General features: G+C 63.8%; 337 protein-coding genes, 2 tRNA genes and 4 pseudogenes (1 of these 343 only partly in view). 178 read left to right on the top strand and 165 right to left on the bottom strand.

What is annotated here, in order from left to right; all coding sequences use genetic code 11:
- The 4 genes and pseudogenes from ftsY to AC04SF_RS15945 form a co-directional block, all read left to right on the top strand.
- Positions 1-1,183, top strand: a 1,183-nt coding sequence (ftsY, locus tag AC04SF_RS15960; protein ID WP_488478588.1) for a signal recognition particle-docking protein FtsY, incomplete at its 5' end; no start/stop codon positions are given.
- Positions 1,184-1,228: 45 nt separating this feature from the next.
- A complete protein-coding gene (locus tag AC04SF_RS15955) occupies positions 1,229-1,903 on the top strand; it encodes a septation protein A (RefSeq protein WP_488478587.1) in 675 nt (224 codons plus the stop codon).
- Positions 1,904-1,972: 69 nt separating this feature from the next.
- Positions 1,973-2,593, top strand: a complete 621-nt coding sequence (locus tag AC04SF_RS15950; RefSeq protein WP_488478586.1) for a pyridoxamine 5'-phosphate oxidase family protein — start codon at positions 1,973-1,975, stop codon at positions 2,591-2,593.
- Between the two features lie 39 nt (positions 2,594-2,632).
- Positions 2,633-3,073, top strand: a pseudogene (locus tag AC04SF_RS15945) (NADPH-dependent FMN reductase); the annotation flags it as partial.
- Positions 3,074-3,196: 123 nt separating this feature from the next.
- On the opposite strand, the gene AC04SF_RS15940 reads toward AC04SF_RS15945, so the two are convergent.
- Positions 3,197-3,403, bottom strand: coding sequence for a tautomerase family protein (locus AC04SF_RS15940; protein WP_488478620.1), 207 nt, complete (start codon positions 3,401-3,403; stop codon positions 3,197-3,199).
- 162 nt (positions 3,404-3,565) lie between these two features.
- The gene (locus AC04SF_RS15935) at positions 3,566-4,486 is read right to left on the bottom strand and encodes an SMP-30/gluconolactonase/LRE family protein (protein WP_488478585.1); all 921 of its coding nucleotides are present in this window, start codon (positions 4,484-4,486) and stop codon (positions 3,566-3,568) included.
- 283 nt (positions 4,487-4,769) lie between these two features.
- Here AC04SF_RS15935 and AC04SF_RS15930 point away from each other — a divergent pair, with 283 nt between their 5' ends.
- Positions 4,770-4,937: a hypothetical protein gene (locus AC04SF_RS15930; protein WP_095202681.1), complete on the top strand. Its 168-nt coding sequence runs from the start codon at positions 4,770-4,772 to the stop codon at positions 4,935-4,937.
- Positions 4,938-5,184: 247 nt separating this feature from the next.
- On the opposite strand, the gene AC04SF_RS15925 is transcribed toward AC04SF_RS15930, so the two are convergent.
- From AC04SF_RS15925 to ccmA, 4 genes are all read right to left on the bottom strand, one after another.
- Complete coding sequence (locus AC04SF_RS15925; RefSeq protein WP_488478584.1) at positions 5,185-5,763, bottom strand: DsbE family thiol:disulfide interchange protein; 579 nt, start codon at positions 5,761-5,763, stop codon at positions 5,185-5,187.
- Positions 5,760-5,927: a heme exporter protein CcmD gene (ccmD, locus tag AC04SF_RS15920; RefSeq protein WP_488478583.1), complete on the bottom strand. Its 168-nt coding sequence runs from the start codon at positions 5,925-5,927 to the stop codon at positions 5,760-5,762. Before ccmD ends, AC04SF_RS15925 begins: the two co-directional genes overlap by 4 nt.
- 117 nt (positions 5,928-6,044) lie before the next feature.
- Positions 6,045-6,710: a heme exporter protein CcmB gene (gene ccmB / locus AC04SF_RS15915; RefSeq protein WP_488478582.1), complete on the bottom strand. Its 666-nt coding sequence runs from the start codon at positions 6,708-6,710 to the stop codon at positions 6,045-6,047.
- A 211-nt stretch (positions 6,711-6,921) separates the two neighbouring features.
- Positions 6,922-7,530, bottom strand: coding sequence for a heme ABC exporter ATP-binding protein CcmA (gene ccmA, locus AC04SF_RS15910; RefSeq protein ID WP_488478581.1), 609 nt, complete (start codon positions 7,528-7,530; stop codon positions 6,922-6,924).
- Positions 7,531-7,815: 285 nt separating this feature from the next.
- Between ccmA and acnA the strand changes: the two genes are divergently transcribed.
- Positions 7,816-10,506, top strand: a complete 2,691-nt coding sequence (gene acnA, locus AC04SF_RS15905; protein ID WP_488478580.1) for an aconitate hydratase AcnA — start codon at positions 7,816-7,818, stop codon at positions 10,504-10,506.
- A gap of 55 nt (positions 10,507-10,561) precedes the next feature.
- Here the strand turns inward: acnA and AC04SF_RS15900 are convergent, their stop codons facing one another.
- Positions 10,562-11,245: a ceramidase domain-containing protein gene (locus AC04SF_RS15900; RefSeq protein ID WP_488478579.1), complete on the bottom strand. Its 684-nt coding sequence runs from the start codon at positions 11,243-11,245 to the stop codon at positions 10,562-10,564.
- 178 nt (positions 11,246-11,423) lie between these two features.
- Between AC04SF_RS15900 and AC04SF_RS15895 the strand changes: the two genes are divergently transcribed.
- From AC04SF_RS15895 to AC04SF_RS15885, 3 genes are all read left to right on the top strand, one after another.
- A complete protein-coding gene (locus AC04SF_RS15895; protein ID WP_096451733.1) occupies positions 11,424-12,209 on the top strand; it encodes a DUF1223 domain-containing protein in 786 nt (261 codons plus the stop codon).
- 264 nt (positions 12,210-12,473) lie between these two features.
- Positions 12,474-12,575, top strand: coding sequence for a hypothetical protein (locus tag AC04SF_RS15890; RefSeq protein ID WP_488478578.1), 102 nt, complete (start codon positions 12,474-12,476; stop codon positions 12,573-12,575).
- 469 nt (positions 12,576-13,044) lie between these two features.
- Entirely contained in the window at positions 13,045-13,431 is a 387-nt protein-coding gene (locus AC04SF_RS15885; RefSeq protein WP_488478577.1) for a DUF2794 domain-containing protein, read from the top strand.
- 198 nt (positions 13,432-13,629) lie between these two features.
- Here AC04SF_RS15885 and AC04SF_RS15880 read toward each other — a convergent pair whose 3' ends face one another.
- The 4 genes from AC04SF_RS15880 to AC04SF_RS15865 all read right to left on the bottom strand — a co-directional run bounded on the left by AC04SF_RS15880 (position 13,630) and on the right by AC04SF_RS15865 (position 18,577).
- A complete protein-coding gene (locus AC04SF_RS15880) occupies positions 13,630-14,211 on the bottom strand; it encodes a GNAT family N-acetyltransferase (protein ID WP_488478576.1) in 582 nt (193 codons plus the stop codon).
- 119 nt (positions 14,212-14,330) lie between these two features.
- A complete protein-coding gene (locus AC04SF_RS15875) occupies positions 14,331-15,104 on the bottom strand; it encodes a Bax inhibitor-1/YccA family protein (RefSeq protein ID WP_488478575.1) in 774 nt (257 codons plus the stop codon).
- A gap of 228 nt (positions 15,105-15,332) precedes the next feature.
- A complete protein-coding gene (locus AC04SF_RS15870; RefSeq protein ID WP_488478574.1) occupies positions 15,333-17,882 on the bottom strand; it encodes an ABC transporter permease in 2,550 nt (849 codons plus the stop codon).
- Positions 17,882-18,577 carry an ABC transporter ATP-binding protein gene (locus AC04SF_RS15865; protein ID WP_488478573.1) on the bottom strand — a complete coding sequence of 232 codons (696 nt, stop codon included), beginning with the start codon at positions 18,575-18,577 and terminating at the stop codon, positions 17,882-17,884. Before AC04SF_RS15865 ends, AC04SF_RS15870 begins: the two co-directional genes overlap by 1 nt.
- A gap of 88 nt (positions 18,578-18,665) precedes the next feature.
- Here AC04SF_RS15865 and AC04SF_RS15860 point away from each other — a divergent pair, with 88 nt between their 5' ends.
- Positions 18,666-19,310 carry an arylesterase gene (locus AC04SF_RS15860; protein WP_488478572.1) on the top strand — a complete coding sequence of 215 codons (645 nt, stop codon included), beginning with the start codon at positions 18,666-18,668 and terminating at the stop codon, positions 19,308-19,310.
- Positions 19,311-19,437: 127 nt separating this feature from the next.
- Complete coding sequence (gene thpR, locus AC04SF_RS15855; protein WP_488478571.1) at positions 19,438-20,034, top strand: RNA 2',3'-cyclic phosphodiesterase; 597 nt, start codon at positions 19,438-19,440, stop codon at positions 20,032-20,034.
- On the opposite strand, the gene AC04SF_RS15850 is transcribed toward thpR, so the two are convergent.
- Entirely contained in the window at positions 19,938-20,444 is a 507-nt protein-coding gene (locus AC04SF_RS15850; protein WP_488478570.1) for a low molecular weight protein-tyrosine-phosphatase, read from the bottom strand. The genes thpR and AC04SF_RS15850 overlap by 97 nt on opposite strands.
- Positions 20,445-20,548: 104 nt before the next feature.
- Between AC04SF_RS15850 and AC04SF_RS15845 the strand changes: the two genes are divergently transcribed.
- From AC04SF_RS15845 to AC04SF_RS15835, 3 genes are all read left to right on the top strand, one after another.
- Positions 20,549-20,845 (top strand): 4a-hydroxytetrahydrobiopterin dehydratase, encoded by a 297-nt coding sequence (locus tag AC04SF_RS15845; protein ID WP_488478569.1) that lies wholly within the window; start codon positions 20,549-20,551, stop codon positions 20,843-20,845.
- Positions 20,846-20,965: 120 nt separating this feature from the next.
- A complete protein-coding gene (locus tag AC04SF_RS15840) occupies positions 20,966-21,328 on the top strand; it encodes a YkvA family protein (protein ID WP_096451749.1) in 363 nt (120 codons plus the stop codon).
- 273 nt (positions 21,329-21,601) lie between these two features.
- Positions 21,602-22,105 (top strand): invasion associated locus B family protein, encoded by a 504-nt coding sequence (locus tag AC04SF_RS15835; RefSeq protein WP_096451751.1) that lies wholly within the window; start codon positions 21,602-21,604, stop codon positions 22,103-22,105.
- A gap of 56 nt (positions 22,106-22,161) precedes the next feature.
- Here the strand turns inward: AC04SF_RS15835 and AC04SF_RS15830 are convergent, their stop codons facing one another.
- Entirely contained in the window at positions 22,162-23,415 is a 1,254-nt protein-coding gene (locus AC04SF_RS15830) for a chloride channel protein (protein WP_488478619.1), read from the bottom strand.
- A gap of 359 nt (positions 23,416-23,774) precedes the next feature.
- Entirely contained in the window at positions 23,775-24,074 is a 300-nt protein-coding gene (locus tag AC04SF_RS15825) for a hypothetical protein (protein ID WP_488478568.1), read from the bottom strand.
- Between the two features lie 362 nt (positions 24,075-24,436).
- Between AC04SF_RS15825 and rlmN the strand changes: the two genes are divergently transcribed.
- From rlmN to AC04SF_RS15810, 3 genes are read left to right on the top strand one after another with little or no spacing between them, the layout of a single operon-like run.
- The gene (gene rlmN / locus AC04SF_RS15820; RefSeq protein ID WP_488478567.1) at positions 24,437-25,669 is read left to right on the top strand and encodes a dual-specificity RNA methyltransferase RlmN; all 1,233 of its coding nucleotides are present in this window, start codon (positions 24,437-24,439) and stop codon (positions 25,667-25,669) included.
- Positions 25,666-26,112, top strand: a complete 447-nt coding sequence (locus tag AC04SF_RS15815) for a hypothetical protein (protein WP_488478566.1) — start codon at positions 25,666-25,668, stop codon at positions 26,110-26,112. The genes rlmN and AC04SF_RS15815 overlap by 4 nt, the downstream gene beginning before the upstream one ends.
- Positions 26,112-26,594, top strand: coding sequence for a hypothetical protein (locus AC04SF_RS15810; protein WP_488478565.1), 483 nt, complete (start codon positions 26,112-26,114; stop codon positions 26,592-26,594). Before AC04SF_RS15815 ends, AC04SF_RS15810 begins: the two co-directional genes overlap by 1 nt.
- On the opposite strand, the gene AC04SF_RS15805 is transcribed toward AC04SF_RS15810, so the two are convergent.
- Both AC04SF_RS15805 and AC04SF_RS15800 read right to left on the bottom strand, forming a co-directional pair.
- On the bottom strand, positions 26,566-27,207 hold the full coding sequence (locus AC04SF_RS15805; RefSeq protein ID WP_488478564.1) for a LysE family translocator: 642 nt from the start codon (positions 27,205-27,207) through the stop codon (positions 26,566-26,568). The two genes, AC04SF_RS15810 and AC04SF_RS15805, sit on opposite strands and share 29 nt — an antisense overlap.
- A gap of 159 nt (positions 27,208-27,366) precedes the next feature.
- Positions 27,367-29,445: a putative bifunctional diguanylate cyclase/phosphodiesterase gene (locus AC04SF_RS15800; RefSeq protein WP_488478563.1), complete on the bottom strand. Its 2,079-nt coding sequence runs from the start codon at positions 29,443-29,445 to the stop codon at positions 27,367-27,369.
- 305 nt (positions 29,446-29,750) lie between these two features.
- On the opposite strand from AC04SF_RS15800, the gene AC04SF_RS15795 reads away from it, so the two are divergent.
- The 3 genes from AC04SF_RS15795 to AC04SF_RS15785 all read left to right on the top strand — a co-directional run bounded on the left by AC04SF_RS15795 (position 29,751) and on the right by AC04SF_RS15785 (position 32,284).
- Positions 29,751-30,974 (top strand): argininosuccinate synthase, encoded by a 1,224-nt coding sequence (locus tag AC04SF_RS15795; protein ID WP_488478562.1) that lies wholly within the window; start codon positions 29,751-29,753, stop codon positions 30,972-30,974.
- Between the two features lie 172 nt (positions 30,975-31,146).
- Entirely contained in the window at positions 31,147-31,731 is a 585-nt protein-coding gene (locus tag AC04SF_RS15790; protein WP_488478561.1) for a hypothetical protein, read from the top strand.
- Between the two features lie 61 nt (positions 31,732-31,792).
- Positions 31,793-32,284: a hypothetical protein gene (locus AC04SF_RS15785; RefSeq protein ID WP_488478618.1), complete on the top strand. Its 492-nt coding sequence runs from the start codon at positions 31,793-31,795 to the stop codon at positions 32,282-32,284.
- 300 nt (positions 32,285-32,584) lie between these two features.
- On the opposite strand, the gene AC04SF_RS15780 is transcribed toward AC04SF_RS15785, so the two are convergent.
- Positions 32,585-33,382: a lytic murein transglycosylase gene (locus tag AC04SF_RS15780; RefSeq protein WP_096458158.1), complete on the bottom strand. Its 798-nt coding sequence runs from the start codon at positions 33,380-33,382 to the stop codon at positions 32,585-32,587.
- 296 nt (positions 33,383-33,678) lie between these two features.
- On the opposite strand from AC04SF_RS15780, the gene AC04SF_RS15775 reads away from it, so the two are divergent.
- Both AC04SF_RS15775 and AC04SF_RS15770 read left to right on the top strand, forming a co-directional pair.
- Complete coding sequence (locus AC04SF_RS15775) at positions 33,679-34,776, top strand: zinc-binding metallopeptidase family protein (protein WP_488478560.1); 1,098 nt, start codon at positions 33,679-33,681, stop codon at positions 34,774-34,776.
- Between the two features lie 64 nt (positions 34,777-34,840).
- Positions 34,841-35,446: a DUF1236 domain-containing protein gene (locus AC04SF_RS15770; RefSeq protein WP_488478559.1), complete on the top strand. Its 606-nt coding sequence runs from the start codon at positions 34,841-34,843 to the stop codon at positions 35,444-35,446.
- Between the two features lie 45 nt (positions 35,447-35,491).
- Here AC04SF_RS15770 and AC04SF_RS15765 read toward each other — a convergent pair whose 3' ends face one another.
- Both AC04SF_RS15765 and AC04SF_RS15760 read right to left on the bottom strand, forming a co-directional pair.
- Positions 35,492-37,060, bottom strand: coding sequence for an ABC transporter substrate-binding protein (locus AC04SF_RS15765; protein WP_488478558.1), 1,569 nt, complete (start codon positions 37,058-37,060; stop codon positions 35,492-35,494).
- A gap of 22 nt (positions 37,061-37,082) precedes the next feature.
- Positions 37,083-38,606, bottom strand: coding sequence for a sulfatase family protein (locus AC04SF_RS15760; protein ID WP_488478557.1), 1,524 nt, complete (start codon positions 38,604-38,606; stop codon positions 37,083-37,085).
- A gap of 111 nt (positions 38,607-38,717) precedes the next feature.
- On the opposite strand from AC04SF_RS15760, the gene AC04SF_RS15755 reads away from it, so the two are divergent.
- The 8 genes from AC04SF_RS15755 (at position 38,718) to AC04SF_RS15720 (ending at position 44,277) form a co-directional block, all read left to right on the top strand.
- Positions 38,718-39,614, top strand: a complete 897-nt coding sequence (locus AC04SF_RS15755; protein ID WP_488478556.1) for a LysR substrate-binding domain-containing protein — start codon at positions 38,718-38,720, stop codon at positions 39,612-39,614.
- A 163-nt stretch (positions 39,615-39,777) separates the two neighbouring features.
- Complete coding sequence (locus AC04SF_RS15750; RefSeq protein WP_488478555.1) at positions 39,778-39,966, top strand: hypothetical protein; 189 nt, start codon at positions 39,778-39,780, stop codon at positions 39,964-39,966.
- Positions 39,967-39,984: 18 nt separating this feature from the next.
- Complete coding sequence (locus AC04SF_RS15745) at positions 39,985-40,455, top strand: CPBP family glutamic-type intramembrane protease (RefSeq protein WP_488478554.1); 471 nt, start codon at positions 39,985-39,987, stop codon at positions 40,453-40,455.
- An 86-nt stretch (positions 40,456-40,541) separates the two neighbouring features.
- Complete coding sequence (locus AC04SF_RS15740; protein WP_488478553.1) at positions 40,542-40,670, top strand: hypothetical protein; 129 nt, start codon at positions 40,542-40,544, stop codon at positions 40,668-40,670.
- A gap of 282 nt (positions 40,671-40,952) precedes the next feature.
- A complete protein-coding gene (ffh, locus tag AC04SF_RS15735) occupies positions 40,953-42,554 on the top strand; it encodes a signal recognition particle protein (protein WP_096451777.1) in 1,602 nt (533 codons plus the stop codon).
- A gap of 7 nt (positions 42,555-42,561) precedes the next feature.
- Complete coding sequence (locus AC04SF_RS15730) at positions 42,562-42,888, top strand: chorismate mutase (protein WP_096451779.1); 327 nt, start codon at positions 42,562-42,564, stop codon at positions 42,886-42,888.
- Between the two features lie 53 nt (positions 42,889-42,941).
- Positions 42,942-43,337, top strand: a complete 396-nt coding sequence (gene rpsP / locus AC04SF_RS15725; protein WP_202352201.1) for a 30S ribosomal protein S16 — start codon at positions 42,942-42,944, stop codon at positions 43,335-43,337.
- Positions 43,338-43,431: 94 nt separating this feature from the next.
- On the top strand, positions 43,432-44,277 hold the full coding sequence (locus tag AC04SF_RS15720; protein ID WP_488478552.1) for an acyl-CoA thioester hydrolase/BAAT C-terminal domain-containing protein: 846 nt from the start codon (positions 43,432-43,434) through the stop codon (positions 44,275-44,277).
- 67 nt (positions 44,278-44,344) lie between these two features.
- On the opposite strand, the gene AC04SF_RS15715 is transcribed toward AC04SF_RS15720, so the two are convergent.
- From AC04SF_RS15715 to AC04SF_RS15700, 4 genes are all read right to left on the bottom strand, one after another.
- Entirely contained in the window at positions 44,345-44,608 is a 264-nt protein-coding gene (locus AC04SF_RS15715) for a YMGG-like glycine zipper-containing protein (RefSeq protein ID WP_019862099.1), read from the bottom strand.
- Between the two features lie 139 nt (positions 44,609-44,747).
- Entirely contained in the window at positions 44,748-45,275 is a 528-nt protein-coding gene (locus AC04SF_RS15710) for an SRPBCC family protein (RefSeq protein ID WP_488478551.1), read from the bottom strand.
- 37 nt (positions 45,276-45,312) lie between these two features.
- Entirely contained in the window at positions 45,313-45,723 is a 411-nt protein-coding gene (locus tag AC04SF_RS15705) for a DoxX family protein (RefSeq protein WP_488478550.1), read from the bottom strand.
- 132 nt (positions 45,724-45,855) lie between these two features.
- The gene (locus AC04SF_RS15700) at positions 45,856-46,761 is read right to left on the bottom strand and encodes a bestrophin family protein (protein ID WP_488478549.1); all 906 of its coding nucleotides are present in this window, start codon (positions 46,759-46,761) and stop codon (positions 45,856-45,858) included.
- A 174-nt stretch (positions 46,762-46,935) separates the two neighbouring features.
- Between AC04SF_RS15700 and AC04SF_RS15695 the strand changes: the two genes are divergently transcribed.
- Positions 46,936-47,343: an ACT domain-containing protein gene (locus AC04SF_RS15695; protein ID WP_488478548.1), complete on the top strand. Its 408-nt coding sequence runs from the start codon at positions 46,936-46,938 to the stop codon at positions 47,341-47,343.
- Between the two features lie 279 nt (positions 47,344-47,622).
- Here the strand turns inward: AC04SF_RS15695 and AC04SF_RS15690 are convergent, their stop codons facing one another.
- Positions 47,623-48,657 carry an aspartate-semialdehyde dehydrogenase gene (locus tag AC04SF_RS15690; RefSeq protein WP_056574440.1) on the bottom strand — a complete coding sequence of 345 codons (1,035 nt, stop codon included), beginning with the start codon at positions 48,655-48,657 and terminating at the stop codon, positions 47,623-47,625.
- 441 nt (positions 48,658-49,098) lie between these two features.
- Here AC04SF_RS15690 and AC04SF_RS15685 point away from each other — a divergent pair, with 441 nt between their 5' ends.
- Positions 49,099-50,979, top strand: coding sequence for a DEAD/DEAH box helicase (locus AC04SF_RS15685; protein WP_488478547.1), 1,881 nt, complete (start codon positions 49,099-49,101; stop codon positions 50,977-50,979).
- 8 nt (positions 50,980-50,987) lie between these two features.
- Here the strand turns inward: AC04SF_RS15685 and AC04SF_RS15680 are convergent, their stop codons facing one another.
- Positions 50,988-52,412, bottom strand: a complete 1,425-nt coding sequence (locus tag AC04SF_RS15680) for a glycosyltransferase (protein WP_488478546.1) — start codon at positions 52,410-52,412, stop codon at positions 50,988-50,990.
- A gap of 144 nt (positions 52,413-52,556) precedes the next feature.
- Between AC04SF_RS15680 and AC04SF_RS15675 the strand changes: the two genes are divergently transcribed.
- Complete coding sequence (locus tag AC04SF_RS15675; protein ID WP_488478545.1) at positions 52,557-53,267, top strand: DUF805 domain-containing protein; 711 nt, start codon at positions 52,557-52,559, stop codon at positions 53,265-53,267.
- A gap of 252 nt (positions 53,268-53,519) precedes the next feature.
- On the opposite strand, the gene leuB is transcribed toward AC04SF_RS15675, so the two are convergent.
- The 3 genes from leuB to AC04SF_RS15660 all read right to left on the bottom strand — a co-directional run bounded on the left by leuB (position 53,520) and on the right by AC04SF_RS15660 (position 55,462).
- The gene (gene leuB, locus AC04SF_RS15670) at positions 53,520-54,623 is read right to left on the bottom strand and encodes a 3-isopropylmalate dehydrogenase (protein ID WP_488478544.1); all 1,104 of its coding nucleotides are present in this window, start codon (positions 54,621-54,623) and stop codon (positions 53,520-53,522) included.
- Positions 54,624-54,710: 87 nt separating this feature from the next.
- Positions 54,711-55,061 carry a VOC family protein gene (locus tag AC04SF_RS15665; RefSeq protein WP_488478543.1) on the bottom strand — a complete coding sequence of 117 codons (351 nt, stop codon included), beginning with the start codon at positions 55,059-55,061 and terminating at the stop codon, positions 54,711-54,713.
- A gap of 8 nt (positions 55,062-55,069) precedes the next feature.
- Positions 55,070-55,462 carry a RidA family protein gene (locus AC04SF_RS15660; protein ID WP_488478542.1) on the bottom strand — a complete coding sequence of 131 codons (393 nt, stop codon included), beginning with the start codon at positions 55,460-55,462 and terminating at the stop codon, positions 55,070-55,072.
- A gap of 277 nt (positions 55,463-55,739) precedes the next feature.
- Between AC04SF_RS15660 and AC04SF_RS15655 the strand changes: the two genes are divergently transcribed.
- Entirely contained in the window at positions 55,740-56,894 is a 1,155-nt protein-coding gene (locus tag AC04SF_RS15655) for a tetratricopeptide repeat protein (protein WP_488478541.1), read from the top strand.
- Between the two features lie 93 nt (positions 56,895-56,987).
- On the opposite strand, the gene AC04SF_RS15650 is transcribed toward AC04SF_RS15655, so the two are convergent.
- The 3 genes from AC04SF_RS15650 to leuD form a co-directional block, all read right to left on the bottom strand.
- Positions 56,988-57,479 carry an ester cyclase gene (locus AC04SF_RS15650; protein ID WP_488478540.1) on the bottom strand — a complete coding sequence of 164 codons (492 nt, stop codon included), beginning with the start codon at positions 57,477-57,479 and terminating at the stop codon, positions 56,988-56,990.
- Between the two features lie 53 nt (positions 57,480-57,532).
- Positions 57,533-58,468, bottom strand: a complete 936-nt coding sequence (locus tag AC04SF_RS15645) for an Ivy family c-type lysozyme inhibitor (protein WP_488478539.1) — start codon at positions 58,466-58,468, stop codon at positions 57,533-57,535.
- A gap of 70 nt (positions 58,469-58,538) precedes the next feature.
- Positions 58,539-59,144: a 3-isopropylmalate dehydratase small subunit gene (leuD, locus tag AC04SF_RS15640; protein WP_096451815.1), complete on the bottom strand. Its 606-nt coding sequence runs from the start codon at positions 59,142-59,144 to the stop codon at positions 58,539-58,541.
- Positions 59,145-59,299: 155 nt separating this feature from the next.
- Here leuD and AC04SF_RS15635 point away from each other — a divergent pair, with 155 nt between their 5' ends.
- The 4 genes from AC04SF_RS15635 (at position 59,300) to AC04SF_RS15620 (ending at position 61,109) form a co-directional block, all read left to right on the top strand.
- On the top strand, positions 59,300-59,725 hold the full coding sequence (locus tag AC04SF_RS15635) for a GNAT family N-acetyltransferase (RefSeq protein ID WP_488478538.1): 426 nt from the start codon (positions 59,300-59,302) through the stop codon (positions 59,723-59,725).
- A 91-nt stretch (positions 59,726-59,816) separates the two neighbouring features.
- A complete protein-coding gene (locus AC04SF_RS15630) occupies positions 59,817-60,128 on the top strand; it encodes an ArsR/SmtB family transcription factor (RefSeq protein ID WP_488478617.1) in 312 nt (103 codons plus the stop codon).
- Complete coding sequence (locus AC04SF_RS15625; RefSeq protein WP_488478537.1) at positions 60,128-60,574, top strand: SRPBCC family protein; 447 nt, start codon at positions 60,128-60,130, stop codon at positions 60,572-60,574. The genes AC04SF_RS15630 and AC04SF_RS15625 overlap by 1 nt, the downstream gene beginning before the upstream one ends.
- A 43-nt stretch (positions 60,575-60,617) precedes the next feature.
- Positions 60,618-61,109, top strand: coding sequence for an SRPBCC family protein (locus AC04SF_RS15620; RefSeq protein ID WP_488478536.1), 492 nt, complete (start codon positions 60,618-60,620; stop codon positions 61,107-61,109).
- 168 nt (positions 61,110-61,277) lie between these two features.
- Here AC04SF_RS15620 and AC04SF_RS15615 read toward each other — a convergent pair whose 3' ends face one another.
- From AC04SF_RS15615 to AC04SF_RS15600, 4 genes are read right to left on the bottom strand one after another with little or no spacing between them, the layout of a single operon-like run.
- Positions 61,278-62,444, bottom strand: coding sequence for an NAD(P)/FAD-dependent oxidoreductase (locus AC04SF_RS15615; protein WP_488478535.1), 1,167 nt, complete (start codon positions 62,442-62,444; stop codon positions 61,278-61,280).
- A 28-nt stretch (positions 62,445-62,472) separates the two neighbouring features.
- Complete coding sequence (locus AC04SF_RS15610; RefSeq protein ID WP_488478534.1) at positions 62,473-64,074, bottom strand: ATP-binding protein; 1,602 nt, start codon at positions 64,072-64,074, stop codon at positions 62,473-62,475.
- Positions 64,065-64,757, bottom strand: a complete 693-nt coding sequence (locus AC04SF_RS15605) for a response regulator (RefSeq protein ID WP_488478533.1) — start codon at positions 64,755-64,757, stop codon at positions 64,065-64,067. Before AC04SF_RS15605 ends, AC04SF_RS15610 begins: the two co-directional genes overlap by 10 nt.
- Positions 64,758-64,760: 3 nt before the next feature.
- Positions 64,761-66,308, bottom strand: a complete 1,548-nt coding sequence (locus AC04SF_RS15600; protein WP_488478532.1) for a DUF4153 domain-containing protein — start codon at positions 66,306-66,308, stop codon at positions 64,761-64,763.
- 554 nt (positions 66,309-66,862) lie between these two features.
- On the opposite strand from AC04SF_RS15600, the gene AC04SF_RS15595 reads away from it, so the two are divergent.
- Both AC04SF_RS15595 and AC04SF_RS15590 read left to right on the top strand, forming a co-directional pair.
- Entirely contained in the window at positions 66,863-67,756 is an 894-nt protein-coding gene (locus AC04SF_RS15595) for an HpcH/HpaI aldolase/citrate lyase family protein (protein WP_488478531.1), read from the top strand.
- Between the two features lie 92 nt (positions 67,757-67,848).
- Positions 67,849-68,055: a DUF1737 domain-containing protein gene (locus AC04SF_RS15590; RefSeq protein ID WP_488478530.1), complete on the top strand. Its 207-nt coding sequence runs from the start codon at positions 67,849-67,851 to the stop codon at positions 68,053-68,055.
- A gap of 164 nt (positions 68,056-68,219) precedes the next feature.
- On the opposite strand, the gene AC04SF_RS15585 is transcribed toward AC04SF_RS15590, so the two are convergent.
- Positions 68,220-68,489, bottom strand: coding sequence for a DUF6916 family protein (locus tag AC04SF_RS15585; protein WP_488478529.1), 270 nt, complete (start codon positions 68,487-68,489; stop codon positions 68,220-68,222).
- 378 nt (positions 68,490-68,867) lie between these two features.
- Here AC04SF_RS15585 and AC04SF_RS15580 point away from each other — a divergent pair, with 378 nt between their 5' ends.
- Positions 68,868-69,653 (top strand): SapC family protein, encoded by a 786-nt coding sequence (locus AC04SF_RS15580; protein WP_488478528.1) that lies wholly within the window; start codon positions 68,868-68,870, stop codon positions 69,651-69,653.
- Between the two features lie 39 nt (positions 69,654-69,692).
- Here the strand turns inward: AC04SF_RS15580 and AC04SF_RS15575 are convergent, their stop codons facing one another.
- Both AC04SF_RS15575 and AC04SF_RS15570 read right to left on the bottom strand, forming a co-directional pair.
- A complete protein-coding gene (locus AC04SF_RS15575; RefSeq protein WP_202352176.1) occupies positions 69,693-70,223 on the bottom strand; it encodes a hypothetical protein in 531 nt (176 codons plus the stop codon).
- A gap of 270 nt (positions 70,224-70,493) precedes the next feature.
- A tRNA-Gly gene (locus tag AC04SF_RS15570) sits at positions 70,494-70,568 on the bottom strand.
- Between the two features lie 212 nt (positions 70,569-70,780).
- Here AC04SF_RS15570 and AC04SF_RS15565 point away from each other — a divergent pair.
- The 4 genes from AC04SF_RS15565 (at position 70,781) to AC04SF_RS15550 (ending at position 73,417) form a co-directional block, all read left to right on the top strand.
- A complete protein-coding gene (locus tag AC04SF_RS15565) occupies positions 70,781-71,278 on the top strand; it encodes a prolyl-tRNA synthetase associated domain-containing protein (protein WP_488478527.1) in 498 nt (165 codons plus the stop codon).
- A gap of 83 nt (positions 71,279-71,361) precedes the next feature.
- Positions 71,362-72,369 (top strand): thioredoxin, encoded by a 1,008-nt coding sequence (trxA, locus tag AC04SF_RS15560; protein WP_488478526.1) that lies wholly within the window; start codon positions 71,362-71,364, stop codon positions 72,367-72,369.
- A gap of 121 nt (positions 72,370-72,490) precedes the next feature.
- Complete coding sequence (locus AC04SF_RS15555) at positions 72,491-73,162, top strand: LON peptidase substrate-binding domain-containing protein (protein ID WP_096451847.1); 672 nt, start codon at positions 72,491-72,493, stop codon at positions 73,160-73,162.
- A gap of 9 nt (positions 73,163-73,171) precedes the next feature.
- The gene (locus AC04SF_RS15550) at positions 73,172-73,417 is read left to right on the top strand and encodes a Trm112 family protein (RefSeq protein WP_202352161.1); all 246 of its coding nucleotides are present in this window, start codon (positions 73,172-73,174) and stop codon (positions 73,415-73,417) included.
- Between the two features lie 316 nt (positions 73,418-73,733).
- On the opposite strand, the gene AC04SF_RS15545 is transcribed toward AC04SF_RS15550, so the two are convergent.
- The 4 genes from AC04SF_RS15545 to AC04SF_RS15530 all read right to left on the bottom strand — a co-directional run bounded on the left by AC04SF_RS15545 (position 73,734) and on the right by AC04SF_RS15530 (position 80,273).
- On the bottom strand, positions 73,734-77,078 hold the full coding sequence (locus AC04SF_RS15545; protein WP_488478525.1) for an error-prone DNA polymerase: 3,345 nt from the start codon (positions 77,076-77,078) through the stop codon (positions 73,734-73,736).
- Complete coding sequence (locus tag AC04SF_RS15540) at positions 77,075-78,550, bottom strand: DUF6504 family protein (protein WP_488478524.1); 1,476 nt, start codon at positions 78,548-78,550, stop codon at positions 77,075-77,077. The genes AC04SF_RS15545 and AC04SF_RS15540 overlap by 4 nt, the downstream gene beginning before the upstream one ends.
- Complete coding sequence (locus AC04SF_RS15535) at positions 78,492-79,529, bottom strand: ImuA family protein (RefSeq protein WP_488478523.1); 1,038 nt, start codon at positions 79,527-79,529, stop codon at positions 78,492-78,494. Before AC04SF_RS15535 ends, AC04SF_RS15540 begins: the two co-directional genes overlap by 59 nt.
- Positions 79,530-79,640: 111 nt before the next feature.
- Positions 79,641-80,273 carry a LysE family translocator gene (locus AC04SF_RS15530; protein WP_488478522.1) on the bottom strand — a complete coding sequence of 211 codons (633 nt, stop codon included), beginning with the start codon at positions 80,271-80,273 and terminating at the stop codon, positions 79,641-79,643.
- Positions 80,274-80,406: 133 nt separating this feature from the next.
- Between AC04SF_RS15530 and AC04SF_RS15525 the strand changes: the two genes are divergently transcribed.
- Entirely contained in the window at positions 80,407-80,829 is a 423-nt protein-coding gene (locus AC04SF_RS15525; RefSeq protein WP_095202623.1) for a metallopeptidase family protein, read from the top strand.
- Between the two features lie 85 nt (positions 80,830-80,914).
- Here AC04SF_RS15525 and AC04SF_RS15520 read toward each other — a convergent pair whose 3' ends face one another.
- The 6 genes from AC04SF_RS15520 to AC04SF_RS15495 form a co-directional block, all read right to left on the bottom strand.
- Positions 80,915-81,463: a GNAT family N-acetyltransferase gene (locus AC04SF_RS15520; RefSeq protein WP_488478521.1), complete on the bottom strand. Its 549-nt coding sequence runs from the start codon at positions 81,461-81,463 to the stop codon at positions 80,915-80,917.
- 3 nt (positions 81,464-81,466) lie between these two features.
- Positions 81,467-81,631, bottom strand: a complete 165-nt coding sequence (locus AC04SF_RS15515; protein ID WP_488478520.1) for a hypothetical protein — start codon at positions 81,629-81,631, stop codon at positions 81,467-81,469.
- 20 nt (positions 81,632-81,651) lie between these two features.
- Positions 81,652-82,179: a phage tail protein gene (locus tag AC04SF_RS15510; protein ID WP_488478519.1), complete on the bottom strand. Its 528-nt coding sequence runs from the start codon at positions 82,177-82,179 to the stop codon at positions 81,652-81,654.
- 11 nt (positions 82,180-82,190) lie between these two features.
- Positions 82,191-82,712: a phage tail protein gene (locus AC04SF_RS15505; protein ID WP_488478518.1), complete on the bottom strand. Its 522-nt coding sequence runs from the start codon at positions 82,710-82,712 to the stop codon at positions 82,191-82,193.
- 11 nt (positions 82,713-82,723) lie between these two features.
- On the bottom strand, positions 82,724-83,230 hold the full coding sequence (locus AC04SF_RS15500; protein ID WP_488478517.1) for a phage tail protein: 507 nt from the start codon (positions 83,228-83,230) through the stop codon (positions 82,724-82,726).
- A gap of 148 nt (positions 83,231-83,378) precedes the next feature.
- Positions 83,379-96,113, bottom strand: coding sequence for a beta strand repeat-containing protein (locus AC04SF_RS15495; protein ID WP_488478516.1), 12,735 nt, complete (start codon positions 96,111-96,113; stop codon positions 83,379-83,381).
- 315 nt (positions 96,114-96,428) lie between these two features.
- Here AC04SF_RS15495 and AC04SF_RS15490 point away from each other — a divergent pair, with 315 nt between their 5' ends.
- Both AC04SF_RS15490 and AC04SF_RS15485 read left to right on the top strand, forming a co-directional pair.
- Positions 96,429-97,010, top strand: a complete 582-nt coding sequence (locus AC04SF_RS15490) for an invasion associated locus B family protein (RefSeq protein ID WP_488478515.1) — start codon at positions 96,429-96,431, stop codon at positions 97,008-97,010.
- Positions 97,011-97,344: 334 nt separating this feature from the next.
- Positions 97,345-98,586, top strand: a complete 1,242-nt coding sequence (locus tag AC04SF_RS15485) for a M24 family metallopeptidase (protein ID WP_488478514.1) — start codon at positions 97,345-97,347, stop codon at positions 98,584-98,586.
- A 191-nt stretch (positions 98,587-98,777) separates the two neighbouring features.
- On the opposite strand, the gene AC04SF_RS15480 is transcribed toward AC04SF_RS15485, so the two are convergent.
- The 5 genes from AC04SF_RS15480 to AC04SF_RS15460 all read right to left on the bottom strand — a co-directional run bounded on the left by AC04SF_RS15480 (position 98,778) and on the right by AC04SF_RS15460 (position 104,644).
- Positions 98,778-100,220, bottom strand: coding sequence for an amidase (locus AC04SF_RS15480; RefSeq protein WP_488478513.1), 1,443 nt, complete (start codon positions 100,218-100,220; stop codon positions 98,778-98,780).
- Between the two features lie 354 nt (positions 100,221-100,574).
- Positions 100,575-101,663 (bottom strand): Gfo/Idh/MocA family protein, encoded by a 1,089-nt coding sequence (locus AC04SF_RS15475; protein WP_488478512.1) that lies wholly within the window; start codon positions 101,661-101,663, stop codon positions 100,575-100,577.
- Between the two features lie 74 nt (positions 101,664-101,737).
- Positions 101,738-102,901: an ABC transporter substrate-binding protein gene (locus AC04SF_RS15470; RefSeq protein ID WP_488478511.1), complete on the bottom strand. Its 1,164-nt coding sequence runs from the start codon at positions 102,899-102,901 to the stop codon at positions 101,738-101,740.
- 70 nt (positions 102,902-102,971) lie between these two features.
- The gene (locus AC04SF_RS15465; protein WP_038650727.1) at positions 102,972-103,814 is read right to left on the bottom strand and encodes an ABC transporter permease; all 843 of its coding nucleotides are present in this window, start codon (positions 103,812-103,814) and stop codon (positions 102,972-102,974) included.
- Positions 103,811-104,644 carry an ABC transporter ATP-binding protein gene (locus AC04SF_RS15460; protein ID WP_488478510.1) on the bottom strand — a complete coding sequence of 278 codons (834 nt, stop codon included), beginning with the start codon at positions 104,642-104,644 and terminating at the stop codon, positions 103,811-103,813. Before AC04SF_RS15460 ends, AC04SF_RS15465 begins: the two co-directional genes overlap by 4 nt.
- A gap of 310 nt (positions 104,645-104,954) precedes the next feature.
- On the opposite strand from AC04SF_RS15460, the gene AC04SF_RS15455 reads away from it, so the two are divergent.
- Positions 104,955-105,896, top strand: coding sequence for a MurR/RpiR family transcriptional regulator (locus AC04SF_RS15455; protein ID WP_096458175.1), 942 nt, complete (start codon positions 104,955-104,957; stop codon positions 105,894-105,896).
- A gap of 202 nt (positions 105,897-106,098) precedes the next feature.
- Positions 106,099-107,889, top strand: a complete 1,791-nt coding sequence (locus tag AC04SF_RS15450) for a flavin-containing monooxygenase (RefSeq protein ID WP_488478509.1) — start codon at positions 106,099-106,101, stop codon at positions 107,887-107,889.
- 196 nt (positions 107,890-108,085) lie between these two features.
- On the opposite strand, the gene AC04SF_RS15445 is transcribed toward AC04SF_RS15450, so the two are convergent.
- Positions 108,086-109,321 carry an amidohydrolase/deacetylase family metallohydrolase gene (locus AC04SF_RS15445; protein WP_488478508.1) on the bottom strand — a complete coding sequence of 412 codons (1,236 nt, stop codon included), beginning with the start codon at positions 109,319-109,321 and terminating at the stop codon, positions 108,086-108,088.
- Between the two features lie 27 nt (positions 109,322-109,348).
- The gene (locus tag AC04SF_RS15440) at positions 109,349-109,714 is read right to left on the bottom strand and encodes a RidA family protein (protein WP_140612859.1); all 366 of its coding nucleotides are present in this window, start codon (positions 109,712-109,714) and stop codon (positions 109,349-109,351) included.
- Positions 109,715-109,935: 221 nt separating this feature from the next.
- On the opposite strand from AC04SF_RS15440, the gene AC04SF_RS15435 reads away from it, so the two are divergent.
- The gene (locus AC04SF_RS15435; RefSeq protein WP_488478507.1) at positions 109,936-110,421 is read left to right on the top strand and encodes a hypothetical protein; all 486 of its coding nucleotides are present in this window, start codon (positions 109,936-109,938) and stop codon (positions 110,419-110,421) included.
- Positions 110,422-110,724: 303 nt separating this feature from the next.
- On the opposite strand, the gene AC04SF_RS15430 is transcribed toward AC04SF_RS15435, so the two are convergent.
- The gene (locus tag AC04SF_RS15430; RefSeq protein WP_488478506.1) at positions 110,725-111,780 is read right to left on the bottom strand and encodes a peptidase C39 family protein; all 1,056 of its coding nucleotides are present in this window, start codon (positions 111,778-111,780) and stop codon (positions 110,725-110,727) included.
- Positions 111,781-112,004: 224 nt separating this feature from the next.
- Positions 112,005-112,640, bottom strand: a complete 636-nt coding sequence (locus AC04SF_RS15425) for a methyltransferase family protein (protein ID WP_488478505.1) — start codon at positions 112,638-112,640, stop codon at positions 112,005-112,007.
- A 242-nt stretch (positions 112,641-112,882) separates the two neighbouring features.
- Here AC04SF_RS15425 and AC04SF_RS15420 point away from each other — a divergent pair, with 242 nt between their 5' ends.
- The 3 genes from AC04SF_RS15420 to AC04SF_RS15410 all read left to right on the top strand — a co-directional run bounded on the left by AC04SF_RS15420 (position 112,883) and on the right by AC04SF_RS15410 (position 115,810).
- Positions 112,883-113,677, top strand: coding sequence for a COG4705 family protein (locus AC04SF_RS15420; RefSeq protein WP_488478504.1), 795 nt, complete (start codon positions 112,883-112,885; stop codon positions 113,675-113,677).
- 82 nt (positions 113,678-113,759) lie between these two features.
- A complete protein-coding gene (locus AC04SF_RS15415) occupies positions 113,760-114,443 on the top strand; it encodes a winged helix-turn-helix domain-containing protein (protein ID WP_488478503.1) in 684 nt (227 codons plus the stop codon).
- On the top strand, positions 114,440-115,810 hold the full coding sequence (locus tag AC04SF_RS15410) for a sensor histidine kinase (RefSeq protein ID WP_488478502.1): 1,371 nt from the start codon (positions 114,440-114,442) through the stop codon (positions 115,808-115,810). The genes AC04SF_RS15415 and AC04SF_RS15410 overlap by 4 nt, the downstream gene beginning before the upstream one ends.
- A gap of 50 nt (positions 115,811-115,860) precedes the next feature.
- Here AC04SF_RS15410 and AC04SF_RS15405 read toward each other — a convergent pair whose 3' ends face one another.
- Together AC04SF_RS15405 and AC04SF_RS15400 are read right to left on the bottom strand one after the other, a co-directional pair.
- Positions 115,861-116,004 (bottom strand): hypothetical protein, encoded by a 144-nt coding sequence (locus tag AC04SF_RS15405; protein ID WP_488478501.1) that lies wholly within the window; start codon positions 116,002-116,004, stop codon positions 115,861-115,863.
- Positions 116,005-116,135: 131 nt separating this feature from the next.
- A complete protein-coding gene (locus AC04SF_RS15400; protein WP_488478500.1) occupies positions 116,136-116,564 on the bottom strand; it encodes an Lrp/AsnC family transcriptional regulator in 429 nt (142 codons plus the stop codon).
- A 123-nt stretch (positions 116,565-116,687) separates the two neighbouring features.
- Here AC04SF_RS15400 and AC04SF_RS15395 point away from each other — a divergent pair, with 123 nt between their 5' ends.
- A complete protein-coding gene (locus AC04SF_RS15395) occupies positions 116,688-117,791 on the top strand; it encodes a saccharopine dehydrogenase family protein (RefSeq protein ID WP_488478499.1) in 1,104 nt (367 codons plus the stop codon).
- 188 nt (positions 117,792-117,979) lie between these two features.
- Here AC04SF_RS15395 and lpdA read toward each other — a convergent pair whose 3' ends face one another.
- The 4 genes from lpdA to AC04SF_RS15375 form a co-directional block, all read right to left on the bottom strand.
- Positions 117,980-119,374, bottom strand: coding sequence for a dihydrolipoyl dehydrogenase (gene lpdA, locus AC04SF_RS15390; protein WP_488478498.1), 1,395 nt, complete (start codon positions 119,372-119,374; stop codon positions 117,980-117,982).
- Between the two features lie 319 nt (positions 119,375-119,693).
- Positions 119,694-121,007 (bottom strand): dihydrolipoamide acetyltransferase family protein, encoded by a 1,314-nt coding sequence (locus AC04SF_RS15385; protein WP_488478497.1) that lies wholly within the window; start codon positions 121,005-121,007, stop codon positions 119,694-119,696.
- 1 nt (position 121,008) lies between these two features.
- Positions 121,009-122,022, bottom strand: coding sequence for an alpha-ketoacid dehydrogenase subunit beta (locus AC04SF_RS15380; protein WP_488478496.1), 1,014 nt, complete (start codon positions 122,020-122,022; stop codon positions 121,009-121,011).
- A gap of 3 nt (positions 122,023-122,025) precedes the next feature.
- Positions 122,026-123,258 (bottom strand): thiamine pyrophosphate-dependent enzyme, encoded by a 1,233-nt coding sequence (locus tag AC04SF_RS15375; RefSeq protein WP_488478495.1) that lies wholly within the window; start codon positions 123,256-123,258, stop codon positions 122,026-122,028.
- A 451-nt stretch (positions 123,259-123,709) separates the two neighbouring features.
- Between AC04SF_RS15375 and holA the strand changes: the two genes are divergently transcribed.
- Positions 123,710-124,753, top strand: a complete 1,044-nt coding sequence (holA, locus tag AC04SF_RS15370; RefSeq protein ID WP_488478494.1) for a DNA polymerase III subunit delta — start codon at positions 123,710-123,712, stop codon at positions 124,751-124,753.
- Between the two features lie 36 nt (positions 124,754-124,789).
- On the opposite strand, the gene AC04SF_RS15365 is transcribed toward holA, so the two are convergent.
- The 7 genes from AC04SF_RS15365 to mnmE form a co-directional block, all read right to left on the bottom strand.
- The gene (locus AC04SF_RS15365) at positions 124,790-125,578 is read right to left on the bottom strand and encodes a DUF2182 domain-containing protein (RefSeq protein ID WP_488478493.1); all 789 of its coding nucleotides are present in this window, start codon (positions 125,576-125,578) and stop codon (positions 124,790-124,792) included.
- A gap of 33 nt (positions 125,579-125,611) precedes the next feature.
- Entirely contained in the window at positions 125,612-126,238 is a 627-nt protein-coding gene (locus AC04SF_RS15360; RefSeq protein WP_488478492.1) for a DUF1326 domain-containing protein, read from the bottom strand.
- A gap of 651 nt (positions 126,239-126,889) precedes the next feature.
- Positions 126,890-127,777, bottom strand: a complete 888-nt coding sequence (locus tag AC04SF_RS15355) for a ParB/RepB/Spo0J family partition protein (protein WP_096451921.1) — start codon at positions 127,775-127,777, stop codon at positions 126,890-126,892.
- A gap of 81 nt (positions 127,778-127,858) precedes the next feature.
- Positions 127,859-128,659 carry a ParA family protein gene (locus AC04SF_RS15350; RefSeq protein ID WP_202353643.1) on the bottom strand — a complete coding sequence of 267 codons (801 nt, stop codon included), beginning with the start codon at positions 128,657-128,659 and terminating at the stop codon, positions 127,859-127,861.
- Positions 128,660-128,712: 53 nt separating this feature from the next.
- Positions 128,713-129,345, bottom strand: a complete 633-nt coding sequence (rsmG, locus tag AC04SF_RS15345) for a 16S rRNA (guanine(527)-N(7))-methyltransferase RsmG (protein WP_488478491.1) — start codon at positions 129,343-129,345, stop codon at positions 128,713-128,715.
- On the bottom strand, positions 129,342-131,213 hold the full coding sequence (mnmG, locus tag AC04SF_RS15340; RefSeq protein ID WP_488478490.1) for a tRNA uridine-5-carboxymethylaminomethyl(34) synthesis enzyme MnmG: 1,872 nt from the start codon (positions 131,211-131,213) through the stop codon (positions 129,342-129,344). Before mnmG ends, rsmG begins: the two co-directional genes overlap by 4 nt.
- 322 nt (positions 131,214-131,535) lie before the next feature.
- A complete protein-coding gene (mnmE, locus tag AC04SF_RS15335) occupies positions 131,536-132,867 on the bottom strand; it encodes a tRNA uridine-5-carboxymethylaminomethyl(34) synthesis GTPase MnmE (RefSeq protein WP_488478489.1) in 1,332 nt (443 codons plus the stop codon).
- Between the two features lie 60 nt (positions 132,868-132,927).
- Between mnmE and AC04SF_RS15330 the strand changes: the two genes are divergently transcribed.
- A complete protein-coding gene (locus AC04SF_RS15330) occupies positions 132,928-134,946 on the top strand; it encodes a thioredoxin domain-containing protein (protein WP_488478616.1) in 2,019 nt (672 codons plus the stop codon).
- A 532-nt stretch (positions 134,947-135,478) separates the two neighbouring features.
- Here the strand turns inward: AC04SF_RS15330 and rho are convergent.
- The 3 genes from rho to hemE all read right to left on the bottom strand — a co-directional run bounded on the left by rho (position 135,479) and on the right by hemE (position 138,493).
- A complete protein-coding gene (rho, locus tag AC04SF_RS15325; RefSeq protein ID WP_488478488.1) occupies positions 135,479-136,744 on the bottom strand; it encodes a transcription termination factor Rho in 1,266 nt (421 codons plus the stop codon).
- A 163-nt stretch (positions 136,745-136,907) separates the two neighbouring features.
- Positions 136,908-137,462 carry a protoporphyrinogen oxidase HemJ gene (gene hemJ, locus AC04SF_RS15320; RefSeq protein ID WP_488478487.1) on the bottom strand — a complete coding sequence of 185 codons (555 nt, stop codon included), beginning with the start codon at positions 137,460-137,462 and terminating at the stop codon, positions 136,908-136,910.
- Positions 137,462-138,493, bottom strand: coding sequence for a uroporphyrinogen decarboxylase (gene hemE, locus AC04SF_RS15315; RefSeq protein WP_488478486.1), 1,032 nt, complete (start codon positions 138,491-138,493; stop codon positions 137,462-137,464). The genes hemJ and hemE overlap by 1 nt, the downstream gene beginning before the upstream one ends.
- Before the next feature lie 405 nt (positions 138,494-138,898).
- Between hemE and AC04SF_RS15310 the strand changes: the two genes are divergently transcribed.
- The 5 genes from AC04SF_RS15310 to dnaQ all read left to right on the top strand — a co-directional run bounded on the left by AC04SF_RS15310 (position 138,899) and on the right by dnaQ (position 142,928).
- Positions 138,899-139,720 (top strand): pyruvate, water dikinase regulatory protein, encoded by an 822-nt coding sequence (locus tag AC04SF_RS15310; protein ID WP_488478485.1) that lies wholly within the window; start codon positions 138,899-138,901, stop codon positions 139,718-139,720.
- 242 nt (positions 139,721-139,962) lie between these two features.
- On the top strand, positions 139,963-140,562 hold the full coding sequence (locus AC04SF_RS15305) for a Maf-like protein (protein WP_488478484.1): 600 nt from the start codon (positions 139,963-139,965) through the stop codon (positions 140,560-140,562).
- Positions 140,555-141,397 (top strand): shikimate dehydrogenase, encoded by an 843-nt coding sequence (locus AC04SF_RS15300; RefSeq protein ID WP_488478483.1) that lies wholly within the window; start codon positions 140,555-140,557, stop codon positions 141,395-141,397. Before AC04SF_RS15305 ends, AC04SF_RS15300 begins: the two co-directional genes overlap by 8 nt.
- Positions 141,394-141,981, top strand: coding sequence for a dephospho-CoA kinase (gene coaE / locus AC04SF_RS15295; protein ID WP_488478482.1), 588 nt, complete (start codon positions 141,394-141,396; stop codon positions 141,979-141,981). The genes AC04SF_RS15300 and coaE overlap by 4 nt, the downstream gene beginning before the upstream one ends.
- 221 nt (positions 141,982-142,202) lie before the next feature.
- On the top strand, positions 142,203-142,928 hold the full coding sequence (gene dnaQ, locus AC04SF_RS15290) for a DNA polymerase III subunit epsilon (protein ID WP_488478481.1): 726 nt from the start codon (positions 142,203-142,205) through the stop codon (positions 142,926-142,928).
- On the opposite strand, the gene AC04SF_RS15285 is transcribed toward dnaQ, so the two are convergent.
- The 7 genes from AC04SF_RS15285 to AC04SF_RS15255 form a co-directional block, all read right to left on the bottom strand.
- Positions 142,923-143,870 carry an alpha/beta hydrolase gene (locus tag AC04SF_RS15285; protein ID WP_488478480.1) on the bottom strand — a complete coding sequence of 316 codons (948 nt, stop codon included), beginning with the start codon at positions 143,868-143,870 and terminating at the stop codon, positions 142,923-142,925. The genes dnaQ and AC04SF_RS15285 overlap by 6 nt on opposite strands.
- A 19-nt stretch (positions 143,871-143,889) precedes the next feature.
- Positions 143,890-144,570, bottom strand: coding sequence for an isochorismatase family protein (locus AC04SF_RS15280; protein WP_488478479.1), 681 nt, complete (start codon positions 144,568-144,570; stop codon positions 143,890-143,892).
- Between the two features lie 319 nt (positions 144,571-144,889).
- Positions 144,890-146,194: a M24 family metallopeptidase gene (locus AC04SF_RS15275; RefSeq protein ID WP_488478478.1), complete on the bottom strand. Its 1,305-nt coding sequence runs from the start codon at positions 146,192-146,194 to the stop codon at positions 144,890-144,892.
- A gap of 310 nt (positions 146,195-146,504) precedes the next feature.
- On the bottom strand, positions 146,505-147,473 hold the full coding sequence (locus tag AC04SF_RS15270) for a GlxA family transcriptional regulator (protein WP_488478477.1): 969 nt from the start codon (positions 147,471-147,473) through the stop codon (positions 146,505-146,507).
- Positions 147,474-147,834: 361 nt separating this feature from the next.
- Positions 147,835-149,016, bottom strand: a complete 1,182-nt coding sequence (locus AC04SF_RS15265) for a trans-sulfuration enzyme family protein (protein WP_488478476.1) — start codon at positions 149,014-149,016, stop codon at positions 147,835-147,837.
- Positions 149,013-150,452, bottom strand: coding sequence for a pyridoxal-phosphate dependent enzyme (locus AC04SF_RS15260; protein WP_488478475.1), 1,440 nt, complete (start codon positions 150,450-150,452; stop codon positions 149,013-149,015). The genes AC04SF_RS15265 and AC04SF_RS15260 overlap by 4 nt, the downstream gene beginning before the upstream one ends.
- Before the next feature lie 180 nt (positions 150,453-150,632).
- On the bottom strand, positions 150,633-151,031 hold the full coding sequence (locus AC04SF_RS15255; protein ID WP_488478474.1) for a RidA family protein: 399 nt from the start codon (positions 151,029-151,031) through the stop codon (positions 150,633-150,635).
- A gap of 169 nt (positions 151,032-151,200) precedes the next feature.
- On the opposite strand from AC04SF_RS15255, the gene AC04SF_RS15250 reads away from it, so the two are divergent.
- Complete coding sequence (locus AC04SF_RS15250) at positions 151,201-151,533, top strand: hypothetical protein (RefSeq protein ID WP_488478473.1); 333 nt, start codon at positions 151,201-151,203, stop codon at positions 151,531-151,533.
- Entirely contained in the window at positions 151,530-152,177 is a 648-nt protein-coding gene (locus AC04SF_RS15245) for a cysteine hydrolase family protein (RefSeq protein ID WP_488478472.1), read from the top strand. The genes AC04SF_RS15250 and AC04SF_RS15245 overlap by 4 nt, the downstream gene beginning before the upstream one ends.
- Before the next feature lie 13 nt (positions 152,178-152,190).
- On the opposite strand, the gene AC04SF_RS15240 is transcribed toward AC04SF_RS15245, so the two are convergent.
- A complete protein-coding gene (locus AC04SF_RS15240) occupies positions 152,191-152,544 on the bottom strand; it encodes a winged helix-turn-helix transcriptional regulator (protein WP_096451962.1) in 354 nt (117 codons plus the stop codon).
- Between the two features lie 112 nt (positions 152,545-152,656).
- On the opposite strand from AC04SF_RS15240, the gene AC04SF_RS15235 reads away from it, so the two are divergent.
- On the top strand, positions 152,657-153,427 hold the full coding sequence (locus AC04SF_RS15235) for a type 1 glutamine amidotransferase domain-containing protein (RefSeq protein WP_488478471.1): 771 nt from the start codon (positions 152,657-152,659) through the stop codon (positions 153,425-153,427).
- Between the two features lie 13 nt (positions 153,428-153,440).
- Here the strand turns inward: AC04SF_RS15235 and AC04SF_RS15230 are convergent, their stop codons facing one another.
- From AC04SF_RS15230 to AC04SF_RS15220, 3 genes are all read right to left on the bottom strand, one after another.
- Complete coding sequence (locus AC04SF_RS15230) at positions 153,441-154,784, bottom strand: FAD/NAD(P)-binding protein (RefSeq protein WP_488478470.1); 1,344 nt, start codon at positions 154,782-154,784, stop codon at positions 153,441-153,443.
- A 25-nt stretch (positions 154,785-154,809) separates the two neighbouring features.
- Positions 154,810-155,259, bottom strand: a complete 450-nt coding sequence (locus tag AC04SF_RS15225) for an RrF2 family transcriptional regulator (protein WP_488478469.1) — start codon at positions 155,257-155,259, stop codon at positions 154,810-154,812.
- Between the two features lie 680 nt (positions 155,260-155,939).
- Positions 155,940-156,188 carry a DUF6471 domain-containing protein gene (locus AC04SF_RS15220; RefSeq protein ID WP_488478615.1) on the bottom strand — a complete coding sequence of 83 codons (249 nt, stop codon included), beginning with the start codon at positions 156,186-156,188 and terminating at the stop codon, positions 155,940-155,942.
- 58 nt (positions 156,189-156,246) lie between these two features.
- Between AC04SF_RS15220 and tauA the strand changes: the two genes are divergently transcribed.
- The 8 genes from tauA (at position 156,247) to AC04SF_RS15180 (ending at position 163,359) form a co-directional block, all read left to right on the top strand.
- Positions 156,247-157,260 (top strand): taurine ABC transporter substrate-binding protein, encoded by a 1,014-nt coding sequence (tauA, locus tag AC04SF_RS15215; RefSeq protein WP_488478468.1) that lies wholly within the window; start codon positions 156,247-156,249, stop codon positions 157,258-157,260.
- A 127-nt stretch (positions 157,261-157,387) separates the two neighbouring features.
- On the top strand, positions 157,388-158,161 hold the full coding sequence (locus AC04SF_RS15210; protein ID WP_488478467.1) for a taurine ABC transporter ATP-binding protein: 774 nt from the start codon (positions 157,388-157,390) through the stop codon (positions 158,159-158,161).
- Complete coding sequence (locus AC04SF_RS15205; RefSeq protein ID WP_488478466.1) at positions 158,158-159,018, top strand: ABC transporter permease subunit; 861 nt, start codon at positions 158,158-158,160, stop codon at positions 159,016-159,018. The genes AC04SF_RS15210 and AC04SF_RS15205 overlap by 4 nt, the downstream gene beginning before the upstream one ends.
- Positions 159,019-159,041: 23 nt before the next feature.
- The gene (locus tag AC04SF_RS15200) at positions 159,042-159,230 is read left to right on the top strand and encodes a hypothetical protein (protein ID WP_488478465.1); all 189 of its coding nucleotides are present in this window, start codon (positions 159,042-159,044) and stop codon (positions 159,228-159,230) included.
- 358 nt (positions 159,231-159,588) lie between these two features.
- Entirely contained in the window at positions 159,589-160,542 is a 954-nt protein-coding gene (locus AC04SF_RS15195) for a sulfonate ABC transporter substrate-binding protein (RefSeq protein ID WP_488478464.1), read from the top strand.
- 75 nt (positions 160,543-160,617) lie between these two features.
- A complete protein-coding gene (gene ssuD / locus AC04SF_RS15190; RefSeq protein ID WP_488478463.1) occupies positions 160,618-161,781 on the top strand; it encodes an FMNH2-dependent alkanesulfonate monooxygenase in 1,164 nt (387 codons plus the stop codon).
- Complete coding sequence (locus tag AC04SF_RS15185; protein WP_488478462.1) at positions 161,778-162,554, top strand: ABC transporter permease subunit; 777 nt, start codon at positions 161,778-161,780, stop codon at positions 162,552-162,554. The genes ssuD and AC04SF_RS15185 overlap by 4 nt, the downstream gene beginning before the upstream one ends.
- Positions 162,555-162,561: 7 nt before the next feature.
- On the top strand, positions 162,562-163,359 hold the full coding sequence (locus AC04SF_RS15180) for an ATP-binding cassette domain-containing protein (protein WP_488478461.1): 798 nt from the start codon (positions 162,562-162,564) through the stop codon (positions 163,357-163,359).
- Positions 163,360-163,473: 114 nt separating this feature from the next.
- Here the strand turns inward: AC04SF_RS15180 and AC04SF_RS15175 are convergent, their stop codons facing one another.
- Positions 163,474-163,650, bottom strand: coding sequence for a hypothetical protein (locus AC04SF_RS15175; protein WP_172221835.1), 177 nt, complete (start codon positions 163,648-163,650; stop codon positions 163,474-163,476).
- Between the two features lie 309 nt (positions 163,651-163,959).
- Between AC04SF_RS15175 and AC04SF_RS15170 the strand changes: the two genes are divergently transcribed.
- The 4 genes from AC04SF_RS15170 to AC04SF_RS15155 all read left to right on the top strand — a co-directional run bounded on the left by AC04SF_RS15170 (position 163,960) and on the right by AC04SF_RS15155 (position 167,257).
- Positions 163,960-164,328, top strand: a complete 369-nt coding sequence (locus tag AC04SF_RS15170; protein ID WP_488478460.1) for a septal ring lytic transglycosylase RlpA family protein — start codon at positions 163,960-163,962, stop codon at positions 164,326-164,328.
- Between the two features lie 233 nt (positions 164,329-164,561).
- Positions 164,562-165,839: a polyhydroxyalkanoate depolymerase gene (locus tag AC04SF_RS15165; protein ID WP_488478459.1), complete on the top strand. Its 1,278-nt coding sequence runs from the start codon at positions 164,562-164,564 to the stop codon at positions 165,837-165,839.
- Positions 165,840-165,997: 158 nt separating this feature from the next.
- Positions 165,998-166,612 (top strand): transglutaminase-like cysteine peptidase, encoded by a 615-nt coding sequence (locus AC04SF_RS15160; RefSeq protein WP_488478458.1) that lies wholly within the window; start codon positions 165,998-166,000, stop codon positions 166,610-166,612.
- A 396-nt stretch (positions 166,613-167,008) separates the two neighbouring features.
- The gene (locus AC04SF_RS15155) at positions 167,009-167,257 is read left to right on the top strand and encodes a hypothetical protein (protein WP_096452002.1); all 249 of its coding nucleotides are present in this window, start codon (positions 167,009-167,011) and stop codon (positions 167,255-167,257) included.
- Between the two features lie 91 nt (positions 167,258-167,348).
- Here the strand turns inward: AC04SF_RS15155 and AC04SF_RS15150 are convergent, their stop codons facing one another.
- Genes AC04SF_RS15150 through AC04SF_RS15135 form a run of 4 tightly spaced genes read right to left on the bottom strand, consistent with a single transcriptional unit; the run spans position 167,349 to position 170,093 of the window.
- On the bottom strand, positions 167,349-167,717 hold the full coding sequence (locus tag AC04SF_RS15150; protein WP_096452004.1) for a helix-turn-helix domain-containing protein: 369 nt from the start codon (positions 167,715-167,717) through the stop codon (positions 167,349-167,351).
- 19 nt (positions 167,718-167,736) lie between these two features.
- The gene (locus tag AC04SF_RS15145; protein ID WP_488478457.1) at positions 167,737-168,267 is read right to left on the bottom strand and encodes a Smr/MutS family protein; all 531 of its coding nucleotides are present in this window, start codon (positions 168,265-168,267) and stop codon (positions 167,737-167,739) included.
- Complete coding sequence (gene mltA / locus AC04SF_RS15140; protein WP_488478456.1) at positions 168,267-169,364, bottom strand: murein transglycosylase A; 1,098 nt, start codon at positions 169,362-169,364, stop codon at positions 168,267-168,269. The genes AC04SF_RS15145 and mltA overlap by 1 nt, the downstream gene beginning before the upstream one ends.
- A gap of 21 nt (positions 169,365-169,385) precedes the next feature.
- A complete protein-coding gene (locus AC04SF_RS15135; protein WP_488478455.1) occupies positions 169,386-170,093 on the bottom strand; it encodes a Tim44/TimA family putative adaptor protein in 708 nt (235 codons plus the stop codon).
- Positions 170,094-170,305: 212 nt separating this feature from the next.
- Between AC04SF_RS15135 and AC04SF_RS15130 the strand changes: the two genes are divergently transcribed.
- The 3 genes from AC04SF_RS15130 to AC04SF_RS15120 all read left to right on the top strand — a co-directional run bounded on the left by AC04SF_RS15130 (position 170,306) and on the right by AC04SF_RS15120 (position 173,648).
- Positions 170,306-170,806 carry an FxsA family protein gene (locus AC04SF_RS15130; protein ID WP_488478454.1) on the top strand — a complete coding sequence of 167 codons (501 nt, stop codon included), beginning with the start codon at positions 170,306-170,308 and terminating at the stop codon, positions 170,804-170,806.
- 338 nt (positions 170,807-171,144) lie between these two features.
- On the top strand, positions 171,145-171,645 hold the full coding sequence (gene secB / locus AC04SF_RS15125) for a protein-export chaperone SecB (RefSeq protein WP_488478453.1): 501 nt from the start codon (positions 171,145-171,147) through the stop codon (positions 171,643-171,645).
- Between the two features lie 362 nt (positions 171,646-172,007).
- The gene (locus AC04SF_RS15120; protein ID WP_488478452.1) at positions 172,008-173,648 is read left to right on the top strand and encodes an ABC transporter substrate-binding protein; all 1,641 of its coding nucleotides are present in this window, start codon (positions 172,008-172,010) and stop codon (positions 173,646-173,648) included.
- A gap of 536 nt (positions 173,649-174,184) precedes the next feature.
- On the opposite strand, the gene AC04SF_RS15115 is transcribed toward AC04SF_RS15120, so the two are convergent.
- Entirely contained in the window at positions 174,185-174,697 is a 513-nt protein-coding gene (locus tag AC04SF_RS15115) for a hypothetical protein (RefSeq protein WP_488478451.1), read from the bottom strand.
- Positions 174,698-174,988: 291 nt separating this feature from the next.
- Between AC04SF_RS15115 and AC04SF_RS15110 the strand changes: the two genes are divergently transcribed.
- The gene (locus tag AC04SF_RS15110) at positions 174,989-176,056 is read left to right on the top strand and encodes a cyclic nucleotide-gated potassium channel (protein WP_488478450.1); all 1,068 of its coding nucleotides are present in this window, start codon (positions 174,989-174,991) and stop codon (positions 176,054-176,056) included.
- 16 nt (positions 176,057-176,072) lie between these two features.
- Here AC04SF_RS15110 and AC04SF_RS15105 read toward each other — a convergent pair whose 3' ends face one another.
- Together AC04SF_RS15105 and AC04SF_RS15100 are read right to left on the bottom strand one after the other, a co-directional pair.
- Positions 176,073-176,447 carry a hypothetical protein gene (locus tag AC04SF_RS15105; protein WP_488478449.1) on the bottom strand — a complete coding sequence of 125 codons (375 nt, stop codon included), beginning with the start codon at positions 176,445-176,447 and terminating at the stop codon, positions 176,073-176,075.
- A 168-nt stretch (positions 176,448-176,615) separates the two neighbouring features.
- Positions 176,616-177,509 carry a DUF3800 domain-containing protein gene (locus tag AC04SF_RS15100; protein WP_488478448.1) on the bottom strand — a complete coding sequence of 298 codons (894 nt, stop codon included), beginning with the start codon at positions 177,507-177,509 and terminating at the stop codon, positions 176,616-176,618.
- 3 nt (positions 177,510-177,512) lie between these two features.
- On the opposite strand from AC04SF_RS15100, the gene AC04SF_RS15095 reads away from it, so the two are divergent.
- Together AC04SF_RS15095 and AC04SF_RS15090 are read left to right on the top strand one after the other, a co-directional pair.
- Positions 177,513-177,794, top strand: a complete 282-nt coding sequence (locus AC04SF_RS15095; RefSeq protein ID WP_488478447.1) for a hypothetical protein — start codon at positions 177,513-177,515, stop codon at positions 177,792-177,794.
- 283 nt (positions 177,795-178,077) lie between these two features.
- A complete protein-coding gene (locus AC04SF_RS15090) occupies positions 178,078-178,395 on the top strand; it encodes a hypothetical protein (RefSeq protein WP_488478446.1) in 318 nt (105 codons plus the stop codon).
- A 125-nt stretch (positions 178,396-178,520) separates the two neighbouring features.
- Here the strand turns inward: AC04SF_RS15090 and lepA are convergent, their stop codons facing one another.
- Positions 178,521-180,326 (bottom strand): translation elongation factor 4, encoded by a 1,806-nt coding sequence (gene lepA / locus AC04SF_RS15085; protein ID WP_488478445.1) that lies wholly within the window; start codon positions 180,324-180,326, stop codon positions 178,521-178,523.
- 207 nt (positions 180,327-180,533) lie between these two features.
- Here lepA and AC04SF_RS15080 point away from each other — a divergent pair, with 207 nt between their 5' ends.
- The 6 genes from AC04SF_RS15080 (at position 180,534) to msrA (ending at position 184,926) form a co-directional block, all read left to right on the top strand.
- Entirely contained in the window at positions 180,534-181,613 is a 1,080-nt protein-coding gene (locus AC04SF_RS15080; RefSeq protein WP_488478444.1) for a TadE/TadG family type IV pilus assembly protein, read from the top strand.
- 134 nt (positions 181,614-181,747) lie between these two features.
- Positions 181,748-182,119, top strand: a complete 372-nt coding sequence (locus tag AC04SF_RS15075; RefSeq protein WP_488478443.1) for an endonuclease domain-containing protein — start codon at positions 181,748-181,750, stop codon at positions 182,117-182,119.
- A gap of 294 nt (positions 182,120-182,413) precedes the next feature.
- Positions 182,414-182,740, top strand: coding sequence for a hypothetical protein (locus tag AC04SF_RS15070; protein WP_488478442.1), 327 nt, complete (start codon positions 182,414-182,416; stop codon positions 182,738-182,740).
- Positions 182,741-182,849: 109 nt separating this feature from the next.
- Positions 182,850-183,548 carry a DUF1223 domain-containing protein gene (locus AC04SF_RS15065; protein WP_488478441.1) on the top strand — a complete coding sequence of 233 codons (699 nt, stop codon included), beginning with the start codon at positions 182,850-182,852 and terminating at the stop codon, positions 183,546-183,548.
- Between the two features lie 86 nt (positions 183,549-183,634).
- Positions 183,635-183,937, top strand: a complete 303-nt coding sequence (locus AC04SF_RS15060; protein ID WP_488478440.1) for a hypothetical protein — start codon at positions 183,635-183,637, stop codon at positions 183,935-183,937.
- 260 nt (positions 183,938-184,197) lie between these two features.
- Positions 184,198-184,926, top strand: a complete 729-nt coding sequence (gene msrA / locus AC04SF_RS15055) for a peptide-methionine (S)-S-oxide reductase MsrA (protein ID WP_488478439.1) — start codon at positions 184,198-184,200, stop codon at positions 184,924-184,926.
- Positions 184,927-184,976: 50 nt separating this feature from the next.
- Here the strand turns inward: msrA and AC04SF_RS15050 are convergent, their stop codons facing one another.
- Together AC04SF_RS15050 and AC04SF_RS15045 are read right to left on the bottom strand one after the other, a co-directional pair.
- Positions 184,977-185,471 (bottom strand): hypothetical protein, encoded by a 495-nt coding sequence (locus AC04SF_RS15050; RefSeq protein WP_488478438.1) that lies wholly within the window; start codon positions 185,469-185,471, stop codon positions 184,977-184,979.
- A 324-nt stretch (positions 185,472-185,795) separates the two neighbouring features.
- Positions 185,796-186,146, bottom strand: a complete 351-nt coding sequence (locus AC04SF_RS15045; protein ID WP_244661913.1) for a DUF4242 domain-containing protein — start codon at positions 186,144-186,146, stop codon at positions 185,796-185,798.
- Between the two features lie 166 nt (positions 186,147-186,312).
- Between AC04SF_RS15045 and AC04SF_RS15040 the strand changes: the two genes are divergently transcribed.
- The gene (locus tag AC04SF_RS15040) at positions 186,313-188,901 is read left to right on the top strand and encodes an ATP-binding protein (RefSeq protein ID WP_488478614.1); all 2,589 of its coding nucleotides are present in this window, start codon (positions 186,313-186,315) and stop codon (positions 188,899-188,901) included.
- Between the two features lie 272 nt (positions 188,902-189,173).
- Here the strand turns inward: AC04SF_RS15040 and AC04SF_RS15035 are convergent, their stop codons facing one another.
- Positions 189,174-190,178 (bottom strand): cytochrome d ubiquinol oxidase subunit II, encoded by a 1,005-nt coding sequence (locus tag AC04SF_RS15035; RefSeq protein WP_488478437.1) that lies wholly within the window; start codon positions 190,176-190,178, stop codon positions 189,174-189,176.
- 4 nt (positions 190,179-190,182) lie between these two features.
- Entirely contained in the window at positions 190,183-191,544 is a 1,362-nt protein-coding gene (locus AC04SF_RS15030) for a cytochrome ubiquinol oxidase subunit I (RefSeq protein ID WP_488478436.1), read from the bottom strand.
- Between the two features lie 237 nt (positions 191,545-191,781).
- Here AC04SF_RS15030 and AC04SF_RS15025 point away from each other — a divergent pair, with 237 nt between their 5' ends.
- Together AC04SF_RS15025 and AC04SF_RS15020 are read left to right on the top strand one after the other, a co-directional pair.
- Positions 191,782-192,708, top strand: a complete 927-nt coding sequence (locus AC04SF_RS15025) for an ABC transporter ATP-binding protein (RefSeq protein WP_488478435.1) — start codon at positions 191,782-191,784, stop codon at positions 192,706-192,708.
- A 14-nt stretch (positions 192,709-192,722) separates the two neighbouring features.
- Entirely contained in the window at positions 192,723-193,484 is a 762-nt protein-coding gene (locus tag AC04SF_RS15020) for an ABC transporter permease (RefSeq protein ID WP_488478613.1), read from the top strand.
- Positions 193,485-193,852: 368 nt separating this feature from the next.
- Here AC04SF_RS15020 and AC04SF_RS15015 read toward each other — a convergent pair whose 3' ends face one another.
- Positions 193,853-194,890, bottom strand: a complete 1,038-nt coding sequence (locus tag AC04SF_RS15015; protein ID WP_202352087.1) for a phosphatidylglycerol lysyltransferase domain-containing protein — start codon at positions 194,888-194,890, stop codon at positions 193,853-193,855.
- 437 nt (positions 194,891-195,327) lie between these two features.
- Between AC04SF_RS15015 and AC04SF_RS15010 the strand changes: the two genes are divergently transcribed.
- The 3 genes from AC04SF_RS15010 (at position 195,328) to AC04SF_RS15000 (ending at position 197,776) form a co-directional block, all read left to right on the top strand.
- Positions 195,328-196,518: a flavin-containing monooxygenase gene (locus tag AC04SF_RS15010; protein WP_488478434.1), complete on the top strand. Its 1,191-nt coding sequence runs from the start codon at positions 195,328-195,330 to the stop codon at positions 196,516-196,518.
- A gap of 95 nt (positions 196,519-196,613) precedes the next feature.
- A complete protein-coding gene (locus tag AC04SF_RS15005; protein ID WP_488478433.1) occupies positions 196,614-197,099 on the top strand; it encodes a MarR family winged helix-turn-helix transcriptional regulator in 486 nt (161 codons plus the stop codon).
- On the top strand, positions 197,096-197,776 hold the full coding sequence (locus AC04SF_RS15000; RefSeq protein ID WP_096452062.1) for a GNAT family N-acetyltransferase: 681 nt from the start codon (positions 197,096-197,098) through the stop codon (positions 197,774-197,776). Before AC04SF_RS15005 ends, AC04SF_RS15000 begins: the two co-directional genes overlap by 4 nt.
- 23 nt (positions 197,777-197,799) lie before the next feature.
- Here the strand turns inward: AC04SF_RS15000 and AC04SF_RS14995 are convergent, their stop codons facing one another.
- Complete coding sequence (locus tag AC04SF_RS14995; RefSeq protein ID WP_095202837.1) at positions 197,800-198,024, bottom strand: hypothetical protein; 225 nt, start codon at positions 198,022-198,024, stop codon at positions 197,800-197,802.
- Positions 198,025-198,159: 135 nt separating this feature from the next.
- Positions 198,160-200,163, bottom strand: a complete 2,004-nt coding sequence (locus AC04SF_RS14990; protein WP_488478432.1) for a PhoX family protein — start codon at positions 200,161-200,163, stop codon at positions 198,160-198,162.
- 272 nt (positions 200,164-200,435) lie between these two features.
- Here AC04SF_RS14990 and AC04SF_RS14985 point away from each other — a divergent pair, with 272 nt between their 5' ends.
- Positions 200,436-200,975 (top strand): hypothetical protein, encoded by a 540-nt coding sequence (locus tag AC04SF_RS14985; protein ID WP_488478431.1) that lies wholly within the window; start codon positions 200,436-200,438, stop codon positions 200,973-200,975.
- A gap of 155 nt (positions 200,976-201,130) precedes the next feature.
- On the opposite strand, the gene AC04SF_RS14980 is transcribed toward AC04SF_RS14985, so the two are convergent.
- The gene (locus tag AC04SF_RS14980) at positions 201,131-201,793 is read right to left on the bottom strand and encodes a response regulator (protein ID WP_488478430.1); all 663 of its coding nucleotides are present in this window, start codon (positions 201,791-201,793) and stop codon (positions 201,131-201,133) included.
- Positions 201,790-203,181, bottom strand: coding sequence for a sensor histidine kinase (locus tag AC04SF_RS14975; protein ID WP_096452070.1), 1,392 nt, complete (start codon positions 203,179-203,181; stop codon positions 201,790-201,792). Before AC04SF_RS14975 ends, AC04SF_RS14980 begins: the two co-directional genes overlap by 4 nt.
- 168 nt (positions 203,182-203,349) lie before the next feature.
- Between AC04SF_RS14975 and AC04SF_RS14970 the strand changes: the two genes are divergently transcribed.
- The 3 genes and pseudogenes from AC04SF_RS14970 to AC04SF_RS14960 all read left to right on the top strand — a co-directional run.
- Entirely contained in the window at positions 203,350-203,688 is a 339-nt protein-coding gene (locus AC04SF_RS14970; protein WP_027054900.1) for a hypothetical protein, read from the top strand.
- A gap of 28 nt (positions 203,689-203,716) precedes the next feature.
- Entirely contained in the window at positions 203,717-204,418 is a 702-nt protein-coding gene (locus AC04SF_RS14965) for a phosphatase PAP2 family protein (RefSeq protein ID WP_488478429.1), read from the top strand.
- Between the two features lie 215 nt (positions 204,419-204,633).
- Positions 204,634-204,752, top strand: a pseudogene (locus AC04SF_RS14960) (helix-turn-helix domain-containing protein); the annotation flags it as partial.
- A gap of 201 nt (positions 204,753-204,953) precedes the next feature.
- Here the strand turns inward: AC04SF_RS14960 and AC04SF_RS14955 are convergent.
- Together AC04SF_RS14955 and AC04SF_RS14950 are read right to left on the bottom strand one after the other, a co-directional pair.
- Positions 204,954-205,676: a haloacid dehalogenase type II gene (locus AC04SF_RS14955; RefSeq protein ID WP_488478612.1), complete on the bottom strand. Its 723-nt coding sequence runs from the start codon at positions 205,674-205,676 to the stop codon at positions 204,954-204,956.
- An 83-nt stretch (positions 205,677-205,759) separates the two neighbouring features.
- Positions 205,760-206,686 carry a DMT family transporter gene (locus tag AC04SF_RS14950; RefSeq protein ID WP_488478428.1) on the bottom strand — a complete coding sequence of 309 codons (927 nt, stop codon included), beginning with the start codon at positions 206,684-206,686 and terminating at the stop codon, positions 205,760-205,762.
- A 205-nt stretch (positions 206,687-206,891) separates the two neighbouring features.
- Here AC04SF_RS14950 and AC04SF_RS14945 point away from each other — a divergent pair, with 205 nt between their 5' ends.
- On the top strand, positions 206,892-207,782 hold the full coding sequence (locus tag AC04SF_RS14945; RefSeq protein WP_488478427.1) for a LysR family transcriptional regulator: 891 nt from the start codon (positions 206,892-206,894) through the stop codon (positions 207,780-207,782).
- A gap of 31 nt (positions 207,783-207,813) precedes the next feature.
- Here the strand turns inward: AC04SF_RS14945 and AC04SF_RS14940 are convergent, their stop codons facing one another.
- From AC04SF_RS14940 to AC04SF_RS14930, 3 genes are all read right to left on the bottom strand, one after another.
- On the bottom strand, positions 207,814-208,440 hold the full coding sequence (locus tag AC04SF_RS14940; protein ID WP_488478426.1) for a DNA-3-methyladenine glycosylase: 627 nt from the start codon (positions 208,438-208,440) through the stop codon (positions 207,814-207,816).
- The gene (locus AC04SF_RS14935; RefSeq protein ID WP_488478425.1) at positions 208,419-208,793 is read right to left on the bottom strand and encodes a nuclear transport factor 2 family protein; all 375 of its coding nucleotides are present in this window, start codon (positions 208,791-208,793) and stop codon (positions 208,419-208,421) included. The genes AC04SF_RS14940 and AC04SF_RS14935 overlap by 22 nt, the downstream gene beginning before the upstream one ends.
- A gap of 98 nt (positions 208,794-208,891) precedes the next feature.
- The gene (locus AC04SF_RS14930; RefSeq protein ID WP_488478424.1) at positions 208,892-209,752 is read right to left on the bottom strand and encodes an SMP-30/gluconolactonase/LRE family protein; all 861 of its coding nucleotides are present in this window, start codon (positions 209,750-209,752) and stop codon (positions 208,892-208,894) included.
- Positions 209,753-209,866: 114 nt separating this feature from the next.
- Between AC04SF_RS14930 and AC04SF_RS14925 the strand changes: the two genes are divergently transcribed.
- Positions 209,867-210,661, top strand: a complete 795-nt coding sequence (locus tag AC04SF_RS14925; RefSeq protein WP_488478423.1) for a helix-turn-helix domain-containing protein — start codon at positions 209,867-209,869, stop codon at positions 210,659-210,661.
- A 228-nt stretch (positions 210,662-210,889) separates the two neighbouring features.
- Positions 210,890-212,299, top strand: coding sequence for an adenylate/guanylate cyclase domain-containing protein (locus AC04SF_RS14920; RefSeq protein WP_488478422.1), 1,410 nt, complete (start codon positions 210,890-210,892; stop codon positions 212,297-212,299).
- Positions 212,300-212,485: 186 nt separating this feature from the next.
- On the opposite strand, the gene AC04SF_RS14915 is transcribed toward AC04SF_RS14920, so the two are convergent.
- Genes AC04SF_RS14915 through AC04SF_RS14905 form a run of 3 tightly spaced genes read right to left on the bottom strand, consistent with a single transcriptional unit; the run spans position 212,486 to position 214,783 of the window.
- The gene (locus AC04SF_RS14915; protein WP_488478421.1) at positions 212,486-213,313 is read right to left on the bottom strand and encodes a C40 family peptidase; all 828 of its coding nucleotides are present in this window, start codon (positions 213,311-213,313) and stop codon (positions 212,486-212,488) included.
- Positions 213,314-213,368: 55 nt separating this feature from the next.
- Positions 213,369-214,313, bottom strand: coding sequence for a CHAD domain-containing protein (locus tag AC04SF_RS14910; RefSeq protein ID WP_488478420.1), 945 nt, complete (start codon positions 214,311-214,313; stop codon positions 213,369-213,371).
- Entirely contained in the window at positions 214,310-214,783 is a 474-nt protein-coding gene (locus tag AC04SF_RS14905) for a CYTH domain-containing protein (RefSeq protein ID WP_202352073.1), read from the bottom strand. Before AC04SF_RS14905 ends, AC04SF_RS14910 begins: the two co-directional genes overlap by 4 nt.
- Before the next feature lie 90 nt (positions 214,784-214,873).
- Between AC04SF_RS14905 and AC04SF_RS14900 the strand changes: the two genes are divergently transcribed.
- Genes AC04SF_RS14900 through AC04SF_RS14885 form a run of 4 tightly spaced genes read left to right on the top strand, consistent with a single transcriptional unit; the run spans position 214,874 to position 218,617 of the window.
- Positions 214,874-215,617: a CerR family C-terminal domain-containing protein gene (locus AC04SF_RS14900; RefSeq protein WP_488478419.1), complete on the top strand. Its 744-nt coding sequence runs from the start codon at positions 214,874-214,876 to the stop codon at positions 215,615-215,617.
- Positions 215,614-216,567, top strand: coding sequence for an HlyD family secretion protein (locus tag AC04SF_RS14895; RefSeq protein ID WP_488478418.1), 954 nt, complete (start codon positions 215,614-215,616; stop codon positions 216,565-216,567). The genes AC04SF_RS14900 and AC04SF_RS14895 overlap by 4 nt, the downstream gene beginning before the upstream one ends.
- The gene (locus tag AC04SF_RS14890) at positions 216,564-217,484 is read left to right on the top strand and encodes an ABC transporter ATP-binding protein (protein WP_202352070.1); all 921 of its coding nucleotides are present in this window, start codon (positions 216,564-216,566) and stop codon (positions 217,482-217,484) included. Before AC04SF_RS14895 ends, AC04SF_RS14890 begins: the two co-directional genes overlap by 4 nt.
- Positions 217,481-218,617, top strand: coding sequence for an ABC transporter permease (locus AC04SF_RS14885; RefSeq protein ID WP_096452102.1), 1,137 nt, complete (start codon positions 217,481-217,483; stop codon positions 218,615-218,617). Before AC04SF_RS14890 ends, AC04SF_RS14885 begins: the two co-directional genes overlap by 4 nt.
- Positions 218,618-218,661: 44 nt before the next feature.
- On the opposite strand, the gene AC04SF_RS14880 is transcribed toward AC04SF_RS14885, so the two are convergent.
- Positions 218,662-219,639, bottom strand: coding sequence for a threonine/serine dehydratase family protein (locus tag AC04SF_RS14880; protein WP_488478417.1), 978 nt, complete (start codon positions 219,637-219,639; stop codon positions 218,662-218,664).
- A 155-nt stretch (positions 219,640-219,794) separates the two neighbouring features.
- Positions 219,795-220,115, bottom strand: a complete 321-nt coding sequence (locus AC04SF_RS14875) for a hypothetical protein (protein ID WP_096452106.1) — start codon at positions 220,113-220,115, stop codon at positions 219,795-219,797.
- Positions 220,116-220,289: 174 nt separating this feature from the next.
- On the opposite strand from AC04SF_RS14875, the gene mbfA reads away from it, so the two are divergent.
- Positions 220,290-221,273, top strand: coding sequence for an iron exporter MbfA (gene mbfA, locus AC04SF_RS14870; protein WP_488478416.1), 984 nt, complete (start codon positions 220,290-220,292; stop codon positions 221,271-221,273).
- A 210-nt stretch (positions 221,274-221,483) separates the two neighbouring features.
- Here mbfA and AC04SF_RS14865 read toward each other — a convergent pair whose 3' ends face one another.
- A complete protein-coding gene (locus tag AC04SF_RS14865; protein WP_488478415.1) occupies positions 221,484-221,828 on the bottom strand; it encodes an antibiotic biosynthesis monooxygenase family protein in 345 nt (114 codons plus the stop codon).
- Complete coding sequence (locus AC04SF_RS14860; protein ID WP_488478414.1) at positions 221,825-222,157, bottom strand: NIPSNAP family protein; 333 nt, start codon at positions 222,155-222,157, stop codon at positions 221,825-221,827. Before AC04SF_RS14860 ends, AC04SF_RS14865 begins: the two co-directional genes overlap by 4 nt.
- 172 nt (positions 222,158-222,329) lie before the next feature.
- Between AC04SF_RS14860 and AC04SF_RS14855 the strand changes: the two genes are divergently transcribed.
- A complete protein-coding gene (locus AC04SF_RS14855; RefSeq protein ID WP_488478413.1) occupies positions 222,330-223,004 on the top strand; it encodes an ArsR/SmtB family transcription factor in 675 nt (224 codons plus the stop codon).
- A 91-nt stretch (positions 223,005-223,095) separates the two neighbouring features.
- Here AC04SF_RS14855 and ligD read toward each other — a convergent pair whose 3' ends face one another.
- On the bottom strand, positions 223,096-225,591 hold the full coding sequence (gene ligD / locus AC04SF_RS14850; RefSeq protein ID WP_488478412.1) for a DNA ligase D: 2,496 nt from the start codon (positions 225,589-225,591) through the stop codon (positions 223,096-223,098).
- Positions 225,592-225,603: 12 nt separating this feature from the next.
- Complete coding sequence (gene ku, locus AC04SF_RS14845) at positions 225,604-226,473, bottom strand: non-homologous end joining protein Ku (RefSeq protein ID WP_202352064.1); 870 nt, start codon at positions 226,471-226,473, stop codon at positions 225,604-225,606.
- A gap of 355 nt (positions 226,474-226,828) precedes the next feature.
- On the opposite strand from ku, the gene AC04SF_RS14840 reads away from it, so the two are divergent.
- Together AC04SF_RS14840 and AC04SF_RS14835 are read left to right on the top strand one after the other, a co-directional pair.
- Positions 226,829-226,969: a hypothetical protein gene (locus AC04SF_RS14840; RefSeq protein WP_080680878.1), complete on the top strand. Its 141-nt coding sequence runs from the start codon at positions 226,829-226,831 to the stop codon at positions 226,967-226,969.
- Between the two features lie 179 nt (positions 226,970-227,148).
- Positions 227,149-227,622: a thiol-disulfide oxidoreductase DCC family protein gene (locus tag AC04SF_RS14835; RefSeq protein WP_488478411.1), complete on the top strand. Its 474-nt coding sequence runs from the start codon at positions 227,149-227,151 to the stop codon at positions 227,620-227,622.
- A gap of 121 nt (positions 227,623-227,743) precedes the next feature.
- Here AC04SF_RS14835 and AC04SF_RS14830 read toward each other — a convergent pair whose 3' ends face one another.
- Positions 227,744-228,205 carry a RidA family protein gene (locus tag AC04SF_RS14830; RefSeq protein ID WP_488478410.1) on the bottom strand — a complete coding sequence of 154 codons (462 nt, stop codon included), beginning with the start codon at positions 228,203-228,205 and terminating at the stop codon, positions 227,744-227,746.
- A gap of 224 nt (positions 228,206-228,429) precedes the next feature.
- Here AC04SF_RS14830 and AC04SF_RS14825 point away from each other — a divergent pair, with 224 nt between their 5' ends.
- Together AC04SF_RS14825 and AC04SF_RS14820 are read left to right on the top strand one after the other, a co-directional pair.
- Positions 228,430-228,798 (top strand): YciI family protein, encoded by a 369-nt coding sequence (locus AC04SF_RS14825; protein WP_488478409.1) that lies wholly within the window; start codon positions 228,430-228,432, stop codon positions 228,796-228,798.
- A gap of 7 nt (positions 228,799-228,805) precedes the next feature.
- Positions 228,806-230,050, top strand: coding sequence for an RNA polymerase sigma factor (locus AC04SF_RS14820; protein WP_488478408.1), 1,245 nt, complete (start codon positions 228,806-228,808; stop codon positions 230,048-230,050).
- A gap of 3 nt (positions 230,051-230,053) precedes the next feature.
- Here AC04SF_RS14820 and AC04SF_RS14815 read toward each other — a convergent pair whose 3' ends face one another.
- From AC04SF_RS14815 to hrcA, 6 genes are all read right to left on the bottom strand, one after another.
- Positions 230,054-230,680, bottom strand: a complete 627-nt coding sequence (locus AC04SF_RS14815; RefSeq protein WP_488478407.1) for a glutathione S-transferase family protein — start codon at positions 230,678-230,680, stop codon at positions 230,054-230,056.
- A gap of 122 nt (positions 230,681-230,802) precedes the next feature.
- On the bottom strand, positions 230,803-231,783 hold the full coding sequence (cysK, locus tag AC04SF_RS14810) for a cysteine synthase A (protein ID WP_488478406.1): 981 nt from the start codon (positions 231,781-231,783) through the stop codon (positions 230,803-230,805).
- Positions 231,784-231,963: 180 nt separating this feature from the next.
- Positions 231,964-232,581, bottom strand: a complete 618-nt coding sequence (locus tag AC04SF_RS14805) for a LysE family translocator (protein ID WP_488478405.1) — start codon at positions 232,579-232,581, stop codon at positions 231,964-231,966.
- 112 nt (positions 232,582-232,693) lie between these two features.
- Complete coding sequence (locus AC04SF_RS14800; protein ID WP_488478404.1) at positions 232,694-234,064, bottom strand: PQQ-dependent sugar dehydrogenase; 1,371 nt, start codon at positions 234,062-234,064, stop codon at positions 232,694-232,696.
- Positions 234,065-234,155: 91 nt separating this feature from the next.
- Complete coding sequence (locus AC04SF_RS14795) at positions 234,156-234,353, bottom strand: hypothetical protein (RefSeq protein WP_027041026.1); 198 nt, start codon at positions 234,351-234,353, stop codon at positions 234,156-234,158.
- Between the two features lie 41 nt (positions 234,354-234,394).
- Complete coding sequence (gene hrcA / locus AC04SF_RS14790; protein WP_096452132.1) at positions 234,395-235,477, bottom strand: heat-inducible transcriptional repressor HrcA; 1,083 nt, start codon at positions 235,475-235,477, stop codon at positions 234,395-234,397.
- 135 nt (positions 235,478-235,612) lie between these two features.
- Here hrcA and rph point away from each other — a divergent pair, with 135 nt between their 5' ends.
- From rph to AC04SF_RS14760, 6 genes are all read left to right on the top strand, one after another.
- Positions 235,613-236,329 carry a ribonuclease PH gene (gene rph, locus AC04SF_RS14785; RefSeq protein WP_095202876.1) on the top strand — a complete coding sequence of 239 codons (717 nt, stop codon included), beginning with the start codon at positions 235,613-235,615 and terminating at the stop codon, positions 236,327-236,329.
- Positions 236,330-236,565: 236 nt separating this feature from the next.
- Complete coding sequence (locus AC04SF_RS14780; RefSeq protein WP_488478403.1) at positions 236,566-236,976, top strand: VOC family protein; 411 nt, start codon at positions 236,566-236,568, stop codon at positions 236,974-236,976.
- A complete protein-coding gene (rdgB, locus tag AC04SF_RS14775; protein ID WP_488478402.1) occupies positions 236,976-237,638 on the top strand; it encodes an RdgB/HAM1 family non-canonical purine NTP pyrophosphatase in 663 nt (220 codons plus the stop codon). The genes AC04SF_RS14780 and rdgB overlap by 1 nt, the downstream gene beginning before the upstream one ends.
- Positions 237,635-238,813: a radical SAM family heme chaperone HemW gene (hemW, locus tag AC04SF_RS14770; RefSeq protein ID WP_488478401.1), complete on the top strand. Its 1,179-nt coding sequence runs from the start codon at positions 237,635-237,637 to the stop codon at positions 238,811-238,813. Before rdgB ends, hemW begins: the two co-directional genes overlap by 4 nt.
- Before the next feature lie 82 nt (positions 238,814-238,895).
- A complete protein-coding gene (locus tag AC04SF_RS14765) occupies positions 238,896-239,219 on the top strand; it encodes a hypothetical protein (protein WP_488478400.1) in 324 nt (107 codons plus the stop codon).
- Positions 239,220-239,261: 42 nt separating this feature from the next.
- On the top strand, positions 239,262-239,585 hold the full coding sequence (locus AC04SF_RS14760) for a low molecular weight protein tyrosine phosphatase family protein (protein ID WP_488478399.1): 324 nt from the start codon (positions 239,262-239,264) through the stop codon (positions 239,583-239,585).
- An 83-nt stretch (positions 239,586-239,668) separates the two neighbouring features.
- Here the strand turns inward: AC04SF_RS14760 and AC04SF_RS14755 are convergent, their stop codons facing one another.
- Together AC04SF_RS14755 and AC04SF_RS14750 are read right to left on the bottom strand one after the other, a co-directional pair.
- Positions 239,669-239,857 (bottom strand): hypothetical protein, encoded by a 189-nt coding sequence (locus tag AC04SF_RS14755; RefSeq protein WP_488478398.1) that lies wholly within the window; start codon positions 239,855-239,857, stop codon positions 239,669-239,671.
- Between the two features lie 7 nt (positions 239,858-239,864).
- Positions 239,865-240,050 (bottom strand): hypothetical protein, encoded by a 186-nt coding sequence (locus tag AC04SF_RS14750; protein WP_488478397.1) that lies wholly within the window; start codon positions 240,048-240,050, stop codon positions 239,865-239,867.
- Positions 240,051-240,205: 155 nt separating this feature from the next.
- Between AC04SF_RS14750 and rsmI the strand changes: the two genes are divergently transcribed.
- Together rsmI and AC04SF_RS14740 are read left to right on the top strand one after the other, a co-directional pair.
- Positions 240,206-241,117, top strand: coding sequence for a 16S rRNA (cytidine(1402)-2'-O)-methyltransferase (gene rsmI, locus AC04SF_RS14745; RefSeq protein ID WP_488478396.1), 912 nt, complete (start codon positions 240,206-240,208; stop codon positions 241,115-241,117).
- A gap of 87 nt (positions 241,118-241,204) precedes the next feature.
- The gene (locus tag AC04SF_RS14740; RefSeq protein ID WP_096452146.1) at positions 241,205-241,582 is read left to right on the top strand and encodes a YraN family protein; all 378 of its coding nucleotides are present in this window, start codon (positions 241,205-241,207) and stop codon (positions 241,580-241,582) included.
- 38 nt (positions 241,583-241,620) lie between these two features.
- Here AC04SF_RS14740 and AC04SF_RS14735 read toward each other — a convergent pair whose 3' ends face one another.
- Positions 241,621-242,427 carry an undecaprenyl-diphosphate phosphatase gene (locus AC04SF_RS14735; protein WP_488478395.1) on the bottom strand — a complete coding sequence of 269 codons (807 nt, stop codon included), beginning with the start codon at positions 242,425-242,427 and terminating at the stop codon, positions 241,621-241,623.
- A gap of 160 nt (positions 242,428-242,587) precedes the next feature.
- On the opposite strand from AC04SF_RS14735, the gene AC04SF_RS14730 reads away from it, so the two are divergent.
- The 13 genes from AC04SF_RS14730 (at position 242,588) to AC04SF_RS14670 (ending at position 254,910) form a co-directional block, all read left to right on the top strand.
- On the top strand, positions 242,588-243,280 hold the full coding sequence (locus tag AC04SF_RS14730; protein ID WP_488478394.1) for a glutathione S-transferase family protein: 693 nt from the start codon (positions 242,588-242,590) through the stop codon (positions 243,278-243,280).
- Complete coding sequence (gene queG, locus AC04SF_RS14725) at positions 243,261-244,415, top strand: tRNA epoxyqueuosine(34) reductase QueG (RefSeq protein ID WP_488478393.1); 1,155 nt, start codon at positions 243,261-243,263, stop codon at positions 244,413-244,415. The genes AC04SF_RS14730 and queG overlap by 20 nt, the downstream gene beginning before the upstream one ends.
- Positions 244,412-245,311: an SDR family oxidoreductase gene (locus AC04SF_RS14720; RefSeq protein ID WP_488478392.1), complete on the top strand. Its 900-nt coding sequence runs from the start codon at positions 244,412-244,414 to the stop codon at positions 245,309-245,311. Before queG ends, AC04SF_RS14720 begins: the two co-directional genes overlap by 4 nt.
- 83 nt (positions 245,312-245,394) lie before the next feature.
- Positions 245,395-246,474 (top strand): penicillin-insensitive murein endopeptidase, encoded by a 1,080-nt coding sequence (gene mepA / locus AC04SF_RS14715; protein ID WP_488478391.1) that lies wholly within the window; start codon positions 245,395-245,397, stop codon positions 246,472-246,474.
- A gap of 187 nt (positions 246,475-246,661) precedes the next feature.
- The gene (locus tag AC04SF_RS14710) at positions 246,662-247,687 is read left to right on the top strand and encodes a glucokinase (protein WP_488478390.1); all 1,026 of its coding nucleotides are present in this window, start codon (positions 246,662-246,664) and stop codon (positions 247,685-247,687) included.
- Positions 247,688-247,951: 264 nt separating this feature from the next.
- Complete coding sequence (locus AC04SF_RS14705; protein ID WP_488478389.1) at positions 247,952-249,808, top strand: ABC transporter ATP-binding protein; 1,857 nt, start codon at positions 247,952-247,954, stop codon at positions 249,806-249,808.
- Positions 249,805-250,647 (top strand): 4-hydroxy-tetrahydrodipicolinate reductase, encoded by an 843-nt coding sequence (dapB, locus tag AC04SF_RS14700; RefSeq protein WP_488478388.1) that lies wholly within the window; start codon positions 249,805-249,807, stop codon positions 250,645-250,647. Before AC04SF_RS14705 ends, dapB begins: the two co-directional genes overlap by 4 nt.
- A 77-nt stretch (positions 250,648-250,724) precedes the next feature.
- Positions 250,725-251,345 (top strand): 2,3-bisphosphoglycerate-dependent phosphoglycerate mutase, encoded by a 621-nt coding sequence (locus AC04SF_RS14695; protein ID WP_096452162.1) that lies wholly within the window; start codon positions 250,725-250,727, stop codon positions 251,343-251,345.
- Between the two features lie 202 nt (positions 251,346-251,547).
- A tRNA-Leu gene (locus AC04SF_RS14690) sits at positions 251,548-251,632 on the top strand.
- 291 nt (positions 251,633-251,923) lie between these two features.
- On the top strand, positions 251,924-252,466 hold the full coding sequence (locus AC04SF_RS14685; RefSeq protein WP_096452164.1) for a cytochrome b: 543 nt from the start codon (positions 251,924-251,926) through the stop codon (positions 252,464-252,466).
- Positions 252,467-252,530: 64 nt separating this feature from the next.
- Entirely contained in the window at positions 252,531-252,902 is a 372-nt protein-coding gene (locus AC04SF_RS14680; protein WP_488478387.1) for a PepSY domain-containing protein, read from the top strand.
- Positions 252,902-253,567 (top strand): response regulator transcription factor, encoded by a 666-nt coding sequence (locus AC04SF_RS14675; RefSeq protein WP_488478611.1) that lies wholly within the window; start codon positions 252,902-252,904, stop codon positions 253,565-253,567. Before AC04SF_RS14680 ends, AC04SF_RS14675 begins: the two co-directional genes overlap by 1 nt.
- Entirely contained in the window at positions 253,567-254,910 is a 1,344-nt protein-coding gene (locus tag AC04SF_RS14670) for a sensor histidine kinase (protein ID WP_488478386.1), read from the top strand. The genes AC04SF_RS14675 and AC04SF_RS14670 overlap by 1 nt, the downstream gene beginning before the upstream one ends.
- 7 nt (positions 254,911-254,917) lie before the next feature.
- Here AC04SF_RS14670 and AC04SF_RS14665 read toward each other — a convergent pair whose 3' ends face one another.
- Genes AC04SF_RS14665 through AC04SF_RS14655 form a run of 3 tightly spaced genes read right to left on the bottom strand, consistent with a single transcriptional unit; the run spans position 254,918 to position 258,006 of the window.
- Positions 254,918-256,429, bottom strand: a complete 1,512-nt coding sequence (locus AC04SF_RS14665; RefSeq protein ID WP_488478385.1) for an RnfABCDGE type electron transport complex subunit D — start codon at positions 256,427-256,429, stop codon at positions 254,918-254,920.
- Positions 256,426-257,148, bottom strand: coding sequence for an FAD:protein FMN transferase (locus AC04SF_RS14660; protein WP_488478384.1), 723 nt, complete (start codon positions 257,146-257,148; stop codon positions 256,426-256,428). Before AC04SF_RS14660 ends, AC04SF_RS14665 begins: the two co-directional genes overlap by 4 nt.
- Before the next feature lie 24 nt (positions 257,149-257,172).
- Positions 257,173-258,006 (bottom strand): FMN-binding protein, encoded by an 834-nt coding sequence (locus AC04SF_RS14655; protein WP_488478383.1) that lies wholly within the window; start codon positions 258,004-258,006, stop codon positions 257,173-257,175.
- Positions 258,007-258,253: 247 nt separating this feature from the next.
- Between AC04SF_RS14655 and AC04SF_RS14650 the strand changes: the two genes are divergently transcribed.
- The gene (locus AC04SF_RS14650; RefSeq protein WP_488478382.1) at positions 258,254-259,933 is read left to right on the top strand and encodes an FAD-dependent oxidoreductase; all 1,680 of its coding nucleotides are present in this window, start codon (positions 258,254-258,256) and stop codon (positions 259,931-259,933) included.
- A gap of 13 nt (positions 259,934-259,946) precedes the next feature.
- A complete protein-coding gene (locus tag AC04SF_RS14645) occupies positions 259,947-260,255 on the top strand; it encodes a UBP-type zinc finger domain-containing protein (protein WP_488478381.1) in 309 nt (102 codons plus the stop codon).
- A 37-nt stretch (positions 260,256-260,292) separates the two neighbouring features.
- On the opposite strand, the gene AC04SF_RS14640 is transcribed toward AC04SF_RS14645, so the two are convergent.
- Positions 260,293-260,466, bottom strand: coding sequence for a hypothetical protein (locus AC04SF_RS14640; protein ID WP_488478380.1), 174 nt, complete (start codon positions 260,464-260,466; stop codon positions 260,293-260,295).
- A 167-nt stretch (positions 260,467-260,633) separates the two neighbouring features.
- The gene (locus AC04SF_RS14635) at positions 260,634-261,116 is read right to left on the bottom strand and encodes a DUF2127 domain-containing protein (RefSeq protein WP_488478379.1); all 483 of its coding nucleotides are present in this window, start codon (positions 261,114-261,116) and stop codon (positions 260,634-260,636) included.
- Positions 261,117-261,154: 38 nt separating this feature from the next.
- Between AC04SF_RS14635 and AC04SF_RS14630 the strand changes: the two genes are divergently transcribed.
- Positions 261,155-261,697 (top strand): phosphatase PAP2 family protein, encoded by a 543-nt coding sequence (locus AC04SF_RS14630; RefSeq protein ID WP_488478378.1) that lies wholly within the window; start codon positions 261,155-261,157, stop codon positions 261,695-261,697.
- A gap of 134 nt (positions 261,698-261,831) precedes the next feature.
- Here the strand turns inward: AC04SF_RS14630 and AC04SF_RS14625 are convergent, their stop codons facing one another.
- Together AC04SF_RS14625 and AC04SF_RS14620 are read right to left on the bottom strand one after the other, a co-directional pair.
- Positions 261,832-262,011: a hypothetical protein gene (locus tag AC04SF_RS14625; RefSeq protein ID WP_488478377.1), complete on the bottom strand. Its 180-nt coding sequence runs from the start codon at positions 262,009-262,011 to the stop codon at positions 261,832-261,834.
- Between the two features lie 98 nt (positions 262,012-262,109).
- Entirely contained in the window at positions 262,110-264,131 is a 2,022-nt protein-coding gene (locus AC04SF_RS14620) for a transcriptional regulator (RefSeq protein ID WP_488478376.1), read from the bottom strand.
- A 218-nt stretch (positions 264,132-264,349) separates the two neighbouring features.
- On the opposite strand from AC04SF_RS14620, the gene AC04SF_RS14615 reads away from it, so the two are divergent.
- The 3 genes from AC04SF_RS14615 (at position 264,350) to AC04SF_RS14605 (ending at position 267,365) form a co-directional block, all read left to right on the top strand.
- Positions 264,350-265,438 (top strand): PLP-dependent cysteine synthase family protein, encoded by a 1,089-nt coding sequence (locus tag AC04SF_RS14615; protein WP_488478375.1) that lies wholly within the window; start codon positions 264,350-264,352, stop codon positions 265,436-265,438.
- Between the two features lie 13 nt (positions 265,439-265,451).
- A complete protein-coding gene (locus tag AC04SF_RS14610; RefSeq protein ID WP_488478374.1) occupies positions 265,452-266,939 on the top strand; it encodes a pyridoxal phosphate-dependent decarboxylase family protein in 1,488 nt (495 codons plus the stop codon).
- A 69-nt stretch (positions 266,940-267,008) separates the two neighbouring features.
- Positions 267,009-267,365: a hypothetical protein gene (locus AC04SF_RS14605; protein WP_488478373.1), complete on the top strand. Its 357-nt coding sequence runs from the start codon at positions 267,009-267,011 to the stop codon at positions 267,363-267,365.
- A gap of 26 nt (positions 267,366-267,391) precedes the next feature.
- On the opposite strand, the gene AC04SF_RS14600 is transcribed toward AC04SF_RS14605, so the two are convergent.
- Positions 267,392-268,900, bottom strand: a complete 1,509-nt coding sequence (locus AC04SF_RS14600) for a winged helix-turn-helix domain-containing tetratricopeptide repeat protein (protein ID WP_488478372.1) — start codon at positions 268,898-268,900, stop codon at positions 267,392-267,394.
- A gap of 238 nt (positions 268,901-269,138) precedes the next feature.
- Between AC04SF_RS14600 and AC04SF_RS14595 the strand changes: the two genes are divergently transcribed.
- The 8 genes from AC04SF_RS14595 to AC04SF_RS14560 all read left to right on the top strand — a co-directional run bounded on the left by AC04SF_RS14595 (position 269,139) and on the right by AC04SF_RS14560 (position 277,424).
- The gene (locus AC04SF_RS14595) at positions 269,139-269,387 is read left to right on the top strand and encodes a DUF1127 domain-containing protein (protein ID WP_202352041.1); all 249 of its coding nucleotides are present in this window, start codon (positions 269,139-269,141) and stop codon (positions 269,385-269,387) included.
- 144 nt (positions 269,388-269,531) lie between these two features.
- Positions 269,532-269,903, top strand: a complete 372-nt coding sequence (locus AC04SF_RS14590) for a hypothetical protein (protein ID WP_096452194.1) — start codon at positions 269,532-269,534, stop codon at positions 269,901-269,903.
- A 107-nt stretch (positions 269,904-270,010) separates the two neighbouring features.
- Positions 270,011-270,637 carry a CDGSH iron-sulfur domain-containing protein gene (locus AC04SF_RS14585; RefSeq protein ID WP_488478371.1) on the top strand — a complete coding sequence of 209 codons (627 nt, stop codon included), beginning with the start codon at positions 270,011-270,013 and terminating at the stop codon, positions 270,635-270,637.
- Between the two features lie 58 nt (positions 270,638-270,695).
- Positions 270,696-270,998, top strand: coding sequence for a cupredoxin domain-containing protein (locus AC04SF_RS14580; RefSeq protein WP_488478370.1), 303 nt, complete (start codon positions 270,696-270,698; stop codon positions 270,996-270,998).
- Positions 270,999-271,203: 205 nt separating this feature from the next.
- Positions 271,204-273,246 carry a hydantoinase/oxoprolinase N-terminal domain-containing protein gene (locus tag AC04SF_RS14575; RefSeq protein ID WP_488478369.1) on the top strand — a complete coding sequence of 681 codons (2,043 nt, stop codon included), beginning with the start codon at positions 271,204-271,206 and terminating at the stop codon, positions 273,244-273,246.
- A 358-nt stretch (positions 273,247-273,604) separates the two neighbouring features.
- Positions 273,605-275,773 carry a malate synthase G gene (locus AC04SF_RS14570; protein ID WP_488478368.1) on the top strand — a complete coding sequence of 723 codons (2,169 nt, stop codon included), beginning with the start codon at positions 273,605-273,607 and terminating at the stop codon, positions 275,771-275,773.
- Between the two features lie 443 nt (positions 275,774-276,216).
- Positions 276,217-276,807 (top strand): DUF308 domain-containing protein, encoded by a 591-nt coding sequence (locus AC04SF_RS14565; protein ID WP_488478367.1) that lies wholly within the window; start codon positions 276,217-276,219, stop codon positions 276,805-276,807.
- 29 nt (positions 276,808-276,836) lie between these two features.
- The gene (locus tag AC04SF_RS14560; protein ID WP_488478366.1) at positions 276,837-277,424 is read left to right on the top strand and encodes a TetR/AcrR family transcriptional regulator; all 588 of its coding nucleotides are present in this window, start codon (positions 276,837-276,839) and stop codon (positions 277,422-277,424) included.
- A gap of 45 nt (positions 277,425-277,469) precedes the next feature.
- On the opposite strand, the gene AC04SF_RS14555 is transcribed toward AC04SF_RS14560, so the two are convergent.
- On the bottom strand, positions 277,470-278,420 hold the full coding sequence (locus AC04SF_RS14555; RefSeq protein WP_488478365.1) for a YifB family Mg chelatase-like AAA ATPase: 951 nt from the start codon (positions 278,418-278,420) through the stop codon (positions 277,470-277,472).
- On the opposite strand from AC04SF_RS14555, the pseudogene AC04SF_RS14550 reads away from it, so the two are divergent.
- Positions 278,419-279,504, top strand: a pseudogene (locus AC04SF_RS14550) (recombinase family protein); the annotation flags it as partial. The gene AC04SF_RS14555 and the pseudogene AC04SF_RS14550 overlap by 2 nt on opposite strands.
- Before the next feature lie 662 nt (positions 279,505-280,166).
- On the opposite strand, the gene AC04SF_RS14545 reads toward AC04SF_RS14550, so the two are convergent.
- From AC04SF_RS14545 to AC04SF_RS14515, 7 genes are all read right to left on the bottom strand, one after another.
- Positions 280,167-280,484, bottom strand: a complete 318-nt coding sequence (locus tag AC04SF_RS14545) for a hypothetical protein (RefSeq protein WP_488478622.1) — start codon at positions 280,482-280,484, stop codon at positions 280,167-280,169.
- Positions 280,485-280,565: 81 nt separating this feature from the next.
- Positions 280,566-280,886, bottom strand: coding sequence for a hypothetical protein (locus tag AC04SF_RS14540; RefSeq protein WP_488478364.1), 321 nt, complete (start codon positions 280,884-280,886; stop codon positions 280,566-280,568).
- A 301-nt stretch (positions 280,887-281,187) separates the two neighbouring features.
- A complete protein-coding gene (locus tag AC04SF_RS14535; protein ID WP_488478363.1) occupies positions 281,188-281,694 on the bottom strand; it encodes a hypothetical protein in 507 nt (168 codons plus the stop codon).
- A 380-nt stretch (positions 281,695-282,074) separates the two neighbouring features.
- On the bottom strand, positions 282,075-283,826 hold the full coding sequence (locus AC04SF_RS14530) for a DNA polymerase (RefSeq protein ID WP_488478362.1): 1,752 nt from the start codon (positions 283,824-283,826) through the stop codon (positions 282,075-282,077).
- Between the two features lie 3 nt (positions 283,827-283,829).
- Complete coding sequence (locus tag AC04SF_RS14525) at positions 283,830-284,420, bottom strand: hypothetical protein (protein ID WP_488478361.1); 591 nt, start codon at positions 284,418-284,420, stop codon at positions 283,830-283,832.
- A 104-nt stretch (positions 284,421-284,524) separates the two neighbouring features.
- A complete protein-coding gene (locus AC04SF_RS14520; protein WP_488478360.1) occupies positions 284,525-285,025 on the bottom strand; it encodes a hypothetical protein in 501 nt (166 codons plus the stop codon).
- Positions 285,026-285,061: 36 nt separating this feature from the next.
- Entirely contained in the window at positions 285,062-285,667 is a 606-nt protein-coding gene (locus AC04SF_RS14515; RefSeq protein ID WP_488478359.1) for a recombinase family protein, read from the bottom strand.
- Positions 285,668-285,970: 303 nt separating this feature from the next.
- Between AC04SF_RS14515 and AC04SF_RS14510 the strand changes: the two genes are divergently transcribed.
- The 4 genes from AC04SF_RS14510 to AC04SF_RS14495 are packed head-to-tail and all read left to right on the top strand — an operon-like array spanning position 285,971 to position 293,168.
- Positions 285,971-287,452 (top strand): ATP-binding protein, encoded by a 1,482-nt coding sequence (locus AC04SF_RS14510; protein WP_488478358.1) that lies wholly within the window; start codon positions 285,971-285,973, stop codon positions 287,450-287,452.
- Positions 287,436-290,129, top strand: a complete 2,694-nt coding sequence (locus tag AC04SF_RS14505; RefSeq protein WP_488478357.1) for a Z1 domain-containing protein — start codon at positions 287,436-287,438, stop codon at positions 290,127-290,129. The genes AC04SF_RS14510 and AC04SF_RS14505 overlap by 17 nt, the downstream gene beginning before the upstream one ends.
- Positions 290,119-291,096: a PD-(D/E)XK motif protein gene (locus AC04SF_RS14500; RefSeq protein ID WP_488478356.1), complete on the top strand. Its 978-nt coding sequence runs from the start codon at positions 290,119-290,121 to the stop codon at positions 291,094-291,096. Before AC04SF_RS14505 ends, AC04SF_RS14500 begins: the two co-directional genes overlap by 11 nt.
- The gene (locus AC04SF_RS14495; RefSeq protein ID WP_488478355.1) at positions 291,093-293,168 is read left to right on the top strand and encodes an AIPR family protein; all 2,076 of its coding nucleotides are present in this window, start codon (positions 291,093-291,095) and stop codon (positions 293,166-293,168) included. The genes AC04SF_RS14500 and AC04SF_RS14495 overlap by 4 nt, the downstream gene beginning before the upstream one ends.
- A gap of 28 nt (positions 293,169-293,196) precedes the next feature.
- Here AC04SF_RS14495 and AC04SF_RS14490 read toward each other — a convergent pair whose 3' ends face one another.
- The gene (locus AC04SF_RS14490) at positions 293,197-293,637 is read right to left on the bottom strand and encodes a very short patch repair endonuclease (protein ID WP_488478354.1); all 441 of its coding nucleotides are present in this window, start codon (positions 293,635-293,637) and stop codon (positions 293,197-293,199) included.
- Positions 293,638-293,681: 44 nt separating this feature from the next.
- Between AC04SF_RS14490 and AC04SF_RS14485 the strand changes: the two genes are divergently transcribed.
- The 4 genes from AC04SF_RS14485 (at position 293,682) to AC04SF_RS14470 (ending at position 299,896) form a co-directional block, all read left to right on the top strand.
- A complete protein-coding gene (locus AC04SF_RS14485; RefSeq protein WP_488478353.1) occupies positions 293,682-295,280 on the top strand; it encodes a DNA cytosine methyltransferase in 1,599 nt (532 codons plus the stop codon).
- Positions 295,281-295,387: 107 nt separating this feature from the next.
- Entirely contained in the window at positions 295,388-297,727 is a 2,340-nt protein-coding gene (locus AC04SF_RS14480) for an AAA family ATPase (RefSeq protein WP_488478352.1), read from the top strand.
- A gap of 76 nt (positions 297,728-297,803) precedes the next feature.
- Positions 297,804-298,763: an HNH endonuclease family protein gene (locus AC04SF_RS14475; RefSeq protein WP_488478351.1), complete on the top strand. Its 960-nt coding sequence runs from the start codon at positions 297,804-297,806 to the stop codon at positions 298,761-298,763.
- Positions 298,764-299,239: 476 nt separating this feature from the next.
- Positions 299,240-299,896: a hypothetical protein gene (locus tag AC04SF_RS14470; protein ID WP_488478350.1), complete on the top strand. Its 657-nt coding sequence runs from the start codon at positions 299,240-299,242 to the stop codon at positions 299,894-299,896.
- A gap of 119 nt (positions 299,897-300,015) precedes the next feature.
- On the opposite strand, the gene AC04SF_RS14465 is transcribed toward AC04SF_RS14470, so the two are convergent.
- From AC04SF_RS14465 to AC04SF_RS14455, 3 genes and pseudogenes are all read right to left on the bottom strand, one after another.
- Positions 300,016-300,696, bottom strand: coding sequence for a hypothetical protein (locus tag AC04SF_RS14465; protein ID WP_488478349.1), 681 nt, complete (start codon positions 300,694-300,696; stop codon positions 300,016-300,018).
- Positions 300,697-300,849: 153 nt separating this feature from the next.
- Positions 300,850-303,207 carry a hypothetical protein gene (locus tag AC04SF_RS14460; protein WP_488478348.1) on the bottom strand — a complete coding sequence of 786 codons (2,358 nt, stop codon included), beginning with the start codon at positions 303,205-303,207 and terminating at the stop codon, positions 300,850-300,852.
- Between the two features lie 223 nt (positions 303,208-303,430).
- Positions 303,431-304,072: pseudogene (locus AC04SF_RS14455) on the bottom strand (magnesium chelatase domain-containing protein); the annotation flags it as partial.
- Between the two features lie 215 nt (positions 304,073-304,287).
- On the opposite strand from AC04SF_RS14455, the gene AC04SF_RS14450 reads away from it, so the two are divergent.
- The 3 genes from AC04SF_RS14450 to AC04SF_RS14440 all read left to right on the top strand — a co-directional run bounded on the left by AC04SF_RS14450 (position 304,288) and on the right by AC04SF_RS14440 (position 306,051).
- Positions 304,288-304,722 carry an Rrf2 family transcriptional regulator gene (locus AC04SF_RS14450; protein ID WP_488478347.1) on the top strand — a complete coding sequence of 145 codons (435 nt, stop codon included), beginning with the start codon at positions 304,288-304,290 and terminating at the stop codon, positions 304,720-304,722.
- A gap of 203 nt (positions 304,723-304,925) precedes the next feature.
- Positions 304,926-305,693 (top strand): nuclear transport factor 2 family protein, encoded by a 768-nt coding sequence (locus AC04SF_RS14445; RefSeq protein ID WP_488478346.1) that lies wholly within the window; start codon positions 304,926-304,928, stop codon positions 305,691-305,693.
- A 46-nt stretch (positions 305,694-305,739) separates the two neighbouring features.
- Positions 305,740-306,051 (top strand): hypothetical protein, encoded by a 312-nt coding sequence (locus AC04SF_RS14440; protein ID WP_488478345.1) that lies wholly within the window; start codon positions 305,740-305,742, stop codon positions 306,049-306,051.
- Between the two features lie 175 nt (positions 306,052-306,226).
- Here the strand turns inward: AC04SF_RS14440 and gshB are convergent, their stop codons facing one another.
- From gshB to AC04SF_RS14425, 3 genes are all read right to left on the bottom strand, one after another.
- Positions 306,227-307,168: a glutathione synthase gene (gshB, locus tag AC04SF_RS14435; RefSeq protein WP_488478344.1), complete on the bottom strand. Its 942-nt coding sequence runs from the start codon at positions 307,166-307,168 to the stop codon at positions 306,227-306,229.
- 73 nt (positions 307,169-307,241) lie between these two features.
- Positions 307,242-307,616 carry a GtrA family protein gene (locus tag AC04SF_RS14430; RefSeq protein WP_488478343.1) on the bottom strand — a complete coding sequence of 125 codons (375 nt, stop codon included), beginning with the start codon at positions 307,614-307,616 and terminating at the stop codon, positions 307,242-307,244.
- Between the two features lie 3 nt (positions 307,617-307,619).
- Positions 307,620-308,609, bottom strand: coding sequence for a glycosyltransferase (locus tag AC04SF_RS14425; RefSeq protein ID WP_488478342.1), 990 nt, complete (start codon positions 308,607-308,609; stop codon positions 307,620-307,622).
- Between the two features lie 164 nt (positions 308,610-308,773).
- Between AC04SF_RS14425 and AC04SF_RS14420 the strand changes: the two genes are divergently transcribed.
- The 7 genes from AC04SF_RS14420 (at position 308,774) to AC04SF_RS14390 (ending at position 316,679) form a co-directional block, all read left to right on the top strand.
- Positions 308,774-310,567 carry a GtrA family protein gene (locus tag AC04SF_RS14420; protein WP_488478341.1) on the top strand — a complete coding sequence of 598 codons (1,794 nt, stop codon included), beginning with the start codon at positions 308,774-308,776 and terminating at the stop codon, positions 310,565-310,567.
- A gap of 152 nt (positions 310,568-310,719) precedes the next feature.
- Positions 310,720-312,069 carry a putative bifunctional diguanylate cyclase/phosphodiesterase gene (locus AC04SF_RS14415; RefSeq protein ID WP_095202923.1) on the top strand — a complete coding sequence of 450 codons (1,350 nt, stop codon included), beginning with the start codon at positions 310,720-310,722 and terminating at the stop codon, positions 312,067-312,069.
- Positions 312,070-312,225: 156 nt separating this feature from the next.
- Positions 312,226-312,993, top strand: coding sequence for an SDR family NAD(P)-dependent oxidoreductase (locus AC04SF_RS14410; protein WP_488478340.1), 768 nt, complete (start codon positions 312,226-312,228; stop codon positions 312,991-312,993).
- A complete protein-coding gene (locus AC04SF_RS14405; protein ID WP_488478339.1) occupies positions 312,990-313,940 on the top strand; it encodes a 2-dehydro-3-deoxygalactonokinase in 951 nt (316 codons plus the stop codon). Before AC04SF_RS14410 ends, AC04SF_RS14405 begins: the two co-directional genes overlap by 4 nt.
- Entirely contained in the window at positions 313,937-314,575 is a 639-nt protein-coding gene (locus AC04SF_RS14400) for a 2-dehydro-3-deoxy-6-phosphogalactonate aldolase (RefSeq protein WP_488478338.1), read from the top strand. The genes AC04SF_RS14405 and AC04SF_RS14400 overlap by 4 nt, the downstream gene beginning before the upstream one ends.
- Positions 314,575-315,456 carry an SMP-30/gluconolactonase/LRE family protein gene (locus AC04SF_RS14395; protein WP_488478337.1) on the top strand — a complete coding sequence of 294 codons (882 nt, stop codon included), beginning with the start codon at positions 314,575-314,577 and terminating at the stop codon, positions 315,454-315,456. Before AC04SF_RS14400 ends, AC04SF_RS14395 begins: the two co-directional genes overlap by 1 nt.
- A gap of 149 nt (positions 315,457-315,605) precedes the next feature.
- Positions 315,606-316,679 (top strand): D-alanine--D-alanine ligase family protein, encoded by a 1,074-nt coding sequence (locus AC04SF_RS14390; RefSeq protein WP_488478336.1) that lies wholly within the window; start codon positions 315,606-315,608, stop codon positions 316,677-316,679.
- Between the two features lie 6 nt (positions 316,680-316,685).
- On the opposite strand, the gene AC04SF_RS14385 is transcribed toward AC04SF_RS14390, so the two are convergent.
- On the bottom strand, positions 316,686-317,222 hold the full coding sequence (locus tag AC04SF_RS14385) for an autotransporter (protein ID WP_488478335.1): 537 nt from the start codon (positions 317,220-317,222) through the stop codon (positions 316,686-316,688).
- 78 nt (positions 317,223-317,300) lie between these two features.
- On the opposite strand from AC04SF_RS14385, the gene AC04SF_RS14380 reads away from it, so the two are divergent.
- A complete protein-coding gene (locus tag AC04SF_RS14380; RefSeq protein WP_488478334.1) occupies positions 317,301-318,047 on the top strand; it encodes a GntR family transcriptional regulator in 747 nt (248 codons plus the stop codon).
- Between the two features lie 24 nt (positions 318,048-318,071).
- Here the strand turns inward: AC04SF_RS14380 and AC04SF_RS14375 are convergent, their stop codons facing one another.
- The 6 genes from AC04SF_RS14375 to dnaK form a co-directional block, all read right to left on the bottom strand.
- Positions 318,072-318,359, bottom strand: a complete 288-nt coding sequence (locus AC04SF_RS14375; RefSeq protein WP_095202930.1) for a DUF1330 domain-containing protein — start codon at positions 318,357-318,359, stop codon at positions 318,072-318,074.
- Between the two features lie 17 nt (positions 318,360-318,376).
- On the bottom strand, positions 318,377-319,075 hold the full coding sequence (gene pyrF, locus AC04SF_RS14370) for an orotidine-5'-phosphate decarboxylase (protein WP_488478610.1): 699 nt from the start codon (positions 319,073-319,075) through the stop codon (positions 318,377-318,379).
- A gap of 11 nt (positions 319,076-319,086) precedes the next feature.
- Positions 319,087-319,683, bottom strand: coding sequence for an NADPH-dependent FMN reductase (locus tag AC04SF_RS14365; RefSeq protein WP_096452234.1), 597 nt, complete (start codon positions 319,681-319,683; stop codon positions 319,087-319,089).
- Positions 319,684-319,889: 206 nt separating this feature from the next.
- A complete protein-coding gene (gene pmtA, locus AC04SF_RS14360; protein WP_096452236.1) occupies positions 319,890-320,495 on the bottom strand; it encodes a phospholipid N-methyltransferase PmtA in 606 nt (201 codons plus the stop codon).
- Positions 320,496-320,644: 149 nt separating this feature from the next.
- Positions 320,645-321,775: a molecular chaperone DnaJ gene (gene dnaJ / locus AC04SF_RS14355; protein WP_488478333.1), complete on the bottom strand. Its 1,131-nt coding sequence runs from the start codon at positions 321,773-321,775 to the stop codon at positions 320,645-320,647.
- 222 nt (positions 321,776-321,997) lie between these two features.
- Positions 321,998-323,914 carry a molecular chaperone DnaK gene (dnaK, locus tag AC04SF_RS14350; RefSeq protein ID WP_096452240.1) on the bottom strand — a complete coding sequence of 639 codons (1,917 nt, stop codon included), beginning with the start codon at positions 323,912-323,914 and terminating at the stop codon, positions 321,998-322,000.
- Between the two features lie 212 nt (positions 323,915-324,126).
- Between dnaK and AC04SF_RS14345 the strand changes: the two genes are divergently transcribed.
- From AC04SF_RS14345 to AC04SF_RS14325, 5 genes are all read left to right on the top strand, one after another.
- Positions 324,127-326,364: an NHL repeat-containing protein gene (locus tag AC04SF_RS14345; RefSeq protein WP_488478332.1), complete on the top strand. Its 2,238-nt coding sequence runs from the start codon at positions 324,127-324,129 to the stop codon at positions 326,362-326,364.
- Positions 326,365-326,374: 10 nt separating this feature from the next.
- Entirely contained in the window at positions 326,375-330,229 is a 3,855-nt protein-coding gene (locus tag AC04SF_RS14340; protein WP_488478331.1) for a DUF7929 domain-containing protein, read from the top strand.
- 220 nt (positions 330,230-330,449) lie between these two features.
- Positions 330,450-331,127: a ribulose-phosphate 3-epimerase gene (gene rpe, locus AC04SF_RS14335; RefSeq protein WP_488478330.1), complete on the top strand. Its 678-nt coding sequence runs from the start codon at positions 330,450-330,452 to the stop codon at positions 331,125-331,127.
- A 400-nt stretch (positions 331,128-331,527) separates the two neighbouring features.
- A complete protein-coding gene (locus AC04SF_RS14330) occupies positions 331,528-332,271 on the top strand; it encodes a GntR family transcriptional regulator (RefSeq protein ID WP_488478609.1) in 744 nt (247 codons plus the stop codon).
- A 179-nt stretch (positions 332,272-332,450) separates the two neighbouring features.
- Positions 332,451-333,965, top strand: coding sequence for a malonate--CoA ligase (locus AC04SF_RS14325; protein WP_488478329.1), 1,515 nt, complete (start codon positions 332,451-332,453; stop codon positions 333,963-333,965).
- A gap of 12 nt (positions 333,966-333,977) precedes the next feature.
- Here AC04SF_RS14325 and AC04SF_RS14320 read toward each other — a convergent pair whose 3' ends face one another.
- The 6 genes from AC04SF_RS14320 to AC04SF_RS14295 are packed head-to-tail and all read right to left on the bottom strand — an operon-like array spanning position 333,978 to position 341,088.
- The gene (locus tag AC04SF_RS14320) at positions 333,978-336,044 is read right to left on the bottom strand and encodes an ABC transporter ATP-binding protein/permease (RefSeq protein WP_488478328.1); all 2,067 of its coding nucleotides are present in this window, start codon (positions 336,042-336,044) and stop codon (positions 333,978-333,980) included.
- 33 nt (positions 336,045-336,077) lie between these two features.
- A complete protein-coding gene (locus tag AC04SF_RS14315; protein WP_488478327.1) occupies positions 336,078-337,217 on the bottom strand; it encodes an NAD(P)/FAD-dependent oxidoreductase in 1,140 nt (379 codons plus the stop codon).
- A 10-nt stretch (positions 337,218-337,227) separates the two neighbouring features.
- Positions 337,228-338,400, bottom strand: coding sequence for an N-acetylglucosamine-6-phosphate deacetylase (gene nagA, locus AC04SF_RS14310; RefSeq protein WP_488478326.1), 1,173 nt, complete (start codon positions 338,398-338,400; stop codon positions 337,228-337,230).
- Positions 338,397-339,431, bottom strand: a complete 1,035-nt coding sequence (locus AC04SF_RS14305) for an SIS domain-containing protein (RefSeq protein WP_488478325.1) — start codon at positions 339,429-339,431, stop codon at positions 338,397-338,399. The genes nagA and AC04SF_RS14305 overlap by 4 nt, the downstream gene beginning before the upstream one ends.
- Complete coding sequence (locus AC04SF_RS14300; RefSeq protein ID WP_095202943.1) at positions 339,428-340,210, bottom strand: GntR family transcriptional regulator; 783 nt, start codon at positions 340,208-340,210, stop codon at positions 339,428-339,430. Before AC04SF_RS14300 ends, AC04SF_RS14305 begins: the two co-directional genes overlap by 4 nt.
- On the bottom strand, positions 340,207-341,088 hold the full coding sequence (locus AC04SF_RS14295) for a glucosamine kinase nucleotide-binding domain-containing protein (RefSeq protein WP_488478324.1): 882 nt from the start codon (positions 341,086-341,088) through the stop codon (positions 340,207-340,209). Before AC04SF_RS14295 ends, AC04SF_RS14300 begins: the two co-directional genes overlap by 4 nt.
- A 198-nt stretch (positions 341,089-341,286) precedes the next feature.
- Here AC04SF_RS14295 and AC04SF_RS14290 point away from each other — a divergent pair, with 198 nt between their 5' ends.
- From AC04SF_RS14290 to AC04SF_RS14265, 6 genes are all read left to right on the top strand, one after another.
- Complete coding sequence (locus AC04SF_RS14290) at positions 341,287-342,216, top strand: N-acetylmuramic acid 6-phosphate etherase (RefSeq protein WP_488478323.1); 930 nt, start codon at positions 341,287-341,289, stop codon at positions 342,214-342,216.
- A gap of 117 nt (positions 342,217-342,333) precedes the next feature.
- Entirely contained in the window at positions 342,334-343,593 is a 1,260-nt protein-coding gene (locus AC04SF_RS14285; RefSeq protein ID WP_202352018.1) for an ABC transporter substrate-binding protein, read from the top strand.
- Between the two features lie 254 nt (positions 343,594-343,847).
- Complete coding sequence (locus tag AC04SF_RS14280) at positions 343,848-344,777, top strand: carbohydrate ABC transporter permease (protein ID WP_202356931.1); 930 nt, start codon at positions 343,848-343,850, stop codon at positions 344,775-344,777.
- Positions 344,778-344,787: 10 nt separating this feature from the next.
- Complete coding sequence (locus AC04SF_RS14275) at positions 344,788-345,627, top strand: carbohydrate ABC transporter permease (protein WP_488478322.1); 840 nt, start codon at positions 344,788-344,790, stop codon at positions 345,625-345,627.
- The gene (locus tag AC04SF_RS14270; protein WP_488478321.1) at positions 345,624-346,685 is read left to right on the top strand and encodes a Gfo/Idh/MocA family protein; all 1,062 of its coding nucleotides are present in this window, start codon (positions 345,624-345,626) and stop codon (positions 346,683-346,685) included. Before AC04SF_RS14275 ends, AC04SF_RS14270 begins: the two co-directional genes overlap by 4 nt.
- Before the next feature lie 17 nt (positions 346,686-346,702).
- Entirely contained in the window at positions 346,703-347,701 is a 999-nt protein-coding gene (locus tag AC04SF_RS14265; RefSeq protein WP_488478320.1) for an ABC transporter ATP-binding protein, read from the top strand.
- Positions 347,702-347,909: 208 nt separating this feature from the next.
- On the opposite strand, the gene AC04SF_RS14260 is transcribed toward AC04SF_RS14265, so the two are convergent.
- From AC04SF_RS14260 to AC04SF_RS14250, 3 genes are all read right to left on the bottom strand, one after another.
- The gene (locus AC04SF_RS14260) at positions 347,910-348,755 is read right to left on the bottom strand and encodes a fumarylacetoacetate hydrolase family protein (protein WP_488478319.1); all 846 of its coding nucleotides are present in this window, start codon (positions 348,753-348,755) and stop codon (positions 347,910-347,912) included.
- 26 nt (positions 348,756-348,781) lie between these two features.
- Positions 348,782-349,513 carry an SDR family oxidoreductase gene (locus tag AC04SF_RS14255; RefSeq protein ID WP_183464576.1) on the bottom strand — a complete coding sequence of 244 codons (732 nt, stop codon included), beginning with the start codon at positions 349,511-349,513 and terminating at the stop codon, positions 348,782-348,784.
- A gap of 300 nt (positions 349,514-349,813) precedes the next feature.
- On the bottom strand, positions 349,814-350,699 hold the 3' portion of the coding sequence (locus AC04SF_RS14250; protein WP_488478318.1) for an aldehyde dehydrogenase family protein. It continues 1,487 nt past the right edge of the window; the window shows 886 of its 2,373 coding nt (coding positions 1,488-2,373); its start codon lies off the right edge, out of view — the gene reads right to left on this strand; it ends in the stop codon at positions 349,814-349,816.

The raw sequence follows: 350,699 nt of genomic DNA, 5'->3' as shown, positions 1-350,699 counted from the left end.
GGGGGGGGGGGGCCAAGGCGCCGACGCCGGCGCCAGTCACCCCCACCCCCGAGCTGCGCTCGGGACCTCCGCCATCGAGGGGGAGGTAAAGCGCACGCCGGTCGAAGCTGCGCCCCCGGCGGTCGAGCCGCGGCCTGTCATCGCTAAGGTAGCACCGGTCCCACCCCAACCCCTGCCCGAACCAAAACCCGCGCCCGGCAAGGTGACCGTCGCCAAAAAGGTCGAGCAGAAGGCCGAGCCGGTGAAGGCGCCGGAGCCGGCGCCGCGGCGCTCCTGGTTCCAGCGCATGCGGGACGGGCTTGCCCGTTCGTCGCGCGAACTGACCGGCAACATCGCCGGCGTCTTCACCAAGCGCAAGCTCGACGAGGAGACGCTGCAAGACCTGGAAGACGTGCTGATCCGCGCCGATCTCGGCATGGAAACCGCGCTTCGTATCACCGACGCGCTGGCCGCCAGCCGCTACGGCAAGGACGTCTCCGATACGGATGTCCGTACCGTCATGGCGGCCGAGGTGGAGAAGGTGCTGACCCCTGTCGCCCGGCCGCTGGAGCTCGATCTCTCGCACAAGCCGCATGTCATCCTCGTGGTCGGCGTCAACGGCACCGGCAAGACCACCACCATCGGCAAGCTGGCGGCGAAACTGACCGATGGCGGCCTGTCGGTGATGCTCGCCGCCGGCGACACCTTTCGCGCTGCCGCGATCGAGCAATTGAAGATCTGGGGCGAGCGGACGAAATCGCCTGTCATCGCCTCCAAGCTCGGCGCCGATGCCGCCGGCCTCGCCTATGACGCCTTCGAACGGGCAAAAGAAGCCGGCTCCGACGTGCTGATCATCGACACTGCCGGCCGGCTGCAGAACAAGACCGAGCTGATGGCGGAACTGGAAAAGATCGTCCGCGTGCTCGGCAAGCTCGATCCGGAAGCGCCGCACACCGTGCTGCAGACGGTCGACGCCACCACCGGCCAGAACGCGCTCAACCAGGTCGAGATCTTCCGCAACATCGCTGGCGTCAACGGCCTGGTGATGACCAAGCTGGACGGCACGGCGCGCGGCGGTATTCTGGTGGCGATCGCGGCAAAGCACAAACTGCCGGTCTATTTCATCGGCGTCGGCGAACAAGTCGACGACCTCGAACCTTTCTCCGCAAGCGAATTCGCCAGGGCGATCGCTGGAGTGGCGTAACGGCAGGATCCCTTTTCAACGGGATCGTGCGTAAGAAGGAAGATCATGAACCCACCCATTCTCGAACGCGATCCGTCCGACCCGCAGAAAGAGAAGAAGGAAGGCGTCAATCCCGTGCTCAAGCTGGTACTGGAGCTCGGGCCGCTGTTGGTCTTCTTCTTCGCCAATGCGCGCGGCGAATGGCTGGTGCAGAAATTTCCTGTTCTCGGTGAATTCGGCGGCCCGATCTTCGTCGCCACCGGCCTGTTCATGGCCGCCACGGCCATCGCGCTCATCGCCTCCTGGCTGCTGACGCGCACGCTGCCGATCATGCCGATGGTGTCAGGTGTCGTCGTCTTCATCTTCGGCGCGCTGACGCTCTATCTGCAGGACGACATCTTCATCAAGATGAAGCCGACCATCGTCAACACGCTGTTCGGCGGCGTGCTGCTGGGCGGCCTCTACTTCGGTAGGTCGCTGCTCGGCTATGTCTTCGATTCGGCCTTCAAGCTCGATGCCGAAGGCTGGCGCAAACTCACCTTCCGCTGGGGCCTGTTCTTTATCTTCCTGGCCGTCGTCAACGAAGTGGTGTGGCGCAATTTTTCCACCGACGCCTGGGTTACCTTCAAGGTCTGGGGCATCATGCCGATCACGCTTCTGTTCACCTTCAGCCAGATGCCGCTGATCCTGCGCCATTCACTGGACGACAAGGCAGGCGGGGAAGAGAAGGCCGGCAAGTAAAGCAATTCCAGGAAAAGTGTGAAGCGGTTTTCCCACAGGAATTGCGTCAAAACAAAAGGGGAGAGGGCCATGGAATTCGTCACCACGCGCGAGGAATTGCGGACGATCTACAAGACGCCCCGGCCCACCGACGGTTCGATCCGCAAGGAATTGAAGGCGCTTGACGGCCATTGCCGTTCCTTCATCGGCAAGAGCCCGTTCGTGCTGATCGGCTCGTCAGACGGCGAAGGCAATGCCGATGTGACGCCCAAGGGCGACAAGCCCGGTTTCGCCGCCATTCTCGACGACAGGACCATCGCCATCCCCGACCGGCCCGGCAACAACCGGCTGGATACGTTGGAGAACATCCTGCGCAATCCCTCGGTCGGCCTGCTTTTCCTCATCCCCGGCATGAACGAGACGCTGCGCGTCAATGGCGATGCCCGCATCACCGTCGATGCCGGTTTGCGCGAACGCCTCGTCGTCGACGGCAAGGAGCCGCAAAGCGTCGTCGTGGTTACGGTCAAGGCGGCCTACATGCATTGCGCGAAGGCCTTCATGCGCTCCGATCTGTGGAAGCCGGAGAGGTGGTACGACCGCTCGACGCTGCCGACGCTCGGCCAGATCCTGCGCGACCAGCTGGTGGTTGCCGAGTCGGCCGATGCGACCGACCGCTGGCTCGACGAGGAATACAAGCAGACGATGTGGTAGGTTTTGCGGACGTCGATTCGTCCTGACTGGCTCCATACCTTGCTGAACATCCTCGCCATCTCCGGCAGCCTGCGCGCGGCCTCCACCAATTCGGCCCTGGTCGCGGCACTGGCACGCAACGCGCCGCCCGGCTGCCGCGTCACCGTCTATGACGGGCTCGGCCGCTTGCCGATCTTCAACCCCGACGACGAGGGCCAGCGGACACCGCCCGAGGCCGCCTTCCTGATCGACGCCGTCACCAGTGCCGACGGCATCATCGTCTCCTGCCCCGAATATGCCCATGGCGTGCCCGGCGGGCTGAAGAACGCGCTCGACTGGCTGGTCTCGCGCGACGCCGCCGTGGACAAACCGGCCATGCTGGTCCACGCCTCGCCGCGCTCGCTATTCGCCCGCGCCGCCTTGGCCGAGATCATGCGGACGATGTCGTTCGCGCTTTATGAGGGCGAACTGGAGATCTCCCCCTGTGGGAGAAGGTGGCCTCGCGAAGCGAGGTCGGATGAGGGGTGCTCCAGCTTGGCGCCGACAGCACTCCGTCACCCACCCCTCAACCGTCTCGGCGCTCCGCGCCGATCCACCTTCTCCCACAAGGGGAGAAGGGAAGACCTACCCCTTCCGCAACGTCTCGACATCGGTCTTGCCGACATACCAATCGCGGGCGTTGACCTCTTCGAAGACCACCCAGACATCGTTATTGCCGAGCCCGGTGGCCTCCATGATGGCCGCCGTGACTTTCTTGGCGATGTCAGCCTTCTTGCCTGCCGGATCGGCGGCGATCACTTCCTTGACGATGCGGATGTTGACGAATGGCATGACGTCCTCCCCTCGGATTGTGCCTGATACCGGCAAGAGACTGCTTCGAGATCCTCTCCGGCGAACTGGATGGCGGCAGCTCCGGCGGCCGGGACGCAACTGGCGACCCGGGTATGCGCAGCAATGCCATCAAGACCCGCCAGAGGAGCGTGCCGAATAGCTTCAAAAAGTCTTGGCCCCGTTCACCATCAGCCGCACCGAATAGAGCGAGGTGGTGCCGGCGATGTAGAGGCAGTTCAGCTTGGCGCCGCCGAACACGCAATTGGCGGTCACTTCCGGCACCTTGACCTTGCCGATCAGCGTGCCGTCCGGATCGTAGCAATGGATGCCGTCGGCGGCACTTGTCCAGATGCGCCCGTCGGCATCGAGCCGGAAGCCGTCGAACAGGCCGGCGGTGCAGTCGGCGAAGACCTTGCCGCCGGAAACCTTCTTGCCGTGCTTGCCGATGTTGAACACCCGCATATGCGCGGGGTTCTCAGCACCATGCGTGCGGCCGGTATCGACGACATAGAGCAGGCTTTCATCCACCGAGAAGGCAAGCCCGTTCGGCCTCACCATGTCGGTAATGACGGCCTCGACCTCGCCGCTGTCGGGATCGACCCGGTAGACGTAGCAGGCGCCGATCTCGCTCTCGGCCTTGTCGCCCTCATAGTCGGTGTCGATGCCATAGGTCGGGTCGGTGAACCAGATCGAGCCGTCGGACTTCACCACCACGTCGTTGGGCGAGTTCAGCCGCTTGCCCTTCCATTTGGCGGCGATCGTGGTGACCGAGCCGTCATATTCGGTGCGGCTGACGCGGCGGCCCGAATGCTCGCAAGTGACCAGCCGGCCCTGCCGGTCGACGGTGTTGCCGTTGGAATTGCCCGACGGTTGGCGGAAGACACTGACGCTGCCGTCCGTCTCGTCATAGCGCAGCATGCGGTTGTTCGGGATGTCGGACCAGACGACGTAGCGCCCGGCGGCGAACCAGGCCGGTCCTTCCGCCCAGCGGCATCCGGTGAACAGCTTGTCCACCTGCGCGTTGCCGTTGAACAGGCGCGCGAAGCGCGGATCGAGAACTTCATAGTAATCTGCGGCCGCCATGTATTTCCTCCCGGCATCACGTGAAACCGGATCAAGCCAGCCCACGATCGATATGGCAAGACGCGGCCGTCGCAATTTGTATGACAAAACGGAGAGGAACGGGTGCGGCCCAGGTCTGGCCCGTGGCCACGCGCCTTAGGGTTCGATTAACCGGCTATGCGCTGCGCGCAATGGTGCATTGCAACATCTTCTTTTTGCAATGCACCATTCCTATGTCATGTTCCGTATTGACCAAGGGAGGAAGAAACCCGCCGCCAGAATGCGGCACGAAAGGACCCTTGCTATGATCTTCAACGATCTCATGACCCGCGCTCGCAGCAGCATCGCCAAGCGCAAGCACTACAACCGTCTCGTCGCCGAAATCGACAGCTTCACCAGCCGCGATCTGGCCGACATGCGCGCCGACCGCTCGGAAATGCTCTACCAGATCCACAAGCAGATCTACGGCTGAGTATTCGGTCGACCAATCACGTTCGTCATCCTTGGGCGTAGCGACGCAAAGCGGAGCGAAGACCCAAGGATCCATGCCGTGCTCTTCGAGCGCCGCAGCGGTGCAGAATTTCTGTCTACCGCTGTACGCAACGCCTATTCTGATCTGAAGTATCCTTTGACCGACGTCCCGGCATGGATTCTAGGGTCTGCGCCGCGTCGCTTCGCTCCTTGCTTCGCCCTAGGATGACGAAGGCGAGATAGCGCCGTCAGTTCGGTGCGGCTAATGCCTTCTCAATCTGCGGCAGCAGCAGATCCCGCGCCGACTCCGCCGTCAGCGGGCCGACAAACTTGTAGGCGATCTTGCCGTCCTTGCCGACGATGAAGGTTTCCGGCACGCCGTAGACGCCCCAGTCGATCGCCGCGCGGCCGGCTTCGTCGACGCCGATCGCCTGGAACGGATTGCCGAGGTCGCCAAGGAACCGGCGGGCGTTTTCCGGCTGGTCCTTGTAGTTCAGCGCCGCCATCACGAACCGCTTGTCCTGCGCCAGCGCCAAGAGCACCGGATGCTCTTCGCGGCATGGCGCGCACCATGATGCGAACACATTGACCAGCGTGACCTTGCCGGCAAAGGCCTTCGAATCGAGCCCTGGCAGGCTTGACCCCTCCAGTGCCGGCAAATTGGTCTGCGGCGCCGGCAGGCCGATCAGCGCCGAGGGCACTTCCGAGACATCGCGCCCAGACAAAAGCTGCGACAGGAATAGGCCGGCGAGGCCGAGGAAGACCAGCAGCGGCAACAGCACGAACAGGCGGCGGCTGGGTGGCGGCGTTTCGGTTTCGCTGCTCATGGCTTCTCCGCCTTGTCGGAACGCCGCCGCACGCCGGCCGCTTCGAGCTCGGCAAGCTCGCGCTTGCGCGCCCGCTGGTCGAACAGGATCCAGCCGATCAGCCCGGCCAGCACGACCGCCGTGATGCCATAGGCTGCGGTGACATAGAGCGCATGCGCACTCATGCGACGCACCCCACATGATCTTCCGCTATTGCTTCACCGTGCTCGATCATCGCCTTCCCATAGCTTTGCGCCCTCGGCTTCGCAATCGGACGCCGCGTCGCGCCCTGTGCGGCCACATCAATCCGTTCCATGCCGCAGCGCCAGCGCCGCCGAGACCGGCCCCAGCACGGCAAGAAACAGCGTCAGCGCGGCAAGAATGAGGAAGGGCTGCAGGAACGGATCGGGATTGGCCGTCGCGCCATAGCTTGCCGAAACGCCGAAGATCAGCACCGGGATGGTTAGAGGCAGCACCAGCACCGAGATCAGCAGCCCGCCCCGCGGCAGCGCCACCGCCACCGCGGCACCCGCGGCGCCGATGAAGGTGATGGCCGGCGTGCCGACCAGCAGGGTCAGCGCCGTCGCGCCGATCGCCAGCGGCTCCATGTTCATGAACAGGCCGAGCAGCGGCGCGGCGACGACCAGCGGCAGCACGCTGCCCGCCCAGTGCGCCAGGCATTTCACCAATACGGTCAGCGCCAGCATGTGCCGGTCGTTGCCGAGCACCAGGAGATCGAGCGAGCCGTCCTCGCGATCGGCCTGGAACAGCCGGTCAAGCCCGAGCAAGCAGGAAAGCAGCGCGCCGATCCACAGGATCGCCGGGCCGATGCGGGCCAGCAACTTCAGGTCCGGCCCGACGCCGAAAGGAATGGTGGCGATAACGGCGAGGAAGAAGATGACGCCGGTCAGCGCGCCGCCGCCGGCGCGAATGTTGAGGCGGATGTCGCGGGCGAAGAGGGACCACATTACCATGTGGTCCCTTGTTGAGGACGGTGTTCTGTGGCGCCCCCCTCTGGCCTGCCGGCCATCTCCCCCACGAAGGGGGAGATCGGCAATTTCGCCGAAGGCGCACCTCTTACAATGCTGGAGATTGTCGAAAGCCGAGACAGCATCCAATCTCCCCCCTCATGGGGGAGATGGCCGGCAGGACAGAGGGGGGCGCCGTAGAGTGCTGTCATCAAAAGGACTGCCCCATCACCAACGCCTGTGCCCCCTCCAACCCCAACGGCAGATGCGTCGCCGCGACAATCATCCCACCCTCGGCGCAGTGTTTCATCATCAGCCGCGCAAACCGCTCCTCCGAAGCCTTGTCCAACCCCGCCGTCGGCTCATCCAGCAACCACAACGGCCGATGGCTGACCAGCAATTTCGCAATCGCAGCGCGCCGCCTTTGCCCGGTCGACAAATACCCGAACGGCAGATGGCCGATACCCCCCAGACCGACCGTCTCCAGCGCCTCCTCGGCGCCGACATCGCCGCCGCCATTGAAATTGCGCCAGAACCGCAGGTTTTCCGCCACGCTGAGCGCCGTCTTCATCGCATTCTGGTGGCCGAGATAATGGCAGGCCGAGGCGATCGACGGAAACGCCTCACCGCCGCCTTCGAGCAGCAGCCGGCCTTCCGCCTTCGGCAGCAGCCCGGCAATGATCCTGAGCAAGGTCGATTTGCCCGATCCGTTCGGCCCGGTGACGACCAGCGCCTGGCCGTCGTCCAGCGCAAAACCAATGCCGGAAAAAACCGCCTCGCCGCCGCGTTCGCCGCCCAGATTTTCGGCGATAAGCCGCATCCCTCGCCTGCCCTGAAAACAATGTTTCGCGAGCGCTGCCGCATCGCACAAATTTGCTCTCCGACTGTCTAGAACTATTCCAGAAAATTCTCTATATGCGGTGCATCCGTGCCAGCGGTCGGCGCGGGAACAGAATTTGCGCCGAACCAGCGCACGCGCCGCCTTGAACGGCTCGGGTTGCTTGGGAACGGACAGCGGAAATGGCCGTACCCGCACCTTTGCGCGTGATTGCATGCCATCGGCGTCCGTTCCCTTTCAGGCTGAACAGACAAGGACGGATCGCACGTGTCAAAATCCCTCGATAGTTTCAATTGCCGTCGCACGCTGACCGCGGGCGGCACTGAGTATGCCTATTTCGACCTCATCGAGGCCGAGAAGAACGGCCTCACCGGTATTGCCCAGCTGCCCTATTCGATGAAGGTGCTGCTGGAAAACCTGTTGCGCAACGAGGACGGCCGCTCCGTCACCAAGGAATCGATCCAGGCGGTCGCCGGCTGGCTGACCGACAAGGGCACTGCCGGCGTCGAGATCGCCTATCGCCCGGCCCGCGTGCTGATGCAGGATTTCACCGGCGTTCCGGCCGTCGTCGACCTTGCCGCCATGCGCGATGCCATGGCTTCGCTCGGCGGCGACCCGCAGAAGATCAACCCGCTGGTGCCGGTCGACCTCGTCATCGACCATTCCGTCATCGTCGACGAATTCGGCACGCCGCTGGCCTTCGCCCGCAATGTCGAGCTCGAATATGAGCGCAACGAGGAACGCTACAAGTTCCTGAAATGGGGCCAGCAGGCGTTCCGCAACTTCCGCGTCGTGCCGCCCGGCACCGGCATCTGCCACCAGGTCAATCTCGAATATCTCGGCCAGGTCGTATGGACCAACACCGAGGACGGCGAGACGACAGCCTATCCCGACACCTGCGTCGGCACCGATTCGCACACCACCATGATCAATGGCCTCGGCGTGCTCGGCTGGGGCGTCGGCGGCATCGAGGCCGAGGCGGCCATGCTCGGCCAGCCGGTCTCCATGCTTCTGCCCGAAGTCATCGGCTTCCGCCTCACCGGCAAGCTGAAGGAAGGCGTCACCGCCACCGACCTCGTGCTCACCGTCACCCAGATGCTGCGCAAGAAGGGCGTCGTCGGCAAGTTCGTCGAGTTCTTCGGCCCGGGCCTGTCCAACATGACGCTCGCCGACCGCGCCACCATCGGCAACATGGCGCCCGAATATGGCGCCACCTGCGGCTTCTTCCCGGTCGATTCGGAAACCATCCGCTACCTGACGATGTCCGGCCGCGAGGAAAGCCGCATCGCGCTGGTCGAGGCCTATTCCAAGGCGCAAGGCATGTGGCGCGAGGCTGGCTCGGCCGACCCGGTCTTCACCGACCTGCTCGAACTCGAACTGAGCAGCGTCGTGCCGTCCATGGCCGGCCCCAAGCGCCCCGAGGGCCGCGTCGCGCTCGAAGGCATTCCGGCCGGCTTCGCCAAGGCGATGGAGACCGAATACAAGAAGGCCGCCGAAATCTCCAAACGCTACGCTGTCGAAGGCACCGACCATGATCTCGGCCATGGCGACGTCGTCATCGCCGCCATCACCTCCTGCACCAACACCTCGAACCCGAGCGTGCTGATCGGCGCCGGCCTGTTGGCCCGCAACGCCAACCGCCTCGGCCTCAAGCAGAAGCCGTGGGTGAAGACGTCGCTCGCCCCCGGCAGCCAGGTGGTCGCCGAATATCTGGAAAAGTCCGGCCTGCAGAAGGAGCTCGACCAGATCGGCTTCAACCTGGTCGGCTTCGGCTGCACCACCTGCATCGGCAATTCCGGCCCGCTGCCGGCGCCGATCTCCAAGACCATCAACGACAAGGGCTTGATTGCCGCCGCCGTGCTCTCCGGCAACCGCAATTTCGAAGGCCGCGTCTCGCCCGACGTGCAAGCCAACTATCTGGCGTCACCGCCGCTGGTCGTGGCGCATGCGCTGGCCGGCACGGTCACCAAGGATCTCACCACCGAGCCACTCGGCGAGGACAAGAACGGCAATCCGGTCTACCTCAAGGATATCTGGCCGAGCTCGGCCGAGATCCAGGAGTTCATCGAGAAGAACGTCACCCGCGAGCTTTTTGCCCGCAAATATGCCGACGTCTTCAAGGGTGACGAGCACTGGCAGAAGGTGCAGGCGCCGGAAGGCCAGACCTATGCCTGGGACGACAATTCGACCTATGTGCAGAACCCGCCCTATTTCGCCGGGATGACCGCAGGGTTCGGCAAGATCGGCGACATCAAGGGCGCCCGCGTGCTCGGCCTGTTCGGCGACAAGATCACCACCGACCACATCTCGCCGGCGGGTTCGATCAAGGCCGCCTCGCCGGCCGGCAAATACCTCACCGACCACGGCGTCGGCGTGGCCGACTTCAACCAGTACGGCACGCGGCGCGGCAATCATGAGGTTATGATGCGCGGCACCTTCGCCAACATCCGCATCCGCAACCACATGCTGGGCGAGAACGGCCGCGAGGGCGGCTACACCATCCACTATCCGTCGAAGGAAGAGGAATCGATCTACGACGCGGCGATGGAGTACAAGAAGGAAGGCGTGCCGCTGGTCATCTTCGCCGGCGTCGAATACGGCAATGGCTCGTCGCGCGACTGGGCGGCCAAGGGCACGAATCTCCTTGGTGTCCGAGCCGTCATCGCCCAGTCCTTCGAGCGCATCCACCGCTCGAACCTGGTCGGCATGGGCGTCATCCCCTTCGTCTTCGAGGAAGGCACGTCCTGGGCCTCGCTCAACCTCAAGGGCGACGAACTGGTCGAGATCGACGGATTGAGCGCCATCAAGCCGCGCCAGACGATGACCGCCAAGGTCACCTATGGTGACGGCACGGTGAAGAACGTGCCGATCATCTGCCGCATCGATACGCTGGACGAGCTCGACTACTTCAAGAACGGCGGCATCTTGCAGTACGTGCTGCGCGATCTGGCGGCATAGTCGCAAGGGAATAGGGCAGTAAGGGAGCAGGCAAGGAAGTCATCTCCCTACTGCCCTACTGCCCTACTGCCCTACTGCCCTTCGGCGCCCCAAACCGCGCCGTCGCCGCCAGCAGCACGCCCAACATCAGCGCGTTGAAGATGTGCCACAGGAAGTGCGTGCCGAGCGGAAAGCTGGCGCAGACCATCGGGTCGATCATCCGGCAGATGGCGGACACCACGAAGATCGCCGACCCCGCCAGATTGTACCAGCCGGCCCGGTTGCCGTTGACTGCTACCCAGACACCGAAGAAGGCGAGCGCCAGGAATGGCGGCAGATAGGTTGTCGTACCGTTCGACGCCTGGCGCAGCCAGTCCGGCACGGCGAAAGTAATCGCCCCGGCCACCGCATAGAAGACGACGAAGACCGCGGTCGCCTTGCCCCATTCCATGCGCAGGAAGCGGCGCAGATTGAACAGCGTATAGGCGAGGGTGAAGCCGGCAATCGGCAGGATATCGGCCCAGATCGTGCCCTTGGTGGCAAAGGTATGGAAGATCGTCGAGCCGATGCCGATCGCCACCACCCACCAGGCCAGCACCTCGGCGAAGGTGCCGGCCTTGCATCGGCGTACTTCCCGCACGCCCCACAATCCCGCGGCAATGAAAGCGAGGTTGGTCAAAGCATTAGCCGGCTCGGCCCAAAGTCCAGGACCGGTCCGCTCGCAATAAAGATCGACAGGGGTCAGGAGAGTTTGCCACATGGTGATGATGCCGCTCCCGAATCGAACCACGTCGTGAAATGCAGTGCCTCTCCTATTGCGACCTTACCTGTGGCCACAATGGCAAAATTTCACCGCAACGTGACTTCCCGTTGACTTCCGCTTCTGCCACATATTTCAGACAATCAGAACAAAGCCGGCGCCACCGGCGGGAATTGGAATGGTCATGGCCTGGCGAAGATCACTTTGGCTGGCAGCCTTTGCGCTGGCCTTCTCGGCTTTTGCCGGTGCCGGCCATGCCGCCGAGTCCGAAAGAATCCAGGCCGAAAAATCCCAGCCCGACAAGCCGCTCGGCGTGGTCGAACTGTTCACCAGCCAGGGCTGCAGTTCCTGTCCGCCCGCCGATGCCTTCTTCGCCGAACTTGCCACCAAGGAAGACATTGTCGCGCTCTCCTATCACGTCGACTATTGGGACTATCTCGGCTGGAAGGACACGCTGAGCCGCAAGGAAAACACCGAACGGCAATATGACTACATGCGCGCCTTCGGCAGCCGCTCCGTCTATACGCCGCAGGCGGTCCTCAATGGCCGCGTCCACGTCAACGGCGCCAATCGCGGCGAGGTCGACGGCGCGCTCGCCCGCATGGCCAGAGGCGGCGAAGGCATTCGGGTCCCTATCAAGGTCAGCCGCACCAGCGACCGCGTCATCATCGATGCCGGCGATGCCGGCGCCGGCCCCAACGACGCCCATGTCGTCATCGTCTATTTCGATGCGCCACAGACGGTCAAAATCGCCCAAGGCGAGAACTCCGGCCGCAAGATGACCTACTGGAACGCGGTGACCGGCATCCAGACCGCCGGCATGTGGCACGGCAAGGCGCAACGCTATGAATTGCCGTTGAGCGAGATCACCAAGAAGGGCGGCTGCGCCGTGCTTTTGCAGTCGGTCGGCAAGGACGGCATGCCGGGCCCCATCCTCGGCGCCGCCTTCATCCACAAGCCGTAACGCCTCTTCCTTCTCCCCTTGTGGGGTCCGAAGGACGGGGCGAGACCCGCGGCTCGCCCCCGGGTGGTGGATCGGCGCGATAGCGCCGGGACGGATGAGGGGTGCTGGACGGATCGCAACGTCGAACTAATCTTGCGCAATGCCGCATCAGCCAGTTCCACCAGCCATACGTCGCTTCGCTCGCTCACTTCGGCGCGACAAGCCAACACGCTGAATCAGCGTACGACGACACTGTTAGTGCGGAACTGAAAGCGAGGCTTTCGTGTGTTGCGTTTTTGGAACGACGCCGTGCTGAAGGATTTGAACGGCGTTTGCGCCACCATCATCGCCTACGTACAGGATCTCAACCTGCAACCGTGGCGGTGATCGAACGCCGGCGTCAAGCTGGAACACCCCTCATCCGTCTCGGCGCTGCGCGCCGATCCACCTTCTCCCACACGGGGAGAAGGAAAAAGGCCAACAAAAAACCGACGTCAGCTTGCTTCTGACGCCGGTCATTTAGGTTTTGGGATCGTCGCACCCGATTCTTCCGAGGAAAAACCGAGGTTGGTTCGATCCGACGCAGACCCGTGGGCGGGGGGCTTGGGGTTTACGAGCCGGTGCCGGACCGAACCGTCTCAGGCAACGCTGGTAAATTCGTCGGACATTGGGGCAGGAGCGCGGATAAAAAAAGGCAGAAATGTGGCGAAGCATCACCAATTCCAACATGCGTTTCGCAAACGTGACTGGACGTAACGGAAAAGGCGCGCCGCTGCAGTCGCTTCGCCGGCTCTTGCAATTGCGGCGCGAAGGGGCCAATTTTGGTTGGCAAAGATTCATTTTGAAGGATCGAGGCATGACTGACGACAGCGGCGGGACGGGGGATGGTGACGCATCCGCAATATTGATCCCGCTGCACGAGGCGCGCAACGCACGCCTCGACCAGCCGGTGCGCTTCGACCGGCGTGAACTGGACCAGATCCTCAGGCTCTACGGACGCATGGTCGCCGCCAATGAATGGCGCGACTACGCCATCGATCATCTGACCGACAGGGCGGTGTTTTCCGTCTTCCGCCGCGCCAGCGAAGTACCGCTGTTCCAGATCGTCAAGGATCCGAAACTGGCCCGCAAGCAGGGCGCCTTCGCCGTCATCGCCGCCGGCGGCCGCATCCTCAAACGCGGCCAGGAGCTTGGCCGCGTGCTTGGCGTCTTCGACAGCAAGCTGGGGGTGGTTGAGGCGTGAAGGGGAACTGGGGAATTGAGGAACTGAGGAATTGAGGAACTGAGGAACCGAGGAACCGAGGAACCGAAGAACCGAGGAACCGAACAACCGAAGAACCGAAGAACCGAAGAACCGAAGAACCGAAGAACCGAAGAACCGAGGAATTGAGGAGGAACTGAGGAACTTGGCGCTAAACGCCTGATATTAAATCATTTTTTTTCAGTTCCTCAATTCCTCTTCCCCCCGAAACTTCCGCTCCGGCAAAGAGGCCGGATCGGGCGGCAATGACGCACCGCCATTCAGCGACAGCTGCATGAACACCGTGTCCAGCCAGCGCCCGTGTTTGTAGCCGGAGCCTTCGAGCCGGCCGGAATGACGAAAGCCGAGCTTTTCGTGCAGCTTGACCGAGGCGCTGTCGGTATGGCCGTCGCCGATCACCGCGATGATCTGGCGGAAGCCCGCCGCCTCGGCCGCCGCGATCAGGCTCTGCATCAGCATGAGGCCGACGCCCTGGCCCTTGGCTTCAGGCGCGACATAGACCGAATCCTCGACGATGAAGCGATAGGCCGGGCGCGGCCGGAAGGCGCCGGCATAGGCATAGCCGAGCACGGCGCCATCCTTTTCCGCCACCAGATAGGGGAAGCCGCCGGCCGTGAGCGTGTCGAATCGCGTGCCCATCTCTGCGCGGCTGGGCGGCTCCAGCTCGTAGCTCGCCGTGCCATGCGTCACCGCGTCGGCATAGATTTCGGTGATGGTGTCGAGGTCGGCGGCATTGGCCGCCCGAATCACGATATTGCTCATTCTTTATGCAAGCCTTCCATGTGCCTGCGATAACAGCAAAGACCGGCGCAAAAGAAAAGGGCGGCCGTTGGGCCGCCCTTTCCAAACACGATGGTCCAGTCAGACCATGATGCGAACCCTTAGCGGCGGTCGCCCATGAACTGCAGCAGGAACATGAACAGGTTGATGAAGTCGAGATAGAGCGTCAGCGCGCCCATGATGGCCTTGCGGCCGGCGACATCCGAAGCGTCGCCCTCGAAATACATCTCCTTGATCTTCTGCGTGTCATAGGCGGTGAGGCCGGCGAAGATCAGCACTCCGATCGCCGAAACCGCGAAGGACAGCGCCGACGACTGCAGGAAGATGTTAATCACCATCGCTATGATCAGGCCGAACAGGCCCATGATCAGGAACGAGCCCATCGCCGTCAGGTCACGCTTGGTCGTGTAGCCGAACAGCGACAGCGCGCCGAAGGAGGCCGCGGTGGCGAAGAAAGTCTGCGAAATGCTGGCCGAGGTGTAGACCAGGAAGATCGACGACAGCGACAGGCCGACGAGGCCGGCATAGACCCAGAACGTGGTCTGCGCGGCAGCGACGTTCATCGACTGGATCCTGAACGACAGGAAGAACACGGCGGCCAGCGGCGCCAGCATCACCACCCAACGCAGGGGCGACCCGAAGATCGCAACGCCGAAGGAGGTCAGCATCTCGCCGCTCGGCAGCGTTGCGACAGCCGAGGCCGGATCGGTGGTGGTGGCCAGCATGATCGTGCCGATGGCGGCAAGGCCGGTGATGAGGAGGCCAAGCCCCATCAGATTGTACACCTTGATCATATAGGCGCGCAGACCCTGATCGATGTCGGCGCGGACGCCGGGCACCGCCGACGTCTGATAGTTGCGAATGGGATCAGCCATTGGAATCCTCTATTGCTTCTGCCCCGTCCGGTGTCGGGCCTCTTGCGGACCCAGGCGCCGCTGGCAGGGCTCCAGCATGCCTGTGGCGAAATATGATGGTTATTCGCGTCAAGAACAAGACCGTAACCGGATGTAACGGTTCGTGAGAGGCCGAAAGGCCGATTCCCGGGCTTTCCAACCGGCATCCTTACCAAGATTTAATCCGGGATGGCCGCTCCGGCCCTGGAATTACAGGTCGCGCAGCACCGGTGCAGCCTTGTGGCCGAGCACCCGCCAGGTGCCGGCAAGACCGATGCCGACCGTAATCACCAGCGCAAAGACGATGGTCGCCACCGCCACCTGCGGCATGAAATGCGACGGCAGGGTCATGATGCGGGCGACAATGTACCAGGCCGCGATGCCGCCGGCCGCCAGCGCGAAGATGGCGGTGGCCAGTCCGATCAGCATGTACTCGAGAGAGAATGCCGTGATCAGCGTTCTCCTCGTGGCGCCAAGCGTCTTCAGCACCACCGCGTCATGGATGCGCGCCCGGTTGCCGGCGGCGAGCGCGCCGGCCAGCACCAGCACCGAAGCGATCAGCGCCACGCCGGCCGCCGCCCGGATCGCCGTGCCGAGTTGGCCGACCAGCCGGTTGACGACATCGAGCGCGTCCTTGACCCGCACCGTCGTCACCGCCGGAAAGGCGCGGGTGACGGCATTGAGGATGCGCGCGTCGTCGGCCGCCGTCGCGCTCTTTTCGGTCAGCGTCGCCATCCAGCCATGCGGGGCGCCGGTGAATGTGTTGGGCGAGAACACCATGACGAAATTGATGCCCATCGTTTCCCATTGGACCTGGCGGAAATTGGCGATCCTGGCCGTCACATTGCGGCCGAGCACATTGACGGTGACGCTGTCGCCAAGCTTCAGCCCGATTTCCTTGCCTTCTTGCGCCGAGAACGAAACCAGCGGCTCGCCGGTATAATTGTCCGGCCACCATTTGCCCTCCGTCAGCGTCGCGTTTTCCGGCTGCCTGGCATCATAGGTCAGGCCGCGATCGCCTTTCAGCACCCAGGCGCCTTCGGCCGGCACCTTGACCTTGTCGACATCGACGCCGTTGAGCGCCATCACCCGGCCGCGCAGCATCGGCACCTTGGCCAGCGTCCCCTTTGGCGCCTCCTTGCCGATCAATGCGGAGAACGCATCAACATCGCTGCCCTGGATGTCGACGAAGAAGAAGTTCGGCGCCCGCTCCGGCAGGCTGCCGGAGATCTGCTGCCTGAGATTGCCGTCGATCAGTGCCAGCGTAACCAGCAGCGTCAGCCCGAGCCCCAGCGACAGCACCACCGACGGCGTCAGGGCGCCCGGCCGGTGGATGTTGCCGACGGCGAGCCTGAGCGCCACGAAGCGCACGCGCGGGCTTTTCCTTGCCGCCCATTGCACCAGCGCGCCGACCAGCCGCAGCACCAGGAAGGCGAAGATGGTGGCGCCGACGAAGATCGAGGCGATGCGCTGGTCGCCCGAAAACAGGATGGCGAGTGCCGCCAGAATGAGCGCAATGCCGATGGCCGATGCGACATAGACGGGGCGCGGCAGACCACGGCCCTCCAGCCCCATCTCCCGGAACAGTGCTGTCGCCGGCACGTCGCGGGCGCGGCCGAGCGGCAAAAGCGCGAAGGCCAGCGTCACCAGCAGGCCGAACAGCGCCGCCATGGCGAGAGCGCCGGGATAGAAGCCGCCCTCCGCTGGCACCGGGATGACGGACTGAAGTGCGGCACTCGCCACAAACGGCATCAGCGCGCCGAGCACGAGACCGAGCACGATGCCGAGGGCGGCGATGATCAGGATCTGCACGAGATAGACAGCAAAGACGAAGCCGCCGGAAGCGCCGAGGCTCTTGAAGGTGGCGATAACGCCGCGCTTGCCGTCGAGATAGGCGCGCACCGCATTGGCGACGCCGACCCCGCCGACCACCAGCGCCGTCAGCCCAACCAGCGTCAGGAATTGCGAGAAGCGTTCGATGTTGGATGAGAGCGCCGGGGCTGCATTGCTTCGCGTGCGGATCGACCAGCCGGCCTCGGGAAAATCTTTCGCCGCCTGGTCCTGGATGGCCTTGAGCCGCGCCTCGTCGGCGCCGGCGGGCAGCCGGACCTTGTAGGCATTTTCGACCAGGCTGCCCGGCTGCACGAGTCCGGTCGCCGCCAGTGCCTCGGTCGAGATCATCAGCCTTGGCGCGAAGCCGAAACCGTCGGACACGGCATCCGGCTCGGTGACCAACCTGGCGCGCAGTTCGAAGGTCGCGGTGCCGAGCTTCAGCCGGTCGCCGAGCTTGAGATGCAGCCGTTCGAACAACAGATCGGGCGCCGCCGCGCCGAAAACACCGAATTCTTCGCCGAACAGTTCCTGCTTCGACAGCTTCGGTTCGGTTTCCAGCGCGCCATAGAGCGGATAGGCCTCTTCGACCGCCTTGGCCTCGACCAGCGCCTGGTCCGAGCCGTCGGCAAGCCGCGCCATCGAGCGCATGCTGGCGGTGCGCGAAACGGTGCCCAGCCCGTCGAGGAAACCGCGCTCGGCCTGGCTGGCGTCACGCTGATTGATCTGGAAGCGGAGGTCGCCGCCAAGCAGCGTCTGGCCCTGGTCGGCGACGCCGGCACTGATCGAACGGGCAACCGAATTGACGCCGCCGATCGCCGCGACGCCGAGTGCGATGCAGGCGAGGAAGATCAGGAAGCCGGACAGGCCGCCGCGCATCTCGCGCAGCGAAAAGCGAACCGCGAGTTTCAGCATCCGTGCCAGCGGCATCAGGCGGTGACCTTCAAGGGCGCCGGCGCCTCGATCCGGCCGGAGCGCATCGACACCTGGCGCGAGCAGCGCGCCGCGAGTGCTGGATCGTGGGTGACCAGCACCAGCGTCATGCCGCGCTCGGCCGCCTTGGCGAACAAAAGGTCCGCGACCTGCCGCCCCGTCGCCTGGTCGAGATTGCCGGTCGGTTCGTCGGCGATGAGGATGCGCGGCGACGGCGCCAGCGCCCGGGCGATCGCCACGCGCTGCTGCTCACCGCCGGAAAGTTCGCCGGGATAATGGGTGACGCGGTCGCTCAGGCCGACCGCCGCCAGCTCGCGCGCAGCCACCGAAAACGGATCGGCATGGCCGGCCAACTCCAGCGGCACCGCGACATTTTCGAGCGCCGTCATGTTGGGGATGAGGTGGAAGGACTGGAACACAATGCCAATGTTTCGGCCACGAAACGAAGCTATCTGGTCCTCGCTTTTGCCGTTGAGCAGCTCGCCGGCGATTCGTACCGTACCCGAATCGACCCGTTCCAAGCCTGCCAGCACCATCAGCAAGGTCGACTTGCCTGATCCCGAAGGACCGACGATGCCGGTCGCCTCGCCGCGCGCCACCTCAAGGCTGACGCCCTTCAGCACATGCACGGACGAAGCGCCTTCGCCGAGCGTCAAGGATACGTCTTTCAGCGCGATGACGGCTTCTGTCAAAATGAAAGCGTCCTATATCAGGGATGAAGGCTCTGGTTGCCGGAAGCCGTCGCCCGGAAGAATGTTTTTGTCATATGGGGCCTGCCGCATGTCTTTCAAACGCCAGATAGCCGCAGGGCTGATCCTTTTCCTCGCCCTTTGCGGCGCCATTTCGTCGGCTCGGGCCGAGCCCTTCAAGATCGTCGGCTTCGGTGACAGCCTGATGGCGGGCTTCGGCCTCGGGCCCGGCGAGGGTTTTACCGACAAGCTCCAGGCAGCCCTGCGCGCCAAGGGCCATGACGTGACCGTCGCCAATGCCGGCGTTTCCGGCGACACCACGAGCGGCGGCCTGGCGCGGCTCGACTGGTCGGTGCCGGACGGCACTCAGTTGGTCATCCTCGAACTCGGCGCCAACGACATGCTGCGCGGCGTCTCGCCCGATATCACCAGGAAGAACCTCGACGAGATGCTGGGCAAGCTCAAAAAGCGCAAGATCGCCGTGCTGCTTGCAGGCATGCGCGCCGCGCCCAATCTCGGCGCCGACTATCAAAACGCCTTCGACGCCATCTTTCCGAATCTGGCAAAGACATACGACGTTCCGCTCTATCCGTTCTTCCTCGATGGCGTCGCCGGCCAGCCCGGCCTGCGGCTCGAGGACGGCCTGCACCCGAACGCCAAGGGGGTCGACCAGATGGTCGAGCGCATCCTGCCGACGGTCGAGAAGGCCATCGCGGCGACGCCCGGAGGTTCGTGAGGCCGGATAAAATGCCTTCCCTAGCGGAAACTTTTAACAAAGCGTGTGACCAATAAACCTCTTGCTCCGTTTGACTATCGATGATTCGCTAGGGATGACAGTTCGATTCGAGGAAGGGAGGCTCTTCATGCCGCGTCTTTTCACCGCCCTCGAAATTCCGCGTGACGCCGCCCTTTCGCTGTCCCTGCTCCGGGGCGGCCTGCCCGGGGCCCGCTGGATCGATGTCGAAAACTACCATCTGACGCTGCGCTTCATCGGCGATGTCCCCGGCCACGTCGCCGACGAGATCGCCAACGCGCTCGACCGGGTCCACCGCCCCTCCTTCTCGCTGACCTTGTCAGGCGTCGGTGCTTTCGGCCAGAAAAAGCCGCACGCTGTCTGGGCCGGCGCCTCCGCCTCGCCCGATCTGGCAGCGCTTCAGGGCGAGATCGAGCGCATCTGCCAGCGGCTCGGCATTCCCGCCGATCCGCGCAAGTTCATGCCGCATGTCACCCTTGCGCGGCTGCGCAATTCGACCCCGCTGGATGTCGCGCAATACCTGTCGGCGCGCGGCAATTTCTCGACGCTACCCTTCCGCATCGGCCGCTTCGTCCTGATGTCGTCGCGCGATTCGGTTGGCGGCGGCCCCTATATCGTTGAGGAAGCCTGGCCGCTGTCGGGCACCGACGCCCGCGCCGCCAGCCGTGTCGCCAGCGCCTCCGACGCTTCGCGGATCATGCGGTAAACCTCGGCAAAAGCCTCCGGGCCGTCATAATAGGGATCGGGCACGTCGCGCGCCTGCCCGTGCGCGAACTCCAGGAACAGCTGCACCCGGTCCCGCGCGGGCGCCAGCGCTTTGAGATCGGCGACGTTCGAGCGGTCCATGCCGAGGATCAGGTCGAAACGCGAGAAATCCTCCGGCCTGACCTTGCGTGCCCTCTGCCCGGAAATGTCGATGCCGTGACGCAGGGCAATCGCGATCGAGCGTGGATCAGGGGGTGAGCCGACCTCCCATCCGCTGGTGGCGGCAGAGTCCAGTAGCATGTCGCGCCCGCGTTCCGCCAACACGGTGCGAAACACGCCTTCGGCCAATGGCGAGCGGCAGATGTTGCCGAGGCAGACGAAGAGTATGGAATTTATCGGCTTTATGCTCATTCGATATGCGCCGTTTGTGCATTTGGAACCCCAAAACCGCAAAGCACTTTTGGGCAACTTGCATTATGGTGAGGGTCAAATTCGAGATAGCACGGGAAATCATCATGACGAGAGAAAAACTCAGCAAGGATGCCATCGACGCCGCCCTTGCCGAACTCGGCGGCTGGTCGCTGGCCACGGACGGTGCCTCGATCAGGCGCAGCTTCGTGTTCAAGAATTTTTCCGAAGCCTTCGCCTTCATGACCCGCGTCGCGCTGGCAGCCGAAAAGATGGACCATCACCCCGACTGGTCAAACGTCTACAAGACCGTGGACGTGACGCTGAACACCCATGACGTCGGCGGCGTCACGGCGCTCGACATCGCGCTGGCCAAGAAGATGAACCGCTATTTCGGCGACTGAGTGTACGCTTGGCCGTGAGCGGCGATCCAAATTGGCACCCGCATCTTGCAGCCGGGTTCACCTTTCACCACATTTTGCCTCGCGAGGTATGCGCCAGGACGCGCACGCAAGGAGTGATTGATGGCGCAACAACCCGGTTTTGATTTCTTCGGCTTTGGCGACAAGCTCGGTGGCGAAAGCGAAGTGCGCGAGAAATTCTGGCGCACGGCGAAAAAGGCCGCGCGGCAGATCCCGTTCATGGAAGAGGTCGTCGCCGCTTACTACTGCGCCATGGACAAGAACACGCCGCTGCGCGCCAAGGGCATATTGGTGGCGGCACTCGGCTATTTCGTCCTGCCCTTTGACCTCATCCCCGACTTCATCTTCGGCCTCGGTTTCACCGACGACATCGCCGTGCTGACCGCCGCGATCACCGCCGTCAGCGCCCACATCACGCCGGCGCATCGGCAGGCCGCCAAGGACGCCATCGCCGACAAGGGCTGAGCACCTTCAAATGGCGCGCGCCCTGTGAACAGAGGCGCTTGGAGGCCAGCTGAAAAGTCAAACTCTTGCCGCTTTCGTGGCCTCCAAGTCGCCGAAGGGACGTTGCGCCGGCCGCTGAAGAGGCGGTGGCGCGGGAATGGCGGCGGTTTCCTGGGGTGAGCGTCCTTTTGTTGAGGGAAATTCACCGTTTGGTAACCCAGATTAAATCAAAATGAAGCGACGGCAGGACGCCATGCGGCCCGCCTCCGCACCATTTGGAATACGGGAAAGACAATGCGCGGATTGATAGCACTCGTTTCGAGCCTGGTCCTGGCGGCCTCGGCGGCGCCGGCACTGGCGCAGCAGGCGACCAAGATCGGCCAGCACAATGCCTGGGGCACTTACAGCTACCAGGCATCGGGCGGCAAGGTCTGCTACGTGCTCACCGTGCCGACCGACAAGCAGCCGCCGACGCTCGACCATGGCGACATGTTCTTCTTCGTCAGCCAGCGGCCCGGCCAGCAGGTGTCCTACGAGCCGCAATTCATCGCCGGCTACAATTTCCAGGAAGGCTCCAAGGCCACCGTCACCATCGACAAGAAGTCCTTCTCGATGTTCACGAAAGGCAAGTCGGCCTGGGTCGAGAACGCCGCCGAGGAACCGGTGCTGATCGCCGCCATGAAGACCGGCACCGACATGAAGGTGACGGCGAAGTCCGGCCGCGGCAATCCCACCTCCTATGTCTTCTCGCTGAAGGGCATTTCGGCCGCGCTGTCGTCGATCGCCAAGTGCAAGTAGGCGAAACTTCGCTCTGAAACCAAAAGGCCGGGCCGCAAAGTCCGGCCTCTTGCTTTTCAGCCGTGGCCCGATTCTGGCGCTGCCTCCGCTCGCCGCCGCCGGATCGCCTCCGCGATGAACACCCGCGACAGCGCGTGATAGAGCGGCTCGTGCGAGATCATGCGTGCGGTGCCGTAGCCCAGCATCGAGGCCAGCATCAGCGCGATGACATTGTCGTGATTGCCGGTCATCTCCAGGATGATGACGAAAGCCGTCATCGGCGCCTGCACGACGCCGGCGAAATAGCCCGCCATGCCGAGCAGCGCGGCGGCACCCGCGCTGGCGCCGAACAGCAGGCCGAGCGAACTGCCGATGCCGGCGCCGACCGCGAGCGATGGTGCGAAAATGCCGCCGGGAATGCCGGAAACCATCGACAGCAGCCCAGCGAGGAATTTTTCCACGAAGAAGAACCATGGCAGCGGCGTGCCCTCGACGGCGCCGCGCGCCTGCGCATAGCCGGTGCCGAAGGTCAGCCCGCCCGAGACAATGCCGATCACCGCCACGCCAAGCCCGCAGACAGCAGCCACCAGCAGCGCACGCGCCAAGGGCTGCTGCGTGCGCCACCGCCGGATCCGCCGCGTGGTCTTCAGCGCCAGCAGCGAGAACAGCGCGCCGAAGCCGCCGCCGATGATGCCGCAGCCGAGCACCAGCGGCCAGTCGCCGCCAAAGGCGATTGTCTCCTTCGAGACGCCGAAATAGGTGTAGTTGCCGAGCAGCCCGAGCGAGGCGAGGCCGGCCAGGATCACCGCCGTCAGCACCAGCCCGTTGGTGCGCGCCTCGTAGGTGCGGCCCATCTCCTCGATGGCGAAGACGATGCCGGCCAGCGGCGTGTTGAAGGCGGCGGCAACGCCGGCGGCTGAGCCGGCCAGGATCAGGCCCCGCGCCTGCGCCATGCCGCCCCAGCGCGCCGCCTGCAGCATCAGCGAGGCGCCGACCTGCACGGTCGGGCCCTCGCGGCCGATCGAAGCGCCGCAGAACAGGCCGACGACGGTGAGCGCGATCTTGCCCGCCGCCAGCCGCAGCGACAGAAGGTGGCTGCGATCAGCGTCGTCACGCAAATGGCGCGCGGCGATCGCCTGCGGAATGCCGCTGCCTTGCGAGCCCGGGAAAAAGGCGTGGGCGAGCCACGCGCACAGCACGAAACCCAGCGGCGTGACCATGAGCGGCAGATAGAAGCGCCGGCCGCCGCCGTCGCCGATCATCATGTGGAACAGCGCCTGCGCCTTGTCGGCCAGCACCGCGAACAGCACGCTGATGACGCCGATCGACAGCGCGCCGGCTCAGAACACCAGCCGCGGCTGCCAGACGCGCCGTGAGCCCAGCATGGCGCGCGAACGCCGCAGCATGGGGTATTTTCGCGATGTGCCGGCCATGTCCGTCCTCGTAATCGAAGCCCAGCCCTAGCATGGACGTGACGTCGATCAGGCCTGTCGGATCAAGCCGCTGTCACACGATCCCTTGAAGGAGGAGCACCCGCCAAACGTCTGCGGTCGCAGTTGTTGAAGATGCGCGGGCTGTTTGGAGGCTGTTCCTGGACGCGACCCGAGGGCTTGCGCCAGCGGCAGTGATCTGCGCGCAGAATGCTCCCGCCGGCTCTTCCAGGCGGGAGCGGTCTCTACAGATCCAGGTTTCACATGGCCATTTTTTCACATTCGGCCTGGGCCTTCTTGGTCGACGTATCGATCATGTAGGCTTTGCCCTTGGCATCGGTGATCATCATCATGCAATGCTTGATCGGCTTTGCCATCTTCATCATCTCTGCGCCCATCTTTGCGTCCGGCATCATGGTGCCCATGTGTCCATCGGGCATGATTGCCATCACCTCCCCGCCTTTCATCATGGTCATTGTGCCCATTGCGTCTTCGGCAAAGGCCTGCGGGGCGGACAAGCCGACGAGGCCGGCAATGACAGCGAGCTTGATCGAGTTCATTCTGCGTACTCCCATTTTGCAAGGGCGTGGTTGCCCCCTTCAGCCTTCGAAGGCGGCAAGGGAATCGTTACGTCAACACGACTATGTGATCGGCTCCCGCGTGGCGGGAAGATTGGGCGCAAGGCTGCCAGTCGGTCGTAGCGGGCTGTTGTCGTGCGACAAACTGGTTGGTCCGATGAACTCTCGGTTCAAACGCCAGAGACCGTCTGTCGATCAGGACATTCGCGATCGAAACATTGCCGGCCCACTCGGGGTTGTGTTCGCCACCGCATGACTCCGCCCTCAACCTGTGCTATGCGCCGCGCTTCAGTTCCCGGCACGATGGATGAAATCGGCCGCAAACAGCTTATATCAGTGCGACCATGACCCTTTCCTTTGACCTCACCACTGAGGGTGCCCGCGACGCGTTGCGCGCCCGCGCCACGCCCGAGAAGCCGTCGCTTATCGGCCTGACCCGCGCCGAGCTCGCGGAGGCGCTGGTCGCGTCCGGCATCGTGCCGGAGCGCCAGGCAAAGATGCGTGCGCAGCAGCTCTGGCATTGGATGTATGTGCGCGGCGTCTCCGACTTTGCCGGCATGTTCAACATCTCCAAGGATCTGCGCGCCGAGCTCGACAGGCATTTTACCGTCGCCCGGCCCGAAATCGTCGAGGAGCAGATTTCTTCCGACGGTACCCGCAAATGGCTGTTCCGCTTTCCGCCGCGCGGCGCTGGCCGGCCGGTGGAGATCGAGACCGTCTATATTCCCGAGGAAGGCCGCGGCACGCTCTGTATCTCCTCGCAGGTCGGCTGCACGCTGACCTGCTCGTTCTGCCACACCGGCACGCAGAAACTGGTGCGCAACCTGACCGCCGAGGAAATACTGGCGCAATTGCTCACAGCCCGCGACCGGCTCGGCGATTTCCCCGACCGCGACACGCCGGACGGTGCCATCGTCCCGGCCGAGGGCCGCAAGGTGTCCAACATCGTCATGATGGGCATGGGCGAGCCGCTCTATAATTTCGAGGCGGTGAAGAAGGCGCTGCTGATCGCGTCCGACGGCGACGGGCTTTCCTTGTCGAAAAGACGTATCACGCTGTCGACCTCCGGCGTCGTGCCCGAGATTTTCCGCACTGGCGAGGAAATCGGCGTCATGCTGGCGATCTCGCTGCACGCCACCAATGACGATCTGCGCGACCTCCTGGTGCCGATCAACAAGAAGTATCCGCTGAAGGAACTGATCGCCGCCTGCCGCGCCTATCCCGGCCTGTCGAACGCCAAGCGCATCACTTTCGAATATGTAATGCTGAAGGACGTCAACGATTCCATCGAGGACGCCAAGGGCCTGATCAAGCTGCTCAAGGGCATTCCGGCCAAGATCAATCTGATCCCGTTCAACCCGTGGCCGGGCACCAACTACCAGTGCTCGGACTGGGAGACGATCGAGAAATTCGCCGATTACATCAACAATGCCGGCTATGCCTCGCCGATCCGCACCCCGCGCGGCCGCGACATCCTCGCAGCCTGCGGCCAGCTGAAGTCGGACTCCGAGCGCATGCGAAAAGTGGACCGGCTGGCGCTGGAAGCCATGATGATCGCGGGGCACGGCGAGGCGTGAGCCGTCTCGTCGCCGGACTCAAACGCATCGCCATCATAGCAGTCGGTTATATCGCCGGCGTGCTGACCTCTATCCTGGTGCCTGTGCTGTTGATCACGCTTCTGGAAGGGATCGAATATGGCAACTGGTCCATGGTTTTCACCTTCGACTGGCTGGGTTCCTTCCCGCTCGCCGTGCTGACCGTGGCACTCTGCGCGCTGCTGATCGTCGGCCCGGCGATCCTGGTCGCCGAATGGCTTTCGCTGCGGGGATGGTTCTATTTCGCGGTCACGGGGGCGATCACCTCGATCGCCTTTGGCGTTCTTGTCCCGGGCTCGGCCGGAGGGTTTGTTTTCAATCCGGGATTTCTCGGCTTTCTGGCCACGGCCGGCACCGTCGCCGGTTCGGTCTACTGGCTCCTGGCTGGGCGCAGGTCAGGCCGTCTTGTGAGGCGAGACCCCTGATGGGCCGCTTCGTTTCCTATCTCGTGCGCTTTGCCATGATCCTGTTCGGTTATGCCGTCGCCTCGCTGGCGGCGAGCGCCTTCCTCAACGTCCTGTTCCTGGCCTCGCTCGGCTACACGCCTGACCACACGCACCCGACGGCGACGGCTTCGCTGTATTTCTCGATTCCCTTCGTCGCCCTGTTCGTCGCTTATTTCGCCTTCATGCCTTCGGTGATCGTCATCCTGCTTGCCGAAATCCTCGGCCGGCGCGACTGGCTGTACTATGCGCTGGCGGGCGCGGTGGTGGCGGCCGTCTTCCTCGGCCTGGTCGACCACGCCCAAGAGTCCACCTTCGCGGTCACCGACACCAGCGCCATCATGGCGGTGATCGGCGCCGGCATGGTCGGCGGCATCTTCTACTGGCTGAGCGCCGGGCGCTGGGCCGGAAGCTGGTGGAAAGAAGACAACGCTTCTACTTCGCCTGGGCCGTCAGGATCTTGAGCGCGAAGGCCGAGAACACGCCGGCGAAGAGATAGTCGACAACCCGCGTGACGCGCGGGCTGGCCTTCATCGCCGCGGAAAATTTCTCCGCCGCCAGCACCATCGGCGCCGTCACCGGGATCGACAGCACGATGAACATCGAGCCCAGGAAGAACAGCTTTCCCGGCGCGTGCGGATCATGCGCGGAGACGAACTGCGGCAGGAAGGTCATGAAGAACAGGATGATCTTCGGGTTGAGCAAATTGACGCCGAGCCCCGCCACCCAGCTGCGCAACAGCGAGATTTGCGGACCCGTCTTCTTTTCCGGCGAAAACGCCGAGCCCTTGGCGATCGCCTGCCACGCCAGGAAGACGAGATAGCCGGCGCCAAAGATCTTCAGCACGAAGAAGGCCATCGGCGAGGCGACGATCAGCGCCGAGACGCCGACCACCACCAACGTGGTGTGGATCAGTGTGCCGCACAGCGCGCCCGCCATCGAAGCAAAGCCGGTGGCACGCCCCTGGCTCAGCGTGCGCGAGACGAACAAGGTCATGTCAGGCCCGGGCGTGATCGCCAGGATGACCGTGGCGATGGCGAACTGGATCAGCGTGGCGGTGTCGGGAATGAAGGACATGGAGGGCTCCGGGGAACGCGCGAGCCTATACAGGATGTGCTGCGTCGGCGCCAGATGAAGCGGTGATCCAGCTCCGCAATCGCTTAGGCAACTGCTGGTTCCACTTAGGGCAGAGACCCCTCATTGTCGAAGTCGTCAAGAGCGGGCGAGACAAGCGCGTCAGCTGGCGGCAGCCAGCACCCTGACAGGTCCCTCGAGGGCGGGTGGACCATCCTGGGGGTCGAGCCCCGCGATCAACAAGATCTGATCGATCGGCTTGGGGCGGCCGAGGAAATAGCCTTGCGCTTCGTTGCAGCCTTCGACCTGCAGGATGGTGAGCTGGACGTGGGTCTCGACGCCTTCGGCGAGCACGGGAATGTCGAGGCTGCGCCCCAACGTCAGCACGGCGCGGATGATTGCCTTGGCCTGCGGACTGCGCTCGACATCGGCCATGAAGGAGCGGTCGAGCTTGATCTTGTCGAACGGGAACGAGCGCAGCGTGTCGAGCGAGGAATAGCCTGTGCCGAAATCGTCGATCGCGATCGTCACGCCCAGCGCCTTGATCTGGCGCAGCACGTGAAGCGTGCGAACCTTGTCGGCGACGATCGTCGATTCGGTCAACTCAAGCTCGAGACGCTTCGGCGACAGGCCGGTCTCGATCAGGATCTGATGGACGAGCGTGGCGAGATCGGCATGGGCGAACTGCACCGGCGACAGATTGACCGCGATCTTGTGACCATTGTCCCAGGAGGCCGCCTGGCGGCATGCGGTGCGCAGCACCCACTCGCCGATCGCCAGGATGGAGCCGTTCTCCTCGGCGATCGGAATGAATTCGGCGGGCGGGACCATGCCATGCACGGGGTGAGTCCAGCGCAGCAACGCCTCATAGCCGCAGGTGGCGCCGGTCTGAACCGAGGTCTGCACCTGATAGTGCAGCGAGAGTTCGCCGCGGTCGATCGCCTGGCGAAGGTCGGTGGCGAGTGCCCGGCGCGCCCGCGCCGTCTCGTCCATGACCGATTCGTAGAAGCAGACGGCCCGCGTCACGTCGTTCTTGGCCCGGTACATGGCCAGGTCCGCGTTGCTGACCAGCCTCTCCCGGTCGGCCCCGTCGCGCGGAAAGACGGCGACGCCGATGCTGGCGCCGGTGACGGTCTCGAAATCGTCGATCCGCAACGGTTCGAACAAGGATTTTTCCAGCCGCGACACCAGGCCGAGCAGCTCGTTCTGGTCCTTGAAGCGCTTGATGGCGGCAAATTCGTCGCCGCCGAGCCGGGCGACGAACTCGCCGTCGCCGGCCAGTTTCGCCAGCCTGCGGGCAATGATCTTGAGCGCCTGGTCGCCGGCCGCGTGTCCCCTGAGGTCGTTGATTTCCTTGAAGCGGTCGAGATCGATGACGATGACGGCGGTCATCGTCTCCTCACCTTCGCGCGCCCGCTCGATCTCATGGTCGAGGCGGTCGTTGAAGGAGACCCGGTTGGCAAGGCCGGTCAGCGAGTCGTTCAGCGCCAGATGCTGCAGCCGCTCGAAACTCTCGAGCCGGCCACGCTCGTCGATCAAATAGCTGGCGAAGCCGGTGGCCGCGACGATCAGGCCGACGACCGCAACCGCGACGGCCATCGCTTCGAGAATATCGGGATTGGTGCCCGTGGTGATGAAGGAGAGCGGCGTCACCGCCACCGCCGCCATCGCCGTGAAATGCAGGCCGACGATCGCCAGCACCAGAAGCCCGATGCCGAGATAGTGCGACCACCGGTGCGGCCTGCGCACTGCCTGGCCGATCGCCACGGCGGAGAATGCCATCGCGATCAGCACCGAAGCGACGACATAGCGGGCGTCCCATTCGACGATGCCGGCCACGTGATAGGCCATCATGCCGGTATAGTGCATTGCCGAGATCGCCAGGCCGACGGCACAGCCGCCCCATTCCGGCGCCAGCCCGCGGCCTTTGTCGAGCGCGAGGCCGAAGCCCGCCCCGGCTCCGACCATGGCGATGACCAGGGAGATCATGGTGAGCGCCGGATCGAAGGTGATCGGCGCGCCGGGCTGATAGGCCAGCATGGCGATGAAATGCGTGCACCAGACCGAGGAGCCGGCGGCGACCGCGGTCAGGAACAGCCATCCCCGCATCTGCACGCCGACAGTTTTCCTGGCGCGGTCGAGGAGGCCGATCGTCACCCAGCAGCCGGTGACGCACATCAGCGCCGCCAGCAGGACGAGCCACAGATTATGCTCCGTCACGATGCAGGAAATAACGCGCATCAAGAATGGTCCAAGCCTGAGGACACCCGCAATGAGCAGGCAAAAGCTGCATCGGCCGGTTGCATGGTCGCCGCAGCTCTGTCTCACTGGTTTAGCGGCAGGACATGAAAACTTGCTTAAATCCTGGGCAAAAATGCAGCCCATGATTGTAGCAGGTTGTTTCCGTGGGGCATGATCACCGCCCGTCCAGGCTGGATCAGCAGTCTGGCGCCGCGCGTGCTTGCTCGCTTTGCCGTTCCTGCTAAAAGGCGCTCCGACAAGCCGTGACGCCCATGCCCCTGGCGTCCGCCATCGACGGAGCAGAAATGTCCAAGACCAAAGACGTCAAAAAGGTCGTGCTCGCCTATTCCGGCGGTCTCGACACATCCATCATTCTGAAATGGCTGCAGACCGAACTCGGTGCCGAAGTCGTCACCTTCACCGCCGATCTCGGCCAGGGCGGCGAGCTGGAGCCGGCGCGCCAGAAAGCCGAGATGATGGGCATCAGGGACATCCGCATCGTCGATGTGCGCGAGGAATTCGTTGCCGACTTCGTCTTCCCGATGTTCCGCGCCAACACCGTCTATGAAGGCACCTATCTGCTGGGAACCTCGATCGCGCGGCCGCTGATCTCCAAGCACCTCGTCGAGATCGCCAAGGAGACCGGCGCCGACGCGATTGCCCACGGCGCCACCGGCAAGGGCAACGACCAGGTCCGCTTCGAACTGTCGGCCTATGCGCTGAACCCCGACATCAAGGTCATCGCGCCGTGGCGCGACTGGTCGTTCAAGTCGCGCACCGACCTGATCAACTTCGCCGAGCAGCACCAGATCCCGGTGGCCAAGGACAAGAGGGGCGAGGCGCCGTTCTCGGTCGACGCCAACCTTCTGCACTCCTCTTCCGAGGGCAAAGTGCTGGAAGACCCGTGGAGCGAGCCGCCGGAATTCGTCCATCAGCGCACCGTCTCGCCGATGGACGCGCCGGACAAGGTCACCGAGATCGAGATCGAGTTCCTGAAGGGCGATCCGATCGCGCTCAACGGCAAGAAGCTGTCGCCGGCGACCATGCTGGCCGCGCTCAACGATCTCGGCCGCGACAATGGCATCGGCCGGCTCGACCTGGTCGAGAACCGCTTCGTCGGCATGAAGTCGCGCGGCGTCTACGAAACGCCCGGCGGCGCCATCCTGATCGTGGCGCACCGCGCCATCGAATCGATCACGCTCGACCGTGGTGCCGCGCATCTCAAGGACGAGTTCATGCCGCGCTACGCCGAGCTCATCTACAACGGCTTCTGGTTCTCGCCCGAGCGCCTGATGCTGCAGGCGATGATCGACAAGAGCCAGGAAGACGTCGAAGGCACGGTGCGGCTGAAACTCTACAAGGGCAACGTCATGGTCACCGGCCGCAAGTCGAAAAAGACCCTCTATTCCGACGCGCTGGTCACCTTCGAGGACGATCGCGGCGCCTACGACCAGAAGGACGCCGCCGGCTTCATCCGCCTCAATGCGCTGAGGCTGCGCACGCTGGCCGCACGCAACCGCAAGGGCTGATATCCAGACAGCAGCCAAACGCTATCAATCATACCTAAGAAACCCGACGGAGACGTCGGGTTTTTATTTGGGTCTTCTAATATAAGAAAAATGAAGGCGCCCGAACTCGGTTCCTGTTTGACCTTTTGGCGGCATCATCTAAGTTCACTTGTGGGTTTAGGGGGGTTTGACAGTGAAGAATAGTATTTCTCTTCTGCTTGGCGTGGTCGTCGTCTTGGTGGTGTGCCAGTCCTCGCAGGCAGGCGCGAAGCGTGACCCGAAGGCGGATATGAACGAATGTATCGCCTCCGCCCGCACGCGGGACCTTACGTTCAAGCATGACATGGCCTTGTTCATGGGCGTCTCGCAGGAGCGCATGCCGGCTTTGTTTTGCCAGCGCCTCGCCGACGGGATACGCAGCGGCCGCATCAGCTATTCCGACATAAACAACCTGCAGCTCGACCAGCCGACCGAGATCTGGATGGTTCTCAAGGGCAAGCCGAAAGCGGCTGCGCCCACGCAAGCCCAGGCGCCGCGGTCGCCCAACTTCCGTGACTGCAGCGGTATTGACGGCACTTTTCAGGTTCCCGCTTCCCAGAAATGCCCGTTGAGCGGCTGGGCGCAAAATTCCGGAGTCCCGACGGCCATCGAAGGCAAGCGAAGGGCGGTTACCCCGCCGCCACAAAACCCCAGATTCCGTAACTGCAGCGGTATTGACGGCACTTTTCAGGTTCCCGCTTCCCAGAAATGCCCGTTGAGCGGCTACGCGCATTATTGAGAGTCATGTGCCCAGGGGCTCGGCCACTCATAGAATCGGTTTCCTGCCGGCGTTGGCTGTCCTGGCGAGTTTGGTTGTTGCCAAAGCCGACGACTATGATCCCGCCTCGCTCGACCTTGCCGCGCTGATCGAGTGCAGGGCCGACCTGTCGGCTTATACTGGCTATGCCCTTTGGCTGGCCGGTGATCCCGGCGCGGCGAGCACGCTTGGCTGGAAAGAGGTCCCGTCAGGCAATGCCTTCCTGCGGCAGTATCAACTGCCCGCCCCTGCCCATGTCTTCGGCCGCGAGACGGAGACAATCGTCTTCACCGCGTCAGGGCCGATGGCGGTGCTTGAGGGCATTGCCGCGCCCGACCTCGCCCGGCAGCTCGACGTCCCGGCAATGGTCTCGTCGCCGGATAAATTCCTTGGCGAGAAGGTCGTGGCCGAAAGCATCGAGGACAGCGGCGGCGTCAGTCTTGCCACGCGCATCACGCTCAATGTCTCGACCGTCGATTCCCATCCCGGCAAGACGCTGGCCGGCTGCTCCTACGCGATTGACGTTGGCGATTAGCGGGCAACATCAATGACTTCGTCATCCTATGGCGGAGCAAGGAGCGAAGCGACGCGGCGCAGACCATAGGAACCATGCCGCGACTTCGAAGCGTCGCTACGGTGCAGAATTCTGCTCCGCTGCACGCTTCGATTAACGTCGCGGAATGGATCCCAGGGTCTCCGCGACGGAGCTTCGCTCCTGCTACGCCCAGGGATGACGACGTTGGGGAGGCTTCGATCTATCCCGGACATCAGCAATGCTCCCATCAACAAAAAGCCCGGCGCATGGCCGGGGCTTTTCGTCGAACAGAGGGTACAATCAGCCGCCGTCGATCGCGTCGGCGATACGGGCGATCGCCTGCTGATAGACGCTTGCGGAATTCCAGCCGGCAATCGCGCCCATATTCGCGCTCGCGCTCGCGCCGGCCCGCCAGCCATGGCCCTTGAGGAAGTTGGCGGTGGAAGCCAGCGCTGTCGCCTTGTCGCGCAGATTTCCGCTGCCGACTGCATATTTCAAGACATTTCCAGGCAGGAACTGCGTATGGCCAACCTCGCCATGCATGGCGCCGACCGACGAGGCGGTCAACGCGCCACGATCGACCAGCTTAAGGGCGGCGATGGCATGCGGGTGAAAATAGTCCGGGCGGCGGCAATCATAGGCAAGCGTCAAAATGGCGGAGACCGTATTCTGGTTGCCCATGGAAGCACCGAAGCCGGTCTCCATGCCCCAGATGGCAAGCAGCACACCCGGCGACACGCCGTAGTTCTGTTCGATCTGGCTGAACAGCGCCGCGTTCGACTTCTTCAGCGCACGGCCCTTGGAAATGATCGCGGCCCCGCCACGACGCTTCATGAAATCGTCCACCGAGCCGCTGAAGGCCTTGTGGATGGCGCGGTCGGCCGAGATCGTCCTGGTTGCATAGGTGGCGCCGGCCAGTGCGGCCAGCCCCTTCGAACCGACACCTTCGGACTTGGCGTCCGCGGCAAAATCCTGTTTCCAGGCATCGAAGCCGGCACCGGTCTTGCCGCAACTAGGCGCCGCCTGTGCACCCGCCGCCAGCCCAAGCACAGCCACCACCGCTGCCGCTAAAATCCTACCCTTGGCAAGAAATGCCATGTTGTTCTCCTGGTTGCCTGATTTACGTCCCATCTGCGAATTTGCCAGCGAAACGCGCATTTGTCACCGTCTGCGCCGCAATGCTGGCGAATGCCGGGGAATTTGCCTACGATCAAGTGATTATTGTGGCGGGGTCGAAATAGCCATGAGACCTGCGGCGGCGAAGAGGTCGCAAGACAGGTCGCCACCCAGCTTGCGGCGAAATAGCTTCGAGACATGCGGAACGCCGGCCGACGATTGGCGTTAGGCACTGCCGCCGCACACTTATATGCTGGCTCTGATGGTTTGAGACCGACATGAAACTCTTCGACTGCCCGCATTGCGGCCACCGTCTCTACTTCGAGAACGCGCAGTGCCTGAATTGCTCAAGCCTCGTGCTTTACGATCCCGAACATGCCCGCTTTGCCCTGTCGGGTGTCGACGGAATCTTCCAGTGCACCAATGCCGATGAATGCGCCTGCAACTGGATGGCCGAACCGGGACATGGGTTTTGCCGTGCCTGCGGGCTGAACCAGCTGATCCCCGATCTCTCCGTCGACGGCAACCGCCGCCGCTGGATCCGGGTCGAGGCGGCGAAGAAGCGCGCCATCTATTCGCTGCTCGCCTTTGGCCTGCCGGTGGCGCCCAAGCAGAACTCGACGGACGAGGTGGGCCTCGCCTTCGACTTCCTCGCCGACCCGATCGGCGGCGGCCCTGGCGGCGAACGCATCCTCACCGGCCATGACAATGGCCTGATCACGCTCAATGTCGCCGAGGCCGATTCCGCCGAGCGCGAAAAGCGCCGCATCGAGATGGGGGAGAATTATCGAACGCTGCTCGGCCATTTCCGCCACGAACTCGGCCATTACTATTGGGACCGCCTGATCCGCGACAATCCGCAAAGGCTGGACGCCTTCCGCGCTCTGTTTGGCGACGACCGCGCCGATTACGAACAGGCGCTGAAGGCCTATTACGCCAATGGTGCTGCGCCCGACTGGCAGCAAAACCACATCTCGGCCTATGCCACCTCGCACCCTTGGGAGGACTGGGCCGAGACCTGGGCCCACCATCTGCACATCACCGACACGCTGGAGATGGTCCATGCGCTGAACTTTCCGCTTGGCCGGCTGGAGACGGTGGAAGCCAACGAGTTGCCCAGAGGCGACACCGGCGGCGAACTGCAGGCCGCCCCTTCGGAGCCCGCCAACGCACCCGAGCCGTTCGAAAAGATTCTTGCCCGCTGGCTGGTGCTGTCGGAGGCTTCCAACTCGATCAACCGCTGCATGGGCCTGCCCGACCTCTATCCCTTCGTCATTTCGGACGTGACGGCGCGAAAACTGGCCTTCGTTCACGAGCTTTTGACCGGCCTGCCGAAAGACGCGCGAACAAATCGTGAGTTGGCGCCGGCGTTTTAGCCGGAACGCATGCGCCGCTGCCCCGTTCTCACCCCCGAGGGACCATGAAAACGGAGAGAAAACCATGAAATCCCTAGTGTTTCCCGCAATCGCCGGGATGATAACCGTGATGTCGGGTGCCGCTTTTGCCGACACCGCCGTCTCGGCCGTCACCGATCTCAACGTGCGCGCCGGCCCTGGGCCGCAATATCCTGTCATCGGCGTGCTCGCCGCCGGCCAGTCGGCGACGCTCAATGGCTGCATCGAAAACAGCAAATGGTGCACCATCGCCGAAGCCGGCGGCCAGGGCTGGGTCTACTCCGACTATGTGACGGCCGATTTCAGCGGCAGCCGGGTGATCCTGACGCAGCGCCCGCACGGCTCCAGCGTGGCCATCGTCTCGCCGCCGGAAGACATCGGCAACACGTCGACCGACTATACCGGCGCGATCATCGGCGGCGAGCCGGCAGAAGGTGATTTTCCCCCGCCTCCGGCCGAAGTCCGCACCTATGTCGATACGCATCGCCTCGACCCCGTCTATCTCGACGGCGAGGTGGTGACCGGCGCGACCTTGCCCGACACTGTCGAGCTGCGCGAAATTCCCGACTACAACTACCGCTATGTCTATGTGAACGGTCAGCCGGCGCTGATCGATCCGCAGACGCGGCGCATCATGTACGTGGTGCGTTGATGCCGCAAGGCGACCGTCCGAGACAGCGGCGGTCGCCTTGATGGTCTATACACTCAACCAGACTCGCTCCGCGACGCGATGGTCGCAGAGCAGGAAATTGGGATTCGGCACGAAACCTTTGACCTGCGTGCTCGCCGCATCGATCCAGCTTGCAAAGGCCGGTATGATGGTCGGGCATTCATCGTGGATGATTTGCTGCAGCTCAAAATAGACCTCGCGGCGTTTTGCCGGATCGGCGAGCGAGCGCGACTCGGCCAGCTTGCGGTCGAAGCCCTCGTTCTTCCAATGCGTTTCGTTCCAGGGCGCGCCCGAGGCATAGACGGAGGAAAACATCATGCTCACCGACGGCCGTCCGGCCCAGAAGGAGGCGACCCAGGGCTGCTTCATCCACACCTCGCTCCAGTAGCCGTCATCGGGCTCGCGCTTGACATTGATGGTGATGCCGGCGGCCTTGGCCGACTGCGCGAAGAGCTCGGCCGTGTTGATGGCCTGTTCGAACGCCACCGGCGCGGCATGCAGTTCGAGCGTGAGGTCGCTTTTACCCGCTTTCTTGAGATGGAAGCGAGCCTTGTCCGGATCGAAGGCGCGCTGTGCGATGTTTGGATTGAAGTTCGGATCGCTGGCGGCAATGGGGTGGTCGTTTCCGACGCGGCCATAGCCCGCCATCAAGAGCTTGACCATCTGCTCGCGGTCGATGGCATGCTTGAGCGCCAGAACCACGTCCGGGTTGTTGAACGGTTCCTTGGTGGCGTCCATGGGCAGCGAGAAATGCTGCTTTCCTTCCGTGACCACCAGATAGGAGCGTGGGTCTTTCTTCAGGAGCGGCGCAATCTTGTAGTCGACGCCGTTGATGATGTGGACCGAACCGCCCTGCAGCGCCGAGACGCGGGCCGTCAGATCGTTGATCACCACCGTCTCGACGGAATCGACATGGCCGCGATCGCTTCGCCAATAGGCGTCGTTGCGCACCACGGTCGCGCGCACGCCAGGCTGGAAGACTGTCAGCTTGAACGGTCCGGTCCCAACCGGCTTGAGCCAGTCGGCAAAACCCGCGGGCACCATGGCGAAATGCAGGTCCGACAACACAAAATCCATATCGGGATTGGGTGACTTGAGCACGATCTCGACCTGCGTCGGCGAGGCGGCGCGCACTTCGGAAATGTCGGCGACCAGTCCTTTGGCCTTGGATTTGGTCTTCTCGCCGAGATGCAGCCCAAGCGAATATTTGACGTCCTCGGCATCGAAAACCTTGCCGTTGTGGAATTGCACGCCCGGCCTGAGGTTGAGGATCCAGCGCTTGTTGCCGTCGCTGGCTTCCCAACTCACCGCCAGTTCCGGTGCGGGCCTGCCGTCATCGCCGATCTCGACCAGCGTGTTGTAGACCTGCCGCGAGACGTTGATGGAATAGGTGCCGATCAGCTGCGTCGGGTCGAGCGTGTCGGCGGAGCTGCCGCCGTTGAGGCCGAGGCGCAGCACGCCACCCTTGCTCGGTGTTTCGGCATGGCTGGCGCGCGGGAGTGCTGCTGTGGCGAGCACTGTGGCGGCCGCAGTCAGAAGGAAACGGCGGCGGTCGATGCCGCGATGGTGGATCAAGGAAGCGATCTTGTCGTGCATGTCATTCCCCCATTTTCTGGTTTCAGTAGGCGCCGAGGACTTCGTTCGGTATCAGCGGGCGCGCCGGCAACGCTTGATCGAGAACCGAATTCAGCTTGCGCGCCTGGCCGCTGAACTCTTTTTCGCCAAACAGATTCCAATGCTCCCAAGGGTCATCGCGAAGGTCGAAGAGCTCGCCCCATGCGGGTTCGTTGGGATAGCGGGTGAACCGCCAATCCTTGGTGATGACCGACTGGTTGTAGAGGCAGGCGTCCCGGCGGGGATGATATTCGGCAAGCAGGAAATCCCGCACCGCGGTGGCTCGTCCGTCGATCAGTGGCTTGAGGTCGATGCCGTCGGTTGCGGGCGCCGGCAGGCGAAGCAGTGATGCGACCGTGGCGAACAGGTCGATATGGCTGGTGAGGGCATCGACGCTGGTTCCAGCATGAATTCCCGGGCCGCAAAGCACCAGCGGCACCTGCAGCAACTGCCGGTAGGGCGGTGGACCCTTGCGCAACAGCCCATGGTCGCCGAGCAGTTCGCCATGATCGGATGTGAAGATCACATAGGTATTGTCAAGCGCGCCGGCGCCGGCCAGCGCCTTCAGCAACCGCCCGACGGCATCGTCGATCATCTGCACCATGCCATGCGTGTGGGCGATGGCTATGGCGAGCGTCTGCGCCGAAATATTGTCCGTCCGCAGCAGGAAACCCTGCTCGCGCTGCGGCTCACCGCTGGCGATATAGGGCTCTTTCCTGGGATCATCCCCATTGCCAAGATAGGCTGGCATACGCTCCAGCTCGCCCGCACGGATGGTTGGCCGGGGCATATGATCCGGCTGGAACAGATCGCAATAGGGCCGGGGCGGAGCGAAAGGATGGTGCGGGTCCGGAAAAGAGACGAAGAGACCGAACGGCTCCTCTCGCCCGCTCTGCCGCTCGATGAAATCGACGGCCCTGTCCGCGATCCAGTTGGTATAGTGCAGCTCGGCCGGCACCGCACTCTTCCAGACCTCCCTCAAATCCTCTGCCTGGCTGTCGGCACTGGCTTCCGGCTCATAAAGAGCCACCACCTCTGGGTGGTTTTGCCGCAGCCAGGCGGCATAGTGGCCGGCTCGGGTGGATTCGTTGGCTTCTCCCATGACGAGGTCGACGGCGTCGAAGCCGAAATAAGGCCCGCGCCAGCGCTCGCTGCCGGGTTTAGCCCAATAGGCAAGCGATTCCGGCATGCCGCGCTCGGCCGGCGCCAGCAGCGGCTGGAAATGGAGTTTGCCGACGCCTCTGGTGGCATAACCCGCCTGCGAGAGCGACTGCCAGAGATTGGGGAGCCGCTCGTCGAGCGCCACGCCGTTGCGCCACAGGCCGTGATGGCGCGGGTATAGTCCGGTCGCCATGGTTGCCCGGCTCGGCGAACAGATCTGGTTCGGCGTGAAATGCCGATGGAATGTCGCGCCCCGCGTGGCGATCCGGTCGATGTTGTCCGTGCGGGCGACACGGTTGCCGGTGGCCGACAGCGCGTCGTAGCGCAGTTGGTCGGCACAGATGAAGATGAAGTTGCTGCGCTTCACGACCGTTCCCGTCCGTTCCCTGTCAGACGTGCAGCTACGGCCTGAAACGCAACGGAATCAAAGATCAAGATTTTCGTCCGGTATGTGCTAATCCTATACAGGGAGACAAAGATGCGCTTTTCGGGACTTAGCGTTCGGCAGTTGGAAGCCTTCGAGGCGACCATGGTGGCCGGCTCCGTGTCGGGTGCCGCGACCGCACTCAGCGTGTCGCAACCAAGTGTCAGCCGCCTGCTACAGGAACTGGAAACCGACACCGGCCTCAGCCTGTTCGACCGCTCGCATGGCCGGTTGGTTCCCACCGAGCAGGGCCTGCTGTTTTATGGCGAGGTCAACAAGACTTTTCACGGCGCCCGCAACTTGATCATGGCGGCGCAGGAGATCAGGGAGCTGAAGCGCGGCGTCGTGCGCATCGGAACCTTGGCCGCGATGTCCTTCAAGATCGTGCCGGAGGCGATCCAGCAGCTGCGCACGCGGTTTCCGGAAGCAAGGACGACGATCGCGGTGCGCAGCTCGACCGAGATCGTATCCTCCGTCGCCTCGCGCCTGACCGACGTTGGCGTGGTGGACGCCGGCGTGTCCTTTCTCGACACGATATGCGTCACCACTTTCGAACGGAACAGCGTCTGCGTGATGGACGGCCATCATCCGCTTGCCGATCGCGAACGGGTCCAGCTCGAGGATTTTCCGCGCTATCCTTTTGTTTCCCTGGGCGAGCTCTACTTCCGGCGCAACCGCGACGGCGCGAAGCTGCTTGACGCGACTGGCGCCAATACGGTCGCCGATATCTTCCAGTCGTTCTTGGCCTGCGCGCTGGTCAGGGGCAGCCAATCGCTCGCGGTCGTCGATCCGTTCACCGCGAGCTTCTACTCCGAGTTTGGGCTGGTGTTGAAGGAAATCGAGCTCGACATTCCATTTCGCACGTCGATCATTGTCAATGAAAGGTCTGCCACGGGCGCCGCGGCTCAGAAAGTCGTCGACGCCATGACCCTTCTGATTCGCCACGCCTAGGTTGCGAGCATATTTCTGCTTCGACGACCGCGGGCCAGGAGATTGCATGCTGGATGCTGATCTCCTAGATCATGCGGGCGAAGCACCCACCCAGAGACCAGCGTGACGATCGACGACACTGCCTTCGAGCGCTACCGGCGGTCGCCGAACGCCAGGACCCACCTTGCCGCGTCTGTTGCTGGGAACGCTGATCGTCATCGTGTTGTGGGGCGCCACCACCGCGGCCGTGCTCATCGGCGGCGCCCGTCTCTTCTTCGCCTGGCAGGCATCGGCGGCTTCATCCGGCATGGCGGGGTTCCTTGCCTCCCCGATCGGCATCCTCAGCGCGCTCACCTCCTTCGCCGGCATCTGAATCGGCCTGTGGATCGCCATGCGCTGGGTGCACGGCGAACCGTTGTCGGCGCTGCTTGGAGCCAGCCGTCGTGTGTCGCGGCCGGACTTCCTCAAGGGGCTGATCGCGGTGCTGATCACCTCGGCTCTGTCCGAAATCCTGCTCTACCTCCTGCAGCCGGGGATCGCGCGCGGCACGATCAGCCTGTCGTCGTGGCTGCTGTTTCTGGTCCCGATCGTCGCGCTCACATTGCTGCAGACGTCCTCGGAAGAGGTGCTGTTTCGCGGCTACCTGCTGCGCGGTCTGGCCAACCGATTCAGCAACCCGTTGATCTGGGCGTTGCTGCCCGGCCTGCCGTTCACCTCGCTGCACTGGAGCAGCGCTTCGTCACCCACCATCAACGCATGCGTGCTGGTCTCGATCGCCGCTTTCGCGCTGCTGCTGACACTCGTGGTCCACGCCACCGGCAATCTCGGTGCCGCACTCGGTCCCATCTCGGCAACAATCTGACGGGCTTCCTGCTGATCTCGCACCAGGAGAGCTGCAATTCCTTCGCCCTGTTCACCGCGAGACCCCTCGAAGGGCCGGGCTGGATGATGTCGGATGCGCTTCTCATCGCCCTTATCGGCATCGCCTGCAGCCTGCTGACGATCGTGCTGCTGCTGCATCCGCGTTCGCCACTCAGGGTTGGGGCCAAGCTTTCGGACGCCACGAGCACGGCCTGATTGCGACGCGAGGGGCCGCCAGACTGGCCCTTGTCTTGACTCCGCGGCCGATTTCCTGTCTACACGCCTCGAATTCCGCGACGAGTATCCCTCCGAGCAAGCCGACCAGGACGCCGAAGCCTCTTTGAGGTGGGTGCTGTAAAGAGATCCTGGAGGCCAACACCCGGCAGCGCAATGCGCCCCCGGGTGCTTTTTGGTTTTGGGCTTTGCTTTTGATTGGACAGTTGGCGCGAACGCATTACCTCTCGGGCACCATCCGGGTGCCAGGGAAAAGGAAACAGTATGTTTGAATCGCTACAGGAACGTCTTGGTTCGATCCTGAACGGCCTCACCGGCCGCGGCGCGCTGTCGGAGGCTGATGTCTCTGCGGCGCTGCGCGAGGTGCGCCGTGCGCTGCTCGAGGCCGACGTGGCGCTGGAAGTGGTGCGCTCCTTCACCGACAAGGTGCGCGAAAAGGCCGTCGGCGCCGCGGTGCTGAAGTCGATCAAGCCTGGCCAGATGGTCGTCAAGATCGTCCATGACGAGCTGGTCGACATGCTGGGCGCCGAAGGCGTCGCCATCGACCTCAACGCGCCGGCCCCCGTCGTTATCATGATGGTCGGCCTGCAGGGCTCCGGCAAGACGACCACTTCGGCCAAGATCGCCAAGCGGCTGAGCGAGCGTCAGAACAAGAAGGTTCTGATGGCCTCGCTCGACACGCGGCGGCCTGCCGCGCAGGAGCAGCTGCGCCAGCTCGGCGAGCAGACCAAGGTCGCTACGCTGCCGATCATTGCTGGCCAGAACCCGGTCGACATCGCCAAGCGCGCCGTCCAGGCGGCCAAGCTCGGCGGCCATGACGTCGTCATCCTCGACACCGCCGGCCGCACCCACATCGACGAGCCGCTGATGGTCGAGATGGCCGACATCAAGAAGGTGTCGAGCCCGCACGAAATCCTGCTGGTCGCGGATTCGCTGACCGGCCAGGACGCCGTCAACCTGGCCAAGAGCTTCGACGAACGCGTCGGCATCACCGGCCTGGTGCTGACCCGCATGGACGGCGACGGCCGTGGCGGTGCCGCCCTTTCGATGCGCGCCGTCACCGGCAAGCCGATCAAGCTGATCGGCACCGGCGAAAAGATGGACGGGCTGGAGGAATTCCACCCCAAACGCATCGCCGACCGCATCCTCGGCATGGGCGACATCGTCAGCCTCGTCGAAAAGGCCGCGGAAAACATCGACGCCGAGCAGGCGGCGGCGATGGCCAAGAAGATGCAGTCGGGCAAATTCGACCTGAACGACCTCGCCCAGCAGCTTCAGCAGATGTCGAAAATGGGCGGCATGGGCGGCATCATGGGTATGATGCCCGGCATGGGCAAGATGAAGGACCAGATGGCCGCCGCCGGTCTCGACGACAAGATGTTCGGCCGCCAGCTCGCCATCATCTCCTCGATGACCAAGGCCGAGCGCGCCAATCCCGACATTCTCAAGCACTCGCGCAAGAAGCGCATCGCCGCCGGCTCCGGCACCGACGCCGCCGAGATCAACAAGCTGTTGAAGATGCATCGCGGCATGGCCGATATGATGAAGGCGATGGGCGGCAAGGGCAAAGGCGGCGGCCTCATGCGCGGCATGATGGGCGGCCTTGCATCCAAGATGGGCCTTGGCGGCATGATGCCCGGCGGGATGGGCGGCATGGGTGGCATGCCCGATCTCTCCAAGATGGACCCCAAGCAGCTCGAAGCCTTGCAGAAGCAGGCGCAGGCCGCCGGCCTCGGTGGCATGAAGGGCTTGCCCGGCGGCCTTCCCGGCGGCGGTGGCCTGCCTGGCCTGCCCGGCGGCATGAAACTTCCGGGGCTTCCCGGCCTCGGCGGCGGCGGACTGCCAGGTCTCGGCAAGAAGAAGTGAGGACGCTATGAACGAAGAAAAAGACATGGCCGACGCGCGCACCATCCTGGCCGGCTACCGCGCCTCGATCGACAACATCGATGCCGCCCTCATCCACATGCTGGCCGAGCGCTTCCGCTGCACCAAGGCGGTGGGCGTGCTGAAGGCCGAGCACGGCCTGCCGCCGGCCGACCCGGCGCGCGAGCAACAGCAGATCGCCCGTCTTCGCCAGCTGGCCAAGGATGCGCATCTCGATCCCGATTTCGCGGAAAAATTCCTCAACTTCGTCGTCCGCGAAGTGATCCGCCACCACGAACAGATCGCCGCTGCCAACGGCGTGATGAAAACCGGCTGACCCAACCAGCCTTCAACCAATCAACGAAATCAGAGCTTTTAGGAGAAAAGAAAATGGCACTGAAGATCAGACTGGCCCGTGCGGGCTCGAAGAAGCGTCCTTACTACCACGTCGTCGTCGCCGACGCCCGTTCGCCGCGCGACGGCCGGTTCATCGAGTCGCTCGGCTCGTGGAACCCGCTGCTGCCGAAGGACGGCGAGCGCGTCAAGGTCGACGCCGACCGCGTCAAGCACTGGCTGTCGCACGGCGCCCAGCCGACCGACCGCGTGCTGCGCTTCCTCGACGAGGCCGGCCTTGCCAAGCGCGACGCCCGCTCCAACCCGAAGAAGGCCGAGCCGGGCAAGAAGGCGCAGGAACGCGCCGCTTTGCTGAAGAAGGCGCAGGAAGACGCCGCCGCCGCCGTTGCGGCCGCTTCCGCGGCACCCGCCGAAGCCGCCACGGCCGAATAATATCGCTTCATCGCAACGACAAAACGGCGGGCCAGTGCCCGCCGTTTTGCTATTGTCCGGCATGTCATGGCGGCATTCAGGCTGATGGGAGCGGATGGGCAAACAGGCCGTCACGGAAGAAATCCTGTCCGGCGGTGTTGCCGGAACGCTCTTGCGATGCGCTGGCGCCAAAACGGGCGTCGTGGTGCTGAGTGGATCCAGCGGCCGCGTCGACGTCGGCCGCGCCCGGCTGTTTGCCAGACAAGGGGCGTCCGCGCTCGCGCTCCAGTGGTTTGGCGGCGAAGGCCAAGTACCTGGAATCTGTGAAATCCCCTTGGAAACGTTTTTCGCCGCGGCCGACTGTCTTGTCGGGTTGGGATGCCGCCGCATCGTCTATGTCGGAACCTCGAAAGGTGCCGAGGCGTCCCTGCTCGCGGCGGTTCACGACCCGCGCATCGATGCCGTGGTAGCGATCAGCCCGACATCGGTGGTCTGGGGCAATATCGGTCCGGGCCGCGACGGCGCCAGCTGGCCCGAACGATCGTCATGGATGCTGAAGGGGGTTCCGCTCCCGTTCGTTCCGACCGAACCGAATTGGGACGCGAGCTACGTCGATGGCCTTGTGTCCCACAGGGGGCTTTTCCAGCACTGCCTGACAAGCTTCAAACAGGAAGCCGACAGGGCCGCCATTCCCGTCGAGCTTATCTCAGCGGAGATTGTGCTGGTCGCGGGCAGCGATGATGCGCTGTGGCCATCCCTGGATTTTGCGGAATTGATTGTCCGGCGTCGAAAGCAGGCCGGAAAGGCCACGCGTCTCGTTTCAAGCCCTGATGCCGGCCACCGCATTCTCCTGCCGGGCGAGACCACGCCGCGGTCCGCGTCGCACGCCCATGGCGGCAATGATCACGCCGATGCGCGTCTCGGCCGCGACGCTTGGGACTTGATCCGGAACCTGCTGTAGGGTGTTTTCAAACGAAGACGGCGGGCCAGACGCCCGCCGTCTTGCTTTTTTCGCTGCTGGTCGCCGCTCAATAACCACTCGGGCAGCGGTCGACATAGACCCGCCCATGGCGGTCGCGATACCGGCACTGGCCGCTTTCGCTGGCATGGCCGATCAGCGCCCCGGCCACCGCACCGACAGCGCCTCCGACGACCGCGCCTTGCACCGGATCACCGGCGACCGCGGCACCGACCGCCGCGCCACCCAGTCCACCGATAGCTGCGCCTTTTTCCGTCTGCGAACACGCGCCCAATGCCATCGTCAGCACCAGAATGGTCATGATTTTCTTCATTTTTGTTCCTCTCACAGGGGGATCGCCATCGCTCCGCCAAGTGCTTAACTCGCGGACGGCAAATTTGATCCAAGAGAGGATGAAGATCTTGGCGCCGCTCGCTCGGGCGACTTCCGGCGAGCGGCTGTGTCCAGTCGGATCATGCCTCAGTGTTGCGCTTTAGATTGGCGAGGCCGACCTCGAAATCCCGGCCGATCAGCGTGTCGAAATTCATGAACAGGCCCATAAGCTTGGCGATGAAGGGCCGGCTGCCGCGCATGGACCAGCTGACGGCGGTGTTCTCGCCCGATGGAATCAAGGTGAAGTCGACACTGTTGCTGGCGCGGAACGGCTTCTCGAAATCGAGCTTGAGCGCGACCAGCGAGGACGGCACCGAATTGACGATCTCCATGCGCCCCTTGCCGGCCTTGCCATTGCCTTCCCAGGCATAGGCGGCGCCCTTGCCGCTCTGCGCGCCGGAAAGCGTGCGCTTCATGTTGGGGTCGAGCTTTTCGTAAGGCGACCACTCGGGCCAGCGGCTAAAATCGTTGATCAGCGGGAAGATCGCCTCCGGCGGCGCCTTGATGGTGGCGGTGCGGGTAGTGACGAAATCATTAGGCCGTGTCGCGGCATAGATGAGGACGGCGGCGATGATGATGACCAGGACAATGAGGATGGTGCTGAACATCTTTCTCTCCCTAAGCAATTCCAGGAAAACAATGAGACTATCGGCTGAACGGGATCAGCGCGCGCACCTTGGGGTCGCGCAGGTAGAGGCCACCCCACAGGACGAGGCCGAGATAGACGCCGAACAGCGTGTGCGAGAACAGCGGATTGCCGATCCGCGCATTGGTGGCGATGGCGCCTCCCATATAGGCGGTGAGCAGGATGGCGCCGAGCACCGATGTGCGTGGCAGTGCGTAGAGCGCCGTCGCGAACAGGCCGATCATGCCGAGCAGGCGCGCGACATTGGCGTCGGCCGGCCAGCCGAGCGGCACCATCGTCTGGGTGACGACATCGAGCGGCGGCAGCTTGATGACGCCGTCGAAGATCATGAACAGAATGATGAGGCCGCTGAGCACGCGGCCGGTCCACAAGGCGCCGGACGAGATTGGCGCGGTTTCGGAAATGCTCATCGGTGTTCCCTCCTGATGGCTAGAACCCTTTTTGTTGGGGTCGAACCAAGGACGCGGCATCGGCCGGCAATCCTACAGGGGTCGCATTCTTTTTGAGCCGTCCCCCAGATGGCAAGCAGGCTGGGCCATGGTCTAGGAGAAATAAAACTTCTCAGCCGGCAGCATCTTCGGCGGCGGCTCCCCCAGGGCCTCGAACACCGAGACCTCGCAGACACGGCACAGGCCGTCCAGCGCCAGGTCGTTGGCCTCGGTGCCGAACGGATCCTCGAGTTCTTCCGAAAGCGCGTCGAGGCCGAAGAAGGTGTAGGCGATCAGCGCCGTGAACAGTGGCGTTGCCCAGCCGGTGCTCGAGATCAAGCCGATCGGCAGCAGCAGGCAGACGATGTAGGCCGTACGGTGCACGAGCAGTGTATAGGCGAAGGGCAGGGGCGTGCCAGCGATCCGCTCGCAGCCGGCCTGGATGGCCGTGATCGACGCAAGCCTCTCATCGAGGATGCGGAAGCCGATCGGATCGACTTCACCCGCCCGCCGCTGCGCATTGGCGCGCCGGCCCATGCGCCTGACCATCTCGTCGGCCGGATTGGCGAAGGCTGCGACCGTCTCCGCCTCGGCATCGATGAAGGCACGGGCGTCCTTGATGCTGTCGGTCTTGCGCAACTGGCCGCGCAGGAAATGGCAGAAGGCCAGCGCCTCCATCAGCAAGGCGCGCTGCTCGGCGGGGTCAGGAATGAGACTGGTCGTGGCGCGCGCCAAGTTGCGGATTTCGAAAACCAGCGTGCCCCACAGTTTGCGCGCTTCCCACCAGCGGTCATAGGCGGCGTTGTTGCGGAACGACAGATAGATCGACAGTGTCACGCCGACCAGCCCGAAGGGCGTGATGTTGAAGACGCCGAGATCGAGCTCGAACCATCGCGCCAGGACCAGGATGACCGCCGAATAGATAGCGAAGCCGAAGATCTGCGGCAGGATGCGCGGCACCACGGAGCCGCGCATGATGAAGAACAGCTGCAGGAAGTTGGGGCGCGGGCGAACGATCATGGACTGGCCTTTCACGGGCCGGCATCGGCCCCAAGCTCCTGTATTGTGCGATGCGACGGATCCGCAAGCCCGGCCGCCAGCGACATCGCCATGTCGTGCGCGGCGCGGACTATCGGCATGTCCAGGTTGCGGCTATCAAGAAGCCTGTTGCCCGTCCCAGTTCAGGCGAGAAAAATGACCGGCGAAACCGATCTGAAGACACTGTTGGCATCGATGACGCCGGAATTGCTCGACGGCATTTATGTCTTCGCCACCCTGGCGCCTGGCGTGCCCCAACCGGAAGGCCTCGACCCGGTGATGGTGTTTCGCGAGCGCGAGGGCGTGACGCTGATCGTGGCTGAGGCCACGGCAGAGGCAGCCGGACTGAGCGCGTCCTTCCGCTGCCGGATGATCACGCTGAACATCCACTCATCGCTGGAAGCCGTCGGCTTCCTCGCCGCCATCACCAAGCGTCTGGCCAGCGCCGGCATGGGCGTCAATCCGGTCTCGGCTTTCTATCACGACCATCTGTTCGTGCCGGCGGAACGGGCGCAGGAGGCGTTGGTGTTGCTGCGGCAGCTGGCGAAAGAGAACAGGGCATAGGGGGTGACGGCATGCCAACCTCGCTGCTCATTTGAGACCAACAAAATCAGCGAACATAGTGATATCTATTGAGAGGATAGAGGGCCAGCGCCCCCTCTGTCCTGCCGGACATCTCCCCCACAAGGGGGGAGATTGGCTTTCATCAATGGCGTCGCGAGTCTTTAGCTCCCCGACCGAAGGCCGAGCCCGCGACTGCGGGCCGCCGGTCGTCCGGCGCGCCCCGCGCAGGGCCCGCCGCGGCAGCGGCGATACGGCCCGTGAGCGAAAGAAGAACCGCCGTCAGGCCGCCTTCTTCTTCGGCTGGATCAGGCCGCGCTCGACCAGAAGCTCGGCGATCTGCACGGCGTTCAGCGCCGCGCCCTTGCGCAGATTGTCGGAGACGACCCACATCGACAGCCCGTTGTCGACGGTCGAATCCTCGCGGATGCGTGAGATGAAGGTGGCGTCCTCGCCGGCCGATTCCAGCGGCGTGATGTAGCCGCCGTCCTCACGCTTGTCCAAGACCTGGCAGCCGGGAGCGTCACGCAGGATATCACGCGCCTCGTCGGCGGTGATCGGCTTCTCGAACTCGATGTTGACCGCTTCCGAATGGCCGATGAACACCGGTACGCGCACGCAGGTCGCCGTCAGCTTGATCTTGGGGTCGAGCATCTTCTTGGTCTCGGCGACCATCTTCCACTCTTCCTTGGTGAAGCCGTCGTCGAGGAAGACGTCGATATGCGGAATGACGTTGAAGGCGATGCGCTTGGTGAACTTCTTGACGTCGACCTGGTCGGCGACGAAGACCGCGCGCGTCTGGGTGAACAGCTCGTCCATGCCTTCCTTGCCGGCGCCGGACACCGACTGGTAGGTGGCGACGACGACGCGCTTGATGGTGGCGAAATCGTGCAGCGGCTTCAGCGCCACGACCAGCTGCGCCGTCGAGCAGTTCGGATTGGCGATGATGTTCTTGCGCGTGAACAGCGAGATCGCGTCCGGGTTCACTTCGGGCACGATCAGCGGCACGTCCTGGTCGTAGCGGAAGGCCGACGAATTATCGATGACGACGCAGCCCTGCTTGCCGATCTTCGGCGACCATTCCTTGGAGACGTTGCCGCCGGCCGACATGATGCAGATGTCGGTGTCGGAGAAATCATACTGGTCCAGCGTCCTGACCTTCAGCGTGCGGTCGCCGAACGACACTTCCGTGCCCTGGCTGCGCCGCGAGGCCAGCGCCACGACTTCGCTTACCGGAAAGCCGCGCTCTTCCAGTATGTTGAGCATTTCCCGGCCCACATTGCCCGTGGCGCCGACGACTGCAACCTTGAAACTCATAAAGATCTCCTGTCCCTCTCCGCTTGGTTTTTGGAGAAAACCCGCCGGCCAATGCGGGTTCCGTCCCCCGGGCCGAACCCGGGAGAGGGTGGTTAGGCCAAGGGAATCACACCGTTTTGGTGGTGGTTTTGGCCATGGTTTTGCTGGAACGGACGGACACGTCCAAGCGCCCGGCCCAATGCTTTACATTGTGGCTGGGGGCGTCGAATGCAAGAAAAGCCATCAAAAGGCCGCGCATCGAAAAACGATCCCGTTCGAAGCGGGCTTTTACGCGGTTTGCGGCAGGAGTCAATTGGCGCTGCGTCGCATGGCCTTCATGGCGCGCCCTGTACAAGAGCGGCGGCAGGAAGTACGAACGGCCAAGATTGTTTGGCTGGCGCGGCGCCGGCCCCGGCTCGTGCTCCTTGATGAGCGCGGAACCCTGAATTCCGAAAGAGTGAGATGTCCAACTTCGAAGGTATCGTCCCGGCGCTGGCACAGGCGTTGGAAAAACGCGGCTATTCCGAACTGACGCCGGTGCAGAAGGCGGTGCTGGAGCTTGGCCAGGCCGATGCGCTGGTGTCGGCGCAGACCGGCTCCGGCAAGACCGTGGCCTTCGGCCTCGCCATGGCGCCAACACTGCTCGACGGCGCGGAGCGCTTTGGCGCGGCCACGGCACCGCTGGCGCTGGCGGTGGCGCCGACGCGCGAACTGGCGCTGCAGGTGACGCGCGAACTGGAATGGCTCTACGAACCGACCGGCGCGACGGTGGCGTCCTGCGTCGGCGGCATGGATATGCGCACCGAGCGGCGGGCACTGGAACGCGGCGCCCATATCGTCGTCGGCACGCCGGGCCGCCTGCGCGATCACATCACACGGCAATCGCTCGACATGTCGGCGCTGAAAGCCGTCGTGCTCGACGAGGCCGACGAGATGCTCGATCTCGGCTTTCGCGAAGACCTCGAATTCATCCTCGACGCCGCCCCGGCCGAGCGCCGCACGCTGATGTTCTCGGCCACCGTGCCGCGCTCCATCGCCACGCTCGCCCAGGGCTACCAGCGCGATGCCGTGCGGATTTCGGCGGCCGGCGAGGAAAAGCAGCATCTCGACATCGAATACCGGGCGCTCAACGTCGCCCAGGCCGACCGCGAGAACGCCATCATCAACGTGCTGCGTTTCTATGAGGCGAAGAACGCGCTGGTGTTCTGCAACACGCGCGCCGCCGTCAATCATCTCACCGCGCGTTTCAACAACCGCAATTTTTCCGTCGTGGCGCTGTCGGGCGAGCTCAGCCAGAACGAGCGCAGCCATGCGCTGCAGGCGATGCGCGACGGCCGCGCAAAGGTCTGCATCGCCACCGACGTCGCGGCGCGCGGCATCGACCTGCCCAATCTCGAACTGGTCATCCACGCCGACCTGCCGACCAATCCCGAAACGCTGCTGCACCGCAGCGGCCGCACCGGCCGCGCCGGACGCAAGGGCGTCAGCGCGCTCATCGTGCCGGGCAGCGCCCGCAGGCGCACCGAGCGGCTGTTGCAAAACGCCGGCCTCAAGGCGACATGGGCCAGCCCGCCCTCGGCCGACGATGTGATCCGCCGCGACGACGAGCGCATCCTCGCCGACCCGGCTTTCGACGGGCCGGTGAAGGAGGATGAGCGCGGTTTCATCGACGCACTGCTCGCCAAACATGGCGCCGAACAGGTTGCGGCCGCCTTCGTGCGCCAATGCCGTGCCAGCCGCTCGGCGCCCGAGGATCTCATGGACGTCGCACCCTTCACGCCCTCGCGTGAAGGATTGGCGCGTGAAAGACCGGCGGGTGAAAAGTTCACGCCCCGCGACGAGGCGCCCAGCCGCCGCGACGATTTCGGCGCAAGCGTCTGGTTCTCGCTGTCGGTCGGCCGCCGGCAGAATGCCGAGCCGCGCTGGCTGATCCCGATGCTGTGCCGCACCGGCAGCATCTCGAAGCGCGAGATCGGCGCCATCAAGATGCAGCCGGAAGAGACCTTCGTGCAGATCGCCGAGGACTGGGCCGACCGTTTTCTCACCGCCATCGGGCCCGACCGCAAATTGCAGGGCAACATCGTGGTAAAGCGCCTGGACGGCGCGCCGGACCTGTCGCGGGCCGGCTATCAGCCGCCGAGCCCGGACAAGAAGCCGCATCGCGGCAAGGCGCCATTCGACCCGAACGCGCCGAAGCGCAAATTCGAGAAGCGCACACCGGCTTCGGCCGACCAGCGCCCGGCAGCCGCGCATGCGGCAAAGTCATGGGCGAAGAAGCCCGGCAAGCCGAAATTCGACAATGCCGGCCCGCCGAAACACAAGAAGGCGAAGCGGCCCTCCTAGTCTAAAATCTACAGGCGGCGGGACGCGCTGTCCTTCAGGCCGGCCTTAATGGCGGCCCAGCTTGCCGAAGCCGGTGTCGGCCGGTGGTTTTGGGCGATGCGCTCCACAAGCGACGAGCGCCAGGCATGGTCGTCGGCCATCTTGCGGATCGCCGCGTACCAGCCCTGCTGGTCTTCGGAATCGATCGCCGGCATCAGCCCGCCGCTCGCCTCGATCAGCGACGGTGTGGTCGAGACGATGACCGGAACGCCGAAATCGAGACATTCCGAGGCGCCGTAGCCCCAGCCCTCTATATGCGAGGGAAAGACGCCGAACGTGGCGCTGCGGTAATATTGGATGAGCTGCTCGTCGCTGACCAGTCCGGTGAATGTGACCGACTGGAAGAGCTCGGGATGCGCCTTGAGATAGGCGCGCAGCGGCTCGATCATCCAGCCCCAGCGCCCGGCGCAGACAAGCCTTGGCAGCTTGACGCCCTCTTCCCGTGCCTGCTGCCAGATCCGCGCCAGCAATATGTGGTTCTTGCGCACTTCGATGGTCGAGCAGTAGAGCACGAACGGCTCGCCGGCCTCGATGCGCGCGGTCGCGCCCATGCGCGATGCCGTCTCGTGCAGGATGGAAGGCATCGGAAAACGGTACACCACCGGCGCGCCGACGCCGGCCTTGCGCATATATTCGCTCAGCGTCGCGCCGACCTCGTCGGAGGCGCAGAATGCCGGCGCACCGGCGCGCACCAGTTGCTCGAGATCGGAGCCGAAACGGCGCTCGCCGGCGCTCGAGCCGAGCAGGTCAGGGCGCAATGCCGGGATGATATCGTGGCACAGGAAGGCAAGCTTGCCGGCGCCGCCCGAAACGGCGGACCGGTCTTCCTGGGTCAGGATGTGATGGCTGATCAGCACAAGGCCTGGCTCCGTCTCGACCGGCCGGGCTGGGGCATCCTCTCGCCAGCCAAAGCGGATCCGCGCCCGCTGGTACAGGCGATAGGCGCGGATCAACAGTCGCGTCGCCTGCCAGGCGATCCCCATGCCGCCATTGGTCACCGTCCTGGCCAGATGGCGGTCCGCGTCACGCTTGTCCCAGGGCTGTTGCCGCACCGCCTCGAAAGCCCGCGACAGCGCCGCGCGTCTCCCCGGCCACCGCTTGACACGATGCGGTGAAATCCCGCCCGCCGCGACATGGTCCTGTTCGAAAGGCGCGAGCGGCCGGAACCGGCCTTCTCCGGGCCTGAACGCCACCACCTCCACCTCGGGATCGGGATCCGCCAACGCCGCGTTGACGAGAAAGCTCTCCACCCGCGGAATGCCCGCCAGGCCCTTGCCGGGCGGCCAGAACATCAGCCCTGTGGCATCGACGGCTACGGCAGGGGCCAGCCTCGGCGGCCTTGCGACCTGCCCATCCGCGGTCGCGGCGCTGGCATCGGATTGCTCGACTGTCATGGTCTGCTTTGGCGAAGACGGCTGCACGTGAAGCCTTATGCTCGATTTGCCGCTAAGATGGTAGCCATGTCGCACGGCCTTGCCCGCGGGCTCGGCCCTGTGTCACACCTTGGCGGGGACGTGGCGATAAAAGGGGGGTGGGTGATGCGTGGCGAAGTGCTTCACTATGACGAGGACCAGGGCTTCGGCTTCATCACCGGAGCCGACGGCAACCGCTACACCTTCACCCGCGAGAACCTTCGCCGGCAAACCGCGATGCCCAGGGGCACGGCGGTCGAGTTCCAGGCCGGCGGCGGCCAGGCGCGTGACGTTTTCGCGATCGCCGCCCAGGCGGCAGGCCCGGCTGCCGACGCCGGCACCAGCGCCGCACCGGCTCAAGCCGCCCCCGCACCGGCGGCCGTCGCAGCGCAGGCGCAGCATTTCGGCCGGGCCGCCGAGCCGGCCGAGCCCACCGATCTCTGGTCCTATTTCTGGCGTGGGGTGACCCAGAACTATTTCAATTTCGCCGGCCGCGCCCGGCGCAAGGAATATTGGGGCTATTGCCTGTTCTGGACGATCGCGTTGCTGGTGATCATCGGCATCGGCGTTTTCGCCGATGTCGAGATCGGCAATTTCGACAACGCCGAGGTGCCAGCGATGACGGTCGGGCTTTTCGGCCTTTTCCTGCTGGCCACCTTCCTGCCCAGCCTCGGCATGATCGTGCGCCGCCTGCACGACCTCGGCCTGACCGGCTGGCTCTGCCTGCTGATCCTGATCCCGACCTTCGGCAGCCTGATCATCCTGGTCTTCGCGCTGATCCCGACACAGGGCCGCGAAAACCAGTGGGGACCGGTGCCGGCGGGCGTCAGGATTTAGCTTTTCGCACAGAACAGGCTCCGCGCCCTTCTTTCTGTCGACGTTGGTGCTGCCCCTCACCTGCCTGCCGGCATCCTCTCCCCGTAAACGGGGCGAGGGACGCTGTCGTGGCTGATTTCGCCAATCGCCAACGTTGCAGGAAGGAGGCCGGCGTTGCGGCTGCCTCTTTCTCCCCGTTTACGGGGAGAAATGCCCGGCAGGGCAATGAGGGGCGGCGCCAACCTTGAAGATTGGCCCCTTCGAGATGCCCGATCAGCCCAGGAACTTGGCGATGATCGCGTCGCCCATCGCAACGGTGCCGACCTCGGTCATGCCGGCGGACAAAATATCCTTGGTGCGCAGGCCCTGATCGAGCACGGCGGCGATGGCGCCTTCCAGTCTGTCGGCTTCATCGACCATGCCGAAGGAATAGCGCAGGCACATGGCGAAGGAAGCGATCATGGCGATCGGGTTGGCGATGCCCTTGCCGGCGATGTCGGGCGCCGAGCCATGCACCGGCTCGTAGAGTGCCTTGCGCTTCTTGGTCTTGACGTCGGGCGCGCCGAGCGAGGCCGACGGCAGCATGCCGATCGACCCGGTCAGCATGGCGGCGATGTCGGACAGCATGTCGCCGAACAGATTGTCGGTGACGATGACGTCGAACTGCTTGGGCCAACGCACCAGCTGCATGCCGCCGGCATCGGCCAGCATGTGGTCGAGCTTGACGTCGGAATAGCGCGCCTTATGGGTCTGGGTGACGACCTCGTTCCACAGCACGCCCGACTTCATGACGTTGCGCTTTTCCATCGAGGTGACGTGGTTCTTGCGGGTCCGCGCCAGCTCGAAGGCGACGCCCGAAATCCGCTCGATCTCGAACGTGTCGTAGACCTGGGTGTCGATGCCGCGCTTCTGGCCGTTGCCGAGATCGATGATCTGCTTGGGCTCGCCGAAATAGACGCCGCCGGTCAATTCGCGCACGATGAGGATATCGAGGCCCTCGACCACCTCCTGCTTGAGCGAGGAGGACGCCGCCAGCGCAGGGTAGCAGATGGCGGGGCGCAGATTGGCGAACAGCTCCATGTCCTTGCGCAGCCGCAGCAGGCCGGCTTCGGGACGCACCTCGTAAGGCACGGCATCCCATTTCGGTCCGCCGACCGCGCCGAACAGCACCGCGTCCGCCGCCATCGCCTTTGCCATGTCGGCATCGGAAATCGCCGCACCATGCGCGTCGTAGGCGCAGCCGCCGACCAGGCCCTCGTCGGTGACGAAGCCGCTGCCGAGCTTTTCGTTCATGGCCGCGATCAGTTTCTTGACCTCGGCCATGGCCTCGGGGCCGATGCCGTCGCCGGGGAGCAGGAAAAGATGCTTCGTTGCCATGGAGAAACCGTCCCAGAAAAGAATTTGAACCGGCGCTTTGCTAAACGCCAAGCGCTTGCGGCGCAAGCCTGCGCTTGAGAAGCGCCATCACCGATGCGAGAGAATGTTGACCAGCCGGCCCAGGGGATCGCGCACATAGAAGCGCCGCACGCCCCATGGCTCGTCGGCCGGCCCGTATTCGATGGCGAAGCCGGCGCCCTTCATCGCGGCCAGCGCCGCATCGACATCGTCGACCTCGATCGACAGGTCCGGCACAGGCGTGCCGGAGCCGCCTTGCGCCATGAAGGAGACCTGCACCTGCATCTGTTCCCCGGAACCGTAGGTGGCGATCCAGCCCTGATCCATCAGCACGTCGAGGCCGAGCACGTCATGGTAGAAACGTCTGGCGGCTGCCGCATCCTGCGTGTCGATATTGGCTACGATGCGCCGGACCTTCATGGCTTTCCTCAGGATCCCGCAGCTGTCCGCCGCAGCGCCGTCACTTCGATCTCGATCTTCATTTCTGGCTTGTTGAGCTGGCAGACGATCATCGTCGCCGCCGGCCTGATGTCGCCGAACGTCTCGCCGAGGATCGGGAAGACGACGTCAACAAAGGCCTGGTCGGTGATGTAGTAATGCGCCCGCACCACATCGGCCATGTCGAAGCCGCCGTCGGCAAGCGCCTTGCCGATCGTCGCCAGGCAGTTGCGCGTCTGCGCCTCGACCGTCTCCGGCATCGTCATGGTGGCGTAGTCGTAGCCGGTCGTCCCGGAGACGAAACACCAGTCGCCCTGCACCACGGCGCGCGAATAGCCGGCGGTCTTTTCGAAGGGCGAGCCGGTGGAGATGAGTTTGCGCATGGATGTCCTCAAAAATCGGCGCCGCAACTTTGCAGGCAGGACCTGATCCGGCCATAGGCCAATACAGACGAATCGACGGTGCAATATCTCGGCAAACGGGCTCTCCAGGCATTTGTGGTCGGAAGCCTAGCAATCGGCTTACCGTTCCCATCCACGTCCATCTAATGAAAGACCGATCGCTTCAAATGACCACTGCAATTTCTGCTTGCATTGAGGAACAAAAACGGAACTATAAGTATCCGTGAGAGCAGGCGCAGTAACTCTGGGGGTCAGAACCATGTCACGTCGCACCGACGCGCTGGCACGCGCATTTTTTGCAGGGCTTATGCGCGGGCCGCTGGTGGCCCTTGCAGTTGTTATCATGCTTGGCGCTCTGACCGCTCCGTCTTCGGCCGTTACGCGGGACTATGCGCTTTGCTTCGGCGATGAAAATGGCTCGGACGACGACGGTGGGCCCATCTACAGCAACGAAGCGAGCGTCGACGATGGCGCGGCCGACCGGCGAATCGCCGCCTGCTCGGTAATTGCAGAGGACACGACCGAAGCGCTACGCCTGCGCGCCAAAGCCTACTTCTACCGAGCTTCCGCCCGGAACGACAAGGAAGACTGGGACGGTGCGATCGCCGACTATGGCGAGGCGATCGCGATCGATCCCAAGCAGGCTGCGGCCTACTTCAACCGTGGCGCCGACTGGTACAACAAGGGAGACGACGACCGCGCAATAGCGGACTTCAACGTCACCATAAGCCTTGAGCCGTCCGCCAGCGAGGCCTATTCCAGCCGCGGCGCGGCCTTCCTGCGCAAGGGCAATATCGACGCGGCTATGGTGGATTACCAGCAGGCGATCAAGGCTGATGCGCAAAACAGCGCGGCGCATACAGGACTGGGTCAAGCTTGGGACAGGAAAGGCAAGCGCGACAAGGCGAGCGCCGAATATGATGAGGCTATCCGGCTTGACCCGACCGACATGATCGCGCTTCTCAATCGCGCCCTCAACCGCCTCGACAGGGGTGAGTTCGATCAGGCGATGGCCGATTACGACGCCGCCATCGGCATCGACCCCAAGAGCGCCGAAGCCTATGCCAACCGCAGCGCGGCCTGGCTCAGCAAGGATGGCTGGGGGCGCGCGATCGCCGACGCCAGCAAGGCGATCCAACTCGATCCCGCGATCGTCGACGGCTATTATTTTCGAGGCGTCGCCTGGGCAAGCAAAGGCAACAACGATCGCGCCATTGCCGATTTCGACAAGGCGATCGCGCTCGATGCGAACGATGCGCGGGCCTGGTTCGTCCGTTCGCTGACCCGGGCGCTGAGCGGCGATGCCATCGGAGCCGCCGCCGACTGCCGAAAAGCCATCGAACTCGATCCAAGGCGGGCCGGAACCTGCGGCGACCAAGTTGCCGGCGGCGGCGGCAAGCCGACCTCGCCATAAGGCTTCAGCCGAATTTCACCACTGCCTAAAGGCGCGAAGCAAGTTCCGTTCGACCGGCCCGATGGCGGGCCCACAACAGTGAGCCGGTGGAGATCAGGCTCGCAGTTGCGCCAGCACGCCAGCGATATCGCCCATGCCCCAGTGCTCGACGATCAGACCGTCCTGCAACCGAAAAATGTCGCATGAGGCGAAGCGCAGCGTCCGACCGGTCGGTGCGACACCGAAATAGGTGCCCTTGTGTGGGCCACTGTAGACGAAGCTCGCCGCTACATGGTCCTGATCCGCGACCACCGCTTCCGTGGCGACTTTGAGATCCGGCATTGCCGTCAATCGCGCCTTGAAGAAAGCGACGGTCGCCTGTTTCGGGCTGACATTGGCCGGCGGCGGTGCCGCGGCGCTTTTTTGATGATTCACATAGGTGTCGGCGAACAGTTCGGAGAAGGCATCGATATCGCCTGCGCTCAATGTCGCCGCGAACCGGTCCGCCAGCGATTGAGGCGAGGGCGCCGCCCGGGCGAGGGTCGGTGCGAGCAGGCCGCCGCCGAGAAGCAGCCCGGCTGCCGTTATTTGTCGCCGATTCTGCATCGTGACCTCCGTCGGCAAATGGCAACAGGAAGACCGTCGCTCGGCGAGGCCCGTTAGTTTGCCTCGCCCTGCGCGTCGTCGAGCGCCTTCTTGATGTCGTCCGGCCAGTCCTTCAGCTGCGGCCAAGCCGCTGGTTGGCCATCGTCGCCGCGCCGCGAGAAATAGACCTTGTGCCTGGCCGCGTCGACCGCCATGAAACCGTCATTGCCGCCGCAGTCATGCGGCACGCAGCCGGTGGCGTAGAAGGCGCCCGACGCGGTCTTCTCCGTGCCGCCGCCGACCAGCAGGCTGGTCGCCATGTCGGGCATGGTGTCGCCGAGCAGCGCCTTGGCCGCTTTGTAGACAGCCTCGTTGTGGAAGGCATCGATGATGTTCTCATACTTCGCCGGATCGACATCCTTCCAGTCGGTGCCGGGTTCCGGCGTATAGGCGAGGTTGCCGGAGGTCGTCAGGCCTTGGGTCGGCGACCATTGCAGCGTCGCCTTTGTCTCGCCCGGCAGCAGGTAAGGCACGAAATAGATGGCGTCGTCGGCGATGGCGGCCGGCGGCGCGCCGCATTCGTCCTGTTCGACCGTGGTGGTCTTGATCTCGCCGTCCTTCGGCTTCCAGACGATGACCTTGGCCGGGCCGCATTGATTGCCGCCGTCGCCGACATCGACCAGCGCGACATTGACGTCGCCGATCTTCACGATCTTGTCGAAGAAGACATCGTAATTGCTGGCCAGCTGTTTGCCGTCATAGGCGAGCACTTTCTCGCCATCCTGCTCCGGCTGGGTGATGGTCAATTGGCCGCCCTCGAACGCTATCGGCGCCTGCTTGTCGTCGTCGGCGGGCGCCGCGTCGCTGCTGCTCGGCGCTCCCTGGTCGGTCGCCGGCTGGTCGGCCGGCTTCTGGGCTGCTGCGGGTGTCTGTGTCTGCGCAAAGGCACTCGCTATGGGCACTAGCAACAAGGCCAGCCCGCAAACGCCGGCAAGAAGCGAACGTGCCATGACTGTCCCTCCCTTCAGTCGCCGCCAAACCCGGCCTGAAAGGGCCGGGCCTATATTCGGATGGTGCTGTTCAGGCCCAGGGGCGCTGTTCGGCGTTGCGCTTCTCGAACGAGGCGATGGCGCCGGCCTTCTCCATGGTCAGGCCGATATCGTCGAGGCCGTTGAGCATGCAGTGCCGCTTGAAATCGTCGAGGTCGAACTTGACCACGCCGCCATCGGGGCCACGGATTTCCTTGGCCTCGAGGTCGATCGACAAAGTGGCGTTGGAGCCGCGCGAGGCGTCATCCATCAGCTTCTCGAGATCCTCGGGGCTGACGGTGATCGGCAGCACGCCGTTCTTGAAGCAGTTGTTGTAGAAAATGTCGGCGAACGAGGTCGAGATGACGCAGCGTATGCCGAAATCGAGCAGCGCCCACGGCGCGTGCTCGCGGCTCGAGCCGCAGCCGAAATTGTCGCCGGCGACCAGGATCTGCGCCTTGCGGTAGGCCGGCTTGTTGAGCACGAAATCCGGGTTTTCCGAACCGTCGTCATTGTAGCGCATTTCGGCGAACAGGCCGGTGCCGAGGCCGGTGCGCTTGATCGTCTTGAGATAATCCTTCGGGATGATCATGTCGGTGTCGACATTGACGATCGGCATGGGAGCGGCGACGCCGGTGAGCTTGGTGAATTTTTCCATGGCTTTGGCCCGTGTTTTCGTTGCGGGGGGATTTGCTGAAGCTCCGTTTACACAAAGCCGAGGGCAAATAAAAGGCAACTGTTCGTGCGCATTGGCACAACAGCCACCCCACAAAGCGGCTTCGAATTCGCTGGCCGATGGTGCAGTCTGCCGGCATGGCTGAAAATTCCCATGTCCTCTACGCAAGCGAACCCGCGCTCAATGTCGCAGAATTCCGCAAGGTGCTGGTGGAATCCGGCCTCGGCGAGACACGGCCCGTCGATGATCCCGCCAGACTGCAGGCGATGCTGTCCGGCGCCAATCTTGTGCTGACCGCGCGCCTCGACATCGAAGGCAAGCCGCTGATCGGCGTGGCGCGCGCCGTCACCGACTTTGCCTGGGTCTGCTACATCTCCGAGCTCGCCGTCTCGCAATCGGCGCAAGGACTCGGCATCGGCAAGGGCCTGATGGACGAGGCGCGGCGGCAGCTCGGGCCATCGGTCGCCATCAGCCTGATCTCCATGCCCAACGCCGTCGGCTTTTACGAACGCATCGGCATGAAACGCATGGCCGACGCCTTCTGGTTCTCCCGCAAGGGCTGATTCTTTCTGCTGTGACGGCATCCGGTTGCCGATGGTGTGCGATCTTGCCGCTTGACATGCAACCAAATGGTTGCATATTAAAGCCATGAGCATGGATGACGTCTTTCGCGCCCTGGCCGACCCGACACGCCGGCAATTGCTGGACAAACTCCATGCCCGGAATGGGCAGACGCTGAACGCGCTGTGCGCGGAGATGGACATGACGCGCCAGGCGGTGACCAAGCATTTGGCGATCCTGGAGGAGGCCAACCTCGTCACCACGCTGCGCCGGGGACGCGAGAAGGAGCACTACCTCAACCCGGTTCCGATCAACGAGATCGCCGAGCGCTGGATCGGCAAATTCGAGCGCCATCGGCTGAATGCATTGAGTGATCTGAAGAAACGCCTCGAAAGGGATGACTGATGAGCAACAGCTTCGTTTACGTAACCTACATCCGCACCACGGCCGAAAAGCTCTGGGAGGCGCTGACCGACCCGGAATTCAACCGGCAGTTCTTCCTCTGCTCCCATCAGGAGAGCGAGTGGAAGGTCGGTTCCAGCTGGAAACTGGTCTTCCCCGACGGCCGCGTTGCCGACTCGGGCGAGATCCTCGAGATCGACCCGCCGCGACGCCTCGTCATCAAATGGCGCAATGAATGGATGCCGGAGGTTAGGGAAGACGGCTACACGCGCTGCACCTTCGCCATAGAACAGGATGGCGAGCTGATGAAGCTTGCCGTCACCCACGAGGCCGACGGCCCGCACCGGCTGATCCCGAATGTCAGCAAGGGCTGGCCGCTTGTGCTGGCCAGCCTGAAAAGCCTGCTCGAGACCGGCAAGGGTTTCGAGCGCCCGCCATCAAAGGGTTGAAGGATCGTTTTCGATATCGAAACAAATTGGATCGGAGGCATCGATGATGCACTTTCCCAAGATACAGAGCATGACCAATGGCGAGACGATCATGGCGTCAGCCGAGATCGAAGCGCCTGCGGAACGCATTTTTCGCGCGCTGATCACGAGCGAGATAGAGCACTGGTGGGGGTCCGCCGACACCTACCGGATGGCCGACTGGTCGGCCGACCTCCGCGTCGGCGGCCGCTGGACGGTTGTCGTCCGCACGGCCGACGGCAAGGACCTGCCGGCCGGCGGTGAATTCCTCGAGATCGAAGCGCCGCGCCGGATCATACAGACGCGGGCCTATGCCTGGGATCACGCGACGCTTGGCCGGCGGCAAACCACGGTCGCCTGGCTGCTGCAGCCGATCACCGGGGGTACGCGTCTCACCATCTGCCATGGCGGTTTTGCTGGGCTCAGCGATGCGGCGGCTGAACATGCCGAGGGTTGGGGCCGGGTGCTGGCCTGGCTGCAGGACTATGTCGCGGCTGGGAATCTGGCGGCGGCGTAGACACTTCCTTCTCCCCTTGCGGGAGAAGGTGGATCGGCGCGTTAGCGCTGAGACGGTTGAGGGGTGTTCCAGCGGAGTGAGACGTTGGCGTTCCCTGGAGCACCCCTCATCCGACCGAGCTTCGCTCGGCCACCTTCTCCCGCAAGGGGAGAAGGAAGAAGCGCGCCCTCAAATCACGTTCAATTCCCGGAAGGCCCGCCCCTCGGCCACGCGTTCGTACCCAAACGCCGAGCAATCGATCGTCCGATACCCGCCATGCACGATCAGCTCGGCCAGCGCCTTGCCCACCGCCGGTGCCTGCTGCAGGCCGTGGCCGGAAAAACCGTTGGCGAAGATGAAATTGCCGATTTCGGGATGCGGGCCGATCACGGCATTCTGGTCGAGCGTGTTGTAGTCATAGTGGCCGGCCCAGGCGCGGGTCGCCTTGATCGCTTCGAAGGCGGGAATGCGGGTCGCCAGTACCGGCCAGATCACCTCTTCGAACAGCGGCCAGTCGACTTCGAAATCGCTGGGGTCGGCTGGGCCGTCGCCCTCTTCCGGCTCGGCGCCGCCAGTGAGGTAGACCGAGCCTTCCGGGCGCACATAGATGCCCGAGGGATCGACCAGCAGCGGCATGTCGGCATATTTCTCGCGCGCCTCGAAAACGAAGACGTTACGCTTGCGCGGCTCGACCGGCAGCGCCAGCCCGGCGAGAGCGGCGACCTTGCCGGCATTCGGCCCGGCGGCGTTGATGACGGTACCGGCCTCAAGCGTCTGGCCATTGTCGAGGGAGACGCCGGTGACGCGGTTGCCGTGGCGCGCAATGCCGGTGACATCAGCAGTGATGAAATCGATCTTCTTCTCGCGCAGCGCCTTGCGGAACAGCATCAGCATCGCATGCGCGTCGAACCAGCCTTCGCCGGTCCGGCCATAGGCGCCGGCGGAAATGCCCTCGCTCGACAGCCAGGCGAAGCGCCGTGTCAGCTGCTCGGCGTCCTCGAGCACGATGTCGGCGCCCTCGGCGACCTGCGCATCATGGTTGGCCTTGAGGACCGGCAGGCCGTTCTCGCCGGCCAGGATGAGATAACCACCCTCGCGGAAGCCGATATCGGCATCGGTGCCGAATGTCTCCTTCAGCCGCCGGAACAGTTTTAGTGTGAACTGCGACAGCCGGATGTTTTCCGGGATGGAGAATTGCTGGCGGATCGAGGCCATGGACAGCGTCGTTGCCGCATGGGCGAATTGCGGATCGCGCTCGATCAGCGCGATGGAGCCGGAAAAGCCTTCCTCGCGCAGATAATAGGCAATGGAGGACCCGACGATGGCCCCACCGATGATGACGATGTCGTAGCGCATTTTTTCTCCGATCCGGTCGGCGGCCTGTCTATGCCACCGGCAAAGTGATCTCGAAGCGCGTGCCGCGCTCGCTGTCAACCAGCCGGATCATACCATCATGCGCTTTCAGGAGGGCCAGCACGATGCCGAGGCCCATGCCGGTGCCGCCGGTGGCGCGCCGCGTGGTGAAGAACGGCTCGAAGATGCGCGCCCGGTTGCTCGGCGAAATGCCGTCGCCATCGTCGCCAACCAGCAGCGTCGCCTTGCCGCCGGCGCCTGTCGCCGCGATCGAAACCAGCGTCGCGCCATGCCTGGCGGAATTGTCGATGAGGTTGGCCAGCACGATTACCGCGTTCTCGGCCGAGATGCGCAAGGCGAGATCGCCGCCCGCCTCGACGCGAACCGCCAGCCTGGTGTCGACGGGCAGCTGTGCCAGCGCGGCACCGATCGAGGTGCTTTCGCCGCTGGGGGCGAGGTTTTCGGCCTTGGCCAGATCGAGCAGCCGCCGGACCAGCAGATTGAGCCGCCCAGCATCGGTGACGATGTTGTTTGAAAAACGCCGCCGCTCCTCATCGTCCATCGCACTGCCTGAATCGCGCAGCAATTCGGCCGCGCCCTGGATCGCCGTCAGCGGCGATTTGAGCTCGTGCGAGACATGGGTGGCGAAGGTCTGGATCGAGTCCGACCGCGCCTGCAGTTTTTCCGCCATGTCGAGAAAGGCGGCGGAGAGCTCGGCCATTTCGTAGGTCCCGTGATGGTCGAGCGGCCGGATCGCGTCGCGCTCGCCGGCGGCGATGCGTTGCGTGCGGTCGATCAGCGCGTAGATCGGCCGGCTGACGGTGCGCAGGAAAACGAGGCCGATGAGCAGCGTGCCGGCGAGAATGGCGATCGCTGCCAACGTCACCTTGCCGCGTTCGCCATAGAGATGTTTTATGATGTTGTTGGGCGTGCGCGAGACATAGACCACGCCGGCGACATGGCCGTCGACGGCCACCGGCAGAGCGACGAAAACACGCACCTTGGTGCCGCGGCTGACCGAATAGAGCGGTGGCGTCGGCTGGTCGGGAATGCGCAGCCTGAGCGCACTGGCATAGCGGCCGGCGAGCGCCTCGCGCACCTCCTCGACCTCGCCAAGCGACAGCCCGACCTCGCCGCGCCCGGCAATGACGACGCCTCGGGGATCAAGCAGCCGGAAGCCGGCCAGCGTGGTTTTCTGCGTCGCGTCGAGAATGCCGGACAGGCGCGTGCCGATGGCGGCAAAGGCGGGATCGGCGGTCGCCGGCGTCGCCGCCGGCCGCGTCGGCAGCACGTAGTCGGAGGCGAGATCGAGGCTTGGCTCGATCGGCCGGTACGGTCCGTCGGGATTGACGCTTCGGCTGGCACTGCCATTGGGTTCCGGCATCGGCGCGCCGAGTTTTTCCGGGAGAATGCCGGCGTCGCGCACATCCTGCGCATAGATGGCGGCGATGGCCGCCCCTTGCGCAATCAGCTCGGCCTCGGTCTGGCGGATCAACTGGTTCTCGTAGAGGCGGAAGAAGAACAGGCCGACCAGCGGCAGGGCCATAACCAGGATCAGGATGGCGACGACGACGGTGGCAAGCCGTGGCCGCCATTTGCGGCCGATCCATTTGCGCGAAGTCGTCAGCCGCATCGGCCAAGCCGGAAGCCGACGCCATGCACGGTCTCGATGGCGTCAAGGCAGCCTACAGCCGCCAGCTTGGCGCGGATGTTGCGGATATGGCTGTCGACAGTGCGGTCGGCGACATGGATTTTTCCCGCATAGGCACTGGCCATCACCGCGTCGCGGTCGAGCACATAAGTCGGCCGTGCCAGAAACCCTTTCAGGATCGAGAACTCGATCCCCGTCAGCGCAAGCGGCTTGCCGTCGAAGCTGACGGCATGGCTGGCCGGCGCCAGTGTGAGCTTGCCATGCGCGAACTGCCGGTCGTCGGCCGGTTCGGGCGCTGCCGGGCGGGCGCGGCGCAGAATGACGTTGACGCGGGCGACCAGCTCGCGCGGGGAAAACGGCTTGGTCACATAGTCGTCGCCGCCCATTTCCAGCCCAAGAATGCGGTCGATCTCTTCATCGCGCGCGGACAGGAACAGCACCGGCACATCGGAAGTGTGGCGCAGCCGCCGGCAGACCTCCAGCCCATCCATCTCCGGCATGCCGATGTCGAGCACGACCAGATCCGGCGCCCGGCGCCCGATCTCCTGCAAGGCGGCGGCGCCGTCGGCCACTGCATGCGTTTTCATGCCGGCCTTTTCCAGCGCGAAGCAGATCACTTCGCGGATATGCGGGTCATCGTCGGCGACGAGAATGTGATGCGGCATCGGTCAGCGGCCCGGCAAGGAAGGTTGCGAAGGCCGAGGAAGCACGAGCGACCCCTTGCTGTCGAGATATCGCAGCAGCCGCCAGTCGCGAAAGCTCCAGGCGCGCCAGTTCTGCTGGACGGTGCGATACCAGTCTTCGTCGCTGGCCCGCAATCCTTCCAGTTCGCGCATAGCGCCCGCGGCAGCCGTCTTGGCCTGATGATCGAAGAAACGATCGAGCGCGGGAAACGCGCCCGGCCCGAGCGAGCGCAGATACCAGGCGTCGAGGGGGATGCCCTGGCCGGTCATTTCAAGGGAATGGTCGACATTGTAATTGGCGATCGTTGCGGCGAAATTGACGAAACAACAGGCATAGAGCGTCGCCGATAACGTCAGAAGATTGGCGGAGGAGAGCCATTCATTGGATTTTCCAAGCGCGATGCGGGCGATGATCAGCGCCAGCCCGGCCGCCACCAGCCCCATCCAGACGAAGGCGGCGATGCGCCAGTAGGTCAGCGCATAGATGCCGATATAGAGATCGAGCCGCAGGATCGACGAGATGACCAGCATGATGTTCTGCGCCACCCAGGCATAGACCAGCCGGCGGATGATGGGATCGCTTGAGGTCTCGCTTCCCGGCCTGAGCGCCGCCAGGACAAAACTGGCGGCAAGCAGTGCGGTGACGATCAAGGGATAGGCGCCGCGATGCGCATAGGCGGCGTAGCTCAAGCCGTCGGGAAGCGCTGCGCCGCCCCACAGATAGGTGGCGTCGAGCCCGGTCTGCAGCGCAAACAGCACGTTGAAGACAACAAGCGCGCGCAGGATGGCGGCCTTGCCGAACACGATGTCCTCGACGACGTGCCTTTGCGGATTGGTCGGCGGTTGAACAGCGGCAACGGCATTGTTTGGCCGGGCGACGCGCTTCGAAAAACGCGGCAGGCGCGGCCGCAAAAAGGCCCAGACGCCGGCGAGCACGAGCAGCCAGAAGGCAATCCGCGCCAGCTGGATCAGATCGAGCAGCTTCATCAGATCGATCAGCGACAGCCAGTATTCGATGACCGGATTGGCGGCGCCGAACAGCGCCAGGAATATGGCGCCCAGCGTCAGCGGCATCACCCAGACAGCGATCGCCGCCAGCCGCACGCGGCGCCGGCCGAGGCGCCGCGCCGTCTTGCGCCAGCGGATGAAATCTCTGATGAAGCGGAACGGCGCTGCCAGCCAAAACAGCGCGACCTGGCCGGGAATGCGGGCGATGCCGTGCCGCAGGCGTCCGCTCAGCGAAAGCGCGAAGACGACCAGCGCCGCCAGCGCGATTGAGACAGACAGGGTGCTGACATTTTCGGCGAGCGGCAGCAGTGCGACCAGCAGGGCTGCGGGCTTGAGCCAGACCCTGATGTCGCTGAAGGCCGCGGGGTGCACGGCCACGACCGCGGCGGCGATCAAGGTGGCGAACAGGAAGACCGTGATGCCGGCGGGCTGGCCGTAGAACAGGAAATCCGCCAGCACGACCAGCAGCACGGCAACGCCGAAGCGGCTGCAATAGCCTGGTGCGGCGGTGAAAAACGATGTCATGAACTGACCTTCCTGATGGCATCTGGCCTGATCGTGCCCGGCCGCCATGGCGGCGGGCTCTTGCGGACAAGGGGAATGAGGATCGCCACGGAATTGGCGCGCGGCGGATCGACCAGCCACCAGCCTTCGCTGCGCAGGCGCCGGGGCAGGGACCAACGGGGTTTTGCTCGCTTGTGCATGCCGCCTGTTTGGCAGGCCGGCAGGGAGATGGCAGGGTGGATCCGAGGAGGTTTTCGGCAGGTGCGTGCAGTTTTCGTGCAGAGGCTGCGCCTGAGAGCGCTGCCCGCCATCCTTTACAGACGTTGGCGCTGCCCCTCATCTGCCTGCCGGCATCTTCTCCCCGTGAACGGGGAGAAGGGAGCTGTCGTCGCTGTTGTCGCCAATTGTCAGCGGTGCAGAAAGGATGCCGGCGTTGCGGCCAGCTTCTTTCGCCCCGTTTACGGGGAGAAATGCCCGGCAGGGCAATGAGCGGCAACGCCGGCTTTCGCGATTGGCTAGTCTTAGGCACAAGTCGGGCGCTTGCCTCACCCGTCCACACGCTGCATAGATCGGACATGACCGAACCCTACCGCCCGCGCCGCTCGGTGCTCTACGTCCCGGCCTCCAACGACAAGGCGCTGGCCAAGATCGCGCAGCTGTCCTGCGACGCAATCATCATCGACCTCGAGGACGCCGTCGCCCCGGCTGACAAGATTGCCGCCCGCGAAAAGCTGCCCGCAATCTTCGCCAGCCGCCCGGTTGCCAATCATCTTGGCCATCGCTGCGAGATGGTGGTGCGCGTCAATGCGCTGGCCAGCGAATGGGGCGCCGACGACCTCTTGGCCGTGGCGAAAGTCGAGCCCGACGGCATCCTTTTGTCCAAGGTCGCCACGCCGCGCGATATCCTCGAGGTCGGCGACGTGCTCGACGACAATTTCGCCCCCGACAGCGTGAAATTATGGGCGATGATCGAGACGCCCAAGGCGCTGCTCAACATTGGCGCCATGGCCGAACTGGGCCGCGATCCGGCCTCACGGCTCAACTGTTTCGTTGCCGGAACGAATGACCTGGCCAAGGACACCGGTGTGCTGGTGACGCCGGACCGGCGCTACCTCGTGCCATGGCTGATGCAGATGGTGCTGGCCGCGCGCGCCGGCGGCCTCGACATGCTCGACGGCGTTGCCAATGATTTTCGCGACCTCGACGCCTTTGCCCGTGAGTGCGCGGAAGGCGCCGCCATGGGCTTCGACGGCAAGTCCCTCATCCATCCCGCCCAGATCGACGCGGCCAACCGCGCCTTCGCGCCTTCGCCGGAAGCGCTGACCGAGGCACGGCTGATAAAGGATGCCTTTTCACTTGCGGAGAATGCCGGCAAGGGCGTGATTTCGCTGAATGGAAAAATGGTCGAGCGCCTGCATCTGGCGCAAGCCGAAAAATTGCTGGCGAAGGCGGCCGCCATCGGCGCATGATCCCGGCCAAAGCAATTCCAGGAAAAGTGCGTGGCGGTTTTCCGTCCGGAATTGCGTAAAAAGAACGAGTTATTTACGACAGGACTTGAGACATGAAACTCTACCGCTTTCTGACCGCCCCGGACGATGCCAGCTTCTGCCACAAGGTGACGGCGGCCTTGAACAAGGGCTGGCACCTGTTCGGCTCGCCGACCTACGCCTACGACAAGAAAGCCAAGACCATGCGCTGCGGCCAGGCGGTGGTGAAGGATATTGACGGCCAGGAATACGGACCGGACACCAAGCTCAGCGAGTGGTAGGGGAAGCCGCCGAGGCCCTTCTCCCTTCGTCATCCTCGGGTCTGCGTCGCGTCGCTACGCTCCTTGCTCCGCCCGAGGATGACGAAGAAACGGGCGTTTCCGCCAATCGCCAAGGCGCGCGTCGGTCGACGCAAGCGTCGCTTCAAAAAGCCCGCTTCACCGGCCTAATTGAACACCGCCTCGTAAAGCCGGCCGGACGCGTCGGCGGCGACCGGCACGATGAAGATGTCGTGCACCCCGCTCTTGCCGGCGAAGCGATAGGTCGCTTGCGGCAGCGGCGTTTCGCGCGGCCCCCGGAACATCAGCGAAAAGCCGCCGCCCGGACGCGGACTGGCGGGAATAGGGGTGACCGCGCTCAGTTCCAGCGGGACCGGCCTGCCGCCGGCCTCGACGGTGAACTCTTGACCCTGTTCGAAATCCGTTACCGACGCCATGCCATTCAGCCTCAATCCGCTTGCTGGAGCGGTTTCAGTGTTTGACGCCGACCCGCTCCGACCTTTCATTTCCCGCAATTGCAGGAAAACCGTTTCACGCTTTTCCTGCAATTGCTCGTGGCGGCAATCTCGCCGCTTCGCGGCAGGCTGTCCATAGGCCCGTCAGCCTGTCCGGCCGCTGGGCGAGACAATTCGCCGGGGCAAACCGCAAAATACCGCGGCGGTCGTGCTTTTATGCGTGCCGCGGACACTGTAGTACTTTGTTCCAGCGCCGGAGTCTTGGCCCGACCAAGATCAGCGCAACAAGAGCAGATGCCAGTCTTGGGGTCTGATGCGGAGGATCCGGCCTGATCGGCTGGCGGGAGAAGGGACGGGACCATGGCTGACAATGAGACAAAGACGCAAGCAGCGCCGGCGGACGCCATGCCGCTGTTCTATTCCAAACCCGAAGCGCTCAATCCGGTGCGGCATGGCTCGCTGGGCCTGACCGCGCGCAGCGACTTTGCCTTCGCACGCACCGCCCATGCCATTCCGGTGGTGGCGTCGGAAATGCCGGCGGCGATGCGCTCCTACCCGATCGTCTTCATCGGCCCCGGCAAGGCACCTGTCATCATCACCGGCGTGCGGCAGGGCGAGAACCTGTTCGTCGACGCCGACGGCCGGTGGACCGCGCCGCACTACGTCCCCGCCTATGTCCGCCGCTATCCCTTCATCCTTGCCGAGGACCCGACCACGGCAGGCCGGCTGACGCTGTGCGTGGACAGGGCAAGCGAGCGCGTTATCGACCAGCTCATGGCACCCTTCCGCGAAGACAAGATCGCGCCGTTCTTCAGCGGCAACGAGCCGACCGAAGCAACCAAGCAGGCGCTCGCCTTCTGCAACCAGTTCCAGATCGACTTCAGGGCCACACGCGAAATGATCGACAAGATCGACGCGCACGGCCTGTTTTCGCCGCGCCAGAGCAAGGTAACGCTGGAAGGCGGCGAAGTGCTCAACCTCACCGACTTCCAGGTGATCGACGAGCCGGCCTTCAACAAACTGAGCGACGAGGCCTTCCTCGACCTGAGAAAGTCAGGCGCGCTCGGCCTGCTCTACTGCCACCTCGCCTCGACGAACAGCTGGACCTCGCTGGTGCACCAGGCATCACTGCGCAAGGCGGGGTGAGGGCGAAATGAGGCCGATCGTCTCCAGGCCGGATGAGACTTAAATTATGGCTGTGACCTTACGAAGTTGGCCAAGAATCGACGCGAGTTTTTGCCCGTCATGTTTTAGGGCTGCCAGTCTGGCTTCGGCCTCAGAGTGCTCTAACACCAGTATGGTGCGGTCAGGCTGACGCGAGCGGATCGACAGCGATCGAATGATTAAAGTCCATTGGCCGTTATGCTCAACCGTCACCTTGAACATTCCGTGACATAGCAGGGTGCGGAAGGTCTCATGCTTTTCGCGATACTTTGAAAGTTCGGTAAGGGCGCGCTGACCCGCCTCACCAAATGGACCGTCGGGGCTGATCGCCGCTGCCAAGTCTTCGAACCTTTGCCCGATCAGATGTCGCAGGCGCACTGCAATCCCGCCCTGTGCCGTGGCGCTCAACGCAAGCAGTGTTTCGGTCGCCGCTGCTTCGACCATTGAAAAATGGTGCATACAAGCACCACGCCAGGAATTCACTTCGGAAAAAATTGCATCCCAGTTAATTGGTTGCAGTGATGGTGTTGTTTCGTCGGGGGTAACGGCCATCTATTCCTTGTAGCGTCATCGTGTTAAGCATCAAATAAATAACGTTGACTGCTTTACCTTGGCTCTTTGATGACAAGACCGACGCTTGCTCGGCTCTGCATGGAGGGCGCTGCACACCGGCTCGACGCTGCGATTTCAAACTGCGTCGAAGCCACGAACGGACTGCGCGGTAGCCCGTGCATTCAGGCAACCGCGATCTAAACCGCCCTAAAACGCGAAAAAGCCGCGGCGGACCGCGGCTTTTCGATGCTTGATTTCCCTGGAGGAAATTGGAGCGGGTGAAGCGATTCGAACGCTCGACCCCAACCTTGGCAAGGTTGTGCTCTACCCCTGAGCTACACCCGCTCACACGGCGTCTTGGCCGCAAGCCGGGCCTATATGGCTGAAGAGCGCGGCGATTGCAACAGGGAAATCGCAGGCTTTTTTCAACACGTCAAACGATGCCGGCAAACCGCCCGCGCCGCAAGGATTTCGCCACGCCGCTGCGCGACGGCCTTGTGTCGGCTACCGCATTGGCCGTAAACGGCAAGGCGGAAAAACGACAAAGAAGACAATCGATGCCGAAGACCGAAGCCGAACTTTTTGCCTTTCTCGCCGAACTCGGCATCGCCGTTTCGACGATACGCCATCCGCCGCTCTATACGGTGGCCGATTCGCAGGCGCTGCGCGGCGAAATTGCCGGCGGGCACACGAAGAACCTGTTCCTGAAGGACAAGAAGGACAATTTCTTCCTGGTCACGGTCGGCGAAGACGCTGTCGTCGACCTCAAGCAGATTCACCAGCTGATCGGCGCATCCGGCCGTGTGTCCTTCGGCAAGCCGGAGATGCTGATGGAGCTTCTGGGCGTCTCGCCGGGCGCCGTCACCGTCTTCGGCGTCATCAACGACACGGAGAAGCGGGTGAAGCTGGTGCTCGACGAGGATTTGATGGCGCATGCCGTCATCAATGGCCATCCGCTGACCAATGAGGCGACGACATCGATCGCCGCTAGCGATCTCATCAGATTCGTCGAGGCAACCGGGCACGATGCTGCTATCTTGAAAGTCTCGGCATGATCGCCACATGGATGGCGAAAACCGACTTCCAATGACATGGGCGCCGACCTGCGGGCCGGCGGCGCGACCGAAAGGGTGACGAGATGAGCGACAACAAGCCGTTTGGCGGGTCATTCGGCAGCAGTGGCGGCCAATATGCCACCACCGTTCAGTATGGCGGAACCGCCCCCGCGCCGGCAAAGGTCTCGCTTGGCGATGCGCCGGCCGCGCCTCCCGCCGGCGATGTCATCAAGGACACCACGACCGCGGCCTTCGCCGCCGACGTCATCCAGGAATCGCGCCGCCAGCCGGTGCTGGTGGATTTCTGGGCGCCGTGGTGCGGGCCTTGCAAGCAGCTGACGCCGCAGCTGGAAAAGGCGGTCCGGGCCGCCGGCGGCAAGGTCAAGCTGGTCAAGATGAACATCGACGATCACCCCTCGATCGCCGGCCAGCTCGGCATCCAGTCCATTCCCGCGGTCATCGCCTTCAAGGACGGCCAGCCGGTCGACGGCTTCATGGGCGCCATCCCCGAGAGCCAGATCAACGAATTCATCACCAAGGTCGGTGGCAAGGGCAATGGCGCTCCGGCCGTGGCCGAGGCTTTGGCGGCAGCAGCCGAAGCGCGCGAGGCCGGCGACATGCAGACCGCCGCCGACATTTTTGACGCCATCCTGGCGCAGGCGCCGGAGACGATCGAGGCAATTGCCGGACTGGGCGACCTGCTGTTCGAGGCCGGCGACACTGAAGGCGCCGAGGCGTTGCTGGCAACGGCACCTGAGGCCAAGAAGGACGCACCGCCGCTCGCCGCCGTGCGCGCCAAGATGGCGCTTGCCGCGCAAGCAGCGGCGCTGGGCAATCCGGCCGAGTTCGAGCGGCGCCTGGCCGAGAACCCCAAAGACCATCAGGCCCGCTTCGACCTGGCCATGATCCAGAACGCCAGGGGCGAACGCACGGCCGCGGCCGACAATCTGCTGGCCATCATCAAGGCCGACCGCGGCTGGAACGAGGACGGCGCCAGGACGCAATTGCTGCAGTTTTTCGAGGCCTGGGGCATGACCGACGAGGCGACGCTGGCCGCGCGGCGCAAATTGTCGGCGCTGCTGTTTTCCTGAGCCGGCGGCTGTTTCGTCGCATGGGCTTGTGGTCGGCGGCGGCCGCGCCAGATTAGGAAGCTGACTTCGGCCAAGCCGACGAGCCCCGGCGGCGGCGGAAGAAGTCGATCGGAGGAATGTGGTGCAAGCGGGAAACGCGCATTACCGGCTGGCCAAGGATCTGCCGTCGACGATCCCGATCTTTCCGCTGGAGGGCGCGCTTTTGCTGCCGGGCGGCCGCATGCCGCTCAACATCTTCGAGCCGCGCTATCTGCAGATGGTCGACGAGGCGGTCGCCGGCTCGCGGCTGATCGGCATCATCCAGCCGAGCCTCGACGGCGCGCTGCGCGAGGATGGCGAGCCGGAGCTCTGCAATGTCGGCTGCGCCGGCCGCATCATCGCCTTTTCCGAAACCGGCGACGGCCGTTACCTGATTTCGCTGCAGGGCGTATTCCGGTTCCGCATCGCCCATGAACTGACGGTCAAGACGCCGTTTCGCCAGGTGAAGCCGGCGCCCTTCCTCGCCGATCTCGATGACGATCCGGCGGCGAACGAGATCGACCGGCCGGCATTGCTGAAGGCGTTTCGCGCCTATCTGCAGGCCAATGATCTCGAAGCCGACTGGGAAAGCGTCAGCCGCGCCGAAAATGCCATGCTGGTCAACGCGCTGTCGATGATGGCGCCCTATGGGCCGGCCGAGAAACAGGCGCTGCTCGAAGCCGCTGACCTGAAGACGCGGGCCGAAACGCTGATCGCCATCACCGAAATGGCGCTGGCGCGCGAGAATGAGGATTTTGGTTCGAGTCTACAATAAGAGGGCGCGATGGCAGCGGATGGGCGTGACGGAAAGAAGATCAATGTCGACCCGAAGCTGCTGGAGCTCCTGGCCTGTCCTTTGACCAAGGGGCCGCTGGCCTGGGATCCGGAGCGGGGTGAACTGGTCTCGCGGGTCGCCAAGCTCGCCTATCCAGTGCGCGACGGCATCCCGATCATGCTGCCTTCGGAGGCGCGGACGCTTTCGGCGGAGGATGTGCTGGCGCCGCCGCCGAGGCTGAGCGGGCCTTCCTGAATTCGAGCATTGCTGCGGCGAGGCTGGCGGGAAAGCGCTCCCCTCTGTCCTGCCGGACATCTCCCCGACAAGGAGGGAGATTGGCTGTTGTCTTCGCTTTCGCCAATCTCCAACGTTGAAAGACAGGCCGGACGGCGAAGCTGCCGATCTCCCCCCAAGTGGGGGAGATGCCCGGCAGGGCAGAGGGGGGCGTTGACCCGCCAGCGTCAAGGTTTTGCACCGCCGCGACGCGTCGATGTCGCGGCATGGATACTCTCTGCGACGGAGTTTCGCTCCTGCTGCGTCCGTGGATGATGAATGCATGTGTGAGCCGCGCCTACTGAAAGTTGCGCCCCTTGGGCATGACCCTTTCCGCCTCCTCCGACAGCACTGCGAAATCCTGCCTGACCGGCGCCTTACTTGTCATGGATTGGCTGGAGGGATCAGGACCGTTCCTGGAGGCATGTCCCTGGGGAGGGGCCGCCCCGCTGACCTTCTCCAGGAGTACGGTCAGCCAGGGCGTCAGATCCTCGATCTTCTCCGCGACGATATGGATCACATCCGATTCCGACTGCAATTTCCCGGTCACCTTGACGAACCGCGCGCCCATGACGATGGGGCGGAAGCGGGTAAAGGTCCGCTCCCAGAAGATGACATTGGCGACGGCCTTGTCGTCTTCCAGCGTCAGGAAGATCGCATTGCCCTTGCCGGGGCGCTGCCGCACCAGCACGAGGCCGGCGACGGAGACACGCCTGCCGTCGCGCACCGATGGCAGGTTGGCATTGGGCGTGACGCCGGCGCGGTCGAGCCGCTCGCGCAGGAAGGCGACCGGATGCGCCTTCAGCGACAGGCCGAGCGAGCGGTAGTCGTGGATGACATGCTCGCCGAGCGGCATTTTCGGCAGCTTCGTCTCCGGCTCCAGTTCGCGCAGGCGCAGCGCCGGCTGGTCGAACAGCGGCAGCTTTTCGGCGGCACTCCTGGCGCCCAGCGCGCGCACGTCCCAAAGCGCGGCACGGCGGTCGAGACCTATCGAGCGAAAGGCGTCGGCCTGGGCCAGCCGCTCGATCTCGTCGACATTGAGGCCGGAGCGCAGCCAGACGTCACGGACGCTCGAGTAGCCTGAGCCGCGGCGTTTTGCGAAATCCTCCATCCGTTCCTTCGACAGGCCCTTGATCTGCCGGAAGCCGAGCCGCAGCGCATGGTTCGTCTCGATGACACCGCGCATGTCGGCATGGCGCGGCAGGATGCGGGCCGGATCGAACGGCGCTTCTTCCAAAGTGCAGTCCCAGACAGAAAAATTGACGTCGACGTCGCGGATGTCGACGCCATGGTCGCGCGCATCGCGCACCAGTTGCGCCGGCTGGTAAAAACCCATCGGCTGCGAGTTCAGGATCGCGGCGCAGAACACGTCGGGATAGAAGGTCTTGAACCAGCACGAGGCATAGACGAGCAAGGCGAAGGAGGCGGCGTGGCTTTCGGGAAAGCCATATTCGCCAAATCCCTCGATCTGCTTGAAGCAGCGCTCGGCGAAGTCCCTGGTGTAGCCCTTGCCGACCATGCCATTGATCATACGGTCGCGGTAATTGCCGATGGTGCCGGTGCGCTTGAAGGTGGCCATGGCGCGGCGCAGTTCGTCGGCCTCGCCCGGCTTGAAGCCGCCGGCGACGATGGCGATCTTCATTGCCTGTTCCTGGAACAGCGGCACGCCGAGCGTTTTGCCGAGGATCTCTTTCAATTCTGCCTTCTGATATTCGGCCTTCTCCTTGCCTTGCCGGCGGCGCAGATAGGGATGCACCATATCGCCCTGGATCGGGCCGGGCCGAACGATCGCCACCTCGATGACAAGGTCATAAAAATCCCGCGGCTGGAGCCGCGGCAGCATCGACATCTGCGCGCGAGACTCGATCTGGAAGACGCCGAGCGTATCGGCGCGGCAGATCATGTCATAGACACGTTGGTCCTCTGCCGGGAGGGTGGCCAGCACATAGGGTTGCCCGTATGGGTCCCGTGCCTTCGGATAGTGGTCCGTAAGCAGAGTGAAGGCGCGCTGCAGGCAGGTCAGCATGCCGAGCGCCAGGATGTCCACCTTGAGGATCTTCACCGCGTCGAGATCGTCCTTGTCCCATTCGACCATCTTGCGCGCGTCCATCGCCGTCTTGACGATGGGGACGATCTCGTCGAGCCGGTCTCTGGTGATGACGAAGCCGCCGACATGTTGGGAGAGGTGACGAGGGAAGCCCATGATCTCGTTGGCGCGTTCCATCACATGCCGCGATGTGGGGTCGCTCCGGTCGAGGCCGCCGGCGCGGGCTTCCTTCTCGCCGAGTTCCGAGGTCGACCAGCCCCAGATCGAGCCGGACAGGGACGCCCGGACATCCTCGGACAGGCCCATCGCCTTGGAGACCTCGCGCAGCGCCGACCGGCCGCGATAGCTGATGACGGCAGCGGCGAGCGCGGTGCGTTTGGAACTGTACTTCGTATAGATGTACTGCATCACCTCTTCGCGCCGCTCATGCTCGAAGTCGACGTCGATATCCGGAGGCTCATTGCGCTCCTCGGAAATGAAGCGCTCGAACAGCGTATCGATCTTGTCCGGTCCAACCTCGGTGATGCCGATGCAGAAACAGATGATCGAATTGGCGGCCGAGCCGCGGCCCTGGCAGAGGATGTTCTCGCCGCGGGCGAATTTGATGATGTCATGGACGGTCAGGAAGTAGCGGGCGTAATTCAACCGCTCGATCAGGGCGAGCTCTTCCTCGATGCGTTTTATGACGCTGGCCGGGACACCGCCCGGGAAGCGCCTCACCGCACCTTCCCGCGCCAGCCTCTCCAGCTCGGCCTGCGGGCCGAGGCCGGATTCCGTCGGCTCGTCGGGGTAATTGTACTGAAGATCGCTGAGCGAGAAGGTCAGCTCTTCCGCGAACCGCAACGTCTCGGCCAGCGCCTGCGGATGCCTGCGGAACAGGCGGGCCATTTCCAGCGGCGGCTTCAAATGGCGTTCGGCATTGGCGGCGAGCTCCAGCCCGACCTCGGCGACGGGTGTGTTGAGGCGGATCGCGGTCAGCACGTCCTGCAGCGGGCGGCGTTCGGCCGTGTGGTAGAGCACATCGTTGGTCGCCATCAGCGGAATGCCGGTGCTCTGGGCAAACGCCGCTGCCTGTTCGATGCGGAAGCGGTCATTGCCCGCGTAACAGGGCGAGACGCCGAGCCGCAGGGCCTTGCCGAAGCGGTCCTTGAGCTGCCGGAGCAAAGCGAGACTCTCTTCCGCGTCCGCCGCCAGATCGGGCAGGACCGCCAGCGACATCAAATCCCCCCATTCGAGCAGATCGCTGCGCTCGAGCAGGGTGGCGCCCTTTTCGTTTTCGTCGCGCAGATTGGCTTGGGTGAGCATGCGGCACAGATGCCCCCAGCCGGCGCGGTTCCTGGGATAGGCGAGAATGTCAGGCGTGCCGTCGCCGAAAAGCAGCCGGCAGCCGGGATGATAGGAGAGTTTTTCGACCTTGGCCTGCTGCCAGGCGCGCACCACGCCGGCCACCGTGTTGCGGTCGGCAAGGCCGATCGCCGAAAAACCCAAGAGCTTGGCCGCGACCACCAGCTCCTCCGGTTTGGACGCACCGCGCAGGAAGGAGAAATTCGACTGGATGCCGAACTCGGCATAGGGAATGACGGTCAGCGCGTTCATGCGAAGACCCCGTGCATGAACCAGCGCGGCGCGGCTTGAGAGCCGCCGTAAAGCCCTTGCCGGTAGAGCCAGTAGCGGCGGCCGGCGGCATCCTCGATGCGGAAATAGTCGCGTGTCGATGCCGCCGCGTCGCCTGGCACTTCCTGCCACCATTCGGCGGCGATGCGTTCCGGCCCCTCGGCACGGGTGACCCGGTAGAGCGCGCGCCGCCAGCGGAAATTGAGCGGCGGACCCTCCGGCATTTCGGTGGCCGGCACCTCGATCGGCTCGGGCGCGCGGAACAGCCGGATCGGCCGTTCCGGCGGGAAGATGGTCGTGGGCGCCTGCACCCTGTCCGGTCTCTTCGGCGGCGTGGTCCGGCGCGGCGCTTCGCTGAAGGGGATGATGGCGACGGCGCTTTCCGGCAGATGGCTTTCCACCGCGACCGGCTGCAGCACGGCGCCTTCGCCGAGCCGGGCGCGGATGCGGTCGGCGAACAGCGCGATGTCGGCGCCGTCGTCGGTCACCTCGCCGGTCAGATCGGCCTGCGCCATGTCGAAGGCGGCAGCCGCCAGCACCGAAAGCCGCACCAGATCGAAGCCATAGCCGGCATCGATGTCCTGCTCGAGCGCCGCCAGCCTTTCATGGAACAGCTTTTGGATCAGCCGGGGATCGCGCATCGGCCGTGAGGTGCCGAGCGCAATGCGGCTGACGGCGCCGTCGACACGGAAAAGCAGCAGCGCCAGCGTCCGGGCGCCCTCGCCGCGACGCTCGAGATCGGTTTTTAACGTCGTCGCCAGCAGGCCGACCAGCCGCTCGATGTCCTCGGTGAGCGTGACGGGCTCGGCGAGATGGCGTTCGACCGAAAGCGGCGCCACGGGAAGGCGTGGCGACACCGCCTCGTCGAGACGGCCAAGCGCCTGGTCGAGACGCAACAGCAAGGTGGCGCCGAAGCGGCGGGCAAGCGGCGCGCGCGGTGCCGCCATGACGGCGCCCGCCGTGCGCAGGCCGACACTTTCCAGGCTGGCGCGGGTTTCCGGCGCGATGCGCAGTGCGGCCAGCGGCAAGGGTGCCAACAGGGCTTCTTCCTCGCCGCCATCGACGATGCGGTCGCCGCAAAAGCGGGCCGCCGCCCAGGCCGCGCCCGGCGTCGGGGCAAGGCCGGCGCGGACATCGAAACCCTGGTGGAAGAAGCGCGACAGGATGTCGTCCAGCATGGCGCGTTCGCCGCCGAACAGATGGGTGCAGCCGGTGACGTCGAGAAACAGACCGTCCGCCCCATCCAGCGCCACCAGCGGGGTGTAGCGGTCGCACCAGTCGGCAAGGCCTTCGAGCAGGCGCCGGTCGGCATCGGGATCGGCCTCGACGATGTCGATCGAGGGATGCATGGCGCGCGCATCGGCAATGCCTATGTCGCGCTTCAGGTGCAGCGCCTCAGCCCGCTCGTCGAGGGCTGAGATGCGCTGGGCGTTGCCCTGGCGGTGGCTGATCACCAGTGGCGGGTGATCCGACGGCCGGGAACGCCAGGACCGCCCCAGACGCTGCCGCAGGATCCTTTCGGCCGCCAGATAGGGAAACCACAGGGACAGGATTCTTTGTCCGGTCTGTCCGTCTTTCGTCGCTCCGTCTTTCCTCGCCCCTTCTTTCGTCGAATACGCGTTCATCGGGGTTCCACTCCAGTGTGAATTGTCCAGGCAGGGCCGTGCGGCTCTTGCCGATGCTGATGGTGAAGGCGGGGCGGCCGATCGACCCGGCGAGCGGCCCGGCGACCGTGGTGCGCGGCACGGCCGGCGCCGAGGAGACGATGAGGCGGACGGGCGCCGCCGTCGGTTCGGGTTCGGCCGCCTGCCGCAGCAGGAATACGGGGCGGCCCGCACTTTGCGCCCTCGCATGCAACCGGCGCGTCGCGGTCAGGTCCAGCCGTTGCGGGTTGCCGCGGATTTCCAGGATGACGGCGGCGAGCGCCGTCATCCGCGCTGCTTCCTCGGCGATCCACAACGCATCGACAAGTTTTGGCGCCTCGGAAAACAGCAATTGTTCTGATTCAATGCCGAAGCAGGCCTGTAGCCCCCTGGCGTAGGGAAAGCCGGCCTCGCGGAAGATTTCCGTGGTGCCGATCCACAAAACCGGCAGCCCTTGCGCCCGTTTGAGGATCAGGCTGGTGAGCGACAGGGCAAAACCGGCGACGGCCCCGGCATCGCGGGTTTCCAGGCCATGGATTTCGCTGAGCGCCGCTTTCGGCAGGCCACCGCTCAGGGCGGCATCGAGCCCTTCGATGCCGATCGGCAGGAAGGCATCCGGCAGGGCCGCGGCAAGACCGCGCCGGACGATCGTGAGATCGGCACCGCTGGCGTCGGCATCAAGCGGCGCGCCAGCCGGCGCCTGCAGGCACTCGGGCAGCGTTCCCTCGATCTTCGCGATCTGGCGGCGCAGGGCAAAAACAGTCTCCCGCGCCACGGCGGTCATCGCCATGACGGTCAGTGTCCACTCACAATTGTTCCTGTTATGTTCCCTAGGATTCCAGAGGGAGCTGGAAGAGTCAAGCAGAGTCACAAGGAATTTATTCCTGCGAACGCGTGCTCTTCAGCGTTGACCGCCAAACGCCAGCCGTGCGGCGAGCCCCGCGAATACGGTTCCGAGCAAGATTTGCGGCGCCCGCTGGAACCGCGTGCGCCTCGACAAGGCGGCTCCGATCCGGCTGGCGGTCAGGATGACCAGGCCGTTGACCACCAGCCCGGTCAGGTTGAGCACGGTCGCCAGCAGCAGGATCTGGCCAGCGACGGAACCGGTCTCGGGGCGTACGAATTGCGGGAACAATGCCAGCACGAACAGCGCCATCTTCGGGTTGAGCAGATTGGTCAGCAGGCCTTGCCGGAAAATCCGGCTTCTCGAATAGCGTGGCAGGCCGGCGACCGGGGCAAATGCCGTTCCGTCGGAACGGAACGCCTTCCAGGCGAGATAGGCGAGGTAGGCGGCGCCGGCATAGCGCACGATGTCGTAGGCGATGGGCGCCGCCAGAAACAGTTGCGACAGGCCGAAGGCGGCGGCCAGCGCGTGGCAATAGGTGCCGGCGGCGATGCCGGCATAGGTCGCCAGGCCCGAGGCGCGCCCCTGGCTGGCGCTGCGGGAGGCGATCAGCAGCATGTCCGGCCCCGGCGTCGCGGTCAAAGCGAGGCAGGCAATGGCGAAAAGTCCGATGGTGGAAAGGTCCGGCATGAGAACTCCTGAGAGATGGCCGGAACCGACCCCTACGCGATTCCACGGCAGCGGCAAAGGTGCCGCGGCAGGAATTGCCGCTTCATTTGCCTCGACCGGCGCGAAAGCCTATATGCCGGTCAAAGGACAAAGCATGGCCCGCATCTACAAGACCCGCACCTGGCATGGCGAACTCGCGCCCTCGATGGAGGAGTTGGAGTTCCTGGCGCTGGAGGCCTACGCCCACTTGCCGGAGGATTTTCGCAAGCTGACCGGCGAGATCGTCATCCAGATCGCCGAATTCCCGACCGACGAGATCATGGACGATCTGTCGCTGGAGACGCCGTTCGACCTGCTCGGCCTGTTCGAGGGGCGCGGCATCGCCGAGCGCTGGAACCCGCAGACCGGCGAAGGCCCGAACCGCATCACGCTCTACCGACGCGCCATGCTCGACTACTGGGCCGAGAACGAGGAGACGCTGGGCGACATCGTCACCCATGTGCTGATCCACGAGATCGGCCACCATTTCGGCCTTTCGGACGAGGATATGGAGCGGATCGAGGAAGCGGCCGAATAGCCTTCGCGTCTTCGTCATCCTTTGGTTGATGTCGCGGCATGTATCCCAGGTCTCCGCGACGCCGCCGCGCGGCGGCTGCGGCCCATCACACCCCGACCGCACCACCTCCAGGCGGTGCGCACGCCATCAAATCATAGACGCCCTTGTCCTCGAGCACTGCGAAGCCAAGCTCGACATAGAGCCGCCTTGCCGGATTGTTCTTCTCGACATGGATCGACACTGATTTGCCGGCTAACCATGCCTCGTCGATCAGGTCGCGCAGCAGCGCCGAACCGTAGCCCTTGCGGCGATGCTCCGGCAGAAAAGCGATGTCGATGATGCGGTGCTGGCTTGGCCAGCGCTCGATGTAGAGGCGGCCGATGTCCTGCCCGGCCCGCTCCACCACCAGCCAGTCAGCCTCGGGATAGTGTTTTCTGTAGTGCGCGTGCTGCGCCTGGAACTGCATGTCGAGGAAAGCCGCCTTCTGCGCCTCGCTCCACGCCGTCACGGCGAGTTCTTCCAGGCGCGTCGAGGCGTAGAGAAGCGACAGGAACGGCAGATCGGCCTCCGTGGCAGGACGAAAGCCGAGCCCGGCGTTATCAGACCGGGGATAATGATGTGCTGGGCCGGATTCCGCCACGCTGCCTACAGTCAATGCTTAGACCGGCGGCGTCAGGTCGCGCACGACGAAGAAGGATGCCCCGGCGGGCATGTTCTTGTAGGCGGGCGAGACGCTGGATCGCCGCGAGCGGGCGCCACTCGTGCTCTTTGCGACAGTCGGCGTGCCCGGCGCTTCGGACTTCGTCGCCGCTTTCTTGGCCATGATCTTGGTCCTGCCTGGTGTCAGCCTCTTGGCGGGAAAACGCCTTGCAATGCGATGCAGAATGTAAGCGCCAGGTAGGGCTGCAGATTGTTATGGGGCAGTGAACCGCCGGCAAGCGAAAGGGCCTGAACATTCATCAGCGCCAGATTGTTTGCGGTATTCGATTGATAAATCGTGCCGGCCTTGGAGCGGCCCAGAAATTCGGACGGCGACGGAGCCTTGAGCGCCCCGAATTCGGTCGAGGCCAGAATATTATGGTTGTGGATAGGCATTTCGGAGCTCAGCACGGTCACCTCCGGACTGCCGGCCTGCTCGCCCAGAAAATGCTCCGATCCACCAGCTGACGCTCCCGGATGCATCGGCGCCGACCCGGCCAAATCCGGCAGCGCGAAATTCGACTTGCCATCGCCGCCATAGGTGGTGCCAAGCAAGGAGAACAGCGCCGTGTTTTGCGAGATGGGCAGCAACTGACCATCGCAGGTCGCCCAGCCCGTGGGCGCGAAATTGAATCCAAAGATGCGGATTTCGGCGACGAACGGGTCGGCCATGACAAGTCCTCTTAGGTCTGGGTCGGAAAAACCCCGAACAGCGAGATGATGAAATTGACGCAGAGATAGGGCATGAGATTGTCGTGCGGGTTGCTGCCGCCGGCGTTGGTCAAGGAATTGCCGGCAAGCGCGGGGCCCGCAACGTCGATCACATAGGCCTGGATCGTCGGGGAGGTTGCCAGGATGTTGCCGTCTGGATTGGGGTTCGATGCCGCGTTCGACGATGCCATCAGGGCATGGCCGTGCGCCGGGATTTGGCTTGTCGTCAGCGTCACGGACTCGACGCCGGCAGCCTCGCCGATCGTGTAGATCTGGCTCAACCCAGGCCCTTGGCCCGCATGGATGGGAATACGGCCGCTGAGATTGGGCAGGGCGAACGTCTCCTGGCCATCGCCGCCATAGGTCGTCCCGATCAAATTGAACAGTGTCTCGTTTTCGGATATCGGCTGCAGGCTGCCATCACAGAAAGCCCAGCCGGCCGGCGCGAAATTGCCGGCAAACATGCGAATCTCGCCAACATAAGGTGAGCTCATTGCCGCTTCCTCTAGTTCTGCGACGGGAAAATGCCTTGCAGGGCGATGACGATATTCAGCGTCAAAAAGGGCTGTCGATTTTCGTGCGGATTGCTGCCGCCAACGTTGGAGATCGATGCGGGATTCAACGTCGTCAGATTGGCATAGCCTGCATAGAGGACACCCACCTCGCGAGCCAGTACATTGCCGGAAGCGGTGTTCTTGTCGCCTTGCGTCAGCGACGCATTGATCAGATGGTTATGGGCCGGCATTTCGCCCTGCGTCAGCGTGTGGAATTCCTCTCCGCCTTTACCGCCAACGACTGCCCCAATGGCACCGCCAGAGTATATTGGAACTCTGCCTCGAAGATCCGGTAGAGCAAAGTTAACTCTGCCGTCCCCGCCATACATTGTACCAAGAAGTGAAAATAGAGCCTGATTCTGATTTATGGGAAGCAACTGTCCATTACAGAATGCCCAGCCTTTCGGCGCGAAATTCCAAGAAATGACTTTGAGTTCACCTATATAAGGCGTGCCCATCTTGGCTCCCTCACCTGACCTTGCGTAACGTAGCCAGTTTCATTGCTGCCGTCGACAAGTATTTAACAGCAGAGCGAAAATTAATACCGGCCAAGCGCGGGCGCTGGTTAACAGAACATTACCAACGACCGAAGTCCGCCCGCCGGCATCACGGCGTGGCTGGCGGCAGCGGCGGTGCGGCTTGATTGAAGAAGACATTGGTGTCGACGCGCATCGTGGTGCCGGGCACATTGCTGACGGTGAGCCCGTTGTCCGAGGCAAGCGTGGCCGCATTGGCCTGCGTGACGTTGACATGGTCGGTCCCGGCAGGCGCGCCGCCGATACGCGCGGTGGTGACAGTGCCGGTGCCGTCGGCATTGGAGAAGGTGTTGTTCTGCAGCAGCAGGTTGATCGCGCTGTTGCCGGCGGTGTTGGAATTGAGCACGGTTAGCCCGCGGAAATCGAGAATGTCGCGGATGGTGTTGTTCGTCACCGTGGCGTTGAGGATGCTCGACGAATCCTGCGTGCCGATTCCGTTAGTGATCGCGATGGCGTCGGCGCCATTGCCGTCGCCGCCGAGGCTCTGGATGATGTTGTTCGTGATGCTCACCGTCATCGTTCCGCTGGCGGCCTCGTCGTGGATGTCGAAGCCGCTGCCGATCTGGACGCCGGAATCCTGCACACCCTGGATGCCGACGGTGTTGTTGCGCAGGAAGCCGGTCACCGTGCCGGTGCCGAAGTGATTGGCCGTGATGCCGACCGCGCGGTTGTGCGTGAGCGTATTGTTGTTGACGTCGAAGTTCAGCGTCGCCGACCCCGTTTGGGTCAGCGTGATGCCGGAATTGTTGCTGTCGAACGTGTTCAGCCCGCCAGCGGTGCCGTCGCCGATATGGACATTGAGCGTGCCATCGTCGACGGAACCGGCAAAGCCCGTCGCCGTGAAGTTGGCCGGCGTCGAGATGTTGCCGCTGAACGTGTTGTTCGTCACGTGTACGGTTGCGGTCGGCGATCCGGCAACGCCACCGGTGGTCAGGTCGATCTGGAATTCGTCGCCCGCATGCGTCGAGGCGCCGTTGTTGGAGAAGGTGCTGTTGCTCACCACCAGGTCGGTCAGCGTGCCGCCGGTGTTCTGAATGAACACATTGTGGACGTAGGCGTTGCTGACCGTGAGGTTGTTGAACGTCGTCAGATGCGACGCATCGCCGGTCAGTTCGAAGAGGTATACGTTGCCCTCGCCGTTGCCGGACGTCGAGTTTCCATTGCCGGAAACGGTATCGCGGTTCAGCACCATGCCGTTCACGCTGTTGCCGAGGATGCCGTTTCCTTGCGAGTTGGTGATGTTCATGTTGGTCAGGCTGACGTTCTGCGTCGAGGTCAGGCTGATGCCGTCGCCGGTCGAGTTTGTAATCGTGCCGCCGCTGCCTGCCGTCGTGCCTGTACCGGTAACGGTCAGCCCGCCGCTGGCGCCGGTGTTGTTGAGCACGATGCCGTTGACCGCGCCGTTGGACGAGATGCTTTGGAACGTCAGCCCCGTGGCGCCGATCGTCGTGTTGGCGACGTTGAGCGCCGTGCCTGTGGTCGAGGTGATCGTGTTGCCGGTGCCCGTCGCTGTCACCGTGCCGCCGCCGGTAGCGTTGAAGCCGGTGCCGCTGGTGGTGGTGATGGCCAGACCGCCGCCGGTGAAGTTGACGGTCGCGCCGGTGTTGCTGGCCAAATTGACGGCGGTGTTGGCTCCGGTGGTCAGCGTCTTGCTGCCCGAGAAATTGATCACCGCCGTGCCGGAATTGCCGCTGACGTCAATGCCGTTGGCAACGCTGCCAGTTGCGCTCAGGCTGCCGCTGAAAGCGACCGTTCCGGCAGTACGGCCACTGACCTGGACGACATTGCCGGCCGTGGTTTTGGCCACCGACGCGGCGATGGTGACGGCGCCCGTGCCGCCATTGATGTCGACGCCGACGCCGGTCGGGTCGTTCGTCGCACCGATCGAGCCGCCATTCACATTGACCGCATTGGTGTTGTTGTCGATCCTGATACCGGCCAGCGCCGTGTTGTTGATCGTCACCGTCGTGAAGGTCACCGCGCCGTTGGCGCCACTGAGCAGGATGCCGTTGCCGGCGGTCGCCGAGACGGTGGCGGAGGCAAAGTTGAATGTGGCGCCCGACGCGTTGATCTCAATACCGTCGCCGCCGGCGGACGTGCCGGCTACTGTGACAGCACCGCCATTGAACGTGCCGCCGGACACCCCGGTCAGATTGATCGCGTCGCCGGCGACCGAAGCGGTCGATTGCAGCGAGCTGAAATTGACGCCGCTGGCGCCAACGGCAACGCCGTTCCAGTTCAGGATCTGACCCGATGATGTCTGGACGGTGTTGCCTGCGCCCGTGACATTGATCGTGCCGCCGCCGGTCGCGTTGAAGCCGATGGCGCTGGTGGTGGTGATCGCCAGGCCGCCGCCGGTGAAATTGACCGTCGCGCCCGTGTTGTTCGCCAGGTTGACGGCGGTGGTGGTTCCGGTGTTCAGCGCGCTGCCGGCGCCGGAGAAGGTGATCGTGCCGCCGGTGTTGTTGCTGACGTCGATACCATTGGCGGTGCCGACACTCTGGTCCGCGCTCAGGGTTCCGCTGAGCGTGACGGTTCCACCGGTACGGCCGCTGATCTGGACGACGTTGTTGGCAACGGTTCCCTTCGACACCGACGCCGCGATGCTGACGTTGCCGGACCCGCCATTGATGTCGATGCCGATACCCTGGACAGCGCCGAACCCGCCGATCGCACTCGTATTGTCGCTGATCGTGACCGCGCCGGTGTTGTTGTCGATCCTGATGCCGCCGCCGGTTGCCGTGCCCGTCTGATTTGCGATCGTCACCTTGGCGAAATTGATCGTTGCGCTGGTGCCGTTGAGGAACAGGCCGTTGGAGTTGGTGCCGCCCGAAACGCTGAGCGTGCCGCCATTGAAGGTGCCGCCGCCGACATTGGTCAAACTGACCGCATCGCTGGCGACTATGCCAGTGACCGACATCGTGCTGAACGTGGCGCCGCTGGTGCCAACAGTCACGCCGTTCCAGACCAGCAACTGGCCAGCCAGGCTTGATGTGATCGTGTTAGTGCCGGTGACGTTGATCGTGCCGCCGCCAGTGGCGCCGAAGCCGAGGCCGGACGTGGTGGAGATCGCCATGCCGCCGGCGAAATTGATGGTGGCACCTAGGTTGGTCGCCAGATTGACCGCCTGGCTGGTGCCCGTGCCGAGCGTCATGGCGCCATTGAAATTGAAGGTGCCGCCGGTGTTGCCGTGGACAAAAATGCCGTTGTCACTGCCGGTATTGGCGCTGAGCGCTCCCGACAGCGTGACCGTGCCACCGGTCACGCCGGCGATGTCGACGATCTTGCCAGCGGTGGTCTTGGTGAGCGAGGCGGCGACGTTCAACGTCGCGGCGCCGCCCGAAACCAGGACGGCACTGCCGGTCGGGTCGTTGGTCGCGCCGATCGAGCCGCCGTTGATGTTGACCGTGCCGGATGTGTTCAGCAGTTGCACCGCGGACGAGCCTGTGTTGTCGATCGTCACCGTGTTGAAGGTGACGGTACCGGTCACGCCAGTGTCGACATCGATGCCGTTGACGCTGGCGCTGGCGATCGTCGCGCTGGTGAAATTGACGGTCGAAGAGGTGCCGTTCTGTATCGCTATCGCGGTGTTGCTCGCGCCGGCGATGGACACATCGCCGCCATTGAAGACGCCGCCGCTGACATTCGAGATCTGGACGCCCGCGCCGCTGCCGACCGTTCCGGTTGCTTTCAGCGTTTCGAACGTGACGCCGCTGGCGCCGATGGTCGCTGTCTGCATCGACACGACGCGCCCGGTGGCCGTCGTCACGGTGTTCGTGGCGCCGGTCACGGTGATAGCGCTGCCATTGATGACGAGCATGCCGTCGCCGCTGGTCGTATCGACCGTCACGCCGCCGGTGAAGCTGGTCGTGCCGCCGGTTTGCGAAAGCCCGGCGCCGCTCGTGGTGTCGATGTTGGCCAGGCCGGAGACGTTCAGCGTGCCACTGGCCAAGCCGATGCCGCCGCCGGCCGTCGCGGCATTGTTCACCGTCAGCGTGTTGAAATTGAAGGTGCCGGTGTTGGTGTTGATCGCGCTGATGCCGAAGCCCGTCGTGTTGGCAATGCTTGTCGCGCCGGTGACGGTGAAGGTGCCGGCAACGCCATCGAAGATGATGCCGCTGGCGCCGCCGTTGGCGGTCACGCTGCTGAACGTCATGTTGACGGTCAGCGGATCGAGATCGAATGCCGCGCCGTTGGTGGTGGTGACCACGCCGGCGCTGGTGTTCAGCGTGAAGGTGGTGGTCTTGGTGTTGGCGATGACACCGGTACCGCCATTGTTGGCGAGGCTGAGCGTGCCCAGATCAAGGGTGCCGCTGGTGTTGGTGAAGCTGAGGCCGTTGCCCTGGACCCGCACGCCGGGAGTGCCGATGCCGAGCGTACCGGCGCTGACGGTACCGCCGGCGCCATCGGAATCGAAGCGGACATTGGTGAAGGCGATACCGCCGCCGGTGCCGCCGGTCACTTTGTTGCCGGCAAAGGACCTGATCGCGATCGAGTTGTCCGTCGCGCTGATGTTCTGGCCGGAGAAGGATGCCGCCAGGGCGGATCCGGTCGATTGCAGCGTGTTGCCGTCGATCGAAAGCAGAAGCGTATTGGCCGGCGCGCCGGTCGTGGAGAAGTCGAGCGCGCTGCCGCCGGCGGCGATGTTGTTGTTTCTAACGAAGAAACTGGAGGCGCCCGTCGCGTTGACGGCGACACCGCTGCCGCTGCCGAGATTGCGGACGATCAGGTTCTGGATGCCGCCGGTGAAGGTGCCGGTGCCGCTGGTGGCAAAATTGATCACCGAGGAGGTATTGTTGCTCTGCAGGATCGGCCGCAGTGTGTCGATGCCGCCGGGCGCCGAGATGATCGGCGAATTCTGCACCGTGGTGAAGTGGAACGCCGCCGACGCCCCGGCGCTGGTATCGACGCCGAGCTGGGAAACATCGACCGCCGCATCGCCGCTCTTGAAGGCGAGCAGCACCTGCCCGTCATCGAGGCTGAACGTGGTGCCGCTGAGGTCGATGGTTTCCTGGGCGCCGTTGACGTTCTGGTCGATCAGCACCACGACATTGGCCGTGGACGCCTGCGCGCCGATATAGCTGCCTGGATTGGCGAGGCTGCCGTCGCCGGTGCCGCCTGCGGTGACATAGTAGACGCTGATCGACGCCAGGTTCGACGTGTCGCCGGTGAAATTGACGTCGTTGAAATTGTAGTCGCCGTTGGTCGGCAAACTGTCGGTGGCGTGGATGACTTGGCCGCCGGTGGTCGCGATCGACGATTCGGCCGGGCCGGCGCCGTCGCCGAACACCAGCTTGGCGTTGGTGGCGCTGGAGAACTGCACGCCATAGCCGACATTGGCGATGGTCGAGGTCTGGCCGGCAGGGCCGGGGTTGTTGTTGACGGTGTCGCCGAGCTGGATCGTGCCGGTGCCGGTGGTGCCGGCCATGTCGATGCCGATTGTGCCGGCGAAGCTGCCGCCGTCGACGTCGAAATCGCCCGCCGTGATGTTGCTCGCACCGAGCGCCGCGCCGTTGAGGTCGAAGCCGACCGCATTGGCGGCATTGAGCCCGACCTTCAGGCTGGTGAAGTCCAGCACCGAGCCGAGCGTGCCGGAAATGTCGACGCCGCGAGAGGTAATGCCTTCCAGGTCGACCGCACCGAGATCGAGCGGGCCGCCGCTGACATTGTTGAGCGAGATGCCGGTCGCCGCGCCGTTGACCGAGATGGAATCGAAGTTGATGCCGCCGGCGCCGACCGTCGCGCCGTCGAGGTCGAGCGCGGTGCCCGTGCCGGTGGTGATGGTGTTGCCGGTGCCGCTGACGCTGACCGTGCCGGCACCGAAGGTGCTGGCCGTGAAGCCGGCGCCGCTGCTGGTGGTGATGACGAGGCCGCCATTGGTGAAGGCCAGCGTACCCGTGCCCTGGCCTAGGCCCGGGTTTCCGCTGGGGTCCTTGACGACTGCATTGTTCGTGCCGGTGTCGAATGTCTTCGATGTACCGGAGAAGGTGATCGTTCCCTCCGAGAAGCCATCGACATGGACGCCGGTGCCGCCGGTATGATCAATGGTGCTCGAAATCGTGTAGGTGCCGTCGGCGCCGGCGAAGTCGAAGGCGGTCGAGGACGTGGTCGAGGTGACCGAGCCGCTGAGATTGAGCGTGGCGAGATCCGAGAAGGTGACGCCCACCACGCTGCCGGCGAATGCAGTGCCGCCGCTGACATTGATCGAACCATTGTAGTTGAGCGTACCGCCGGTGTTACCGTCGATCCCGATGGCCCGATCGATGGTGCTCGTCGTCGCGCCAATCTTGGCGCTGCCGCCATTGCCGCCGATGTTGACGGTGCCACCCATCACGCCGTTGAACGAAATCCCAGTCGAGCCGCCGTCGATGGTCAGGCTGGAGCTGGCGACATTGGCGATGTTGACCGTGCCGACCTGGCCACTGAAATTGAGGCCGTTTCCGTTGACATCGATGTTGGTCGTTCCGGTGAAGTTGACCACCCCGGTGCCGGTCACGCCGGCCACCGTGACGCCTATCGCACCCGTATTGGTCAGGCCGCCGATGTTCACATCGCCGGCGAGGTCGACGCCGTTCAGGACCACACCGCCACCGGTCGCGGTGGCCGCCGACGAAATGTTGTCGAAGGCAATGCCGCCACCGCCGACATTGGTGCCGACCACGATAAGCCCGTCGCCACCGGAATTGATCTTATTGCCAGTGCCCGTGACTGTAACAGTGGAGAGAATGGCAGGACCGCCGATTGCTTCGAAGCCCGCGCCACCTGTCGTCGTTATGTTGAGACCGCCATTGGTAAAATTGATGGCGGAGTTCGTGTTCGGGCTCGGAGTGCCGCCAGGGAAGCCGATGTTGACGGCGTCGGTCGCGCCCGAACTGATCACCTTGCTCGAGCCCGAGAAGGTGATCGTGGCCGAATCGTTGCCGGCAACGACGATGTTGCCGCCGGCCGCCGCGTTGTTGTCAGTCAGATTGCCCGACAGCGTCACCGAGCCGGCGGTCATGCTCTGGATCGAGACCGCGGCACCGCTGCCGTTGGTGGCAATCGTACCGCCGTAGGACATGGCTGCAGTGCCGCCGCTGGCTGGGGTCGCCGAGCCGACATTGAACGACGTGCCCGCACCGGTGTTGGTCAGCGTGCCGGTGCCGAAGCTCGCCGTGCCCGCCAGGTTCTGGAGGTTGATGCCGCTGCCGGAACTGAAAGTCGCGCTAGTCGAGGCGAAGTTGATGCCGGCCGTGATGCCGTCAAGCGCCACCGCTTGTGCATTCGTGGCGTTGATCGTGCCGGTCGTGACATTGACCGTGCCACCGCCGGAGGCGTTGAACGCCGTCACGCCGTTGGTGGTGATGTCCAGATCGGCGAAGGTGGCCGTGGAGCCCGTATTGCCGGTGAGCGAGACGCCGTTGCCGTTGACCGTCACCTTGTCGGTGAAGTTGACCAGGCCGGCGGTGCGGTTGGCGATCGAGATGCCGCCGCCGGTCAGCGTGCCAGGGGTCGCGCTGTTGGGCAAGGTGCCGCGCGTGACCGTGATGTTGCCGGCGCCGCCGTTGACGTCGAGCAGCGTGCCGGTGACGTTGACGTTGTTGTTGATGATCGACAGGTTGGTGTCGAGACCGGCGACCTTGAACGCCGTGCTGCCGGCGGCGACATTGCTGACGGTGACGCCTTCGATGACGATGCCGCCGGCATTGTTGAAGCCGCCCGCGCTCTGGTCCACGGTGAAGACCGAGCCGCTGGCGCCGCTGAAGTTGAAAGCGGTGTTGCGCACCTGGTTGCTGCCGAGCAGATGCAGGAAGTCGCCCGTGCCGGTGACCACGCCTTCATCGCCGGTGACGTTGCCGCCGGTGGCGCCGAGATTGCCCTGGACATTGACCGGCTGGATGGTGCCGGAGGTGAGGATGGAGGTGTTGTTGCCAAAGCCGGTGATCGACTGGCCCGAATCCAGCGTGAACGGCGTGCCGCTGAGATCGACGGTGCCGACAAAGGCGAAGGTCTGCGTGCCGAGCAAGGCATCGGCCTGGACGACCGAGATGGTCGTCACCGCGGCGCTGAGCCCGTCCGTGCCGGCGGCGATGACGCCGCCATTCTGGGACACCATGATGGTCCCGCCGACGGCGCTGGCCAGATGGGCGCTGCCGGTGAAGAACACGTCGTCGAAATCATAATTTCCGAGCGTCGGATCGAGCCCGATCGTGTTGACGGTGTAGGCGCCAACGGCCGTGGCGCTGATGGAGGACTGCAGCCCGTCGGCCGAAGTGCCGTCGCCGAAGGTGAAGTTGGCGTTGGCCGAGGTCGCGGTGGTGCCGCCCGACGACAGGTCGACGCCGATGCCCAGATTGGTGATGCTGGAGCCGCGCTGGAAGGTGATGGTCTTGTCGCCTTGCGTCGACGACAGGTCGATGCCGCGCGAAGTCAGATCGCCGGTGCCGGTGATCGTCGTCACGCCGAAATCGGCCGTCGTGGCCGATATGCTGAAGTCGATGCCAGTCTGGTTGGCGCCGGCGCCCATCGTCACGGTCGTCGTGCCGAAGGTGACGTCGGCATTGGTGCCGGCGAAGTTGATGCCGGCGGTGTTGGCCGCCGAGCCCAGGGTGACCGAGGTCGTGCCGAACGTCACCGCTCCGGCATTGCTGCCGCCGCCACCGATATCGATACCGTTGCCGCTGGCTCCCGACACAGTGACCGAGCCGAAGGTGGCGCTGGCGCCGCTGGCGACGTTCGAGACCGACACACCGTTGCTGGTCGGGTTGGTGACCGTCACGGGCGCGGTGGCGTTGAAGGCCGCGGTGCCGCCAAGGCCGCTGATGACAGCGCCGCCACCGTTGGCCGTAAGCGCCGAACCGGTGAAGCTGATCGTGCCGCCGGTCGGTGCCGTGGTCGAGCCGATCGCAAAGAGATTGCCGGTGCTGGTCGAAGTGATCGCACCGCTGAAGGCCACCGAGCCGCCGGTGATGCCGTCGACCTTGACCGCTGTGCCGGGCGCGGTCGCGGTACTGTTGACGGCCGCGCTGATGGTGATCGCGGCGGTGCCGCCGGCGACGACGACGCCATTGCCGCTACCGGAGTTGGTGATGGTGCCGCCAATGCCGATCGTGCCGGTGTTGCCGGTCAAGTTGACATCGTCGCCGTTAACACTTGTCGTAACCAAGTTGTTGACGGTGATGGTCGCCGCACTGTTCTGCACCACGAAGCCCGGTACGCCGATGGCGGTGGTATCGATCGTCGTCGTGCCGTTGAAGTTGTAGATGCCGGCGACATTGGTCAGACGGATGGCATCCCCGCTGACGCGGAACAGATCGACGCCGCCGAAAGTGACGTTGCCGCCACTGGTATTCTCGATGACGATGCCGGTCGAAGCCCCACCACCCGAACCGTCCACGTTGACGCTGGAGAAGTTCACGCCGGCCGCGCCGATCGTCATTCCGCTGATGACAATACCTTTCTCGCCCACTCCGGCACCGGTCGCCACAGTGTTGCTGGAGCCCGTCACCGTCAGCGTGCCGCCATTGATGGCGCTGAAGCCGTAGCCGCCATCCGTGGTCAGGTCGAGGCCGCCGGTGAAATTGATCGCGGCGCCAGTGTTGCTGTTCAGGCTGACCGCATTGACCGCGCCGGTGCTGGCGGTGATCTTGCCACCGAACGTGACGCTGCCGCCGGTCTCATTGTTGATCGCCACCGCGCTCGCCGCGCTGCTGGTTTGGTTGATGGTGCCATTGTAGGTGACGTTGGCCGTCGATCCGGCGACAGAGAAGGCATTGAGTGTATTGGCGATGGAGCTCCCGGTCCCGAAGGTCAAGGTCCCGCTCGAGCCGTTGACGATGGCGACACCCCCGCCTCCACCGCTAATATCGAGATCGTCGAAGGTGGCGGTTCCGTCGAAATTATTGACCAGCAGCGCACCACCGGCGGCACCGGTGACATTTGTGTTGCCGGTAAAGTTGACGGTCGCTGACGAATTGAGAAGCCTGATGCCGGTTTGGCTCACATTCTGGACATCGAGATCGTCGACCGAAACCGCGCCTGTCACGCCGTCGAGGATAAGACCTGTCGCGACATTGCTGACCGTCACGCCCTGGATCGTCAGGCCGTTGATCGCGGTTGCGTTGATCCCCGCGGCGCTGCCGCCCGAAATGTTGAAGTCGAGCAGCGAATTGCCATTGGCCGCCGTGACGACATCGCCGGCGCCGGAATTGGTCAGCGTCGCCGCGCCGGCGGGGTCCGAGATGGCCACGTCATGCTGGACATTGTCGCCGGTAACGTTGATCGGCACGCCGCCGAGCGAGAAGGAGCGGCCATTGCCGAACGAGGCCAGCGTCTGGCTGTCGCTCAACGAGAAACCGCCCGTAGCATCGATCGACGTGCCGTCATTGACCAGCACGAAGATGGCGTCGCTGTCGGTAATGGCGTCGGCGGTCGCGACCGTGGCCAGGTTCGTCAGCGAAGAGCCGTCGCCACTGCCTGTGGCCGACGAGCCTATGAAGATCACATTCTGCACGTCGAACAGTTGCGGGCCGCTGAAGGTGGTCGAGCCGAACGCGTAGAGACCGAGCGTCTGGTTGAGGCCGCGCGCGTCGAGCGAAGCGGTGATGCCGGCAATCGAACCGCCGCCGAAGCTGAACTGGGCATTGGCCGAATTGGCGAGCGACCCGGAAATGCCGAGGCGCACGCCGGTGTCGACACCCGAAATCGAGCCGCCATTGGTGATGATTATCGAGGCGCCGCCGGTGGTGCTGGCGAGGTCGATGCCGATCGTGCCGGCGGCACCCGGGCCGGTGATGTTGAGCGACTGCGCGGTGAAATTCGTCTGGCTGCCGGAGAAGTCGATGCCTGTGCCGACGCCCAGCCCCGAAATGACGATGTTGTCGGCCACCACCGCCGCGTTGACGCCGCTGAACGACATGCCGTCGGCGCCGGGATTGGTGATGTTGATGTCGCCGAAGCGGATCGTCGCCGGCGAATCGGTAATGGCGATCGCCGGTCCCGTCGTGTTGGAAATCGTCGTCGCGCCGTTGACGGTGAAGCTGCCTGAGACATGGTCGAGCACCACACCCGACGTGCCGCCGGTCTGGGTGATCGAATCCAGCACCACATGCGCGGTGATCGGGTCGATGAAGACGGCCATGCCGCCATTGCCCGACACGGTGCCGCCGGTGGTGGTGAAGCTGCCGGCAATCGACGTGCCCTGCACGGTGATGCCGCGATCGGTGTTATCAAGCGCATTGACGGTGGCGAAGGTGTAGGTGCCCTGGCCTGATATATCCAGACCGTCGTCGAGATTGCCCGACAGCAGTGTCGTGCCGGTGAAATTGTAGGTGCCGTTGTCTTCTATATGCAGGCCGTCGAGGCCATTGCCGGTCGCGGTGAAATTGGACGCGCTGACATTGGTCGAATTGCCCTTGAATTCGGCGCCGTTGCCGCCGGCACCCGTCACCGTGACATTGGTCAGCGTCGTGCCGGTGACGTTGTTGCCGAAGATGCCGTCGGCGCCGCCGGTGATGGTGATGCCGTTCAGCGTGTTGCCGTTGCCGAGCGTGATGACGTTGTTGGCGACGTTGGTGCCCTGGATCGTGCCGTCGCTGCCGCCGAGGTTGAAGGTGGCCGTGCCGCCGCCGAACAGTTTCGCGGTGACGCTCTCGCCGCCGCCGATCAGCGTCTGGCCGGTGGCAAGCGTCTGGCCGGGGGTCTGGAGGTTGCCATTGCCGCCGAGCGCAACGATGAAGCCGCCACTGCCGGCCTTGGTGACCGCGTCGTCAAGCGTCGTCGGGTCGGCCTGCGTGCCGGCGCCCGCCAGGCCGCCATCGGCGAAATAGAACTTGCCGAAGGCCGAGTTGGTGGCGGCGTTGATGGCGACGCGCGTCGTCGAGCCACCAGTCTTGTCCTGCGACTGGATCCGGACGCCGATATCGCCGCGCACGCGTTCGTTGACGCGCTTGCGCAGGCCTTCGCTGACCGGATAGACCGGGTCGGCGGCGCTGATGGCCCCGGTAGTATCAGAGCCATGGCCGGGATTGAACGGAATGTTCAGCCGCACGCTGCCGGCGAACTGGGTGTGGTCGCGATTGTCATCGCGCACCTCGCCGGCCAGCACCAGTTCGGTGCCGCTGCCGAAGACATCGCCGATCGTGTATTCGAACCCGGCCTTGGCGCCGGTGACGCTGCCGTCGTCGCCATGCGGATCCTCGAAATGGTAGCCGCCGATGTCGAGCCGCAGTGAATGCTTGTCGGGCAGGTTGATCGGCACCTGGGCGCCGATCTCGCCTTCGATGCCCCACGCCGCGTAGTCGCGGTGGTCGAGCACCGATATCTGTTCGATCAGCTGGTTGCTGACCATCGACAGGGTGGAGCTGGTCGAGTGGTCGGTCGAGTCGCCCTTGATCGGGACGAAGACGTTCACATGCGCGTCGAAGTTCGGCGTGATCGCCTCGACACCCAGCGTGCCGGCCGTGAACTGGGTGCTGTTGTAGTTCTCGACGTTGAGATAGGCGTAGCCGCCGAGCATCAGGTCGGGATTGACGATGCGGCGAATGCCGAGGCCGATGTCTTGGCCCGAAGCATCCTTGAAATCGTGCTTGGCCCGGACATCGAGGAACAGCACCGATTCGGCCGTCTGCTTGATCGGGATGAAGCCTTCGAGCGCGGCGTTGCCGCCATTGTTGTCGGCGCCGACGATGGCGCGGATCTGCGGCTGCCAGAGCCCGTCCGGGTCGCCATAAGCAACCACGCCAGAAAGGCCAAGCGCCAGGGTCGTCAGCGCCGTCGTCTTCCACAGATGCCTTACAATGCGCGAACGGCGATAGCCGGCACGCACGCGGAAATCCTCCCCACGCGCCACCATCCCACCAACTTGCCGAGACTTCTCGGTAGTTCCCATCCCTGGCGAGTCCTTCTGGGACTACACGTCCCGCGTGTTAATTCTTACGCGAATTCTATTGTATAGCGAGCCCGGAACGTTGGGAGTGTTGTTGTCTGGCCTCAAAGTTCTGTCCTGTGGCCATATTGCCACAGTAGATTTGCCGGCTTGCTTGTCCGGGGACTCGGCTTTCGGAACAGTCGCCCTTGTTGTATCAAGCCTTTTCCAGGAGAATACCTGCCGGGGCAAGGAAAACTGCGGGGAATGAAGAACATGGCAATTACTTTAGCAAGGTCTAATCTACTCCACATGGTCGCGGCATCGGCTGCTCTGTGGCTGCTATCGGCTTCTTTTGGCCCGGCATTTGCCGAGGACGCCGCCAAAGAGGCCCAATCCAAACAGTCCCAGCCCAAAGAGGCCGGACCCAAACCGGCCGACGCCAATCCATGGGCCGTGAACTGCTCCAGCGGCTCGGCGGCCGGCGAGCTGCAGTGCCAGGCGTCGCAGAACCTCACCGAAGCCAAGACCGGGCAGCGCGTGCTGACCGTCACCGTGCGCCGCGACAGCAGCAATGGCGGCTTTGCCATGCTGCTCGCTTTGCCGCACGGCCTGTTCCTGCCGTCGGGCGCCAGCTATCAGGTCGACCAGGGGCAAAAGGTCGTCATCGCCATCCAGACCAGCGACCAGAACGGCGCCTATGCCGCCACGCCGCTGTCGCCGGAACTGGTCAAGACGATGAAGTCGGGAACCAACCTGAACATCGGCATGGAATCGGTCACCCGCAAGCCGGTCACCATCCCGGTGTCGCTCGCCGGCTTCACCGCGGCCATCGCCAAGCTGGAAACGATCAAGTAGGGGGTTCGTCGTTCGCTTGGGTGGACCTCGCCAGATGCCTCAGCGATTAGCAGAGGGCCACCCGTCACTTCGTCATCCACGGGCGGAGCAAGGAGCGCAGCGACGCGGCGCAGACCCGAGGATCCATGCCGGGACTCCAACGCGCCACCACGGTCCAGAATTCTGCTCCGCTGCACTCCATGGTCGAGGTCGCGGCATGGGTCCTCGGGTCTCCGCGACGCCGCTGCGCGGCTGCTCCGCCCGTGGATGACGACGTTGGGGAGGCATCACAGAACGCGCTTGATTGTCCGCACCCACAATGCTCCGTTGCCGCTTCGGACATCCGGAGAAACACATGACGGGCTTTGTCGACCGCCAGCGCGCAACGCATCTGATGGAACGCGCCGGCATGGCGGCGCTTGTGCTCTCGGCACCCGAGGCCTTCCACTACGCGACCGGCGCATGGATCGGCCCGGCGGGACTGTTCCGGCGCGCCGGCGGCGGCTTTGTCGTCATCCCGGCCAAACAGGACCTGCCGATTGGCATCGTCGTCGCCGACTTCAACGCGGCGCAGCTAGGGATCGCCGCGCCCGAAGCAATCGTGCGTTCGCACCCGATCTGGATCGAATCCGCACCGGTCGATACATCTCACGGACTTCCCCTGGCCGAGCGCATCGAGGCCGGCCTCGCCTCGCTTGGCCGCACGCCGCATTTCTCGCGTCCCGCGACCTTCGACCTCGCCGGCTCGGTGCGCCAGCTGCAGCTTCTGCTGCACGACTTCGGACTGGCGCGGGCAACACTCGGTATCGACCTCGACTTTGTTCCAGCCGCCGATTTCGTGGCCATCCAGGCTTTGCTGCCGCATAACCCGATGGTCGACGGCTCACCGGTCCTAGACAGGCTGCGGGCCGTCAAATCGCAGCGCGAGATCGACCTCTTGCAGCAAGGCATTTTTCTCTCGGAAGCCGGGCTGGAGCGCGTGCAGGTGGATGCGATGGGCGGCATGCGCCAGGCCGATCTCATCGCGCTTTACCGCAAAGGCGTCGCCGACGCGGCCGCCGGCCTGTCGCATCCGGTCGCGACGGCCGAATATATGACGCTGGGTGCTCGCGCCAAGCGCGCCGACGCCAGGGCCGTAGCCGGCGATCCGTTGAAATGCGACATGGTCTGCACGGTTGGGTTCTACGCTTCCGACATGTCGCGCAATTTCACCTTCGGACCGCCTTCCGCCGACCAGGCCGAGTTGCACGCGATCGCCGAGCGCGCCTTCGAGGACGGGCTGGCGGCGCTGATCCCCGGAAACACGCTCGCTTATGTGCACCGCATCACCACCGAGAGCCTGGCGCGGCAAGGCCTGCCCTCCTACCGCCGCGGCCATTTCGGCCACAGCGTCGGGCAATCGGTGTTTTCAGAGCAATGGCCGTTCATCGCCGCCGACAGCGATGTCGTGATAGAGGCCGGTATGGTGCTGGCCTTCGAAATCCCGCTCTACATAGACGGCCTCGCCAGCTTCAATCTCGAGGACCAGTTCCTGATCACGGCGGATGGGCCTGTTGTGATGAACCTGCTGCCGAGGCGGCTGGAGATGGTTGGGTAAATGGCATCTCGGCACCGAAACTGCGGCGCGCTGTTGGACTACGCGCCATAGCATGTGTTGAGATTCAGGTCAGGCCGCGCCGAAAGCGGTGGTTCCCGAGAACCCGAGCGGAGCGTACTTAAAGTACGTGAGCACCGGCAGCGCAGGGCACCGCCGCTTGCAGGCCGGCATCACCTGAATATCAGCACATCCTAACCACTCACCGCCGGCCGCCTGTCCCTCCACGGCATCTCCTGCTCCAGCTGCGCCGACGCCGCCAGCACCGTCGTCTCGTCGCCATAGCGGCCGACCAGCTGCACGCCGATCGGCACGCCGCCCTTCGACCAGCCGAGCGGCAGCGAGATTGCCGGCTGGCCTGATATGTTGAAAGGAAAGGCAAACACCGCATCCGCCCATTTGGCGTTGTAGCGGTCGATGTCGGTTTCCGACATGTCGTAATAGCCGAACGGGCGCGGCAGCCGCGTCAGCGTCGGTGTGATGAAGAGGTCGTAGGCGTTGAGATCGCCGACAATGTCGCGGCCGATCTGGCGGAGCTGCTCGACATCGGCGATGTGCCTGACACCGCTGGTCGCGCGGCCACGTTCGATGATTGCCCAGGTCACCGCCTCGACGTCCCTTGGAGTAACCGGCCGGCCGATCACTGTCTCAAGATAGTCGAAGGTCGCCGCCGTCTGCACGCAGGTCATGTTGGTGTAGGTCGCCCACACGCCGTTGGCGTCGAGCGGCATGTCGTGCTCCTCGACATGATGGCCCAGCCGCTCGAGCGCAGCCACGGTCGCCAGCACCGCCGCTTTCACCTCCGGGTCCATGGCCGTGCCGTTGGGCGGCGTGACGGTGAAGCCGATGCGCAGCTTCTTCGGCGCCCGCGCCGACAGGTTGAGCCATGACGCATCCGGCACCGGCGGCGTGTAGGCGTCGCCCGGCAGCGCGCCGGCCACCGCGTCGAGATAGGCCGCGGTGTCGCGCACCGAGCGCGAGCAGCAGAGAAAATAGGCGCTGCCATACCAATAGTCGCCGAACGGCGCGAGGCTGACGCGGCCGCGCGACGGTTTCAGGCCGACAATGCCGCAGCACGACGCCGGAATGCGGATCGAGCCGGCGCCGTCGCTGGCTTCGGCGATCGGCACCATGCGCGCGGCGATCGCCGCCGCCGCACCGCCGCTCGACCCGCCGGGCGTGATGCCTTCCTTCCAGGGGTTCTTCGTCACGCCATAGAGCTTCGGCTCGGTCGTGATCGACCAGCCATTCTCGGGCGCGTTCGACTTGCCGACCAGCACCAGCCCTGCCGCCTTCATGCGGCGCACGACTTCGGTGTCGAAATCGGCGACGACGTCCTTCAGGTAAAAAGAAGAATTGGTGTTCGGCGCACCTGTCCAGGACGAGGCCAGTTCCTTGAGCAGGAACGGTACGCCGGCGAAGGGCGCCGATCTCTCGACCGTTTGCGCTTGCGCACGTGCCATGTCGTAGAGGCGGTGGATCACCGCGTTCAGCGCCGGATTGAGCCGCTCGACCAGCGTGATCGCCGCCTCGACCAGTTCGCCCGGCGACACCTGGCCGCCACGCACCAGCCCGGCCAGGTCGAGCGCATCGGAGTCCGCGTAGGTTTTCAACAGACTGTCGGTGACGGCGGCCATGTATTGCTCCTCTATATCGGATTTGAGAGACTCACCCTCACCCAGCTTCCGCTTCGACTGGTGTGGCTGATCGGCCCGCGGCTTGATTGCCACGTGGTTCCCCCAATCCGTCGCTGCTTCGCAGCGCCACCTTTCCCCCCTCCGGAGGGAAAGGAAGGGAGCACCGTTGGAAAAAGCGTTGACGGCAAAAAGCTTGGCGCCCTTCCTCTACCCCGTCGATCGGGGGGTCCGAAGGACGGGCGAGACCCGTGGCTCGCCCCGGCAGGTGTCTCGGCGAAGCCGAGACGGAGTGGGGGTCGACCAGCGCAGCATAGGAAATGCATGCGCGAAGCGGCCGGATGAGGGGGCGTCACTTCAAGCCAGCTCGACGGTGCGCCCCAATTCGATGCTCTCCTCTGCGGCGAGCACGATGCGCAGGCTGTTGACCGCCGCATCCATCTGCTCGGTCAGATCGAGATCCTCGCGGATGGCGCGCAGGAAGAACGCCTGCTCGCGGTCGCATAGCTCCTGATGGCCGGGTTCGTCCTCCATGCTGACGATCTCGTCGGGTTTGGAAAAGTTCTTGTCGCCGTCGACCGCGGCGTAATGGATCTTCAACGCATCGGTCTTGGTGTGGCGGTCGATATCGGCCGAATTGGAAACCTCGGCGTCCGAGGCGGTGCTTGCAGCCTGGCCGGCGACGATCGACACCGCGCCCTTGGGGCCGACCACGTCCTTCACGAAATAGGCCGTCTCGCTCATCATCGGCCCCCAGCCGGCCTCATACCAGCCGACCGAGCCGTCATCGAAGGTGACGTGCAGATGGCCGTAATTCTGCTTGTCGGCCTCCGCCCAGAGCTTGGCGCCGATGCCATGCACCCGCACCGGCCTGGCGCCGGTCAGCTGGCACATGACGTCGACATAGTGGACGCCGCAATCGACGATCGGGATCAGCGAATCGATCAGGTTCTTGTGCCAGTGCCAGGCGCTGCCGCTGCTCTGCTGGTTGAGGTTAAGGCGCATCACCAGCGGCTTGCCGAGCGTCTTGCCGACCTCGATGAACTTGATCCAGGAGGGGTGGACGCGCAGGATGTAGCCGAGCACCAGCTTGCGGTTCTTGGCGCGTGCCGCCGCCACGACCTTCTCGGCATCCTCGATGTTGGTGGCGAGCGGCTTTTCCATGAACACATGGCAATTGGCCGCGATCGCCTTCAGCGCGTATTCGGCATGGGTGTTCGGCCAGCTGTTGATCGACACGGCGTCCGGCTTCGTCTCCTTCAGCGCCAGGTCGAAATCCTCGTACAGCGGATAGCCGGCTAATTCGGTCGGGATCTTGGTGTTGCTCTTGATCGAGCGGCTCATGATGCCGACAATCTGAAAACCCTCGGAGCGGTGATAGGCGCTGGCGTGCGACGCCCCCATATTGCCGAGACCCACCACCAGCACTTTTACCTTGTCGGCCACCGCCACCTCCCACGCTTTCTTCAATGGATTGCGGGCGGCAACTCGTCGCCGCCCGTTGTCGCCGACAGCAGTCCTTACTTCACCGCCGAATCGAACAGATGCGCCTTGATCTTTTCGACATCGAGCGCGGCGAAGCCTTCCGACAGCTTGACGCCGTCGGCATCGGCCTTGACCTTGGCCTTGTCGAAGTCGTTGGCCGCCGGGATCAGGTCGTTGGTGCAGACATCCTCGGCCTTCACCGGATTGGTGATCTGGCCGATCTTGTGGATCTCGTCGAAGAAGCCCTGCCAGCTCGCCATGTCATGCGAGCCCCAGCCGCCGCGCTTGTCCATGTCGCCGCGGAAGACGTTGATCTGCTGCAGGATCGAGGTGGTGCCGAGTTCCGGCCCGAGATTCTTGGCCAGCGTCGGGAACTGCTCGAACACCGCTTCAACGGCGGCGCGCGGATTCTGGTAACCGAATTCGAGGCCCATCGCCCAGCCACGCAGGTATTTTTCCAGGAACGCCTTCTTGTCGGGATCCTCGAGATCTGCGGCGCGCACCACAAAAGTGTTGGCCGGCAGCTTGGAGTTCTTCACGCCGAGCCAGTATTCGAAGTCGAGACCCTTGGCGATCCATTCGGCACGCAGCCCTTCCCAGGAAAGGGCCGCGTCACCCTGGCCGCCGGCGAGTGCGGTACCCCAGGTTGGCCAGCCGGCCTCGACATATTTGACCTTCTTGATGTCGACGCCTTGCGCGGCAAGCAGCGGATCGGTGATCGACTGCCAGGCGGCGGAACCGAGCAGGATGGTCTTGCCTTCGAGCTTCTTCAGATCGTTCGAGCCCTCGCCCTTGCGGAAGGCGATGCTGAACGTGTCGCGGGCGCCCATATGGAACACCGACTTCAGCTTCATGCCGTTCTGGATGGCGAAGGAGAACACGCCGGGCGAGGGGAAGCCCATATCGGCCTGGCCGACATCGACGAACTTCACCGTCGCCGTGCCGTCCGACGGCCCCGGCTGCATGTCGGTGTTGAGGTCGCCGAAATAGCCGGCCTTCTTGGCCGACCAATAGGGATAGTCGTCGAGCACTTCGAGCGTGCCACGCGGCGAGATCCAGGTGAATTTCTCATAGGCCGCCGCCCTGGCTTTGAGGCCGGATGCGCCGAGCGCGGTTGCCGTCACCAGGCCGGCGCCGGTGACCTGCAGGAAATAGCGGCGGGACATCCCCGCCTGGCGGATCGAATTGTCTTTGGTCATCGCTTTCCCCTTTTTGTTTGATGTCAGTCTCATGGCACCCGCCTCCCGGGCACCGTCATTTCCTCCTGCTCTAAGCCTCCCAGCTCGCCCATTTCTTGCCGATGAGGAAGAACAGCACGTAGATCAGGATGCCGAGCGTCGACAGGATCAGCACCACGGCGAAGAATTGCGGCATCTGGATCATCGACGAATAGGTGGTCAGCCGGTTGCCGAGGCCAAAGCCGCCGCCGACCATCTCGGCGCCGACGGCGGTGAGCAGGCCGAAGATGGCGCCGATCATCAGCCCGACCAGAATCATCGGCAGCGCCATCGGCGCTCGGATCTTCCAGAAGATCTGCAAGGTGCTGGCGCCGTAAGAGCGGGCGAGCGCGATCTTGGCGCTGTCGACGCGGCGAAAGCCGGTGGCGGCGTTGATCATCACCATCGGCCCGGCGGCCAGCGCCACCGCGATGATGCGCGGCGTGTAGCCGAAGCCGAAGCGCAGGATCAAAAGCGGCACCAGCGCCAGCATCGGCGTGGTGACCAGCAGCAGGATGTAGGGCGCGACGATCTTCTCGGCGAAGGGGAACTGGGTGATGACGGCGGCCAGCACCAGCCCGACGACGGCGCCGATGGCAAAGCCGGACACCAGCTCGACCAGCGTGTAGCCGAGATGCGGCGCGATCAGCGGGAACTCGTCGAACAGCGCATAGGCGATCGAGCTCGGCGGCGGCATGATGTAGAGCGGCACATGGAACAGCCGCAAGGCCAGTTCGATGCCGCCGATGATGACCACGGCAACGGCGATGATCGCCGCCACTTCCTTGCCCGACTTGATGCCGGGGCCGCTGGCGAAGGCTGAAAGATTGGTCAGGCTGACCTCCTGGCCATCGCCTGATTTGGATTTGGAGAATTCCGGGATGGCGTCGCTCATGGCCTGATCCTCACGATCTCGGCGCTGGTGCGCTCCTGTTCCGGCGCCTTCGGCCTGGCACGCTCGCCGACAATGTCCATCTTGATGCGATTGGTGAGGTCGAAGACTTCCTTGGTCGCCATGATCTCCAGCGAGCGCGGCCGCGCGAACGGCACGCGGTATTCACGGGCAACCTTGCCCGGCCGGGCGCTCAGCACCACCACGCGGTCGGAGAGGAAGATCGCTTCCTCGATCGAGTGGGTGATGAAGACGATGGTGGTCTTGGTGTCGAGCCAGATCTCCTCGACCAAGCGGTTCATCTCCTCTCGCGTAAAGGAGTCGAGTGCGCCGAACGGCTCGTCCATCAGCAGCACCGAAGGTTTCAGCGCCAGCGCCCGCACGATTGCCGCGCGCTGCTGCATGCCGCCCGAAAGCTCGCGCGGGAACTTGCCGCCGAAGCCGTCGAGGCCGACGCGGTTCAAGAGATGCGCGATCCAGGCACGATCCGGCTTCTCGCCCTTGATCTCGAAGGGAAAACGGATGTTGGCGTCGAGATTGCGCCAGGGCAGGAGGTTGGCTTCCTGGAAGACGATGCCGATATCGGGATGCGGGCCGGTGATCTTGAGACCGTCGAGCCGGATCTCGCCGCTGGTCAGCTTGTGCAGCCCTGACATCGACCACAAAAGCGTGGTCTTGCCGCAGCCGGACGGGCCGACGATCGAGACGATTTCATTGGCCCGGACATCGAGGCTGCAGCGGTCCAGCGCCAGCAGATCGCCCGACGCCGTGTGATAGATCTTGGTCGCTGCCTTCACGCCAAGCTTCGGCGTTGTTATCTCGCCCGCGTTCATCCGCCCCTCGGAGATTGCGTGATGATCCAGTAGGTCATCAGACTGCCAAAAATCAGTCTGTAACTATCCTACTTTGCTGTCAAGCGGTCGCGGTGGTACGCTTACCATCAAAATTCCAGGTTTGTGTTAGTGCCTTGTTTTTGCGCCATTTTCTTCGCCTTGAAATGTGTGTTGCTTTCCTACATACTCCGGAAAGGAAACGCGAACATGCCGTCGCGGCACGCAGCGGTTGTAGCGTGGCCGGTGCATGGAACGACGGCGTGCAAACATGATAAGAGGTCAGGTCGAAAAGCCAGGGAAGACCGACTTCATGACCGAAGCTGACAGCCAGCAAGTGCCTGTTGCAAGCCAAGACACGGAGGGACGCGACGTCAGGCGCATCCCGGACATCATCTCGCTGGTCAAGGATTCCTACGCAGAGTTGAGCCCGGCGGAGCGCCGCGTCGCCGATGTCGTGCTCGACGATGTCAAATACGCGGTCGACGCCTCCAATGCGGCGATTGCTGAACGCGCCGGGGTCAGCGAACCGACGGTGACCCGCTTCTGCCGCGCCATTGGCTGCGAGGGCGTGCGCGATTTCAAGCTGAAGCTGGCGCAGAGCCTCGTCGTCGGCGCGCTCTATCTGGCCAAGTCGCCGGCCGTCAGCAACGACAACGGCATGCCGTTCTGGAACGCCGTGTTCGGCGAGGCACGCCGCGCGCTGCAGGAGGCCGAGCGGCAGCTCGACCCGGGTGAGCTGCAGAAGGCGGCCGAACTGATCGCCAAGGCGCGCCAGGTGACCGTCTTCGGCCTTGGCGGCAGTTCCTCGGCGCTGGCGCAGGAAACGCAATACCGGCTGTTTCGCTATGGCATCACCGTCAGCGCCCAGTGCGATCCTTATCTGATGCGCATGACCGCCTCGACCTTGAAGCCCGGCGATCTGGTGATCGCCATTTCGGCGACGGGGCGCACGCGCGAGGTGATCGAGGCCGTCGAACTCGCCAAGCACTACCGCGCCAACGCCATCGCCGTGACCGCGCCCGACACCGATCTGGCGCGGGCCTGCGATGTCCGGCTGACGGTGGCGGTGCCCGAATATCCGGACACGCTGAAGCCGACCGCCTCGCGCTATGCCTTCCTGATGATGATCGACCTTCTGGCGGTGGCTTCCGCCTACAAGCTCGACGGCTCGGCGCGCGAAACGGTGCGCCGCATCAAATACAACGCCCAGATCCACCGCACCGGCAAGGAGATGGAGCCGCTCGGGGATTAGGGCACAGTCTTTTCCTTCTCCCCTTGTGGGAGAAGGTGGATCGGCGCGCAGCGCCGAGACGGTTGAGGGGTGGGTGACGGAGTGCTGTCGGCGCCAAGCTGGAGCACCCCTCATCCGACCTCGCTTCGCGAGGCCACCTTCTCCCACAAGGGGAGAAGGGAAGGCCGAGCCCGCGCCAATGTGAAACGAAAGAGGGAAAAGAATGCTCGAAATGGCACCAACGAAACAGGCAGCCGCATGGCTCCAATCCCTGGCGCAGGCGCTTGCGGCCGGCGATGCGACGGCGGCGGTCAACCTGTTCGTTGACGACTGCTACTGGCGCGATCTTCTGACCTTCACCTGGAACGTCGCCACCATGGAAGGCCGCGACGCCATCGCCGACATGCTCAAGTCAACGCTCCCCACGACCAAGCCAACGGCTTGGCAGCTCACCGGCGAAGCAACCTCGGACGAAGGCACGATCGAGGCCTGGTTCACATTCGAGACCGCAGTGGCCACGGGCCAAGGCATCCTGCGCCTGCGCGACGGCCGTTGCCGCACCCTGTTCACGGCGATGACCGACCTCAAGGGATTCGAGGAACGCAAGGGCGCGGCGCGGCCGCTCGGCGTGCGCCACAAGGCCGACCCCGAACGCGAGACCTGGTCGGAGGCGCGGGCGCGCGAGACGCGTGAACTCGGCGCCAGCGAACAACCCTATTGCCTGGTCATCGGCGGCGGCCAGGGCGGCATCATGCTCGGCGCGCGGCTGCGGCAGCTTGGCGTGCCGACCATCGTCATCGAGAAGAATGCAAGGCCCGGCGATTCCTGGCGCAACCGCTACCGCACGCTCGTGCTGCACGACCCGGTCTGGTACGACCATCTGCCCTACATTCCGTTCCCGGAGAACTGGCCGGTCTTCACGCCCAAGGACAAGATGGGCGACTGGCTGGAAATGTACACGCGCGTCATGGAGCTCAATTACTGGGTCGCCACAAAATGCCTCAGCGCCTCCTATGACGAGGCGCAGAAAGAGTGGACCGTGGTGGTCGACCGTGTCGGCCGGCAGATCACACTGAAGCCGAAACATGTCGTCTTCGCCACCGGCGCCTATGGCCCGCCGCGAAAGATCGACCTGGCCGGCGCGAGCGAATTCAAAGGCGAATTGCTGCATTCCAGCCAGTATGCCAGCGGCGACAAATTCCGCGGCAGACGCGTTGCAGTCATCGGTGCGGCCAGCTCCGGCCATGACGTCTGCGTCGATCTCTGGGAAAGCGGCGCCCATGTCACCATGATCCAGCGTTCGCCGACCACCGTGGTCAAATCCGACACGCTGATGGAAGTCGGCTTCGAGATCTTTTCGGAAAGCGCGCTGGCGCGCGGCATCACCACTGAAAAGGCCGACATGATCGTCGCCTCGACGCCCTTCGCGCTGGTGCCAAAGGGCCAACGCGCGCTCTACGAGGTGATCAAGGCGCGCGACGCGGCCTTCTACGATCGCTTGCGCGCCTCCGGCTTCGCCATCGATTTCGGCGACGACGAGACCGGCCTGCTGATGAAGGCCTATCGCACCGGCTCGGGCTACTACATCGATGTCGGCGCCTCGGACCTGATCATCGACGGCAAGATCGGCATCCGCAGCGGTGTTGCCATCAAGTCGCTGACGAAAAACGGCATCCTGTTCGAGGACGGCAGCGAACTCGAGGCCGACGCCATCATCGCCTGCACCGGCTACCAGTCGATGAACGAGAATGTCGCGGCACTCGTCTCGCGCGAGGTCGCCGACAAGGTCGGCCCCTGCTGGGGCCTCGGCTCCGGCGTCAAGGGCGACCCCGGCCCCTGGCAAGGCGAATTGCGCAACATGTGGAGACCGACGGCGCAGGAAGCGCTGTGGTTCCACGGCGGCAATCTGGCGCTGTCGCGTTTTTACTCCAAATACGTGGCGCTGCAGATCAAGGCGCGTATGGAGGGGATCGCGACGCCGGTTTATGGGAAGCCGAGCAACGCGGGGCGGTGAAGCTAGCGATCTCCCCCCTCGTGGGGGAGATGGCCGGCAGGCCAGAGGGGGGCGCTGTCCCGCCGGCGTATCAATTGATTGAACTCGCGCGCCCTCGGAGGTTCTTGCTCGATCGCAGCCTAACGAAGGTTTGCGTTCCGTCACGCCCCCCTCTGCCCTACCGGGCATCTCCCCCACGAGGGGGGAGATTGGCTAATCAATCATGCCGGTGCCCGAAGTGCCGGGCGGCCACCTCGACATGCGTATGCGCGGCATGAGCCTCGAAACGCTCGGTCTCGCTGACATCGTCCACTGCCTCGTTCGGCCACCAGGTGCCGCCGATGACGATGCCTTCCGAGACCAGCCGCTGATCGGCGACCAGCGCAGCGCCGACCGCGTCGACGAAAGTGAAGCGGCCCGATCGTTGGCGAAGCAAAGCGACGTCGCCGACGGTGCCAACCGCCAGCGTGCCGAGATCCGGCCGTGCGATCGCCCGCGCCGGCCCTTGCGTCGCCGCGCGCAGCACCTCGACCAGCGGCATGCCGAGCGCCATCAACTTCGACATGCAGACCAGTATATCGAAGGCCGGACCATCGACGCAGTAGAGATGCACGTCGCTCGAAATGACGTCCGGCGCCAGCCCCTCGGCGAGCATGGCGCGCGCCACTTCGAAGTCGAACGAGCCCATGCCATGACCCAGATCGAAGATGACGCCGCGCTCGCGCGCCAGCCGCATGTCGGGCCGCACCGCGCCCGAAGCGAAGACTGGCGCGTTCGGAAACGGCCGGAAGCAATGGGTGAGGATATCGCCCCGGCGCAGGCGCGGCAGCACTTCCGAGCGGCCGGGCGGCGGCTCGTCAATATGCGCCATCAGCGGCAGGCCGGCCTTGTCGGCGGCCTCCAGCGCCAGATCGACCGGCGCGATGCCGCTGGTGCCGCCGGCATGCTTGCCGGAGCGGACTTTGACGCCGACCACGACGTCCGCGTGTTCCCGCACTGCTGCCACCACCTCGCGCGGCTCGCAGAGCCTCAGATCGCTGCACTCGCCGACCGACACCGTCTGCGAGAAGCCGAAGATGCCGGCAAAGGAAATGTTGACATAGGCCAGGATGCGCACCTTCGAGCGCTCCATGACGTGTCGGCGGAAGCCGAGGAAATTGCCGGCCCCCGCGCTGCCCGCATCGATGAAGGTGGTCGTACCGCTTTTTGCCGCCAGCCGGTCGGCATCGACGCCGAGCGAGGTGCCGCCCCAATAGACGTGGCTGTGCAGGTCGACCAGGCCCGGCGCGACGATGCAGCCCGTCGCGTCGACGATCCTGGCGGCGCGGTCCGCCGGAATATCGGCGTCAAGCGCGGCGACCCGGCCGTTGGCAATGGCAACATCACGCGGCGCGTCGATGCCGGCCGCCGGATCGATCAGCCGTCCGCCCTTCAGCAGGAGGTCGAATTGCATGAGGGAACCTCCGCTTCGTTGCGTCTGTCAGACGGGCCGGTAGGCGACGGCCTCGACTTCGATCTTGATGTCGATCATCAGCCGCGATTCGACCGTGGTGCGGGCCGGCGGATTCTTCGGGAAGTGCCTGGCATAAACCGCGTTGAAGGCGCCGAAATCGCGCGCGTCTTCCAGCCAGACGGTGGTCTTCACCACATCGTCCAGCGTGCAGCCGGCCAGCGCGAGTGCCGCCTTGACATTGGCAAGCACCTGCTCGGTCTGTTCGGTGATGCCGCCCTTCACCACAATGCCGTCGCCGCCGACCGGAACCTGGCCCGAGACATAGACGAAGTCGCCGGCCCGCACGGCGGGCGACAACGGCACATGGGACGTTCCAAAAGTCTGCTTGGGCAAGGGAGTGCCTCCTCTGATGACGCGTCTGGGCGCCAGGGCGGCGCCCGCTTCGGCGCAGATTTACCGCGATCGGGGCGGCCCCGATAGGGCCATTGTTGGAAAGCAACATTCTTCGAAATTTCGCGTTGCTTTATTACATGAGCGCTAGCATCGTGCGCGCCTGCCGGACGGCTTTCAAGCCGCCGCAGATCAATGCCTGTGCCAGACCGGAGAAACCGAGAATGACCTTCGACAAAAACCCGTTTCCGTCAGGCGACGCCGACCGCCACGCGCTGTGGGAGATGCTGGTGCGGCGCGACATCGACGCCTTCATCGGCCAGGACTGGTCGATGGTCGAAAACGACTTCATCGCCGAAAGCTTCTTCGGCATGCATGCGCATTTCCTCGCTAATGCCGACGCCTGGCGGCTGCAATTCCCGCGGCTGGAGATCTATCGCGACGAGTGGCTGCGCCAGGCCAGGGAAACGGCGGCGACCCAATTCGCCGAGCCGCTGCGCGAGGCGATTTTTCGCGTCACCAATCTGCGTGACATCGATGTCGACGGCGACCGCGCCGTGTTGCACAAGAAATTCGACGGCTCCATCGCCAAGGCCGACGGCAGCGTCGACCGCTTGAAATGGCAGACGCTGTATTTCTGCCGGAAGGTCGAAGGCAGCTGGAAGATCGCCGGCTTTGTTGGGTATATGCCGTATCCGCTGGGAGCTTAGGAGCGTTTGAGCGGGAACGGGTTGGCGGGATTTCGCCGTTCGTTCGTCGGCTTATCATAGACCTTCGGGATTGGCGGAGCCCCTCCCGACTTCGTCATCCTATGGCGAAGCAAGGAGCGAAGCGACGCGGCGCAGACCATAGGATCCATGCCGGGACCCCAACGCGCTGCCACCGTGCAGAATTCTGCTCCGCTGCATTCCGTGGCATAGGTCCCGGCATGGATCCTCGGGTCTCCGCGACGCCGCTACGCGGCTGCTCCGCCCGTGGATGACGAAGTGACGGGCGTCTCAGCAATCCAGAAATTATCGCCCGACCAGCACCGCGGCCCTGTAGGCCGGATTGCCGTACCAGGCCATCCGGTCGAGCTCCGCCGCCCTGACGGGAAGGTCGATAACGTCCATCTTCTGTTCGAGCCGGTCAGGCTCGATCCAGGGGTCATTGACGAAATAGACCCCGTCGCCATGGCCATGGACGAGCACCCAGTGCGGGCAGGTGTGGCCCATCATCACGGCCTGATCGATCAGCACCAGTGGCAGAAACCCGCGATCGAGCGCCTGGCCGATCTCCTCGACGGCAAAGGCGCGCTCGTCGATCGGCAATGACGCGGCTTCGGCCTCGCGCTTGAAGCCGGCCTGCACGAAGCTCATCAGCCCGCGCCTTTCCTCCGAGCTGGCGCGGTCCAGAAAGATCGGTTCGGCGCAGCTCATGAACACTTCGACCCGCAGCCCGCGCCGGTGCGCCGCCAGCGCCAGGCCATAGGGGTCGCAGCCGCCCGGGCCGCTCGGACCGATGATGGTGGTGGCCTCGCGCCAGAGCTCGACCTCCAGCGCCCGGTCCGGCCGCAGGGCCGGATCGAGCCCGGCCATCGCCATGGCCAGCGCCGACGGCCCGCAGGTGAACCCCGCCGTCTGCGGCCAGGAGGGCGGTATCTGTCCATGCCCGCGGGCCGGCTCGATGCCGATCCAGCGCTGCAAAAAGCCGTCGCGGCGCTCCCACTGGCCGCCGATGCGCAGCACCGTGTCTTCGTCCGCGCGCACGCACAGAATGTCCTGCGCAAGCGCCTCCGTCTCCAGCGCCTCCAGCAGGCGCGACCCGTTAGCCGCGATGAAGCTCGGAGCAGACCACAACAGGGCGATGCGCATCATCGCCGCCGCCGGACGGCGCTGGCCGATCACGATCGCCTCCAGGCGGCCCTCGCTGTATTGCGCCACGCCGGTGACGCCGGCGATCTCCCGCAGGCTGGCCAAACGATCGCCGACCTCCGCCGGCACCGCCGCCGCAAGGCCCGCCCAGACGGATGCGTCTTCGGCGGTGAAGACTGTCACGCTGGCCCTGCTGGTCAGCAGCGAAGCTGGCATGGGGTCATCTCCGTTCGAAACCAGCCGGCCATCTTCTCCGTGATCTGCCGGTAGAGGCGGTCAGAGACCATCACGGCGCCCGGCGGCACATAACCCGATGTCAGCCGCTTGATGCAGTTGATCATGTCGGCACGATGCCACAGACCGGCTCCAAGGCAAAGATCGCCGCGTTGCGCCCGAAACCGATGACGCCCCCTGGCACCGATTGGCCGTGCAAAGGCCGATCAGTAGAGCGTGAAGAAGGCCGGGAACAGCAGGCCCGTATGCCGGAAGTATTCGACCAGCTCGATGGCCGGGAAGATGGCGAGGAAATAGAGCCCGTCATAAAAGGTGCGCTTCAGCGCGCGCGTCGAGAACTGCAGCTCGTCATTGTCGCGGTAGAGCAGCGGGTTCGGCCAGAAGCGCGGCGTCGCCTTGGTATAGGCGGTGTAGGCAGGGCCGAACTTGCCCAGCAGATATTCGGCTTCCTTGCGCGCCGTGACGCGGAAGATGAGGAAGCTGGCCACGCCAAGCACCGCTGCAGCCACCAGCGAGCCGTAGAGCAAACCGATGCCGACGGCGCCGACCGTCGAGAAGAAATAGAGCGGGTTCTGGCTCATCGAGAACGGTCCCGTCGAAACCAGTTCCTCATTCTTCTTGCCGCCGACATAGAGGATGCTCCACAGCCGGCCGGCAACGCAGGCGAGCACCAGGCAGAAGCCGAGGAATTCCAGCGTTTCGTGACCGTTCGATCCCTCGGTGAGCGCCGGCTTGGTGAGGAGCAGCAGCACCACCGCCAGCACCGCCGCCGCCCGAACGAAGATCAGCCGCTTGCGCTGGACGAAGGCCTCTGAAACCGGCTTGAGGGAGGCGTAGGTCATTCGTGTTTTCCTGGGGCACGGATTGCGGTGCCGGCGCACTGGGGCACGCCATTGATGGCGGATACAAGGCGACCGTTTTCTATCAGCGGAACGCGCGGCGTTCGTAAAGGCCTTTTGCGCCAACCACGGCCATCCTTACCAATTTGTATACTGCCGGACAGGCTGGCGTGAAGTCGCACGCCTAGTGTCGAGATGCCGGATTGCTTTCCGCACGGCCGCAACCATCGACCTTCGGGACAGTCATGCTCGCTCCCAGCACCTACCCCGCCGCTCCGAACCAAAACAGGGTTCCCGAGGTCACCCTCGATTTCTGGCTGATCAAGCTGATGGCGGTCACCATGGGCGAGACGGCGGCCGACTATCTCGCCGTCAATCTCGGGCTCGGGCTGACCGTCACCTCGCTGATCATGACCGGCGTGCTGATCGTCGCCCTTGTCCTGCAGTTCGCGCAGAAACGCTACGTGCCCTGGGCCTACTGGCTGGCGGTGGTGCTGATCAGCGTCGTCGGCACGCTCATCACCGACAACCTCGTCGACACTTTCGGCGTGCGCCTGCAGACGACGACGATTGCCTTCTCGGTCACGCTCGCGGCGACCTTCGCGGTCTGGTACGCCAGCGAGCGGACGCTGTCGATCCACACCATCTTCACCACGCGGCGCGAGATCTTCTACTGGCTGGCGATCCTGTTCACCTTCTCGCTCGGCACCGCCGCCGGCGATCTCGTCTCCGAGCGTTTTGAAATGGGGTATCTCCAGTCGGGCCTCATGTTCGGCGGCGTCATCGCGCTGATCGCGCTCGCCTATTACCTCATCCATCTCGACGCCATCCTGGCCTTCTGGCTCGCCTACATCTTGACGCGGCCGCTCGGCGCCTCCTTCGGCGATCTTCTGTCGCAACCGGCCGAATATGGCGGCCTCGGCTTCGGCACCACCTTCACCAGCCTGATCTTCCTGGGCTGCATCGCTGCGCTGGTTCTCTACATGACGCTGAAGAAAACCGCCGACGATGCCGACGAGATCCTGCTGGAGTCGGATTAGGCCTCGGCCATCCTGCCATCCTAGGAACGGGGGCATGCCGGTGATAGCCTGTGCCCGATATCGGCAATCAACCGGAACAGCGATGCGACTTCTTCTTGTCGAGGACGACCACAGGACGGCGGACTATATCGTGAAGGGGCTGACCGAGGCCGGCCATGTCTGCGACCTCCTGCGCAACGGCCATGACGCGCTTTTCGCCGCGACCAGCGGCGGCTACGACGTGATCGTCGCCGACCGCATGATCCCGGGTCTCGATGGCCTGTCGATGGTCAAGGCGGCGCGCGCCGCCGGCGTGCGCACGCCGGCGATCTTTCTCACCTCCATCGGCGGCATCGACGATCGCGTCGAGGGGCTGGAGGCCGGCGGCGACGACTATCTGGTCAAGCCCTTCGCCTTTTCCGAGCTGCTTGCCCGCATCCATGCGCTCGGCCGGCGGCCGGCGGCGCAGGAGCAGAAGACGGTTCTGCGGGTCGGCGACCTCGAAATGGACCTCATCATGCGGCGCGTCACCCGCCAGGGCCAGCCGATCGACCTGCAGCCGCGCGAATTCAGCCTGCTCGAGGTGCTGATGCGTGGCGAAGGCCGCGTGATCACCCGCACCATGCTTCTGGAGCGCGTCTGGGACTTCCATTTCGATCCCAAGACCAGCGTCGTCGAGACCCATATCAGCCGGCTGCGAGCCAAGATCGACAAGCCGTTCGAAACCCAGCTCCTCCACACCGTCCGCAACACCGGCTACAGCCTGCACGCACCGCTCGCGCCATGACCGGAACCTGGTCCCGCCTGCTGCGCAGCACGCCGTTCCGGCTCGCGCTGACATTCGGCTTCCTGTTCATGCTGGCCTTCGTGCTGTCGGGCGCCATCGTCTACCAGATGATGAGCGCCGATCTGGCCGAGCAGCTCGACGACACCATCAAGGAAACCTACGCCGTCATCGCCGCGACCTATGCCGACAGTGATCCCAAGGAGCTGGTGGAGACCGTTGATAGCCACTCCATGCGCAGCCCGAAGAAGGAACAGCTGTTTTCGCTGACTGACGCCGCCGGCAACCGTCTGGCCGGCAATTTCACCGCGGCTGGCCTTCCCGACGGCTTTTCAAATTTCGGCGCCGAAATGCCCGGCCTGCCCAAGGGTACCGAATACCGCGCCTATTCGGGCGCGGTCGGCGGCGACACATTGACGATTGCCATCAGCCTGTCCGAGACGGAGGAACTGGAGACGATCATGCTGATGAGCTTCGGCTGGGCCACCTTGATCATCACCGGGCTGGCGGTCACCGGCGGTGCGTTGCTGGCCTCACGCGTCCAGCGCCGTCTCGACGGCATTGCCGCCACCATGGTCGATGTCTCGCATGGCCGGCTCGATGCCCGCATTCCGCTGACCGGCAAGGGCGACGACATCGACATCGTCTCCAGCCAGGTCAATGCGGCGCTCGACCGCCTGTCGGGTCTGGTCGACGGCATGAAACAGGTCAGCGCCAACATCGCGCATGATTTGAAGACGCCGCTCAACCGGCTGCAGATGATCCTGGAGGGGGCGGCCGACAAGGCCGCGCAGGATCGCGACGTTGCCGGCGACCTGGCCGATGCGCGCGCCGAGGGCCATCAGATCAACGAGACCTTCGACGCGCTGCTGCGCATCGCGCAGATCGAGGCCGGCGCGCGCAAGGCGCGCTTCACCGATGTCGACCTGGGCGAGATCCTGCAAACCATCGCCGAGATCTACGCCGACGTGGCCGAGGATGACGGCAAATCGCTGTCGTCGGTCGAGCTGCATCAGACCGCCGACCGCATCCACGGCGATCCGGAACTGCTGACGCAGATGTTCGCCAATCTGGTCGAGAATGCGCTGCGCCATTGCCCGCCCGGCACGACGATCAAACTGTCGGTGGCGCGCCAGGGCGATCGTATGCTTGCCGGCGTCGCCGACAATGGGCCGGGCATTCCCGCCGACAAACGTGAAAACGTCTTCCAGCGGCTCTACCGTCTCGACCACAGCCGCTCGACACCTGGAAGCGGCCTCGGCCTCAGTCTGGTCAGGGCCATCGCCGATCTGCACGGGGCATCGATCACGTTGGAGGACTGTCAGCCTGGCCTCGCCGTGGTGGTGAGCTTTCCCCTGGCGGTAGATTAGTCGGCAAATTCGTCACCTTACCGCCCGTAAGGCGGCCGAGTGCGGCAAGATCACCAGATCCAGAACAGGTAGGAGCGCTCGTCGACGACCGTAGGGTACCGGGACAGGATCAGCAGCAAGCAGACCATGGCCAGCAGCGCCGCGGGCATGGCGACACGGATCCAGTAGGCTGAGGAATGGCGACGACCCTGCATGACGAACTCCCTATGCGACTGGCTTTTGACGCCGGGGATCCAGGCTGCCGCAGCATGTCATGGGCGACTGTGCCTGATGGAGAATACTGCCGCCTTGCCGGGGCTATACAAATTGGTAAGGGCCCTGGCATTCAGCGGTCGATGCGCGTCGACAGGATGATCGACGAAGAGGTCCGCTCGACCCCATCCATGGCGCCGATCTGGTCGAGCAGCGCGTCGAGATCGCGGATCGACGGCGCATCGACGATGACGATCATGTCGAAATTGCCGCTGACCGAGTGCAGCGTCCTGACCGGCGGCAGCGCCTGCAGCGCCCGCACCACCTTGTCGGCAAGCTTCGGCGTGACGGTGAGCAGCACATGCGCCTTGACCAGCCCCTGCTCATAGTCAGCGGCGAGCTTGACGCCGTAGCCTGATATGATGCCGCGCTGTTCCAGCCGCTCGATCCGGCTCTGCACCGTCGTGCGCGACACACCGAGCTGCCGCGCCAGTTCGGCCGTCGAGGCCCGCGCGTTGGAACGCAGTAGGGAAAGCAATGCCTGTTCGGCTTCACTGAGCATTTCGACGAATCCCTTCGGCAGATCACCTAAAAATAGGTTTCATTCTGCAGGATTTCACGCTTCCTTTCGACAGGCAAGCTGCGATCATTCCGGTCAAATCGAAATTGGCAGGGGTATTTGACCATGAACAACATCGTTATCGTCGGCGCCGGCAAGATCGGCTCGACCATCGCCGGGATGCTCGCCGCGACCGGCGACTACCATGTCACCCTCGTCGACCGCTCGGCGGCGCAGCTTGCCGCGGCCGAAGTGCCCGCCGGCGTCGAGACGCTCGAACTTGACATTGCCGCTCCCGGCACGCTTGAGGCAGCCTTGGCCGGCAAGTTCGCGGTGCTGAGCGCCGCCCCCTTCCACCTCACTACGCGCATCGCCGAAGCGGCGGCAAGCGCGGGCGTGCATTATCTCGACCTCACCGAGGATGTCGTCTCGACCCGCCGCGTCAAGGAATTGGCGTGTTCGGCCAAGACCGCCTTCATCCCGCAATGCGGCCTGGCCCCGGGCTTCATCTCGATCGTCGCCAATGATCTCGCCAGCCGTTTCGACAGCCTGGAAAGCGTGCGCATGCGCGTCGGCGCGCTGCCGCAATACCCGTCCAACGCCCTGAACTACAATCTCACCTGGAGCACCGACGGCGTCATCAACGAATATTGCGAGCCTTGCGAAGCGATCGTCGAGGGCGAGCTGATCGAAGTGCCGCCGCTGGAGGAGCGCGAGGAATTCTCGCTCGACGGCGTCACCTACGAGGCGTTCAACACGTCTGGCGGGCTGGGCACTTTGGCCGAGACGCTGAAGGGCAAGGTGCGCACGCTGAACTACCGCACCATCCGCTATCCCGGCCATGCCGCGATCATGAAGGCGCTGCTCAACGATCTTGGCCTGCGCCACCGCCGCGACGTGCTGAAGGACATCTTTGAAAGCGCCCTGCCGGCGACGCTGCAAGACGTGGTCATCGTCTTCGTCACCGTTTCCGGCCGCCGCAACGGCCGCCTGCTGCAGGAGACCTACGCCAACAAGATCTATTCGCAGCGCGTCGGCAACCAGGTCCGCAGTGCCATCCAGATCACCACGGCGTCCGGCATCTGCGCCGTACTCGACATGCTGGCCGACGGCAGCCTGCCGGCAACCGGCTTCGTCAAGCAGGAAGACATCGCGCTGGATGCGTTTTTGGCCAACCGTTTTGGCCGCGCCTATGCGCAGCACGAGATGGTGAGCCGGCTCGCGAGCTGAAGCGGCGGCACCTTTTCCTTCTCCCCTTGTGGGAGAAGGTGGATCGGCGCGATAGCGCCGAGACGGATGAGGGGTGTTCCAGCGGAGTGAGGCGGCGATTTCGAACCCAATGCCAAGCTGGAGCACCCCTCATCCGTCGCCTTCGGCGACACCTTCTCCCACAAGGGGAGAAGGGAAAGCCTAGCCCTCTAAATATGCAGCGCGTGGCCGAGCGCCTTCAGCGCCGCTTCCTGGAAGCCCTCGCCCTGCGTCGGATGTGCATGGATGGTGCCGGCGATATCCTCCAGCCGCGCGCCCATCTCCAGCGCTAGCCCGAACGCTGCCGACAGTTCCGACACGCCCTGCCCGACCGCCTGGATGCCGAGCACCAGATGGTTGTCCGCGCGGGCAACGACGCGCACGAAACCGTCCTCGCCGAGCTTGGTCATCGCCCGTCCGTTGGCGGCGAACGGGAACAGGCCGATCTTGATCTCGCCCTGAGCCTTGGCCTCTTCCGGCGACAGCCCTGCCGTCACCAGCTCGGGATCGGTGAAACAGACGGCGGGAATTGCGCGCTTGTCCCAGCTGCGCTTGTGGCCGGCGGCGATCTCGGCGACCATTTCGCCTTGCGCCATGGCGCGATGCGCCAGCATCGGTTCGCCGGTGACGTCGCCGATGGCGTAGATGCCGCGCATCGAGGTGCGGCACTGGTCGTCGATGCGGATGAATTTGCCTGACATGTCGAGGTCGATCTGGTCGAGGCCCCAGCCTTCGGTCACCGGCTTGCGGCCGACCGTCACCAGGATCTTGTCCGCCGCAACCTCGGCATTCTTGCCGTCCGCCGTCTCGACCAGCAGCGCGTCGCCCTTGGTCGACAGCCCCTTCGCCTTGGCGCCGAGCATCACTTCGATACCGAGCGCGGCGAGCCGCTTGACCACCGGCCGGGTGAGCTCGGCATCGTACTGAGCCAGCACGCGCGGCAGGGCCTCGACCACAGTCACCTCCGCGCCCATTTTCGCGAAGGCCATGCCGAGCTCCAAACCGATATAGCCACCGCCGACCACCGCGAGTTTTTGCGGCACTTCGCCTAGCGCCAGCGCTTCCGTCGACGAGATCACAGGCCCGCCAAAGGGCAGGAACGGCAGCTCGACCGGCGCCGAGCCGGTGGCGATGACGATCGTCTCCGCGTGGATCACCTGGCTTCCCGTCTCGGTCTCGACCTCGACGGTCTTGCCGTCGCGGAACGTCGCCCAGCCATGAACGGTCTTCACGCCGGCCTTCTTCAAGAGGCCAGCGACGCCGCTGTTGAGCCGGCTGACAATGCCGTCCTTCCAGGCGACGGTTTTGCGGAGGTCGAGCACCGGTGCCGAGACCGAGATGCCGAGCGGGCTCTTGCCGCCGGCCATATGCGCGACCTTCTCGAACTCCTCCGCCGCATGGATCAGCGCCTTGGACGGGATGCAGCCGACATTGAGACAGGTGCCGCCCGGCTTGCCGGCCTCGACGATAACCGTATCGACGCCGAGCTGGCCCGCGCGGATCGCGCAGACATAGCCGCCCGGACCGGCGCCGATGACGAGCAGCTTGCAGGAGATTTCTTTCATCTTGGCACCTCGATCGGTCGCCTTGCCTTCGTGCCGTATCGCTTACGTCTCGGATTGGCCGAGGCGCTCGCGCCTTCGTCATCCTGGGGCGGAGCAAGGAGCGTAGCGACGCGCGTAGACCCCGGGATCCATGCCGTGACGTTCGTGCGTTGCAACGGCGCAGAATTCTGCTCCGCCGCACCATTCGACGTCGGTCGCGGCATGGATCCTCGGGTCAAGCCCGAGGATGACGAACGCGTGGAGGACCGGAGCCAATCACAGGCGGCACCGCTCGGCAGCCAGGAACTTGTCAGCGGTGACCGAGCCAAAGCCATCACCCTCAATCCACAAAAATCAGCGCCGGCGTTTCAAGCAGCGCCTTGATCCGCTGGATGAACACCGCCGCTTCCCAGCCGTCGATCACCCGGTGGTCGAAGCTCGACGACAAATTCATCATCTTGCGCGGGATGAACTGCGTGCCGTCCCACACCGGCCGCACCATCATCTTGTTGACACCGATGATTGCCACTTCCGGATGGTTGATGACCGGCGTCGTCGCGATGCCGCCCATGGCGCCAAGCGAGGTGATGGTGATGGTCGAGCCGGACAGTTCGTCACGCGTCGCCGTGCCGGACTTGGCGGCTTCCGCCAGCCTGTTGACCTCGGCGCCGCAATCCCAGATGTCGCGCGCCTCGGCATGCTTGACGACAGGCACCACCAGCCCCGACGGCGTCTGCGCGGCGATGCCGATATGGATGCCGCCATACTGGTGGATGATGCCGGCCTCGTCGTCGAACAACGAATTGAGCTGGGGCTGTTCAGCGATCGCCTTGACCATCGCCCGCATCAGGAACGGCAGCAGCGTCAGCTTCGGCCTGTCCTGACGCTTCTCCTTGTTGAGCGCGGCACGCAAATCCTCGAGTGCGGTGACGTCGATCTCCTCGACATAGGTGATGTGCGGGATGCGCGACTTGGACAGCGTCATCTTCTCGGCGATCTTGCGCCTGAGACCAACGACCTTGATATCCTCGACGGCGTCGTTGCGCGCCAGGCGCGATGCCTTGGCGACCTGCGGCCCACGCGCCAGGAACGCCTCGATGTCCTCATGGCCGATGCGCCCGGCCGGGCCGCTTCCCGCGACCTGCCTGAGATCGATGCCGGCCTCCTTCGCCCTCAGACGCACGGCCGGCGACGCCAGCGGTTTTTCACCCTCCGGACGCGGCGCGCCGGAGACGGACGTTTTCCCGGTGCTTTTCGAAACGGTCGGCGCGGGTTTCGCCTCCGGAGCGGCGGCCTTTGGCTTGGTCGTTGCGGCTGGCGCTGCGCTCTCGGGCTTTGGCGTCGGAAGCTTGGCCGGCGGCTCGGCGGCCACCGCTTCCACCTCACCGCTTTGCGGCTTTACATTGCCCTCGCCCGCCACCTTCAACCGCACGATCGGCGAGCCGATCGCCACCGTGTCGCCGATCTCTGCGCCCAGCCACAGGATCTCGCCATCGACGGGCGACGGAATCTCGACCGTCGCCTTGTCGGTCATCACGGCGGCGAGCACAGTGTCCTCGCGCACCATGTCGCCGACCTTGACGTGCCACTCGACGAGTTCGGCCTCGGCAACGCCTTCGCCGACATCGGGCAGCTTGATGATGTGCTCGCCCATGTCAGGCCTCCATGGTTTCAACTAGGGCGCGGCCGACCCGGGCGGGACCCGGGAAATAGTCCCATTCCTGCGCGTGCGGATAGGGCGTGTCCCAGCCGGCGACCCGCGCCACCGGCGCCTCCAGGTGATAGAAACAGTTTTCCTGCACCAGCGCCGACAGCTCGGCGCCGAAGCCGGAAGTCAGCGTTGCCTCATGCACGACGACGCAGCGCCCGGTCTTCTTGACCGAGGCGACGATGGTGTCGAGGTCGAGCGGCAACAGCGTTCTGAGATCGATAATCTCGGCATCGATGCCGGTCTCTTCGGCCGCGGCCTGCGCGACATAGACCATGGTGCCATAGGCGAGCACGGTAATCGCGGAGCCGGCCCTGCGGATCGCCGCCTTGCCGAGCGGCACGGTATAGTGGCCGTCGGCGACCTCGCCGAGCTCATGCTTCGACCAGGGCGTCACCGGCCGGTCGTGATGGCCGTCGAACGGGCCGTTGTAGAGCCGTTTCGGCTCGAGGAAGATGACCGGATCGGGGTCCTCGATCGCCGCGATCAGCAGCCCCTTGGCGTCATGCGGGTTGGACGGCACCACCGTCTTCAGCCCCGACACGTGGGTGAACAAAGCCTCGGGACTCTGGCTGTGCGTCTGGCCGCCAAAAATGCCGCCGCCGGTCGGCATGCGCACCACGATCGGGCACGTGAAATCGCCATTCGAACGGTAGCGCAGCCTGGCGGCTTCCTGGGTCAGCTGGTCGTAGGCCGGATACATGTAGTCGGCAAACTGAATTTCCACGCAGGGTTTTAGCCCATAGGCCGCCATGCCGATGGCCGAACCGACAATGCCGGATTCGTTGATCGGCGCGTCGAAGCATCGGCTCTTGCCGTATTTGGCCTGCAGGCCTTGCGTGCAACGGAAGACGCCGCCGAAGAAGCCGACATCCTCGCCGAACACAACGACCTTTTCGTCACGCGCCATCGACACGTCCATGGCATCACGAATAGCCTCGATCATGGTCCGTCTTGGCATGGCTCAGACTCCCGCCTGCTGGCGCTGGCGCCTGAGATGCGGCGGCATCTCGGCATAGAGCCCTTCGAACATGTCGCGCGTCGACGGCTTGCCCCCGGCATGCAGCGTGCCGTGGCTTTCGGCCTCCTTCTGCGCCGCGATCACCGTGTCGAGGATTTCCGCCTCGGCCTGCGCGTGCCGCTCGTCCGACCAGACGCCGAGCCCGATCAGATGGTTCTTCAGCCGCACGATCGGATCGCCGAGCGGCCAGGCGTCGGATTCGGTCTTCGGCCGGTAGGCCGACGGATCGTCCGAGCTGGAATGGGCGCCGGCGCGGTAGGTGACATATTCGACCAGCGTCGGCCCGAGATTCTTCCGCGCCCGCTCGGCCGCCCATTTCGCCACCGCGTGGACGGCGAGATAATCATTGCCGTCGACGCGCAGCGACGGAATGCCGAAGCCGAGGCCCCGCGCCGCGAAGGTGCCGGAACCGCCACGCGCTATGCCTTGAAAGGTCGAGATCGCCCACTGATTGTTGACGACATTGAGCACGACCGGCGCCTTGTAGGTGGAGGCGAACACCAACGCCGAGTGGAAATCCGATTCCGCCGTCGAGCCGTCGCCGATCCAGGCCGCCGCAATCTTGGAATCGTTCGAGATCGCCGAAGCCATCGCCCAGCCGACCGCCTGGATGTACTGCGTCGCCAGATTGCCGGAGATGGAGAAGAAGCCATGCTCCTTCGACGAATACATGATCGGCAGCTGCCGGCCCTTCAGCGGGTCGGCCTCGTTGGAATAGATCTGGTTCATCATCGTGACCATCGGATAGCCGTCGGCGATGAGCAGGCCTGCCTGCCGATAGGTCGGGAAGTTCATGTCGCCCGCGGCGAGCGCCTTGCGGAAGGCGCAGCTCACCGCCTCTTCGCCGAGATGCTGCATGTAGAAGGAGGTCTTGCCCTGGCGCTGCGCCATCTGCATGCGGGCGTCGAAGGTCCGCAGCGTCATCATGTGGCGCAGACCTTCCAGCAGTTCCTCGTTGGAGAGCAGCCCGGCCCACGGCCCGACCGCCTCGCCATCGCGGTTCAGCACGCGGATGATGGAGAACGCCATGTCGCGGATGGTGCGCGGATCGACATCGATGTCTGGCCGCGGCACCGAGCCGGCCGCGGCGATGGTCACGTTGGAGAAATCGGGCATGCCGCCCGGCCGCACTTCCGGCTCCGGAACGTGGAAACGCAACATCCCAGCATCGGCCATGACCTTCGTCCTCCAATGTTGCCTGGCCCCAATATTCCTAGCCAAGGATATTTGCACATCCGCGCGTCCAGTGCGAATTCGTCGAAGGTCATCGGACCGGCCGCGCCGGCCGATCCAGCCTCCCCTGCACAAGATGTAGATATGTCCGCGAAATTTCTTGTCGATGTTGAGGGGAAGCGCGCAATTTGGCGCAAGGTTGGGCAGGGGTTTTCGCCAGATAAGGCGATTTGTGCGGCGCACCTTCCCTTCTCCCCTTGCGGGAGAAGGTGGCCTCACGAAGTGAGGTCGGACGAGGGGTGCTCCAGCTTGGCAAGGACGACGATCCGTCACCCACCCCTCAACCGTCTCGGCGCTAACGCGCCGATCCACCTTCTCCCGCAAGGGGAGAAGGAAAAGAGCGTCGGTGCCGATCGCCATTCACCCCAACCCCACATCATGCTAACCACCCACCATGGCACAGAAGAAAGCTTTCGAGGTCGATTCCTGGCTCGCGCGGCCTGACCCGCGCTTCTCCATCGTCCTGCTCTACGGCCCCGATCGCGGTCTCGTTTCCGAGCGGGCAAAGGCGTTTGCCGAAAAGACCGGCCTGCCGCTCGACGATCCCTTCTCCGTGGTCCGGCTCGAGGGTTCGGAGGTCGACCGCGACGAGGGCCGGCTGCTGGATGAGGCCCGCACCGTGCCGATGTTTTCCGACCGGCGGCTGCTCTGGGTGCGCAATGCCACCGGCCAGAAGGCGCTGGCCGAGGACGTCAAGGCGCTGACGGCGGAACCCGCGCGCGATGCCATCATCCTGATCGAGGCCGGCGATCTCAAGAAGGGCGTCGGCCTGCGCGCCGTGGTCGAGGGCGCGGACATCGCCATGGCGCTGCCTTGCTACGCCGACGAGGCCCGCGACATCGACACGGTCATCGACGATGAGCTGCGCAAGGCCGGCATGTCGATGACGCTGGAGGCCAGACAAGCGCTGCGCCGCAATCTCGGCGGCGACCGGCTGGCCTCGCGCGGCGAAATCGAAAAACTCATCCTTTACGCGCACGGCCAGAAGGAGATCGGGCTCGACGAGGTGAGAGCCATGTCGGGCGACGTGTCCGGCACCTCCTTCGACGACGCTGTTGACGCGCTGCTCGAAGGCAAGGTCGGCGATTTCGACACCGCCTTCACCCGCCACTGCCAGTCCGGCGGCCCGCCCTTCCTGGTGCTGTCCTCGGCGATGCGGCAATTGCAGCAGATCCAGGTCATGCGCGGCCAGATGGATTCTGCCGGCCGCAACGCCGCCTCGGTCGTTGCGGCCGCACGCCCGCCGGTTTTCTTCTCCAGGCGCAAGCTGGTGGAAAAGGCGCTGGAGCGCTGGAGCAGCGAAGCCCTCAGCCGCGCGCTGACCCGGTTGCAGACCGCGGTGCTGCAGACGCGGCGGCGGCCGGATCTTTCGGTCGCGCTGGCACGGCAGGCGCTGCTCGGTATTGCGGTGGAAAGCGCGAGGCTGGGGCAGCGATAGGAGAGCGATCCTCTCCTTTTCGGCGTCGAGTGCTGATCAATTCATCATCATGGCGCCCGCTGGCTGGAAGGTCGGCAGCGCCTGCGGAAAGACCAGCACCACCGCGCCGTAAAGCAGCAGAGCGACACCCGACACCTTTGCGATCCGATCTCCCGACGGCAGGGTCTTTTCCGCAAAGATCAGCAAGGTGACCACGGCCATGGCGGCGACATTCATGATCCCGAGCGGAAACAGGGCAAGAAACAAAAGCCAGCAGCAGCCCAGGCAGAAAAGCCCATGCTCCAGGCCCATGCGAACCGCGCCCCAGTAACCATCGCGCCATGAGGTCAGGATGAAGCCGATCGGCGTGCGGCATTTGGCCAGACACAGATCCTTCAGGGGCGAGAGTTGATAGGCGCCGGCAATCATCAGCAGCGCGCCGCCGATGCGTGCGGCCGCCGCCGTGGACAATCCCACACGTCCGGCAAGCATCTCCGCACCCGCCGCACCGGCAAAGGCGATGACACCCATCACCCCCCAGACCAGCATGTACCCGGCCACGAACACCCAGCTCGAGACAAAGGTCTCGCCCCGGCCCTGTTTGCCGGCCTGGACCTGGTGAAACGTCAGGATCATCGGCGCGGCCGTCGGAAACATCATGGCAATCATCATGATCATCCAGACGGTAAGAAACAGCGGCGCCCTCATGCCCATGGTGAGCGCGTATATGTCCATGGCCATGTCGGCGTCCATGCCCGTCTGCTGCCGGACAAGCAGGGTCCACGCCGCCGCGGCGATCGCGATCAGCAGCGCGAGAATGATGTATCGCTGCAACGTTTGCGCCATGGACGGATACGTCCCGTGCTATGCGGCCAACGTCTACTGCTGGCCGGACCAATGGATCGGGGCGTAATGTCCGTTGCGGCGGGAATTGTCCCAGCTCATGCCATGGTCGCTGAATGTACTGCCTTGCGACCCCATCGCCAGAGCGAGCCAGTCGGGATTGACAGGATGGCCGGTGGCCGCCCACATCTGCCCGTCCTCGCGCATGGTCGGCAGCGGCTCGACCGCCATATGCATGACGCCCGCAATCTCCGCCGACCGCTTCTTGCCGTCTATCCGGTAGTCTATCGGCACCTTCTTCGCGCCAAGGTTCGTGCCGATCATGGGTGCCAGCACCGCCATGGGGCCACCCGCGGCGCCGGTGAAAATGGCGCCCAGCGCCTCGGTTTGCCTGTCATCGGCGCGTTCGTCGATATAGGCGGCGGCCGTCCAATTGCCGTCCGCCATCGGACCCGGCGTGTGCGCGACCATGGCGACACTGAGCCCATCCAAGCGAACATCGCCGTAATTGCCCGTATCGATATGAAAGACCAGACCGACGTCGCAAACGCCTCTCGTCGGCTTCGATGTCAGCTGCGCGTTGGTGGACAGCAGACAAGGACAGACGACATCGCAGCTGCAATTTTCGAAGTAACTTCCGGACAATTGCCAACGGACTGCCATTTGCACCTCCCCACTTGCGTCAGGCGCATCGGCATATCGCTGTGGCGAGGCGGTGCCATCTCACGACGATCGCAGGAATGGCAAACAGCCCTCGCCGCGATGGACCGGCACGCCAGGGCAACCAATATAAGCCATATCTAATTGAGGTTACGCCGTTGTCCGGTACTGTCAAGCTGCGAGCGCGAGGGCTGTGTAGTGGTTGGCGATTGGCCGATCACCAATGTGGCCAGGGGCAGCGTAGCGGCCTGCCCTTAACCGTGGTAGTTTCGCGGCATGAAGTACACCGCAAACAATCTGGCGCACTGGGCAGGATTTTGCGGGGGGTGTTTGTTTCTCGCTGCGATCGTAGCGACCTTCCTCTGTTACGCCCCGTCGCCAAACCCGAAGCTACACTGGTGGGGGTTGTTTTGGGGCATTGCCTTGGGTCAGTTTATAAACAGCGGCTTCATCATCCCGGCAATTCGCCGACGCGTGGCAAAGCGCAAGGACGCGGCCGATCCATCGCAGATATCCTCCCATCATTGATAGATCAGCAGGGTTAGCGCGTTTCCGTTAGAAGCTTGGGGTAGCGGGCGCGCTGTCTATCACCGATATATCAGCCGCTTAAGCCTAACCTCATTTGCCGGCTAAATATCGCGTGGCCTCAACCACCTACCGCTCCTGCTTCAATCTCCGGCACAGCTCATCCAGCTGCTCCAGCGAGCGATAGGACACCCGCAGCTCGCCGCCCTTGCCTTTGTGATCGATGGCCACGATCATGCCGATCGTGTCGGTCAGCAGCTTTTCCAGCGCCAGCGTGTCGGTGTCCTTTTCCGGCGCGGCCTGCGCCTGTTTTGGCTTGGCCGGCGTCGGGCCGGCCGGCATCTGCGCCAGCGCCTCGGCCTGGCGCACCGAAAGCCCTTCCTCGACGATGCGCTTGGCAAGGCCGGCCGGATCCTCGGCCGTCACCAGCGTGCGGGCGTGGCCGGCCGACAGCGCGCCGTCGACCAGCATGTCGCGGATCACCTCCGGCAGCTTCAGCAGCCGCAGCGTGTTGGCGACATGGCTGCGGCTCTTGCCGATGACATTGCCGAGATCGGCCTGGGTGTAGCCGTGCTCGTCGATCAGCTGCTGATAGCCCTGCGCCTCCTCGACCGCGTTGAGATCGGCGCGCTGGACGTTCTCGATGATCGCCAGCTCAAGCGCGGTGCGGTCATTGACCTCGCGGATGATGACCGGGATCTCGTTCAGCCCGGCACGCTGCGCCGCCCGCCAGCGCCGCTCGCCGGCGATGATCTCGTAGCGGCCCGCCTGCGTCGGCGACGGCCGCGCCACCACCGGCTGCACCACGCCATGTTCGCGGATCGACTGGGCAAGGTCGGTCAGTTCGGCGTCGCCAAAATGCCGGCGCGGATTTTTCGGGTTCGGACTGAGGAACTCGATCGGCACCTTGCCGTCAGCGCTCATGCCCGGCTTTTCCGGTGCCGCCGGGCGATCGATCTCGCCGATCAGTGCCGCCAGGCCACGGCCCAGTCTTTTCCTCGAAAGGTCTTCGCTCATCTCTATTCCAAGTCTATTTTAGATGATTGTCTTCAGATCGTTTCGGTATCGAATCGGCTGTTAATTATGCACCCGATCTAATCAAGCGGCGCGCAATTTGCGCTCGCGGCGGATCACTTCCGAGGCCAGTTGCAGATAGGCCTGGCTGCCCGAACACTTCAGATCGTAGAGGATCGCCGGCTTGCCGTAGGACGGCGCCTCCGACACCCGCACATTGCGCGGAATGATGGTCTCGTAGACCTTGTCGCCCATATGCTGGCGCACATCCTGCACCACCTGGTTGGCGAGATTGTTGCGGCCGTCATACATTGTCAGCACGATGCCCTGGATGGTGAGCTCCGGATTGATCGAGCGGCGCACCTGTTCGACGGTTTCCAGCAATTGGCTCAAGCCTTCCAACGCGAAGAACTCGCACTGCAGCGGCACCAGCACCGAATCGGCCGCCGCCATCGAATTGAGCGTGAGAAGATTGAGCGAGGGCGGGCAGTCGATCAGCACATAGCCGAAGCCGGCAGCACGCGCCGTTGCGGCATTCAAGGCGTTGCGCAGCCGCAGCACCCGGTCGGGCGCCGAGGCGATCTCCATTTCGATGCCAAGCAGGTCGAGCGTCGACGGCACGATCGACAGGCCGGGCACAGCGGTCGGGATGGCCGCGGCTTCCAGCTCCAGCTCGCCGGTCAGCACATCGTAGGACGAGACCGTCCGGTCCTTGCGGTCGATGCCGAGGCCGGTGCTGGCATTGCCTTGCGGATCGAGGTCGACGATCAGCACCTTTTCGCCGATCGCGGCCAAAGCGGTGGCCAGATTGATGGCGGTGGTGGTCTTGCCGACCCCGCCCTTCTGGTTGGCTACGGTGATGATTCGGGGGCCGTTCTTCATCATGGGTTTATGCCAGAAATTCATTTTGGGTCGCCAAATGGCCCGACAGATCGGGATCAGACAGGTCGCAGGTCAGACAGTTCCAGGATGACGCCATGGGGGTCCGTCACACTGGGATGTTCTACCAGATCGAAGGCCCATCGGTTAACGCTTTCTTGCACTTCGGCGCGATAATCCCGGCCTTTGTGGAACAACCCGCGTGCGCCGGACGTCAGCCACGGTGCCGACAGATCGAACAAGACCGAAAGCGAGGCCAAAGCCCGCGCCGTGACGATTTGCGGTTGCGAAACAAGCGCATGGCTGTCCTCGATGCGGCGCGCGACAACCCGTGCCGGCAGGCTGAACTGGCCGATGACGGTCTGCAGGAACGACGCTTTTTTCCGGTTGCTTTCCACCAGATCGATGCTGGCCCCGGAGCGCTCAGCAAGCAAGAAAGCTATCACCAGGCCCGGAAATCCACCGCCCGAACCAATGTCGACCCAACGCGTGGCATTGGGCTCTATGCGCGCCAGCTGCGCGCTGTCGAGGATATGGCGCTGCCAGACGTCGCCTGCGGTCGACTGCGCCACGAGATTGATGCTGCGGTTCCATTTCTGGAACATCTCTTCGAACGCCACCAGGCGATCGAATGTTTCACGTGAAACCGGGCCGGCCGCGTCCTGCAGGCTCTCTAGGGAGAAAGAGCTCACGCAACGACTCTCTGCGCGCTCTCATGATGCCGGACATGGGCGACAATGATTGCCAGTGCCGCCGGCGTCATGCCCTCCATGCGTTGGGCATCGGCGATAGAGCGGGGCCTCCGCACCGCCATCTTCTGCTTCAGTTCATTGGACAGGCCGGGCACGCCGGCGAAGTCGACGGTCTCGGGGATCAGCCGGCTCTCCTCGTGGCGGATATGCGCGACATCGCTCTTCTGGCGGTCGAGATAGACCGAATATTTCGCCTCCGTTTCGAGCCGCTCGGCCGTCTTGGCATCGATGGCGCCGAACCTCGGCTCGATCCTGGCCAGCCAGGCGACGTCGACATCGGGATAGGCCAGCAGCTCGTAGCCCGACCGACGCACGCCATCGCGGTTGATCTCCAGCCCGTGCCGCGCCGCTTCATTGGGCGTCATCGCCACCGATCTGGCCAATTCGCGCGCCGCGTCGAGCCGCTGCATGACATCGCCATAGCGCTGTATCCGCTGCGCCGAAGCGATCCCGAGCCTCTGCGCCAGCGGCGTCAGCCGTTCATCAGCATTGTCGGCGCGCAGCGACAGCCGGAATTCGGCACGCGACGTGAACATGCGGTAGGGCTCGCTGATGCCGCGGCTGGTCAAATCGTCGACCATCACGCCGATATAGGCTTCGGTGCGGCTGAGCACGATCTGCTCGCCGCCCGCCGCCCGACGCGCCGCATTGAGGCCGGCGAGCAGGCCCTGCCCGGCGGCTTCCTCGTAACCGGTCGTGCCGTTGATCTGCCCGGCGAGAAACAGCCCGGCGACGCGCTTGGTCTCAAGTGTTTGATGCAGCTCGCGCGGATCGACGTGATCATATTCAATGGCATAGCCGGGCTGCAGCATGATCGCCCGCTCCAGCCCCGGAATGGTTTTCAATATGTCGAGCTGCACATCTTCGGGCAGCGAGGTCGAAATCCCGTTGGGATAGACCGTGTCGTCGTCGAGCCCTTCCGGCTCCAAAAAGATCTGGTGACCGTCGCGGTCACCGAACTTGACGATCTTGTCCTCGATCGACGGGCAATAGCGCGGCCCGACACCTTCGATCGAACCGGAGTACATGGCGGAGCGGCCGAGATTGGCGCGGATCAGCGCATGCGTGGCAGCAGTCGTGCGCGTGATGCCGCACTCGATCTGCGGCGTCTCGATACGGTCGGTCATCAAGGAGAACGGCACCGGATCCTCATCCGCCGCCTGGCTTTCGAGCGATGCCCAATCGATCGTCCGCCCATCGAGCCGCGGTGGCGTGCCCGTTTTCAACCGTCCGAGTTTGAAGCCCGCACGGTCCATCGTTGCCGACAGGCCAAGGCTTGCCTGCTCGTTCATGCGCCCGGCGACGACCTTCTTCTCGCCAATATGAATGAGGCCGCGCAGGAAGGTCCCGGTGGTAAGCACCACCGCACCGCAGGCAAGCCTGCGGCCGTCGGCCAGGAGAACAGCGGCGATCCGTCCTTCGTCGATCTCGAAATCCAGAACCTCGGCCTCGATGACATCGAGATCGTTCTGCTGCCGAATCGCTTCCTGCATGGCAAGGCGATAGAGCTTCCTGTCGGCCTGGGTGCGCGGTCCGCGCACGGCCGGACCCTTGCGGCGGTTGAGCAAACGGAACTGAATGCCGGCCGCATCCGCCACCCTGCCCATCAAGCCATCCATGGCATCGATTTCGCGGACCAGATGGCCCTTGCCAAGCCCGCCAATCGCCGGATTGCAAGACATCACGCCGATCGTGTCGAAGCGCAGCGTCACCAGCGCGGTTTTGGCGCCCGCGCGCGCTGCGGCGCTGGCCGCTTCGCACCCCGCATGGCCGCCGCCCACCACAACCACATCATAGTGATCGGTCATCTCAAATTTCCTGGACTCGAAAGATCGAGGGACACATGTCCCCACGGGGCCAAGCTGTCAAGAAAACTTCGCGGCAAGTTTCACGTGAAACAGCTGAGGGCGGCGTTCAGCAGTGTTTCACCTGAGTCACCGTCGCGACTGTTTCACGTGAGTCACTGGCCGGAATCTCCCGACATAGCCCAATTCCGTCATCCACGGGCGGAGCAGTCGCAAAGCGCAGAGCCGAGGATGACAAAATGGTTGATGTGCTCGCAAATTAACAGGTCATGCGTCAGCGTCCAACATCTGGCCGATCTCCGGCCAACTGATTGTTTCACGTGAATCATTTCCCGATGCAGAACTGCCCGAAAATCACATCGAGCATGTCCTCGACATCAATCGCGCCAACGATTCGGCCCAGGCGATCCGCCGCCAACCGCAACTCCTCGGCTCGCAGTTCCTGGCCTGCGACGCCATCGCCGGTAGCGCGGCGCAGATGGTGATTGGCCTCGCCAAGCAGCTCCACATGACGCAGTCGGGACGGCAGGATGTCGCCAATCTTACCCGCCGCATCGGCCGCTCGGCGGCCGATCTCTGTCAGCAGCGCCTCGACGCCGACCCCGTTCACAACCGAAATAACGAGATCGTATCGAGCCTCCGCTTCTCGAGCCCCTCGCTGATCCAGCAGGTCGAGCTTGGTGCCAACCCGCAGCATGGATGCGCTGCCCGGCAGTAGACCGACATCCCCGGGAGACAAAATGTCTTCCAGCAGCAGCAAGAGATCGGCGCGGCCGGCCTTGGCCCGGGCTTTCTCGATGCCGATCGCTTCGACCTTACCCGGCGCTTCCCGCAAACCAGCCGTGTCCGTCAGCCTGACGCGCAGCCCGCCGAGATCAAGCGTCACCTCGAGCAGGTCACGGGTCGTGCCGGGCTCATCCGTTACAATAGCTGCATCGCGCCGCGCCAAAGCGTTGAACAGACTCGACTTGCCGGCATTCGGCGCACCGAGAATAACGACCTCGAAGCCTTCGCGGATGATCTCAGCGGCGTGAAATCCGGCGATGTGGCGATCGATTTCGCCGACCATCGCCCGGACATCCGACCAGACCGTATCCGAAACGGATCCAGGTACATCGTCTTCGTCGGCGAAGTCGATCTCCGCCTCGATCATGGCGCGTGCATGGATCAGCCGGCGACGCCAGCCCAGATAAAGCGCGCTCTGCACGCCCTCAGCATTCTGGACCGCAAAGCGCCGCTGCGCCTCGGTCTCGGCATTGACCAGATCGGCCAAGGCTTCCGTCTCAACCAGGTCGACCTTGCCGTTGAGAAAGGCGCGGCGCGTGAATTCGCCTGGCTCCGCGTGCCTCACACCGTCAAAACCAGCGATGATCTCCAGCATCCTGGTCACCACGGCGCGTCCGCCATGGACATGGAATTCAGCGACATCCTCACCGGTAAAGCTGGCCGGACCGGGAAAGAAAATGACAAGACCGCTGTCCAGCACGGTTCCATCCGGTGCCCTGAACTTGCGCAGAACCGCCGCACGCGCCTTAACCATGCCGCCGGCGATCGTTTCGACTACGAATCGAGTCTGCGGGCCGGAAATACGCAGCACGGCAACGCCGGCCGGAAGCCGGCCGCTCGACAATGCCACGATCGAATCGCCTGAAATCATTTGCCCGCTCTGTTGAACCGCCCTAGCTTCGCGCCTTCAAGACAACCCGAGTTGCCCATTGTGACATTGCCCGCGCAAAACCTGCTTGCCGAAGAGGCCAGCCCCTATCTGCAGCAGCACAGCGGCAATCCCGTCCATTGGCGGGCCTGGTCGCCGGCATCGCTCGAAGAAGCCAAGACGCTCGACCGCCCGATCCTGCTCTCGATCGGCTATGCCGCCTGCCACTGGTGCCATGTCATGGCGCATGAAAGCTTCGAGAATGACGGCGTCGCAGCCGTCATGAACCGTCTGTTCGTCAATATCAAGGTCGACCGCGAGGAGCGTCCCGACATCGACCAGATCTATATGGCCGCGCTCTCCTCGATGGGCGAGCAAGGCGGCTGGCCGTTGACCATGTTCCTGACACCGGACGGCAAGCCGTTCTGGGGCGGCACCTATTTTCCGCGCGAGGCCCGCTATGGCCGCCCGGGCTTCATCCAGGTCATGGAAGCGGTCGACAAGGCCTGGCGCGAGAAGCGCGACAGCCTGCACCAGAGCGCCGACGGCCTGACCTCCCATGTCGAAGCGCGGCTTTCCGGCACGCACGCCAAGGAAAGCCTCGACCGCGGCACGCTCACCGACCTCGCCGGCCGCATCGACGGCATGATCGATCGTGACCTTGGCGGCCTGCGCGGCGCGCCGAAATTCCCCAACGCCCCGTTCATGCTCACGCTGTGGCTGTCCTGGCTGCGTGACGGCAATGCCAGCCACCGCGATGACGTGCTCATCAGCCTCGAACATATGCTGAGCGGCGGCATCTATGACCATATTGGCGGCGGACTCAGCCGCTACTCGACCGACGCGGAATGGCTGGTGCCGCATTTCGAGAAGATGCTTTACGACAATGCGGAACTGATCCGCTTCTGCAACTGGGCTTTCGCGGCCAGCGGCAATGATCTGTTCCGGATACGAATCGAAGAGACCGTCGACTGGCTGCTGCGCGAGATGCGCGTCGATGGCGGCGCCTTCGCCGCCAGCCTCGACGCCGACAGCGATGGCGAGGAAGGACTGTTCTACACCTGGAGCAAGCAAGAGATCGAAGCCGTCCTTGGTGACGATTCAACCTTGTTTTTCAAATACTTCACGCTTTCCAGCCCGCATGGTTGGGAAGGCAAGCCTGTGGTCCATCAAACCAGAGCCCAGCAAGCCCAGGGCGTAGCCGATCGCGAGCAATTGATTCCGATAAAGGCAAGGCTTCTCGCCGCCCGGCAAGAGCGGGTTCGGCCAGGCCTGGATGCAAAGACCCTGACCGACTGGAACGGCCTGATGATCGCTGCTCTGGCCGAGGCCGGCCGCTCGCTGAACCGGCCCGACTGGATCGAGGCCGCGGCCGGGGCCTTTGCCCATATCAGCTCCGCCAACCGCGACAGGCGTCTGCCGCATTCCATGCTCGGCGCCCGGAAACTGTTTCCCGCTTTGTCTATCGACTACGCCGCGATGGCCAATGCGGCGATCTCGCTGTTCGAGGCATCGGGCGATTGGACCTATGTCGACCAAGCGAAGCAATTCATCGAACAGCTCGACCATTGGCACGCCGACGCAAGGGGCACAGGCTATTTTCTGACCGCTTCGGACAGCACCGATGTGCCGATCCGCATCCGGGGCGATGTCGACGAAGCGATTTCGTCAGCCACCAGCCAGATCATCGCAGCGCTGGCGCGGCTCGCTTCCGTCACCGGCGACCTCAACCTCGGGGAAAAAGCCTGGAAGGTCGCCGAGCACGCTGCCGGCCGTGCGGCGCACCAGGCCTATGGCCAGGCCGGCATCGTCAATGCCTGCGCGCTGGCGATCGAGCCGCTGAAGCTGGTGCTGATAGACGATATGGCGAATCCCAAGCTTGTTCCGGTCGCGAATCGATGCCCCGACCCGCGTCGCGTCGACATTATCGCCGCGATCGGTTCGGCAACGAATCGACCCTTGCTGCCCGGTGGGGTTCTGCCGCCGACCGACAGGGTGGGTGCCTGGCTTTGTACCGGGCAGGTCTGTTTGCCAGTGGTGACGGATGCAGGAGAATTGGAGCGGCTGTTGCGGCGTGGCTAGCAGCGCCGGAGGACTACGCCGACGGCCCCTGGCTTCACATACCAAGCGTCAGCGCTGCCCCGCATGCAGCTTGGCGCATGAATTGTCTTATGCGGCGCTGGCCGCCCCCCCCCACTCCGTCTCGGCTTCGCCGAGCCACCTGCCGGGGCGAGCCACGGGTCTCGCCCGTCCTTCGGACCCCCCGCTCGACGGGGTAGAGGAAAGGCGCCAGGCTCTTTGCCGTCAACGCCCTTCCAGCAACGCTCCCTTCCTTTCCCTGCGGAGGGGGGAAAGGTGGCGCTGCGAAGCAGTGACGGATTGGGGGAACCACGCGGCAATCAAGCCCCGGGCTGATCAGTCACGTCAAAGAAAATGTGCGCATAGCGCAGCCGCTTCGCGGGGAGAAATGCCCGGCAGGGCAATGAGGGGCGGCGCTAACTTGGGCGACTTACCGCCAGGGCAATGCAGACCTAACCTCAGGCAATGAAAAACCCCATCCCGGTTTCCCGGAACGGGGTTTCAATTCGCAGGCCGGAAAGGTCCGGACAGACCGTTACGTATTCATCGAATCGAAGAAGTCGCCATTGGTCTTGGTCTGCTTCAGCTTGTCGATGAGGAACTCGATCGCGTCGGTGGTTCCCATCGGCGCCAGGATGCGGCGCAGCACGAAGATCTTCTGCAGATCCGAGCGCGGAACCAGCAGGTCCTCCTTGCGCGTGCCGGACTTCAGGATATCCATGGCCGGATAGATGCGCTTGTCGGCGACCTTGCGGTCGAGCACGATTTCCGAATTGCCGGTGCCCTTGAACTCTTCGAAGATGACTTCGTCCATGCGGCTGCCGGTATCGATCAGCGCGGTGGCGATGATGGTCAGCGAGCCGCCTTCCTCGATGTTACGGGCCGCACCGAAGAAGCGCTTCGGCCGCTGCAGCGCGTTGGCGTCGACACCGCCGGTCAGCACCTTGCCCGATGACGGCACCACGGTGTTGTAGGCGCGGCCGAGGCGGGTGATGGAATCGAGCAGGATGACGACATCGCGGCCATGCTCGACCAGACGCTTGGCCTTTTCGATGACCATTTCGGCGACCTGCACGTGGCGCACCGCCGGCTCGTCGAAGGTCGAGGAGACAACCTCGCCCTTCACCGAGCGCTGCATGTCGGTCACTTCTTCCGGCCGCTCGTCGATCAAAAGCACGATCAGATAGCATTCGGGGTGATTGGTGGTGATGGAGTGGGCGATGTTTTGCAGCAGCACCGTCTTACCGGTACGCGGCTGCGCGACGATCAGCGCGCGCTGGCCTTTGCCGAGCGGCGCCACCAGGTCGATGACGCGGGCCGAGATGTCCTTGGAGGTCGGGACCTCCATTTCCATCTTCAGCCGCGAGGTCGGGTAGAGCGGCGTTAGATTGTCGAAGTGGATCTTGTGACGGATCTTTTCGGGATCGTCGAAATTGATGGTGTTGACCTTGAGCAGCGCGAAATAGCGCTCGCCCTCTTTCGGGCTGCGGATCGGCCCTTCGACCGTATCGCCGGTCTTCAGCGAAAAGCGCCGGATCTGCGACGGCGAAATGTAGATGTCATCGGGACCTGGCAGGTAGTTGGCGTTGGCCGAACGCAGGAAGCCGAACCCGTCCTGAAGGACCTCGACCACGCCATCGCCGATGATCTCGACGTCCTGTGCGGCCAGCTTCTTCAGGATCGCGAACATCAGTTCCTGCTTGCGCATGACACTGGCGTTCTCGACCTCGAGCGATTCGGCATAAGCGATCAGCTCTGGCGGCTTCTTGTTCTTGAATTCGGTAAGTTTCATTTCTTGCATAGACGGACTCTGGGTGAGCTTTGGGAAAAATATCGGCGGGATGCGACAAATGCCGGGCGCGGCCGAGAACAATGAAGGGGCGGCGCATGACGGGAAGGAAGACCCGTCTTTTATCGTCGGTCGGGTGAAAGAGCAAGCCGCGTTTTAAAAGGCCTGATCGGCCTCAGAACGGCTTGACGACAACCAGGATCACGATAGCGATCATCAGCAATGTGGGGATCTCGTTGACGATCCGCCAGTGCCTCGCCGGTTTTTCGTTACGATCCTCGGCGAATTTGCGCACCGCGCCGGCGAGATAGCCGTGAACGGCGGACAGAAGAAGCACCAAACCGATCTTGGCATGCAGCCACCCGCCGTGGAATCCAAAGACTTTCCAGGCAAGCCACAGACCGAACACCCAGGTGACGATCATCGCCGGATTGATGATGCCGCGCAGCAGTCGCCGCTCCATGACCTTGAAGGTCTCCGACTGCACCGACCCTTTCTCGGCATCGACGTGATAGACGAACAGCCGCGGCAGATAGAGCATGCCGGCCATCCAGGAAATGACGGCAAGGATATGGATCGCCTTTGCCCAGGGATAGAAACTGTCCGGTGCGATAAAAAACAAAAGCGCTGTCGCCACGATAAGCACAACGATGCTGATGACCATGCGCATCATCGCCTGTCCGGTGCTGTTGGTGTTGCCAGTGTCCTTCGTGTTATTTGACTGAGCCATCAGCGTGTCGCGCTCCTCACCTGTTTCACCATCGCCTCGACATGCGCGATCGGCGTCTCCGGCGTGATGCCGTGGCCGAGATTGAAGATCAGCGGTCCCTCACCCAGCGCTTTCAGGATCGTCTCGACGCCGTCGGACAGCGCCTTGCCGCCAGCCACGAGGCGCAAGGGATCGAGATTGCCCTGGACCGCACCCGAGCGCTGCAGATCCTTCGCCGCCGCCAGCGGCACCGTCCAGTCGATCCCTAGCCCCGTCACGCCGGTCTTCTGTCGATAGGTCCGGTAGCGGGCGCCGGCGCCCTTGGGAAAACCGATGATCGGCACATCGGGATGGACGGCGCGAACCTGCCTGACGATCTCGGCCACCGGCCAGACGCAGAACTGGTCGAACGACGCATCGTCGAGAACGCCGGACCAGGAGTCGAAAATCTGCACGACGTCGGCGCCGGCTTCAATCTGGCGGATCAGATAGGCGGCCGAATGATCGGCCAACACCTTCAAGAGCTGTTGAAACGCTGCCGGCTCGCGATAGGCGAACAGCCGCGCCGGCGCCTGGTCAGGCGTCCCATGGCCGGCAATCATGTAGGTCGCCACCGTCCAGGGCGCGCCGCAGAAGCCGATCAGCGTGGTTTCCTCAGGCAGTTTCGCCCGCAGCCGGCGAACCGTCTCGTAGACCGGTTCGAGATTCACGTGAAACACATCGCTTTCCAGAGCCATGATCTCGGCAACCGAGATCGGCGTCAAAAGCGGTCCTCTTCCCTCTTCGAAACGAACGTCACGGCCAAGCGCATGCGGAACGACAAGAATGTCCGAGAACAGGATCGAGGCATCGAAGCCGAAGCGCTCGATCGGCTGCAGCGTCACTTCGACGGCAAGATCGGGATCGTAGCAGAGGTCGAGGAACGAACCGGCGCGCCTGCGTGTCTCCCGATACTCCGGCAGATAGCGCCCGGCCTGACGCATCATCCAGAGCGGAGGCGGAAAATGAGCCTCGCCTTTCAGGACGTCCAGCATGATCCGGCTTTTGGGCATCGAGCGCTTACCCTCTCCCAGCCTTCCTATAATCAAAGATTCTTATATCTAAGATTCTTCTGATTCTAAGAGTCTGTTGGTTGTGGTGGTTGTCACCTGTCCCGCTTCATCAGTCAAAAAGCCAGCAAGCATATTGTCGCGCGCTTCTCTCTCCCGGCTGTAGGGTTCTGGGGATAGTTCGGAATCCGTCATCGGTTACAAAGCGTTAGGGAGCCGTGGAAAGAGCCCGCCCTGTGGACAGAAGCAAGGCAAAAGAGACCGTCCCCAGATTTGTCCCCAGCCGGCCGACCAAGCTGACAGAGGGGCGAATTGTGGACAAACTGCCATCTGATACAGTCGCCTCCAACCGGCCGCTCTTTCTGTCCCGGTTTATCCACATCCGCCCACAGCCTGGAGGCATCCCCTGTGAACAAACCCCAGAGCTTCTTTCACCTGCACCTGATTTCCGACGCGACCGGCGAAACGCTGCTCGCGGCCGGCCGGGCGGCTTCGGCGCAATACAAGGACGCGCGGGCGATTGAACACATCTACCCGCTCATCCGCACCGAAAAGCAGGTGGCCAAGGTGTTCGAGGACATTGAGGAGGAGCCGGGCATCATCCTCTACACGGTCGTCGACCAGAAGCTGGCGCGCGGCATTGACGAGCGCTGTGCGGCGATGGGCCTGCCCTGTGTGTCGGTGCTGGAGCCGGTGCTCACCGTCTTCCAGTCCTATCTCGGCACGCCGGCCGGACGCCGCGTCGGCGCCCAGCATGTTCTCGACGCCGAATATTTCCGCCGCATCGATGCGTTGAATTTCACCATGGAGCATGATGACGGCCAGCTGCCGGCCAATATGGACGATGCCGACATCGTGCTGATCGGCATCTCGCGTACGTCGAAGACGCCGACCAGCATCTATCTCGCCAACCGCGGCATCAAGACCGCCAACATCCCGATCGTGCTCGGCGTGCCGGTGCCGGAAAGCCTGGTCAGCGCCTCGAAGCCGCTGATCGTCGGGCTGATCGCCACCGCCGAGCGCATCTCCCATGTCCGGCAAAACCGCATCCTCGGCAACAGCAGTACCTACGAAGCATCGGACTATGTCGACCGCGCGGCGATCACCGAGGAGCTCGCCTACGCCCGCCAGATCTGCACCCGCCATGGCTGGCCGATGATCGACGTCAGCCGCCGCTCGATCGAGGAAACGGCGGCGGCCATCGTTGCCCTGCGAGGGAAGACACGCTAGGGCAGACGAGACAAGTGAGCATTCCGTCACGCACCCCTCATCCGACCTCGCTTCGCGAGGCCACCTTCTCCCACAAGGGGAGAAGGAAGAGCCTGGCGCCGGCGCCCCGCAAAGACCATCGGTTGGCGATTTGCGGCAGCGTCAACGCAGCACTTCCCTTCTCCCCTTGTGGGAGAAGGTGGCCGAGCGCAGCTCGGTCGGATGAGGGGTGCGTGACGGAACGCCAACCCTGGTAAACAAGCATGACCGAAAAAATCATCCTCGCCTCAGGCAGTCCGTTCCGCAAGGCGATGCTCGTCAATGCCGGCATCGACGTCGAAGCCGTCCCCGCCGATGTCGACGAACGCGCGCTCGAGGCGCCTTTACAGGACAGCGGTGTCTCGCCCGAAGATGTCGCTTTGGTGCTGGCCGAGGCCAAGGCCACGGAAGTGAGCGAACGCCGGCCCGGCGCCCTGGTGCTCGGCTGCGACCAGACTTTGTCACTTGGCGACGAGGTGTTCCACAAGCCGGCCGACATGGAGGGCGCGCGCCGTCACCTCCTGGCACTGTCGGGCAGGACCCATCAGCTCAACAGCGCCGCTGTCCTTGTCCGTGACGGCAAGGTGCTGTGGCGGCATGTCGGCATCGCCGGCATGACCATGCGCAAGCTCGACCCCGGCTTCATCGGCCGCCATCTCGCCCGTGTCGGCGCCAAGGCGCTGGCCAGCGTCGGCGCCTACCAGATCGAAGGTGAAGGCATTCAATTGTTCGAGAAGATCGAAGGCGACCATTTCACCATAGTCGGCCTGCCGCTTTTGCCGCTGCTAGCCGAACTGCGCACGCTGGGGGCCATCGATGGTTGAGGCCTCGAAAAAAGCCTTCGTCACCGGCCATCCGATCAAGCATTCGCGCTCGCCGAAAATCCATGGCCATTGGCTGGCAAAACACGGCATCGACGGCAGCTACGAGGCGATCGATGTGGCGCCGCAGGATTTCGCCGAATTCATCGCGACATTGCAGGCAAACGGGTTTCGCGGCGGCAATGTCACCATCCCGCACAAGGAAGCCGCCTTCGCGCTCACCGCACGCCGCGACCAGGCGGCCGAAGAGATCGGCGCTGTCAACACGCTGTGGTTCGAGAACGACGTCCTGTGGGGCGGCAACACCGATGGCCACGGTTTTGCCGCCAACCTCGATGACTACGCGCCGGGCTGGGCAGGCACGGGCGCTGCCGTGGTACTCGGCGCCGGCGGCGCGTCCCGCGCCGTTATCCAGGCGCTGAAGCAGCGCGGTGTTCGTGACATCCGCATCGTCAACCGCACCCTCGCCCGGGCGCAGGAATTGCGCGATCGTTTCGGCGCCGGTGTCTCGGCGCATGGCACGGCGGCGACCAACGAATTGCTGGCCGACGCCGGCCTGCTGGTCAACACCACGGCACTCGGCATGGTCGGCAATGAAGGCCTTGCCGCCGATCCGGCCCTGCTGCCGGACCATGCCGTCGTCACCGACCTCGTCTATGTGCCGCTGGAGACCCCGCTGCTCGCCGCCGCGCGCGCCAGGGGGCTGAAGACGGTCGACGGGCTCGGCATGCTCCTCAACCAGGCCGTGCCCGGCTTCGAACACTGGTTCGGTATCAGGCCGCAGGTCACGGCGGAGCTGCGCGCGATCATCGTTGCCGATCTGGTGCCGAAACCATGATCGTGCTCGGCCTTACCGGCTCGATCGGCATGGGCAAGTCGACGACGTCAAAGATGTTCGCCGAGGCGGGCGTGCCGGTCCATGATTCCGACGAGGCGGTGCATCGCCTCTATTCGGGCGCGGCGGCGCCTTTGGTCGAGGCCGCCTTTCCCGGCACCACGGTTGGCGGTGTGGTCGACCGCGCAAAGCTTGGCGCGCGCGTGCTAGGCGATACGGCCGCGCTGAAGCGGCTGGAAGCAATCATCCATCCGCTGGTGCGCGCCGACGCCGACGCCTTTCTGGCCATGCATCGGAACGCTGGCGAATCGATCGCCGTGCTCGACATCCCGCTGCTGTTCGAAACCGGCGGCCGTAGCCGCGTCGACAAGGTCGTCGTCGTCACCGCGCCCGCCGAAGTGCAGCGCCAGCGCGTGCTGGCGCGGCCGGGCATGACGGAAGAAAAACTGGCGGCGATCCTGGCCAAACAGGTGCCGGATGAGGAGAAACGCCGGCTGGCGGATTTCGTCATCGACACCGGCCAGGGGCTGGATGCCGCCCGCGCCCGGGTCGATGGAATCATTGCGCAACTGATCGGGGGTCGCTGACGCCCTTCCTTCCCTTCTCCCCTTGCGGGAGAAGGTGGCCTCGCGAAGCGAGGTCGGATGAGGGGTGCTCCAGCTTGGCGCCGACGGCATTCCGTCACCCACCCCTCAACCGTCTCGGCGCTGCGCGCCGATCCACCTTCTCCCACAAGGGGAGAAGGAAAAAGAGGCATTGCCATTTTGTGCCGGTCTCACGATTCTGCTCGCCAGGAGCACCTGATTCGATGCGCGAGATCATCTTCGACACGGAAACCACCGGCCTTGATTCGCGCGACGACCGCGTGATCGAGCTGGGCGGCGTCGAGCTGGTCAACCGGTTCCCGACCGGCAGGACCTTCCACCACTATATCAACCCTCAAGGGCGGGCGATCCATGAGGAGGCGCAGGCGGTGCACGGCATCAGCGCGGCCGACCTCGCGGGCAAGCCGTCCTTTGCCGAGATTGCGCAGGAGTGGCTCGACTTCACCGACGGCGCCAAGCTGGTCGCGCACAACGCCACATTCGACATCGGCTTCCTCAATGTCGAGTTCGGCCGGCTCGGCCATCCCGTCGTCGATCCTGGCCGCGTCGTCGACACGCTGGCGCTTGCGCGCCGCAAGCACCCGATGGGCCCCAATTCGCTCGATGCGCTCTGCCGGCGCTACGGCATCGACAACACCAAGCGCACCAAGCACGGCGCGCTGCTCGATTCCGAATTGCTGGCCGAGGTCTATATCGAGCTGATCGGCGGCAAGCAGGCCGCGCTCATCCTCGACAGCGCCACCGCGCCGGCGCAGGGCGAGAATGTCAGGCACATCGAGATCATCGTCGCCGAGCGCCCGCGGCCGCTGCTGCCGCGCCTGACGGAAGCGGAGCGCGCGGCGCATGCCGCCATGGTCGCCACGCTCGGCGAAAAAGCGCTCTGGCTAAAGGCCAATTCATCTGAAAAGAGCGTCGCGGCGTCCTCATAGATACGGCCACTCGCCCCGCCCCAGCGCCGCGACCGCCGCGACGATGCGGCCAAAAGCTTCCGCCGCAGCCGGAACAGTCGTACGGGCGCGCAGAAAACTGTGCACCAGACGGGTCTCCTCGTGCCACCAGGCCTTGCCGCCGGCCGCAACGATGCGGTCACGGTAAGCTTCGCCATCCGACGACAGCGGATCGCACTCGGCTGAGATGATCACCGTCGGCGGCAGACCGGAAAAGTCGCTGTCGCGCAGGGGGGAAAATGTCGGATCGTCAGGCGATTGCCGCTTGGCCGAGCGGACGTCGCGGTAGAAGGCGATGTCGCCGACGGACAGCAGCGGTGCGTCGGCATGCTCGACATAGGAGCCGGCGCGCTCGTCGCCGCCGAGGCCGGGATAGATCAGCACCTGGCCAATCGCGGCACGCCGGCGCGTCGCCTGCGCCACTGCTGCGGCGAGATTGCCGCCGGCGCTCTCGCCGCACAGCACGATCGGCAGGTCGCTGGCTGCAGCCGCCCAAGCAAACGCCGCCATCGCATCGTTGAAGGCGGCGGGATGAACATGCTCCGGCGCCAGCCGGTAGTCGACCGACAGCACGTCGAAACCGGTGCCGGCGCAGATCTCGGCGCAGATGTCGTCATGGCTGTCGAGGTTACCCAGAATAAATCCTCCGCCATGGAAATAGAGCACCATGGCCCGCGCGGCCTTGCCGACAAGCTGGTAGTGACGGATCGGTATGCCGTGGCCCGATGCGGCGACCAGGCCGTCGCTGGCCTTGACCGCCGGCGGGCGGCCCCGATCGAAAGTCCGGCACATCCGGTCATAGACCGCGCGCTGCTTGTCGATCGGCAGCCCGATGATCTCGGGCGGGTACCAGGCGTTGACGCTGTCTATATAGGCCCACAGCGCCGGGTCGAGCCGTGTTTCATATTTGCCGCGGCCGGTCATGTCGCTCTGCTTCAACCTGTCATAGATCGGCGTAGAGCGTCGCCGCATTGTCGAAGGTGAAGCGCAACGGCACGGAGCCTTCGACCTGCCAGGCGGTGGCCGTCTCGCCGGCCAGCAGCCGGCAGGCGCTGTCCGTGTCGGTGACGGCGCCGCCATAGAGCCGGTTGGCGAGGTTGAGGATGCCGGTCTGGTGCATGGCCGCGCTGCCGCTGCCGCAGGCATCCTTGACCAGGAGCACGCGAAATCCCTTTGCAACGGCGTCTTTCACGGTGGCGTCGATGCAGGCTTCGGTCCAGACGCCTGATATGACCAGCCATTCGATGCCGGAGGCCTTAAGCCGATCGGCGGCAGGACCGGCGCGAAAGGCGCTGGCCTCGGCCTTGATCAGCAGCGCCTCGCCGTTCGCCGGTGCCACCTCATGGCAGATCTCGGTCAGCGGATCGCTCTTGTCGGAAAAGGCCGACTTGCCGTCGGCGCCAAGGGGATGAAAGGGTCGGTCCTGCTTGTCGAGATCGACGATATAGGCCCAGTGCTGGAGCGGCACCTGGTTGGCGCGCGCCGCTTCCTGCAGCCGCCGGACGTTGGCCAGGATGCCGGCAAAGCCCTCGACCAGATAGCGCTTGTCCTGCCGGTGCTCTTCCTGCAGGTCGACGAAGACGGCGGCAACGGTGCCGCGCTTGATGGAGATCGGGGTTTTCATGCGGATGGGCCTAGGTTCGCGGTCAACGCCGTTCTGTTCAGCGGGATGGCGCCAGCGCTGGCGATTGGCCGTCGACTCTCCGACGTCGTCATCCACGGGCGGAGCAGCCGCGAAGCGGCGTCGCGGAGACCCGAGGATCCATGCCGTGACATTGCTGACGGGTGCAGCGGTGCAGAATTCTGGACCGTTGCGGCGCGCCGAGGTCGCGGCATGGATCCTAGGGTCTGCGCCGCGTCGCTTCGCTCCTTGCTCCGCCCTAGGATGACGAAGCGATGGGAGGCTGCGCCAGCTACGAAGGTCACGTCACCGAGGAGGGCTATCAAACCTGCGTCTCCAAAAACTCGTCCTCATAGGGGAAGCGCGACAGAAGCTCGGTGCCGGTCTCTGTGATCAGGATCTCGTCCTCCAGCTTGACGCCCTCGCGGCCGCCCTTCTCGCCGATATAGCTTTCCACGCTCACCACCATGCCTGGCACGATATGGCCGTCGCGGCCATAGGTCTCGTAATCCATGGCATGCGCGATGAACGGTGTCTCGCCATGCATGCCGACGCCATGCATCACCGAGGTGTAGCGCTGGTCGACGAAGCGGTCCGGGATTTTCCAGGCCTTCTCGGCGATCTCGCGAAACGCCATGCCGGGTTTGACGATCGAGATGTTGTGCTGAACCTGGTCATGCGCCATGCGATAGAGTGATTTCTGGTAGGGCGTCGGTCTGCCCGGCCCGCAGCGGAAGGTGCGGGAGAAATCCGAATAATAGCCGTAGCAGCCGATTGTGTCGGTATCGAGCGCCAGCAATTCGCCGGGCCTGATCTTGCGGCCGCTGGCCTCGTTGAACCACGGGTTGGTGCGCTGGCCGGAGGTCAGCAGCCGGGTCTCGATGAACTCGCCGCCCTGGCGGATGACCTCGCCATACATGATGGCGAACAACTCGTTTTCGGAGACGCCGGGCTTGATCGCCTCGCGCACGGCATAGACGGCGGCCTCGGCGCCGGCCATCGACACCTGCAGGCATTTGACCTCCTCCGGCGTCTTCACCGCGCGCACCGCGAGAATCTCGCCCTGGCAATCGCGGACGTCGCAGCCACGCTTTTCCAAAGCCAGCGCCTGCAGATGGCTGCAGCGGTCGAGCCCGAGCTTCATCGAGCCGCCGCCATGTCTTTTCAGGAGCTCGGCGATCTCGTCGGCGAAGGGGCCGGCGGTCTCGTCGTCGCGGCCGGAGACCGACGACCAGACGAGCTTGGAAGGACGCGCCTCGTCGATCGTGTCGAGCACCATCGAGACATGATAACTCTGCGGATATTCGAACAGCACGATCGGCCCTTCGGTGGGCACGAAGAAATAGCGGGTCGAGTTGCGCAGGAAATAGCCGAACATGTTGCGCGAGCCGGTGGCGTAGCGCTGGTTATAGGGGTCGAACAGCACCACACCGCCATAACCGGCCTCGCGCATCCAGCCGCGAAGTTTCGCCAGCCGGCCTTTGCGCAGCGCATCCGCGTCGATGAAGGACGGCTCGGTGTCCGACAGCCACATGCCGCCGGCCGGATCGGCCGCCGCGGGGTGGCGCATGCGGTCCTTGAAGTCGACGTCCTCGGTGCTGTCGGGGTCGAATACGACGATGCTCATTTGTGTCTGGCCTTGGGTGGGTTGCGAGGTCTGACCATGGCGCAGGCGGGGCGGAGGTATTGTGCGGAAAACCGCGTTTGTTGTGCGGAATGCCGCTGGTGGATTAAGAGAGGCAGGCGCAAGGCCCCCCTCTCTGTCCTGCCGAACATCTCCCCCTCAAGGGGGGAGATTGGCAGCTTTGGCCTCATCGCCTTCTTTTCGACTTCGGAAATTGGCGAAGGCGGTGGCGACAGCGATCTCCCCCCTTGAGGGGGAGATGCCCGGCAGGGCAGAGAGGGGCGATGCCCCGCTAACATCAACATGCCGAAAGCTAATGCCGCCTCGCCAGTTTCGGCGGATGCCCGTGCTCTTCGCGAAACGCCCGGGCAAAACTCGACATCGAGGCAAAGCCGCAGGCCAGCGCGACGTCGCGCACGGCGAGCGTCGAATGCGCCAGGAGATCCGCGGCGCGCTTCAGCCGAAGGCGCCGGTAGTAGCCGTTGGGCGAGATGGCGAGTTCGGAGCGGAAGGAGCGTTCGAGCTTGTCGGACGACACGCCGAGCCGCGCCGTCAGCTCCGCCATGCCGAGCCGCTCCTCGACCGCGTCTTCCATGATGGCGATGGCCGACAGCACCAGCTCGTTCTGCACGCCGGTGCGCAGCCTGAGCGGCATCAGCTTGCGGTCGACGCTTGAACGCAACTGGCTGTGCACGAACCACTCGGCGACGCCGGCGGCAAGCTCGGCGCCATAGTCCCGGGTGATGATCTCCAGCATCATGTCGAGGCTGCCGACGCCGCCGGCCGAGGTGAAACGCTTGCGGTCGATGACATAGAGATCGCGCCGCAGTTCGATATTGGGGAACGCCTCGGTGAAGGCGGCCTGGCTGGTCCAGTGTAAGGTGCAGGCATGGCCGTCGAGCAGGCCGGCCCGCGCCAGGAAGAACGCCGCATCCGCCACCGCGCCGATATGGGCACCATTGCGCAGGCTGCGGCGGATCCAGCTCGCGGCATCCTCGGCGACGAGGTGATCTGCATCGCCGCCCGAGCAGACGACAATGCGATCGACCTTCGGCGCATCCTCCGCGTAAAAACCCGGCTGGATGACGACGCCGTTCGAGGCCTCGACAGCCCCTTTCGTGCCGCCGACGATGATCCAGCGATAACACTGCCGCTTCGCCAGGATGTTGGCCGCACGCAGCGGCTCGATGACCGAGCTGAACGCCATCATCGGAAAGCCGGGGAACACCAGCACCGCGAAGGTCAGGGTCTCGATGGGTTTTTCGGGTTCGCGCGTGGCCATGGCCGCTACATCTCGGGCGAATGAGGTTTTGGGTCAACGGTAATTGGCGACCGATGCGCGAAGCGCGGTTTGCTTTGGCCGTCGGGACGGCGGTGAAAAAGTTCGTCTGACGTCGGCGGGACAGCACCCCCCTCTGGCCTGCCGGCCATCTCCCCCGCAAGGAGGGAGATTGGCAGCTTGGACGCCGCCGCTCGTCTTGCAACGTTCGAGATTGGCGAAAGCGGAAGTGACATCTAATCTCCCCCCTTGCGGGGGAGATGTCCGGCAGGACAGAGGGGGGTGTGAAGGATCGCTACAGAACCAGTTTACCTTGCGCCGTAGCATCCGTGAATCGGCCGAAGAACCAACGCATGGTTTGCCACTATCCCCCCAGCGCCTGCTCCAGATCCGCGATCAGATCATCGCCGTCCTCGATCCCCGCCGACAGCCGCACCAGCGAATCCGAAATCCCGATCTCCGTCCGCTTCTCGGCCGGGATCGACCCATGCGTCATCAGCGCCGGATGTTCGATCAGGCTCTCAACCCCGCCGAGGCTCTCGGCGAGCGTGAACAATTGCGTGCGTTCGAGGAAGCGTTTTGTGCCGGCAAGGTCGCGGTCGAGCACGGCTGATATCATGCCGCCAAAAGCATGCATCTGCTGGACGGCGATGGCGTGCTGCGGGTGGCTGGCGAGGCCGGGATAGATCACGCGGCGCACATCCTTGCGCGCTTCCAGCCACTGCGCGATTTTCAGTCCGTTGTCGGAATGCCGCTCCATCCTGAGCGCCAATGTCTTCAGGCCGCGCAAGGCGAGAAAACTGTCGAACGGGCCCGATATGGCGCCGATTGCGTTCTGCAGGAACTTCAGCTGGGCGGCCAATTCCTTGTTGTCGCCAACCACCGCCACGCCGCCAACCATGTCGGAATGGCCGTTGAGATACTTCGTTGTCGAGTGAACGACGATGTCGATGCCGAGTTCCAGCGGCCTCTGGATATAGGGGCTGCAGAACGTGTTGTCGGCGACCGTGAGAATCCCCTTGCGTTTGGCGAGCGCGGCGACGCCTTCGAGGTCGACGATGCGCAACAGCGGGTTGGTCGGCGTCTCGACCCAGAGCAGCTTCGTCTCCGGCCGGATCGCCTCCTCCACAGCGGCAAGGTCGGTGAAATCGACGAACGAGACCTGCAGACCCGCCGAACGCTTGCGCACCCGCTCCATCAGGCGGAAGGAGCCGCCATAGATATCGTCGGTGGCGACGATATGCGCACCGCTATCGAGCAGTTCCAGCACCGTGGAGATCGCCGCCAGGCCGGAGGCGAAGGCAAAGGCGGCCGTGCCGCTTTCGAGATCGGCCACCGCGCGCTCGAAGGCGAAGCGGGTCGGGTTCTGGCTGCGGGCGTATTCGAACCCCTTGTGCACGCCGGGCGACTGCTGGCCATAGGTCGAGGTGGCGTAGATCGGCACCATCACCGCGCCGGTCAGCGGATCATGGCTCTGGCCGCCATGGATGGTGCGCGTCGAGAAGGCCAGGCGGTTTTTGCCGGCCGGCGGGGTGTGTTTGGTCATCGTGCGCGCCTCAGATGGTTGATCAGGTCGATGCGGGTGATCAGGCCGACGAATTCGTCGCCGTCGAAGATGATGGCGACCTCGTTGCGGTCGAACACCGGCAGCAGCGCATCCAGCGTCTGGCTGGCCTGCAGCGTGTGCAGATTGGAGGTCATCGCCGTACGCACCGGACCGTTGAAGCGCTCCCAGCGCCCGTCATAGGGACCGTCGACCTTGGCCAGAATATCGCTCTCGTCGACGATGCCGACCAGTTTGCCCTCATCGAGCACCGGCAGCTGCGACACATCGGAGCGGCGCATGCGGCCATAGGCGTTGAGCAGGCTTTCGTCCGGGCCGACATAGACGGTGTCGCCGGTGCGGTGCGAGCGCATGACGAGGTCGCGCAGATCGCCATGCTGTTCGTGCTCGGCCAGGCCCTGTTCGGCCAGCCAGAAATCGTCGAACACTTTCGACAGATACTTGTTGCCGCTGTCGCAGACGAAGGTGACGACGCGCTTGGCCGACGTCTGCTCGCGGCAATAGCGCAGGGCCGCCGACAAAAGCGTACCCGACGACGAGCCGGCCAGTATGCCTTCGCGCGACAGCAGATCGCGCACCGCCAGCATGCTTTGCTTGTCGGTGATTGAATAGGCCTTCTTGACCAGCGACAGATCGGCATTGGGCGGCACGAAATCCTCGCCTATGCCTTCCACCGTCCAGCTGCCGGCCTCTTCCATCTTGCCGGTCTTGATCAGCGGCGCCAGCACCGAGCCGACCGGATCGGCCAGCACCATTTCGGTCTTCGGCGATATCTTGGCAAAGTAGCGGCCAAGCCCGGTCAGCGTGCCGCCAGAGCCAACGCCGACCACCACCGCGTCGACATTGCCGTCAAGCTGCGAAAAGATTTCCGGGCCGGTCGTCGTCTCATGCGCCAGCGGATTGGCCGGGTTAGCGAACTGGTTGGCGTAGAAGGCACCGGGCACTTCCGCCGCGATCTTCTCAGCCATGTCCTGGTAATATTCCGGGTGGCCCTTGCCGACATCGGAGCGCGTCATGCGCACCTCGGCGCCCAGCGCGCGCAGATGCTGGATCTTTTCACGCGACATCTTGTCGGGCACCACCAGCACGATGCGGTAGCCCTTGGGAATGCCGACCTGGGCAAGGCCAAGGCCGGTATTGCCGGCGGTCGCCTCGACGATGGTGCCGCCCCGCTTGAGCTTGCCCGCTTTCTCGGCGGCGGCGATCATCGACAGCGCGATGCGGTCCTTGATCGAGCCGCCGGGGTTCTGGCTTTCGAGCTTGATGAACAGCCGGCATTTGCCGGTGTCGAACTTGGTCAGCTCGACCACCGGCGTCTGGCCGATCAGGTCGAGAACCGAGGCATAAGGTGGGCGCAGGCGGGAGGTTGCGCTTTCCGAGGGGCCGCTGTCAGGCGCGGCGACCTTCTGCTCGCTCATTCAGATGCTCCATGATCAAGCGACCGCCTCGGGGGCAGAGCGGCAGCGTAGCCTCTTTTCCAGCCGTTTGTCGCGGGAAAGAAGATAGAACGTGCCAATCAGCCGGCCAGACGGGGAATGAAATTCCAAGCGGCACCGGCTTGCCCCGTCCGGCGCCCAAGCCTGGGCCTCCGTCAGGTGCTATATGATGGCCGCCTGGCCTTCGATCTCGATCAGGAAATCCGGATTGGCGAGGCCGAGCACGCGTATGCCCGTCACCACCGGCGGCGGCCCGCGATCCGCCCAGAACGCCATCCAGGCGCCGAAGGCCGGCCTGATGTCGGCGTCGCCGACAATGTAGATCGACAGGCGGACGAGGTCTTCCAGGCTGGCGCCGCCTGCTTCGAGCACCATCGCCAGATTGGCGAGCGCCTGCTTGGTCTGTACGGCGATGTCGCCCTTGCCGACGATCTGACCATCGGCATCGACGCCGTTCTGGCCGCCGATCAGCACGAGGCGGGCCGAGGCGGGCAGCGCCACGCCTTGCGAATAGGCCGGGTTGCTGTGCATGCCCTTCGGGTTCAGCCGCTCGATAGTCATTCCCGTCTCCTCTTCGCTGCATGCCGCGCGCCACGAAAGGGCAACCGGCCGGCTCGTTCAACGAACCATCTCGTTCGTTGAAGCCGCCATTTTCGACATGCTAGCCGAACGGGATGCCAGCCGGAACACACGAGCCGCGCGATCCTGACATCCCAGGAGGAGACAGCCGATGAAGATCATCGCCTATGACAACTTCAAGCCCGGCGTCACCTTCGAAGCGCTAAAACCCTATCTGCGCGACGAGGTCTCGAATGTCTGGCGGCTGTGGAAGGCAGGCATCGTTCGCGAAAACTATGCCCGCGCCGATGTCGGCGGCGTCATCATCGTTTTCGAGCTCGACAGCGTTGAGGCGGCCAGGCGCTACACCGACGACTTCCCGCTGTCGAAGGCCGGTCTGCTCGAATGGCATTTTCTTGCCTTCGATCCGGCCCCACTGCCGCTCGAATATCTGTTCGACCCCGACGTCGACATCGCCCAGCCCTGGGACCGGACCGCGGCATGATCCGGTCGAGCGAAGGCATCGAGATCCCGGCCAGCCTGGCCGAATGGTGCGATCCGCACCGCATGGCGCTGGTGGTCTATGATATGCAGGTCGGCATCTGCCGCCAGGTCGCCGGCGCGGCCGAAATCGTCGAGCGCACCGGCATCGTGCTCGAAGCCGCCCGCTCGGCCGGCATGCGGGTGGCGTTCACGCGCCACCTCTCACCGCCGCGCAAATGGATGGGCGCCACCCAATTGCGCACTGCCATGGCCTGGCAGCGGCACGACAGTCCGGACACAGTCGAGCCGTGGTTTCTGCGCGACGCCGAAGCGACGCAAATCGTCCCTGAACTCGCGCCCCGCGCCGATGAAGCGGTCTTCGACAAGCTGACCATGTCGGCCTTCGATTCCACCGCACTTGGCTTTGCGCTCGGCGATTGCGGCGTGCGCGCCATCGCCCTTGCCGGCATCGCCATGGAGATCGGCATCGAGCCGACCGTCCGCCAGGCGACCGACAACGGTTTTACGGCTGTGGTGCTCGAGGACGCCTGCGGCTTCGGCAACCGCGAGGCACGCGACCGCTCGATGGCGACGCTGCGTTTCCTCGGCGAGGCCGTCATCACCGATGTCGCCGGCTTTTGCGGCGCGCTTGCCGGCGCGGCCTGAGGGGCGAAACTTGCTAGGCCGCCGCCTCGATGTCGGTGCGGAAGCGCACGCCCTCGGCGCGACCATGCACGCTGCCCCAATCGTAGAGCGCCTGGAGCGCTTCGGCGAGATCGTGGCCGCGCTTGGTCAAGGCATAGCGCGCCTTGCCGTCGGGCGATGTCTCAAGCACGACGAAGCCGATCTCGACGAGGTCGGCGAGCCGCTGCGTCAGCATCTTGTCGGAGAGCGAGGGGATCATCCGCCGAAGTTCGGAATAGCGCAGCGGCCCTTGCTTGATCCGCGCGATGATCACCGTTTTCCACTTGCCGCCGAGCGCGTCGAGCGCGAACTCGACCGGGCAGCCATAGAGTCTACCGCGTTGTGTCATGCACCGATCCTAGGCAAGGCGCCGCGGCGACGGAAGCGGATTTTGCCCCGCCATGTGGCCAGATTGCCGGGCCCGGCTTTGTCGGCGACAGTTTCATAAGGGAGAGCCCAAGATGAGTGTCAGGGATGCCAATCCGGTCGATGCGCTGAGGCCGAAACGTGTGGCCATCGTCATCGCCAATCCGGCCGTATCGACCACGACCGGCTGGCCGGTCGGCTTCTGGTGGAGCGAGCTGACACACCCTTGGTTCGCCTTCACCGAGCGCGGCTATGCGGTGGAAATCTTCTCTCCCGATGGCGGCAGATGCGAGGCCGATGCGCTGAGCGACCCGCGCGACCCCTCGGGTTATTCGCAGACCGATCTCGTCTCGCTCGGCTTCCTGTCGAGCCCGAAACTGGCGACCCTGGTCGAGACCACGCGGCCCGTGGCGGAGATCGACGTCGACGGTTTCGATGCCATCGTCGTTGCCGGCGGCCAGGCGCCGATGTTCAGCTATGAGCGTGCAACAGACCTGCAGCGGACCTTTGTCGCCTTCCATGAAGCCGGCAAGGTGGCCGCCGCGCTCTGCCACGGCACCGCGCTGCTGCGCTACGCCAGGCGCGCGGACGGATCGCTGCTGGCCGCCGGCAAGACGGTGACCGGCTTCGCCAATGCCGAGGAGGATTTCGCTGACAACGCGACCTGGGCGATGGGCGCGCTCGAGCGCGGAAAGCATCTGATGCCCTGGCGCATCGAGGATGAGTTGAAGGCCATCGGCGCCAATTATGTCCAGGCCGGGCTGTGGCGCGGCTTCGCCATACGCGACGGCAATCTGATCACCGGCCAGCAGAATTTTTCCGGCGCCGAAACAGCGCGCCTGGTGTGCGAAGCGCTGGGCGGCTGAACGCCAGCGCGCCCTACCCCAGCAACTGCTTGCTCAGCCTTGCGCACTGAACGCGAATATCCGGAATCGCGTCGATCTCGAAGAAGGTGCCGCGCGTCAGCGGGCCGACGGCGAGGATTTTGCGCGAGACCGTGCCGTCGCCGGCGATGATCTCGCAATTGGCCGAGACGTCGAGGCCGATGCGCATCGGATCCGGCCTGCCGAGCCCGCGGTCGACCAGCGAGCGCACGACGCTGTTCGACGAGGTCGAAATGTCGCGCACGATGCCCGAGCAATCATAGATACGGGCGACGTCAAAGGTCTCGACAAGCTGGCTGTGGCGCGGCTGGACGTCGACGCTGAAAGTCTCGCCCGGTGCGATCCCGACGACGCGGCCGGCAACAAGCCGGATGCGGCCGGATTGCACGGCGTCGGTCACCTTGGCGTAGACTTCCGGCGCCATGCGATGACGGTGGATGTCCCACCAGGCCTTGGTGTGCTCGACGAAGCGACGCTTGGCGGAGGCCGGCCAGTTCTGCCAAATCTTTTGGTTGAACGGCCTGAGACCATCGACCACGTCGCGCCAGTCGATGCCGGCCTTCTGGTTCTCGCGGATCAGGTCTCGGAACCAGCCGACGAAATAGGAAAGCTGGGTGCCGAGCGGGATGTCGGCGACGTCGAGCTTGATCGGGTTGCCCTTGCGGTGCGGCGACGGCAGCAGGCCGCGCCGGGACACGGCGACGATCTCGCCCGTGTGGCCGCGCTGTTCCAGCGCCAGGAACGCGTCGACCATGCTGAGGCCGGTGCCCAGCACCATGACGCGACTTTCGGGGTCGAGCGCCGTGTCGGCCTCCGAGCCCATGCGGATCGCATGGCCCTGCGCCGGCTGTTCGTCATGGCCGGTGGCGAGTATGGCCAGATGGGCGACGACGCTGGTGCCGTTGGCAAGCGCCACCTCGACGCCGGAGGCGGTCGGCGTGATCGACAGGCTCTCTTCGTGGATCAGGCGCAGCCGCCCGCTCGGCTGTTCGCGCGCTTCGAGCTCGTCGAGCAATTCGCCGAGATAGCGGGCATAGAGGCTGCGCGGCGCGTAAAAAGGTGTCTGTGGCGTCTGCTCCGGGTCGACCAGGCCACGCCCCTGCAGCCAGCGCCAGAAATTGCCGGGATCGTCGGCATAGGCGCTCATGCCGGCCGCACTGACATTCAGCACATGCGCCGACAGCAGCGTCGAATAGGCGATGCCCTGGCCGAAATGCGGGCGCTTTTCGATCAGCGTGACGCGCAGATCCGGATTGGACGATTTCAGCAGATGCGCGGCCATCACGACGCCGCTGGCGCCGCCGCCGACAATGATGATGGAACTGGCGCGCCCGCTCATGCGCGCCTCCGCATAGTACCAGGCGTCAGGCCTGGACCTTCACCGTGACTGGGAGTTCGTCGAGGCCGATGTCGCGCATTTCGGCGAGGCTGCGCTGATCGAGCACCTCGGCGATCGCCTGCCGGACCTCGAGCATCAGATGACGGACTTGGCATGTCGCCTCGTTGCAGTCTTCACAGCGCTGATATTGCGTGCGGCTGGCGCAGGGAATTGGCGCCAGCGGCCCGTCGAGGACGCGCACGACATGGCCGACCTTGATCTCGTCGGCTGGGCGCGCCAGGCGGTAGCCGCCATCCTTGCCCTTGCGGCTCTGGACGAAACCGGCATTGCGCAATTCGCCCAGTATAGCGTCGAGAAATTTCTTCGGGATGTTGTTGCCGGTCGCGATGTCGTTGACGAAAGCCAGCTGCCCGGCCGGCATGTGCGCCAGATGGACCAGCGCCTTGAGGCCGTACTTGCCTTTTTTGGTGAGCATTGACCGAACGTTTCTCTGTCATGCGATGGCGCGAGGCCATCCGTTGCGAAACGCCTGGCGAGCCTCCCCGCCGCGCCCAAGCATCCATGACACATAAATTCTAGTGACATGATATACAAGCCGAGAAACGTTGAATTTGCTTCGTTTTCAAGCCGCAATAGCCATTTTGTCAGGCCTTTGTGCCAATAAGAGCACAGAAATGCATCTCGACGGCGACAAGGCGGCATATCGTTTCCCGCGAGACAGCCGTGCCACGCGCCGACTCAGGAGGGATCGAAAGCCGGTGCATGTCGCGAGCGATTAGGGTGGTGGGGTATCCGCTCATCGTCGCCTCCAATTCCCTATGTCGATAAGGATACTATACTTACCCTCGAACACGCGGAACGGCTTGTCAATTCCTTCGGCATTTGAGGCATGGACTTGCCTGACAGTCGCAAAAGCGAAATTGTCGTTTCGCAGGTGACGGCGCCGACGGTCGCCGAGTTACCTGAGCCTTCCCAACTTCGTCATCCACGGGCGGAGCAGGAGCGAAGCTCCGTCGCGAAGACTCGAGGATCCAATCGTGAATGCCACGTTAGACGGCCGGCAAACGCCAGGTTCTGAGCGAATAGGCAACTGCGTCTCTACCGACGGCCTCAGCCTGCCGTGCGGCGGCTTCGAAATCGTAATCAACCGCGGTATTATGGCGCGAACGCCACGGGCGCGGCGGCAGACATAGTTGCGCGGGCAAGTTTGTTTGCAATGCTGGCCTTGGTTTCATTGAAGCCGTGTTCTTTGAGCCGTTTGGCCAAATCGTCATATGTCAGGCCTGCACGCTTTAGCTCTAACTTCAGATGACGCGCGGCCCGTTCGGCCCATTCTTTCTCAGTCGACCGCTTTTTTCCAACAAACCCGCCTTCCTTGGAAGGATTTAACTCTACAAGAACGATAGAATTAGCTGACTATTATAGGGCAATCCGGTTTTCTCTGTTTTCATGGAGCCCTTTGATGTCCACCATTTCGCGACGCATTCTCCTGCTATCGTCGGCCGCCCTTGCCGGTGCTGCCTTCCTCGGCCCGGCTTTGGCCGACGATTTGAAGATCACCATCGGCTACCAGACGGTGGTCGAGCCTTCCAAAGTGCCGCAGGCCGATGGTGTCTATGAAAAGGCCACCAAGGCGACCATCGACTGGCGCAAATTCGATTCCGGCGCCGACGTCATCGCCGCGGTCGCTTCCGGCTCGGTCGATATCGGCTATGTCGGTTCGAGCCCGCTGGCGGCGGCGGCCAGCCGCGAACTGCCGATCCAGACCATCTTCGTCGTCGGCCTGATCGGGCCGTCCGAGGCGCTGGTTGCCCGCGACGGCGCCGGCATCGAGAAGGTCGCCGATCTCGCCGGCAAGAAGGTCGCCGTGCCCTTCGTCTCGACGACGCATTACAGCCTGCTTGCCGCGCTGAAGCACGAGAATGTCGATCCGAAGTCAGTTGAGATTCTCAATCTCAGGCCGCCGGAAATCGCCGCCGCCTTCGCCCGCGGCGACATCGATGCGGCTTACGTCTGGGATCCGGCGCTCGGCCAGATCAAGACATCAGGCAAGGTGGTGCTGGATTCCTCGCAGGTCGCCGGCTGGGGCGCGCCGACCTTCGACGCCTGGATCGTGCGCACTGACTTCGCCGAGAAGAACCCGGAAGCGGTGCGCGACTTCGTCAAGGTGACGGGCGCCGCCTATGCCGAGTACCTCGCCAAGCCCGAGGCCTGGTCGGTGTCGTCGCCGCAGGCCGGCAAGATCGCCAAGCTCACCGGCGCGAAGCTGGAAGAGGTGCCGGAGCTGCTGAAGGGCTACGTCTTCCCGACGCTCGAAGAGCAGGCCTCCGACAAGTTCCTCGGCGGCGGCACGGTCAAGGCGGTCGCGGCGGCCTCCGCCTTCCTCAAGGAGCAGGGCAAGGTCGACGCCGTGCTGCCGGACTATTCGAAATATGTGACGTCGAAATACGTCACCGAAGCGCTGGCCTCGAACTGAGCGCCCGACGTCACCTGAACGCGCGGGGATCTCCTTCCCTGACGCCGCGCGTGCCGCCTGCCCCGGAACCGCTGACGAGGCGCGGTTTCGGGGCGGGCGGATCTCAACAGACCTCCTGAGAGGCCCCATGCCGCATCTCGTGCTCGACAAGATCTCGATCCAGTATGAGGGCCAGTCGGCACCTGCTGTCGAGCGTGTGTCGATCGACGTCGCCGGGGATGATTTCGTCGTGCTTGTCGGCCGTTCCGGCTGCGGCAAGACCTCGTTACTCAACGTCGCTGCCGGCCTGGTTACGCCGGCACGCGGCAGTGCCACGATCAATGGCCAGCCGATCACGGCACCCGGCTCGGATCGCGCCGTGGTGTTCCAGAACGATGCGCTGTTTCCCTGGCTGACCGCGCGCGAAAACGTTGCCTTCGCGCTGCGGCTGCGCGGTGTCAGGCCGGCCGAGCGGGCGCGCCGCGCCGACGAGCTTCTGGCGCTGGTCAAGCTCGGCGATGCCGGCGACAAGCGCATCTGGGAGCTGTCCGGCGGCATGCGCCAGCGTGTCGGCCTCGCCCGCGCGCTCGCTGCCGAACCGCAATTCCTGCTGCTCGACGAACCGCTCGGCGCGCTCGATGCGCTGACGCGCGAGCGCATGCAGACGACGCTGCTGGACCTCTGGACGGCAAGCCATGCCGGCGTGCTGATGGTCACGCACGGCATCGAGGAGGCGCTGGTGCTCGCCACCCGCATCGTCGTGCTGGCGCCAGGCCCGGGCCGCGTGGTGCGGACCTTCGAGCCCGGCTTCTCCAGGCGCTACGCCTCGGGCGAGGCCATCCGCGCGATCAAGGCCGAACCGGCCTTTGCCGCGGCGCGCGGCGAACTGACCGACGCCATCTTCGAGGGAGAGGCGGCATGACCATTTCCTCCTACACCGAGCGACCCGGCTCCAGCACCGAAGAGACCGACGGCCTGTCGGTGCCGTGGTCGCGGCCGAGCCCGAAACGCCGGGGCGTTTCGGCGCGCATGATCAGCGCGGTCACCATACTGGTGGTGCTGGCGGCGTGGGCGCTGTCGGCCCGCCTGCAACTGGTGTCGCCGGTGTTCCTGCCCTCGCCGGTCGCGGTGTGGAACAAGTTCATCGTGGTTATCAGGGATGGCTTCGTCGATGCGACGCTGCTGCAGCACACTGTCGCCAGCCTTGGCCGCGTATTTGCAGCACTCGTCGCGGCCCTTCTCATCGGAGTGCCGGTGGGTCTGGCCATCGGCATCAGCACCGTCGGCCGCGGCATTTTCGATCCGCTGCTCGAATTTCTCCGCCCGATCCCGCCGCTCGCCTATCTGCCGCTGGTCATCATCTGGTTCGGCATTGGCGAGCCGTCGAAAATCCTGGTGATCACTATCGCCATGCTGGCGCCGGTCGCGCTGTCGACCGCATCGGGTGTTCGCGGCGTCTCGCAGGAGCGCATCAACGCCGCGCGCTCGCTTGGCGCGACCAAGCGCCAAGTGGTCCACCACGTCATCCTGCCCAGCGCGCTGCCGTCGATCCTGACTGGGCTGCGCATCGCGCTCGGCGCCGGCTGGTCGACATTGGTCGCGGCCGAACTGGTGGCCGCGACGCGCGGGCTGGGTTTCATGATCCAGTCGGCGGCGCAGTTCCTGGTCACCGACGTGGTGATCATGGGCATTCTGGTCATTGCGGCGATCGCCTTCGTGCTCGAATTCACCATCCGCCGGATCGAGCGCGCGCTCGTCCCGTGGGCGGGACGCGAATGATCAACCCAGGAGGCTCGACATCCATGGCCCATCCAGCCCCGGCATTGTTCGCTTTCTTCGCGACCCGGCTGCGCCTGACGCGGCACAGCGACAAACCGCTCGACGACACCGATCGCCAATCGCCGGCACCCGTGCGCTGGGACGCCGAGCGCGACCGCCTGCCGCCGCACGACGAGAGTTTTTACTGGGCCTGGCAGTACTGGTCGCAGTGAGGGGCACACCAAGACAGCGACAATGACGAGCGTCGCGCTCTGTCGCGCCCCCCCTCTGTCCTGCCGGACATCTCCCCCCACGTGGGGGGAGAGATTAGCAGCCTCGCTGTCGCGCCTCCTTTCGGTTTGGGAGATTGGCGAAAGCCTAGATGACAGCCGATCTCCCCCCTCGTGGGGGAGATGCCCGGGAGGGCTGAGGGGGGCGCTGTCCCGCCAATCCTAGAAAATTGGTTCCCCTTCCGAGGGGTAACTCGCAAAATCGTTCCTCCACTAAATTTATAGAACTACCTAGCTTTATCCCTCACCCAAACGGCGAGGACATTTCCCGGCGCCGATCCGCAGCGAAGGAGAGGGACCCATGTTCAATCTGACGAGATGCGTTGTCGGCCTCGGCCTTGTCGCCGCGACAGTTGCCCTGTCGTTCGGCGCCGCGGCCCAGGAGTTGAAGCAACTCAACATCGGCTACCAGAAAACCGGCCTGCCGGTGATCGCCCGGCAGCAGCAGGTGATCGAGAAGGCGCTGAGCGACAAGGGCGTCGCCGTGAAGTGGGTCGAGTTCACCGCTGGGCCGCCGCTGGTCGAGGCGCTCAATGTCGGCGCCATCGACGCCGGCTGGACCGGCGACGCGCCGCCGATCTTCGGCCAGTCCGCCGGCGCCAACATCGTCTATGCGGCGGCATTGCCGTCCAATGGCGACGGCGAGGCGATCTTCGTCAAGCCGGCCTCGCCGGTCCAGTCGGTCGCCGACCTCAAGGGCAAGCGCGTCGGCGTCGGCAAGGGCACCTCTGCGCATAATCTACTCGTCGCCGCGCTGGAAAAGGCCGGCGTTTCGTACGATCAGATCACGCCGATCTATCTCAGCCCCGCCGACGCGGCCGCCGCCTTCGCCAGCGACCAGATCGACGCCTGGGCGGTCTGGGATCCGTTCTTCGCCATTGCCGAAACGCGCTATCAGCCGCGCGTGCTGGCCCGCTCCAGCGAGGTGCTCAAGGTCCACACCTATTTCCTCGCCAACAAGGATTTCGCCAAGGCGCATCCCGAGATCGTCACCACCACCATATCAGCGCTCGGCGAGGCGGCGAAATGGGCGGACCAGAACCGCGACAAGGTGGCCGAGGCGCTGCACGAGGTCACAGGCGTGCCGCTCGACGCCCAGACCATCGCCGCCAACCGCACCAAATTCGGCATCTTTCCGATCACCGACGAGATCGTCGCCAGCCAGCAGGCAACCGCCGACCGCTTCTACAAGCTCGGCCTGATCCCGAAGGCCGTCCGCATCTCCGACGCCGTGTGGACCGCGCCAGGCAACTGATCTTTTGTCTCGCGGCGCCGGGTGAGACCGCCCGGCGCCGTTGCCGTTTGTGCCTGCATCTCCAGGAAGTCCGCCATGACCACGCCAGCCAGCACCGCACCGCTCGATTTCTTCTGGTTCATCCCGACGCATGGCGACGGTTCCTATCTCGGTTCCGAAGAGCAGCAGCGGCCGCCGGAGTTCGGCTATTTCAAGGAAATCGCCCAGGCCGTCGACCGGCTCGGCTTTCCCGGCGTGTTGCTGCCGACCGGCCAGAATTGCGAGGATTCCTGGATCACCGCGACGGGCCTCGCCACCCTCACCGAAAAACTCAAATTCCTCGTCGCCTTGCGGCCCGGCGTAACATTGCCGACCTTCGCCGCCCGCCAGACGGCAGCCCTCGACCGGCTGAGCAATGGCCGCCTGCTGCTCAATGTCGTGGTCGGCGGCAATCCGACCGAGCTCGCCGGCGACGGCGTCTTCCTGCCGCATGACGAGCGCTACGCGCAGGCGCATGAATTCCTGACCATCTGGCGCGGCCTGGTATCCGGCGAGCGCGTCAATTTCGACGGCAAATACTACCGCGTCGAGAATGGCCGCCTCGACCTTTTGCCGAGCCAGGAGCGGCCGCCGCTCTATTTCGGCGGATCGTCCGACGCCGGCCAGGATCTCGCCGCCGACCTCGTCGACATGTATCTCACATGGGGCGAGCCGCCGGCGCAGGTGGCCGAGAAGCTCGCCTCAGCGCGCAAGAGGGCAGCGCTGCGCGGCCGAAAATTGCGCTTCGGCATCCGGCTGCATTTCATCGTGCGCGAAACCGAGGACGAAGCCTGGCGCGCCGCCGACCGGCTGATCAGCCATGTCACCGACGCCCAGATCGAGAATGCCCAGGCGCGCTTCCTCAACCAGATGGACTCGGTCGGCCAGCGCCGCATGGCCGAACTGCATGGCGGCCGCCGCGACAGGCTGGTCGTGGCGCCCAATCTGTGGGCCGGCGTCGGCCTGGTGCGCGGCGGCGCCGGCACCGCGCTGGTCGGCACGCCGGAGCAGATTACGCAGCGCATCCGCGAATACCAGGCGATCGGCATCGACACCATCATCGGCTCCGGCTATCCGCATCTCGAGGAAGCCTACCGCGTCGCCGAGCTCCTGTTCCCGAAGCTCGGGCTCGGCACCAGCCGGCAGCGGGTGCACGAAGCCATCGCCAATGAATTCTCGGTCGGCTTCCATGGCGCCGCCCGCCTGCAGCCCTCCTCATGAGCTTTTCCGCGCGCCTCCACGCCAACGCCATCGGCTGGGTGCTGCCGGTCCTGGTGATTGCCGGCTGGGAGATTGCCAGCCGCGCCGGCGTCATGCCGGCCAATGTGCTGCCGGCGCCAAGCGCCGTTGCCGAGGCCTTCTGGCGGCTGACGCTGTCGGGCGAACTGATCCGCAACATCGGTGTTTCGACGGCGCGCGCGCTTGCCGGCTTTGCCATAGGAGGCTCGATCGGCTTCGCGCTCGGCCTCGCCAACGGCCTGTCGCGGCTCAGCCGCGGCCTGACCGACACCACGCTGCAGATGATCCGCAACATCCCGCACCTGGCGCTGATCCCGCTCGTCATCCTGTGGTTCGGCATCGACGAGGAAGCCAAACTGTTCCTGGTGGCGCTCGGCGTGTTCTTTCCGATCTACGTCAACACGCTGCTTGGCATACAGAGCGTCGATCCGCTGCTGGTCGAGATGGGCCGTGTCTACGGCATGGACCGGCGCGCGCTGTTCTTCCGCGTCATCCTGCCCGGCGCGCTGCCGGCGATCTTCGTCGGCCTGCGCTATGCGCTCGGCATCATGTGGCTGACGCTGATCGTCGCCGAGACGATCTCGGCCAGTTCGGGCCTCGGCTACATGGCCATGCAGGCGCGCGAATTCCTGCTGATCGATGTCGTCGTGCTGTCGATCCTGATCTACGCGCTGCTCGGCAAGCTCGCCGACAGCCTCGCCCGCCTGCTCGAGCGGCTGTCGCTCGGCTGGCATCCCGCCTTCCAGAACGGATGAGGTTCCGATGCCAGCCGCCAGCCTGACCTCCGTCCGTTCCTTCGTCGCAGCACCAGCGCCGGCGCGCCCGGCGATTTCTGTCGAAGGACGCCGCGCCTTCGCCTTCAAGGGCGTCGAAAAACGCTTCGGCGATAAGACCGTGCTCGACGGCATCGACCTCGACGTGCCGGCCGGGCAGTTCGTTGCCGTTATCGGCAAGAGCGGTTGCGGCAAGAGCACTTTGCTCAGGCTGCTGGCCGGGCTCGACCGGCCGACATCGGGGTCGTTGACGCTGGGCGCCGAGGAAGAAGACCACAGCCGCACCCGCTTCATGTTCCAGGAGCCGCGCCTGCTGCCCTGGGCGAGCGTGGTCAAAAATGTCGAGGTCGGGCTGACCGGCATCGCGGCTGGCCAGGACGCAAGGCAACGCGCGCTCGACATTCTGGGCGAGGTCGGCCTCGCCGACCGCGCCGATGAATGGCCCTCGGTGCTGTCAGGCGGCCAGAAGCAGCGCGTGGCGCTCGCCCGCGCGCTGGTCGGCCACCCGCAGATCCTGGCGCTCGACGAGCCGCTCGGCGCGCTCGACGCGCTGACCCGCATCGAGATGCAGCAATTGCTGGAGCGCATCTGGCTCGCCCAGAAATTCACCGCCGTGCTGGTCACGCATGATGTCGCCGAGGCCGTTGCGCTCGCCGACCGGGTCGTGGTGATCAGCGAAGGCCGGATCGCGCTCGACCTGGACGTCCCCGTGGCCCGGCCGCGCCGGCGCGGCTCCCCCGAACTCGCCCAGCTTGAGGGCACGATTCTGGACCGGCTTTTCGGTTAGGCTGTCGTGGGCAAGGCTAGCCAGCCGGCATAAGGTCGCGCGCCGTTCCTCTCCCCCGGGGAGAGGTGTCGAGCGAAGCTCGACGGAGTGGGGGTCGACCTTTTCATCGAAGCCCTACCGGTTTGCCCACACCAGCCCGGCCAGGCCGACCAGCATGGCGACCAGGCCGATGTAAAGCCATTGCGACTGGCCGGTCATGAAGCTGCCGCCGACGACGCCGATGCCTTGCAGCGACCACAGCGCACCGATGGCCAGCACAATCAAGGCCAGCAGATTTTTGGTCAGTCTCATTGTCGGATCTCGCTTTTCAAGTCGATCGTTTGCGGCGCCGTGGGCGTGATGAAAGAGCCAAAGGAAGGGACGAAATCACGCCGGATTCTACTTGGATATTAATCCGATATCTTGTCAAAGCGATCTCCAATATCGGCCCGAAGATCATCGAGAATTGATCAAATCGCATCGGAAAATCCCTGACAGACTGTTACCTGCTGACTCCAAACGTGTGATCTCGCCACGGAACGGACAGATGCTTGCCGCATTTCCTGCCTTATTCGGCACCTAACGGCTGGGGTCTGTCAAAAACGGAGCCACCCCTCAAATATGAATAATACAAAACAGACCGCGCTTGTCGCGGTAACGATCGCTGCTGGCCTGATGGTCGGCGCTTCCGCCACTTCGGCGACCGCCGCCGCCGGCCAGTGCGGCCGCGCTTCCTGGTACGCGCTGCACTCGAAAACCGCGTCGGGCGAGCGCATGAACCCCTCGGCGATGACCGCCGCCCACCGCACGCTGCCTTTCGGCACCAAATTGCGGGTCACCAACCAGCACAACGGCCGCAGCGTCATCGTGCGCATCAACGATCGTGGCCCTTTCATCAGGGGACGTATGCTCGATCTGTCCAAAGGTGCCGCGGGACAGCTTGGCTTCATCAGCTCCGGCCAGACCGCTGTCTGCGTGGCGCGCGTCTGAGCCTACTCCCGAGTCCGGCGGCAGGGCCGGACACATATCGTTCACATTTCGGCACTGCACATTGAGCCGGCTCGGCCATTCCCCGCTGATTTCCAACGCTTTGGACGAAAGAACCATTGGTCACGCCACGTGATGTATTGCATCGCAGCAATTAGTTGTTAACCTCGCCACGAGACATTTGAGGCTCGGCGCTGCTCGTCGTCCCTTCGGTCGCAGCAGCAGCGGGGTTGTCGATGTTCTACCAGCTCTATGAAATGAACCACGCGGCACTGCAGCCGGCCCGGCTCTATGCCGACGCGGTGCGGATGTTCTATTCCAACCCGCTCAACCCGTTCTCGCACACACCCTGGGGCCGTTCGATCGCGGCGGGCGCCGAACTGTTCGAGCGCACCACGCGCCGCTATGGCAAGCCCACCTTCGGCCTCGACAAGACCGTCGTCGACTGGAAGAGCGTCGCGGTCACCGAAAAAACCGTGTGGTCGAAGCCGTTCTGCAATCTCGTCCGCTTCGAGCGCGCTGTTCCCGCCGGCCGCAAGCCGGATCCGAAGCTTCTGATCGTGGCGCCGATGTCGGGCCACTATGCCACGCTGCTGCGCGGCACGGTGGACGCCATGCTGCCCCATGCCGATGTCCACATCACCGACTGGGTCGACGCCCGCATGGTGCCGCTGGCCGACGGCAGCTTCGATCTCGACGACTATATCGACTACATCATCGATATGTTCCATGCGCTCGGTCCCGACACCCATGTGATGGCGGTGTGCCAGCCTTCCGTGCCGGTTCTGGCGGCGGTGGCGCTGATGGAGACCAAGGGCGACCCCTTCGTGCCGTCGACCATGACCCTGATGGGCGGGCCGATCGACACCCGCCGCAACCCGACCGCGGTCAACCTTTTGGCCGAGGAAAAGGGCATCGACTGGTTCCGCGGCAACGTCATCATGCGCGCGCCCTGGCCGGAGCCGGGCTTTGGCCGCGAGGTCTATCCGGGCTTCCTGCAGCTGTCCGGCTTCATGAGCATGAACCTCGACCGCCACATCATCGCCCACAAGGACTTCTTCATGCACCTTGTGAAGCATGACGGCGACAATGCCGAAAAACACCGCGACTTCTATGACGAGTATCTGGCTGTCATGGACCTGACGGCGGAATTCTATCTGCAGACCGTCGACACCGTCTTCGTGCGCCATGCCCTGCCCAAGGGCGAGATGACGCATCGCGGCACCCGCATCGATACCTCGGCCATCCGCAACGTCGCTTTGTTCACGGTCGAGGGCGAGAACGACGACATATCGGGCCTCGGCCAGACCAAGGCGGCGCAGGATCTGTGCGTCAACATTCCGGCTGACAAGAAGGCGCATTACATGCAGCCGGCGGTCGGCCATTACGGCGTCTTCAACGGCTCGCGCTTCCGCTCCGAGATCGTGCCGCGCATCGTCGACTTCGTCACCAGCTATGGCCGCCAGAACCGCGTCGCGGTGAAGCCGAAGCTGGTCCGCACGGCCAGGCGGTAGGCAATTCCGGGACAAAATCGGGTCAGGGCCGATTCTGTTGCACAATAGACGCTGTCCCTCCCCGCGGGTAACCATGCTGCCAATCAGCCCGTCGTCGTAATTGACACGGACTGCCGATCGCCCTTAACGTTTCGTTAACAACAGGGTGAGCGGGGACAATGAATTCCTCAACAATGGCGAGAAGGCTGCGTTTATGCGTGGCTGCGGCCGGTCTGGCAGCCACGGCAAGCTGGCCGGCAATGGCGGCCGGAGCGATGGCGACCGGGGGCATCACCTCGCAGCCGATCGGCCACTATGACTTCTGCAAGCTGCACCCCGGCGAATGCTCGATCCGTCCGAGCAATCTGGCACCGGCCAGGATGACCAATGGGCTGATGAGCAAGCTCGCCAGCGTTACCGCCAGGGTCAACGCCGCCGTCAAGCCGATGAGCGACATGGACATTTACGGCAAGGACGAGGTCTGGGCCTATCCCGACAAGGGCGTCGGCGATTGCGAGGACTATGTGCTGGAAAAGCGCCGCCGGCTGTCCCGCATGGGCATCTCGCTGTCCGATCTTCTCATCACCGTGGTGCGCAAGCCCGATGGCGAAGGCCATTCGGTGCTGACCGTGCGCACCGACAAGGGCGACTATGTGCTCGACAATCTGACCGACAAGGTCAAGGCCTGGGACCAGACCGGCTACCGCTTCCTCAAGCGGCAGGCGATCGACAACACCGGCCGCTGGGTCTCCATCCGCGGCGGCCAGCAGGTGCTGGTCGGGTCGGTGGAATAGGGGGCGCGTTCGCGGTTGGCCGCTTGAGGCGGCCACACCCATCGCTTCGTCATCCTAGGGTGCAGCAGTCGCGAAGCGACGTCGCGGAGACCCCTGGAGCTGCTCCGCAGCCCAAGGGATCCATGCCGTGACACCAAGGCAGGACGCGACGGCGCAAGAACAGGCGCCGGCTTCCTTCGAGCATTCCTACATTCCGCACCGTTGCGGCGCCTTCAGGTCGCGGCATGGATCCTCGGGTCTGCGCGTCCGCTTCGCTCCCGCTCCACCCGTGGATGACGAAGGCCGGGGGCTCCACCGCGCATCCCTCCCAAAAAATCTCCACCTCTCCGTGAACCATTTCCGTCCACCCGGCGACACACAGCCGTGAACGACGAAACCCAACCATGGAGACTTCAAATGACTGCTTTTCTGCGAAATACCCTTCTCGCCTTCGCCGCCGTGTCGGCGCTGAGCGGATCCGCGATGGCCGACCAGACGGTCAGCTGCTCCTACACCAACCTCAATGACCTTTGGGCCGGCCGTTGTTGCGGCACTGCCGGCGCATCGGACTGCCTGGGCGGTGGCCACGACCGCGACCATCATGACAATGGCCGCCCGGGCACCAAAGGCGGCAACCCCAACGGCAGCACGGCCGGCAAGTATTGATCTCGCCACAGTTGCCCGCTGGCGCTTCGCCGGCGGGCACTGTGTTGCCATCAGGCAGACATCCGGCCGTCGCAAAATCCGGGCAAACCCGTTACTTCAGCCGGCCGAGCGCGGCGCGGATCGATGCGGTGATGCGGCGCAATTCCGCCTCGTCCAGCTTCTCGATGTTCTCGGCCAAGAGATTGGCGAGCTCGGTGGCGGCGGGATTGAGACCCGACGTGTCGAGCCTGACACGCGGATGTGAGGCTTCGGCCAGCCGCGCCAGCTCCTCGGCATCGTCCCAGATAATGTTGAAATAGCCGATGATCTTCTGGATCAGCGTCCAGGTCGGCGCACCGCGCCGGCCATGTTCGAGCGCCGAGAGATAGGCAGCACTGACGCCGATCGCCGCCGCCATGTCCTTCTGGCTGACGCCGCGCTCGGCGCGTAGCGCCCGCAGCCTCTCGCCGAACGGCGTCATGCGACCTGCCCTTCAGCCCTCATGAGCGTGTCCGCCGCAGCCTGATATAGAGCGCGCCCGAACCGCCATGGTTGCGGGCGGCATGGTCGTGGCTGGAGACCAGCGGCCGGAAGGCCGGCGTCGACAGCCAGGCCGGCACCGCGCGCCGCAGCACACCGTCGCCGCCGGAGGAAGAACCCTTGCCGGTGATGACCAGCACATAACGGATGCCGCCGGCATGCGCCCGGTGCAGGAACGAGAACAGCAGCGAATAGGCCTCGTCCTGCCTCATCCCATGCAAATCGACGCGGCCCTCGATCGGTAGCCGGCCCTTCGACAGTTTGTCCAGCGTCGGCTCGTCGAGCCGGTGCGTGACATGCTGCACCTTCGGCTTTGCGGCACCTGCCGCATTGGCCGCGGGCTGGGTCGCCTGCGGCGCCGCCGGCTTGGCCTCGACGGCCAGGTCGGGGATGTCGACGGAGGTTTTGCCCTTGAGCGGCTTGGCCGTGCGCGCCACCAGGTTCCACAACACCCGGTCGTCTTCGCTCAGCCTGTCCGGACGCTTGCTCATCAGGCGCCCCCGACCAACGCGCGCGGCACCAGCGCGTAGAAGTCGGCTGCATTGCGCACCACGCCGGCGATTTCGCCGGCGGCATCGCCCGAACCGGCGAACAGGTCGCCGCGCGCCGGCCCGGTGATGGCCGAGCCGGTGTCCTGCGCGATCATCAGTCGCCGGAACGGTTTTTCGTCGAAGGCGGTCAGCGTCGGCGCGTCGATGTAGAACGGCGTGCCGAAAGTGTGCAGCAGCCGGTCGACCGCGACCGAGCGACCCGGCGTCAGCGGCACCTTGGCGGCGGCGATCGGGCCGAGGCTCGCGTCCTCGACGTCAGCCTCGCGGAAGAAGATGTAGGAGCGGTTCTGCCACAGGATCTCGTCGATGCGCTGGGGATGCGCCTTGAACCAGGCGCGGATCGACTGCATCGTCACTTGCGCCAGTAGGATCTCGCCCAATTCGCTCAGCACCTTGCCCGGCCCGGTAAAGCGCTGGCCCGACTTGGCGGCATAGGTGACGCGGCAAAGCCGGCCGTCGGTCATGGCCAGCCGCGCCGCGCCTTGCACATGGATGAAGAAGGCGTCGACCTTGTCGGCCAGCCAGGCGATCTCCAGCCCCTGGCCCGTCAGTGCCCCGCGTTCGATCGTGCCACGGTCGAAATATTCGGCCAGTCCATCCGCCGTCCGGCGCGCGAAGGCGAGGTAGGGGTCCATTCCCTCAGGCCGGTTGGCGTCGTCGACATCGACAAGATCGGCCGGCCGCGACAAGAGCGGCACGACAAAACGTTCCGTGCGCACCGGCGAAGCCTCGACCTGCGGTTCGTAGAAGCCGGTGACGAGGCCGGGGCCGGTCTCGGGCGGGACCAGCATCGGGACAAAATGGCGCTCGAAGAAGGCGCGGGCCTCCGCCCGGTTTTCAGGCGGTGCCGTGCGCGCCTGCGCATAGACCTCGGCGAAGGCGCCGAAATCGATGCCGAGCGCACCGCTGCGATAGGGTTTTGTCAGCACATAAAAGGCGGAGCGGCGAAAGGCCTCGAAGGCCGCCAGATGATCGTCCTCGCCCCAGCCGGGCAGGTCGCCAAAGGACCTTTCAACAAGGAGTGGCGACAGCGACACCGGAGCCCGCCTGTTCTGGACTCAGTCTTCTTCTTCGGTGGCGACGAGCTTCCAGTTTGGATCGCGCGAGCGCGTGTCGCGGGCGAAGGTCCAGACATCCTTGACCTCGGCCACGGTTTCCGGATCGCCGTCGATCACCGTGCCGGCCTTGTCGCGCGTCGCCGAAATCAGCTCGCTGATGATACGCAGCGTCACATGCGCCTCGCCGCCCTTCATCTCGGCCGAGACGATGTCGGCCTTGTCGATGCCGACGAAGGAGGACTGGATTTTTTCGGCCTTGGCCTCGCGTTCGCCGATCGCGGCGACGAAACCATCGAACACCTCACGCGACAGAAGGTTCTTCAGCGTTTTGCGGTCGCCGTCGGCATAGGCCATGACGATCATCTCATAAGCCATCTTGGCGCCGTCGATGAAACCCTTCGGATCGAAGGACGGGTCATTGTCCTTGATGGCGCGCAGGCCCTTGTTGAGATCTGTGTCGGGCTTGGCGAAAGCGTCGATCGCCGTATAGGCGTCGGCCGGCGCCGGCTCGCCCGGCAGCCGCTTGCGCGGCAGCGAAACGACATTTTCCGGCTTCTGCGTGGCGTCCTTGTCGGTGCGCGCCGCCGTGTAGGGGTCGAAGGGCGGCCGCTCGCTACCGGTCCGACGGCCCAGCACGTTGCGCAGCTGGAAGAAGATCACCACCGCCGCGATCAGGAAGAAAATCGTGCCGAAGTCGAAGAAGCCCATATCTTCCGCCAATCAATCCCTGCCTCTAGGCCGGACCATCCGGCCAACAGGCCGCGGTCGCATAGCGTTCAACATTCAAAGCATATAGAACGCAAGGTGCAATCATTCAAATTAAAGGCAGGCATACCTATCTAACGGCCTCAGTGCCAGCGGCGATTGCCGCCAACGGCCAAAACAATCGAAACGACCAACGACCGGAAGGTTGGCAAGACTTGCGCATTTCGCTGCTTCCCCTTTTTCTCCTCGCCCTGCCGCTGCTGGAAATCGCCGGTTTCGTCATCGTCGGCCGCGAGGTCGGCGCGCTGGCGACGGTCGGCCTGGTGCTGGCCTCGAGCATCGCCGGCGTGCTGTTGCTCCGGCACCAGGGTTTCGGCGTCATGGCGCGGGTGCGCGCCGAGATGGACGCCGGCCATGATCCCAGCCGCCAACTTGCCCACGGCGCCATGATCGTGGTCGCCGCGATCCTTCTGATCATCCCCGGCTTCATCACGGATATTATCGGCCTGCTCCTGTTCCTGCCGCCGGTGCGCGACCTGGCCTGGCGCCGGTTCAAGGGCCGCATCGTCGTGGCCACGGATTTCTCCGCCGGCGGTTTTCGCGGCCGGCCGCGCGACAAGGTCATCGACCTCGACGACGGCGACTATTCGCGCGAGGACGATTTGAAACGCGGGCCGGATCACAACTCGCCGTGGCGGCGTCTGAAGGATGATTAGGAGGCGGCGATCCGTCGCTTCGTCATCCTAGGGCGGAGCAAGGAGCGAAGCGACGCGGCGCAGACCCTAGGATCCATGCCGCGACCTCTGAACGCCGCTGCGGCGGAGGATATTCACCCCGAGCGCGGTTGTGAGCATTAAGCCGCTGCACCTGTCAGCAAGGTCGCGGCATGGATCCCAGGGTCTCCGCGACGCCGCTGCGCGGCTGCTTCGCCCTGGGATGACGACATGAGGAGACCCAAGGCGGCAAACCTTGTCTTGTCATGCCGGCCATGGTAGCGAACGCCCGATTTCAATTCGGTCAGCAACGCTGCCCAGGGGAAAAGGATATAAGGCTCATGGCCAGCAATGATGACGCGCCGACCGGCGCAGCCAACGGAAACGGCAATGCGGCGCAGCCGTCGCTCAACGTGCTCGCCCAGTATGTGAAGGACCTGTCCTTCGAAAGCCCCGGCGCGCCGAACTCGCTGCGCGGCCGCGACAAGGCGCCCGGCATCGCCATCAACGTCAACGTCAACGCCAACCCGCTGTCCGACAAGCAGTTCGACGTCAACCTGACGCTGAACGCCAAGGCCTCCTTCGACCAGGAAGTGCTGTTCAATGTCGAGCTGATCTATGGCGGCGTCTTCGCCATTTCGGGCTTCCCGCAGGAGCACATGTTGCCGATCCTGTTCATCGAATGCCCGCGGCTTCTGTTCCCCTTCGCCCGCCAGATCATCGCCGAGGCGACCCGCAATGGCGGCTTCCCGCCGCTGATGCTCGACCCGATCGACTTCGCGCAGATGTTCCAGCAGAAGATCGCCGAAGACCAGGCCGCGTCGAAGGTCCAGGCGAGCTGAAGCTCGGCCTCAACGGATGTTCTGAAAACCCGGCCTCGCGCCGGGTTTTTTGTTAGGGGCGCCATCCCTCGACTTCGTCATCCACGGGCCTCCGCGACGTCGCTACGCGGCTGCTCCGCCCGTGGATGACGAAGAGAGCAGGCCGCCACCCCGCCTGCGGAGCACCGCACAACTCCTGCGGATTCCAGAACACTCCCCGTCGTCACCCAGCCCTATCATCGCCGCCTCAGGCAAAGGCGTCCCGGCGGTCGCAGCCGCTCCCGCGTTGGCGATTCGTCGGGACAAGCCTGCTTCCGTGCATGCCGTTGTCCCAAAACCGCTGCGCACTTTTGGGCGGCATGCACCAACAAGAGGGAACGACGATGAAATTCATGCTGACCGACCGCAAATTGCACCCGCGCGCCAAACCCGTCGCCGACGACTTCAAGACCGGCGGCATCAACCGCCGCGAATATCTGGCGCTGATGGCCGGCCTCGGCGTCAGCGCCGCCGGCGCGCTGGCGCTCGGCGGCCTCGCCCCGACGCCTGCCCGTGCCGCCGAGCCGAAAAAGGGCGGCACCTTGCGCGTCGCCATGAACGTCAAGGGTTTCAAGGACCCACGCACCTTCGACGGCGTCGAAATGTCCAACGTCGCCCGCCACTGCAACGAATATCTGGTGCGCTGGAACACCGATTTTTCCTTCGAGCCCTGGCTGCTCGAAAAATGGGAGATGAGCGACGACGCCAAAACGCTGACCCTGCATGTGCGCAAGGGCATCACCTGGTCGAACGGCGACACCTTCAACGCCGACGATGTCGTCCACAACCTCACCCGCTGGTGCGAGGCCGGCGTCGCCGGCAATTCGGTCGCCGCGCGCATGGGCGCGCTGGTCAATGCCGACACCAAGAAGGTCGTCGATGGCGGCATCGAGAAGGTCGACGACTACACCGTCAAGCTCAACCTGCCGAAGCCCGACATCTCGCTGATCGCCGGCATGGCCGACTACCCCGCGCTGATCATGCACCGCTCCTATGAGGGCGACGGCGACCCCATGAAGGCGCTCGCCATCACCACCGGCCCCTGCCAACTGGTGAAATGGGACGCCGAGACCGGTGCCGAGGTGAAGCGCCGGGATAAGCCCTGGTGGAAGGGCGAATTCTATCTGGATGGCATCCAGTGGATCGACTACGGCTCCGATCCCAACGCCATGCTGTCGGCCTTCGAATCCGGCGAGATCGACACCGACCACGAAACCGCCTCCGACGCCGTCTCGCAGACCGACAAGATGGGGTTGAAGAACTCCGAGATCGCCACCGGCTCCACCATCGTCGCCCGCTTCAACATCGGCAACGCGCCCTATGACGATGTGAAGCTGCGCCGCGCCGCCCAGCTCGCCGTCGACAACTCAGCCGTGCTGAAGCTCGGCCTCGACGGCCGGGGCAAACCCGCGGACAACCACCATGTCGGCCCCATGCACCCCGAATATGCCGATATAGGTCCGGCCAAGCGCGACATGGAGGAGGCGAAAAAACTGCTCGCCGCTTCCGGCAAGGCGGACCATGAATATGAGCTGATCTCGGTCGACGTCGAATGGCAGAAGACCACCGGCGACGCGATTGCCGCGCAGATGCGCGAGGCCGGCCTCAAGATCAAGCGCACCGTGCTGCCCGCCGCCACCTTCTGGAACGACTGGAGCAAATACCCCTTCTCCTGCACCGAATGGCTCGGCCGCCCGCTCGGCGTCCAGGTGCTGGCACTGGCCTACAAATCCGGCGCCGCCTGGAACGAAAGCGCCTACGCCAGCAAGGAATTCGACGAGCTCCTCGACAAGGCGCTCGCCACCCCCGACGCCAAAGCCCGCAAGGAGATCATGGCCAAGATCGAGCAGAATCTGCGCGACTCGGGCATCATCATCCAACCCTACTGGCGCTCGGTCTACCGGACCTATCGCAAGGGCGTTGAGGGCTGTGAGCAGCACCAGGCGCTGGAACAGCATTTCGAGAAGGTTTGGATTGAGGGGTAAGGGGCGGTCCGCGTAGCGGACGGAAAGCCAATTGCTTGGCTTTCCGAGCCTCGAACGCCCTGAGCCTGCGAAGGGCCGGGTGACGCCAACGCTGGTCTTCCCTTCTCCCCTTGCGGGAGAAGGTGGCCTCGCGAAGCGAGGTCGGATGAGGGGTGTTCCAGCTTGACGCTACATCGACATCAAATCGACCAGAAAACACCACCGCCTCACGCCGCTGGAACACCCCTCATCCGTCTCGGCGCCAGCGCGCCGATCCACCTTCCCCCACAAGGGGGGAAGGACAGCGGCGCCGGGCCCTGCGCCGTACCTTCACCGCTAGCGCCGCCCCTCACTGTCCTGCCGGACATCTCTCCCCGTAAACGGGGCGAGAGAAGCTGGCCTCACCGTCGGCACCTTCTTTGCAAACGGTTGCGATTGGCGAAATCGGCGATAGCAGCCCCTTCGCCCCGTTTACGGGGAGAAGATGGCGGCAGCCAGATGAGGGGCGGCGCCGACGCTTGTCTTCCTGTCGCGGATTTCGACGACAGCGGACAGCGCTACCGCCCATCCCTCACCAGCGTCCAGATCCACCCGACAAAAGTCAGCACCAGGAACGGGTAGCCGGCGGCGGGCAGCGGCGCCGAGGTCGGCAGCAGGGGCGCGCCCCACAGGACCATGCAAGCCGAGACGACGAACAGCAGGGCGGCCACGCCAGCGGTGAGCCGCATCCACGGCGCGAAAATCTTCGGCGCGCTGACCATCACCAGCCCCGCTGCCCACAGCGAAATGCCGCCGACATAGGAGGGCACGCTGGCCTGCAGCCCCGCCGCGTTGCCGGCCAGTAGCAGGCTCTCGCCGGCCAGGAAGGTCAGGAAGCCCGCGGCGACGCAATCATTGCCGAGCCGCTGGTATTTCATGGTGAGCAGCGCGGTCGCCACGACGAGCGCCACGCCGTCGATCGTCCAGAGTGTTTCGCGCAGCGGAGCGCTGGCGACGAAGGTGCCGGCGAGGCCGAAGGCGCCGCCGATGGCGAGGCCGATTGCGGCGGCAGTGTCTGACGTGGTGCGCATGTGATGTTTCCCCCAAGCTGCCTCAGGATACAGCAGGGCGGTGTCTGATCCAATGCCCGCCGTTGGCGATGCGCTCTTGCCTGTTCCCCGCGCGGCTCCGGTGTCAGCTCGAAATCGACAGGGGCGTGAAGGAGAAAAAGAGCGGAGACTGCGCGAGAGCCGTCCGCGGCACCCACGGCCGACAAGGTCAGCCTTGCCCGAGAACCGATATTGGCCCATCGCAGCAGGCACCTTTACGCTTGCCCTGAAGCCATCCTATTTTGGCGGGTCGCAGCCGCTCATGGGCATGGAATGTCGGTACTGCCTTTCCTGAGGATTTACGCGCCGCTCAACGCGGTGCTGGCCGCGCCTGGCTTGCTGGCGGTGGCCGCGCTCACGATACCAGGCCTGTCCGGACCAAGCAGACTGGGCCTGGTTGCCCTGCTCGCTGTCATTTGGGGCGCCTATCTCCTGCAACTGGCCGCGACGCTGCTCAGGCGCCGGGCGGGAGACGTACGGGACAGGACGCCCAAAATCGCCATCGATGTGCTCGCGGTCCTGGTTCCGCTCGCCGCCTTTCTGCTCGTCCGCACGCCCGACTGGAGCCTCTACTGTGCTGTCTGGCTGCTGAAACCGCTGCGCGACTCGACTTTCTTCCCGGTGCTGGGCAGGGTCCTGGCCAACGAAGCGCGCAACCTGATCGGCGTCACCACGCTCTTCGGCGTCGTTCTGTTTGCCGTCGCGCTCGCGGCCTATGTCATCGAGCGCGACATCCAGCCGGAAAAGTTCGGCAGCGTCCCGCAGGCCATGTGGTGGGCGGTGGTCACGCTGTCCACCACCGGCTATGGCGACACGATTCCGCAAAGCTTCCCCGGCCGCGTCCTTGCCGGGGCGGTCATGATGAGTGGCATCGGCATCTTCGGGCTCTGGGCCGGCATTCTTGCCACGGGCTTCTATCAAGAGATCCGTCGCGAGGATTTCGTCCGCAATTGGCAATTGGTCGCCACCGTGCCGTTGTTTCAGAAACTCGGCCCGGCCGTGCTGGTCGAGATCGTGCGCGCGCTGAGAGCGCGCACGCTGCCCGCGGGCGCCGTGATCTGCCGCAGCGGCGAGCCCGGGGATCGGATGTTCTTCGTCGTGGAGGGGCGCGTCAGCGTCGCGACGCCGAACCCGGTGGAGCTTGGCCCCGGCGCCTTCTTCGGCGAGATGGCGCTGATCAGCGGCGAACCGCGTTCGGCGACCGTCAACGCCGCAACGGCGGTCTCACTCCTGTCGCTGCACGCGGCGGATTTCCAGATGCTGTGCAGCAGCAGCCCGGAGATCGCGGAAATCATCCGCAAGACCGCGCTCGAGCGGCGCGGCGCGGCACCGACGGCTTGATCCCGATCGTGCAGCTTCAGCGTCGCGCTGGCCGGCTGCCTCCGGCAGGTACCATCAAAGCGTGATGCCGCCGACATAGGAGACCACGCTGGTCTCCAGCCCCGCCGCATTGCCGGCCAGCAGCAGGGGTCCCGCCGGCGAGGAAGATCAGGAAGCCGGCGGCGACACGATCATTGCCCAGCCACTGGTATTTCAGGTGGAGCAGCGCGGTGGCGACCACCAGTGCCGCGCCGTCGATCGTCCAGAGCGTTTCGCGCAGCAGTGCGCTGGCGACGGAGGTGCCGGCGAGCGGGGGAGAAGATACATATTCGCAGGACAAGGCGGAAAGTGAGGAGGAATAGAGGTCTGATATCTCAACGGAAGGACCGTGGTGGCTGAAAAAATGAGTCACACCAATGGGTTACGAGGTATTTCAGTAAATTATTGATTTGGTTTGCTTTTTTTGACCAAATCGGCTAACTTTCTTGTCGGTGAGGACGCCGGAACGCGGGTTGTGGGTCTCATTCCCATGGCGCCCGATGATACGCTCGACAGCCTAAGATGTGGGGCTATTCGGTCATCAGGAAAACGCCTCCGGGTCCTCCCACCACTGTTTTGGATATCCGTAAAATTTGAAGATATCAGCCTGATCGAGATCGAGGTTGGCCATCTTCATCGAAGGCATCAGCTTAACGCCGAAGCCGGAGATTGTACCTCCAGGTTTGTCAGGAAAACGTCCCATTCTCCCTCCGAGCAGCTTTGCGAAACTCGGATCACAGCCGCCAGTATCATGCTTGTCACAGGCTTTGAAAAAGGCGCTCGCAACGATATCGGCCAACTGCAGGCCCTCGCGTTCATCATGCGGATAAACGGTCAGCAGGCCTGGATGCATAACCTCCCAACAAATTGAGCCCCAAGGCAAATAGGGGCTGTGCCTCTTCATTCGCATCCATTCGTAGTAGGCGTTCATCTGCGAATAGCGTAGTCCACCGCGCGCACTGTATTCGAGACGGAGGTGCCGTGGCGTGTGTGGCTCCAGAACAATTCTATCCCTCACGAACCGAGTCACCCGTTCAAGGAGTATGCGAGTCAACCAGCAATAGAACCAGTTTGAGGACGGAATTTTGCCTGCGAACGGATTGCTGTAGCCTTGCATGTTCTTTTTGTTTGAGGCGACTACGAAGCACCTAACATCCATCCCACTGATCGCAGCACAAGCTATGGCCTTCTTGGCGTCGTTTAGGTCTGTGAAATGGACAGTGGAGGTTTGTGAATTGCGAAAATTGGATCTAATTCCGGCAACCCAATCGGGAACTTTGGCCTGGTTCTCGGCCCGTATAACGACAGCCGACAAAACCAACCATTCCGATGAACCGGGAACTGTCAAAGGTTTAACTGCCCGCAACCCGTCATCGCCGGATTCGTCAATGTATGCTACGTAGCCATATGGTGGAACTTCGCCTGGGAGGCTCATTCAATGACAGACACAGAAGGCAGGCAAGAAACGAAGGCTGACGGGCTTGAGAGGGTAGCACAGGAACTTAAGCACGACGAGTCAAGGCAAATCTCTGATCGCGCGTTGAAGAAAGTGCTGAGCGCTCGCCCAGGACTAAATATTTGTCCTGAATGCCAACACGTTTTTCAAGGCAACGGGTGGGATGGAATTGATGCTCACTGGAAAGCAAGACACAATCAAATTATGCCATACGTCGACGCTTGGCCGCTTATAAAGAACGGCAAATATTCTGCGAAGAAGTGATGTTTTGCGGTTCTTTTGTTGGAAAGAATGCCCATAATTCGTGAACAACGGAAAAGCGTCATTTCTAAACGCTTGACGGCCAAGAACGACTCGCCATTAGTTTCCAGCTGAATTGGCACTTGCTGATTCTCGACACGACAAAGCCGGGGCGGCAACCCCGGCTCCGTGTCGAAAACCGCAAAACCTTTGGTCGGATTGCGGCTGGTCGAAGACACACGCGAACCATGAATCGCATTTGACTCTCTGTCAAGCCGGCCAAAGGTCTCCACATAAGGAAACCTTTATGTCTATTTTCGTGATTTCGTTCCGTATTGCAGATGAACAGAGTGTGTATGGTTCGTATTCCGAGCGCTGGAACTCGCTTAACGATACTATCCAGAGCAAAGCCGTAGGACGGCATTATTGGAAGCAGACGACCTCGTTCTTCACGTTGGAATCAACAGAAACCACCTCATCAGAACTCGCTAGCGCGATAAACAGTGGTTCGAAGTTTGACGCCACAAGGGATTTGCTCTTGGTCATAAATCTAACGGTCAAAGGCTATACCGTCTTGGGCGTGAATAGTGACGCCGACCTGGATGCAATCATGAATTTGCGTTGAGTTGATCAACTGGCGTGCCCAATAGGCATGCCAGTTGTATCAGGGTGCGCCCCCAACTCGTCGCTAGGCAAACAGACGGCTTTTCAGGCTGTCGACCAACATTCCTTTAAACAGGCTCAGCCTTCTCAATCCCCCATCTTCAAGGCCTGAATAAACGCCTCCTGGGGGATATCCACCTTGCCGAACTGGCGCATCCGCTTCTTGCCTTCTTTCTGCTTGTCCAGCAGCTTGCGTTTGCGCGAGACGTCGCCGCCGTAGCACTTGGCGGTCACGTCCTTGCGCAGCGCGGAGATGGTTTCGCGCGCGATGACCTTGCCGCCGATCGCGGCCTGGATCGGGATCTTGAACAGATGGTGCGGGATCAGCTCCTTCAGCTTCTCGCACATCTGCCGGCCGCGCTTTTCCGCCGCCGTGCGGTGCACCAGCATGGACAGCGCGTCGACCGGCTCTTCATTGACCAGGATCGACATCTTCACCAGGTCACCTTCCCTGTAGTCGGTCAGGTGATAGTCGAACGAGGCGTAGCCCTTGGAGATCGACTTCAGGCGATCATAAAAGTCGAAAACGACTTCGTTGAGCGGCAGATCGTAGGTCAGCATGGCGCGTTTGCCGACATAGGACAGGTCGGCCTGGATGCCGCGCCGGTCCTGGCAAAGTTTCAGGATGCCGCCGAGATAGTCGTCGGGGGTCAGGATCGTGGCGCGGATCCACGGCTCCTCGATCGCCGAGATCTTCACCACGTCGGGCATGTCGGCCGGGTTGTGCAGTTCCTTCGTCGAGCCGTCGGTCAAGAGCAGCCGGTAGACGACGCTCGGCGCCGTGGCGATCAGGTCGAGGTTGAACTCGCGCTCCAGCCGCTCCTGGATGATTTCCAGATGCAACAGGCCAAGGAAGCCGCAGCGATATCCGAAGCCGAGCGCGGCACTTGTTTCCATTTCATAGGAGAAGGACGCGTCGTTGAGGCGCAGTTTGCCGACGGCGGCGCGCAAATCCTCGAAATCGGCGGCGTCGACCGGGAACAGGCCGCAGAACACCACCGGCTGCGCCGGCTTGAAGCCGGGCAGCGCATGCGCGGTGGCGCGCTTGTCCTCGGTGATGGTGTCGCCGACGCGTGTGTCGGCCACTTCCTTGATCGAGCCGGTGAAGAAGCCGAACTCGCCGGGGCCGAGCTCGTCGACATTGATGCGGGCGGGCGTGAACACGCCGGTGCGCTCGACCAGATATTTGGCGCCGGTGCCCATCATGCGGATGGTCTGGCCCTTCTTCAGCACGCCGTCGATGATGCGCACCAGCACGATCACGCCGAGATAGGCGTCGTACCAGCTGTCGACCAGCATGGCCTTCAACGGTGCGGTCGCATCGCCCTCGCGCGGCGGCGGCAATTGGTGGACGATGGCTTCCAGTACATCGGGAATGCCAAGGCCGGTCTTGGCCGAGATCAGCACGGCGTTGGAGGCGTCGATGCCGATCACCTCCTCGACCTGCTCGCGGATGCGCTCCGGCTCGGCGGCCGGCAGGTCCACCTTGTTCAGCACCACGACGATCTCGTGGTTGTTGTCGATCGCCTGGTAGACATTGGCCAGCGTCTGCGCCTCGACGCCTTGCGAGGCGTCGACAACCAGCAGCGAGCCCTCGCAGGCGGCGAGCGAACGCGACACTTCATAGGCGAAGTCGACATGTCCGGGCGTGTCGATCAGGTTGAGGATATAGTCCTCGCCATTGTTGGCGCGGTATTTCAGCCGCACCGTCTGCGCCTTGATGGTGATGCCGCGCTCGCGCTCGATATCCATCGAGTCCAGCACCTGCTCCTTCATGTCGCGCAGCTCCAGCCCGCCGGTGGACTGGATCAGCCGGTCGGCAAGCGTGGATTTGCCATGGTCGATATGGGCGACGATGGAGAAATTGCGGATGTGGTCGAGGGGCGTGCTCATCCGCGCGCTTTAGCAGGGGCGGCAAGCGGCGGCAAGGCTTGCGGCGCAAGGGCTGCCCAGGTGATCGCAAACCGGTGAAAGGAGCCGAAAAATCGAGAATACCGGCCCGGCGGCCAGAGATGCTTAAACATTTATCGATCCCATTAGACCTTGCTTTGCAGGCTGTGTGGTATCTGCACAGCCACTAATGTCTCTGGGGGTAAGAAAATGCTGAAACTTGCAGGCGGGTTTGCCCGTTCGCGCAGCGGCTCGATGATGCCGCTGTTCTTTCTCATGATGGTGCCTCTTATATCCGCGGTCGGCTTCTCGGTTGACTATACCAGCGCGATCCAAACCCGGTCCAACCAGCAGCAGGCTCTGGATGCCGCGCTGCTGTCGATCACCACCATGGACACCACCTCGACGCTGGCGCAGCGCCAGACGGCGCTGCAGGATTCCTTCATCGCCAATGGTGGCCTGGGCACTGCGACGCTGAACAATTTTGTGGCTGGTACCACCACCGTCGCCGCCACCGGCCAGGCCACGGCAACTTTCTCCATGCCGACCACATTCATGCAGATCGCCAGGATCGACTCCGTGCCGGTTACCGTCGCGTCGGCGGTCAGCAAGCCGCCGGCGCTGGTCAATGCGAGCTTCAAGATCTCCAAGGTGTCGGGCTGGTGGAACAAGACGATGACGCTCTACGGCACGCAATTCGGAGCGACGACGGCCAAGCCGCTGATGTCCATCGAGTATACCTATAACGGCTTCGGGGACCCGAAGGGCTACGGCACCACGAACGTGTATACGATCACCAACAATGGTGGCGCCGACATCAAGACGCTGGTCCAGTCGCAAGTTTGCACGACCGCCATCGTGAGCACTTTCAACGGTTTGCCCGCCAATGCAATCCTCCAGACCAGTGGCAACAAGAAATATTCGACAACCTGCGTCGACACCATGTATCCGGCCAACAGCGCCGGCGCGGCGATCGATGTCAGCCAGATGGGCGGCCTCTCTCTGCAGATGTACGTGCCATCGGGCAACCCGCAATACCTCAAGTCGGACGATGCGAGCACCTCCAACCGGCTCTATAGCGGGGTGGACGCGAACAGCCTGGTCGAGACCGCAACCGGGACGAAGGTCGACATCTTCTCCATCGTGCCTTGCGGCGTCACCAGCTATCAAGCCTGGGAAGACGGTGGCACAACGGTGCCGACTCCGTCCTCGAATGCCGACTTTTTCTACAACGTCACCGGCAAGTGCGACTTCAACAAGCGGCCCTCGGACACAGCGCTGACGCAGTAAGAACGCTGCTCTTTCCCCTCTCCCACAATGGGCGAGGGGCGGGGAGAGGTCAGTGACTCGCCCGGGCGGTGGATCGGCGCGCAGCGCCGAGACGGATGGCTGGACGGAGCGCCGGGCCCGGCTAATCTGGCGCCATGCCGCATCAACCCGTCACCCCCGCCAAGCGCAAATTTGCCCGTTCGCTCCGGCGCGAGATGACGGAAGCGGAAGGCAAGCTTTGGCAGGAGCTGCGCGACCGCAGGCTCGACCGGATAAAATTCAGGCGCCAGGCCCCTATCGGAAAATACATTGCCGATTTCGTTTGCCCCGAGGCTCGGCTGATCATCGAGATCGATGGCAGCCAGCATGCGGAGTCGGATACGGACCGGATCCGCAAGACCGAACTGGAGGCGAAGGGCTTTCGTGTTCTGCGTTTCTGGAATGACGATGTCTTGAGAGACATGAACGCTGTCTGCGACACCATTATCGCCTATGTGCGGGATACGAGTCTCCAGCCTTGGCGATGATGGCGCCTCTTCCTTCTCCCCTTGCGGGAGAAGGTGGCCTCGCGAAGCGAGGTCGGATGAGGGGTGTTCCAGCTTGGCGGTACGTCAACAGCGAACCGAACCAGAAAACTTCAACGCCTCACTCCGCTGGAACACCCCTCATCCGTCTCGGCGCTGCGCGCCGATCCACCTTCTCCCACAAGGGGAGAAGGGAAAGCGCGCTCAATGCGCACTCAATCTTGATGAGGCCGGCTATTGGCGGCCTGGGTCGGCATGACCTAGCCTGCGTTACATCAGCCCCTGGAGAAGAATCCGATGTCCGACCCCGTGACGCGCGTATCCATCTTGCGATGTGATGCCCCGAAGTTTGCTACCTTGCGAGAGATGATGCTGGAGGCCGAGGCGGCGCTGCGGCCCGGCATCGAGGCCATGCCGGGTTTGCTCCTCTTCTACGCCGGCGCGGACGAGGCGACGCTGTCGCTGATCAACACCAGTGTCTGGGACACGCTGGAGCACGCACGGCAACTCGATACCTTCCAGCCCATGCTGGACGCGGGAAAGCGATTTGTCGCTGAAGGCGCAAGCTTCGAGCGGCCGATCATGCACTACACCTCGCTGTGGCGGTTTGGCCCGCTCGCGTAGGCTTGGGGCCATGATCACAAACCGGTGAGCGCTGTAACGAAGCGGCAAGCGGCAGCGAAGTGGGGGAATGACCGGCGCATCTCAGCGCCGCCCCACACGGAGCCAGCCGATGCCGAGAGCCAGAACATTCGCCGCATTGTCCAGCCTGGGCGCCCTTGCGCTCGCTGCCTCGCTCGGTGTCGCTGCCGCGCAGCCGCTCAGCGTCGTGGAGCTGTTCACCAGCCAGGGCTGCTCGTCCTGCCCGCCGGCCAACGCCAATCTCATCAAGGTCAAGGACCAGCCCGGCGTGCTGGCGCTGTCCTTCAACGTCACCTACTGGGATTATCTCGGCTGGAAGGACACGTTCGGCAAACAGGAATTCACCCAGCGCCAGGTTTCCTACGAACCGCCGCTCGGCCATGACGGGCCGTTCACGCCGCAAGTCGTGGTCAACGCCCATGCCGATGTCGTCGGCGCCGCACCCGGCGAGATCGAGCATCTGATCGCGGCGACGGCCAAGACCGGCGGTCCGTCATTGTCGCTCGAGGGCGGCAAGGTCGCGATCGGCGCCGGCGCCGCCCCGGGCGGCAAGGCCGATGTCTGGCTGGTGCGCTATGCCAAGGGCGTCGTGCAGGTGCCGGTGGCGCGCGGCGAAAACACCGGCCGCACCCTGCCGCATGCCAATGTCGTCCATGCGCTGACGAAACTCGGCAGCTGGACCGGCGACGCCACCGCCTACGCGCTGCCCGCCGCGACCGGTGGCTTCAGCACCGCCGTGCTGGTGCAATCGCCGGGCGGCGGACCGATCCTCGCCGCCGCCACCAACTGATTTTTCTTTCCCTTCGCGCGGGGCCGCATGCAGCGGCAACGCATCACCCGGCCCGCTTCCGCGCGCCAAAACCCAAGGAGACGACCATGACCAAGTACCTGACCCTGCCGGCGCTCGCCTTCGCGCTTTCGGCCGCCGTTTTCGTCGCCGGCGCCCGTGCCGACGACACGACCAACGCCATGAAGCCCGCCAACGCGATGGCGACCGACGCCATGAAGCCGGCCACGGATGCCATGAAGCCCGCGACCGACGCGATGAAGCCTGCCGACCCGATGGCCACCAATGCGATGAAGCCCGCTGCCGATGCGATGAAGCCTGCGGCCGACGCGATGAAGCCGGCCACCGACGCGATGAAGCCGGCGGCGGACGCGATGGCTCCGGCGCAGTAAGCCAGGCCGGCTGCCCCTCATCGCTTCGCTCGGCTGACCGTTCCGGGGCGAGCCGCTTGTCTCGCCCGTCCTTCGGACCCCCAGCGGGGAGAGGAGATCGTCAGCGCCGGCGCCAACTTTTCTTCTCCCCACCGGGGAGAAGGTGGCCCGAAGGGCCGGATGAGGGGGAGCGCCGACGACAGGAGCCGCCCGCACGGCAAAGTGAGAACCTCTTGGCGGCTTGGATCGTATATATTGGAACAACAACAGGAGATCAGAACATGACCGGTATCGAAAAGACACGGCCGTTCTTTGCCCGCGGCGCGCTGGCCGTACTCGGTTTTGCGGCGGTGGCGGCGGCGGCCTTATGGCAAACCCCGGCGCGCTCGGCCGAGGACGCGGTGGTGATCCCGCCGCCGGCAATGGACGAGAAAGCGGCCGCGGGCAGCGAGACGGCGATCTTCGCCGGCGGCTGCTTCTGGGGCGTGCAAGGCGTGTTCCAGCACGTCAAGGGCGTCAGCAAGGCCGTCTCCGGCTACACCGGCGGCGCCAAGGATGACGCCGTCTACGAGACAGTCGGCACCGGCCGGACCGGCCATGCCGAATCCGTCGAGATCACCTACGACCCCTCGAAGGTCACCTACGGCCAGCTGCTGCAGGTCTATTTCTCGGTCGCCCACAATCCGACCCAGCTGAACTACCAGGGACCGGATTCCGGCACCCAGTACCGCTCGACGATTTTTGCCGAAAACGACGCGCAGCAGAAGATTGCGCAGAGCTACATCGAGCAGCTCGACAAGGCCAAGCTCTATCCGGCGCCGATCGTCACCACGATCGAGACCGGCAAGACCTTCTACCCGGCCGAGAACTACCACCAGGACTTTCTGACGCTGAACCCGACCTATCCCTACATTGTCTACAACGACCTGCCCAAGGTGGCGAACCTGAAGCAGCTGTTCCCGGCGCTGTACAGCGACAAGCCGGTGCTGGTGCTGTCGGCCAGCAATTGAGTGCGAGAAGGGGCGCGTATCCCGGGTACGCGCCCCGCCTGCCCAGCCGGTTACATGGCCTTCATCGCATCGCACGACACGTCGGGGTTCATGTCGGCGAAGGTGCCGGTCGGGTTCTTCTTCCAGGCCCAGACATGCAGCTCATAGAAGGCGCCCAGGCCATAACGGTTGGGCGCGCTGTTGAAGTTGAACAGCTGCCCTTCCAGCGAGGCCGGACCTTTCGATGTGATGTATTCGACGGCCACCAGCTTCTGTGTGCCGTCAGCCATCGGCTCGTACATGACGGCCTCCGGCTTTGCGAGGTCGACGGCGTCGTCCTTCAGGTAGGCCGCGTTGACGTAATGGATGCCCATGGCGCCGCCGGTGATGCCGCTGGCACAGGGGATCGGCGCGTAGCCTTCGGCGGTGGCCATCGCCACATTCTCGAAACGGCTGTTGGCTGCCCGCACCTTCTCATCCAGCGTGCCATTGGCATTCGCCGCCGTGGCCGCGATCGACAGGATCGACAGGTTGATGAGGTGCTTGGTCCACACATGGATGTTCATTTTCTCTCCTCGTTGTTGATGCGCGGAAGCAGCCGCTCCCGCTGCGAAGTCGATGGCTGTCAGTGGTACCGGGTGAAATCCCAGTAGTTCGGCAGCTTCTCGAGCTCCGGCAGGCCGATGTCGCGTCTCAGATAGTCGTCCTGCGGAGGCAACCGGCGCCGCCTCTTGCGCAATGGTGCGAACAGCAGCGAGGCAAGCCGCCGGAGAATCCGGCCCAGTAACGGGCCTCGTCCGACTGGTCTCGAACCCGCCAACACCGCGCTGGACGCGCTGTCAGGCAAGCGGCCATCGCCGCGAAGGGCAGCTGGATGGTCATTGTCGGGATCAACGGTAAAAGTAAGGGTCAAGGACCCGCACCTCCGTGATCTTGTCGACCGGCAGGGCGTTTTTCTGGGCCGTGCTGCGGATCGCTTCCGGCGAGGGCGCGTCGTAGATGCAGAAGCTCTGCTTCTTGTCGGGCGACACGAAGGACTGCACCCAGGTCACGCCTTTTTCGGCATTGCGCATGATGACACCGCCCAGCGCGTCGGCGCCGGCATCGTTCATCGGCACGCTGAGGCCGTTGGGAAATGTGCGTTCAACCACATAGCGAGGCATATCAAGTTCCCTTTTCCATTGTTTCACGCTCGATTTGAGCGCGGCTGGACATTGATCATGCTCGCCGACGGCGCGCATCGGAGCCTTTCCCTATGTTTTGTGGGAAGATTCCCTATAATGGCGGCGTTATGTGTGAAGTCGCACCGGAATATGTGGAGGGTCACATTTCTGGTCATGCTCCTGGACGCTCGTGGCGGATGTCTGGGGAAACGTCGAAACACAATCCCTGTCCGAGCGTATGACGATGCTTCTGGAACGGCAGACACAGCTGGAGCAGCTGGATGAACTTCTCGCCGAGGCCGCGAATGGCCGCGGCCGCGTGGTGGCGCTATCCGGCGAGGCGGGCGCCGGCAAGTCGGCGCTAGTCGAGGCCTTTACCGGCGCTGCCGGCCAAGGCGCGCATATCTTCCGCAGCGCCTGCGAGGATCTGTCGATCCCCGATCCGCTCGGGCCGCTCTACGATCTCGCCCGCGAGGCGCAATGGGCGATGCCGCAGGCGGTCGCCGCGCGCCGGGGAGAACGGCTGCCGCTGTTTTCCGACGCGCTCGATGTCTTCGAGGCGAGAACGGGCACGACGCTGCTGGTGATCGAGGACCTGCACTGGGCCGATGACGCGACGCTCGACTTCGTCCGCTTTCTCGGCCGGCGCATCGCCAACACCCACATCCTCCTGCTTCTGACGGCGCGCACCGACCGCAGCGAGGGCCAGATGCGCGTGCGCCGGGCACTGGGTGAAATCCCGGCCGGCAATATCGCGCGCATCGACGTGCCGCTGCTCAGCGAAGCGGCGGTGCTGTCGCTTGCAGCCAGCGCTGGCCGGGACGGCGATGCCATCTACCGGGCGTCCGCCGGCAACGCCTTTTTCGTCACCGAACTGTTGAGCGCCGAAAATGAAGCGGCGCTGCCGGCCAGCGTGCGCGATGCGGTGCTGGCGCGCGCCGAGCGCCTGTCGGCCGGCGCCCGCGCGATGCTCGACGCGGTGTCGGTGTTTCCCAGGCGCGCCGACGCCTGGGCCTTGACCGGCCTGTGCGGCGTGGCCAGCGCCGGCCAGTTGGCGGAATGCGTCGCCAATGGCTTGCTCGACGATCTCGGCGATGCCTATGCTTTCCGCCACGAGATCGCCCGCCGCGCCATCGAGACGATGCTGACCACCAGCCACAGGCGGCAATTCAACCAGCGTGCTCTGTCGGCGTTGCTCGAAAGGGGTGACATCGCCACCGCGCGGCTGGTCCATCACGCGGTGGAGGCGCACAATCTGGAGACGGTGCGCGAACTGGCGCCGGTCGCCGCCCGCGAGGCCTCCCGCGTCGGCGCCCATCGCGACGCCGCCGGCTATTACGAGGTCGCCCTGCGCCAGGCCGATAGATTGCCTGAAGACGAGCGCGCCGGGCTATACGAGCAATACGCCTTCGAGTGCCATCTGATCGGCCGCATCGACGAGGCGATCAAGGCGCAGCAACAGGCGCGCGCGCTGCAACAGGCCCTGGGCAATGTGCTGAAGGAGGGCGACAGCCTGCGCTGCCTGTCGCGCTTCGCCTATCTGATGGGCGACCGCCAGGCCGCCGACACGTTCGGCGCAGAGGCGGTGGCGCTGCTCGAGACCGCGCCGGCTGGGCCGGAACTGGCCATGGCCTATTCCAACCTCTCGCAGCTGGCGATGCTGGCCGAACGGCTCGACGAGACTTTGTCGCTTGGCGCCAGGGCAATCGAGCTCGCCGAAGCGGCGAACCGGCCGGACATCGTCTGCCACGCGCTCAACAATGTCGGCGCCGCCGAGCAGTGGCTGGATCAGGACAGCGGGCGGCTGCATCTCGCCCGCAGCCTGGAAATAGCGCTTGAGCAGAATTTTCAGGAGCATGCCGCGCGTGCCTTCACCAATTGTGCTTGCGGTGAAATGAATCAGCTGGGCTACAGCCAGGCTCAATCCTTCCTTGATCGGGGCATCGACTATTGCGTCGAGAACGACCTCGCGACCTGGCGCGACTATATGCGCGGCGTGCGGGCGCAATTGCTGCTGCGCCATGGCCGGTGGGACGAAGCCGGCGCCGAAGCGCTCGAAGTCCTCACCGGCACGCATGCCGCCGCCCTTGTGCGCTATCCGGCCCTCGTGGCGCTGTCGCGGCTAAGAGTGCGTCGTGGCGACCCCTCCGCCGAGCCGTTGCTGGTGGAGATGAAGCAATTCCTGGAAAGGGGCGCCGAACTGCAGCGGCTGTTGGCCTACGCGGCGGTGGTTGCCGAGCAGGCCTGGCTCGGGGAGGCGGACAAGGACGAAGCGCTGCGGCTGATCGGCGTTGCCGAGAGCCTGTCGCCGACGCGGGCGGTCTTCGCCGAACTGGCTGGCTGGCGGCAGCTGCTGGCGCCCGATATCGATCCTGGCGACATCGCCGGCATGGCCGCGCCCTACCGGATGCTGCTGGCCGATGACTGGCGGGGGGCGGCGGACGCGTGGGCGAACCTGGACGCGCCGTACGAACGCGCGCTGGCGCTCGCCCAGGGTGACGAGGCCGCGCAGCGGACGGCGCTGGAGATTTTCGAAGCACTCGGTGCCCGGCCGGTCGCAAGCCATGTGCGCGACATTATGCGGCAAAACGGGGTCATCCACATCGCCCGCGGGCCGCGCCGCACCACGCGCGCCAACAGCGCCGGCCTCACCCAGCGCCAGATGGAGGTGCTGCAGCTGATCGAGCGCGGGCTGTCCAACAAGCGCATCGCCGAGCATCTCGCCATCTCGCCCAAGACGGTCGATCACCATGTCTCGGCGGTGCTGGGCAAGCTCGATGCCGTCTCGCGCGGCGAGGCCACGGCGGCAGCGCGTGATTCAGGATTGATTTGAAGTCGCGGGCGCGGGTAGCTGGTTTTGATGGACCTCGTGCCTTGGCGATTGGCGGAAACAGCCATCGCTTCGTCATCCACGGGCGGAGCAAGGAGCGAAGCGACGCGGCGCAGACCCGAGGATCCATGCCGCGACTCCTGAGCGCCGCTACGGTGCAGAATTCTGCTCCGCTGCACCCTTCGATCAACGTCGCGGCATGGATCCCAGGGTCTCCGCGACGGAGCTTCGCTCCTGCTTCGCCCAGGGATGACGATGTTGGGAAGGCTGTCGGCTCAGTCGTAGGTCAGATCCGTCGCCTTCCCGCCGAACACCCGATAGGCATAGAAGGAATAGAAGATGATGATCGGCAGCACCACCACGGTGCCGGCCAGGATGATGGCCAGGCTTTCGGTCGCCGACGCCGCCTGCCAGATGGTCAATTTATCGGGCACCACGAACGGGTAGAACGACCAGGCGAGACCGGCAAAGCCGAGTGCGAAGATGGCGGCCAGCGTCAGGAACGGCGTCAGCGCATGGCGGTCGTCGGGCCTCGGCAGATGGAAGGTCTGCCGCCACAGCCACAGGAACAAGAGCGCCGACAGGATCGGCAGCGGCGAGAGATAGAGCATTTCCGGCCAGACGAACCATTTGTCGAAGATGCGCGGGCTGGCGAAGGGTGTCGCCAGCGACACCGCCGCCATGCCGAGCGCGGTCAACACCAGCGTGGTGCGCAGCCAGCGCACCGCCTTCTTCTGCAGCTCGCCCTCGGTCTTGTAGATCACCCAGGCAGCGCCCATCGCCGCGTAGGCCGCGGCCAGGCAGAACGCCACCAGCACGCCGAACGCCATGCCGCCCAGGCCGACATCGAGGCCGAGCACATAGACGCCCAGCATATAGCCTTGCGCCAGCGAGGCGATGACGGAACCCAGGAAGAAGATGCGGTTCCAGCGATGCTTTTTGCCGCTCGGCACCTTGGCGCGGAAATCGAAGGCAACGCCGCGCAGGATCAGGCCGACCAGCAGCACGAAGACCGGAATGTAGAGTGCGGTCAGAATGACGCCATGCGCCATCGGGAACGCGACCAGCAGCAGGCCGACGGCCAGCACCAGCCAGGTCTCGTTGGCATCCCAGAAAGGACCGATCGCCGCGATCATCGTGTCCTGTTCGCTATCCTCGGCCACGGCGAACAGGATGCCGATGCCGAGGTCGAAACCGTCGAGGATGACGTAGATCAGAATGGCGAGCCCCATCAGGCCGGCGAAGATGAGGGGCAGCAGGGTTGGCCAGTCGAAGGTCATTTTCTTACTCCCCGGCCGCTGGCTGCGACATGGCCGTCTTCATAACGCCTGGCAGCGGCGAGGTGTCGCCATCCTTGGCCGCCTTCAGCGCCAGATGCACCAGCACGCCGAGATAGGCGATCAGCAACAGCACATAGAGAATGAGATAGACGGCGAGCGTCAGGGCGACATGGCCGCCGGCCACCGGACCGACGGCGTCGGCGGTTTTCAGCACGCCCGTCACCAGCCAGGGCTGACGGCCGATCTCGGTCGTGTACCAGCCGGCCAGCGTCGCCAGCCAGCCCGACAGTGCCATCGGCACCATCAGCATGGCGAGCGGCTTTGGCAGGCTGTGCCGGCGCTTGAGGAAGAAGGCGGCGGACCAGGAGACGGCGAGCATCAACAGCCCGGTGCCGACCATGATGCGGAAGCTCCAGAACAGCGGAAAGACCGGCGGATGGTTGCCGGGATAGGCGTCCAGGCCGGGCACCACGCCGCTGGTCGAGTGCCGCAGCACCAGGCTGGCGCCGTCGGGGATGGCGATCTCGAATTTGTTTTCCTTGGCGGCCTCGTCGGGCAGCGCGAACAGTACCAGCGGCACGTTGGGGCCGGTGGTCCAGTTGGCCTCCATGGCGGCGATCTTCTGCGGTTGGTGTTGCAGCGTGTTCAACCCATGCTGGTCGCCGGCGAATATCTGGATCGGGATCAGGATCGCCGCGGTGAAGACACCGGTGCGCAGCGCCTTCCACATCGATTCCGAGCGGTCGCCGCTGAGGTAGCGCAGCGCCGACAGGCCGGCGATGAGGAACGACACCGTCAGGCCGGAGGCGAGCAGCATGTGGACGAGGCGGTAGGGCATGGACGGGTTGAACACGACGGCCCACCAGTCGACGGCATGCGCCTTGCCGTCGATCATCTCGAAGCCGGCCGGCGTCTGCATCCAGGAATTCAGCGCGATGATCCAGAAGGCGGACAGCGTGGTGCCGCCGGCGACCAGCACCGTTGCCAGCGTGTGGACGCGGTTGGACACACGGCGGAAGCCGAACAGCATGATGCCGAGGAAGGCCGCTTCGAGGAAGAAGGCGGTGAGGATCTCGTAGGCCAGCAGCGGCCCGGCAATGTTGCCGACCTTTTCCATATAGCCCGGCCAGTTGGTGCCGAACTGGAAGCTCATGGTGACGCCGGAGACGACGCCCATGGCGAAGGACAGCGCGAACACCTTCACCCAGGTGAAATAGGCGCGCATCCAGGCGGAATCGTTGGTCGCGTTGTAGCGCAGCTTGAAGAACAGCAGCACCCAGCCAAGTGCAATGGTGATCGTCGGAAACAGAATATGAAACGAAATATTCGCGCCGAACTGGATGCGCGACAATATGAGCGGGTCCATGGTGGGCTCCGGCGCTGCAAGTATTCGCAAACGATAGGCCCGAAGCCGGTTCAGGTCAAAGCGGCGTCCTGCCGCGAGGCTGAACGCCACAGGACAATTTTACCGGTTCATGCGGCACATCTCCAGCCGTCCGGCACTGGCTGTCCAGAACTGTCAGCAGCGCCATTGACTTCCGGTTGCGCGCACCGACATTCGGCCTATACCAGGGAACCTCTTTCAGGCAGCCGTTTTCAGCCCATGCCCTCCATTCTGTCCATTTCCGGGGTCTCCAAGACCTACGCCACCGGCTTCGCCGCGCTCAAGGAAGTCAATCTCGACATCCAGCGCGGCGAGATCTTCGCGCTGCTTGGGCCGAACGGCGCCGGCAAGACGACGCTGATCTCGATCGTCTGCGGCATCGTCAACCGCTCGACCGGCACCGTCACCGTCGATGGTCACGACATCTCCAAGGACTACCGCGCCGCGCGCAGCCTGATCGGCCTGGTGCCGCAGGAGCTGACCATCGACGCTTTCGAGAGCGTCTGGGCGACGGTCAATTACAGCCGCGGCCTGTTCGGCAAGCCGGCTAATCATGGCTTCGTCGAGAAGGTGCTGCGCGACCTCTCGCTGTGGGACAAGAAGGACGCCAAGGCGATCACGCTGTCGGGCGGCATGAAGCGGCGGCTGATGATCGCCAAGGCGCTGTCGCACGAGCCGCGCATCCTGTTCCTCGACGAGCCGACCGCCGGCGTCGACGTGGAGCTGCGCCAGGACATGTGGGAGATGGTGCGCCGGTTGCGCGAGGATGGCGTCACCATCATCCTCACCACCCACTATATCGAGGAAGCCGAGGCGATGGCCGACCGCGTCGGCGTCATCAATCGCGGCGAGATCATCCTGGTCGAGAACAAGGCCGAGTTGATGCGCAAGCTCGGCCGCAAGCGGCTGGTGCTGGAACTGCGCAATCCGCTGACGGCCATCCCGGAGGCCTTTTCGCGCTACGCACTCGAGCTGTCGCCGGATGGCGGGCAGCTGACCTACACCTATGACAACCAGGCCGAGCGGCCGGGCGTCGCCTCGCTGATCCGCGATCTCGAGGCCGGCGGCATCCAGTTCCGCGACATCGACACGCAAAACAGTTCGCTCGAGGAGATCTTCGTCAATCTGGTGAGGAGAGAGCCATGAACCTTCGTGCGGCCATGAATTTCCGTGCAGTTTGGGCGATCTACCGGGTCGAGATGGCGCGGGCCTTCCGCACCGTGCTGCAGAGCATCATTTCGCCTGTTATCTCGACATCGCTCTATTTCGTCGTCTTCGGCTCGGCCATCGGCTCGCGCATCACCGAGATCGACGGCATCAGCTATGGCGCCTTCATCGTGCCGGGGCTGATCATGCTGTCGCTTCTGACGCAATCGATCTCCAACGCCTCCTTCGCCATCTATTTCCCGAAATTCGTCGGCTCGATCTATGAATTGCTGTCGGCGCCGGTGTCCTATCTGGAGATCGTCATCGCCTATGTCGGCGGTGCCGCGACCAAGTCGATCATCCTCGGCCTGATCATCCTCGCCACCGCCTCGCTGTTCGTGCCGCTCACCATCCTGCATCCGTTCTGGATGGTCGCCTTCCTGGTGCTGACGGCGGTGACCTTCAGTCTGTTCGGCTTCATCATCGGCATCTGGGCGAAAAGTTTCGAGCAGCTGCAGCTGGTGCCGCTCTTGATCATCACACCGCTGACTTTCCTCGGCGGCAGCTTCTATTCGATCCACATGCTGCCCGGCATCTGGAAGACGATCACGCTGTTCAACCCGGTCGTGTACCTGATCAGCGGCTTCCGCTGGAGCTTCTACGGCAAGGCCGACGTCTCGGTCGGCATCAGCCTCGGCATGACGCTGGTCTTCCTGGCCGTCTGCATCGCCATCGTCGCCTGGATTTTCAGGACGGGCTACCGGCTGCGGAACTGACGCGGCTGGTCTTTGGCGATAGCGTGCATGGCAGTTTGGCGCATGCATTGTCTTATGCTGCGCTGGCCGCCCCCCACTCCGTCTCGGCTTCGCCGAGCCACCTGCCGGGGCGAGCCATGGGTCTCGCCCGTCCTTCGGACCCCCGATCGACGGGGTAGAGGAAAGGCGCCAAGCTTTTTTGCTTTCTACGCCCGTCCAGCAACGCTCCCTTCCTTTCCCTCCGGAGGGGGGAAGGTGGCGCTGCGAAGCAGCGACGGATTGGGGGAACCACGTGGCAATCAAGCCTCGCGTCGATCAGTCACGCCAATCAAGGAAGTGTGCATAGGCGTAGACGGGAGTGGGGGCGAGGAACCCAAGTCCTGTAGAGCTCAAATCGCCTTGACCAGCCGTAGCAGTCCCAGCATCTCGATATAGGTCCCCTTGCGGAAGGCGATGTAGACCGGCTCTTCCACGCCGTGGAAGCGGCGCTTGAAGGCCGCCTGGCCCTGCAGGTTGAACCGGCGGCGGTTGACCCATGGCGAAGAGTAGGCGCGCTGGAAAGCGTTGCGCCAGAAATCGCTTTCGGCAAATCCGCTGGGGGTCACGTCGACGAGCGGCGACAGGCCGAGCGTGACCACCGAGATGCCTTCTTCGCGAAACCGGTCGACGGCGAATTTGGTCAGGCCGATCTCGGCGTGCGGCGAGGCATCGATGTGCTTGCGCTTGAAGGCGGTGGTGTAGCCGATGACCTTGCCGTCGCGAAACAACGGATCGAAATCGAGCAGCGCGATCAGCTCGCCATTGGGACCATGCAAGACGAAGCGGCGCATGTCGGTGCCGAGTTGATCGTAGAACGGGCGGTTGAGAAAGCCCATTTCCCAGCGTTTGACGATGCGGTCGCCGCGCCAGTTCTCCGACAGCCGGGCGATCTCGTCGAGGAATACCGTCCGCTTGTCTTCCTCAAACGAAAAGCCCTTCTTCAAGAGCCAGCGCTCGGAATAGCGCACGGTCTCGTTGCGCTTGCCGGAAAAATCATGCTCGGGCAGGGGGAGTCTTGTGTCGATGCCCAGCCGGTTGACCTTGTAGCCGAGCCCGGCCAGCACGCGCGCGGTGTCCTCGCCGATCTGCACGAACCACGGGTCGCCGGCGGTCTCGACGAAGCGCCTGATATAGTCGGGCCGCCGGGCCGGCGCCGCCACCGGGTCACCGAGCGCGAAATGATGTTTCATCTTGGTGCCGAAGGCGATGTAGCCGTCGGTGTCGCCGAAATAGGACAGCTTGTGCTGTACGGCACTGGAATAGGCGAGCGAGAAGTCGCCATGGCGGCGGACAATCGCCAGGCGTTCGACATGCGTCAGCGCCTGGCGCTCGACCTTGGGCGAGGCGCCCTCGAGGATTTTGTCGAAATAGATCCGCAAGGAGGGCATGGTCGAGATTCCGCGTGCCGTCTGTGGCGCGACGTGCCTTTCGACACGCTGGACGCGCCACGGCGCCTTGATTTTTCGCGGGAAGCCGAAATCGCTGCGGTTTCGAATTCCTGCGTCGGTAACGAGATCCGCCAGCCCCCGGAACTCGAATCAATCACATTGCCGCGACCTGATTATCGTCGATGCCGCCGATATGCCATATAGGGCTGCATGGTTTCCGACAGAAGCGGATAATCCGCTGCATGTCGTTGTTTTGGCCGCATTTACGCGATGAGTTGTTTGCGCCTGGCGGCGGAATGCTCTGGAGCGCAAGCGGCTCGGCACAGGCCTCGGCAATCGGCACCGATCTGCTGTATGGGTTTGCGCGCGATCAAACGGTTACAGCGTCCTGCGAGCCTGTCGGGATGCTGGGGTGGTTGAATGGGTTTTAAGAGTTAATGGCTGATACGACGACCGGACCGATGATGAAGCAGATGGTGGCAGTCGAGCCGGCGATCGTCATTGGCGCCGGCGCCGCCGGACTGGCTGTCGCGCAGGCTTTGATCAAGGCCGGCGTGCCGGTGGCGATCCTGGAAAAGGAGAGCCGGCTGGCCGAGCCCTGGCATCGGCGGCACCAGCAACTGCATCTCAACACCCATCGCGATCTCTCGGCGCTGCCCGGCCTTTCCTTTCCCGTGGATACGCCAGCCTTTCCGCACCGCAACGTCGTTATCCGCCATATGAACGATTTCCGCGACGCGAACCGGCTCCCGGTGGAGTTCGGCGTCGCTGTCGAGACCCTCGTGTTCCGGGGCGACCATTGGGCGGTGCGCACCAGCGCCGGCTCGCGCCTGGCGCGTCATGTCATCGTAGCCACTGGCCGCGACAAGGAACCCTTCACGCCGCAGTGGAAGGGCATGGAGGCCTTCGCGGGCCGGATCATCCATTCGGCGGATTTTGGCGACGCCAAGGCCTATGCCGGCAAGAAGGTGCTGGTCGTCGGCGCCGGCAATTCGGGCTTCGATGCCCTCAATCATCTGGCCGGGGTGGATGTGGCTTCTCTCTGGCTGTCGGCCCGCAATGGCCCAGCCCTTCTGCCCAAGCGCATCGGCAAGATCGCCGTGCACCGGCTTTCGCCGCTCATGGCGCGTTTGCCGCTACGCGTCGCCGATGCGGCGATCGCCGCGACGCAGCGCCTGGTTTTCGGCGATCTCACCAAATTCGGCATGCCGCCCGCGCCGTCGGGCGGCGCCAGCCGCCTGACCTCGGACTACACCGCGATCGCCGCGGATGACGGCGCCGTCGACGCCATCAAATCGGGCAAGATCACCGTGGTGCGGGCGATACGGGAATTCACCCGCGATGGCGTGATCCTGGCCAATGGCAGCCTGATCGATCCCGACATCGTCATTGCCGCGACGGGCTACCGCACCGGGCTGGAGCGCATGGTCGGCAATCTCGGCGTGCTCGACAGCAAGGGCGTCCCGCTCTTCAATGGCGGTGTCGCCGACCCGAAACTGCCCGGCCTGTGGTTCACCGGCATGCGGCCGAGCATTCGCGGCTGCTTTGCCAATGCCGCCATCCTGGGCAAGGCGATCGCCAGGCGGATCGCCGGTGCCGGCCGCCAGCGAGCTGGCGCTTCACGCTGATTTGATCGCGGAGGCGGGCGACAAGCATATGGCCGCTTTTGACACTTTATATGCCATGTTATATAACATGTTACGAATTATCGCGGAAAATGACGATGGAAGACGTTGTCCGATCGCTTGGCTATCTCTGCCTCGGCAGCCGGCTGAAGCGCATTGGCGAGCAGTTGCAGGCCGATGCGCAACAGCTGCTCGACGGCCTGGAGGTTCCGCTTCAGTCGAGCCAGTACCCCCTGCTGGCCGCTCTTGACAGGCTCGGCCCCCTGGCCATCGGCGAACTGGCGCAATCGCTCGGGCTGACACAGCCGGGCGTGACACGGAGTGTGGCGCTTCTGGCCGAGCTGGGGCTGGTCGAAACCATTCAGTCACAAGATGACCAGCGGCGGCGGATGGTCTCGCTGACCGGCAAGGGCCGGCGCCTGGTCGATGTGGCGAAACGGGATGTGTGGCCGCGCATCGAAAACGCCGTCGCGGATCTGTGCCGGGATCTTTCTGGGCCGCTTCTCGATCAACTCGCGGCCATCGAGGAGGGGCTGGTCACGGCTCCGCTCGATCGTCGTGTCAAAAAGGGTATCGGCCAATGAAACATGTCCTCGACCGGCCCGTCTGGAGCGCGCTGGCGACGCGCCATCAAGCCCTCGCGCAAGGTGGCGAGCTCGCCAGGCGCTATTCGCCGTCATTCGCCCTTTTTGCCGCCACCGCCGCCGACGATGCCGAAAGCTTGCAGGCCTTCGCGGACCTTGTCGGCCCCGGTGACAGCGTCATCATGGCCCAGGCCGACCCCATTGCCCTTCCGGCCGGCCTCTCGGCAATCTCGACCGCCGCCGCCGTGCAGATGGTTGCCGAGGCACCGTTACAGGTGGTGTCGGACGAGCGCGTGCAACGCCTGACGCAAGACGACGTGGCGGAAATGGTGGCCCTGGCGTCGCTCACCAAGCCCGGCCCATTCACGTCTGGAGCCTTGAGCCTTGGCGACTTCTGGGGCGTGAAGGCCGGCGGACAGCTGGTGGCGATGGCCGGCGAGCGCATGAAACAGCCCGGCTACAGCGAGCTCAGCGGCGTCTGCTCGCATCCGGATGTCCGCGGCGGCGGCCTCGGCCGGCTCTTGTCCCTGTTCGTGGCCAACCAGATTTTCGCACGCGGCGAGGTACCCTACCTGCACGCCTACGCCACCAACGCCGGCGCGATAAAGTTGTACGAATCCATCGGCTTCAAATTGCGAAGCGCGATCAATGTGGCTGTTGTCCAACGTCCTGGATAGCGGCTGGAAACGGCTCTTCCATCTCAGGCCGATTTCGGCTCCAGACGGCGGAAACCGACGGCGTCCGTCAGCATCTCCTCGTCGACCATTCCGGCATTGTGGAGCGCGAGCAAGGTCAGGGCGATTTCGCGCGCTTGCGGCGAATCGGGATGAGCTTCGCGCTTGAGGCAGGCTTCGTCAAAGACACGCTGCAGCCTGGCGATATCGGCGGGCTTGAGCAGGCCACGATCATAGACGGACTTCGACATGGCGGTCTCCTGAAGGAGGAGTTAGGGCGCCACCTGTAAATTACCAATCTTTCCCGGAGCTTGAATGGGCTTCATGTCGCGAAGGAGGGGCGTTCGGGAACCGAAACCCCTCCAAGGCTGCAAACCGGCCTGAGATCACACCGCGATCTTGCCGCCGCCTTGCCGGGTGATGGCGACGACCGACGGCCGCACCGGCATGTCGGGCTTGAAGTCGGGCCAGCGGGTCGACGGATCCTCATAGTAGGACGGGCGGCCGAAACCTTCCCAATCCTCGCCGCCATCGCCCGGATGCTGAACGGCGACGAAGGCGGTCTGGTCATCCGGTGCAAACAGCGGGCCGCACATTTCCGCGCCGATCGGCACGCGGAAGAACAGTTTTGAGGTCGCCCGTGCAGCCCCCTCCGTGTCGACCGCCCATAGGCCGTCGGTGCGGCCGGTGGCCTTCGGGCCTTGGCCGTCGGTGGCGACCCACAGGCGCCCGGCCGAATCGACCGCGCAATTGTCGGGCATGCCGAACCAGCCATTGGCCGTCGTCGCCGTCGAGAAGGTGGCGCCGACATCGGCAACCGAGGGATCGCCGCATTTCAGCAGCACTTCCCATTTGCCCTTGGTGGCGGTGAAATCGCCGTCGGTCTCGGTGATCTCGATAATGTGGCCGAAAGCATTTTCGGCGCGCGGGTTGGCTGCATCGACCTGGTCGGCCTTGCGCTTCGAATTGTTGGTCAGCATGACATAGACCTTGCCGTTGACCCCATTGGGCTGGATGTCCTCGGGCCGGTCCATCTTGGTGGCGCCGAGCAGATCGGCGGCACGGCGCGTCTCGATCAGCACGTCAGCCTGGCTGCCAAAGCCGTTTTCCGCCGTCAGCGGTCCCTGGCCGAAGACGATCGGCAGCCAGTCGACCGTGCCGTCCTCGGCGAATTTGGCGACATGCAGCGTGCCGTCGTCGAGCAGGTCCTTGTTGGCGGCATGGTCGTTGGCGTTGAAGGTGCCCTTGGTGACGAATTTGTAGACATAGTCGAAGCGTTCGTCGTCGCCGAGATAGAAGACGACGCGGCCGTCCTTGGCGACGATCGATTCGGCGCCCTCATGCTTGAAGCGGCCCATGGCGGTGCGCTTCCTCGGCGTCGAGGTCGGGTCGTTGACGTCGACCTCGACGATCCAACCGAAGCGATTGGGTTCGTTCGGCTCCTTGGCGAGGTTGAAGCGGTCGTAATGCGCGCCCCATTCATAGGCGCCTTCCGGAATGCCGAGCCGCTTGTAGTTGGCGGCTTCCTCGTGGCCTTCCGGCAGTTCGCCGGAGAAATAGCCGTGGATGTTCTCCTCGGCCATCACATAGGTACCCCAGGGCGTGACGCCGCCGGCGCAATTGTTGAAAGTGCCGAACACCTTGGTGCCGGACGGATCGGCATTGGTCTTGACGCGGTCATGGCCGGCGACCGGACCGGAGAGCGCCATTTCGGTGGTGGCGGTGATGCGGCGGTTGAGCTTGCCGTCACGCACCACGTGCCATTTGCCGCCCTGCTTGCGGATCTCGACGATGGTGCCGCCATGCGCCGCCATCTCGACATCGACCTGCTCCTTCGAGAGCGGGGCGACCTCGGCCTTCTTCTTCCCGTCCTTCTCGACGATCGAAACGATGCCGGGGAACATCAGATGCGGGTTGGTGTATTCGTGGTTGACCACCAGCAGCCCGTGCTCGGCCGAGCCGTCGATCGCGATATAGCCGATATAGTCATTGTTGTAGCCGAACTGCCTGGCCTGCGCCTCCGCCGACTGTTTCGTCGGGTCGAACTCCGGTGAATCGGCAAACAGCGGATCGCCCCAGCGCAACAGCACGTCGGCGTCATAGCCCGGCGCGGCGTGGTGCTTGTCGTCGATGCCGGCCTCGAGCTCGTCGAATTTGAAGGCGGAGCCTTCCGCGGCGCGGGCATCGTCGGCGGCGATCATGGCCAGCGGGCTGACGGTGGCGGCGATCGCCGAGACGGCGAGTGATCCCTTCAGGAAACCCCGGCGCGAGAACCGCGCGGCGATGATATCGCCCATGGTGCGGTTGTCGGTGGGGTTGATGGCCGGTCCTTCGTTTTCCTCGAGCAGGCTGGTGCGGAATCGGGCGTCGGGGGAGCGATGTTCGGTCATGAGGGCCTCTGGCTTGGAGTGGCTGGAGCTTGTTGCCTGTTCGACCCCTTACGTCAGGCCGATCACATTTTCGTGACATCATACAAGCACCAATGCCCCGGGCGAGGCGACTTGTCACGCACGACATCGGACTTTGGTCCAATCTTGCGCTTGCAAAGGTCCTGGAGGACAAACGCAACGGTCGGAGGTCGCTTCCGGTCACTACATCTTTCGGCGATGTTGCGGTTGCAACGTTGGGGTGGGCGCGCCGGCTCAATCGACGGAGATCAGGGATGCACGGATCGATCACGGCCCGGTGTCGCCGGCTGACGCTCGTTTCGGCGGCTGCCCTGGCGCTGACCTTCGTTCCCTATCGAATTTCCCTGCACGGATCCGCCCCCGGAATCGACGCCGCGTCAGCACAGGCCGCCAATGGTGGTAATGGCGGCGGCGGCGGTGGTGGTAATGGCGGCGGCGGCGGCGGTAACGGCGGCGGCAATGGCGGTGGCAACAGCGGTGGCAACGGCGGCGGTAACAGCGGCGGCAACAGCGGTGGCAACAGCGGTGGCGGCAACAACGGCAACGGGAATGGAAACGGCGGCAATTCCGGAACGGATGACGGCAAGGGCCAGAACGACCAAGGCGCCACCCATGTCAACGCAACGACCGGCGACAAGGTCGAGGTGAGCGGTAATAGGATCACGGTCACGCATCCCGACGGCATGACCGAAAAGATCGAGAACGGCCGTTTCAGGATGCAGGATGCGCTGGGTCGCACGATCATCGACCGCCGGGCCACGCCAGCCGATGTCAGCCGTCTGAAGGCCTTGTGAGGCTGGTCAACAGGCAACGACCAGCTTCACAAATCACCTCCACCGCCCCCGGCGGAGGTGACTTTTTTGTCCGACCCTCGCCGCGATGGCCTGAAGTGCGTCGCGTTGAAACAGATTCATGCGACGCGCCTTGGATTTTTGTCTTTATGCATGCCTTAGGGGCGGTTCTTGTCCCGATCACGCAGCTCGCGCATCATGAGAGCCGCCTCAGTGCGGTTTCGCACGTGGAGTTTCGACAGCACCCCGGTCATGTGGTGCTTGACCGTCTTCTCCTGCAGCTCCAGGCGCAAGGCAACCTCCTTATTGCTGAGGCCTTCCGCCACCAGCCGCAGGATTTCCGTCTGTCGTTCGGTCAAATGCCGCAACCGATCCGCCACGCCGTCGGCAGGGTGCGGCGACTGGAGATCGGAAAGCAGCCGCGCCGACAGCGTCGGCGTCAGATAGCTCTCGCCGGCCGCCACGTTGTGCAGGATGTCGGCGAGTGCGCGCGACCCGACACCCTTGAGGATATAGCCTTGCACTCCTGCGTTCAGGGCCTTGGTTACATCGGCATTGGCCTCCGAAACGGTCAGCATGACGATCTTCTGTGCGGGATGGTCGGTAAGGATGCTTGCAACCGCGGCCAGGCCGCCGCCCGGCATGGAGATGTCGAGCAGCAATATGTCGGGCTGCACCGTCGAGGCGATGCGTTCGGCGTCCTGCGCCGTCGCCCCCTCGCCGACGATCTCGAAGCCTCCGATCTCCGACAGGCTGCGCGTCACACCTTCACGAAACAGCGGATGATCGTCGACAATGGCAATCCGAATGACCCCAATCATGCTTGCTCCTCGATCGAAAGACTGATCACCAATCGCGTGCCTTGCGCTCCGGTCAAGGTCTGGAACTGGCCGCCAATGCTTTCTACCCGCTCCCTGAGGCCGGCGAGCCCCAGCCCCTCGACCCGCGCCGGGTCGAAGCCCGGCCCGCCATCCGATACTTCGACAAAAAGCCTGCCGCTCTTCATACCGGCGCGCACCGCCTGGTCCTTGGCCCGCCCGTGGCGATAGGCGTTGTTCAGCCCTTCCTGCACGAAACGGTAGATGCTGATCTTCTCGGAGGCGCCGGGTTCGGGCAAATGCCTGGGCAGTGTGAGCGTCACCGACGTTCCCGTCCGGCGCTGATGTTCGTCAACGGCCAGCCGCAATATGTCCATCGTGGCGGCCGTCTCTATCTGCGGCAGCACGAGGCCGGTGCAGATACCGCGTATTTCGCGCATCGCATCCTCCAGCGTCTTGCGGATCATCGCGACCTCGGTCGAACGGTTTTCGCCCCAATGACCGTCGCCGGAAAAGATCGGGCTGTCCATGCGCAGCGCCGCCAGGGCCACGAGCTGCGCCGGTCCGTCATGCAGGTCGGCGCCGATCCGGCGCAGATATCGTTCGTTGAGTGCGGTGGCGCGGCGGGACGCCCGTTGCACACGCTGGCGCAAGGCGCTGTTTTGCGTCACCAGCCCCTGCAACTCCGCCACCTGGCGGCGCAGCGCCCCGCGCTGATCGTCGATGGTGCGGCTGGCGCGCAGCACGATGCCCGACAAGAGCAGAAAGGCCGCCAAGGTGGTGCCGGCCACGACCAGCCAGCTCGACAGCAGGGCGGAAGCCAGCGTGGCCTTGAAATCGCTGGCGACCTCGTAGAATTCGGTGACGGCCACCACTTCGCCGGACCAGGGCTCGCGAACGGGATTGTAGATCTCCAGCAACGGTACGCCCGCGGACCGCTCCTTCTCTTCGTTTTCGTCGAACGTGTCGAACTGGGCAACGACGCTGCCTTGGAAGGCGGAACGCAGATGGCCGTTCAGGTCGAAGCGGCGGCCGGTCAAAGCCGAGTCCTTCGAATAGAGGATCGTGCCGTCGCGTCGCCAGAGCCTGAACGAGACCAGGCGCTTGCCGAGCGCGCCCTGGCCGAGCGTCTCGTCGAGCGCCTGCTTGACGGAGTCGCTGAGCTCCTCGCTTTTGCGCAGATCGGGCAGCAGCGGCGCAATCACGCTATCGACATAAAGCGCCGTCGTGGCTGCCGAATTGCGGGTGACGCCATCCCGGATCTGCGTCGTCACCCAGGAGCCCACCACGAGCATGACGGCCAGAAGGCCAAAGCCGCCGGCAACGAGGAATTGCAGGGCAAGGGAAAGCTCGCTCCAGCGTCGCGCCAAGTTCTGCAGAATACGAATCATGAGCCCCTGACCGCCCCCTCCATCGACAGCCGGGCGACAGCGGTACATTGAGCCTCAGTCTTGCCGTTGCCAAGGCCTTCGTTAGAACGAGGTCGCTTGACGTGTCGGCATGCTTGCGAAACAAGGTCCGCGGCACATGCGGCGCAGCCGCTTTGAAGGGGACGAACGTTGAGTTTTTCTGGGTTGCTGCAGCTTGGCTTTTCGACGGTGATCTTCCTTTTGGCGGCGACCGCCGCCAAGCAGTGGGGACTGGCGCCGAGCCTGGGCAAGATCCTTTTGACGCTCGCGCTCTATTCGCTGGGCAATCTGATCATGCTGCGGCTGATTCGCGAATTCGGCATGTCGGTGTCGTTCAGCCTCTCGGCGGTCATCCAGCTGGTCTCGGTCAACGTCGTGGCGCTGGTGTTTTTCGGCGAGCGCGTCAATGCGCTGCAGGCCAGCGGCATCGTGCTGGCGATCGCCGCAGTGGCGCTGATCACGCTCGGGCCCTATCTGCAGGGGCGTTGACCGAGATGAAGACCGCGACACCGGCCCGATGAAAGACACCGCAAGCACCTTGCTTAACCGCATCGAATTCCCGGTCTTGCTGGCCGGCCTGGTCATCGCCGGCGGGCTGTGGGGGTTCGAGGAGTTGATGGAGGTGGCGCGTGCCACCACGCCGCACGCCTTCGACACCGAAATCCTGCTTGCCTTCCGCCAAGCGGGCCAGCCTGGCATTCCCTTAGGCCCGCCATGGCTGGAAGGCGCGGTGCGCGACATCACCAGCCTCGGCAGCACCAGCGTGCTGGTGCTGATCACGGCGGCGATGGTCATCTATCTCATGTTGGTCCGCAGGCCCGGGGCCGCGCTTCTCATCTTCGTCGCGGTGGCCGGCGGCCAGGTTCTGTCGAGCCTGCTGAAGCTCGGCGTCGACCGGCCCCGGCCCGAACTCGTTTCGCATCTGGTCAGCGAGACGTCGCTTTCCTTCCCGAGCGGCCACGCCATGCTGTCGGCGGTGACCTATCTCACGCTCGGTTCGCTGGCGGCGCGCTTCGTGCATGGAAGGGCGACGAAGATCTACGTCTTGTCGCTCGCCGTGCTGACAACGGTGCTGGTCGGCATCAGCCGCATCTATCTCGGCGTCCACTGGCCGTCCGATGTGCTGGCAGGCTGGTGCGCGGGCTTCGCCTGGGCGATGCTGTGCTGGTTGGCGGCGCGGCTTCTGCAGCGGCGCAAGGTGGTGAGCGACGATGCCTGATGGCGCCTGACCGCCGGGCTTGCGCTCAGATCAATCTGTTGATGAGGTGTCCGCCACAGCCTGCCAGTGCCAGAACCATCGACAGCAAGCATGCCGATGTCATTAAGGCCTTGAAAACAGTCAACCGCGTTACCCCCTGCCCCAGATCGACAACACCCTAGCCTGCAACCTTCGGGAAGTATCGGGAAAAATGGACAATCAGGCGGGTCCAGCCGATGATCACTGCCGCGCAGATGCGTGCCGCAAGGCCTTGGCCGGCATCGACCAGAAGACGCTCGCCGAGCGCGCAGGTGTTTCGCTTCCGACCATCCAGCGCATGGAAGGGAGCGATGGCCACTGGTGACCTACGCCGCGTCGATCAAGGACGCGCGGGCGCAGCTGGCGGGGACGCCGGCGCGTGCTGTCACGCGCTAGTGCATGTCGCCCAAAAGTGACCTGGGTTTTGGGAGAACGACATGCATAAAAACAAATCCAAAGCGCGTCGCATAAATCCGTTTCAACGCGACGCGCTTTAGGCTGCCTGCCGGCTCGGATATCAGCCCCGCAATTCTTCCGCGTGCGCCTTCGCCAGGTCGGCCATGCTGTCGAAGCGGAAATCCACGGTCGGTACGTCGCCGGGGTTCATTGTGGCGCCGAAGCCCTGATCCGCATGCCGGCGATAGATCCAGCACGATGTCAGGCCGAAGCGGTTGGCGGGAGCGTGATCGTGGAACATGCTTTCCGCGGTGTGCAGGATCTCTCGCTTCTCTATCCCGATCGTACCGAGCTTTTCGAGCATATAGTCGAAGTTCCGGTCGGACGGTTTGTAGGAGCCGATATCTTCCGCGGTATAGATCGCGTCGAAATCCACGCCGAGCTTCTTGTTGCTGAACGAGAAGCTTTTGTTGTCGACGTTGGAGAGGATGATCAGCTTGTAGTGCTTTTTGAGATATCGCAAGGCTTCAGCGGAGTCGGCAAAAGCCGGCCAATCCTTCACGCTTTCGCCATACGCCACGCATTCCTCGGGCGTGACGATGACACCCCACTCCTCCGCAAGTCGCTTGTAGACGATCGGCAGGAGGTCGCGGTAGCGTTTCCCAGGCGTCCATTTCTGCTGGCTGGCTTCGTGCCGGGCGTGCGCCTCGAGAATGTCGTTCCGGCTCAAGCTGCGGGTGGCCCGTTCGGTCAGCGGCTTCAGGCCGTCGATCATGCCGGATTCCCAATCGATCAGAGTGCCGTAGCAGTCGAAAGTCAGGGCTTTGAAATCTGTGAGCTTCATGGGTTTGCCTCCTGTGATGTCCATGCGTGAAGCGACGCCGGCATGGATGGCGATCAATCGTCAGGTCGATTTCGCCTCGGGGATTAGCCGACATGCTGCTGGCTGGGCTGAAAGTCCTTCAATGCCGCGCTGCCTGACGAGGTGAACCAGACGCCGAACAGTGTCACCGCAAGGCCAGCCAACATCGCCTTCGAAAGCGGCTCGCCGAACAGCGACCAGCCCCAGAGCATCGTCACCGGTGGGCTGAGATAGATCACGCTGCTGACCTGTGAGGCCGTGTAGAGGCGCAGGCTTGCATAATACGTGCCGTAGCAGAAGAAGGTCGAAAACAGCGCCAGCCAGGCAATGCCGAATCCGAACCGGGCATCAAGCGGCGGCATCAGCCCGCCATTCCATCCGGCGCAGGCGGCGAAAGGGACCGCCGCCGTCAGGCATTGAATGCACAGGCTCTGATGGATGGGCATATGGATCGTCCCCATCCGCTTCTGCACCAGGGTTGCCAGCGCCAGAACCATCATGGAAGCGACGGTCAACACATATGCCCAGGCCGGGGCCGTACCGAGGGTCAGGCTGGCCAGCGAGACGATGAGAACGCCCGTTACTCCGAGGACCGTTCCGACCCATTGTCTCCCGGTCAATCGGTGTCCTAGAACCGGCTGCGACAAGGCCGCGATGGCGAGAGGCACAAGATCGGAAATCAGTGCGACAAGGCCGGTCGGCACGCGCTGGCCGATGGCAAGCGCGAATCCGCCGAGATAGAGGAACATCATCGCCACGCCGAAGACCATCTGCTGGACCAGCGCGTGGGCGCTTATGCGGGATCCGATCAGGAGAGCAAATGGCAAGAGGATCAATCCGGACATCAGTGTCCGCCAGAACAGCACCAGCATGACATCGGCATTCTCGCTGGCGTAGCCGATGCCGACGAAGCCGGAACTCCAGCTTATGACCAGCGCCGTTGCCATCATTGGCCATACGAGGCGATGGGTTTTGGTGGGCAGGAGCGTCATGGTGTCTCTTCAGTCAGGCGCCCGTGTCCCGGAAGCGGATCACGGCCAATTTCGGCGCGGACTATTGACGGCACGCACGCGCCTTTGCACATGACAAATTTCGATATGATCATGAAGAAGCCCGAAATCCGGCATACCAACTTGCCTGAAGGGCATCAGAGGATCAGAAATTGGCGCACCACTTTGGTTCTGAGCGAGGATTGTCATGGCCGGACTGATGAGCCGCCGCCTGGATGTCGACGCCTTGCGCGCCTTGGTCGCGATCGAGAAGCATGGCGGCGTCACGCGCGCGGCCGAAATTCTCGGCCTGTCGCAGTCGGCCGTCAGCCACAAAGTCAGGCGACTGGAAGCGAGCCTCGACTGTGAAATCCTCGCCCGGAAAGCCAACGCGCCGATGTTCACCACGGCCGGACAGGATCTGCTTGGCTATGCGCGGCGCATTCTGGGCATCCATGACGAGGCGGTCCTGAGCCTGTCGAAAAGCCCTTTGCAAGGCAAGATCGCGCTGGGAATGACCGAGGATACGACGTGCACGGACCTTTCGCGCATCCTTGGCCGCTTCCGCCGACTCTACCCGGAGGTGAGCGTCCGCACGCAGGTGCGCATGAGCCTGGTGTTGCAGGAGCAGCTTAGCCTGGGAGCCCTCGATGCAGCCATCATCCAGGTGTTCCAGCACGAGGTCCGCCCCGCCGACATCCTTCTCTTTCGCGAGACCCTGCATTGGGTGAAATCGCGCGACCTGGTCCTGTCGACGGGGAAGCCGGTCCCGTTTCTGTCCTTCGATGAAAATTGCTTCTACCGGCGCTGGGGCATCGATGTCGGCCAGGACGAGGATAGGGTGTTGGAGACCGTGTTCGAATGCTCCAGCGCAGCCGGGATCATTGCAGGCGTGACCGCCGGGCTCGGCGTCGCACTCTTGAGCCAGCGCTACCTGCAGCCCGACATGGAGATTGTCGACGACAAATTCCCCAGGCCCCCAGACCTCGCCTATGTCATCAGGCGCGCACGCGCCCCCAGAAACCCCGCGCTCGAGACTTTGGTCAGGGAGATCGAGGCTGAGGTCAAGCGCTACGGGACGCTTCAAATCGCCGTCTGAGCGCGTCGCGCTGCGAAAGCTGGCCGGTCGTCTATTCCTGAAGCGATCTCGGACCGCTGACGAACGGGCTGCCCCTGACATAGAACCGCAGCAGTCGGTCGGCATCCCTAGTGATGCCGATCCTGATGCCTTGCCCGATCTCGCCGGGCTCGAAGTCATCGCTTGCAAGCCATAACGGGCCTCGCTGGCAGAGGTCGAGCCCGTCGAGCGAACGATCGATCCGCAGCGCCGCCGCCAGCCGACCCGGCCCGCGCGCCAGGTCGCGCAGGCGCTCGACGCCGCGATTGCGCCGCATGATTTCGATGCCTTCGAGCGGCTCGAGCGCCCGGATCAGGACACCGGTGCCGATCCCCGGCATCTCGCTGGAGACATTCAGCATCATGGAGGTGCCATAGGCGAGATAGACATAGGCGTGGCCGCGCTCGAGGAACAGCGAACGGTTGCGCGGGGTCATCCCCCTGAAACCATGCCCGGCGGCGTCGCCGACGACATAGGCCTCGGTCTCGACGATGCGGCCGCTGACAACGCCTTCAGGCAACGCCCGCACCACCAGCTTGCCGATGAGGAAGCGGGCGAGGGCGACCGTGTCGTTCGGCAGCTCCGAACGAGCGATCGGCGGATATTCATTCCTGTGGTTCACGGTATCCGCTCGACCCATTGCGCGCGCGACGGTCCCGGCTCGAACGGGTCACTGAAATACTGGGTCTCGCGGGCCACCTTGCCGTCGAGGAATTCCATGATGCTGACCGTATAGGACGGCCGCCCGTCATAGGTCAGGACATATTCGGTGACCCAAAGGTCTTCAGCGCCGCTGATCCGCCGCACGCTGAAGCGTTTGCGGTTCGGCTGCGCGGCACGGGACGACTGGATGTTGCGTCGTCCACGGATACGCTCGCCCGATTGCGGATAGTCGAGCACCGCATCCTCCCGGTAGATCTGGTGTTCCACTTCGAGATCACCAGCATCGGAGGCAGCCCAGTGGCGATCCAGAGCCGCCCGGATTTCGTCCATATCAAACCTCCTTGACCACCACGCCGTGGGATGAACCGTCGTAGCACGGTCCATCCCACGGCTGTTAGCGCAGGTGCAGTGGTCAGGAGCGCCGGCTCTCAGTCAATCTTCAGCGCCGCCACTTCGCCCTCGTTCATCAGCGGCACGTAGAGGATCGACTTGCCGTCGGTGCCGATGTCGGCGCTGCCCGGCTTGAAATGCGCCACCGCCTCCGGCGCACCGCCGGCTTTGTATCGGTAGAGCGTGCCGGTCATGTAGGCGGTGGCATAGATGGTTTCGCCGATGGCGATGACGCCGTCGAGGTCGGCGAATGTCTGCGCGCCGGGCAGCGGTGAAATCGCCTTGCTGGCGAGGTCGACCGACAGCAGGCCGCCCGGCGCCGCCGTGCTGAAGTCGGGCTTGATGCCCTTGCCCCAGGAGGCGACGATCAGCCTGTCGCCCTCGGCGAAGACGCCGTTGGGCGAGGCGAGCAGCGGGTCCCTGACGAACAGCTCCGGTCGGTCGCCGTCGATGCGGTAGATCGTGTCGGCAAGCATGTCGCTGACATAGACCTTGCCTGTGTGGTCCGAAGTCATGTCGTTGAGGAAGACGGCATTCGGCACCGCGATGCTGGCAACGAGCTTGCCGCTGGAGAGATCGACGACGCGGACCTTGGTGATGTCGGCGACATAGAGCTTGCCGCCCGATATCGCCATGCCCTTGGGCGCGTCCATGCCGTCGGTCCAGTGCTGGGTCACCGTCTTGCCGTCCGTGGATAGCACCGAGAGATAACCGTTGCCGTCGGCCTCGCCCGGATTGCCGACGATGTTGGAGACGATGATGCGATTGTTGGCGGCGTCGAACAGCGCCGATTCCGGCTGTTCGAGGCCGGTGGCGCGCCAGAGTTCCCCGGCCCGGGCGGCGGGTGCGGTCGCGATGCCGATGGCGGCGACAAAGGCTGAGAGGATGAGGCGGTTCATGGCTGTTCTCCTGTGATGACAGGCGGAGAGCTAGGATTTTCGATACTTTTCCGAAAGCTCGATTACCACTAGTATCGAGTATCGATACGAAATCGCTGGCAAGAGGTGCATGCCATGAACGGTCTGATCTTCGAGGCGCTGAAGCGGACGCTGAAGGCCAGGGGCGTCACCTATCGCGAACTTGCCGAACGCATGGGCGTTTCCGAGCCGACGGTGAAGCGCATCTTCCACGAGAAGAACTGCAAGCTCGACCGGCTGATGGAGATCTGCACCGCAGCCGGCGTCGAGCTGGAAAACGTGCTCGGCTCGATGAACCGGGGGCCGGGACCGGTCAACCACATCGCGCCCGAGATCGAGCGCCGGCTCGCCGGCCGTCCGGCGCTGCTGTTCATCTTCGTCATGCTGTCGGAAAAATTCACGCCCGAAGGCATCATGCGTTCGCAAGGCCTGAGCGAAGCCTCGATGTTCCTTTACCTGCGTGACCTCGAGGAACTCGGCCTGATCGCGCTCGGCCGGGGTCTTTCGGCAAGATTGCTGGTCGAGACGCCGATCCAGTGGAATTTCGAGGGGCCGCTCAGGCCGCTGTTCGAGATGACCAACAAGAATTTCATCGGCTGGGCCATCACCCATATCGAGAAGGAGGCGACCTTCGTCAGCTTCTCCAGGCGGATGCGGCCGGAGACGGCGGAGATGGTGCGCCGCGAGGCCGAAGAGCTGGCCGAACGCGTAAAACTTCTCGCCCATCACGATCAGCACACGACGCCCGAGGACGGGCTCACCGGCTACAAATTCACGTTTGCCTTTGGGGCGACGCCGTTCCCCGCGATCATGCCGATCGGCCCGCACCCGCGCGATGCCGGCGGCCAGCCCGCCGTTCCCGCAAAGGGACGCCGTCCCTTGCCGGCCTGACCAATCATGCCGGGCAGGATTGCATGCGGCGGCTGAGCTTGTCGCGCACCGCTCCGGCGGCGCCGGCTGCCGCCATTCGCCACCAGCTTGCCGCCCGGACCAGGCATGCGACCAGCGATGCCGACCGCGCCCGCAGGGCGCGTTGGGATAGAGCAGATCCGGCACCAGCATTCATGATAGAATTCGCACACTGATTTGCCAGACTGTAGAGAGCGGGTTGCCGAATGCGTGAAGCGTCCCCGCGAAAATCGAAGTGATCCTATGCCGACCGCACCAACACTTGAACATCGCCGCTATTCGCGCCTGAAAAATTTGCGGGCGCGCGCAGAACGCCAGGGTGCTGCATTGCAGTTCTGGGCGCGTACGGCATCGCTCGCTGTGATCTCCTGCTTCTTTTCATTGATCAGCCGCTGGGATGCCTCACTGCTCTTCGTGCTGGCAGGCCTCGTGCTGTTCCAGCTCGTCGGCCTGATCCAGTTTCTCTTTGCGCGCCGCCGCACGGCGCCATGGTGGATCGGTTACCTCGTCGGTACGCTGGACATCATTCTGTTGACCATTCTGCTGGTGACGCCCAACCCGTTTTCCCAGGAGGTCGCGCCGGCCGCGATGCAACTGCGCGAGGGCAGCTTCAAATTCCTGCTGATTTTCGTATGCCTTGGCGCGCTGACCCTTTCGACACGATTGGCGCTCTATCTCGGCGCGCTCGCGGCCTTGACGTGGGCGCTCGGGGTGGGATGGGTGATTTCTCACCCAGGAACCGTCATTCCGGCGACGAACCTCTATTCGCTGCCGGTGAAAGAGCGACTGAACCTCTATCTCAACCCCAATTTCGTCGACACGTTCGCGCAGGCGACCAACGTGTTGGTTGTCCTGATTATCGGCGCGATCATGGCGCTGGTCGTCTTTCGTTCCCGACGTCTTTCGGAAGACTATGTCAAGGCAGAGCGCGCCCGCGCCAATCTCGCCCGGCATTTTTCGCCCAACGTCGTCGACCAGCTCGCCACGGATGACGAGCCCTTCGGCCCGGTCCGCCGGCAGGATATCGCGGTGCTGTTCGCCGACATCGTCGGCTTCACACACTATTCCGAGGACCATCCGGCCGAAGCAGTGTTCGAACTTCTGCGTCAGTTCCACCGTCGCATGGAGCAGGTCGTTTTCGACCACAATGGCACCGTCGATAACTATATCGGCGATTGCATCATGGCGACATTCGGGGTTCCGCAAGCCAGCCATGACGACGCGACTCGCGCCATCCAGTGCGCTGAAGCGATGGTCGCCGCTCTCGAAGACTGGAACGTACAGCGTGTGTCCAGGGGATATCCGCCGCTGGACGTTCGAATCGGTGCACAATATGGCGCAGTCGTCATCGGCGCGGTCGGCAGCGAGCGCAATCTGTCCTTCGCGGTGGTGGGCGACACGGTCAACGTTGCCAGCCGTTTGCAGGCGCTCTGCCGTGAGCTTCAGGCGAATATTTGCTTTGGGTCACGACTGATTGAGGCCGCGAAGGCGGAATCGCCCACGACACGGTTGAATGCGCGCGATCATGGACCGGTGAGCATCCGCGGCCGGGACGAACCGGTCCATGTCTGGGTTGAACGCCGAGCCGAAAACCAGGGCGCTATTGCGGCCGCCATGTGAAACGCCTGCACCTCGGCCGGATAGGCCGCTCTGGAGCGTTTCACCGCTTCATGGAAACGGCGAACCGCTCTAACTCTTTGTTTTGACGCAATTTCCAAGGGAAAGCGCTATGCGCTTGTCCCGGAAAACCGCTCACACTTTTCCTGGAATTGCTCTGGGGGCATGTCCTGACCCAGGCCGAAGCCATCAACTGTCTGAGGCGATTGCTCCAGCCTTTGCGGCTTCGGCGTCTATGCTTGCCTCGTCGTCCCAGATCATCTGCCGGTAGTCGAAGCCATATTCCAGCGTCGGCTTGACGATGCGGAAAAACGGCGACAGGTCGAAGTCGCGCGGCGTGTAGAGCGAGTGGTGGCGAATGTGCAGGATTTCCTTGCGCATGTAGGTCGACTGCGCCGAGGCGCGGCCCGGCGCGCGGGTGATCTCGGGCAGGATCGGGTAGTGGATCTGGCCATAGGCCTCGGCGATGAGCGAGGAGCAGATGGCCCGAGTAGGGTCGCCGGAGCCGAAGGCCAGCATGCGGCGGCGCCAGCGCACCGGCACCGGCGGCGTAGGCAGGAAATAGCGCAGCATGTCGAAAATGTTCTTGAGGTCGTATCTCAGGCCAAGCTTGCCGATCATGAAGCGGACCACCTTGTCGCGGTCCTCCGGCGCCAGCCCGTTCGCCCGGCATATGCGGGTGTTGTAGGTGCGATAGCGCGACAATGGTACGGCGACGCAGCCTTCGCCCATCGTGACCTCGATCAGCCGCGGCCGCTCCGTTCCGTCTTGCGGCTCCGGCAAGGCATCGCCGACATAGAAGGCCGCGTGCGACCAGGTCGACTGGGTGAGGTACTTGATCGCCGCCGAGATCTTCTGGTTGCCTTCGATCAGCAGGATGTCGCCCGGCTCCAGCGTGCGGCGCAGCGTCTCGGCATCGGACGGGGTATAGGGCTCATAGCCGGAGGATTCTTCCTGCAGCCGGCCGGCGAGCCAGCGGCCAAGTCGGTCCAGGAGCGTGTCGCCGGGCTCGGTCATGATGGAGCGTGATTAGCACGGGCCGGCGGGGAAGTGCCAGCACGCCGGCGCTTCGTCAGCCGGCGGCAGCACTCGTCTCGTCGTGCGGCGCCGGGCTGGCCAGGTCGTCGCGCGCCTTGCGGGCGAGTTTCTTCGTCGAATGCTTGGGGCTGTCGCCGAACAGCTCGGCCGCCTCGGCAAGACAGGATTTCCGCAGGCTCTTTTCCGAGCGCTTCAAGAGCTTGCCGAGAAGCCTTGTGTCCTCGCGCGGCCCCAGTGGCTCGTCGTCGGCCTCGAGCAGTGCGCGCAGGACGAATAGATCATGCAGTTCGCCGAGCCGCTCGCCCAGTGCGTCGACCGCCTTGCGCCGCGCCTTGACCGGCGTCGGCCAAAGCCTGCCCAGCAGCGACAGGTGCATGCCATGCGTCTTGGCCGCCTTGCGCAAATCGTGAAAATCGTCGGCCCCGCCGCGCGCGCCGGCCCTGTCGAGCGCCTTCCTGGCGCGGCGCAAGGTGACGCGGGCGCCTTCGGCAAGCACGTCGGCCGCCTGTTCCGGCTGGTCGGGCAAGGCCAGGCTTTCGATCCGTTTCATGCCGTCTTCGCAGGCGGCGGTCGCCGCGCCGATCGCCGCTTCGAGGCCGGCGCCTTCATGCAGATCGTGCTGACGCGCAATCAGCCTGTCGCGCACGGCATCGAGCCCGCCATCGGCGCACTCCTTGGGAAACCCTGCCGCCAGCCGGTCGATGGTCTCGATCAGCGCCGTCGCCTCGCGTGGTCCGGCAAGCAGCGCCGCCACATTGCGATAGCATTGGTTTTCCGTCGTGCAGAATGTTTCGTCACCGGAATGAACCAGGCGCAGCAAGGCACGCGCGCTCTTCAGCCGCTTGCGGCATTTGTGCAGCCCCTGCTCCGGCCGGCTGCGCGCCGCATCCAGATGCTGGAGTGCCTTGCCGATTTCCTCGCCAAGGATGCGTCTGACCTCGCCGGTCAGCGGCAGGCGCGGGTCGATGCGAAAGCTCATGCGGCGATCTCCGGTATCCCCCCGAGGGCGAGCGACGCGTTGTAGAATTTCTGCTCGCCGGTCACTTCACGGCCGAGCCAGTCAGGCAGCATTTCGTCCGGCACATCTTCCGGAGTCTCCAGTTCGGCCACCACAAGTCCCGCGAGTGCGCCGCCAAAGACATCGACTTCATAGAGATAGCCGCGATGCCTAACATGGTGGCGTGTCTTCTCTATGACACGCCCAACGGCGAAATCGAGCATCTCCACCGCATCGGCAAGCGGGATCGGATATTCGAACTCGTCGCGCTCGCGCGCGCCGCTGCCGAATTTGAGCGTCAGCTTGGCGGAAGCGCCGTCGCTGATGCGGATGCGGACGGTCCGCCCAGGTGCCGTGGCGAGATAGAACTGGAGAATGCGGATATCCGCCTCGACCAGGCCCCGCCACGCGGTGCTGGAGACCAGGAACTTGCGCTCGACTTCCTTGACCATGGCCGCGCACTAAAGCGTTTGCCGCGGGCGATGGCAAGACAACTCCGCACACAAGTTGACTTTAATCAATCGATTGATTAAAGTTCTGTCATGATCAAACTGCCCGACACCAAAAATCCGCGCCGCGAGAGCTCTCCGGCGGATCTGACCCGTGCCGCGCTGGTGCGTGCGGCGCTGAAACTGTTTGGCCGGCAAGGGTTCGACGGCACCTCGACCCGCGAGATCGCCGCGGAGGCGCAGGCCAATATCGGTTCGATCGCCTATCATTTCGGCGGCAAGGAAGGCCTTCGCGCCGCCGCCGCCGACTATATCGTCGAAACCATCCAGACGATTGCCGGCCAGGCACTGGGCGGCGCCCAGGCGCCGGGGAGTGGCCAGGCGGCGCCGGCGAGCGATCCGGAAGCGGCGCGCGCGCAGCTGTTCGCGGCGTTGGAGCGGATGGGCGGCTTCATCCTGGCGCAGCCGCAGGCCGGCGAGATCGTGCAATTCGTGCTGCGCGAGATGTCGCATCCGACGGCCGCACTCGACCGCATCTATGACGGCGTGTTCGAGCCGACGCATCGCCGGCTGTGTCTGGTCTGGGAGCAGGCGACCGGCGAGCCGGCTGAAAGCGAGCGGACCCGGCTCACCGTGTTCACGCTGATCGGCCAGGTCATCTACTTCCGCATCGGCCGCGAGGCGGTGATGCGCCGCATGGGCTGGCACGAAATCGGCGTCGCCGAGGCCGCCAAGGTCGTGGCGGTCACGACGGACAATCTCAGCGCCATACTGGCCGCCCGAATGGGATCAAAAGCCCCAGGGGGATCAAAACCCAAAATGGGATCAAAAAAATGAGTTTCCTCTGCTCCTTGCCGCTTGCCGCTCAGCTCTTCGGTGCCTGTGCGCCAGCCGCGCCGCTCGCCGTCGGCTATGTCGAGGGCGACTATGTGTTGCTGGCGCCGATCGAGGTGGCGCAGGTCGAGACCGTCGCCGTCAAGCGCGGCGATCGCGTCACCCCAGGCGCGACGGTGGTGACGCTGGAAAGCGCCGACGCCAAGATTGCGGTGGCGCAGGCGCAGGCAAGCCTCGCCCAGGCGCAGGCGCAGCTCGCTGATTTGCAGGTCGGCAAGCGGCCGGAAGAAATCGCCGCGCTCAAGGCGCAGGTCGACATGGCCAAGGCGCAGGCCGACGATGCCAAGCGCAAATACGACCGGGCCGCCGACCTGTTCAAGCGCGGCACCGGCACGCAGGCCGACTACGACACCGCCTCGGCGACGCTTGAGACGGCAAACGCCCAGGTCGGCCAGGCCGAGGCCAATCTCGCCGTCGGCGGCCTGCCGGCGCGGCCCGAGACGATCAAGGCCGCCGACAATCAGGTCAAGCAGGCGCAGGCAGCGCTGGAGCAGGCTCAGTGGCGGCTATCCAAGCGCACGCTTGCCGCACCCTCGCCCGGCCGCGTCAACGATGTCATCCGCAACCCCGGCGACACGGCCGGCCCGACCGCGCCGGTCATCTCGATGCTGCCTGACGGCGCGGTGAAGCTCAGCGTCTATATACCGGAAATCGCTTTCTCCTCGGTCAAGATCGGCAGCCTGCTTAGCGTTCATTGCGACGGCTGTGGCGACGGCCTGAAGGCGCGTGTCAGCTATGTCTCGCCCGATCCCGAATTCACCCCGCCGGTGATCTACTCGCTCGAGAACCGGCAGAAGCTGGTCTATCTCGTCGAGGCGCGGCCGGAGGGTGATGCCGGCCCGCTGCAGCCCGGCCAGATCGTCGACGTCGACCTTGCGGAAACGGCAAAATGAACGCCATCGACGTTCATGGCCTGGTCAAGCGGTTCGGCGACAAGACCGTCGTCGACCATGTGACGATGTCGGTCGCCGAAGGCGAGATTGTCGGCTTCCTCGGCCCCAACGGTTCGGGCAAGACGACCACCATCCGCATCATGTGCGGCCTGCTGACGCCGGACGAGGGCGAAGGCACGGTGCTGGGTTTCAACATCCGCACGGAGTCGCTCAGGATCAAGCGCGAAGTCGGCTACATGACGCAGAAATTCTCGTTCTACGAGGATCTGACCATCGGCGAGAACCTCGAATTCGTGGCGCGGCTCTACCGGCTGAAACCGGTCGAGGAATATGTGTCGAGGACACTGGAGGAACTCGGCCTTACGTCGCGCCGCAACCAGCTGGCCGGCACGCTGTCCGGCGGCTGGAAGCAGCGGCTGGCGCTCGCCGCCTGCATCATGCACAAGCCGAAGCTGCTTCTGCTCGACGAACCGACGGCCGGCGTCGACCCGAAGGCGCGCCGCGAATTCTGGGACGAGATCCATCGCCTCGCCAGCGGCGGGCTCACCGTTTTGGTCTCCACCCACTACATGGACGAAGCCGAACGCTGCCACCGCATCAGCTACATCTCCTACGGCAGGATGCTGGCCACCGGCACCGTCGCCGAAGTGGTGAAGAACGCCGGCCTGACCACCTTCGTGGTGCAGGGGCCACGGCTGGCCAAGGTGGCTGAAGAGCTGCAGGGCCGCCCAGGCGTCGACCAGGTGGCGCCGTTCGGCGCCACGCTGCACGTCGTCGGCTCCGACAGGAAGAAGCTCGAAGCAGCGCTTGCCGATGTCGAGAAGGAGCACAAGGGCGTGACGGTGGCGCCGGGCGAAACCAGCCTCGAGGACGTCTTCATCCAGTTCATGTCGGGGTCGAAGGACAATATGGCATGAATGGCGTCTTCTCCTTCGCCCGGCTCGGCGCGCTGCTGATCAAGGAATTCATCCAGATGCGGCGCGACCGCATCACCTTCGCCATGATGCTGGGCGTGCCGCTGCTGCAGCTGGTCCTGTTCGGCTTCGCCATCAACAACGATCCGAAAGGCTTGCCGACGGCGCTGGTGGCGATGAGCAACGACCAGTATACGCGCGCCATGGTCACGGCGCTGCAGGTGACGGACTACTATCACTTCGACCATGTCACCGAGAGCGCCGAAGAGGCGGAGTTCCTGATGGCGCGTGGCGACGTTTCCTTCGTCGTCACCATCCCGGCCGACTTCGCCAAACGTGTCGAGCGCGGCGACAATCCGCAGATCCTGATCGAGGCCGACGCGACCGATCCTTCGGCTGCGAGCGGCGCCATTTCCACACTGAGCACCGTGGCGAGCCAGGCGCTGCTGCGTGCCCAGGGCATGCAGGCGGCCGCCGCCGAGAATGCCAGGCAGCAGCTGCAGGTGGTGGTGCACCACCGCTACAATCCCGAAGGCATTTCGCAGTACAACATCGTGCCCGGCCTGCTCGGCGTCATCCTGCAGATGACCATGGTGATGATGACGGCCATGGCGCTGACCCGCGAAACCGAGCGCGGCACGATGGAGAACCTGCTCGCCATGCCGTCCAGCCCGGCCGAGATCATGCTGGGCAAGGTGCTGCCCTTCCTTGTCGTCGGCGCGGTGCAGGTTGCGGTGGTGCTGGTGGCGGCGAAGCTTTTGTTCGACATCCCGTTCGTCGGCAGCCTGACGCTGCTGCTGTCGTCGGTGCTCGTCTTCGTGCTGTCGCTGGTGCTGCTTGGCTACACCATCTCGACCATGGCCCGCTCGCAGATGCAGGCGATGCAGCTCACCTTCTTTTTCTTCCTGCCGTCGCTGCTCTTGTCGGGCTTCATGTTCCCCTATCGCGGCATGCCGGGTTGGGCCCAGGCGCTGGGCGAAATCTTCCCGCTGACGCATTTCCTGCGCATCACCCGCGCGGTCATGCTGAAGGGCGCCGACTTCCATGCCATCGCCGCCGAGATCGGCTGGCTGGTCGTGTTCGTGCTGGTGTTCGCGGGCACGGCACTGCTGCGGTTCAGGCGCACGCTGGATTAGAGCTGTTCCAGGAAAGTGCGAACGGTTTCCGTCCGGAACTGCGATCAGGCGGCCGCCATGATCTCGGCATAGGTGCCGAAATCGACATTGCCGCCGGACAGCACCACGGCAACGCTTTTGCCGGACAGTTCGATCTCGCCCGAAGACAGCGCCGCGAATGCGACGCAACCACCGGGCTCGACCACCAGCTTCAGATAGGCCATGGCATCGCGCATTGCCTGCGCCGTCGTTTTGTCGGAAACGGCAATGGCGCCGGCGAGGTTTTTTCGGTTGATCTCGAAGGTGATGGCGCCCGGCTCAGCGGTCAGGATCGCGTCGCAGATCGAGCTGTAGCCCGGTTCGTTGGAAACGCGGGCCCCGGCGGCGAGCGAGCGGCGGGTGTCGTCGAAATGCTCGGGCTCGACCGCCCACACCGCTGTGCCGGGCGAGGCATCCTTGACCGCGACCGAAATGCCGCTCGACAGGCCGCCGCCACCGCAGGGTATGACGACGGCATCGAGGCTGACCCCGAGCGCCCTGGCCTGTCGCATCAGCTCGAGGCCAATCGTGCCTTGCCCGGCAATGATGGCCGGATCGTCGAAGGGCGGCACCAGCACCATGCCTCTGTCGATATAGGGGCGAACCACGCTCATGCGGTCATCGCGAAAACGGTCGAAGGGCACCACCTCGGCACCCATCTTGCGGACATTGCCGATCTTCATCGCCGGCGCATCCGCCGGCATGGCGATGACCGCCTTGACGCCGAACATGGCGGCCGAGGCGGCGACGCCTTGCGCATGATTGCCCGAGGAGAAGGCAACGACACCTCGGCCGCGCTCTTCCTCGCTCAACGACGACAGCTTGTTGTAGGCGCCGCGGAACTTGAACGAGCCGGTGCGCTGCAGCGTCTCCGGCTTGAACAGGATACGCCCGCCAAAGCGCTTGTTCAGCTCAGCCGATTCGATCAACGGGGTTTCGACGATCAGGCCGGAGAGCCGGGCCGCAGCGGCGTGGATGTCGGCGATGCCGGGAGGGGTGGTCATGGCGGATCCTATGGCGATGTGATCCGGCCATGGTGCACGCAAAGGGCCGCGCGATGCCAACGAAAAGATGTAACCGATACAAAGTTAGCCGGTACGGGTCGGGGACACGGTCTCCAGCGTCTCGGCAGTGCCACCCCGCCGACATATCGCCAGTTTCACCCCAACAGCGCCCTTTGCCTCTTGCTCCCACCCAGCTTGCGCCAATTGTTGAAGCGATGTGTGGCGGCGGCAAAGGAGATCTTCATCTGCTGGGACACCGAATAGCGCGACTTGCCCTCGTCGAACATGCGGTAGCAGCATTCCACCCCTTCCTCGGTCAGTTTGCCGTCCGGCGCCTTGTTGTGCGGATTGGCGGGGTCGAATTTTTCGACCTGCTGCTCGACCAGGCCCTTCAGCCGCTGCAGATCGGCTTCGATGCTGGCGATGAGATCGAGAACGGGTTTCGGGTCGAAATGCTGGGGGGGCGGCTTCGTCATACGTTGATCCTCATCCTTGTCTTAGGTTCAGCTATATAGGTGAATCTTTGCCGATAATGAAGAGGCGAGGCCGCTCGAGCGCTTCGACAATTCTTGAACCCGACCAATCATGCGGTTGACCCAAGGCATGCCAAACTCTAGTTTAGAACTATTCTAAACTAGGGCCATTTCCTCATGCTTTCCCGTGTTTTCGGCTTCGGCCGCCGTCCCTTCGAATCGCTCTCCGAACAGGAGATCCTGGCACTTGCCATTTCATCCGAGGAAGATGACGGGCGCATCTACCGGGCCTATGCCGACGGGCTGGCGGAAAGCTTTCCGCAATCGGCAAAAGTGTTCGAGGAGATGGCCGAGGAAGAGGACGGTCATCGCGACGCGCTGATCGAGCTCTTCCGCAAGCGTTTCGGCGAGCGCATCCCGCTGATCCGGCGCGAACATGTGAAGGGCTATTACGAACGCAAGCCCGACTGGCTGGTGCGGCCGCTCGGCATCGAACATGTACGCAGCCAGGCCGAAGCGATGGAGCGGCAGGCCTACCTGTTCTATGTCGAGGCGGCAAAGCGCACCACCGATGCCTCGACCAGAAAACTGCTCGACGATCTGGCGCTGGCCGAACAGGGGCACGAGACGCTGGCACAGCGTCTGGAGCAAAAGCACGTGCCGGGCGAAGTGAAGGACGAAGAGGCCGCGGCCGAGCAACGCCAGTTCATCCTGACCTATGTGCAGCCGGGACTAGCTGGCCTTATGGACGGTTCGGTGTCGACGCTGGCGCCGATCTTCGCCGCCGCCTTTGCCACGCATGACACTTGGCAGACCTTCCTGGTCGGGCTTGCCGCGTCGATCGGCGCCGGCATCTCCATGGGTTTCACCGAAGTCGCTTCCGACGACGGTAAGCTGTCGGGTCGCGGCTCGCCGATAAAACGCGGCATCACCACCGGCGTCATGACATCGGCCGGCGGTCTCGGCCATGCATTGCCCTATCTCATCCCGCATTTCTGGACGGCGACGGCTGTTGCAGCGGTGGTGGTGTTCTTCGAACTGTGGGCCATCGCCTTCGTCCAGAATCGCTACATGCAGACGCCGTTCCTGCGTGCTGCCTTCCAGGTGGTGCTGGGTGGCGCGCTGGTGTTCGCAGCCGGCGTGCTGATCGGGAATGCTTGAGCTTCTTCCTTCCCCCCTTGTGGGGGAAGGTGGATCGGCGCGCAGCGCCGAGACGGATGAGGGGTGTTCCAGCGGAGTGAGACGCTGGTGTTGTGCCGTAGTGCCCAGTTCAATTGAGACGTCGCGTCAAGCTGGAGCACCCCTCATCCGACCGCGCTTCGCGCGGCCACCTTCTCCCACAGGGGGAGAAGGAAGAGCCGCGCCTCTCCGTCACCCATTCACCGCACGGCTATCCGTCGGTGCCTCATCCCTCTCCGTCAGCCCATAATCCCTCACCACATGCGCGATGCGCAGTCGATAGCCGGCAAATATGCCGCCCCGGCCTGCCTGCTGCGCCTGCCGGTGTTCCTCGGTGTTGCGCCAGGCCTTCACCGCTTCCTCGTCACGCCAGAATGACAGCGACAGGATGCGGTTGGGATCGGCCAGACTCTGAAAACGCTCGATCGAGATGAAGCCGTCAATGCCATCGAGCAAGGGACGCAGCTTGGCGGCGATGCCGAGATAGGCATCGCGTTTGCCCTCCGCCGGTTCGACCTCGAAGATGACGGCGATCACGGCAGCACCAGCTTGGCGTGCGGCCCAGAGACGTGTTTCAGGAACATGCGGTCCTCCTTAAGGATGAATCGTTCTCGCTTGGCGAACTCATAGTTTGCCTTGCCGGCGGGATCGGCGGCAAGCCGGGCGCGATAGGCCTCATAGGCCGCCAGGTTCTCGATGTTGTAGGCGGCATAGGCCGTCGTCGCCGAGCCTTCATGCGGGGCATAGTAGCCGATCAGATCGGCGCCGCAGCGCGGAATGGCCTGCCCCCAGTTGCGGGCATACTCCTCGAAGGCGGCCTTGCCGAACGGGTCGATCTCATAGCGGATGAAGCAGGTGATGGGCATGGTCGTCTCCTTGGGTTCTGGCATCGACGCTTCGAGCGCGGTCGAAACGTCATGCGCATCGATGTGCTAGGCAGTTTCGTGTCAGGAGCCGTAGTTGCTTGCGTCGTCGTCTCCTTGATCTGCTCGGAGAATAGTGCTTATCTGACGAGAAAGCTTCGACAAGGATCGAACTATGCGTGAAGGACCTGACATCGCCCGCATCGCCAGCCTGGTCGGCGATCCGGCCCGCGCCAACATGCTGAACGCCCTGATGGGCGGCACGGCGCTGACGGCAAGCGAACTGGCGCTGGAGGCCGGCGTGTCGCTGCCCACCGCCTCCTCGCATCTGTCGAAACTGATGGAGGGCGGCTTGCTGACTCTGGCCAGCCAGGGCAGGCATCGCTACTACGGCCTCGCCGGCCCGCAGGTGGCGGGCATGATCGAAGCCATCACCGGTGTCGCGGAGGCTGTTGGCCCCAAGCGTGTGCGGCCCGGCCCGCGCGACGGCGCCATGCGCGTGGCCCGCGTCTGCTACGACCACCTTGCCGGTGAGCAGGCGGTGGCCATGCTCGACCGTCTGGTCGAGAGGGACATATTGCTCCGTGACGACAGGGAGATCAGGCTCGGCCCGTCGGCGGCCTCGCATTTTTCCGCGATCGGCATCGATATCGATGCCAAACCGCGCCGCCCGGTCTGCCGCGCCTGCCTCGACTGGAGCGTGCGCCGCTCGCACCTCGCCGGCACGCTGGGCGCCGCCATCCTCGACAAGATCCTTCTGGAGAAATGGGCGCGCCGCGAAAAGGACAGCCGCGCGGTGGTGTTTTCGCCGCCGGGCAAGCAGGCGTTCGAGAGGGTGTTCTTGAGTTAGTTTGCCGGCGCCACCTCAACCTTCGTCATCCTAGGGCGGAGCGGCCGCAAGCGGCGTCGCGGAGACCCTAGGATGACGAAGTCCAGTAGGATCAACCCCGCTTCAACACCTTCCCCTGCTCGAAAAACCCCTTCCACGGATCGGCTTCCGCCAGCTTCGCCAGCGTCGTCTTGTCGCCGATCGGGAACGCATTCGGCGCCAGCCCGGCCTCTATCTCGGCCCAGGTCACCGGCATCGACACGGTGGCACCTTTCTTCGCCCGTGACGAATAGGGTGCGACCGTCGTCGAGCCCCTGCCATTGCGCAGATAGTCGACGAAGATCTTTCCGGTGCGCGCCTTTTTCGACAGCGTAGCCGTGTAGCGGTCCGGGGCGCCCTGTTCGAGCGCCTTGGCGAAATCGTGGGCGAAGGTCTTCACCGCCTCCCAATCCGCCGACGGCTTCAGCGGCACCAGCACATGATAGCCCTTGCCGCCCGAGGTCTTGACGAAGTTAGGCAGCGACAGCTCATCGAGCTTGCCCCTGATATCGAGCGCCGCCTCGCGCACCGCTTTCACCTCGACGCCTTCATCGGGGTCGAGATCGAAGATGATCTGGTCGGGCTGTTCAAGCTTGTCGATCGTGCAACCCCAGATGTGGATCTCGACCACGCCGTATTGGACGAGCGCCGCGACACCGTCGAAATCCCGGACAAACAGGATTTCCTCGCCATCGGTCGGGTCCTTCATCCGGGCTATCTTGTCGCTCATGCCGGCCGAGGCGTGTTTCTGGAAAAAACGTGGACCGCCAACGCCGTCCGGCGCCCGCACCAGGCTGAGCGGCCGGTTGACGACAAATTGCTCCATGCGCGGCCAGACCTCTGCGTAATGATCGAGCAGCCCTTGCTTGGAGATCTTTTCCTCGGGCCACAGCAGCTTGTCGGGGTGGGAGAGTTTTACGCTGGTCGGCATCGTTCCGGCGCCGCTGCCGCTCGACGCCGGCTTGGCCTTGCCTGTCGCTGCCTTAGGCTTTTCCTGCACAACGTCCTCCGCCGGCTTGTCCTCGCGCAGCCCCTGGAACGAAGCATGGCGTATTATACGGTCCGACGTCCAGCTGCGAAACTCCACTTCGCCGACCAGTTCCGGCTCGACCCAGACCAGGCCCTTGCCCTTCGGCACGGCCTTGTCGAAGGGCGAAGCCGCCGCCTTCAGCGCGTCGAGCTTCTGCTTAAGCTCCGTCGCGCCCCTGGCGGAGAAACCGGTGCCGACACGGCCGGCATAGTGCAGTTTGCCGTCCTCATAATAGCCGACCAGCAGCGAGCGCAGCCCGCGCCCGGTCTTATCCGACGGCAGATAGCCGCCGATGACGAACTCCTGCCGCGCCGTGCATTTCGACTTCACCCAGGTCGGGCCGCGCCCGCTGCGATAGGGCGCATCGGCACGCTTGGACACGACGCCTTCCAGCCCCATCCGGCAGGCATGCTCCAGCATGATCTTGCCGGGCTCGGAAAAGTGGTCGGAGAAACGCACCGCCGGATTGTCCGACTGCTTGCCGAGCAGCTCCTGCAAGGCCTGTTTGCGCTCGACCAGTGGCTCGGCGCGCAAATCCTTGCCGTCGAGACGCATCAGGTCAAAGACGTAGTAGATGAAGCGGTTGGTGCGGTTAGCAGACAGGTCCTGCTGCAGCAACGAGAAAGAAGAAACGCCGCTGTCGGCCAGCACGACGATCTCGCCGTCGATGATGGCGTCGCTGCATTTCAGCGCTGCCAGCTCCGCGGCGATCTCGCCGCCGAACTTTTCCGTCCAGTCGAGGCCGGTGCGGGTCAGCAGCCGCACATCGGTGCCGGCGATCTGCGCCTGCATGCGATAGCCGTCGAATTTCACCTCGTGCAGCCAGTCCTTGCCGGGCGGTGCGTCGCGTTCCAGCGTGGCGAGTTGCGGTTCGACGAAGCCGAGTTTCCGGGCGGCCGCCTTCGCCTTGCCAGCCGCCGGCTTGTTGGAGTGCCAGACGTCAGGCTTCGCGCCCTTGGCCGCCTTGCCCGCGCCGACCTCCTCGATCGTCAGGCCGGATTTCACCGATTGCGGCGCGTCCTTCAGAATGTCCTCGCCCGGGCGTGCCGCAGCGTCGTCCGACTTGATCAGCAGCCAGTTGTCGCGCTTTTCACCCGCCCGCGGTTTCAATCTGACGAGGTGCCACAACCCATGCAATTTGTGGCCTTTGAGCTCGAAGCTGATATGGCCCTTCTTCATCGCCTTGGCCGGGTCGGTCTCGGGCACCCATGTGCCCTCGTCCCAGACGATGACCGAACCACCGCCATATTCGCCTTTGGGGATGGTGCCCTCGAACGGGGCATAGTCGATCGGATGATCTTCGACATGCACCGCGAGCCGCTTTTCGTGCGGATCGAGGCTCGGGCCGCGCGTCACCGCCCAGCTCCACAGCACGCCGTCATGCTCGAGGCGAAGGTCGTAATGCAGCCTGGTCGCCGCGTGCTTGTGGATGACGAAGATGCCGCCCGCTTCGCTCTTTTTCGTGCGAGCGACCTTGCCGGCCGGTTCCGACGTCTTCTTGAAATCGCGCTTGGCGTGATATTGCTCAAGACCGGCCATTGCTCGGTCTCCTCAGGCCGATTTGCGCTTCGGCGCGGCTGCTTTCGGCTTGGCGCGTTTGGCCGCCGGTTTGGCTTTCGCGGAAGATGCCTTCGTTGAGCCCGAATCCGACGACAGGCTCTTCTTCAGCGCATCGAACAAATTGACGACGTTGGAGGGTTTGGGCGCCGCCTTGGCCTTCGGCGCCTCGTGCCCCGCCTTCTTGGCACGGATCAGCTCCAACAGCGCGTCTTCATACTTGTCGTCGAATTTCGACGGATCGAACTTCGCTTTCTTCTTGTCGATGATGAGCTCAGCGAGCTCGGTCATCTCCTGGTCGGTCTTCACCGCCTTGATCTCGCCGAACACGCTGTCCGGCTGGCGCACCGTATTGTCGTAGCGCAGCGTCGTCAGCACCATGCCCTTGCCGAGCGGCTCGATGACCACGGGACGCTCGCGTTGATAGAGCACGATGCGCGCCAGCCCGGCCATCTTCTTCGCAACCATGGCATCGCGGATGACGGCGAAAGCCTCCTCCGACACCTTGTCGGCCGGCGCGACATAATAGGGCGTGTCGAGATAGATCTGCTGGATCGAGGCCTTGTCGACGAAACCGTCGAGGCTCATCGTGTGTGAGGATTCGATCTGCACCGCCTCGATCTCGTCTTCCTCGATATGGACGAAATCGCCGCCCTCGAGCTCATAGCCCTTGATCTCGTCGCCATCATCCAAGGGCTTGCCGGTTTCGGCATCGACATAGATGCGCTTCACCGTATTGCCGGTCTTGCGGTTCAGCACCCGGAAAGAGACCTTTTCGGTATGGGTGACGACATTGGTCAGTTCGACCGCGCAGGTGACCAGTGAAAGCTTCAGATAGCCTTTCCAGGCTGGGCGTGGCGCCATGACAAACTCCTGCGGTGATAGGTCGAGAACGAGCAAGTTCCGTTCCAGTTCCAAACCGCGTCCATCGGCGTAAGCCGACTCTGGGCGTCGAGCACGAAAATTTCGCCGGCCGGCCGAAAGTTGAAACAGAACCGCGCGCAGGCGACATTCAAACGAAACATATGTGATGCAAAAGTCACACTGGGCGGAATGGCGACAAAGAGCACGGAAACACCCCGAATCAGCCGCATTCCGGCCACGAAGCAACGGGTTTTCGACCAGATATTAACATCGTGTTCACCGACTATTCACGCCTCGACGCTATGATGCCCGTCAATCGGAAGGGACATCCGAAAATCGGGACAGGGACAGGGTAATGAACTTCCTCACTCACCTCATCGGCTATGCCGCCGCCATCCGCGAATTCATCGCGCCGACCTATCGGCCGGAGCGCTACTACATGCGCGGCCCCGGTCCGGCCTGCGCCCGTCGCGGCACTTCGCTGGGCGCGCACTGACCATGACATTCGAGAGCCGCCACAACAGCCGTATCTGCAGGCCCGGTGCCAATACCCGTGCCACCACCTATCGTTCCGAGCGGCCGGCTCTGAGCGACAGGCGGCGTGCGACAACGCCACGTCTTTGATCCCGCCTTCGGCTGGCCTAGTGTCTCAGGACACGAGCAGCCGAGGTCCGCGTGACCGACCTTCCCCAGTCAAATCTGCCCCAATCAAATTCGGCCAAGCCCAGTCCCGCTGAACCATCTTTCGATGCACGCCAGCCGCTGATCGTCTTCGACGGCGTCTGCGTGCTGTGCTCCGGCTTCGTGCGCATGGTGGTCAGGCTCGACCGCCAAAACCACTTCCGCTTCGCCACCGCGCAATCGACCTTCGGCGAAGCGCTGTTTCGCAAGCACGGGCTACGCACGGACTCTTACGAAACCAATCTCGTTCTCATCGATGGCGTCGCTTTCACGAAGCTCGACAGCTTTGTCGCGGTGATGTCGGAACTCGGCTGGCCATGGCGCGCGGCGAAGGCGCTGTTGCTGCTGCCGCGCCCGCTGCGTGACTGGCTCTACAATCGCATCGCTGAAAATCGCTACGCCCTGTTTGGCAGGAAAGACAGCTGCGACATTCCATCGGCTGAGCTGCGGGAGCGCCTGATCGGCTGAAGGCCAAGGCCCGGTGTAGTCGCCTTGGTTCGGTTGCCGGAAGGCTGACGCCGGCGAGGGCCGTTGTCGGCCGATAGAGGCCTGCATTTCGCACCAGCTTAGCGGCACGCCACGACCCGGGTCAATCCGGCAGGGCCGCGATCGCGACAATTTCAATGACGATGTCGGCTTGAGCGAGCGCGGCAACGCCAATCACCTCTGAGGGCGGCGGGTTGTTGTAACTGCAGTGCTTCGGGCAATGCGCGGCAAAGAACCCGTCCAGAACGTCCAGGCGAAAATTGGGAGAGCTGAGAACGCCGCCGTCGGGAAATGGTCCTCTGACAAAGAAGGTCAATTTGACGAGGTGTTCAAGCGCGGTGCCCAGCTCCTCCAGATCGGCTTTGATATTGCCCAGAACCTCGAGCCACTGCGCCGCCGCGTCGCCGGCGAAACGACCGCCCTGCTTGCCGGCCGGATCGTAGTCGGCGGCGGTTGCCGTGTTTCCACAAAGGTAGACAAATCCCTTCGCTCCGGTGACGACTGTCCCCTTGCCCCACGGCATCAGCCGGCCGCTTTTGAATTTCTTGTGGGTCACGAGTTCCATTGCTCATCTCCCATCTCTGGCGTGACGTGCTTGGATCACAAAGGATAGTGTGACGAGGCATCATTGCCAGTCCGCCGCCGGCCGCTTGGCGAAACCTGGTCCTTGCGAAACCGCGTGACGAAGCCGAAAGATTTTTTCCGCGTCCTGTCGAAATCGGCTGCCGCCGCGCGACATACGTCTGGCCCCGCAAGGACGCGGCCTTCGAAACCACGGGAGAAGACCCCATGCGATACATGCTTATGATCAACAACGACGAATCCGCACTGGCGGCCATGCCGATCGACAAGATCCAGCAGATGAGCGCGGCCTATAGCGCCTATACCGAAGCGCTGAAGACGTCCGGCGTGTGGCTGGCCGGCGAAAGGCTGCGCCCGACCCAGGCGACCACCTCGGTGCGGATCGCCGACGGCAAGACCAACGTCATCGACGGCCCCTATGCCGACACCAAGGAGCAGCTTGCCGGCTTCTACATGATCGAGGCGGCTGACATCGATACCGCCATCGAATGGGCGGCGCGCTGTCCGGCGGCCAGCACCGGCACGGTCGAGTTGCGGCCGATCTGGGAAATGGCCGACTACCTGCCCAAGACATGACCGTGTGATGGACAGTCGACCGGAGTTCGTCCGGGCGGCCGCCGAGGCCGCCGCCCGGCAAAACTATGGCAAGCTGGTCGCCTGGCTCGCGGCGCGCACGCGTGACGTGGCCGCCGCCGAGGATGCGCTGGCCGATGCCTTTGCAGCGGCGCTCGAACGCTGGCCGAAGTCCGGCGTGCCTGAAAAGCCGGAAGCCTGGCTGCTTGCGGTGGCGCGGCGGCGCCGCGTCGATGCTGTACGGCGGCGGCTCACCCGGGAGGCAGCCCGCGAGCATCTCCAACTGATCGCCGAAGAGATGGAGGCGCGCATGACCGAGGAGGATCTGCCCGACGAACGGCTGCGGCTGATGTTTGCCTGCGCGCATCCGGCGATCGAGCCGGGCGTGCGCGCACCGCTGATCCTGCAGACCATCCTTGGCTTCGATGCCGCGACGATCGCTTCCGCCTTCCTGGTTTCACCGGCGACGATGAGCCAGCGCCTGGTGCGCGCCAAGGCCCGCATCCGCGAAACCGGCATTCCGTTCCGCGTACCGGAACGGGCTGAACTCGGCGAACGGCTGGATGCCGTGCTGGAGGCGATCTACGCCGCCTTCGCCGAAGGCTGGTCCGATCCGGCCGGTACCGAGACGCGGCGCCGCAACCTCGCCACCGAAGGCATCTGGCTCGGCCGCCTGGTGGCGACGCTGATGCCGGACGAGCCGGAAGCGCTTGGCCTACTGGCGCTGATGCTGTTTGCCGAGGCGCGCCGCACGGCGCGGCGCAGTGCCGACGGCGACTTCGTGCCGCTGACCGAACAGGATTGCGACCTATGGGACCGCGCGCTCATCGACGAAGCGGAGGCGCTTCTGTCTCATGCCGCAGCGAGCGGCGTCGTCGGCCGCTACCAGCTCGAGGCGGCCGTCCAGTCGGCGCACGCGGCGCGGCGGCTGACTGGCCACACCGACTGGCCGGCGATCCGTGCGCTCTACGACGCGCTGTTTTCGATCGTGGGATCGCCGGTGGTGGCGATCAACCGCGCGGTGGCGCTTGCTGAGACCGAGGGCGCCATGGCGGGGCTGGCGGCGCTTTACGTGCTGGGCGACGACAAGCGGCTCGACGAATATCAGCCCTATTGGGCGGCCCGCGCCGGGCTCCTGGCCAGGCTTGGTCAGGTGCCGCAAGCAAGCGAGGCTTATGATCGGGCGATCGGCCTTGAGCGCGACCCGGCGGTGCGCCGGTTCCTGCAGGGAAAAAGGGCGGCGCTGCGAAACTGACCGTCAGCCGGGCCACATCTCATGCGATGTGTTGAGCGTCTTCATCAGCGGATGTTCACGCAGCTTCGCCCACAAGCGTTCAATATCAGGCCATGCCGTCCGCGCGCTGTCGATGTCGGGATGCCAGGCAATGAGCATGACAAGGTAGATGTCGGCGAGCGACAGGCCGTCGCCGACCAACCAGTCACGGTCGCGCAAGGCGGCATCGAGAACGGCGAAGCCACGATCCATCTCGGCGATGGCCGCCTGCTTGACGGCTTTCGTGCCGTCGGCGTCGGCCGTGTAGCGATGGGCGTAGTAAAGCCGCAGCACCGCTGGGTAGAGCACAGACGACATGAAGGCCATCCAGCGCAGGAAATCGGCGCGGGCCGGCGCGTCGACCGCCGGCGCCAGGCCGGCCTCGGGATGGCGCTCGGCAAGCAGGATGCAGATCGCCGCCGATTCGGTCATCGAGCGTCCGTCCGGCAAGGTCAGCACCGGCACCTGGTTCAGCGGGCTGATGTCGAGGAAGGCCGGATCGGGCCGGTCGGATTTCGGCACGTCGACCTGTTCGAATGGCGCATTCGCCAAGGCGAGCGCTGCCTCGACGACGAAGCCGCCGCTGCCGGGGCGGGTATAGAGCTTGTACATGAAATTCTCCCCTGGCCCGTGCAAAGCGGGCCGGGGCGATATGAACCGGAAGCACGCTACTGCTCAAGCGGGCGGCCGGCGCCACGGAAGTATTTTTCAGCGGGCCAGCAAAAAGTGGTGGCCTAAGCCCCCAGCCCCTCGAACAAAATCGTCGACAGATAGCGTTCGGCGAAGTCCGGGATGACCACGACCAGGGTCTTGCCCTTGTTTTCCGGCCGCGAGCCGACGACGATTGCCGCCTGCAGGGCAGCACCGGACGAAATACCGACCGGCACGCCTTCGAGGCGGGCGACGAGGCGCGCATTGGCGACCGAATCCTCATTGGAAACCTTGACGATCTCGTCATAGATCGTGGTGTCGAGGATCTTTGGCGCGAAGCCGGCGCCAATGCCCTGGATCTTGTGCGGGCCGGGCTGGCCGCCCGACAGCACCGGCGAGGCTTCCGGCTCGACGGCAACGACATGCACAGATGGCTTGTGCTTCTTCAGCACTTGGCCGACGCCGGTGATGGTGCCGCCGGTGCCGATGCCGGCGACGAAGATGTCGATCTCGCCTTGCGTGTCGTTCCAGATCTCCTGCGCTGTCGTCTTGCGGTGGATTTCCGGATTGGCAGGGTTTTCGAACTGCTGCGGGATCACGGCGTTGGGGATCGTCGCGGCCAGTTCGTCGGCCTTGGCGATGGCGCCCTTCATGCCTTTCGGACCTTCGGTCAGCACCAGTTCGGCACCGAGCAGCGCCAGCATTTTGCGACGCTCGACCGACATCGTCTCCGGCATGGTCAAGATCAGCTTGTAGCCCTTGGCGGCGGCGGCGAAGGCCAGCGCGATGCCGGTGTTGCCCGAGGTCGGTTCGATCAGCGTCGTCTTGCCGGGCGAAATCTTGCCGGCGGCCTCCAGCGCCTCGATCATCGCCACGCCGATACGGTCCTTGACCGAAGCGATCGGGTTGAAGAATTCGAGCTTGGCGACGAGATTGGCAACGATGCCCTTCTCCTTGGCGAACTTGTCGAGCCGGACCAGGGGCGTGTCGCCGATCGTGTCGGTGATGGAACTGTAGATGCGGCCGCGGCCGGGGACGCGGGCAGAGGTGACGGGCTTGTTCATTGGTTTCGCTCCCAGAATTTCAGGCAAGTGGCATTGCAGCCGGCAAGATAGGGCTTTCAGCCGCGCAACATAAGCTGTCGGCCGGAAATATCCGAGTGGGGCCTGTGTCTAAAACGCCCTTGTCCCGGAAAAGCATTTCGCGGGGAAGCCTGACCCCGGAATGTTTTGGCTGAAAGGGTGCTACTGGCGGGCCGCGATCGCGGCCGCGGCACCCACCATGAAGCCGGCGGCGGTGCGATTGAGCAGCTTCAGCGCGCGCGGCGATTTCAGGAACCAGCGCGCCTTGGCGGCCAGCGCCAGGTAAGGCACCAGCACGACGAACAGCACCAGCACCGTCAGTGCGGCGAGAATACCGTAGTCGGCCAGCGTGATCGTCTTGAGGTCGACGATGGTCGGCGTGATGGCGAGGTAGAAGATCATCGTCTTCGGATTGCCGAGCGTGACGGTGAGGCCGGCGATGAAGCTCGAAACCAGCCCGCCCTTGCCCTTTTTCGCTTCGACCGTTTCGGGCGTGATGCCCGCGGTCCAGAAGCGCCAGCCGAGGAAGGCGAGATAGGCGACTCCAAGCCATTTGATGGCGAGGAAGACCATGCCGAAGGTCTGCGCGACAAAGGCGAGGCCGAGCACGACGGCGGTCAGATAGGTGAGGTCGCCCAGCATCAGGCCAAAGGACATGGCCAGCGACGAGCGAAAGCCGGAGCCGAGCGCCCGCGCGACAAGGGCGGTAACGCCGGGGCCGGGAATGGCGGCGGCGATGCCGAGGGCGGCACTGTAGGCGAGGAAGCCGGTGAGGGTCATGGTCGAGCCTTGCGTCCGTGGAACGCTATTTGGGACGAGCGCCTTGTCGCACAAAGTCGGACCCGCTGGAATTCCCTGAAGCCGGATTCGATTGCACCACGCTGAAATGCCGTCAGGACCGCCCGCCGTCATAGGTCACGCGCCAGATGGTGCCGTTGCCGTCCTCGGTCATGATCAGCGCGCCGTCATTGGCCACCGCCACGCCGACGGGCCGGCCCCACACTTCGCCATTGGAAACGACGAAGCCGGTCATGAAATCCTCGTACTCGCCGGTCGGCTTGCCATCCTTGAACAACAGGCGGACGACCTTGTAGCCGGTCCTGTTGCCGCGATTCCACGAACCGTGCAGGGCGACGAAGGCATCGCCTCGGTATTCCTTGGGAAAACCGCTGTCGGCGGGCAAGTCCTCGCGGTCGTAGAAGGCGATGTTGAGCGGCGCCGAATGCGCCTGCATCAGCACGTCGGGAATGGTCGCTTTTCCGGCGAGGTCGGGGCGCGCGCCTTTGTGGCGCGGATCCTCATGGTTGCCGATATAGTACCAAGGCCAGCCGTAGTAGGCGCCGTCCTTGACCGAGGTGGCGTATTCGAACGGCACGTTGTCGCCGAGCGCGTCGCGCTCATTGACGACGCACCACAGCGCCCCGGTCGCCGGCTGGATGGTCATGCCCGAACAGTTGCGCAGGCCGGTGGCGAAGATGCGGCCGTTCTTGCCGTCCGGATCGAAGGCCTGCACGTCGGCGCGCCCCTCTTCGGAGCCCCATGTCGCGCCCAACGGCTTCGATGTTGCCCATGCTTCAAGGCTGCCATCCGGCGCCTTGCCCATGTCCTCGGCGACATTCGAGCCAGAGCCGACCGACAGATAGAGCGTCTTGCCATCAGGCGAAAAGGCGATGTCGCGCGTCCAGTGATGGTTGGAGGGAATGTTGTCGACAATGGTGTCCGGCTCGCCCGATGCCCTCAGCTCGCCACTGCGGTAGGCAAAGCGCACGATGCTGTCGCTGTTGGCGACATAGACCCATTGCGGGTCATCGCCCGGCGGATAGAAGGCAATGCCATAGGGCTGGTTGAGATTGCCGGCGAAAATGCCGTCCTCGGCGGGCTTGGCGCTGTCCTTGGCCAGGCGGTAAACGCGGACCTGGTTGGCCTCGCTGTCGGCGACGAACAGGTCGCCATTGGGTGCGACGCGCACGACGCGCGGATTGTCGATGCCGGACGCGATCAGCTCGGCCGAAAAGCCCGGTGGCAGTTGCGGTTTCGCGCCTGCCGGCATGTCGGCAAGGCCGGCGCCGTTCGAGGCCGACTTGGTGAGGTAAGGCTTCGGCAGGTCTTCCGGCTTGATCAGGCGGCGCACGCCCGGTCTGTCGGCGCGCCAGTCGCCGAAGGCGGCCGCACCCTTCAGCACCGGCCGATCGGCCTGCTGGGCGAATGCCGGGCTTGTCATAAGAAAGAGGGCTGGAAGCATCAGTCCGGCCAATCGGATCATTCTGTCCTCCATGTGATCGCGAAGGAAACCAACGGCCGATTTTGTCCCCGGGTTCCGCCTCACACGACGAGTTGAGCGAAGCGGTCCCTGCTTATGTCCCGGCAGCCAAAAAATCGTCGTCGAGGCGTTTTTCCAGCGCGACGAGATCGGCCGGCAGCGGCAGGCCCATGGCGCGCATTTCCTGCAGCTTTTCGCGCAATTGTTCCTGGATTTCGTGCTGGTCTTCCGGCTGGTTGACCATCTCCTCGAGCAGCAGGCTGATCCGGGCCTTGAATTCTTCGAGCGCCATTCTTTTTTCTCCTTGCTGCCCGTCTCTTGCTGTCCAGGGGTCTACCTTAACATGCGCGATATCAGCTGCGCGGTATAATCGACCATCGGCACGATGCGGGCGTAGTTGAGCCGGGTCGGGCCGATGACGCCCAGCGCGCCGACGACGCGGGCATCCTTGTCGCGATAGGGCGCGACCACCAGCGACGAGCCCGACAGCGAAAACAGCTTGTTTTCCGAACCGATGAAGATGCGCACGCCCGATCCTTGCTCGGCGAGATCGAGCAGTTGGATCAGCCCGTCCTGCGTCTCCATGTCCTCGAACAGATGCCGCAGCAATTCGATGTCGGCCTGGGCGGTGACGTTTTCGAGCAGATTGGCGCGACCGCGCACGATAAGCCGCGCCGGCAGGCCGCTCTCCGCACCCGCCCACACCGCCAGGCCCTTCTCGACGAGGTCCTGCGACAGCGTGTCCAGCGCGGCTCTCGTCTCTTCCTTGATGCGGGCGATCTCGGTGCGCGCTTCGGCGAGCGTCCGGCCGCGGATATGCGCGTTGAGGAAATTCGAGGCTTCGTGCAGCTGCGAGACGGTGATGCCCGCCGGCAGCTCGACGACGCGGTTCTCGACATCGCCATTTTGCGACACCAGCACGGCAAGCGCCTTGGTCGGCTCCAGCTGGATGAATTCGATATGCTTCAGCGCCACCTCGTTCTTGGCGGCCAGCACTAGGCCGGCGCCGCGCGACATGCCCGACAGCATCTGGCTGGCCTCGGTCAGCATGTGCTCCAGCGTCGCGCCGGAGCCGGAAGCCCGCACCTGTGCCTCGATGGTGCGGCGCTCCTCGTCGGAGAGGTCGCCAAGTTCCATGAAGGCATCGACGAAGAAGCGCAGGCCAGCCTGCGTCGGCAGCCGGCCGGCCGAGATGTGCGGCGCGTAGATCAGCCCGAGATGCTCGAGGTCGCTCATCACATTGCGGATGGTGGCCGGCGACAGCGAGGACGGCAGGATGCGCGACAGGCTGCGTGAGCCCACGGGTTCGCCATCCCTGAGATAGGAATCGACGATGCGCCGGAAGATGTCGCGTGAGCGCATGTCGAGTGATTGAAGTGCAAGCGACTGCGAAGCTGGATCGATTGCCTTGGTCATTCGGCCAAAAACCTCCTGCTTCAGGATATAGACTTCGGCACGGTGGGCGCAACCCGCCCATTTTCCTTTGCGCCATGGGCTTGGTGGGGCTACAAGCCGGCCACGATTCCGAAAAATGACTGGAAAGAAGCCTGAATGCGCCCCTCCAAACGCCAATTCGACGAAATGCGTGCCATCTCCTTCGAGCGCGGCGTCTCCAAGCACGCCGAAGGCTCGTGCCTGGTGAAGTTCGGCGACACCCATGTCCTGTGCACCGCAAGCCTCGAGGAAAAGGTGCCGGGCTGGATGCGCAATTCGGGCAAGGGCTGGGTGACGGCCGAATATGGCATGCTGCCGCGCTCGACCGGCGAGCGCATGCGCCGCGAAGCCTCCGCCGGCAAGCAGGGCGGCCGCACGCTGGAAATCCAGCGCCTGATCGGCCGTTCGCTGCGTGCCGTGGTCGATTTGCAGGCGCTGGGCGAGCAGCAGATCACCGTCGATTGCGACGTCATCCAGGCCGATGGCGGCACCCGCACCGCCTCGATCACCGGCGGCTGGGTGGCGCTCTATGATTGCCTGCGCTGGATGGAAGCGCGGCAGATGGCGAGCGTCGCCAAGGTGCTGAAAGATCACGTCGCGGCGATTTCCTGTGGCATCCATGACGGCCAGCCGGTCATCGACCTCGATTATCTCGAGGATTCCGCGGCCGGCACCGACGCCAATTTCGTCATGACCGGCAAGGGCGGCATCGTCGAGATCCAGGGCACCGCCGAGGGCGAGCCTTTTTCGGAAGGACAGTTCGCGGAATTGATGGGCCTGGCCAAGAAAGGCATCCAGAGGCTGGTCAGCCTGCAGCAGATGGCGGTGGCGTAAGTTTTGATGCCGAGCCTGGCGCCCCCTCTCTGGCCTGCCGGCCATCTCCGCTTACCTTCTCCCCTTGTGGGAGAAGGTGGATCGGCGCGCAGCGCCGAGACGGATGAGGGGTGCTCCAGGGAACGCCAACGTCTCACTCCGCTGGAACACCCCTCATCCGTCGCCTTTGGCGACACCTTCTCCCACAAGGGGAGAAGGGAAAGAGAGATGCCCGGCAGGGCAGAGAGGGGCGCCTCGTGATACCCTCTGCAATCCTGGAATCAGCTCTCTACGTCACCGACCTAGCCGCAGCCGAAGCCTTCTACACCGACATCCTCGGCCTCACCCTCCTCGGCAAGGTCGATGGCCGCCACCTCTTCTTCCGCTGCGGACCCGCCGTGCTGCTGGTCTTCAATGCCGAGGCGACCAAAACACCTCCGCTGCCGGACGCCCGGCTGCCGGTGCCGCCGCACGGCGCGGTCGGCGAAGGTCATCTCTGCTTTGCGGCAACCGCCGCTGAAATCGTGGCCTGGAAAGCGCATCTGAGGGCAAAAAGAATCGCCATCGAAAGCGAATTCGAATGGCCGCAAGGTGGCCGTTCGATCTATATACGCGACCCCTCGGGCAATTCGATCGAGTTCGCCGAGCCGAGAATCTGGGGCCTTTGATGCATTCTCTTGATGGCAAGAAGATCGTTGTCGCCAGCCACAATACCGGCAAGCTGCGCGAATTTGCCGACCTGATGGGACCGTTCGGCTTCGAGGCGAAGTCGGCCAAGGATTTTGGCCTGCCGGAGCCGGACGAGACCGGCACGACTTTCGAGGAAAATGCCTATATCAAGGCGCTGGCCGCCGCGAAGGCGACCGGCCTGCCGGCACTGTCTGACGATTCCGGCCTGTGCGTCGACGCGCTCGACGGTGCGCCCGGCGTCTACACCGCCAACTGGGCGGAAACCCCGGACGGTTCGCGCGATTTCGCCATGGCCATGCAGCGCACCGAAGTGGCGCTGCAGGAAGTCGGCGCCGCCTCGGCCGAACAGCGCAAGGGCCGCTTTGTCGCCGTCATCTGCCTCGCCTTTCCCGACGGCGAGGCCGAATATTATCGCGGCGAGGCCGAAGGCACGCTGGTCTGGCCGCCGCGCGGCGAGCTCGGTTTCGGCTACGATCCGGTGTTTTTGCCCAATGGATTCGACAAAACCTTCGGCGAGATGAGCGCTGAGGAAAAGCATGGCTGGAAACCCGGCCAGCCGACGGCGCTGTCGCACCGCGCTCGCGCCTTCCAGAAATTCGCCCAAGCGAGATTAAATTTGCCGAGATTGGGCTCGGCATGACTGGATCCGGCATCACCATGCCGCTGGATCGCAGCCCCGGCTTCGGCGTCTACATCCATTGGCCGTTCTGCGCGGCCAAATGCCCGTACTGCGACTTCAACAGCCATGTCCGCCACCAGCCGGTCGACCAGGAGCGCTTTGCCGCCGCCTTCGAGGCGGAACTGGCGACCATGCGCCAGCGCACCGGGCCGCGCGAGGTGACCAGCATTTTCCTCGGCGGCGGCACGCCGTCGCTGATGAAGCCGGAAACCGTGGCCAGGGTTCTGGACGCGGTGGCAAAGAACTGGACGGTGCCTGACGGCATCGAGGTGACGCTGGAGGCGAATCCGTCCTCGGTCGAAGCCGAACGGTTTCGCGGCTATCGGGCGGCCGGCGTCAATCGCGTCTCGCTCGGGGTGCAGGCGCTGAACGACAAAGATTTGCGCTTTCTCGGCCGGCTGCACAATGTCGACGAAGCGCTGCATGCGATAGGGCTCGCGCGGGACATATTCCCAAGGCTCTCCTTCGACCTGATCTACGCCCGCCCCGGCCAGACGCCGGAGGCCTGGGCAGCCGAGCTCGAGCAGGCGATCGGCCATGCCGCCGATCATTTGTCGCTCTACCAGCTGACCATCGAGGAAGGCACGCCCTTCCACGCCCTGCATGCGGCGAAGAAATTCATCATCCCCGACAACGACCACGCCGCCGATCTCTATGCGTTGACGCAGGAGATCACCACTGCGCACGGCCTGCCGGCCTATGAAATTTCCAACCATGCCAGGCCGGGCGCGGAGAGCCGGCACAATCTGACCTACTGGCGCTATGGCGAATATGTCGGTATCGGCCCCGGCGCCCATGGCCGCTTCGTCGAGAATGGCCGCCGCACGGTGACGATAGCCGAGCGGATGCCGGAGACCTGGGCCAATCTGGTTGAGGCCAAGGGCCATGGCGTCACCGGTGGCGAGATCCTGACGCGATCGGAGGAGGCCGACGAGTTCCTGCTGATGGGGTTGCGTCTGGCCGAAGGCATCGACCTCTCGCGCTACGAGGCGTTTTCCGGCCGCGGCCTGTCGACGGCGCGGCTGTCCATGCTGCAGGGCGAGGGGCTGGTGGCGCCGATCGGCAATGCGCGCCTGCGCGCCACGCCGGCCGGCATGATCGTGCTCGACGCCGTGGTGGCGGATCTGGCGCGGTAGGCCAAAAGGTAGTTTGCTGCTCAGGCAAGATGCTACGAGCTTGGCTGAAAAACCAGGACGCTGTTTCCGATGTGGGTGCGCCATGAAGTATCTGATCCATGAGACGCTTCGCACTGTGAACACGGATGATGTCTTCGAGTTCGGATTGACCGAAATTTCGAAGCCACGGGCTGACGAAGATTTCTATCAAGCCGATGCCGTAATTATCAAAAATCAGAAGGTTATATCGAGAATAAAGCCCTCTGGTATGACTGAGTTCGATGTGGTTCGGGGCTTTCTTACCTATGTCGGTATAAATCTTAGGGTGCTGCCGCGCGAGCACGCGGTAGAGTTTGAACTCTACGGACTGACACTTGACCAGTACATGCCGATGACCAAGTCGATACGTGAAATGTTCGATGAGTAGTGCCGCAGCCGCAAGGCCACTGAACCAGGAAGCCGCGAGCTGGTGAAAAACGTCCTCTTCGTCTGCAGCCAGAACCGCTTGCGCAGCCCGACCGCCGAGCAGGTGTTTTCGACGCGCCGGGACATCGAGGTTGCGTCGGCGGGAACCAATCATGACGCCGACACGCCGCTGACGCATGAGCTGGTCGCCTGGGCTGACATCATCTTCGTCATGGAAAAGCTGCACCGCACCAAACTGCAGAAGAAATTCAAGACGAGCCTGAAGAAGGCCCGGGTCATATGCCTCGATATACCGGATAACTATGAATTCATGGATCTGGAGCTGATTGACCTTCTGAAGGCGCGCGTTGCACGCTATCTGGCGTGAACCAGATCCTCGCCATCCTCGGATCCTCGCCGCATCGCCCCGCCCACGATGACGAAGCGAGAGCGGTCACGGGGTCGCGCCTGTCAGGCGTCGTGCTTGAAGCGCCGCTTGCCGCGATCTTTTTCGGAATGCGCCTCTCCGGTCCGGTCCGGTTTGGCGTCGGCCTTTTCGCGGCGAACGCTGTGCTGGTCGTTCATCGGATGTGGCGGCACGCCTTCTCTGGCGCTTTTCGTTTCAAGACGGGTGATGAATATATCGAAGCGATTGGGCATCGTTCGGTCAGTGCTCCGTCGTGCTGTCTGGTTTGTTGTCGGAAAGCCTGACATTCGTCGGCAAGGCGGTTGTCGCCCGCTCGGTCAGGCCGGTGTCGGTCTTGGCAGGCAGCCGCTTGTCCCTAGGGGCGGCGACGCGCTTGCGGCCGGCATAGTAGGGTTCGAAAGCGTCCTGTATCTTCAGGCTGTCCATCCTGTCCTCCCTTTAGGAATCAGGGGCTAAATCTGCCAGTCCCGGTTTGGTTCCCCACTGTGGCGAAGGCATGGCGATTGGCTTACATCGGCGTGAGCTTTTGCAAGCCGGCACCAGCCATGCCAAACAAGATTTGCCAGGCCAAACAGGGCCGAATGGAGACGGCATCAGTGACCGATGAGACGGGCAAGCGCAGCTATGTGGTCGGGCAGACCGAAATTGCCGCCCGTCCGCTCGAGCCGGCGCTCTATCTGGTGGCGACCCCGATCGGCAATCTGGCCGACATCACCTTGCGCGCGCTGGAGACGCTGGCCGCCGCCGACATCGTCGCCTGCGAGGATACGCGCGTGTCGCGCGTGCTGCTCGACCGCTACGGCATCCGCCGCCGCACCACCGCCTATCACGAGCACAACGCCGGCGAGGCCGGGCCGAAACTGATCGCGGCGCTTCAGGCCGGCCAGAGCGTGGCGCTGATTTCCGATGCCGGCACGCCGCTGGTCTCCGATCCCGGCTACCGGCTGGTCGGCGAGGCGATCGACCATGGCCTTCGCGTCGTGCCGATCCCCGGCCCGTCGGCGCCGCTGGCCGCGCTGACGGCATCCGGTCTGCCGTCCGACGCCTTCCTGTTCGCCGGTTTCCTGCCGGTCAAGGTTGGCCAACGGCTGACACGGCTGGAAGCCCTGAAGGCGGTGCCGGCAACGCTGATCTTCTTTGAATCGCCGCGCCGGCTGGCCGAATCCCTCGGCGCCATGGTCGAGGCCCTCGGCGGCGAACGCAAAGCCGCCATCGGCCGCGAATTGACCAAGACCTTCGAGGAAATGCGCATCGGCACGTTGCAAGTGCTCGCCGACCATTACGCCGCGGCCGATACGCCGAAGGGCGAGATCGTCGTTTGCGTCGGTCCGGCTGAGGCCAAGGCGGACGAACCGGCCGATATCGATCGCCTGCTGCTGTCGCTCGCCGCCGAAATGCCGGCCTCCAAGGCGGCGGCGGAAGCCGCCAAAATGACCGGCGGCCAGAAGCAGGCGCTCTATCGGCGGCTGTTGGAACTCAGGGACAGACCATGATCCCGAAAAGTGGAAATCGGTTTTCCCGGACAAACGGTTTCGTTTGTCGAGAGATCATGGTCAAACAAAGCTCAGGGGAAGCCGACGGTGGCTGAGCGCCCGAGCGCCAACCGCCAGAAAGCCTATCGGCGCGGCCATCGCGGCGAATGGCTGGCGGCTGCCGCGCTGATGCTCAAGGGCTACCGCATCCTCGCGCGACGCCATCGCACCCGTTTCGGCGAGATCGACCTGATCGCGAGGCGCGGCGACCTCGTTCTGTTCGTCGAGGTCAAGGCGCGCCGCACGCTGATGGAAGCCATGGAAGCGATCGGCCACGAATCCGAGCGCCGCATCGAGGCGGCCGCCGACATCTGGCTGTCGCGGCAGCCCGACTACGGCAGGCTGTCGATGCGTTTCGACATGGTCGCGGTGCTGCCCTGGCGCTGGCCGGTTCATGTCGAGAATGCGTTTTATGGACGGAATTAGTGGGAGGGCCTCGCGTCGAGGAGGCCGCAGAACACTCCTCACCCCCAAATCATCAGCGCCACCAACCCGACACCCCCCACCACCAGCCGCCACCAGCCGAACAGCGAGTAGCCGTTGCGCGAGACGTAATCGAGCAGGTAGCGGACGACCACCAAGGCCGTGACGAAGGCGGCGACGAAGCCGATGGCGATGATTGGCAGGTCGGCGCTGCTCAGCACGTTGCGGTTCTTGAACAGGTCGAAGGCAAAGGCGCCGACCATGGTCGGGATGGCGAGGAAGAAGGAAAATTCCGCCGCCGCCCGCTTGTCGACGCCCAACAGCAGCGCGCCGACGATGGTCGAGCCGGAGCGCGACGTGCCGGGGATCAGCGACAGGCACTGGAACAGCCCGATCTGCAGATAAAGCCGGGTCGGGAAGCGCTCGACGTCGCGGTAGACCGGCTTCAGGTTCATGCGGTCCACCGCCAAAAGCACGACGCCGCCGATGATCAGCATGATGCAGATCAGCCGTGGCGATTCGAACAGCACTGTCTTGATGAAATCATGCGCCAGCGCGCCGATGATCGCCGCCGGCAGGAAGGCGATCAGGATGCCGATGACGAAATGCCGCGTCAGCCGGTCATGCGGCAGGTCGAGCAGCATCTGCCACAGGCGGCGGAAATAGACGCTGAGGATTGCCAGGATGGCGCCGAGCTGGATCAGGATCTCGAAGGCCTTGCCGGTGGAATTGAAGCCGAGGAAATGGCCGGCGAGCAGGATATGGCCGGTCGAGGACACCGGTATGAACTCGGTCAGGCCCTCCAGCAGGCCGAGCAGCAGGGCTTCGACGATGGTCTGGCTTTCCATGGGCTACCTCGGCTTTGCGCGACGGCTAACAGAACGGTTTGCTTGTCATGGCGTTGAACTGCCCCTATAGGTCGCAACACCCTGACGGCCCGCTAACCGGGCGGCCAAGACTTACCGGTGCGCCCGGCGATTCGCCAGTGCGCTTTATCATCGCGGAACCATGCTGACGCTTTTCCACCATCCCATGTTCGCCACCTGCCGTTTCGTCCGCCTCGCCTTCGGCGAGTATGGCGAGGAACTGGCGTTGATCGAGGAAAAGCCGTGGACGCGGCGCAAGGAGTTTTTGGCGCTGAACCCGGCCGGCACGCTGCCGATCCTGCTCGCCGAAGGCGATGTGCCGATCGTCGGCGCAACCGTCATCGCTGAATATCTCGACGAGACGCGCGGTGTCTTGAAGCGCGACAAGCGGCTGTTCGCCGAAGACCCGATGCAGCGCGCCGAAATCCGCCGGCTGATCGACTGGTATCTCAACAAGGCCGAAAGCGAAGTCACCCGGCATCTGGTGCGCGAGCGCGTGCTGAAGCCGATCATGCCGGAAACGGCGGGCGGCGGCTCACCCGATTCGGGCGCCATCCGCGCCGCGCGCGCCAACATCCGCCAGCACATGAAATACACCAACTGGCTGGCCGGCACCCGCCATTGGCTGGCCGGCGGCAGGGTCACCTATGCCGATCTGGCAGCCGCGGCGACGCTGTCGGTGCTCGATTATCTCGGCGAGATCGACTGGCGCGAACACACTGCTGCGCGCGAATGGTATACGCGGGTGAAGTCGCGCCCCTCCTTCCGGCCGCTCCTGACCGACCGCGTGCGCGGCCTGTCGCCGGTGTCGCATTATGCGGACCTCGACTTCTGACGCCGCAAAACTGCGCGCGCTGATCGACGCGGAGGCGCAGCGCGCCGGCTTCGATGCCATTGCCGTCACCTCTCCCGATGCCATCCCGCTCGCGCCTGCGCGGCTGGCCGAATTCGTCGCCGACGGCTTTCACGGATCGATGGACTGGATCGCCGAGACGATTGCGCGCCGCAGCGAGCCTTCCACGCTGTGGCCTGAAGTGCGCTCGATCGTCGTTCTGGCGATGAATTACGGGCCGGACCATGATCCTCGCGACCTGCTGGCCAAGCGCGACCGTGGCGCGATCTCGGTCTACGCGAAAAACCGCGACTATCACGAGGTGATGAAGGGGCGGCTGAAGGAAATCGCCGGCAAGATCGTGGCGCGTGCCGGCGGCGACGTGAAAGTGTTTGTCGATACCGCTCCGGTCATGGAAAAGCCGCTGGCCGAAGCCGCGGGCCTCGGCTGGCAGGGAAAACACACCAATCTGGTCAGCCGCGAGCACGGCTCCTGGCTGTTCCTCGGCACCATCTTCACCACGGCTGAGCTGGTCCCCGATCGCGCCGAGATCGACCACTGCGGTTCCTGCCGCGCCTGCCTCGACGCCTGCCCGACAGACGCCTTCCCAGCACCCTACCGGCTCGATGCACGGCGCTGTATTTCGTACCTCACCATTGAGAACAAGGGACCGATCCCGCATGAATTCCGCGAAAAGATCGGCAACCGCATCTATGGCTGTGACGATTGCCTGGCCGCCTGCCCCTGGAACAAGTTTGCCCGCGCCGCCTCCGAGGCAAAACTCGCCGCGCGCGATGATCTGCGCGAGCCGGCGCTCGCCGACCTGCTCGAACTGGACGACGCGGCCTTCCGGTCGTTTTTCTCGGGTTCGCCGATAAAGCGCATCGGCCGCGATCGCTTCATCCGCAACGTGCTGATCGCCGCCGGCAATTCCGGCGAGGCCGCGCTGGCCGGTCCCGTGCGTGGCTTGCTGGATGACGCCTCGCCGCTGGTGCGGGGCGCGGCAATATGGGCGCTGGCGCGGCTGGTGCCGGATGCCGAATATTCCGAGCGGGCTGAGATCGGCCTGAACACCGAGATTGACGGGGCCGTACGCGAGGAATGGCGTCTGGCGCGGCCAACCAGGGCACATGCATGAGCGAAAAGCAGATCTTGATCTTCGGCGCCGGCTATTCCGGCAAGGCTTTTGCACGCGCCAATCCGGGCGCTGCCACGATCTTCGGCACGACTCGTTCCGAGGAAAAATTCGCAGCGCTGCGCCAGGCCGGCATCGCGCCCCTGCTGTTCGATGGCGCGCTGACCGGTGAAATCGGCAAGGCGCTGGAAAAAACGACGCATCTGGTGATTTCGGTCGCACCCGAAGAGGCGGGCGATCCCGTCTTGAATGCCGCCCGGGCCGCAATCGCGAGGATGCCGGCGCTGGAATGGATCGGCTATCTCTCAACCGTCGGCGTCTATGGCGACTATGGCGGCGCCTGGGTCAACGAAAAGACCACGTGCCGGCCGGTGTCGAAACGCTCAGTCATGCGGGTTGAGGCCGAGCAGCAGTGGCTGAAGCTCGGCAAGGATATCGGCCGGCCAGTGGCGATCCTGCGCCTGTCCGGCATTTACGGACCTGGCCGCAACGCCCTGGTCAATCTGGAAAACGGCACCGCGCGGCGGCTGGTCAAGCCGGACCAAGTGTTCAACCGCATTCATTGCGACGACATTGCCGGGGCGCTCTGGCAGCTTATCGAGGGCAACACAGGCGGCATCTTCAACATCACGGACGATGAGCCGGCGCCGCCGCAGGATGTCGTCGCCTATGCAGCGTCTCTGATGGGCGTCGAGCCGCCGCCGGAAATTCCTTTCGAGACCGCCCAACTTTCGCCCATGGCACGGTCCTTCTATGGCGAGAACAAGCGTGTCGCCAATGCGGCGATCAAGGCGGCGGGCTATGGCTTTCGCTTTTCGGACTACCGCGCCGCCTTCGACCATATGTGGGCAAGCGGCGACTGGCGCGATGGCGAGGCGCGCAGCCCGATAAAGCGCTGATTGCGCCAAGGGGTAGGGCGATCGAAGCACGTTGCGTTGCGTGCTATGATTCGGGCCTGGGATTGCGGTGGGGATCCGGTTTCATGAAGACAGCGATGCGGCTCGGCAAGAAATCACTGCTGGCAGCGGTGCTCGGTTTGCTAGGCCTCGCCGTCCAGCCCGCAAGCGCGGAGGAACGGGCAAAAGACCTGTTCGGCGCCGAAAAACTGCCGACCGCGACCGCGGCGCAGTCGATCGGCTTCTATTCCAAGGGCTGTTTTGCCGGCGGCGTCGCCATTCCCATGGATGGTCCGACCTGGGAGGTGATGCGGCCGTCGCGCAACCGCCGCTGGGGCCATCCGGCGATGATTGCCCTGATCGAGAAACTGTCGCGCGATGCCGCCGCCGATGGCTGGCCCGGTCTCTTGATCGGCGACATTTCGCAGCCGCGCGGCGGCCCGATGATGACCGGCCACGCCTCGCACCAGATCGGGCTCGACGCTGACGTCTGGCTGACGCCGATGCCCAGCCGCCCGCTGTCGATGGCGCAGCGCGAATCGATGAGCGCCACCTTGATGGTCGACGAGAAGACGCATCTGGTGAAGGACGCGCTGTGGAAGCCGCAGCACACGGCGCTTCTGAAGCGGGCGGCGAGCTATCCCGAGGTCGAACGCATCCTGGTCAATCCCGGCATCAAGAAAAAGCTCTGCGACACGGTCAAGGGCGACCGCACCTGGTTGCGCAAGATCCGGCCGTTCTGGGGCCACGACTATCATTTCCACATGCGCATCGGCTGCCAGCCGGGTTCGCCCAACTGCAAGGCGCAGGAGACGACGCCCGATGATGACGGCTGCGGCAAGCCGCTCGCTTGGTGGTTCACCGAAGAACCGTGGCGGCCCAACAAAAACCCGGATGCGCCGAAGGCGCGCGACGTGATGACCATGGCCAACCTGCCCAAGGAATGTCGCGCCGTGCTCGAAGCGCCGGGGCCAGAGTCGGCCGAGGCGGCGACCTATCATGGCGGCGCCGTGCCGGTCGCGGTCGCCGCACCCGAACCGGAAGCGCCGCCGCAGCCGGCCAGCACCGCCAGTGGCGGCGGCGATTTGCCAGGCGCGGCAAATGCTTTCGCGGCGACGCCCAGAATGGGCGCGCCGGTTCCCCGTCCTCGGCCGCCTGCGAACTGATCGCCGCTGCGCCTTCGCAGTCTCAATCGGTTTAGCGGGCTGTTTTCGCGAAATAGTGGCCGTTTGGCCGCAGAAGCTCGCCGCTCGCGCGGACGGGCTCGAAAACCGTTTCCCTTTTCAGACTCATGCGCTAGTCAACGGAAGAACGGCGATACGCCGTCAGGGGGCGCCGGGGACGGACGAAAGCATGCCAAGCGTAAGCGATACCGACATGTCATTGCGGTTTCCGATCCTGATCGGCGACATTGGCGGCACCAATGCGCGCTTTTCGATCGTGCTCGACGCCAATTCCGAGGCCGGCGAGCCGCAAATCGTCCAGACCGCCAATTACAACACCATCGACGAGGCGATCCAGGCGGCGGTGCTTGACCGCTCGTCGGTCCGCCCTAATTCGGCGGTGCTGGCGGTGGCCGGCCCGGTCGACGGCGACGAGATCGAGCTCACCAACTGCCCGTGGGTCGTCAAGCCCAGGCAGATGTTCGCCAATCTCGGCCTGAGCGACATTGTCGTGCTCAACGATTTCGAGGCGCAGGCCCTGGCCGTCGTAGCGCTCGGTGAAGAGCATATGGAAAAGATCGGCGGCGGCACGCCGGAGCCGAATGCCGGCCGTGTCGTGCTCGGGCCGGGAACCGGGCTCGGCGTCGCCGGGCTGGTCTATGCGCTGCGCCACTGGATTCCGGTGCCCGGCGAAGGCGGCCATATGGACATCGGCCCGCGCTCACCGCGCGATTTCGAGGTGTTTCCGCACATCGAGAAGCTAGAGGGCCGCATTTCCGGCGAGCAGATCCTGTGCGGACGCGGCCTCGTCAACGTCTACCGCGCGGTGGCTAAGGCCGACGGCAAGCCGTCGCCCTTCACCACGCCGGCCGAGATCACCGCTGCGGCCCTGGCCAAGACCGATCCGGTGGCTGAGGAAGCGCTGGAGACCTTCGTCACTTGCCTCGGGCGCACCGCCGGCGACCTTGCCCTGGTGTTCATGAGCCGCGGCGGCGTGTTTTTGACCGGCGGCATCGCGCAAAAGATCGTGCCGGCGCTGAAGGAAGGCAATTTCCGCGCCGCCTTCGAGGACAAGGCGCCGCACAGCGCGCTGATGCGCACCATGCCCGTCTATGTCATCACTCACCCGCTGGCGGCACTTCTCGGCCTTGCCGCCTATGCCCGAAACCCGTCGCTGTTCGGCGTCCAGACGGCGGGCCGGCGCTGGCAGGCCTAGAGCGGTTCACCGTTTCACGGAAACGCCGACCCGCTCTATCCCCTTGTTTTGACGCAATTCCGGACGGAAAACCGCTACGCACTTTTCCTGGAATTACTCTAGCTCTTCGACGAGATGTGCCTATATTCCCCGCGGGCGCGCTTGAGCCGCCCGCGACGAAGTTAATCAGCCGCGGGCATAGGCAAGCCGGCCTCATAACGCTAAGAGGGGTGCCGAATTTGCAGCCCGATCCTACGAGGCGGAAAACCACAAAGCGCTCCTGATTTGACACTTCAAGCCCCCAAACAAAAAGTCCAGCCCGGCGAGGTCACAGCGGTGCTCCGCCGCATCCTCGCTGAAAACGGCGATGAATATCGCTGGACCTATGTCGTTGCCGTCTCTTGCTTGCTGATTGTTTCCGGCACCACCGCCTTCACGGCGTGGATCATGGCGCCGATGATCAACCAGATCTTCTACGAACGGCGCGGCGATATGATCGTCTGGATCTGCGCCGGTTTCATGGGAGCCTCCCTGCTGCGCGGCTTCGCCGGTTACGGCCAAGCGGTCGCGTTGGCCAAGATCGGCAACAATCTGGTCGCGCGCTACCAGAAGCGCAGCTTCGACCATCTGATGAAGCTCGGCGTCAACTTCTTCAATGATACACGTTCCGGTCGGCTGGCGGCGCAGGTCAACGAGAATGTCGGCGGCGTCCGCGATCTGCTGTCGCTGACACTGACCTCCATCAGCCGCGACGCGGTCACGCTGATCGCCCTCGTCGGCGTCATGATCTACCAGGATCCGGTGTTGTCGCTCAGCTCGCTGCTGATCGGGCCGCCGCTGATCTGGGCCGTCGTCTACATCACCCGCCGACTGCGGCGTATCAACCGGGAATCCGTGCTGATCAATTCGCGGCTGAACGGGTCCGTGCAGGAGGCCACGCAAGGCATCGCCATCGTCAAGGCCTTCACCCTGGAGGACGAGCTGGCGCGCCGCATCGGCATCATGGCCGACACGGCCGAGCAGCGTAACAACAAGATCGCCCGCGTCGCGGAGCGGCTGTCGCCGATTTCCGAAATTCTGGGCGGTCTCGCCATTACCTCCGTGCTTGCCTATTCCGGCTACCGGGCGCTGGTGCTTGGACAACCACCGGGCGCGGTGTTTTCCTTCATCACCGCGCTGATCATGGCCTACGACCCGGCAAGACGCCTGGCGCGCACGCAGGTCGGAATGGAACGTGCCCTGGTCAACGCGCGCATGATCTACGAGTTGCTCGACCTGGAGCCGAAACAGGGCGACGCGCCCGATGCCGTCGAGGCCAGGATCACCACCGGCGAGGTGCGCTTCAACAATGTGACGTTCGGCTACAGCGCCGACATGCCGGTGTTGAGGGACCTGAGCTTTACCGCCGCGGCCGGCAAGGTCACCGCCATCGTCGGCGCTTCGGGCGCCGGCAAGTCAACGATGGTGGCGCTCTTGCAGCGCTTCTACGACGTCGACCAGGGCAGCATCGAGGTCGATGGCCAGGACATCTCGAAGGTGACCAAGCAGTCGCTGCGCCAGTCGATCGCCTATGTGGCGCAGGCGCCATATCTGTTCGAGGGCACGATCCGCGACAACATCCGCTACGGCCGGCTGTCGGCCACGGACGCCGAGATCGAGCAGGCGGCGAAACAGGCGGCAGCCGACGAGTTCATCCGCCAGCAGCCGCAAGGTTACGACACGCCGGTCGGCGAAGGCGGCTCGACGCTGTCGGGCGGCCAGCGCCAGCGCGTCTCGATCGCCCGCGCCATCGTGCGCCAGGCGCCGATCCTGCTTCTCGACGAGGCGACTTCGGCGCTCGACAACGAGGCGGAGGCGCGCGTCCAGGAGGCGCTGAGCCATGTCATGCAAGGCCGCACGACGATCGTCATCGCGCATCGGCTGTCGACGGTGGTCAATGCCGACCGCATCATCGTGCTGGAAGAGGGACGGTTGGTCGAGGAAGGCACCCATGCGACGCTGATGGCCGACCCGGACAGCATCTATGCCCGCTTCCACCGCATACAGGGCGTCAAGGGTCTGGGGCTTGTCGACGACAGCGTACCGATCCAGACTTCGTCCAAGGACTTTGAGACGCGGAACATCGCCCGGAGCACGGCATGAGCGAGACATCGGCAACCGGCAAGCCGGCAAGCGATATGGGCCTTGTGGTGGTGGGTGCAGCCGGCCGCATGGGGCAGACGCTGATCCGCGCCATCCATACCATTCCCGGCGCCCGCGTCATCGGCGCGGTCGAGCGTGCGGATTCGCCTTATCTGGGCAAGGATGCCGGCGAGCTGGCAGGGATCGGCATCATCAACGTGCCGATATCAGACGATCCGCTGCCGGTCTTCGCCAAGGCCGATGGCGTCCTCGATTTCACCACGCCGGCCTCGTCAGTCGAATTCGCCGGTTATGCGGCGCAGGCGCGCATTGTCCATGTCATCGGCACCACCGGCTGCTCGGCCGACGACAATGCCAAGATCGCGGCGGCGGCGCGCCATGCGACGATCGTCAAGTCGGGCAATATGAGCCTCGGCGTCAACCTGCTGGCGGTGCTGGTCGAACAGGCGGCGCGCGCGCTCGATGCCGACGATTTCGACATCGAGATCCTCGAAATGCACCACAAGCACAAGGTCGATGCGCCGTCGGGCACCGCATTGCTGCTAGGCGAGGCCGCCGCCGCAGGGCGCGGCATAGCGCTGGCCGGCAATGACGTGCGTTCACGCGACGGCCACACGGGCGTGCGAAAGCAAGGCACGATCGGCTTCGCCACGCTGCGCGGCGGCTCGGTGGTCGGCGATCACAGCGTCATCCTGGCCGGCACCGGCGAGCGCATCACGCTGTCCCACCATGCCGAGGACCGCGCCATCTTCGCCCGCGGCGCCGTCAAGGCAGCGCTGTGGGCGCGTGGCAAGAAGCCGGGGCTATATTCGATGCGGGACGTGCTCGGGCTCAGCTGAGCAAACCACAACCACCTTGTTTTAACGCAATTCCGGACGGAAACCCGCTTCACACTTTTCTCTTGAAGGGAGCAAAAATGTCGAGAACCCTCGTGCTCGTGCGCCATGGCCAGAGCGAATGGAATTTGAAGAACCTGTTCACCGGCTGGCGCGACGTCGACCTGACCGAGCAGGGCCACGCCGAGGCCAAGGCCGCCGGCCAGAAACTCAAGGCGCGTGGCCTGAAGTTCGACATCGCCTTCACCTCGGCGCTGACCCGGGCGCAGAAGACCTGCCAGCACATTCTCGACGCGGTCGGCCAGAGCGACCTGAAGACCATCCGCGACCAGGCGCTCAACGAGCGTGACTATGGCGACCTCTCCGGCCTCAACAAGGACGATGCCCGCAAGAAGTGGGGCGAGGAGCAGGTGCATGTCTGGCGCCGCTCCTATGACGTGCCGCCACCCGGCGGCGAAAGCCTGAAGGACACCGGCGCGCGCGTCTGGCCCTATTATCTGCACGACATGCAGTCGCACGTGCTGCGCGGCGGCACCGTGCTGGTCGCCGCCCACGGCAATTCGTTGCGCGCGCTGATCATGGCGCTGGACGGCAAGTCGGGCGAGGAGATCGTCAAGCTGGAACTCGGCACCGGCGTGCCGGTCATCTACCAGCTCAACGCCGATTCGACCGTTGCGTCGAAGGAAGTGCTGGAGGGTTAAAGCAATTCCAGGAAAAGTGTGTGCGGTTTTCCGTCCGGAATTGCGTCAAGCAGAGCGTCTAAGGTTCCTGAGCCGGCAAGCGGAGGCTGCGGCCCTTGTTGGGACATGCACTTTTGCCAAAGCTGTAATTCCAGCTTTCGGCGACATGGTCCAAAAAGCGCGTTGACAGCCATCGCTTGCCCGCTTACATGAGCCCGCACCAGCCCAGATGGCGGAATTGGTAGACGCGCACGGTTCAGGTCCGTGTTCCGCAAGGAGTGGAGGTTCGAGTCCTCTTCTGGGCACCAAATTCCCGTTTCGAACCGTTCGATGGTTCAGAAACCCAAAGAAAAAGCCCGGTTTGTCCGGGCTTTTTCTTTGTCCGGCATATCGGCGTTGTCCGATGTCCGACTGTCAGCGAATTGACAGGTTCCTCCAGCCAATGTCCCACTGGATCACGATCGCCAAAGCCCGGTTCCAGAACGCGCTCGTCGGGGGAACCGTCACGGCCTCCTCGATTGCCGTCGAAGGGACCGCCCCGACAAAGCTTTGACATGATCGCGGCTAGTTTAGAAACATTCAAAATTGGACAGCCCTGCATGAATCCTACCTACACAAGCGCACAGAAGGCCATTCATTGGGCCGTGTTTCTGCTGGTTATCGGCCTTTACGGCCTGACTTATGTCGCGGATATCTTTCCACGCAACGACCCTGGCCGGGCGCTCGTCTGGTGGTTCCACATCTCGTTCGGGATGCTGCTGTTCGCGCTGGTCGTCATCCGCGTTGGCCTGCGCCTGATCTTGGGAACCCCGGGGCTGCCGGGGGAAATGTCGGAGCTGGAACGATGGGTGGCCAAGGTCGCGCATCTCGTGCTTTACGGGCTGCTTGTCGCCATTCCGGTCCTTGGCATCCTGGTGACCTGGTACAGGGGCGACGCCTTGAGTTTCTTCGGCCTCTTCACCATCCCGGCTCCGGTCTCCGCGGACAGCGGCACGGCCCGAACCATAAGGGAACTGCACAGCCTCTGCGCCAATCTGATCCTTATCCTTGCCGGTCTCCATGCGGCGGCTGCGCTCTGGCATCACTATGTCCGCAGGGACGACGTGCTCAAGCGTATGCTGCCGGGGACAAGCGGCCCCTGATCGCGGGGCAAACGCCGGCAGGCCGATGCCCTTTGTCGTGCTTGCGGACCAGGAGACTGGCCAGATGGCGAGCCGGATTGAAACACAAGGTCTGCTGCATGGCCCGTGGATGAAACCGATACTGAAACACTTGGCGACCGCGAGCCTGGTCGGGCTTGTCCTGCTTCGACCGTTCCACGCCCGTGCGGATGAGGATGACGACGGCGATCACGACCGGGCGCGGGACCTTTACGAGCGTGGCGAAATAAAGGGCTTGGCCAACATCCTTGGCGTGGTTCACGCTGATGCTCCCGGCGATATCGTGGCTGTCGATTTCATCCGGATAGGCGACCGCTGGGTCTATCGCTTCCAGGTCGTCGCCCCCGACGGGCGCCGCCGGATCGTCGACGTCGACGCCGGCGCCGGCGTGCTGATGCGCGGCAGGGGCGGTGATTGATGAAGATACTCCTTGCCGAAGACGAGCCGCGCATCGCGAGCGACATCGCGGCGGTGCTCAAGGCCGCGGGGATGGCCGTCGATACCGTGCGCGACGGAGAGGCCGCGTGGTTCGCGGGTGACGTCGAGAACTACGACGCGGCGATCCTGGATCTCGGATTGCCGAAGCTCGACGGCCTGACGGTGCTGAAGCGCTGGCGGGCCAACAGACGCCGCTTTCCCGTCCTGATCCTGACGGCACGGGGCCTTTGGACTGAGCGCGTCGAAGGCATCAATGCGGGCGCCGACGATTACCTGCCCAAGCCGTTCGAAATGGACGAGCTGCTGGCGCGGCTGCGCGCGATCCTTCGCCGTTCGACGGGCCAGGCGGCACCGGTGCTGAAATCCGGACCGCTGGTCCTCGATACGCGCCAGATGCGCCTTTCGCTGCGCGGCGTTCCCGTCGCACTGTCACCGCTGGAATACCGGCTGATGGCGTTCCTGATGCATCATGCCGGGCGCGTGGTCGCGCCGACAGAACTCGCCGAGCATCTCTACGATTCCGGCAATGATCGCGATCCGAACACAATCGAGGTCATTGTCGCGCGCCTGCGCCGCAAGCTCGGCAACGACGTCATCGAGACTCGGCGCGGGTTCGGATATTTCGTACCCGACGAGCCGTCCTGATGGGCAATTCGATCCGCTTCAGGCTCTGGTCGGCGGCAACCATTTCGATTCTCGTCGCCCTTGCCATTGCCGGGGTCGGACTGCGCTATCTGTTCGAGCTGAATGTCGAGAGGCGTATCGTCGGCGAACTGACCGCCGATCTCAATGAGCTGATCGGCGCGACCAGCTTCGCGGCCAACGGCCAGCTTTCGGTCGCCCCTGGCCTGACTGACCCGCGCTTCACCAATCCGCTGTCGGGTCATTACTGGCAGGTGGAAGACCTAGCCAGCCATGGCCTGGTACGCTCGCGTTCGTTGTGGGACGCAACGCTTGCGTTGCCCGGCCAAGGCGCGAGCGGTGAACTGAGAACGATCGAGGAGCTCAAAGGGCCCGGCGGCGAACTCACCGTAGCCGTCGTGCGCACCATAACCGATGCCGACGGCCGGTCGTTTCGCGCCATCGTGGCGGAAGATCATAGCAGCGTCACGGTGTCGGTGCGCGAATATGTACGCGATCTCGTCCCGGCGCTCATCCTGCTCGCCGCCGCCCTCATGGTGGCCTTCTTCGTCCAGATCACTGTCGGCCTCGCGCCGCTGGAAAGCCTGCGGGTCGCCGTTCGAAACGTGATAGCGCAGCGGACGGCACGACTGGACGTGGCGGCGCCGAGCGAGGTGCAGCCGCTCGCCGACGAAATCAACCGCCTCCTCGATGCGCAGGAGAAGGCCCTTGCACGCGCCCGGTCGCGCGCCACCGACCTGGCGCATGGCCTCAAGACGCCGCTGCAGGTGCTGTCGGCCGACATCCGCGCCTTGCGCGGGAAGGGCGAAACCGAGCTGGCCGACGAGATCGAGAAGAGCGCCGGAGCGATCCGGCGTCATGTCGAGCGCGAACTCGCGCGCGCCCGTCTGGCGCCCGGCGTTTCCGGCAAGGCGTCGTGCCGGGTCAGGGAAGCCGCGGCCGGCGTCATTGCCGTCATCAAGCGCACGCCGGGCGGCAAGCAGCTCTCGTTCCTGATCGACGTCGCGGAGGATTTCATGGCGCCGGTCGACGAGGGCGACCTTTCGGAAATCCTCGGCAACCTGGTGGAGAACGCGGCGCGCTTCGCAAGATCCTCGGTCAAGGTCAATGCGCGGGCAACCGGCGGCGAGGTGTCCATCGCGGTCGCCGACGACGGCTCTGGCATCCCCGATGCGGACCGGGAATCCGCCCTGTCACGCGGGGTGCAGTTGGACAGCAAGGGCGGCAGCAGCGGGCTGGGCCTGGCCATCGTCTCCGACATTGTCGAAGCCTATGGCGGACGGCTGACGATGACCAACGCCGATCCCGGCCTGGTCGTGACCATCACCCTCCCCCGGCAGGGTTGATCGACGCTCAGGCAAAGCCTGGGAAATAGTCGACCTTTATCTTCGAGCGGCGAACACCCATGCCCAGCAGCATGTCGCGCAGCGCCTTGACCATGGCCTGGGGGCCGGAAATGTAGAAGGTCCGCTCCAGATAGTCGGGGATGGCCAGGCGCACCAGGCGCGCGTCGATATAGCCGGGATACTGGCCCCGCTCGGCCCCCCGAGCCACGGCAAGCACCGTCCTTATGCCCAGTTCCCGTTTCGCCGCCCCGAGCACATCGCGATAGGCGATGTCCTGCTGGGTCTCGGCTCCGTAGAGGACGACGATGGGCCGCCTTTCATGGCTGTCGATGAGGTATTGCAGCATCGAGCGGAATGGCGTGATGCCGATGCCGCCGGCCAGGAAGGCAATCTTGGTTTGGGGATTGGCCGGCAAGGTGAAGTCGCCGGCCAGCTGGGAGGCGTGGATCGTGCTGCCGGGCTTCATTGTGCCCAGCATTCGCTTGAAGGCGCTCGATTGCGGGTAGAACTTGACGCCAAGCCGTATGGATTGCTCCGTGGGCGCCGAAGCCACCGTGAAATAGCGGCGGTTGCCGCGATTGTCCGATCGGTCGAGTCCAAGTGTCCATTCCAGATACTGTCCAGCCTGGAAGGCAAGCTTTCGCGGTGACCTGAAGATGAAATCATAGCTGTCGACGGCCGATTGCTCGATGCGCTCGAGCGTCAACACGAAACGTCCTCTCGGGCTCACGGCGTAGGCAAACAGATTGCCGGTCAGAAGCGCCAGTTCCGGCGTGAAATAGAACGAGCCGACATGGATGTTGGGCGCGAACAGGAAGCCGACGATGGCGGCGAAGGCGATGCGCGGCCACCGTGTCGTCGGCGCCGTCAGCGGCTCGGTCAGCATCACGAAGGCGAAGAACAGCAGCGGCGACGAGCCCAGCGTCTCCGTCAGCGCGGCGGCGTATCGCGACGGCTCGGTGGTTACCAGGATTGTCGCCAGCGCGACGACACCGAAGGTGGCGACCAGATCGAGCCGGCGCAGCTTGCGCACCATCAGGAGGCCGCCGAAGAGCACGACGGGAAGCAATGGCAAATTGCCGCCGACCCACCAGGTGGCCGGCTGGTCGAGCAGCAGCGCGGTCAGCGCCACGCCCAGCGCCGCGGGATTGAAGACGTGTTTCCCGCCGATGGCGAGGATGAATTTGGATGAAATCGCCCAGACGCAGGCGAACACCACCGCGCATATCCCCTTGAGGTCCGTGACGGCCACCGGATCGAGGATGAGCGCCAGGATGAGGACGGTGATGTAGACCGACTCGTTGTTGGCCGGAACCTTGAAGACGGCGGCAAAAACCCTGTTGGTGATCCAGCAGGCGGCCAGCATCAGCCCCGTGGTGAAGGCGAGCATGACCGGATCATGCGGCACCAGTTTGAGGAAGCCGAGCACGAGGGCCGTGCCCAGCAGGGCGATCAGGTAATAGAGGACCAGCCGGTACATGGTCTGATGGTCGAGAAGCCGGTCGATGGTCTTGATCATGGCTGGCAAAAAGCTCCGAAGCCGCTCGTGGGCGTGGCTCGACTGTTGCTGTCGACGACGTAACCTTCGAGGCCGGGCGCCTGTTCGAGAAAGAAAATGCCCTCCCGGCCCATGGCGAAGGCGGCGGTGGCGAAACGGTCGGCCTCGAACACATCCGAGCCGATGACGGTCAGGCTGACGATTTCGGTGATCGGATCGCCGGCCCCGAGCGGATTGTAGATGTGCTGCCCGCGCACATAGGTGCCGGAGGTAGCGACGCCGTGTCCTCGCGGATAGACAATCTTGATGATCTCTTCGGCATTGAAGGGATTGCGGATGCCGACGCTCCAGTCGAGACCCGAAGCATTTCGGCCGCAGGACTGGATGTCGCCGCCCGCCTCGATGAAGAAATCGCCGACGCCGGCCTGGCGAACGATCCCGGCGGCATTGCGGATGGCCCAGCCCTTGACGATGCCGGACGGGTCCAGCGATCCGTCGGGCTTGCGGATGTCGAAATATCCGTCCGTCTGGCTTTTCGTCTGTGCGGCAAGCGCCATCACTTCCATCATTTCGGCGCTCCAGTCGCGGATCGGAAGATCACCCCGGTTGATGGCCGAAATCTCGCTGTCGGTCCTGTAGGTGCTGAAGCGGCGGTCTATATGCTCGAAATAATCGAAGACCGCGTCGACAAGCGTCGCGCCCGAGACACCGGCGATGTCGACGGTGACGGGCATGCCCATCAAGATCCTCGTGTCGCGCATGGATCAGGACGCTGCTTTCTTCAATGCGCCGCCAAGCGACTGGATGAAGGCCCTGCTGGTCAGCGTGGCGCCCGAAATGATGTCGACATTGGCGCTCTGCGCGCTGATCGCCTCGTCACGCAGCATCGGCAGCGCCTGCCTGTTGATGCTGATCGAGGTGCGGCGGTCATTGGGGTATTTCAGGACCTTGAGCGCCGTGAGACGGCCGCCTTGGATGGAAGCCTGAATCTGGATGAGGCCGTAATAGGCATCGGCGGCAGGACCGGTGTAGGTGCCGTCGACAAAGCCGTGCCCCGCCGACTTGGCGCCGGGACTCACAGCCAGCTTCATGGCGGCCTTGAAGACGCGGGCGGGTGCTTGCGGATAGTCCGGCCTCGGCTGGGGAATGGGGATATAGACGGCCGGGGTTACGGTGAAGGATGCTGCCCGCGGCACGGCATCGGCGATACGTTGAGCTGGCGCCTGTTCCGGCCGTGGTTCCGGCGCTTGGGAAAGCTGCGGAGGGCTGGCTGAGAGCGGCGGCTTTGTCGCCCGCGGCTTCGGGGCGGGCGCAGAGATCGCGGCGGTGGTTTCGCCACCGACCGATGTCGGCGTGGTCGCGGGAGGATCGAGTTGCACACGCTGCTGCCGGATTCCAGGCGATGGCGGTGCAGGCGCTGGAATGGGATCAGTTTGAACGGGGCTGGCCGGAGCAGGGGGCTGCGCCACACTGTCCTCGGCGGCATTGGCGGAGCCCGCCGTGTCGATCATGTCGCCGGCAGGGCCCTTGCCTGCCTGGTCCCATACATAGGCGCCCGAAGACGCGATCACGAAAAGTGACAGGGCAATCTGTTTCATCGGCTCGTTACACCTTCAATCCCGCGCCGGCGAATCGGCTTCGCGGCAATTTGGAAGCAATGTCTCACGATCCACCTGACAATTGGCTGTCAGGCGCGGACACCGTCGACAGCACCGATCCTTGAACCTCCAGTCGTCATCTCGGAACGAAGGGGACGAGGGCCGGCCGTCAACCAAACCTGCCCTCGCGGCCAGGCGCTGAACAAACCACTTCAAACCGGGCGACGGCTTCGCTACGCTTGCGGCCATGTCTCAATCCAGCACCGCAATCTTCGGCGCCCGTCGCGACCAGGCCTTTCCAACGCTCACCGAGGCTGACATCGAGCGCATGCGCCGCTTCGGCGAGGCCAGCGCCTATGCCGCCGGCGAGCACATCATCAAGGCCGGCGATGTCGCGCCCGGCCTGATCCTGGTCCTGTCGGGCAAGGTCGACATCACCCAGGATGGCCTCGGCCGGCGCGAGACGATCGTCACCCACGGCCCGGGCAGCTTCGTCGGCGAGCTGGCGCAGCTTTCGGCGCGGCCCTCGCTGGTCAATGCCGAAGCCGCCGAACCGGTCGAGGCCTTCGTCATCCCCTCGCAGCGCGTGCGCGACCTGATGGTGCAGGAGGCCAATCTCGGCGAGCGCATCATGCGCGCTCTGATCCTGCGTCGTGTCGGGCTGCTCGAAAGCGCCACCAGCGGGCCGATCATCATCGGACCGTTGGACAATGCCGACGTACTGCGGCTGCAAGGGTTCCTGGCCCGCAGCGGCCAGCCGCACCGCGTGCTCGATTCCGCCAGCGACCCCTGCGCCAAAACCCTGGTCGAGCGTTTCGACGTCGACCCGCACCACCTGCCGGTCGTGCTGTGCCCGAACGGCAGGCTGCTGATGAATCCGAGCGAGAACGACCTCGCCCGCTGCATCGGTCTGCTCAGGCCGATCGATGCCGATACGCTGTATGATGTGGCCATTGTCGGCGCCGGGCCGGCGGGGCTGGCGGCTGCCGTCTATGCCGCGTCGGAAGGCCTGTCGACCATCGTGCTCGATTGCCGGGCCTTTGGCGGGCAGGCCGGCGCCTCGGCCCGCATCGAGAACTATCTCGGCTTCCCGACCGGCATTACCGGGATGGCGCTGATGGCGCGCGCCTACAACCAGGCGCAGAAATTCGGCGTCGAAATGGTCATCCCGGACGAGGTGAAGCTGTTGAGTGCGGCGACCGACAATTCAGGCGCCCGCTATCTGCTCGATGTCGGCGACGGCGAAACGGTGCGCACGCGCAGCGTGGTGATCGCCAGCGGCGCGCGCTACCGGCGTCTCGACGTCGCCAATTTGTCGCAGTTCGAGGGAACCTCGGTGCACTATTGGGCCTCGCCCATCGAAGGGCGGCTTTGCACTGGCCAGGAAGTGGCGCTGGTCGGCGCCGGCAATTCGGCCGGGCAGGCGGCGGTCTACTTGGCCAGCCATGCGCGCAAGGTGGCGCTGCTGGCGCGCGGCGGCAGCCTCGATGCCTCGATGTCGCGCTATCTGGTCGAGCGCATCAAGGCGCAGCCGAATATCGAGGTGCTGACCGAGACCGAAATCGAGGCGCTGGAGGGCGAGGAGGGCAATCTTGCCTCTGTCCGCTGGCGCAACCGCGTCAGCGGCGAAGAGACGACGCGCCCGATCCGCCACCTCTTCCTGTTCATCGGCGCCGACCCGAACACCGACTGGCTGGCGCAATGCAATGTGGCGCTGGATGCCAAGGGGTTCATCCGCACCGGATCGGAGCTCGGACCGGAACATGGCCTGATGGAAACCAGCCGCAGCGGCGTGTTTGCCATCGGCGATGTGCGTTGCGGCTCGGTCAAGCGCGTCGCGGCGGCCGTCGGCGAAGGGGCCCAGGTGGTCGCGGCCTTGCATGCTTATCTAGGCAGGACAGTGACCACGCCGGCGCAACGCAACTGACCAGGAGAGTGTGATGGCGGATGAATGCAAGCATGCGGCTGGAATCAAGGATGTCACGCCGAGCGCACTCGGCTGCGAGGAATGCCTGAAGAGCGGCTCGTGGTGGGTGCATCTGCGGCTTTGCCGCACCTGCGGCCATGTCGGCTGCTGCGACGACTCGCCCAACCGCCACGCAACCAAACATTTTCACGCCACCAGCCATCCCGTCATCGAGGGCTACGATCCGCCGGAAGGCTGGGGCTGGTGCTATGTCGACGAGCTCTTTCTCGACCTTGGTGACCGCACGACGCCGCAGAACGGCCCGATCCCGCGATTTTATTAGGATCACGCGCCGCGTGCCTGATATGCCGATCTCGCGATCAGTCCCGCCTTGGCGTCACCGGCGTGGGTGTGGGATTGTCGACGCTGTTCTCGTTCACCTGGAAGGCTTTGCCTTGAACCTTCTTTTTCCTGAGGTCGTCGCCGGTCTCAGGCTGCGGCGGGCGCTTGGGATTTTCTTCGGTGTTGTCGTTGACGTCGGGGGCTCTGGTCATCGTGTCCTCCAGGGGCTGTCCCGGAGACAATGTTCGACGGGGCACGGGGTTCCGCCGGTGAAGCAGGACGCTCCTGCGATCAGGCGTTTGCAGCCGGACGCTCGTCGGTCTGTCGGGCCATTTGTGCCGGCATTCAGGGAACAGGAACAAGGCCGGCAACTCAACCGTCATGCGGGCTTGTGCTGTCGCACGATCCTCCATTCGTGCCAGATCAGCACCATGACGACAGCATCGAAGACGGTCAGGACCAGCAGGCCGAATGAATGGGTGTATGAGTAGCGGTAGACCTGGTAGATCATGAACAGGCCCAAAGCCGCGAGCGAGGCCGGGTAAGACCAGAGCTTGCCTCTCAAAAGCCCGGCAACCAGGGCAAGCTTTATCAGGCCGTGGCTGAGCAGGTAGAAGGCATAAAACTCCTTGCTGGCGATCGAGAAATGGCTTGCCATCTGCGACAGATGGCCAGCTATGAAATCGTTCGGATCTTCGATCAATTCCTCTGCGGTGAGGGCATTGACCCAGGAGGCAATGGTATCGGTCGTGACGACATAGAGCAGAATCCCGCCGACGCATTCGATCAGGGCATGCGCGCCCTTCAGCCATACGCTGACCTCGAAGATCTGATGGATGCGATGTTCATTGACGGGTTTCAAGTATCCACCTCACAACCAACCACGGAAACCCATGCCAAATGGATGTAGCTTTAACACACTGGATGAATGCCGCGGCCGGTATCAGCCCTTTTCTTGATAAAACGATGATCGGCGTCTCACAAATCGGCGTTCCTCTCATGGTGCTGGCTGTGGTGCTGCAATGGTGGGCGAAGGCTGACCGCCACCATATTCGTCACGCGGCCGTGTCGGCCGGTCTGGCGTTCTTGCTCAGCCTGGCGATCAACCAGTTCATCCTTCTGTTCGTGCATCGGATACGGCCCTACGATGCCGGCGTGACGCACCTGTTGATTGCGCCCAGTGCCGACTGGTCGTTCCCATCCGATCACGCGACAGCCAGCATTGCGATTGTTGCTGCCTTTGCGATGCAAGGTCTCCCGCGCCGGACGATCGCGCTTTTCATCACGGCATTGCTGATCTGCTGGTCGAGAATCTACATCGGGACTCACTACCTGACCGACGTTGTCGGTGGGGCCATAACTGGTGTCCTGGGTGCCGTCGTGGTGCGACTGGCTTACCGCGAGAACTCCCGGCTGGACAAACTGGTGACCCAAATTTTTTAGGTCGATTCTGTTTGAGGACATATTCAGGCGGAGGAGGGCGATCGGCGACCTCCTCGACATGCATGGTTCTTGCCGGCCCTGGGCCGGTCAATGCGAAGCTTCCTGACGGGCGCTCAGAGCCGACTGTTGGCAGTCTATCGCACCGACCCGGTGACCGTCCGGTCGACATCGGGAACGGATTTACGGTCATTGCCGGCAAGCGCCGCGATGATCAGCAGGCTGGCGACGACGGGAACGAACAGGACGGCGACGCGGGCCTGTACATGAAGAATGGCGCGCCATTCGTTGCTGCGCTTGTCGGGGCTGTCGCTCATCATACTCACTTTGCCATGGCCCCCCGGGGAGGTCACATAGAGGTGAACGGTTAAGCAACTCCTTCCGACTTCGTTAACAGGTGGGCTCAAGCGCGAAGTCAGCTAAGCCCGATGCGCCTTGCGCCTTGCCGGAACAGCGCCTCGGCATCGGGATCGAAGCGGAAGGTGCCGATGAAATCGTCGGCGCGATAGTCAGGCAATGTCTTGCGGATGGCGGCGGCAAAGCCGCGCGCCTCGTCGAGCCGGCCGGCCAGCGCCAGGCAGTGCGCGGCGATCGCCAGGATGATCGTATGCGCATTGGGCCGTGCCGCCGCCTTCAGCGCCCATTCGGCCGCCTCTTCGAACTGGCCGAGCCGGACATGCGACATAGCGCGCGACCCCAGCATGCCGAACAGCAGCGGATCGAAGGGGCTGAGATGCCGTGAATGGTCCGACGAGCTTATCGCCGCCTGCGGGTCGCCCGACTGCGAGTGGACGAAGGACAGCGCGTAGTGGCCAAGCGCGAAATTCGGGCTGAGATCCACCGCACGCCCAAGTTCGGAGAGTGAGCCGTCCTGCTCGCCTCGCAGCCACAGCGCCCGGCCCATCGCCCAGTGCGCGGCCGGATTGTGGTCGTCGACCAGCAGGCTGTGACCGGCGCTCTCATAGGCCAGCGCGCTTTCGCGGTCGCGGTCGCCCCAGCGCTGGAAGGCATTCTGCCAATGGGTGAAGGACAGGCCGGCATAGGCACGGGCAAAGGTCGGGTCGAGCTGCAAGGCCTTGTCGAAGAAATGCCGCGCCTGCTCGTTCTCGGCCTGGGTGAAGCGGTACATGTGCCAGAGGCCGCGATGATAGGCCTCCCAGGCATTGAGCGAATTCGGCGCCTTCAGCATGGCGCGGTTGCGCTCGACCGTTTCGATTTCGGCCGAGATCGACGACACGATGCTGTCGCCGATATCGTCGAGCATGGCGAAAAGGTCATCGGGCCGGCGCTCGAAGGTCTCGGCCCAGACGATCCTGGCGGTGCGCACCTCGATCAGTTCGACGCTGACGACGAGGCGGCCGGTCAGGCTACGCACGGTGCCGGTGGCGACATAGTCGACGCCAAGTTTTCTGCCGGCCTCCTCCGGCGCGATGGTCGTCTGCGCCAGCGCGAACACCGATCCGCGCGCGATGACGAAGAAATCTCGAAGCTTGGCGAGACGGGTGATGATGTCATGGGTAAAACCGTCGGCCAGCCCGCCGCGCGCGCCACTTTCTTCGACAAACGGCATCACCGCCAGCGAAGCCTGGCTTGGCTCAACCGGACCGGCATCGCCTGATGTGACGACCAATTGCGGTACCATGGACAGGCAGGCCGGCTGCGCCTTAAGCGGGCTGCCGGACTGTTGGTCGCGGATCGCCTGCCAGGCCGCGCGAAGCGGGGCGAAATCCAGCTCTTCCGACTGGAACAGGCGAGCCGCCGAAGCCAGATGTGCCTCGGCCGCGCCAATGGCACCACGCGCGGCCAGATTGGTCAGCAAGGCCAGATGCGCGCGCGTGTCGAAGGGCGCCAACTCGACCCATTTGTCGAGATGCATGGACATTTCGGGGGAGCCCGCCGGGTGGTTTGCGGCAAGCTGCTCCAATACAGCGGCGTGGAATGCGTGAAAACGCCGGCGCTGGGCGGTCAGCCAGCTGTCGAAAAGCGGGCTTCGTTCGAGCACCAGCCCGTCGAGCAGATCGCCGGCGAAGAGTTTTGCCAGTGCTAGCAGCCGCTCCGCATCCAGCGTGGCGATTCCTTGCGCGGCGGCGTGGCCAACCGCTAGCGCGTCGACAAGGCAGCGGTCGAGATCGAGCGCGATCGTATCGCCCTGGGTGGTGACCCGGCGCCTATCCGGCATGTCGAGGGCGGCGCGCAGCTTGCTCAGGCACCAGCGCAGTTCGCCGCGGGGATCGTTGGGCACATCCCACAGCAGTTCGCACAGGCGGCCGCGCCCCACGGCGTGCGGCGCCAGCGCCAGATAGGCGAACAGCGCGCGCAGCTTGCGCGAGGCCGGCAGCGCCACGGGCGCGCCATCACGCAGGATTTCCAGCGGTCCGAGCAGCCGCACGGACAGACGCGGCCTGTCGCCGTCCAGCCTCGATGGTGCGGATTCCACGTCCGTTCCCACGCCTGCTCCCACGCTGGCCCGTCGGCCCTTGCTGTATCACCAAACACGACACGGCGCATCCGGCGGCGAATCTCGCGCCGCATGCGGCCGTTGCCGCATCGCCGGCACGTCAGTCCTAGCGTGGCAAGGTCTCGAAACCTCGCCGCCCAACCCGCCGGTTTGTAACCGGCCTGTGATGACAACGAGCACAGACAAGGAGTTCTTCCATGTTGCAGCAACGGAAAATCAGAACCACGGCCGGGCGCGGCCGCCTGTTCGACAGCATTCTGGACACTGTCGGCGACACGCCCGTGATCCGCATCAACAATCTCGCACCGGCCCACGCGACGATCTACGTCAAGGCCGAGTTCTTCAATCCGGCTGCATCGGTGAAGGACCGGCTGGCGCTCAACATCATCGAGGAAGGCGAGCGCAGCGGCGCGCTGAAACCCGGCCAGACGGTGGTCGAGGCGACCAGCGGCAACACCGGCATCGGGCTTGCCATGGTCTGCGCGCAGAAGGGCTATCCGCTGGTGGTCACCATGGCCGACAGCTTTTCGGTCGAGCGCCGCAAGCTGATGCGCATGCTGGGCGCCAAGGTGGTGCTGACGCCACGCGCCGAAAAAGGCTTTGGCATGTACAAGAAGGCGGTGGAGCTGGCCGAGGCCAATGGCTGGTTCTTGGCCCGCCAGTTCGAGACGGCGGCCAATGCCGCCATCCACGAGGCGACCACGGCGCGCGAGATCGTCAATGATTTTGCCGGCTCGCGGCTAGACTGTTTCGTCACTGGCTATGGCACCGGCGGCACCGTCGTCGGCGTGGCGCGCGTGCTGCGCCGCGAGCGGCCGGAAACCCGCATCGTGCTTTCCGAACCGGCCAATGCGCAGCTGGTCGGCAGCGGCAAGGCGCAGCAGCGCGGTGCCCATGGCGCCCCTGCCGCCAGCCATCCGGCCTTCGAGCCGCATCCGATCCAGGGCTGGACGCCGGACTTCATCCCCAACGTGCTGCAGGAAGCGATCGACGCCAGCCTCTATGACGAGGTGATGCCGATTGCCGGACCCGAAGGCATCAAATGGGCAAAGGCCCTGGCGCAGAAGGAAGGCATCTTCACCGGCATTTCCGGCGGCGCCACCTTCGCCGTGGCGCGGCAGGTCGCGGAGAAGGCGCCGGCCGGATCGGTGATCCTGTGCATGCTGCCCGATACTGGCGAGCGCTACATGTCGACGCCGCTGTTCGACGGCATCGAGGCCGAGATGGATGCCGACGAGATGGCGCTGTCGCGCTCGACGCCCGGCTGCCAATTCCCCGCGGCTTGACGGGAGACCGGTCATGGACATCGCGCAGGAAAGCCTCGGCATGCTGGCCGAGGAAACGCTCGACCCCGCCGACTGGGCCGCAGTCCAGGCCCTGTCGCACCAGGTCATCGACGATGCCGTCGATTATCTGAGCGATGTCAGGGAGCGCCCGGCCTGGCGGGAGATGCCGGCGGAGGTGAGAGAGGCCTTCGCGGCACCCCTGCCGCGCTTCCCCGCGCCGCTGTCCGCTGTCTACAACGAGGTCTCGCGCACGGTGATGTCCTATCCCATGGGCAACATCCATCCGCGCTTCTGGGCCTGGTACATGGGGTCGAGCAACTTCACCGGCGCGCTCGGCGACTTCCTGGCGGCAATCCAGGGCTCCAATCTCGCCGGCGGCAACCACGCCGCCGGGCTGATGGACAGCCAGGTGGTGAATTGGTGCAAACAGATGCTGGGCCTTCCCGCTTCCGCCTCCGGCACGCTGGTCAGCGGCGGCTCGATGGCCAACATCATCGGGCTGACGGTGGCGCGCAACACCAAGGCCGGCATCGATGTGCGCGAGCATGGCGTCGCGGCAATCGAAAAGCCGCTGCGTTTCTATGGCTCGGACCAGATCCACTCCTGCCACCGCAAGGCGATGGAAGCGCTCGGTCTCGGCAACCGCGCGCTGCGCCGCATCCCGACCGACGCCGCCCTACGCATCGACATATCGGCCTTGCGAGCGGCGATTTCAGAGGATCGCGCGGCTGGCTTCAAGCCAGCTTGCGTCATCGGCAATGCCGGCACGGTCAACACCGGCGCGATCGACGATCTGCGTGCACTGGCCAAACTCGCGCATGAAGAAGACATGTGGTTCCATGTCGATGGCTGCATCGGCGCGCTGATTGCGATCGCGCCCGACAATGCGCATCGCGTTGCCGGCATCGAATGGGCGGATTCGGTCGCGCTCGATCCGCACAAATGGCTGCATGCGCCGTTCGAGGTCGGCTGCGCCCTCGTCAGGGATGCCGTCGCGCATCGCCGAACCTTCGCGGTGACGCCGGAATATCTGGAATCGACGCCGCGCGGCCTTGCCTCGGGCGAGTGGCTGCACGATTACGGCCTGCAGACCTCGCGCGGCCTTCGCGCGCTCAAAGTCTGGATGGCGCTGAAGGAGCATGGCGTCGACAAATTCGGCCGCCTCATCGACCAGAACATCGCGCAGGCCTCCTATCTCGCCGGGCTGATCGAGGCCGAGCCGCTGCTGGAGCTGGCGATGCCGCCGACCATCAACATCGTCTGCTTCCGCTACCAGCCGGGTATCACCGGCGAGGCGCTGAAGGCGCTCAACACCGAGATCATGCTGCGCCTGCAGGAACTGGGCATCGCCGTGCTTTCCGACACCACCGTGCATGGCGAGCACTGGCTGCGCGTTGCGATCGCCAACCACCGCACAAGGCGCGACGACCTCGACGTTCTGGTCGCCGAGACAGTGCGGCTGGGGCGGGAGATCATGTCGGACGGCTCTCCCCGGAAATAGCCTGAAAAACGCGAGCGACAGGCATGGGCGGCCATGCGATTCTGCGGCGGTGATTCGGGAGGTCCGACCGTGACGCTGTTTCGTATGGCCGTGCTCGCGGCGCTCGTCTGCACCAATTCGGCTGAGGCTGCCGATATGGCCTTCTTCGTCAAGAACCTGCGCAAGGAAGGGGTTGCGGTCGAGCTGTTCAGCCGCGACCGCGAAACGGTCTGGCCGGGCAACGGCAAGGTGTTCCTGATCGACCCGAATTCCCAGAAATCGGTGCCGCTGTCCTGCAATTCAGGGGAGCGCATCTGCTACGGCGCCTGGGTCGATGGCAACGACCGGATCTCGGCCGGCGTCGGGCCTGATAACGACCAGCCTTGCGACACCTGCTGTTTCATCTGCGTGGAACACACCACCGAGACAATCGATCTGGTGCCGTGATTGGCGCCTCCGCGCAGGGGGTCACGTCAGTCCGGCAGACCGGCCTTGCGAAAACCAGCTATGAAATGCTCACGCATCGCGTCGTCGCGGAACGGCTCAGTCCAGACCCAGTAGCTGGTGGTGAAATGCGGGTTGCCGATGAGGAACATTTCGACTTCGGCGCGCGCCTCGTCGAGTCGGCCGAGTTGCGCCAGGCTTGCCGCCAGGAAACGGCGTGAGCTCGTCCGATAGGTCTCCTCCCGGCGCAAGGTCTCGACGGCGGCTTCGTAATCGCGCGCCGCATATTGCGCCTCGCCGAGCGTCAGATAGTACCAGCTTGCCGGATAGGGATTGAGCCGGAACGCCTTGCGGATGTGCTCGAGGCCTTCCTCGACCCGTCCAGCCAGCACTGCGATGTCGGACAATGTCGCCCAGGCGTCAGCCTCGTTCGGGTCGAGTTCGAACGCCTTGGCGAATTCGACATCCGACTCTTCGAAGCTGCGCTCGTAAGCCAGCAGATTGCCGAGCACCCAGCGGCAGCCGGCATCGTTGGGATCGATCGCCACGGCCCTGCGCGCCAGTTCCAGCGCGATGCGGCGGTTGGGTTCGACCGCCTCGCCCCAATGCACCCATCCCATCCAATGGTTCATGGCAAGCCAGCGATGGGCTTCGGCGTAGTCCGGATCGAGGGACACAGCGCGCGTCAGCAGCAGATGCGCTTCCCGCGCCGTCTGCGGCGATTCGTCGATCAGCTTGCGCGCCCGCACGCACAGATCGTAGGCCTCGAGATTTGTCGGCCGGTTGCGTGGCGGCGGCGTGCGCAGCCGGCCGAGCAGCGCCTCGACGATCTTGGCCGTGGCCTCGTCCTGAACGGCGAAGATATCGTCCAGGCCGCGATCGAAGCGTTCGGCCCACAGATGCTCGCCGCTCTTGGCGTCGACCAGCTGTGCGTTGATGCGCACGCGCCCCGCGGCGCGCCTGGCGCTGCCCTCCAGGAGATAGCGCACGCCAAGCTCCTCGGCGATCGCGCGCACGTCCATCGCCTTGCCCTTGTAGGCAAAGGTCGAGTTGCGCGCGATGACGAACAGGCCAGGGGCCCTGGACAGGTCGGTGATCAAATCCTCGGTCAACCCGTCTGCGAAGGCCTCCTGCTCGGGGTCGTTGCTGAGGTTGACGAAAGGCAGCACCGCTATCGACGGTTTGTCGGGCAGCGGCAAGGGTTTGCGCTTCGCGCGGTCGAGCTGTTCGATGGCGCCGGTGAAGCGGTAGCCGACGCGGGGCACCGTCGATATCCATTCACCGCCTTCGGCGGGCGGGCCAAGCAGCTTGCGCAGCTGCGCGATCTGGACGGTGAGGTTGCCTTCCTCGACCGCCGTCCCCGGCCATGCCGCGTCCATCAACTCGGCTTTCTCCAGGATTTCGCCCGGCCGTCCGACGAGTGCGGCAAGCAGCTTCAGCCCGCGATAGCCGACGGCAACGGGATCGTCGTTCCGAAGCAGCGTTCCCGCACCCGGATCAAGCACGAACGGACCAAAGGCAAAGCGCGATCCCTGCATGGGCGCATCTATAGAGCAATTCGGGGCAAAGCGTGAGGCGATTTTATCGGGAAAAGCGCGCAGCAGTATCCCCGCGCAACTGTGTCAAAACAAAGAGTTAGAGCCCATTTGGAACTTTTGAGAACTATTTGGCAGGGCTTAATTACGGCGCCGTCAATATCCTGCAGAGTTCAACCTCTTTCAGATCGCGGGCGGCCCATTCTCAACCCTATGGGCGCCAAACCACATGGAGGTTGCCATGACCAATATTTTTGCTTCGGCCTCGCATCAGGCAGTGCGGCGGGGAATGTGTGTGGGGCAGACATCGCGCCGGCGCTACAGCCTTGCGAGCCTGCGAAACACCATCGTCACCTGGCGTCAACAGACACGCTTTCGCTGGGACCTCAAGCGGATCTCGGAAGTCAATCCGCATCTGATCGACGACATCGGTCTGACCAGGCGGCAGGTCGAGGAAGAGATCGCCAAGCTGCCCTTCTGGCAACGATAGGGCGAGGCCTGCAATGACGCCTGTTCGTCGTTTAGCCCCTGCGATTATATTAGGGATTGTCGCTATCATCCCTTTAGCGCCGGCCCCCGTCATGGCATGATGACCCCATCGGCCGTGGGGGCCGATTCTTCATCGGGGGTTTCCATGTCTTTCATACCAGCGCGCCGGCTTGCCGCCGCGTTTTCGTTCGCCGTCCTGTTTGCATCGTCAGCCCATGCCGGCGACGTCACCTTTTCCGTCAAGAACAGCCATCCCAACGCCATGCGCCTTGAACTCTACAGCCAGGACCGCGACTATGTCTGGCCGGGCAACGGCAAGGACTTCTATCTCGACGACGGCGAGACCAAATCGTTGCCGATTTCCTGCAACGAGGGCGAATCGATCTGCTACGGCGCCTGGGTCGATGGCGACGAGGGCACCTATTGGGGCGTCGGCCCCGGCAACAAGGAAAAATGCGACGACTGCTGCTACACCTGCAGCGGCGGCGAGACCGAGGAGATCAATCTCGTCCCCTGACCGGTTTGCCAGCTTGACGGTTTTCCCATTCGAGCCATAGCCTGCACCGAGACGATCACCCAGAGCACGCCGTGCGGCGGCGTGCTCCAGGCAACAGGAGCACGGCGATGGCAGGCACGGTCGAAGGCGAGAAGATCGACGTCGGCTTTGCCGGCAAGCGCTGCATCCATTCGCGCAATTGCGTGCTTGGCGACCCGCATGTCTTCGTGCCCAACGCGCCGGGCCAATGGATCCATCCCGATGCGGCCAGCGTCGAAAAAATCGTCGCCATCGCCGAAAGCTGCCCGTCCGGCGCCATCACCTATGTCAGGAAGGATGGCGGGCCGCAGGAGCAGCCGCCGGTGGTCAACACCGTGCGGCTGCGCGAAAACGGCCCGCTCGCCGTGCACGCCGAGATCGTGCTCGACGGCGAAACCTCCTATCGCGCCACGCTCTGCCGCTGCGGCGCCTCGGAAAACAAGCCGTTCTGCGATGGCAGCCATACCAAATCGGGTTTCACCGCCACCGGCGAACCGGCGCTGAAGGACACGCCGGCGCTGGAGGCGCGCAATGGCCCGCTGAAAGTGACGCCGACCACCAATGGCCCGCTCAAGCTCGAGGGCAATGTCGAGATCGTCACCGGCACCGGCCACACGATCGACCGCACGCAACGCACCTTCCTCTGCCGCTGCGGCCACTCGGCCAACAAGCCGTTTTGCGACAACACGCATAAAAAGATTGGCTTTGTGGCATGAAAGGCCGTTCGGCAGCGTTAGTGTAGGATGAGGGTTCGCGCTCAGGAGGAAATCCACCATGCGCACCATGCTCGTACTTGCTCTGCTTGCCTTTGCCATGCCCGCCTATGCCGCCAATCATGCGGTCCAGATCAAGGGCATGAAATTTAACCCGTCGAAAATCTCGGTCGCCGTTGGCGATACCATCACTTTCACCAATGCCGACTCGATGACGCACACCGCCACCGCACTCGATGGCTCCTTCGACACCGGCCATCTCGCCACCGGCAAGAGCGCCAAGGTCAAGGTTTCGGCTGCCGGCGCACATCCATTCCATTGTGCAATCCACAGCTCGATGAAGGGCACTGTCACGGCCAAATAGCGGCATCCTCGCCAGAAGACTTCTTGCGTTGGCGGGAGAAATGCCCCTGGCGTTGCGGCCAAAGTTGCCGATCTCCTCTCTTGGGGGAGATCGGAGTTCGTATGGCGGTCATCGCGCGTTGGCCCAGCGCTCGCGGCTTTATCGGCGGGCTCGTATCGGCTAAGGGCGGGGAAGTAAAATTCCCTACCCGTCCGGATCGCCAAGAATGACCGCCAAGACCAAGCCAAAACCACTGTTCCTCGGCATCGACACCGGCGGCACCTATACCGATGCCGTGCTGTGGTCCGAGACCGAAGGCCCACAGCAGGGGCCGAACAAGGGCAAGGTGCTGGCCAAGGCCAAGGCGCTGACCACCAGGCATGATCTCGCCGTCGGCATCTCCGGCGCTGTCGACGCGGTGCTGGAGAAAGCCGGCACCGATCCGGCTGCGATCAAACTGGTGTCGATGTCGACGACGCTTGCCACCAATGCGCTGGTCGAGGGCCAAGGTGGCCGCGTGGCGCTCGTCATGATCGGCTTTTCCGAAGCCGACCTCGCCCGTGACGGGCTGAAGACGGCGCTCGGCACCGATCCGGTGGTGTTTTGTCCGGGCGGCCATGATGTGCACGGCAATGCCGCCAAGCTCGACCTGTCCGGGCTGGAGGCCGCCTTGCCGGAACTTGGCGCCTCGGTGTCCGGCTTTGCCGTCTGCGCCTATTTCGCCACCCGCAACCCGGCGCACGAAATCGCCGCCCGCGAGCTGATCCGCGAGAGGACCGGCCTGCCGGTCACCGCGAGCCACGAACTGTCGGCCAAGCTCGGCGGCCCGCGCCGGGCGCTGACCACGCTGCTCAACGCCAGGCTGATCTCGATGATCGACCGGCTGGTGGCGGCGACCGAAGGGTTTTTGGAAGCCCGCAACATCGCCGCCCCGCTGATGGTGGTGCGCGGCGACGGCGCGCTGGTCTCGGCGGCGTTTGCCCGCCAGCGGCCGATCGAAACCATCCTCTCCGGTCCGGCAGCCAGCCTCGTCGGCGCCCGCCATATGACCGGGCTCGACAATGCCGTGGTCTCCGACATTGGCGGCACCACCACCGACGTCGCGGTGCTCGACAAGGGCCGGCCGCGGCTTGATCCCGAAGGCGCCACCGTCGGCGGTTTCCGCACCATGGTCGAGGCCGTCGCCATGCGCACCTTCGGCCTTGGCGGTGATTCTGAAGTGGCGTTGGAGGACGGCGCGCTTAATCCGAAGATCCTGCTTGGGCCGCGCCGCCTGGTGCCGCTGGCGCTGGCCGGCATGGCGCATGGCGACGCCGTCAAATCGGAACTCGAGCGCCAGCTGCGCGCGCCCAATCCCGGCCGCATGGATGGCCGTTTCGCGGTCCGCACCGGCGTGCCGGACAGGCTTGCCGCCGGGCTGACCGCTCCCGAAGCGCGCCTCTACGAGGCGATCGGCGCGACCCCGCTTGCCCTCGACAGGCTGCTGACCTCGAACGCCCAGAACGCCACCTTGAACCGGCTGGTCTCGCGCGGGCTGGTGCATATCTCAGGCTTCACCCCGTCGGACGCCGCACACGTGCTGGGCAAGCAGGCCAATTGGGATGCCGTCACCGCCCGCCTCGGCGCCGAATTGTTCGCCCGCAAGCGCGACGGCCGAGGCCAGCCCATTGCCGCGTCACCGGAGGTGATCTCGGACCGCGTGCTGGTGACGCTGACACGCTGGTCGGCCGAATACATCCTCGAAACCGCCTTCGCCGAGGACGGGCTCGACGGCGCGGCGACCGTGGCGCACGCGCTGGTCCAACGCGCCGTCGATGCCCATCCCGGCATCGCCCGGCTGAGCGTCGCGCTCGACCGCCCCGTCATCGGCCTCGGCGCCTCGGCGCCGCTGCATTATGCCGGCCTGGCGCCGCTGGTTGGCAATGAGTGCGTGGTGCCGGAAGACACCGATGTCGCCAACGCGCTCGGCGCCGTCGTCGGCCAGGTCAGGGTGTCTGCCGAGGCGCGGGTCAGCCAACCCAGGGAAGGGCTGTTTCGTCTTGCCTCCGGAGAAACAGTCCGCGATTTCCTAGACGAGGCGGCGGCGATCGCGGCCGCCGAGGCCGATGTGCGGGCGATCGTCGCCGAGCGCGCCCGCGACGCCGGCACCGACAGCGCCGAGATTGACGTCGCGACCGAGTTCAAGGTTTCCACCGTCGAGGCCCAGCGCATGTTCATTGAGGCGCATGTGGTGGCGGTGGCCTCGGGACGGCCGAGGATCGCGGTGTAGCCCTCTTCCTTCTCCCCGTTTCACGGGGAGAAGGTGCCCGAAGGGCGGATGAGGGGCAGCGCCGACGAAATACAGTTTCACTATGTCGCCACTTCAGTGGACGCCGCGCCGCCCCTCATCTGGCTGCCGCCATCCCGGCCCTTCGCTGTCGCTTCGGGCGTTCGTCATTCGAAAAGCCAAGCAATTGGCTTTTCGTCCGCTATGCGGATCATTCCACACCCCCGTAAACGGGGAGAAGGACGCTGTTGCCACCACCTTCGCCAACTTACCTAAATACGCACCTTCACCCTAAGCTGAATTGACCCTGCAACCCCAACATGCCAAAGGCCCCGCAAAGCCTTTCATCTGGAGTAGCCTGATGACCGATCGCATCGAGATCGCCGGATTGCGGATCGCCCGCGAGCTGCATGATTTTGTGGCCGAGGAAGCACTGTCCGACACCGGCATCGCCGCCGACGCGTTCTGGAACGGTTTTTCGGCCATCGTCCATGACCTTGCCCCGAAGAACCGGGCACTGCTCAAAGAACGCGACGCCATGCAGGCAAAGCTCGACGGCTGGTATCGCGAGAACGGCGCGCCCATCGACATGGAGGCTTACAAGGGCTTCCTGAAAGAGATCGGCTATCTCGTCCCCGAGGGGCCGGCCTTCAGCGTGTCGACCGAGAATGTCGACCCGGAAATCGCCGTCGTTGCCGGGCCGCAGCTGGTCGTGCCTGTCATGAACGCGCGCTATGCGCTCAACGCCGCCAATGCGCGCTGGGGTTCGCTCTATGACGCGCTCTACGGCACGGACGCCATTCCCGAAACCGGCGGCGCCGAAAAAGGCAAGGGTTTCAATCCGGCGCGCGGCGCCAAGGTCGTCGCCTGGACGAAGACCTTTCTCGACGAGGCCGTGCCGCTGACCTCCGGCAAATGGGCTGGGGTGAACGGCCTGTCGGTGGCCAATGGCGCGCTGAAGCTCAGCGCCGGCGCCGGTTCGACGACGCTGGCCGACCCCAGGCAATTCGTCGGCTATCGCGGCGATGCCGCCAACCCGCAAGCCGTGCTGTTGGTCAAAAATGGCCTGCATGTCGAGATCGTCATCGACCGCGCCAACCAGATCGGCCGCACCGATCCGGCAGGCATTGCCGACGTCATCCTGGAATCGGCGCTGACCACCATCCAGGACTGCGAGGATTCGGTCGCGGCCGTGGATGCCGAAGACAAGGTCGTCGTCTACCGCAACTGGCTCGGCCTGATGAAGGGTGATCTGGCCGAAGAGATCAGCAAGGGCGGCAAGAGCTTTGTCCGCAAGCTCAATCCGGACCGCGTCTACACCGCCCCCACCGGCGGCCAGCTCACCGTGCCCGGCCGCTCGCTGATGCTGGTCAGGAATGTCGGCCACCTGATGACCAATCCGGCGATCCTGGACCGCGATGGCAACGAGGTGCCGGAAGGCATCATGGACGCCGCGCTCACCGCACTGATCGCGCTGCACGATGTCGGGGCCAAGGGCCGCCGCGCCAATTCCCGCGCCGGCTCGATGTATGTGGTGAAGCCCAAGATGCACGGGCCGGAGGAAGTCGCCTTCGCCGTCGAGATCTTTGACCGGGTCGAGGCGCTGCTCGGCATGGCGAAAAACACCATCAAGATGGGCATTATGGACGAGGAGCGGCGCACCACCGTCAACCTCAAGGAAGCGATCCGTGCCGCAAAGGAGCGCGTGGTGTTCATCAACACCGGCTTCCTCGACCGCACCGGCGACGAGATCCACACCTCGATGGAAGCCGGACCGATGATCCGCAAGGGCGACATGAAGCAGGCCGCCTGGATTTCCGCCTATGAGGCCTGGAATGTCGACACCGGGCTCGAGTGCGGGCTGGCCGGCCACGCCCAGATCGGCAAGGGCATGTGGGCGATGCCGGACCTGATGGCGGCGATGCTGGAACAGAAGATCGCCCATCCCAAGGCCGGCGCCAACACCGCCTGGGTGCCGTCGCCGACGGCGGCGACGCTGCACGCCACGCACTACCACAAGGTGGACGTCCATGCCGTGCAGGCGGCGCTGAAGAGCCGGCCGAAGGCGAAGCTTGACGACATCTTGTCGGTGCCGGTGGCCGTGCGGCCGAACTGGACGCCCGACGAGATCCAGCGCGAGCTCGACAACAACGCGCAAGGCATTCTGGGCTATGTCGTGCGCTGGATCGACCAGGGCGTCGGCTGCTCGAAAGTGCCCGACATCAACGATGTCGGCCTGATGGAAGATCGCGCCACGCTACGCATCTCCTCGCAGCACATCGCCAACTGGCTGCGTCACAAAGTGTGTTCGGAAATCCAGGTGCGCGATTCCCTGCAGCGCATGGCGGCCATTGTCGATCGCCAGAATGTCGGCGACCCGCTCTACCGGCCGATGGCGCCGGATTTCGATCATTCCATCGCCTTCCAGGCAGCTTGCGACCTGGTGTTCAAGGGCACCAGCCAGCCCAACGGCTATACCGAGCCGGTGCTGCACGCGCGGCGGCTGGAGCTGAAGGCAAGGCAGGGTTAAGCGGATCTGCGTTTGAAATGACCTGACGCAACGGGTCGATCAAGTCTCGTCGGTCCGTGCTGCCCTTCATTGACCTGCCGGGCGGTCGTCATTCGAAAAAGCCAAGCAATTGGCTTTTCGTCCGTTTCGCGGACCGCCCCTCAACTCTCCGTATAGTGACGGGGAGAAGACGCTGCCATCGCCGATTTCGCCAATCGCAAACGTGGCAAGAAGAGCGACGAGGGCGCAGTAGCTCCCTTCTCCCCGTCACTATACGGGGAGAAGGTGCCGGCAGGCGGATGAGGGGCGGCGCTACGATCGGTTAGACAGCGAACCGGCGTCACGAGGTCGAGTCCTCGATCACATAAATGAGATGTCGAGGTGATGGGCAATCGGTTCCAGGCGCCTTGACGGTCAACTATCTACCTACTAGTTGGTAGGTAGTTGAAACGAGAGATCCCATCATGCTTGGACAAGTGAACGATCAGACCCGCGCCGCGTCATCAAACGGCTGGCTCAAAAGCTATTATTATATGCGGTTTGCCGTATCGGCAGCCTGGGTTGCGGCGGCTTTCACCGTCGCGAAAAGCAGCCTACCGCTCGCTGCCGCCATGCTGGTGGCCTACCCCGCATGGGACGCGCTGGCGAACTACATCGACGCCCGGCGCACGGGCGGACTTAGCCGCAACAAGTCGCAATTGCTCAATTTCGTCGTCAGCATCGTCACCGCGATTGCAATTGCCATCGCGCTCGGTCACAGCATGAACGCGGTGCTTTCGGTCTACGGCGTCTGGGCGGTTGTCTCCGGCGTGCTTCAGCTCCTGACGGCGTTGCGCCGCTGGAAAACCAACGGTGCGCAATGGGCGATGATACTGAGCGGCGCCCAATCCGCGCTGGCAGGTGTCTTCTTCGTCAAGATGGCCGGCGGCACGGAGATCATTGGCATCACCAATGTTGCGCCCTATGCCGCGTTCGGTGCCTTCTACTTCCTCGTGTCCGCTCTATGGCTGTCGGTCAGCGACGTCCTTCGCAAGTCGCCGCGGGTCGCAAGTTAAAGTCCCCTTGCGGAAAGGCAGGTACGTTTATGAGCAAGCCTTCGAACACTGCCGATGAGATCCTGGCCGCCGCGCGAACCTTCATCGTCGCCGGCGGCTACAGTGGCTTCAGCTACGCCGACATCGCCGAAGTGATCGGCATCCGCAAAGCCAGCATCCATCACCATTTCCCCAGCAAGGTCGACCTCGTGCAGACCCTGCTCAAGCGCTATCTCGAGGAGGCCGTCACGGGCCTGGGCGGGCTCGAGCGCGATGTCCCGGAGTCGCCTCAGTTGCTGCGAACCTATGCCGGCATCTGGGCCCGGTGCATCGAGGATGCGAGCATGCCGTTCTGCGTCTGCGCGCTGCTTGCCAGTGAGTTGCCGGCCCTTCCGCCGGAGGTTGCCGTGGAAGTCCGGGCGTATTTCCAGTTCCTCTCGGGATGGCTGACCGGCGTCATCGAGCGCGGTGCGGAGACAGGCACGCTGGCAATTTCCGCTTCGCCACGCGTCGAGGCCGAGGCTTTCATGGCGACCGTGCATGGCGCAATGCTTTCGGCGCGAGCTTATGGCGATGTCTTGACCTTCGGCATGATCCTGACGCCGACGCTTCAGAAGTTGATTCCCGCGACCGATTGATCCGGGCAAAAAGGATTGCGGACCTGGCCTAGCTGCAAATGGCCTTCACGCCGCCTGTGCCACCCGCTCCGAACTCATGCGATAGGAAATCGCCTCGGCCAGATGGATGCGGCCGACGGTTTCGCTGGCGTCGAGATCGGCGAGCGTTCTCGCCACTTTCAGCACGCGGTGGTAGGCGCGAGCGGAAAAGGCGAGCTTTTCGCTGGCGTCCTTGAGCAGCGACAGGCCGGCGGAGTCGGGCATGGCGATGTCCTCGATGACCGCCGGCGCGCAATGCGCGTTGGTGGTGGCGCTGGTCACGCCGAGCCGTTCGAAACGCTCGCGCTGGAGGCTGCGGGCGCGTGCCACGCGCAGCGCCACCGCTGCACTCTTCTCCGCCCTGTCCGGCCGGATCAAGTCGCTGGCCGAGACCGCCGGCACTTCGATCCGCAGGTCGATGCGGTCGAGCAGCGGGCCGGAGATGCGCGCCTGGTAGTCGGTGCGGCAGCGCTCGCCGCGCAGGCAGCGATAGCCCGGCTCGCCCGCCATGCCGCAGCGACACGGGTTCATCGCCGCCACCAGCTGGATGCGCGCCGGATAGGTGACGCGATGGTTGGCGCGCGCGATCATGCAGTCGCCGGTTTCCAGCGGCTGGCGCAGGGCGTCTAGCGTCTGCGGCGTGAATTCGGGAAACTCGTCGAGGAACAGCACGCCATGATGCGCCAATGACACCTCACCCGGCCGTGCGCGCAACCCGCCGCCGACCATCGCCGCCATCGAGGCCGAATGGTGCGGGGCGCGGAATGGCCGCCGGTCAGTCAGCTTGCCTTCGCCGAGCTCGCCCGCCACCGAGGCGATCATCGAGACTTCGAGCAATTCCTTCGGCGCCAGCGGCGGCAGGATCGACGGCAGACGCTGCGCCAGCATCGATTTGCCGGAGCCGGGCGGTCCGACCATCAGGACATTATGGTCAATTAATTGACACTGATGATAGTGGCGTATAGTTCGGTCCGGCATGGCAAGAAAATTACCCAGCCGCCCGAGAGCGTATTCCTACATCCGGATGTCGACCGACATTCAGCTGCGGGGCGACAGCCGTCGCCGTCAGCTCGAACTGTCGGAGGCATACGCCAAGGAACACGAACTGGAACTAGTCAAAGAGTTCCAGCTGGAAGACCTAGGTGTGTCGGCCTTCAGGGGCGCCAACCTCGCGGCGGAATCCAGCCTCGGCCGGTTCCTGCGGTCAGTCAGGAATGGCCAGGTCCCCGTCGGTTCATATCTCTTGGTCGAATCCCTAGATCGCCTTAGCCGGCAAAATGTCTTCACGTCGCTCTCGATCTTCACGGATCTGATCAAGGCCGGAGTTAGACTCGTCACGCTGGCGGATGGCCAGGTCTACACCGCCGAAACAACGGACTTCAGCCAGTTGGTCGTGTCGCTGGCGATCATGAGCCGAGCCCACGAGGAATCGCAGATGAAGAGCCGCCGGTTGAGCGCGGCATGGACGAACAAGCGTGACAAGATAGATGACAGGAAGCTGACAGCGCTGTCGCCGGCTTGGCTGTCCTTGTCGTTGGATCGCAAATCCTTCGAGGTGAATGAAAAGCGTGCCCAGGTCGTGAGATCAATCTTCGAGGATGCGGCGGCGGGCCTTGGAAGCTACGCCATTGCAAGACGGCTGAACAAATCAGGTGTCGCACCGTTTGGTCGATCGAAGGGGTGGCAGACCTCCTACATCGGGAAAATCCTCACCAGTCGCGCAGCCATTGGGGAATACCAGCCGCACAGGATTGTCGACGGTCGGCGGATCGCCGCAGGGGCCGCCATCCCGAACTACTTTCCACCAGTCGTTGATGAGCAACTCTATCTCATGGTCCAGGCTGGGCGTTCACAGCGACGAGTCGGTGGAGCCGGGCGGAAGGGCCAGTTCGTCAGCAACTTGTTCTCCGGGTTGGCTCGCTGCGCGTATTGCGGTGCGCAGATGCACTTCATCAACAAGGGCCAAGGTCCAAAGGGCGGTGTGTACCTAACCTGCGACAACGCGCGGCGGGGCCTCGGCTGTGACAACGTGGCTTGGCGCTACAATGACTTTGAGTCATCGTTCTTGACGTTCGTCGAAGAGATCGATCTCGAGTCACTGCTCCAGCCCCAAGGTGATTCCGGCGAACAGCAGAACATCGAGAGGGAGTTTCAATCACTGGAGGGCAAACTGGTTCGGCTTGAGAAGGAGCGAGACAGGACGTTCCGGCTACTGCTCGACCAGGAAATGCCAACCGACTTCTTGAAGGGCGAGCTTGCCAGAGTTCAGCGGGAAATCGACGGGCTATCAGTAGATAGCGACCGGCTCGCAGGGGAGCGGCGTCGCCTCGACGCGGAGATGGCCAATTTCGTCGAGAGCCGTGACGAGATTCAGAACCTAGTGTCCGACATGCGTAGCCGCGCCGGAGACGACAGATATAGGCTTCGCGCAAATTTGGCCAGTCGGCTCAAGTCACTCGTCTCGGGGGTCGAAGTTGCCACTTTGGGTGACAGGGGACCAAATGCCGGAAACCTCATCGAGATGACAAGTGAAGAGCACGACTTCTTCAATGGGGGCGATGGCCGTTCCTCAGCCTCAGATTTCAAAGTGCCGGACCGTTCGGCGCGTCATTTTAACGTCTTCTTCAAGGACGGCACGAACCGGCTCGTCCATCCCCGATCGGCCGATTCAGCCGCCGGTGAAAGCCAAGTTTATCGATCATTATTTCCGGCGGACAGGCAACGCTAATTGCCGTTGGCCCATTGGTAGCGCAGGTGGAGCCGCCAGAACTCGGCGTACAACTGATGAAGACGCCGATCCACCACGCTGGCCTTGAAGTTCGGATAGTCGATAGCCGCAGATTTCCTGGCCAGAAGGTCGCTGAACTCAGCCTTGGAAACATAAACCCGACATGCATAGTCGGCGCCGGGCGACATGGTGATCTCCTGGTTAGGAAAGAGCGCTTCCAGATGCCTGACGTTCCGGGCCCGGACGACCAGATTGTCTGGGCTGTTTCGATCCCGAACTGCTGAAACAAACCCTTCTTTGAAGCATATCCACATGTCGCACCCCCTTTGCAGGGTCGTCTCAGTACCCTGATGGTTTGGGCATGAACAGGGCGCTACTTGGGTCGAGTTCGACGGTTATGCGCCAGATCGGATCTCGGCCTTCCGAGCAAGAGCAGCGGCGATGCTTTTGTCCAAGACGTCATGATCAACTCGGGATGGGTATCGGCCGACGTGGATTTCAATCGACCGGCGATAGGCCTCAATAAAGGCATCCTCATCGACCCAGCTCTTTTCCAGCACCTGAAATGGCCAGTCGTAGAGCTGCCCGCCTCCAACGCCGCCTCTTTCAAGAAGGGTCTCGGCGGCGATCAGGTACTCGATAGGTGATGCTGGCGGAACGGAGACAAGGCCGAATTCGTCGACGGCCCATTGATCATTTTGAAACAAAACTGGCATTTCGAAACCCTTATGGCCATGCAGCAGCGCATATAGGAGATCGAGGGCGGCATCGCCAGACGTCTAAGCCGACCGAGCTTAAAACGATCCAACCATGGATTGCTCTGGTCAACCTGGGATGCCTTTGAGCCAGCCGCGCAGTGGCAGCCGTTTCGCCAGGTGGCTGCCTGGGTTCAATATTCTGCCATTCTCCACACCAGAGTGGTGACGGAGATTGGCGATATCCGGTTGCTATTTCCGGACCGGGACGACCGACGCGTGGCGAAGGAAGCCGCAATGACGATAATGGCAAAAAAGGACTTCAGTGGCGGCAAAGATCGCGGATGAATTTCCAGTCGATCATGGCGCCGTTCCGATACTCTATCTCTTTGGCAGCGTAGGCTACAACTCGGGCCAGATCCCGATCCGTATCGGCGACCTGTTGGATCATCATCTTGCCCTTGGTTGCGATTGGCCTCGGGCGACATCCTCGAAGCTCAACGACACGGTCAGGCGCGAACCAAAACGGAGCGTTCAGCAGAAAGTGCAGCGCCGAGGCTTTGCCTGGCGGCGCGACTACCAAGTGGCCATGAATGTCGGGATAGAGCTCAAAAAATGCCAGGCCCGCCATTCGGCAGTCCGACTTGCGCCAACTCCGGCCGAGGTAAAAGCGATCGACGCGCGCCGCCCAACCAACCAACGCATCCTCAAGGGCTGGACGAGTCGAATTGGGCGCCAGCATCGCCGTGACATGGAACAGCGGCCTTCTCAATCCCGAAATCGTTTCGGCTAGAGCCCTTTTGTAGCGCTCTCGCTGCTCTCGCGTCATGACCGTTCCCGACCGACTTTGAGGTACTTAGGGTCCGCGTCAACCTCACCCGGGCACTAGCGCCTGGACGCTGGAACAACTCCAACAAACCGTGATCAGCAAGCAGACGGAGGCCGCGAGATTTCGCATCCTTATCGACGCCGAGGTCGTCCAATAGGTGCCTTGGTATTGAAACCCAGTCAGAACCAGTCAATGCCTGCTGATGGTGGACGGCGACCAGAACCGCCAAGCATTTTCCCTCCAGCCTGGAAGCGGTAGCGATTTGCTCGAACGGTATAGGCCCTCTCAGGAACCTAGCCTTCTTCTGCCGAGCCTTGGCTACAGAAAATGGAGTGGCGACCTCGACCTCTGAGAAAGGGCGGTCAAAGGCCCTCTTGCGTTCAGCCCTCATCGTGATCTTTCCCGTGAAGCCTGCCAACAATTCGCGCCCACATGTCGGCACCCTTCTCGTCCATGAACCGGTCAGGCGCCCGGACGACGGCAGCGTCGGTCCTGATCGACAGACCACAGACGGCCTCGCCCGCTCTGGTCATGATCGCCTGCATCTCTGCTACCCGCGCGTCCAATTCTTCGATTGGGCATTCGATGAGGAACGCATCATGTACCGGGGCAGCTACTCGAATCCCCTGCTCGACAGCGGCTATGGCCGCGATCCGCATCATCTCAGCTCCATTGGCTTGCATCGGAAAGTTCATCAACGAAGTTGGCCTAGTTTCGCGGCCGACACGGGCCTTCCACCCGAAAGTCGACTGAAGCTCCAGGTTGATGTAGGCGCTATCGACAGCTTCTTGGATAAATCGCCAATAGCGATTGTAGATTCGCTTGTGCCTTAGCAGCAAATCAGCAGCTTCCACGGGTGTGATTCCGGCCCTCGCAGCCAGCGTATCCTTTTCCATACCATAGCCGATGCCCAGAACAATCGCCTTGCAAACACCTCGTATCTCTGGGTGCGACAGGGCACTGGCCCCGGTCGGTGCAAGCCCTGCGTCGATAGCGAACCGCATATATGGGTCGCCGGAGGAATAGGCGTCGCCAAGTCGCTCGTCACCGGATAGTCCGGCGGCGATGCCGATCTCCTGGGCAGCCCAGTCTATGTATGCTAAGGCGCTTCCAGCTTCCGGCCTGATCAGTTGGCGCATCCATCGCGCGGGCCCGTAGATCAGCTTCGAAGTCGATGGCTGGTTCCGACCGGTCACTGACGAAAAGGGCGAAAGAGCGCACCTGTTGCGCCCGTCGGAATTTATCTGCAGCCCGGCCCCGTTCATCCTAGCCAAGGTCCTGCGCAGCTCGTGAAGTGGGCGGATCTTTGGATAGCTGTCGGCCATCCTGCTAAACGCATCATCGTCCAGCGCGAGTGAGCCCGAAGGGAGGCGGGGCCAGGGGATACCGGTGGCAGCCAAAAATCTGGCGAACCGGTCGATCTTGAAAGTCGTCTGCTCGAAGACTCCGAACTGGCGATCGACATCTGCGATCAAGCCAGCCTTCATGCCGACCCAATTGTCACAAGCGCGGCGGTAAATCTCATGATCGACTGGGATCCCGTTGCGCACGATTTTGGCAACAGCGGCCATGTATCGGCCGCGCAACAGGACCCTATCCAGGTCGAGGTCAGGCATCATCTTAGGAAGCAATGCCGCTAAGGCGAGAACGTCGCTCTCGCAGTAGCCGAGAATCTGCAGCCGCTCGGATTCCGTCCACAACTGCCTGGACAAAATCAGTTCGCGAAAGCGCTCCTTTTCGGCGGCCTCGATGTGGCCAAGACCTCGGATCGCCATTGCGTCCAAGAGAGAATTACCGACTTTAGCGCCGAAGGTATTCGTCTGAACCCGATGTTCGGCGAAAAGATCGATGACATGCACCGGCAGGGGCCAGCCCAGTTCCAAAAAGCAGGAGAGTTCGGCCGGCGCGAAGTAGGCGAGGAACAGGCTATCCGGACCAACGTCAAAGGGAGCCCGCTTCATGTCGTGGAGCTCGGTCCGCCACAGCTTGATCGTTCGTCGGCCTTTCAGTTCAAGAGCGACCATGCAGACGGGTTTCGGCACCTCTGGCTCGCCGTTGTACTCGAAGTCGACAAGCCAAATTTCCTTGAAGGCGGCGATGCCACCGCCGCCCTTTCTCTGAGACAGGGTCATGACTTACAGGCCCCGCAGCCGCCGGATGATGGGGTGGAGTTCGGTATCGATAACGCGCCCGTCGAAAGCGATCTTCAGCATCTCGTTAATCGGGATCGACGAGAACCTCGCGTCTTCAAGAGCACCCTGCGCGCGGTAGACGCGATAGGCGCCGAGGTTCATGTCGCCAGCGATCCGAACCCAGCTGTTCTTCGCCTCCCCGATGGCGGCCAACTTCGACGCCGTCCAGTTACACTGCCGACCGTCTTGCGGCAGGGTAACCGGCCAGATACCCAACACGCCGGTCGTGGTCACAAAGTGATAGAGCGTAGCGATCCGGTCCTCACCCGACATGCAATTCCGCATCGAGGGCGGGACGAAATAGGTCGTGTCGCGGTCCTGCTTGTCGATGAAGATGGCCACCGTGATAGACATCGCCTGAGCGGGGCAGATGCGGAAGAACTCCTGGCGAGCTGGCTTCCGGACGGGGATGGTCGTGAAAATCTCAGAAACGGGCTGGAGCGCGTCTGAGGGGTTGATCCGGATAGCTTCGAGATCGTCGAAAATGCTGGCCTTGGCGGTCGGCTGGCCTTCGTAGTCGTTGAAGTCGGTCATTCGCTTACCTTCTCGATTTCGGTTCTCATCGCGATGTCACGACAATCGCAGAAACCGAGGGGTCGACGCCAAGGTCAAAACCGGTCAAATCCGGCCATCTGCAGTCAGGTCGGCCAGGCCTCCTTCTTGGCTCGGCGGAAGGTCTCGTGGCTGACCTGGTCTTTCCCGGCGGAACGCAGGTCATGGTTCAGCTGGCTAAGCATCGTTTTGTCGGATACGCCGCTGGGCCGGTGCTCGCCATGTCGCGACCGCAATAGCTGGACCGACGCCGCGCGTTTCGTGCCCTTGTCGGGCACGTCTTGAAGCGGCCGGCCTTGCGACTGGTTCTGCAACGCCCGAGGCCGGGGTTGCGGAGCATCTGGTGTCCAGTTGCCGGCCGAGAATTCGAGCTCCAGCCCCAGCTCGTCGTCCGACAAAGCGAGGAGACGAGCACGTTCGCGCGTTGCGTCCTTTCGCATTTCCTCGATCTGTGACTCCTCGAATTCGTCGCCGCCGCTCAGGTTCAATCCTCTGGAGGGGACGATGCTTTCGACGATTTGGTCGACAATGGCGTCACGGTCGGCTGGCGACAAGGGCATTGTGGTTTGTTCCAAGGCGGAACCCATGGCTTCGCACCGGCGCGAACCCGGTCCATATTCTCCTTATATAGTAGGGCCGTCGGTATCCGAGAAGGCGTTGTCGACGGGCGCGTCGGGGGCGTCCACCGCGCGCAAGAACCGGAATACAGTGGCCTTGCCGATTCGGAGCTGCCGTGCGATCGCATTCAGGCTGGCACCGGACCGGCGCAGGGCAAGGATCTCGGTGGCATGACCCGGCGCCTTTGGCTTTCGTCCTCGATACTTGCCCTCGACCTTGGCCGTCGCGATACCTTCTCGCTGTCGCTCAAGCATCATTTCGCGCTCGAATTCGGCGACCCCGGCCAAAACGCTTAACATCAGTTTTCCCGTCGGTGTTCCAGTGTCGATGCCCATGTTCTCAATTCTGACCCCGACGGCCTTGCACGCGAGCCGATCGAGAATCTCCCACATGTGTTTCACTGACCGGGCGAGGCGGTCCAGTTTCGTCACCACAAGGGTGTCACCTTCGCGGGTAAAATCGATGGCCGATTCAAGTGCCTCGCGCCGACCCAAGGCGGATACCTGTTCGCTGAAAATCTTCTCGCATCCCAAGCCAGCCAGATCCCGCACCTGGGCAGCCAAGCCAGCTTCTTGGTCGAGTGTCGAAGTTCGCGCATAGCCAACTAACATTCAGCCTCCTCGGTCCACTGAGGTAGCCTCTGTAAACTGAACTGGTCCAAAGTACATGCGAATGTCGTGGACCGGAGCGGTCTCGTCGTGAGGGACCGGTCCACACGGCCAAGGCCTATTGGACTGGCTGTTTCTTTCCGTCATCGACCGTCCAGCCTTCGGTCGAAGATTTCGCACAATCGAATTGAAATTGGCGGCGGACCGGAGCTTTGCGATTTTAGTACCGATAGTCCGAGGTCCAAATCGAGAGAGGCTTGCAAACACCGAGTTCAAGTGGCCACAGTGGTAGTTGGAGGGCAACACTTGCGATTCGTCAATAATCCACCTGATGCGGGCTCACTGATGATGTCGTCGCGCAGTTTCGGCAACTACGACCTGCCGAGCGCGCTCGCGGATCTCGTTGACAACAGCATTAAGGCGAAGGCTCGCGCGGTACACATCAGCTGCATTCGCTCCGACACCTCGATCGAAGTCCGCGTCCGGGACGACGGAGAGGGTATGAATGCGGCCGAGTTATTTGCTGCCATGAGGCCGGCGAGCACAAATCCTGAAGCCGAACGTTCCCCAGACGATCTTGGTCGCTTCGGCTGGGGCCTGAAGTCCGCTTCATTCTCGCAGTGCCGAAGGCTGACCGTGCTGTCGTCAAGAGAAGGCGAGTATTCGGGGGCGGAATGGGATCTCGACACAATCGAAGGCTGGAGCATGGCGGAACTCGACGGGGGAGAGACCGCGGCGCTGGCGCATCCAGATCTCCTCAATGGACCGGGAACCGAAGTGATTTGGCGGAACTGCGACCGACTCTCTGAGAACGGGCGCATCGGCCCGGAGGCTTTTAACGAACTTGTGACTCACGCCCGTGGGCGCCTCGCTCTACTTTTCCATCGCTACCTCTCGGGTGAGGTAAATGGCCGCCCGCTGCGGATCACGCTCAACGGACAGCACATCGAGCCATTCGATCCCTTCCATCGGACTAACAACGCCACGCAGCCTATTTTTCCTGAGACAATCCACCTGCCCGACGGCTCGTCGATCACTATCCGTGGGTATATTCTTCCGCACTTTTCGAAGCTGGCGCTGTCCGAATATGAGCGTCTCGCCGGTGAAGAGGGCTTCGTTCGCAATCAGGGCTTCTACGTTTACCGGAATGATCGGCTTATCATGAACGGGACCTGGTTCAGGCTCGTTCGGCACGGCGAGCTCTCGCAACTGGTTCGTATCGCGATCGACATTCCGAACTCGCTCGATGAGATGTGGAAGATAACCGTCGACAAAGCGGACGCGCAGTTACCTTCGGTGCTGCGCGACCGACTGAGGGCACTGATCGCCAACTTGCGCCGCGCCTCGGGCGACGCATTCCGATCCCGAGGTGGAAGAATGGCAAGCAACGGAAGCACGCCGGTCTGGAGCAAGTACGCGCGGGGTGGGCAGATCCGCTACTACATCAACCGTGAACATCCGCTCGTCGTCTCCCTGCTCAAGGACGACGCAGCCCCCGCGCGGACTAAGACGGCGGCGGCGGCTATATCGATCATCGAGCAACAGTTTCCCTCTATCAGCATCGGAGAGGACGTCGTGCGCGCTCCGGACGCGATGAATCAAAGCGAGTTCGACGCCCGCGCCTTCTTGGAGACGCTCGACGCGGCGCTTCCCGCGCTGCTGAGCCAAGCCGGATCGATCGATGGGCTCGTTAAGCTGCTCGGAGTAACCGAGCCGTGGGCAGGGCACACATCAGTCGTGGGTGAACACCTCAAGGCCAAGGGCTGGACCAATGCCGCACGAAAGTGAACTCGCCTATTTTCGCAGCCGGGTGCACGATCTGCATGGCGACCTGATCCGATCCGGAGAGGGGTTACCGGAGGGCGCCATCAGGCACCTTGTCGAAACGGGCCCATTCAGCCACCTCGACGAGGCCGCGCGGACTGAGATTGTCAAAGAGCTGGAGGGCGCCTTCGTTACACGGCAGAAGCGCGGCGCGATGATCGTCGAGAACGCGCGGCCTTGGCTGGCCGACCGGCGGCCTAGCATACCGTTCTACTACTGGGACCGCCTCAGGCGGTTCTATCTCGAAGGTGGATCGCTCCCCGCGCATGTCCTCGCGACGCTGGATCACGATACGGACCAAGTGCTCGACCAGTGCGGCGATCCGCTCTCGCTTGCCGCAGGCGCCCGCCGCGGCATGGTGATGGGGCATGTCCAATCCGGCAAGACGACCAACTACTCGGCGCTTATCTGCAAGGCAGCCGACGCCGGCTACAAAGTGATCATCCTGCTGGCCGGCATAACCAACTCGCTCCGAGCACAAACGCAGGAACGCCTCGACGAGACCTTCATTGGCAAGAAGTCGGTTTTCGGCCCCGTCGCGGCAGAGACGCTGCCGATTCAGAACTACACCAGCGTCCGGCGCATACCGTCCTACGGAACTACTCGCGACGCCGACTTCGTGAGCGGCCGGGAAGGCATGTTCTTCAGTCTGTCGGGCCACAACGAGCCCATCATCTTCGTCACAAAGAAGAACAAGGGCGTGCTCGAACGGCTGGGCGAATGGCTTAGCGGCCAGCACGACGTCGCCGACTTCCCACTCCTCCTGATCGACGACGAGGCAGATAACGCCTCGATCAACACGAAGAAGGAACCCAAGCTAACTACCGCCATCAACGGAGTGATCCGGGACATCCTCAAGCTGTTCCCGCGCTCGGCCTACGTCGGCTATACGGCCACTCCTTTCGCGAACATCTTCATCGACCCCGATACCCCGAAAGACATGGAGACCGACGATCTCTTTCCGAGGAACTTCATCAAGGCTCTGGACCCTCCAAACAACTACGTTGGGTCACGCCGCGTGTTCTGGGAGCACGGCGACCTGCGTGACGGCATGGTGCGCACCGTAGCCGACTACCGCGAGGTGCTGCCTCTAGCGCACAAGTCACATGAGCTGCCGGCGAATCTGCCGGAGTCGCTGCTCAAGGCGATCCGCGCCTTCTGCCTGACCCGGGCGATCCGTGTGCTCCGAGGTCAAGGCGCGAAGCATTGCTCGATGATGGTCAACGTCAGCAGGTTCAATGGCGTGCAGGAGTCCGTCCAAGGGCTCGTCTACGCCTATCTCACCAAGGTTCGCGAAGCGATCACGGTCCACGCGGGCCTGCCGCCGTCGCAGGTCGAGGATCCGGCCATGGCGGACTTGCGGGCGACCTTCAATGAGGAGTACGGGGAGCTCGAGGTCGTGTTCGATGACCTACTGCCGGTCATGCTGGAAGCCGTCGCCAGCATCGAGACCCGGACGGTCAACATGAAGGGTGGCGTACTAGACTACTCGGCGAGGCGCGAGCAAGGCCTGCATGTAATCGCAATAGGCGGCCTCGCCCTGTCACGTGGGCTCACGCTCGAGGGGCTCACCGTCTCTTATATCCTACGCAACACCGCCGCGAGCGACACACTGATGCAGATGGCCCGGTGGTTCGGCTACCGACCCGGCTACGAAGACATCTGCCGACTCTACCTGCCCAAGATCTCGCTCGACCACTACGAGGATGTCGACGACGCGACTGAAGAACTGCGGCTCGAGGTCAAGCGAATGGAGACGTTGCGGCAGACTCCAGCGGACTTCGGCCTCAAGGTGCGGCAAAGCCAGCTCGCCATCCGCGTCACCGCGGCAAACAAGATGCGTACCGCGACCGCGATGACCATCTCACAGGATTACTCTGCCCGCCACGTCGAGGGGCACGCGCTTCCAAATAGTCTGGAGGCCAACCAGTCCAACACGGCCGCCGTCGCCCGTCTCTTCGAGGTGATAGGCGCGCCGCGCGAGGCGGCGGCTGGACACCTTCTCTGGAGTGACGTCGACGGTTCGTCCGTGCAGGAAGTCCTGCGCTCGTTCTCATTCTCGGCGGTGCATCCCGATCTTGGACGGATCAGCGATACCTCGCTGCTCCAAGACTACATAGGCGACCGAATCAAAGGTGAACTGTCCAAGTGGGATGTCGCAGTTCCACAATTGCAGACCGGTTTGGCGGTAGATGTCGCAGGACTCAAGGTCCGCCCCCGCGCGCGCCGCCGTGGCATAGTTCAGCACGGTACCTACCGCGTGAACGGGCAGAAGAACCGGGTCGCCGACAAGCCGGACGTGTCGATCGGCATGGGCGCGGAAGAGATCAGACACGCAACGGAGATCGCGGCAGCGGACGATATCAGCGGGGAGCGCGCCGCGTGCATGGCACGGTTGCGCCCGCTGCTGCTGATCCACGTCTTCAACGCACTTCTCAGCCCTGAGGCCGAGTCCGACGCTTCCCTCGCGATAGGCAATCCGGTTATCACGCTCTCCTTCGCGCTGCCCGGCACCGCCCAACCCGCCAAGACGCGCGTCTATCAGGTTAACGCGATCTACAAGAGGCAGCTTGAGCTCTTCGCGGCAGGCGAGGAGGACGACGACGCGGACGCGATAAATGGGGACCAAAATGCTGGCTGACTGGAGCGCCATCACGCCATCGCGAGATCCCGGCTCGCTGAATGTCTTGCGCGCTGACGGCAGCCATCCGCTCGACTTCCGAATCGGCCGAGACGCGCGCGGCCGATACGTTTTTCAGCTCGATGCCGAACGCGGTTCGGACGAGGGCGCCTCGTCCGAACCGCCGGCTGGCATGGACGTGGTCGTCGACGACCTCGGAGGCGGCGTCTCGCGCCTTACGCTTACACTCCATGATGAGGAAGATTTCGCGATCTTTCGCGTCTTGTGCACCGATCTGCTTGATGTGACCCGGGTCTTTGAGGCGGGCGAAGGTGCGCGGGCGCGGCGGATACTGCTCGGCCGCTTGCGGCAGTGGCAGGAGGTGCTCGCTCGGCGGCGGAGGAAACTGCTCTCTCGTAACGAGATCCTGGGTCTGGTCGGCGAGCTGCTGTTCCTTAGAGACATCATGTGCCAACGGTTCGGTCTGCCGCTGGCGGTTGCGAGCTGGCGCGGGCCATATGGCGATGAGCAGGACTTCGCCATATCCGGCTTGATCGTGGAGGTGAAGACTCAAGGCACCACCGCTGACCGCAGGCTCCGCATTTCCTCTGAGGATCAACTGGACACCGCAAGCAGCCGCATCGTGATCTGCCAGCAGGGCGTTGCGGCTTGCGATAAGGGCGAGCCGGGCGCTGCCAGCCTCAATGGCCTCGCCAGGGAGTTGTCGCAGGTGAGCATGGAGATGCCGGAATGTCGCGCACGGCTGGAAATTGGCCTCGACATTGCTGGTTGGCAGGACCTGCCGGAATACGACGACCACTGGAGATTGATCGACAGGAACTATTTCGAGGTCGGCGAGGGATTCCCGCGCATCACTCGCGCCGATCTCCGACCCGGCGTCGAGGACGTTCGTTACCGCATCCGGGTCGCCGATTGTATGTCTTTCCGCATCGAGGAGGAAACGGCCTTTGGAGGAATATCCGGATGAAGGAACTCGAGGGAGCCTTCGCAGAGTTCCGAAACGAGCTCTTGCTCGAAGCCGATGCCTCCGGTGACCTGCAGGCGGATGCCTTCTTCAATCTGTACGCCGCGGTCGCCTGCGAGGTAGGAGAGACAATCGATCTCGAGCACACGCCTGCCCGGCGCGAGGGCGGACGAAACACTTGGCAGATCGACGGCTTTGCGCTCGACGCTGAGCATGGTACACTGTACGTCGCCGTTTGCGACTTCAGATCCGAGCCTGAGCTCCAGACGCTCAATGCGGGACAGATCGACACGCTGCTGCGCCGCGTTCGCAGCTTTTTGGAACAGGCCGCCGAGTCATCGTTCATCAACCAACTGGAGGATACTAGCGCGGCCTTCCGGGCGGCATACCCCATTTACAGTCAGTCCGGATCTATCCGCCGCGTCCGGGCAATGCTGTTCTCAAACGCCCGGATGTCGACCAAGCGCCCGCCGCAAGTGGCTGAGGAGATGATGGGCAGGCCGGTCACGTACAGCGTATTCGACTTCGGTCGCTACGCAGAGGCGACCGCCGCGAGCTCCGCGCCGCAACCGATCGAGATCGTTCTCGCGGACATCGGTGCGTCGCCTGTACCCTGTCTCGAGGCGTCCTCGGACAGCAGCGACTACCGCTCCTATCTCGTTGCCCTTCCCGGTCAGCTGCTGGCCGATATTTACGGCCTCTACGGTGCGCAACTGCTGGAGCAGAACGTACGCACCTTCCTGCAGGCGAAGACCAAGGTGAACCGTGGCATTATTGCAACGCTGCGTGAGCGACCGGGAATGTTTTTCGCTTACAACAACGGCCTGACCGCAACGGCGTCAGACGTGTCCACTTCCAAACTACCGGACGGCCAGCTCGCAATCACTGCGATACGCGACCTGCAGATCGTAAACGGCGGGCAGACGACGGCGTCGATCCTGTACGCGAAGGACCAGGCGAAGGCGGACCTCGCGGGAGTCCACGTCCAGATGAAGCTATCGGTGGTCAGCCCGGAGATGGTGGAGGATCTGGTCCCGAAGATCTCCCGTTACGCGAATACGCAGAACCGGATCAGCGAGGCCGACTTCTTTTCGAGTCATCCGTTCCACCTCGCGATGCAGCAGACGTCGCGCCGGGTCAGTGCGCCACCCAGGCCCGGTGCTCTGTCCGGCTCGAAGTGGTTCTACGAGCGAGCGAGAGGGCAATATCGGGATGCCTCGGCGTACATGACGCAGGCGCAGCGGAGAAAGCACGAGCTGGAGTTTCCACGCAGCCAGCTCATGGACAAGACTGACCTCGCCAAGTACGAGACGACGTTCGAGCCGCGGCCGGACATCGTGTCGAGAGGCGCGCAGAAGTGCTTCATCCATTTCGCGGAGAAGGCGGCGGATCGGTGGAAGGCGGTGCAAACCGAGTTCAATGAGGCTTGGTATCGCAACGCGTGCGCTAAAGCGCTGCTGTTTCGCTCAACCGACAGACTTGTCGGGGGTTCTGAGTGGTATGCCGCCGACCGTGGGTACAAGTCGCAGACGGTCGCATACACGCTTGCCTGGCTGGTGCACCGCGCTCGGGCGGGCGGCAAGGCGGGTCTTAATCTCCAAGTGGTCTGGAACTCGCAGGATATACCGGAGGAGATAGTGCGGGCGATCGAGCTGCTGGCGCCGCAGGTCTCCCGAACCATCCGTGACGCGCCCACGACAACTCGCAACGTCGGCGAATACTGTAAGACGCAGGCGTGCTGGGAGCGCGTGAGCAAGACGGCTTTCGACATTCCCGATCTACCCGATCACCTCCTGCTCGACCGCGAGGAGGCGCGCGAAGAGCGGCGCACCGCGGTGGCCGTACAGAAGATCGACTACGAAGTCGGGTTCGAAACGCTGCTCGTGGGCCTGGCTGGAAAGGCGGAGCTGATCCGCGCGATCGCGGCCAAGCGCCAGCTGCTCTCGCCGAGATCCAACGGAGCGCTGGAGAAACTTGGCCGATATCAGTTCGGCTTGTCGCAGTCCGAGAAGCGGGCGCTCCAGAACCTCTTTACCCGCCTCGACGAGGTTGGCGCCCCGGTGACCGCGCTGTGAATGACCGACGAATGGGGTATCACCGAAGTCAGCCGATCTCGATCGTGGCAGGCCCGCTCGCGAGCCAGTCCGCGAGGCGGTCCGCCACGTCGTCGACGAGCGCACCGCGGATGGCGCATTCCCAGATCGTGGCGACGCGCCAGTCGGCGAGCAACAGCGCCTCGCGGTTCCGTCGGTCGCGCAGGACGTTAGCATCGAACTTCGCCGACCAGAATTCCGGCCGCGTGCTTGGTGTCGTGGTGAAACGACATCCGGTGTGCCGATGCCAGAAGCAGCCGTGCACCTCCACGACCGCGCGCCAGCGCGGCAATACGATGTCTGGTCGCCCGGGAAGCGAGCCGTCATGCAGCCGGAAGCGAAACCCACGGCGGTGCAGTGCGCTCCGCAGCTTGACTTCGGGCAAGGTGTCGCGCCCGCGGATCCCCGCCATCATGCGCGATCTTGTTGATGTATCGACGACATCGGCCATTTTTCGAAGGTTTCTCCTTGGCTACTCACTTGGTATGAGGGGCGATGCAGAACACTCAGTTTGATCAGATGACAGGCGCTTTCAAGGTGCTGGATCTCTTCGCAGGCCCGGGGGGGCTGGCGGAGGGGTTCGCCAGAGTCCGTCGCGGGGGACACCGAGCGTTCGACATCGCGCTATCGGTGGAAAGGGACAAGGCGGCGTTCCAGACATTGCGCCTCCGCAGCTTCGTGCGTCAGTTCGAGCGGCCGCCGCCGGCTTATTACGACCTCGTCGACGGGGCAATCGATCTCGGCGACCTTCGCGCGCGGCATCCGCTGGAGTGGCAGGCGGCTGTCGGCGAGACGCTCCGGCTGGAGCTGGCCGGCGAAGGCGCCGATGCCGTGATCGATCCCCTCGTGGACGCCATCAGGGAGGATGCTGGAGACAGGGCAGTGCTGATCGGCGGCCCTCCCTGCCAAGCCTACTCGCTAGCGGGCAGGTCCCGAAACAAGGGTATCGCCGATTACGTGCCGAGTGAGGACCATCGCCACTTCTTGTACCGGGAATACATCAGACTTCTCGGCCGCTTGCAGCCGGCCGCGTTCGTGATGGAGAACGTGAAGGGGTTCCTGTCATCAAGCGTGGAGGGCCGAGGAATTTTCGCGCAGGTGATCGCCGACCTCACCCGCTCCAGCGACAGCCTGCCTGGCTACGTGGTACTGCCGCTAGCGCCCGGCAGCCGACGCGGCGGCGCCAGGTATGTGGTGCAAGCTGAGCAGTTCGGCGTGCCCCAGCGCCGGCACCGGGTGATCCTCTTGGGAATAAGGCGCGACCTGGTGCAAGATGAAGAACAACTCGCGGAGCGCGTCCGCCGCGGCCTCGAGGAAAGACCCGCGCCTTCAGTGAGGTTGACAATCGGGTCGATGCCACCGCTGCGCAGTGGGCTTAGCCGGGTCGCGGATGACGGATCCGCATGGCGCGTCTCTGCCGCGCGTGCGCTAAGGTCCGCTGCCGAAGCCGCCTTCGCCGAGGAGGATGAGATACTCGACAAGGTCGCCACGCGCCTGTGCTCAGCAGAGGACTTTATCCTCGCGGAACCCCCACGGTCGAGGAGCAGTAACGCGCTGGCCCCCGTAGCCGACGCACGTCTGGCCGCTTGGCTGGTGGACGAAAATCTCCGATCGCTGCCCAATCACGCGAGCCGCAGCCACATGGAGGCGGACATCGCGAGATACGGCTTCGCGGCTTGCTTCGCGGCGGAGACCGGCACATCTCCGAAGGCACGTGACTTTCCCTCAGGCCTCGCGCCGGCGCATGGGAGTTGGGGCAGCGGCAATTTCGCAGATCGCTTCCGAGTGCAGTGTTGGGGAGAGCCCGCCACCACCGTGACCAGCCACATTTCCAAGGATGGGCACTATTTCATCCACCCCGATGAGACGCAGTGCCGGAGTCTGACGGTTCGTGAGGCGGCGCGCCTTCAAACCTTCCCCGACAACTATGCTTTCCTTGGCAATCGGACCCAGCAGTACGTTCAGGTCGGGAACGCCGTGCCGCCGCTGCTCGCTTTCCAAATCGCGGAGGTACTGTACGACGTGCTGGACGAGATTCTCTCGCTAACCCACCGTGATAGCGGCCCAGCGCAGTTGAAGCGTTCCGCAGCTTGACGCAGGGTTAGTGCGGGCAATGCAGTTTGGCTGAAGCTGCCTGCCCGATGCTTGGTTGTAGCCATAGGCATGTTTGTCCTGCCGACGGCGGGAAGGGGAGGGGGCGGATGCAGCACTTCAACAGGGCGGATGTCGAGGTTCCTTCGTGCCTCTCCGACGAGCGGTCGTCCAGGGCAAGGGAGGTGCTGAGGGACATCTTCACGACGGACTCGGCGCGACTCGAGCAGGAACGGGTGCGAATGTCACCCTTCGCAGTGGAGGATTCCGAGCTTGTCGACGCTGTTCGGAAGCTCTTCCGGAACAGGTGCGCTTTCTGCGAATCAGAGGTCGAAGTCGCATCGTATCGTTTCAGACCTCCCGAGGAGGCTGGACCGTCCTCGAGCGTTGCGCCCAAATTCGCGCGCTTGAGCCACCTCTATTACACTTGGCTCGTCAACGACTGGGCGAACATCTACGCCATCTGTGATGGCTGTCGACCCCTTGAGCCCTCAGTCTTCCCCATGCGGTCGCAGCGGATGCCGTTGCCGGAGCCTTCGCACGTCGAGGTCTATGCGCGGAATCGCACCGGCCTCTGGCCGTTTCCTGGAACGGAGCGCCAAGTGTTCCTCGACCCATGCGGTGACGAGAATTTCCGGCTGAACCTCGCCGCCACACTGGACGGCCGGATCATCGGTCTTTCGGAGCGGGGTGATGCGACCGTCCGCCACTTCCGTCTCGACCGCGACGATCTTGTTTCACGACGTGGCCGAAGATTCGAGCGCTACCTCGTCGAACTCCGCCAACTAGCCGAGCCTGGCTATCCTGCCGGCCCCTTTAGGTTCGCGGAAATGGAATACGGCGGTTTATGGTACCTGCTGCTGTACCAGCTTGCTAGGAGGATGGTCAGTGGCTCCTCTACCGCTCCGCGGCTGACGCCGAACACAATACGAGACTACTACGCCCAGCGCATAGGAACCGCCAATTTCAGGAAGCAGCTGGACAATGCACTGCTGTCGCTGAATGCCAATCCAGAGACGCTGCGGCGGGCCCCGAGGCGACGACGGGTAGTGATGCGCGGTAGGGCCCGTCCGGTTGCATTCGAGATTCACAACTTTAAGTCGGTGGACCGTTTGCGACTTGAGTTGCGATTGCATGGCGAACCGCCCTCACAGAAGGTGGGCGTCGCGCTCGCAACGGACGAGCTCGCTAGGCGAAAAGGTGCCGAGCTCGATGCTCCGGCATTGATGATCCTCGGCGAGAATGCGGTCGGGAAGAGCTCCATCTTGGAGGCGATCGCCTTTCTTCTGGCAGGCGACTCAGCGCGCTCCGATCTTGATATATCGTCAAGTTCGCTAATGCTGGATCCTGACTTTCTCGGAGGTACCGGCGAGCTTCGTCCCACGAAGCTTACGGCTGAGTTCGAGGACGGCAGCAGCGTCAATCTCGAAATCCGGTCCGGCGAGCTCGTGGGTGACGGCGAGGACAACGAGAGCCGGACACCGGTATTCGCCTACGGCGCGTTCAGAATTTTTGCCGACGACATCGTGGGCCAACGGGCAAGCTCCTCCGTGATCTCGATCTTCCGCCCGGAACATGTCTTGCCAAACCCGGAGAGGTGGCTGGTCTCAATCTCGGAGAAGCCTCTATTTGCGGAGGTCAGACGATCTTTGAACCAGATCCTCGCGATCGACGACGAGTATGGCGGTATCGCCGTTCAAGGTGGAAAATGCCTGCTAGTCACCAGCGGCATTGCTGACGATGGATCGCGCGTGGAGATCCGCACTCCCTTGAACCTCGTATCGTCGGGTTTCCGGTCGGTTTTGAGCATGGCCTGCCATGTTCTCCGTGGGCTTGTCGAGGCGCAAGACGCGAGCAGCGCGTCGCTCGCGAACGCTAGGGCCGTAGTTCTCATCGACGAGGTCGAAGCCCACCTTCACCCACGATGGAAGATGCGAGTTGTACGTGGTCTACGAGAAGCGCTGCCTGGCGTAACCTTTGTCATGACCACCCACGACCCTCTTTGCCTGCGCGGGCTGTCGACCAGTGAACTCGTGGTTCTTCGAAGGGTCTTCAAACGCGGTGACGCCGGGCTTCCGTCGGCGGTCGAACAGTTGGAGGATCTTCCGCCTGTCTCCGCACTTACTGTGGAGCAACTGCTTACGTCCGACTTCTTTGACCTGTTCTCCACCGACGATGTCGCCACCGAAGTGACGCTCGCGAGGGCGGGCGATCTTTTGGCGGGTGAGCCAGGCGAGGGCCCAGGCGACTTGGCCCTCGCGGACTTACGCCGTTTAGTTGGCGACCAAGTCGCAAGAGCGCTCCCGATCGGGTCTACGGAGATTGAGAGGTTGGTTCAGGAGGCAGTCGAAGATTTCCTGAGAGCTAGGGCGTCCGCTCCAGCGGCAGACAGGCGGCGTCTACGTGAGGTAACCCGTGCGAGGATCGTCGACCTACTAGGGCGTTACTGAGGTGAGGAGCGTCACGCGAGCCGGGGTCAAGGCACCGGCCAGCCTCACAGGCCCAGGAAGGGCAGGGGCGAATGAGTTGGCGCGAGCACGAACGTTCTTCGGTGGACCGATCCAGTACGATGCCAAGGGCCACAGAAAGTCTTTTGACTTCGGAGCCTACAAGGGTGACGACGTTCGGCATACGCTGCAGCTTCTGTTTCATGGCAAGTGTGCTTATTGTGAGGCCCGCTACGACGTCGTAGGCCCGGTGGATATTGAGCACTTTCGTCCGAAGGGTGAGGTGGAGGGCGAGCCCGCGCACCGAGGCTACTGGTGGCTGGCTGCTGATTGGGAGAATCTGCTGCCGAGCTGCATCGACTGCAACCGACGAAGGTTCCAGCAGACGCCGGGCGACTTGCGCAGCCTCACCGCGATGGCGAATGCCTCACGAGGGGGTGCTTATCTCAGCATCAAGACCGGCAAGGAAGCGTGCTTCCCCATAGAAGGAGTACGGGTCACTGCAGAGCCTTCTGAGCGTGACCGCGCGCGCCTTCTCGCCGCTGAGCGACCATTGCTCCTTAACCCGTGTGAGGACCTTGCGAAGGATCACCTGCGGTACTGGATTGATCGGCGCCAGCACGTTGGATTGATCCTGCCACTGGCCGCGGACGGTGCGTCCGCGGCGCTTCCGGCGCTCACCGCCGACGCTGAGGCCATCATCGCACACGCGCAGGCTGCCGAACTGAGCGTACGTGGCGCGCTGTCCATACAGGTTTTTGGGCTCAATCGACTTGCGCTCGTTCAAGAGCGCACCAGACTCCTTCGTCGGTTGGAGTTTTTGGCCTTACTCCTGATCGACGCTTCGACCCTCGCGGATGATCTAGAGGAGGCGCTTGCTCAAGGCGGCGCCTTGGCTAACCTCATGCGGGATGCGGTGGACCGGCTGAGGGCGATGGCCGACCGAATCATGGCGGAGATAACGGCGCTGGGTGAACCTAGGTCACCATTCTCCGAGCTGGTGAAGCAGTGGGCAGCAGTCTTCAGGGACGAGCTGTAGGCCGCTATCCGGTGACGTCATTTGCTGCTTGTCTTCTTTCGGCAGTCATTCCAGTAGGAGTTTGGACGAGCAGCTTGGTGCCTTTTCAGTCGGGTTTCGCCGCGACCGCCCGCCGTATAATTGGCCACTAGCATCATTGCGCCGCCGGTTCTGAGGCCGACAACCCGTCCCGCGCAGTTATCGCTAAAGCAGCTGCCTTCGAAAATCGCAGGTGCCAGCCCATTGTCCAGAGCGCGATTTATAGAATTCGATATTGTCGATTTCTTTCCATCGCCGCCCCCGAATAGACCTGTTGCGCGAATCGCAGCTAAGGCGCTATACTTTGAGTCGGAGCCGACGGCCTGGGCTGCAAGCGACCCTAAAGGCGGCAAATTCTTCACTGACGACACCTTAACGGCAACCAATCAGCCGGCGCAAGGTGGACATCAAGCGCTTGTGACCACCCGTTCAAGACGCCGGAGTGATTTGGATTTGCTATGTCTCTTCATAAGGAATGCGCAGACCATCTGCGCGAAAATCATCGTCTGTTGACGGGCGAAAAGCTGCAAGCAGGCCATGCCCACGAAATCGTAGCGGCATATTTCGGCTACGGCACCGCCGCAGCGCTTCGTTCCGAAAGCCCATATCCGCTTGGGGCCATCGGAGAGGCGGAAATTCTAATCCCCAATCTCGCCCTAATGGATCAGCGATTGCAGCAGATTCAGAACCTTCCTGCCCTATTGCCGAACGCGTACAATCTTGCTCGGCAGATATCCAATTTCCTGAAACAGCAAGGTGATTTCACGGGCGAAGTTTGGGATTCCCGAGATCTTGGGGATGAAATCAACTCTTTTGTGCAGCGCGACCCGACGATGATTGAAGATGCGTTGTCCGGGGAGATGGCTACCACGAACGCATATTTTGACGAACTCTACATCGATGAGGTCGAATGCGCCGATGGAGAGGAAGCGATGGTGGCGACCTTGTCGGGGTCGCTCAACGGCGAGAGTGATCAGGACCGGGTATTTCATGGAGATAAGATTAGCTTCACCACCGTGATGACGTTTCCGCGCCTCCCCGGCCGTGTTGCCTTTCTCAGGCCTAAACTGGAAACGTCGGGCCAAGTGGATGAGTCAATGTACTACGACGACTAGGCCGGAGGAGGCGGTCGTTACAGGCCCTTTTTGAGGCTGAGGCGGCGTTGGCAGAAAGCATGGCTTTGGACACAATTGCCCATCGGGACCTGCCGCGCCGCCTTGGCCTCATATGACAACTAGCGAGGCCAGCGGGGCTCGCCGATGGCGATGACGACCCATTCGAGCTCTTCACGCAGGTAGGTTTCCATGCTTGCGCGATAGATGTTGCGGGGTCTGCCGACTCGCGCCTTGCCGATCATCTTGGCGATGCCGCCGTTAGTCCGCGACACGCAGGAGGCAATCGCGTCGAGCCCGACCTCTTGCGCGCAGATGAGGAGAAAGCGGGCGGGCTCCCCGCATTGAACGATACGCTGATTGTTCTGAAGGCCGATCGCTTTAAGACCTCGCAACTTAACGATGTCGCGCCTCAATTGCTCCAAGTCCTGCGAAGGATTGTCGCCACGCAGATACTTGACCTCAAGAAAAATGAGGCCGGCGCGCGACCCTGTCTCGCCCGCTTTGCGCGAGATGATGAAATCGATGGTCGGCGGCGCGCCAAGGCTGGCCGGTCGGATGAGTGAATGCTGCTGGCTGACCTTCCAGCCACGGCCAGACGCGATCGCATCGATGTGCTGATAAAACAGATGCTCGTTGTAGTGCCGGCCAGCGCCGCAAGCCTGATAGTAAGTCGCCCAGCCTGCAAGTCCGTCGACCAGCCGCCGCATCAACTTCTGTTCAAGATCGTGTCTCACCATGGTGTTGAGGATACCCGTGGGTTGCCTCAAAGCAACCACCGACGTAGCGGCCCGGTTCGACAATCGCAAAACCTGTCAAAACCATCGCGTGACGAGCATTTTGGAATTAGCGCGACCTGAGATACGCCGATTGGTTGGCTACTTTGCGCGATCAGCTGTTAGTAGCTTGCGCTGAAATCTCGATTAACTAGCCACAATGTTAGCGCGCGCTGGCCATCACGCGGCTTCCCACACTTGGTTCAGTATCCTCGCCGCCAGGGCTGCCTTGTCCTGAGGCAAGAAGCGTCCGTAGTGATTGGCGACCATATCGGGTGTGTCCTGTATGGCGTAGCTCGCCTGTTCATAAGAGCCGGTCTGCTTGAGGATGTGTGTTGCGAGGACGTCGCGGACATTGTGCGGACCATGTGGGAGCAGGCCAGCTATCGCGCCGCGTTTGGTATAGGGATTATATATCCCATAGCGCTGGATGATCAGTCGCCATGCTTCGTAGAAATTGTTCTGGTCGTAAGCTGCATCCCTACTTGTCGCCTTCACCGTCTTGACGAAGAACGTTCCTGGGTCGTCAGCATCCGCCATCAGGATACGTCGGTGGCGATCGACATAGGCCTCGATATGATCGTAAAGCCCGCCAAGATTTGGCAGGACCAGCCGAAAGGGCTTGCTTCCGAAAAAGGATGAGTTTGCGTTCTTGAACGCTACCGATGGGATGAGAACCTCCCAGCCATGATCTCGTTCGCTCCAGCGTATTTCCCCCCGCTTCATATCCGCAAGCTGACGTTCGGAGCGCGGCAAATGCCCGCGCTTGCAAACCATCAACTGCCGCAGATTCTTCTGTCTGAGGCCGAGGTGAAGTCCTAGGCGCAACATCAAGAACGATCGTATGGATTCTGCTGCCGCGCGACGATAAATCCGTTCATCGGGCATTAGCTTCAGAATCTCCTCGGTAATTTTGCGATATTCACCAACGGGGCTGTCAGCTTCCAGGACGGCCAAGATCGGTTCGAACGGGTCCCGATGGACACGAGCAACGCGCTGGATTTCCTTCGCACGGGAGGTCGCGTGTTTGAAGTAAACGTCACAAGCGTGATCCCAGTCCCCTAGAGCTTGATCGATGTCTTGTTGTGAGATCAAGCCGGGGACCGGCCGAACCCTCGCGCCCAACTTCGGATGTTGCCGCAGCCAGCCCGTGTCCCTACGGGTCAGGGCGAGCGAAATGCGAAGCATATCCACCTCCCAGCTCGTATAGAAACCGCGCCGCCGCTCTCTCCATTGCAAGTACCAGTCCCAGACCGACGGGAAGACCAGCATGCCGAATGAAAGGTGCTGATAGGGGATGCCATACCCGCGCACCGGTCCCTTTGGATGGGCTGCAAGGGCGCCGAACATCAGCCCGAGGTGCTCAATCTTCTGGGATGTCGTCTCCTCTCCCCAGACCCCCTGACGCTGAAGGCCAAAGGCCGTTAGCGTAGCGGTCTTAAAACGGATGAGTTCCGCCATTTCGACGGCAAGCGTGGGCGGAGCATCAATCACGCCAGAAAATACATCCGGATCAGTGAACGACCCCTGACCGTGCTCGCTAGTGTGGAGGTCGTCCGCATCATCTGGCTCGGCCAACTCAGTTCTGCCATAGGAAACACCAGGGAACCGGATAGCGTAGCGCTGTTTCATCGCCGCCCGTTGGAAACGTCGATAGTCGGTTGAACCAGCAATGATCACACGCCGAACCCATTCTAGGATTTCTTCTTGTTCGGAAGCCGGACGGGAATTGAAGTCGTCGGGGAGATGCCACGCAAGACGGCGGCGTTCTGCCGTCCCTACGTCGTCGAGAATATGCCCGGATGCCGACCGTGCTCGATGCGGAAGCTTCCCCTTGAAATACCCTTCTGGAAGCCGATACCGCCGCTCAATGCGGGCCAGAAACTCGATGCTCGCCACGCTGCGCGGCACTTTGTTTCCCGCTAGCCAATGTCGGATCGTGGAGCGATCGAAGGTCTCATCGTCTTTGACGATCGCACGGTGCAAATGCCAGCAGCTGTCGCCATGACGCAGCATCTGCAGTTCCAGAGCTTCTCGGAACGATTCAGGGTCAACCCATGCTGAGGACCTCGGAGCTGGAAACTCTTCTATCTCGCGCGGCCTGACACCAGGTTTCCGATGCTCGGACTGCCGAGACGGATTGGTTTGTGCCGGCTGAACCGGCCTCGTCTTTGCCTTCGGGACTTTCGACAAACTCCGCGGCACTCTTTCGATGATCGTCGGCCGAATGGGCCGCTGAATTGGCGTTTTCTGACCCTGGGGGAGATCGCGAAGTGCTCGAACAATAGCATCAAGCGCCGTTTCAATGACCTTTCTTGCCACGCCGACTTGTTCAATTGGGATCCCGCACTGATGGGCTATCGCCAGCCAGTCGTATCCTCGGCTTAGGGTCGGTGGACGCGTGCGTGCGTTGAATAGATCGACCAAATACAATCGAACCCGTTCTGCATCATGGGGAGGCAGCACGGGCGCAACGCGGACTTGGCAAAAGTCCGACAGTTTTCGGACCATCACCTTTGTATTTAAGGTTTTCGACATATCGAGTCAGGAAGCAAGGCAAGGGCATGAGTGCAGGCCAGCGGTCTATTAGACGATTCGCTGATCGCGCGAATCCGTTTCTCAACTGCGGATATGAGATCCACAAGCTGGGATGCCTAATGCGCGAGAGCGGCTTCTTGCTAGCAACAGGTTGACTAAAAGGAGCTCAGTGACGGCCCCCGGCGGCAGAAATCCCATCTCGCCGTTTAATTAGCCACAATGTTAGCAGATTGTGGCCACCGGCCGCCGCCACTTCCAGCGCCCGCTTGGCCGTCTCCTGGCCCTTGATGTCGGCAAGGTCGGGCAGGTCGCGCGCCGCGGCATGGATGCCGGCTTCGGGGCGCGACAGCACCTGCGTGCCACGGAAATGGTTGGCGATGGCGATCAGGCTGCGCGGCGCCAGAATGTCGAAATCCTTGCCGGCCCAGGCCGCTTCCGGGCCGCAGGCGAATGGGCAGATCAGACCCTTGCCCTCGGCATTGGCGCCGATCGCCGCCGGTAAGGCACCGGCGACGGCGGCAATGGTGCCGTCGAGCGAGAGTTCGCCAAGCACGACATAACCGGCCAGCATGTCGCCCGGAATGGCACCAAGGGCGGCCATCAGGCCAAGCGCGATCGGCAGATCGTAATGGCTGCCTTCCTTGGGCAAATCGGCGGGCGCCAGATTGACCGTCACTTTCTTCGACGGCATCGACAGGCCGGAGGCATGGAGCGCGGCCTGCACGCGTTCGCGGCTTTCGGCCACCGCCTTGTCGGGCAGGCCGACGATCTGCATGCCGACTTTGCCGGGCGCGATCATCACCTGCACGTCGACCGGCACGGCCTCGATGCCCTGGAAAGCGACCGTGCGAACCCGCGCCACCATTTTGTTTCAACCCCCGGATGCCGGTTCGTCCACGGCCGTTGCGACCGGGCCGTGAACGATGCCACCTTAGACAACCACAGATTTTCGGGTTAATCAAGAACAATACGGGAACATAGGCGGACCCGTTGGCAGGGAAACGGTCTGCCCCTTCTCGGTGCTGGCTTGTTGGTTTACCTCTCTGTGACTACATTGGTTACACAACTTTGGACGCTGCCATGAACTCCCGCCTTGCTGTCGCCACGCATATCCTGACCTTCATCGAGACCCTGGCCGGTGAGCCCGCGACGTCCGAGGTGATCGCCTCGAGTGTGAACACCAATCCCACACTGATCCGCCGCCTCCTGTCGCAACTCGCCAAGGCGGGTCTGACGACGTCGCAGATGGGAAGTGGGGGCGGGGCTCTGCTCGCGCGGCCTGCCGACCAGATCACGCTTCGCGACGTTTACAGCGCCATCGACGATGACGGCGAAGTCTTTGCCTTGCACGATCAGCCAAACCCGCAATGCCCTGTTGGCCGCAACATCAATGCGGTTCTGAAGACGCGTATCGCCGCTGCCCAGCAGGCGCTGCGCGATCAGCTTGCCCAAACCACGATAGCCGACATGGCGCATGATGTGGCGGCGCAAAACCGGCTGGCTGCCAAGGCCTAGACCGGTTGCCCAAAATGTTGCTTCCAGCCTCTTTACAGAGAAGTGTGACTAGAATAGATACATACTTATCTGTAACAGAGATGGATACATATATGCGTCCGTTCTATCGTTCCATCGGCTTTGCCCTTGCGGCTTCACTGCTGCCCGTCGCGCCCGTCGTGTTCTCCACCCCGGCCGCTTACGCTCACACGGAGGATCAAAAATTGACCATTCAAGAACAGCAGGTCGTCGATCTGCTCAAGGCCATCGAGACCGGCGCCGCCGAACCTGTTGGTGTCATCAACACCAGCAGCTACACCCAGCACAATCTGGCCATCGCGGATGGCATCGCCGGCCTCGGTGCAGCGCTGGCGGCACTTCCACCGGGCTCGGCCAAGGTCAACACCGTGCGCGTATTCCAGGACGGCGACTTTGTGTTTGCCCACACCGACTACAACTTCTTCGGCCCCAAAATCGGCTTCGACATCTTCCGCTTCAAGGATGGCAAGATCGTCGAGCATTGGGACAATCTGCAGAAGACGGCCGGCCCCAATCCGAGCGGTCATACGATGACGGACGGCCCGACCGCAGCCGCCGACATCGAACGGACCGGGGCCAACAAGACCCTGGTGCGTGCGTTTGTCGACGACATCCTCGTCAATGGCCGCATGGAAAAGCTGGCCGGTTATGTCGATGGCGACAACTATCTGCAGCACAACCCGCAGATTGGTGATGGCCTGTCCGGCCTGGGCGCCGCGCTGAAGGCTATGGCCGCCAATGGCATCACCATGAAGTACGACACCATCCACTTGGTGCTGGGCGAGGGCAACTTTGTGCTGACCGTAGCCGAGGGCACTTTCGGTGGCGCGCCGACATCCTTCTATGACCTGTTCCGCGTCGAGAACGACAAGATTGCCGAGCATTGGGATACGATCGAAACCATCCCGGCGAAGGCGGAGTGGAAGAACCAGAACGGCAAGTTCGGCTTCTGACCAAAGTGGGGCGCCGAACGGCGCCCCCATTCTCCCGGAGCAAGCCATGACGACCGGTCCCGTCTTTGAGGTCGTGACCCTGACGATCAGGGACGGCGTATCTGTCGAGGAATTCGCCGCGCTTGACCAGGCCGTCGAACGTGAACACGTCGCGCTACAGCCGGGGTTTGTTTCGCGGCAATCCGAGGCTGGGCACAACGGGACCTGGCGCGTTGTGGTGCAATGGGCCAGCGTTGCGGATGCAGAGGCATCCATGGCCTCTTTTTCCAACGCATCCGCGGCTTCCGCCTTCATGGCTGCCATAAAGCCCGGCAGCATGGTGATGACGCGCTCAGGCGGCGGCGGGCCTCGCTCCTAGCGGATGCTGCCGTAGGCGCATGGGTTCTGGCCAGGCGGCCGATATCCGCGAGCACGGGCCGCAAGACGCCTTCGATCAAATCAGGAACGTTGAACGAACATGCGACCGCTTGGGTTGCAGCTGGATTGCGTCCGGTTGCGGAAACGGAACATGGTTAATACGAAATGAAAACGGGCTACTTCCGCTTGCCCTCGACCGCATCCCAGAACAGGCTGGCGATGTCGGCGCCACCAAAGCGCTGCACTTCGCGCACGCCGGTCGGTGACGTCACGTTGATCTCGGTCATGTAGTCGCCGATGACGTCGATGCCGACCAGAATGAAGCCGCGCTCCCTGAGCGACGGCCCGATGCGGGCGCAGATCTCGCGCTCGCGTTCTGTCAGCTCGGTCTTTTCGGCGCGGCCGCCGACATGCATGTTGGAGCGGGAATCGTGCTCGGCCGGCACCCGGTTGATGGCGCCGACCGGTTCGCCGTCGATCAGGATGATGCGCTTGTCGCCCTTGCGCACATCCTTCAGGTAACGCTGCACGATGTAGGGCTCGCGGAACAGCTGGCCGAACATTTCGAGCAGCGAGGCGAGGTTGCGGTCGGCCTCATGCAGATGGAAGATGCCGGCGCCGCCATTGCCGTAGAGCGGTTTGACGATGATGTCGCCGAATTCCTTGCGGAAGGCGGCAACTTCCAGCGGATCCTTGGTGATCAGCGTGTCCGGCATCAAATCGGCAAACTCGGTGACGAAGATCTTCTCCGGGCTGTTGCGCACCCAGGCCGGATCGTTGACGACCAGGGTCTTCGGGTGGATGCGCTCGAGGATGTGCGTGGTGGTGATGTAGTTCATGTCGAAGGGCGGATCCTGGCGCAGCAGGACGACGTCCAGCTCGGACAGGTCGGTGCGCACCTTCTCGCCCAGCGAATAGTGGTTGCCCTTGTCGTCGCGCACCTGCATCTCCTCGATGCGGGCGAACACCTTGCCGTCGCGCAGCGACAGCCGGTCGGGCGTGTAGTGGAACAATTGATGGCCGCGCCGCTGCGCTTCCAGCGACAGCGCGAACGAGGTGTCGCCGGCGATCGACACGGTGGAGATATGGTCCATCTGGACGGCGATTTTCAACTTCATGGCGGATCCCCAGCGCAGTCGACGAGAGAGCGATATAAGGGTCGGCGCGCCTTCTGCCAATCGGGCAACGCCGCTAACGGTCGAAGACCAGTCTGGAATAACCGAGGAAGGACAGCGCCATGGCAACCAGCGAGGCGACGGCAAGCGCGGCCAGAGGCGGGGCCGCGGGCACCGCGAACAGGATGCAGGAGTAGACCAGATAGTTGACGACGCTGGTGGCGATGCCGACGCCGCTATAGCGGGCGCCCTCCTCTGCCACGCCACGGCGCGAGGGCGAGAAGGTCAGATACCGGTTGATCTGCCAGGTGACGCAGAGCGCGAAGCCGATCGACAGCATGCGGGCGACGAACGGCCCGAGCGGCGTGATGGCCAGCAGCAGCCAGAGCACTGCCGCGTCGGCGGCGAAACCAATGCCGCCGGCGAAGACAAACCGGACAAGGCGTTGCATCGTTCAGGCCGCGCGCGGGGTCTTGCCCGGTTGCGGCTTCCGCACCACCTCGGTGGCGCTGCGCTCGACACGGCCGGAAGGCATGGAGAGGTAGAAAATACGCTTCTGTTCGGCGCGCCCGCGCGAGACGGAATCGAGGATCAGTCCGGTCACCGCCGCCAGCATCGACAAGAGCAGCAGGCCGACCGACAGCACCCAGGTCGGCATGCGCGGCACGAGGCCGGTTTCGGCGAATTCGACCAGCACCGGCGCCATCAGGAACAGGCTCGAGGCGAGGAAGAACAGCGAAAAGGCGCCGAAGAAGCGCAGCGGCTGCGTCTCCTTCACCAGCATGGCGAACATCCAGAGAATTTTGGCGCCGTCGCGGAAGGTCGACAGCTTCGACGACGAGCCCTCCGGACGACGGCCATAGTCGAGCGCGATCTCGCTGACCGGCAATTTGAGCTGCGAAGCATGCACCGACATTTCGGTCTCGATCTCGAAGCCCCCGGAGACGGCGGGAAAGCTCTTGACGAAGCGCCGGGTGAAGACGCGGTAGCCGGAGAAGATGTCGCTGAAATCGCTGCCGAACAGCCATTGGTAGAGACTGTTGAAGGCACGGTTGCCGAAGGCATGGCCGGCCCGGCCGGCATCGTCGGTGACGCCGCGCCTGGTGCCCACCACCATGTCGCTTCGCTCGGTCAGCAGCGTGTTGATCAGCTGCGGCGCGTCCTCGGGCGCGTAGGTGCCGTCGCCATCGGCCATCAAATAGATGTCGGCGTCGATGTCGGCGAACATCCGCCGCACCACATTGCCCTTGCCCTGGCGCGGCTCGCGCACGACGATGGCGCCGGCCGCGCGGGCGCGGAGCGCCGTCAGATCCTTCGAATTGTTGTCATAGACATAGATCGTGGCGGCCGGCAGCGTCTCGCGGAACCGCCGCACCACCTCGGCGATGGTCAGCTCCTCATTGTAGCAAGGCAGGAGGACGGCGATGACAGGGTCTTGCGGCATTTTCGTCTCCGAATGCCTTGTCGACCATACGGTCGCGCGCCGGAAACCGGCCTCGTTCAGGCGGTTTTACTATTTATTGAAGCCGTTAAGGCTAGGTTTAAGGCCGACTTCATGAGTGTCGATTGGCTTGGAAAGGCCCGGCATTCCCGCCAGGGGCGATCGGGATGGGCACAGCAACGGGAACTTCCACGGGGAAGTCCGATATCGCGTTCGCGCTGCTTGCCGCCTTGCTGCTGCTGGCGCTCAATGCCTATGCCGGGTTCGCGCAACTGGCCAATCCGGCCGGTGACAATGACAGCCTGCTGCAACTGGTCGAAGTCCGCGACCTCATGGCCGGCCAGGGCTGGTTCGACCTGCACCAGTACAGGATGGGGCTGGAAGGCGGCTTCGTCATGCACTGGTCGCGGCTGCTCGACGCGCCGCTGGCGCTTGCCATCCTTGCCGGTTCGACCCTCACAGGCAGCACTGCCCTGTCCGAACAGATCGTGCAGATACTCTGGCCCACCCTGCAGTTCTTTCTCGCCATCTTCTTCATCATCCGCGCCGCGCGCGCTTCCGCCGGCCCGCATGCGGTGCTGCCCGCTGCCGTCGTCGGCGGGGCGGCCTTGTACTATATCGGCATCTTTTCGCCCGGTGCGCTCGATCACCACAATGTTCAGCTGATGCTGACGCTGGCGAGCCTCGTTCTGCTGCTCGAGGCGCCCACGCGCCGGCTGGCGGCCCTTGTCGCCGGCATTTGTGCCACCCTGACCTTGGCCATCGGCATGGAAAGCGCTCCCTATGCCGGCGCCCTCGGCGCCGTCGTCGCGCTGCTGTTCCTCGTCAAGGGTGACGGCGAAAGGCTGATCGCCAGGGATTTCGGCCTCGGCGTCGCCGGGGTCTCGGCTCTCGTCTTCGTCACCACCGTCCCCGTCTCATCCTGGGGCCAGGCCCAGTGCGACACATTCTCGGTCGTGCAGTTCGCGGTTACCGGGCTTGCCGGCGCCGGTCTGGCGGTCATCGCCTCCTTGAGGGCCGCCCATGCCACGGCCACCCGGCGCCTAATGGCGCTTGGCCTGCTTGCCGCCGCGCTCGCCCTCGTCGTCGCGTTGCTGTTCCCGCAATGCCTGGCGGCACCCTATGCCCATCTCGACCCGCGCCTGCAGCAGATGTGGCTCGGCTATATCGAAGAGGCGCAGTCGATCGTCCAGCTCGTTTCCGATGACCCGGCAAGGGCGGTGGCGCGCTTTGCCACGCCGCTGGTGGCGATCGTGCTGATGGCGCTTCACTTCAGCCGTGGCGGCTGGCGGCGGCAGGACAGCCCCGTCGGCGCGCTGCTGGTGGTCGCGGTCCTGGTCAGCGCCTGGGAAGTGCGCGGCTCGACCTTCTCCATCGCCTTCGCGGTGATCCCGCTTTCGGCCTGGATCGCCAAATGGCGGCAGCGGGCCGAGGCCAACCCATCCAGCGGCTCGGTGCTCAGGATGGCCGCGGCCTGGGTGATCTCGGTCAATGCAATCTGGTCGGGCGCCGCTCAAGCCGCATCGAACGCTTTCGAAACCGGCACACCTGCCAAGGACGCCGGCATCGATGCGCCTTGCAACAGCAAGGCTTCGTTCGCGGCACTTGGCGCGATGGCCCCCACCACGGTGCTTGCCATCTCCAATCTCGGCTCGCCGATCCTCGCTTTCACCGGCCATCGCGTGTTCGCCGGCCCCTACCATCGCAACGTCACCGGAAACCTGCTGGTGTTCGATGCCTTGCTGGGCTCGGCCGCCGACGCCAAAGCCATCGTCCAAAGCCACCATGTCGGCCTTGTCGCGCTTTGCCGCGGCAACACCGAAAGCCGGCTGTTCGCGGCCAAGGCGCCGGACGGTTTTCTCGCCGGGCTGATGCGCGGCAGCGTACCCGATTGGCTGGAGCCGGTGGCGGAGACGCGCGGCGCCCCGCTCGAGCTCTATCGGGTCCGGCCAAACGGCTGAAGATCGGTCTGAAAACAAGGGGTTGACCCCAGTCGCATCGACCTTCCCCAAGGCAATGCATTTTACCCGCGAATAATCGATTTGGGGATACGTTTCCTAAAGGGTTTGCTGCCAGTCTGGAAAGAAATCCGACGTCGCAAACAGGGACACCGATGCAAACTTCGTTTGGCACCGGTCAGGCAAACAGGGAAAGCACGGATCTGGCCTTCACCGATCCGTTGACCGGGCTTGGCAACCATCGCCGCTTCTTCGACAAGGTCGATCGCCTGATCAGCGACCGCGCCGACGATCCCGCCCCTTTCACCGTTGGCATTCTCGACCTCGACGGCTTCAAGCCGATCAACGATCTGTTTGGCCACAAGGCCGGCGACGACATCCTGATCCAGGTCGCCATGCGGCTGCGCGCCTCGATGGACGGCCATTCGACGGTCTGCCGCATCGGCGCCGACGAATTCGCCTTCCTCTATCCGCTGGTGTTCTCCGAGGAAGCGGCGGCGGAAAAATCCCGCATGCTGATCGAGATCCTGTCGGCGCCCTATGATGTCGGCGAACGCACCGCCAGGCTGTCGGCCTCGGTCGGCTGCTCGTTGTTCTATTCCGGCGACGAGACCACCGAGATACTCATCAACAAGGCCGAAACGGCGCTCTACCACGCCAAGCGCTCCGGCCGTGGCCGCGTCGTCGTCTACACACGCGAGATGGAAGAGGCGGCTAAGCGCGTCACCCGCATCGAGCAGGCCCTGCGCCGCGCCGTCTCCGCCGGTGAGGTTGAGCCGCATTTCCAGCCGATCGTCGACCTCACCACGCGCCGCACCATCGGCTTCGAGACGCTGGCGCGCTGGACCGATCGTGATCTCGGCGCCGTCCCGCCGACCGTCTTCATTCCCATCGCCGAGGAACGCGGCATCATCGGTCCGCTGTCGCAGCTGGTGCTGCGCAAGGCGACCGAAGCCGCCAGGAGCTGGCCGAGCGACCTGTTCCTGTCCTTCAACCTGTCGCCGTCGCAGCTCGTCGATCAGAACACCGGCCTGCACATATTGGCGATCCTCGACCGCACCGGCTTCGATCCGCGCCGCCTCGAGATCGAGATCACCGAGACCGGCCTGATGAACGACCCGGCCTCGGCCGCGCAGATCGTCGAGGATCTGCGGCGCGTCGGCATCCGCGTCTCGCTCGACGATTTCGGCACCGGCCAGTCCTCGCTTGGCCGCTTGCGCGAATTCCATTTCGACAAGCTCAAGATCGACCGCGCCTTTGTCTCCTCGATCCTCGACGACCGCCCGTCCGAACACATCATCCGCGCCATTCTCGCCATGTGCGAAGGTTTGGGCATGGATGTGGTCGCCGAAGGCATCGAGGAGGAAGCGCAGGCCGACCGCCTGGTCCAGTTCGGCTGCGCCGGCGGGCAGGGCTATCTGTTCGGCAAGCCGGTCGATGCCGACGCCACGCTCGGCTATCTCCGCGATTCCTTCCGCGGCGCGCTGCGCGCCAAGGCGATCTGACCGGCGATTTCGGCGCTGTCCGGCCGTCGCGACTTTGCGCCGAGTGCGGCGCATTGTCGTTTTGTCTGACATAAGCCTGCAAATCCGCCGTTTCGCCCTTGCCCGCGCGACTTGCGTGGCTAGGATGCGCGCCGTTCACGCTGGGAGACGAGAAAGATGATGCCATCGGCGGATTTTGCCGACCTTAGGGGTGCCTCGGTGCTGATCACCGGCGGCGGTTCCGGGATCGGCGCGGCGCTGACCGAGGGTTTTGTGCGCCAGGGCGCCAATGTCGCCTTCATCGACATCGCCGAGAGCCCGAGCACGCTGCTTGCCGACCGCATCGAGAAGGAGTTCAGCCGCCGGCCGCTCTACCTCAAGACCGACCTGCGCGACGTCGAGGCGCTGCGCGCCTCCGCGGCCAAGGCGGCGGAGGCGCATGGCGATGTCACGGTGCTGATCAACAACGCCGCCTGGGACGAGCGCCACGCCGTCGAGGACGTGACGATGGAGTTCTGGGACAACAACCAGGCGATTAACCTCAGGCCACATTTCTTCACCGCGCAAGCGGTGGCGCCGGGCATGAAGCGGGCCGGCGGCGGCTCGATCATCAACTTCACCTCGACATCCTATCTCATCAACCATCCCGACATGCCGGCCTACACCGCCGCCAAGGCGGGTATCCTCGGCCTCACCAAGGGGCTGGCCGGCAAGCTCGGGCCCGACCGCATCCGCGTCAACGCCGTCGCGCCCGGCTGGGTGATCACCGAACGGCAGCAGGAACGCTGGGTGACCGAAGGGGCGCTTGCCGCCCATGTCGCCAAGCAGTGCATCAAGGAGGTCATGCGGCCGGACGACATGGTCGGCACGGTGCTGTTCCTGGCCTCGGATGCCTCGCGCATGCTGACCGCGCAGATGCTGATCGTCGACGGAGGTTTTCTGTGAGCCCAGGGTTCGCCAGCAACGCTCCGGCGGTCGCCGCACTCGATTGGGGCACGACCCGGCTTCGGGCATGGCTGATCGACGGCAGTGGCAAGGTGCTTGCCGAGCGCCGCGGCGATGACGGCCTGATCACCGCGCGCGAAAAAGGGTTTTCGAACGTGCTGGAAGGCCATCTGGCCGCCATGGGCGCGCCCGACGCGCTGCCGGTCATCATCTGCGGCATGGCCGGCTCCCGCCAGGGCTGGATCGAGGCGCCGTACGTGACGGTGCCGGCGCCGATCGGCGCCATCCTCGGCGGTGCCGCCCGCGTGGCTGATCGGAAACGCGATATCCGCATCGTGCCGGGTCTCGCCCAGCGCCTGGCCGACGCGCCGGATGTCATGCGCGGTGAGGAAACACAGCTTGCCGGTGCTGGTTTGCCGGCAAACGGGCGGCATCTCGCCTGTATGCCCGGCACCCATTCGAAATGGGTGCTGGTCGAGGACGGCGCGGTGGCCGGCTTCGGCACATGGCCGACCGGCGAGTTGTTCTCGGTGCTTTCAGCGCATTCGATCCTCAAGCATTCGCTGGGCGAGCATCCGGCTCCGGTCACGGGCGACAGCCCGTTCTTCCGGCAATGGTGCGAACGGGCGCTTGGCGAGGGTGGCGACGTCACCTCGAAACTGTTTGCCATCCGCGCCGCCGGGCTCCTGCAGGACCTGAAGTCGGAAGATGCGGCGGCCTGCCTGTCCGGGCTTCTGATCGGCGGTGAGATCGCCTCGGCGAAGCGCCGCTATGGCGCCGGCGATGCGCCGGTCGTGCTGATTGCCTCGGGTGCGCTCGCTGTGCTCTACCAAGCCGCACTCGACATTGCCGGGCTTGCCGTCCGCACCGTCGATGCCGATGAAGCGGTGCGCGCTGGCCTCATCGAGGCCGCGCGCGAGAACGGCATGATTGGAGCCGCCAAATGACACAGACCGCAGCCTTTCCGAAACTCAAGCGTGGGCTGGTCGCCATCCTGCGTGGGCTCAAACCCGCGGAAGCGATTGCGATGGGGCAGGCGCTGTTCGACGCCGGCATCGAGGCGATCGAAGTGCCGCTCAACTCGCCCGAGCCCTTCTCGTCGATCGCCAGGATTGCCGAAGTGCTGCCGAAGTCAGCCCTGGTCGGCGCCGGCACGGTGCTGACGGCGGCCGATGTCGACGGCCTGCACAAGGCCGGTGGGCGGCTCCTGGTCAGTCCCAACATCGATGCCGAAGTGATGGTGCGCGCCATGCATTACGGCATGGTGACCATGCCCGGCGTATTCACGCCGACCGAGGCCTTCCAGGCGATCCGCCTGGGCGCCTCGGCGCTGAAATTCTTTCCGGCGAGTGCGCTCGGCGCGGGCGGCATTTCGGCCATCCGGGCGGTGCTGCCGGCGCAGACCCTAGTCGGCGCCGTCGGCGGCGTTTCGGAGAAGGATTTTGCCGGCTACAAGGCGGTGGGCGTCACGGTCTTCGGCCTTGGTTCCAGCCTGTTCAAGCCCGGCATGAGCGTCGATGATGTGGCGGCACGTGCGCACGCCGCCGTCGTTGCCTGGGATGCGGTGTTTGGAGAGGCATGATGAGTGAAGCGATCGTTTCGGTTTTTTCCGACCATGTCTGCCAACTCGGCGAAGGACCGAGCTACGATCCCGCCACCGATGCGCTGTTCTGGTTCGACATCGTCAACGGCCAGCTTCTGGAGAAGCAGCTGTCCGGCGGCGCGACCAAGGTCCATGAGCTCGGCCAGATGGCCAGTGCCATCGCCATCATCGACGACAAGCGGCAGCTGATCGCCACCGAGACCGGACTTTTTGTCCGTGACGTTGCGACCGGCAAGATGACGCTGCACACGCCGATCGAGGCTGACAATCCTGTCACCCGCTCCAACGATTCCCGCGTCCATCCCTGCGGTGCGCTCTGGACCGGCACGATGGGCAAGGGCGAGGAAAAGGGCGCCGGCTCGATCTACTGGTTCTTCAAGGGCGAACTGCGCCGCCTGTTTTCGGATATCACCGTCTCCAATTCGATCTGCTTTTCCGCCGACGGCGCGCTTGCCTATTATACCGACACCTCGACCGGATTGCTGATGCGTGTCGCCTGCGACCCGACGACCGGCCTGCCTGCCGGCGAGCCTAAGATCTTCGTCGATCACCGTTCCGCCAAGGGCTATATCGACGGTTCGGTGCTCGATCGCGACGGCATACTGTGGAATGCCGTCTGGGGCGGCAGTGTCATCGAGGCCTATGGACCCGACGGCAAGCTCGTCCGCACGGTCGCCATGCCGGTGACACAGCCATCCTGCCCGGCCTTCGTCGGCAAGAACGCCGATCGGCTGGCGGTCACATCGGCCTGGTCGGGCAAGAATGAGAAGCAGCGCCTGCTCGACCTGCAAGGCGGCATGACTTTCCTGCTCGACATTCCCGTCAATGGCCGCTTCGAGCCGCGCGTGCTGATCGCCTGAACAGAGCCGATCATCTGAACAGACTGGGCGATCGGCGCCGCTCCCGGCGGTGCTGTCACGCAGGCGTCCGGTTTGGGTCGGTTTCGCGAAAGCCGTTTGCCTCGGCCGTGCGATGGTAGGCAATCGCATCGCCGGGAACCGTTCATCTGATGTCGAGCCGCAAGCCAAAGCTGATCCTTGTCTACGAGCCCGAAAAGGCTTGCTTCAACCGTTTGATATCAGACGGCTACCCACCGCAGCGCGCCATCGAAATCTCGTCCTACCTGGCGCAATCGACGGATATCGCTCCCGACTTCGCCGCACTTGCCGCCGCCTGCGCGGCACGCGGTCTCGCCTTTGCGCCGGTGGCGCTCGATGATGCCGCCGAGGCGCTGGCGGGTGCGGATGCGCAAAGCACGCTGGTCTGGACGCTGTCCGACGGCGTCGCCTATTTCCGCGGTGGCGCCGCGCCCGCGCTGGCCCGGCTCAAGGGATTGCGGACGATCGGTGCCGATGATGCGCTGTTCGCGCTCTGCCAGGACAAGTTCCGCTCCGGCGCCGTGCTTGGCGCGCTCGGCCTGCCGGTGCCGCAGGCCGGCCTTGCCCGCGACGGCAAATGGCTGGTCGAGCCGCCGGCTTCCGCCGCCGGCTGGTTCGTCAAGCCCAACCGGCTCGGCGCCAAGATCGGCATCTGGCCGGATTCGCGCAGCAGCAATATCGATCATGCGCTGGAGCTTAGCCGGCGCGTCTTCGCCGCCTATCGCGACGATGTCGTCGTGCAGCCCTATGTCGCCGGCCGCAACGTGCGCGCCAGCTTCCTCGGGCTGACGCCGCAAACCGGCGTCGAAGCGCTCGGCATCGCCTTTGTCGATTCCGGCGGCGATTTCCAGACCATGGCGGACAGCATGGCGCTCTACGGCAAAACCGGCGAGGCGGCGAAGGCGGCAGGACTTTATGCCGAACCGGAACTTGCTGCCGTCGCCGACGTCCAGCCGGGGGCCGACGCCAGGATCAGAGCGATCGCTGGGCGGCTGATCAGCGGGCTTGGCCTCCGCGACGTGTTCTCCGTCGATCTGCGCGTCGAGGCCGACGGCACAGTCCACCTGATCGAGTTCGAAGTCTGCCCCGGCCTTCCCTGCTTCGATTTCCGCGCCTACTGCCGGTCGCAATGGGGCCTGGAGCTTGCCGACGCCATGGCCGAAACCGCCGCGAACCGGCTTATCGCGCAGGATCGGGGCGGCTAGGCTTTCCTATATGGGCCGCGCGCCGGCCATGTACCTGATGTTGTCGAACGGCTCCGGCCGGTTGTCGGCCAGGCTCCACAGTTGGCGGTCGGTGCCTGGCAGATCGCCGAGATAGACATGCAGGGCGCCGGAACGGGCACTGCCGGTGTTGGCGACCGAGTGAATGGTGTTGGAAGACATGTGCACCAGCGCGGGCGCCGAAAAATCCTGCCGCTCCGGCTCATCGACCTCTTCGCCGGCGAGCGGGTAGATGAAATTGGTCTCGCCGCCGCAATAGATGCCTATCAGGGCGTCCATCAAATGGTTATGCGGCGGATACTGCACCCCGGGCGAAAGCGTGATGTGGTAGATCGTCAGCTTCGGGCTGGCATGCAGCAAGAGCTCGTCCTCATCCTCCTCATGGACAAGTCCGCCGAGCACATGGAAGCGGTTGGTATAGTCGCCCAGGACAGCCTTGACCGCATTGAAGGGATGGGCGCCTGCCGCCGCGTTGACGATATCCGTGATGGCGGGGTAGAGAGGGGAGTCGGCGGATAGAGGCATGCCACAGCTCCTGACTGAGATGCTCAGTTAGTATAGCTAAGATGGCCAATGTCAAGGCCGATGCGAAGCGAGAGACGCATGAAGCCGACAAAAGCCACGCCACTGAAATCGCCCGCTTCCTCAGGCGGGACACCAGCGCTGTCGACAGCGGATCTGCTGCGCAGCGAACAGGCCTACGAGCAGTTGAAGAGCGATATCGTCGCTTGCGTCCTGTCGCCCGGTGAAGCGTTGACCGAAAAGCAGATTGAGGCCCGCTACGGCATCAAGAAGGCGACGATCCGCTCAGCGCTCGCCCGTCTCATGCAGGAGGGACTGGTCAGGAGCGAGCCGCGCCGCGGCTATGTCATCACGACGCTGACCTTGCGCGACGTCAACGAGATCTTCGATGTGCGCAGCCTGGTCGAGCCCGAAGTGTTCCGGGTTGCCACGACGGGCATCACAGAGCGCGGCCTGGACGAGATCAGGCTGGCGGCCAGAAAGGTGCTGAAGCCCGAGACGCTGCGCAGCCCGGTTGCGTTCCTCGCCGCCGATCGTGCCTTTCGCCTGGCGATCGCCGAGCTTTCCGGCAATTTGCGGCTGGCACAGCTTCTCAGCCAGATCCTCGACCAGTCGGAACGGGCGCTCCATCTCGGCTTCAAGTCGCGCGATTTCATGCCGCTGATCATCGAACAGCAGAAGCAGTTGCTGCAGGCTTGCGAGAAGAGCGACGTCCCGGCAATCGTGAAACTTGCCCGCTCGCAGTGCCTGGCCCTCAAGCACCAGCTGGTCGGTGCCCTGCTTGGCGGAGCCAAGCTGCGCGACGTGAACCTGCAGGACTTGGTTTAAAGTGCCGACCCCGGTTGACCCGCCTCAGGTCCCTTCGACCAGCACGATCTCGCCGTCGGCGACCTTCTGGCGAATGGCGACCGCGCGCTGATATTCCGGCGAGTGGTAGCAGTCATGCGCAGCAGTGAGCGACGGGAACTCGATGATGACGTTGCGGGCCCGGCCTTGCCCTTCGGCAAACTCGTGCTCGCCGCCGCGTGCCAGGAATTTCACATCGAAACGATCGAAGGCGAGCTTGGCGGCGGCGACATACTCCTTGTAGCCTTCGGCATCGCGCACATCGACGCGGGCGATCCAGTATCCCTTGGGCATTCTTCCCTCCCTAAATTCTATGCAGAGCGCATTTCGTCGAGGATCGCCTGCGCTGCCGCGCGGCGGTCGCTGGCCGCGACGATCGGCCGGGCGACGACGAGATGGCTGGCGCCGTTGCGGATCGCCTGCGCGGGCGTCACCACACGCTTCTGGTCGTCATGGTCGCTCCCAGCCGGCCGGATGCCGGGTGTCACCACCGCCATGTCGGGGCCGACGATGCGGCGCACCGCTTCGGCCTCGGCGGCCGAGCAGACGATGCCACCCATGCCGGCATGCAGCGCCTGTTCCGAGCGCCGCAGCACCAGCGTGTGCGGATCATACTCATAGCCGACATCGATCATGTCCTGCTCGTCCATCGAGGTCAGCACGCTGACGGCGAGCAGGCAAAGCTCGCTGCCCCTGGCCGCCTCCACCGCCGCCCGCATCGCCTTGGGGTAGGCGTGGATGGTCAGCATGGTCATGCCCATCTTGACGATGTTCTCGACGCCCTTGGCCACCGTGTGGTCGATGTCGAGCAGCTTCATGTCGAGGAAGATTTTTGTTCCGCCGCTGGCCAGTTCCCTGGCAAAGTCGAGCCCGCCGGCAAAGGCCAGCTGATAACCGATCTTGTAGAAAGAGACGACGCCGTCAAGTTCGCGCACCACCTGCTCGGCTTCCCGCACGGTCGGCAGGTCGAGGCCGACGATCAATCTCTCTTGCATGGATTGGGCCTGCATGGTTGCGGCGATCACGCCTCGACCCGGGTCGACAGCATGCGCGAGGTTTCGATCAGCGTGCGGCATAGGTGCTCCATCGATTTGTACAGTCTTTCGTCACGGAAATTGCCGCCTTCGTCGAAGGCGTCGCCGCCGTCCGGCACCGAGCATTCCGGCGTCACCACCTCCATCTGGCAACGCACCAGCACGGCGCGCAGATGGTTGATGCAGCGTATGCCGGCGAAGTGGCCGTTGGAGGACGAGCATAGGCCGGCAACCTTGCCGGCAAGCGGCCTGACCGTCCGGCCGCCATCCCGGCGCACGCGGCTCACCCAGTCGATCGTGTTCTTGAGCAGCGGCGGGATCGAGCCGTTATATTCCGGCGTCGCGATCAGCAACCCGTCATGGGCAATGATCAGACGACCGAGTTTGACGGCGTTCTCGGGAACGCCTTTTTCCTTCTCAAAATCCTCGTCGAGGATAGGCAAGGAATAATCGGCGAGCGAAATGCGGGTCACCTCGGCGCCCTGCACCGCAAGTTCCTTCTGCGCCACGTCGGCGGCCCTGCCGCTATAGGCGCCGCTGCGCACCGAGCCGGCGAAGACGAGGATTTTCGGGATCACTGCCATTGGCCACCCTTGTTCCCGGACAGGTACAGCCAAGCTTCGATCAAATCAACGCCAACTTCGTCATCCCCGGACGAAGCAGGAGCGAAGCTCCGTCGCGGAGACCCTGGGATCCATTCCGTGACCTTGGCCGTGGGGTGCAGCGGAGCAGAATTATGGACTGCGCAACGCTTTGAAGTCGCGGCATGGATCTCTGGGGTACCGAGGAATTAGTGAGCTTCCCTTCGATAAATCCAAAGCTGCGTCGGCGGGATGTTGCGGAAGATGAAATCGAAATGCTTGACCGTGTAGTCGCCGCGTCCGGCCGGGATCGGTGACATCGGACCATAGGTCAGCTGCACGATCGGGCGTCCGGCCGGGATGCGGTCGAGCAGGCTTTCGATATAGGCTATGCGCTGGGCGACCGGGAAATTGAGCAGCGGCACGCCGGAGACGACGGAATCGAAGATCATCCCGCTCCTCTCGCCAAGTGTGGCGTTGAGGTTGAAGGCGTCGCCCTCGATGACGTTGACGCCGGGATAGAGCTGGCGCAGATGGCGCACGAAATCCGTGTTGTATTCGACCGCATAGAGGTTTTCGGGCCGCACGCCCTGGGCAAGGATGGCACGGGTGATGACGCCGGTGCCAGGGCCGACCTCGAGCACCGGCAGGCCGGACCTCGGATTGACGATCGAGGCCATCTTGCGCGCGGTGATCGAGCTGGTCGGCACGATCGAACCGACCGTCTTCGGCTTGTCGATCCAGCCCTTGAAGAATTTGAGTTCGTCGTCGAACTTTTCGGCAAGCGCCTTCCGCAGTCCGTGACCACGTGTCATGCAAGCTCTCCTCAAGGCTCCCCGCAAGCTACTTAACACCTGGTTGACGCAAGGCAAGGCGTAGCGAGATGCATGTCGTGGATAAGATAGATTTCGTCGCGTCTCAAAATGCGGCGCGTTTCATCGATTCCTGCGCCGTTCCTGCACAGTCAGCTCTCGCCGAAGGATTCGAAGAAATCCTTCATGCGGGCGAAAAACCCGCTCGATTGGGGCGAATTGTCCTGCGAGGAGAGCTGTTCGAACTCCTCCAGCAATTCGCGCTGGCGGCGGGTTAGGTTCTGCGGCGTCTCGACAGCTGTCTGGATGTAGAGGTCGCCGACGTTGGGCTGGCGCAGCACCGGCATGCCCTTGCCCTTGAGCCGGAACTGGCGTCCGTTCTGGGTGCCTTCGGGCACTTTCACCTTGGTCTGGCTGCCGTCCAGCGTCGTCACCTCGAAAGAGCCGCCGAGGGCCGCCGTCGTCATCGATATCGGCACTTTGCAATAGAGATCGGCGCCATCGCGTTGGAAGAATTCGTGCGGCTTCACCGCCAGGAAAATATAGAGGTCGCCCGAAGGGCCGCCGCGCAGGCCGGCCTCGCCCTCATTGGCAAGGCGGATGCGGGTGCCGTCCTCGATGCCGGCCGGAATGTTGACCGACAGCGAACGCTCCTCGGTGATGCGGCCCTGGCCGGCGCATTTCGGGCACGGATCCTTGATGGTCTGGCCGCGGCCCTGGCATTGCGGGCAGGTGCGCTCGATCGAGAAGAAGCCTTGCGTGGCGCGCACCTTGCCATGGCCATGGCACATCGAGCAGGTCACCGGCTGGGTGCCGGGCTTGGCGCCGCTGCCTGAGCATTCCGTGCACGAGATCGAGGCCGGAACGCGGATCTGCGCGGTCTTGCCAGCAAACGCCTCTTCCAGCGAGATTTCCATATTGTAGCGCAGGTCGGCGCCACGCTCGCGGCCGCCGGACGAACGACGCTGCCGCCCGCCCATCATGTCCCCGAAAATATCCTCGAAAATGTCGGCGAAGCCGCCGGCGCCAAAGCCTTGCGCGCCGCCATTCATGCCGCCCTGTTCGAAGGCAGCGTGGCCGAAACGGTCATAGGCCGCGCGCTTCTGCGGGTCCTTCAGCGTCTCGTAGGCTTCGTTGATTTCCTTGAACTTGTGCTCGCAGGAATGATCGCCGGGATTGCGGTCAGGATGGAACTGCATGGCGAGCTTGCGGAAAGCGCTCTTGAGCTCCTTCTCGTCGGCGCCCTTTTGTACGCCCAGCGTTTCGTAGAAATCAGCTTTCATTTTTTCCCGCTGTCCGGATGCTCAACGTCTTGATGCATTGTTGCGTCGTTTGCCGGCACGTTGCTTCGATTTAGGATCGGTGCCGCCCGGATGCCAGTGCTGGCGTGCGTCTGTCCGGGTTTTTCTGTCATTTTTTGGAGAGGTCCCGCACTTTTTTGGCAAGGGTTGCAAAAAAGCCCGGCTTTACGCCGGGCTTTCCGCTTTATCTTGCCGTCAGGCGGCTCAGGCCGACTTCTTCTTGTCGTCGTCCTCGTCGATTTCCTCGAAATCGGCATCGACCACGTCGCTATCCTTGGCGGCATCCGCCTTGGCATCGGCTTCCGCTGCTTCCTTCTGCGAGGCCTCGTACATGGCCTGGCCAAGCTTCATCGAAGCTTCAGCGAGCACCTGGCTCTTGGCCTCGATGTCGGCCGGATCGTCGCCTTCGGCGGCGGTCTTCAGCGCCGCGATCGCATCGGAAATCGCCGTGCGTTCGGCTTCCGAGACCTTGTCGCCATATTCCTTCAGCGACTTCTCGGACGAATGCACCAGCGCCTCGGCCTGGTTGCGGGCCTCGACCACGGCGCGCCGCTTCTTGTCGGTCTCGGCATTGGCCTCGGCGTCCTTCACCATCTTCTCGATGTCGGCGTCCGAAAGACCACCCGAGGCCTGGATGCGGATCTGGTGTTCCTTGCCGGTGCCTTTGTCCTTGGCCGAAACGTTGACGATGCCGTTGGCGTCGATGTCGAAAGTGACCTCGATCTGCGGCACGCCGCGCGGCGCCGGCGGAATGCCGACCAGGTCGAACTGGCCGAGCGCCTTGTTGTCGGCGGCCATTTCGCGTTCGCCCTGGAAGACGCGGATGGTCACGGCCGACTGACTGTCTTCAGCGGTCGAGAACACCTGGCTCTTCTTGGTCGGGATCGTCGTGTTGCGTTCGATCAGCCGGGTAAACACGCCACCCAGCGTCTCGATGCCGAGCGACAGCGGTGTCACGTCGAGCAACAGCACGTCCTTGACGTCGCCCTGCAGCACGCCGGCCTGGATGGCGGCGCCCAGTGCGACGACCTCATCCGGGTTGACGCCCTTGTGCGGCTCCTTGCCGAAGAACTGCTTCACGATCTCCTGGATCTTGGGCATGCGGGTCATGCCGCCGACCAGGACCACTTCGTCGATCTCGCCAGCCTTCAGGCCGGCATCCTTGAGCGCCGCCTTGCAGGGGTCGATGGTGCGCTGGACGAGGTCTTCGACCAGGCTTTCGAACTTGGCGCGCGTCAGCTTCAGCGTCAGGTGCTTCGGCCCAGTCGCGTCGGCGGTGATGAAGGGCAGGTTGATCTCGGTCTGCGTGGTGGACGACAGCTCGATCTTGGCCTTTTCAGCCGCCTCCTTGAGGCGCTGCAGCGCAAGCTTGTCGTTCTTCAGGTCGATGCCCTGTTCCTTCTTGAACTCGGCCGCCAGATATTCGACTAGGCGCATGTCGAAATCCTCGCCGCCGAGGAAGGTGTCGCCATTGGTCGACTTCACCTCGAACACGCCGTCGCCGATTTCGAGCACCGAAATGTCGAACGTGCCGCCGCCAAGGTCATAGACGGCAATGGTCTTGCCATCCTTCTTGTCGAGGCCGTAGGCGAGTGCGGCAGCCGTCGGCTCGTTGATGATGCGCAGCACTTCGAGGCCGGCGATCTTGCCGGCGTCCTTGGTGGCCTGGCGCTGGGCGTCGTTGAAATAGGCCGGAACGGTGATGACCGCCTTCTCGACCTTCTCGCCGAGATAGGCTTCCGCCGTTTCCTTCATCTTCTGCAGGATCATGGCAGAGATCTGGCTGGGCGACTGCTTCTTGCCGCCGGCCTCGACCCAGGCATCGCCATTGTCGCCCTTGACGATCTTGTAGGGGACAAGCTTCTTGTCCTTTTCCGTCACCGGATCGTCATAGCGGCGGCCGATCAGGCGCTTGACCGCGAAGATGGTGTTTTCAGGGTTGGTGACCGCCTGGCGCTTGGCCGGCTGGCCGACCAGACGTTCGCCGTCGCCCGAGATGGCGACGATGGAAGGCGTCGTGCGCGCGCCTTCCGCATTCTCGATCACCTTCGGTTCCTTGCCATCCATGATGGCGATACAGGAGTTGGTGGTGCCGAGATCGATACCGATTACTTTTGCCATTTTTCTAGTCTCTCCTCTAAGCAGGCTTTCAGGACCCATGAAGGCGTTCCGACGAAAGCCCCTGTTCATAAGAAATCCCGTTCGGCAACCGGTGTACCAGTGCCGGACGGCTTGGCGCGTATATAAGAACAGCCAGCATCGGGCGCAAGCATTCTGCGCAAGGCTTCCATGAACCTTTCCACCGCCGCCCGCGACTGAGGTCCAGGTGCCGCATGGTGCGGCCCGGAAAGGAAGCCCCCATGACCAGCAACCCAGAGGCTCTGCGGTCTCCGGGAACAACAGGAGCTCGGCGCGACCACCGCCTTCGGGACGGGGTCGATGCGCTGGGCTTCCCGCTGATTCCGTTGACCCTGCGTAAGAGCAGGCGTATCGTGACAATGAGGAAAGCAGACAATTCGATCAGGGAAGAACGAGCCGGACCGCCGCGCCTTGCCCTGGTTCGCGCGGCTCAGCCGGAGGTTCCGCCCATAGACTTCGGGGGGAGTTCTATGTCTTGCGATCACGGCCCGATCGTGCCTTCTTTCACCAGCCGTTTGCGCCGCCTGATCAAGGCAACCGGCGGATTTGTTGTATTTGCCCTGACCGCCAGCCTTTGGCTTGGCGGCGCCGCCAAGGCGCAGGACACCCAGATCATCTATCCCGGCTCGATGGCGGTTACAGGATTTTCCGGCACCATCATCCCCAATTTCGACGAAGGCCTGCCACCCGGGGTCGATCCGGTCGATGAAACCTTTATCGACACCACGCGGGCCACTCTGCGCGTTTTCGACGTTTCGCATCTCGGCGGGCCGGCTTCGGGCCAGCTCGTCTTCACGCCGCCGCCTTTCGAGGTCACGGCCGGCCAGATCGGCCAGGTTTTCGGCGTCACCTATGATGACGGCGTGCGTGACGGCGTTCCGTCGGGCATTCCCAATCTTTATGCCGCCGCCACGTCGCTGCACGGCATCCGCATCGTCACGCCGGATACCGACAGTGACGGCAGGCCGGAGCGGCAGCGCCGAGGCACGGCAGGCGCCACCTTTATGGAAGGCCAATTCGGCGGCGAAAACGGCGGCGGGCCAGGGACCATCTGGAAGATCGACGGCATCACCGGCCAGGTCGCCAAATTCGCCGACATCGACACCAACAGCGGTCCCGGCATCGGCAATCTCACCTTCGATCCGAACCATCGCCAGTTCTTCGCCTCGGACCTCGACACCGGCCTGATCCATCGCATCGACGCCACCGGCAGATTGATCGACACGTTCGATCATGGTGTCGCCGGGCGCCCGGCGCATGGTCTGGCTCCCGTCGCCGACGATGGCGCGGTGATGGACATACAGGGTGCCGCCTTCGACACGGAAGATCCCGAGACCTGGGGCTACACCCAGGACGAGCGCCGCGTCTGGGCCGTCTCCTATCACGGCGGCCGGCTCTATTATTCTGTCGGCGAAAGGTCGGAAATCTGGTCGGTGGGCATTGCCCGCGACGGCAGCTTTGCCGGTGACCCGCGCTGGGAACTGACGGTCAAGGCCGACAAGGACTACGCCGTCACCGACATCGCCTTCGACAACAGCGGCTTCATGTACCTCGCCCAGCGCGGCCCGGTCGAAAACCGCTACGATTACAGCCGCTTTGCCGATTCCGGCAAGGGCGAAGTCATCCGCTATTTCAGAGAAAACCCGGACGATCCGGCAACGGAATCGGTCTGGGTGGAAGTGCCGCAGGAATATGCGGTCGGTTTCCCGCAAGGCAACCGGCAGTCGGCCGGCGGCCTCGACCTGCAATATGGCTATGATGCCGACGGCAATCTCGACACCTCGGTGTGCACGCAGACGCTGGTCAACACCGGCGACAAATTGCGCGACAATCCAACGCTTGCCGAGCAGCTCGCCGCCGGCGGGCCGCTCGCCGTGCATGGCGTGCAGATCACGCCCAAGGACCTGGTCAAGCCGGCCAATGTGCCGCCTTTCGGCTCCTGGTTCGTCGATTTCGACGGCTATTTCGAGGATCCCGAGGTGGAAGGCCATGTCGGCGACGTCGCCGTCTGGCATCCCTGCGAGGGGCGTGCCGGCTATTATGAAGAAATTCCGGGCGGCTATTTGCCCCCCTTCTACCCGCCGGACTTCCCACCGCCCGGCAATCTGCCTCCCTGTCTCGATGTCGAGGACGTCCAGTATTACTGCACGCCTTCGGGCCTCGAGGCCGATCTCTACCTCCATGACCATGCCGGCTTCGGCGGCGATTCGATCAAGGCCCAGTCCAGGACGCCAGGCGTCGGGGTGACTTCACCCATGTCGCATGCGCCCGGCACGCCGTACACGATCAACATCACCGGCCACTATCCGGGCGACAGAGTGGATGTTGGACTTTGCTTCTACAGGAAGTCCGACAAGGACAAGGGTGGCTATTACCCTTGCTGCAAGATGACCTTGCCGCTCCGCACCCCAGCCGTCAGCTGCGAACGTTGAGGAGGGGAAGATGAAAAATCTCGCACTCTCCCCGCTCGCGCAAAACAACGCAACCGACAAGCAGTCAACCGTCATGGAGACGATCATGAAACCCCTGTCATACGCCAGGCGCGGCGCGCGCTGGCTGATGGCGGCCGGTATCGCGGTCGCCATGTTCACCCCTCTGGCAAGCCATGCGGAAGACGCCGCTCCGATCACCCCGGAACTGAGGCTCGACCTCGACAATTCGCGCGTCGTCAATCCGCGGCCGGAACGGGTCGTCCCCTTCTTCACCAAAAGAGGCACCCAGAGAGGCTGCGACTATGTCGTCTACTCCCTGAGCTTCGGCCTGCGCGGTGATCCGCAGGGCTTTGCCGATCCGGGCCTTGTGGCGCTGCTGAAGAAACTCAAGATCGAGTTCAAGGACCAGCTTCCGCACGGCCTTTCGATCGTCAACGTCAATGTGTCCGGCGACGGCACGGATGCCTCCGGCGGACCACTGCCGGGCGCGACGATCAGCAATTCGGCGGGTCCCAACGATACCGCCACGATGTCCGATTTCCGGCTCTCCGCCGCCGATCTCGACGGCGCCGGGGCTGCCAACGAACGCGTCATCAATTTCCAGATCACGGCCAAGATCGACCATGCGGCGTTCCCCGCGCCGACGATCGTCGACAATCAGGGCCTGATCAAGGTGAGCAATGAAGCCGGCACCGGGATCATCATCCCGTCGCAGGATCCGAGCAAGCCCGACGACGGCGACTACAAGACCGGCATCAAGACCTCGATCAAGATCGATGTCACCAAGTGCGAACCACCGCCACCACCTCCCGGCAAGGAATGCTTCAAGGTGGAACGCGGCACGGTCGATTGCGTGCCCGGCGGTGGCGCCTTCATCTACCACATGCCTGTCGGCCCGGAGATGGGCGGCAAGTGGGTTCAGGTGTCGACCACCACACCCGGCATCACCATCATCCCCGACACCCAGCTGGTGCCTGCGGGCGGCGGCGTGCTCAACTGGAAGATCGTCGGCGCGTCGCCCGGCGACGTCATCCACCTGATCGTCACCGGCATCGAGACCTATGCCGGGCCGAAGGAAGGCTGGGGCCTGTGCTGCACGCAGACCATCGACATCGTCATCCCGGGTGACCAGCGCTGCCCGCCCAAGGATAAGGAGCCGGACCTCAAGGTCGAGAAACGCGCCGATGTCCCGCGCTGCACCATGGCCGGCGGCTGCGACTTCACCATCAGGGTCACCAATGTCGGCACCGCGCCCTACAACGGCAAGATCGTGCTCGACGAGGTGACGCTGCCGGCCGGCTCGACGCTGAGTTCAGGACCCAATCCGCCCTGGGTCTGCGTGCCCGGCACCACCCCGATGATGTGCACCTATCCGGTGACCACGCTCAATCCGGGGGCCTTTGTCGATCTCAAGCTCGGCTTCAAGCCGGCCGGGGGCTGGCAAGGCAAGGTGCTGCGCAACTGCGCCACCTACAATTATCCGTCCAGCGGCAAGCCGCTGTTCGGCAGCCAGCAAAATGACAGGGGCTGCGCCTCGATCCCGATCTGCCGCCGTGGCGATCGTGACCGCGACTGCCAGCCGCCGGTCGAGAAGAAAGTCGACCTGATCCTGAAGAAGCGTGCCCGCATCCCGGTCTGCACGCCGGACGGTGTCTGCTACTTCATCATCGACATCATCAACAACGGCACATCGACCTATAACGGGCCGTTGACGGTGATCGACAACTACCCCGGCGGCGCACCTGCCTCCTCGACCTTCGGACCGAGCCCGCCCTGGACATGCGGACCGAACGGCCCCGGCCAGTTCCGCTGCGACAATGCCGGCATCTCGCTGCCTGCGGGCGCCTCGACACCGATCTTCGTCAAGGCGGTCATGCCGGCCGGCTACCAGTCGGATACGGTCGAGAACTGCGCCGCGGTGAAGGCCATTCCCGGTGAGGTCGACCTCACCAACAACAAAGCCTGCGCCAAGGAACGCATCCGCCGTCCCAATGGCGGCAAGCCGACCTTGCGCATCACCAAGGTCTGCAACGGCTCGCTGGCCGGTGCCGCGGTCGTCTCTTGCCGCATCACCGTCATCAGCCTTGGCACCGCTGCCCCCACCGGTCCGGTGCGGGTCAACGATGCCGCCACGCTGGTGTCGGGCGGCGCGCCCGTCCAGATCCAGACCGTCACCCCCGACGGCGCGGAATGGGCGTGCGGACCGGTCCCGGCCAACACGCTGTCGTGCCAGATTCCCGGCGCCGTCATGACACCTGGAACCAGCCGCCACTTCGACGTGACGGTCTCGGCCAATGGCGAGTTCGAGAACTGCGCGCGCGGCTCCTATGGGCCGGCGCCAGGCGACGACATCGTCTATCCGATCGGCCAGGCCTGCGCCAAGGGCGGCGGCTCTTCGACCATCCGTGTCGAAAAGACCGGCGACCGCGAATGCCGGCTCGGCCAGCCCTGCTCGTTCGACATCACCATCACCAATGACGGGACGAGCCCCTTCTCCGGCCCGGTCCGCATCGGCGATGCGATCGGCGTGGAAGGTCTCGGCCGGCTGGATGGCGTTGCGATCACCTCGGTCGATCCGCCCTTCGGCTGCTCGCCCGAACCGGCGACCTTGCCCCTGTCCTGCATTGCCAACCTGACGCTCGGCGCCGGCGAAAGCCAGTCGCATCGCGTTACCGTGGTCATTCCCGACGACGGCCGTCTCGCCAATTTGCAGGGCAACGTCAATGGCCAGAACTGCGTTGGCGTCCTGTCTCCCGACACCCGGGTGCAGGGCGGCGGCGACGTGCTGTCCAAGGACGCCAACGTGCAGGGCGATCGCGGCAAGGCCTATGCGTGCCACCCCTTCGCCATCACCCATGAGGTGAAGAATGAGTGCTCGCCGGGCTTCGTCATGAACGACGCCGGCCGCTGTGTCTGCCCGGAAGGCACCACCTTCCGCAACGGCCAGTGCACCGGCGGCGGCACCAACATTCTGCCGACGCCTCCGCCGCCGAAGCGCTGCGTACTGCTCGAAGGCCAGATCCGCACGGAGGACGGGCGCTGCATCTGCCCGCGCGGCACGCAACTGGAGAACGGGAAGTGCGTCAGGACCGACAGGCCTGAGCAGTGCACCATCCGTGGCCAGATCCATGATGCCGATGGCAATTGTATCTGCCCGCAAGGGACCGAGGTGCGCAACGGCGCCTGCCGACCGATCCGGCCGAAGCCCGAGCAGTGCCGCATCCCCGGCCAGATCCGCAACGCCGATGGTGATTGCGTCTGTCCGCAAGGGACCGAGGTGCGCAACGGCGCCTGCCGTCCGGTTCGGCCGAAGCCTCAGCAGTGCCGCATCCCCGGCCAGATCCGCAACGCCGATGGTGATTGCGTCTGTCCGCAAGGGACCGAGGTGCGCAATGGCGCCTGCCGACCGGTCCGGCCGAAGCCTGACCAGTGCACCATCCGCGGCCAGGTGCACGATGCCAATGGCGATTGCGTCTGCCCGCGTGGGACCGAGGTGATCGACGGCGCATGCCGGCGCAAGCAGCCGCAGCTGGAGCAGTGCGACATACGCGGCCAGGTCCACAACAAGCGCGGCGAGTGCGTCTGCCCGCGTGGGACCGAGGTCATCGACGGCGCGTGCCGCAAGCCCAGGCAACAGACGGAATGCGCACCGGGCTCGCAGATGGTCGACGGCCAGTGCCAACCGATCTTCAGGCGGCGCTGCCCGGAAGGCACGATTGGGCGCTATCCCAACTGCCGGCCGATACGCGGGCAGCCGTCGCTGGAGATCAACCCGGGCCTGCTGCTGCAGCAGGTCCTGCCGCGGCGCCAGCCGCAAACAGAACAGCAGGATCCAAACAGGATCCTGAAACTCCAGCAGCAGTAACCATCTGCTCGACACCAGACCAGAGACCCGCCGGAGCAATCCGGCGGGTTTTTCGTCATGCCCCGGCCGGCGGGAATTGGCTGCAGCAGGATCGCAGACGCCGCAGCGCCACCCAAGCCTGTGGAGCCGCCATGCCTGCACCCTCGACAAGTCACCCGCCGGGCATTAGGCAGTCGGTCCAGGATGAGCGGACGAAAAGCCCGTCCGGAAAGGCTGCTATATGAGCAAAAAGACCTTGATCGCACCCTCGGTGCTGGCTTCGGACTTTTCGAAGCTCGGCGACGAGGTCGAAGCCGTGGCGGCAGCCGGGGCCGACTGGATCCATCTCGATGTCATGGATGGCCATTTCGTCCCCAACATCACTTTCGGCCCGCCGGTGATCAAGGCGATCCGCAACCGCACCAAGGCTTTCTTCGACTGCCATCTGATGATTGCGCCGGGCGATCCCTATCTCGCCGCCTTCGCCGAGGCCGGCTGTGACGGCATGACGGTGCATGCCGAGGCCGGGCCGCATCTCGACCGCTCGCTGCAGACCATCAGGAACCTCGGCAAGAAGGCCGGTGTGTCGCTCAATCCGGCGACGCCGGAAACGATGATCGAATATGTGCTCGACCGGCTCGACCTGATCCTGATCATGACCGTCAACCCGGGCTTCGGCGGCCAGGCTTTCATCCCGGGCATCGTCGACAAGGTGAGGAGGGTCAAGGCGCTGATCGGCGACCGGCCGATCCGCATCGAGATCGACGGCGGCGTTTCGCCGGAAACAGCCCCCCTGGTCACATCAGCCGGCGCCGATGTGTTGGTGGCCGGTGCCGCGATCTTCAAGGGTGGCAGCGTCGAAGCTTACCGCGCCAACATCGAGGCGATTAGGACGGCGGCCGACAAGGCCGCCGGCTGACGCGCTACGTTCCATCCCGTTTCAAAATCCAACGGTCGGCTAAGAGGTCCTGTGCGGACATGACCTTCAGGGTTCGGTGCGCCCGAATCAGTCTCGCCCAAGAGGTCTGATTCGGGTGAACCGACCGGTGTCTTTGCGCGCGACAGAAAAGATGCTTGCACGGGCACACAGGAAACAGATGATCCTGCGTGCATACAAAACATGTTAAGTTTCTACTGGTTGTAGAGATGCGCGATTTTCCACGCTCAGATGCCGATCGGGATATATTCCTTTGTGCTTAAGTACAATAGCGCCATCTTCTGCTTGAGCCCCTTGACGCAAACACTGTATGGTACATGTACGGAAGGAATCTTTTCGGACTCGAATTTCCCGGAGAAAAATGGGGATTAAGGAGTCAACTTTGACATACGGAGCTGCCAACCTGAACGACGACGGCACAGGATCCAAGAGCACGCTTGCCAGTACGGTCTATCACCAATTGCGGGATGATCTTCTCGGCGGCGCTCTTGAAACCGAAAGCAAACTGCGGGTCGAGTGGGTTGTTTCCAAGTATGGCGCCGGTGCTTCCCCGGTTCGTGAAGCCCTTAATCGCCTTGCCTCCGAAGGACTTCTTGGTCGTCATGACCAACGTGGCTTTTTCATCATGCCGGTCAGTGCGACGGAGCTTGAGGAACTGACGCGCACACGCTGCTGGCTCGAGGAGCGGGCGCTTCGCGAATCCATTGCCCACCGCACTGCCGAATGGGAAGAACAGCTGGTGCTGGCGCTGCACCGCCTGGGCCGCGCCTCACGCCTTTCGCCGCAAAATGCCACGTCGCTCGATCCAGACTGGGAGAAATTGCACCGCACCTTCCACCGGGTGCTGATCTCGGCCTGCCGGTCGCACTGGCTTGTGGGTTTCTGCGACCAGCTTTCCGATCACGCCTATCGCTACCGGCAAATGGCCAATGACGGCGAAAGCGTCCAGCGCGACGATTTCGGCGAACACCGGCTGATCGCCGAATGCGCGCTGGACGGCAATGCCGACGGCGCCGTCCAGGCCCTGATCGATCACTACCAGCTGACCGCGTCCATGTGCATGGAACGCTTCAAGCAAGGCGAAATCGCAAAAGCCGCCGCCCCGGCCGAACGCGCCCGGCGGTAACGATCACTTCCCTTGGCGGCCTTGCCGTGGTCATTCGCGACCTTTTCGGCGGACGTGACGCGTTGGACCGCCATCTCCAGTCTTGACGGCATGGCCGGGAAACGCGAACTCTTCTCCGCCGATCCATGCCACCCTGGAGCATTGCCGGCATCGCCATGCCGTCACTGCGGGAAAATTTCATGAGCAATCATCTGTTCGATGCGTTCCGGTCCCGGGTGCCGGCGCCGGAGCGCCTGTTGATGGAAACCGATGATGGGCGCTCGCTGAGCTATGGCGACATGCTGGCGCGGTCGGCACAGCTCGCGCATGCGCTCCTGCAACTGGACGTCGAGCCCGGCGACCGGGTCGCCGTGCAGGTCGAGAAGAGCCCGGAGGCGCTGCTGCTCTATCTTGCCTGTGTGCGCGCCGGTGCCGTCTTCCTGCCGCTCAACACCGCCTACACGCTGACCGAGCTCGGTTATTTCTTTGGGGATGCCGCACCGCGGGTCATCGTCTGCGATCCGGCAAAGTCGGCGGATATCGGGCGCATGGTCGAGCCATCCGGTGCCGTCGTGGTTACGCTCGACCGCAACGGCCGGGGATCCCTTACGGATCAGGCCTCGCGTCTGCCGTCGGATTTTCACGATGTGGCGCGCGGGCCGGATGATCTCGCGGCAATCCTCTACACCTCAGGAACCACCGGCCGTTCGAAAGGCGCCATGCTCAGCCACGAGAACCTCGCCTCGAATGCGCGGGTGCTGGTCGAGCAATGGCGCTTCACGTCGGACGATGTGCTGATCCACGCGCTGCCGATCTTCCACACCCACGGCCTGTTCGTCGCCACCAATGTCATCCTGATGGCCGGCGCCACGATGCTGTTCGAGCAGAAATTCGATCCGGCCCGCATCGTCGCATTGCTGCCGCGCGCCACGGCGCTGATGGGCGTGCCGACCTTCTACACCAGGCTGCTGCAGCAGAACGGGCTGGACCGCCAGGCGGCGAAGAACATCCGCCTGTTCGTGTCCGGCTCGGCGCCGCTGCTGGCCGACACGCACAAGGCCTGGCGTGAGCGCACCGGCCACGCCATCCTCGAACGCTACGGCATGACCGAGACCAACATGAATACGTCCAACCCCTATGACGGCGAACGGCGCGCCGGCACGGTCGGCTTCCCCTTGCCAGGTGTTGCGCTGCGCATCGCCGATCCGGACAGTGGCAAGCCGCTGGCCCAAGGCGAGGTCGGCATGATCGAGGTCAAGGGCCCGAACGTGTTTGGCGGCTACTGGCGCATGCCGGAAAAGACCAAGGCGGAATTTCGCGCCGACGGGTTCTTCATCACGGGCGACCTCGGCATGGTCGACACCGATGGCTATGTCCATATCGTCGGCCGCGGCAAGGACCTGATCATATCAGGCGGCTACAACATCTATCCTAAGGAGCTCGAAAGCGAGATCGACGCACTCGACGGGGTCCTGGAAAGTGCCGTCATCGGCGTCGCCCATCCGGATTTCGGCGAAGGCGTCACCGCGGTCGTCGTGCGGGCGCCGGCATCGCAGATCACCGGAGCCGAAATCCTCAACGCCATCGCGGGACGCCTGGCAAAATACAAGCATCCGAAGCAAGTGATCTTCGTCGACGAATTGCCGCGCAACACCATGGGCAAGGTGCAGAAGAACCTTCTGCGCGACGCCTACAAGGACCTCTACGCATCCTAGGTGGTGGGTGCGCTACTTCGGCTTGCGCGGCTTTTCGGCCTTCGTGCCGGAGCCCCACAAGGCGCGCTGGATCAGGCCGCGTTTGCGGTTGCGTGGTACAAGGTCGATATCCCCGACCAGTTTCGCGCCGCCCTTGTGCCGCTCCAGCGTGATCTTGCGGGTGTGGAAGGCTTCCAGTTCGGCACGGTGCGCCACGCTGACGATGGTGACCTCGGGCAATTCGCGGATCACCGTTTGCATCATCTGGTCCTGGCTCTTCTCGTCCAGTGCCGAGGTCGCCTCGTCCAGCACGACGATGTCGGGCCGATGCAGCAGAAGGCGCGCGAAGGCGACCCGCTGCTTTTCACCGCCCGACAAGGTCTGGTCCCAGGGCGCTTCCTCCTTGATCCGCCCAGTGAGGTGGCCGAGGCCGACCTTGTCGAGGGCGGCCTTGATCTGTTCGAGCTTCCATTTGTTGGCGGCCGCCGGGTAGGCGACCACGCGGCGCAGCGTGCCGGACGGGATGTAGGGCCGCTGCGGCAGCATGAACAATCGCTTGTCGGGATGGAAATTCACGCTGCCGCTTCCCCATGGCCAGAGGCCGGCGATCGCCCGCACCAGCGTCGACTTGCCCGAGCCGGATTCACCTGACACCAGCACCCGCTCGCCCGCTTCGACCCCGACTTCCGTTTCCTTGACCACGGAAGTACCGTCGTCGAGCGTCACGGAGAGGTTGTCGAGGGAGAGCATCGTATCGCCCCTGGTCTCGCCGTGAAGGATGCGCCCCAGCTCGTCGCTCTGCTCGGCGCGCTCCAGCCCATCGAGCGACATCATCAGCGAGGCGATGCGGCGGGCAGAGGCGTTCCAGTCGGCGAGACGCGGATAATTGTCGACCAGCCAGCCGAACGCGCCCTGCACGATGGCGAAGGCGGAGGCAGCCTGCATGACCTGGCCGAGCGTCATCGAGCCTTCGAGGAACTTTGGCGCACAGAGCAAGACCGGCACGACCGGCGCGAAAAGGCTCGAACCCTGCGAGACCAGGGCCGTGCGCATATGCTGCCCGGTCAGCTGCGCCCAGCGCTTCAGCACGCCGGCAAAGGTCCTGTCGATGCCGCTGCGTTCCTCCTCCTCGCCGCCGAGCAAGGCGATGCTCTCGCCGTTTTCGCGCACGCGCGTCAGCACGTAGCGGAATTCTGCTTCCGTCTGGTTCTTCTCCTCCGACAACCGCACGAAGTCGCGGCCGATGACGAACATCGAAGTCGAGGTGATCGCGGCATAGATCACTGCCGTGATGACGAGGAAGCCGGGCACGGTGATGGTCGAGCCTCCCAGGTTGACGCTCAAGGCCCCGCCGATCGTCCACAGCACCACGATGAAGGTCGAGGCCGACAGGGTGGCGACAATCACGCCGGCGACGAAGTCGACGGGCGCCTCGGTGGCGACACGCAGATCTTCCGAGAGGCGGGCCTCGGGGTTCTGGTGGTCGCCTTGCACGAGATTCAGCTGATAGTAGCGGCCATTGGCCAACCAGCGCGCTATCACCGAGGTGGTCAGCCAAGCGCGCCAGCGGCGCTGCATGGTCATGCGCAGATAGACCTGCGCAACGACAAGGCTGATGCTGCCAAGCACGAGCGGCACGAACACCGCGCTGAGGAAATAGACGGTATGGGCGTCGCGTTTCTCGATGGCGTCGAAGATGGCGCGGTTCCAGAGATTGATTCCGTACTGAAAGCCGACATTGACACCGATCAGGATCAGCAGCCCGATGGTTAGCGGCCAGCCGAGCTTGTCGCCGTGCCGTCCCCAATAACCGCGTCCGCTGATCCAGAACCGCTTGAGCAGGTATTTCTTGCGCGCCTGTTCGGCAGCCTGTGGCGTCAGCTCCGGATCCGGTTCGACGGCCTCCGGCGGCGGGGGAACTTCACCAGCAATCTCGGACGCGGCCGCTTCGACGGCCGATGCCTTCTTTTCGCGTGGCTTTTTCTCGCGCGGTTCCTGCTCGCGCTTTCTCTCGTCACGCGGCGTTTGCCGTCGCGGCTTTGGGGCGCCGCGCGGTTCTATGCCGCCGGCCGGTTTCGATCTGGGTTTCGCCTCGGACATACGCTCCGACAACGACCTCGAAATCAAAAGGTTTCATGACCTCTGCTTGGGATGACGAATTCCTTTCGGGTACAGCAGTTCGACCACATGGTCGGCGATCGCCAGGCTTGCCGTCAGGCCGGGGCTCTCTATGCCGAACAGGTTGACGATGCGCCCAGCGCCATGGTCGGCCGGGCCCTGCACCATGAAATCGGCGGCAGGCTGGCCGGGACCCGAAAGTTTCGGCCTGACCCCGGCATAGGCCGGCTGCAGGGTGCCGTCCGCGAGGCCCGGCCAGTAGCGCCGGATCGCTTCGTAGAAGACGGCGCTTCGGCTGGGATCGACGGTGTAATCCACATGGTCGACCCACTCGACATCGGGCCCAAAGCGCGCACTGCCGCCGAGGTCGAGCGTCAGATGGACGCCAAGCCCACCGTCGACCGGAACAGGATAGATCAGCCGCGAAAAGGGCGACCGGCCTGGCAGGAAGAAGTAGTTTCCGCGCGCCAGCCACTGCCGGGGGATGAGCCCTTGTGGGAAGCCGTCGATCCGGCCGGCCACGGCCTGCGCATCGAGGCCCGCGGCATTGATGAAGGCGCCGGCTTCCAGGGCGAAGGTCTCGCCATTGGCATCGCGCGTGTCGATCCGGATTCCGTCAGTCTCGATCGCCGCTCCGGCAAACGAGGTCAGCAAGGCGAAGGACGCGCCGGCGGCCTCGGCGTCGCCGCGCAGCGACAGCATCAGCGCATGGCTGTCGACAATGCCGGTCGATGGCGACAACAGCGCGCCGGCACATGTCAGTGCCGGCTCCAGGCTTTCGGCCTCGCTTTGTGTCAAGAACTGCAGGTCGTCGACCCCACAGCGCCGTGCATTGGCCTCGATCTTCCGCAACCCCTCCGTCTGGCCGGGCTCGCCGGCGACGATCAGCTTGCCGGTGTGCGCATGGGCGATGTTGTGCTCGGCGCAGTAGGCGTAGAGGCGCTGCCGCCCCTCGACGCAAAGCCGGGCCTTCAGGCTCCCGGGCGCATAATAGAGCCCGGCGTGGATGACCTCCGAATTGCGCGAACTGGTGACGGTGCCGATCGCATCGGCCTGCTCGACCACCACCACCTCGCGGCCCGAGACGGCAAGCGCCCTGGCGACAGCAAGCCCGACGACGCCGGCTCCCGCGACGACACAATCGATTGTCTGCATGGCCTCGCTCTCAGTGCGGAGCGACAGCCCCGAACATTTTGGCGCCGCCGATCCAGACGCTTCCTATGCCAAGATCGTCCGACAGCGCAACGATGTCTGCCGCCGTGCCATTGGCAAAGCGGCCGAGCCGGTGCGACTGGCCGATCGCTTGCGCCGGATAGAGCGAGGCCATGCGCAAGGCTTCGGACAGATCGATGCCAACGACATTGTGCATGAAGCGCACGGCCGAGATCATATCGAGATCGGCGCCCGCCAGCGTGCCGTCGGCAAGCCTGAGGCTGCCATCCCGGCGGTAGATGGTGCGGCCGTTCAGCGTGAACGAGGTCATGTCGGTGCCGATCGTCGCCATCGCGTCTGAAACCAGCACGATCCTGCCCGGCCCCTGTTTGGCGTCGAGCGCGATCCTGATGCTGGCCGGATGGACATGGATGCCGTCGGCGATCAGCCCAGCGGACAATGTGCCGATGTCGATGGCCGCTCCGACGAGGCCAGGTTCGCGGTTGCCGATCTGGCTCATCGCGTTGAACAGATGGGTGACCACGCCGGCACCAGCCTCGGCGAAGGCCTTGGCCGTGGCGTAGCCTGTGTCGGAATGGCCGAGGCTGACGATGATGCCGGCCTTGGCCAATGCCGTTACGCGCGCCGGATCGACGGACTCCGGCGCGATCGTGGTGAGCAGCACCGGCAGCTTCTGCCGCGCCGCGATCAGCATCGCCTGGTCTTGATCCGTCATCGGTCGGATCAGCGCCGGATCATGCGCGCCCTTGCGCGCGATCGACAGATGCGGGCCCTCGAGATGCAGGCCGAGGAAGCCCGGCACCTTCTGCAGCGCGGCGGTTTCACCGGCGGCGATGGCGGCCGCGGTGATGGCGGGCGTGTCGGTGATCAGCGTCGCCAGCAGCGCCGTCGTGCCGAACGGCGCATGCGCCCGGCATATGGTTTCGATCGAGGCGACATCGGGGTGATCGTTGAGCATGACGCCGCCGCCGCCATTGACCTGGATGTCGACGAAGCCCGGCGCCAGCATGCCGCCGCCGGTGTCGACGGTGCGGATATCCGAGCCGATGGCGCCGGAGGGCAAGATAGCCTCGACCAGGCCGTCGCGCACGACGAGTGCCGCGCCTTCATGCCAGTCGTCGCCGTCGAAAATGCGGGCGCCAGTCAGGGCAAAACGGTCGCTCATACCGTCTCCGTCACCTTGCGAAGGTTGCGCGGCGTGTCCGGATCGAGGCCGCGGTGGCGCGCGAAGGCCTCGACGAACACATAGAACGAGACGATCAGCGTCAGCGGGTCGGTCAGCGGGTGGCCGGTGGCGACATGCGGCAGGCGCGTCGCGCGGGTGGCAAGCGCCGAGGTGACGAACACCGGTGCGCCCTTGGCCGCCAGGCCGTCGGCCGCTTCCGCGATGGACGGTTCCGACGCATCGCGCGCGGCCAGCGCCAGCACGGGAAAGTCGGGGCCGATCAGCGCCAGCGGGCCATGCATGACTTCGGCCGCGCTATAGGCCTCGGCATGCATGCCGCAGGTTTCCTTGAACTTCAGCGCCGCCTCGTTGGCCATCGCTGCCGACGGCCCACGGCCGAGAATGAACAGCGATTTCTGCTTCTCGATGGTTTCGGAGAGCACGCTCATCCAGTCGCAGGCTATCGCCTTGCCGAAATGCTCGGGCAAGCGGGCGAGTGCCGCTAGAAGCGCTTCGTCGCCAGTGGAGTGCGCCATCAGTGCGAGACCGGCGACGGCGGAATTGACGAAGGTCTTGGTCGCCGCGACGCTGCGCTCGGGTCCGGCAAGGATGTCGATCGCATAGTCCGAGGCGCGCGCCAGCGGCGAATCGGCGGTGTTGGTCACGGCAATGGTCAGCGCGCCGCCGGCGCGTGCGGTTTCGGCCATGGCGACGATGTCCGGGCTCTTGCCCGATTGCGAGATCGCCAGGCAGGCCGAGCCGCCAAGCCGCAGCTTGCGGCCATAGATCGAAGCGATGGAGGGGCCGACCGAGGCGACGGCAAGGCCGGCGGTCAGTTCGACGGCGTATTTCATGAAGGTCGCCGCATGGTCGGACGAACCGCGCGCCACGGTGACGACGAATTGCGGGTCGCGCTCGCGAATGCCGCGCCCGGCTTCCGCCAGCACGGCGCCGGAGCCATCGAGCAGGCGGGCGACGGCCTGCGGGATCTCCTCGATCTCGCGCTGCATATGGGTGGTGTTGGAGATCATGGTCGGCCCTCTTCGCTCGGCCCTGTCAGCCGCAGTTCGGCGACGAAGTCATAGGCATCGCCCCGGTAGATGGAGCGGGTGAATTCGATCACCTTGCCGCTCGCCAGATAGGAAATACGCTCGATGTGCAGGCCGGCAATGCCCGGCGGCACTTCGAGCAGGCGCGCATCGCTGTCGCCGAGATTGGCGGCGGAAATGCGCTGCACCGCCCGCACCGGCCGGTTGCCGGTCAATTCGAGCGCGGCATAGAGCGAGGAGCCGATGCCTGCCGGGTCGGGCAGCACGCTGGCCGACAGCGAGGCGCGTTCGATTGCCAGCGGCGTGTCGTTGGCGATGCGCAGGCGCGCCACGCGTGCCACCAGTTCGCTCGACGACAGGCCAAGCACCATCATCTCGTCGGGCGAGGGCGCGTAGAGGCCGCGGTCGAGCCAGGCCGAGCGCACCGCCATACCGCGCCGCGCCATGTCTTCGGTAAACGAGGTCAGCCGCGACAGCGACTGCTCGACGCGTTCCATGCGCGGCGCCACGAAGGTGCCGGAGCCATGGCGCTGGACAAGAATGCCGCCCTTGACCAGGTCCTGCACCGCCTTGCGCACGGTGACGCGCGAAATGTCGGCCTTGGTGGCGATGTCGCGCTCGGAAGGCAGCGCGTCGCCCGGGCCGATCAGGCCGCGATTGACCGCATCCTCGATGCTCTTGCGCAGTTGCAGATAGAGCGGCGCGCCGCTCTGCGCGGATTGCTTCAGCGTGGCGAAGATCTGGTCGGCGGCATCGCTCATCGCGCCGCCTCCACGGGCTTGGCGAAAAGCCGCGCCGCCATCTGCACCGCGCCGCCCAACGCGTCATCGAGCGGCGGCTTGAGCAGCGCCTTGTAGCGCGCCGACAGCCGCGGCGCATAAAGCGGCGCCAGCCCGCCGAGCAGGCAAAGCGGCGCATCGTCCGAAAGGCCGAGCGCACCGAGCGAGGCTTCGACATCGCCGACCGCCTTGTCGACGATCCAGTTGGCGACGGCATCGCCCTTTTGCGCATGCTCGAACACTTTCGGCGCGAAGCCGCCGAAATCGCCGGGTTTGGCATTGGTGGTAAATTCCACCACATCCTCGGGATTGTTGCGGAAGATGGCCATCATCGCGTCGGTCAGCGGCGAAGCCGCGCGCACGCCGTCATGGGCAAGCAGTGTCTGTTCGAGCAGGTCGCGGCCGATGCGGGCGCCGCTGCCCTGGTCGCCGACCTGGAACCCCCAGCCGCCGATCGCGCGCGACTTGCCATCCTTACGCGCCATATAGGCGGTGCCGGTGCCGAGGATGGCCATGGCGCCGTCACCAGAACCGACCGCGCCTTCGAGCGCGATCTCGGCGTCGGTCTCGACGCGGCTGATGCTGAACGGCAGGATCGCTTCGAGCTGCTGCCGATAGGTGCCGACATTGGCGCCGGCAAGGCCGAGAATGGCTGGTGTTTGCGGGATCAGCTCGGGATCCTGCCCGGCGGCGATGAAGGCCTGCCGCGCGGCGTCGACAATGTTCGAGCGCGCTCCGGTGAGGTCGGTGCGGATGTTGGCGGCGCCGCTTTTGGCACGGCCAATGACCGTACCTTCAACTGTTGCCAGGGCGGCCCTGCAGCTGGTGCCGCCGCCATCGATACCGAGCACGAATTTCACGCGATTTCTCCTCCGGGCGGATAATACCAATAAAATACCAATAGCCAAGGGTTAATTTCCGTTTCAAAAAGATTAAGCCGTATTTTATTGAAAAATCTGCACATTTCGCCGGCTCAGCGATTTCCTGCCCGCGAATTCGTTAATGCGTGTGGACAAGTGGTATTTTTTTGGTATTGTTCTGGTATTGGAGGAACACGGATGGCTGAAACGCGCACCGAAGCGCTTCACAGGAATGCCGAGGGGCTGGATATCCAGGCTCCGGAGGCCATCCTTGTTTCGCTGGCCGACGCGCAGATCGAAGCCGCCAAGGCCGTCCGCAACGCCATTCCCGCCATCGCCAAAGCCGCCGGGATCATCGCCGGGCGACTGAGCGGCGGCGGCAAGCTTGCCTATGCCGCCGCCGGCAGTTCCGGCCTTATGGCTCTGGCCGATGCCTTGGAACTTCCCGGCACCTTCGGCATTCAGCGCGACCGCATCGCCATCCTGATCGCCGGCGGCGACGAAGCTTTCAAGACGCTGGCCGGAGGACCCGAGGATGATACGGAGGAGGCCGCGGCCGCCGTCGCCAACGCGGGCATCGGCGCCGGCGATTGCCTGATCGCCCTTTCCGCCAGCGGCACCACACCCTATGCGGTGCGCGCCATCGAGGAAGCCGCCCGCCGGGGCGCTGCCACCATCGGCATCGCCAACAATCGGGACTCGGCGCTGCTGCGCCAGGCCGAAACCGCCATCCTGCTCGAAACGCCGCCGGAAGTGATCGCCGGCTCGACACGCATGGGCGCCGGCACCGCCCAGAAGATCGCGCTCAACATGCTGTCGACGCTGACCGCCGTCCATCTCGGCCATGTCCATGACGGCTACATGGTCAATCTCATGGCCGACAACATCAAGCTGCGCGACCGCGCCGCGCGCATCGTCGCCGCCATCAGCGGGCGCAGCACGGATGATGCCGCCCGTCTGCTCGAAAAGAGCGGCGGCGCGGTCAAGACCGCCATTCTGCTCGCCGCCGGCGCCGACAGCGCCGATGCGGCGCAGAAGATACTGGAAGAGGCTGGCCACAAGCTGCGGCCGGCCCTTTCCGCGCTGAGGCATGATCCCGGAAAAGATCATGCTCGAACAAAGAAATAGAGCCTGTTTCATCCCGATTTCCATCGGGGTGAAGCGGGCTTTCGAGGGGAGCAAGGGGTCAAAAGCCTCTGTTCTCATCAAAACCGAACCTGAAAAAGGTCAACAGGGAGACTGAGCATGACAACGAAACTACTGACGGCACTGCTTCTGGGCACCAGCATTCTCGGCTCGGCCGGGGTTGCTTACGCCGAGGACGTAACGCTCAACATCGAAAGCTGGCGCGGCGACGACCTGTCTATCTGGAAGGACAAGCTGATCCCGGCCTTCGAAGCCAAGAACCCCGGCATCAAGGTGGTGTTCGCACCCTCGGCGCCGACCGAATATGACGCGGCCCTCGGCGCCAAGCTCGCCGCCGGCTCGGCGGGCGACCTGATCACCTGCCGCCCGTTCGACAAGTCGCTTGAACTCTACAAGAAGGGCAACCTCGCCGATCTCTCGGCCCTGCCCGGCATGGAAAACTTCTCAGCCGTGGCCAAGTCCGCCTGGCAGACCGACGACGGCAAGGCGAGCTTCTGCGTGCCGATGGCGTCGGTCATCCACGGCTTCATCTACAACAAGGACGCCTTCGACAAGCTCGGCATCAAGGTGCCGACGACCCGTGACGAGTTCTTCGCCGCGCTCGACAAGATCAAGGCCGACGGCACCTACATCCCGATGGCGATGGGCACCAAGGATCTCTGGGAAGCCGCGACCATGGGCTACCAGAACATCGGCCCCAACTACTGGAAGGGCGAGGACGGCCGTGCAGCGCTGATCAAGGGCGAGCAGAAGCTGACCGACAAGGACTGGGTCGCTCCCTATGAGGAACTGGCCAAGTGGAAGCCGTATCTCGGCGACGGCTTCGAAGCCCAGACCTACCCGGACAGCCAGAACCTGTTCACGCTTGGCCGCGCCGCCATCTACCCGGCCGGCTCGTGGGAAATCGGCCTGTTCAACACCCAGGCCCAGTTCAAGATGGGCGCCTTCCCGCCGCCGGTCGAGAAGGCCGGCGACACCTGCTACATCTCGGACCATACCGATATCGGCATGGGCCTGAACGCAGCCTCCAAGCACGCGGATGCGGCCAAGACCTTCCTGTCCTGGGTGGCCTCGCCGGATTTCGCCACCATCTACGCCAACGCGCTGCCGGGCTTCTTCAGCCTGAACTCCGCTCCGGTGAAGATGGCGGACCCGCTCGCACAGGAATTCGTCTCCTGGCGCGGCAAGTGCAAGTCGACGATCCGCTCGACCTACCAGATCCTGTCGCGCGGCACGCCGAACCTCGAAAACGAGACCTGGGTTGAATCGGCCAACGTCATCAACGGCACCGACACCCCGGAAGCCGCGGCCAAGAAGCTGCAGACTGGTCTCGACAGCTGGTACAAGCCGGCGAAGTAAGAGCTCAGGCAACGGAGCCGGCTGGGCGCATGCCTGGCCGGTTCCGGATACTCTGGTTTTCGGAAGTGCGTCCGTCCAGATAGCGATTGTCGGCACCGCCTCGCGGCCTTACCCTTGTTCGTCTTGGGGAAGGCTAGCTGATCAGTCGCAGGCCTTTGTTCTTGCCGTACCGGGCAAGGATGTCTGGGCCGTGCATCGAGGCATCATCTAGCATTGACACCCTTTGGAACCGAGAGACGGCGGGGACCGAACTCATGGCCGCAGATATCCGACCGAAAAGACCGTTTCGCTGGCACATCGGCATCTTCCTGGCGCCGGCCGTGCTCGTCTACACGGCGATCATGATCCTGCCGCTCGCCGGCACGCTGCAGCTGTCGCTGTTCCGCAACATCGAGCAGCACCAGATCTTTGTCGGTCTGGACAATTTCCGCACCTTGTTCGGCGATCCCAACTGGTCGGTGAATTTCTGGAATGCGCTGCGCAACAACGTCTGGTTCTTCATCATCCACATGCTGGTGCAGAACCCGATCGGCGTCATGCTGGCCGCCCTGCTGTCCAGCCCGAGGTTGAGATTTGCCGCCTTCTACCGCACGGCTATCTTCGTGCCGACCATCCTGTCCTTCGTCATTGTCGGCTTCGCCTGGAAGCTGATCCTGTCGCCGCTGTGGGGCGTGGCGCCGCATATGATGGACCTGGTCGGCCTGAAAAGCTTCTTCACGCCCTGGCTCGGCAAGGAAGAATATGCGCTGACCGCGCTCAGCCTGATCTCGGTGTGGCAGTTCGTCGGCATCCCGATGATGCTGATCTATGCCGCCCTGCTGTCGATCCCCGAAGAGGTGATCGAGGCGGCCGAATGCGACGGCATTACCGGCCTGTCGCAGTTCTGGAAGATCAAGCTGCCGCTGATCCTGCCGTCGATCGGCATCATCTCGATCCTCACTTTCGTCGGCAATTTCAACGCCTTTGACCTGATCTATACCGCGCAAGGCGCGCTCGCCGGACCGAACTATTCGACCGACATTCTCGGCACCTTCCTCTACCGTGCCTTCTTCGGCTTCCAGCTGCAGGTCGGCGATCCCAACATGGGTGCGGCGATCGCCACGATGATGTTCCTGATCATCCTCGGCGGCGTCTGCGTCTACCTCTTCCTCGTCCAGACGCGCCTGCGTCGCTACCAGTTCTGAGGGGCAAGAGATGAGCACCGCCACCCGTTCGCTGCCCCGCACCATCGGCGCCCACGCGATCCTGTTGACCTACACGGCGATCGCGCTGTTTCCGGTGATCCTGGTCATCATGAATTCGTTCAAGTCGCGCGCCGGCATCTTCGGCGCGCCGCTGACGCCACCGACGCCGAAGACATTCGACCTGATCGGCTACACCACCGTCATCGGCCAGGGCGATTTCATCCACTATTTCCAGAACAGCCTCGTCGTCACCGTCGCCTCGCTGTTCTTCGTGCTGTTGTTCGGCGCCATGGCGGCGTTTGCGCTGTCGGAATACCGCTTTCGCGGCAACACGCTGATGGGGCTTTACCTGGCGCTCGGCATCATGATCCCGATCCGGCTCGGCACTGTCGCCATCCTGCAATTGATGGTGGCGAGCGGGCTGGTCAACACGCTGACGGCGCTGATCCTGGTCTACACAGCGCAAGGCCTGCCGCTCGCCGTCTTCATCCTGTCGGAATTCATGAAGCAGGTGTCCGAGGATCTGAAGAATGCCGGCCGCATCGACGGCCTGTCGGAATACACCATCTTCTTCCGCCTGGTGCTGCCGCTGGTGCGGCCATCGATGGCGACGGTCGCCGTCTTCACCATGATCCCGATCTGGAACGATCTCTGGTTCCCGCTGATCCTGGCGCCGTCGGAAGAGACCAAGACGGTGACGCTCGGCGCGCAGCTCTTCCTCGGCCAGTTCGTCACCAACTGGAACGCCATCCTGGCGGCACTGTCGCTGGCGATCATGCCGGTGCTGATCCTCTACGTCATCTTCTCGCGGCAGCTGATCCGCGGCATTACTTCCGGAGCCGTCAAGTGAGTTCGCAGACCCCCCTTCGCGTCGTCGTCGCCGGGCTCGGCAATATGGGCCGCAGCCATGCGCTGGCCTACCACACCAATCCGGGCTTCGAGATCGCTGCCCTCATCAACCGCTCCGACGTGCCGCTGCCGGACGGGCTGTCGGGCTATGGCATCAAGCGCTCCTTCGACGAGGCGCTGCGCGACGAAAAACCCGATGTCGCCTGCATCGCCACCTATTCCGACAGCCATGCCGACTATGCGGTCAGGGCGTTCGAAGCCGGCTGCCACGTCTTTGTCGAAAAGCCGCTGGCAACGACGGTCGCGGACGCCAAGCGCGTCGTTGCAGCGGCCAAGGCCAATGGCAAGAAGCTGGTGATCGGTTATATCCTGCGCCACCACCCGTCCTGGATCAGGCTCATCGCCGAGGCGCGCAAGCTCGGCGGCCCCTACGTGTTCCGCATGAACCTCAACCAGCAATCCTCGGGCCATACCTGGGAGACGCACAAGCAATTGATGCAGACGACCTCCCCGATCGTCGACTGCGGCGTCCACTATCTCGACGTCATGCTGCAGATCACCGACGCCAGGCCGGTCGAAGTGCGTGGCATGGGCGTGCGGCTGAGCCGGGAGGTGGCGCCAACGATGTACAATTACGGCCACCTGCAGGTTCTGTTCGATGACGGTTCGGTCGGCTGGTACGAAGCCGGCTGGGGTCCGATGATTTCGGAGACGGCCTTCTTCGTAAAGGACGTCATGTCGCCGAATGGCTGCGTGTCGATCGTCATGAAAGAAGGCGTGAGGTCTGATGATATCGACACCCACACCAAGACCTCGACCATCCGCCTGCACAGTGCGGCGACCGGCCCGGACGGCAAGTTCGCTAGGCAGGACGAATTGCTGTCGATGGCAGGCGAACCCGGTCACCAGGACCTCTGCGACCTCGAACAGGCCTTCGTGCTGAAGGCGATCCGCGAGGATCTGGACCTCACCAAACACATGGACGATGCGGTCAAATCGCTCGCCGTCTGCCTCGCCGCCGACGAGAGCGTGCGCAGCGGCGCAGCCGTCAAACTCTAGAGCTAGGAACAAATATTGTGGGCTCGCTGAAGATCGAGAATGTGAAGAAGGCCTTCGGGCCGGTCGAGGTGCTGAAGGGCATCAACCTCGAAGTGAATGATGGCGAATTCGTCGTCTTCGTCGGCCCCTCAGGCTGCGGCAAGTCGACCTTGCTCAGGGTCATTGCCGGCCTCGAGGATTCGACCTCGGGCAGGGTGGTGATCGATGGCGAGGATGTCTCCGTCACGCCGCCGGCCAAGCGCGGCATCGCCATGGTGTTCCAGACCTATGCGCTCTACCCGCATCTGACGGTGAAGAACAATATGGGCCTTGGCCTGAAACAGGCCGGCACTCCCGCCCCAGAGATCGATCGCCGCATCGGCATCGCCTCGTCGATGCTATCGCTGGAGCCCTATCTCGAAAGGCGGCCGGCCGAACTCTCCGGCGGCCAGCGCCAGCGCGTCGCCATCGGCCGCGCCGTGGTGCGCGAGCCAAAACTGTTCCTGTTCGACGAGCCGCTGTCGAACCTTGACGCGGCACTGCGCGTCAACACGCGGCTTGAGATCGCGCAGCTGCACCGCCGGCTCAAGGCAACGATGATCTACGTCACCCACGACCAGGTCGAGGCGATGACGCTGGCCGACAAGATCGTCGTGCTCAATGCTGGCCGAATCGAGCAGATCGGGGGCCCGATGGAGCTCTACAATGCGCCGGCAAACGAGTTCGTCGCCGGCTTCATCGGCTCGCCGAAGATGAACTTCATCGACGGCGCCAGGCTCGGCGAGACGGCCAAGACCATCGGCGTGCGGCCGGAGCATCTGACGGTCGACACGAAGTCAGGCGCCTGGAAGGGCACGGTGGTACATGCTGAGCATCTCGGCGCCGACACCAATCTCTATCTCGATTGCGAAAAGGCCGGGCTGATCACGGTGCGCATCTTTGGCGTCTATGACGCTGAGCCAGGAGCAACGTTGTATGCGACGCCGGATCCGGCGAAGACCTATCGGTTTGGAATGGATGGGAAGACAATCAAGTAGTGCCCTGACCTTCTCCCCTTGTGGGAGAAGGTGGGTCGGCGCGCAGGGTCGAGACGGATGAGGGGTGTTCCAGCGGAGTGAGGCGTAAAAAGATCGAAGGATTTCAGGTGCTTGCTTCTGCTAAGCCGAGATCCTTCGCGCACCCCTCATCCGACCTCGCTTCGCGAGGCCACCTTCTCCCACAAGGGGAGAAGGTAGGAGGCTGTCGCTACACGTCAGCCCTAAACGTCTGCTTCTGCTGGCCGAGGCCCTCGATGCCCAGCTCCACCACATCGCCAGCCTTCAGGAACACCGGCGGCTTCATGCCCAGCCCGACGCCGGGCGGCGTGCCTGTGGAAATAATGTCGCCGGGGTGCAGCGACATGAACTGGCTGAGATAGGAAACCAGATATTTGACGCCGTAGACCATGGTCTTGGTCGAGCCGTTCTGCATGGTCTTGCCGTTGACGGTCAGCCACATCTTGAGGTTCTGCGGGTCGGCGACTTCGTCCTTGGTCACCAGCCATGGGCCGGTCGGACCGAACGTGTCGCAGCTCTTGCCCTTGGTCCACTGGCCCTGACGCTCGGCCTGGAAGGCGCGCTCGGAGACATCATGCGCAACGGCATAGCCGGCGACATAATCGAGTGCATCGGCTTCGCTGACATATTTTGCCGTCTTGCCGATGACCACGGCGAGCTCGACTTCCCAGTCGGTCTTTTCAGAGCCGCGCGGGATCAGCACGTCGTCATCCGGGCCGACAATGGCCGAGCTTGCCTTCATGAAGATGATCGGCTCCGGCGGCACGGTGGCGCCGGTTTCGGCGGCGTGGTCGGAATAATTGAGGCCGATGCAGATGAATTTGCCGGTGCCGGCGACACAGGGGCCGAGGCGCGGCTTGCCGGATACCGCCGGCAGTGACTTCGCATCGAGCTTGCCCAGCATCTCAAGCGAGGCCGGATGAAGCACCGTGCCGGCAATGTCGGCGACATGGGCGGAGAGATCGCGGATCGTTCCATCCGCATCGAGCAGGCCGGGACGTTCGCTCCCCACCTCGCCATAGCGCAGCAGTTTCATTGAATTCTCTCCTCAGTCAGATTGGTTCAGATCGACCAGCCGCCGTCGATATTATAGGCCTGTCCGGACGTATAGGTGGCGCCGGCGAGATAGACGGCGAGATCGGCGATTTCCTCCGGCGTGCCGAGCCGGCCCATCGGCTGGCGGGCGATGAAGGCGGCGCGGGCGGCTTCGTAGTCGCCTTGCGCGTGCATGCGGTCCTGCAGCGACGGGCTTTCGACCGTGCCCGGGCAAATGGCGTTGCAGCGTATGCCCTTGCTGACATAGTCGGCGGCAATTGCCTTGGTCAGGCCGATGACCGCGGCCTTGGTGACGCCATAGGCGAAGCGGTTCGGCACGCCTTTGCCGGCGCCGGCGACAGAAGACATGTTGATGATCGATCCATCGCCGCGCTCCAGCATGCCGGGCAGCACCGCCCTGATGGTGCGGATCATGGCACGGACATTGAGGTTGAAGGCGAAATCGAGATCGCCATCCTTCATCTCGAGGATCGAGCCGGAATGGACGAAACCGGCGCAGTTGAACAACACGTCGACGCGGCCGATCTCGGCGAAGGCGGCGTTGACGGCCTCGTCGTTCAGCACATCGAGCTTGCGGGTCTTGATCCCTGGCGTCTTGGCGAGTTCGGCGAGAAGCGTCTCGTTGATGTCGGTGGCATGGACGGTGGCCCCAGTCTTGGCGAAGGCCAGTGCACTCGCCTTGCCGATGCCTTGCGCCGCTGCCGTGATGACAACGACCTTGCCTGCCAGATCCGCCATGTTTTTCCTCGTCAGCTTGGGTCAACTGCCTTTATCGGCGGCCGGCGAAGGCGTCATGTGCCAGTCAGGCTCGATTGTGCGGCCTGTGTCGCAGCCAGTTCACTGATAAAGATGTTTTTTCTCGTTAAAGAACATGTGTCCGTGCGTCAAGCCCGAACACGATCACCTTCGCGGCGTCAGATGTAATGCATATCGCTTGCTCTGATGCAACGACATGTATGACAACCGGACAATCAGTCGCGCCGCCACACGGGTTCAGGCGTATTGCAGCAAAAATGGGCACATTGCTGGCAGTATCAATCAATCTCCGTAAGGCACCCAGACGTTCTTCACCTCGATGGCGCGGCGCAGGAAAGCGTCGCCGGCGGCTTCGTCGGACGCCCAGTCGAGGCCGCGGCCATTGCCGCTCCAGACACGCTTGAGATTGCCGATGGACTCGGCTTCCGCCTTGGCACAGGCCTCGGCATCGGCGAATATCCACAGCCCGTCGACATCGTCATGCTTGGCCAGCACACCGGCAAGCTCGGCCGTGCGGCCGGTGACTATGTTGATGGCGCCGGCCGGAACGTCGGAATATTCGATCACCTGGTAGAGATCGGTGGCAAGCAGGGGGTACCGTTCGGACGGCACCGCGACCACCGTGTTGCCCATGGCCAAGGCCGGCGCGATCAGCGAGATCAGGCCAAGCAGCGGCGAGGCGTCCGGCGCGACGATGCCGACGACGCCGACCGGCTCGTGCAGTGCCAGCGTCACGGCACGGGCCGGCGGCTGGTGCACGCGGCCCTCGAATTTGTCGGCAAGACCGGCATAGAGGAACAGCCGTTCGATGGTCTGGTCTACTTCTTCCCGCGCTGCCTTGGGCGTTGCGCCGGTCAGTTCTGTCAGGCGGGCGGCGAATTCACCGGCGCGGCCGGAAAGGTTCTCGGCCAGGTAATAAAGCACCTGGGAACGGTTGTAGGCGGTCGCCTCCGGCCACGCCTTGCAAGCGCGGGCGGCCGCAACGGCGTCACGGATATCCTTGCGGTTGCCAAGCCCGACTTCGCCGGCGAGCTTGCCCTTGGCGGTGGCAACCGCGAGCGAATAATTGCCGTCCGGCCGAACTTGCTTGCCGCCGATGAACAGTTTTGCCGTGCGGTCGATGGCGCCACCGTCCGATTGTTCGACCGGTTGCGCCGAAACCACCGCC

The organism is Mesorhizobium sp. CNPSo 4671, assembly GCF_057784245.1.
Note: the sequence above shows the minus strand (reverse complement) of the source record. Positions and strands in the feature narration are given on the sequence as shown.

Excerpts from the sequence above, each read along its gene's own strand:
- AC04SF_RS15955 (WP_488478587.1), top strand. The coding sequence starts at position 1,229 with ATGAACCCACCCATTCTCGAACGCGATCCGTCCGACCCGCAGAAAGAG.
- AC04SF_RS15950 (WP_488478586.1), top strand. The coding sequence starts at position 1,973 with ATGGAATTCGTCACCACGCGCGAGGAATTGCGGACGATCTACAAGACG.
- AC04SF_RS15940 (WP_488478620.1), bottom strand. The coding sequence starts at position 3,403 with ATGCCATTCGTCAACATCCGCATCGTCAAGGAAGTGATCGCCGCCGAT.
- AC04SF_RS15935 (WP_488478585.1), bottom strand. The coding sequence starts at position 4,486 with ATGGCGGCCGCAGATTACTATGAAGTTCTCGATCCGCGCTTCGCGCGC.
- AC04SF_RS15930 (WP_095202681.1), top strand. The coding sequence starts at position 4,770 with ATGATCTTCAACGATCTCATGACCCGCGCTCGCAGCAGCATCGCCAAG.
- AC04SF_RS15925 (WP_488478584.1), bottom strand. The coding sequence starts at position 5,763 with ATGAGCAGCGAAACCGAAACGCCGCCACCCAGCCGCCGCCTGTTCGTG.
- ccmD (WP_488478583.1), bottom strand. The coding sequence starts at position 5,927 with ATGAGTGCGCATGCGCTCTATGTCACCGCAGCCTATGGCATCACGGCG.
- ccmB (WP_488478582.1), bottom strand. The coding sequence starts at position 6,710 with ATGTGGTCCCTCTTCGCCCGCGACATCCGCCTCAACATTCGCGCCGGC.
- ccmA (WP_488478581.1), bottom strand. The coding sequence starts at position 7,530 with ATGCGGCTTATCGCCGAAAATCTGGGCGGCGAACGCGGCGGCGAGGCG.
- AC04SF_RS15900 (WP_488478579.1), bottom strand. The coding sequence starts at position 11,245 with ATGTGGCAAACTCTCCTGACCCCTGTCGATCTTTATTGCGAGCGGACC.
- AC04SF_RS15895 (WP_096451733.1), top strand. The coding sequence starts at position 11,424 with ATGGTCATGGCCTGGCGAAGATCACTTTGGCTGGCAGCCTTTGCGCTG.
- AC04SF_RS15885 (WP_488478577.1), top strand. The coding sequence starts at position 13,045 with ATGACTGACGACAGCGGCGGGACGGGGGATGGTGACGCATCCGCAATA.
- AC04SF_RS15880 (WP_488478576.1), bottom strand. The coding sequence starts at position 14,211 with ATGAGCAATATCGTGATTCGGGCGGCCAATGCCGCCGACCTCGACACC.
- AC04SF_RS15875 (WP_488478575.1), bottom strand. The coding sequence starts at position 15,104 with ATGGCTGATCCCATTCGCAACTATCAGACGTCGGCGGTGCCCGGCGTC.
- AC04SF_RS15870 (WP_488478574.1), bottom strand. The coding sequence starts at position 17,882 with ATGCCGCTGGCACGGATGCTGAAACTCGCGGTTCGCTTTTCGCTGCGC.
- AC04SF_RS15860 (WP_488478572.1), top strand. The coding sequence starts at position 18,666 with ATGTCTTTCAAACGCCAGATAGCCGCAGGGCTGATCCTTTTCCTCGCC.
- thpR (WP_488478571.1), top strand. The coding sequence starts at position 19,438 with ATGCCGCGTCTTTTCACCGCCCTCGAAATTCCGCGTGACGCCGCCCTT.
- AC04SF_RS15850 (WP_488478570.1), bottom strand. The coding sequence starts at position 20,444 with ATGAGCATAAAGCCGATAAATTCCATACTCTTCGTCTGCCTCGGCAAC.
- AC04SF_RS15845 (WP_488478569.1), top strand. The coding sequence starts at position 20,549 with ATGACGAGAGAAAAACTCAGCAAGGATGCCATCGACGCCGCCCTTGCC.
- AC04SF_RS15840 (WP_096451749.1), top strand. The coding sequence starts at position 20,966 with ATGGCGCAACAACCCGGTTTTGATTTCTTCGGCTTTGGCGACAAGCTC.
- AC04SF_RS15835 (WP_096451751.1), top strand. The coding sequence starts at position 21,602 with ATGCGCGGATTGATAGCACTCGTTTCGAGCCTGGTCCTGGCGGCCTCG.
- AC04SF_RS15825 (WP_488478568.1), bottom strand. The coding sequence starts at position 24,074 with ATGAACTCGATCAAGCTCGCTGTCATTGCCGGCCTCGTCGGCTTGTCC.
- rlmN (WP_488478567.1), top strand. The coding sequence starts at position 24,437 with ATGACCCTTTCCTTTGACCTCACCACTGAGGGTGCCCGCGACGCGTTG.
- AC04SF_RS15810 (WP_488478565.1), top strand. The coding sequence starts at position 26,112 with ATGGGCCGCTTCGTTTCCTATCTCGTGCGCTTTGCCATGATCCTGTTC.
- AC04SF_RS15805 (WP_488478564.1), bottom strand. The coding sequence starts at position 27,207 with ATGTCCTTCATTCCCGACACCGCCACGCTGATCCAGTTCGCCATCGCC.
- AC04SF_RS15800 (WP_488478563.1), bottom strand. The coding sequence starts at position 29,445 with ATGCGCGTTATTTCCTGCATCGTGACGGAGCATAATCTGTGGCTCGTC.
- AC04SF_RS15795 (WP_488478562.1), top strand. The coding sequence starts at position 29,751 with ATGTCCAAGACCAAAGACGTCAAAAAGGTCGTGCTCGCCTATTCCGGC.
- AC04SF_RS15780 (WP_096458158.1), bottom strand. The coding sequence starts at position 33,382 with ATGGCATTTCTTGCCAAGGGTAGGATTTTAGCGGCAGCGGTGGTGGCT.
- AC04SF_RS15775 (WP_488478560.1), top strand. The coding sequence starts at position 33,679 with ATGAAACTCTTCGACTGCCCGCATTGCGGCCACCGTCTCTACTTCGAG.
- AC04SF_RS15770 (WP_488478559.1), top strand. The coding sequence starts at position 34,841 with ATGAAATCCCTAGTGTTTCCCGCAATCGCCGGGATGATAACCGTGATG.
- AC04SF_RS15765 (WP_488478558.1), bottom strand. The coding sequence starts at position 37,060 with ATGCACGACAAGATCGCTTCCTTGATCCACCATCGCGGCATCGACCGC.
- AC04SF_RS15755 (WP_488478556.1), top strand. The coding sequence starts at position 38,718 with ATGCGCTTTTCGGGACTTAGCGTTCGGCAGTTGGAAGCCTTCGAGGCG.
- AC04SF_RS15745 (WP_488478554.1), top strand. The coding sequence starts at position 39,985 with ATGCGCTGGGTGCACGGCGAACCGTTGTCGGCGCTGCTTGGAGCCAGC.
- AC04SF_RS15740 (WP_488478553.1), top strand. The coding sequence starts at position 40,542 with ATGTCGGATGCGCTTCTCATCGCCCTTATCGGCATCGCCTGCAGCCTG.
- ffh (WP_096451777.1), top strand. The coding sequence starts at position 40,953 with ATGTTTGAATCGCTACAGGAACGTCTTGGTTCGATCCTGAACGGCCTC.
- AC04SF_RS15730 (WP_096451779.1), top strand. The coding sequence starts at position 42,562 with ATGAACGAAGAAAAAGACATGGCCGACGCGCGCACCATCCTGGCCGGC.
- rpsP (WP_202352201.1), top strand. The coding sequence starts at position 42,942 with ATGGCACTGAAGATCAGACTGGCCCGTGCGGGCTCGAAGAAGCGTCCT.
- AC04SF_RS15720 (WP_488478552.1), top strand. The coding sequence starts at position 43,432 with ATGGGCAAACAGGCCGTCACGGAAGAAATCCTGTCCGGCGGTGTTGCC.
- AC04SF_RS15715 (WP_019862099.1), bottom strand. The coding sequence starts at position 44,608 with ATGAAGAAAATCATGACCATTCTGGTGCTGACGATGGCATTGGGCGCG.
- AC04SF_RS15710 (WP_488478551.1), bottom strand. The coding sequence starts at position 45,275 with ATGTTCAGCACCATCCTCATTGTCCTGGTCATCATCATCGCCGCCGTC.
- AC04SF_RS15705 (WP_488478550.1), bottom strand. The coding sequence starts at position 45,723 with ATGAGCATTTCCGAAACCGCGCCAATCTCGTCCGGCGCCTTGTGGACC.
- AC04SF_RS15700 (WP_488478549.1), bottom strand. The coding sequence starts at position 46,761 with ATGATCGTTCGCCCGCGCCCCAACTTCCTGCAGCTGTTCTTCATCATG.
- AC04SF_RS15695 (WP_488478548.1), top strand. The coding sequence starts at position 46,936 with ATGACCGGCGAAACCGATCTGAAGACACTGTTGGCATCGATGACGCCG.
- AC04SF_RS15690 (WP_056574440.1), bottom strand. The coding sequence starts at position 48,657 with ATGAGTTTCAAGGTTGCAGTCGTCGGCGCCACGGGCAATGTGGGCCGG.
- AC04SF_RS15685 (WP_488478547.1), top strand. The coding sequence starts at position 49,099 with ATGTCCAACTTCGAAGGTATCGTCCCGGCGCTGGCACAGGCGTTGGAA.
- AC04SF_RS15680 (WP_488478546.1), bottom strand. The coding sequence starts at position 52,412 with ATGACAGTCGAGCAATCCGATGCCAGCGCCGCGACCGCGGATGGGCAG.
- AC04SF_RS15675 (WP_488478545.1), top strand. The coding sequence starts at position 52,557 with ATGCGTGGCGAAGTGCTTCACTATGACGAGGACCAGGGCTTCGGCTTC.
- leuB (WP_488478544.1), bottom strand. The coding sequence starts at position 54,623 with ATGGCAACGAAGCATCTTTTCCTGCTCCCCGGCGACGGCATCGGCCCC.
- AC04SF_RS15665 (WP_488478543.1), bottom strand. The coding sequence starts at position 55,061 with ATGAAGGTCCGGCGCATCGTAGCCAATATCGACACGCAGGATGCGGCA.
- AC04SF_RS15660 (WP_488478542.1), bottom strand. The coding sequence starts at position 55,462 with ATGCGCAAACTCATCTCCACCGGCTCGCCCTTCGAAAAGACCGCCGGC.
- AC04SF_RS15655 (WP_488478541.1), top strand. The coding sequence starts at position 55,740 with ATGTCACGTCGCACCGACGCGCTGGCACGCGCATTTTTTGCAGGGCTT.
- AC04SF_RS15650 (WP_488478540.1), bottom strand. The coding sequence starts at position 57,479 with ATGCAGAATCGGCGACAAATAACGGCAGCCGGGCTGCTTCTCGGCGGC.
- AC04SF_RS15645 (WP_488478539.1), bottom strand. The coding sequence starts at position 58,468 with ATGGCACGTTCGCTTCTTGCCGGCGTTTGCGGGCTGGCCTTGTTGCTA.
- leuD (WP_096451815.1), bottom strand. The coding sequence starts at position 59,144 with ATGGAAAAATTCACCAAGCTCACCGGCGTCGCCGCTCCCATGCCGATC.
- AC04SF_RS15635 (WP_488478538.1), top strand. The coding sequence starts at position 59,300 with ATGGCTGAAAATTCCCATGTCCTCTACGCAAGCGAACCCGCGCTCAAT.
- AC04SF_RS15630 (WP_488478617.1), top strand. The coding sequence starts at position 59,817 with ATGGATGACGTCTTTCGCGCCCTGGCCGACCCGACACGCCGGCAATTG.
- AC04SF_RS15625 (WP_488478537.1), top strand. The coding sequence starts at position 60,128 with ATGAGCAACAGCTTCGTTTACGTAACCTACATCCGCACCACGGCCGAA.
- AC04SF_RS15620 (WP_488478536.1), top strand. The coding sequence starts at position 60,618 with ATGATGCACTTTCCCAAGATACAGAGCATGACCAATGGCGAGACGATC.
- AC04SF_RS15615 (WP_488478535.1), bottom strand. The coding sequence starts at position 62,444 with ATGCGCTACGACATCGTCATCATCGGTGGGGCCATCGTCGGGTCCTCC.
- AC04SF_RS15610 (WP_488478534.1), bottom strand. The coding sequence starts at position 64,074 with ATGCGGCTGACGACTTCGCGCAAATGGATCGGCCGCAAATGGCGGCCA.
- AC04SF_RS15605 (WP_488478533.1), bottom strand. The coding sequence starts at position 64,757 with ATGCCGCATCACATTCTCGTCGCCGACGATGACCCGCATATCCGCGAA.
- AC04SF_RS15600 (WP_488478532.1), bottom strand. The coding sequence starts at position 66,308 with ATGACATCGTTTTTCACCGCCGCACCAGGCTATTGCAGCCGCTTCGGC.
- AC04SF_RS15595 (WP_488478531.1), top strand. The coding sequence starts at position 66,863 with ATGACCGAACCCTACCGCCCGCGCCGCTCGGTGCTCTACGTCCCGGCC.
- AC04SF_RS15590 (WP_488478530.1), top strand. The coding sequence starts at position 67,849 with ATGAAACTCTACCGCTTTCTGACCGCCCCGGACGATGCCAGCTTCTGC.
- AC04SF_RS15585 (WP_488478529.1), bottom strand. The coding sequence starts at position 68,489 with ATGGCGTCGGTAACGGATTTCGAACAGGGTCAAGAGTTCACCGTCGAG.
- AC04SF_RS15580 (WP_488478528.1), top strand. The coding sequence starts at position 68,868 with ATGGCTGACAATGAGACAAAGACGCAAGCAGCGCCGGCGGACGCCATG.
- AC04SF_RS15575 (WP_202352176.1), bottom strand. The coding sequence starts at position 70,223 with ATGGCCGTTACCCCCGACGAAACAACACCATCACTGCAACCAATTAAC.
- AC04SF_RS15565 (WP_488478527.1), top strand. The coding sequence starts at position 70,781 with ATGCCGAAGACCGAAGCCGAACTTTTTGCCTTTCTCGCCGAACTCGGC.
- trxA (WP_488478526.1), top strand. The coding sequence starts at position 71,362 with ATGAGCGACAACAAGCCGTTTGGCGGGTCATTCGGCAGCAGTGGCGGC.
- AC04SF_RS15550 (WP_202352161.1), top strand. The coding sequence starts at position 73,172 with ATGGCAGCGGATGGGCGTGACGGAAAGAAGATCAATGTCGACCCGAAG.
- AC04SF_RS15545 (WP_488478525.1), bottom strand. The coding sequence starts at position 77,078 with ATGAACGCGCTGACCGTCATTCCCTATGCCGAGTTCGGCATCCAGTCG.
- AC04SF_RS15535 (WP_488478523.1), bottom strand. The coding sequence starts at position 79,529 with ATGGCGATGACCGCCGTGGCGCGGGAGACTGTTTTTGCCCTGCGCCGC.
- AC04SF_RS15530 (WP_488478522.1), bottom strand. The coding sequence starts at position 80,273 with ATGCCGGACCTTTCCACCATCGGACTTTTCGCCATTGCCTGCCTCGCT.
- AC04SF_RS15525 (WP_095202623.1), top strand. The coding sequence starts at position 80,407 with ATGGCCCGCATCTACAAGACCCGCACCTGGCATGGCGAACTCGCGCCC.
- AC04SF_RS15515 (WP_488478520.1), bottom strand. The coding sequence starts at position 81,631 with ATGGCCAAGAAAGCGGCGACGAAGTCCGAAGCGCCGGGCACGCCGACT.
- AC04SF_RS15510 (WP_488478519.1), bottom strand. The coding sequence starts at position 82,179 with ATGGCCGACCCGTTCGTCGCCGAAATCCGCATCTTTGGATTCAATTTC.
- AC04SF_RS15505 (WP_488478518.1), bottom strand. The coding sequence starts at position 82,712 with ATGAGCTCACCTTATGTTGGCGAGATTCGCATGTTTGCCGGCAATTTC.
- AC04SF_RS15500 (WP_488478517.1), bottom strand. The coding sequence starts at position 83,230 with ATGGGCACGCCTTATATAGGTGAACTCAAAGTCATTTCTTGGAATTTC.
- AC04SF_RS15490 (WP_488478515.1), top strand. The coding sequence starts at position 96,429 with ATGGCAATTACTTTAGCAAGGTCTAATCTACTCCACATGGTCGCGGCA.
- AC04SF_RS15485 (WP_488478514.1), top strand. The coding sequence starts at position 97,345 with ATGACGGGCTTTGTCGACCGCCAGCGCGCAACGCATCTGATGGAACGC.
- AC04SF_RS15480 (WP_488478513.1), bottom strand. The coding sequence starts at position 100,220 with ATGGCCGCCGTCACCGACAGTCTGTTGAAAACCTACGCGGACTCCGAT.
- AC04SF_RS15470 (WP_488478511.1), bottom strand. The coding sequence starts at position 102,901 with ATGACCAAAGACAATTCGATCCGCCAGGCGGGGATGTCCCGCCGCTAT.
- AC04SF_RS15465 (WP_038650727.1), bottom strand. The coding sequence starts at position 103,814 with ATGAGCGACGCCATCCCGGAATTCTCCAAATCCAAATCAGGCGATGGC.
- AC04SF_RS15460 (WP_488478510.1), bottom strand. The coding sequence starts at position 104,644 with ATGAACGCGGGCGAGATAACAACGCCGAAGCTTGGCGTGAAGGCAGCG.
- AC04SF_RS15455 (WP_096458175.1), top strand. The coding sequence starts at position 104,955 with ATGACCGAAGCTGACAGCCAGCAAGTGCCTGTTGCAAGCCAAGACACG.
- AC04SF_RS15450 (WP_488478509.1), top strand. The coding sequence starts at position 106,099 with ATGCTCGAAATGGCACCAACGAAACAGGCAGCCGCATGGCTCCAATCC.
- AC04SF_RS15445 (WP_488478508.1), bottom strand. The coding sequence starts at position 109,321 with ATGCAATTCGACCTCCTGCTGAAGGGCGGACGGCTGATCGATCCGGCG.
- AC04SF_RS15435 (WP_488478507.1), top strand. The coding sequence starts at position 109,936 with ATGACCTTCGACAAAAACCCGTTTCCGTCAGGCGACGCCGACCGCCAC.
- AC04SF_RS15430 (WP_488478506.1), bottom strand. The coding sequence starts at position 111,780 with ATGCCAGCTTCGCTGCTGACCAGCAGGGCCAGCGTGACAGTCTTCACC.
- AC04SF_RS15425 (WP_488478505.1), bottom strand. The coding sequence starts at position 112,640 with ATGACCTACGCCTCCCTCAAGCCGGTTTCAGAGGCCTTCGTCCAGCGC.
- AC04SF_RS15420 (WP_488478504.1), top strand. The coding sequence starts at position 112,883 with ATGCTCGCTCCCAGCACCTACCCCGCCGCTCCGAACCAAAACAGGGTT.
- AC04SF_RS15415 (WP_488478503.1), top strand. The coding sequence starts at position 113,760 with ATGCGACTTCTTCTTGTCGAGGACGACCACAGGACGGCGGACTATATC.
- AC04SF_RS15410 (WP_488478502.1), top strand. The coding sequence starts at position 114,440 with ATGACCGGAACCTGGTCCCGCCTGCTGCGCAGCACGCCGTTCCGGCTC.
- AC04SF_RS15405 (WP_488478501.1), bottom strand. The coding sequence starts at position 116,004 with ATGCAGGGTCGTCGCCATTCCTCAGCCTACTGGATCCGTGTCGCCATG.
- AC04SF_RS15400 (WP_488478500.1), bottom strand. The coding sequence starts at position 116,564 with ATGCTCAGTGAAGCCGAACAGGCATTGCTTTCCCTACTGCGTTCCAAC.
- AC04SF_RS15395 (WP_488478499.1), top strand. The coding sequence starts at position 116,688 with ATGAACAACATCGTTATCGTCGGCGCCGGCAAGATCGGCTCGACCATC.
- lpdA (WP_488478498.1), bottom strand. The coding sequence starts at position 119,374 with ATGAAAGAAATCTCCTGCAAGCTGCTCGTCATCGGCGCCGGTCCGGGC.
- AC04SF_RS15385 (WP_488478497.1), bottom strand. The coding sequence starts at position 121,007 with ATGGGCGAGCACATCATCAAGCTGCCCGATGTCGGCGAAGGCGTTGCC.
- AC04SF_RS15380 (WP_488478496.1), bottom strand. The coding sequence starts at position 122,022 with ATGCCAAGACGGACCATGATCGAGGCTATTCGTGATGCCATGGACGTG.
- AC04SF_RS15375 (WP_488478495.1), bottom strand. The coding sequence starts at position 123,258 with ATGGCCGATGCTGGGATGTTGCGTTTCCACGTTCCGGAGCCGGAAGTG.
- holA (WP_488478494.1), top strand. The coding sequence starts at position 123,710 with ATGGCACAGAAGAAAGCTTTCGAGGTCGATTCCTGGCTCGCGCGGCCT.
- AC04SF_RS15365 (WP_488478493.1), bottom strand. The coding sequence starts at position 125,578 with ATGGCGCAAACGTTGCAGCGATACATCATTCTCGCGCTGCTGATCGCG.
- AC04SF_RS15360 (WP_488478492.1), bottom strand. The coding sequence starts at position 126,238 with ATGGCAGTCCGTTGGCAATTGTCCGGAAGTTACTTCGAAAATTGCAGC.
- AC04SF_RS15355 (WP_096451921.1), bottom strand. The coding sequence starts at position 127,777 with ATGAGCGAAGACCTTTCGAGGAAAAGACTGGGCCGTGGCCTGGCGGCA.
- AC04SF_RS15350 (WP_202353643.1), bottom strand. The coding sequence starts at position 128,659 with ATGATGAAGAACGGCCCCCGAATCATCACCGTAGCCAACCAGAAGGGC.
- mnmG (WP_488478490.1), bottom strand. The coding sequence starts at position 131,213 with ATGACCGATCACTATGATGTGGTTGTGGTGGGCGGCGGCCATGCGGGG.
- mnmE (WP_488478489.1), bottom strand. The coding sequence starts at position 132,867 with ATGATTTCAGGCGATTCGATCGTGGCATTGTCGAGCGGCCGGCTTCCG.
- rho (WP_488478488.1), bottom strand. The coding sequence starts at position 136,744 with ATGCAAGAAATGAAACTTACCGAATTCAAGAACAAGAAGCCGCCAGAG.
- hemJ (WP_488478487.1), bottom strand. The coding sequence starts at position 137,462 with ATGGCTCAGTCAAATAACACGAAGGACACTGGCAACACCAACAGCACC.
- hemE (WP_488478486.1), bottom strand. The coding sequence starts at position 138,493 with ATGCCCAAAAGCCGGATCATGCTGGACGTCCTGAAAGGCGAGGCTCAT.
- AC04SF_RS15305 (WP_488478484.1), top strand. The coding sequence starts at position 139,963 with ATGACCGAAAAAATCATCCTCGCCTCAGGCAGTCCGTTCCGCAAGGCG.
- AC04SF_RS15300 (WP_488478483.1), top strand. The coding sequence starts at position 140,555 with ATGGTTGAGGCCTCGAAAAAAGCCTTCGTCACCGGCCATCCGATCAAG.
- coaE (WP_488478482.1), top strand. The coding sequence starts at position 141,394 with ATGATCGTGCTCGGCCTTACCGGCTCGATCGGCATGGGCAAGTCGACG.
- dnaQ (WP_488478481.1), top strand. The coding sequence starts at position 142,203 with ATGCGCGAGATCATCTTCGACACGGAAACCACCGGCCTTGATTCGCGC.
- AC04SF_RS15285 (WP_488478480.1), bottom strand. The coding sequence starts at position 143,870 with ATGACCGGCCGCGGCAAATATGAAACACGGCTCGACCCGGCGCTGTGG.
- AC04SF_RS15280 (WP_488478479.1), bottom strand. The coding sequence starts at position 144,570 with ATGAAAACCCCGATCTCCATCAAGCGCGGCACCGTTGCCGCCGTCTTC.
- AC04SF_RS15275 (WP_488478478.1), bottom strand. The coding sequence starts at position 146,194 with ATGAGCATCGTCGTATTCGACCCCGACAGCACCGAGGACGTCGACTTC.
- AC04SF_RS15270 (WP_488478477.1), bottom strand. The coding sequence starts at position 147,473 with ATGGCCACGCGCGAACCCGAAAAACCCATCGAGACCCTGACCTTCGCG.
- AC04SF_RS15265 (WP_488478476.1), bottom strand. The coding sequence starts at position 149,016 with ATGACCAAACACACCCCGCCGGCCGGCAAAAACCGCCTGGCCTTCTCG.
- AC04SF_RS15260 (WP_488478475.1), bottom strand. The coding sequence starts at position 150,452 with ATGAGCGAGCAGAAGGTCGCCGCGCCTGACAGCGGCCCCTCGGAAAGC.
- AC04SF_RS15255 (WP_488478474.1), bottom strand. The coding sequence starts at position 151,031 with ATGACTATCGAGCGGCTGAACCCGAAGGGCATGCACAGCAACCCGGCC.
- AC04SF_RS15250 (WP_488478473.1), top strand. The coding sequence starts at position 151,201 with ATGAAGATCATCGCCTATGACAACTTCAAGCCCGGCGTCACCTTCGAA.
- AC04SF_RS15245 (WP_488478472.1), top strand. The coding sequence starts at position 151,530 with ATGATCCGGTCGAGCGAAGGCATCGAGATCCCGGCCAGCCTGGCCGAA.
- AC04SF_RS15240 (WP_096451962.1), bottom strand. The coding sequence starts at position 152,544 with ATGACACAACGCGGTAGACTCTATGGCTGCCCGGTCGAGTTCGCGCTC.
- AC04SF_RS15235 (WP_488478471.1), top strand. The coding sequence starts at position 152,657 with ATGAGTGTCAGGGATGCCAATCCGGTCGATGCGCTGAGGCCGAAACGT.
- AC04SF_RS15230 (WP_488478470.1), bottom strand. The coding sequence starts at position 154,784 with ATGAGCGGGCGCGCCAGTTCCATCATCATTGTCGGCGGCGGCGCCAGC.
- AC04SF_RS15225 (WP_488478469.1), bottom strand. The coding sequence starts at position 155,259 with ATGCTCACCAAAAAAGGCAAGTACGGCCTCAAGGCGCTGGTCCATCTG.
- tauA (WP_488478468.1), top strand. The coding sequence starts at position 156,247 with ATGTCCACCATTTCGCGACGCATTCTCCTGCTATCGTCGGCCGCCCTT.
- AC04SF_RS15210 (WP_488478467.1), top strand. The coding sequence starts at position 157,388 with ATGCCGCATCTCGTGCTCGACAAGATCTCGATCCAGTATGAGGGCCAG.
- AC04SF_RS15205 (WP_488478466.1), top strand. The coding sequence starts at position 158,158 with ATGACCATTTCCTCCTACACCGAGCGACCCGGCTCCAGCACCGAAGAG.
- AC04SF_RS15200 (WP_488478465.1), top strand. The coding sequence starts at position 159,042 with ATGGCCCATCCAGCCCCGGCATTGTTCGCTTTCTTCGCGACCCGGCTG.
- AC04SF_RS15195 (WP_488478464.1), top strand. The coding sequence starts at position 159,589 with ATGTTCAATCTGACGAGATGCGTTGTCGGCCTCGGCCTTGTCGCCGCG.
- ssuD (WP_488478463.1), top strand. The coding sequence starts at position 160,618 with ATGACCACGCCAGCCAGCACCGCACCGCTCGATTTCTTCTGGTTCATC.
- AC04SF_RS15185 (WP_488478462.1), top strand. The coding sequence starts at position 161,778 with ATGAGCTTTTCCGCGCGCCTCCACGCCAACGCCATCGGCTGGGTGCTG.
- AC04SF_RS15180 (WP_488478461.1), top strand. The coding sequence starts at position 162,562 with ATGCCAGCCGCCAGCCTGACCTCCGTCCGTTCCTTCGTCGCAGCACCA.
- AC04SF_RS15175 (WP_172221835.1), bottom strand. The coding sequence starts at position 163,650 with ATGAGACTGACCAAAAATCTGCTGGCCTTGATTGTGCTGGCCATCGGT.
- AC04SF_RS15170 (WP_488478460.1), top strand. The coding sequence starts at position 163,960 with ATGAATAATACAAAACAGACCGCGCTTGTCGCGGTAACGATCGCTGCT.
- AC04SF_RS15165 (WP_488478459.1), top strand. The coding sequence starts at position 164,562 with ATGTTCTACCAGCTCTATGAAATGAACCACGCGGCACTGCAGCCGGCC.
- AC04SF_RS15160 (WP_488478458.1), top strand. The coding sequence starts at position 165,998 with ATGAATTCCTCAACAATGGCGAGAAGGCTGCGTTTATGCGTGGCTGCG.
- AC04SF_RS15155 (WP_096452002.1), top strand. The coding sequence starts at position 167,009 with ATGACTGCTTTTCTGCGAAATACCCTTCTCGCCTTCGCCGCCGTGTCG.
- AC04SF_RS15150 (WP_096452004.1), bottom strand. The coding sequence starts at position 167,717 with ATGACGCCGTTCGGCGAGAGGCTGCGGGCGCTACGCGCCGAGCGCGGC.
- AC04SF_RS15145 (WP_488478457.1), bottom strand. The coding sequence starts at position 168,267 with ATGAGCAAGCGTCCGGACAGGCTGAGCGAAGACGACCGGGTGTTGTGG.
- AC04SF_RS15135 (WP_488478455.1), bottom strand. The coding sequence starts at position 170,093 with ATGGGCTTCTTCGACTTCGGCACGATTTTCTTCCTGATCGCGGCGGTG.
- secB (WP_488478453.1), top strand. The coding sequence starts at position 171,145 with ATGGCCAGCAATGATGACGCGCCGACCGGCGCAGCCAACGGAAACGGC.
- AC04SF_RS15120 (WP_488478452.1), top strand. The coding sequence starts at position 172,008 with ATGAAATTCATGCTGACCGACCGCAAATTGCACCCGCGCGCCAAACCC.
- AC04SF_RS15115 (WP_488478451.1), bottom strand. The coding sequence starts at position 174,697 with ATGCGCACCACGTCAGACACTGCCGCCGCAATCGGCCTCGCCATCGGC.
- AC04SF_RS15110 (WP_488478450.1), top strand. The coding sequence starts at position 174,989 with ATGTCGGTACTGCCTTTCCTGAGGATTTACGCGCCGCTCAACGCGGTG.
- AC04SF_RS15100 (WP_488478448.1), bottom strand. The coding sequence starts at position 177,509 with ATGAGCCTCCCAGGCGAAGTTCCACCATATGGCTACGTAGCATACATT.
- AC04SF_RS15095 (WP_488478447.1), top strand. The coding sequence starts at position 177,513 with ATGACAGACACAGAAGGCAGGCAAGAAACGAAGGCTGACGGGCTTGAG.
- AC04SF_RS15090 (WP_488478446.1), top strand. The coding sequence starts at position 178,078 with ATGTCTATTTTCGTGATTTCGTTCCGTATTGCAGATGAACAGAGTGTG.
- lepA (WP_488478445.1), bottom strand. The coding sequence starts at position 180,326 with ATGAGCACGCCCCTCGACCACATCCGCAATTTCTCCATCGTCGCCCAT.
- AC04SF_RS15080 (WP_488478444.1), top strand. The coding sequence starts at position 180,534 with ATGCTGAAACTTGCAGGCGGGTTTGCCCGTTCGCGCAGCGGCTCGATG.
- AC04SF_RS15075 (WP_488478443.1), top strand. The coding sequence starts at position 181,748 with ATGCCGCATCAACCCGTCACCCCCGCCAAGCGCAAATTTGCCCGTTCG.
- AC04SF_RS15070 (WP_488478442.1), top strand. The coding sequence starts at position 182,414 with ATGTCCGACCCCGTGACGCGCGTATCCATCTTGCGATGTGATGCCCCG.
- AC04SF_RS15065 (WP_488478441.1), top strand. The coding sequence starts at position 182,850 with ATGCCGAGAGCCAGAACATTCGCCGCATTGTCCAGCCTGGGCGCCCTT.
- AC04SF_RS15060 (WP_488478440.1), top strand. The coding sequence starts at position 183,635 with ATGACCAAGTACCTGACCCTGCCGGCGCTCGCCTTCGCGCTTTCGGCC.
- msrA (WP_488478439.1), top strand. The coding sequence starts at position 184,198 with ATGACCGGTATCGAAAAGACACGGCCGTTCTTTGCCCGCGGCGCGCTG.
- AC04SF_RS15050 (WP_488478438.1), bottom strand. The coding sequence starts at position 185,471 with ATGAACATCCATGTGTGGACCAAGCACCTCATCAACCTGTCGATCCTG.
- AC04SF_RS15045 (WP_244661913.1), bottom strand. The coding sequence starts at position 186,146 with ATGCGCGCCGTCGGCGAGCATGATCAATGTCCAGCCGCGCTCAAATCG.
- AC04SF_RS15040 (WP_488478614.1), top strand. The coding sequence starts at position 186,313 with ATGCTTCTGGAACGGCAGACACAGCTGGAGCAGCTGGATGAACTTCTC.
- AC04SF_RS15035 (WP_488478437.1), bottom strand. The coding sequence starts at position 190,178 with ATGACCTTCGACTGGCCAACCCTGCTGCCCCTCATCTTCGCCGGCCTG.
- AC04SF_RS15030 (WP_488478436.1), bottom strand. The coding sequence starts at position 191,544 with ATGGACCCGCTCATATTGTCGCGCATCCAGTTCGGCGCGAATATTTCG.
- AC04SF_RS15025 (WP_488478435.1), top strand. The coding sequence starts at position 191,782 with ATGCCCTCCATTCTGTCCATTTCCGGGGTCTCCAAGACCTACGCCACC.
- AC04SF_RS15020 (WP_488478613.1), top strand. The coding sequence starts at position 192,723 with ATGAATTTCCGTGCAGTTTGGGCGATCTACCGGGTCGAGATGGCGCGG.
- AC04SF_RS15015 (WP_202352087.1), bottom strand. The coding sequence starts at position 194,890 with ATGCCCTCCTTGCGGATCTATTTCGACAAAATCCTCGAGGGCGCCTCG.
- AC04SF_RS15010 (WP_488478434.1), top strand. The coding sequence starts at position 195,328 with ATGGCTGATACGACGACCGGACCGATGATGAAGCAGATGGTGGCAGTC.
- AC04SF_RS15005 (WP_488478433.1), top strand. The coding sequence starts at position 196,614 with ATGGAAGACGTTGTCCGATCGCTTGGCTATCTCTGCCTCGGCAGCCGG.
- AC04SF_RS15000 (WP_096452062.1), top strand. The coding sequence starts at position 197,096 with ATGAAACATGTCCTCGACCGGCCCGTCTGGAGCGCGCTGGCGACGCGC.
- AC04SF_RS14995 (WP_095202837.1), bottom strand. The coding sequence starts at position 198,024 with ATGTCGAAGTCCGTCTATGATCGTGGCCTGCTCAAGCCCGCCGATATC.
- AC04SF_RS14990 (WP_488478432.1), bottom strand. The coding sequence starts at position 200,163 with ATGACCGAACATCGCTCCCCCGACGCCCGATTCCGCACCAGCCTGCTC.
- AC04SF_RS14985 (WP_488478431.1), top strand. The coding sequence starts at position 200,436 with ATGCACGGATCGATCACGGCCCGGTGTCGCCGGCTGACGCTCGTTTCG.
- AC04SF_RS14980 (WP_488478430.1), bottom strand. The coding sequence starts at position 201,793 with ATGATTGGGGTCATTCGGATTGCCATTGTCGACGATCATCCGCTGTTT.
- AC04SF_RS14975 (WP_096452070.1), bottom strand. The coding sequence starts at position 203,181 with ATGATTCGTATTCTGCAGAACTTGGCGCGACGCTGGAGCGAGCTTTCC.
- AC04SF_RS14965 (WP_488478429.1), top strand. The coding sequence starts at position 203,717 with ATGAAAGACACCGCAAGCACCTTGCTTAACCGCATCGAATTCCCGGTC.
- AC04SF_RS14955 (WP_488478612.1), bottom strand. The coding sequence starts at position 205,676 with ATGAAGCTCACAGATTTCAAAGCCCTGACTTTCGACTGCTACGGCACT.
- AC04SF_RS14950 (WP_488478428.1), bottom strand. The coding sequence starts at position 206,686 with ATGACGCTCCTGCCCACCAAAACCCATCGCCTCGTATGGCCAATGATG.
- AC04SF_RS14945 (WP_488478427.1), top strand. The coding sequence starts at position 206,892 with ATGGCCGGACTGATGAGCCGCCGCCTGGATGTCGACGCCTTGCGCGCC.
- AC04SF_RS14940 (WP_488478426.1), bottom strand. The coding sequence starts at position 208,440 with ATGGGTCGAGCGGATACCGTGAACCACAGGAATGAATATCCGCCGATC.
- AC04SF_RS14935 (WP_488478425.1), bottom strand. The coding sequence starts at position 208,793 with ATGGACGAAATCCGGGCGGCTCTGGATCGCCACTGGGCTGCCTCCGAT.
- AC04SF_RS14930 (WP_488478424.1), bottom strand. The coding sequence starts at position 209,752 with ATGAACCGCCTCATCCTCTCAGCCTTTGTCGCCGCCATCGGCATCGCG.
- AC04SF_RS14925 (WP_488478423.1), top strand. The coding sequence starts at position 209,867 with ATGAACGGTCTGATCTTCGAGGCGCTGAAGCGGACGCTGAAGGCCAGG.
- AC04SF_RS14915 (WP_488478421.1), bottom strand. The coding sequence starts at position 213,313 with ATGACCGAGCCCGGCGACACGCTCCTGGACCGACTTGGCCGCTGGCTC.
- AC04SF_RS14910 (WP_488478420.1), bottom strand. The coding sequence starts at position 214,313 with ATGAGCTTTCGCATCGACCCGCGCCTGCCGCTGACCGGCGAGGTCAGA.
- AC04SF_RS14905 (WP_202352073.1), bottom strand. The coding sequence starts at position 214,783 with ATGGTCAAGGAAGTCGAGCGCAAGTTCCTGGTCTCCAGCACCGCGTGG.
- AC04SF_RS14900 (WP_488478419.1), top strand. The coding sequence starts at position 214,874 with ATGATCAAACTGCCCGACACCAAAAATCCGCGCCGCGAGAGCTCTCCG.
- AC04SF_RS14895 (WP_488478418.1), top strand. The coding sequence starts at position 215,614 with ATGAGTTTCCTCTGCTCCTTGCCGCTTGCCGCTCAGCTCTTCGGTGCC.
- AC04SF_RS14890 (WP_202352070.1), top strand. The coding sequence starts at position 216,564 with ATGAACGCCATCGACGTTCATGGCCTGGTCAAGCGGTTCGGCGACAAG.
- AC04SF_RS14885 (WP_096452102.1), top strand. The coding sequence starts at position 217,481 with ATGAATGGCGTCTTCTCCTTCGCCCGGCTCGGCGCGCTGCTGATCAAG.
- AC04SF_RS14880 (WP_488478417.1), bottom strand. The coding sequence starts at position 219,639 with ATGACCACCCCTCCCGGCATCGCCGACATCCACGCCGCTGCGGCCCGG.
- AC04SF_RS14875 (WP_096452106.1), bottom strand. The coding sequence starts at position 220,115 with ATGACGAAGCCGCCCCCCCAGCATTTCGACCCGAAACCCGTTCTCGAT.
- mbfA (WP_488478416.1), top strand. The coding sequence starts at position 220,290 with ATGCTTTCCCGTGTTTTCGGCTTCGGCCGCCGTCCCTTCGAATCGCTC.
- AC04SF_RS14860 (WP_488478414.1), bottom strand. The coding sequence starts at position 222,157 with ATGCCCATCACCTGCTTCATCCGCTATGAGATCGACCCGTTCGGCAAG.
- AC04SF_RS14855 (WP_488478413.1), top strand. The coding sequence starts at position 222,330 with ATGCGTGAAGGACCTGACATCGCCCGCATCGCCAGCCTGGTCGGCGAT.
- ligD (WP_488478412.1), bottom strand. The coding sequence starts at position 225,591 with ATGGCCGGTCTTGAGCAATATCACGCCAAGCGCGATTTCAAGAAGACG.
- ku (WP_202352064.1), bottom strand. The coding sequence starts at position 226,473 with ATGGCGCCACGCCCAGCCTGGAAAGGCTATCTGAAGCTTTCACTGGTC.
- AC04SF_RS14840 (WP_080680878.1), top strand. The coding sequence starts at position 226,829 with ATGAACTTCCTCACTCACCTCATCGGCTATGCCGCCGCCATCCGCGAA.
- AC04SF_RS14830 (WP_488478410.1), bottom strand. The coding sequence starts at position 228,205 with ATGGAACTCGTGACCCACAAGAAATTCAAAAGCGGCCGGCTGATGCCG.
- AC04SF_RS14825 (WP_488478409.1), top strand. The coding sequence starts at position 228,430 with ATGCGATACATGCTTATGATCAACAACGACGAATCCGCACTGGCGGCC.
- AC04SF_RS14820 (WP_488478408.1), top strand. The coding sequence starts at position 228,806 with ATGGACAGTCGACCGGAGTTCGTCCGGGCGGCCGCCGAGGCCGCCGCC.
- AC04SF_RS14815 (WP_488478407.1), bottom strand. The coding sequence starts at position 230,680 with ATGTACAAGCTCTATACCCGCCCCGGCAGCGGCGGCTTCGTCGTCGAG.
- cysK (WP_488478406.1), bottom strand. The coding sequence starts at position 231,783 with ATGAACAAGCCCGTCACCTCTGCCCGCGTCCCCGGCCGCGGCCGCATC.
- AC04SF_RS14805 (WP_488478405.1), bottom strand. The coding sequence starts at position 232,581 with ATGACCCTCACCGGCTTCCTCGCCTACAGTGCCGCCCTCGGCATCGCC.
- AC04SF_RS14800 (WP_488478404.1), bottom strand. The coding sequence starts at position 234,064 with ATGATCCGATTGGCCGGACTGATGCTTCCAGCCCTCTTTCTTATGACA.
- AC04SF_RS14795 (WP_027041026.1), bottom strand. The coding sequence starts at position 234,353 with ATGGCGCTCGAAGAATTCAAGGCCCGGATCAGCCTGCTGCTCGAGGAG.
- hrcA (WP_096452132.1), bottom strand. The coding sequence starts at position 235,477 with ATGACCAAGGCAATCGATCCAGCTTCGCAGTCGCTTGCACTTCAATCA.
- rph (WP_095202876.1), top strand. The coding sequence starts at position 235,613 with ATGCGCCCCTCCAAACGCCAATTCGACGAAATGCGTGCCATCTCCTTC.
- rdgB (WP_488478402.1), top strand. The coding sequence starts at position 236,976 with ATGCATTCTCTTGATGGCAAGAAGATCGTTGTCGCCAGCCACAATACC.
- hemW (WP_488478401.1), top strand. The coding sequence starts at position 237,635 with ATGACTGGATCCGGCATCACCATGCCGCTGGATCGCAGCCCCGGCTTC.
- AC04SF_RS14765 (WP_488478400.1), top strand. The coding sequence starts at position 238,896 with ATGAAGTATCTGATCCATGAGACGCTTCGCACTGTGAACACGGATGAT.
- AC04SF_RS14755 (WP_488478398.1), bottom strand. The coding sequence starts at position 239,857 with ATGCCCAATCGCTTCGATATATTCATCACCCGTCTTGAAACGAAAAGC.
- AC04SF_RS14750 (WP_488478397.1), bottom strand. The coding sequence starts at position 240,050 with ATGGACAGCCTGAAGATACAGGACGCTTTCGAACCCTACTATGCCGGC.
- rsmI (WP_488478396.1), top strand. The coding sequence starts at position 240,206 with ATGGAGACGGCATCAGTGACCGATGAGACGGGCAAGCGCAGCTATGTG.
- AC04SF_RS14735 (WP_488478395.1), bottom strand. The coding sequence starts at position 242,427 with ATGGAAAGCCAGACCATCGTCGAAGCCCTGCTGCTCGGCCTGCTGGAG.
- AC04SF_RS14730 (WP_488478394.1), top strand. The coding sequence starts at position 242,588 with ATGCTGACGCTTTTCCACCATCCCATGTTCGCCACCTGCCGTTTCGTC.
- queG (WP_488478393.1), top strand. The coding sequence starts at position 243,261 with ATGCGGACCTCGACTTCTGACGCCGCAAAACTGCGCGCGCTGATCGAC.
- AC04SF_RS14720 (WP_488478392.1), top strand. The coding sequence starts at position 244,412 with ATGAGCGAAAAGCAGATCTTGATCTTCGGCGCCGGCTATTCCGGCAAG.
- mepA (WP_488478391.1), top strand. The coding sequence starts at position 245,395 with ATGAAGACAGCGATGCGGCTCGGCAAGAAATCACTGCTGGCAGCGGTG.
- AC04SF_RS14710 (WP_488478390.1), top strand. The coding sequence starts at position 246,662 with ATGCCAAGCGTAAGCGATACCGACATGTCATTGCGGTTTCCGATCCTG.
- dapB (WP_488478388.1), top strand. The coding sequence starts at position 249,805 with ATGAGCGAGACATCGGCAACCGGCAAGCCGGCAAGCGATATGGGCCTT.
- AC04SF_RS14695 (WP_096452162.1), top strand. The coding sequence starts at position 250,725 with ATGTCGAGAACCCTCGTGCTCGTGCGCCATGGCCAGAGCGAATGGAAT.
- AC04SF_RS14685 (WP_096452164.1), top strand. The coding sequence starts at position 251,924 with ATGAATCCTACCTACACAAGCGCACAGAAGGCCATTCATTGGGCCGTG.
- AC04SF_RS14680 (WP_488478387.1), top strand. The coding sequence starts at position 252,531 with ATGGCGAGCCGGATTGAAACACAAGGTCTGCTGCATGGCCCGTGGATG.
- AC04SF_RS14675 (WP_488478611.1), top strand. The coding sequence starts at position 252,902 with ATGAAGATACTCCTTGCCGAAGACGAGCCGCGCATCGCGAGCGACATC.
- AC04SF_RS14670 (WP_488478386.1), top strand. The coding sequence starts at position 253,567 with ATGGGCAATTCGATCCGCTTCAGGCTCTGGTCGGCGGCAACCATTTCG.
- AC04SF_RS14665 (WP_488478385.1), bottom strand. The coding sequence starts at position 256,429 with ATGATCAAGACCATCGACCGGCTTCTCGACCATCAGACCATGTACCGG.
- AC04SF_RS14660 (WP_488478384.1), bottom strand. The coding sequence starts at position 257,148 with ATGGGCATGCCCGTCACCGTCGACATCGCCGGTGTCTCGGGCGCGACG.
- AC04SF_RS14655 (WP_488478383.1), bottom strand. The coding sequence starts at position 258,006 with ATGAAACAGATTGCCCTGTCACTTTTCGTGATCGCGTCTTCGGGCGCC.
- AC04SF_RS14650 (WP_488478382.1), top strand. The coding sequence starts at position 258,254 with ATGTCTCAATCCAGCACCGCAATCTTCGGCGCCCGTCGCGACCAGGCC.
- AC04SF_RS14645 (WP_488478381.1), top strand. The coding sequence starts at position 259,947 with ATGGCGGATGAATGCAAGCATGCGGCTGGAATCAAGGATGTCACGCCG.
- AC04SF_RS14640 (WP_488478380.1), bottom strand. The coding sequence starts at position 260,466 with ATGACCAGAGCCCCCGACGTCAACGACAACACCGAAGAAAATCCCAAG.
- AC04SF_RS14630 (WP_488478378.1), top strand. The coding sequence starts at position 261,155 with ATGGATGTAGCTTTAACACACTGGATGAATGCCGCGGCCGGTATCAGC.
- AC04SF_RS14625 (WP_488478377.1), bottom strand. The coding sequence starts at position 262,011 with ATGAGCGACAGCCCCGACAAGCGCAGCAACGAATGGCGCGCCATTCTT.
- AC04SF_RS14615 (WP_488478375.1), top strand. The coding sequence starts at position 264,350 with ATGTTGCAGCAACGGAAAATCAGAACCACGGCCGGGCGCGGCCGCCTG.
- AC04SF_RS14610 (WP_488478374.1), top strand. The coding sequence starts at position 265,452 with ATGGACATCGCGCAGGAAAGCCTCGGCATGCTGGCCGAGGAAACGCTC.
- AC04SF_RS14600 (WP_488478372.1), bottom strand. The coding sequence starts at position 268,900 with ATGCAGGGATCGCGCTTTGCCTTTGGTCCGTTCGTGCTTGATCCGGGT.
- AC04SF_RS14595 (WP_202352041.1), top strand. The coding sequence starts at position 269,139 with ATGACCAATATTTTTGCTTCGGCCTCGCATCAGGCAGTGCGGCGGGGA.
- AC04SF_RS14590 (WP_096452194.1), top strand. The coding sequence starts at position 269,532 with ATGTCTTTCATACCAGCGCGCCGGCTTGCCGCCGCGTTTTCGTTCGCC.
- AC04SF_RS14585 (WP_488478371.1), top strand. The coding sequence starts at position 270,011 with ATGGCAGGCACGGTCGAAGGCGAGAAGATCGACGTCGGCTTTGCCGGC.
- AC04SF_RS14580 (WP_488478370.1), top strand. The coding sequence starts at position 270,696 with ATGCGCACCATGCTCGTACTTGCTCTGCTTGCCTTTGCCATGCCCGCC.
- AC04SF_RS14575 (WP_488478369.1), top strand. The coding sequence starts at position 271,204 with ATGACCGCCAAGACCAAGCCAAAACCACTGTTCCTCGGCATCGACACC.
- AC04SF_RS14570 (WP_488478368.1), top strand. The coding sequence starts at position 273,605 with ATGACCGATCGCATCGAGATCGCCGGATTGCGGATCGCCCGCGAGCTG.
- AC04SF_RS14565 (WP_488478367.1), top strand. The coding sequence starts at position 276,217 with ATGCTTGGACAAGTGAACGATCAGACCCGCGCCGCGTCATCAAACGGC.
- AC04SF_RS14560 (WP_488478366.1), top strand. The coding sequence starts at position 276,837 with ATGAGCAAGCCTTCGAACACTGCCGATGAGATCCTGGCCGCCGCGCGA.
- AC04SF_RS14555 (WP_488478365.1), bottom strand. The coding sequence starts at position 278,420 with ATGCCGGACCGAACTATACGCCACTATCATCAGTGTCAATTAATTGAC.
- AC04SF_RS14545 (WP_488478622.1), bottom strand. The coding sequence starts at position 280,484 with ATGTGGATATGCTTCAAAGAAGGGTTTGTTTCAGCAGTTCGGGATCGA.
- AC04SF_RS14540 (WP_488478364.1), bottom strand. The coding sequence starts at position 280,886 with ATGCCAGTTTTGTTTCAAAATGATCAATGGGCCGTCGACGAATTCGGC.
- AC04SF_RS14535 (WP_488478363.1), bottom strand. The coding sequence starts at position 281,694 with ATGACGCGAGAGCAGCGAGAGCGCTACAAAAGGGCTCTAGCCGAAACG.
- AC04SF_RS14530 (WP_488478362.1), bottom strand. The coding sequence starts at position 283,826 with ATGACCCTGTCTCAGAGAAAGGGCGGCGGTGGCATCGCCGCCTTCAAG.
- AC04SF_RS14525 (WP_488478361.1), bottom strand. The coding sequence starts at position 284,420 with ATGACCGACTTCAACGACTACGAAGGCCAGCCGACCGCCAAGGCCAGC.
- AC04SF_RS14520 (WP_488478360.1), bottom strand. The coding sequence starts at position 285,025 with ATGGGTTCCGCCTTGGAACAAACCACAATGCCCTTGTCGCCAGCCGAC.
- AC04SF_RS14515 (WP_488478359.1), bottom strand. The coding sequence starts at position 285,667 with ATGTTAGTTGGCTATGCGCGAACTTCGACACTCGACCAAGAAGCTGGC.
- AC04SF_RS14505 (WP_488478357.1), top strand. The coding sequence starts at position 287,436 with ATGCCGCACGAAAGTGAACTCGCCTATTTTCGCAGCCGGGTGCACGAT.
- AC04SF_RS14500 (WP_488478356.1), top strand. The coding sequence starts at position 290,119 with ATGCTGGCTGACTGGAGCGCCATCACGCCATCGCGAGATCCCGGCTCG.
- AC04SF_RS14495 (WP_488478355.1), top strand. The coding sequence starts at position 291,093 with ATGAAGGAACTCGAGGGAGCCTTCGCAGAGTTCCGAAACGAGCTCTTG.
- AC04SF_RS14490 (WP_488478354.1), bottom strand. The coding sequence starts at position 293,637 with ATGGCCGATGTCGTCGATACATCAACAAGATCGCGCATGATGGCGGGG.
- AC04SF_RS14485 (WP_488478353.1), top strand. The coding sequence starts at position 293,682 with ATGCAGAACACTCAGTTTGATCAGATGACAGGCGCTTTCAAGGTGCTG.
- AC04SF_RS14480 (WP_488478352.1), top strand. The coding sequence starts at position 295,388 with ATGCAGCACTTCAACAGGGCGGATGTCGAGGTTCCTTCGTGCCTCTCC.
- AC04SF_RS14470 (WP_488478350.1), top strand. The coding sequence starts at position 299,240 with ATGTCTCTTCATAAGGAATGCGCAGACCATCTGCGCGAAAATCATCGT.
- AC04SF_RS14460 (WP_488478348.1), bottom strand. The coding sequence starts at position 303,207 with ATGTCGAAAACCTTAAATACAAAGGTGATGGTCCGAAAACTGTCGGAC.
- AC04SF_RS14450 (WP_488478347.1), top strand. The coding sequence starts at position 304,288 with ATGAACTCCCGCCTTGCTGTCGCCACGCATATCCTGACCTTCATCGAG.
- AC04SF_RS14440 (WP_488478345.1), top strand. The coding sequence starts at position 305,740 with ATGACGACCGGTCCCGTCTTTGAGGTCGTGACCCTGACGATCAGGGAC.
- gshB (WP_488478344.1), bottom strand. The coding sequence starts at position 307,168 with ATGAAGTTGAAAATCGCCGTCCAGATGGACCATATCTCCACCGTGTCG.
- AC04SF_RS14430 (WP_488478343.1), bottom strand. The coding sequence starts at position 307,616 with ATGCAACGCCTTGTCCGGTTTGTCTTCGCCGGCGGCATTGGTTTCGCC.
- AC04SF_RS14425 (WP_488478342.1), bottom strand. The coding sequence starts at position 308,609 with ATGCCGCAAGACCCTGTCATCGCCGTCCTCCTGCCTTGCTACAATGAG.
- AC04SF_RS14420 (WP_488478341.1), top strand. The coding sequence starts at position 308,774 with ATGGGCACAGCAACGGGAACTTCCACGGGGAAGTCCGATATCGCGTTC.
- AC04SF_RS14415 (WP_095202923.1), top strand. The coding sequence starts at position 310,720 with ATGCAAACTTCGTTTGGCACCGGTCAGGCAAACAGGGAAAGCACGGAT.
- AC04SF_RS14410 (WP_488478340.1), top strand. The coding sequence starts at position 312,226 with ATGATGCCATCGGCGGATTTTGCCGACCTTAGGGGTGCCTCGGTGCTG.
- AC04SF_RS14400 (WP_488478338.1), top strand. The coding sequence starts at position 313,937 with ATGACACAGACCGCAGCCTTTCCGAAACTCAAGCGTGGGCTGGTCGCC.
- AC04SF_RS14395 (WP_488478337.1), top strand. The coding sequence starts at position 314,575 with ATGAGTGAAGCGATCGTTTCGGTTTTTTCCGACCATGTCTGCCAACTC.
- AC04SF_RS14390 (WP_488478336.1), top strand. The coding sequence starts at position 315,606 with ATGTCGAGCCGCAAGCCAAAGCTGATCCTTGTCTACGAGCCCGAAAAG.
- AC04SF_RS14385 (WP_488478335.1), bottom strand. The coding sequence starts at position 317,222 with ATGCCTCTATCCGCCGACTCCCCTCTCTACCCCGCCATCACGGATATC.
- AC04SF_RS14380 (WP_488478334.1), top strand. The coding sequence starts at position 317,301 with ATGAAGCCGACAAAAGCCACGCCACTGAAATCGCCCGCTTCCTCAGGC.
- AC04SF_RS14375 (WP_095202930.1), bottom strand. The coding sequence starts at position 318,359 with ATGCCCAAGGGATACTGGATCGCCCGCGTCGATGTGCGCGATGCCGAA.
- pyrF (WP_488478610.1), bottom strand. The coding sequence starts at position 319,075 with ATGCAGGCCCAATCCATGCAAGAGAGATTGATCGTCGGCCTCGACCTG.
- AC04SF_RS14365 (WP_096452234.1), bottom strand. The coding sequence starts at position 319,683 with ATGGCAGTGATCCCGAAAATCCTCGTCTTCGCCGGCTCGGTGCGCAGC.
- pmtA (WP_096452236.1), bottom strand. The coding sequence starts at position 320,495 with ATGACACGTGGTCACGGACTGCGGAAGGCGCTTGCCGAAAAGTTCGAC.
- dnaJ (WP_488478333.1), bottom strand. The coding sequence starts at position 321,775 with ATGAAAGCTGATTTCTACGAAACGCTGGGCGTACAAAAGGGCGCCGAC.
- dnaK (WP_096452240.1), bottom strand. The coding sequence starts at position 323,914 with ATGGCAAAAGTAATCGGTATCGATCTCGGCACCACCAACTCCTGTATC.
- AC04SF_RS14345 (WP_488478332.1), top strand. The coding sequence starts at position 324,127 with ATGGTGCGGCCCGGAAAGGAAGCCCCCATGACCAGCAACCCAGAGGCT.
- AC04SF_RS14340 (WP_488478331.1), top strand. The coding sequence starts at position 326,375 with ATGAAAAATCTCGCACTCTCCCCGCTCGCGCAAAACAACGCAACCGAC.
- rpe (WP_488478330.1), top strand. The coding sequence starts at position 330,450 with ATGAGCAAAAAGACCTTGATCGCACCCTCGGTGCTGGCTTCGGACTTT.
- AC04SF_RS14325 (WP_488478329.1), top strand. The coding sequence starts at position 332,451 with ATGAGCAATCATCTGTTCGATGCGTTCCGGTCCCGGGTGCCGGCGCCG.
- AC04SF_RS14320 (WP_488478328.1), bottom strand. The coding sequence starts at position 336,044 with ATGTCCGAGGCGAAACCCAGATCGAAACCGGCCGGCGGCATAGAACCG.
- AC04SF_RS14315 (WP_488478327.1), bottom strand. The coding sequence starts at position 337,217 with ATGCAGACAATCGATTGTGTCGTCGCGGGAGCCGGCGTCGTCGGGCTT.
- nagA (WP_488478326.1), bottom strand. The coding sequence starts at position 338,400 with ATGAGCGACCGTTTTGCCCTGACTGGCGCCCGCATTTTCGACGGCGAC.
- AC04SF_RS14305 (WP_488478325.1), bottom strand. The coding sequence starts at position 339,431 with ATGATCTCCAACACCACCCATATGCAGCGCGAGATCGAGGAGATCCCG.
- AC04SF_RS14300 (WP_095202943.1), bottom strand. The coding sequence starts at position 340,210 with ATGAGCGATGCCGCCGACCAGATCTTCGCCACGCTGAAGCAATCCGCG.
- AC04SF_RS14290 (WP_488478323.1), top strand. The coding sequence starts at position 341,287 with ATGGCTGAAACGCGCACCGAAGCGCTTCACAGGAATGCCGAGGGGCTG.
- AC04SF_RS14285 (WP_202352018.1), top strand. The coding sequence starts at position 342,334 with ATGACAACGAAACTACTGACGGCACTGCTTCTGGGCACCAGCATTCTC.
- AC04SF_RS14280 (WP_202356931.1), top strand. The coding sequence starts at position 343,848 with ATGGCCGCAGATATCCGACCGAAAAGACCGTTTCGCTGGCACATCGGC.
- AC04SF_RS14275 (WP_488478322.1), top strand. The coding sequence starts at position 344,788 with ATGAGCACCGCCACCCGTTCGCTGCCCCGCACCATCGGCGCCCACGCG.
- AC04SF_RS14260 (WP_488478319.1), bottom strand. The coding sequence starts at position 348,755 with ATGAAACTGCTGCGCTATGGCGAGGTGGGGAGCGAACGTCCCGGCCTG.
- AC04SF_RS14255 (WP_183464576.1), bottom strand. The coding sequence starts at position 349,513 with ATGGCGGATCTGGCAGGCAAGGTCGTTGTCATCACGGCAGCGGCGCAA.